At 66.9% G+C, this 445,000-nt stretch carries 397 protein-coding genes, 4 pseudogenes and 1 riboswitch (1 of these 402 cut by a window edge); of the genes and pseudogenes, 187 read left to right on the top strand and 214 right to left on the bottom strand.

The genetic code is table 11. The features are described from left to right. The 6 genes from HFGMBDPB_RS14335 to HFGMBDPB_RS14310 all read right to left on the bottom strand — a co-directional run. A protein-coding gene (locus tag HFGMBDPB_RS14335) for a benzoate/H(+) symporter BenE family transporter (protein WP_017404050.1) crosses the window boundary here: on the bottom strand, positions 1 to 432 show its 5' portion. Its footprint begins 750 nt before the window's first position; only the first 432 of its 1,182 coding nucleotides appear in the window; its start codon is at positions 430 to 432; the stop codon falls past the left edge of the window. Positions 433 to 482: 50 nt separating this feature from the next. Then, a complete protein-coding gene (locus HFGMBDPB_RS14330) occupies positions 483 to 2,351 on the bottom strand; it encodes a potassium transporter Kup (RefSeq protein WP_026062036.1) in 1,869 nt (622 codons plus the stop codon). Positions 2,352 to 2,448: 97 nt separating this feature from the next. Next, positions 2,449 to 3,744: a glutamate--cysteine ligase gene (gene gshA, locus HFGMBDPB_RS14325; RefSeq protein WP_012207794.1), complete on the bottom strand. Its 1,296-nt coding sequence runs from the start codon at positions 3,742 to 3,744 to the stop codon at positions 2,449 to 2,451. 81 nt (positions 3,745 to 3,825) lie between these two features. Then, on the bottom strand, positions 3,826 to 5,292 hold the full coding sequence (locus HFGMBDPB_RS14320) for a TrkH family potassium uptake protein (protein WP_212645626.1): 1,467 nt from the start codon (positions 5,290 to 5,292) through the stop codon (positions 3,826 to 3,828). 9 nt (positions 5,293 to 5,301) lie between these two features. Beyond that, positions 5,302 to 6,759, bottom strand: a complete 1,458-nt coding sequence (gene trkA / locus HFGMBDPB_RS14315) for a Trk system potassium transporter TrkA (RefSeq protein ID WP_212645625.1) — start codon at positions 6,757 to 6,759, stop codon at positions 5,302 to 5,304. A gap of 59 nt (positions 6,760 to 6,818) precedes the next feature. Next, complete coding sequence (locus HFGMBDPB_RS14310; protein ID WP_016454225.1) at positions 6,819 to 8,099, bottom strand: glutamate-5-semialdehyde dehydrogenase; 1,281 nt, start codon at positions 8,097 to 8,099, stop codon at positions 6,819 to 6,821. A 189-nt stretch (positions 8,100 to 8,288) separates the two neighbouring features. On the opposite strand from HFGMBDPB_RS14310, the gene HFGMBDPB_RS14305 reads away from it, so the two are divergent. After that, on the top strand, positions 8,289 to 8,591 hold the full coding sequence (locus tag HFGMBDPB_RS14305) for a hypothetical protein (protein WP_016447204.1): 303 nt from the start codon (positions 8,289 to 8,291) through the stop codon (positions 8,589 to 8,591). 10 nt (positions 8,592 to 8,601) lie between these two features. On the opposite strand, the gene holA is transcribed toward HFGMBDPB_RS14305, so the two are convergent. The 3 genes from holA to leuS form a co-directional block, all read right to left on the bottom strand. Further along, entirely contained in the window at positions 8,602 to 9,654 is a 1,053-nt protein-coding gene (gene holA, locus HFGMBDPB_RS14300; RefSeq protein ID WP_016447205.1) for a DNA polymerase III subunit delta, read from the bottom strand. Positions 9,655 to 9,659: 5 nt separating this feature from the next. Beyond that, positions 9,660 to 10,166: an LPS-assembly lipoprotein LptE gene (locus tag HFGMBDPB_RS14295; RefSeq protein WP_016447206.1), complete on the bottom strand. Its 507-nt coding sequence runs from the start codon at positions 10,164 to 10,166 to the stop codon at positions 9,660 to 9,662. A 157-nt stretch (positions 10,167 to 10,323) separates the two neighbouring features. Continuing rightward, positions 10,324 to 13,059 (bottom strand): leucine--tRNA ligase, encoded by a 2,736-nt coding sequence (leuS, locus tag HFGMBDPB_RS14290; RefSeq protein WP_212645624.1) that lies wholly within the window; start codon positions 13,057 to 13,059, stop codon positions 10,324 to 10,326. A 351-nt stretch (positions 13,060 to 13,410) separates the two neighbouring features. Between leuS and HFGMBDPB_RS14285 the strand changes: the two genes are divergently transcribed. Then, positions 13,411 to 14,625 carry a mechanosensitive ion channel family protein gene (locus tag HFGMBDPB_RS14285; RefSeq protein WP_016447208.1) on the top strand — a complete coding sequence of 405 codons (1,215 nt, stop codon included), beginning with the start codon at positions 13,411 to 13,413 and terminating at the stop codon, positions 14,623 to 14,625. A gap of 51 nt (positions 14,626 to 14,676) precedes the next feature. Here the strand turns inward: HFGMBDPB_RS14285 and HFGMBDPB_RS14280 are convergent, their stop codons facing one another. From HFGMBDPB_RS14280 to HFGMBDPB_RS14265, 4 genes are all read right to left on the bottom strand, one after another. Next, on the bottom strand, positions 14,677 to 15,156 hold the full coding sequence (locus HFGMBDPB_RS14280; protein WP_074921136.1) for an ExbD/TolR family protein: 480 nt from the start codon (positions 15,154 to 15,156) through the stop codon (positions 14,677 to 14,679). A 24-nt stretch (positions 15,157 to 15,180) separates the two neighbouring features. Continuing rightward, positions 15,181 to 15,912, bottom strand: a complete 732-nt coding sequence (locus HFGMBDPB_RS14275; protein WP_212645623.1) for a MotA/TolQ/ExbB proton channel family protein — start codon at positions 15,910 to 15,912, stop codon at positions 15,181 to 15,183. A 30-nt stretch (positions 15,913 to 15,942) separates the two neighbouring features. After that, on the bottom strand, positions 15,943 to 16,779 hold the full coding sequence (gene dapB, locus HFGMBDPB_RS14270) for a 4-hydroxy-tetrahydrodipicolinate reductase (protein WP_212645622.1): 837 nt from the start codon (positions 16,777 to 16,779) through the stop codon (positions 15,943 to 15,945). A 124-nt stretch (positions 16,780 to 16,903) separates the two neighbouring features. Next, entirely contained in the window at positions 16,904 to 17,452 is a 549-nt protein-coding gene (locus HFGMBDPB_RS14265) for an outer membrane protein assembly factor BamE (protein WP_016447212.1), read from the bottom strand. Positions 17,453 to 17,608: 156 nt separating this feature from the next. On the opposite strand from HFGMBDPB_RS14265, the gene fur reads away from it, so the two are divergent. From fur to HFGMBDPB_RS14250, 3 genes are all read left to right on the top strand, one after another. Next, positions 17,609 to 18,034, top strand: a complete 426-nt coding sequence (fur, locus tag HFGMBDPB_RS14260; protein ID WP_013804774.1) for a ferric iron uptake transcriptional regulator — start codon at positions 17,609 to 17,611, stop codon at positions 18,032 to 18,034. A gap of 144 nt (positions 18,035 to 18,178) precedes the next feature. Then, positions 18,179 to 19,756 (top strand): DUF1800 domain-containing protein, encoded by a 1,578-nt coding sequence (locus HFGMBDPB_RS14255; RefSeq protein ID WP_154836294.1) that lies wholly within the window; start codon positions 18,179 to 18,181, stop codon positions 19,754 to 19,756. 16 nt (positions 19,757 to 19,772) lie between these two features. After that, on the top strand, positions 19,773 to 20,987 hold the full coding sequence (locus HFGMBDPB_RS14250) for a DUF1501 domain-containing protein (protein WP_212645621.1): 1,215 nt from the start codon (positions 19,773 to 19,775) through the stop codon (positions 20,985 to 20,987). Here HFGMBDPB_RS14250 and sigJ read toward each other — a convergent pair whose 3' ends face one another. The 5 genes from sigJ to HFGMBDPB_RS14225 all read right to left on the bottom strand — a co-directional run bounded on the left by sigJ (position 20,988) and on the right by HFGMBDPB_RS14225 (position 28,011). Next, on the bottom strand, positions 20,988 to 21,911 hold the full coding sequence (gene sigJ / locus HFGMBDPB_RS14245; protein WP_016454217.1) for an RNA polymerase sigma factor SigJ: 924 nt from the start codon (positions 21,909 to 21,911) through the stop codon (positions 20,988 to 20,990). A gap of 70 nt (positions 21,912 to 21,981) precedes the next feature. Beyond that, the gene (locus HFGMBDPB_RS14240; RefSeq protein WP_212645620.1) at positions 21,982 to 22,482 is read right to left on the bottom strand and encodes an NUDIX hydrolase; all 501 of its coding nucleotides are present in this window, start codon (positions 22,480 to 22,482) and stop codon (positions 21,982 to 21,984) included. A gap of 112 nt (positions 22,483 to 22,594) precedes the next feature. Beyond that, positions 22,595 to 23,137 (bottom strand): GNAT family N-acetyltransferase, encoded by a 543-nt coding sequence (locus HFGMBDPB_RS14235; RefSeq protein ID WP_043791589.1) that lies wholly within the window; start codon positions 23,135 to 23,137, stop codon positions 22,595 to 22,597. Positions 23,138 to 23,224: 87 nt separating this feature from the next. Continuing rightward, positions 23,225 to 24,226: an HD-GYP domain-containing protein gene (locus HFGMBDPB_RS14230; protein WP_016447218.1), complete on the bottom strand. Its 1,002-nt coding sequence runs from the start codon at positions 24,224 to 24,226 to the stop codon at positions 23,225 to 23,227. After that, positions 24,223 to 28,011 carry a PAS domain S-box protein gene (locus HFGMBDPB_RS14225; protein ID WP_212645619.1) on the bottom strand — a complete coding sequence of 1,263 codons (3,789 nt, stop codon included), beginning with the start codon at positions 28,009 to 28,011 and terminating at the stop codon, positions 24,223 to 24,225. The genes HFGMBDPB_RS14230 and HFGMBDPB_RS14225 overlap by 4 nt, the downstream gene beginning before the upstream one ends. 138 nt (positions 28,012 to 28,149) lie before the next feature. On the opposite strand from HFGMBDPB_RS14225, the gene HFGMBDPB_RS14220 reads away from it, so the two are divergent. After that, positions 28,150 to 28,422 (top strand): DUF2061 domain-containing protein, encoded by a 273-nt coding sequence (locus HFGMBDPB_RS14220; protein WP_016447220.1) that lies wholly within the window; start codon positions 28,150 to 28,152, stop codon positions 28,420 to 28,422. Positions 28,423 to 28,833: 411 nt separating this feature from the next. Here the strand turns inward: HFGMBDPB_RS14220 and HFGMBDPB_RS14215 are convergent, their stop codons facing one another. Next, positions 28,834 to 29,802 (bottom strand): LysR family transcriptional regulator, encoded by a 969-nt coding sequence (locus tag HFGMBDPB_RS14215; RefSeq protein ID WP_212645618.1) that lies wholly within the window; start codon positions 29,800 to 29,802, stop codon positions 28,834 to 28,836. Positions 29,803 to 30,048: 246 nt separating this feature from the next. On the opposite strand from HFGMBDPB_RS14215, the gene aptA reads away from it, so the two are divergent. Continuing rightward, a complete protein-coding gene (aptA, locus tag HFGMBDPB_RS14210) occupies positions 30,049 to 31,407 on the top strand; it encodes an omega-aminotransferase AptA (protein WP_016447223.1) in 1,359 nt (452 codons plus the stop codon). A gap of 79 nt (positions 31,408 to 31,486) precedes the next feature. Here aptA and HFGMBDPB_RS14205 read toward each other — a convergent pair whose 3' ends face one another. Next, positions 31,487 to 32,515, bottom strand: coding sequence for a Bug family tripartite tricarboxylate transporter substrate binding protein (locus tag HFGMBDPB_RS14205; RefSeq protein ID WP_016454212.1), 1,029 nt, complete (start codon positions 32,513 to 32,515; stop codon positions 31,487 to 31,489). Positions 32,516 to 32,624: 109 nt separating this feature from the next. After that, positions 32,625 to 33,629: a FadR/GntR family transcriptional regulator gene (locus HFGMBDPB_RS14200; RefSeq protein WP_016454211.1), complete on the bottom strand. Its 1,005-nt coding sequence runs from the start codon at positions 33,627 to 33,629 to the stop codon at positions 32,625 to 32,627. Positions 33,630 to 33,873: 244 nt separating this feature from the next. On the opposite strand from HFGMBDPB_RS14200, the gene HFGMBDPB_RS14195 reads away from it, so the two are divergent. The 10 genes from HFGMBDPB_RS14195 to HFGMBDPB_RS14150 all read left to right on the top strand — a co-directional run bounded on the left by HFGMBDPB_RS14195 (position 33,874) and on the right by HFGMBDPB_RS14150 (position 45,243). Next, entirely contained in the window at positions 33,874 to 35,079 is a 1,206-nt protein-coding gene (locus HFGMBDPB_RS14195; RefSeq protein ID WP_034365479.1) for an ABC transporter substrate-binding protein, read from the top strand. Between the two features lie 194 nt (positions 35,080 to 35,273). Then, positions 35,274 to 36,134: a branched-chain amino acid ABC transporter permease gene (locus HFGMBDPB_RS14190; protein ID WP_012207821.1), complete on the top strand. Its 861-nt coding sequence runs from the start codon at positions 35,274 to 35,276 to the stop codon at positions 36,132 to 36,134. Positions 36,135 to 36,139: 5 nt separating this feature from the next. Further along, positions 36,140 to 37,132 (top strand): branched-chain amino acid ABC transporter permease, encoded by a 993-nt coding sequence (locus tag HFGMBDPB_RS14185; protein WP_026062103.1) that lies wholly within the window; start codon positions 36,140 to 36,142, stop codon positions 37,130 to 37,132. Then, complete coding sequence (locus tag HFGMBDPB_RS14180) at positions 37,129 to 37,908, top strand: ABC transporter ATP-binding protein (RefSeq protein ID WP_212645617.1); 780 nt, start codon at positions 37,129 to 37,131, stop codon at positions 37,906 to 37,908. Before HFGMBDPB_RS14185 ends, HFGMBDPB_RS14180 begins: the two co-directional genes overlap by 4 nt. Then, a complete protein-coding gene (locus HFGMBDPB_RS14175) occupies positions 37,905 to 38,615 on the top strand; it encodes an ABC transporter ATP-binding protein (protein ID WP_017404300.1) in 711 nt (236 codons plus the stop codon). The genes HFGMBDPB_RS14180 and HFGMBDPB_RS14175 overlap by 4 nt, the downstream gene beginning before the upstream one ends. Before the next feature lie 32 nt (positions 38,616 to 38,647). Beyond that, entirely contained in the window at positions 38,648 to 39,943 is a 1,296-nt protein-coding gene (locus HFGMBDPB_RS14170) for a Zn-dependent hydrolase (protein ID WP_212645616.1), read from the top strand. Beyond that, positions 39,940 to 41,406 (top strand): M81 family metallopeptidase, encoded by a 1,467-nt coding sequence (locus HFGMBDPB_RS14165; protein ID WP_212645615.1) that lies wholly within the window; start codon positions 39,940 to 39,942, stop codon positions 41,404 to 41,406. The genes HFGMBDPB_RS14170 and HFGMBDPB_RS14165 overlap by 4 nt, the downstream gene beginning before the upstream one ends. A 208-nt stretch (positions 41,407 to 41,614) precedes the next feature. Then, positions 41,615 to 43,924 carry an NADP-dependent malic enzyme gene (locus tag HFGMBDPB_RS14160; RefSeq protein ID WP_016447231.1) on the top strand — a complete coding sequence of 770 codons (2,310 nt, stop codon included), beginning with the start codon at positions 41,615 to 41,617 and terminating at the stop codon, positions 43,922 to 43,924. Positions 43,925 to 44,248: 324 nt separating this feature from the next. Continuing rightward, complete coding sequence (locus tag HFGMBDPB_RS14155) at positions 44,249 to 44,668, top strand: guanyl-specific ribonuclease (RefSeq protein ID WP_016447232.1); 420 nt, start codon at positions 44,249 to 44,251, stop codon at positions 44,666 to 44,668. Positions 44,669 to 44,817: 149 nt separating this feature from the next. After that, on the top strand, positions 44,818 to 45,243 hold the full coding sequence (locus HFGMBDPB_RS14150; RefSeq protein WP_013804792.1) for a barstar family protein: 426 nt from the start codon (positions 44,818 to 44,820) through the stop codon (positions 45,241 to 45,243). Between the two features lie 66 nt (positions 45,244 to 45,309). Here HFGMBDPB_RS14150 and rsmA read toward each other — a convergent pair whose 3' ends face one another. From rsmA to HFGMBDPB_RS14135, 3 genes are all read right to left on the bottom strand, one after another. Then, positions 45,310 to 46,077, bottom strand: a complete 768-nt coding sequence (gene rsmA / locus HFGMBDPB_RS14145) for a 16S rRNA (adenine(1518)-N(6)/adenine(1519)-N(6))-dimethyltransferase RsmA (protein ID WP_017404994.1) — start codon at positions 46,075 to 46,077, stop codon at positions 45,310 to 45,312. A gap of 76 nt (positions 46,078 to 46,153) precedes the next feature. Next, a complete protein-coding gene (locus HFGMBDPB_RS14140; protein ID WP_016447234.1) occupies positions 46,154 to 47,581 on the bottom strand; it encodes a peptidylprolyl isomerase in 1,428 nt (475 codons plus the stop codon). 41 nt (positions 47,582 to 47,622) lie between these two features. After that, the gene (locus HFGMBDPB_RS14135; RefSeq protein ID WP_212645614.1) at positions 47,623 to 50,058 is read right to left on the bottom strand and encodes an LPS-assembly protein LptD; all 2,436 of its coding nucleotides are present in this window, start codon (positions 50,056 to 50,058) and stop codon (positions 47,623 to 47,625) included. A 92-nt stretch (positions 50,059 to 50,150) separates the two neighbouring features. On the opposite strand from HFGMBDPB_RS14135, the gene HFGMBDPB_RS14130 reads away from it, so the two are divergent. Further along, positions 50,151 to 51,248 carry an aminoglycoside phosphotransferase family protein gene (locus tag HFGMBDPB_RS14130; protein WP_016447236.1) on the top strand — a complete coding sequence of 366 codons (1,098 nt, stop codon included), beginning with the start codon at positions 50,151 to 50,153 and terminating at the stop codon, positions 51,246 to 51,248. A 13-nt stretch (positions 51,249 to 51,261) separates the two neighbouring features. Further along, positions 51,262 to 52,014, top strand: a complete 753-nt coding sequence (locus HFGMBDPB_RS14125; RefSeq protein ID WP_016447237.1) for a 16S rRNA (uracil(1498)-N(3))-methyltransferase — start codon at positions 51,262 to 51,264, stop codon at positions 52,012 to 52,014. On the opposite strand, the gene HFGMBDPB_RS14120 is transcribed toward HFGMBDPB_RS14125, so the two are convergent. Continuing rightward, on the bottom strand, positions 52,001 to 52,867 hold the full coding sequence (locus HFGMBDPB_RS14120) for an alpha/beta hydrolase (RefSeq protein WP_046241499.1): 867 nt from the start codon (positions 52,865 to 52,867) through the stop codon (positions 52,001 to 52,003). The two genes, HFGMBDPB_RS14125 and HFGMBDPB_RS14120, sit on opposite strands and share 14 nt — an antisense overlap. Further along, positions 52,867 to 54,381: a M20 family metallopeptidase gene (locus HFGMBDPB_RS14115; RefSeq protein ID WP_212645613.1), complete on the bottom strand. Its 1,515-nt coding sequence runs from the start codon at positions 54,379 to 54,381 to the stop codon at positions 52,867 to 52,869. Before HFGMBDPB_RS14115 ends, HFGMBDPB_RS14120 begins: the two co-directional genes overlap by 1 nt. Before the next feature lie 123 nt (positions 54,382 to 54,504). On the opposite strand from HFGMBDPB_RS14115, the gene HFGMBDPB_RS14110 reads away from it, so the two are divergent. Further along, positions 54,505 to 54,894, top strand: coding sequence for a MerR family transcriptional regulator (locus HFGMBDPB_RS14110; protein WP_016447240.1), 390 nt, complete (start codon positions 54,505 to 54,507; stop codon positions 54,892 to 54,894). Between the two features lie 38 nt (positions 54,895 to 54,932). Next, positions 54,933 to 55,574 carry an NAD(P)H-dependent oxidoreductase gene (locus HFGMBDPB_RS14105; RefSeq protein WP_016447241.1) on the top strand — a complete coding sequence of 214 codons (642 nt, stop codon included), beginning with the start codon at positions 54,933 to 54,935 and terminating at the stop codon, positions 55,572 to 55,574. On the opposite strand, the gene HFGMBDPB_RS14100 is transcribed toward HFGMBDPB_RS14105, so the two are convergent. From HFGMBDPB_RS14100 to HFGMBDPB_RS14085, 4 genes are all read right to left on the bottom strand, one after another. Beyond that, on the bottom strand, positions 55,558 to 56,721 hold the full coding sequence (locus tag HFGMBDPB_RS14100) for a glycerophosphodiester phosphodiesterase (protein ID WP_212645612.1): 1,164 nt from the start codon (positions 56,719 to 56,721) through the stop codon (positions 55,558 to 55,560). The genes HFGMBDPB_RS14105 and HFGMBDPB_RS14100 overlap by 17 nt on opposite strands. Before the next feature lie 70 nt (positions 56,722 to 56,791). Continuing rightward, complete coding sequence (metW, locus tag HFGMBDPB_RS14095) at positions 56,792 to 57,376, bottom strand: methionine biosynthesis protein MetW (RefSeq protein WP_012207840.1); 585 nt, start codon at positions 57,374 to 57,376, stop codon at positions 56,792 to 56,794. Then, a complete protein-coding gene (gene metX / locus HFGMBDPB_RS14090) occupies positions 57,373 to 58,521 on the bottom strand; it encodes a homoserine O-succinyltransferase MetX (protein WP_026062280.1) in 1,149 nt (382 codons plus the stop codon). Before metX ends, metW begins: the two co-directional genes overlap by 4 nt. Before the next feature lie 106 nt (positions 58,522 to 58,627). Then, positions 58,628 to 59,206, bottom strand: a complete 579-nt coding sequence (locus tag HFGMBDPB_RS14085; protein ID WP_034348253.1) for a TMEM165/GDT1 family protein — start codon at positions 59,204 to 59,206, stop codon at positions 58,628 to 58,630. A gap of 493 nt (positions 59,207 to 59,699) precedes the next feature. On the opposite strand from HFGMBDPB_RS14085, the gene rbp (HFGMBDPB_RS14080) reads away from it, so the two are divergent. Both rbp (HFGMBDPB_RS14080) and rbp (HFGMBDPB_RS14075) read left to right on the top strand, forming a co-directional pair. Then, positions 59,700 to 60,065 carry an RNA-binding regulator gene (rbp, locus tag HFGMBDPB_RS14080; RefSeq protein WP_016447246.1) on the top strand — a complete coding sequence of 122 codons (366 nt, stop codon included), beginning with the start codon at positions 59,700 to 59,702 and terminating at the stop codon, positions 60,063 to 60,065. Positions 60,066 to 60,320: 255 nt separating this feature from the next. Then, a complete protein-coding gene (gene rbp, locus HFGMBDPB_RS14075; protein ID WP_082001643.1) occupies positions 60,321 to 60,848 on the top strand; it encodes an RNA-binding regulator in 528 nt (175 codons plus the stop codon). Positions 60,849 to 60,951: 103 nt separating this feature from the next. On the opposite strand, the gene HFGMBDPB_RS14070 is transcribed toward rbp (HFGMBDPB_RS14075), so the two are convergent. From HFGMBDPB_RS14070 to HFGMBDPB_RS14055, 4 genes are read right to left on the bottom strand one after another with little or no spacing between them, the layout of a single operon-like run. After that, a complete protein-coding gene (locus HFGMBDPB_RS14070; RefSeq protein ID WP_016447248.1) occupies positions 60,952 to 61,752 on the bottom strand; it encodes an SDR family oxidoreductase in 801 nt (266 codons plus the stop codon). Between the two features lie 41 nt (positions 61,753 to 61,793). Next, the gene (gene lptC / locus HFGMBDPB_RS14065; protein ID WP_016447249.1) at positions 61,794 to 62,411 is read right to left on the bottom strand and encodes an LPS export ABC transporter periplasmic protein LptC; all 618 of its coding nucleotides are present in this window, start codon (positions 62,409 to 62,411) and stop codon (positions 61,794 to 61,796) included. Continuing rightward, positions 62,408 to 62,968, bottom strand: coding sequence for a KdsC family phosphatase (locus tag HFGMBDPB_RS14060; RefSeq protein WP_016454196.1), 561 nt, complete (start codon positions 62,966 to 62,968; stop codon positions 62,408 to 62,410). Before HFGMBDPB_RS14060 ends, lptC begins: the two co-directional genes overlap by 4 nt. Then, on the bottom strand, positions 62,968 to 63,969 hold the full coding sequence (locus HFGMBDPB_RS14055; protein ID WP_016447251.1) for a KpsF/GutQ family sugar-phosphate isomerase: 1,002 nt from the start codon (positions 63,967 to 63,969) through the stop codon (positions 62,968 to 62,970). Before HFGMBDPB_RS14055 ends, HFGMBDPB_RS14060 begins: the two co-directional genes overlap by 1 nt. Positions 63,970 to 64,066: 97 nt before the next feature. Between HFGMBDPB_RS14055 and HFGMBDPB_RS14050 the strand changes: the two genes are divergently transcribed. Then, a complete protein-coding gene (locus tag HFGMBDPB_RS14050; protein ID WP_017405006.1) occupies positions 64,067 to 64,624 on the top strand; it encodes an adenine phosphoribosyltransferase in 558 nt (185 codons plus the stop codon). 17 nt (positions 64,625 to 64,641) lie between these two features. Here HFGMBDPB_RS14050 and HFGMBDPB_RS14045 read toward each other — a convergent pair whose 3' ends face one another. The 7 genes from HFGMBDPB_RS14045 to rpmH all read right to left on the bottom strand — a co-directional run bounded on the left by HFGMBDPB_RS14045 (position 64,642) and on the right by rpmH (position 70,476). After that, positions 64,642 to 65,379 (bottom strand): hypothetical protein, encoded by a 738-nt coding sequence (locus tag HFGMBDPB_RS14045; RefSeq protein WP_016447253.1) that lies wholly within the window; start codon positions 65,377 to 65,379, stop codon positions 64,642 to 64,644. 177 nt (positions 65,380 to 65,556) lie between these two features. Further along, a complete protein-coding gene (locus HFGMBDPB_RS14040; RefSeq protein ID WP_016447254.1) occupies positions 65,557 to 66,036 on the bottom strand; it encodes a Crp/Fnr family transcriptional regulator in 480 nt (159 codons plus the stop codon). Between the two features lie 222 nt (positions 66,037 to 66,258). Beyond that, positions 66,259 to 67,680: a tRNA uridine-5-carboxymethylaminomethyl(34) synthesis GTPase MnmE gene (gene mnmE / locus HFGMBDPB_RS14035; protein WP_212645611.1), complete on the bottom strand. Its 1,422-nt coding sequence runs from the start codon at positions 67,678 to 67,680 to the stop codon at positions 66,259 to 66,261. A 100-nt stretch (positions 67,681 to 67,780) separates the two neighbouring features. Then, positions 67,781 to 69,490 (bottom strand): membrane protein insertase YidC, encoded by a 1,710-nt coding sequence (yidC, locus tag HFGMBDPB_RS14030; RefSeq protein WP_016447256.1) that lies wholly within the window; start codon positions 69,488 to 69,490, stop codon positions 67,781 to 67,783. Beyond that, positions 69,487 to 69,777, bottom strand: a complete 291-nt coding sequence (gene yidD, locus HFGMBDPB_RS14025; RefSeq protein ID WP_016447257.1) for a membrane protein insertion efficiency factor YidD — start codon at positions 69,775 to 69,777, stop codon at positions 69,487 to 69,489. Before yidD ends, yidC begins: the two co-directional genes overlap by 4 nt. Beyond that, on the bottom strand, positions 69,774 to 70,283 hold the full coding sequence (locus HFGMBDPB_RS14020) for a ribonuclease P protein component (RefSeq protein ID WP_212645610.1): 510 nt from the start codon (positions 70,281 to 70,283) through the stop codon (positions 69,774 to 69,776). Before HFGMBDPB_RS14020 ends, yidD begins: the two co-directional genes overlap by 4 nt. A 58-nt stretch (positions 70,284 to 70,341) precedes the next feature. Beyond that, positions 70,342 to 70,476: a 50S ribosomal protein L34 gene (gene rpmH / locus HFGMBDPB_RS14015; RefSeq protein ID WP_012207856.1), complete on the bottom strand. Its 135-nt coding sequence runs from the start codon at positions 70,474 to 70,476 to the stop codon at positions 70,342 to 70,344. A gap of 414 nt (positions 70,477 to 70,890) precedes the next feature. Between rpmH and dnaA the strand changes: the two genes are divergently transcribed. The 3 genes from dnaA (at position 70,891) to gyrB (ending at position 76,319) form a co-directional block, all read left to right on the top strand. Beyond that, the gene (dnaA, locus tag HFGMBDPB_RS14010; RefSeq protein ID WP_016447259.1) at positions 70,891 to 72,297 is read left to right on the top strand and encodes a chromosomal replication initiator protein DnaA; all 1,407 of its coding nucleotides are present in this window, start codon (positions 70,891 to 70,893) and stop codon (positions 72,295 to 72,297) included. Between the two features lie 121 nt (positions 72,298 to 72,418). Then, positions 72,419 to 73,537 carry a DNA polymerase III subunit beta gene (gene dnaN, locus HFGMBDPB_RS14005; RefSeq protein ID WP_016447260.1) on the top strand — a complete coding sequence of 373 codons (1,119 nt, stop codon included), beginning with the start codon at positions 72,419 to 72,421 and terminating at the stop codon, positions 73,535 to 73,537. Positions 73,538 to 73,739: 202 nt separating this feature from the next. After that, complete coding sequence (gene gyrB, locus HFGMBDPB_RS14000) at positions 73,740 to 76,319, top strand: DNA topoisomerase (ATP-hydrolyzing) subunit B (RefSeq protein WP_034365451.1); 2,580 nt, start codon at positions 73,740 to 73,742, stop codon at positions 76,317 to 76,319. Positions 76,320 to 76,400: 81 nt separating this feature from the next. Here the strand turns inward: gyrB and HFGMBDPB_RS13995 are convergent, their stop codons facing one another. Together HFGMBDPB_RS13995 and HFGMBDPB_RS13990 are read right to left on the bottom strand one after the other, a co-directional pair. Next, positions 76,401 to 77,546 carry a CaiB/BaiF CoA transferase family protein gene (locus HFGMBDPB_RS13995; protein WP_212645609.1) on the bottom strand — a complete coding sequence of 382 codons (1,146 nt, stop codon included), beginning with the start codon at positions 77,544 to 77,546 and terminating at the stop codon, positions 76,401 to 76,403. A gap of 94 nt (positions 77,547 to 77,640) precedes the next feature. After that, positions 77,641 to 78,561 (bottom strand): LysR family transcriptional regulator, encoded by a 921-nt coding sequence (locus HFGMBDPB_RS13990; protein ID WP_203400972.1) that lies wholly within the window; start codon positions 78,559 to 78,561, stop codon positions 77,641 to 77,643. 126 nt (positions 78,562 to 78,687) lie between these two features. Between HFGMBDPB_RS13990 and HFGMBDPB_RS13985 the strand changes: the two genes are divergently transcribed. The 3 genes from HFGMBDPB_RS13985 (at position 78,688) to HFGMBDPB_RS13975 (ending at position 80,663) form a co-directional block, all read left to right on the top strand. Next, positions 78,688 to 79,659, top strand: coding sequence for a tripartite tricarboxylate transporter substrate binding protein (locus HFGMBDPB_RS13985; protein WP_016454189.1), 972 nt, complete (start codon positions 78,688 to 78,690; stop codon positions 79,657 to 79,659). A gap of 11 nt (positions 79,660 to 79,670) precedes the next feature. Then, positions 79,671 to 80,135, top strand: coding sequence for a MaoC family dehydratase (locus HFGMBDPB_RS13980; RefSeq protein ID WP_034365445.1), 465 nt, complete (start codon positions 79,671 to 79,673; stop codon positions 80,133 to 80,135). Between the two features lie 129 nt (positions 80,136 to 80,264). After that, positions 80,265 to 80,663 carry a YkgJ family cysteine cluster protein gene (locus tag HFGMBDPB_RS13975; protein WP_013799932.1) on the top strand — a complete coding sequence of 133 codons (399 nt, stop codon included), beginning with the start codon at positions 80,265 to 80,267 and terminating at the stop codon, positions 80,661 to 80,663. 7 nt (positions 80,664 to 80,670) lie between these two features. On the opposite strand, the gene HFGMBDPB_RS13970 is transcribed toward HFGMBDPB_RS13975, so the two are convergent. The 5 genes from HFGMBDPB_RS13970 to HFGMBDPB_RS13950 form a co-directional block, all read right to left on the bottom strand. Next, the gene (locus HFGMBDPB_RS13970) at positions 80,671 to 82,071 is read right to left on the bottom strand and encodes a sensor histidine kinase (RefSeq protein WP_034365441.1); all 1,401 of its coding nucleotides are present in this window, start codon (positions 82,069 to 82,071) and stop codon (positions 80,671 to 80,673) included. A 4-nt stretch (positions 82,072 to 82,075) separates the two neighbouring features. Next, positions 82,076 to 82,780 carry a response regulator transcription factor gene (locus tag HFGMBDPB_RS13965; protein ID WP_017407046.1) on the bottom strand — a complete coding sequence of 235 codons (705 nt, stop codon included), beginning with the start codon at positions 82,778 to 82,780 and terminating at the stop codon, positions 82,076 to 82,078. Between the two features lie 153 nt (positions 82,781 to 82,933). Then, positions 82,934 to 84,070 carry a TolC family protein gene (locus HFGMBDPB_RS13960; RefSeq protein WP_223275166.1) on the bottom strand — a complete coding sequence of 379 codons (1,137 nt, stop codon included), beginning with the start codon at positions 84,068 to 84,070 and terminating at the stop codon, positions 82,934 to 82,936. A 289-nt stretch (positions 84,071 to 84,359) separates the two neighbouring features. After that, positions 84,360 to 87,473 carry an efflux RND transporter permease subunit gene (locus tag HFGMBDPB_RS13955; protein ID WP_016447267.1) on the bottom strand — a complete coding sequence of 1,038 codons (3,114 nt, stop codon included), beginning with the start codon at positions 87,471 to 87,473 and terminating at the stop codon, positions 84,360 to 84,362. Between the two features lie 21 nt (positions 87,474 to 87,494). Next, positions 87,495 to 88,643, bottom strand: coding sequence for an efflux RND transporter periplasmic adaptor subunit (locus tag HFGMBDPB_RS13950; protein WP_016454185.1), 1,149 nt, complete (start codon positions 88,641 to 88,643; stop codon positions 87,495 to 87,497). Positions 88,644 to 89,459: 816 nt separating this feature from the next. Here HFGMBDPB_RS13950 and dinG point away from each other — a divergent pair. Next, positions 89,460 to 91,634 (top strand): ATP-dependent DNA helicase DinG, encoded by a 2,175-nt coding sequence (gene dinG / locus HFGMBDPB_RS13945; RefSeq protein ID WP_083281183.1) that lies wholly within the window; start codon positions 89,460 to 89,462, stop codon positions 91,632 to 91,634. A gap of 1,523 nt (positions 91,635 to 93,157) precedes the next feature. Here the strand turns inward: dinG and HFGMBDPB_RS13940 are convergent. Then, a complete protein-coding gene (locus HFGMBDPB_RS13940) occupies positions 93,158 to 93,790 on the bottom strand; it encodes an acyloxyacyl hydrolase (protein ID WP_046984862.1) in 633 nt (210 codons plus the stop codon). Between the two features lie 176 nt (positions 93,791 to 93,966). Beyond that, positions 93,967 to 94,512 carry a Spy/CpxP family protein refolding chaperone gene (locus HFGMBDPB_RS13935; protein ID WP_212645608.1) on the bottom strand — a complete coding sequence of 182 codons (546 nt, stop codon included), beginning with the start codon at positions 94,510 to 94,512 and terminating at the stop codon, positions 93,967 to 93,969. A gap of 309 nt (positions 94,513 to 94,821) precedes the next feature. On the opposite strand from HFGMBDPB_RS13935, the gene HFGMBDPB_RS13930 reads away from it, so the two are divergent. Further along, positions 94,822 to 95,859 carry a recombination-associated protein RdgC gene (locus tag HFGMBDPB_RS13930; protein ID WP_212645607.1) on the top strand — a complete coding sequence of 346 codons (1,038 nt, stop codon included), beginning with the start codon at positions 94,822 to 94,824 and terminating at the stop codon, positions 95,857 to 95,859. A gap of 63 nt (positions 95,860 to 95,922) precedes the next feature. On the opposite strand, the gene HFGMBDPB_RS13925 is transcribed toward HFGMBDPB_RS13930, so the two are convergent. The 8 genes from HFGMBDPB_RS13925 to HFGMBDPB_RS13890 form a co-directional block, all read right to left on the bottom strand. Then, the gene (locus tag HFGMBDPB_RS13925; RefSeq protein ID WP_016447274.1) at positions 95,923 to 97,110 is read right to left on the bottom strand and encodes an acetyl-CoA C-acyltransferase family protein; all 1,188 of its coding nucleotides are present in this window, start codon (positions 97,108 to 97,110) and stop codon (positions 95,923 to 95,925) included. A 99-nt stretch (positions 97,111 to 97,209) separates the two neighbouring features. Then, positions 97,210 to 97,998, bottom strand: a complete 789-nt coding sequence (locus HFGMBDPB_RS13920; protein ID WP_212645606.1) for an enoyl-CoA hydratase/isomerase family protein — start codon at positions 97,996 to 97,998, stop codon at positions 97,210 to 97,212. A 7-nt stretch (positions 97,999 to 98,005) separates the two neighbouring features. Further along, positions 98,006 to 99,841 (bottom strand): AMP-dependent synthetase/ligase, encoded by a 1,836-nt coding sequence (locus HFGMBDPB_RS13915; RefSeq protein WP_212645605.1) that lies wholly within the window; start codon positions 99,839 to 99,841, stop codon positions 98,006 to 98,008. Between the two features lie 145 nt (positions 99,842 to 99,986). After that, positions 99,987 to 100,805, bottom strand: a complete 819-nt coding sequence (locus HFGMBDPB_RS13910; protein WP_016447277.1) for an ABC transporter ATP-binding protein — start codon at positions 100,803 to 100,805, stop codon at positions 99,987 to 99,989. Positions 100,806 to 100,830: 25 nt separating this feature from the next. Then, on the bottom strand, positions 100,831 to 102,012 hold the full coding sequence (locus tag HFGMBDPB_RS13905) for an ABC transporter substrate-binding protein (RefSeq protein WP_212645604.1): 1,182 nt from the start codon (positions 102,010 to 102,012) through the stop codon (positions 100,831 to 100,833). A 37-nt stretch (positions 102,013 to 102,049) separates the two neighbouring features. Next, the gene (locus tag HFGMBDPB_RS13900; protein ID WP_034365427.1) at positions 102,050 to 103,087 is read right to left on the bottom strand and encodes a branched-chain amino acid ABC transporter permease; all 1,038 of its coding nucleotides are present in this window, start codon (positions 103,085 to 103,087) and stop codon (positions 102,050 to 102,052) included. A gap of 22 nt (positions 103,088 to 103,109) precedes the next feature. Then, the gene (locus HFGMBDPB_RS13895) at positions 103,110 to 103,991 is read right to left on the bottom strand and encodes a branched-chain amino acid ABC transporter permease (protein ID WP_017406956.1); all 882 of its coding nucleotides are present in this window, start codon (positions 103,989 to 103,991) and stop codon (positions 103,110 to 103,112) included. Then, positions 103,988 to 104,872 carry an ABC transporter ATP-binding protein gene (locus HFGMBDPB_RS13890; protein ID WP_047217533.1) on the bottom strand — a complete coding sequence of 295 codons (885 nt, stop codon included), beginning with the start codon at positions 104,870 to 104,872 and terminating at the stop codon, positions 103,988 to 103,990. Before HFGMBDPB_RS13890 ends, HFGMBDPB_RS13895 begins: the two co-directional genes overlap by 4 nt. 130 nt (positions 104,873 to 105,002) lie before the next feature. Between HFGMBDPB_RS13890 and HFGMBDPB_RS13885 the strand changes: the two genes are divergently transcribed. Beyond that, positions 105,003 to 105,746, top strand: coding sequence for a TetR/AcrR family transcriptional regulator (locus HFGMBDPB_RS13885; protein ID WP_016452290.1), 744 nt, complete (start codon positions 105,003 to 105,005; stop codon positions 105,744 to 105,746). A gap of 200 nt (positions 105,747 to 105,946) precedes the next feature. Here HFGMBDPB_RS13885 and HFGMBDPB_RS13880 read toward each other — a convergent pair whose 3' ends face one another. Genes HFGMBDPB_RS13880 through HFGMBDPB_RS13870 form a run of 3 tightly spaced genes read right to left on the bottom strand, consistent with a single transcriptional unit; the run spans position 105,947 to position 108,240 of the window. Beyond that, the gene (locus tag HFGMBDPB_RS13880; RefSeq protein WP_212645603.1) at positions 105,947 to 107,572 is read right to left on the bottom strand and encodes an RNA/DNA-binding domain-containing protein; all 1,626 of its coding nucleotides are present in this window, start codon (positions 107,570 to 107,572) and stop codon (positions 105,947 to 105,949) included. Positions 107,573 to 107,586: 14 nt separating this feature from the next. Further along, positions 107,587 to 108,024, bottom strand: coding sequence for a Cu(I)-responsive transcriptional regulator (cueR, locus tag HFGMBDPB_RS13875; RefSeq protein ID WP_212645602.1), 438 nt, complete (start codon positions 108,022 to 108,024; stop codon positions 107,587 to 107,589). Positions 108,025 to 108,045: 21 nt separating this feature from the next. Next, positions 108,046 to 108,240 carry a heavy-metal-associated domain-containing protein gene (locus HFGMBDPB_RS13870; protein WP_012201975.1) on the bottom strand — a complete coding sequence of 65 codons (195 nt, stop codon included), beginning with the start codon at positions 108,238 to 108,240 and terminating at the stop codon, positions 108,046 to 108,048. Between the two features lie 300 nt (positions 108,241 to 108,540). Here HFGMBDPB_RS13870 and HFGMBDPB_RS13865 point away from each other — a divergent pair, with 300 nt between their 5' ends. After that, positions 108,541 to 110,244, top strand: coding sequence for a methyl-accepting chemotaxis protein (locus tag HFGMBDPB_RS13865; RefSeq protein WP_016447285.1), 1,704 nt, complete (start codon positions 108,541 to 108,543; stop codon positions 110,242 to 110,244). A gap of 105 nt (positions 110,245 to 110,349) precedes the next feature. Here HFGMBDPB_RS13865 and HFGMBDPB_RS13860 read toward each other — a convergent pair whose 3' ends face one another. The 6 genes from HFGMBDPB_RS13860 to HFGMBDPB_RS13835 form a co-directional block, all read right to left on the bottom strand. Beyond that, positions 110,350 to 111,468, bottom strand: coding sequence for an alkene reductase (locus HFGMBDPB_RS13860; protein WP_212645601.1), 1,119 nt, complete (start codon positions 111,466 to 111,468; stop codon positions 110,350 to 110,352). A gap of 81 nt (positions 111,469 to 111,549) precedes the next feature. Continuing rightward, positions 111,550 to 112,131 carry an NADPH-dependent FMN reductase gene (locus HFGMBDPB_RS13855; protein WP_212645600.1) on the bottom strand — a complete coding sequence of 194 codons (582 nt, stop codon included), beginning with the start codon at positions 112,129 to 112,131 and terminating at the stop codon, positions 111,550 to 111,552. Positions 112,132 to 112,135: 4 nt separating this feature from the next. Next, the gene (locus HFGMBDPB_RS13850; RefSeq protein WP_212645599.1) at positions 112,136 to 113,110 is read right to left on the bottom strand and encodes a tripartite tricarboxylate transporter substrate binding protein; all 975 of its coding nucleotides are present in this window, start codon (positions 113,108 to 113,110) and stop codon (positions 112,136 to 112,138) included. 73 nt (positions 113,111 to 113,183) lie between these two features. Then, complete coding sequence (locus HFGMBDPB_RS13845) at positions 113,184 to 113,735, bottom strand: VOC family protein (protein WP_012201980.1); 552 nt, start codon at positions 113,733 to 113,735, stop codon at positions 113,184 to 113,186. A 12-nt stretch (positions 113,736 to 113,747) separates the two neighbouring features. After that, complete coding sequence (locus HFGMBDPB_RS13840; RefSeq protein ID WP_047469599.1) at positions 113,748 to 114,134, bottom strand: NIPSNAP family protein; 387 nt, start codon at positions 114,132 to 114,134, stop codon at positions 113,748 to 113,750. A 13-nt stretch (positions 114,135 to 114,147) separates the two neighbouring features. Further along, complete coding sequence (locus HFGMBDPB_RS13835) at positions 114,148 to 114,903, bottom strand: SDR family NAD(P)-dependent oxidoreductase (protein WP_160851010.1); 756 nt, start codon at positions 114,901 to 114,903, stop codon at positions 114,148 to 114,150. 114 nt (positions 114,904 to 115,017) lie between these two features. Between HFGMBDPB_RS13835 and HFGMBDPB_RS13830 the strand changes: the two genes are divergently transcribed. After that, complete coding sequence (locus HFGMBDPB_RS13830) at positions 115,018 to 115,791, top strand: IclR family transcriptional regulator (RefSeq protein WP_012201983.1); 774 nt, start codon at positions 115,018 to 115,020, stop codon at positions 115,789 to 115,791. Between the two features lie 71 nt (positions 115,792 to 115,862). Here HFGMBDPB_RS13830 and gstA read toward each other — a convergent pair whose 3' ends face one another. Further along, positions 115,863 to 116,471, bottom strand: coding sequence for a glutathione transferase GstA (gene gstA / locus HFGMBDPB_RS13825; protein WP_013799958.1), 609 nt, complete (start codon positions 116,469 to 116,471; stop codon positions 115,863 to 115,865). Between the two features lie 95 nt (positions 116,472 to 116,566). Continuing rightward, on the bottom strand, positions 116,567 to 117,154 hold the full coding sequence (locus HFGMBDPB_RS13820) for an NADPH-dependent FMN reductase (RefSeq protein ID WP_099732601.1): 588 nt from the start codon (positions 117,152 to 117,154) through the stop codon (positions 116,567 to 116,569). 302 nt (positions 117,155 to 117,456) lie between these two features. Between HFGMBDPB_RS13820 and mnmG the strand changes: the two genes are divergently transcribed. The 8 genes from mnmG (at position 117,457) to HFGMBDPB_RS13780 (ending at position 125,209) form a co-directional block, all read left to right on the top strand. After that, a complete protein-coding gene (gene mnmG / locus HFGMBDPB_RS13815) occupies positions 117,457 to 119,436 on the top strand; it encodes a tRNA uridine-5-carboxymethylaminomethyl(34) synthesis enzyme MnmG (protein WP_016447288.1) in 1,980 nt (659 codons plus the stop codon). Beyond that, positions 119,433 to 120,095, top strand: a complete 663-nt coding sequence (rsmG, locus tag HFGMBDPB_RS13810) for a 16S rRNA (guanine(527)-N(7))-methyltransferase RsmG (RefSeq protein WP_016447289.1) — start codon at positions 119,433 to 119,435, stop codon at positions 120,093 to 120,095. The genes mnmG and rsmG overlap by 4 nt, the downstream gene beginning before the upstream one ends. Positions 120,096 to 120,201: 106 nt before the next feature. Next, positions 120,202 to 120,816 carry a LysE family transporter gene (locus HFGMBDPB_RS13805; RefSeq protein ID WP_016447290.1) on the top strand — a complete coding sequence of 205 codons (615 nt, stop codon included), beginning with the start codon at positions 120,202 to 120,204 and terminating at the stop codon, positions 120,814 to 120,816. A 13-nt stretch (positions 120,817 to 120,829) separates the two neighbouring features. After that, a complete protein-coding gene (locus HFGMBDPB_RS13800) occupies positions 120,830 to 121,600 on the top strand; it encodes a ParA family protein (RefSeq protein WP_016447291.1) in 771 nt (256 codons plus the stop codon). Between the two features lie 2 nt (positions 121,601 to 121,602). Beyond that, complete coding sequence (locus HFGMBDPB_RS13795; RefSeq protein WP_212645598.1) at positions 121,603 to 122,181, top strand: RBBP9/YdeN family alpha/beta hydrolase; 579 nt, start codon at positions 121,603 to 121,605, stop codon at positions 122,179 to 122,181. A gap of 13 nt (positions 122,182 to 122,194) precedes the next feature. Beyond that, a complete protein-coding gene (locus tag HFGMBDPB_RS13790; RefSeq protein ID WP_012201991.1) occupies positions 122,195 to 123,130 on the top strand; it encodes a ParB/RepB/Spo0J family partition protein in 936 nt (311 codons plus the stop codon). 195 nt (positions 123,131 to 123,325) lie between these two features. Then, entirely contained in the window at positions 123,326 to 124,360 is a 1,035-nt protein-coding gene (locus HFGMBDPB_RS13785; RefSeq protein WP_016447294.1) for a peptidoglycan-binding domain-containing protein, read from the top strand. 24 nt (positions 124,361 to 124,384) lie between these two features. Further along, positions 124,385 to 125,209 (top strand): class I SAM-dependent methyltransferase, encoded by an 825-nt coding sequence (locus HFGMBDPB_RS13780; RefSeq protein ID WP_212645597.1) that lies wholly within the window; start codon positions 124,385 to 124,387, stop codon positions 125,207 to 125,209. Between the two features lie 16 nt (positions 125,210 to 125,225). Here the strand turns inward: HFGMBDPB_RS13780 and sorU are convergent, their stop codons facing one another. From sorU to HFGMBDPB_RS13755, 5 genes are all read right to left on the bottom strand, one after another. After that, entirely contained in the window at positions 125,226 to 125,573 is a 348-nt protein-coding gene (gene sorU, locus HFGMBDPB_RS13775) for a SorU family sulfite dehydrogenase c-type cytochrome subunit (protein ID WP_046985945.1), read from the bottom strand. A 95-nt stretch (positions 125,574 to 125,668) separates the two neighbouring features. After that, positions 125,669 to 126,910 (bottom strand): SorT family sulfite dehydrogenase catalytic subunit, encoded by a 1,242-nt coding sequence (sorT, locus tag HFGMBDPB_RS13770; protein ID WP_212645596.1) that lies wholly within the window; start codon positions 126,908 to 126,910, stop codon positions 125,669 to 125,671. Positions 126,911 to 126,944: 34 nt separating this feature from the next. Continuing rightward, positions 126,945 to 127,532 carry a hypothetical protein gene (locus HFGMBDPB_RS13765; RefSeq protein ID WP_070080768.1) on the bottom strand — a complete coding sequence of 196 codons (588 nt, stop codon included), beginning with the start codon at positions 127,530 to 127,532 and terminating at the stop codon, positions 126,945 to 126,947. Then, positions 127,529 to 128,104: an RNA polymerase sigma factor gene (locus tag HFGMBDPB_RS13760; protein ID WP_212645595.1), complete on the bottom strand. Its 576-nt coding sequence runs from the start codon at positions 128,102 to 128,104 to the stop codon at positions 127,529 to 127,531. Before HFGMBDPB_RS13760 ends, HFGMBDPB_RS13765 begins: the two co-directional genes overlap by 4 nt. Before the next feature lie 98 nt (positions 128,105 to 128,202). Next, positions 128,203 to 129,237, bottom strand: coding sequence for an AraC family transcriptional regulator (locus HFGMBDPB_RS13755; RefSeq protein WP_212645594.1), 1,035 nt, complete (start codon positions 129,235 to 129,237; stop codon positions 128,203 to 128,205). A gap of 65 nt (positions 129,238 to 129,302) precedes the next feature. Here HFGMBDPB_RS13755 and HFGMBDPB_RS13750 point away from each other — a divergent pair, with 65 nt between their 5' ends. Continuing rightward, positions 129,303 to 130,577 carry an MFS transporter gene (locus HFGMBDPB_RS13750; RefSeq protein ID WP_016452281.1) on the top strand — a complete coding sequence of 425 codons (1,275 nt, stop codon included), beginning with the start codon at positions 129,303 to 129,305 and terminating at the stop codon, positions 130,575 to 130,577. A 156-nt stretch (positions 130,578 to 130,733) separates the two neighbouring features. Continuing rightward, on the top strand, positions 130,734 to 132,023 hold the full coding sequence (locus HFGMBDPB_RS13745) for a M20/M25/M40 family metallo-hydrolase (RefSeq protein ID WP_212645593.1): 1,290 nt from the start codon (positions 130,734 to 130,736) through the stop codon (positions 132,021 to 132,023). 187 nt (positions 132,024 to 132,210) lie between these two features. Here the strand turns inward: HFGMBDPB_RS13745 and HFGMBDPB_RS13740 are convergent, their stop codons facing one another. Further along, a complete protein-coding gene (locus HFGMBDPB_RS13740) occupies positions 132,211 to 133,212 on the bottom strand; it encodes a Bug family tripartite tricarboxylate transporter substrate binding protein (protein ID WP_212645592.1) in 1,002 nt (333 codons plus the stop codon). 71 nt (positions 133,213 to 133,283) lie between these two features. Further along, positions 133,284 to 134,492 (bottom strand): CaiB/BaiF CoA transferase family protein, encoded by a 1,209-nt coding sequence (locus HFGMBDPB_RS13735; protein ID WP_013799976.1) that lies wholly within the window; start codon positions 134,490 to 134,492, stop codon positions 133,284 to 133,286. Positions 134,493 to 134,618: 126 nt separating this feature from the next. Between HFGMBDPB_RS13735 and HFGMBDPB_RS13730 the strand changes: the two genes are divergently transcribed. Beyond that, complete coding sequence (locus tag HFGMBDPB_RS13730) at positions 134,619 to 135,524, top strand: LysR family transcriptional regulator (RefSeq protein WP_017405708.1); 906 nt, start codon at positions 134,619 to 134,621, stop codon at positions 135,522 to 135,524. Here HFGMBDPB_RS13730 and HFGMBDPB_RS13725 read toward each other — a convergent pair. Further along, positions 135,514 to 136,938 (bottom strand): FAD-binding oxidoreductase, encoded by a 1,425-nt coding sequence (locus HFGMBDPB_RS13725; protein ID WP_013799978.1) that lies wholly within the window; start codon positions 136,936 to 136,938, stop codon positions 135,514 to 135,516. The genes HFGMBDPB_RS13730 and HFGMBDPB_RS13725 overlap by 11 nt on opposite strands. A gap of 82 nt (positions 136,939 to 137,020) precedes the next feature. After that, positions 137,021 to 137,380, bottom strand: coding sequence for an EF-hand domain-containing protein (locus HFGMBDPB_RS13720; protein WP_043789497.1), 360 nt, complete (start codon positions 137,378 to 137,380; stop codon positions 137,021 to 137,023). A 179-nt stretch (positions 137,381 to 137,559) separates the two neighbouring features. Between HFGMBDPB_RS13720 and HFGMBDPB_RS13715 the strand changes: the two genes are divergently transcribed. Together HFGMBDPB_RS13715 and HFGMBDPB_RS13710 are read left to right on the top strand one after the other, a co-directional pair. After that, complete coding sequence (locus HFGMBDPB_RS13715) at positions 137,560 to 138,132, top strand: cob(I)yrinic acid a,c-diamide adenosyltransferase (protein WP_046987903.1); 573 nt, start codon at positions 137,560 to 137,562, stop codon at positions 138,130 to 138,132. Between the two features lie 18 nt (positions 138,133 to 138,150). Continuing rightward, positions 138,151 to 139,056, top strand: coding sequence for a LysR substrate-binding domain-containing protein (locus tag HFGMBDPB_RS13710; RefSeq protein ID WP_016452275.1), 906 nt, complete (start codon positions 138,151 to 138,153; stop codon positions 139,054 to 139,056). A gap of 12 nt (positions 139,057 to 139,068) precedes the next feature. Here the strand turns inward: HFGMBDPB_RS13710 and HFGMBDPB_RS13705 are convergent, their stop codons facing one another. Then, entirely contained in the window at positions 139,069 to 140,298 is a 1,230-nt protein-coding gene (locus HFGMBDPB_RS13705; RefSeq protein WP_133072884.1) for a D-amino acid dehydrogenase, read from the bottom strand. A gap of 222 nt (positions 140,299 to 140,520) precedes the next feature. Between HFGMBDPB_RS13705 and HFGMBDPB_RS13700 the strand changes: the two genes are divergently transcribed. Further along, on the top strand, positions 140,521 to 141,402 hold the full coding sequence (locus HFGMBDPB_RS13700) for an amino acid ABC transporter substrate-binding protein (protein ID WP_016447309.1): 882 nt from the start codon (positions 140,521 to 140,523) through the stop codon (positions 141,400 to 141,402). A gap of 14 nt (positions 141,403 to 141,416) precedes the next feature. Further along, positions 141,417 to 142,178 (top strand): aspartate/glutamate racemase family protein, encoded by a 762-nt coding sequence (locus HFGMBDPB_RS13695; protein ID WP_212645591.1) that lies wholly within the window; start codon positions 141,417 to 141,419, stop codon positions 142,176 to 142,178. Here the strand turns inward: HFGMBDPB_RS13695 and boxA are convergent. From boxA to HFGMBDPB_RS13675, 4 genes are all read right to left on the bottom strand, one after another. Further along, positions 142,172 to 143,479, bottom strand: coding sequence for a benzoyl-CoA 2,3-epoxidase subunit BoxA (boxA, locus tag HFGMBDPB_RS13690; RefSeq protein ID WP_212645590.1), 1,308 nt, complete (start codon positions 143,477 to 143,479; stop codon positions 142,172 to 142,174). The genes HFGMBDPB_RS13695 and boxA overlap by 7 nt on opposite strands. Before the next feature lie 26 nt (positions 143,480 to 143,505). After that, positions 143,506 to 144,933 carry a benzoyl-CoA 2,3-epoxidase subunit BoxB gene (boxB, locus tag HFGMBDPB_RS13685; RefSeq protein ID WP_212645589.1) on the bottom strand — a complete coding sequence of 476 codons (1,428 nt, stop codon included), beginning with the start codon at positions 144,931 to 144,933 and terminating at the stop codon, positions 143,506 to 143,508. Between the two features lie 38 nt (positions 144,934 to 144,971). Then, positions 144,972 to 146,642 (bottom strand): 2,3-epoxybenzoyl-CoA dihydrolase, encoded by a 1,671-nt coding sequence (boxC, locus tag HFGMBDPB_RS13680; protein WP_212645588.1) that lies wholly within the window; start codon positions 146,640 to 146,642, stop codon positions 144,972 to 144,974. 194 nt (positions 146,643 to 146,836) lie between these two features. Then, positions 146,837 to 147,751 (bottom strand): helix-turn-helix transcriptional regulator, encoded by a 915-nt coding sequence (locus HFGMBDPB_RS13675; protein ID WP_088166440.1) that lies wholly within the window; start codon positions 147,749 to 147,751, stop codon positions 146,837 to 146,839. 174 nt (positions 147,752 to 147,925) lie between these two features. On the opposite strand from HFGMBDPB_RS13675, the gene HFGMBDPB_RS13670 reads away from it, so the two are divergent. The 6 genes from HFGMBDPB_RS13670 (at position 147,926) to HFGMBDPB_RS13645 (ending at position 154,297) form a co-directional block, all read left to right on the top strand. Further along, on the top strand, positions 147,926 to 149,518 hold the full coding sequence (locus tag HFGMBDPB_RS13670) for a benzoate-CoA ligase family protein (protein ID WP_133072874.1): 1,593 nt from the start codon (positions 147,926 to 147,928) through the stop codon (positions 149,516 to 149,518). 164 nt (positions 149,519 to 149,682) lie between these two features. Next, entirely contained in the window at positions 149,683 to 150,846 is a 1,164-nt protein-coding gene (locus HFGMBDPB_RS13665; RefSeq protein WP_212645587.1) for an ABC transporter substrate-binding protein, read from the top strand. 50 nt (positions 150,847 to 150,896) lie between these two features. Continuing rightward, positions 150,897 to 151,769: a branched-chain amino acid ABC transporter permease gene (locus HFGMBDPB_RS13660; RefSeq protein ID WP_013799989.1), complete on the top strand. Its 873-nt coding sequence runs from the start codon at positions 150,897 to 150,899 to the stop codon at positions 151,767 to 151,769. A gap of 3 nt (positions 151,770 to 151,772) precedes the next feature. Then, entirely contained in the window at positions 151,773 to 152,840 is a 1,068-nt protein-coding gene (locus HFGMBDPB_RS13655) for a branched-chain amino acid ABC transporter permease (protein ID WP_212645586.1), read from the top strand. Then, the gene (locus HFGMBDPB_RS13650; RefSeq protein WP_016452268.1) at positions 152,833 to 153,591 is read left to right on the top strand and encodes an ABC transporter ATP-binding protein; all 759 of its coding nucleotides are present in this window, start codon (positions 152,833 to 152,835) and stop codon (positions 153,589 to 153,591) included. Before HFGMBDPB_RS13655 ends, HFGMBDPB_RS13650 begins: the two co-directional genes overlap by 8 nt. After that, complete coding sequence (locus HFGMBDPB_RS13645; RefSeq protein WP_502757467.1) at positions 153,584 to 154,297, top strand: ABC transporter ATP-binding protein; 714 nt, start codon at positions 153,584 to 153,586, stop codon at positions 154,295 to 154,297. Before HFGMBDPB_RS13650 ends, HFGMBDPB_RS13645 begins: the two co-directional genes overlap by 8 nt. 32 nt (positions 154,298 to 154,329) lie before the next feature. On the opposite strand, the gene HFGMBDPB_RS29710 is transcribed toward HFGMBDPB_RS13645, so the two are convergent. The 6 genes from HFGMBDPB_RS29710 to HFGMBDPB_RS13620 all read right to left on the bottom strand — a co-directional run bounded on the left by HFGMBDPB_RS29710 (position 154,330) and on the right by HFGMBDPB_RS13620 (position 159,001). Then, entirely contained in the window at positions 154,330 to 154,527 is a 198-nt protein-coding gene (locus tag HFGMBDPB_RS29710) for a hypothetical protein (protein ID WP_249343431.1), read from the bottom strand. Then, a complete protein-coding gene (locus HFGMBDPB_RS29705) occupies positions 154,467 to 154,649 on the bottom strand; it encodes a hypothetical protein (protein ID WP_249343430.1) in 183 nt (60 codons plus the stop codon). The genes HFGMBDPB_RS29710 and HFGMBDPB_RS29705 overlap by 61 nt, the downstream gene beginning before the upstream one ends. After that, positions 154,646 to 155,260, bottom strand: coding sequence for a type IV toxin-antitoxin system AbiEi family antitoxin domain-containing protein (locus HFGMBDPB_RS13635; protein ID WP_016447321.1), 615 nt, complete (start codon positions 155,258 to 155,260; stop codon positions 154,646 to 154,648). Before HFGMBDPB_RS13635 ends, HFGMBDPB_RS29705 begins: the two co-directional genes overlap by 4 nt. Before the next feature lie 107 nt (positions 155,261 to 155,367). Continuing rightward, positions 155,368 to 155,841, bottom strand: a complete 474-nt coding sequence (locus HFGMBDPB_RS13630; RefSeq protein ID WP_012202024.1) for a hotdog fold thioesterase — start codon at positions 155,839 to 155,841, stop codon at positions 155,368 to 155,370. Between the two features lie 130 nt (positions 155,842 to 155,971). Then, entirely contained in the window at positions 155,972 to 157,486 is a 1,515-nt protein-coding gene (gene scpC / locus HFGMBDPB_RS13625; protein ID WP_012202025.1) for a succinyl-CoA:acetate CoA-transferase ScpC, read from the bottom strand. Between the two features lie 207 nt (positions 157,487 to 157,693). After that, positions 157,694 to 159,001 carry a solute carrier family 23 protein gene (locus HFGMBDPB_RS13620; RefSeq protein ID WP_212645585.1) on the bottom strand — a complete coding sequence of 436 codons (1,308 nt, stop codon included), beginning with the start codon at positions 158,999 to 159,001 and terminating at the stop codon, positions 157,694 to 157,696. Between the two features lie 195 nt (positions 159,002 to 159,196). Here HFGMBDPB_RS13620 and HFGMBDPB_RS13615 point away from each other — a divergent pair, with 195 nt between their 5' ends. From HFGMBDPB_RS13615 to minE, 7 genes are all read left to right on the top strand, one after another. Further along, a complete protein-coding gene (locus HFGMBDPB_RS13615; protein ID WP_212645584.1) occupies positions 159,197 to 161,260 on the top strand; it encodes an acetoacetate--CoA ligase in 2,064 nt (687 codons plus the stop codon). 88 nt (positions 161,261 to 161,348) lie between these two features. Next, the gene (locus tag HFGMBDPB_RS13610; RefSeq protein WP_212645583.1) at positions 161,349 to 162,506 is read left to right on the top strand and encodes an acyl-CoA dehydrogenase family protein; all 1,158 of its coding nucleotides are present in this window, start codon (positions 161,349 to 161,351) and stop codon (positions 162,504 to 162,506) included. Between the two features lie 84 nt (positions 162,507 to 162,590). Then, positions 162,591 to 163,631, top strand: coding sequence for an acyl-CoA dehydrogenase family protein (locus HFGMBDPB_RS13605; protein ID WP_212645582.1), 1,041 nt, complete (start codon positions 162,591 to 162,593; stop codon positions 163,629 to 163,631). A gap of 24 nt (positions 163,632 to 163,655) precedes the next feature. Next, positions 163,656 to 164,444: a crotonase/enoyl-CoA hydratase family protein gene (locus HFGMBDPB_RS13600; protein ID WP_212645581.1), complete on the top strand. Its 789-nt coding sequence runs from the start codon at positions 163,656 to 163,658 to the stop codon at positions 164,442 to 164,444. 168 nt (positions 164,445 to 164,612) lie between these two features. After that, positions 164,613 to 165,359 carry a septum site-determining protein MinC gene (gene minC, locus HFGMBDPB_RS13595; protein ID WP_212645580.1) on the top strand — a complete coding sequence of 249 codons (747 nt, stop codon included), beginning with the start codon at positions 164,613 to 164,615 and terminating at the stop codon, positions 165,357 to 165,359. 49 nt (positions 165,360 to 165,408) lie between these two features. Beyond that, positions 165,409 to 166,221, top strand: coding sequence for a septum site-determining protein MinD (gene minD / locus HFGMBDPB_RS13590; RefSeq protein ID WP_017405686.1), 813 nt, complete (start codon positions 165,409 to 165,411; stop codon positions 166,219 to 166,221). 6 nt (positions 166,222 to 166,227) lie between these two features. Further along, positions 166,228 to 166,491, top strand: a complete 264-nt coding sequence (gene minE / locus HFGMBDPB_RS13585) for a cell division topological specificity factor MinE (protein WP_016447328.1) — start codon at positions 166,228 to 166,230, stop codon at positions 166,489 to 166,491. Positions 166,492 to 166,510: 19 nt separating this feature from the next. On the opposite strand, the gene HFGMBDPB_RS13580 is transcribed toward minE, so the two are convergent. Genes HFGMBDPB_RS13580 through HFGMBDPB_RS13570 form a run of 3 tightly spaced genes read right to left on the bottom strand, consistent with a single transcriptional unit; the run spans position 166,511 to position 169,228 of the window. Beyond that, positions 166,511 to 167,848 (bottom strand): sensor histidine kinase, encoded by a 1,338-nt coding sequence (locus tag HFGMBDPB_RS13580; RefSeq protein WP_212645579.1) that lies wholly within the window; start codon positions 167,846 to 167,848, stop codon positions 166,511 to 166,513. Continuing rightward, positions 167,838 to 168,518 (bottom strand): response regulator transcription factor, encoded by a 681-nt coding sequence (locus HFGMBDPB_RS13575; protein WP_013800000.1) that lies wholly within the window; start codon positions 168,516 to 168,518, stop codon positions 167,838 to 167,840. Before HFGMBDPB_RS13575 ends, HFGMBDPB_RS13580 begins: the two co-directional genes overlap by 11 nt. Then, the gene (locus HFGMBDPB_RS13570) at positions 168,518 to 169,228 is read right to left on the bottom strand and encodes a PepSY domain-containing protein (protein ID WP_231574364.1); all 711 of its coding nucleotides are present in this window, start codon (positions 169,226 to 169,228) and stop codon (positions 168,518 to 168,520) included. The genes HFGMBDPB_RS13575 and HFGMBDPB_RS13570 overlap by 1 nt, the downstream gene beginning before the upstream one ends. Positions 169,229 to 169,376: 148 nt before the next feature. Between HFGMBDPB_RS13570 and HFGMBDPB_RS13565 the strand changes: the two genes are divergently transcribed. After that, positions 169,377 to 170,576, top strand: coding sequence for a DUF5666 domain-containing protein (locus tag HFGMBDPB_RS13565; RefSeq protein ID WP_212645578.1), 1,200 nt, complete (start codon positions 169,377 to 169,379; stop codon positions 170,574 to 170,576). On the opposite strand, the gene HFGMBDPB_RS13560 is transcribed toward HFGMBDPB_RS13565, so the two are convergent. The 18 genes and pseudogenes from HFGMBDPB_RS13560 to HFGMBDPB_RS13475 all read right to left on the bottom strand — a co-directional run bounded on the left by HFGMBDPB_RS13560 (position 170,573) and on the right by HFGMBDPB_RS13475 (position 189,336). Continuing rightward, positions 170,573 to 171,988 carry an L-histidine transporter HutT gene (locus HFGMBDPB_RS13560; RefSeq protein WP_212645577.1) on the bottom strand — a complete coding sequence of 472 codons (1,416 nt, stop codon included), beginning with the start codon at positions 171,986 to 171,988 and terminating at the stop codon, positions 170,573 to 170,575. The two genes, HFGMBDPB_RS13565 and HFGMBDPB_RS13560, sit on opposite strands and share 4 nt — an antisense overlap. Before the next feature lie 209 nt (positions 171,989 to 172,197). Continuing rightward, a complete protein-coding gene (locus HFGMBDPB_RS13555) occupies positions 172,198 to 172,701 on the bottom strand; it encodes a flavin reductase family protein (protein ID WP_016452255.1) in 504 nt (167 codons plus the stop codon). 190 nt (positions 172,702 to 172,891) lie between these two features. Further along, positions 172,892 to 173,527: a 3'-5' exonuclease gene (locus HFGMBDPB_RS13550; RefSeq protein WP_074921177.1), complete on the bottom strand. Its 636-nt coding sequence runs from the start codon at positions 173,525 to 173,527 to the stop codon at positions 172,892 to 172,894. Positions 173,528 to 173,571: 44 nt separating this feature from the next. Then, positions 173,572 to 174,060 carry a homoprotocatechuate degradation operon regulator HpaR gene (gene hpaR, locus HFGMBDPB_RS13545; protein WP_016447335.1) on the bottom strand — a complete coding sequence of 163 codons (489 nt, stop codon included), beginning with the start codon at positions 174,058 to 174,060 and terminating at the stop codon, positions 173,572 to 173,574. An 86-nt stretch (positions 174,061 to 174,146) separates the two neighbouring features. Next, positions 174,147 to 174,968, bottom strand: a complete 822-nt coding sequence (locus tag HFGMBDPB_RS13540; protein WP_012202038.1) for an aldolase/citrate lyase family protein — start codon at positions 174,966 to 174,968, stop codon at positions 174,147 to 174,149. A gap of 18 nt (positions 174,969 to 174,986) precedes the next feature. Beyond that, positions 174,987 to 176,441 (bottom strand): NAD-dependent succinate-semialdehyde dehydrogenase, encoded by a 1,455-nt coding sequence (locus tag HFGMBDPB_RS13535; protein WP_212645576.1) that lies wholly within the window; start codon positions 176,439 to 176,441, stop codon positions 174,987 to 174,989. 45 nt (positions 176,442 to 176,486) lie between these two features. Then, positions 176,487 to 177,320 carry a 2-oxo-hept-4-ene-1,7-dioate hydratase gene (gene hpaH, locus HFGMBDPB_RS13530; RefSeq protein ID WP_034365851.1) on the bottom strand — a complete coding sequence of 278 codons (834 nt, stop codon included), beginning with the start codon at positions 177,318 to 177,320 and terminating at the stop codon, positions 176,487 to 176,489. Position 177,321: 1 nt separating this feature from the next. Then, positions 177,322 to 177,756 carry a 5-carboxymethyl-2-hydroxymuconate Delta-isomerase gene (locus HFGMBDPB_RS13525; protein WP_212645575.1) on the bottom strand — a complete coding sequence of 145 codons (435 nt, stop codon included), beginning with the start codon at positions 177,754 to 177,756 and terminating at the stop codon, positions 177,322 to 177,324. Continuing rightward, complete coding sequence (locus HFGMBDPB_RS13520; RefSeq protein ID WP_016452251.1) at positions 177,757 to 178,575, bottom strand: DODA-type extradiol aromatic ring-opening family dioxygenase; 819 nt, start codon at positions 178,573 to 178,575, stop codon at positions 177,757 to 177,759. 1 nt (position 178,576) lies between these two features. Next, a complete protein-coding gene (locus tag HFGMBDPB_RS13515) occupies positions 178,577 to 178,903 on the bottom strand; it encodes an aromatic ring-opening dioxygenase subunit LigA (protein WP_012202043.1) in 327 nt (108 codons plus the stop codon). Between the two features lie 20 nt (positions 178,904 to 178,923). Next, a pseudogene (locus HFGMBDPB_RS13510) lies at positions 178,924 to 179,919 on the bottom strand (tripartite tricarboxylate transporter substrate binding protein); the annotation flags it as partial. 42 nt (positions 179,920 to 179,961) lie between these two features. After that, positions 179,962 to 181,419: a 5-carboxymethyl-2-hydroxymuconate semialdehyde dehydrogenase gene (gene hpaE, locus HFGMBDPB_RS13505; protein WP_016447341.1), complete on the bottom strand. Its 1,458-nt coding sequence runs from the start codon at positions 181,417 to 181,419 to the stop codon at positions 179,962 to 179,964. A 27-nt stretch (positions 181,420 to 181,446) separates the two neighbouring features. Beyond that, entirely contained in the window at positions 181,447 to 182,208 is a 762-nt protein-coding gene (locus HFGMBDPB_RS13500; protein WP_212645574.1) for a fumarylacetoacetate hydrolase family protein, read from the bottom strand. Then, positions 182,205 to 182,885, bottom strand: a complete 681-nt coding sequence (locus HFGMBDPB_RS13495) for a fumarylacetoacetate hydrolase family protein (RefSeq protein ID WP_212645573.1) — start codon at positions 182,883 to 182,885, stop codon at positions 182,205 to 182,207. The genes HFGMBDPB_RS13500 and HFGMBDPB_RS13495 overlap by 4 nt, the downstream gene beginning before the upstream one ends. A 171-nt stretch (positions 182,886 to 183,056) precedes the next feature. Next, positions 183,057 to 186,734, bottom strand: coding sequence for an IPTL-CTERM sorting domain-containing protein (locus HFGMBDPB_RS13490; RefSeq protein WP_212645572.1), 3,678 nt, complete (start codon positions 186,732 to 186,734; stop codon positions 183,057 to 183,059). 216 nt (positions 186,735 to 186,950) lie between these two features. Further along, positions 186,951 to 187,373, bottom strand: a complete 423-nt coding sequence (locus HFGMBDPB_RS13485) for a universal stress protein (protein ID WP_016447345.1) — start codon at positions 187,371 to 187,373, stop codon at positions 186,951 to 186,953. Positions 187,374 to 187,436: 63 nt separating this feature from the next. After that, positions 187,437 to 188,327 (bottom strand): metallophosphoesterase, encoded by an 891-nt coding sequence (locus HFGMBDPB_RS13480; protein WP_016447346.1) that lies wholly within the window; start codon positions 188,325 to 188,327, stop codon positions 187,437 to 187,439. 49 nt (positions 188,328 to 188,376) lie between these two features. Next, entirely contained in the window at positions 188,377 to 189,336 is a 960-nt protein-coding gene (locus tag HFGMBDPB_RS13475) for a LysR family transcriptional regulator (RefSeq protein WP_016447347.1), read from the bottom strand. Positions 189,337 to 189,483: 147 nt separating this feature from the next. Here HFGMBDPB_RS13475 and HFGMBDPB_RS13470 point away from each other — a divergent pair, with 147 nt between their 5' ends. Then, entirely contained in the window at positions 189,484 to 189,903 is a 420-nt protein-coding gene (locus HFGMBDPB_RS13470) for a hypothetical protein (protein WP_016447348.1), read from the top strand. A gap of 294 nt (positions 189,904 to 190,197) precedes the next feature. Here the strand turns inward: HFGMBDPB_RS13470 and HFGMBDPB_RS13465 are convergent, their stop codons facing one another. Beyond that, a complete protein-coding gene (locus tag HFGMBDPB_RS13465; protein WP_016447349.1) occupies positions 190,198 to 192,063 on the bottom strand; it encodes a phosphoenolpyruvate carboxykinase (GTP) in 1,866 nt (621 codons plus the stop codon). Between HFGMBDPB_RS13465 and HFGMBDPB_RS13460 the strand changes: the two genes are divergently transcribed. After that, entirely contained in the window at positions 192,047 to 192,298 is a 252-nt protein-coding gene (locus HFGMBDPB_RS13460) for a hypothetical protein (protein WP_126311565.1), read from the top strand. The genes HFGMBDPB_RS13465 and HFGMBDPB_RS13460 overlap by 17 nt on opposite strands. A gap of 92 nt (positions 192,299 to 192,390) precedes the next feature. Here the strand turns inward: HFGMBDPB_RS13460 and HFGMBDPB_RS13455 are convergent, their stop codons facing one another. Next, positions 192,391 to 192,540 carry a hypothetical protein gene (locus HFGMBDPB_RS13455; RefSeq protein ID WP_016447350.1) on the bottom strand — a complete coding sequence of 50 codons (150 nt, stop codon included), beginning with the start codon at positions 192,538 to 192,540 and terminating at the stop codon, positions 192,391 to 192,393. 90 nt (positions 192,541 to 192,630) lie between these two features. Then, a complete protein-coding gene (locus tag HFGMBDPB_RS13450; RefSeq protein ID WP_016447351.1) occupies positions 192,631 to 193,830 on the bottom strand; it encodes a threonine ammonia-lyase in 1,200 nt (399 codons plus the stop codon). A gap of 135 nt (positions 193,831 to 193,965) precedes the next feature. Here HFGMBDPB_RS13450 and HFGMBDPB_RS13445 point away from each other — a divergent pair, with 135 nt between their 5' ends. Beyond that, positions 193,966 to 194,994 carry a helix-turn-helix transcriptional regulator gene (locus HFGMBDPB_RS13445; RefSeq protein WP_046240613.1) on the top strand — a complete coding sequence of 343 codons (1,029 nt, stop codon included), beginning with the start codon at positions 193,966 to 193,968 and terminating at the stop codon, positions 194,992 to 194,994. A gap of 107 nt (positions 194,995 to 195,101) precedes the next feature. Continuing rightward, complete coding sequence (locus HFGMBDPB_RS13440) at positions 195,102 to 196,214, top strand: siderophore-interacting protein (protein ID WP_212645571.1); 1,113 nt, start codon at positions 195,102 to 195,104, stop codon at positions 196,212 to 196,214. A 45-nt stretch (positions 196,215 to 196,259) separates the two neighbouring features. On the opposite strand, the gene HFGMBDPB_RS13435 is transcribed toward HFGMBDPB_RS13440, so the two are convergent. Together HFGMBDPB_RS13435 and HFGMBDPB_RS13430 are read right to left on the bottom strand one after the other, a co-directional pair. Further along, complete coding sequence (locus tag HFGMBDPB_RS13435; RefSeq protein ID WP_212645570.1) at positions 196,260 to 197,780, bottom strand: class I adenylate-forming enzyme family protein; 1,521 nt, start codon at positions 197,778 to 197,780, stop codon at positions 196,260 to 196,262. A gap of 45 nt (positions 197,781 to 197,825) precedes the next feature. Continuing rightward, complete coding sequence (locus HFGMBDPB_RS13430; RefSeq protein ID WP_203400220.1) at positions 197,826 to 199,520, bottom strand: acyl-CoA dehydrogenase family protein; 1,695 nt, start codon at positions 199,518 to 199,520, stop codon at positions 197,826 to 197,828. A 45-nt stretch (positions 199,521 to 199,565) separates the two neighbouring features. On the opposite strand from HFGMBDPB_RS13430, the gene HFGMBDPB_RS13425 reads away from it, so the two are divergent. Continuing rightward, a complete protein-coding gene (locus tag HFGMBDPB_RS13425) occupies positions 199,566 to 200,219 on the top strand; it encodes a TetR/AcrR family transcriptional regulator (RefSeq protein ID WP_212645569.1) in 654 nt (217 codons plus the stop codon). Positions 200,220 to 200,245: 26 nt separating this feature from the next. Here the strand turns inward: HFGMBDPB_RS13425 and HFGMBDPB_RS13420 are convergent, their stop codons facing one another. From HFGMBDPB_RS13420 to HFGMBDPB_RS13410, 3 genes are all read right to left on the bottom strand, one after another. Next, positions 200,246 to 201,424, bottom strand: coding sequence for a sensor histidine kinase (locus tag HFGMBDPB_RS13420; RefSeq protein ID WP_203400221.1), 1,179 nt, complete (start codon positions 201,422 to 201,424; stop codon positions 200,246 to 200,248). Beyond that, a complete protein-coding gene (locus HFGMBDPB_RS13415) occupies positions 201,409 to 202,134 on the bottom strand; it encodes a response regulator (protein WP_016447358.1) in 726 nt (241 codons plus the stop codon). The genes HFGMBDPB_RS13420 and HFGMBDPB_RS13415 overlap by 16 nt, the downstream gene beginning before the upstream one ends. Before the next feature lie 132 nt (positions 202,135 to 202,266). Continuing rightward, the gene (locus HFGMBDPB_RS13410; protein ID WP_212645568.1) at positions 202,267 to 203,271 is read right to left on the bottom strand and encodes a fimbrial protein; all 1,005 of its coding nucleotides are present in this window, start codon (positions 203,269 to 203,271) and stop codon (positions 202,267 to 202,269) included. A 348-nt stretch (positions 203,272 to 203,619) separates the two neighbouring features. Here HFGMBDPB_RS13410 and HFGMBDPB_RS13405 point away from each other — a divergent pair, with 348 nt between their 5' ends. The 9 genes from HFGMBDPB_RS13405 (at position 203,620) to HFGMBDPB_RS13365 (ending at position 212,022) form a co-directional block, all read left to right on the top strand. Further along, positions 203,620 to 205,089 carry an efflux transporter outer membrane subunit gene (locus HFGMBDPB_RS13405; RefSeq protein WP_046982603.1) on the top strand — a complete coding sequence of 490 codons (1,470 nt, stop codon included), beginning with the start codon at positions 203,620 to 203,622 and terminating at the stop codon, positions 205,087 to 205,089. Next, positions 205,086 to 206,240 carry an ABC transporter permease gene (locus tag HFGMBDPB_RS13400; protein ID WP_016447361.1) on the top strand — a complete coding sequence of 385 codons (1,155 nt, stop codon included), beginning with the start codon at positions 205,086 to 205,088 and terminating at the stop codon, positions 206,238 to 206,240. The genes HFGMBDPB_RS13405 and HFGMBDPB_RS13400 overlap by 4 nt, the downstream gene beginning before the upstream one ends. 15 nt (positions 206,241 to 206,255) lie before the next feature. Then, on the top strand, positions 206,256 to 207,014 hold the full coding sequence (locus tag HFGMBDPB_RS13395; protein ID WP_016447362.1) for an ABC transporter ATP-binding protein: 759 nt from the start codon (positions 206,256 to 206,258) through the stop codon (positions 207,012 to 207,014). Continuing rightward, on the top strand, positions 207,011 to 207,955 hold the full coding sequence (locus HFGMBDPB_RS13390) for an HlyD family secretion protein (RefSeq protein WP_212645567.1): 945 nt from the start codon (positions 207,011 to 207,013) through the stop codon (positions 207,953 to 207,955). The genes HFGMBDPB_RS13395 and HFGMBDPB_RS13390 overlap by 4 nt, the downstream gene beginning before the upstream one ends. Further along, positions 207,948 to 208,652, top strand: a complete 705-nt coding sequence (locus tag HFGMBDPB_RS13385; RefSeq protein WP_212645566.1) for an MtnX-like HAD-IB family phosphatase — start codon at positions 207,948 to 207,950, stop codon at positions 208,650 to 208,652. The genes HFGMBDPB_RS13390 and HFGMBDPB_RS13385 overlap by 8 nt, the downstream gene beginning before the upstream one ends. A 174-nt stretch (positions 208,653 to 208,826) precedes the next feature. Beyond that, positions 208,827 to 209,768: an alpha/beta hydrolase gene (locus tag HFGMBDPB_RS13380; protein WP_212645565.1), complete on the top strand. Its 942-nt coding sequence runs from the start codon at positions 208,827 to 208,829 to the stop codon at positions 209,766 to 209,768. Then, positions 209,758 to 210,126 (top strand): DMT family transporter, encoded by a 369-nt coding sequence (locus HFGMBDPB_RS13375; RefSeq protein WP_012202070.1) that lies wholly within the window; start codon positions 209,758 to 209,760, stop codon positions 210,124 to 210,126. Before HFGMBDPB_RS13380 ends, HFGMBDPB_RS13375 begins: the two co-directional genes overlap by 11 nt. Before the next feature lie 179 nt (positions 210,127 to 210,305). Continuing rightward, entirely contained in the window at positions 210,306 to 210,800 is a 495-nt protein-coding gene (locus tag HFGMBDPB_RS13370; RefSeq protein WP_016452234.1) for a DMT family transporter, read from the top strand. After that, positions 210,793 to 212,022, top strand: a complete 1,230-nt coding sequence (locus tag HFGMBDPB_RS13365) for a DegT/DnrJ/EryC1/StrS family aminotransferase (protein ID WP_212645564.1) — start codon at positions 210,793 to 210,795, stop codon at positions 212,020 to 212,022. Before HFGMBDPB_RS13370 ends, HFGMBDPB_RS13365 begins: the two co-directional genes overlap by 8 nt. 36 nt (positions 212,023 to 212,058) lie before the next feature. On the opposite strand, the gene HFGMBDPB_RS13360 is transcribed toward HFGMBDPB_RS13365, so the two are convergent. From HFGMBDPB_RS13360 to HFGMBDPB_RS13350, 3 genes are read right to left on the bottom strand one after another with little or no spacing between them, the layout of a single operon-like run. Beyond that, positions 212,059 to 212,964: an arginase family protein gene (locus tag HFGMBDPB_RS13360; RefSeq protein ID WP_047217582.1), complete on the bottom strand. Its 906-nt coding sequence runs from the start codon at positions 212,962 to 212,964 to the stop codon at positions 212,059 to 212,061. Further along, entirely contained in the window at positions 212,946 to 214,019 is a 1,074-nt protein-coding gene (locus tag HFGMBDPB_RS13355; protein WP_212645563.1) for a GNAT family N-acetyltransferase, read from the bottom strand. The genes HFGMBDPB_RS13360 and HFGMBDPB_RS13355 overlap by 19 nt, the downstream gene beginning before the upstream one ends. 7 nt (positions 214,020 to 214,026) lie before the next feature. Beyond that, positions 214,027 to 215,400 carry an aspartate aminotransferase family protein gene (locus tag HFGMBDPB_RS13350; protein WP_016452231.1) on the bottom strand — a complete coding sequence of 458 codons (1,374 nt, stop codon included), beginning with the start codon at positions 215,398 to 215,400 and terminating at the stop codon, positions 214,027 to 214,029. Positions 215,401 to 215,680: 280 nt separating this feature from the next. On the opposite strand from HFGMBDPB_RS13350, the gene HFGMBDPB_RS13345 reads away from it, so the two are divergent. The 3 genes from HFGMBDPB_RS13345 to HFGMBDPB_RS13335 all read left to right on the top strand — a co-directional run bounded on the left by HFGMBDPB_RS13345 (position 215,681) and on the right by HFGMBDPB_RS13335 (position 219,575). Beyond that, positions 215,681 to 218,098, top strand: a complete 2,418-nt coding sequence (locus HFGMBDPB_RS13345; protein ID WP_212645562.1) for a TonB-dependent hemoglobin/transferrin/lactoferrin family receptor — start codon at positions 215,681 to 215,683, stop codon at positions 218,096 to 218,098. Positions 218,099 to 218,270: 172 nt separating this feature from the next. Beyond that, positions 218,271 to 218,759, top strand: a complete 489-nt coding sequence (locus HFGMBDPB_RS13340; protein WP_212645561.1) for an EF-hand domain-containing protein — start codon at positions 218,271 to 218,273, stop codon at positions 218,757 to 218,759. A 6-nt stretch (positions 218,760 to 218,765) separates the two neighbouring features. Beyond that, positions 218,766 to 219,575, top strand: coding sequence for a DUF4198 domain-containing protein (locus HFGMBDPB_RS13335; RefSeq protein ID WP_212645560.1), 810 nt, complete (start codon positions 218,766 to 218,768; stop codon positions 219,573 to 219,575). Between the two features lie 100 nt (positions 219,576 to 219,675). On the opposite strand, the gene HFGMBDPB_RS13330 is transcribed toward HFGMBDPB_RS13335, so the two are convergent. After that, positions 219,676 to 221,607: a RecQ family ATP-dependent DNA helicase gene (locus HFGMBDPB_RS13330; protein WP_017405658.1), complete on the bottom strand. Its 1,932-nt coding sequence runs from the start codon at positions 221,605 to 221,607 to the stop codon at positions 219,676 to 219,678. 461 nt (positions 221,608 to 222,068) lie between these two features. On the opposite strand from HFGMBDPB_RS13330, the gene HFGMBDPB_RS13325 reads away from it, so the two are divergent. Then, a complete protein-coding gene (locus HFGMBDPB_RS13325) occupies positions 222,069 to 224,444 on the top strand; it encodes a DUF7948 domain-containing protein (protein ID WP_212645559.1) in 2,376 nt (791 codons plus the stop codon). On the opposite strand, the gene HFGMBDPB_RS13320 is transcribed toward HFGMBDPB_RS13325, so the two are convergent. Together HFGMBDPB_RS13320 and HFGMBDPB_RS13315 are read right to left on the bottom strand one after the other, a co-directional pair. Continuing rightward, positions 224,441 to 225,586, bottom strand: coding sequence for an acyl-CoA dehydrogenase family protein (locus tag HFGMBDPB_RS13320; RefSeq protein ID WP_212645558.1), 1,146 nt, complete (start codon positions 225,584 to 225,586; stop codon positions 224,441 to 224,443). The two genes, HFGMBDPB_RS13325 and HFGMBDPB_RS13320, sit on opposite strands and share 4 nt — an antisense overlap. 9 nt (positions 225,587 to 225,595) lie before the next feature. Continuing rightward, a complete protein-coding gene (locus HFGMBDPB_RS13315) occupies positions 225,596 to 226,852 on the bottom strand; it encodes a CaiB/BaiF CoA transferase family protein (protein WP_212645557.1) in 1,257 nt (418 codons plus the stop codon). A gap of 94 nt (positions 226,853 to 226,946) precedes the next feature. Between HFGMBDPB_RS13315 and HFGMBDPB_RS13310 the strand changes: the two genes are divergently transcribed. The 13 genes from HFGMBDPB_RS13310 (at position 226,947) to hutG (ending at position 241,891) form a co-directional block, all read left to right on the top strand. After that, a complete protein-coding gene (locus tag HFGMBDPB_RS13310) occupies positions 226,947 to 227,837 on the top strand; it encodes a LysR substrate-binding domain-containing protein (protein WP_046240486.1) in 891 nt (296 codons plus the stop codon). Positions 227,838 to 228,109: 272 nt separating this feature from the next. Next, positions 228,110 to 229,084: an ABC transporter substrate-binding protein gene (locus tag HFGMBDPB_RS13305; protein ID WP_013800043.1), complete on the top strand. Its 975-nt coding sequence runs from the start codon at positions 228,110 to 228,112 to the stop codon at positions 229,082 to 229,084. An 18-nt stretch (positions 229,085 to 229,102) separates the two neighbouring features. Further along, positions 229,103 to 229,987, top strand: coding sequence for an ABC transporter permease (locus HFGMBDPB_RS13300; RefSeq protein WP_016447378.1), 885 nt, complete (start codon positions 229,103 to 229,105; stop codon positions 229,985 to 229,987). 149 nt (positions 229,988 to 230,136) lie between these two features. Continuing rightward, positions 230,137 to 230,916, top strand: coding sequence for an ABC transporter ATP-binding protein (locus HFGMBDPB_RS13295; RefSeq protein WP_012202086.1), 780 nt, complete (start codon positions 230,137 to 230,139; stop codon positions 230,914 to 230,916). Positions 230,917 to 230,942: 26 nt separating this feature from the next. Further along, complete coding sequence (gene hutC / locus HFGMBDPB_RS13290) at positions 230,943 to 231,713, top strand: histidine utilization transcriptional repressor HutC (protein WP_026062963.1); 771 nt, start codon at positions 230,943 to 230,945, stop codon at positions 231,711 to 231,713. A 113-nt stretch (positions 231,714 to 231,826) separates the two neighbouring features. After that, complete coding sequence (hutH, locus tag HFGMBDPB_RS13285; RefSeq protein ID WP_203400229.1) at positions 231,827 to 233,398, top strand: histidine ammonia-lyase; 1,572 nt, start codon at positions 231,827 to 231,829, stop codon at positions 233,396 to 233,398. Positions 233,399 to 233,437: 39 nt separating this feature from the next. Next, positions 233,438 to 235,171, top strand: a complete 1,734-nt coding sequence (hutU, locus tag HFGMBDPB_RS13280; RefSeq protein ID WP_016447381.1) for a urocanate hydratase — start codon at positions 233,438 to 233,440, stop codon at positions 235,169 to 235,171. A gap of 23 nt (positions 235,172 to 235,194) precedes the next feature. Next, positions 235,195 to 235,755: a HutD/Ves family protein gene (locus tag HFGMBDPB_RS13275; protein WP_016447382.1), complete on the top strand. Its 561-nt coding sequence runs from the start codon at positions 235,195 to 235,197 to the stop codon at positions 235,753 to 235,755. 29 nt (positions 235,756 to 235,784) lie between these two features. Next, positions 235,785 to 237,080, top strand: coding sequence for an imidazolonepropionase (gene hutI / locus HFGMBDPB_RS13270; protein ID WP_212645556.1), 1,296 nt, complete (start codon positions 235,785 to 235,787; stop codon positions 237,078 to 237,080). 11 nt (positions 237,081 to 237,091) lie between these two features. Then, positions 237,092 to 238,480: an FAD-binding oxidoreductase gene (locus HFGMBDPB_RS13265; protein ID WP_212645555.1), complete on the top strand. Its 1,389-nt coding sequence runs from the start codon at positions 237,092 to 237,094 to the stop codon at positions 238,478 to 238,480. Further along, positions 238,477 to 239,622: a histidinol-phosphate transaminase gene (locus tag HFGMBDPB_RS13260; protein ID WP_212645554.1), complete on the top strand. Its 1,146-nt coding sequence runs from the start codon at positions 238,477 to 238,479 to the stop codon at positions 239,620 to 239,622. The genes HFGMBDPB_RS13265 and HFGMBDPB_RS13260 overlap by 4 nt, the downstream gene beginning before the upstream one ends. Further along, positions 239,619 to 241,019, top strand: a complete 1,401-nt coding sequence (locus HFGMBDPB_RS13255; RefSeq protein ID WP_212645553.1) for a formimidoylglutamate deiminase — start codon at positions 239,619 to 239,621, stop codon at positions 241,017 to 241,019. Before HFGMBDPB_RS13260 ends, HFGMBDPB_RS13255 begins: the two co-directional genes overlap by 4 nt. Before the next feature lie 14 nt (positions 241,020 to 241,033). Next, positions 241,034 to 241,891 carry an N-formylglutamate deformylase gene (gene hutG / locus HFGMBDPB_RS13250; RefSeq protein WP_212645552.1) on the top strand — a complete coding sequence of 286 codons (858 nt, stop codon included), beginning with the start codon at positions 241,034 to 241,036 and terminating at the stop codon, positions 241,889 to 241,891. A 91-nt stretch (positions 241,892 to 241,982) separates the two neighbouring features. Here the strand turns inward: hutG and HFGMBDPB_RS13245 are convergent, their stop codons facing one another. The 3 genes from HFGMBDPB_RS13245 to soxR form a co-directional block, all read right to left on the bottom strand. After that, positions 241,983 to 242,363 carry a T6SS amidase immunity protein Tai4 family protein gene (locus tag HFGMBDPB_RS13245; protein WP_047473661.1) on the bottom strand — a complete coding sequence of 127 codons (381 nt, stop codon included), beginning with the start codon at positions 242,361 to 242,363 and terminating at the stop codon, positions 241,983 to 241,985. Continuing rightward, positions 242,360 to 242,863, bottom strand: coding sequence for a type VI secretion system amidase effector protein Tae4 (locus HFGMBDPB_RS13240; protein ID WP_212645551.1), 504 nt, complete (start codon positions 242,861 to 242,863; stop codon positions 242,360 to 242,362). The genes HFGMBDPB_RS13245 and HFGMBDPB_RS13240 overlap by 4 nt, the downstream gene beginning before the upstream one ends. 410 nt (positions 242,864 to 243,273) lie before the next feature. Next, complete coding sequence (gene soxR / locus HFGMBDPB_RS13235) at positions 243,274 to 243,777, bottom strand: redox-sensitive transcriptional activator SoxR (protein ID WP_012202096.1); 504 nt, start codon at positions 243,775 to 243,777, stop codon at positions 243,274 to 243,276. Positions 243,778 to 244,001: 224 nt separating this feature from the next. Between soxR and HFGMBDPB_RS13230 the strand changes: the two genes are divergently transcribed. Both HFGMBDPB_RS13230 and HFGMBDPB_RS13225 read left to right on the top strand, forming a co-directional pair. Beyond that, the gene (locus tag HFGMBDPB_RS13230) at positions 244,002 to 244,385 is read left to right on the top strand and encodes a hypothetical protein (protein WP_016447388.1); all 384 of its coding nucleotides are present in this window, start codon (positions 244,002 to 244,004) and stop codon (positions 244,383 to 244,385) included. 31 nt (positions 244,386 to 244,416) lie between these two features. After that, on the top strand, positions 244,417 to 245,229 hold the full coding sequence (locus HFGMBDPB_RS13225; RefSeq protein ID WP_016447389.1) for an AraC family transcriptional regulator: 813 nt from the start codon (positions 244,417 to 244,419) through the stop codon (positions 245,227 to 245,229). Positions 245,230 to 245,232: 3 nt separating this feature from the next. On the opposite strand, the gene HFGMBDPB_RS13220 is transcribed toward HFGMBDPB_RS13225, so the two are convergent. From HFGMBDPB_RS13220 to HFGMBDPB_RS13210, 3 genes are all read right to left on the bottom strand, one after another. Then, positions 245,233 to 247,230, bottom strand: coding sequence for a reverse transcriptase family protein (locus tag HFGMBDPB_RS13220; RefSeq protein ID WP_212645550.1), 1,998 nt, complete (start codon positions 247,228 to 247,230; stop codon positions 245,233 to 245,235). Between the two features lie 307 nt (positions 247,231 to 247,537). Beyond that, positions 247,538 to 249,268, bottom strand: coding sequence for an SWIM zinc finger family protein (locus HFGMBDPB_RS13215; protein ID WP_212645549.1), 1,731 nt, complete (start codon positions 249,266 to 249,268; stop codon positions 247,538 to 247,540). A 31-nt stretch (positions 249,269 to 249,299) separates the two neighbouring features. Then, positions 249,300 to 252,470 carry a hypothetical protein gene (locus tag HFGMBDPB_RS13210; RefSeq protein WP_212645548.1) on the bottom strand — a complete coding sequence of 1,057 codons (3,171 nt, stop codon included), beginning with the start codon at positions 252,468 to 252,470 and terminating at the stop codon, positions 249,300 to 249,302. Positions 252,471 to 252,877: 407 nt separating this feature from the next. Between HFGMBDPB_RS13210 and HFGMBDPB_RS13205 the strand changes: the two genes are divergently transcribed. The 9 genes from HFGMBDPB_RS13205 (at position 252,878) to HFGMBDPB_RS13165 (ending at position 265,894) form a co-directional block, all read left to right on the top strand. Further along, positions 252,878 to 254,092 carry an efflux RND transporter periplasmic adaptor subunit gene (locus tag HFGMBDPB_RS13205; RefSeq protein ID WP_016447393.1) on the top strand — a complete coding sequence of 405 codons (1,215 nt, stop codon included), beginning with the start codon at positions 252,878 to 252,880 and terminating at the stop codon, positions 254,090 to 254,092. Between the two features lie 13 nt (positions 254,093 to 254,105). Next, on the top strand, positions 254,106 to 257,312 hold the full coding sequence (locus tag HFGMBDPB_RS13200) for an efflux RND transporter permease subunit (protein ID WP_212645547.1): 3,207 nt from the start codon (positions 254,106 to 254,108) through the stop codon (positions 257,310 to 257,312). Beyond that, entirely contained in the window at positions 257,305 to 258,738 is a 1,434-nt protein-coding gene (locus HFGMBDPB_RS13195; RefSeq protein WP_212645546.1) for an efflux transporter outer membrane subunit, read from the top strand. Before HFGMBDPB_RS13200 ends, HFGMBDPB_RS13195 begins: the two co-directional genes overlap by 8 nt. Positions 258,739 to 258,889: 151 nt before the next feature. After that, positions 258,890 to 260,044: an NAD(P)/FAD-dependent oxidoreductase gene (locus HFGMBDPB_RS13190; RefSeq protein ID WP_283248045.1), complete on the top strand. Its 1,155-nt coding sequence runs from the start codon at positions 258,890 to 258,892 to the stop codon at positions 260,042 to 260,044. A gap of 59 nt (positions 260,045 to 260,103) precedes the next feature. Next, entirely contained in the window at positions 260,104 to 261,189 is a 1,086-nt protein-coding gene (locus HFGMBDPB_RS13185; protein ID WP_016447397.1) for a YkvI family membrane protein, read from the top strand. A gap of 54 nt (positions 261,190 to 261,243) precedes the next feature. Further along, entirely contained in the window at positions 261,244 to 261,939 is a 696-nt protein-coding gene (locus HFGMBDPB_RS13180) for a helix-turn-helix domain-containing protein (RefSeq protein WP_016447398.1), read from the top strand. A 248-nt stretch (positions 261,940 to 262,187) separates the two neighbouring features. Then, the gene (locus HFGMBDPB_RS13175) at positions 262,188 to 263,252 is read left to right on the top strand and encodes a homocysteine S-methyltransferase family protein (protein ID WP_212645545.1); all 1,065 of its coding nucleotides are present in this window, start codon (positions 262,188 to 262,190) and stop codon (positions 263,250 to 263,252) included. Positions 263,253 to 263,274: 22 nt separating this feature from the next. After that, positions 263,275 to 264,597: a hypothetical protein gene (locus HFGMBDPB_RS13170; protein ID WP_016452208.1), complete on the top strand. Its 1,323-nt coding sequence runs from the start codon at positions 263,275 to 263,277 to the stop codon at positions 264,595 to 264,597. Between the two features lie 298 nt (positions 264,598 to 264,895). Further along, a complete protein-coding gene (locus tag HFGMBDPB_RS13165; RefSeq protein WP_026062702.1) occupies positions 264,896 to 265,894 on the top strand; it encodes a porin in 999 nt (332 codons plus the stop codon). On the opposite strand, the gene HFGMBDPB_RS13160 is transcribed toward HFGMBDPB_RS13165, so the two are convergent. After that, positions 265,895 to 267,547, bottom strand: a complete 1,653-nt coding sequence (locus HFGMBDPB_RS13160) for a methyl-accepting chemotaxis protein (RefSeq protein WP_034365601.1) — start codon at positions 267,545 to 267,547, stop codon at positions 265,895 to 265,897. A gap of 683 nt (positions 267,548 to 268,230) precedes the next feature. Next, positions 268,231 to 269,532 (bottom strand): CaiB/BaiF CoA transferase family protein, encoded by a 1,302-nt coding sequence (locus HFGMBDPB_RS13155; RefSeq protein WP_212645544.1) that lies wholly within the window; start codon positions 269,530 to 269,532, stop codon positions 268,231 to 268,233. Between the two features lie 160 nt (positions 269,533 to 269,692). Here HFGMBDPB_RS13155 and HFGMBDPB_RS13150 point away from each other — a divergent pair, with 160 nt between their 5' ends. Further along, entirely contained in the window at positions 269,693 to 270,607 is a 915-nt protein-coding gene (locus HFGMBDPB_RS13150) for a LysR family transcriptional regulator (RefSeq protein ID WP_012202113.1), read from the top strand. A 152-nt stretch (positions 270,608 to 270,759) separates the two neighbouring features. Here HFGMBDPB_RS13150 and HFGMBDPB_RS13145 read toward each other — a convergent pair whose 3' ends face one another. From HFGMBDPB_RS13145 to HFGMBDPB_RS13130, 4 genes are read right to left on the bottom strand one after another with little or no spacing between them, the layout of a single operon-like run. Then, the gene (locus HFGMBDPB_RS13145; protein ID WP_034400287.1) at positions 270,760 to 271,161 is read right to left on the bottom strand and encodes a PaaI family thioesterase; all 402 of its coding nucleotides are present in this window, start codon (positions 271,159 to 271,161) and stop codon (positions 270,760 to 270,762) included. 14 nt (positions 271,162 to 271,175) lie between these two features. Then, positions 271,176 to 272,333, bottom strand: a complete 1,158-nt coding sequence (locus tag HFGMBDPB_RS13140; RefSeq protein ID WP_013800068.1) for an acyl-CoA dehydrogenase family protein — start codon at positions 272,331 to 272,333, stop codon at positions 271,176 to 271,178. A 22-nt stretch (positions 272,334 to 272,355) separates the two neighbouring features. After that, positions 272,356 to 273,567: a thiolase family protein gene (locus tag HFGMBDPB_RS13135; RefSeq protein ID WP_212645543.1), complete on the bottom strand. Its 1,212-nt coding sequence runs from the start codon at positions 273,565 to 273,567 to the stop codon at positions 272,356 to 272,358. Next, positions 273,564 to 273,968, bottom strand: coding sequence for a Zn-ribbon domain-containing OB-fold protein (locus HFGMBDPB_RS13130; protein WP_016452202.1), 405 nt, complete (start codon positions 273,966 to 273,968; stop codon positions 273,564 to 273,566). The genes HFGMBDPB_RS13135 and HFGMBDPB_RS13130 overlap by 4 nt, the downstream gene beginning before the upstream one ends. A gap of 366 nt (positions 273,969 to 274,334) precedes the next feature. On the opposite strand from HFGMBDPB_RS13130, the gene fmdA (HFGMBDPB_RS13125) reads away from it, so the two are divergent. The 5 genes from fmdA (HFGMBDPB_RS13125) (at position 274,335) to HFGMBDPB_RS13105 (ending at position 279,617) form a co-directional block, all read left to right on the top strand. Next, a complete protein-coding gene (gene fmdA / locus HFGMBDPB_RS13125) occupies positions 274,335 to 275,567 on the top strand; it encodes a formamidase (RefSeq protein ID WP_046241120.1) in 1,233 nt (410 codons plus the stop codon). Positions 275,568 to 275,584: 17 nt separating this feature from the next. Continuing rightward, a complete protein-coding gene (locus HFGMBDPB_RS13120) occupies positions 275,585 to 275,932 on the top strand; it encodes a zinc ribbon domain-containing protein (protein WP_212645542.1) in 348 nt (115 codons plus the stop codon). Positions 275,933 to 276,078: 146 nt separating this feature from the next. Then, entirely contained in the window at positions 276,079 to 277,104 is a 1,026-nt protein-coding gene (locus HFGMBDPB_RS13115; protein ID WP_046987212.1) for a tripartite tricarboxylate transporter substrate binding protein, read from the top strand. A 147-nt stretch (positions 277,105 to 277,251) separates the two neighbouring features. Next, a complete protein-coding gene (locus tag HFGMBDPB_RS13110) occupies positions 277,252 to 278,490 on the top strand; it encodes an ABC transporter substrate-binding protein (RefSeq protein ID WP_160851138.1) in 1,239 nt (412 codons plus the stop codon). Further along, entirely contained in the window at positions 278,487 to 279,617 is a 1,131-nt protein-coding gene (locus HFGMBDPB_RS13105) for a zinc-dependent alcohol dehydrogenase family protein (protein ID WP_016450258.1), read from the top strand. The genes HFGMBDPB_RS13110 and HFGMBDPB_RS13105 overlap by 4 nt, the downstream gene beginning before the upstream one ends. Before the next feature lie 68 nt (positions 279,618 to 279,685). Here the strand turns inward: HFGMBDPB_RS13105 and HFGMBDPB_RS13100 are convergent, their stop codons facing one another. The 6 genes from HFGMBDPB_RS13100 to HFGMBDPB_RS13075 form a co-directional block, all read right to left on the bottom strand. After that, complete coding sequence (locus HFGMBDPB_RS13100) at positions 279,686 to 281,077, bottom strand: amidase (protein WP_016450257.1); 1,392 nt, start codon at positions 281,075 to 281,077, stop codon at positions 279,686 to 279,688. Then, positions 281,061 to 281,321, bottom strand: coding sequence for a hypothetical protein (locus HFGMBDPB_RS13095; RefSeq protein ID WP_047218534.1), 261 nt, complete (start codon positions 281,319 to 281,321; stop codon positions 281,061 to 281,063). The genes HFGMBDPB_RS13100 and HFGMBDPB_RS13095 overlap by 17 nt, the downstream gene beginning before the upstream one ends. Beyond that, positions 281,299 to 282,270, bottom strand: a complete 972-nt coding sequence (locus tag HFGMBDPB_RS13090) for a tripartite tricarboxylate transporter substrate binding protein (RefSeq protein ID WP_212645541.1) — start codon at positions 282,268 to 282,270, stop codon at positions 281,299 to 281,301. Before HFGMBDPB_RS13090 ends, HFGMBDPB_RS13095 begins: the two co-directional genes overlap by 23 nt. 338 nt (positions 282,271 to 282,608) lie before the next feature. Then, positions 282,609 to 284,117, bottom strand: coding sequence for a class I adenylate-forming enzyme family protein (locus HFGMBDPB_RS13085; RefSeq protein ID WP_212645540.1), 1,509 nt, complete (start codon positions 284,115 to 284,117; stop codon positions 282,609 to 282,611). Positions 284,118 to 284,131: 14 nt separating this feature from the next. Beyond that, positions 284,132 to 285,139 carry a Bug family tripartite tricarboxylate transporter substrate binding protein gene (locus HFGMBDPB_RS13080; protein ID WP_047218579.1) on the bottom strand — a complete coding sequence of 336 codons (1,008 nt, stop codon included), beginning with the start codon at positions 285,137 to 285,139 and terminating at the stop codon, positions 284,132 to 284,134. Positions 285,140 to 285,295: 156 nt separating this feature from the next. Next, positions 285,296 to 286,327, bottom strand: coding sequence for a LysR family transcriptional regulator (locus HFGMBDPB_RS13075; protein ID WP_212645539.1), 1,032 nt, complete (start codon positions 286,325 to 286,327; stop codon positions 285,296 to 285,298). 99 nt (positions 286,328 to 286,426) lie between these two features. Here HFGMBDPB_RS13075 and HFGMBDPB_RS13070 point away from each other — a divergent pair, with 99 nt between their 5' ends. The 3 genes from HFGMBDPB_RS13070 to HFGMBDPB_RS13060 are packed head-to-tail and all read left to right on the top strand — an operon-like array spanning position 286,427 to position 289,706. After that, entirely contained in the window at positions 286,427 to 287,650 is a 1,224-nt protein-coding gene (locus HFGMBDPB_RS13070; protein ID WP_212645538.1) for a CaiB/BaiF CoA transferase family protein, read from the top strand. A 32-nt stretch (positions 287,651 to 287,682) separates the two neighbouring features. Further along, positions 287,683 to 288,702, top strand: a complete 1,020-nt coding sequence (locus HFGMBDPB_RS13065) for an NADPH:quinone oxidoreductase family protein (RefSeq protein ID WP_046986347.1) — start codon at positions 287,683 to 287,685, stop codon at positions 288,700 to 288,702. Continuing rightward, positions 288,699 to 289,706: a Bug family tripartite tricarboxylate transporter substrate binding protein gene (locus HFGMBDPB_RS13060; protein WP_016450249.1), complete on the top strand. Its 1,008-nt coding sequence runs from the start codon at positions 288,699 to 288,701 to the stop codon at positions 289,704 to 289,706. The genes HFGMBDPB_RS13065 and HFGMBDPB_RS13060 overlap by 4 nt, the downstream gene beginning before the upstream one ends. Positions 289,707 to 289,717: 11 nt before the next feature. On the opposite strand, the gene HFGMBDPB_RS13055 is transcribed toward HFGMBDPB_RS13060, so the two are convergent. From HFGMBDPB_RS13055 to HFGMBDPB_RS13030, 6 genes are all read right to left on the bottom strand, one after another. Beyond that, positions 289,718 to 289,933, bottom strand: coding sequence for a hypothetical protein (locus HFGMBDPB_RS13055; protein WP_047474923.1), 216 nt, complete (start codon positions 289,931 to 289,933; stop codon positions 289,718 to 289,720). 10 nt (positions 289,934 to 289,943) lie between these two features. Then, entirely contained in the window at positions 289,944 to 291,152 is a 1,209-nt protein-coding gene (locus tag HFGMBDPB_RS13050; RefSeq protein WP_013800084.1) for an acetyl-CoA C-acetyltransferase, read from the bottom strand. Positions 291,153 to 291,195: 43 nt separating this feature from the next. Then, complete coding sequence (locus HFGMBDPB_RS13045) at positions 291,196 to 292,497, bottom strand: acetyl-CoA hydrolase/transferase family protein (RefSeq protein ID WP_212645537.1); 1,302 nt, start codon at positions 292,495 to 292,497, stop codon at positions 291,196 to 291,198. Next, a complete protein-coding gene (locus HFGMBDPB_RS13040) occupies positions 292,494 to 293,291 on the bottom strand; it encodes an enoyl-CoA hydratase/isomerase family protein (RefSeq protein ID WP_016450246.1) in 798 nt (265 codons plus the stop codon). Before HFGMBDPB_RS13040 ends, HFGMBDPB_RS13045 begins: the two co-directional genes overlap by 4 nt. 51 nt (positions 293,292 to 293,342) lie before the next feature. Beyond that, positions 293,343 to 294,236, bottom strand: a complete 894-nt coding sequence (locus HFGMBDPB_RS13035) for a MaoC family dehydratase (RefSeq protein ID WP_154833071.1) — start codon at positions 294,234 to 294,236, stop codon at positions 293,343 to 293,345. Positions 294,237 to 294,405: 169 nt separating this feature from the next. Further along, on the bottom strand, positions 294,406 to 295,323 hold the full coding sequence (locus HFGMBDPB_RS13030) for an SDR family NAD(P)-dependent oxidoreductase (RefSeq protein WP_016452187.1): 918 nt from the start codon (positions 295,321 to 295,323) through the stop codon (positions 294,406 to 294,408). 207 nt (positions 295,324 to 295,530) lie between these two features. On the opposite strand from HFGMBDPB_RS13030, the gene HFGMBDPB_RS13025 reads away from it, so the two are divergent. From HFGMBDPB_RS13025 to HFGMBDPB_RS12990, 8 genes are all read left to right on the top strand, one after another. Beyond that, positions 295,531 to 296,436: an HTD2 family dehydratase gene (locus tag HFGMBDPB_RS13025; RefSeq protein ID WP_212645536.1), complete on the top strand. Its 906-nt coding sequence runs from the start codon at positions 295,531 to 295,533 to the stop codon at positions 296,434 to 296,436. 30 nt (positions 296,437 to 296,466) lie between these two features. Further along, the gene (locus HFGMBDPB_RS13020; protein WP_012202137.1) at positions 296,467 to 297,633 is read left to right on the top strand and encodes an acyl-CoA dehydrogenase family protein; all 1,167 of its coding nucleotides are present in this window, start codon (positions 296,467 to 296,469) and stop codon (positions 297,631 to 297,633) included. A 150-nt stretch (positions 297,634 to 297,783) separates the two neighbouring features. Further along, entirely contained in the window at positions 297,784 to 298,986 is a 1,203-nt protein-coding gene (locus tag HFGMBDPB_RS13015; RefSeq protein ID WP_061287490.1) for a CaiB/BaiF CoA transferase family protein, read from the top strand. Positions 298,987 to 299,025: 39 nt separating this feature from the next. Continuing rightward, the gene (locus HFGMBDPB_RS13010; RefSeq protein ID WP_212645535.1) at positions 299,026 to 300,390 is read left to right on the top strand and encodes an MmgE/PrpD family protein; all 1,365 of its coding nucleotides are present in this window, start codon (positions 299,026 to 299,028) and stop codon (positions 300,388 to 300,390) included. A gap of 103 nt (positions 300,391 to 300,493) precedes the next feature. Beyond that, positions 300,494 to 301,501: a tripartite tricarboxylate transporter substrate binding protein BugD gene (locus HFGMBDPB_RS13005; protein ID WP_013800091.1), complete on the top strand. Its 1,008-nt coding sequence runs from the start codon at positions 300,494 to 300,496 to the stop codon at positions 301,499 to 301,501. A 23-nt stretch (positions 301,502 to 301,524) separates the two neighbouring features. Beyond that, positions 301,525 to 302,397 carry an HpcH/HpaI aldolase/citrate lyase family protein gene (locus HFGMBDPB_RS13000; protein WP_212645534.1) on the top strand — a complete coding sequence of 291 codons (873 nt, stop codon included), beginning with the start codon at positions 301,525 to 301,527 and terminating at the stop codon, positions 302,395 to 302,397. Positions 302,398 to 302,584: 187 nt separating this feature from the next. Then, entirely contained in the window at positions 302,585 to 303,664 is a 1,080-nt protein-coding gene (locus HFGMBDPB_RS12995; RefSeq protein WP_212645533.1) for a Bug family tripartite tricarboxylate transporter substrate binding protein, read from the top strand. Positions 303,665 to 303,802: 138 nt separating this feature from the next. Beyond that, positions 303,803 to 304,348, top strand: coding sequence for a hypothetical protein (locus tag HFGMBDPB_RS12990; RefSeq protein WP_012202143.1), 546 nt, complete (start codon positions 303,803 to 303,805; stop codon positions 304,346 to 304,348). Positions 304,349 to 304,406: 58 nt separating this feature from the next. Here HFGMBDPB_RS12990 and HFGMBDPB_RS12985 read toward each other — a convergent pair whose 3' ends face one another. From HFGMBDPB_RS12985 to HFGMBDPB_RS12965, 5 genes are all read right to left on the bottom strand, one after another. Further along, positions 304,407 to 304,859: a PaaI family thioesterase gene (locus HFGMBDPB_RS12985; RefSeq protein WP_017406880.1), complete on the bottom strand. Its 453-nt coding sequence runs from the start codon at positions 304,857 to 304,859 to the stop codon at positions 304,407 to 304,409. Positions 304,860 to 305,053: 194 nt separating this feature from the next. Continuing rightward, on the bottom strand, positions 305,054 to 306,052 hold the full coding sequence (locus tag HFGMBDPB_RS12980) for a tripartite tricarboxylate transporter substrate binding protein (protein WP_155524846.1): 999 nt from the start codon (positions 306,050 to 306,052) through the stop codon (positions 305,054 to 305,056). A 20-nt stretch (positions 306,053 to 306,072) separates the two neighbouring features. Next, positions 306,073 to 307,653: a class I adenylate-forming enzyme family protein gene (locus tag HFGMBDPB_RS12975; protein ID WP_212645532.1), complete on the bottom strand. Its 1,581-nt coding sequence runs from the start codon at positions 307,651 to 307,653 to the stop codon at positions 306,073 to 306,075. Between the two features lie 24 nt (positions 307,654 to 307,677). Then, the gene (locus HFGMBDPB_RS12970; RefSeq protein WP_212645531.1) at positions 307,678 to 308,646 is read right to left on the bottom strand and encodes a Bug family tripartite tricarboxylate transporter substrate binding protein; all 969 of its coding nucleotides are present in this window, start codon (positions 308,644 to 308,646) and stop codon (positions 307,678 to 307,680) included. Between the two features lie 320 nt (positions 308,647 to 308,966). After that, positions 308,967 to 310,271 (bottom strand): Glu/Leu/Phe/Val family dehydrogenase, encoded by a 1,305-nt coding sequence (locus HFGMBDPB_RS12965; RefSeq protein ID WP_016450234.1) that lies wholly within the window; start codon positions 310,269 to 310,271, stop codon positions 308,967 to 308,969. 176 nt (positions 310,272 to 310,447) lie between these two features. Here HFGMBDPB_RS12965 and HFGMBDPB_RS12960 point away from each other — a divergent pair, with 176 nt between their 5' ends. Then, positions 310,448 to 311,266 carry a fumarylacetoacetate hydrolase family protein gene (locus tag HFGMBDPB_RS12960; protein WP_212645530.1) on the top strand — a complete coding sequence of 273 codons (819 nt, stop codon included), beginning with the start codon at positions 310,448 to 310,450 and terminating at the stop codon, positions 311,264 to 311,266. 24 nt (positions 311,267 to 311,290) lie between these two features. On the opposite strand, the gene HFGMBDPB_RS12955 is transcribed toward HFGMBDPB_RS12960, so the two are convergent. The 4 genes from HFGMBDPB_RS12955 to HFGMBDPB_RS12940 all read right to left on the bottom strand — a co-directional run bounded on the left by HFGMBDPB_RS12955 (position 311,291) and on the right by HFGMBDPB_RS12940 (position 315,257). Continuing rightward, positions 311,291 to 312,175: a PPK2 family polyphosphate kinase gene (locus HFGMBDPB_RS12955; protein WP_016452177.1), complete on the bottom strand. Its 885-nt coding sequence runs from the start codon at positions 312,173 to 312,175 to the stop codon at positions 311,291 to 311,293. Between the two features lie 27 nt (positions 312,176 to 312,202). Beyond that, positions 312,203 to 312,604 (bottom strand): hypothetical protein, encoded by a 402-nt coding sequence (locus tag HFGMBDPB_RS12950; RefSeq protein ID WP_212645529.1) that lies wholly within the window; start codon positions 312,602 to 312,604, stop codon positions 312,203 to 312,205. A gap of 5 nt (positions 312,605 to 312,609) precedes the next feature. Further along, a complete protein-coding gene (locus tag HFGMBDPB_RS12945) occupies positions 312,610 to 314,256 on the bottom strand; it encodes a M30 family zinc metallopeptidase (protein WP_074921225.1) in 1,647 nt (548 codons plus the stop codon). A 68-nt stretch (positions 314,257 to 314,324) separates the two neighbouring features. Continuing rightward, a complete protein-coding gene (locus tag HFGMBDPB_RS12940) occupies positions 314,325 to 315,257 on the bottom strand; it encodes a LysR family transcriptional regulator (RefSeq protein ID WP_016452174.1) in 933 nt (310 codons plus the stop codon). Positions 315,258 to 315,331: 74 nt separating this feature from the next. Between HFGMBDPB_RS12940 and HFGMBDPB_RS12935 the strand changes: the two genes are divergently transcribed. After that, positions 315,332 to 315,826 (top strand): PACE efflux transporter, encoded by a 495-nt coding sequence (locus tag HFGMBDPB_RS12935; RefSeq protein ID WP_016452173.1) that lies wholly within the window; start codon positions 315,332 to 315,334, stop codon positions 315,824 to 315,826. Here the strand turns inward: HFGMBDPB_RS12935 and HFGMBDPB_RS12930 are convergent. Beyond that, entirely contained in the window at positions 315,799 to 316,746 is a 948-nt protein-coding gene (locus tag HFGMBDPB_RS12930; RefSeq protein ID WP_017404948.1) for a response regulator transcription factor, read from the bottom strand. The two genes, HFGMBDPB_RS12935 and HFGMBDPB_RS12930, sit on opposite strands and share 28 nt — an antisense overlap. Before the next feature lie 19 nt (positions 316,747 to 316,765). Further along, positions 316,766 to 320,269 (bottom strand): hybrid sensor histidine kinase/response regulator, encoded by a 3,504-nt coding sequence (locus tag HFGMBDPB_RS12925; protein ID WP_061287486.1) that lies wholly within the window; start codon positions 320,267 to 320,269, stop codon positions 316,766 to 316,768. A 214-nt stretch (positions 320,270 to 320,483) separates the two neighbouring features. On the opposite strand from HFGMBDPB_RS12925, the gene urtA reads away from it, so the two are divergent. From urtA to HFGMBDPB_RS12890, 7 genes are all read left to right on the top strand, one after another. Then, the gene (gene urtA / locus HFGMBDPB_RS12920; RefSeq protein WP_016450225.1) at positions 320,484 to 321,749 is read left to right on the top strand and encodes an urea ABC transporter substrate-binding protein; all 1,266 of its coding nucleotides are present in this window, start codon (positions 320,484 to 320,486) and stop codon (positions 321,747 to 321,749) included. Positions 321,750 to 321,859: 110 nt separating this feature from the next. Beyond that, positions 321,860 to 322,774: an urea ABC transporter permease subunit UrtB gene (urtB, locus tag HFGMBDPB_RS12915; RefSeq protein ID WP_016450224.1), complete on the top strand. Its 915-nt coding sequence runs from the start codon at positions 321,860 to 321,862 to the stop codon at positions 322,772 to 322,774. 72 nt (positions 322,775 to 322,846) lie between these two features. Next, positions 322,847 to 324,043 carry an urea ABC transporter permease subunit UrtC gene (urtC, locus tag HFGMBDPB_RS12910; protein ID WP_017407726.1) on the top strand — a complete coding sequence of 399 codons (1,197 nt, stop codon included), beginning with the start codon at positions 322,847 to 322,849 and terminating at the stop codon, positions 324,041 to 324,043. Positions 324,044 to 324,062: 19 nt separating this feature from the next. After that, positions 324,063 to 324,806: an urea ABC transporter ATP-binding protein UrtD gene (gene urtD, locus HFGMBDPB_RS12905; protein ID WP_043789395.1), complete on the top strand. Its 744-nt coding sequence runs from the start codon at positions 324,063 to 324,065 to the stop codon at positions 324,804 to 324,806. Positions 324,807 to 324,826: 20 nt separating this feature from the next. Then, positions 324,827 to 325,516: an urea ABC transporter ATP-binding subunit UrtE gene (gene urtE / locus HFGMBDPB_RS12900; RefSeq protein WP_212645528.1), complete on the top strand. Its 690-nt coding sequence runs from the start codon at positions 324,827 to 324,829 to the stop codon at positions 325,514 to 325,516. Between the two features lie 36 nt (positions 325,517 to 325,552). Continuing rightward, positions 325,553 to 326,782 (top strand): formamidase, encoded by a 1,230-nt coding sequence (gene fmdA, locus HFGMBDPB_RS12895; RefSeq protein WP_012202164.1) that lies wholly within the window; start codon positions 325,553 to 325,555, stop codon positions 326,780 to 326,782. 46 nt (positions 326,783 to 326,828) lie between these two features. Then, complete coding sequence (locus HFGMBDPB_RS12890; protein ID WP_016452169.1) at positions 326,829 to 327,188, top strand: FmdB family zinc ribbon protein; 360 nt, start codon at positions 326,829 to 326,831, stop codon at positions 327,186 to 327,188. A gap of 72 nt (positions 327,189 to 327,260) precedes the next feature. Here the strand turns inward: HFGMBDPB_RS12890 and HFGMBDPB_RS12885 are convergent, their stop codons facing one another. The 5 genes from HFGMBDPB_RS12885 to HFGMBDPB_RS12865 are packed head-to-tail and all read right to left on the bottom strand — an operon-like array spanning position 327,261 to position 331,013. Next, complete coding sequence (locus tag HFGMBDPB_RS12885; RefSeq protein ID WP_016448706.1) at positions 327,261 to 328,007, bottom strand: amino acid ABC transporter ATP-binding protein; 747 nt, start codon at positions 328,005 to 328,007, stop codon at positions 327,261 to 327,263. Then, positions 327,994 to 328,647, bottom strand: a complete 654-nt coding sequence (locus HFGMBDPB_RS12880; protein ID WP_016448705.1) for an amino acid ABC transporter permease — start codon at positions 328,645 to 328,647, stop codon at positions 327,994 to 327,996. Before HFGMBDPB_RS12880 ends, HFGMBDPB_RS12885 begins: the two co-directional genes overlap by 14 nt. Continuing rightward, entirely contained in the window at positions 328,644 to 329,372 is a 729-nt protein-coding gene (locus HFGMBDPB_RS12875) for an amino acid ABC transporter permease (protein WP_212645527.1), read from the bottom strand. Before HFGMBDPB_RS12875 ends, HFGMBDPB_RS12880 begins: the two co-directional genes overlap by 4 nt. A gap of 31 nt (positions 329,373 to 329,403) precedes the next feature. After that, positions 329,404 to 330,210: a transporter substrate-binding domain-containing protein gene (locus tag HFGMBDPB_RS12870; RefSeq protein WP_212645526.1), complete on the bottom strand. Its 807-nt coding sequence runs from the start codon at positions 330,208 to 330,210 to the stop codon at positions 329,404 to 329,406. Beyond that, on the bottom strand, positions 330,207 to 331,013 hold the full coding sequence (locus HFGMBDPB_RS12865; protein ID WP_212645525.1) for a FadR/GntR family transcriptional regulator: 807 nt from the start codon (positions 331,011 to 331,013) through the stop codon (positions 330,207 to 330,209). The genes HFGMBDPB_RS12870 and HFGMBDPB_RS12865 overlap by 4 nt, the downstream gene beginning before the upstream one ends. A gap of 277 nt (positions 331,014 to 331,290) precedes the next feature. Beyond that, a riboswitch (S-adenosyl-L-homocysteine riboswitch) is annotated at positions 331,291 to 331,417 on the top strand. Positions 331,418 to 331,444: 27 nt separating this feature from the next. On the opposite strand from HFGMBDPB_RS12865, the gene metH reads away from it, so the two are divergent. Beyond that, the gene (gene metH / locus HFGMBDPB_RS12860) at positions 331,445 to 334,201 is read left to right on the top strand and encodes a methionine synthase (RefSeq protein ID WP_212645524.1); all 2,757 of its coding nucleotides are present in this window, start codon (positions 331,445 to 331,447) and stop codon (positions 334,199 to 334,201) included. Between the two features lie 184 nt (positions 334,202 to 334,385). Here the strand turns inward: metH and HFGMBDPB_RS12855 are convergent, their stop codons facing one another. From HFGMBDPB_RS12855 to HFGMBDPB_RS12830, 5 genes are all read right to left on the bottom strand, one after another. Continuing rightward, on the bottom strand, positions 334,386 to 334,757 hold the full coding sequence (locus HFGMBDPB_RS12855) for a DUF2195 family protein (protein WP_026062624.1): 372 nt from the start codon (positions 334,755 to 334,757) through the stop codon (positions 334,386 to 334,388). An 830-nt stretch (positions 334,758 to 335,587) separates the two neighbouring features. Beyond that, positions 335,588 to 336,931 carry a glycerophosphodiester phosphodiesterase family protein gene (locus HFGMBDPB_RS12845; RefSeq protein ID WP_016448700.1) on the bottom strand — a complete coding sequence of 448 codons (1,344 nt, stop codon included), beginning with the start codon at positions 336,929 to 336,931 and terminating at the stop codon, positions 335,588 to 335,590. 171 nt (positions 336,932 to 337,102) lie between these two features. Continuing rightward, on the bottom strand, positions 337,103 to 337,789 hold the full coding sequence (locus tag HFGMBDPB_RS12840; protein ID WP_016448699.1) for a GntR family transcriptional regulator: 687 nt from the start codon (positions 337,787 to 337,789) through the stop codon (positions 337,103 to 337,105). Continuing rightward, the gene (locus tag HFGMBDPB_RS12835; RefSeq protein ID WP_016448698.1) at positions 337,786 to 339,129 is read right to left on the bottom strand and encodes a C4-dicarboxylate transporter DctA; all 1,344 of its coding nucleotides are present in this window, start codon (positions 339,127 to 339,129) and stop codon (positions 337,786 to 337,788) included. The genes HFGMBDPB_RS12840 and HFGMBDPB_RS12835 overlap by 4 nt, the downstream gene beginning before the upstream one ends. Before the next feature lie 300 nt (positions 339,130 to 339,429). Next, entirely contained in the window at positions 339,430 to 340,743 is a 1,314-nt protein-coding gene (locus HFGMBDPB_RS12830; protein ID WP_016448697.1) for an MFS transporter, read from the bottom strand. 164 nt (positions 340,744 to 340,907) lie between these two features. Here HFGMBDPB_RS12830 and argE point away from each other — a divergent pair, with 164 nt between their 5' ends. Next, the gene (gene argE / locus HFGMBDPB_RS12825) at positions 340,908 to 342,071 is read left to right on the top strand and encodes an acetylornithine deacetylase (protein ID WP_212645522.1); all 1,164 of its coding nucleotides are present in this window, start codon (positions 340,908 to 340,910) and stop codon (positions 342,069 to 342,071) included. A gap of 174 nt (positions 342,072 to 342,245) precedes the next feature. Here the strand turns inward: argE and HFGMBDPB_RS12820 are convergent, their stop codons facing one another. From HFGMBDPB_RS12820 to HFGMBDPB_RS12810, 3 genes are all read right to left on the bottom strand, one after another. Next, complete coding sequence (locus tag HFGMBDPB_RS12820; protein WP_016448695.1) at positions 342,246 to 343,277, bottom strand: cyclase family protein; 1,032 nt, start codon at positions 343,275 to 343,277, stop codon at positions 342,246 to 342,248. Positions 343,278 to 343,369: 92 nt separating this feature from the next. Further along, the gene (locus HFGMBDPB_RS12815) at positions 343,370 to 344,092 is read right to left on the bottom strand and encodes a DsbA family oxidoreductase (RefSeq protein ID WP_016448694.1); all 723 of its coding nucleotides are present in this window, start codon (positions 344,090 to 344,092) and stop codon (positions 343,370 to 343,372) included. Between the two features lie 94 nt (positions 344,093 to 344,186). Further along, positions 344,187 to 345,080 carry a LysR family transcriptional regulator gene (locus HFGMBDPB_RS12810; RefSeq protein ID WP_013800119.1) on the bottom strand — a complete coding sequence of 298 codons (894 nt, stop codon included), beginning with the start codon at positions 345,078 to 345,080 and terminating at the stop codon, positions 344,187 to 344,189. Between the two features lie 138 nt (positions 345,081 to 345,218). Between HFGMBDPB_RS12810 and HFGMBDPB_RS12805 the strand changes: the two genes are divergently transcribed. Beyond that, complete coding sequence (locus tag HFGMBDPB_RS12805; protein WP_016452161.1) at positions 345,219 to 345,575, top strand: zinc ribbon domain-containing protein YjdM; 357 nt, start codon at positions 345,219 to 345,221, stop codon at positions 345,573 to 345,575. A gap of 2 nt (positions 345,576 to 345,577) precedes the next feature. Then, on the top strand, positions 345,578 to 346,618 hold the full coding sequence (locus tag HFGMBDPB_RS12800) for a hypothetical protein (RefSeq protein WP_212645521.1): 1,041 nt from the start codon (positions 345,578 to 345,580) through the stop codon (positions 346,616 to 346,618). On the opposite strand, the gene HFGMBDPB_RS12795 is transcribed toward HFGMBDPB_RS12800, so the two are convergent. Further along, positions 346,615 to 347,250 carry a pseudouridine synthase gene (locus tag HFGMBDPB_RS12795; RefSeq protein ID WP_012202181.1) on the bottom strand — a complete coding sequence of 212 codons (636 nt, stop codon included), beginning with the start codon at positions 347,248 to 347,250 and terminating at the stop codon, positions 346,615 to 346,617. The genes HFGMBDPB_RS12800 and HFGMBDPB_RS12795 overlap by 4 nt on opposite strands. A 4-nt stretch (positions 347,251 to 347,254) precedes the next feature. Further along, complete coding sequence (locus tag HFGMBDPB_RS12790; protein WP_012202182.1) at positions 347,255 to 348,163, bottom strand: LysR family transcriptional regulator; 909 nt, start codon at positions 348,161 to 348,163, stop codon at positions 347,255 to 347,257. 76 nt (positions 348,164 to 348,239) lie between these two features. Here HFGMBDPB_RS12790 and HFGMBDPB_RS12785 point away from each other — a divergent pair, with 76 nt between their 5' ends. The 3 genes from HFGMBDPB_RS12785 (at position 348,240) to HFGMBDPB_RS12775 (ending at position 350,620) form a co-directional block, all read left to right on the top strand. Further along, positions 348,240 to 348,713 carry a CidA/LrgA family protein gene (locus tag HFGMBDPB_RS12785; protein WP_074921234.1) on the top strand — a complete coding sequence of 158 codons (474 nt, stop codon included), beginning with the start codon at positions 348,240 to 348,242 and terminating at the stop codon, positions 348,711 to 348,713. Positions 348,714 to 348,718: 5 nt separating this feature from the next. Then, a complete protein-coding gene (locus HFGMBDPB_RS12780; RefSeq protein ID WP_061287476.1) occupies positions 348,719 to 349,411 on the top strand; it encodes an LrgB family protein in 693 nt (230 codons plus the stop codon). An 894-nt stretch (positions 349,412 to 350,305) separates the two neighbouring features. Beyond that, positions 350,306 to 350,620 (top strand): hypothetical protein, encoded by a 315-nt coding sequence (locus HFGMBDPB_RS12775; protein WP_209670583.1) that lies wholly within the window; start codon positions 350,306 to 350,308, stop codon positions 350,618 to 350,620. 104 nt (positions 350,621 to 350,724) lie between these two features. Here the strand turns inward: HFGMBDPB_RS12775 and HFGMBDPB_RS12770 are convergent, their stop codons facing one another. From HFGMBDPB_RS12770 to HFGMBDPB_RS12740, 7 genes are all read right to left on the bottom strand, one after another. Next, positions 350,725 to 352,173, bottom strand: coding sequence for an aldehyde dehydrogenase family protein (locus HFGMBDPB_RS12770; protein ID WP_017405270.1), 1,449 nt, complete (start codon positions 352,171 to 352,173; stop codon positions 350,725 to 350,727). Positions 352,174 to 352,209: 36 nt separating this feature from the next. Next, positions 352,210 to 353,547, bottom strand: a complete 1,338-nt coding sequence (locus HFGMBDPB_RS12765; protein WP_034366542.1) for an enolase C-terminal domain-like protein — start codon at positions 353,545 to 353,547, stop codon at positions 352,210 to 352,212. A 44-nt stretch (positions 353,548 to 353,591) separates the two neighbouring features. Then, on the bottom strand, positions 353,592 to 354,581 hold the full coding sequence (locus tag HFGMBDPB_RS12760) for a 2-hydroxyacid dehydrogenase (RefSeq protein ID WP_016448684.1): 990 nt from the start codon (positions 354,579 to 354,581) through the stop codon (positions 353,592 to 353,594). A 105-nt stretch (positions 354,582 to 354,686) separates the two neighbouring features. Then, entirely contained in the window at positions 354,687 to 355,646 is a 960-nt protein-coding gene (locus HFGMBDPB_RS12755) for a Bug family tripartite tricarboxylate transporter substrate binding protein (RefSeq protein ID WP_212645520.1), read from the bottom strand. Positions 355,647 to 355,704: 58 nt separating this feature from the next. After that, entirely contained in the window at positions 355,705 to 356,616 is a 912-nt protein-coding gene (gene kdgD / locus HFGMBDPB_RS12750) for a 5-dehydro-4-deoxyglucarate dehydratase (protein ID WP_016448682.1), read from the bottom strand. A gap of 46 nt (positions 356,617 to 356,662) precedes the next feature. Continuing rightward, the gene (locus HFGMBDPB_RS12745) at positions 356,663 to 357,640 is read right to left on the bottom strand and encodes a Bug family tripartite tricarboxylate transporter substrate binding protein (protein WP_026062356.1); all 978 of its coding nucleotides are present in this window, start codon (positions 357,638 to 357,640) and stop codon (positions 356,663 to 356,665) included. Positions 357,641 to 357,805: 165 nt separating this feature from the next. After that, positions 357,806 to 358,594, bottom strand: coding sequence for a FadR/GntR family transcriptional regulator (locus HFGMBDPB_RS12740; RefSeq protein ID WP_016452152.1), 789 nt, complete (start codon positions 358,592 to 358,594; stop codon positions 357,806 to 357,808). An 87-nt stretch (positions 358,595 to 358,681) separates the two neighbouring features. Here HFGMBDPB_RS12740 and HFGMBDPB_RS12735 point away from each other — a divergent pair, with 87 nt between their 5' ends. The 12 genes from HFGMBDPB_RS12735 (at position 358,682) to HFGMBDPB_RS12680 (ending at position 370,394) form a co-directional block, all read left to right on the top strand. Beyond that, the gene (locus tag HFGMBDPB_RS12735) at positions 358,682 to 359,998 is read left to right on the top strand and encodes a glucarate dehydratase family protein (protein ID WP_016452151.1); all 1,317 of its coding nucleotides are present in this window, start codon (positions 358,682 to 358,684) and stop codon (positions 359,996 to 359,998) included. A 50-nt stretch (positions 359,999 to 360,048) separates the two neighbouring features. Further along, on the top strand, positions 360,049 to 361,047 hold the full coding sequence (locus HFGMBDPB_RS12730) for a Bug family tripartite tricarboxylate transporter substrate binding protein (RefSeq protein ID WP_212645519.1): 999 nt from the start codon (positions 360,049 to 360,051) through the stop codon (positions 361,045 to 361,047). Positions 361,048 to 361,221: 174 nt separating this feature from the next. Beyond that, complete coding sequence (garD, locus tag HFGMBDPB_RS12725; protein ID WP_043792259.1) at positions 361,222 to 362,787, top strand: galactarate dehydratase; 1,566 nt, start codon at positions 361,222 to 361,224, stop codon at positions 362,785 to 362,787. A gap of 70 nt (positions 362,788 to 362,857) precedes the next feature. Beyond that, the gene (locus HFGMBDPB_RS12720; protein WP_046238973.1) at positions 362,858 to 363,844 is read left to right on the top strand and encodes a YihY/virulence factor BrkB family protein; all 987 of its coding nucleotides are present in this window, start codon (positions 362,858 to 362,860) and stop codon (positions 363,842 to 363,844) included. A gap of 123 nt (positions 363,845 to 363,967) precedes the next feature. Further along, positions 363,968 to 364,906: a LysR family transcriptional regulator gene (locus HFGMBDPB_RS12715; protein ID WP_016448675.1), complete on the top strand. Its 939-nt coding sequence runs from the start codon at positions 363,968 to 363,970 to the stop codon at positions 364,904 to 364,906. A 220-nt stretch (positions 364,907 to 365,126) separates the two neighbouring features. After that, positions 365,127 to 365,990: a branched-chain amino acid ABC transporter permease gene (locus HFGMBDPB_RS12710; RefSeq protein ID WP_016448674.1), complete on the top strand. Its 864-nt coding sequence runs from the start codon at positions 365,127 to 365,129 to the stop codon at positions 365,988 to 365,990. After that, complete coding sequence (locus tag HFGMBDPB_RS12705) at positions 365,991 to 366,965, top strand: branched-chain amino acid ABC transporter permease (protein ID WP_017405281.1); 975 nt, start codon at positions 365,991 to 365,993, stop codon at positions 366,963 to 366,965. Further along, the gene (locus HFGMBDPB_RS12700) at positions 366,952 to 367,716 is read left to right on the top strand and encodes an ABC transporter ATP-binding protein (RefSeq protein ID WP_016452146.1); all 765 of its coding nucleotides are present in this window, start codon (positions 366,952 to 366,954) and stop codon (positions 367,714 to 367,716) included. Before HFGMBDPB_RS12705 ends, HFGMBDPB_RS12700 begins: the two co-directional genes overlap by 14 nt. Beyond that, positions 367,703 to 368,410, top strand: coding sequence for an ABC transporter ATP-binding protein (locus HFGMBDPB_RS12695; RefSeq protein ID WP_016448672.1), 708 nt, complete (start codon positions 367,703 to 367,705; stop codon positions 368,408 to 368,410). Before HFGMBDPB_RS12700 ends, HFGMBDPB_RS12695 begins: the two co-directional genes overlap by 14 nt. Positions 368,411 to 368,465: 55 nt before the next feature. After that, positions 368,466 to 369,641: an ABC transporter substrate-binding protein gene (locus HFGMBDPB_RS12690; protein ID WP_212645518.1), complete on the top strand. Its 1,176-nt coding sequence runs from the start codon at positions 368,466 to 368,468 to the stop codon at positions 369,639 to 369,641. A gap of 129 nt (positions 369,642 to 369,770) precedes the next feature. Further along, positions 369,771 to 370,052 carry a type II toxin-antitoxin system RelE/ParE family toxin gene (locus HFGMBDPB_RS12685; RefSeq protein ID WP_212645517.1) on the top strand — a complete coding sequence of 94 codons (282 nt, stop codon included), beginning with the start codon at positions 369,771 to 369,773 and terminating at the stop codon, positions 370,050 to 370,052. A 42-nt stretch (positions 370,053 to 370,094) separates the two neighbouring features. Next, complete coding sequence (locus HFGMBDPB_RS12680) at positions 370,095 to 370,394, top strand: HigA family addiction module antitoxin (protein WP_013800141.1); 300 nt, start codon at positions 370,095 to 370,097, stop codon at positions 370,392 to 370,394. 92 nt (positions 370,395 to 370,486) lie between these two features. Here HFGMBDPB_RS12680 and HFGMBDPB_RS12675 read toward each other — a convergent pair whose 3' ends face one another. The 4 genes from HFGMBDPB_RS12675 to HFGMBDPB_RS12660 all read right to left on the bottom strand — a co-directional run bounded on the left by HFGMBDPB_RS12675 (position 370,487) and on the right by HFGMBDPB_RS12660 (position 374,227). Then, positions 370,487 to 371,260, bottom strand: coding sequence for an SDR family oxidoreductase (locus HFGMBDPB_RS12675; RefSeq protein WP_016452143.1), 774 nt, complete (start codon positions 371,258 to 371,260; stop codon positions 370,487 to 370,489). 145 nt (positions 371,261 to 371,405) lie between these two features. Beyond that, positions 371,406 to 372,212, bottom strand: a complete 807-nt coding sequence (locus tag HFGMBDPB_RS12670; RefSeq protein WP_016448668.1) for an IclR family transcriptional regulator — start codon at positions 372,210 to 372,212, stop codon at positions 371,406 to 371,408. 44 nt (positions 372,213 to 372,256) lie between these two features. After that, positions 372,257 to 373,030 carry a ferredoxin--NADP reductase gene (locus HFGMBDPB_RS12665; protein ID WP_016448667.1) on the bottom strand — a complete coding sequence of 258 codons (774 nt, stop codon included), beginning with the start codon at positions 373,028 to 373,030 and terminating at the stop codon, positions 372,257 to 372,259. 261 nt (positions 373,031 to 373,291) lie between these two features. Then, positions 373,292 to 374,227, bottom strand: coding sequence for a LysR family transcriptional regulator (locus tag HFGMBDPB_RS12660; RefSeq protein ID WP_126311618.1), 936 nt, complete (start codon positions 374,225 to 374,227; stop codon positions 373,292 to 373,294). Between the two features lie 92 nt (positions 374,228 to 374,319). Between HFGMBDPB_RS12660 and HFGMBDPB_RS12655 the strand changes: the two genes are divergently transcribed. Then, positions 374,320 to 375,111, top strand: coding sequence for an SDR family NAD(P)-dependent oxidoreductase (locus HFGMBDPB_RS12655; RefSeq protein ID WP_212645516.1), 792 nt, complete (start codon positions 374,320 to 374,322; stop codon positions 375,109 to 375,111). 17 nt (positions 375,112 to 375,128) lie between these two features. On the opposite strand, the gene HFGMBDPB_RS12650 is transcribed toward HFGMBDPB_RS12655, so the two are convergent. From HFGMBDPB_RS12650 to HFGMBDPB_RS12635, 4 genes are all read right to left on the bottom strand, one after another. After that, the gene (locus tag HFGMBDPB_RS12650) at positions 375,129 to 375,410 is read right to left on the bottom strand and encodes a DUF3325 domain-containing protein (protein WP_212645515.1); all 282 of its coding nucleotides are present in this window, start codon (positions 375,408 to 375,410) and stop codon (positions 375,129 to 375,131) included. Continuing rightward, positions 375,407 to 377,140 carry a PepSY-associated TM helix domain-containing protein gene (locus HFGMBDPB_RS12645; RefSeq protein WP_212645514.1) on the bottom strand — a complete coding sequence of 578 codons (1,734 nt, stop codon included), beginning with the start codon at positions 377,138 to 377,140 and terminating at the stop codon, positions 375,407 to 375,409. The genes HFGMBDPB_RS12650 and HFGMBDPB_RS12645 overlap by 4 nt, the downstream gene beginning before the upstream one ends. Beyond that, entirely contained in the window at positions 377,137 to 377,451 is a 315-nt protein-coding gene (locus HFGMBDPB_RS12640; RefSeq protein WP_212645513.1) for a DUF3649 domain-containing protein, read from the bottom strand. Before HFGMBDPB_RS12640 ends, HFGMBDPB_RS12645 begins: the two co-directional genes overlap by 4 nt. Positions 377,452 to 377,591: 140 nt before the next feature. Continuing rightward, positions 377,592 to 378,452, bottom strand: coding sequence for a LysR substrate-binding domain-containing protein (locus tag HFGMBDPB_RS12635; protein WP_016448662.1), 861 nt, complete (start codon positions 378,450 to 378,452; stop codon positions 377,592 to 377,594). A gap of 168 nt (positions 378,453 to 378,620) precedes the next feature. Between HFGMBDPB_RS12635 and HFGMBDPB_RS12630 the strand changes: the two genes are divergently transcribed. The 4 genes from HFGMBDPB_RS12630 to metC all read left to right on the top strand — a co-directional run bounded on the left by HFGMBDPB_RS12630 (position 378,621) and on the right by metC (position 383,284). Then, complete coding sequence (locus tag HFGMBDPB_RS12630) at positions 378,621 to 379,157, top strand: cysteine dioxygenase family protein (protein WP_046239474.1); 537 nt, start codon at positions 378,621 to 378,623, stop codon at positions 379,155 to 379,157. A 131-nt stretch (positions 379,158 to 379,288) separates the two neighbouring features. After that, a complete protein-coding gene (locus HFGMBDPB_RS12625) occupies positions 379,289 to 380,860 on the top strand; it encodes a rhodanese-like domain-containing protein (protein WP_016448660.1) in 1,572 nt (523 codons plus the stop codon). 208 nt (positions 380,861 to 381,068) lie between these two features. Then, positions 381,069 to 382,067 (top strand): Bug family tripartite tricarboxylate transporter substrate binding protein, encoded by a 999-nt coding sequence (locus HFGMBDPB_RS12620; protein WP_212645512.1) that lies wholly within the window; start codon positions 381,069 to 381,071, stop codon positions 382,065 to 382,067. Further along, the gene (gene metC / locus HFGMBDPB_RS12615; protein WP_212645511.1) at positions 382,067 to 383,284 is read left to right on the top strand and encodes a cystathionine beta-lyase; all 1,218 of its coding nucleotides are present in this window, start codon (positions 382,067 to 382,069) and stop codon (positions 383,282 to 383,284) included. Before HFGMBDPB_RS12620 ends, metC begins: the two co-directional genes overlap by 1 nt. A gap of 13 nt (positions 383,285 to 383,297) precedes the next feature. Here the strand turns inward: metC and HFGMBDPB_RS12610 are convergent, their stop codons facing one another. Together HFGMBDPB_RS12610 and HFGMBDPB_RS12605 are read right to left on the bottom strand one after the other, a co-directional pair. Beyond that, complete coding sequence (locus tag HFGMBDPB_RS12610) at positions 383,298 to 384,371, bottom strand: NAD(P)H-dependent flavin oxidoreductase (protein ID WP_212645510.1); 1,074 nt, start codon at positions 384,369 to 384,371, stop codon at positions 383,298 to 383,300. Positions 384,372 to 384,405: 34 nt separating this feature from the next. Continuing rightward, on the bottom strand, positions 384,406 to 385,608 hold the full coding sequence (locus HFGMBDPB_RS12605; RefSeq protein ID WP_016448656.1) for a YbfB/YjiJ family MFS transporter: 1,203 nt from the start codon (positions 385,606 to 385,608) through the stop codon (positions 384,406 to 384,408). Between the two features lie 102 nt (positions 385,609 to 385,710). On the opposite strand from HFGMBDPB_RS12605, the gene HFGMBDPB_RS12600 reads away from it, so the two are divergent. Next, a complete protein-coding gene (locus tag HFGMBDPB_RS12600; RefSeq protein WP_212645509.1) occupies positions 385,711 to 386,628 on the top strand; it encodes a LysR family transcriptional regulator in 918 nt (305 codons plus the stop codon). On the opposite strand, the pseudogene HFGMBDPB_RS12595 reads toward HFGMBDPB_RS12600, so the two are convergent. Continuing rightward, a pseudogene (locus HFGMBDPB_RS12595) lies at positions 386,623 to 387,294 on the bottom strand (ATP-binding protein); the annotation flags it as partial. The gene HFGMBDPB_RS12600 and the pseudogene HFGMBDPB_RS12595 sit on opposite strands and share 6 nt — an antisense overlap. Before the next feature lie 153 nt (positions 387,295 to 387,447). On the opposite strand from HFGMBDPB_RS12595, the gene HFGMBDPB_RS12590 reads away from it, so the two are divergent. The 6 genes from HFGMBDPB_RS12590 to HFGMBDPB_RS12565 all read left to right on the top strand — a co-directional run bounded on the left by HFGMBDPB_RS12590 (position 387,448) and on the right by HFGMBDPB_RS12565 (position 393,962). Beyond that, entirely contained in the window at positions 387,448 to 388,098 is a 651-nt protein-coding gene (locus HFGMBDPB_RS12590) for a heteromeric transposase endonuclease subunit TnsA (protein WP_034366604.1), read from the top strand. Further along, positions 388,088 to 390,037 (top strand): TnsB C-terminal domain-containing protein, encoded by a 1,950-nt coding sequence (locus HFGMBDPB_RS12585; protein ID WP_227740878.1) that lies wholly within the window; start codon positions 388,088 to 388,090, stop codon positions 390,035 to 390,037. The genes HFGMBDPB_RS12590 and HFGMBDPB_RS12585 overlap by 11 nt, the downstream gene beginning before the upstream one ends. A gap of 7 nt (positions 390,038 to 390,044) precedes the next feature. Further along, positions 390,045 to 390,938: a TniB family NTP-binding protein gene (locus HFGMBDPB_RS12580; RefSeq protein ID WP_223275228.1), complete on the top strand. Its 894-nt coding sequence runs from the start codon at positions 390,045 to 390,047 to the stop codon at positions 390,936 to 390,938. Between the two features lie 6 nt (positions 390,939 to 390,944). Next, the gene (locus HFGMBDPB_RS30035) at positions 390,945 to 391,886 is read left to right on the top strand and encodes a TniQ family protein (RefSeq protein ID WP_016452127.1); all 942 of its coding nucleotides are present in this window, start codon (positions 390,945 to 390,947) and stop codon (positions 391,884 to 391,886) included. 647 nt (positions 391,887 to 392,533) lie between these two features. Continuing rightward, positions 392,534 to 393,520, top strand: a complete 987-nt coding sequence (locus HFGMBDPB_RS12570) for a hypothetical protein (protein ID WP_034366580.1) — start codon at positions 392,534 to 392,536, stop codon at positions 393,518 to 393,520. A gap of 7 nt (positions 393,521 to 393,527) precedes the next feature. After that, a complete protein-coding gene (locus HFGMBDPB_RS12565) occupies positions 393,528 to 393,962 on the top strand; it encodes an ASCH domain-containing protein (RefSeq protein ID WP_227469604.1) in 435 nt (144 codons plus the stop codon). 29 nt (positions 393,963 to 393,991) lie between these two features. Here the strand turns inward: HFGMBDPB_RS12565 and HFGMBDPB_RS12560 are convergent, their stop codons facing one another. Together HFGMBDPB_RS12560 and HFGMBDPB_RS29965 are read right to left on the bottom strand one after the other, a co-directional pair. Continuing rightward, positions 393,992 to 394,342, bottom strand: a complete 351-nt coding sequence (locus HFGMBDPB_RS12560) for an H-NS histone family protein (protein ID WP_050042347.1) — start codon at positions 394,340 to 394,342, stop codon at positions 393,992 to 393,994. Between the two features lie 145 nt (positions 394,343 to 394,487). Continuing rightward, on the bottom strand, positions 394,488 to 394,784 hold the full coding sequence (locus tag HFGMBDPB_RS29965; protein ID WP_050042346.1) for a helix-turn-helix domain-containing protein: 297 nt from the start codon (positions 394,782 to 394,784) through the stop codon (positions 394,488 to 394,490). 81 nt (positions 394,785 to 394,865) lie between these two features. Between HFGMBDPB_RS29965 and HFGMBDPB_RS12555 the strand changes: the two genes are divergently transcribed. The 3 genes from HFGMBDPB_RS12555 (at position 394,866) to HFGMBDPB_RS12545 (ending at position 400,297) form a co-directional block, all read left to right on the top strand. Beyond that, complete coding sequence (locus HFGMBDPB_RS12555; RefSeq protein WP_034366583.1) at positions 394,866 to 395,849, top strand: AAA family ATPase; 984 nt, start codon at positions 394,866 to 394,868, stop codon at positions 395,847 to 395,849. Between the two features lie 66 nt (positions 395,850 to 395,915). After that, positions 395,916 to 398,450, top strand: coding sequence for a S8 family peptidase (locus HFGMBDPB_RS12550; RefSeq protein WP_212645508.1), 2,535 nt, complete (start codon positions 395,916 to 395,918; stop codon positions 398,448 to 398,450). A 95-nt stretch (positions 398,451 to 398,545) separates the two neighbouring features. Beyond that, positions 398,546 to 400,297, top strand: coding sequence for a hypothetical protein (locus HFGMBDPB_RS12545; RefSeq protein ID WP_050042318.1), 1,752 nt, complete (start codon positions 398,546 to 398,548; stop codon positions 400,295 to 400,297). A 14-nt stretch (positions 400,298 to 400,311) separates the two neighbouring features. Here the strand turns inward: HFGMBDPB_RS12545 and HFGMBDPB_RS12540 are convergent, their stop codons facing one another. Continuing rightward, on the bottom strand, positions 400,312 to 400,761 hold the full coding sequence (locus tag HFGMBDPB_RS12540) for an HAD domain-containing protein (RefSeq protein ID WP_050042317.1): 450 nt from the start codon (positions 400,759 to 400,761) through the stop codon (positions 400,312 to 400,314). Positions 400,762 to 400,856: 95 nt separating this feature from the next. Here HFGMBDPB_RS12540 and HFGMBDPB_RS12535 point away from each other — a divergent pair, with 95 nt between their 5' ends. Beyond that, entirely contained in the window at positions 400,857 to 401,489 is a 633-nt protein-coding gene (locus HFGMBDPB_RS12535; RefSeq protein ID WP_050042316.1) for a hypothetical protein, read from the top strand. A gap of 190 nt (positions 401,490 to 401,679) precedes the next feature. Here the strand turns inward: HFGMBDPB_RS12535 and HFGMBDPB_RS12530 are convergent, their stop codons facing one another. Further along, positions 401,680 to 402,261: an HAD domain-containing protein gene (locus HFGMBDPB_RS12530; protein WP_502757468.1), complete on the bottom strand. Its 582-nt coding sequence runs from the start codon at positions 402,259 to 402,261 to the stop codon at positions 401,680 to 401,682. 160 nt (positions 402,262 to 402,421) lie between these two features. Between HFGMBDPB_RS12530 and HFGMBDPB_RS12525 the strand changes: the two genes are divergently transcribed. Next, the gene (locus HFGMBDPB_RS12525; protein WP_212645507.1) at positions 402,422 to 405,196 is read left to right on the top strand and encodes an excinuclease ABC subunit UvrA; all 2,775 of its coding nucleotides are present in this window, start codon (positions 402,422 to 402,424) and stop codon (positions 405,194 to 405,196) included. 89 nt (positions 405,197 to 405,285) lie between these two features. Here the strand turns inward: HFGMBDPB_RS12525 and HFGMBDPB_RS12520 are convergent, their stop codons facing one another. Together HFGMBDPB_RS12520 and HFGMBDPB_RS12515 are read right to left on the bottom strand one after the other, a co-directional pair. Then, complete coding sequence (locus HFGMBDPB_RS12520; protein WP_171249260.1) at positions 405,286 to 405,804, bottom strand: low affinity iron permease family protein; 519 nt, start codon at positions 405,802 to 405,804, stop codon at positions 405,286 to 405,288. A 62-nt stretch (positions 405,805 to 405,866) separates the two neighbouring features. Beyond that, on the bottom strand, positions 405,867 to 408,263 hold the full coding sequence (locus HFGMBDPB_RS12515) for a catalase (protein ID WP_212645506.1): 2,397 nt from the start codon (positions 408,261 to 408,263) through the stop codon (positions 405,867 to 405,869). An 81-nt stretch (positions 408,264 to 408,344) separates the two neighbouring features. Between HFGMBDPB_RS12515 and HFGMBDPB_RS30030 the strand changes: the two genes are divergently transcribed. The 4 genes from HFGMBDPB_RS30030 (at position 408,345) to HFGMBDPB_RS12495 (ending at position 413,317) form a co-directional block, all read left to right on the top strand. Then, positions 408,345 to 409,424 (top strand): transglutaminase-like domain-containing protein, encoded by a 1,080-nt coding sequence (locus tag HFGMBDPB_RS30030; RefSeq protein ID WP_154833152.1) that lies wholly within the window; start codon positions 408,345 to 408,347, stop codon positions 409,422 to 409,424. A gap of 966 nt (positions 409,425 to 410,390) precedes the next feature. Continuing rightward, a complete protein-coding gene (locus HFGMBDPB_RS12505) occupies positions 410,391 to 411,968 on the top strand; it encodes a sensor domain-containing diguanylate cyclase (protein ID WP_212645505.1) in 1,578 nt (525 codons plus the stop codon). A 141-nt stretch (positions 411,969 to 412,109) separates the two neighbouring features. Further along, positions 412,110 to 412,718, top strand: coding sequence for a hypothetical protein (locus HFGMBDPB_RS12500; RefSeq protein ID WP_034366608.1), 609 nt, complete (start codon positions 412,110 to 412,112; stop codon positions 412,716 to 412,718). A gap of 8 nt (positions 412,719 to 412,726) precedes the next feature. Next, positions 412,727 to 413,317 carry a cysteine hydrolase family protein gene (locus HFGMBDPB_RS12495; RefSeq protein WP_050042247.1) on the top strand — a complete coding sequence of 197 codons (591 nt, stop codon included), beginning with the start codon at positions 412,727 to 412,729 and terminating at the stop codon, positions 413,315 to 413,317. Positions 413,318 to 413,439: 122 nt separating this feature from the next. On the opposite strand, the gene HFGMBDPB_RS12490 is transcribed toward HFGMBDPB_RS12495, so the two are convergent. Next, positions 413,440 to 413,862: a hypothetical protein gene (locus tag HFGMBDPB_RS12490; protein WP_152630152.1), complete on the bottom strand. Its 423-nt coding sequence runs from the start codon at positions 413,860 to 413,862 to the stop codon at positions 413,440 to 413,442. Between the two features lie 69 nt (positions 413,863 to 413,931). Further along, positions 413,932 to 414,369, bottom strand: a complete 438-nt coding sequence (locus HFGMBDPB_RS12485; RefSeq protein ID WP_050042244.1) for a response regulator — start codon at positions 414,367 to 414,369, stop codon at positions 413,932 to 413,934. A gap of 551 nt (positions 414,370 to 414,920) precedes the next feature. Here HFGMBDPB_RS12485 and HFGMBDPB_RS12480 point away from each other — a divergent pair. From HFGMBDPB_RS12480 to HFGMBDPB_RS12455, 6 genes are all read left to right on the top strand, one after another. Further along, positions 414,921 to 416,084, top strand: a complete 1,164-nt coding sequence (locus HFGMBDPB_RS12480) for a zinc-dependent alcohol dehydrogenase (protein ID WP_046985313.1) — start codon at positions 414,921 to 414,923, stop codon at positions 416,082 to 416,084. A gap of 298 nt (positions 416,085 to 416,382) precedes the next feature. Continuing rightward, positions 416,383 to 418,368 carry a S9 family peptidase gene (locus tag HFGMBDPB_RS12475; protein WP_212645504.1) on the top strand — a complete coding sequence of 662 codons (1,986 nt, stop codon included), beginning with the start codon at positions 416,383 to 416,385 and terminating at the stop codon, positions 418,366 to 418,368. A gap of 365 nt (positions 418,369 to 418,733) precedes the next feature. Continuing rightward, positions 418,734 to 419,078 (top strand): hypothetical protein, encoded by a 345-nt coding sequence (locus HFGMBDPB_RS12470; RefSeq protein ID WP_050042241.1) that lies wholly within the window; start codon positions 418,734 to 418,736, stop codon positions 419,076 to 419,078. A gap of 72 nt (positions 419,079 to 419,150) precedes the next feature. Then, the gene (locus HFGMBDPB_RS12465) at positions 419,151 to 419,654 is read left to right on the top strand and encodes a DUF4142 domain-containing protein (protein WP_034366591.1); all 504 of its coding nucleotides are present in this window, start codon (positions 419,151 to 419,153) and stop codon (positions 419,652 to 419,654) included. Positions 419,655 to 420,449: 795 nt separating this feature from the next. Then, positions 420,450 to 420,716 carry a helix-turn-helix domain-containing protein gene (locus HFGMBDPB_RS12460; RefSeq protein ID WP_082254177.1) on the top strand — a complete coding sequence of 89 codons (267 nt, stop codon included), beginning with the start codon at positions 420,450 to 420,452 and terminating at the stop codon, positions 420,714 to 420,716. 304 nt (positions 420,717 to 421,020) lie between these two features. Then, positions 421,021 to 421,419 (top strand): GlcG/HbpS family heme-binding protein, encoded by a 399-nt coding sequence (locus HFGMBDPB_RS12455; RefSeq protein ID WP_212645663.1) that lies wholly within the window; start codon positions 421,021 to 421,023, stop codon positions 421,417 to 421,419. A 106-nt stretch (positions 421,420 to 421,525) separates the two neighbouring features. Here HFGMBDPB_RS12455 and HFGMBDPB_RS12450 read toward each other — a convergent pair whose 3' ends face one another. Continuing rightward, entirely contained in the window at positions 421,526 to 421,816 is a 291-nt protein-coding gene (locus HFGMBDPB_RS12450; RefSeq protein ID WP_016452110.1) for a hypothetical protein, read from the bottom strand. 181 nt (positions 421,817 to 421,997) lie between these two features. Between HFGMBDPB_RS12450 and ku the strand changes: the two genes are divergently transcribed. From ku to ligD, 3 genes are read left to right on the top strand one after another with little or no spacing between them, the layout of a single operon-like run. Beyond that, positions 421,998 to 422,912 carry a non-homologous end joining protein Ku gene (gene ku, locus HFGMBDPB_RS12445; protein WP_034369066.1) on the top strand — a complete coding sequence of 305 codons (915 nt, stop codon included), beginning with the start codon at positions 421,998 to 422,000 and terminating at the stop codon, positions 422,910 to 422,912. Positions 422,913 to 422,939: 27 nt separating this feature from the next. Beyond that, positions 422,940 to 423,122, top strand: a complete 183-nt coding sequence (locus HFGMBDPB_RS12440; RefSeq protein ID WP_016452108.1) for a DUF3606 domain-containing protein — start codon at positions 422,940 to 422,942, stop codon at positions 423,120 to 423,122. Between the two features lie 4 nt (positions 423,123 to 423,126). Further along, positions 423,127 to 426,540 (top strand): DNA ligase D, encoded by a 3,414-nt coding sequence (gene ligD / locus HFGMBDPB_RS12435; RefSeq protein ID WP_154833160.1) that lies wholly within the window; start codon positions 423,127 to 423,129, stop codon positions 426,538 to 426,540. A gap of 237 nt (positions 426,541 to 426,777) precedes the next feature. On the opposite strand, the gene HFGMBDPB_RS12430 is transcribed toward ligD, so the two are convergent. The 5 genes and pseudogenes from HFGMBDPB_RS12430 to HFGMBDPB_RS12410 form a co-directional block, all read right to left on the bottom strand. Continuing rightward, the gene (locus HFGMBDPB_RS12430; RefSeq protein ID WP_050042368.1) at positions 426,778 to 427,134 is read right to left on the bottom strand and encodes a hypothetical protein; all 357 of its coding nucleotides are present in this window, start codon (positions 427,132 to 427,134) and stop codon (positions 426,778 to 426,780) included. Further along, positions 427,127 to 427,654, bottom strand: a complete 528-nt coding sequence (locus HFGMBDPB_RS12425) for a hypothetical protein (protein WP_050042366.1) — start codon at positions 427,652 to 427,654, stop codon at positions 427,127 to 427,129. Before HFGMBDPB_RS12425 ends, HFGMBDPB_RS12430 begins: the two co-directional genes overlap by 8 nt. A gap of 661 nt (positions 427,655 to 428,315) precedes the next feature. After that, positions 428,316 to 429,299: pseudogene (locus HFGMBDPB_RS12420) on the bottom strand (YifB family Mg chelatase-like AAA ATPase); the annotation flags it as partial. 164 nt (positions 429,300 to 429,463) lie between these two features. Next, positions 429,464 to 429,646 carry a hypothetical protein gene (locus tag HFGMBDPB_RS12415; protein ID WP_212645669.1) on the bottom strand — a complete coding sequence of 61 codons (183 nt, stop codon included), beginning with the start codon at positions 429,644 to 429,646 and terminating at the stop codon, positions 429,464 to 429,466. Then, positions 429,643 to 430,662 carry a LysR family transcriptional regulator gene (locus HFGMBDPB_RS12410; RefSeq protein WP_034368751.1) on the bottom strand — a complete coding sequence of 340 codons (1,020 nt, stop codon included), beginning with the start codon at positions 430,660 to 430,662 and terminating at the stop codon, positions 429,643 to 429,645. Before HFGMBDPB_RS12410 ends, HFGMBDPB_RS12415 begins: the two co-directional genes overlap by 4 nt. A gap of 205 nt (positions 430,663 to 430,867) precedes the next feature. Here HFGMBDPB_RS12410 and HFGMBDPB_RS12405 point away from each other — a divergent pair, with 205 nt between their 5' ends. The 4 genes from HFGMBDPB_RS12405 to aldA are packed head-to-tail and all read left to right on the top strand — an operon-like array spanning position 430,868 to position 435,651. Further along, the gene (locus HFGMBDPB_RS12405) at positions 430,868 to 432,163 is read left to right on the top strand and encodes an MFS transporter (protein WP_034368750.1); all 1,296 of its coding nucleotides are present in this window, start codon (positions 430,868 to 430,870) and stop codon (positions 432,161 to 432,163) included. A gap of 29 nt (positions 432,164 to 432,192) precedes the next feature. Continuing rightward, positions 432,193 to 433,380, top strand: a complete 1,188-nt coding sequence (gene rhmD / locus HFGMBDPB_RS12400) for an L-rhamnonate dehydratase (RefSeq protein WP_016452099.1) — start codon at positions 432,193 to 432,195, stop codon at positions 433,378 to 433,380. Positions 433,381 to 433,391: 11 nt separating this feature from the next. After that, entirely contained in the window at positions 433,392 to 434,201 is an 810-nt protein-coding gene (locus HFGMBDPB_RS12395; RefSeq protein WP_212645503.1) for an HpcH/HpaI aldolase family protein, read from the top strand. A gap of 16 nt (positions 434,202 to 434,217) precedes the next feature. After that, a complete protein-coding gene (gene aldA, locus HFGMBDPB_RS12390; RefSeq protein WP_047219370.1) occupies positions 434,218 to 435,651 on the top strand; it encodes an aldehyde dehydrogenase in 1,434 nt (477 codons plus the stop codon). Positions 435,652 to 435,664: 13 nt separating this feature from the next. Here aldA and HFGMBDPB_RS12385 read toward each other — a convergent pair whose 3' ends face one another. Then, positions 435,665 to 436,648 carry an alpha/beta hydrolase gene (locus HFGMBDPB_RS12385; RefSeq protein WP_034397791.1) on the bottom strand — a complete coding sequence of 328 codons (984 nt, stop codon included), beginning with the start codon at positions 436,646 to 436,648 and terminating at the stop codon, positions 435,665 to 435,667. Between the two features lie 58 nt (positions 436,649 to 436,706). Continuing rightward, a complete protein-coding gene (locus HFGMBDPB_RS12380; protein ID WP_016448606.1) occupies positions 436,707 to 437,222 on the bottom strand; it encodes a MarR family winged helix-turn-helix transcriptional regulator in 516 nt (171 codons plus the stop codon). A gap of 102 nt (positions 437,223 to 437,324) precedes the next feature. On the opposite strand from HFGMBDPB_RS12380, the gene HFGMBDPB_RS12375 reads away from it, so the two are divergent. Both HFGMBDPB_RS12375 and HFGMBDPB_RS12370 read left to right on the top strand, forming a co-directional pair. After that, positions 437,325 to 438,302, top strand: coding sequence for a tripartite tricarboxylate transporter substrate binding protein (locus tag HFGMBDPB_RS12375; RefSeq protein WP_212645502.1), 978 nt, complete (start codon positions 437,325 to 437,327; stop codon positions 438,300 to 438,302). A gap of 85 nt (positions 438,303 to 438,387) precedes the next feature. Then, the gene (locus tag HFGMBDPB_RS12370) at positions 438,388 to 439,716 is read left to right on the top strand and encodes a sulfatase family protein (RefSeq protein WP_212645501.1); all 1,329 of its coding nucleotides are present in this window, start codon (positions 438,388 to 438,390) and stop codon (positions 439,714 to 439,716) included. A 68-nt stretch (positions 439,717 to 439,784) separates the two neighbouring features. Here HFGMBDPB_RS12370 and HFGMBDPB_RS12365 read toward each other — a convergent pair whose 3' ends face one another. The 6 genes and pseudogenes from HFGMBDPB_RS12365 to HFGMBDPB_RS12340 form a co-directional block, all read right to left on the bottom strand. Continuing rightward, positions 439,785 to 440,648 carry a DUF4034 domain-containing protein gene (locus HFGMBDPB_RS12365; RefSeq protein WP_212645500.1) on the bottom strand — a complete coding sequence of 288 codons (864 nt, stop codon included), beginning with the start codon at positions 440,646 to 440,648 and terminating at the stop codon, positions 439,785 to 439,787. Between the two features lie 440 nt (positions 440,649 to 441,088). Continuing rightward, positions 441,089 to 441,394, bottom strand: coding sequence for a hypothetical protein (locus tag HFGMBDPB_RS12360; protein ID WP_212645499.1), 306 nt, complete (start codon positions 441,392 to 441,394; stop codon positions 441,089 to 441,091). Positions 441,395 to 441,498: 104 nt separating this feature from the next. After that, the gene (locus HFGMBDPB_RS12355) at positions 441,499 to 441,942 is read right to left on the bottom strand and encodes an Imm58 family immunity protein (RefSeq protein WP_349305372.1); all 444 of its coding nucleotides are present in this window, start codon (positions 441,940 to 441,942) and stop codon (positions 441,499 to 441,501) included. Between the two features lie 108 nt (positions 441,943 to 442,050). Then, positions 442,051 to 442,599: pseudogene (locus HFGMBDPB_RS29700) on the bottom strand (RHS repeat-associated core domain-containing protein); the annotation flags it as partial. Positions 442,600 to 442,744: 145 nt separating this feature from the next. Then, positions 442,745 to 443,323 (bottom strand): tetratricopeptide repeat protein, encoded by a 579-nt coding sequence (locus tag HFGMBDPB_RS12345; protein WP_212645498.1) that lies wholly within the window; start codon positions 443,321 to 443,323, stop codon positions 442,745 to 442,747. A 58-nt stretch (positions 443,324 to 443,381) separates the two neighbouring features. Then, on the bottom strand, positions 443,382 to 445,000 hold a 1,619-nt coding region (locus tag HFGMBDPB_RS12340; RefSeq protein WP_212645497.1), incomplete at its 5' end, for an RHS repeat-associated core domain-containing protein.

The raw sequence follows: 445,000 nt of genomic DNA, 5'->3' as shown, positions 1-445,000 counted from the left end.
AAAGGCCTGCATGCCGAAGTTGGCCAGTACGCCCGCCAGGAGGGCGGCAGCGATTTCCATGGGGATGCGGTTCATGACGCGCTCGAACCAGCCTGTGGCTCCCACCAGGATGATCAGCCCCGCGCTGATGATGAAGGCGCCAACGGCCTCGCCCATGGAAAAGCCCCCGGCAAGCCCTGCCGTGGCAAGGACGGCTGCGCCTGGCGTGGACCAGGCGACCATGACCGGCATGCGCAGTATCAGCGAGGGCAGCAGAGAGCACAGGCCCATGCCCAGTCCCAGCGCCCAGATCCAGGACGTGATCTGCTCGGGCGTGGCATGGAAGGCCTGGGCGGCCTGAAAGACCAGGGCCACCGAGCTGGTGAAGCCCACGAGCACGGCCACGAAGCCGGCTGCGAAGGCAGAGGGACTCAAGTCACGGAAAAAGCGCATCGCGCGATTCTGTCACCACAGCCGCCGACCGTGCGATGCGCTGGCGACGCCTACAGTTCGATCTTGGAGCCCAGCTCCACCACGGAGTTGCTGGGCAGGTGCAGGAAGTCGGAGACACGGCTGGCGTTGCGGTGCATCTGGGCAAACAGCTTTTCGCGCCAGGGCGCCATGCGGTGGCTGATGCGCGGGATGATGACATCGCGCGACAGGAAGTAGCTGGTCTCCATGGCGTCGAGCTGGCAGCCCCGGGGACGCAGCAGGGACAGTGCCGCCGGCACGTCCGGTTCGTTCTTGAAGCCGTAGTTGATGATGACCTGCCAGCAGTCGCTGCCCAGCGCCTCGATCTCGGTGCGCTTGTCCAGGCCCACCCAGGGAATTTCATGGTTGCGCACCGTGACGAAGATGTTCTGGTTGTGCAGCACCTTGTTGTGCTTGAGGTTGTGCAGCAGGGCGTTGGGTACGGTGCCCGGTTCGCCGGAAAGAAAGACGGCCGTGCCCGTCACGCGCGCCGGCGGATGGCGCCAGACCGATTCGAGGAAGCTCTTGAGGTCGATGGCATCGGCCTGCAGCTTTTCGTGCAGCAGCTCGCGGCCCTTGCGCCAGGTCATCATCAGCGAGAACACCGTGCCGCCGATCAGCAGCGGGAACCAGCCGCCGTCGAACAGCTTGAGCAGGTTGGACGAGAAGAAGGCCAGGTCCACCAGGAAAAAGAATCCGGTGGCCGCGATGCACAGGGCCAGCGGGTAGTTCCAGCGGTAGCGGATCACGAAGAAGGTCAGCGTGGTGGTGATCAGCATGTCCAGCGTGACCGCAATGCCGTAGGCGGCCGCCAGGTTGCCGCTGGAGCGGAACAGCACCACGGCCAGCGCAATCGCCACGAACAGGCTCCAGTTGACCAGGGGCATGTAGATCTGGCCGGTCTCGCGCACGCTGGTGTGGCGCACTTCCAGGCGCGGCAGATAGCCCAGCTGTATGACCTGGCGCGTGACGCTGAAGGCGCCCGTGATCAGGGCCTGCGAAGCGATGACCGTGGCCATGGTGGCCATCAGCACCAGGGGCAGCAGCGCCCAGGCCGGGGCCATCATGTAGAAGGGATTCTTCACGGCGGCCGGGTTGGCCAGCAGCAGCGCACCCTGGCCGAAGTAATTGAGCGTGAGGGCAGGCATGGCCACGGAGAACCAGGCCAGGCGGATGGGCTTCTTGCCGAAGTGGCCCAGGTCGGCGTAAAGCGCCTCCGCCCCGGTCACGCACAGCACGACGGCGCCCAGGATGATGAAGCTGGTGCCGGGGTTGTCCCAGATGAAGCGCACCGCGAAGTGCGGGCTGATGGCCGCCAGGATTTCGGGATGGCCCGCGATCTGGTGCACGCCCAGCGCTGCGATGGTGGCAAACCAGACCAGGGTGATGGGGCCGAAAAACCGACCGATCCCCGCCGTGCCGTGCTTCTGGAACCAGAAAAGCAGGAAGAGGATCACCAGGGTGAGCGGGATCACGGCCTTGGTGAAGTGCGGAGAGACCACTTCCAGGCCTTCGACGGCCGAGAGCACGGAGATGGCCGGCGTGATCACGCCATCACCATAGAACAGCGAAGTGCCGAAGATGCCAATGAGCAGCAGCACGTTGCGCAGGCGGGGCTTGTCCTTGACGGTCTGCGAGGCCAGGGCCAGCATGGCGACCAGGCCGCCTTCGCCGTTGTTGTCGGCACGCAGCACCAGGACCACGTACTTGAGCGAGACGATGACCGTCAGGGTCCAGAACAGCAGCGACAGGACGCCGTAGATGTTCTCCTGGGTGAACGGCACATGGCCGGAGCCGAAGACCTCCTTGACCGAATACAGCACGCTGGTGCCGATATCGCCATAGACCACGCCGATGGCGCCCAGGGTGAGCGCGGCCAACGAAGATTTGGTTTTCTGCACAGGTCTATGCGCCATCCCGTGGGGAGATGGCTTCAGTCAATTGAAATGCCGGCATTGTCCGCTGTCCTGATGACGAGCGCATCGGACAGCACCCCGATCAGTCGTAGATTTCCGCGTTGGGGTTGGTCGCCTCCAGCTCATAGCTGGCCGCCAGCATGGCGACCCGGGCCACCACGCCATACATGTAGAAGCGGTTGGGCATGCTGGCACCCGGGCGCGCGCCTATCTGGGGCAGCTGGGTGCTGTGCTGGAAGGCCAGCGGCACGAAGCCGGCTCCGGGCGCGTTGAGGTTTTCGTCCACATCGCGCTCGGGGTGCATGCGGTAGAAGCCGCCGACCACGTAGCGGTCCATCATGTAGACCACGGGCTCGGCCACGGCGTTGTTCATGCGCTCCTGGGTGAGCACGCCTTCCTGGATGATCACGTCGTGCACGGTCTGGCCGTCCTTGATCATGCCCATCTTGTTGCGGCTCTTGCGCGGCAGCTCGGCCAGCTCCTTGGCATCGCGCACGGTCATCACGCCCATGCCATAGGTGCCGTTGTCGGCCTTGACGATGGCAAACGGCTTTTCCTTGATGCCGTACTCCTTGTACTTGCGGCGCACCTTGGCCAGCAGCACATCGACCTGCTCGGCCAGGCCTTCCATGCCCACGCCATTGGCGAAGTCGATGCCTTCGCTGCGGCCAAACAGCGGGTTGATCAGCCAGGGATCGATGCCCAGCAGCTTGCCGAAGCGCTTGGCCACTTCCTCATAGCTCTGGAAATGGCGGCTCTTGCGGCGCACGCTCCAGCCTGCATGCAGGGGCGGCAGCAGGTATTGCTCGTACAGCTCCTCGACGATGCCCGGGACGCCGGACGACAGGTCGTTGTTGAGCAAGATGGTGCAGGGATCGAAATCCTTGAGACCGATGCGGCGCTTGCTGCGGATCACCGGCTCCAGCGTCACCGTGTCGCCATGCGGCAGGGTGACGGTGGTGGTCTTCTTGACATCGGGGCTGATGGAGCCGATGCGCACGTTCAGACCGGCCATGTTGAAGATGCGCTTGAGCTGCACCACGTTGGCCAGGTAGTGCGTGTTGCGCGTGTGGTTCTCGGGAATGATGAGCAGATTGCGCGCTTCGGGGCAGATCTTCTCGATCGCCGCCATGGCCGCCTGTACGGCCAGCGGCAGCATTTCGTCGGTCAGGTTGTTCCAGCCCCCGGGGAAGAGGTTGGTGTCCACGGGTGCGAGCTTGAAACCGGCGTTGCGGATGTCCACCGAGCAATAGAAAGGCGGCGTGTGTTCCATCCATTCGAGCCGGAACCAGCGCTCGATCGCCGGCATGGAGTCGAGGATGCGCTGCTCAAGCTCGTTGATCGGGCCGGTCAGGGCCGTGATGAGATGTGGAACCATAAAGACCCTCTGGGTACGACGGTGGGGGGCAATTGTAGAGATTGGACCATGGTCTAGGTGTTTTCCCCAGTCTTTGCAGCGTCAGCGGCGCCAGAAAGCCGGCGAAAGCAAGGCCATGAAGCTGAGGATTTCCAGGCGTCCCAGCAGCATGGCCAGGGTGCAGACCCAGGTCTGGAATTCGGTGAGCACAGCATAGTTGGAGGACGGGCCCACCGCGCCCAGGCCCGGCCCCATGCAGTGCACGCTGGCCAGCACGGCGGAGAAGGCGGTCACCGGGTCCAGGTCGGTGAGCAGCAGCACCATGCTGAGTGTGATCACGGTGGCGCCATAGACCAGCATGAAGGCCAGCACCGAGAAGATCATGCGGTTGTCCACCACGCCGGTGCCCAGCCGCACGGGCTGCAAGGCGCGCGGATGCGCGAGCCGCGTGAGTTCACGCCGCGCCTGCTTGAGCAGGATGAGCATGCGCACCATCTTGATGCCGCCGCCCGTGGAGCCCGCACTGGTGGCCACACCCGACATCAGCAGCATGAGCACGGGCGCAAAGACGGGCCAGGTCAGGTAGTCCACCGTGGTGAAGCCGGTCGTCGTGGCCACCGAGACCACATGGAAGAGACCGTAGCGCAGGGCCTCCACGGGCCCGTACACGCCCTTGGCCCACAGCAGCAGCGCCACGATCAGCCCGCCCCCCAGCAGCACGGCCAGCGTGGCGCGCATTTCCGGATCGCGCCAGAAGCCGTCCCAGCGGCCCTTGCGCATGGCCACGAAGTACAGCGCGAAGTTGCAGCTGGCCAGCAGCATGAAGACCAGGGCGGTCAGTTCGATCAACGGCGAGTCGAAATACGCAAAGCTGGTGTCATGCGAGGACAGGCCACCGAGGCTGACGGTGGCGAACATGTGCATCAGCGCATCCAGCGGCGACATGCCTGCCGCCCAGAAGGCCAGCAGACAGGCCAGCGAGAACAAGCCGTACACGCCCCACAGGCCCTTGGCGGTCTCGGTCACGCGCGGCGTCAGCTTGGTGTCCTTGATGGGACCAGCGGCTTCGGCACGGAACAGCTGGGCGCCCCCCACGCCCAGCAGGGGCAGGATGGCCACGGCCAGGATCAGGATGCCCATGCCGCCCAACCATTGCAGGAAGGTGCGCCAGACATTGATGGACACGGGCAGCGCATCCAGCCCCGTGAGCACAGTGGCGCCGGTGGTCGTCAGGCCCGAGACGGCCTCGAAATAGGCATGGGTGAAGCTGATGCTCAGCCCCACATGGCCCATGCCCAGCACCAGAGGGAGCATGGCGCACAGCGGCAAAACCACCCAGACCAGGGTGACGAGGATGACGCCGTGGCGCGGCTGCAGCTCGCGCCGGAAGTGGTCCAGGCCTATCCACAGCGACAGCCCCGCCGCCGCCGTGATGCCGATGGCCCAGGGGTAGATGCGCCAGATGCCGTCGTCGGTGAACCAGGACACTGCAAAGGGCAGCAGCATGGACAGCGCAAACATGACCATGAGCATGCCAAGCACGCGCAGGACGGGTAACAGGTCGCGCATGGTGTCGGCTCAGAAGAAGGTGGCGCTGACGCGAAACAGGTTCTCCACGTCCCGTACCAGCCGCTTGTGGGGCAGGAAGAAGATCACGTGGTCGCCGCTCTCGATCACGGTGGTGCTGCGCGGGATGATGACCTCGGGCTCGGCACCGGCCGCGATTTCGTCGGCCGGCACGCCTTCGGGTATGCCGCGCACGATGAGGCCGATGTGGACATCCTCGGGCACGCGCAGGTCCTCGACCTTGCGGCCGACCACGCGCGAGCTTTTGCGGTCGCCGCGCGCCACGATCTCCAGCGCCTCGGCCACGCCCCGGCGCAGGCTGTGCACGGCCTGCACGTCGCCGCGGCGCACATAGGCCAGCAGTTCGCCAAGCATGGCCTGGGCCGGCGACAGCGCAATGTCGATCTGCGTGCCGTGCATCAGGTCGGCGTAGGCACGCCGCGTGATCAGCGACAGCACGCGCCGCGCGCCCATGCGTTTGCCCAGCAGGCTGGCCATGATGTTGTTCTCATCGTCGTCGGTCAGGGCCAGGAACAGGTCCACGTCCTCCACGCTTTCATCGGCCAGCAGGTCCTCGTCGGTGGCATCGCCGTGCAGCACCAGCACCTCGGCCGGCAGCAGCGAGGCCAGGTCCTGGCAGCGCTGCTCGTCGGGCTCGATGATCTTGATGTGGAAGCGGCCCGGCACGCGCGACAGCTGCAGCGCCAGGCGCTGGCTGACCTGGTCACCGCCGGCGACCATGATGCGGTAGACCGGGCGCGAAGGCCGGCCGGCAGGCTGGTGGATGGCACGCAGCACCTCGGCCACATGCTCGCGCGCGGCCAGGATGAAGACCTCGTCGCCGGGCTCGATGCGCGTGTTGCCGTCGCAGCGGACGAAGCGGTCGGGCTCGTCCAGGAAACGCCGGTAGATGGCCACGATGCGCATGGCCAGCTCGGGCATGCAGTCGCGCAGCTCGCCGATGCGCTTGCCGACGGCGGGGGCGCCATCGCGCGCGCGCACCGAGGCCAGTGCGGCCCGCCCGCCCGCGAAGGCACGCACCTGCATGGCTTCGGGAAACTCGATGAGCTTGCTGATGTAGTTGGTCAGCGATTCCTCGGGGCAGATGATGCGGTCGACGCCAAAGCCTTCCTTGCCCAGCAGCGCCTCGTCCTCGCCAAAGCCCGAGGAGCGCACGCGCGCGATGCGTGTGGGAATCTCGAACAGGACCTGGGCCAGCTTGCAGCACACAAGGTTGGTTTCGTCGAGCGCGGCGCAGGCGATCAGCAGGTCCGTGTCCTTGGCGCCGGCCTCGGCCAGCACATGGGGATCGATGCCGCTGCCCACGACGCCACGCAGGTCGAAGCGCGACTCCAGCTCGCGCAGGCGCCGTGCGTCGGTGTCGATCACCGTGATGTCGTTGCGTTCGGACACCAGGCTTTCTGCCACGCTGTAGCCCACACGGCCGGCGCCAAGAATGATGATTTTCATGGATTCATTGCAGTGCTGCGGTGCCGGCGCGGGGCATTCCGGCGCGCAGCACGGCTCGGTCAGGTGCGGACTTCGCCTTCACCCAGCACCACGTATTTGAGCGAGGTCAGACCTTCGATGCCCACAGGACCGCGCGCATGGAACTTGTCGGTGCTGATGCCGATTTCCGCGCCCAGGCCGTACTCGAAGCCATCGGCAAAGCGCGTGCTGGCATTGACCATGACGCTGGCCGAGTCCACTTCGCGCAGAAAGCGCTGGGCGTGCATATGGTCGCGCGTCAGGATGGCGTCCGTGTGGTGGCTGGAGTAGCGGTTGATGTGGGCGATGGCCTCGTCCACGCCGGACACGATCTTGACGCTGATGATGGGCGCCAGGTATTCCTCGCTCCAGTCCTGCTCGGTGGCCTCGGCCAGTTGAGCGCCGGCCACAGACTTCAGGATGGCCAGCGATTCGGGGCAGCCGCGCATCTCCACGCCCTTGGCGGCGTAGATGGCGCCGATCTTCGGCAGGAATTCGGCGGCCACGCCGCGCGCCACCAGCAGGCTTTCACTGGCATTGCAGGGGCTGTACTTGTTGGTCTTGGCGTTGTCGGCCACCTTGACGGCCATGGCGATGTCGCAGGGATCATCGACATAGGTGTGGCAATTGCCGTCCAGGTGCTTGATGACGGGCACCTTGGCCTCGCGGCTGATGCGCTCGATCAGGCCCTTGCCGCCGCGCGGGATGATGACGTCCACGTAGTCGGGCATGGCGATGAGCTGGCCCACGGCCTCGCGGTCCGTGGTCTGCACCAGTTGCACGCCGTGCTCGGGCAGGCCGGCTTCGGCCAGCGCCCTGGCGACGAGGGCAGCCAGCGCCTTGTTGGAGTCGATGGCCTCGGAGCCGCCGCGCAGGATGCAGGCGTTGCCGCTCTTGATGCTGAGGCTGGCCGCCTCGATGGTCACGTTGGGGCGGCTTTCGTAGATCATGCCGAACACGCCGATCGGCACACGCATCTGGCCTACGCGGATGCCGCTGGGCATTTGCTTCATGCCGATGATCTCGCCGATCACATCGGCCATGGAGGCCAGCTGCTCACATCCCTGGGCACAGGTTTCCAGCACCTTGGGCGTCAGGCGCAGGCGGTCCACCATGGGAGCGGACAGGCCGTTGGCCACGGCGCGGTCGAGGTCACGGGCGTTGTCGGTCTGCAACGGCTCCACGTTCTCCCGCAGCAGGCGCGCCAGCGCCAGCAGGGCGCGGCTTTTGACGGCAGCCGAGGCTCGGGCCATCTGGGCGGAGGCCACTTTGGCCTGAACGCCCAGGTTGTGGGTGTATTCGACGATATTGAGCGCGTTCATTCCGAGATTCTCGCCGAGTTGCGCCCATTTGCGCACCGAGAGCGGGCATGCCCCGCGCCAACATGCGGCTGGGATGCGGCTGGGATGCGTCCTCGCAGGGCCACTAGAGGGCAAACCCCGCGTTCCGGCGGCCGGCAGGATGTCGCGGCCACCCTACACTGCTGCCCAGTACGCAGAGGTTTTCCCGCCATGTCCACCAGCCACGACACTCTTCTCGCCGCCCAGCAGCTCGCACAGTTGCGCGCGGGCTTCGCCCAACTGGCACAGCAGCAGTTGCCGGCCGCCGTGCTCGGGCAGCAGGCCAGGGCTTCCTCGGAGTTGCTGCAGGCCCTGCCGCCGCGCTACGGCGAAGTGCTGCTCAATCTGCTGGACCGATTGGAATCCAGCGCGCTGTTCAGCGAGGAAAGCTGCTCCTTCAGCCAGAAGGACCTGCTGGACAACCTCGAGACCTGGGCCACCAAGGCCCAGGCGCAGCTGGAAAAGACGAGCTAGGAACGGTACGTCAGCCCTTGGCGCCGGCCTGGGCCAGGTCCATGGCCAGGCGGCGCAGGGCCTGCCAGCCGTCGCGGGGCCAGCCCTCGAAGGCCAGGCCCTTGACGATGCCGTCCACCGCGTGGGCCGATTGCAGCAGGCGCGCGGCCTGGGCGTCGGTGATGCGCGGCAGCAGGCGCTCGAACAAACGCTCCTTGACGCCCCAGACGCGCTGGGCGCGCAGGGCCATGGGCAGGGGCTGACCTGCGGCCATGGCGTCCTTGACGCGGCAGATGGAGCGGATGTCCTCGGCCAGGGTCCAATGCACCAGCACCTCGGCCGTGCCCTCGGCCTGCAGGCCGTCGAGCATGCGCGAGACGCGCGCCAACTGGCCGGACAGCACGGCCTCGGACAGCTTGAACACGTCGTAGCGCGCCACATTGAGCACTGCCTGCTCCACCTGCGCCTGGCTCAGCTCGCCGGCGGGGTGCAGCAGGGCCAGTTTCTGGATCTCCTGGTGTGCGGCCAGCAGGTTGCCCTCGACGCGGTCGGCAAAGAACTGCAGCGTGCGCTGGCCTTCCTCGCCGGGTGCCACGCGCTGGCCCTGGGCTGCCAGGCGCTGGGCAATCCAGGCCGGCAGCTGGCCGCGCTCTATGGGATCGATCTGCAGCGTCATGCCCTGGGCTTCCAGCGCGCTGAACCAGGCGCCGGTCCTGGTGGCCTTGTCCAGGCGCGGCAGCATGACCAGGGTGAGCGTGCTGTCATTGCCGCGCGCCGCCTCGGCGATCTGCTGCAGCGCGGCGCCGCCGTCCTTGCCGGGCTTGCCTGAGGGAATGCGGATCTCGATGATCTGCCGATCGGCAAACAGCGACAGCGAGCCACCGGCCGCCAGCACGGCGCTCCAGTCGAAATGGGCGCCGGCCACGGTGTAGCTGCTGCGCTCGGTGTAGCCCGCGGCGCGCGCGGCGGCACGGATGGCGTCGGCAGCCTCCTGCTGCTGCAGCGGCTCGTCGCCGTGCAGCACGTAGAGCGAGCGCAATCCCTTGGCCAGATGGCCGCCGAGCTGGTTCAGGGCAAGCTGCATGGGGCTCAGGTCAGGCTCTTGACGGCCGACAGGCGGCGCAGCAACTGCTGGACGATGTCGGTACGCATGTCCTTGTAGAGCATGGCCTCCTCGGCCTCCTTGGACAGCGCATTGGTTTCGTTGTACGTCACGTCGCGCTGCTGCAGGATCTCGGTCTCGGGGATCGGCTCGTCTCCATTGGGCGTGCGCAGCTTGAAGCGCACGCGCAGGCGCAGCTGCAACTCGCGCACCTGGCCCAGCGCGTTCATGCCGACGATGACCCGCTCCTGCCGCTCGCTGATGATCTGGAAGATCGCATCCGCATCGTCGGGCGATGCCGGATCGCGCAGCACGGTCAGCTTGTCGCTGGCACTGGCCAGGTTGCGCGACAGCTCCCGCGCCACCGGAGAGCCCCGGCCCGCCTGGATGTAGAGCGAGCGGAACACGAAGGTCGGCACCCCCCGCAGGCGAAAGCCGCAGGCCCCCAACAGCGGAGCCAGGGCCAGGGCGGTGAGCAGGGTACGTTTTTGCATATCAGTTCTCCAAGGCGCTTGCGCCACTCACAGCCCTTGCAACGGTCGCGCCCAAAGCGAGGGACACCGAGCAAGGGCCGCCCCGCAGCGAGGGTGTCGTCCCCCCCGCGAAGCGAGAGGGGGAAGGCGCGCAGCGCCTCAGGGGGCATGCCATGGCCTAGACCACGACGTTGACCAGGCGGCCCGGCACCACGATCACCTTCTTGGGCGCCGCGCCATTGGTGAACTTCTGGCATTCCTCGTTGGCCAGGGCAATGCGCTCGATCTCGGCCTTGTCGGCCGTCGAGGACACGAGGATGGCCCCGCGCAGCTTGCCATTGACCTGCAGCACCAGAGAGATCTCGTCCTGCACCAGGGCCAGGGGATCGACCTGGGGCCAGGGCGCGTCCAGCACATCGCCCAGGTGGGCGGCGTAGCCCAGTTCGCTCCACAGCACATGGGCCAGGTGGGGCGTTGCCGGGTAGAGCACGCGCAGCAGGATGCCGAAGCCTTCGATCAGCGCCACCTGGGCGCCCGCGTCGTCGTGGGACTTGAAGTCCTCCAGCGCGTTGATCATCTTCATGGCGCCCGAGACCACGGTGTTGTACTGCATGCGCTGGTAGTCGTACTCCACCTGCTTGAGCACGGTGTGGATCTCCAGGCGCAGGGCCTTGGCGGCCTTGCCGAATGCCACGTCGTCCAGCGACTTGGCGCCGGCCACGCTCTGCACGGCGCCGGCCATGTCCATCTGCGACAGTTTGGCGCCGAAGTTGTAGACGCGGCGCAGGAAGCGGTAGCTGCCTTCGACGGCGGCATCGTTCCACTCCAGCGTCAGCTCGGGCGGCGCGGTGAACATGGTGTACAGGCGCGCGGTGTCGGCGCCGTACTTCTCGATCAGCTCCTGCGGATCGATGCCGTTGTTCTTGGACTTGGACATGGTGCCCACGCCCTCGTAGTCGATGTCCGTGCCCACGGGCAGCAGGCCGTCGGCGCTGTCCACCTCGGCCTTGAGCCTGGCGCCCACGATCTTGCCGGTCTCGTCGAACACATGCTCGACATCCTTGGGCCAGAAGTACTCCTTGGCACCCTTGGCCGTGCGGCGGCTGTAGATGTGGTTGAGCACCATGCCCTGGGTCAGCAGCTTGGTGAAGGGCTCATCGACCTTGACCAGGCCCAGGTCGCGCATGACCTTGGTCCAGAAGCGCGCGTACAGCAGGTGCAGGATGGCGTGCTCGATGCCGCCGATGTACTGGTCCATGCCGCTGCCGCCGGTGGCGGCATGCTGGTCCCGCATCCAGTAGTCCGTGCCCTTGCCCACCATCTGCTCGCTGTTCCTGGCGTCGCAATAGCGCATGAAGTACCAGGACGAGTCCACGAAGGTGTCCATGGTGTCGGTCTCGCGGCGCGCGCTCTTGCCGCAGCAGGGGCAGACCACGCCGGCGTGGAAGGCTTCGCTCTTGACCAGGGGGTTGCCCGAGCCATCGGGCACCAGGTCCTGGGGCAGGACCACGGGCAGGTCCTTGGCAGGCACGGGCTGGGCGCCGCAGTCCTCGCAGTGGATGATGGGAATCGGCGTGCCCCAGTAGCGCTGGCGGCTCACGCCCCAGTCGCGCAGGCGCCAGGTGGTTTTCTTCTCGCCAAGGCCCTTGGCGGCCAGCAGTTCGGCCACCTTGTCCACGGCAGCCCCATGGGGCAGGCCGTCGAGTTCGCCGGATTCGATGCAGACAGCGCGCTGCTTGTCGCCGTACCAGTCGGCCCATGCCTCGGTGCTGAAGGTCTCGCCTTCGACCGCGATGACCTGGCGGATGGCGATGCCGTACTTCTTCGCAAAGGCGAAGTCGCGCTCGTCATGCGCGGGCACGCCCATGACGGCGCCGTCGCCGTAGCTCATGAGCACGTAGTTGCCGACCCAGACCTCGACCTGGGCACCCGTCAGCGGATGGGTGACGAACAGGCCCGTGGGCAGGCCTTCCTTTTCCTTGAGCGCGAGTTCGGCCTCGGTGGTGCCGCCCTTCTTGCATTCTTCGATGAAGGCCGCGAGCTTGGGCTGCGATGCCGCGGCATGCTGGGCCAGCGGGTGCTCGGGCGCCACGGCGCAGAAGGTCACGCCCATGATGGTGTCGGCGCGCGTGGTGAACACATACAGGCGCCCGTCCTGGATGGGCTGGCCGTCGGTGCCACGGAAGTCGTGGGTGAACGCAAAGCGCACGCCGGAGCTCTTGCCGATCCAGTTTTCCTGCATCAGGCGCACTTTTTCAGGCCAGCCGGTCAGCGTGGCCTTGTCGCCGCCCACCTGGACATGGTCCAGCAGCTCCTGGGCGTAGTCGGTGATCTTCAGGTAGTAGCCGGGGATTTCGCGCTTTTCGACCGGCGCGCCCGTGCGCCAGCCGCGGCCGTCGATGACCTGCTCGTTGGCCAGCACGGTCTGGTCCACCGGGTCCCAGTTCACGATCTGGGTCTTGCGGTAGGCAATGCCCTTTTCCAGCATCTGCAGGAACAGCCACTGGTTCCACTTGTAGTAGTCGGGATCGCAGGTGGCCACTTCGCGGCTCCAGTCGATGGCCAGACCCATCGCCTGCATCTGCTTTTTCATGTAGGCGATGTTGTCGTAGGTCCACTGCGCAGGCGGCACCTTGTTCTTGAGCGCCGCGTTCTCGGCCGGCAGGCCGAAGGCATCCCAGCCCATGGGCATGAGGACGTTGTAGCCCTTCATGCGCAGCTGGCGCGCCAGCATGTCGTTGATGGTGTAGTTGCGCACATGGCCCATGTGCAGCTTGCCGCTGGGGTAGGGCAGCATGGAGCAGGCGTAGAACTTGGGCTTGGCCTGGTCTTCGGTCACGCGGTAGGCGTCGCGGGCGGACCAGTGGTCTTGCGCTGCGCGCTCAACGTCGATGTGGTTGTATTTCTCTTGCATGGTGCTGCGGCCCCAAGGGCCGGACAAGGTGGCCGGACGAGCCGGATGGCCGGAATCAACCGACGATTTTAGGGCCCCGGCCCGCCGGTGCCGCAAGCAGCCCACAAGCCCGCAGACGGTACTGCGCCATCGGCACCCGGTTGCCCGGCCGCCGCGCGGGGAAAAGCCGCGCTGCGTATGCTTGGCACCCTCTGTGGCAGTGCGCCGCAGACGTTCCGCCATCGCCAGCCCGGACTTGCGCAGGAACGGATACGGACATCCCGGGCATGCCGCCATCGCGCGGCAGGTTTTTCCGCGCCCTGGAGTTTTCTCTTGCTGAACTGGTCTTTGATTTCCGGCTGGGATCCCGTCATGCAGGCCCTGGCTGCGCTGTGCGCGCTGGTGCTGCTGGCCCGCTCCGCGGGTTTTGTCGTGCAATGGCTGCTGTTGCGCGTGCTGCCGCGCATGCGCAGCACGCTGGTGGAGATGGAGTGGGCCCAGGTGCTGCTGCACGACAGCGTGCTGCAGCGGCTGGCCAAGGCCGTGCCTTCGCTGGTCATGCAGTCCGGCGTGCAGGCCATACCGCAGCTGCAGCCGCAGTGGGCCACCCTGATCCTGAACCTGGCCATCGCCTGCACCATCTACCACGTGGCCCGCGTGATCAGCGCCCTGCTCAATGCCATGAACGAGGCGCACGACCTCAAGGAAGAGCGCAAGGCCACGCAGGCGCACTCGATCAAGAGCTATGTGCAGCTGGGCAAGCTGCTGGTGTTCCTGATCGCCATCGTGCTCATCGTCGCCACCCTGGTGGACCGCTCGCCGCTGCTGCTGCTGTCCGGCCTGGGCGCGGCCTCGGCCGTGCTGATGCTGATCTTCAAGGACACCATCATGTCCTTCGTGGCCGGCGTGCAGCTGGGCTCCAACGACATGCTGCGCGTGGGCGACTGGATCGAGATGCCCCAGGTCGGCGCCGACGGCTTCGTGATCGACATCGCGCTGCACACGGTCAAGGTGCAGAACTGGGACAAGACCATCACCACCATTCCGACCTGGCGGCTGATGAGCGACAGCTACAAGAACTGGCGCGGCATGTTCGAGTCGGGCGGGCGCCGCATTCGCCGCTCGCTGCACATAGACGCCCACACCATCCGCCTGCTGACGGCAGAGCAGCGGCAGAAATTGTCATTGCTCGAGCCCCTCAAGGACTATTGGAGCAGTGATGGCGGCCTGCGCATGGCCGATGCGCCGGCGGGCAGCGAGATGGCAGCGCAGCATCTGAGCAATCTGGCCGCGTTCAAGGCCTATGCATACGCCTACCTGCTGCGCCATCCGCACATCCACAAGACACCGAACATGTTCCTGCTGGTGCGCACCATGGAGCCTTCTCCCATGGGGGTGCCGCTGGAGCTGTTTTGCTACACCAGCACCACGGTCTGGGTGGAGTACGAGGCCATACAGGGCGCGATCTTCGATCACCTGATCGGCATGCTGCCGCTGTTCGGGCTCAGTCTGTACCAGCGCTCCTCGGACCATGGCCAGCATCTGCGGCTGGCGGGCAACGAGCGCTGGCCCGAAGGACAGGACTAGGTTCGCGGGCGCAGGCCCGGCGGCGCTTGAGCGCTTGAGCGCCTGATCGCTTCAGCGCCCGGCGCCGGTGGGACCCAGGACGGCTGCGGGTTTTCCATCCTGGTTTCGCACCGGCTCGGCCACGAAGCCTATGCGCGTCAGCCCTGCCGCGTGGGCCCAGCCCATGAGTTCGGCCACGCGGCCATAGGGCACGGCCTGGTCGGCACGCAGTTGCAGTTCTGCCTGGGGGTTGCGCGCGCCGAGCTGAGCGAGGCGCTCACGCAGCGCATCCGCCGTGGCGGGCTGGCCCTGCATCCAGAGCGCGCCCTTCGCATCGACCTCCAGCAGCAGCGCATCGTCCTCGCCCGCGGCGGCCATGGGCTGGGTGCCCTGGGCCTGGGGCAATTGCACGCGCAGCGAGGCGGCCAGCATGGGTGCCGCGAGGATGAAGATGACGACGAGCACCAGCATCACATCCACCAGCGGGGTGACGTTGATGGCGTGCATGGGCTGGGAGGAGCTTTCCTTGCCGCTCAGTCGTCCAAAGGCCATGTGCGCTCCTGGCGAGCCGCCCCGTCAGGGCGCTTCCATGGGGCCGGCCGGCAGGCCGGCGACGGCCATGCCGTCATCGTGCGGCGCCTGCTCCGCCGGCTGGGTGCCGAACATGGCCTGCAGGTCATGGGCAAAGCCTTCCAGCAAGGCCTCCATCTGGGCCGCAGCCCGGCCCAGCAGGTTGTAGGCCAGCACGGCCGGCAGGGCCACGGCCAGTCCGGCCGCAGTCATCACTAAGGCCTCGCCCACCGGGCCGGCCAGTTGTTCGATGCCGATCTGCCCGCTGCCCGCCAGCGTGGCCAGCGCGTGGTGAATGCCCCAGACGGTGCCCAGCAGGCCGACAAAAGGTGCCGTGGCGCCCACCGTGGCCAACAGGGTCTGGCCCCATTGCAGCTGGTGGCTGGCCGATTGCAGCGCCTGGCGAAGCTCCCGCGTCAGGCGGACGGAATGCGCCGCGCGTCCCGCAAGCGCCAGGCCGCTGCCCATGGGTGCCAGCGCCTGTGTCACGGCCTCGGCCATGGGTGCCACCAGTTGCTGGCGATGCCCCTCGCCCATGCGGGCCTGGCCCGAGGCCAGGTCCGGCGCGCTCCAGAAGGCCGCAATGGCCTGGGGAACGCGGCGCCGGCTGGCGGCCATGAACCAGACCTTCCAGACGATGACCACCCAGCTGGCCACCGACAGCGCCAGCAGCAGCAGCGCCGTGCCGCGCGCGACGGCATCGCCTTGCTGCCACCAGAGCCAGAGTGGACCGCTCATGGTCTTACCTTGCCCGTGCTGCGAGCCTCGTCACAGGCCCAATACGGCGTACATGTCGTACTGGCCGCTGGTCTTGTCCGCCAGGAAGCGCGCGGCACGCAGGCTGCCCTGGGCATAGCCGGCACGGCTGCTGGACTTGTGCGAGATCTCGATGCGCTCGCCCGTACCCGCAAACAGCACCGTGTGGTCGCCGATGATGTCGCCACCGCGCACGGTGGCAAAGCCGATGGTGTTGTCCTCGCGCGCACCGGTGTGGCCGAAGCGCTCGTAGACGGCGCGGTCGGCCAGCTTCGTGCCCTGGGCTTCGGCGATGACCTCGCCCATCTTGAGGGCGGTGCCCGAAGGCGCATCCACCTTGTGGCGGTGGTGGGCCTCGACGATCTCGATGTCGTAGCCGCTGGACAGGGCCTTGGCCGCCATCTCCAGCAGCCTGAAGGTCACGTTCACGCCCACGCTCATGTTGGGCGACAGCACCACGGCCGTGCGCTGGGCGTACTCGGCGATGCGGGCCTTTTGCTCGTCGCTGAAGCCCGTGGTGCCGATGACCAGCCTGACGCCCAGTTCGGCGCAGATGGCCAGGTGCTCCAACGTGCCCTCGGGGCGCGTGAAGTCGATCAGGCAGTCGGCCTTGGACAGCGCGACGCGCACATCGCTTTCGATGACGATGCCGCTGGCCAGGCCCAGGAAGGCCGAGGGATCGGTGCCCAGCGCAGGGCTGTCGGGACGGTCCAGCGCGGCGGTCAGCGCAAGGTCATCGCTTTGCGCGATGGCCTCGATCAGCATGCGGCCCATGCGGCCGGAGGCGCCGGCCACGGCCACGCGCAGGCGCTGGTTGTTGCTGGAGGAAGTGGCGGTCGTGGCGTTCATGTCGGGAAAGAGATGCAAAGGCTCAATGCGTGGAAAGTGGACTGCCCGGGCGCACGGCAGGCACCGCGGCAGCCGCCATCCACGGAAAAACGCCCGCATGCCTTGCGGCGCGCGGGCGGCGATATCAGCGGGCGCCGGGCTCCAGTGGCGGATAGCTGGCCGCCGCGGGCGGCGGCTCGGCGGCCACGGGCTCTTCGACCGGCTTGGCAGCGGGGAACTTGGACAGCTGCTCCTCGCTGGCTTCCAGCTGAGGAATCTTGCCCAGCTTCTTCTTGGAGCCCAGGCTGGCGACGAATTCGGCCTCGGTGGGCATCTCGTCGCCTTCGGAGCGCGCGAACAGGTCGCCGTTGAAGAAGACGGTCAGCTTGCGCACCTGGGAATCGACGCCGGGACGCTTGATGGTGAACACATATTCCCAGCGGTCGGCGTGGAATACGCTGGTGACCAGCGGCGTGCCGAGGATGTCACGCACCTGCTGGCGGCTCATGCCGGGCTGCAGGGCCTCGACCTGTTCGCGGGAGACGAAGTTGCCTTGGACGACCTCGACCTTGTAGGGAGTGACGACATTGGCGACTCGGTGCGCGGCGCCATCGAGGCTGCTGCAGCCTGCCAGCGCCACCCCGATCAACAGCATCAGGGCCGCACTGGCGCGGCAACGGGCTTGAACATGCATTGGTATCAGCATAGGGATATGATCGTGGATCATTGTAGCGGCTGGTCCCCTGGGCTTGCGATCATGCGACGCCCCTGGCACCAGGGCCATTTTGTTCGCCGTCCCGCACCTGCCGTGGTGGCAGCCCAGCGGGCAGTCTCTGCCAAAGACCCAGACATGAAGAACATCGACGAACTCAAGAGTACCGGCCTGAAGGCCACGCTGCCCCGCCTGAAGATCCTGGAGATCTTCCAGACGGGTGCGCAACGCCACATGACGGCCGAAGACGTGTTCCGCGTGCTGCTGGACGAGCGTTCGGACATCGGCCTGGCCACGGTCTACCGCGTGCTCACGCAGTTCGAGCAGGCAGGCATCCTCATCCGCAGCAATTTCGAGAGCGGCAAAGCCGTCTACGAGCTCAATGAAGGCCAGCACCACGACCACTTTGTCTGCACCAGCTGCGGCAAGGTCGAGGAGTTCTACGATCCCGATATCGAAAAGCGCCAGAACCTGATCGCCAAGGCCAAGGGCTGGGTGATCCAGGACCATTCGATGGCCCTGTACGGACAGTGCGCTGAATGCGCAAGCCGGCCCAGCAAATAAGGCCGGGTCCCTCAGAAAAAGCGGAGTGTGGAGCACTCCGCTTTTTTTTTGCCTTTTACTTTTTGCTACCGGCGCTTTACAGGGCGAAGCACATGGGTGGAGGATGCTGGCGTCCAATGGATTTCCCCTACCCACCGAGACACCATGCGCCGCACTTCGCCGTTCGCCATCGCTCTCACTTTCTCCGCCATCGTCCTGGCCACAGGCTGTGCGCCCTTGCAGGCCCCGCCGTCGTCCGCAGCGGCCGCGCTGCAGGGAGTGGCCGAGGCACCGCTCACCGCCGCGCAGCGCCAGCAATGGCTGGACCGCGTCACCTGGGGCGCCACCGACAGCGAGGATGCGCAGCTGCAGCGCCTGGGCCTCAAGGCCTGGCTGGCACGGCAACTGCAGCCGGGGCCTCAGCCGCTGCCTGCGCAGGCGCAGCAGCGCATTGATGGGCTGGGCATCAGCCAGCGCCCCATGGACCAGGTGCTGCTGGAGCTGGGCGACCAGCGCAAGGCCGTGCAGGAAGCCGCATCGGCCGATGAAAAGGCCGCGCGGCAGCAGGCCTACCAGCGCACGCTGAACCAGCTGGGCAGCGATGCCCAGAAGCGCTTCGTGATCCGCGCGCTGTACTCGCCGGCACAGCTGCAAGAGCAGATGACCTGGTTCTGGATGAACCATTTCAGCGTCAGCCTGCGCAAGGCCGATATCCGCGCCTGGGTGGGCGACTACGAGGAGCAGGCCATACGCCCGCATGCGCTGGGCAGTTTCCGCAGCCTGCTGGAGGCCTCGCTGCGCCACCCGGCCATGCTGCGCTACCTGGACAACGCCAGCAATGCGGCGGGCCGCATCAACGAAAACTACGCGCGCGAGCTGCTGGAGCTGCACACCATGGGCGTGGGCAGCGGCTACACCCAGGCCGACGTGCAGGAGATGGCGCGCATCCTGACAGGCGTGGGCATCAATCTGCAGCCGGCCGGCACGCCGCCGCCGCGCATGCGCGCCGGGCGCCAGGGCGACTACCTGCGCTCGGGATTCTTCGAGTTCAATCCCAACCGGCACGACTACGGAGCCAAGACCTTCCTGGGCCAGCCCCTGAACGCACGCGGCATGGCCGAGGTCCAGGAGGCGCTGGACCGCATCGTCGCCGCGCCGGCCACGGCGCAGTTCATCGCGCACAAGCTGGCGGTGTTCTTCATTGCCGACGATCCGCCGCCGGCCCTGGTGCAGCGCACGGCACAGGCCTTCACGCGCAGCCGGGGCGACATCGCAGCCACCGTGGCGGCGCTGCTGACCGATCCGGAGGCCGCGCGCTTTGGCCGCAAGTTCCGCGATCCGCTGCACTACGTGCTGGCCGCCACGCGGCTGTCGGTGGACCAGCGCGTGGCGGCCGACGTGGCGCCCGTGCTGGGCTGGATCAACCGGCTGGGCCAGAACCTCTACGCGCACGAGACGCCGGACGGCTATCCGCAGATGCAGTCCGACTGGGCCAGTTCGGGCCAGATGGCGGCACGCTTCGAGGTGGCGCGCCAGATCGCCACGCGCAGCGCCGTGCTGTTTCGCGCCGACCCCAAGGAGGCGCTGGAGAAGCCGCCCTACCCCATGCTGTCGGAACGGGCCAGCGTGCGCCAGCGCCTGCCCCAGTGGAGCCAGGCCACGCAGGCGGCACTGGCCCAGGCGCGCAATCCGGCGGACTGGAATACCTACTTCCTGTCCGCACCCGAGATGATGTTCCGCTGAACCCCGGAGACTTTCCATGCAGCGACGCCACTTCCTGACCATGGCATCGGCCCTGCCCTTTGCCGCCCACCTGGGCCGGCTGCAGGCGGCCGCCCTCCAGCCAGCCACGCCGCGCCTGCTGCTGGTGTTTCTGCGCGGTGCCTATGACTGCAACAGTCTGCTGGTGCCCACGCACAGCGACTTCTACTACGAGGCCCGTCCCAGCATTGCCATCCCCCGTCCCGGCGAGGCCGGCGGCGCGCTGGCGCTGGATGGCCGCTGGGGCCTGCACCCGATGCTGGAGGACAGCATCCATCCGCTGTTCCAGGCCGGCCAGGCCTGCTTCGTGCCCTTTGCAGGCACGCACGACCTGTCGCGCAGCCATTTCGAGACACAGGACTCCATCGAACTGGGCCAGGGCCTGGACGGGCGCCGCAGCTACCAGTCGGGCTTTCTGAACCGGCTGGCCCAGGTGCTGGGGCAGGACGGGCGGGGCCCGGTGTCGCCCATGTCGTTCACGCCCCAGTTGCCACTGCTGCTGCGTGGCAGCCTGCCGTCCGCCAACATGGCCCTGGCGTCCGTGGGCAAGGGCGGGCTGGACGATAGACGCAGCCAAGCCATTGCCGCCATGTACGCAGGCACTGCCCTGGCCACGGCCGTGCAGGAGGGCTTTGCCGTGCGCGATGCAGTGCAGCGCAGCGTGCAGGAAGAGATGGACCAGGCCGGGCGCGACGCCATCAGCGCGCGGGGCTTTGCGCTGGTGGCGCAGCGCATGGCGGCCCTGATGCGCGATCGCTTCGACCTGGGCTTTGTGGATGTGGGCGGCTGGGACACGCATGTGGCCCAGGGCGGCGCCACAGGCGCGCTGGCCGGACGGCTGGACGAGCTGGGCCGGGGCCTGGCCGGTTTTGCCCAGGAGATAGGTCCCGAGGCCTGGCGCCATACGGTGGTGGTGGTGATCAGCGAATTCGGCCGCACCTTCCGCGAGAACGGCAACAAGGGCACGGACCACGGCCACGGCACGACCTACTGGCTGCTGGGCGGCGGGCTGTCCTCGCGCGCGGGCGGTCGCATCGTGGGAGAGCAGGTCGAGGTCAACCAGAAAAACCTGTTCCAGAACCGCGACCATCCCGTGCTCAACGAGTACCGCGCCGTACTGGGCGGCCTGTTCCAGCGCATGTATGGACTGAGTCCGGCCCAGCTGCAGCGTGTCTTCGAAGGCGCGACGCCCCGCGACCTGCAACTCGTCTGACTACGGCAGCGCCTGCGGCGGCACTGGCACGCCGGACAGCTTGTCGGGATTGCGCAGCGTGTAGATGCGGCGGATCAGGCCGTCTTCGACCAGCAGCGTCTGCACGGATTCCAGCTCGCCGTCGATGCAGCGCAGCAGGCCCGGCAGGCCGTTGACGCGCGCCAGGTGCAGGGTCTGGCGCTGGCCGTTGCGCCGCATGCGGCGCGTGGTGGCGAAGTACAGCAGGGCCAGGCGCCGGCCGGTCTCCAGCACGCGGCCGAACGAGGGCACCTTGCCGCCGCCGTCGCTGATGAGTTCGGCATCGGGCGCGAACAGCGCCTGGATCTGCGCAAAGTCCCCACCCTGCACGGCCTGCGCAAAGCGCTGCAGCAGCGCGGCATGGGCCTCGGGCGGCGCCGCAAAGCGCGGGCGGCCGGCCTGCACATGGCTGCGGGCGCGGTGCACGAGCTGGCGGCAGGCGGCCTCGCTGCGGCCCAGGGCCTGGGCCACCTCGGCATAGTCGGCATCGAAGACCTCGCGCAGCAAAAAGGCGGCGCGCTCGTCGGGCGTGAGCTGCTCGAGCACGAACATCAGCGCCGTGGACACGTCGTGGGCACGCTCCAGCAGGTCTTCGGCCGAGGGTGCGGACTCCTCGGCCCAGGGCTGGACCAGGGGCTCGGGCAGCCAGAAGCCCTGGTAGTGCTCGCGCTCGGCGCGCAGGCGGCGCAGCCGGTCTATGGCCAGGCGCGTGGTCACGGAGACCAGCCAGGCCTCGGGCTGCTCTATGCCGGCGCGCTCGGCGCCATGCCAGCGCAGCCAGGCCTCCTGGACCAGGTCCTCGGCATCGGCGCGCTGGCCGAGCATGCGGTAGGCCAGGCCGAACAGGCGCGGGCGGTGGCGCTCGAACAGGGCCAGGGGATCGTCGGTGGCGGAGGAGGTCTGCATGCCATCAAGACGCGGGAGCGTGGCGTTGTGTGACAGACAGGGCCGGCATGGTGCTCGGTGCCTTGGTGACTCAGTGGGGCTGCGGAGCCTGCAGCACGCTGGGATCGGTGTGGATCAGCTCCAGCGGGTAGCGGCGGCCGGCCAGGTAGTCCTTTATGCTTTGCATCACCAGCGGACTGCGGTGCTGGGCGGTGCAGGCCTTGAGTTCGTCCAGCGTCATCCAGACCGTGCGGATGATGCCGTCGTCCAGCGGCTGGCCGGCCCGGAAGTCACCCAGCTCGCCCGTGAAGGCAAAGCGCAGATAGGTGATGTCGGAGCCGGTGCGCGTGCGCACGAAGCGGTTCAGGTAGACGCCGACCAGGGCCGTGGGCACGAAGTCGTGCGCCGTCTCCTCATCGACCTCGCGCACACAGGCGGTGATGGGCGACTCGGCAGGGTCGAGATGGCCGGCGGGGGTGTTGTAGCGCACGCCATCGGCCGTGTCTTCTTCCACCAGCAGAAAACGGCCATCGCGCTCAATGATGGCCGCCACAGTGACATTGGGTTTCCAGCGATCGGGCATGGCGCGCATTATGACCAGAGGCGGCCGGCCCGTCCCCGGCCAAAAACCCCATCACCGCGCCTTGCAGGCCACCACGCGACACGGCACCCTGTAGCGCCCTGTAGCGCCCCGTAGCGCCGCCCTACAGCGGCCGGGCCATGTACAGCGCACCGTCGCCGTAGCTCACCAGGCGCTGCTGCTGCAGCGGGTCGGTCAACGCCTGCACGGCATAGCCATGGCGCTCCCAGTAGCCGCGCGAGCCCTGCACCGACACCAGGGCCGTGTGGCGCAGGCCCTCGGCGCGCGCCCGCTCCCACAGCGGAGCCAGCAGCGCACGGGCCAGGCCCTGGCCTGCGGCCTCGGGGTGCACGGCCATGTCGTGCAGGTACAGGGTGTCGGCCTGCTCGACGGCCTCGAAGTCACCGTGCAGCGGCGTGATCTTGGCCATGAGGCTGCGGTAGGCCGCGAGATAGGCGCGCACCCGGCCGTCCTGCTCCAGTGCCAGCGAGCAATGGGCCGTGCCGGCCAGGCGCCGCGCAAAGACCTCGCCGCTCTCGGCATAGTCCTCGCCATAGCAGGCCCGCTGGATGTCCAGCAGACCGGGCAGGTCGGCGGCGGTCAGTGCGCGGACATGGAAGCGGTCAGCGGCAGGCAAGGAAGAGGAGGGAGAAGGCGAACAAGACATGGGCAGGACAGGCAGGTGCCGGAGACAGGCCGCCCAGGGTAAGCGATTGCCCAAGCCCCGGCGCACCCTGCCGGAATCGGTTCCCCGTCAATCCTTCCAGCGCTCGCGTATGTCTTCCAGCTGCGGGCGCAGGCCGATGAACAGCGGCACCAGGCGCGGGTCGAAGTGGGCGCCGGCCTGCTGCTCTATGTGATCCATGGCGTCGTCCACCGTCCACGCGTGTTTGTAGGGGCGTTCCGTGGTGAGGGCATCGAACACGTCGGCCACGGCCACGATGCGCGAGGCCAGCGGTATGTCCTCGCCCGCCAGGCCCTGCGGATAGCCCGTGCCGTCCCATTTCTCGTGGTGGGTCAGCGCGATGCTGTAGGCCATCTGCAGCACCTGGGAATCGTGCTCGCCGATGATCTCGGCGCCGATCTGCGGATGGCGGCGCATGACCGTCCATTCCTCGGCCGTCAGCGGGCCGTTCTTGAGCAGGATGGCATCGGGGATGCCGATCTTGCCCACATCGTGCATGGGCGCGGCGTTGAGCAGGTCGTCCGCCCATTCGTCGGTGCAGCCGGCCGCCAGCGCCAACGTCTTTGCGTAGTGGCTCATGCGGATCACGTGCATGCCGGTTTCGTTGTCGCGGTACTCGGCCGCGCGGCCCAGGCGCTGCACGATCTGCAGCCGCGTGCTGCGCAGCTCGTCGAGCTTGACCAGCGACAGGTGGTTGCGCACCCGCGCCCGCACCACGGGCGCGCGCACGGGCTTGACGATGTAGTCCACCGCGCCCGAGGCAAAGCCCAGGGCCTCGTCCTGTCCGTCAGACAGGGCGGTGATGAAGATCACCGGGATGCGGGCCGTGTCGGCCTGCGCCTTGAGCTGGCGGCACACGGCGTAGCCGTCCAGCTCGGGCATCATGATGTCCAGCAGGATCAGGTCCGGCTGGTGCTGGGCCAGCTGCAGAGCCTTGCGCCCGTCCGTGGCGAACGAGAGCCGGTAATCCTCGCCCAGGATCTGGCGCAGCACATGCAGGTTGGTCGGGTCGTCATCGACCAGCAGCAGGCGCGGGCGCTTGTCCGTTGCCAATAGATTGGGCGCATTCATGCTCTGTCTCCATCGTTCGAGGGCAGTTGCTGCTGCAACTGCTGGGCGCATTCCTGCGCGCGCTCGAAGTCGAAATTATCCAGTGCCTGCTGCAGCGGCTGAAGCTGTTCGGCCGTCAGCATGCGCACGAGGGCCTGCATGGCCTGCCCGTCCAGCTCCCCGCTGTGCAAGGCGGCCACGATGCGCTCCAGCCAGGGCCGGGCATCGGCAGGCAGGGCGGGCGCGCCCGCCTGGGGCGCCGCATCGCCGTCGGCCTGCGCCCACGCATGGCCCTGCGCCTGGCCCGGCGCCTCGCCCGATGCCGCCCCCTGCGCCTCGGCCATCGGCATGGCGGCCGGGTGGCGCTGGCGCAGCTCGCGCGCGACGGCATCCAGCGCCTGGTGCAGCTGGTCGATGAGGGCGAGCAGCTGCGGCTGCCCGGCGCCCTCCTGCGCCAGGCCTTCCAGGCGCGATGCCAGCCGGTACACGGCCTGCAGGCCCAGGTTGCCGGCCGCGCCGCGCACGCGGTGCGCCAGGCCGATCAAGGCCTCGGGTCCGGGGCGCTGCAGGGCACGGCGCAGGCGGTCGGCCAGGTCCAGCTGTTCGTTGAGGAAACGCCGAATGGCGGCCACCAGCGGATCGACCCGGCCCCACAGCGCAATGCCCGAGGCCCAGTCCACCGTGACATCAGGCAGCCCCGGCTGGGCGCTGGCGGGCGCGGGCGGCCTGGCCTCCTTGAGCGCCACCTGCAGCGACAGCAGGCGTGCGATCTCGGCCTGCAGCCGCGCCATGTCCAGCGGCTTGGAGGCAAAGCCGTCCATGCCGGCGGCGGTGGCGTCGCTGCGGTCCTTCTCCAGCACGCTGGCCGACAGCGCGACGATGGGCACGGGCCGGCGCTGCAGCTGCCGCTCCCAGACACGGATGGCGCGCGCCGCCGCCAGGCCGTCCATGCCCGGCATCTGCAGGTCCATCAGCACCACGTCGAAAGGCGGCTCCTGCGCCTGCACGCAGCGCAGCGCCTCGGCACCGTCGTGGGCCAGCACCATCTGGTGGTTCTGGCTGGAGAAGTTGATCTGCAGCAGCTCCAGGTTCTCGGGCACATCGTCCACGGCCAGGATGTGCAGCGGCGGCAGGCCGCGGCTGGCCGCCCCGCGCTCGGGCAGCGGGCTCTCGCCGACCGGCAGGGGCAGGCGCACCTCGAACACCGTGCCCACGCCCACCGTGCTGTGCAGCTGGATGCTGCCGCCCATGAGTTCGGCCAGCTGGCGCGAGATGGTCGTGCCCAGGCCCGTGCCGCCGAAACGCCGCGTGGTCGAGGCGTCGGCCTGGGCAAAGGGGTCGAAGATGCGGTGGATCTTCTCGGCCGCGATGCCTATGCCCGTGTCATGCACATCGAGCTGGAGCACGCCCTGCTCGTAGCGCACGCGCAGCAGCACATGGCCGCGTTCGGTGAACTTCACGGCATTGCCCAGCAGGTTCACCAGGATCTGCTGCACACGCATGCCGTCGCCGCGCAGCGCGGCCGGCGTGTGCGGGTCGTAGTCCAGGCGCAGGTCCAGGCCCTTGCGATCGGCCGTGATGCGCAGCGATGCCAGGATCTGCTGGCACAGCTCGCGCACCGAGAAGTCCTCTATCTCCAGCTCCACCGCGCCCTTGTCGAGCTTGGCCGTGTCCAGGATGTCGTTGAGCAGGCGCAGCATGGAGCGCGCCGCATAGTGCACCGTGTCCAGGTAGCGCGCCTGCGTGGGCTGCAGCGCCGTTTCGCGCAACGCCTCGGTGAAGCCGATGATGGCGTTCATGGGCGTGCGGATCTCGTGGCTCATGTTGGCCAGGAAGGTGCTGCGCGCGGCGGCCGCGGCTTCGGCATGCTCCTTGGCCAGCACCAGCTCCTGGGCCAGCTTGCGCTGGGCGCTGATGTCGGTGAGCAGCTTGACGATCTTGTAGGGCCGGCCGTCGGCACCGCGTATGGGGTTGTAGGTGGCCTGCACCCAGATGCGCCGCCCCTCGTGCCCGCAGCGCAGGAACTCGCCGGCCTGGAACTCGCCCTCGGCCAGGCGGCGCCAGAACTGCACATGCTCGGGCGAATGCGCATAGCCGGGCTCGCAGAACATGCCGTGGTGGCGGCCCGCGACCTCGTCGAGCCGGTAGCCGAACAGGTCCAGGAAATTGCGGTTGGCGCGCAGCACATGGCCGCGCAGGTCGTACTCGATGGTGGCCAGCGACAGGTCGATGGCGCGCACCGTGCCCTCGAACTCGGCATTGCGCGCGCGCGCCGCCGTCTGATCCATGATCACGCCGTCGATCCAGGTCAGTTCGTCCTGTTCGTTGAAGACGCCGCGCCCGGTCTCGGACACCCAGCGCGTGCTGCCGTCGCGGTGCAGCAGGCGGTAGTCGGCGTTGTAGGTCTGGCGCCGCGCCAGAGAATGCGCCACCGCAGCCTCCAGCCGGTCGCGGTCCTCGGCGTGGATGAGCCGGTCCCAGCCCGTGAGGCCATCGGTGAAATCCTGCTCGGTCCAGCCCGTCAACTCCTCGATGGAGCGGCTGAGCAGCAGCGGCGTCCATTTGCCGTCGTACAGGCAGCGGAACGTGGTGCCGGGCACGTTGTTGATCAGGGTGCGGTACTGCTCCTCGCTGCGGCGCAGCGACTGCAGCATCTGGCGGCGCTCGCGGATATCGGTCACAAAGCCCACGTACAGCGGATCGCCGGCAATCGCCACCCGCCCCACGGCCAGGCGCACGGCGATCTGCGTGCCGTCCTTGTGCAGGGCATGGACATCGCGGCTGGAGCCGAGCAGGCCTGCAAAGCCCGCGGCCAGCTGCTTTTCCAGCGAGCCGCCCTCACCATCGCAGCCCGACGCAGGCATGAGCAGGCTGGCGCTGCGGCCCAGCACCTCCTGCGCCGTCCAGCCCAGCAGCCGCTCGGCCGCGCCGTTGAACGAGACGATGCTGCCGCGCCCGTCGATCATCACGATGCCGTCCACCGCCGTATCCACCACGGCGCGCAGGCGCGATTCGCTGCGCTGCACCTGGCGGTAGATCTGGCGGTAGCGCAGCGTCATGTTGACCGCGAACACCATACCGAAGATCAGCACCACCATGCCGACGATGGAGAACACCAGCAGCGCATGCGTGGGCGACTCCACCTGCGCCAGCACATCGATCTCGGGCTTGAGGCGCAGTGCATACAGGCCCGCATAGTGCATGCAGGAAATGGCCAGGCCCATGACGATGCCGGCCACCAGCGTGGGCCACAGCCGGCCCGTGTTGCCCAGCCTGAAGCGCACCCACAGCGACAGCACGGCCATGCCTGCCGCCACGATCACCGACAGCAGCACGCCCCAGGGGTCGTAGAGCATCGAGGTCCAGGTCTGGGCCGCCGCCATGCCGATGTAGTGCATGGAGCCAATGCCCAGCCCCATGAGCACGCCGCCGCCCACCAGCGCCTGCGTGGACAGCTGCGGCCGCACCATCAGCGTCAGCGCCAGCCAGGACGCCAGCATGCTGGGCAGCATGGACAGCGTGGTGATCCAGGGGTCGTAGTCGCCAAAGGTGCAGGGCACGAAGGCCAGCATGCCGATGAAGTGCATGGCCCAGATGCCCGCGCCCAGGCAGAAGGCGCCCGTGAGCACGCCCACGCGGCGTATGCGCGGCGACGCGGCATCGCGCGCCAGCCCGGCAATCTGCATGGCCATCACCGACGTGGCCACGGCCACCAGCACCGACAGCGTCACCAGGCCCGGATGCAGCCACTGGAACCACTGCGGATGCGGCGCCCAGCCGAGCACGAAAATCTGGTCCCAGCTCATGGCGCGCCCCCCGCATGGCACAAGGCCGCAGCACGCAACCGCCGGCCATCGATAGTATTTATAACTTTGATGATCATTTTCGATTGGCCATAACTATTTCTCGCACCTAGCATGGAGTCTCATCCCGAGGAGAGCCCCATGAGCCGCATCCGCCAGACCCTTCACCACCACCGACGCACGCTGTTGAAGACCGCCAGCTACTACGTCATCCATGTCACCGTGGCAGCGGCCGTGGCCTATGCCGTGACCCGCAATCTCTGGGCCGCGCTGACGCTCAGCCTGCTGGAGCCCACGGTGCAGGCCGTGGCCTTCTTCTTCCATGAAAAGCTGTGGGAGCGCGGCCTGCGCCGCCGTGCCGACGCGGGCGCCGGCATGGCGCCGCCCGCAGCAGCCACTGCGGCTGCGGCCTGAACCCGCCAGGAGCACGAACATGCCCACGCCCCTGCGGTCCTTCAGCGCGGACGCCTCATTCGGCAATTGGCTGACCGAAACCCTGGCAAGGATGGTCGATGGCGGCACGGGCTGAAACCCGGCCCTGCCGTGGCGGCAAGAGAGGTGGACATGGCGGCGCATGGTGGCAAGAACCCGGGAAATGCGAAATCGTTGGTATCAAGGCGCTGCCCGTGCGGCCCATGGCCGGCACGGAATCCATACATGCCTTTCGACCGCATCGGGGCGGACTGAAGCCCCGGCGCCGGTCACAATGCCAAACATTGTCAAGCGCATACGCTGGAAAATATGTGCACAAGCTGTGTGAAAAGCTGTGCATAGCCTCTTCGCAAACCTGTGGTTTTCCTCTTGCCAAGGCTGTGGCAAAGCCGTTCATTCACGGTGCACGCCCAGCAGCGCGTCGATGAACACACGGGCTGCACGGCCAGGCACCACGGCACTGCGCCAGACCGCGAAGAAATCACAGAGATAGAAGAACCGGTGGGGGGCCACGGCCTGCAGCAGACCCTGGCCCTCCATGGCCTGTGCGTAGTGGTCGGGCAGAAATCCCAGGTAGCGGCCCGAGCACACCAGCATGGCAATGGCCTCCTGGTCAAAACCCGTGGCCTGGCGCTGCAGGCCGGCCTGGTGGCTGAGCGCCATATTGGGTGACTGGTAGCCCAGGCCTGCAAAGGCATGTGCGCCCAGGCTGTCCCAGTCCAGCCCGCCATGGTCGGCGCCATGCAGCGGATGGCCGGGAGCGCAGTACAGCTGCATGCGCTCGCCGAACAACCGGGCACTGTCCAGCGCGCCCGAACTGGGTGCAGAGGGCAGCACGCCCACCTGCCAGCGCCCCTCCATCAGTCCGCGCTCGATGGCCTGTATCGAGGCCACGTGCAGCCGCAGGTGCAGTTGCGGCGCCTGATCGTGCAGCAGGCCTATCGCCTCGGGAATGCGTGACTGCGGATTGCCCACGGTCTTGTCGAACAGCGCCACGTCCAGCGTACCGGCCAGCCGGCCATGGATGTCGTCCACCTGGCCCAGAAACCCCTCCACGCCGCCCAGCAGCTGCAGCGTGGCCTCGTAGATGCGGTGGCCTTCGGGCGTGAGCGCGAAGCCGGCGCGCCCGCGCCGGCACAGCGTCAGGCCCAGGCGCTCTTCCAGGTCCTTCATGTGGCGGCTCAGCGTGGAGCTGCCGATGTTCAGTTCCAGCTCGGCAGCCGACATGCCGCCGCACTCGACCACGGCCTTGAACACGCGCAGCAGGCGCAGATCCATGTCGCCCAGCTGGCCCAGCGCCGCGCGCGCACGACCATCGCGTGCCCGGCGGCTCGCAGGGGTATCCAGAGAAAATTCCGCCATCGCCATTCGCCTCCCGGTGTGCTTGCCGGACATGGCCACCGCTACAGGGGAGCCACTATAGGGGAGCCACGGGGCGGCAGTGGCGACGGATTCCCCCAATGCGCGCACGCCATGCCGCGACCGGCAGGCGCTTGGTCACTTGCAGAAATATGCAAGTAAACCTCGATATCGCGCTCTTCGCGAAATCAAACAGCGCGCTCACAATGGGCCGATCCACATTTCTTCCCTAGGCTCGAGGAGATCGCCATGACCCTGGTTCCCACCGAACAAAGCGCCGCCCCCGCCACGCGCACCGATGCCGCCTGGCTCGAGGCCCACTGGATGCCCTTCACCGGCAACCGCGAGTTCAAGGCGCGCCCGCGCATGATCACCAGCGCCCAGGGCGCCTACTACACCGATGCCGACGGCCGCAAGATCTTCGACGGCCTGTCGGGCCTGTGGTGCTCGGGCCTGGGCCATGGCCGCCGCGAGATCGCCGAAGCCATCGGCCGCGCGGCCCAGCAGCTGGACTATGCGCCGGCCTTCCAGTTCGGCCACCCGGCCTCGTTCGCGCTGGCCAACAAGATCAAGGAGCTGACGCCCGCAGGCCTGGACCATGTGTTCTTCACGGGCTCGGGCTCGGAAGCCGCCGACACGGCGCTGAAGATGGCACGCGCCTACTGGCGCGCCAAGGGCCAGGGCGGCAAGACCCGGCTGATCGGGCGCGAGAAGGGCTACCACGGCGTGAACTTCGGCGGCATCTCGGTCGGCGGCATGGTGGGCAACCGCAAGACCTTCGGCCAGGGCGTGGAGGCCGACCACCTGCCGCACACGCAGCCGGCGCTGGGGTCCTTCCACAAAGGCATGCCTGCCACCGATGGCCGCGCGCTGGCCGACCGGCTGCTGGACCTGATCGCCCTGCATGACGCCAGCAACATCGCAGCCGTCATCGTCGAGCCCTTCTCGGGCTCGGCCGGCGTGGTGATTCCGCCGGCCGGCTACCTGCAGCGCCTGCGCGAGATCTGCACGCAGAACAACATCCTGCTGATCTTCGACGAGGTCATCACGGGCTTCGGCCGCTGCGGCGCCATGACGGGAGCCGAGGCCTTCGGCGTCACGCCCGACATCATGAACATCGCCAAGCAGGTGACCAATGGCGCCCAGCCCCTGGGCGCCGTGGTGGCCAGCAAGGAGATCTACGACACCTTCATGGCAGCGGGCGGCCCCGAGTACATGCTGGAGTTCCCGCACGGCTATACCTACTCGGCCCACCCCATTGCCTGCGCGGCGGGCGTGGCCGCGCTGGACCTGCTGCAGCGCGAGGACGGCCCGGGCCGCGTGCGCGCACTGGCCCCGTTCTTCGAGCAGGCCGTGCACAGCCTCAAGGGAGCAAAGCATGTGGCCGACATCCGCAACTTCGGCCTGGCTGCGGGCTTCACCATCGAGTCGCTGCCCGGCGAGCCGGCACGCCGTCCCTACGAGATCGCCATGAAGTGCTGGGACAAGGGCTTTTACGTGCGCTACGGCGGCGACACCATCCAGATCGCGCCGCCCTTCATCAGCGAGAAGGCCGAGATCGAGCGGCTGGTCAGCGCCCTGGGCGATGCCCTGACCGAAACGAACTGAGCATCTCCGGCACATGAGAAAAGCCCCTGGGCCGTGAGGCCGCAGGGGCTTTTTGCATGGCAACGGCAAGGCTGCGAAATCAGTCCAGCGTGATGCCCGCGTTCTTGATCACATCGCGCCACTTGTCCACTTCCACGCGCAGGAACTGGGCCGAGGCATCGGGCTTGAGGCCCGAGGGCAGCACGCCCATGGCGTCCAGCTTTTCCTTGACCTCGGGCGCGGGCAGGGCCTTGGCGATCTCGGCGTAGAGCCGGTCCACGATGGGCTTGGGCGTGCCTGCGGGCACGGCCGCGAGGAACCAGGCATCGGCCGTGAAGTCCTTGAGGCCGGCCTCCGACATGGTGGGCACGTCGGGCATGGACTGCAGGCGTTCGTTGTGGGCCACGGCCAGCGCGCGCACCTTGCCGGCCTTGAGCTGCGCGGCAATGGTCACGGCCGTGAGAAAGCCGAAGTCGGTCTCACCGGCGGCCAGCGACACCACCGAAGGCGCACTGCCCTTGTAGGGCACGTGGCCGATCTTGACCTTGGCCTGCATGGCATACAGCTCGGCGCCCAGATGGTTGGGTCCGCCCGTGCCCGACGAGGGGTAGTTGAGCTTGCCGGGCTGGGCCTGGGCCGCCGCCGTTAGCTCCTTGAGTGAGTGGAACGGGCTTTGCGCTCCCACGGTGAGCACCAGCGGGCTGCGCGCCACCAGGCTGATGGGCGCGAAGTCGCGCAGCGGGTCATAGGGCAGCTTGGTATACAGGCCCTTGGCCATGGCCATGCAGCCCACGTCGCCCAGCACCACGGTGTAGCCGTCGGCCGGCGCCTTGGCCACCAGGTCGCAGCCGATGGTGCCGTTGGCACCGGGCTTGTTGTCCACCACCACCGTGGTGTGCATGCTCTCGCCCAGCTTTTGCGCCAGCAGGCGGCCCAGGATGTCGGTGGAGCCACCGGGTGCGAAGGGCACGACCAGGCGAATGGTCTTGGACGGATAGCTGCCTGCGCCCTGGGCATGGGCGAGGGGCGCCGCCAGCGTGGCCGCCAGCGCCAGGCCGCCGGCCAGGGCGTGCCACAGGGCTGCGCGGCGCACCGGGGTGCGGGAGGATGCGAAAGGGGTTTGTCTCATGCTGTTGTCTCGTGAGGGGAATGCGTGAAGGCCAAGCGCGCGGCAGCATACCAGCAGCGGGCAGCGCGAAACGCGTGGCGTGGGGCGCCGATGACCGGTGCGGGACAGCTCAGGAGGCCGCGCGCTTGCGTGCGGCAGCGGGACGCGCGGACGTGGCCTTCGCAGGCGACTTTGCCGGAGCCTTCGCAGCCGTCTTTGCGGAGGCCTTTGGGATGGTTTTTACGGGGGCCTTTGCGGTGGTCCTTGCGCTCGCCCTTGCCGTTGTTTTTGACGCAGTCCCTGGCGCTGTCGCTGCGGCCTTTTCCACCGGCTGCACGGCGCGTCGCGGACGCGGGCTGCGCAGGCTGTCGGCATCGAGGATGAGCCGGCCCTGGATGCGGCCCTTCATGCGCTTGACGCTGCTGGCCGCATCGCGCATGTGCTCCTGCATCAATGCGCGCACCTTCGCAGCATCGCGCTCGCGCGCGGCCTGCACGATGCTGCGGTGGAACTGCGCATTGGCCTCGCCGAAGCGCCGGTGCTCGGCCTGCGGAGTACGGTTGGCGAAGACGATGAGCTGGCGGATCATCTCGTTGATCAGCTCGCAGGTGAAGCGCAGGAACGGGTTGGGGTTGGCGGCCGCCAGGATGTCGTGGAAGTTCACGTCCTCGCGCCGCTGGCTCACCAGGTCGTCGCTGCTTTGCGTGGGATCGCAGCAGGCGATGCTGTGCTCCAGGGCCTCGAAATCGGCCTCGGTCAGATGGGGCACGGCGCCTGCCGCCAGCTCGGGCTCCAGCATCTGGCGCACCGTGTAGATGTCGTCGATGGTCACCTCCTGGAAGAACAGGTAGTTCTGCATGAACTGCAGCGTGCGGTCCAGCGGCACCTCCACGACCATGCCCCCGCCCGAAGGGCCGGTGGAGATGGTGATCAGCCCCTGCACTTCCAGCGACTTGAGAGCCTCGCGGATCGTTCCCTTGCTGACCTGGAACTGGGCCTGCAGCTCGCTTTCGCGCGGCAGGCGGTCGCCGGGGCTGAGGTTCTTTTCGGTGATCAGGCGCTTGATCTCCTGGGCCACCAGATCCGGGCGCTTGAGCTGCCGGATCGCCAGGGGGGCCGACTTGGGTGTAGCCATTGTTGTGTTCTCCGGAAGGGCACCGGATCGTGTCCGCGCCCAGTCTGCATACGGGTTTGGTGCAGTATGCACCGCCATGGCGCGTGGGCGTTTGCGCCTAGGGTTAGCACGCGCCCTATTCCTTCTATTTATCACTATAAATATGAATCAAGGAGCCTGCACGCACCCGTTTCGACTGGCATGCAACTTGCTCTGAAAAGCGTACCCGGGCCGCAGCGCCTTCAGTCCCCATCACGGAGATCCCATGCAACGTCGTCACCTCCTGCAACTCTCGGCACTGGGCGCATTGCCCGCATCGCTGGGCCTGGGCCGCAGCGTCTGGGCGCAGTCCAAGGACAGCATCCAGTTCGCCTGCCCCGTGCCCATGTCGGGCGCCTTCGCGGCCAACGGCAAGTACGCGGACCTGGGCATGAAGCTGGCCATAGAGCAATACGGCAAGGCGCTGGGCCGCCCGCTGGCCTACACCGTGCTGGACACCGAGGGCAAGCCCGCCACGGCCGTGCGCAAGCTGCAGGAGTCTTCGCAGCAGCAGGGCACGCGCTTTTTCGCAGGCGGCATCCTGTCGTCGGAGGCGCTGGCCATGGGCAAGGAGGCCGAGAAGGCCGGCGGCATCTTCATCACCACCGCAGGCGCAGACGAGATCACGGGCAAGGACTGCAACAGCGCCACCTTCCGCTGGTCGGCACCCACCTTCGGCGCCATCGAGCAGACCGTGCGCCCGCTGATCGAATCCCTGCCCAAGGCCAAGCGCTGGTACACCATCACGCCGCAGTACGTGTTCGGCGACGGCCTGCTCACGGCGGCCAAGAACATCTTCAAGGAAAAGGGCATCGAGCATGTGGGCAACAGCTACCACTCGCTGACCGAAAAGGAGTTCAGCGGCTACCTGACCAATGCCGTGGCAGCCAAGCCCGACGTGCTGCTGCTGCTGAACTTCGGCGCCCAGTCCTCGGACACGCTGCGCCAGGCCATCAGCTTCGGCATGAACAAGAACATGACCATCCTGATCGCCTGGGCCTCGGGGCTGGAGCAGTTCGAGTCGCTGGGCGCCGACCTGTGCGACGGCGTGTACTTCGGCGCCCAGTACTGGCACACGGTGGACACGCCGCTCAACCGTGATCTGGTGCAGCGCTGCAACGACAAGTTCAAGGCCAATCCCAACTACAGCCTGGCCGGCCACTACATCTGCACCAAGCTGATGATCGATGCCATCGTCAAGGCCGGCACGGTCGACCCCAAGGCCGTGGTCGCCGCGCTGGAAGGCATGAAGTACCAGGGCCTGACGGGCGAGGAAGAGGTGCGCAAGGCAGACCACCAGGTGCTCAAGAACTACTACCTGCTCAAGGGCAAGGCCAAGTCCAAGATGAAGAATAAGGACGACTACGTGGATGTGGTCAGCTCCGGCAAGTCCTTCCTGCCCGTAGACCAGACCGGCTGCAAGCTGGTTTAGAGCTCCCCCTGAGGCGCTGCGCGCCTTCCCCCTCTCTCGCTTCGCGGGAGGGGGACGACACCCTCGGTGCGGGGCGGCCCTTCCTCGGTGTCCCTCACTTAGGCTGCGCCAGTTTCATAGGCGCAGCACCATGACCGGCGTGCTTCAGAGCCACCGGGCACTTCGCCTCCTTCGTCCATCGTTTCGGACCCTGTATGAGCATCTATCTGCTTCAGACCATCAACGGGATCGGCATAGGCATGCTGTATTTCCTGTTGGCCGTGGGCCTGTCCATCGTTTTCGGCCTGCTGCGTTTCGTGAATTTCGCGCACGGTGCCTTCTACCTGCTGGGCGCCTATTTCTGCTACCAGATGACGCGCTGGGGCATGAGCTTCTGGCTGTCCCTGGTCGTGGTGCCGCTGGCCGTGGGCGCGCTGGGCTGGCTGGTGGAAAAGCTCATGCTGCGCCATGTGTATGCCAAGGCGCATGAGTTCCACATCATCGTCACCGTGGGCCTGGCCCTGGTGGTGCAGGAGCTGGTGATCGTGCAATGGGGCCCGCTGGGCGACAGCGTGGCCGTGCCCGATCTGCTGCAGGGCGTGGTGATGTGGGGCAGCTTCGTCTATCCCAAGTACCGGCTGTTCGTGATCGGCTTCACGGCCGTGCTGGCCGTGCTGCTGTGGTGGCTGCTGGAGGGCACGCGGCTGGGCAGCGCGGTGCGCGCGGGCAGCGAATCGACCGAGATGGTGTCCCTGCTGGGCGTGAACGTGCTGCGCATCTTCAGCCTGGTGTTCGCGCTGGGCGCGGCCACGGCGGCGCTGGCCGGCGTGCTGGCTGCGCCCATACGCGGCGCCGAGCCCTTCATGGGCGTGGAGGCGCTGGGCGTGGCGTTCGTGATCGTGGTCGTGGGCGGGCTCGGCAGCTTCGGCGGCGCCCTGGTCGGCGGCCTGCTGATCGGCATCGTGCAAAGCGTGATGAGCACGCTGTGGCCCGAGGGCGCGCGCCTGATGATCTACGTGGCCATGGCCGCCGTGCTGCTGCTGCGACCCCATGGCCTGCTGGGCCGCAAAGGATGAAGACCATGACCAGGCATTCCCATCTCCTTCTCGCGCTGGCCATCGTGGTCGCCATGCCGCTGTGCATGCAGTCGGGCTCGCTGGCCAGCGAGGTGCTGATCTTCGGCCTCGCGGCCATGGGCTGCAATCTGCTGCTGGGCTACACGGGGCTGCTGTCCTTCGGGCAGGGCATCTTCTTCGGGCTGGGCAGCTACACCATCGCCCTGCTGCTGACACGCTGGCCCCTGCCCATGCCGCTGGCCCTGCTGGCCGCCACCGCCATGGGCGCCGTGGGCGCGGCCATCGTCGGCTGGGTGGCCATACGCCAGCGCGGCACCTATTTCGTGATGCTCACCCTGGCGTTTGCGCAGATGTTCTACTTCATCGCCTACTCGGCCACGGACATCACCGGCGGCGACAACGGCCTGCTCGATGTGCCCCGCCCCGCCCTCGCGGTGGCCGGCCAGACGCTGTGGCCGCTGGCCACGCCCTGGCAGTACTACGGCTTTGTGGCCGTGCTCTTTCTGGTGGTGTTCTGGCTGCTGCGCCGCGTCTGCGACTCCATGTTCGGCCGCACGCTGCTGGCCGTGCGCGACAACGAGGAGCGCGCCGCCGCCGTGGGCTACGACCTGAGGCTGCTGAAGCTGCAGGCCTTCGTGATCTCGGGCGCAGTCACGGGCCTGGCCGGCGCGCTGCACGCCATGATGACGGGCATCGCCCCGCTGTCCAATGCCGAGTACCACACCAGCGAAATGATTCTGGTGATGACCGTGATCGGCGGCACGGGCAACCTGCTGGCCTCGGTGCTGGGCGCGGCCTTCTATGTGCTGCTGGGCGACTGGCTGTCCACGCTGTGGCCGCGCTGGCTGCTGCTGCTGGGCGTGGTGCTGATGATCGTGAGCCTGGGCCTGCAGCGCGGCCTGTGGGGCCTGGGCGAGAGCCTGTGGGCCCTGGTGCGCCGCAAAGGGCCGGCAGATGCCGCGGCGGCCGCTGCAGAAACCAAAGGAGGCCAGGCATGAGCGCCGCAGCATCTCCCATCCTGCTCGAGGCCGTGGGCGTCGAGAAGCGCTATGACAAGTTCGCCGCCCTGGGCGGCGTGGACCTCAAGGTGCGCGCCCATACCGTGCACTCGGTGATCGGCCCCAACGGCGCGGGCAAGACCACCCTGTTCCACATGCTCACGGGCACCAAGAGCGTGAGCGGCGGGCGCATCGTGTTCGACGGCCACGACGTGACGCGCGAGCCCGACCACCGCCGCGTGCGGCGTGGCATGGCACGGTCCTTTCAGGTCACCAGCCTGTTCCTGACCCTGCCCGTGCGCGAGAACCTGCGCCTGGCCGCCCAGGGCGTGGCGCCCGCCAGGGCGCTGGACTGCTGGAACGCGCCCGTGGGTGCTCGCGCCCTGGCCGACACCGTGGCCAGCGTGCTCTCGCGCCTGGGCCTGGAGCGCCATGCGGACACGCCGGCCGGCAACCTCTCGCACGGCCAGCAGCGGCGGCTGGAGGTGGGCATGGCCCTGGCCGCGCGGCCCAAGGCCATCTTCCTGGACGAGCCGACCTCGGGCATGGGCATCGATGACCTGGACGAGATGAAGCGCCTGATCCAGGGCCTCAGGGATGAGCACACCGTGGTGCTCATCGAGCACAACATGAACATCGTCATGGACATCTCCGACACCATCACCGTCATGCAGCAGGGCCGCGTGCTGGCCGAAGGACTGCCCCACGAGATCCGCGCCGACGAGCGCGTTCGCAGCGCCTATCTGGGCAACATGATCACGGGAGGAAAGGCATGAGCGGTCCCCTGCTTTCGGTCGAGGGCATACACGCCCACTACGGCAAGAGCCATGTGCTGCAGGGCGTGTCGCTGCAGGTGCAGGACGGCGAGCTGGTCACGCTGCTGGGCCGCAACGGCGCGGGCAAGACCACCACGCTCAAGTCCATCGCGGGGGTGATGCAGCCCTCGCAGGGGCAGATCCGCTTCGGCGGCGAGCCCGTGCACCGGCTGGCCACGCACCAGGTGGCCCAGCGCGGCATCTGCCTGGTGCCCGAGCACCGCGGCATCTTCAAGCTGCTCACGGTGGAGGAGAACCTGATGCTGGGCCAGCGCAAGCGCTCGCCCTGGCAACTGGCCGACATCTACCGCATCTTCCCGCGCCTCAAGGAGCGGCGCGGCAACGGCGGCGGCCAGCTGTCGGGCGGCGAGCAGCAGATGCTGGCCATAGGCCGCGCCCTGATGAACGCGCCGCGCCTGCTCATGCTGGACGAGCCCGTCGAGGGCCTGGCGCCCGTGATCGTGGAGGAGATCGTGGCCCAGCTCAAGACCATCAAGGCCGCTGGCGTGGCGATCTTGCTGGTGGAGCAGAACCTGGAGGTCTGCACCCAGCTGGCCGACCGCCACTACATCATCGAACAGGGTGCGATTGCGCACGAGGCAGGCAATGCCGCTTTCCTGGCCGATGACGCCATCAAGGACCGGTATCTCGGTGTAGGGATCGCCTGATCCACCGCCTTTCGCATTCCCAGGAGTCATTCATGGATCTCAGTACCCCTCTTGCAGCCGCCGCCGTTGCGGCCGGGCTGCGCACCGACGGCGCCCGCCTGTGGCAATCGCTGATGGACCTGGCGCGCATAGGCGCCACACCCAAGGGCGGCGTGTGCCGCCTGGCGCTGACGGACCTGGACCGCCAGGGGCGCGATCTCTTCGTGCAGTGGGCGCGCGAGGCCGGCTGCAGCATCCGCGTCGATGCCATCGGCAACATCTTCGCGCGCCGCGCGGGCCTGGACGATGCGCTGCCGCCCGTGATGACGGGCAGCCACATCGACACCCAGCCCACGGGCGGCAAGTTCGACGGCAACTACGGCGTGCTGGCCGGGCTGGAGGTGCTGCGCACGCTGGGCGATGGCGGCGTGCGCACGCGCGCCCCGTTGGAAGTGGCCGTGTGGACCAACGAGGAAGGCTCGCGCTTCGTGCCCGTGATGATGGGCTCGGGCGTGTTCGTCAATGCCTTCACGCTGGAGCATGCGCTGGCCCAGCGCGATGCCCAGGGCGTGAGCGTGGACGAGGCGCTGCGCGCCATCGGCTATGCCGGGCCGGCCGGCCCGGCGCCTGCGGTGGGCGCGTATTTCGAGGCCCATATCGAACAGGGCCCGGTGCTGGAAAACCATGAACGCGTGATCGGCGTGGTCAGCGCCGCGCTGGGCCAGCGCTGGTACGACGTCAGCGTGCAGGGCATGGAGGCCCATGCCGGCCCCACGCCCATGGAGCTGCGCCGCGACGCCCTGCTGGCCGCCAGCTGCATCGTGGCCGAGGTCAACCGCATCGCCCTGGACCGCCTGCCGCATGCGCGCGGCACCGTGGGATCGCTGGAGGTGTTTCCCAACTCGCGCAACGTGATCCCGGGCGGCGTCAAGCTCAGCGTGGACCTGCGCGCGCCGGACGACGGCCAGTTGCTGGACATGGACGCCGCACTGCGCGCGGCCTGCGAGCGCATTGCGGCCGCGCATGGCGTGACCGTTGGCGTGGAGCAGGTCGTCTACTTCCCGCCCCAGCCGTTCACGCCACACCTGGTGGAGGCCGTGCGCGCCAATGCCGCCGACCTGGGCTACAGCGCCATGGACGTGGTCAGCGGCGCGGGCCACGATGCCGTCTACCTGGCGCGCGTGGCGCCTGCCGCCATGATCTTCGTGCCCTGCGCCGACGGCATCAGCCACAACGAGATCGAGGATGCCGAGCCCGCCCACCTGGAGGCCGGCTGCAACGTGCTGCTGCGCGCCATGCTGGCGGCTGCGGGCGTGGTGCAGGCAGCGGACGGCGGGGTGCCGGCATGAAGATCCTGATCGCCCGGCTCAACCACGAGACCAATACCTTCTCGCCCGTGCCCACGCCCATCGAGGCGTTTGCGCCCACCTATGGCGAGGCCGCCTATTCGGCCAACAAGGGCATGCGCACGGCCATGGCCGCCTTCATCGACCTGGCCGAGGCGGCGGGCGCCACCCTGGTCACGCCGGTATCGGCCACCTCCAATCCCAGCGGCCCCGTGCATGCTGCCGCCTACGACGAACTCACGCACCACATCGTGGCGGCCGCGCCGGGCTGCGATGCCATCTTGCTGGACCTGCACGGCGCCATGGTGGCCGAGAACAGCGCCGACGGCGAAGGTGACCTGCTCGAACGCGTGCGCGCCGCCGCGCCCGGCGTGCCCGTTGGCGTGGCGCTGGACCTGCACGGCAACATCACCGAAAAAATGGTGGGCAATGCCGATGTGATGGTGGGCTTCAAGACCTATCCGCACATCGACATGTACGAGACCGGCGAGCACGCGGGCCGGCTGCTGCTGGACATGCTGGCCGGCCGCGCGCGCTACGCCGTGTGCTGGCACCGCCTGCCCCTGATGAGCCATACGCTGCGCAGCACCACGCTGGACGGCCCCATGCTGGACGCCGTGAACGCAGCGCGCGCCCTGGAAGCGGAGGGCCTGCCCGCGGTCTCGGTGTTCGGCGGCTTCTCGCTGGCCGACATCGCCGCGCCCTGCGTGAGCGTGGTCGCCACCTGCAGGACCGACGAGCGCGCGGCCACCCAGGCGAGCGTGGACGCGCTGGCCGCCCGGATCTGGCAGCGCCGCGCCGACTTCGTCTACCGCAGCGAGCCGCTGGCCGATTCGCTGCGCCGCGCCCAGGCCCTGGCCGACGGCGCCGACCGCCCCGTGCTGCTGCTCGACCATGGCGACAACTGCATGTCCGGCGGCACCTGCGACACCATGGACGTGCTGCAGACCGCGCTGGAGCTGGGCCTGTCAGGCATTGCCGTGGGCCCGCTGTGCGACCCCGAAGCGGTTGCCTCGCTCACGGCGGCCGGCGAAGGAGCCGAGGTGGAGATCGCGCTGGGCAACAAGGTCTCGCTGGAACGCATCGGCCTGCACAAGCAGCCGCTGCGGCTGCGCGGCACGGTGCGCGCCGTCAGCGACGGCGCCTACACGGTCAGCGGCCCCATCTACACCGGCCAGCGCTGCCACATGGGCCGCACGGTCTGCCTGGACACGGGCGCAGCGCAGATCGTGATCACCGAGCAGACGCACGAGCCCTGGGACCTGGGCGTGTTCCACTGCGTGGGCATGGACCCGACGCGCTTTCGCTTCGTGCTGCTCAAGTCGCGCATGTACTGCCGGCCCGTCTTCGTGCCGCTGTCCGCCGGCCTGGTCGAGTGCGACAGCCCCGGCGTGACCACCTCGGACTATTCGCGCTTTCCGTTCGCCCAGGTCAGCCGCCCGGTGTTTCCGCTGGACGCCATCTGATGGACGCCATGTGATTGCCCGGCTTTGCGGCGCCGCGCAAGCAAAGACCGCCGCCGCCGCGGGACATTGGGCAACCAGGCATCACAACAGTTTCACAGCAGGGCCCGGCTATTGCCTGTCGGCCTACAATCGGTTCCCCCCTACCTCGGCCGACGGCACGCGGGCTGATCCGCGCGTGCGTTGGCCATGCCTTCGCTGGAGACGCTTGATGTCCGACAACACGGCCCCGACCCCTTCCGATAAACGTGCCCAGCTGCGCCGTGCCGCACTCGAATACCACGAGTTTCCCAAGCCCGGCAAGCTGACCATCGTGCCGACCAAGCCCATGGCCAACCAGCATGACCTGGCCCTGGCCTACTCGCCCGGCGTGGCAGCGCCCTGCGAAGAGATCGTCAAGGACCCGGCCGCCGCCTTCAAGTACACGGCGCGCGGCAACCTGGTGGCCGTGATCTCCAACGGCACGGCCGTGCTGGGACTGGGCGACATCGGCGCGCTGGCCTCCAAGCCGGTGATGGAAGGCAAGGCCGTCCTGTTCAAGAAGTTCGCGGGCGTGGACGTCTTCGACATCGAGATCAACGAGAAGGACCCGCAAAAGCTGGTCGACGTGATCGCCGCGCTGGAGCCCACCTTCGGCGCCATCAACCTGGAAGACATCAAGGCGCCCGAGTGCTTCTTCGTGGAGCGCGAACTGCGCCGCCGCCTGAAGATCCCCGTCTTCCACGATGACCAGCACGGCACGGCCATCACCGTGGCTGCGGCCATGGTCAACGCGCTCAAGGTCGCGGGCAAGAAGATCGAGGAGGTCCGGCTCGTCGCCTCGGGCGCGGGCGCCGCTGCCCTGGCCTGCCTGAACCTGCTGCTCAAGGTCGGCCTGCGCCGGGAGAACGTGTTCGTCACCGACCTGGCCGGCGTGGTCTACGAAGGCCGCACCGAACTGATGGACGAGGACAAGGCCCAGTTCGCACGCGCCACCGAGCTGCGCACCCTGGGCCAGGTCATCGAAGGCGCCGACGTCTTCCTGGGCCTGTCCGCTGGCGGCGTGCTCAAGCAGGACATGGTGGTCAAGATGGCCGCGCGCCCGGTGATCTTCGCGCTGGCCAATCCCAACCCCGAAATCGTTCCCGAAGACGTCAAGGCCGTGCGCAGCGACGCCATCATCGCCACGGGCCGCTCGGACTATCCCAACCAGGTCAACAACGTCCTGTGCTTCCCGTACATCTTCCGCGGTGCGCTGGACTGCGGCGCGACCACCATCACCACCGAGATGGAAATCGCCACCGTCCACGCCATCGCCGAACTGGCCCAGGCCGAGCAGAGCGAGGAAGTGGCGGCAGCCTACGTGGGCGAGCAGCTGAGCTTCGGTCCTGAGTACCTGATCCCCAAGCCCTTCGATCCGCGCCTGATGATGAAGATCGCCTCGGCCGTGGCCCAGGCTGCCGCCGAATGCGGCGTGGCCCAGCGCCCGATCCAGGACATGGACGCCTACCGCGCCCATCTGCAGACCTTCGTCTACGCCTCGGGCACGATGATGAAGCCGCTGTTCGCCACGGCCAAGAAGGCCACCAAGAAGCGCGTGGCCTATGCCGAAGGCGAGGAAGAGCGCATCCTGCGCGCCGCGCAGATCGTGGTGGACGAGCGCATTGCGCGCCCCACGCTGATCGGCCGCCCGGCCATCATTGCCCAGCGCATCGAGAAGTTCGGCCTGCGCCTGAAGGAGGGCCAGGACTACGACGTGGTCAACGTCGAGCACGACGAGCGCTACCGCGACTTCTGGCAGACCTACCACCGCATGACCGAGCGCAAGGGCATCACCGTGCCCATCGCCAGGATCGAGATGCGCCGCCGCCTGACCCTGATCGGCTCCATGCTGCTGCACAAGGGCGAAGTGGACGGCCTGATCACCGGCACCTGGGGTCAGACATCGCACCACCTGCAGTACGTGGACCAGGTGATCGGCCGCCGCGCCGGCGTGCAGACCTATGCCTGCATGAACGGCCTGCTGCTGCCCGACCGCCAGGTCTTCCTGGTGGACACCCACGTCAACTACGATCCCACGGCCGAGCAGCTGGCCGAGATCACCATCATGGCCGCCGAGGAAATGATGCGCTTCGGCGTCAAGCCCAAGGCCGCCCTGCTGTCGCACTCCAACTACGGCTCCAGCAACCAGCCCAGCGCCGTCAAGATGCGCCAGACCCTGGAGCTGCTGCGCGAGCAGGCCCCCTGGCTGGAAGTGGACGGCGAGATGCACGGCGACGTGGCCCTGGACGGCAAGGCCCGCGCCCAGCTCATGCCCAACAGCACGCTGCTGGGCAATGCCAACCTGCTGGTCATGCCCAACATCGACGCGGCCAACATCAGCTACAACCTGCTCAAGCAGGCCGCTGGCGGCGGCATTGCCATCGGCCCCGTGCTGCTGGGCGCCGCTCGTCCCGTGCACATCCTCACGCCGAGCACGACGGTGCGCCGCATCGTCAACATGACGGCGCTGACGGTGGCGGACGCTAACGCTAACCGTTAAGCACCCCCTGAGCGGCTTCGCCGCTTCCCCCGTGTGCACGGCGCCCTCTCTCGCTTCGCGGGAGGGGGACGACACCCTCGCTGCGGGGCGGCCCTTGCTCGGTGTCCCTCGTTTTGGCCGCGCGCGTTTTTGAGACAACGGGCGGCATTTGCATTGAATGGAAGGCAACTCAGGCGCAGAGTTGCCTTCTCACTGTTCAATCCCCAGACATTTCCTCGGTCAAGCTGCCTGTTTTTTAGGCAGAACTTGCATTTTGAGGGGTGTTCCGTCACACTAGCGGGTCGAGATTTCAGGGCTTCCCTGGATTTCTGAAAGGTGTAGTTGATGCTGAAGGCAGCCGCCGCCAAGGCGTACCAGTCCGGTCTAGCGCTCATCGTCGGGGCCGCCTTTGTGCTGTCGCCCTCGCTCGCTGATGCGCGCCGCTCGGCGCCCGAGAGCGCGGATTCGACGGCGGCCATGGCCACCGTCACTCTGTCAGAGCTGCCGCGCGAAGGCCGTTCCACCTATACGCTGATCCTGCGCGGCGGGCCTTTTGCCCACGACAAGGACGGCACGGTGTTCGGCAACCGCGAGCGCATCCTGCCGCGCCAGTCGCGCGGCTACTACCGTGAGTACACGGTGCGCACGCCCGGCTCGCGTGACCGCGGAGCCCGCCGCATCGTCTGCGGCGGAGAGCCACAGCAGCCCGATGCCTGCTACTACACCAGCGACCACTACAGCAGCTTTCGCAAGATCATCGAATGACCTCGACCCAGTCTTTGCAGCCAGTTCGACCCTCCGCGTCCGACGCAGTGCGCTGGCAGGGGTCTGCATTTCATCCACAGCCCGGGGACGCCGCAGGCCACGTGCCCGTACCCGCAGGCCACATCCACGTTAGAGAAAGAGCCACGGAGATGGATGCACCACTTCGTAAGATCCCGGACACCCCTTTGCGGAACGTGCGCGCCAACATCGTGCAGTCCATCCGCGCCTACAGGGTGGAGGATCTGCAACAGGCGGCCGAGACGCTGGGGTGCCATTTTCTGTATGCCAACCTGGCCCATGCGCAGACCAAGGCCGACATCCTGGAGCTGCTGGCCACGCAGTTCTTCTTCCCCGCGCATTTCGGCAAGAACTTCGACGCGCTCTACGACTGCCTGACCGACCCCATCCACAAGGCCGGCCCGCAGCCGGGCTTTGTGCTCGTGCTCGACCAGATCCCGACCACGCCCAAGTTCGACAAGGAAGTGCGCGAGCAGCTGCTGGACAGCTTCCGCGACGCGGCCGAGTACTGGGCCGAGCGCAAGATCCCGTTCCGCTGCTTCTACTCTTTCCTGTAAGAGCCGCACATTGATTGCACGGCGCCAGCGTCCCATGCGGGCGCTGGCGCCGTGCGCCACCTGCGTCTAGCTGCGCGTGAACCGGGCTGCAAGTGCCTCGTACTCGGACACCGGCACTTCCTCGGCGCGGCGCTGCAGGTCGAACTCCCCGTCAAAGCCCTTGGCTTCCAGCCAGCGCCCCAGCGTGTTGCGCAGGATCTTGCGCCGCTGGCTGAAGGCCACCTGCACCATCTCCTCCAGCAGCTTCGCGTCCAGGGCCGCCGGCGCCTCGCGCGGGACCATGCGCACGACGGCGCTGTCCACCTTGGGCGGCGGATTGAAGCTCTCGGGCGGCACGTACAGCACGCTCTCCATCGCATAGCGCCACTGCAGCATGACCGTCAGCCGCCCATAGGCCGCCGTGGCCGGAGAGGCCACCATGCGGTCGATGACCTCCTTTTGCAGCATGAAGTGCTGGTCCTCGACCACGTCCACCTGCTCGAGCAGGTGAAAGAGGATGGGGCTGGAGATGTTGTAGGGCAGGTTGCCCGCAATGCGCAGCTTGGGCACGCCCAGGCGCGCAGCGATGGCGCGAAAGTCCACCTTGAGCACGTCGGACTCGACCACGTCGAGCTGCTCGTGCAGGCGCAGGCGCACGGCCAGGTCGCGGTCCAGTTCGATCACGGTGAGCCGGCCCAGGCGCTCGACCAGGGGCTGGGTCAGGGCCATCAGGCCCGGACCGATCTCGACCATGGACTGGCCCGGCCGGGGATCGATGGCACGCACGATGCCGTCGATGATGCCGCCATCGGTCAGGAAGTTCTGGCCGAAGCGTTTGCGAGGAATGTGTTTCATAGAAAAAGCAAGGCGGTGCGCCATGGCACCGCCTTCCATTGTGGACTGCCGCAGCCATGGCTGCTTGGGGGGTGTCTTATTGCGGGGGCTCGCGGTACTCGACGTAGGCGCGGCCACGCAGCTCCTGCAGCCAGGTCTGGTAGTCGGTTTCGAGCTTGCGCTCGCGCACCACGTTGCGCACCATGTCGCGCTGCTCGCGCGGCGTCAGCGCGGCCTGGCGGCGCTCGATGAGCTGGATCAGGTGCACACCGAAGCGCGAGACCAGCGGGTCGCTGACCTGCCCGGGCTGCAGCGCATTGAGCACCTGCTCGAACTCGGGCACGAACTGGCCGGGCGAGGCCCAGCCCAGATCGCCGCCGTTGCGCGCGCTGCCGTCCTGCGAGAACTCGCGGGCCAGCGATTCGAAGCTGGCCTGGCCGCTGTCCACGCGGCGCTTGTAGTCGGCCAGGCGCTTGGCGGCATCGGCCTCGGTCATCTGGTCGCCGATGCGCAGCAGGATGTGGCGCGCATGGTTTTGCGTGACCACGGAAGGCATGCCGGCCTGCGACTTCTCCAGCACCTTGAGCACGTGAAAGCCCGCGCCCGAACGGAAGGGGCCGACGATGCCGCCCTGCGGCGTCTGGCCCACGGCCTTGGTGAACAGTTCGGGGTAGCGGTCCAGCGGGCGCATGCCCATGGCGCCGCCGCCCTGGCCGTCGGGCACATCGGAGAACTCCTTGACCACGGCCAGGAAGTCGCCTTGCGTGCGGGCCGCCTCGGCAGCCTGCTTGGCGCGGGCTTCGCGCTCGGCCACTTCGGCGGGGCTGGCATCCTCGCGCACGGCGATCAGGATGTGGCCCAGGTTCACGGCCGCCGGCGCCTTGTCGGCGCCGCCGCTGCGCTGCTCGGCCAGGTAGCGGTCGATGTCGGCTTCGGTCACGCGCACGCGGCCGTCCACATCGCGCTCGCGCAGGCGCTGCAGCGTGATCTGGCGGCGCAGTTCTTCGCGGAACTGCTTTTCGTTCACGCCCTCGGCCCGCAGGCGTGACTGCAGGCCGGCCTTGTCCAGGCCGTTTTGCCGCGCCACATTGGTCAGCGCCTGGTCCACGGCGTAGTCATCCACGCGCAGGCCCGTGTCCTTGGCTTCCTGCAGCTGGGCCTTTTCCACGATCAGCCGCTCCAGCACCTCGCGGGCCAGCAGCGCCTCGGGCGGCATCTGGCCGCCCTGCTCGGCAATGTTCTGCGCCACGCGCGCCATGCGGGCCCGCACCTCGTTGTTGGTCACGGGCTCGGAGTTGACCACGGCCACGATGTAGTCGGCCGAGCGCACGCCGGCATTGCTGCCGCGATCACGCGACAAGGGCTGATTGGTGGCGTCCAGCGCGCGCGAGACGGAGGCATCGCCGGCCTGGGGCGCCCTGGACTGGCCCGGAACACGCAGGCCTTGCGCCTGGGCTGTGGTGGCCAGCAAGGCCAGCGCCACAGCGGCCGCTGCGCAGCAATGGGTCTGGGAAAGAAAACGCATGGGAGAGATGCCTTGCAAAAAGCGTGTTTGGAGCCTTGGCTCTAATCGTAATTGGTGAAGCGGCTGGGCGGCGTCACCGACTCGCGCAGGTACTGGTAGCGCGGCACATTCTGCTTGAGGCTGCGCTGCGGGTCGGCACCCAGGCTCAGCCGCGAGAAGCCTACGAACTCGATCTGGAACAGCAGCCGGGTGTTGGACTGGGTGATGGAGCTTTGCAGGCGCTCCAGCACCACGCGGCCAATCCAGCAGCAGCCGTCGTACTCCAGCCCGACCACGGTATCGACGAGCTTGCGGTCCTTCAGGCTGTAGTTCAGCCGGCCCACCGTGTACCAGCGGCCGCCGCCCTGGCCACGGCCGGCACCCAGGTCACGGCCCTTGTCGCCCCAGAGGTCGTTGATGGGCCATTGCCAGCCCACATCGACCAGCTTGCTGGCATCGGTGCGTGCCACGGTGTTGTACTGGGTACGGTAGGCCACGTTCACCGTGCGGTAGGAGCTGGGGCTGTAGCGCGCGCCGAAGGTGGTGCGCACCGGGCGGTTCAGGTCGCGGTTGTACTGGGTCGTGCCTTCGGTGGACCAGGCATCGGTCCAGTTGATGGTCGCACCCAGCAGCACGTCGGACAGCCGGCTGGTGGCAGGCACCTCGCCCGGCAGGATGACCTTCTGGTCGGAGAAACGCACGCGCTGTGCAATGCCGAAGCGCGCCTTCTCCGCGCCCGTGGCCCCGTCGATCAGGCGCGTGGTCGCGCCCAGGGTCAGCAGGTGGTTGTCGGCAATGCGGTCCTGGCCGTTGTAGTCGTTTTCGGCATAGATACTGGCAAAGTTGAAGTCGTTGCGCCCCGTATCGTACAGCGGCAGAAAGCTCTGGTCTCGGTAGGGCGTGTAGGTGTAGAAGGCGCGCGGCTCGAAGGTCTGCTGCAGCTGGCGGCCGAACAGCGTGGTGTCACGCTCGAACACCAGTCCGCTGTCCACGCTGAACGTGGGCAGCGTGCGCGAGGCATTGCGGCTGCCGTTGCTCATCAGGCGGTCCACCTGGTAGTTGCTGGTGTGCAACTGGATCCTGGGCGTGATGAAGGCGCCCGGCGACAGGAAGGGACGGCTCAGCTGCGCCTGCATGTAGCTGCGCTGGCCGTTGTTGTAGGTCATGCCGGCCAGGGGCTTGTCGATCTCGAAGCGCGTGGTGTCGGCCACGAAGCTGAAGTCCAGGCCGTGCGGCAGGTCCAACGGCGTGTAGCGCCATTGCAGCTGCGGCTTCATGCCGTAGGGCGGGGCAATGGGCGCCGATGCGTCCTGCATGGTCTGCCAGTACAGGGTGCGCAGGGTCAGCACCCCGTCGCCACGCGCCCAGGACAGGTTCACGTCGTTGGGCAGCAGGCGCTCGCGCAAGGAACGGGCGGCCAGCGGGAAATCACGCCAGTAGTTGTCGTCGCTGACGCGGTTGAGGTTCATGTTCAACCCCAGGCCGCCGATGGGCGAGCTGATGACGCCCCGGTGCTGCAGCGAGTAGGCCCAGCGGTCACGGTCGCGCTGGCGGTCGCCCGGCATGTAGGCCGCGTAGGCCTCGCCCGAATAGGTGGGCTCCAGATAGCGGAACTGGGCGCCCAGGTTGACGCCGCGCTTGCTCATGACCGAGGGATACAGGGTCATGTCGCGGTTGGGCGCGAGGTTCCAGTAGTAGGGCTGCGTGTATTCGATGCCGCTGAGCTTGTCCAGGCCCATGGTGGGAGGCAGCAGGCCCGACTTGCGCTTGTCCGACAGCGGAAAGCTCATGCGCGGCACGGGCAGCACGGTCACGCCCTTGAACTGCAGGGCCGCGCCTTCGGCCACGCCGACTTCCTCGGCCATGTCGATGTGCAAGGTCCGGGCGCGCAGCATCCAGGCCGGCTGCCAGGTGGCTTCGTCATCGCGCTGGCAGGTGGTGTAGGTCGCGTCATGGACCACGGCATGGTCGCGGTCGATGAAGTCCACGCGCGAGGATTTGCCGTAGGCCCCGTTGGCCAGGAAGCGGTAGCCGGCGTTGTCGAAAAAGCCCTTGAAGGCATCGACCTGCAGGTCCAGCTGCGAGCCTTCGTAGACATTGCCGGCCTGGTTGATGTGCACGGCGCCCGAGGCATTAACGCGGTCGTCGGGCACCTGGTATTCGAGCCGGTCGGCGCGGATCATGGTGTCGCCGCGGCGCAGTTCGGCATTGCCCTCGATCACCGCATTGATGTCCGGCTGGCCGCTGAGCGCGTCGCCACGCACGTAGACGGGCTGCTGGGAGCGGACCGCCTCAGGGTAGGTTTCCTGCATCAGCGTGCTGGGGCGCAGCGGGCGCACCTGCTGCAGCCGGCCTTCATCGGCCGCAGCGGGCTGGGCCTGGGCCAGCGTCGAGCCACCGGCCCATGCGAGAGCCACAAGCCAGGCCAGCGGGCGTACAGCGGGGCGCGCGGGCGCGCGGGCAGCCAGCGGATCGGGGAGCGGCGGTCGGAGGTACACGGTGGTCAACAGCGGCGGGTGGACAAAGGCGCAAGCCTAGCATCACCGCCGGGCATTCGCCGGGGTGGCGGTTTGTAGAATCGCGATTATCCATGAGCCATCCAAACACCCCCACGGCCGGCGTTGTCTGGGCCGACCCCGCCCGCCATGCCGCCTTCGACGCCTGGCTGGCCCCGCTGTCCGCCCGCCACGCGCTGCGCCCCGAAACCCTGCGCCCGGCATCGGCCGATGCCAGCTTTCGCCGCTATCTGCGCCTGGACACCGCCGCCGGCGCCAGCCTCATCGTCATGGATGCCCCGCCGGACAAGGAAGACTGCGCGCCCTTCGCCAAGGTGCAGGCGCTGATGGCCTCGGCCGGCTTGGCCGTGCCGCAGATCCTGGACTGGGACGCCGTGCACGGCTTCATGCTGCTGTCCGACCTGGGCGGCCACACCGTCATCGAGGCGCTGGACCCGGAAAAGCCCCAGGACGCGGAAGCCTGGTACCGCTCGGCGCTGGAGGTGCTGCTGGCCTGGCAGACCGCCTCGCGCCCCGACGTGCTGCCCGCCTATGACGACGCCCTGCTGCGCCGCGAACTGCAGCTGTTCCCCGACTGGTACATCGCGCGCCACCGCGAGACCGTGCTCGACGACAGGCAGCAGGCCACGCTGGCCAAGGCCTTCGACCAGATCGTGGCCCACAACCTGGCGGCACCCAGCGTCTTCGTGCACCGCGACTTCATGACGCGCAATCTCATGCAGCCCGTGACCGCCAGCGGCCCGCTGGGCGTGCTGGACTTCCAGGATGCGGTCTACGGCCCGGTGACCTATGACATCGCCAGCCTGCTGCGCGATGCCTTCATCAGCTGGGAAGAGGACTTTGTCATCGACATTACCGTGCGTTACTGGGAAAAGGCACGCAAGTCGGGATTGGTGGGCGCGCGCAGCCAAAGCGGCTGGGGCGACGATTTCGGCGAGTTCTACCGTGGCGTGGAGTGGATGGGGCTGCAGCGCCACCTCAAGGTGGCCGGCATCTTTGCACGGCTGACATTGCGAGACGGCAAGCCCCGCTACCTGGCGGATACGCCGCGCTTCATCCACTACATCCGCGCCACCTGCAGCCGCTACCGCGAACTGACGCCGCTGCTGCGCCTGGTGGACCAGATCGAGAACATTCAGCCCCAGGTGGGCTGGGCCTACGGGCGCGTTTGAGGACAGGTACGCCATGCCACGCTTTCACTGCCCCATCGCGCTGCGCAGCGGCGACGACATCGAACTGCCGCCCGGTGCGGCGCGCCATGTGCAGGTGCTGCGCCTGCAGCCCGGCGACGGCATCACCCTCTTTCAGGGCCGTGCCGGCGAGGGCTTCAGCGGCGGCGAGTTCGAGGCCACGGTCCTGCGCATGGGCCGCAGCGACGTGGCCGTGCGCATAGGCGCGCACCACGCCGTGGAACGCGAACCGCTGCGCCCCGTGCACCTGCTGGCAGGCATCACGGCCAACGAACGCATGGACTGGCTGGTGGAGAAGGCCGCCGAGCTGGGCGCCGCCAGCATCACGCCGCTGGTGGCCGAGCGCAGCGTGCTCAAGCTCAAGGGCGAGCGCGCCGAGAAAAAGCTGGCGCACTGGCAGGCCGTGGCCGTGTCGGCCTGCGAGCAGTGCACACGCAACCGCGTGCCGCCGCTGCATGCGCCCACCGACCTGCAAGACTGGCTGGAGGGCGGCGCGAAACAGCTGCCGCCCGGCACGCTGCGGCTGCTGCTGTCGCTGGGCGAGGGAACCCGGCCGCTGGGCGAGATCGTGGACGCCATGGCCGAGGATGCGCCCGTGGTCTTTCTATCGGGCCCCGAAGGGGGCCTCTCTCCGGCCGAAGAGGCCCTGGCCCGCGCCCAGGGTTTCGTGCCCGTCACGCTGGGTCCACGCGTTCTGCGCGCGGAAACCGCGCCCTTGGCCGCGCTGGCGGCGCTCACGCTGGACTGAACCGGCCCAGCCACTGCCGCAGCCTTGCGAACACGGGCGCGGCGAAGGCATCGCTTTCGTTGAACAGCTCGTGGTAGGCGCCGTCAAAGCACTGCGCCTGCACCACGGCCGGCGGCGCACGGTCGGAAAAGGCCTGGCTGCCGGCCGGCGCCACCAGCCTGTCGTCCCCTGCCCACAGCAACAGGCTGGGCACACTCCAGCTGCCCGCACGGGCCAGCACCTGCGGGCCGCCCTGCGCCAGAAAGCGCGCCAGCCGTGCGCTGATGCGGTCGTGGCACAGCGGATCGGCGCGGTAGGCATCGCAGACCGCCACGTCATGCGAGAGATACGGAATCTGCAGGCCGTTGGACACGCGCAGATCGGGCAGCAGGTGCGGCAGCGTGCCAACGAGCAATTTCTGGATCGGCGACAGACCCACATCGAGGGCTGGCGAGGACAGCACCAGCGCATCGACAGGCCGGATGGCCCGGGCCACGAACAGCGCCGCCACCAGACCGCCCAGGCTGTGGCCCAACAGCACCAGCGGCTGGCCGGCCGGTTGCCGGGCGCGCGTGTCATCCACCACGGCCGCCAGGTCGTCCAGAAGCCGGTTGTCGCCCGTCAGGCCACCGCGCGGCCCTGCCGAGCGTCCGTGGCCATATTGGTCGTAGCCGCGTACGGCATAGCCCCAGGCATTGAGCCGCTGGGCCAGTGCCGCATAGCGGCCGATGTGCTCGCCCAGGCCGTGCACCAGCAGCACGGTGGCGCGCGCCGGGCCCTCGCCGGCAGGCCAATCGCACAGTGACAGCTCGGCGCCGTCGCCGGATGCCAGGCGTGTGACCTGGCCTTCCGGCGCGGGGGCAGACGCTGCCATTACGCCACGCCGGCAGTGCCGGCACCGGCTTCGGAAGCTGCCTGCGTCACGGCCATGGCGGCGATCACCTGGGCCACGGCGGCCGTGAGCTTCTTGGCATAGGGCACGTGCAGGAATTCATTGGGGCCGTGGGCGTTGCTCTTGGGGCCGAGCACGCCGCAGACCATCATCTGGGCCTTGGGAAAGCCCTGGCTGAGCATGTTCATCAGCGGAATCGTGCCGCCCTGCCCGATGTAGCCGCAGGAGGCGCCGAAATGCGCCTGGCTGGCGGCGTTGAGCGCGTCCTCGAACCAGCCGTCCATGGCTGGCGCATTCCAGCCGCTGGCACCCGACAGCCCTTGCCAGGTCACACGGGCCTGGTAGGGCGCGTTGTCCTCCAGCAGCGCCTTCATCTCCTGCACGCAGGCGGCGGCATCGACCAGGGGCGGCAGGCGCAGGCTGAGCTTGAAGGCCGTGTAGGGCCGCAGCACGTTGCCGGCATCCTGCAGCGCGGGCAGGCCCTCTGCGCCTGTGACACTCAGCGTGGGCTCCCAGGTGCGCTTGACCAGCGCCTGCACCGGGTCGGTGGTGGTGGGCAGGGCAAACAGCGTGGAGCCGCCGCAGTCGTAGTGCGCCCAGGGAAAGCGCGCATAGGTCTCCTCGCCGAGGATGGCCGCCGTGGCGCGCATCTGGGCCATGCGGTCGGCCGGGACCTCGCAGTGGAAGCTGGCGGGCAGCAGGCGCCCGGTCTTGCTGTCCTCCAGACGGTCCAGCACCTGGCGCAGGATGCGGAAGGACGACGGCACGACGCCCGAGGCATCGCCCGAGTGCACGCCCTCCGTGAGGATCTCCACCTTCAGCGTGCCGCTGGCCATGCCGCGCAGGCTGGTGGTCAGCCACAGCTGGTCGTAGTTGCCGGCGCCGCTGTCCAGGCAGATCACCAGGCCCACATCGCCCAGGCGCGGACGCAGGGCATCGACATAGGGCAACAGGTCGCGCGAGCCGCTTTCCTCGCAGGTCTCGATCAGGCCCAGGATGCGCGGGTGCGGCACGCCCTGGCGCTTGAGCTCCTGCACGGCGGCAATGCTGGCGTAGACCGCGTAGCCATCATCGGCACCGCCGCGCCCGTACAGCTTTCCGTTCTCGTACTTGGGCGTCCACGGACCCAGGTCGCTGCGCCAGCCGTCGAACTCGGGCTGCTTGTCCAGATGGCCGTACATCAGCACCGTGGGGCTGGAGGCCGCCTTGTCCTGCGTGCCTTCCACCTCGAAGAACAGCACTGGCGTGCGGCCCGGCTGACGCACGATCTCCAGCGTCAGGCCGGCCACCTTCTGCGCCTGCACCCAGTCGGCCGCATTGCGCAGCACGGTCTCCAGGTGGCCCTGCTGCTCCCAGTCGGGCGCGAACATGGGCGACTTGGCGGGAATGGCGATGTACTCGGTCAGCGCCGGGACGATGCGCTCGTCCCAGGAGCGGCTGATCCGGTCCAGCGCGGCTGCGGGCTGCAGCAGTTGTGAAGGAGTGCGTGCATTCATGGTGGGTCCTCGTGTCAGGGATGGGCGCACCGTTCGAGCGAAGCCAGCGCCGCGATCCGGTCATTGTGCGCCAACGCCATGCAGACCATGAGAGCCCGGCGCCAGCGACTACGATCACGCCCCATGTATATCGGAGAACTCGCCCGACGCGCCGGCTGCTCGCCCAAGGCCGTCAGGCTCTATGAATCACGGGGCCTGCTCGGTGCCGTGGCGCGGGCAGGCAGCTACCGCGTGTATGGACAGCAGGATCTGGTGCTGGTGCAGCGCATCCGCCAGGCGCTGGGGCTGGGCTTTCGACTCGACGAGCTGCATGGCCTGCAGCGCCTGGACCACGCCGACAGCTGGGACGCGCTGGCCCGGCTGCTGCGCGGCCGCCGCGAGCAGGTGCAGGCGCAGATGCAGCACCTTCAGGGACTGCAGACGCAGCTGGCCGCACTGGAGCGTGAGCTGCTCGAATGCCGCCTGGAGCCGGCGGATTCCAGAGAACGCGCCTGCGAAACCGCCATGGCTTGATCCAGGGTCTTGACCCTGCCCCTTGGGGCAAGGCGAACATGGCCGCCATGTCTCCAAGCACCACGCACCCCCATCATCCCCAGCGCATCCTGATCATCCTCGGCCACCCGTCGGCCGGCAGCCTGTGCGCCGGCCTGGCCGATGCCTACGCCCAGGGCGCACGCGACAGCGGTGCCCAAGTGCGCACGCTGCGCCTGGGCGAACTGGAATTCGACCCGCTGCTGCGCGCCGGCTATCGCCAGGATCAGCCCCTGGAGCCTGACCTGCAGCAGGCCCAGGCCGACATCCTGTGGGCCAGCCACCTGGCCTGGGTCTATCCGACCTGGTGGGGCGGCCTGCCGGCCTTGCTCAAGGGCTTCATCGACCGCATCTTTCTGCCGGGCTTCGCCTTCAAGTACCGCAAGGGCTCGATGCTGTGGGACCGGCTGCTGGCCGGCCGCACCGCCGATCTGCTGGTGAGCATGGATTCCCCGCCCTGGTATTACCGCTGGCTGGCGCACATGCCGGGCCATCACCAGATGCGCCGTGCCATCCTGGAGTTCAGCGGCATCCGGCCCGTGCGCATACACAGTTTCGGACCCGTGCTCGGCGCCGATGCCGCACGCCGCCAGCAGTGGCTGGAGCAGGCGCAGGCAGCGGGCCGGCGCACGGCAGCACGTCCGGTCAAGGCCGCGACTTGAGCAAAGCGTCAATGGCGGCTCGCCCCCCCGACGGGTCGTCGGTGAAGATGCCATCGATGCCCGTGCGCAGGAAATCGTCCATGTCGGCGCGCGCATTGCCACGCCGGGCGCCGTCCTGTGCGGGCGGCGATTTCAGGCTCAGGGGAAGGAAGGCGTTCTCGGGCCGCAGCGTCCAGGGATGGACCAGCAGCCCCGCGCGATGGGCATCGGCCACCAGCGCAGTGGGCGCGGCATTCGCACCCTGCACCACAGGGATCACCATGCTTTTGCTCGGCCCTATGCCGTTGGCGTAGCGCGCAATCTCGGCCAGGCCTGCGGGCGTGACCATGTCGGCATAGCCGGGGCCCGTGCCGCGTGCCACGCTGTCATAGGGCTTGCCCTTGGGCGCCAGCAACTGCACCAGGCGCAGGTTGCTGCGCGCACGGATCCAGCGCAGGTTCTCGACCTCGAAGGACTGCACGAACACCGGCGCCTGCGCATGGTTCCAGCCGTTGTCCGCGAGCAGCTTGAGCAGCGCGGGCTCCAGCGGCAGGCCGATGGACTGGAAGTAGCTCGGGTGCTTGGTCTCGGGATAGATGCCGATGGTGCGGCTCGTGCGTGCGCTCTCGGCTCGGGCCAGGTCGATGACCTCCTGCAGCGTGGGCACCTCGAAACGGTCATTGAACTGCACATTCGCCGGGCGGATCGCCGGGATGCGTTCGCGCGCACGCAGCGTCTTCAACTCGGCCAGCGTGAAATCCTCCACGAACCAGCCCGTGATCGCCTGCCCGTCGATGGTTTTGGTGGTCTTGCGCGCCGCGAACTCGGGACGGTCGGCCACATTGGTGGTGGCCTCCTTGAGGCTGCCGTCGGCCGCCAGGATGGCGATGGCGTTCTCATGCCGCGCCACCAGCACGCCATCGCGCGTGATGACCAGGTCGGGCTCGATGAAGTCGGCGCCCGCGCGTATGGCCTCGCGGTATGCCTCCAGCGTGTGCTCTGGCCGCAGCGCCGATGCGCCGCGATGGGCGATCAGCGCGGGCCGGGGCGGCCAGTCGGCAGCGGCATCGCTTCGGGCGGGCGCCTGCGGTGCGGCGCAGCCGGCCACCAGCAGGCCGGCGGCCGCGCCGGCCAGGGCCAGCGCGCGGCGGCGTGGGAGGTTGTCCATGTCTGTCTCCGGGGTCTCGGGGCATTCGATTGTGCGCGCCGGGGATGACACGGACATGGCCCGCCTGCGCTCAGGCGTGCTCGAAATGGAAGACCGCCGTGCCCGCCATGAGATTGGGCAGGGTACGCACGCTGCGGCCATCCTGCAGGCCGAAGGAGTCCAGTATGCGCAGCCGGTTCCGGGTGGCCAGCACCTCGAAGTCCTTGTAGGTGCCCACGCGGATGTTGGGCGTGTCATACCACTGGTAGGGCAGGCGCCGCGTCACCGGCATGCGCCCGCGCAGCACGGACAGGCGGTTGGGCCAGTGCGCGAAGTTGGGGAAGGCGACGATGCCCGCGCGGCCTATGCGCGCCGTCTCCTGCAGCATGGTCTCGGCATTGCGCAGATGCTGCAGCGTATCGATCTGCAGCACCACGTCGAAGCTGTTGTCCTGGAAGATGGCTAGGCCGTCCTCCAGGTTCAGCTGCAGCACGTTCACGCCCCGGCGCACGCAGGCCAGCACGTTGGCGTCATCCAGCTCCACGCCGTAGCCGGTGCAGCCACGCTCGCGCTGAAGGTGCGACAGCAGGGCGCCATCGCCGCAGCCCAGGTCGAGCACGCGCGAGCCCTTGGGGATCAGGCGCGCAATCGCCTGCATGGTGTTCAGCTCGGTCATGCGGCCTCCTTGGCGGCTGTCGTGGTTTCCTGGGCGATGCCGTCGAAGTAGGAGCGCATCACGTTCATGTAGCGGGGGTCGTCGAGCAGGAAGGCGTCATGGCCGTGGGGCGCGTCGATCTCGGCATAGCTGACGTCGCGGTTGTTCTCCAGCAGCGACTTCACGATCTCGCGGCTGCGTGCGGGCGCGAAGCGCCAGTCGGTGGTGAAGCTGACCAGCAAAAAGCCGGCCTTGGCCACCGACAGCGCCTGGGTCAGGTCGCCGCCATGCGTGCGCGCCGGGTCGAAGTAGTCGAGCGCGCGCGTGATCAGCAGGTAGGTATTGGCGTCGAAGTAGCTGCTGAACTTCTCGCCCTGGTAGCGCAGGTAGCTCTCGATCTGGAACTCCACGTCCTGCGTGCTGTACTTCAGGTCCAGGCCCTCCCTCAGCTGGCGGCCGAACTTCTGGTTCATCACGTCGTCGCTCAGGTAGGTGATGTGGCCGATCATGCGGGCGATGCGCAGGCCGCGCGCCGGCACCACGCCATGCTCGTAGAAATGCCCGCCATGGAAATCCGGATCGGTGACGATGGCGCGCCGCGCCACCTCGTTGAAGGCGATGTTCTCCGCATTGAGGTTGGGCGCGCTGGCCACGACCACGGCATGGCGCATGCGGTCCGGATGGCGCAGCGACCAGGACAGCGCCTGCATGCCGCCCAGGCTGCCGCCCAGCACCGCGGCCAGCTGCGCTATGCCCAGCCGGTCCAGCAGCCGGGCCTGGGCGTCCACCCAATCCTCCACGGTGACCACGGGAAAGTCGGCGCCATAGATCCTGCCGGTGTCCGGATGCGCGTGCATGGGGCCCGTGGAGCCAAAGCACGAGCCCAGGTTGTTCACGCCGATCACGAAGAACCGGTTCGTGTCCACGGGCTTGCCGGGGCCGATCATGTTGTCCCACCAGCCCTCGCTCTTGGGCTGGCCCTCGTACACGCCGGCCACATGGTGGGAAGCGTTGAGCGCATGGCAGACCAGCACGGCATTGCTGCGGTCGGCGTTGAGCTGCCCGTAGGTCTCGTAGGCGAGGTCGTAGTCACGGATCGAGCCGCCGCCCTGCAGCGGCAGCGGCTCGTCGAAGTGCATGGATTGTGGTGTGGCGATGAAGGACATGAAAAAACCCGGCATCGCTAAAAACGAGGCCGGGTTCTCTGGTGTCGTCTTTAGCTGGATTTATAAAGCGCCCGCAAGCAGAAGCAAATCGGCGCATGAAGAATCATTATGCCAAAACGCCTGCCCCCGGAAGGAACAGGGCCAGCACGCCCAGCACCAGGAAGATCACGGCCGAGATCACATGCACCAGCCGGATGGGCACGCGCTTGACCAGCTTGTCGCCCAGCCACACCACGGGAGCGTTGGCCAGCATCATGCCCAGCGTGGTGCCGGCCACCACCCACAGGTAGGCGTTGTACTTGGCCGCCAGCATCACGGTGGCAATCTGCGTCTTGTCGCCCATCTCGGCCAGGAAGAAGGCCACCAGCGTCGTGCCGAAGACGCCCCAGCGCGAGTGTCCGGACACCTCGTCCTCGTCGAGCTTGTCGGGGATCAGCATCCAGACCGCCATGGCGATGAAGGACAGGCCAAGAATCCAGCGCATGGCGTTCTCGCCAAGATAGCTGGTGATCCAGGCGCCCACGGCACCGGCCAGCGCATGGTTGACCAGCGTGGCCACGAAAATGCCCGCAACGATGGGCCAGGGTTTGCGAAAACGCGCGGCGAGCACCAGCGACAGCAGCTGGGTCTTGTCCCCCATCTCGGCAAGCGCGACGACGGAGGTTGAAATCAGGAAGGCTTCCATGGTGTGGGGATTTATCCGGCCGGATAGAGCACGCATTGACCACGCTCCGACTCCGGCCTTTGGATCGGTGCGCGGTCAATGGTCTCGATCGGTCACACGCAGCATTGCACTGCGCGCCGCATACGCCATAGGCCAGCGAAGGCCCAAGTTTGTTGACGCATGCATCCGGCTGCTGAGCCGAACGATCTACTCCCCAAAGACTGAGCCGGCGATCATAGCAGCCCTCGGATCTGCATGCCGGCCCCCACTGCCGCCAAGGCACTTGCTTATGCGCTGCCGCAATTTCAGGGTAACTCCCAGGGGCATTCTGTGGCGGGCACGACGAATTTTTGCGAAACAGTAATAACGTGCGAAAACTTCTGCCACATAATGGGCGAGCTTTCGTTCGGGCTTCGGCTCAATGAGTGCTAGTGCGTTTGCGTCTCTAACGTTGTCATCCCGTGTTGACTCCCTAGGGCTCCATCGCGTTTTCCAGTTTTTTCAGGAGTCCTCCATGGGCAACAAGCTTTACGTCGGCAACCTGCCGTACACCTTCCGTGACAGCGATCTGGAGCAAGCCTTCAGCGAATTCGGCGCCGTTAACAGCGCCAAGGTAATGATGGAGCGCGACACCGGCCGTTCCAAGGGTTTCGGCTTCGTCGAAATGGGCAGCGATGCCGAAGCACAAGCTGCTATCCAAGGCCTGCACGGCCAAAACCGCGGCGGCCGTGACCTGGTGGTCAACGAAGCCCGCCCGATGGAGCCCCGCGCTCCCCGTAGCGGCGGCTTCGGCGGCGGCTTCGGTGGTGGCGGCGGTGGCGGCTTCGGCGGTGGCAACCGCGACGGCGGCTACGGCGGTGGCCGTCGCAACAGCTACTAAGCTCTCGCTTAGAGCATGCGTTAGCAAAAAAAGGGGCCCTCTGGGCCCCTTTTTTGTTGCCAAACGTTATCAGCTTGTGTTTTCGAGCATTTATCTTTTTGATTTTTGTGCTTCATAATTTAGTTTCGGGCAGACCCGTTCGAACGCTATGTGTTTAGGAAGGTTGGCCAGGCTCTTGTATACAAGGAACCTGATGTCTGTGCGTCCTGAAGCCGAGCGCAAACCAGTGAGCATTGAGGAGTTGAGGAGTTTTTGATGGGCAATAAGCTTTACGTCGGCAACCTTCCCTATGGTGTGCGTGACAACGACTTGGAGCAGGCATTCAGCCAGTTCGGCGCTGTCACCAGCGCCCGGGTCATGATGGAGCGCGACACAGGCCGTTCCAAGGGATTCGGGTTTGTCGAGATGGGCAGTGATGCCGAGGCTCAGGCTGCCGTTCAGGGCATGAATGGCCAGCCATTGGGCGGACGCAGCCTCGTGGTGAACGAAGCACGTCCCATGGAGCCTCGTCCCCCGCGTTCGGGCGGCTTTGGCGGCGGTGGCGGCGGCTATGGCCGTGGTGATGGTGGCGGCGGCGGTTACGGTGGCGGTGGCCGCGGTGATGGCGGTGGCTACGGACGCGGTGACGGTGGCGACCGTGGCGGCTATGGCCGTGGCGACGGCGGCGGTGGCGGCGGCTACGGCGGTCGTGGCGACGGCGGATTCCGCAGCCCTTATGGCTCCGGCCCCCGCAATGGCGGCCGTGGCGGCGGCTGGGGAAACAACAATAACAACGGGGAATGAGTTCCACGGTTCTCAGTGTTACCCCGAATCAAAAAGGCTCCTTCATGGAGCCTTTTTTACGCACAAGATGCGTGCATGAGCATATTCCGAACGGCAATGGGCATCAGGGATTTTCCAAATGCCGATGTTTGCGCTTCCGTCCTACAAGCAGCCTGTCGAATATCGCGTTGGGGAGAATTTTCATCAACCGCCCCACCCAGGCCATTTGCCATGGAATGATGACCAGACTGCGGCGAGCTTCAATGGCACGCCAGGCCCTTGCGGAAAACTCCTGCGGCTCCAATAGGAATGGCATGCCATAGCGGTTACCACGCGTGAGGGGTGTATCCACATAGCCAGGAAGCAATGTCGTGACTTTTACGCCACTACTGCGCAATTCACCGCGAAGGCTTTCGCAATAGGCAATGACTGCAGCCTTGCTGGCGCAATAAGCGCCGTGTCCTGGCAGGCCGCGCAGCCCGGCCACACTGGAAATTCCGACCAGTTGCCCGCTTCCACGCTGCACCATGGGTGCGATGAAGGGGTGGAAGCTGGCCACAACCCCCATCGTGTTGACGGCCAGCACCTGCTGCATGGTGTCGATGTCCTCGCGCATCGAGGTGTCCACACCCCAGCTGACGCCAGCATTGGCGATCACGACATCGGGCAGGCCCTGCTGCTGCTCGCAGCGCCGGGCGGCGGCGATGATGCTGTCAGGCACGCCCACATCAGCCTCGTAGAGGGCGAAACGCGAGGAGTCCAGGCCCTGTTGCGCAGCCCATTGCGCCATCACGTCGCCGCGCCGAGCCACCAGCGCCAGCGACCAGCCTTGCTGGTAGGCGTGCCAGGCCAGGGCCTGGCCTATGCCGCTGGATGCGCCGGTGATGAAGGCCAGGGGTGCCGGGCTGCGCGAGGATGTCGTCATGGCTTGTTCTCCATCGGCACGCCTGCGCTTGCGCTGGTGCCTTACTTGGTCCTGGAAGGCTGCAGGGTGCCGCGCACGCGGCCCTGCAGTTTCATGACCAGATCCAGGTTGCTGTACTGCATGCTGTCGGCCGTGAAGCGGTCCTTGCCACGGGTCAGCACCACGGGCTGGTTGGAACTCACGCGCTCCTCGTTGGGCCAGGCGTGCAGGAATTCGCCCTGGAATTGCAACTGCGGCTGCGGCTGTTTACCTGCTGTCACAAATGGCTCGCGCGTGACGATGGCATTGCCGAACATCTGCACCTCGGAACCATCGGCATTGCTCAGCGCCCGGTTCGCACTGCCGCGCGTGATGCGGCCTTCGGGCGAGACCGCGAACATGCGGACGTTGTCGATTTCAAGCGTGTCGGTATCGGGATAGTGGCGGCCCATGCTGCCCTCGATCTGGCTCTTCAGACGCCCCGTGGCATCGAAGCTCTTGATCGAGAAATCCTTCATGAAATAGTCGGGCTCGTGCGCCACGGCCTTTTCGGTGCCGCTGGCCAGGGGCTGCGGCGCATTGCGCACCAGCCACCAGGTGCCCAGCGCCAGCAGGCCCATCAGCAGCACGGGCAGGTACAGGGAAAGCCGGTCACCGACGCGGCGCCAGGCCTGGGTCATGATGCGTATTCCGCCAGCAGCCCGGCATAGGCGCCACGCGCGGCCAGCAGCAGGTCGCACAGCTGGCGCACCGCTCCTTCACCGCCGCTGCGCGGCGTGACCCAATCGGCCACGGCCAGCACTTCGTCATGGGCGTTGGCCGGTGCGCAGGCGAAGGCGGAGCGCCGCATCACGGGCAGGTCCGGCCAGTCGTCGCCCATGGCTGCCGCCTGGTGCCATTGCAGGCCCAGCTCCTTCAGGATGGCCTCGGCGGCAGGCACCTTGTCTTCCGTGCCAAAGCGCGCATGCGTGACGCCCAGATTGCTCAGCCGCAGGCGAAGCGCGGGCGAATCGCGGCCCGTCACCACGGCGGGCGTGATGCCAGCCTTTTGCAGCAGTTTCAGACCATGGCCGTCCAGCGTGTTGAAGCGCTTGAGCACTTCGCCTTCGCCAGAGAACAGCAGGCCGCCATCGGTCAGCACGCCATCGACATCGAAGAATGCCACCCGCACATCCTGCGCCAGCAGCAGCAGCGGTGCGTCCCAGTTCTGCACGGGCGTCAAGGGAGCGCGTGCCATCAGATTACCTTGGCGCGCATCAGGTCGCGGATATGGACCACGCCGCGCAGCTGGTGCTGCGCATCGGCCACCAGCACGGCAGTGATGCCGTGCTCCTCCATCATGCTGGCGGCGTCGACGGCCAGCGCGTCTTCGGCGATGGTGCGGGGGCCCTTGTGCATGACATCGCCGGCCTGCAGCGCGCGCAGGTCGGTGCCGGCCTCGACACGGCGGCGCAGGTCTCCGTCGGTGAAGATGCCTTGCAGCACGCCTGCCGCATCGACGATGGCCGAGCAGCCCAGGCCCTTGGCGCTCATCTCGCGCATCAACTCGACAAAGCTGGCATCGGCCCCGACCTTGGGCAGCTCTTTGCCACTGCGCATGACATCGCGCACATGGGTCAGCAGCTTGCGGCCCAGCGCGCCGCCCGGATGGGAGCGCGCAAAGTCCTCGGCGCCAAAGCCGCGTGCATCGAGCAGTGCCACGGCAAGGGCGTCGCCCATGGCCATCTGCGCGGTGGTGCTGGCCGTGGGTGCCAGGTTCAAAGGGCAGGCCTCGCGCTCCACACGGGTGTCCAGCACCCAGTCGGCATGGCGGGCCAGCGTGGACTGCGCGCCGCCGGTCATGGCCACCAGGGGTATGCCCTGGCGCTTGATGGCAGGCAGCAGCACGGTGAGTTCATCGGCCTCGCCGCTGTTGGACAGCGCCAGTACCAGATCGATGCCGGTCACCATGCCCAGGTCGCCATGGCTGGCCTCGCCCGGATGCACGAAGAAGGCGGGAGTGCCCGTGGATGCCAGGGTGGCCGCCACCTTGCGCCCGACGTGGCCACTCTTGCCCATGCCCATCACGACGACGCGGCCGGACAGGCTCAGGATGCGCTGCACCACTTCACCGAACACGCCATCCAGGCGCTGCGACATGGCAAGAAGGGCATCGGCCTCGATGCCCAGGGTGTCGCGGGCCAGGCGCAGGACCCTGGACGTATCCAGCGCATTCAAGGTGGCAGCATCAGAATTCATCTGGAAGATTTTAGGCGGTCTGGCTACCCGGCGGCGGCGGCCCCCATCGGGCGTCTGGGTACACTGGCCCGTTCTTTCCAGCCCCCGATCCAGCGCCATGCACACCACCCTCAGCGTCAACGACTACCTGCGATCGCACATACGCACCGTGCCCGACTGGCCGGCGCCCGGCGTGCAGTTCCGCGACATCACGCCGCTGCTGCAGGACCCCCAGGTCTTTCGCGTGATGACCGACGCCTTCGTGCACCGCTACATGCAGCGCGGCATGCGCCCCGACGTGGTGGCAGGGCTCGATGCACGCGGCTTCATCCTGGGTGCCGTGGTGGCCCACGAGCTGGGCGTTGGCTTTGTGCCCATCCGCAAGAAGGGCAAGCTGCCGTTCACCACGGTGGAGGAAACCTATGAGCTCGAATACGGCAGCGCCACGGTGGAGCTGCACACAGATGCCGTCAAGACCGGTGATCGCGTACTGCTGATCGACGACCTGATCGCCACCGGCGGCACCATGATGGCCGGCAAGAGATTGCTGGAAAAGCTGGGCGCCACGGTGATCGAGGGCGCGGCCATCGTGGATCTGCCCGAACTGGGCGGCTCCACCCTGCTGCGCGATGGCGGCCTGCCGCTGTTCACGCTGGTGGATTTCGCCGGCCACTGAATCAGGCCGGCGCCCGGTCAGCGCAGTTCGCCGTACTGGGTGACACCCAGGTCCAGATGGTCCAGCGTGCTGTGGTGAAAGTCCGCGCCGCGTTCGCCTGCGCCTGGCCCGAGCAAGGGGCCCGAGCGGCGCACGCCGGCGGGCGCCGCAGCTGCAGAGCCCGCACCACGGGCTGCAGCGGGCATGGCCGCCACGGCCATCTTGAAGGCGGCCATTTCCTGATCGTCTATGGGCTCGAACGGCGCCGTGTCCTGCCTGCGGCGCTGGGGCGCCACGGCCTCCATCGCAGCCACGGCGGGGACGGCCACGGGCTGGACGGGACGCGGTGTGCGCACGGCCACGGAATGCACCTGGGCCTGGGCGGCAGCGTTCTGGTCGCTGACCCGCCAGTACACGGCTGTCACGACCGCGCCCATGCGGGCCTTGGCCGCCTGGGCCAGCATGGCCTCGATCTCGCTGAGCCGAGCGGTTTCGCTGGCATAGGCCCGTGCCAGGTCCATCATCACCACGAAGCGCTGGCCCACGCTGTCCAGCGAGAGCACCTTGAACTTGTAGCTGGCCGACAACACCCCGGCACGCACCATGACATCGCGCACCACGCCGTAGAGCTGCTCACGGCGCTCGGACCGCTCGCTGCGGCGCCCGGCCGCGACGGCATCACGGCGTGCCGCGGGGTTGGCCTGGCCATCGTTTCCAGGCGAACCACGACCCTGTTCGGGCAAAGGCTTGCGGGAAAACCAGTTGAACACAGACATGGGGGCTCTCATTGTCACGAATAGTCACAAACTCGCGGCATTGTGCCTGCAACTTGGCGACATTTTGAGCACAGGTGTTGCAAAAACCGCTGTATCAATTTGTCGCAGAGCAAAGCCCGGTCTGTAATCCCACCCGGCCCCCCGAGAGCCTTCGCCCAAGTGCCGTTCAGGTGCGGCTCAGGTGCTCGCCACCCGGCGGCGGCTGTCCACCGCGCGTCGCGCCAGGACCTGGCCGGCGGCCATGACCAGGGCCAGCGCCACCCCGGGCTGGCGGTTGCTGAGTTCGGCGAAGCGCATGGCCGTCAGGCACCACAGGCGCCCCGGCGCGGCAGCCTGCACGGTGGCGTGGCGCGCGCGGTGCGCAAAGAAGGCGCCCTCGCCCAGGATGGAGCCCGGACCGACGATGGCCAGGCGGATGCGCTCCTTGGCATCCTGGTAGTGCACGCTGAGGCTGCCGGACTCCACGAAGTACAGATTGCGGTCCAGCGAACCTTCGGCAAACAGCAGCTCGCCCGCGGCCAGAGTGACGGGCACCAGGTAAGGTGCCAGCAGATCCCACTGCTCCGAGGTCAGCGCGTTCTGCACACCGTCGACAGCCACGGCCGACGACATGGCCTGGGCCAAAGGCCGCAAATCATTGTGGGAGGAAGAAGACATGGCGGATCCGGTTCGAAGTGGGCCGCGTACCCGCTCCGGGACGGCACCCGGCGACAGGCAGCGGCAAGGGCCGCTGCGGCACGCCGCATGCTAAGCGACGGCAGCGGACACGCCAATGCCGGCGCGTGGGTTTTCGACGGCAAATTTTGTAGCAAAAGATAAATATTGCCGCCATCTCATCAGACGTGCTGAGCATGCCGCGCTCAGCCCGGATCCCCTCTGTCACTTGCCAATGCAAAAGCTCGAGAAGATCACACCCAGCAGGTCATCCGAGCTGAATTCCCCGGTGATGGAGTTCAGCGAGACCTGGGCCAGGCGCAGTTCCTCGGCCAGCAGGTCCAGATGGGCGGCCTGGGCCGCCAGCTGCAGCTCGGCCTCTTCCAGGTGCGCGGCCACGGCCTCCAGCGCCTCCACATGGCGTGCGCGCGCCAGGTACAGGCCTTCGGGAGCGGACTGCCATCCGGCCACATCCAGCAGGCGCCGGCGCAGCGCATCCAGGCCGTCGCCAGTGCGTGCCGACAGCGCCACGCTGCCTTCGCGCCCGCCATGCACCTGCAGCTGGGCCGGCTCGGCGCGATCGGTCTTGTTCCAGACATCGATCACGGGCACCTGGCCCGGCAGCTTCTGGGCCAGGGTTTCGGCGATGGCCGCGTCTGCGGCCAGATAGTCGTTGTCGCCCATGCGCGTGAGGTCGTGCAGGAAGAGCACGGCATCGGCCGCAGCGATCTCCTCCCAGGCGCGGGCGATGCCGATGCGCTCGACTTCGTCACTGCTCTCGCGCAGGCCGGCTGTGTCTATCACGTGCAGCGGCACGCCCTCGATCTGGATGGTCTGCTGCACCTTGTCGCGCGTGGTGCCGGCGATGGGCGTGACGATGGCCAGCTCGGCACCGGCCAGCGCATTGAGCAGCGAGCTCTTGCCCGCATTGGGCTGCCCTGCGATCACGACCTTGATGCCTTCGCGCAGCAGCGCACCCTGGTGGGCGCGCGACAGCACCTGGTCCAGCTTGCCGCGCAGCCGCGCGAGCTGGCCGCTGGCATCGGCCTTTTGCAGGAAGTCGATCTCTTCCTCGGGAAAGTCCAGCGTGGCCTCGACCAGCATGCGCAGGTGCACCAGCGCATCGCGCAGGCCATGAATCTCCTCGGAGAAGGCTCCCGACAGCGAGCGGCTCGCGCTGCGCGCGGCGGCCTCGGTGCTGGCGTCGATCAGGTCGGCAATGGCTTCGGCCTGGGCCAGATCGATCTTGTCGTTGAGAAAGGCACGTTCGGTGAATTCCCCAGGCTGGGCCAGGCGCAGGCCAGGCAGTACGCTGCGATGGCCTTCGAGAGGCTCTTGCGCCGCCTCCAGGCAGCGTGCCAGCAGCAGCTGCAGCACGACCGGGCCGCCGTGGGCCTGCAGCTCCAGCACGTCCTCGCCGGTGTAGCTGTGCGGCGCCGGGAAGAACAGGGCCAGGCCGTGGTCTATGGGTCCGCCTGCGGCATCGCGCAACGGCAGGTAGGTGGCCTCGCGCGGCTTGAGGTCGCGCCCGCACAGCACCCGCACCAGCGGCGCCACCCCCTTGCCGGAGACGCGCACGATGCCCACGGCGCCGCGCCCCGGAGCGGTGGCGATGGCGGCAATGGGGTCGTTGTGGCGGGGCAGCATGGATGGAGCTTTCTTGGGAAGGGATTTCAGGCCGCCGATGATAGGCCGCCCATGAAAAAAGCCCGCCGAAGCGGGCTTTGGAGCCAGGGCCTTCGCAGGCTTACTTGGCAGGCTTGGTCTTGCCGAAGTTGGGCAGATTGAACTGCGGCGGCACGCCCATGCGGGTGTTGATGATCCACTGCTGGGCAATGGACAGGATGTTGTTCGTCAGCCAGTACAGCACCAGGCCGGCCGGGAAGAAGAAGAACATCACGCTGAAGACCAGGGGCATGATCCACATCATCTTGGCCTGCATCGGATCCGGCGGAGCGGGGTTCAGCGCGGTCTGCAGCAGCGACGACAGGGTCATCAGCACGGGCAGGATGAACAGCGGGTCCTTGGCCGACAGGTCGGTGATCCAGCCGATCCAGGGGGCGTTGCGGATTTCCACGCTGGACAGCAGCACCCAGTACAGCGCGATGAACACCGGGATCTGGATGATGATGGGCAGGCAGCCGCCCATGGGGTTGACCTTTTCCTCGCGGTAGATGCGCATCATCTCCTGCTGCATCTGCTGGGGCTTGTCCTTGAGGCGCTCGCGCATTTCCATGATGCGCGGGTTGATGGCCTTCATCTTGGCCATCGAGGAGTAGGCCTTGGCATTGAGCCAGTAGAAGGCGATCTTCAGCAGCAGCACCAGGGCCACGATGGACCAGCCCCAGTTGCCCAGGAAACCGTGCAGCTTGTCCAGCAGCCAGTACAGCGGCTTGGCCAGGATGGTCAGCCAGCCATAGTCCTTGACCAGCTCCAGGCCGGGGGCCAGAGCCTCCAGGCGCTTTTCGATCTGGGGTCCGGCAAACAGGCGCGCTTCCACGCTCTTGCTCTGGCCGGGCTCGATGGTGCCCACGGGCGTGATCATGCCGACGGCGTAGAGGTTGCTGTCCACCTTGCGCAGGAAGTTCTCGCGCTGCACGCCTTCGGCCAGCAGCCAGGCGCTGGCGAAGTAATGCTGGACCATGGCCACGTAGCCGCCCGAGGACGACTTCTCGACGCTGGCCTTGCCGTTTTCGATGTCCTTGAACTCGACCTTCTGGTACTTCTTCTCGTCGGTGTAGACGGCCGGGCCCGTGAAGGTGGAGTACATGGTGGACTCTTCGCCTTCGGGCTTGTTGCCGTCGCGCACCAGCTGCAGGTACAGCTGCGGGTTCACGGCAGTCGTGCCGGTGTTCACCACTTCATGGCGCACGCCGATGTCGTAGGCACCGCGCTTGAGCGTCCAGATCTTGACCAGCTTCACGCCGCCCATGTCGGGCGACTCGAAGCGAAGCTCCATCTGGTCCTCGCCGTCCTTGAGCTCGCGTGCACCGGGCAGCGCGGTCATGGTCGTCTTGTGCGTGGGGAAACCGCCGCCGATCAGGCCCGACTGGCCCAGATACACACGGTGCACGCTCTCGTCGAACAGCACGACCGGCTTGTCCTTGTGGGCGGAATCGGCGTACTTGAGCAGCTCGGCATGGCGCAGCGTGCCGCCCTGGCTGTCGAAGGTCAGGCGCAGCACGTCGGTGCTGATGGTCACGTTCTGGCGCGGAGCAGCCTCGGGCGCGGCAGCGCCGCCAGGCACTTCGCCGGCACCGGCCGTTGCCGCAGTCGCTGCCGAGGGCACGCTGGCGTCGCCGGGCGCCTTGCCCGTTTCAGGTGCCGGGGCCGTGGCCACGGCCGGCGCGGGGAAGAAAGTGGCCTTCTTGCCGTTGTGCACTTGCCATTTGTCCCATAGCAAGACCAGCGAAAAGCCAAATATCACCCACAGGATGGTGCGGCGAATATCGTTCATGAAGACTTCTTAGGTGAGGAAGGTTGGGTGTTTTCGGGCGCAGCCGTCAGGCTGGTGAACAGCCTGGGCTTGTGCTCTGGCACAGGGTCATGCCCCCCGTCACACCACGGATGACAGCGCGCCAGTCGGCGCAGTGTCAGGTAGGAGCCTACCGCAGCGCCGTGTTGCTCCAGCGCTTCAAGGGAATAGGCAGAGCAGGTCGGCGTGAAGCGGCAGGCCGAGCCCAGCCAGGGACTGAGCATCAGCCGATAGCCACGCACCAGCGCCATCAGCAGCCGCTGCATCATGGCGTGGCTCCGGCAGGCTCGCCAGCGGCAGCGGCCGGCTCCTGCGCTGGCTGAGGCAACCCGGGTGCCGGCTGCGACAGGCGTTTCGCGGCATGGGCGAACAGCTGCTGCAGCTCGGCACGAACCGCCTGCTTGAGCACATCGGACGTGGCGCTCACGAACTGGCGCCGGTCAAAGCCCGAGCGCAATCGCACCACATGCGCGCCATGGAGCATCAAGGCCTCGTGCTCGCCGCCCACGGCGTAGATCTGCCGCTTGATGGTGTGGCGTGTCACCGATCGGCGCGCCCAGCGCTTGGGCACCATGGCACCCAGCCAGGCATCCCGGCGCACCGCGCCAACGCCGAACAGGGCCTGCGGATCTTGCAATCCGGGCCCTGTCGGTGGCGGCATGGCAGCGACCTGCTCCGTCAGAACGAGACGGTGCAGGGCGAAGTGCGCGGTACGCGAAATCGTACCGGCAGCCATGGCGGCCTGAAACTGCGGACGTGTTTTCAGCCGTTGCATTCCAGCACCCCTTTCAGGGGTTCAGTGCAGCGAGCAAACCGCCCAGCAATGGCTGGCCTTAGACGGCCAGACGCTTGCGGCCCTTGGCGCGGCGAGCGTTGATCACGGCGCGGCCGCCCTTGGTCTTCATGCGGACCAGAAAGCCGTGGGTGCGGGCGCGACGGGTCTTGGAGGGTTGGTAAGTACGTTTCATGTTGGTTCCTAGAGAAGGTTCAGTTTTGCACCGGTCCCGTATCCGGCACGCTACACGCAGTGCAGCCAGCAGCCGCCACAAAGGCAAACCGCCAGGCCACCTGCCAAAAATCTGCACGATGCACTTGCCATGTGCGGCCAGGAGCGCGAACCGGGAAGGTTTCGCCCAAGGCAACCAGCAGCAGCATGCAGACCCGATGCAGACGGGCGGGACATATCACCCTGAACACATTCAGGGAAACCCGCGATTATCACAGCGTTGCCCACTTGATGCAATGCCCTTCGAACCCGAAGGATGCCTGCCCATTTTGCGACAGGGCAGAGGACAAGCTCCTGATATTTTGTGGATAACTTCCGCAAAAGCTACAATGGCAGCCTCGCAACAGTTCCTCCTATCCACAACTAGACTTCGACAATGACAGAGGAACCTACGAACGATGCAGGCCAGGGCCTGTGGCAAGTCTGCGTTGAGCAACTGGGGCAGGAAATGCCTGAGCAGCAGTTCAACACCTGGATCAAGCCCCTGACCGCGCACGTCGCCGAAGACTTCTCCAAAGTCACCGTCTACGTGGCCAACCGCTTCAAGCTCGACTGGATCCGCGCCCAATATGCAGGCCGCATCTCGGCCATGCTGGAGTCGCTCTATGGCCAGCCGGTGACACTTGAGTTAGCGCTCGCTCAACGGGAAAGCGTTGTGCGTACTTATGTTCGCCCATCTTCCAGCGAGCGCTCGGCCCCACCGGAAACCATTGTCACCTCGGTGCCCACGGTCACTGGCGAAGACGCGGCAGCGCCGGTCTTCCGTACGCGCCTGAACGCCGCGCTGACCTTTGAAACCCTGGTGGAAGGCACGGCCAACCGCATGGCACGCTCGGCCGCCATGCATGTGGCGGGCTCGCCCGGCCACCTGTACAACCCGCTGTTCATCTACGGCGGCGTGGGCCTGGGCAAGACCCACCTGGTGCATGCCGTGGGCAACAAGCTGCTGGCCGACAAGCCCGACGCGAAAGTTCTCTACATCCACGCCGAGCAGTTCGTCTCGGATGTGGTCAAGGCCTACCAGCGCCGCACTTTTGACGAATTCAAGGAGCGCTACCACTCGCTGGATCTGCTGCTGATCGACGATGTGCAGTTCTTCGCCAACAAGGACCGCACGCAGGAGGAGTTCTTCAACGCCTTCGAGGCCCTGCTGGCCAAGAAGAGCCACATCGTGATGACCTCGGACACCTATCCCAAGGGTCTGGCCAACATCCACGAGCGGCTGGTCTCGCGCTTCGACTCCGGGCTGACGGTGGCCATCGAGCCGCCCGAGCTGGAGATGCGCGTGGCCATCCTGATCAACAAGGCCCGCGCCGAGAACGCCGAGATGCCCGAGGAAGTCGCCTTCTTCGTGGCCAAGAACGTGCGCTCCAACGTGCGCGAGCTCGAAGGCGCGCTGCGCAAGATCCTGGCCTATTCGCGCTTCAACCAGAAGGAAGTCTCCATCCAGCTGGCCCGCGAGGCCCTGCGTGATCTGCTGTCCATCCAGAACCGCCAGATCAGCGTGGAAAACATCCAGAAGACGGTGGCCGACTACTACAAGATCAAGGTGGCCGACATGTACAGCAAGAAGCGCCCGGCCAGCATTGCCCGGCCGCGCCAGATTGCCATGTACCTGGCCAAGGAATTGACCCAGAAGAGCCTGCCCGAGATCGGCGAGCTGTTCGGCGGACGCGACCACACCACCGTGCTGCACGCGGTGCGCAAGATCGCCGGCGAACGCCAGCAGCTGACCGAGCTGAACCAGCAGCTGCACGTGCTGGAGCAAACTCTCAAAGGTTGATGAAAACTCCCCCGTTCAGGCCCTGCGTACGCGGCAAAATGGGGGATTCGAGCGGCAAGAGGGGGCTCATGTGTGAGCCGCCGCTCCCACCGAGACCCGCATCCTTAAATCAGAGGTTGACATGATCGTCCTGAAAGCCACACAAGACAAAGTTCTCGCGGTCCTGCAATCGGTGTCCGGCATCGTCGAACGCCGCCACACGCTGCCCATCCTGGCCAACGTGCTGATCAAGAAGACCGGCAACGCATTGCAGCTGACCACCAGCGACCTGGAAATCCAGATCCGCACCACCGCCGAACTCGGCGGCGACACCGGCGACTTCACCACCACCGTGGGCGCGCGCAAGCTGATCGACATCCTCAAGACCATGCCCGGCGACCAGACCGTGAGCCTGGAGACCCAGCAGGCCAAGATGGTGCTCAAGGGCGGCAAGAGCCGCTTCACGCTGCAGACCCTGCCGGCCGAGGATTTCCCGCTGGTGCAGGAGGCTGCGGCCTTCGGCCCGTCGTTCAGCGTGCCTCAGAAGGTGCTCAAGGACCTGCTGGGCCAGGTCTCCTTCGCCATGGCCGTGCAGGACATCCGCTACTACCTCAACGGCATCCTGTTCGTGGCCGAGGGCAAGCAGCTGTCCCTGGTGGCCACCGACGGCCACCGCCTGGCCTTTGCAAGCAGCCAGCTGGACGTGGAAGTGCCCAAGCAGGAAGTGATCCTGCCGCGCAAGACCGTGCTGGAGCTGCAGCGCCTGCTGTCGGATGCCGGCGGCGAGAACCAGCCCCACATCGAGATGCAGTTCGCCAACAACCAGGCCAAGTTCACCTTTGGCGGCATGGAGTTCGTGACCAAGCTGGTCGAGGGCAAGTTCCCCGACTACAACCGCGTCATCCCGCGCAACCACACCAACAGCGTGACCCTGGGCCGCGCCCCGCTGCTGGCCAGCCTGCAGCGCACGGCCATCATGACCAGCGACAAGTTCAAGGGCGTGCGCCTGACGGTGGAACCCGGCACCTTGCGCGTGGCCTCCAACAACGCCGAGCAGGAAGAGGCCATGGACGAGCTGGACATCGACTACGGTGGCGACACCATCGAGATCGGCTTCAACGTCACCTACCTGATCGACGCCCTGTCCAACATGGGCCAGGACATGATCAGGATCGACCTGCAGGACGGCAACAGCTCGGCGCTGCTGACCATCCCCGAGAACGACAGCTTCAAGTACGTCGTGATGCCGATGCGCATCTGAGCGCGCGCCACACCTACCCGATGCCTGACACATTGCGCAGCCCCTGCACCCGCCGCCCGGTGGCACAAGCCGGTGCAAGGCGCGCAACCACCCTATCCGACTCGTAGCCCGCAGCGCGCGTCCCTACGCACCGCGCCAGCGGCCGAATCGAACATTTTCAAGCGAAGCGACAGCTTCCGACGGAACTACCCCAGGGCCTTCCATGACCGACGAGAACAAGCCAGAAAACCAGACCATTGCCCCCGAAGGCTCAGACTCCAGCGGCTATGGCGAAGGCGCGATCCAGATCCTCGAAGGCCTGGAGGCCGTGCGCAAGCGCCCCGGCATGTACATCGGCGACACCTCCGATGGCACGGGCCTGCACCACCTGGTCTTCGAAGTGGTGGACAACTCCATCGACGAAGCCCTGGCCGGCTACTGCGACGACATCCTGGTCACCATCCATGCCGATGGCTCCCTGTCCGTCATCGACAACGGCCGCGGCATCCCCACGCGCGTGAAGATGGACGACAAGCACGAGCCCAAGCGCTCGGCGGCCGAAATCGCCCTCACCGAACTGCACGCGGGCGGCAAGTTCAACCAGAACAGCTACAAGGTCTCGGGCGGCCTGCACGGCGTGGGCGTGTCCTGCGTGAACGCACTGTCCATCTGGCTCAAGCTCAGCGTGCGCCGCGACGGCGAAGTCTACGAGATCGACTTCTCGCGCGGCCAGGTGCAGAACCGCCCCATCGAGATCGTGGACGGCGTCGAGGTCTCGCCCATGCGCGTAGTCGGCAAGAGCGACAAGCGCGGCACCAAGGTCCACTTCCTGCCCGACACGGAAATCTTCACGCAGAACCATGAGTTCCGCTACGAGATCCTGGCCAAGCGCCTGCGCGAACTGTCCTTCCTGAACAACGGCGTGCGCATCCGCCTCAAGGACGAGCGCGACGGCCGCGAGGATGACTTCTCCGGCGCCGGCGGCGTCATGGGCTTCGTGCAGTTCATCAACGCCAACAAGAAGGTGCTGCACCCCACCGCCTTCCACGCCAACGGCACGCGTCCTGCGGAAAGCTACGGCGGCATCCCCGGCACCGAGATCGGCGTCGAAGTCGCCATGCAGTGGAACGACAGCTATGCCGAGCAGGTGCTGTGCTTCACCAACAACATCCCGCAGCGCGACGGCGGCACCCACCTGACGGGCCTGCGCGCCGCCATGACGCGCGTGATCGGCAAGTACATCGAGCAGAACGAGCTGGCCAAGAAGGCCAAGGTCGAGGTCAGCGGCGACGACATGCGCGAAGGCCTGTGCTGCGTGCTGTCCGTGAAGGTGCCCGAGCCCAAGTTCAGCAGCCAGACCAAGGACAAGCTGGTCTCCAGCGAAGTGCGCGCGCCCGTGGAGGACATCGTCGCCAAGGCGCTGACCGACTACCTGGAAGAAAAGCCCAACGACGCCAAGATCCTGTGCAGCAAGATCGTCGATGCCGCGCGTGCCCGCGAGGCCGCGCGCAAGGCCCGCGAGATGACGCGCCGCAAGGGCGTGCTCGACGGCATGGGCCTGCCCGGCAAGCTGGCCGACTGCCAGGAAAAGGACCCGGCGCTGTGCGAGATCTACATCGTCGAGGGTGACTCCGCCGGCGGCTCCGCCAAGCAAGGTCGCGACCGCAAGTTCCAGGCCATCCTGCCGCTGCGCGGCAAGATCCTGAACGTGGAAAAGGCCCGCTACGAGAAGCTGCTGTCCAGCAACGAAATCGTCACCCTGATCACGGCCCTGGGCACCGGCATCGGCAAGGCCACGGCCGAATCGGGCAAGAGCGGCAGCGACGACTTCGACCCCAACAAGCTGCGCTACCACCGCATCATCATCATGACCGACGCGGACGTGGACGGCGCCCACATCCGCACCCTGCTGCTGACCTTCTTCTACCGCCAGATGCCGGACCTGGTCGAGCGCGGCCACATCTACATCGCCCAGCCGCCGCTGTACAAGGTCAAGAACGGCAAGGAAGAGCTGTACATCAAGGACGGCCCCGCGCTCAACCAGTACCTGCTGCGCATCGCGCTGATGAACGCCAGCGTCAGCACCGGCGGCGCCAACCCGCGCACGCTGGACGGCGAGGAACTGGCCAAGCTGGCCAACATGCACCTGGCTGCCGAGACCGTCATCGACCGCCTGTCCAACTTCATGGATGCCGAGGCCCTGCGCGCCATCGCCGACGGCGTGCAGATCACGCTGGACAGCATCGAGGCGGCACAGGCCTGCGCCCCCATTCTGGAGGCCAAGCTGCGCGAGTTGACCACCACGGGCGTGCCCGCCGAGGTCACGGCCGAAATCGACCCGGTCTCCGAAAAGCCCGTGCTGCGCATCAGCCGCCACCACCACGGCAACATCAAGAGCTCCATCCTCACCCAGGAGTTCGTGCGCAGCCACGACTACGCCGCACTGGCCGACGAAGCCCAGAACTTCAACGGCCTGCTGGGCGAAGGCGCCAAGGTCATGCGCGGCGAAGGCGAGAAGGCCAAGAGCGACAAGGCCACCGACTTCCGCCAGGCCATGCAATGGCTGCTGCACGAGGCCGAACGCACCACGGCCCGCCAGCGCTACAAGGGCCTGGGCGAAATGAACCCCGAGCAGCTGTGGGAGACCACCATGGACCCCACCGTGCGCAGCCTGCTGCAGGTGCAGATCGGCGACGCCATCGAGGCCGACCGCGTGTTCACCATGCTCATGGGCGACGAGGTGGAGCCGCGCCGGGACTTCATCGAGACGAATGCGTTGCGGGCGGGGAATATCGACGTGTGATCCAGCCGAACGGCACACTGCAAAAAGCGCTCTGCAAGGAGCGCTTTTTTCATGGCCGGACCTTGGCGCCCCTGGTCATGTTCACCGCCCACCAAACTCCTCCCACAGCGCCTGCGTATGCTCGCCCAGCGCGGGCACGGCGCCCATGGCGGCTTCGGCATCCGACAGCGTGGCCGGGGGCAGCAGGGCCTGGATGCTGCCGGTGGGCGTGGCCACCTCGCGCCAGCGTTCACGCGCCTGCAGCTGGGGATGGTCCCAGACCGCGTGCATGTCGTTGAGCGGCGCGTTGGCGATGCCGCCTGCATCCAGGCGCTGCATGGCCTGTTCGCGGCTCAGGGGGGCCAGCACGGAGGCGATCACCGCGTCGAGTTCCTTGCGGTGCGCCACGCGCTGCAGGTTGGTGGCAAAGCGCGCGTCCTGCGCCAGCGCGGGCTGCTGCAGCACATGGGCGCAGAAGCTGTGCCATTCGCGGTCGTTCTGCAGGCCGAAGATCAGGCTCTGGCCGTCACCGGCCGTGTACTGGCCATAGGGCGCGATGGAAGGATGGGTCAGCCCGCTGCGCGCGGGCGCCGCGCCGCCGTAATGGGCGAAGTTCAGCGGGTAGGACATCCATTCGGCCAGCGCCTCCAGCATGGACACCTCCACGCGCAGGCCTCGGCCGGTGCGGGCGCGCTGCAGCAGGGCGGACAAAATGCCCGAGTAGGCATACATGCCGGCCGCGATGTCGGCGATGGAAATGCCCACGCGTGCGGGCTGATCAGGCGTGCCCGTGACCGAGATCAGGCCGGCTGCCGCCTGGATCAGCAGGTCGTAGGCCTTTTTGTCGCTGAGCGGGCCGCCTTCGCCATAGCCCGATATATCGCAGACGATGAGACGCGGATATTTCTCATGCAGGCTGTCGAAATCCATGCCCATTCTCTGCATGGCACCCGGGGCCAGGTTCTGGATCAGGATATCGGCGTTTTTCAGTATTTTCCCGACGATATGCTGCCCTTCGGCGGTCTTGATATCTGCAGCCAGGCTTTGCTTTCCCCGATTGGCCCAGACAAAAAAGGATGATTCACCATGGACCTTGTCGTCATAGCCCCGCGCAAAATCCCCATCGGGCAATCGCTCCAGCTTGATGACCCTGGCGCCCAGGTCCGCCAGCTGCCGGCTGGCAAAAGGCCCTGCCACGGCGTGTTCCATGGCCAATACCGTCAAACCATCCAATGGGCGTGTCTGCATTTTCTTGAACGAGGCGAATATTCGATTCGCCGCATTCTAGAAGTGCGACCATCACCCAGCCAGTCGGCATTTTCTAAGCGGAATTTCAAATCTTCTAAGACAGGGATTCCTGCACGGCGCCTTCCTCGGGCAAAGGCTGGGCCGCCACATAGGCCACGAAATCGCGGGCATAGGCGGGCAGGGTTTCGGGTTCGCGCGTGACCACCTTCTGCTCGCGCTGCGCCCAGGCCTCGTCCAGGCCCACGGCAGCCAGCCTGCGCGCCTGCAGCGCCGGCCGGGCAATGGAGCGCGGCACCAGCGCAATGCCCACGCCTTCCTGCACGCACTGCAGCACGGCCTCGAATGTTGGTGTGTGCACACGTACTCTGGGATTCATGCCCAGCCTGGATGCCATGCCTTGGAGGTAGAGAAAGTTGCTGGTCTTGCGGCCGATCGAGACCAGGTCGTAGGTCAGCGCAGTTTCCAGCGGCACCCTGCTGCTGGCGGCCAAGGGGTGGCCAGCGGGCACCACGAACACCAGTTCATCGCGGCCATAGGTGATGGCGTGCAGGCCATGCAGATCGATCTGGCCGGCCACCAGGCCCACGTCGGCACTGCCGTCGAGCACGGCGCGCACCGTGTCTTCGCTCAGGCGCTCCTCCAGGTCCACATTGACGTTCGGATAATGGGCCAGATAGCGGCTGAGCACGGGCGCGATTCCCGTCAGCGTGCTGCTGTTGGCAAATACGCGGATATGGCCTGATATTCCGTTGATGTGTCTTTGCATTTCTCCGTGCAGGCGGTCCACGCTGCCGAAAATGGAATCGGCGTATTTCTTGACCGTCATTCCCGCCGGGGTCAGCACCATGCCTTTGGACGTTCTTTCAAACAGCGATGCGCCCATGGCCTGCTCCAGATTCTTGAGCCGGTAGCTGGCCGATGGCGCCGTCAAATGCATTTCAGCCGCGCCTGCGCTGAGGCTTTTGGCCTGGGCAATCGCAAGGAAAACCCTGAGATCCGTCAATTCATATCGCATCCGTTGCATGCCCGCCTTGGGCATTTCCTTGGTGTTAGACGGTTTCTAACCGCCCTATCAATGATTCGACTGGCCGCATTGGCAGCGCATTTCTATAGTCGGCGCCAGGAGACAACGGAGAAAATTATGGACTTCAAGACGGCAAGACGCCAAACCCTTCTCACCGCCCTGCTTCTGGCCGCCGGCGCGGCCGCAGCGCAGGACTATCCGGCGCGCCCCATCAAGCTGGTGATTCCCTACGCGGCAGGCGGCCCCACCGACACCTTCGGCCGCGCCATGGCCGATGTCTGGAGCCAGAAGCTGGGCACGCCCGTGGTGATCGAGAACCGCACGGGTGCCGGCACCCTGGTGGGCACGGAGGCGGTTGCCAAGGCAGCCCCTGACGGCTACACCCTGCTGCTGACCACGGTGGCGCATGCCGTCAATCCCTACATCCACGACAAGCTGGGCTACCGCACGGAGGAAGACTTCGCGCCCGTGGGACTGCTCGCCAGGGCGCCGCTGGTGCTGGTGGTGGACAAGCGGCTGCCCGTGCAGAGCCTGCCGGATTTCCTGGCCTATCTGCGGGCGCGGCCCGGCCAGGTCAGCTATGCATCGGCGGGCGTGGGCAGCGCTCCGCACCTGGGCGCGGAGCTGCTGAACCTGATGGCGGGCACCCGGGCCCAGCATGTGCCCTACCGGGGCAGTGCGCCAGCCATACAGGACCTCATCGGCGGGCACCTGGCCTTCATGCTGGACAGCGCGCCCACAGGCCTGGCCCAGGTCAAGGCGGGCACGGTGCGCCTGCTGGCCACCACCATGGCCCAGCGCCTGCCGCAGACGCCCGACACGCCTGCCATTGCCGAGCAGGTGCCCGGCTACGAGGCCTATACCTGGAACGCCGTGTTCGCCCCCGCAGGCACGCCGCCAGCGCTGATTGCCCGCCTGCAGTCCAGCCTGCAGGCCACGGTGGACGATGCCGGGCTGCAGAAAAAGGCCTACGACATGGGCCTGGTGCTGGAAAAGCAGCCGCGCCCCCAGGCGCTGGCCGCCTTCCTCAAGCAGGAGCTGGACAAATGGGGCAAGGTCGCCCGGGCCGCCCACATGAGCGCGAACTGAGGAGAGTCGCCATGCCACGCCACCCATCCCTGTGCGCCCAGCGCTACTTTGAAGACTTCGCGCTGGGCGAGGTCTTCGCCCTGCCATCGCGCACCATGACCGACGCCCTGTTCGCCGCCTTCCAGCTGGCCAGCGGCGACAACCATCCCGTGCACTACGACGTGGAGTACTGCCGCGCGCGCGGCATGCCCCATATGCTGGCCCACGGCTACCAGGTGGCCATACAGACGGCGGCAGGCGCCGGCCTGTTCCCGCACATGGTCGAGGAATCGCTCAAGGGCTTTCTGGAGCAGGGCAGCCGCTTCCTGGCCCCCGTTTATGTGGGCGACACGCTGTACTGCACGCTGACGGTGTCCGAGCTCAAGCCCGGCAACACCACGGGCGTGCTGACCCTGGCCACCGAGGTGCTGAACCAGCGCGCCGAGCGGGTGTCCGACGGGTTTCAGAAATACCTGTTGAGGAAGCGGCCGGCCTGAGGGCCAGGGGATGGATGCAGGGGCGGCGTCCCCCAAAGACCCGCCCCGTCGCTTGGCTACGCCGGCGCGGCAACCGCCGCCGGGCTTTCTGGCGAAAAATAGCGGCCCTGCACACGCCCATCGCCCACCATGAGATCCCCCATCAGCATCGTCGACGTCGACCGCCTCGACTCCTGGAGCAAATACAAGCCCGGCATGTGCGACAGCTGTGCGGCCAACTGCTGCACCATGCCGCTGGAGGTGCAGCTGCCCGATCTGGTACGGCTGGAGCTGGTGGATCCGTTCGAGGTGGACAACGTGGAGCCCAAGCTCATCGCCAAGCGGCTGATGAAGATGCGCTTGATCGACCACTACAACCCCAAGCACAACATCTTCACCATGGCGCGGCGCGCCAGCGGGGACTGCAATTTTCTGGATGCCAAGTCGCGGCGCTGCACGGTCTACGACAAGCGGCCCGAAACCTGTCGCCTGCACCCCAAGAAGGGGCCCAAGCCCGGCTTTTGCGCCTACGGTCACAAGGACCGCTGAAACGGCTTCAGGCCGTGGGCAACCCGGGCAGCCAGATCCTCGCCTGCAGGCCCGGATGCATGTTCTCGAAGCCTAGCTTGCCGCCATGCAGCTGCACGATGGCCAGCACGCTGGCCAGGCCCAGGCCATAGCCTTCGCGGTCCGATTCGGCGCGGTAAAAGCGGGTGCTCATCTTCTCGCGCGTCTGCGCGTCCACGCCGGGGCCGCGGTCCTGCACGATGATTTCCACGCCCCAGGCGCCGCCTTCCATGCCGTGCTCGTGGGCCACGCCCGCGCGCAGCAGCATGTCGGCGCCGTGGTCGCTGTCGGGCAGTGATCCGTACTTGATGGCGTTGTCCACGAGGTTGGCCACGGCGCTGGCCAGCAGGTCGCCGTCGCCCAGCGCCATGGGCGTGCCCTCGACCTCCAGGCGCAGCACGCCGCCCGCGTCCTCGACCAGCGGTTCGTAGAACTCCACCACGTCGACCAGCAGGGCACGCAGGTCCACGGGCGCGAAGTTCTTGCGGCTGGCGCCGCTTTCCACTTCGGCAATCTGCAGCAGCTTGTCGAAGACCACGCCCAGCTCGGCCACTTCCTGGGCCACCAGCGCCAGCGTCTCGTTCTTTTCCTCGGGCGTGGCCTGCTGGGCATTGCGCAGGCGCAGCAGGATGCGCGTCAGCGGCGTGCGCAGGTTGTGGGCGATGGTGTTGGAGACATGGCGTATGCCGTCCATCAGCAGTTCCAGCCGGTCCAGCATGGTGTTGATGTCGCGGTTGAGCAGCGTGAACTCATCGTCGCGGCGCGTGACCGGAATGCGCTGGCGCAGGTCGCCCGTGGCCACGCGCGCCATGGTGCTGCGGATGTCGGCGGCACGCTCTTCCACCACGCGCCGGAAGGCCCCGGCGCCCAGCACGGCCATGCCCAGGGCCACCAAGCCGGCCAGCAGGCTGGCGCGGCCGAACAGTTCCTCCACATCGCTTTGCACCTGCATGTCGCTGCCCACGGCCAGCAGCTTGCCGTCGGACAGCTGGGCCACGGCCACGCGGCCCGCGATGATGCGGCCGTTGCGCCGCACCTTGAGATCGCGCACGCCCATCTCCGTCAGGCGGCGTGCGGGCACCACGTCGGCGTTGCCGATGATGGGATTGCCGTCGCCATCCATGAGGATGAGGATTTCGGTATCGGTGTTGACGCCGTCCAGCAGGGTCTGCTGGATCTCGGCCTCCAGCGCGGGCTCGCCGTACTTGTCGCGGTGCTCGACCAGGCGGCGCATGTGGTTCTCGGCCTGCCGGTCCATGCGCATGCGCAGCACGCCCACGGTCTGCACGTAGAACACCGACAGCACGATGGACATGGTCAGCACCAGCAGCACGCCGTAGGTCAGCGCCAGCCGGAAGGCCGTGGAGCTCCAGGGCTTGGCCAGCGACATGGGATCAGGCCACCTGCGGCAGGTCCTGCGGCCGGTCCGACAGGCTGTAGCCCACGCCGCGCACGGTGTGGATCAGCGCAGGCTCGAAGCCCTTGTCCACCTTGCCGCGCAGGCGGCTGATGTGCACGTCGATGACATTGGTCTGCGGGTCGAACCGGTAGTCCCACACCGACTCCAGCAGCATGGTGCGCGTGACGATCTGGTGCGCGTGCTGCATCAGAAAGGCCAGCAGGCGGAACTCGCGCGGCTGCAGCGCCAGCGGCTGGCCCGCGCGCTCGGCGCTGCGCGTGAGCAGATTCAGCCGCAGGTCGGCCAGGCGCATCTCGCGCGCGGGGGCCGGGATCTGGGCGCGGCGCACCAGGGCCTCCAGGCGCGCCGAGAGTTCGGAGAAGGCAAAGGGCTTGGTCAGGTAGTCGTCGCAGCCGGCCTTGAGGCCGCGCACGCGCTCGTCCGTGGCCGACAGGGCGCTGAGCACCAGCACCGGCGTCTGCTTGCCCATGGAGCGCAGCGTCTGCAGGATCTGCAGGCCGTCGAAGCCGTTGGGCAGCATGCGGTCGAGGATGATCACATCCCAGCTCTCGCCCACGGCCATGGCGATGCCCTGCACACCATCGCTGCACACCGCCACCTGCGCGCCCTGCTGGCGCAGGCCTTCGGCGATGTAGCGCGCGTTCAGCGCGTCGTCTTCGATGATGAGATAGCGGTACATGCGGGCGGCAGGGCCTGACTCGAAACTGAGGCAGACACTATACGGCGCGCCAGACTCCGCCGAGATCGGTGGGGGTGCCGGCATGTTGACCACCTCTTTCCAGCTAGGGGCAGGGCCGCGCGGCATCCCAGAGCACCGCGCCGCATGAAACCGTCAGGGCGCTGCCCACATCGGCAGATCGCCGCTGGCCACGCGCACCTGCCACTCGGCCAGCATCATTTCCTTGACCAGGTCCAGGTGCTCCAGGCGGTGCTCGTTGATCGATCCCAGCGAATCGATCAGCTCCAGGATGGAGCCCTGGCCCAGCTTGTAGGCATCCTGGGCCATCTGGTTGAGCGGCGCGATCTGCGCCAGGCCCTGCTTTTCGTAGGCGCGCACGGCATCGCGGCGCAGCTTCAGTTGCCTGATGGCGCGCTGCAGCTCGGTACGCGCCTCGATCAGCGCGGCGTCGTAGCGCAGTTGGGCCTGCTCGGCCTCCACCTGGGCACGCGCGATGGGGCCTTCGCGGCGATCGAACAGCGGCAGCTCCACCGACACGCCGATCTGGTTGTAGTTGCCGTCCAGCCGGTTGCGCACCCGCGCCACGCTGATGCTGGGCGTGGGCAGGGCTTCGCGGCGTTCCAGCTCGACCTTGTGGCGCAGCTGGTCCAGCTCGGCCTGGGCGGCCACCAGGGCCGGCAGGCGCAGGCGCGCGGCCTCCCAAAGTTCCTGCTCGTGCAGCAGCTGGGCCACGGGAACGGCCTGCAGGCTGCCCGTGGCGCGCGGTGCCCACTGGGGCAGGGCGGCCAGGGCGGCGGCGTGCGAGGCGGCGTCCTGCCAGTCCGACTGGGCCTGGCTGACCTGCATGGCCATCTGGGCCTGCTGCAGGCTCAGGCGCGCGCCGTCATAGCGGCTGCGCGCACCGGCCTCGATCTGTCCGCGCACGATATTGCCCGCGCTGTTCAGGGCCTCCTGCGCCTCTTGCCAGACCTTCAGGCGCTGCTGCGTCATCAGCAGATCAATGAAGGCCGTGGCTGCATCGTTGAGCGTGGTGGCCACGGCCACCTCGACATTGGCGCGCGCCGCCGTCTCGCCCTTGCGCGCGTTCTCCATGCGCAGGCGCCGCTGGCCGAAAATGGGCAGCGGCTGCTCTATGCCCCACTGCTTCTCGCCCGGCTTGCTGCTGTACGACGCCGAAGGATTGGGAAACGCCGCCGCCGTGCGGCTGTCCGCCTGCGCAATCCCGATCTGCAGCCGCTGCGCAGCCAGCTGGGGCTGGTTGCGCACCACCATCTGCAGATACTCCTGCATCCCCACCGGCTGCTGCGGCGCAGCCGCCGGAGCCACCTCGGAGGCAGGCGCCGCAGTGATGGCCGGCACAGCCGCCCCGCCCGGTACAGCGGGTACAGCCTGCTGCGCAAGCGCAGAACCCGCCCCGCAGCACAGCGCCACAGCCACAAACAGGGCCCGATAACGGGCGCTGCCTGCAAAACCGGCGCGACCAAAAGCCAGGGACGCCGAGCAAGAGCCGCCTCGCGGCGAGGGCGTCGTCCCCCCCGCGAAGCGAGAGGGGGAAGCGGCGAAGCCGCTCAGGGGGCTATCACTCTTTTTCATCGAGTTCTTCCTGCGTCAACATGTTCTTGGGGCCCAGCAGCGCATAGAGCACGGGCAGCAGCACCAGGGCCACCAGGGGCAGCACCACCATGCCGCCCACGATCACGGAGGCGAAGGGCTTTTGCGTCTCGCTGCCCACGCCCGTGGACAGCGCCATGGGCAGCAGGCCCAGCAGCGCCAGCAGCGCCACGAGCACGATGGAGCGCATGCGCTCGGCAGCGCCCTCGACCAGGGCCTGCATCATGGGCATGCCTTGCCGTCGCAGCTCCTCCACGGCCGAGATCACCAGCAGCCCGGCCAGCGCCACCTGCCCCAGCAAGGCAATGAAGCCGATGGCCGCGCTGATGGACAGCTCGATGCCCGCCAAGTGCAGGGCCGCGATGCCGCCCACCATGGTGAAGGGCGCGCACAGCAAGATGATGCCGGCGCTGCGCGCCTGGCCCAGCGCGCCGAACAGCAGGGCGTAGACGATGATCAGCGACAGCGGCACCACGATCTTCAGGCGCGCGGCCGCGCGCTGCTGGTTCTCCCACTCGCCACCCCAGACGGCCTGGTAGCCCTCGGGGATCTTCACGTTCTTCTTGAACGTGGCCAGCGTGTCCTTGACCACGGAGCCGATGTCACGGCCTTCCACGTTGAACTTGAGCGCCATGTAGCGCGCATTGCCTTCGCGGAAGATGGAGGAGTTGCCGATCTTGATGGCCACCTGGCCCACGGAGTGCAGCGGCACCGAGCCGCCCGCAGCGCCATTGGGCAGGGGGATGGCGATGTTGCGGATGCGTTCCTCATCCATGCGGTCCACGTAGGGCAGGCGCACGCGCACGGGCACGGGGTACTCGCCTTCCCACAGCGTGGTGGAGATGTTGCCGGCCAGCGCCGCCTCCAGCGTCTTTTGCGCGGTCTCCATGGCAATGCCCTGGCGCGCCAGCGCCTGGCGGTCGAACTCCACGTGCACCTGGGGCGCAGGCGCGTCGCGGTACAGGCCCAGGTCGACCACGCCGTCGATGTCCTTCACCAGGTCCACGGTCTGCTGCAGGATGGAGCGCAGCTGCGGAATGTCGGGGCCGAAGACCTTGAGCACCACCTGGCCGCGCGCGCCGGACGTCGATTCCTCCACGCTGTCGCGGATGGGCTGGGCGAAGTTGAACGACACGCCCGGAATCTCGCTGAGCGTGGCGCGCATCTGCTCGATGAGCTGGGGCTTGGTCAGGCCCTTGCGCCATTCGCCGTGGCCCTTCAGGCGCACCAGCACCTTGGCCAGGTTCAGCGTCTCGTTGTCGGTGCCGGACTCGGGACGGCCCTGCTCGGTGGTGACGGTGATGACCTCGGGGAAGGTCTTCAGGCGCAGGCGCACGTCGCGCAGCACTTCCTGGCCCTTTTCCAGCGAGATCGATGCCGGCATCTGCACCAGCACGTAGGCGTCGCCTTCATCGAGCTCGGGCAGGAATTCCGTGCCCAGCCAGGCGGCCGACAGGCCGGCCGCCACCAGGATGGCCAGCGAGGCGACCACCACCATGACACGGCGCCGCCCGGCGCCCAGCAGGCTGCCGATCCAGTGCTGGTAGCCGTGGTGCGCGCGGTCGAAGATCTTGGGCTCTTCCACCATCACGTGCTGGGGCTTGAGGAACAGCGCGCACAGCGCCGGCACCAGGCCCATGGCGAAGACCAGGGCACCCAGCAGCGCGAAGCTGTAGGTCATGGCCAGCGGACGGAAGATGCGGCCCTCGATGCTTTCCAGCGAGAACACGGGGATCAGCGCCGCGATCACGATGGCCATGGCGAACAGCGTGGGCTTGGCCACGGCCACGGCCGAGTCGATGATGATGTGGCGCATGTCCGCCTGCGTCTGCGGCTTGCGCAGGCGGGCGTTGCGGATGATGTTCTCGGCCAGCACCACGGCGCCGTCCACCATGATGCCGAAGTCGATGGCGCCCATGGAGATCAGGTTGGCCGGCATGCCCAGCAGGTGCAGGCCGATGAAGGCCACCAGCAGCGACAGCGGGATCACCGTGGCCACGATCAGCGAGCCGCGCAGGCTGCGCAGGAACAGCCACAGCACGCCCACGATCAGCGTGGCGCCGAACAGCAGGTTGTGCTGCACCGTGCCCAGCGTGTGGCCGACCAGATCGGAGCGGTCGTAGTTGGTCTCCATGTGCATGCCCTCGGGCAGGCCGCCGTCATTGAGCGCGGCCACCTTGGCATGGATCTGGTCCAGCACCACCGAGGGGTTCTCGCCGCGCTTGAGCAGCACGATGCCCTGGACCACGTCGTCGGCATCGTCCATGCCCACCGAACCCTGGCGCGGCGTGTGCGACTGCACCACGCGCGCCACGTCGCCAATGGTCACGGGCGCGCTGCCGCGCATGGCCACGACCACGCCCTGGATCTCCTGCGGCGTGCGCAGCAGGCCGATGCCGCGGATGATCAGCGACTGCTCGCCGCGGCGCATCAGGCCGCCGCCCACGTTGCGGTTGGACTTGGACAGGGCATCGCTCACGTCTTCCAGCGACAGGCCCAGCGCATACAGCTTCTCGGGATCGACCTCGACGTGGTACTCCTTGACGAAGCCGCCGATGCTGACCACGTCGGCCACGCCCTGCACCTGCTTGAGCACGCGCACCACGCGCCATTCCTGCTCGGTGCGCAGCTGCGCCAGCGTGTGGCGGTCGCTCTTCAGGCGGTAGTAGAAGATCTTGCCCAGCGGCGTGTAGTCGGGCGCCATCTCGGGCGTGACGCCGTCGGGCAGATTGGCCTGGGGCAGGCGCTGCGACACCTCGGCGCGCGCATGGAAGCTGTCGGCCTCGTCATTGAAGACGAGGTTGATCATGGCCAGGCCGAAGTAGCTCTCCGAGCGCAGCGACACCAGGCCCGGCGTGCCGTTGAGCTCGCGCTCCAGCGGCTGGGTGATCTGGCGCTCCACCTCCTCGGGGGCCAGGCCCGGCGCCTGGGCAATCACGCCCACCTGCACATTGGTCACATCGGGATAGGCCTCGATGGCCGTGTGCAGGTACGAATACACGCCATAGATGGCGATGATCAGGGTGGCGCACAGGGCGACGAGCCGCCGGTGCACCACAAACGCTATCAGGGAACGCAGCATTGATGGGACTCCTTGCCGCGATCAGAGCAGCTGGCTGGCTGCGCCGTCGAGCAGCAGGCCACCGCGCACGACGATCTTCTCACCCGACTTCAGGCCCGACACCACGGGCACCATGCCGCGCGAGGGCCGGCCCAGTACCACGGTGCGGGCCTCGAACTGCAGCTCGCCGGTCTGCACGAAGACGATGCTGCGGCTTTCATCCTTGATGAGCACGGCCGTCACGGGGATCAGCATCTCGTGCTCGTTGGAGACCTGCAGGCCCACGCGCGCCTGCATGCCGGAACGCAGCACGGGGTTTTGCGCATCGAGCTGCACGATGACGGAGGCGCGGCGCGATTCCTTGTCCAGCGTGGCGCCCAGGTGGCGCACCGTGCCGGTCAGGGGCTTGGGCAGCTGCGGCACATCGACCTGCACGGCACTGCCCAGGCGGATGCCGGGCAGATCGCTTTCGAAGACATCGGCCACCACGTTCATGGCGGCGGGATCGCCGATCAGGAACAGCTCGCCGCTGGGCTCGACCGAGGCGCCGACCACGGCCTTGCGCTCGGCCACCACGCCGGCGCGCGGCGCACGCAGCACCAGCCGGTCGCCGCCGCCTTGCCCCAGCAGCGCCGACGTGCCCTGGGCACGCGCCAGCTCCTGGGCCGACTCGCGCAGCTTGGCCTGGGCCGCGCGCAGATCCACCTCCACGCCCACGCCCTTGTCCACCATGGTCTGCTGGCGCCGCACTTCCACGGTGGCCACGTCATGCGCGCTGCGGGCAGCTTCCACCTCGTAGCGCACGCGCAGCGCCTCGGGGCTGACCAGGGTGGCCAGCTCGTCGCCGGCCTTGACGATGTCGCCCACGTGGGCACGCACGGACACCACGCGCGCGGCCAGCGGCACCGAGACGGTGGCCACGCGGTCCTCGGCAAAGGTCACGCGCGCCGGCGCCCAGGCCATCTGCGTGCCCTGCGGATCGGCCACCGCGGCGATGTCCAGCATCTTCAGCGACTCGGGCTTGACCCGCACCACGCCGGCGGGCGCGGGCGCCTGCGCGGCAGGCTCGTTCTGTGCCGATGCCTTGGATGCATCGCAGCCCGCCACAAGGCAGGCCACGGCGATGACGGCGCATGCCGAGGCCGCCGGAAACCGGGCTGCCGTGGGCAGGCCCGCAAGTGTCTTGATCATTCTTGCCCCTTCAATCCATGCCTGGAGCGCAGGGACTGCAGCGAGCCGACCCTTGTCTCCTGAGATGAAACAGATGCTAGAAAACGCATCTTCCGGCGTGCGTGAAGCCTTCATTACCGTTTGGTAAGGCACTCGCATGCCCTGGGCTCGCCCCCGGGACCTGTCCCCGGCGGGGATGGTCTGTGCCTTTGGCGGACTTTTGCGAGATCCGGCGCGGTCCGCGGCGCACAGCCTGCGCGGTCCCGGACCTGCCGCCTGGCGTGGGACCCAGGCCAGGCCGCAGCGGCGGCAGACCTGTGGATATCCCGGGGAAAAATGCGCCCTGCAAAGCCAGAGATCTGCACAGGCCCTGTTTTCCACAGTGGTGACAACTTCCACCACCTTCTGCAAATTGCAGCAAACCTGAATCCTCGAAAAATTCGTTGCAAATCAACGATGAATCGCGACAATTACTCAATCAATCCACAGGCATGCCAACAGCATGCACACAAGATTGACCACAGGCCGCACACCCTGGCAGCTGTGGGCAAGACTGTGGATGCAGCCACGCGCACAGCCATCAACGGCCATGGGAACAATCCAGGAACAGCCGGTGGACAGATGTCCATCCCGGCCACCGATACCCACCTGTACGCACATGCGATTGGCGGGTGCAGTGATCCATATGACGTGCAGCTTGTAGGCTGTACGGCATACGAAAAACGCGCTTTGTGCGCTGTATTCCATAAGATTTCGCATCTTATTTAATACATATCACTGTACGAATCCTTATAAACAGACGGACCAAAGTGATCCATCTGTTCGAAATACGCCGAAATGCATGAAAAAAAATGGGCTGACCAAGCCCTGAAATCCTTCGATGACGTGGTCGGAGCCATCCCGGGGTTCCGAAATCGTGAGGGGCAGCGAAAAATGGCGGCCCAGGTCGCGCAGACCTTGAGCCAGGCCCAGCTGGGAAAAATCGATGAGGGCGCGCCGGAGCCCACCCGGTCCATTGCCGTGGTGCAGGCCGGAACGGGGGTGGGCAAATCGCTGGCGTACAGCATTCCCGCCATTTCGATGGCGCTGGCGCGCGGCACCCGGGTGCTGATTTCCACGGCCACCGTGGCGCTGCAGGAACAGCTGGTAAACAAGGATCTGCCCGCGCTGGCCCAGCAGCTGGAGCAGCCTTTCAAGTTCGCGCTGGCCAAGGGCCGGGGCCGCTTTGTCTGCAAACTGAAGCTGGAGCGGCTGGCCAGCACTGGCGAGGCCCAGGACGAGGATCTGGACGATCTGTTCGCCGAGGAAAAGGCCCAGGCCCAAAGCCGCGTGGCACGCCCGGCCCTGGAGCTGGAGGCGCGCATGCAGTTCTACAAAAGCATGGCCAACGCGCTGGCCAGCCAGGCCTGGGACGGCGACCGCGACTCGCTGGAAACCCCGCCCGAGGCCGAGGCCTGGAGCCCCGTGGCGGCCGAATCCTCGTCCTGCACGGGCAAGCACTGCCCGGCCTTCAGCAACTGCGTCTACTACGAGCGCCGCAAGGACCTGGTGGCCGCCCAGGTCATCGTGGCCAACCACGATCTGCTGCTGTCCTCCCTGGGCGCGCGGCTGCTGCCCGAGCTGGACAACTGCCTTCTGGTGCTGGACGAAGCCCACCATCTGCCCGCCACGGCGCTGGGCCAGTTCGCCGGCGAGATGGACCTGAGCCGCCTGGGCTGGATAGACAAGCTGACCAGCCGCGCCCTGCGCGTGAATACCCTGGTCGAAGTGGAGGAACTGGCCGACCTGCCCAGCCATGCAAGCCAGCTGCGCCAGCAGCTGCAGGAACTGGCGCGCCTGGTGATGGAGCTGTACGGCGATACGCTCAAGTCACAAAAGGACAGCTGGGGGCCGGCCCGGGTGCGCGTGCCGCGCGGCATGCTGCCCGAGCCCCTGCTGGAGCCGCTGGGCAGGGCGGCCCACCATGCCAACAGCTTTCTGGACGCGCTGCGCGCCATCTCCAAGGCGCTGCGCGCCGCCATCAAGGACAATCCAGAGGAAGCACGCAGGCTGTCTACAGCTTATGCACAGGTTGGCGCACTGGCACCCCGCCTGGAATCCGTCTATGACACGGCCCAGTTGCTGATGCAGCAGCCGGCGCAGGATGACGACAGTAGCCGCGTGCCCAATGCCAAATGGTTCACGTTGGAGACAGATGGCGAGTACATCGTGGTCAAGGCCCATGCCAGCCCCATCCTGCCCGGCGCCACGCTGCGCCATCACCTGTGGTCCCAGGTGCGCGGCGCGGTGCTCACGTCGGCCACCTTGACCAGCTGTGGACAATTCGACTTCTTCCTGCGCGAGGCCGGCCTGCACGACGATGCGGCCGTGACCACGCTGGAAGTGCCCAGCCCCTTCGACTACGCGCGCCAGGGCACCCTGGTGGCGCGCGAGACCGTGGCCGACCCCAAAGAGGCCGCCCGCTTCACCCAGGAGATGGTGGACGCGCTGCTGGGCGACCTGTCCCACGTGCAGGCCGGCGCCCTGGTGCTGTTCACATCGCGCGAGCAGATGCGCCTGGCGGTGGATGCGCTGTCCACGGCCATGCGCTCGCAGGTGCTGGTGCAGACGGCCATGCCCCGCGCCCTGCTGCTGGCCCGCCACCGCGATGCCGTGGAGATGGGCGAGCCCTCCATCATCTTCGGCATGCAGTCCTTCGGCGAGGGCCTGGACCTGCCCGGCGCGCTGTGCGAGTCCCTGTTCATCACCAAGCTGCCCTTTGCCCCGCCCGATGACCCCGTGGGCGAGGCCCGCGCCGAATGGCTGCGCAGCAGCGGCCGCAACCCCTTCAACGAACTCGTGGTGCCGGCCACGGCGATACGGCTGGCCCAGTGGGTGGGCCGCGCCATCCGCACCGAGGAAGACCAGGCCCATGTCTACTGCTATGACCGGCGCCTGGTGAACACCAGCTATGGCCAGCAGCTGCTCAAGGGCCTGCCGCCCTTTGCCCTGCAGCGCCGCCCGGCACGCTGAGACGAAAGCTGTGGAAAGAACGGGGAAACCAGCCCCTCTCCGTTTCATCCACCTTCCCCCATCCACACAAGCCCTTGATTTCAGGCAATTTTCCTGAAAACCATCCTCCCGATTGCCCACAGGCCATTTGCACACAGCCTGTGGGCAACTTCACTCCACGGGATCCGTTCATGCATGCGGCGCCCGGCAACAGGTTCAAAGGACCTGCGCGTCCTCGCAGGCCACACCTGCCGACCACCCCCGTAGATCACGGCCCACAGGCCATCAGGCGGCCCCAGGAAGCGCTTTGGCGCCCCTGCAGGGGTCCTGGCATCTGCCTGGTGTTTGCGCTGTCTGCGGGCCGTTGGAGAGACGGCCTGATTCCCATCCTTTCTCCCTGCAGTGCTGCAGCCATCACTTTTCGTGATTGCCCTTGCCAGTGCTGGATCAGCTGCTCCTGATTCGGATGCACAGGCCGCTTGCAGGGCCCAGATCAAGGATTGAATTTTTTTGAATGAACAACGGCGGCCTCTGGCGTGTCCGCATGTGCCCGTGCGAGAGACGCCGTTTCCTCGAAGTTTTCCCTGGTTGTTCACAGCCTGGCGTGAAAAAGGCCGTCGTTCACCTGCATGCCAACCGGGTGACGGGTGACGTCTTGTCTTCATGAGCAAGGCCATCGCCCAGGAGTCTTGCGGATTTTTTGCAGACAGGCGCGCCAATTTCGCTGGAGCGCAGTCCTTCTTTGCACATGCCTGGCTCCAGCCAAGCTCACGCGTCTGTTTTTTTGGCAAACCTGGCTGCCTTGGCTTCCCGGCGTGACTTCGCCTTTGGTTGTTCTTTGATCTTCTTATAAAGAATAGTCGTAGTAGTAGAGGCATGATATCTCTGTGGATAACTGCCATTACCTTAAAAAAAACAAGGATATAGCGTACTGAAAAACATGTGGTCAACGCCCTGTTCCCGGTGTCTTGCCAACGGGGATAGATTGCATGTCACGGATTTTTCTGTGGATAACTTGAAAGTTGATCATCTTCTATCCACAGTTTTGCATGACAGGCTTTTTTTGTGATGTTTTCTCGTAAGTTATTGATTTAAAAGAAATTTAAGCGTTTACCACTCAGAAGGCAGACCTGTGATGCATGGATGAACACAGGGTCTGACCATGCTGTGATCTTTTGACAAGCAGCTTTTCCTGGGCAAGAGGGCTGCTTTTTTTGTCCAGATCGGCGTTCGTGCTGTGAAAAACCGAGCTCGGCTGTTATTCCTATTTCTTCTATTTTTTAATTAGTAGTAGTAGTAAGTGAAGCGCTTAATTGTTGATAACTGATTTTTCACATGGAAAATCAATAAGTTATGAGTATGCAAACCCTGTGGTGGATGCTGCCTTGCAGCTGCACCCGTTTTGGGAACAACTTTCCGCGATGCATCCATCGTGTGGATAAGCATGGATTTACAAGGTTTTTATACCCAGGTTTTTCCACAGGCCTGCAGCGGGCAAAAAAAAGACCACCTCGCGGGTGGTCGGGGCTGGGCTGCAGCGATGGTCAGAAATGGTGGGCGTAGCGCAGCTGCAGGAAGTTTTCGCCGGGGTTGGGCTTCTTGATGCCAGCGTTGGAATGGTGCTCCAGCCTCAGCACCAGTTCATGCTGGCCTTGGTTGCCAAACAGGTAGCCCACGCCGATATGGGTGGCGAAGTTGTAGCGGGTCGGGAATTCCTTCTCGTCCGTGACGTAGCGCCGGTTCAGTGCCCAGCTCAGACCCACGCCGGTTTCTGCAAACCAGGGCGACTGTCCGTTGCTGCCACGCCAGCGCAGCGTGGGATTGATGCCCACCACCCAGGTGCTGCGGTGGCTGCCTTCCAGGGGGGCGGACCATCGCGCGCCCCAGATATCCCAGTAGCCGCTGAGCTGGCCGCCCCACAGCGCATGGCGCCAGTTGCGCCAGGGCACGGTAACGCCCAGGGTCCAGCTGTCGGCGCTGCGCTCGGCCGCGCCATATTGCAGGTACAGGGAAGGGGTGGATTCCGGCGCCAAGGATTGCGCCTGGGTCGCCATCGGCAGGACAGCGCCTGCGCAGGCCAGCATCACGGTCGCTGCCAGGCGTGCTGGCGGATGGATGCGTGCCTTGGCGAGGCGCTGGTAGCTGGATGGCGTCGTTTGAATGATTTTGAGGGCCATGATCTTCTCCGGGGGCGGCACACGTTGCTGTGCCTGTAACACTCTAGGGAGGCTGGTGAAGACCGGGGCGTCAGCAAAAAAGCCCTTGCACTGTCGGTCGCCCGACAAGGCGTCCGTGCAAGGGCTGGCTCAAGCAATCCGGCTGCCCGCCGGTGGCAGGCAGGCCAGGCTGGCGCTTACTGGGCAGGTGCCGGGGCAGGGCGGGCCTGGCCGCTCTTGTGGTCATGGCGCGGGCCGTGGCCCATGCCGTGGTGGCCAGGGTGTCCCTTGTGCAGCGTGGCGGCATCGAAGGTCTTTTGCTGGTTGGCGTCCAGCTGGGCGTAGAAGGCCTTGGTGGCTTCGCCGCGGCGATCGGCATCGGCCGCGCGCTGGGCGCGCATTTCACGCATCTTGTCGATGCGCTGGGGCGTGGTCAGCTTGGCGAAGTCCTCGCGCTCCATGCGCTGGGGACGCTCGCCGGGCTTGAAGGTGGCCGCATAGGTGTTCCATGCGGTCTCCTGGGGCGGCGTGAGCTTGAGGTCGGCCTTGAGCTTGGCGATGCGCTGCAGCATGTGTTCGCGGCGCTCGCCGGGCTTGTGCATGGGACGTTCGGGCTTGGGCGTGGTGGCTGCAGCCGGTGCTGCCGGCGCGGCGGTCTGGGCGTACGAGGGCAGGGCGAACGATGCCAGCAAGGCGGTGGCAGCTGCGGCGCTGGCGAGGGTGCGGCGGAAGGTGGTGGTCATTCCAAAATCCTTTCTGGAGAGGGTGACTGAAGGCCGCCGTCAAGGCACTTGGCGGGCCCTGTGCAGCGGATGGTTGAAGTGTGGTCGTCCGATGTATCGGGGCCGTGAGGTTTTGCGCAGGGCTTGTAAAGAATTGACAAGCTTGTGCAGCGCTGTCTGGCGCCAGGCATGCACAATGGCCGGGCGGGGCGCCAAGGCATGGCGCCCCTGCTGTTTTTTCTGTTTTCTCCCTCTGGATGGAGGCGGCGCAGCCCGGTGTTGCACACCCTCTTGCGGCACGGCCGCAGTCCGTCCGAGCAAAGGTTCGCTATGTTCAAAAACATGATCGTCTATCGCATTGCCGAGAGCTGGCAGGGCGATTTGCAGCAGCTTGAAGAAGCCCTGAGCAAGAGCCCGTTTGCCGAGTGCGGCGCCACGCAGGAGCGCAGCGCCGGCTGGGTGCCGCCGCGCGGTGAGCCCCATGGCCCGCTGGCCGAGTCCGTGGCCAATCAGTGGGTGATGCGCTTCATGACCGAGGCCAAGATGCTGCCGGCCAGCGTGCTCAACCGCCGCGTCAACGAGAAGGCCGCCCACATCGAGGCCACCGAAGGCCGCAAGCCCGGCAAGAAGGAAAAGAAGGAACTCAAGGACGAGGCCAAGCTGGACCTGCTGCCCATGGCCTTCACCAAGCAGGGCGCCATGTGGGTCTGGCTGGACCCGCAGGCCCGCACCCTGGTGCTGGACACCGGCAGCCAGGCGCGCGCCGACGAGGTGGTCAGCTCGCTGGTGGAGGGCCTCACAGGCTTTGCGCTGGCCCTGGTCGATACGCAGACCAGCGCACAGGCCGCCATGGCGCACTGGCTGACCACGCAGGAAAGCCCGGCCGGCTTTTCGATTGACCGTGAATGCGAGCTCAAGGCCGCCGACGAATCCAAGGCCGTGGTGCGCTATGCGCGCCATCCGCTGGACATCGACGAGGTGCGCCAGCACATCGAGCACGGCAAGCTGCCCACACGCCTGGCGCTGACCTGGGACGACCGCGTGAGCTTTGTGCTGACCGAGGGTCTGCAGATCCGCAAGATCGCGCTGCTCGATGCCGTGATGGAAGGCCAGTCGCAGGACGACGGCGGCTTCGATGCCGACGTGGCGATTGCCACGGGCGAGCTGTCCAGGCTCATCCCCGATCTGATCGAGGCGTTGGGCGGGGAAGGGCGCACGGGCCTGGGCCAGGATCTTCCCGCATCGCTGCAGACGCCTGCTGCCCACGCTCCCGCGACGGCACCGCGCGCAGCGGCATCGGGCCGTGGAGCGCTGACGGGGCCGGCCACGGCACCCGTGGACACGGCGCCTGAAGAAGCGCCGTTCTGAGCCAGCAGCAAGGCACCCGGGCCGGCAATGTTTCATGTGAAACATCGCCGCGCCCCAGGGCGCTCAGACCCTTTCGAAGATGGCTGCGATGCCCTGGCCGCCGCCTATGCACATGGTCACCAGCGCATAGCGGCCGCCCGTGCGCTGCAGTTCGGCGATGGCCTTGGTGGTGATGATGGCGCCCGTGGCGCCGACCGGGTGGCCCAGCGAGATGCCCGAGCCGTTGGGATTGACCTTGGCCGGGTCCAGCGCCAGTTGCTGGATCACGGCGCAGGCCTGGGCCGCAAAGGCCTCGTTGGCCTCGATGACGTCCATGTCTGCAATCTTCAGGCCCGTGCGCTGCAGCACCTTCTGCGTAGCCGGCACGGGGCCTATGCCCATGTAGGCGGGGTCCACGCCGGCATGGGCGTAGCCGACCAGGCGCGCCAGCGGCTTCAGTCCCAGGGCAGCCACGCGATCGCCTGCGGCCAGTGCCACGGCGGCGGCACCGTCGTTGATGCCCGAGGCATTGCCCGCCGTCACGGTGCCGCCTTCCTTGCGGAAGGCCGGCTTCATGGCGCTGAGCACTTCGATGGTGGTGGCCGCGCGCACATGCTCGTCGGTGTCGAATACCACGACGCCCTTGCGCGTAGCGATTTCCACGGGAACGATCTGCTCCTTGAAGTGGCCGGCCGCGATGGCAGCGGCCGCGCGCTGGTGGCTGGCCGCTGCCAGTTCATCCTGCATTTCGCGGCTGATGTGGTAGCGCTCGGCCACGTTCTCGGCCGTGATGCCCATGTGCATCTTCTGCCAGGGATCGTGCAGGATGCCCAGCATGTAGTCGATGCTCTTGGCGTCGCCCATGCGCGCGCCCCAGCGCGCGGCCTGGTCGAAGTAGGGGCCGCGGCTCATGGACTCGCTGCCGCCGCCGATGGCCACGTCGCAATCGCCCAGCGCAATGGCCTGGGCGGCAGAGACGATGGCCTGCAGGCCGGAGCCGCACAGCCGGTTGACGTTGAAGGCCGGCGTCTCGATGGGGCAGCCCGCATCGATGGCGGCCACGCGCGAGAGGTAGGCGTCCTTGGTATCGGTGGGGATCACATTGCCCATGACCACGTGGCCGACGGCGTCGGGCGCCAGGCCCGCGCGCTCCATGGCCGCCTTGACGGCCGTGGTGGCCAGCTGGGTGTTGGGTACGTCCTTGAGGCTGCCGCCGAAGGTGCCGATGGCGGTGCGCGCAGTGCCGACGACGAAGACGTCGCGTGGGGTCATGGTGAAGCTCCTCGAAGCGATGAACACGGGGGATGGAGTGCATTGTGCCGGGCAGGCGGCAGGCAGCGCAGCCGCCTCGGCGTCAGTTCCGGGCGCAGGTCAACGTCCCTCGAATTGCGGCGCCTGCCTGGCGTGGAACGCCGCAATGCCGCGCGGCAGGTCGGCCGTGCGCGCACAGGCATCGAAGGCGCAGGCCTCGGCCGCCAGCTGCTCGCGCAGGCTGCGGTCCAGGCCCGCGCGCATGAGGCGGCGCATATGGCCCAGCGCCACCGTGGGGCCGGCGGCCAGGCGCTCGGCCAGCTGCTGCACGGCGGCGTCGAGTTCGGCGGGCGGCAGGACGCGGTTGATGAGGCCCAGGCGCAGCGCCTCGGCACAGTCCAGGGTCTCGCCCAGCATGGCGATCTCCAGCGCGTTGCGCAGGCCCACGATGCGCGGCAGCGCCCAGGAGGCTCCCACGTCGCAGCTGGCGCCCAGGTTGATGTAGGCCAGGTTGAAGCGTGTGCCCTCGGCCGCGTAGACGAAGTCGGCCTGCAGCATCAGCGACAGGCCTGCGCCTGCCGCCGCGCCATGCACCTTGGCGATGACGGGCGCATCGAGCTGGCCCAGCAGCACCACGGCCTCGTTGAGCGGCGCCAGCAGCTCGGCCGCGCCGCGCACGGGGTCGGCGGCCAGCGTGTCCAGGTCACCGCCCGCCATGAAGGCGCGGCCCGCGCCTTCCAGCACCACGCAGCGCAGCGCGCGGTCCTGGGCCAGGGCGCGCACGGCGTCGCGCAGCGCCAGTGCCATGGGCACGTCGATGGCATTGAGGGCGGCGGGGCGGTGGAAGGTCAGCGTGGCGATGGCGCCTTCGCGCTGCAGCCGCAGCGGGGTGTCTTGCGTATCGGTCATGGGAGGCTCAGTGGTACAGGGCGTCGATTTCGGCGGCGTAGGTCTTGTAGATGGAAGAACGGCGCACCTTCATCGTGGCCGTGACTTCGCCGTCGTCGTGGTCCAGCTCCTTGGTCAGCAGATGGAAGCGCCGCACATGCGAGACCTGGGCCAGGCGCGCATTGCCCTGCGCGATCTCGGCCTCGATGAGCGCGCGCACCTCGGGCATCTCGGCCAGGGAGCGGAAATGCGTGAAGGCAATGCGCCGCGCCTGGGCCCATTGGCCCACGGTCTCGTAGTCGATCTGCACCAGCGCGCCCACGAACTTGCGGCCCTCGGCCACGACGATGCACTCCTTGATGAAGGGGCTGGCCTTCATGGTGTTCTCGATCTCCGAGGGCGTGAGGTTCTTGCCGCCGGCGGTGATCATGATGTCCTTGAGGCGGTCCACGATGCGCAGCTGGCCGCCCTGCACGCGCACCACGTCGCCCGTGTGCAGCCAGCCGTCCTGGATGCTTTGCGCCGTGGCCTCGGGGTTCTTGTAGTAGCCCGCGAAGACCATGTCGCCCTTGATCTGCAGTTCGCCGCTGTCGTCACCCTCGTGGCCCGCGCTGCTGCCGAGGCTGGCAATGCGCCATTGCACGCCTTCGGTGGCCACGCCCACGCTGCCCACGGACACGTCGTCCAGCCGGTGGCCCGTGACCATGCCCGTGGATTCGGTCAGGCCGTAGACCTCGATCAGCGGCACGCCCAGCGTGCGGAAAAAACGCACCACGTCGGGTGGTATGGGCGCGGCGCCCGTGAGTGCCACGCGCGCCTCGCGCAGGCCGATGAAGTTCTGCAGTGCGCGCAGCACGCTCCAGTAGCTGGCGGCCCAGGTGAGGTGTTCGGCCAGGCTCCATTGCCTGCGGGGCTTTTCGGCCAGCGGCGCGCAGGCCGCCATGGCACGCCGGTAGAGCGTGCGGCGCAGCGGCCCGGTCTCCTGCATCTTGATGCTGATGGCCGCATGCAGCTTTTCCCAGATGCGCGGCACGCCCAGGAACATGTTGGGCGCGACTTCGCGCAGGTCTTCCTGCACCGTGCGGATGGACTCGCCGAAGTGCACCTGCGAGCCCAGGTAGACCGGCACGAAGCTGGTCAGCATCTGCTCGGCCACGTGGCACAGCGGCAGGTAGGACAGGTGGCGCGTGCCGCCATCCAGCCCCAGCCGCTCGGCAATGCCGGGCACCACGCCGCGGATGTTGCGGTAGGTGATCATGGCGCCCTTGGGCTTGCCGGTGGAGCCCGAGGTGTAGATCATCAGCCCCACGTCATCCAGCGTCTGGCGTGCCAGCGCCTGTTCGATGGGGGCGCGGCTGGCGGCCTGGGCGCCCAGGCGCTCGACCTCGTCGAAGGTGGTGATCAGGGCGCGCAGCTCGGGCGCAAGGCTGCGCAGGCCCTTGGTCTCCATGACGATGATTTTCTGCAGCTGCGGCAGCTCGGGCAGGGCGGCCAGCAGCTTGTCGGTCTGCTCCTGGTCCTCGCACACCATGATGGCGATGTCCGCGTGTCCGGCCACGTAGGCGACCTCGGGCGTGGGACTGGTGGGGTAGACGCCCACGGTGATGGCGCCGATCAGGCCCGCGCCCATCTGGGCCAGCACCCACTCGATGCGGTTCTCGGAGATCACGCCCATGTGGCCGCCTGGCGGCAGGCCCAGCTGCGCCAGGCCCAGCCCGAAGTGGCTGGCACGCTCGTGGTAGCGCGCCCAGCTGGTGGGCTTCCAGATGCCGAAGTCCTTTTGCCGTATGGCCACGCGCCGGGCATCGCTGCGCGCGCGTTCGGCCAGCATCTGGGGCAGGGTGAGTTCGGGAAGGTTCTTCATATCAATGACCCATCGCGCTGCCTGTGACACTGGCGTGCCCCCACACGGGAGCACCGAGGAAGGGCCGCCCCGCACCGAGGGTGCTGTCCCCCTCCCTCGCGAAGCGGGAGAGAGGGGGAAGGCGCGAAGCGACTCAGGGGGTGCTTCATGACAACCAGCGCTTGCGGCGCTTGTAGTGCTTCAGGTCGCGAAAACTTTTTGCCTCGCCGCCACCACCCATGCCCAGGTAGAACTCGCGCACGTCGGCATCCTGGGCCAGGCGTTCGGCCGGGCCGTCGATGACGATCTTTCCGTTCTCCATGATGTAGCCGCTGTGCGCCACGGCCAGGGCCACGGTGGCGTTCTGCTCGACCAGCAGCATGGAGGTGCCGCGCTCGGCATTGATGCGCGCGATGATGGTGAAGATGTCCTCCACCAGCTTGGGCGCCAGGCCCAGCGAGGGCTCGTCCAGCAGCATGAGCTGGGGCTCGGCGATCAGCGCGCGGCCAATGGCCAGCATCTGCTGCTCGCCGCCCGACAGGTAGCCGGCCAGGCCTTTGCGTCGCTCATGCAGGCGCGGGAAGTAGCTGTAGACCAGGTCGAAGTCGGGCTTGACTTGATGGCGGCCCGTGAGCGCGTAGGTCGCGGCCACGAGGTTTTCCTCCACCGTGAGGTCCTCGAACACGCGCCGGCCCTCCATCACATGCGACAGCCCCAGGCGCACCAGCTGCTGGGGCGCGTACTGCGCGGTGGACTGGCCGTTGTAGCGCACGCTGCCGCTGGCCAGCAGGCCGTCCTCCAGCGCCAGCAGTCCGGAGACGGCCTTGAGCGTGGTGCTCTTGCCCGCGCCGTTGCTGCCCAGCAGCGCCACGATCTGGCCGCGCGGCACGGCCAGCGACAGGCCCCGCAGGGCCTGCACGACCTTGTTGTAGATGACCTCGATGTTGTTGATTTCGAGGACCTTGTCCGTGGGCTGCTCGGTCATGTGCGGGCGTCTGTTCGGACGACGGTCAAAGTGCGATCCAGTCGGACGCAGGCAGCATCTTCTGCGCCTTCATGTCCGCCTTGTAGACGCGGCCCACGGGGATGGAATTGCCCTTGATGGTGATGGGCACGCCGATCAGTCCGCCCGTGTCGAAGTCCTTGATGGAGTTGAGCGCTGCCTTGAGGTTGGGGCCGGTGAGCGGCTTGCCCGCGTCCAGGCAACGCCTGGCCGATTCCACGAACAGCATGGCCGCCAGAAAGCCCTGGATATAGGCCGTGCTCTGGTACTCGGGGCGCAGCGCGCGGATCTTGTCCAGCATGGGCGCCTTGGCCGAGGTGTCGTAGTAGTAGCGGTAGGGCATGACGCCCATGAAGCCGTCGCCGGCCTCGCCCATCTTCATGACGGTGGAGCTGTCCATGGTCCAGAAGGTGCCCATCCATCGGCTGGTCATGCCCATCTGCTTGCCCTGCTGGATGAACTCGGGAATGGGCGCGAGGATGTAGCCGTGGAAGATGGTGTAGTCGGGCGCGGCGCGGCGCAGCTTGATGACTTCGGTGGACACGTCCACGCTGCCGGGCGGCGTCATCAGCTTGGCCACCATGTTCAGGCCCAGCTTCTTGGCGGCCGCCTCGCTGGCCTCGATGGGGTCGCGGCCGAATTCGGAGTCGGAGTAGACGAAGGCCACCTTGGCGCCCGGCTTTTCCTTGGCGACGTGCTTGAGCAGGATGCCGAACATCTCCGTGTAGTCGGGTCCCACGAGGAACTGGTTCGGGTACTTGGCCGGGTTGTTGAGCTCGGTGGCGAAGGAGGCGCCCGCCATGAGGATGGCGCCGTTGCGGTCCAGCTCCGGGTTGATGGTCTTGGAAAAGCCCGTGGAGTCTCCGTAGTAGAGATTGACCTTGTTCTGGCTGGTGATCTTCTTGAACGCGGCCACCGAGACATCGACCTTGTAGCCCGTGTCCTCGGGCACGTAGCGGACCTTGCGGCCCTTGATGCCGCCGGCCTCGTTGACCATCTTCACGTAGTCGCCCATGCCGGCATTGATGCCCACGCCCGCGAAGGCGAACACGCCCGTCATGGGGATGGAGCCGCCGATCACGATGTCTTCGCCGCCAGCCTGGGCGCGGGCGGCCAGCGGTGCGGCCAGGCTGGCGCCGGCCGCCAGCAGCAGGCTGCGGCGGCGCGAGGAGGTCGGGTGTTGCTGCATTGCTTGTCTCCTTTTGCTTGTCGTGCGCGGCGCCGCCTCAATTGCGGAAGGGCCACAGGTGGAAGAAGCGGCGCAGGCGCCGCCACATTTGTGCGAGCCCCTGCGGCTCGAAGACCAGAAAGACGATGATCAGCAGCCCGAACACCATGGTGCGCACGGGCGACAGGAAGACGGTGAGCTCGGAGCCGCCGGGCAGCAGGTCCACGATGAGCTTGAGCAGCTCCGGCACCATGGTCATGAAGACCGCGCCCAGGATGGAGCCCAGGATGGAGCCCATGCCGCCGACGATGATGGCCGCCAGAAAGAAGATGGACATCAAGAGCGGAAAGCTCTCAGGCGTGACCACGCGGAAGAAGTACGCCCACAGCCCGCCCGCCACGCCCGCGTAGAACGAGGACAGCCCGAACGACAGCAGCTTGTAGCGCAGCAGCGGTATGCCCAGCACCTCGGCCGAGATGTCGCGGTCGCGGATGGCGATGAAGGCGCGGCCTGTGCGCGTGCGAAACAGGTTGGCCGCGCCCAGCAGCATCAGCAGCGTGACCGGCACGATCACCCAGTACAGCCGGAACGACGTATCCAGCGCCACGCCGAACACCGTGGCCGGCTGCAGCGTCAGGCCGGCCGTGCCGCCCGTGAGCCTGAGGTTGGCGAACAGGAAGTGCGCGATGAACGAGGCCGCGATGGTGGCAATCGCCAGGTACAGGCCCTTGACGCGCAGCGAGGGCAGGCCCACCACGATGCCGCCCAGCATGGCCACGAAGCCGCCCGCCAGCAGGTTGAACAGCACGGGCGTGCCCCAGCGCGCCTGCACGATGGCCACCGTGTAGGCGCCCAGTCCCATGAAGGCAGCCTGGCCCAGGCTCACCAGGCCCGTGTAGCCCGTGAGGATGTTCAGCCCCGTGGCGCTGGCCACGTTGATGCTGACCAGGCAGGCCAGGTACAGCCAGTAGTCGCTGGCCATGAAGGGGAACAGCAGCAGCAGCGCGCCGGCCACGGCCAGCCAGATGCGTTGCGTGCGGGAGTCGAACAGCGCCGCGTCGGCGATGTAGCTTTCCTTGAGGGTGCCTATGCGCATGCTGCCGTCCTTGCGAAACTGTCTAGAGCCGCTCGATCTCGTGCGTGCCGAACAGGCCGTAGGGCCTGAGCATCAGCACCACGACCAGCACGATGAAGGTGGCCAGCAGCTTGTATTCGCCGCCCAGGTAGGCGCCGGCCAGCGCCTCCACCAGGCCGATGAACAGGCCGCCGACCAGTGCGCCCAGCACGCTGTCCAGCCCGCCCACGATGACGACCACCAGCACCGACAGGCCGAACACGCCCATGCTCGACGAGATGCCGCCGATGGAGCCGACGATGATTCCCGACACGGCGGCGATCATGGCCGACACCGCCCACGCCAGCGAGAACACGCGCGGCACGTTGATGCCCACCGAATAGGCCGCTGCCTGGTCGCTGGCCGTGGCGCGCAGGGCCACGCCGCCACGCCAGTAGCGGAACACCAGCAGCACGGCCGCGATGAAGACCACGGCCACGGCTGCGCCCCAGGCCACCTTGGGCGCGAGAAAGGCCTCGCCGATCATCACGGGCTGCGTGGGCATGAACTCGGGCAGGCGGCGCTGGTCGGCCGTCCAGATCAGCTCCACCAGGCCCACCAGCACCGAGGCCAGGCCCACGGTGACCATGAACACCGAGATCGGCGGCTCGCCCAGCAGCGGCCGGATCATCGTGCGCTCGATCAGCGCGCCCAGCAGCCCCGTGCCCAGCACGGCGGCGGGAATGGCCAGCCACAGCGGCAGCGCGAACATGGCCGCGAAGGTGAAGAACAGGTAGGCGCCCACCATCAGCAGCTCGCCGATGGCGATGTTGACCACGCGCGTGGCCTTGTAGACCACCACGAAGGCCAGCGCGGCCAGCGCATACAGGCCGCCGCCGGCCAGGCCCGTGAGGGCGATCTCGAACAGGTAGGCCCAGTCCATCATGCGGCCCTCTGTGCCATGGCGGGCAGGTGCTCGGTGGACGCTGGCCGTTCGGCTGCGCCGCGCAGCCGCTGGCGCAGCTCGCCCACGTCGCCCGCGCCCAGGTAGGCCCGGTTCACCTCGGGATCGGCCTGCACAAGGGCGGGCGTGCCCTGGGCGATGACCTGGCCGAAGTTGAGCACCACCACATGGTCGGACAGGTCCATGACCATGCCCATGTCGTGCTCCACCATGAGCACGGTCACGCCCCATTCGGCGCGCACGTCGAGGATGAAGCGCGCCATGTCCTCGGTCTCCTCGCGGTTCATGCCGGCCACGGGCTCGTCCAGCATCAGGATGCGCGGCTGCATGGCCAGGGCGCGCGCCATCTCCACGCGCTTTTGCAGCCCGTACGACAGGGCGGCCACGGGCGCATGACGGATGTGGTCTATCTCCAGGAAATCGATGATGCGCTCCTCGATGTCGCGGCGCAGCTCGGCCTCTTCGCGGCGAGCGCGGCCCAGGTAGAGCAGGGCGTCGAGCACGTTGGTGCGCAGGTGGGCGTGGCGGCCCAGCTTGATGTTGTCCAGCACCGTCATGCCCCGGAACAGCGCAATGTTCTGGAAGCTGCGCCCCAGGCCCAGCCGCGCACGGCGCGGCGCCGGCATGCGCGTGATGTCCTCGCCCTGGAAGCGGATGGAGCCGCCCGTGGGCCGGTAAAAGCCCGAGATGGTGTTGAACAGCGACGTCTTGCCCGCGCCGTTGGGGCCGATCACCGCCGTGATCGAGCCGGGCTGCACATCGAAGCCCACGCCCGACAGCGCCTTCACGCCGCCAAAGGCGAGCGTGACGCCATCGACCTGCAGCAAGGGGGCGGGCGGGCCGCCGTCGGGGTGTGTCTCCATGGCTGTCTCGTGCGTTGGTTCGTCGAGCCGGGCAGGAGCCTACTGATGCGTAGGCTGTTTACTTTGGAGTAGATTCTGGTTGTCGCCCACCGCATGCAGCATCGGTGATTTCCCCGGTGCGACCGCCGCCATGAAGCCATCGAGCCCTGAAACCAAGACCCGACCCAGCCCCGGAACCCGCGCCCGCAAAGGCCGTGCGGCGCCCGCCGTGGACTCGCCCTGGAGCGGCACGCCCGACCGCGAGCAGCAGCGCGAGGCCAAGCGCCAGGCCGTGCTGCAGGCCGCCGCGCAGCTGTTCAACGAGCGCGGTTTCTCCGCCACCTCGCTGGACGACATCGCCGCGCGGCTGGGCGTGAGCAAGCCCACGCTGTACTACTACGTCAAGAACAAGGACGAGATCCTGCTGCAGTGCGTGAACCAGGGCCTGGCCATGACGCTGGAAGGCATCGAGGCCTCGCGCCGCGCAGGTGGCCAAGCCGTGGACCAGCTGCGCGCCTGCATGCAGGTCTATGCGCGCATCGTCACCATGGACTTCGGCATGTGCCTGATCCGTGTCGGCGACGAACAGGTCCCCCCCGACAGCCGCCGCGAACTGCGCCGCCAGAAGGCCGCCATAGACCAGGCCTTCCGGCGCCTGGTGGCCGCTGGCGTGCAGGAGGGCTCCCTGGCCCCCTGCGACCCCAAGATGACGGCCTTCGTGATTGCTGGCGCGCTCAGCTGGATAGGCCGCTGGTACCAGCCCGGCGGCCAGTACTCGGCCGAGGAAGTGGCGCAGCAGTGCATTGATACCTTGATGGGGGGGGTGTTGCGCAGGGCGGAGCCTGCTCGGCGCGCGGCCTCCGCAAAGCGCGCGGCAAACCCTTCCAAGGATTGAGCCGAAGCCGCACATGCCCGCAGAGCTTTGGTTCTATAGAGGTGTTTCCAAGAGCCTAAAAGAGCCTCCGGCAATTTTGGGGCGCTTTATAAGTCGTTGTGGTTAAACAGTTTTTCGCACTCTCTAAAAGAGGCTAAAGAACTTGGCATCTTTTGGACTCATAGACCGGTCTTGATGCCACGGCCCAAACGCTGCAGATATCAATCCGACAAATGCCATCGTGCCCAACGGCGCGCACCCATCAGCTGGAGGCGCCCCTCATTGCGCAGCTCTTTCAGCAAATCCTGAACGGCACTCATTGGCAAGGACGGCAGCACCTGCCGCAGTTCGGCCAGCGCAGCGCCATGCTCTCTGTGCTTTGTGAGGTGTTTGAGCAGCAGCGCCTTGTTGGTCTCTCTGTCCAGGCCGCGTTGCCGGGTATGCGTTCCTTTGGCGCCCAAAGACGCATACAAGGCCTCGGACAGGATGTAGCGCGTCCCTTTGCCTCGACCTATGGATTCCACCGCTCCCGCCGCCAGCAGGCCTGCAAGGCGTTCCCTCAAAGGGGCAGACAGCGGCTTTTCCTGTTGCAGGCATTCCAGCGCGAGGTAGTCCAATGTCGAGAAGCTGCTCAGCTTCTCTTCGCCGAGGTGCTCCATGAAGCGTACGAAGGCCGGGTTGCGCACCCCACCTTCCAGGGTCAGCCGTACTTCGTGGGCGGATGTTCCTGCAAGGCTGGGCAGGGGCTTGCCTTGTCGCACGGCGCTTTCCACCATCAGGTTCAGGCCTTGACCAGAGCGCTCGATCAAGCCGCAGCGGGCGAGGGCTTCGGCGAGTCTGCGATTGCGCGGATTCTGTTGGTCAATGATGTTCTCGGGCGTGATTCCGGGCGGCAGCCCTCCCGGGCTGATCACCTCCAGCCGCTTGGAAAATTGCCTGACGAAAATCGAACCACCCAGGCGATAGTCCCTATGGGCAACCGCATTCAGGAGTGCTTCCCGGACCGGAACCTCGGCAAATGTCGGCAGGTCCATGCGGAAAAAGTCGTCCTGGTAGCTTTGGCGGTCATTGCGCAAGTTGATCTTTTTCCAGAGCGCGTCCTGCCACGCAAAAAAGCCCTCTCGAAACTCTTCGCGATCGGCAGCCGGTCCTGCTGCTTCGGACGACCGGTATTCAAAGACCAGCTCCGCCTGGGCCAACCATCTTGTCAGAGCCGCTCTTTTGCCGAACAGGATGAGCGCGGCATAGCTCACCTGATTGCCTTCTACGAGCAACTCTGCATCCCGCAGGGTCTGTTCGTCGCTCAGTTCGCGTCTGCGAGCGGTATTGCCTTTGCGAGCCCAGCGCTCCCGGAACAATGCAATGGATGACGGCTCCAGATCCTCCAGCGTGGCCCCTGGGCATGGCTGTGCCGAGAAGTCGGGGCCGGTTTCATCGAAGATGGCCCGCAGTTCTTGCGCGCTCATTGCCGCCAGATCATCGCCGGCCCGTTTGAGAAAGCTGCCGTCGATCTGCCATGCCGTGCCCGGCAGCCGGGAGGGCACACGCACAACCAGCACACGGCCTTGCGGCAGGCGCAGTTCCTCAACAGGGATACGGTGGCCCAGTCTCTGGTGCAATCCGGCCTCGGTGCGGCCCGGGTCTTCGAACGCCTGCGTACCCACGATGAGGCGAGGTCGTCTGTCGGTCACGCCCAGCACGATGGCGCCGCCGCCTTCGTTGGCCAGGGCTACGCAGTACTTGAGCAGTTTTTCAAAGTCATAGCGCTGCTTGGCTTCCTTGAACTCAAGCCGCTGACCTTCAGGCTCAAGCAACCATTGGTGAAGCTGGGTGGGCGTGGTGAGCATGCCCACAGCTTAAATTAAGCGCCGCTTCCCACTGTGTCGGGCGCTGCCAGATCATCCAAGATCGGGCAGTCCGGCCGGTCGTCGCCGTGGCAGCATTGCACCAGGGTCTTGAGCGTGCGCTGCATGGCCTGCATGGCGGCGATGCGCTCGGTCAGTTCGTCGATGTGGCGCTGGGCGATGGCCTTGACCTGGCTGCTGGCGCGGCTCTTGTCCTGCCACAGGCCGAGCAGGGTGGCGATCTCGTCCATGGAAAAGCCGAGGTCGCGCCCCCGGCGGATGAAGCGCAGGGCGTGCACGTCGGCCTCGGCGTACTGGCGGTAGCCGCCGTCCGTGCGGTGCATGGGCGGCAGCAGGCCCTGGGCTTCGTAGTGGCGCACCATGCGCGCCGAGACACCGGCGCGGCGCGCGGCCTCGCCGATGGAGACGGGCCAGTGCTGTGCTTGGGCGGACATGGTGCGTGTCACTCCGGGGACTCAGGCGACCTTGTAGCCTTCTTCGGCGATGGCCGCGCCCAGCGCCTCGCGGCTGGCGCTGCTGTCGACTTCCACGCGCTGGGCGGCGCGATCGATTTTTACCTGGGCCTGGTCATCCACGCCCTGCACGGCCTGGGTGACGGCGCGTTCGCAGTGGCCGCAGGTCATGCCCTGCACGGTGAAAACATGTTGCATTTCTAGCTCCTGGTTGGGGCGCGCCGAAGTGGCGCAAGCCATGGACGGCATGTTGAACCCTGACACCATGGCAAGGTCAAGCGCCTGGCTGGGCAAGGGTTGATTTGGCCCAACTCGATGTGAGTCGGCCGGCTCAATGATCCGCTGCAATGGCCGATAGATCGAAAAGAGCCGTGAATATGCAAAAACCGTCATAGACCATTGGCGATCATCTGACAAACTGCAACAATTTGTATTTACGTTGGCGCTATGCATTTGGAGACCGTGCGTGCGCCCTGACTGACAGAGAGGAAAACGGTCATGAACTTGTTGGGAATGATGCGGGCTTTCACGATCCGCACGCGGATGCTGGGTGCCATCGCCATGGTGCTGGTGCTGCTGGGTCTGCTGGGCGGAGCCGGGATGCTGGGCATGTTCCGCATCCATGGCATGAGTCAGCAGTTCATGCATACCTCGTACGCCAAGATGGGCTACATGGTGGAGTTGCGCGCCGAGCTGGGCGCGGTGCGCGCCCATGAAAAGGACATGATCATCCAGTACGAGCGTGCCGACGAGGTGCGCAAGGCCCACGGGCAGTGGCTGGCGGCCATCGAGCGCGTCAAGGCCGTGGCGGGGCGTTTTCTGAAGGACGAGGACCCTGCCGACGATGCCATCGTCAGCGGCATCTCCGATCGTGTGGACCGTTACCGCCAGCAGTTCGAGCACATTGCGCGCCAGCTGGAGGCCGGTGGCTACGACACGGCCACCACGGCCAACCGCATGAGCGGCAAGGCCATGGCCGAGGTGGCCGAGGTCGAGAAGCTCATCGCCCAGCTCGACCAGCTGCTGCGCCAGCAGGTCGATGCCATGGCCGCCGAGGAGCAGGGCGTGGCCGAGCAGACGCAGTGGATCTTCGTCGCCGCCGTGGTGCTCACGGTGCTGGTGGTGGTGCCGCTGACGCTGATGAACATGCTGTCCATCTGCCGCCCCCTGGTGCAGGCGCGCCAGACGGCGCTGACCATCGCCCAGGGCGACCTGTCGCAGAGCGTGAAGGTGGAGGGCAAGGACGAGGTGGCCGACCTGCAGCGCGCGCTGGACCAGATGCAGCAGAGCCTGGGCTCCATGGTGACCCAGGTGCGCGACGCCAGCGGCAACATCGCCACGGCCAGCCAGGAGATCGCCACGGGCAACCAGGACCTGTCCTCGCGCACAGAGCAGACGGCCAGCAATGTGCAGGAGACCGTGGCCTCGCTGTCCCAGCTCACGGCCACGGTGCAGCAGACGGCATCGTCCTCGCAGCTGGCCAACCAGCTGGCGGCCTCTGCCTCGACCACGGCCACGCGCGGTGGCGACGTGGTGGCCCAGGCCGTGGTGAGCATGCAGGAGATCACGACCTCCAGCCGCAAGATCGGCGACATCATCGGCCTGATCGACTCCATCGCCTTCCAGACCAACATCCTGGCGCTGAACGCCGCCGTGGAAGCGGCGCGCGCCGGCGAGCAGGGCCGCGGCTTTGCCGTGGTGGCGGCCGAGGTGCGATCCCTGGCCCAGCGCTCGGCCCAGGCGGCCAGCGAGATCAAGGCGCTGATCCAGACCAGCGTGCAGGCCGTGGACGTGGGCGTGCGCCAGGTCGAGGACGCGGGCAAGACCATGAAGGAGATCGTGGACAGCGTGCAGCGCGTGGGCGACATCATTGGCGAGATCACGGCGGCTTCCAGCGAGCAGTCGGGCGGCATCGGCCAGGTCAACCAGGCCGTGGGCGACATCGACCGCATGACGCAGCAGAACGCAGCCCTGGTCGAGGAATCGGCCGCCGCTGCCGAGTCGCTGCGCGAGCAGGCCGCGCGCCTGGCGCAGGTGGTGGGCCAGTTCCGCATTGCCGGTGCGGCCGTGGCATCCATGGGCTCGCATGCTTCCTACGGCCGTCCCTCCCAGGGCCAGCCCAGCCTGGCACCGGCCGCAGGCCGCGCCTCGCTGGCCTCTGGTCGGGACACGCGCGAGACCCAGCTGCTGGAACACGCCTGAGATAGCGGCCGCAGGGACAGGGGCCCGGCCCCTGTTCCACGTGAATCGTCTGGATAAAAAAAGCGGAGTGCGATGCACTCCGCTTTTTGTTTGTGCGGCCGCCAATCAGGCCTGGCGCGCGAACGGGTAGTCGATATAGCCCTCTGCGCCGCCGCCGTAGAACAGGCTGGAGTTCCAGGGGTTCAGCGGCAGGTCGTCGTGCAGGCGGTGGACCAGGTCGGGATTGGAGATGAAGGCCTTGCCGAAGGCCACGATATCGGCGTGGCCGTTTTCCACGGCGCGCAGCGCCATGTCGCGGTCATAGCCGTTGTTGACCATCCAGGCGCCCTGGCCACCGGCCTGGCGGTAGGCGGATTTGAGGGCCGCGTAGTCGAAGGGCCGGTCCGGCAATTCACGCGGGCCGCCGGTGGAGCCTTCGATGATGTGGATGTAGGCCAGGCCCAGCGGCGCCAGCTGGCGCACCACGTATTCGAACAGCGGCTGGGGATCGGCATCGGCGATGTCGTTGGCCGGCGTCACGGGCGACAGGCGGATGCCCACGCGGCCGCCGCCCACGGCATCGGCGGCGGCGCGCGTGCATTCGAGCAGCAGGCGGGCGCGGTTCTCGATGCTGCCGCCGTAGTCGTCATCGCGCTGGTTGGCACCGGTCTTGAGGAACTGGTCCAGCAGGTAGCCGTTGGCGCCGTGCAGCTCCACGCCGTCGAAACCGGCCGTCTCCACGGCATTGCGCGCGGCCACGGCGAAGCTGTGGACGATGGCGGGAAGCTCCTGCTGGGCGAGCGCGCGCGGCGCGGAGGTGGGCACGAACTGGCCCTTGCCCGAGTCCTCGTCGATCACATAGGTCTTGGATCTGGCCGCCACCGGGGACGGTCCCACGGGCGCCTGGCCTTCGGGCTGCAGGGAGGTGTGCGAGACCCGGCCCACATGCCACAGCTGGGTGACGATGCGCCCGCCCTCCTTGTGCACGGCGTCGGTCACGCGCTTCCAGCCGTCGAGCTGCTCGCTGCCGTACAGGCCCGGCACATGGGCGTAGCCCTGGCCCTGGTGGCTGATGGCCGTGCCTTCGCTGATCAGCAGGCCGGCGCTGGCGCGCTGGGCGTAGTAGGTGACCATGATGTCGTTGGGCAGGGCCTGGGGTGCGCGGTTGCGCGTCAGCGGCGCCATGGCGATGCGGTTGGGCAGGCGCAGTTCGCCAGCCTGTATGGGTTCGAACAGAGAGGTCATGCAACGGGGCTTTCTGTGCGTGAAGCAAAAGCGCCGCCCGTGCGGGCGGCGCGGCGTACGGCACAGATTACGCCCATGGAGTCAATCGTGCAGGCCAGGGATTTGCGCGCTGTCGTGCAGGCGACGGTGCTGCGCCACGAGTCGGCCCAGCGCCTGCATCTGCGCCGTCACGAAGCTGCGCGTGGCGGCATCGGTGCACAGGCCCTGGCTGTCGAATTTCTGCGCCGCCTGGCCCACGAAGACCTCGGGCCGGGCCAGCACGTCGGCTTCCATGCACTGCAATACCTTGCGCAGTTCGTACTGCACCCGCGCCCCGCCCAGCGGGCCCGGCGAGGCCGAGACAAGGGCCACGGGCTTGTGCCGAAAGGGTTGGTCGTCGCCACGCGAGATCCAGTCCAGCGCATTCTTGAACATGCCTGGAATGGAGAAGTTGTACTCGGGCGTGGCCAGCACCACGGCGTCGGCACGGCGGATGCGCTCGCGCAACTGGTGCACGGATGCGGGCATGCCCGTGGCCAGCAGGTCGGCATCCAGCGGCGGCAGCGCGCGCCAGTCGCAGACCTGCATCGTGGCCTGGGGTGGCAGGCATTCGCCCGCCAGCTCCAGCAGCAGGCGGTTCAGGGAATGGCGGCGCAGGCTGCCGCACAGGCCGATGATGTCCATGGCGTCAGGCCTGCAGCGGAATGCCGACCTGCTGGATGACGCCGCGCCAGCGCGCGATCTCGGCGCCCACCATGGCTCGCATCTCCTCGGGGCTGCAGGGCGTGGCCGCGCTGCCGGCGCTGGCCAGGGCCTGGAGCAGGTCGGGCTCCTTCAGGGCCTTGTGGGCTTCGGCGGCCAGCCTTTGCACCACGTCGGCGGGCGTGCCTGCGGGCGCGGCCAGGCCCAGCCAGGAGCGCACCTCGAAGCCGGGCAGCACGGCCGAGGCCGGCGGCACCTCGGGCAGGGTGGGCCAGGCCTGTGCGCTGGTGACGGCCAGGGCGCGCAGCCGGCCCGACTTGATGTGCGGCATGGCCACGGTCAGCGTGTCGCTGAGCACGTCCACATCGCCCGCTATCACGGCCTGCACGGGTGCACCGCCGCCCCGGTAGGGCACGTGCAGCAGCTGTACCTTGGCCGTGGAGCCCAGCAGCTCGCCGGCCATGTGCTGGGTGGAGCCCACGCCCACCGAGGTGAAGGTGATGCGTCCCGGCTCCTTGCGGGCCATGGCCAGCAGATCGGCCAGGGTCCTGGCGGGATGCTCGGCGCGCACGGCCACCACGAAGGGAAAGGACGAGACGGTGGAGACAAAGGCGAAGTCCTTGACCGCGTCGTAGGGCAGCGATTTGCGCAGCGCGGCCGACACGGTGTGCGCGCCCGTGAGCATGACCAGGCTGTAGCCGTCCGGCACCGCCTTGGCCACGAAGTTGCTGGCAATGGAGCCGCCCGCGCCGCTCTTGATCTCCACCACCACGGGCTGTCTGAGCGATTCCTGCAGCTTCTGGGCCACGAGCCGGGCCACCACGTCGGCATTGCCGCCCGCGCCAAAGCCGTGGATCAATTGAATGGGCCGGTTGGGAAAACCGCCCTGGGCCCGGGCCGTGGACAGGGCGAGTGAGGCGGCGCCTGCAAGCAGGGCCGTGCGTCGGGTGATGGCAGTCATGTCATGTCTCCTTTTTTTGTATTGCGCGCTGCGGACGTGTCCAGTGGCCTGGCTTGCCTGGCTGGTGTTGCGGCTAGCGGTCCGCGCGCGCGTAGCCGGTCTGGGCGCCGTAGAGCTTTTCGCGCTGCGACCAGTCGTGGGTCTCGTTCCACAGGGCCAGCACCTGCATGGCCTCCTGCTCGAAGACCTGGTGGCGCGCCGCGTCGGCCGTGCGCGCGGTCAGCTCCAGGCGGTGGCCCGAAGGGTCGAAGAAGTAGATGGAGGTGATGAAGTCGTCGTGGTTGGTGGGGCCCACCACGTCAATGCCCCGGTCCAGCAGGTCCTGCCGGGCGCGCAGCACGGTGTCCACGTCGGCGACCTCGAAGGCGAAGTGCTGTATCCAGCCCGGCGACTCCATGTCCTTCATCTGGCCCGGGTCCCGGGGGCACTCGAAGAAGGCGATGGAGCTGCCGTCCTCCATCTCGAAAAAGATGTGGATGTGCGGGCTGTACTGGCCCGTGGAGGGCACATGGTCCTCGCCCATGGCGTGGGTGAAGCGCAGGCCCAGCACCTCGGTATAGAAGCGCACGGTCTCGGCCGCGTCCTTGCAGCGGTAGGCGGCGTGGTGAAGCTTTTTGCACAGCATGGATGTCTCCTGTCAGTCGGTGGAAAAGGGGCCGGAAGTGGACGCGGGGCCTGTGGCGCCGTGGAGCGGCTCCTGGCAGCCGCTCCACTGGGGCTGGAAGAAGGGGGCCGGGACCAGGAGCTTCGATTCCTGGCTTTGCAGCAGCGGCAGCATGCGCGCCACATAGGCCTGCCAGCGTGGCTCGGCCAGCAGGCGGGCGCGGCGCTCGGCGCGCTCGTTCAGGTCCGTATAGGCCCACAGGTGGACGATCTGGTTGAGTGGCCCCGAGTCGCTGGTGTAGTAGCCGACCATGCGGCCCAGAATGCGTTGCTGCAGCTCCAGGCCCTCGGCCTGGTAGAGCGCCAGGTAGTCCCGCCACTTGCCGGGGTGGGCGGTGTAGGTGCGTTGTTCGACGAGCATGCCGTGCCTTTTTTCAACCGAGGCTGTGGCCGCCGTCGATCACGATGCGCGTGCCCGTGGCCGTGCGCAGATGCGTGGCGCAGGCGAGGATGGCCTGCGCCACATCGCCGGGCTCGACCACGCGGCCCAGCGGCGTGTGCGCGGCCTTTTTCTCCAGCTCCTGGCGGCTGCGGCCCCCCACGAAGCCCGTGTCCACGGCGGCGGGCGAGACGCAGAGAAAGCGCACCGGGCCGAAGGCGCGCGCCATGGACACCGTCAGCGTGTCCAGCGCGGCCTTGGCGGCGCAATAGGCCATGTTGCTGCCCAGGCCCGTGAAGGCGGAGACCGAGGACACGTTGACCACGGCGGCGTCCTGCGAGGCGCGCAGCAGCGGCAGCAGGGCCCGCGTCACGGCATAGGTGCCGCCCACATTGGCGCACAGGATGCGGTTGAACAGAGCGGGCTCCAGCGCATCGATCTGCGCGTGCGCGATGCGCTCGGTGAAGCCTGCGCAGTTGACCAGCAGGTCCACCCGGCCCAGGTGCTGCTGCAGCCACTGGGCGGCGGTGGCGTGGCTGGCCTCGTCTTGCAGCGACAGCTGCAGCGTGTGGTGGCTGCCCGGCAGTTCCTCGCGCAGCGCCTGGGCGCGGTCGCGGCCCTGGTGGTAGCCGATCACGACGGTGGCGCCTTCGCTGGCCAGGGCCCGCGCCGTGGCGGCGCCTATGCCGCTGCTGGCGCCGGTGACGACGGCGATTCTGTCTTGCAATGGCGGATAGGAGAGTTGCATCATTCGGAAATCCGTGGCGCCCGGCCTTGCCGTGCCCTGGCCGGGCCGTGGTTGATCGGCCATTCCGATTGTTTTCAAATCGCCCGGCGGCGCCACTCAGTTGTCCGATAAACGAACATGACCTCATCGTCCGATGCCGGCTCCCTCAAGCGGGGCGTGGCCTTTCTCAAGCTGCTGGCGACCGGGGGCGTGCGCGGTTGCCCGCTCAGCGAACTGGCCGAAAAATCCGGCGTGCCCCACCCTTCGGCCCACCGCATCCTCAAGCAGCTGATTGCCGAGCGCCTGGTGGTGCACGACGCCCAGACCCACCGCTACCGGCTGGGGCCGCTGGCCTTCGAGCTGGGCCTGGCCGGGTCGATGCTGCACGACATACGCGACCTGTGCGAGCCGGCCATGGCGGCGCTGTCACGTGAAACCGAGGACACGGCCTACCTGGTGGTGCGCAGCGGATTCGAGGCCGTGTGCCTGCACCGGCTCGAAGGCGACTTCCCCATACGCACGCTGGTGCTGCAGGTCGGCAGCCGGCGCCCGCTGGGCGTGGGCGCCGGTGGGCTGGCCGTGCTGGCCGCCATTGCGCCAGAGGAGCGCGAGGCCATCATCGAGCGCGTGGCGCCCGCCCTGCCGGCCTTTGGCAAGCTCACCGATGCGGGACTGCGCCTGGCCTGCGAGGAAACGGCCCGCGCAGGCGTGGCCGTGATACAGAACCGCGTGAGCCTGGGCGTGACGGCCGTGGGCGCGCATTTTTGCGACAGCATGGGCCAGGCCATGGGGGCGGTCAGCGTGGCCGCGCTGACCCAGCGCATGACGGCGGCGCGCGTGCGGCGCATCGCCCAGCAGGTGCGCGCTGCGGCGGCCCAGATAGAGCAGCGCATCCGCACGCGCAAGAGATAAGGGGCTGGCTGGTCCACACCAGCCGGCCCCTTGTCGGCCCCTTGTGCCGCCGAGCCCAGGCTCGGCGCTGCTTACTTGAGCAGGCCTTCGGCCTTCATCGCGGCCTGCACGGCAGGGCGGGCCAGCACGCGCTCGCGGTAGGCCAGGAGGTTGGTCAGCTCGGAGATGTCCACGCCCACGAACTGGGCCCAGCCCGTCACGGTGAACAGGTAGGCGTCGGCCACGGTGAACTGCTCGCCCATCAGGTAGTCGCGGCCATTGAGCTCGCCGTCCACCCACTTGAGGCGGTCCAGCACGCGCTGGCGCACCACGGGCTTGTAGTCGTCGGGTGTGGCGGGGTTGAACAGGGGACCGAAGCCCTTGTGCAGCTCGGTGCCGATGAAGTTCAGCCACTCCTGAAGGTGGTAGCGGGCCATGGTGCCGTTGGCCGGCGCCAGCTTCTTCTCGGGGACCAGATCGGCCAAGTACTGGACGATGGCCGGGCCTTCATGCAGCGTGTCGCCGTCGTCGAGCACGAGGAAGGGAACATAGCCCAGCGGGTTGATGCCGTAGTAGTCCGTGCCGTCCTGCAGCTTGTGCGTCTTGGTGCTGGCCAGGACCGGCTCGTAGGCCAGGCCTGCCTCGTGCAGGACGATGTGGGGAGACAGAGAGCAGGCGCCAGGGCTGTAGTAGAGCTTCATGGTGGATGGCTTCCGATCAGGGTAAGAAAGACAAGCGCCCATGCTAACCCCATGTGGCGGGGCTGCGCATGATGGGACCGCGCTGGCGCCAGGGTTCAGGCCGACAGGCGCTGCGCAGCCCAGAGCACCTGCTCCAGCACGGCCTTCATGCCCAGCTGGTCCTGGGGGCGCTGCAGGCGGCCGGCCTCGTCAAAGGCCTGGCCTGCCTGTCCCACGGCGTGGCTCACGGGCGCCAGCCAGCACTGCAGGTTCAGCAGCAGCGGCGCCAGGTGCGACTGGGCGCGCAGGCCGCCCAGGCCGCCGGGCGAGGCGCTGGCCATGCCCACGACCTTGCCGCGAAAGGGCAGGGTGCCATCGGACCAGACCGGATCACCGGCCACGGGGCTCGAAGCCCAGTCGATGGCGTTCTTGAGCAGGGCAGGGTAGCTGCCGTTGTACTCGGGCGAGCAGATCAGCCAGGCCGGGTGGCTGTGCAGCGCGGCCTTGAAGCGCAGCACGTCGGGCGGCGTGCCGCTGGCCTCCAGGTCGGCGTTGTACATGGGGATGTCGAAATCCGACAGCTCCAGCAGCGTGGGCTGGGCGCCCAGTTCGCGCGCCATGTCGGCGGCGGCGGCGGCCAGGCGCCGGTTGTGCGATTGTTGGCGGGTACTGCCCGCGAAGATGAGGATCTGCATGGCCGCCATTGCATCACAGGCCCTGCACATGTTTCTTGCAAGCGGGCCGCCCTGCGGGCGGCGGCGCGCAGCATCCTGCGGAGAATGCGGCCGCCCGCCGCACTGTTTCACGTGGAACACCGGCGCAGTGCCGGCCCGGTGGCAGGGCCGGCCGACCCCTTGCAAGGCACTGGTGCGGCAAAGGTGGGAAAATCGCGGGTTCCCCGCTGGGTTCCCCTCGCTACATGAACGAGGGCCACCTGCCATGAGCGCCGGAGCGTGAGTGCTCCGTGTCGGGGGCTTGGGCCGGGCAGGCCCCCGGAGTGATAAGCATGTTGTACCCACAGGAATTTGATGTGATCGTGGTCGGTGGCGGCCACGCCGGCACCGAGGCCGCGCTGGCCGCTGCGCGCATGGGCTGCAGGACGCTGCTGCTGAGCCACAACATCGAGACCCTGGGCCAGATGAGCTGCAATCCCAGCATCGGCGGGATCGGCAAGGGCCATCTGGTCAAGGAAGTGGATGCGCTGGGCGGCGCCATGGCGCTGGCCACCGATATCGGCGGCATACAGTTCCGCATCCTCAACAGCTCCAAGGGCCCGGCCGTGCGTGCCACGCGCGCCCAGGCCGACCGCATTCTCTACAAGGCCGCCATCCGCGACATGCTGGAGAACCAGCCCAACCTGTGGCTGTTCCAGCAGGCGGTGGACGACCTCATGGTCGAGGGCGACCGCGTGGTGGGCGCCGTCACCCAAGTGGGCGTGCGCTTTCGCAGCCGCACCGTGGTGCTCACGGCGGGTACCTTCCTGGACGGCAAGATCCACGTGGGCCTGAACAACTACGCGGCAGGCCGCGCGGGCGACCCGCCGGCCGTCAGCCTGTCGTCGCGGCTCAAGGAGCTGCAGCTGCCCCAGGGGCGCCTGAAGACCGGCACGCCGCCGCGCCTGGATGGCCGCAGCATCGACTTCTCGCAGTGCGAGGAGCAGCCCGGCGACGGCATGCCCGGCGGTGTCAACGAAGGCGTGCTGCCCGTGTTCAGCTTCATCGGCAATGCGGCCATGCACCCGCGCCAGATGCCCTGCTGGATCACCCACACCAACGAGCGCACGCACGACATCATCCGCAGCGGCTTTGACCGCAGCCCCATGTTCACGGGCAAGATCGAGGGCGTGGGCCCGCGCTACTGCCCCAGCGTCGAGGACAAGATCAACCGCTTTGCCGACAAGGAAAGCCACCAGATCTTCCTGGAGCCCGAAGGCCTGACCACCAACGAGTTCTATCCCAACGGCATCTCCACCAGCCTGCCCTTCGACATCCAGTACGAACTGGTGCGCAGCATGAAGGGGTTGGAGAACGCGCACATCCTGCGTCCTGGCTACGCCATCGAGTACGACTACTTCGATCCGCGCTCGCTCAAGAGCAGCTTCGAGACGCGCCAGATCCAGGGCCTGTTCTTCGCGGGCCAGATCAACGGCACGACCGGCTACGAGGAAGCGGCGGCCCAGGGTCTGTTCGCCGGCCTCAACGCCGCGCTGCAGTGCCGCGGCCAGGAAGCCTGGCTGCCGCGCCGCGACGAGGCCTACCTGGGCGTGCTGGTCGATGACCTGATCACCAAGGGCGTGACCGAGCCCTACCGCATGTTCACCAGCCGTGCCGAGTTCCGGCTGCAGCTGCGCGAGGACAACGCCGACATGCGCCTGACCGAGGCCGGCCGCGCCATGGGCCTGGTGGACGATGCGCGCTGGGATGCCTTCAGCCGCAAGCGCGATGCTGTTTCACGTGAAACAGAGCGCCTGAAGTCCACCTGGGTCAATCCGCGCATCGTCGCGCCCGAGGAATCGGAGCGGGTGCTGGGCAAGTCCATCGAGCGTGAATACAACCTCTTCGACCTGCTGCGCCGCCCCGATGTGGGCTACGGCAAGCTGATGAGCCTGAACGAAGGCCGCTATGCCTCGGCCGATGTGCAGCCCGAGGTGCTGGGCGATCTCAGCGCCTCCGTCGTCGAGCAGGTGGAGATCGCGGCCAAGTACGCAGGCTACATCGACCGCCAGAAGGACGAGGTGCAGCGCGCCGCCCACTTCGAGAACCTGCGCCTGCCGGCCGAGCTGGACTATATGCAGGTGCCGGCCCTGTCCTTCGAGGTGCGCCAGTCGCTGCAAAAGCACAGGCCCGAGACGCTGGGCCAGGCATCGCGCATGTCGGGCGTGACGCCAGCGGCGATCTCCCTGCTCATGGTGCACCTGAAGAAGGGGGGCTTCCGCGGCTTTGCCCCTGATGTGACAGACGCGAAGGGCGAGGAGGCATCCGCATGAGCCAGGAACTGCGCGCTCCTCTCGAGGCCGGCCTGCGGGCGCTGGGCCTGGAGCTTTCCCCTGCCCAGGTCGATACGCTGATGGAATTCCAGGCCCTGCTGGGCAAGTGGAACAAGGTCTACAACCTCACGGCAGTGCGTGATCCGCAGGAAATGCTGACCCACCACCTGCTCGACAGCCTGGCCGCCGTGCCGCCCCTGCAGCGCCACCTGGCCCAGATGCCTGCGCGCGCAGGGCGCACCGCCATGCTGGACGTGGGATCGGGCGGCGGCCTGCCCGGCGTGGTCTTTGCCGTCTGCTGCCCGCAGATCGACGTGCACTGCGTGGACACGGTGGGCAAGAAGGCGGCCTTCATCCAGCAGGCGGCGGCCACTCTGCGCCTGCCCAACCTGCGCGGCATCCACAGCCGCGTGGAGCAGTTGACCACGCGCTATCCGCTGATCAGCTGCCGTGCCTTTGCCTCGCTGGCGGACTTCACCAGCTGGTCGCGCCAGTCGCTGGAGGAGGGCGGCACCTGGCTGGCCATGAAGGGCAAGCACCCCGACGAGGAAATCGCCGCGCTGCCTGCCGACGTGCAGGTGTTTCACGTGGAACCATTGAAGGTGCCGGGCCTGGATGCCGAGCGCTGCATCCTCTGGCTGCGCACTGCTGCAGCCTGATTTTTTTACCGAATAGCACACTGCCGCGTTGCGGCGGGGCCATGTTCCCCATGCGCTGGCCATGGCCCTCGCATAAACTCCCAGCTTTCATCGCTCAGGGGTCAGCATGTTCGGCATCTCCGATTTCAGCGCATTCGTTGTTGCCATTCTTCTGTTTTTGCTGATTCCGGGGCCGGGCAATCTGGCGCTGATCACCTCCACCGGCAAGGGCGGCATACGGGCCGGAATGGCGGCCTGCGCCGGCGTGCTGGCGGCCGACCAGGTGCTGATCTGGATGGCGGTGGCGGGCGTTGCCGCGCTGCTGGCCTCCTATCCCGCGGCCTTCCATGCCGTGCAGTGGCTGGGCGCCGCCTACCTGGGCTGGCTGGGTTTCAGGATGCTCACAGCCAGGCCCGGCGACAAGCCCGTGCTGCACATCGAGCCGCGCCACTACTTTCGCCAGGCTGGCCTGATCACCCTGATGAACCCCAAGTCCATCGTGTTCTACATGGCCTTCTTCCCGCTGTTCGTGGATCCCGCAAGCCACCAGGGCCTGCTCACGTTCGCGGTGATGGCGGCCACGGTGGCTGCTCTGACCTTTCTCTATTGCCTGATCGTGGTGCTGCTGACCGCGCATCTGGCCGAGCGCATGCGCGCCAATCCTGCGGTTTCCCGGGTTCTCGAAAAGACTGCGGGCGTGTTTCTGATCGGTTTTGGCCTCAAGCTGGCCATCGCCAAATAAGCGTGTAAATACCATGGCCAAAATCTTCTGTGTCGCCAATCAAAAGGGTGGGGTCGGCAAGACCACCACCGCCGTCAACCTTGCTGCGGGCCTGGCCAAGATCGGCCAGCGCGTGCTGATGATCGACCTGGACCCCCAGGGCAATGCCACCATGGGCTCGGGCGTGGACAAGCGCGCGCTGGAGCTGTCGGTCTACGACGTGCTGCTGGAGAACGCCAGCGTCAAGGAAGCCGCCGTGCGCTCCGAGGCCGTGGGCTATGACGTGCTGGGCGCCAACCGCGAACTCAGCGGCGCCGAGATCGAGCTGGTCACGCTGGAGCGCCGCAACGAGCGGCTGAAGGGCGCCCTCAGGGCGGCCGATGCCGACTACGACTTCGTGCTCGTGGACTGCCCGCCCAGCCTGTCCATGCTCACCCTGAACGGCCTGTGCGCGGCCCATGGCGTGGTCGTGCCCATGCAGTGCGAGTACTTCGCGCTCGAAGGCCTGACCGACCTGGTCAACACCATCAAGCAGGTGCATGCCAACATGAACCCCGACCTGCAGATCATCGGCCTGCTGCGCGTGATGTTCGATCCGCGCACCACGCTGCAGCAGCAGGTCAGCGACCAGCTCAAGGAGCACTTCGGCGACAAGGTGTTCGACACCGTGATCCCGCGCAACGTGCGCCTGGCCGAGGCGCCCAGCTATGGCGTGCCCGGCGTGGTCTTCGACCCGGGCGCCAAGGGCAGCAAGGCCTTCATCGATTTCGCGCACGAGATGGTGCGCCGCATCAAGAAGATGTAGTCATGCAAGGTTCACATGAAACGGCAGGGCAGGGCGTGCCGACCGGGTGGGCTGCCGAGGACGTCTGGCTGCTGCCCGGCTGGCAGAACTCGGACGCCGACCACTGGCAAAGCCGCTGGGAGCAGCGCCACGGCTACCGCCGCCTGGAGCAAAACGACTGGGACCGCCCGCTGCGCGGCGACTGGAGCGCCAGGCTGCAGGAGACGGTGCTCGACGCCCCGCGCCCCGTGGTGCTGGTGGCGCACAGCCTGGGCTGCATCCTTGTGGCCTGGTGGGCGGCGCATTCGCCGCTGGCCGCCCGCAAGGTGCGCGGCGCGCTGCTGGTGGCCCCCGGCGATACCGAGCAGCCCCAGCTGCGCGAGCAACTGCCCGGCTGGTCGCCCGTGATGATGCAGCGCCTGCCGTTTGCCTCCATCGTGGTCGGCAGCGACAACGACATTTACTGCAGCGCCCAGCGCGTGCAAGCCATGGCCGATGCCTGGGGCGCACGCTTCGTCGACGCAGGGCCTTCGGGCCATCTCAACACGGCCAGCGGGCTGGGCGACTGGGACAGCGGACACGCGCTGCTGGCATCGCTTTGACAAGGACAACACCATGGTGACCAAGAAACCCAAGGGACTGGGACGCGGGCTGGAAGCCCTGCTCGGACCCAAGGTCCACGACAAGGAAGAGGGCGGCGGCCCGGTGGCCGAGACCGGCCTGCCCAGCATCCTGCAGCTCGACGTCATGGTGCCCGGCCAGTACCAGCCGCGCACCCACATGGACGAGGGCGCGCTCTACGAGCTGGCCGAAAGCATCAAGGCCCAGGGCATCATGCAGCCCATCCTGGTGCGCCGCCTGGCCAAGGGCGACCACGCCGGCAAGTACGAAATCATCGCGGGCGAGCGGCGCTTCCGTGCGGCCCGCATCGCCGGCCTGGCCGAGGTGCCGGTGCTGGTGCGCGAGGTGCCCGACGAGGCCGCCGCCGCGATGGCGCTGATCGAGAACATCCAGCGCGAGGACCTCAACCCGCTGGAAGAGGCCCAGGGCCTGTCGCGCCTGGTCAAGGAATTCGGCCTCACGCACGAGCAGGCGGCCCAGGCCGTGGGACGCTCGCGCAGCGCGGCCACCAACATCCTGCGCCTGCTCAACCTGGCCGACCCGGTGCAGACCATGCTCATGGCCGGCGACATCGACATGGGCCATGCGCGCGCCCTGCTGTCGCTGGACCGCGCGGCCCAGATCACGGCCGGCAACCAGATCGCGGCCAAGAAGCTGTCGGTGCGCGAGGCCGAGGCCCTGGTCAAGAAGATCGGCGCCGACTTCAGCCTGGTGCGCCAGAAGTCCAAGAAGGACGGCAAGTCGCGCGACATCAAGCGCGTGGAAGAAGAGCTGTCCGACCTGCTCATGGCCGATGTCGAGGTGCGCATCAAGAAGTCCGTGCGCCGTGGCGGCAAGCTGCAGGAAATGGGCGAAGTGGCGATCCAGTTCGGATCGCTCGATGCGCTCAACGGGCTGATCGAACGTTTGCGCGGTGATGCATCGGAGTAATGGCAATAGCTGTAACCGTCTGTGATCTGTCGTTCTCCAGCAAAGCAGCGCTTTTTCGCAAGGATGAATCCCGGTATATTTGCGCGCTGTTATGCGGGGTAATTGTGTGTAATCGATGGCTGGCGACGCCGCCTGGCCGTGGACGCCCATCGCCCTGGCGCTGATTCACCTAGACCAGACCAAGAGGATTACAACGTGAAGAAGTATCTTGCCCTGACCGCCATCGCTGCCGTGGCGCTGACCGGCTGCGTGACCACCGACATGCGCATGGGCTCGCCCGAAGCCAAGACCGTGGCCACGGGTGCCGCAGGCGGTGCCAGCGCCGAGAACGCCAATACCGAGCTGGAGCGTTGCGACTCCTCGCTGGGCACCATCTCCCTGGTCGAGAACCAGACCGCGGGCTGGTACACCATCCTCACCCAGCAGTACCGCCTGCCGCCCACCTCGCAGCTGCTGCGCCTGATGATCCAGCAGTCCAACTGCTTCATCGTCGTGGAACGCGGCGCGGCCGGCATGGGTGCCATGGCGCGTGAGCGCGCGCTGATGGACTCGGGCGAAATGCGCGGCGGCAGCAACCTGGGCAAGGGTCAGATGGTGGCCTCCGACTACGGCCTGTCCCCCGAAGTGATCTTCAACCAGAGCGATGCCGGCGGCATGGGCGGCGCCATCGGCGGCCGCGCAGGCGGCATCTTCGGCGCGCTGGCTGCAGCCACCAAGACGCGCGAGGCCTCGGTCATGCTGGCCCTGGTGGACAACCGTTCGGGCGTGCAGGTGTCGGCTTCCGAAGGCTCGTCTTCCAAGACCGACTGGGGCGGCATGGGCGCGCTGTTCGGCGGCTCCGCCGGCGCCTCGCTGGGCGGCTACACACGCACGGCCGAAGGCAAGGTGATCGCCGCCGCCTTCATGGACGCCTACAACCAGATGGTGCGCTCGCTGCGCAACTACAAGGCACAGACCGTCAAGGGCCAGGGCCTGGGCGGCGGTGGACGCCTGGGCGTGGACGGCGGTGCCGCACCGTCGCAGACATCGGCTCCGGGCGCCAATGCCGCCGGCATGTCGCTGCGCGCCGCACAGCAAAAGCTCAACGCCCTGGGCTACACCGCAGGCACGCCTGACGGCGCCATGGGCAAGAACACCCAGAACGCCCTGCGCGAATTCCAGCGCGACCAGAGCCTGCCGCAGACCGGCCGCCTCGACCGTGCCACCTCGCAAGCACTGCAACAGCAATAAGCGGCTCCCGGCCGGAGGGCGCGCATGATGCGGCGCGTTCCCTGGCCGGCCCCGGCCCTTCTTGCCTGGGCCGGCGCCTGGCTTGTTTACGCCGCGCTGCAATCGACCCTAGGGCCGCTGGCCGCCTGGCTGGCGGGCTGTTTTTTGGGCGTGCTCGCCAGCCTGCTGGCCACGCCCTGGTGGCGGCGCCTGGCCGTGGCGGCGGGCTTTCCGCTGTCCTGCCTGATGCTGTGGGGGCCGGGCGGCCTGGCCGCCATCAGCCCCTGGCTGTGGCTGGCGGCGCTGGGCCTGCTCGCCCTGGTCTACCCGCTCAACGCCTGGCGCGATGCGCCGCTGTTTCCCACGCCCGCCGATGCGCTGCAAGGCCTGGCCGATGCCGCGCCGCTGCCGGACGGCGCGGCCGTGCTCGATGCCGGCTGCGGCCTGGGCGACGGCCTGCGCGCGCTGCGCGGCCAGTACCCGCAGGCGCGGCTCAACGGCATGGAGTGGAGCTGGCCGCTGCGCTGGCTGTGCGCGCTGCGCTGCCCCTGGGCCCGCGTGCGCCGCGCCGACATCTGGCTGGCCGACTGGAGCGGCTACCAGATGGTCTACCTGTTCCAGCGCCCCGAAAGCATGGGCCGTGCGGCCGTCAAGGCCGCCACGGAGCTGCCCGAGGGCGCCTGGCTGGTCAGCCTGGACTTTGCGCTGCCCGGCGTGGAGCCCTCCTGGCAGCGCCAGGGCCCGGGCCGGCACAGCCTCTGGGTCTACCGCATGCCGCTGGGCGGTGCCGGCGAGGCCGTGGTGCATGTTCCGGAACCCGAGGAAACACCCTACGAGAAGGCGCTGCGCGAAATGCGGGAACGCCGGTGACGGCTGTGCGTGGCGCCTACTTCTTCGCGCTGGCCTTGCTCACGTAGAGCGACAGCGCGGCGATCTCGGCCTCGCTGAGCGTGGCCTTGAATGAGGGCATGGCGCCTATGCCGTCGCGCAGGGCACGGGCCACGCGCGCGGCATCGGGCTGCAGCTCGTCGAGCACGGGGCCGATGGCGCCCTCGGCGCCCGCGTCCTTGAGCGTGTGGCACAGCGCGCAGGCGGGCGTGGCCGTGGCGAACAGCTTCTTGCCCAGGGCCATCTGGGCCGCTTCATCGGCAAAGGCGGGGGCGCACAGCAGGGCGCTGCCGAGCAAAGTGCCGCCCAGCAGGGCGGTGTGGATCAGGTGTTTCATCGTGAACATGGCAATGGGGGTACGGGCCCGCCACGGTCTGGCGCCGTGTGCGGGAGGTGACGGGAGTGAAGAGAAGGGAGGCGGGATGAGCGCGCGGGCCGTGTTCAGGCCACGGTGACGGTCACGGCGTGGTCGGCCCAGCTGGTGTTGTTGTAGCCACTCTGGTTTTCGCCGCGCGTCTCGGGCTGGACCCGGCCGCGCGCGTCGGTGGCGCGGCTGGCCAGCACATGCGTGCCCTTGGGCAGGCGCGCCTGCAGCACGAACTGGCGCCAGGCGTACTTGCCCAGGTCGGGGCCGACCAGGCGCGCGGCCTGCCAGCTCTTGCCGCCGTCCGTGGACACCTCCACGCCCTTGACGGCGTCCATGCCGCCAAAGGCCACGCCGTGGATCTGCACCAGGCCGGCGGCCTGCCCGCCGTCCTCGGGCAGGGGCGAGTTGATCCAGGACTTGACGCTCATCTCCTGCACCGAGGGCTGGCTCGGGTCGCCCTTGCTGCCGGGCGGCGAGATGCGGTAGCCGTGGGACATGATGTGGGCCTCGCTCTCGCGCGGCGTGAAGGCCAGCTGCTTGATGTACTTGATGTTGTTCACGCCCGTGTAGCCGGGCACGATCAGGCGCAACGGCCCGCCATGGGCCAGCGGGATGGGCTCGCCGTTCATCTCCCAGGCCAGCAGCGCGTCTTCCATGGCCGACAGCGGCACCGAGCGCTCGACGATGACGCTCTTGGGGTCCAGCCCCGCAGGCAGCACCTCGCCGCCCGTGCCGGTCATGTAGAGGCCGCCGTCGGCCACGCCGCCCAGGGCCTTGACCACCTCGCGCACGGGCACGCCGCTCCAGACCACGCAGCCGGCCGCACCCACGGTCCAGGCCGTGCCGCTGGGCTTGCTGGGAAAGAAGGCCCGGCCATTGCCCGAGCACTGCAGCACCATGGCCACGGTCTCCAGGCCCAGGGACTTGAGCTCGCGCACGCTGAGGCTGCGGGGCTGGCGCACGCCCCCCACCTGCAACTGCCAGGCATCGCGGTCGGCCACGATGGATTCGGGCGGCGTGGGCAGGTTGTTGCGCACATAGAGCTGGTCGCTGGGCGTGATCACGCTGGTGCCGAAGGCGCCGCGCCGCGTCTCTATGGTGGTGGAGCTGTGGACGATGAGGGCATCGGCCTTCTTCCAGCCCGCGTAGCCGGGCAGGGGCTTGGCCGCCGGTGCTGCCGCAGCTGCGGGTGCCTGGGCCTGGGCCAGTGCGCCCTGGTGCAGGCCGGCCAGGCCTGCGGCGGCCAGTGCGCTGGCGCTGCCGGCCAGCAGGCTGCGGCGCGCGGGGGAGGTGGGCGATGTCGGCAAGTGGTTCATGGGTGTCTCCTCGTGGTGGTTGTCATGGGGCATCTCATGGGGCAGGGGGGCCCAGGGCCTTGCTGGCCACGGCCAGGGCCTGTTTCTTCTGGGCCACCAGCACCAGCGGCCGGCCTTCGCGCGAGCGAACGACCTGCCAGTGCATGTTGGCCCACCAGCCCTGGCCATCGGCCAGGCGCTGGGGCTGGTCGAAGGCCAGCACGGTGACGATGCCGCCCTTCTCGAAGAAGGTGGTCAGGTGGTAGGCGCGTGTGCCGTCGATGTCGCAGGGCCGCATCAGCTGGGTGTAGCCGGGCAGCTTCTCGCCGGCCGGCAGGTCCAGGCGGCGCGCCACCTCGGCCTCGGGCATGAAGCTGCCGCGCAGCGTGCGCTCGTAGTACTCGTGCTCGATGGCGGCGCGCACCAGCTCGGGCGGGCGCATGGCGAACACGGCGGTGGCGGCCGAGCTGCCCACCAGCAGCGCGGCGATCAGCCGGCGCACGCCGCTGCGCGCATGCCAGGGCGTGTGGCGCAGCAGATGGGCGGGCGGCTCGCCGTGCGGCCCGGGGTCGAAGGCCAGGGCCAGTTCGGCGCGTGCGCGCAGGTCGAAGGCCGATTCGTCGGTCGTGTCCGGGGCAGTCATTTCAAGCCTTGGTATCGGGTGGCGCGCAGCGGGGTGGGGCGCAGCGGGATCACGCTGGCAGTCTCTGGGGCAGGCGCCGGGGCGGCCTGCTCCAGCGCCGCCTTCAGCGCATCGCGGGCGCGTGACAGGCGCGACAGCACCGTGCCCGGCGCAATGTCCAGGGCCTCGGCCATCTGGGCCGTGGGCATGTCGTCGAAGTAGTAGAGCACCAGCACCTCGCGGTGGATGGGGGCGATGCGCGACAGCGCCTTGACCACGTCGAGCCGGTCGTCCAGCGCCGAAGGCGAGGGGGAGGGGGCGGGATGCTGGTCCAGCGCCTCGTCATCGCTGACCAGATGGGCCGATGGCGCAAGGTGCCGGAAGGCATGGCGGCGCATGATCTGGAACAGCCAGGCCCGCGCCATCGCGGCCTCGCGCAGCTGGTGGCGAAAGCGCCAGGCGCTGGTGAAGCAGTCCTGCACCACGTCCTCGGCCAGCGCGCGCGAGCCGGTCAGCGCCCAGGCGCTGCGCAGCAGGAATCGGTAGTGATCGCGCACCCACTGGTTGTAGCGCGACTCGGCGGTGGAGATCATGCGGCATAAGAGCACGCAGGGCGCCGCCCTATTCCATGGGCTGGCCTTAGGCAAACCCTATATCGGATCAGCTATCGCGAAGAGGCGATGGCTCCCTGTCATCCCCTGATCGGCCGCGATACAGCGCCTGATCCGACCCTGTGGGCAGCGGAGCCGGCCTGCTGCCCGAAGAACCGTGCCGGAGGCATGCCCACCGTGCGGTGCACCATGGCGCTGAAGGCGCTGGGGCTGTATCCCAGCTCGGCCGCGATCTGCTGTATGGGAAGGCCGCGCGCGGCCAGGCTCAGGCCGTGGGCCAGCACGACTTGCTGGCGCCAGGTGGTGAAGCTGCAGCCCAGCTGCTGCTGGAACAGCCGGGCCACGGTGCGCGGGCTGGCGCCGGTGTCGGCCGCCCAGTCGGCCAGGCTCTCGTGCTGGGTGGGGTCGGCCACGACGGCCTCGCAGAGCATGCGCAGCCGCTTGTCCTGGGGCATGTTCACGCCAAGGTGGACTTCGCTGGCCCGGCGCAGTTCTTCCAGCAGCAGGGCGCTGAGATGGTGCTCGCGCTGCAGGGTGGCGGCGTCCGGGGCGGGCTGGTCATCGCTTTGCTTGGGCAGGGCCGTGATCAGCTCGCGCATCAGCGGCGAAACCTCCAGCACGCGGCAGCGTGCCCAGTCCTGCGGGTTGCAGGCCACGCCGCAGGACGGGAGGTCCGGCAGTACGGGGCCCTGGGCCGGATCGTCCTGCAGCACGTAGATGGAGACGAGATCGGCTTCCTCGACCATGGCCACGGCGTGGACCAGGCCGGGCGGAATCCACACGGCCTTGGAGGGTGGGGCGATCAGCGTGCCCTGGGGGGCCGACAGGTGCAGCACGCCGTCCAGCGAGATGGCGATCTGTGCCCAGCTGTGGCTGTGCGGTATGACGCGCGTGCGTGCCGACAGGCGATGCTGCTTGGCGCGCACGGGGCGCTGGGGCGTGGGCACGAACAGGTGCGGATGCAGGGCCTCCACCGGCTCCATCGGCCGGGCCCTGCGCACCGACCGCAGTGCGGCTGCGGGGCAGGCGCTGGGCAGGGTGTCGGCACAAGTGTCGGCAAGGGTGTCGGCAAGGGTGTGGTCAGGGGTGCCGGGCGTGGAGACAGGCTTTGGCATGTTTGCGATAGAAGTTGGCAGACTATCGCATACAAGACGAAACGCTGCTGCCTAAGATGCGGCCCATGACCGCCTCTTCTTCTTCCATGCCGGACGCCGTGGCGCCGGACCCGCTGCGCAGCGATGTGCGCACCATCGGCCTGATCGGCCTGGCGCATGGTTCCTCGCATTTCTTCCACCTGCTGCTGCCGCCGCTGTTTCCGTGGCTGATCGCCGAGTTCGGCTACAGCTATGCCGAACTCAGCGTGATGGTGTCGCTGTTCTTCGTGGTCTCCGGCGTGGGACAGGCCATGGCCGGCTTTGCCGTGGACCGCTTCGGCGCGCGCCCCATTCTGTTTGCGGCGCTGGGCAGCTTCACCGTGGCGGGCGTGGTCGCCAGCCTGGCGCAGGGCTATGGAATGCTGCTGCTGGCGGCCTTCTTCGCGGGCCTGGGCAATGCGCCCTTCCACCCGGTGGACTTCACCATCCTCAACAAGCGCGTGTCGGCCAAGCGCATCGGCCATGCGTTCTCGGTGCACGGCCTGTCGGGCAATATCGGCTGGGCGCTGGCGCCGCTGTTCATGGCGGGCATCACCACGGCCACGGGCTCGTGGCGCCTGGCCTGCCTGTGCGGCGCGGCCCTGGCCGCCGTCATCCTCACCATCATGGTGCTCAACCGCGAGGCGCTGGACGACCGTGCGGCCGATGCCCAGGCTCCGGCGGCGCGTGCCGCTGCGGCCGCCGTGCCGCAGGAGCATCCCATGGCCTTCCTGAAGCTGCCCTCGGTCTGGCTGTGCTTCTCGTTCTTCTTCTGGAGCACCTGCGCGCTCAGCGCCATCCAGAGCTTTGCCAGCCCCGCCATGCAGTCCATGTACGGACTGCCGCTGAGCGTGACGGCGCTGATCGTCACGGGCTACATGCTCTGCGGCGCGGCAGGCATGCTGGCCGGCGGCTTCCTCGTGGGCCGTGTGCAGCGGCTGGAGAAGGTGATCTCCATCTGCATGCTGGGCTCGGGTGTTGCGCTGTTCTTGGTCGGCACGGGCTGGCTGCCGGCCATGGCGGCCGTGGCCGTGGCCTCCATCGCGGGCCTGGGAACTGGCCTGGCCGGTCCCTCGCGCGACATGCTGATCAAGCGCGCCGCGCCCCCCGGCGCCACGGGCCGCGTCTACGGCACGGTGTATTCGGGCCTGGACCTGGGCTTTTGCCTGGCCGCGCCGGTGTTCGGCTACATGCTGGACCATGGCATGAGCCACGGCGTGTTCTACGGATCGGCCATTGCCTTGGTGCTGAGCGTGGTGTCGGCCGTGGTCGTGGGCGATGGCGTGAGCCGGAAAAGCGGCATGGCGCTGAGCGCGGGCTGATACCGGGTCGCACTCCCCACAAGGCCCCGCAGGCCCAAGCTTGCGGGGCCTTTGCTTTGGGCGCAGAGATGGACAAAACAGGCACGCCAATTGCGTGCACCCTGCGCGGCGCCTGCTATCGTGCAGGCACAACTTTTCAACACAGGAGACCTGTCCATGCGTTCCGCCTTCGCACCGCTTTCCCTCATATTCCGCAGCGCCCCGCTGGCGCTGGCCCTTGCCATGGCCGGCCTGTCCGGCAGTGCCCTGGCTGCGCCCAAGGCCGATATCCAGGCGCTGGCGCAAAAGCACCAGCAGCCCTTGCTGGACACGCTGCGCGAGCTGGTGCACATCGAGTCGGGCAGCAAGGACATGGAGGGCGTGGAGCAGATCGCCAACTACGTGGCCGGCAAGCTGCGCGAGCAGGGCGGCAAGGTCGAGATCCTGCAGCCCACCGACGTCTACCGGCTGGGTGACACGCCCGAGAAGATCGGCCCCATGGTGCATGCCGAGTTCAAGGGCAAGGGCACCAGCCGCATCATGCTGATCGCCCACATGGACACGGTCTACCTGCGCGGCATGCTCAAGGACCAGCCGTTTCGCATCGACGGCGAGCGCGCCTACGGCCTGGGCATTGCCGACGACAAGCAGGGCGTGGCCCTGATCCTGCACACCGTGGCCATGCTGCGCCAGCTGGGCTTCGACAACTACGGCACGCTGACCGTGCTGATGAACAGCGACGAGGAAATCAGCTCGCCCGGCGCGCGCAGCACCATCACGCGCATGGGCGCCGAGCAGGATGCGGTCTTCTCGTTCGAAGGCGGAGGCACCGACGGCGGCGTGCGCCTGGCCACCAGCGGCATCGGCGCGGCCTACCTCAAGGTCGAGGGCAAGGCCTCGCACGCGGGCGCCAAGCCCGAGGACGGCGTGAACGCGCTGTACGAGCTGTCGCACCAGCTGCTGCAGATGAAGGACCTGTCCAAGCCCGAGACCGGCCTCAAGCTCAACTGGACCGTGGCCAAGGCCGGCACCAACCGCAACGTCATTCCCGCCGAGGCCACGGCCCAGGCCGACGCCCGCGCGCTGCGCGTGGCCGACTTCACGGCGCTGGAGCAGGCCATGCAGGCCAAGGTGGGTAACAAGCTGCTGGACGCCAGCAAGGTGCAGCTCAAGTTTGAAGTGCGCCGCCCGCCGCTGGAGGCCAACGAGGCCTCGCGCAGCCTGGCCAAACAGGCGCAGACCATCTACAGCGATGAGCTGGGCCTGAAGATGAGCGTGATGGAAAAGGCCACGGGCGGCGGCACCGACGCGGCGTTTGCGGCGCTCAAGGCCAAGGGTGCCGTCATCGAGGGCTTTGGCCTGAGCGGCTACGGCGCGCACTCCAATGATGCGGAGTATGTGCAGCTGAACACCATCGTGCCGCGCCTGTACCTGGCCACGCGCATGATCATGGATCTGTCGAAGTAGCCCCGCGCTCCCCTGCTTCGCATGGTCCGCTGCCCCTGGCCGTGCGTCCCCCGAGGGGGCCGCGTTTCGCCTTGGGGCGGCCCGGTGGTGAAACCTGGCGCACTCTGCGGATGACGGGGTCAAAAAGCAAAAAAGGGCATGCCTTGCGGCATGCCCTGAAGGCGCATCGTGGGGCGCTCTGTGTTCTTTACTGCGAAGAGATGTTCTTGTCTTTCGCGATCTTGCTCCAGCGCGTGAAGTCGGCGTTCAGGCGCGCCTTCATGGCCGCGCCGTCCTGGTAGGTGGCGATGGCGCCTGCGGCCAGCATCTTCTTTTGCAGCTCGGGCTCGGCCAGGATGAGCTTGAGCTCCTGGTTCAGGCGCTGGACCACGGCGGGAGGCGTGTTCAGCGGGGCGATCAGGCCGCCCCAGGTGTCGGCGTCGAAGCCGGGGAAGCCCTGCTCGGCCACCGACTTCACGTTCGGCAGCAGCTGCTTGGCCTTTTGCGAGCTGACGGCAATGGCGCGCAGCTTGCCCGCCTGGATGTGGGGCAGGGCCGCGACCACGTCGGCGAACATCACGGCGATCTGGCCGCCGATCAGGTCGGTCACGGCCGGCGCGCTGCCGCGGTAGGGCACGTGCTGCATGTCGAAGCCGCCCAGGTCCTTGAGCTGCTCCATGGACAGGTGGCCGAAGCTGCCAGTGCCCGAGCTGGTGTAGTTCAGCGCGGGCTTGGCCTTCTTGGCATGCTCGATCAGTTGCTGCAGGTTGGTCACGTCCGGCAGCTCGCGCGGGTTGATGACGATGGCCATGGGCAGGTCATAGACCGTGGCCACGGGCAGGAAGTCCTTGCGCACGTCGTACAGGTTGTTGTTGAACAGCATGGGCGCCAGCAGCGCGGGCATGCCGAACATGGACAGCGAATAGCCGTCGGGCTGCGACTTGATGAAGGCCGCCGTGCCCACCGAGCCCGAGGCGCCGGGACGGTTGTCGATGACGATGGTCTGGCCCAGGCGCTCGGTCAGGCGCTGCGCGACGATGCGCGCGGCCGTGTCGGTGGGGCCGCCGGGCGGGAAGGCCACGGTCAGCTTGATCAGCTTGTCGGGCCACTGGCTCTGGGCCCGTGCGGCGGGGGCCAGCGTGGCGATGGTGGTGGCGCAGGCGGCGGAAAGGATCTGGCGGCGCGAGGCCTGGAAGGGGGTGGAAGTCATATGTCTCCTCAAGCGGGAAGGGGTGGAAATGAGAGCCGTGGAGCGGTCTGGGTGGGAACGTCTGCGCGCTCTCAGATGATGTTTTTGGCGCGCAGCGCGGCGCGGGCCTGTTCGTCCAGGCCCAGGCGCTGCTGCAGCACCTCGTCGGTGTGTTCGCCCTGGTGCGGCGGCGGGCGGCGCACGGGCAGGCGCTGGCCGTCCAGCGCATAGGGCGGGGCCAGCACGGACTGGCTGCCGGCCTCGCTGTCCTCGAAGCGGTGCAGCAGGCCGGCGTCGGCCGTGCGCTGCGAGTTCAGGGCCTCGAACAGGCCCAGCACCTCGCCGCAGGGAATCTGTGCGGCCGTCAGGCATTCGAGCAACTGGGCGCGCGTGAAGCGCAGCAGCTCGGCCTGCACCAGCGGCATCAGCAGATCGCGGTTTGCCGAGCGTGCGGTATTGGTGGCAAAGCGCTCATCGGCGGCCCACTCGGGCTTGGCGATGACGTCGGTGCAAAAGCGCTGGAACTGGCCGTTGTTGCCCACGGTGATGACCAGCGGGCCGTCGGCCGCCTCGAATACGCCGTAGGGCACGATGGACGGATGGGCGTTGCCGAACTTGGGCGGGTCGCCTGCCTTGAGCAGGGCCTCCATGCCGTAGTAGCTGGTGATCATCAGGCCGCAGTCGTACAGGGCCATCTGCACATGACGGCCGCGCCCGCTGCGCTCGCGCTCGTAGAGCGCGGCCAGGATGGCCTGGGCCGAGTACATGCCCGTGAACATGTCCACGGCGGCCACGCCGAACTTCAGCGGACCCTGGCCCTGCTCGCCGTTCATGGCCATGATGCCGGACTCGCCCTGCACCACCAGGTCGTAGCCGGGCCGCGTGGCCTCGGGGCCGCTGCGCGAGTAGCCCGAGATGGAGCAGTACACCAGGCGCGGGTTCAGCTGCGACAGCTGCTCGTAGCCCAGCCCCAGCTTCTCGGCGCCGCCGACCTTGAAGTTCTGGATGACCACATCGCTGTCGGCCGCCAGCTCGCGTGCGATGCGCAGGCCCTCTTCGGCCTGCAGGTCCAGCGTGACCGAGCGCTTGTTGCGGTTGGCGCTGTTGAAGTAGGAGGTGTTGCGCTGGCCCACGCGCACGCCCCAGTCGCGCGTGTCGTCGCCGCGGCCCGGGTGCTCGACCTTGACGACATCGGCGCCCAGGTCGGCCAGCGCCATGGCGCACATGGGGCCGGCCAGCACGCGCGAAAGATCCAGGACGCGCACGCCGTCCAGCGGCAGGGAAGAGGGGAGAGCACTCATGCGAAACCTTGTCGAACCACGAAAACCGCAACGGGCCAGAGCCCGGGCAGGCCCGCATTCTTCATTCGTTTATGGACTTTGACAATCGTGCTAAAAAATGGACATCGTGTGTACTGAGGTTTGACAATGGATCTGGGCGGACTGTCCCTGCTGGTGGACATCATCGAAGCCGGCAACCTGAGCCGCGCCGCCGTGCGCCTGGGCATGAGCCGTGCCAACGTCAGCCACCGGCTCAACCAGTTCGAGCGCCAGATCGGCCAGCAGCTGCTGCGCCGCACCACGCGCCAGGTCGAGCCCACCGAGCTGGGCCTGCGCCTGTACGCGCATGGACGCGCGATACGCCAGGAAGCCATGGCGGCGGACGAGTCGGTGGACAGCCTGGGCCAGAGCCTGCAGGGCACCGTGCGGCTGAGCGTGCCCAGCGGCTACGGCCAGCTGCAGATGTCGGGCTGGCTGACGGAGTTCATGCGCATGCACCCGGGCATCACGCTGGAGGTGATCTTCGACAACGACATCGAGGACCTGATGCAGGGCGCCGTGGACTTCGCCGTGCGCGTGATGACCGAGCCGCCCGAAAGCCTGGTGGCCTGCAAGCTCGGCGACGTGCTCTACGAGGCCTGCGCCACGCCGCAGTTCCTGGCGCAGCATGGCCACCCCGACTCGCTGCTGGCGCTCAAGCGCGTGCCGCTGATCACCTCGGCGCTCACGGGCCAGAAGCTGCGCACGGCCGGCATGAACGGCGCCCGACCCACCGAGCTGCGCATACGCCCGCGCCTGATGTCGCCCAACTTCCATTTCCTGCGCGATGCCGTGCTGCAGGGCCTGGGCGTGGCCGTGGTGCCGCGCTACATGGTGGCGGCCGAACTGGCCAGCGGCGCGCTTGAGCGCCTGCCGCTGCCGCCGGGCAGCCTGGACTTTCTGGCCACGCGCCAGTACCTGCTGTACATGCCGTCCCACTACCAGACGCGGGCCATCACCACGCTGATCGACTTCCTGCGCGAGAAAGCCGAGGCGGAGGGACTCAGAGGCTGAAGATTTTCCCGGGATTCAGGATGTTCTTCGGGTCCAGCGCCTGCTTGATGGAACGCATCATCTGCACCGCGCCGTCGCCGGCTTCCTCGCGCAGGAAATCCATCTTGTGGATGCCCACGCCATGCTCGCCCGTGCAGGTGCCGCCCAGCGCAATGGAGCGCGACACCAGCTGGTGGTTGAGCTGCTCGGCGCGCGAGCGCTCGTCCTCGTTGTCCGGGTCGATCAGGTAGCCGAAGTGGAAGTTGCCGTCGCCCACGTGGCCGACGAGGAAGTAGGGAATGCCGCTGTCATCGGCCTCGCGCACCGAGTCCAGCAGTGCATCGGCCAAGCGGCTGATGGGCACGCAGGCGTCGGTGGTGATGCAGCGGCAGCCGGGGCGGCTGGAGACAGCCGCGAAATAGGCGTTGTGGCGGGCCGTGAACAATCGCGTGCGGTCTTCGGGACGCTCGGCCCATTCGAAGGCATTGCCGCCGAACTCGCCCGCAATGTCCTGCACCATCTCGGCCTGCTCCTTCACGCCCGTGGGCGAGCCGTGGAACTCCATCAGCAGCATGGGTTCCTCGCGCAGCGTGAGCTTGCTGTAGGCATTGACCATGCGCACCGAGTTCACGTCCACCAGCTCCACGCGCGCGATCGGCACGCCCATCTGGATGGTCTGGATCACCGTGCGCACGGCGGCCTCGATGCTGGGGAAGGAGCAGATGGCCGCGCTCACGGCCTCGGGCAGCGGGTACAGGCGCACCGTGATCTCGGTGACCACGCCCAGCGTGCCCTCGCTGCCCACGATCAGGCGCGTGAGGTCGTAGCCCGCGCTGCTTTTCTTGGCGCGCGTGCCGGTGCGCATCAGCTCGCCGCTGGCCGTGACCAGTTCCAACGCCAGCACGTTCTCGCGCATGGTGCCGTAGCGCACGGCATTGGTGCCGCTGGCGCGCGTGGCGGTCATGCCGCCGATGGAGGCATCGGCGCCGGGATCGATGGGGAAGAAGAAGCCCGTGTCCTTGATGGCATCGTTGAGCTGCTTGCGCGTGATGCCGGGCTGCACGGTGACCGTCAGGTCCTCTGTGTTGACCGAGAGAATGCGGTTCATGCGGCTCAGGTCCAGGCTGATGCCGCCCTCGACGGCCAGCAGATGGCCTTCGAGCGAGGAGCCTGCGCCGTAGGGGATGACCGGCACGGCATGCTGGTCGGCCAGCTTCAGCGCGTCCTGCACGTCCTGCGTGCTCTCGGCAAAGACCACGGCCGCAGGCGGGGGCGCCTGGATGGCGCCCTCGTCGCGGCCGTGCTGTTCGCGCACCGCCAAAGCCGTGGAGCACTGGGCGCCGAAACGCTGGGCCAGGGCTTGGAGAAAGGCTTCGGGAATGGGGCGCTGAGCGAAGTCAGGCTGCAGGCGGACGGGGGCGACAGGGGCGTTCATCGGTGTTCTCCAGGGGGAACCGGAAAGAATACCACCGGCCCTGTCGCCCAACCGTGTAGGTCAGCCGCCAGGCATCCGGGTGTCAGCGCGGCTGGACAGCCTTGCTGAATTCATCGCGCGACAGCGATCCGTTCTTGTCGGCATCGATCTGGGCGAAATTGCTGCTCACGGCGGGCAGGGCCTCGGCCTCCTTCTTGCTCAGCTTGCCGTCCCGGTTGGTGTCGGCGCGGTCGAATGCGGCCTGCACCTCGTTGGCGCCGCCCGCTGGTGCTGCGGGTGCTGGCGCAGATTGCACGCCTGCTGCCGAGCCGCCGCCAAACGTCGGCTGCGGTGCCGTGGACGGAGCCTGCGCCATGGCAGCAACGCTGCCCAGCGAAATGGCCGCGAACAACATCACGCTGCGGATTTCAAAACCGGAGACTTTGCGCAGTTGAGAGGTCATGTGTCGAACTCCTTGTCGAACGTGGAACATGACTGCATTCCACCTGTTGCAGCGCAGCAGGGCCAGCACTTTTGCCGGCTGTTGCCTGCTACAACATTTGCGTGCCGGCTGTAACGCACAATCAGGTGATGGGCCGTCACGGGTCCTGTTTTTCACCCCGCATCGCCAAGGAGAACCCCATGGGCAACCGTTTGACACAGATCGCCACGCGCACCGGAGACGACGGCAGCACGGGCCTGGGCGACAACACGCGCGTCTCCAAGAACAGCGGCCGCCCGCACGCCATGGGCGATGTGGACGAGCTCAATTCCCACATCGGCCTGCTGCTGTGCGAGGCCCTGCCCGACGACGTGCGCGAGCTGCTGGTCGATGTGCAGCACCAGCTGTTCAACCTCGGCGGCGAGCTGTCCATTCCCGGCTACGAGCTGCTCAAGGACGACGCCCTGCTGCAGCTCGATGAAGCGCTGGCCCACTACAACGCGCAGCTGCCCCGGCTGCAGGAATTCATACTGCCGGCCGGCAGCCGCGCAGCGGCCCAGGCCCATGTCTGCCGCACCGTGGCGCGCCGTGCCGAGCGCATGGTGGTGGCGCTGGAGCAGGGCGAGGTCATGCGGCCCGCGCCGCGCCAGTACCTGAACCGCCTGTCCGACCTGCTGTTCGTGCTGGCGCGCGTGCTCAACCGCATGGATGGCGGCGACGACGTGTACTGGAAAAGCGAGCGGCTGGCGCGCGCGCAGTCCGCTCAAGAGTGACCGTGCTGAGGACGGCCCATGCGCCTGCGCCACATCGAGGTCTTCAATGCCGTCATGCAGACCGGCAGCGTCAGCGCTGCCGCACGGCTGATCAACATCACCCAGCCGGCCGTCAGCCGCACCCTGCAGCACGCTGAGCTGCAGCTGGGCTTTGCGCTGTTCCAGCGCGCACGCGGGCGGCTCACGCCGACCAATGAGGCGCTGGCGCTGTTCCCCCACATCGAGAAGCTGTTCGAGCAGCTCGACGAGGTCCAGCGCCTGGCCGACAACCTGCGCCATGGCCGGGCAGCGGACCGGCTCACCGTGCTCACCGTCTTCGCGCTCAGCCGCGAGGTGCTGCCGCGCGCCGTGGCCGGCTTTCGGCGCCGCCACCCGCAGGTGCAGGTCCATGTGCAGGCACTGCACACGCCCCAGGTGGTCTCGGCCCTGCTGCTGCAGGAGGCCGACGTGGGCTTCGTCATCAGCTCCGTGGGCCAGCCCGCGCTGGAGCATGAGCTGCTGGCCGAGGTGGACATGTTCTGCGTGCTGCCCAAGGGCCTGCTGCCGCCCTCGCGCGTGCGCGAAGAGGGGATGGAGCTCAAGGACCTGGCCGAGCTGCCCGTGGTCGCGCTTGATGCGCGCGACCCGCTGGGCATGCGCCTGGGCCAGGCCTGCCGCGAGCACGGCGTGGGCCTGTCGCCCGTGGTCACCGTGCAGACCTACCACGCGGCCCTGTCCATGGCCGAGTACGGCCTGGGCGCCGCCATCATGGACGGCTGCACCGCCCTGGCCGCCGACCGCCGCAAGGTCCATGTCGTGCCCCTGCTGCCGCGCATCACGGTGGGTGTGAATGCCCTGAGCCTGCCCCAGCGGCCGGGGTCGGTGCTGGCGCGGGCAATGACCGAGGAAATGCGCAAGGCCTTGCGCGAGTTGCTGGCTGGTTGAGGCCTGCGGGTTTCAGGCCTGCTCCATCTGCCCCACCAGCCTCTGCGCCGAACCGAACGCCAGCGTCAGCCCCAGCGCGCCGTGCCCCGTCTGCAGCCACAGGTTGCGCGGACCGCCGCGCTGGCGGCCGGTGAGGGGCAGGCCGGTGGGTGTGGCGGGGCGCATGCCGGTCCAGGGGTGGAGGTCGCCGTCCAGCGGCAGGTCGGCGAAGACCTCCTGCGTGGAGCGGCGCAGGCTGGCGATGCGGCGCGGGTCGGTGCGCGTGTCCCGGCCCACGATCTCCACCATGCCGGCCACGCGCAGGCGTTCGCCGATGCGTGCGAAGACGACCTTGCGTGCGGTGTCGGTGACGCTGACCCGGGGCGCGGCGTGCGGCAGTTGCGCGGCGGCATCGGCGGTGATGCTGTAGCCCTTGAGCGGGTAGACGGGAATGCGCAGGCCCAGCTGGCGCGCGTGGACCGCGCTTTCCCAGCCGCTGGCCAGCACGTAGTGGTCGGCGCGCAGCGGCAGCGGGCCTGCGGCGGTGCGCAGGCCGGTGATGGCGTCGCCCTCGCGCTCGAAGCCCTGCAGCTCCACGCCGTAGCGCAGTTCGGCGCCGCGTGCGGTGAGCCGGGCGGCCAGTTGCTCGCACAGCAGGCGGCAGTCGGCTGCGGCCTCGCTGGGCGTGTGCACGGCGCCTGCAATACGTTGCGCGTAGCGGGCGAGCGCGGGTTCGATGCGCGCCACTTCGGCGGCGTTGACGATGCGCTGCGGCGCGCCGCCCAGGCCCGCCTGCAGTGCCACCTGCTGCGCGGCGGCATCCAGCGCCTGCTGGGTGGGGTAGAGCACCAGCTTGCCCGGCGTGTGCAGGTCGCAGGCCAGTGCCTCGTCGGCCTGGAGCGACTCGAAGGCCTGGCGGCTTTCGGCGGCCAGGGCCAGCAGGGCGCGCGTGCCTTCGGCCGAGGCATGGGCATTGCAGGCGCCCAGAAAGCGCAGTCCCCAGGCCCATTGCGCGGGGTCGGCGCGCAGGCGGAAAGCCAGCGGCGAATCCTTTTGCAGCAGCAGGCGGGGCAGCATCTTCCAGATGCCGGGATCGGCCAGCGGCTGCACGTAGGAATAGCTCAGCTGCGCGCCATTGCCGCCGCTGGCGCCCTGGGCGGGGCCCGGTGCGCGGTCCAGCACGGTGATGCGGTGGCCTGCCTGCTGCAGCGCCCAGGCCGTTGCCAGGCCGACGATGCCGGCGCCCACGATGCAGACATGCATTGATCGTTTCTCCATGCAGCCGCACTGTAGGCCGCGCGCGGCAGGCCGGGCCATGGCATTTGGCACAGGGGGTATGCATGCAGGTTATGGCTGCGGGCCGCTGCCCAGTGCAGGGGGACCACCCATAACCGGCGGGCATGGACCGGCCCGATATTGTCATTCCGCAAAGGCCGCCGCCCTTCCTACACTGGCCGCACATCCACCAAAGACGAGGAGACAAGCATGCAACTTCACACCACCGCGCTGTGCGCGGCCCTGGCCCTGGGCGGCCTGGCTGCGGCCCATGCCGACACGCTGGCCAAGGTGCGCGACAGCGGCCGCATCACGCTGGCCTACCGCGAGTCCTCCGTGCCCTTCAGCTACCTGGACAACGGCAAGCCCATCGGCATGACGGTGGAGATGTCCCAGGCCGTGGCCGAGGCCGTGAAGAAAGCGGTGAACCGACCCGATCTCAAGGTGCAGTGGCAGGCCGTGACCTCGCAGAACCGCATGCCGCTGCTGGCCAACGGCACCATCGACCTGGAATGCGGCTCGACCACCAACAACACGGTGCGCGGCAAGGAGGTGGCCTTTGCCATCAACCATTTCTACACGGGCACGCGGCTGCTGGTGAAGAAGAGTTCGGGCATCAAAAACTACGCCGACCTCAAGGACAAGACCGTGGCCATCACCACGGGAACCACCAATCTGCAGGTGCTGCGCAAGGCCAATGCCGACAAGGCCTGGGGCATGAACATCGTCATGGCCAAGGACCATGCGGACGGCTTCCTGCTGGTGGAGAACGACCGCGCCGCGGCCTTCGGCATGGACGACATCCTGCTCTTCGGCCTGATCCCCACGGCCAAGAACCCCGGGGACTTCGAGGTGGTGGCCGACTCGCTGCAGGTCGAGCCCTATGCCTGCATGCTGCGCAAGGACGATGCCCAGTTCAAGCAGCTGGTCGATGGCGTGATCGGCGACATGATGAAGTCGGGCGCGTTCGCCAGGCTTTATGACAAGTGGTTCATGCAGCCCATTGCCCCGAGGAACGTGGCCCTGGGCCTGCCGATGAGCGAGCAATTGCAGAAAAACCTGCAGGACCTCAGCGACAAACCCGCTTTTTGATTTCGGATCGCAGCATGCAGCAGCAGCTTCAGCCCCCGCGCGCGGTGGGCATTCTCGGGGGCATGGGCCCGGCCGCAGGCGCGGATTTCGTGCGCCTGTTCGTGCAGGCCTGCACGGCGCACCTGCAGCAGCAGGGCCTGCCCGTGCATGACCAGGCCTATCCCGAGCACTGGCTGGTGCAGCTGCCCATGCCCGACCGCAGCGCGGCGCTGCGCGCGGACCCGCAGTCGCCCACGGGGCCGGCCCAGCACCTGCTGCAGGGCGTGGGCCGCATGGCGGCGCTGGGCGTGCGCAGCGTGGCCCTGGCCTGCAACACGGCCCATGCCTGGCATGGGCAGCTGCAGGCGCTTTTTCCGCAGCTGCATGTACTGCACATCGCGCGCCAGGCCGCCCTGCACCTGCAGGCCGGCGGCGCGCAACAGGCCATCGTGCTGGCCACGCAGGGCACCTATGACAGCGGCCTGTACGACGCGGCACTGGCCGAGTGCGGCATTACCGCGCTGCGACCCGATGCCGATGGTCGCGCGCGGCTGATGCAGGGCATCTACGACGGCGTCAAGCAGGGCGACATGGACCTGGCTGCGCGCTGCTTCGGCGAGGTGCTGGCGCCGCTGCTGCAGCGCCATGGCGATGTGCCCGTGATCATGGGCTGCACCGAGATCCCGCTGGCCCTGCCGCAGTCGCCGCTGGCGCGCGGTGCCGGGCTGGTGGACCCTGCCTGGATACTGGCCCAGGCCCTGGCCAGCGATGCGTATGGGCCTGTAGCGATTCAATAAGTCTCCAGATGCAGCCGGCCTTCGCGCTTGAGGCGCGCGCCGACCTGTTCCCAGTCCAGCCCGGCTTGCTGCGCCACGTCGCGCAGTGCCAGCACCACGCCTTCCTCCATGCTCTTGAGCCCGCAGACGTAGAAGTGCGCGTTGTCGTCGCGCAGCAGGGCCGCCAGGTCGGCCGCACGTTCGCGCAGCAGGTCCTGCACGTAGCGCCGGGGCTGGCCGGCCACGCGCGAGAAGGCCAGGTTGTTGTCGATGAAGTCGCGCGGCAGGCTTTGCAGCGGGCCGAAGTAGGGCAGCTCCTGCGGCGTGCGTGCGCCGAAGAACAGCATGAGCTTGCCGCCCTCGAACCTGCCGCTCTTGCGCAGCCGCCTGCGCCATTCGGTCATGGCGCGCATGGGGGCGCTGCCCGTGCCCGTGCAGATCATCACGATGTGCGAGCGGGGATGGTTGGGCATCAGGAACGACTGGCCGAACGGGCCTATGACCTGGACCCTGTCGCCGATGCGTGCGTCGCACAGGTAGTTGCTGGCCACGCCGCGCACGGGGCGGCCCTGGTGGTCCTGGGTGACGCGTTTCACGGTCAGCGCCAGGTTGTTGTAGCCGGGCCGCTCGCCATTGCGCGCACTGGCCACCGAGTACTGGCGCGCCACATGCGGGCGGCCCTGGGCATCGGTGCCGGGTGCGATGACGGCGATGGACTGGCCTTCGAGCACGGGGAACGGCTGGCTGCCGAAGTCCAGCACGATGTGGTGGGTCTCGCTGTCGAATCCCGCCTCCGTGCAGTTGAGGTTGCCGACCACGGTGGCCGTGAGGGGGCTCCTGGGGCCATGCAGGTTGGTGTACGGATGGGCGGCCGACCAGGGCGGCACGGTGGCGCCGTAGCTGGCGCTGCGCAACACCTGGGTATCGGCCTGGTCGTCGGGCCGGGCGCGCGTGGAGGCCGCCGCGATCACGGCCTGGGCCTGGCTCAGGTCCTCGCCGGCAGGTGCGTCCACTGTGGCCTGTGTCTGGACCAGCGCCTCAGGCGGCAGCTCCTCGGGCAGCTCGTCCCAGAGCAACTGCTCGGCCACGGGATAGGCACTCGCCAGCGGCACCTTGCGCCAGTTGTCGATGGCGCCCGTGGGGCAGGGCGAGACGCAGTCCATGCAGCCGTTGCACTGCTCGGCCAGTACCACGTAGTTGCGGTCATCGTGCGTGATGGCGCCCACGGGGCAGGTGGCCTCGCAGGTGTTGCAGCGTATGCAGATCTCCGGGTCGATCAGGTGCTGCGTGAGGATGCCGTGTTCTACCAAGGCGACTGTCATGGGCGACTCCCTGCTGGCGCGGCGCTTCAGTTGAAGCGCACGTATTCGAAATCCACGGGCTGGCGGTTGATGCCCATGACCGGCGGCGCGATCCAGCCCGCGAACTGGCCCGGCTCCACGCAGCGGCCCATGAGCGAGGCGACGAAGGCGCGGTCGGCGTCCGAGGGCAGCCATTCGTCCTCGCGCATGCGCCATTCCTGCTCGCTGACCACGCGGCCGTCGGGGCTCATGCGCACGCCGGCCAGCGCGCCGATCTGGCGGTTGAAGGCCTTGTGCGGCACGGTGAGGCGGAAATCGATGCCGGCCTTTTCCATGACCTTGTTCCAGCGGCCCACGCCCGCGTTGGAGTCCTTGATGTAGTCGTCGCGCAGCACCTCGTTGAGCGCGTTGAGCATGGGTACTTCCTTTTCCTGCAGCCTGCCGTCCACCACTTCCAGCACCTTGTAGTGCTGGTCGTGCAGGCGGTGGTCGTCCGCGCGCTTGCCTTCCTCGTAGCGGCCCTTGAGGCCGCTGCTGTAGAAGGTGGCGGCATTGCTGGACTGGTCGGCGCCGAACAGGTCGATGGTCACGCTGTAGTGGAAGTTCAGGTAGCGCTGCAGCGTGGGCAGGTCGATCACGCCGGCCGCGCGCAGGCGGCCCACGTCGTCGGTGCGCAGCTCGTTCATGACCTGGCAGGTGCGCTGCAGCACGCGCGAGACGCCGGACTCGCCCACGAACATGTGGTGGGCCTCCTCGGTCAGCATGAACTTGGTGGTGCGCGCCAGCGGGTCGAAGGCGCTTTCGGCCAGCGCGGCCAGCTGGAACTTGCCGTCGCGGTCGGTGAAGTAGGTGAACATGAAGAAGGACAGCCAGTCGGGCGTCTTCTCGTTGAAGGCGCCCAGGATGCGCGGGTTGTTCTCGTCGCCGGACTGGCGCTCCAGCAGGGCCTCGGCCTCCTCGCGGCCGTCGCGGCCGAAATGCTTGTGCAGCAGGTAGACCATGGCCCACAGGTGGCGGCCTTCCTCCACGTTGACCTGGAACAGGTTGCGCAGGTCGTACATGGACGGCGCGGTCAGGCCCAGGTGGCGCTGCTGCTCCACCGAGGCGGGCTCGGTATCGCCCTGGGTGACGATGATGCGGCGCAGGTTGGCGCGGTGCTCGCCGGGCACGTCCTGCCAGGCCTTCTCGCCCAGGTGGTCGCCGAAGTGGATGCTGCGGTCGGCCTCGGCCGGGTTCAGGAAGATGCCCCAGCGGTAGTCGCGCATCTTCACGTGGCCGAACTGGGCCCAGCCCTGCGGGTCCACGCTGATGGCGGTGCGCAGGTAGACGTCGTAGTCGGTGGAGCCTTCGGGGCCCACGTCGCCCCACCAGTTCAGAAAGTTGGGCTGCCAGCTCTCCAGCGCGCGCTGCAGGGTGCGGTCTTCGCCGAGGTTGACGTTGTTGGGGATCTTCTCGCTGTAGTTGATGGCGCTCATGGTGGGGTCTCCGTGGATGTTTCGGGGCGTGCCTGCGGTCAGACGCGGTTGAAGTCGAAGCCGGCCTTCTGGCCCGTGCCGTAGAGCTTGAGAGCGCCCTTGTCGCCCACGGCATTGGGGCGGTTGAAGATCCAGTTCTGCCAGGCCGACAGGCGCCCGAAGATGCGCGTGACCATGTTCTCGCGGCTGGCAAAGCGCAGGTTGGCCTCCAGGCCCGTGAGCGCATCGGGCGACATGGCGGCGCGCTCTTCCATGGCGATGCGGATCTCGTCGTCCCAGTCGATGTCGTCGGGCGCGGCCGTGACCAGGCCCAGGGCCAGGGCCTGGTCGCCGTCCAGCGCGCGGCCCGTGGCGGCGCGCGCGGCCTCCAGCGGCGCGGCCTCCTCGTAGAAGCGGCGCTGCAGGCGCGACTGGTCGTTGACCAGGGGCAGCAGGCCGAAATTGAATTCGTCCAGCTGGATGCGCGGGGCGCGCTCGGTGTCATCGGGCAGCACCAGCATGTAGGCGCGGTCGGCCGCGAAGGCCAGCTCGGCCAGCATGCCCACGAAGCAGGAGCCGGGCTCGATCAGCGCGAACAGCGTGCGCGAGGACACATCCAGCCGCGCAAAGCTGCGGCGCAGCAGGCCCAGCGTCTCGCGCGCCAGCCAGTGGTCCTGGTGGGCCAGCAGGGCGGCGCCTGCGGCCAGCACGGCGGCGGCATCGCCTTCGGTCTTGAGCAGCCAGGTGCCCACGTCCAGCTCGTTGGTGCGCAGGTGCAGGATGGCGTCGTCCAGCTCGCGGCCCATGGCCAGCGGCCACCAGGCGTCGCCGGCCTGCTCGATGGCTTCGATGCTGGCGGGCTGCGGGCCTTGCCCAAGCGTGGGCGCCTTCACGGTCAGCGTGGCGCTGCGGCGCGCGCGGTCGATCTGCACGCTGACATGGCGGTAGTGCAGCGCGTCGTCCGTGGCCTCGCGTTCCAGGCGCTTGAGCGTGATGCCCTGCGCATTGGCGGGGCGCGTGCTGCCCTCGGCCAGGCGCTGCGCGCGCTCGGCCACCACGGCCTCGAACTGCGCGGGCTTGGCCACGGCATCCACCAGGCGCCAGTCCACCGCGCGCTGGCCGCGCACGCCTTCGACGCTGGTGCAGAAGATGTCGGCCAGGTCATGGCGCACATGGCGCTTGTCGGTCACGCGCGTGAGGCCGCCCGTGCCGGGCAGCACGCCCAGCAGCGGCACCTCGGGCAGGGAGACGGAGGAGGAGCGGTCGTCGATCAGCACGATGTCGTCGCAGGCCAGGGCCAGCTCGTAGCCGCCGCCTGCGCAGGCGCCGTTGACGGCGGCCAGGAACTTCAGGCCCGAGTGGCGTGAACTGTCCTCGATGCCGTTGCGCGTCTCGTTCGTGAACTTGCAGAAGTTCACCTTCCAGGCATGGCTGGACACGCCCAGCATGAAGATGTTGGCGCCCGAGCAGAAGATGCGGTCGCGCCCGCTGGTGACGATGACGGTGCGCACCTGCGGATGCTCGAAGCGGATGCGGTTGAGCGCGTCGTGCAGCTCGATGTCCACGCCCAGGTCGTAGCTGTTGAGCTTGAGCTTGTAGCCGGGCCGTATGCCGCCGTCCTCGGCGATGTTCAGCTGCATGCGGGCGATGGCGCCCTCGACGGTGAACGACCAGTGGCGGTACTGGGCGGGCTCGGTGCGGTAATCGACAGTGGGGCTGGACGGGTGCATGGACGGCCTCTTGGATGAAAAATAGTGCAGTCGCAGATACGGTGCAGGCACAATTATGCAGATTCATCCCAAAAATGCACGCAGCGACACGCACGATAATGCGTGTTTTGGCCATATCCAGGGTAAACACCAGCCAGCACAGGCGAAAAAAATCCAGGCCTGGGGCCTGGATGCCGTGGGTTGCTGCCGCCGTCTCAGCGTGCGGGCAGGAACAGTGCCTTCAACTGATCGAAGCTCTGCTCCAGCGTCTGGCCGCTGGTATCCACCACGTGGTCGGCCTTGGCGTAGAAGCCGGCGCGGCCTTCGAGGATGCTGCGCAGATCGTCCATGGCCTCGGGATTGGCGGCCATGGGGCGGGTGTCGCCCTGGGCCACGACGCGGGCCATGTGCTCCTCGGGCTGGGCCTTGAGCCAGACCGTGGTGCAGTGCGACAGCAGCTCGTTGAAGGTGGCCGGGTCGGAGACGATGCCGCCCGGCGTGGCGATGACCACGTCGCTGTAGATCTGCACGGCTTCCTCCAGCGCGCGGCGCTCGTAGCGGCGGTAGGCGTTGGCACCGTACAGGTCGTGGATGGCGCGCACGCTGCAGCCCGCAATGCGCTCGATTTCCTGGTTGAGTTCGAGGAAGGGCACGCCCAACTGCTCGGCCAGCATGCGGCCCAGCGTGGACTTGCCCGCGCCGCGCAGTCCGATCAGGGCGATGCGCGTGTGGCGCTGGCGGTCGCTGGGCGCCGTGCCCAGCAGCTCGCCTGCGGCCAGGCGCACGCGGCGCAGGTCCTCTTCATCGCGGCCTTCCAGCAGTTCGCGGATCAGCAGCCATTCGGCGCTGGTGGTGGTCACGTCGCCCAGCAGCTCGGCCATGGAGCATTGCAGGGCCTGTGCAATATGGTGCAGGACCAGCACCGACACATTGCCCGTGCCGTATTCGAGGTTGGCCAGGTGGCGCTCCGAGACATCGGCCGCCGCCGCCAGGGCGCGCCGCGTCATGCCCCGGCGCGAGCGCAGGTTGCGCACACGCTCGCCCAGCGCCTGCAGCACCTGGTTCCTGGGGGCTTCTGAGAGGGAATCCGCCGCCCCGGCGGACTGGGCTGCCGTCTCGAACTGGTCCATAGAGTTTCCTTGAAGAGGGCGTGAATGATAAACAGTCGGGGTTAACACCAGCCATGCAATATAGTGCTTGACGCTCGGTGGTGTTCTAACTATCTTTCCGGTGCACGCACAATATTGCATGTTGCGCGGAAGATCACAAGTCGGGCCGGATGCCCGATGTCGAAGGAGACCCCGATGATCGACTTCACCCAGCCCTTCAATTTCGCCGCGCACCTGTTCGCGCTCAATGAGGGGCGGCCCGGCAAGATCGCCTACATCGACGACCACGGCACGCTGAGCTACGGCCAGCTGCAGCAGCAGGCGCGGCGCATGGCCAGCGGCCTGCTGGCGGCGGGCATCCACCGCGAGGAGCGCGTGCTGCTGCTCATGCACGACCGCCATGAATGGGCGGTGGCCTTTCTGGGCGCGCTGTATGCGGGCGTGGTGCCGGTGGCGGTGAACACCTTGCTCACGGCCGACGACTACGCCTACATGCTGGGCCACAGCCGCGCCCAGGCCGTGCTGACCTGCGATGCGCTGCTGCCCCTGCTGCGCCAGGCGCTGGACCGGGCGCCCAACGAGGTGCGCCATGTCTGGGTGGCCGGCGACGAAGCGGCGGCGCGCGCCGCAGGCTTTGCGCCGCTGCAGCCCTGGCTGGCGGCGCAGCCGCCGCTGCCCGCACCGGCACCCACGCTGGGCGATGACCCGGGCTTCTGGCTGTATTCCTCGGGCTCCACGGGCAAGCCCAAGGGCGCGGTCCACACGCATGCCAATCCGTACTGGACGGCCGAACTCTATGGCGGCCCGGTGCTGGGCCTGGGCGAGGGCGACATCTGCTTTTCCGCCGCCAAGCTCTACTTCGCCTACGGCCTGGGCAATGCCCTGAGCTTTCCGCTGAGCGTGGGCGCCACCGTGCTGCTGATGGCCGAGCGGCCCACGCCCGAGGCCACCTTCGCGCGCTGGGTGCAGCACCGGCCCACGGTGTTCTTCGGCGCGCCCACGGGCTTTGCGGGCATGCTGGCCTCGCCGCTGCTGCCCGCACGCGAGCAGGTCAGCCTGCGCATGTGTTCCTCGGCCGGCGAGGCGCTGCCGGCCGAGATCGCCCAGCGCTTCAAGGCGCATTTCGGCGCCGACATCGTGGACGGCATCGGCTCCACCGAGATGCTGCACATCTTCCTGTCCAACCGGCCCGGCGACATCCGCTACGGCACCACGGGCAAGCCCGTGGACGGCTACCGCGTGGAACTGCGCGGCGAGGACGGCCGCCCCGTGGCCGATGGCGAGGTGGGCGACCTGTTCATCCAGGGCCCCAGCGCCGCCCTCATGTACTGGGGCAACCGCGACAAGACGCGCGAGACCTTCCAGGGCGGCTGGCTCAAGAGCGGCGACAAGTACGTGCGCGACGCCGATGGCTACTACACCTATGCCGGGCGCAGCGACGACATGCTCAAGGTCAGTGGCATCTACGTCTCGCCCTTCGAGGTCGAGGCCACGCTGATGCAGCACCCGGCCGTGCTGGAGGCCGCCGTGATCGGCAAGACCGACGCCGACGGCCTGCTCAAGACCAAGTCCTTCGTCGTGCTCAAGGACGGCTGCAGCGCCACCGAGGCCGAACTCAAGGCCTTCGTGAAGCAGCGCCTGGCCGCCTACAAGTACCCGCGCTTCATCGAGTTCGTGGACGAACTTCCCAAGACCGCCACCGGAAAGATCCAGCGTTTCAGGCTCCGAGAGCGCGAAGCCAGTACACCCCCTGAGCCGCTACGCGGCTTCCCCCTCTCTACTCGCTGAGCGAGGGAGGGGGACGACACCCTCGGTGCGGGGCGGCCCTTCCTCGGTGTCCCTCGCTTTGGGACGCGCCAGTTTTAAGGGGCGTGGCCGTGCCATGGAGAACCGAAATGAATTGTGTGAGCAAGACCCGCAAAGCAAGACCCATCCACCACAAGGAGACACGCATGAACACCGATCGCAAACACTGGGCAGCCCTCGCCCTGACGGCCTCCCTGTCCTGCGGCGCATATGCGCAGGACAGGATCAAGGTCGGCTTCATGCTGCCCTACAGCGGCACCTATGCGGCACTGGGCTCGGCCATAGAGAACGGCTTTCGCATGTTCGTGAACGAGCAGGGCGGCAGGCTGGGCGGGCGCGAGATCGAGTTCTTCAAGGTCGATGACGAGTCCGATCCGGCCAAGGCCACGGACAACGTCAACCGCCTGATCAAGCGCGACAAGGTCGATGTGCTGGTGGGCACCGTGCATTCGGGCGTGGCCATGGCCATGGCGCGCGCGGCCAAGGAAAGCGGCACCGTGCTCATCGTGCCCAATGCGGGCGCCGATGCGGTCACGGGCGCCATGTGCGCGCCCAACATCTTCCGTTCGTCCTTCTCCAACTGGCAGTCCTCCTATCCCATGGGCGTGGTGGCGGCCAGGCAGGAAGGCAGGAAGACCGCCATGACCATCACCTGGAAATACGCGGCCGGCGAGGAGATGACCAATGCCTTCAAGGAAGGCTTCGAGAAGGAGGGCGGCAAGGTCAGCAAGCAGCTCACCGTGCCCTTTCCCAACGTGGAGTTCCAGGCCCTGCTGACCGAGATCGCGGCCGCCAGGCCCGATGCGGTGTTTGCCTTCTTCGCGGGCGCGGGCGCCGTCAAGTTCGTCAAGGACTACCACGCGGCCGGCCTGCACAAGACCATCCCGCTGTACGGCTCGGGCTTTCTGACCGACGGCACGCTGGAGGCCCAGGGCGAGGCCGCCCAGGGGGTGCTGACCACGCTGCACTACGCCGACGAGCTGGGCACGGAGCGCGACCGGCGCTTTCGCTCCGCCTATGCCCAGGCCTACAAGCTGATGCCCGATGTGTATGCCGTGCAGGGCTACGACGCCGCCCAGATGCTGGGCGTGGGCCTGAAGGCGGCGGGCGGCGACATCGCGAAGAAGACCGAGTTCCGCCAGGCCATCGAGAAGGCCACCATTCCCAGCCCGCGCGGTGACTTCACCATCAGCAAGTCGCACAACCCCGTGCAGGACATGTACCTGCGCAAGGTCGTGGGCAAGGAGAACCAGCGCATGGGCGTGGCCATCAAGGCCCTGGGCGATACCGGCCGCGGCTGCCGCATGTGAGGCGCGGGGCGCACTCATACGGACGAATACGCACGCATACGGACATCGCCATGGACCTTGCCACCTTTCTCGTGCAGTGCCTGAACGCCGTCCAGTACGGGCTGCTGCTGTTCCTGCTGGCCTCCGGCCTGACGCTGATCTTCGGGATCATGGGCGTGATCAACCTGGCCCATGGCAGCTTCTACATGATCGGCGCCTACATGGCCTTTGCGCTGTCCCCGCTGCTGGGCCAGCACTTCATCACCATGCTGCTGGCCGGCGTGGCGCTGACCGTGGTGCTGGGCTATGCGCTGGAGTGGGCCTTCTTCAGCTACCTCTACGAGCGCGAGCACCTGCAGCAGGTGCTGATGACCTTCGGGCTGATCCTGGTGTTCGAGGAGCTGCGCTCGCTGCTGGCGGGCAACGACGTGCATGGCGTGCCGCTGCCCGGCTGGCTGTCGGGCAGCTTCTCGCTGGGCGGGCTCATGAGCTATCCGTGGTACCGGCTGTTCGCCTCGGGCGTGTGCCTGCTGGTGGCGCTGGCGCTGTACTGGGTGGTCAACCGCACGCGCCTGGGAATGATGGTGCGCGCGGGCGCCAGCAACCGCGACATGGTGCGCGGCCTGGGCATCGACGTGAAGCGCCTGTACCGCATCGTCTTCGCCATCGGCGTGGCGCTGGCGGCACTGGCGGGCATGATCGCCGCGCCCATGAGTTCGGTCTATCCGGGCATGGGCGGCAACGTGCTCATCATCTGCTTCGTGGTGGTGGTGATCGGCGGCATCGGCTCGATCACGGGCGCGCTGCTGGCCTCGCTGCTGGTGGGCTTCGTCGATACCTTCGGCAAGCTGTTCTTCCAGGAGCTCAGCGGCATGAGCGTCTACCTGCTGATGGCGGTGGTGCTGGTGTGGCGGCCCCAGGGCCTGATGGGGCAAAGGAGCTGAACAATGTCCGTATCCAATCCTTCTCCGGCGCTGCTGGCCGCCGCCGTGCAGCCTGCTCAGTTGCCGCAGCGCGCCTGCCGATGGCAGACCTGCGCCGTGCCGCTGGCCTGCGTGGCGCTGCTGGCGCTGGCCGGCCCCTGGTGGTCGGACTATCTGTCGGGCCTGGTGGTCAAGACCATGATCCTGGCCATCTTCGCGCTCAGCCTGCAGCTGCTGGTGGGCGGCACGGGCCTGGTGAGCCTGGGGCATGCGGCCTTCATGGGCCTGGGCGCCTATGCCGCCGTGCTGTCCGCAGGTAACGAGGGCGGCAGCCTGCCGGCCATGCTGGGCTGGGCGCTGCTGGCCTCGGGCGGCTATGCGCTGCTGGTGGGCCTGCTGAGCCTGCGCACGCGCGGCATCTACTTCATCATGGTGACGCTGGCCTTCGCACAGATGGCCTACTTCGTGGTCCACGACACGGGCATCGGCGGCGGCAGCGATGGCATCTACCTGATGGCCCGGCCCGCGCTGGGCGCCATCGACATGGAAATCCCGCGCGTGCAGTACTACGTGGTGCTGGCCGCCCTGGTGCTGGTCTATGCCTTCCTGGCCGGGCTGCGCCAGTCGCGCTTCGGCGCGGCGCTGGCGGGCATACGCGTCAACGAGCAGCGCATGCGTGCGGCCGGCTTCACCACCTACGGGTACAAGCTCGCGGCCTTCGTGCTGGCCGGCATGCTGGCCGGCGTGGCAGGCTTTTTGCTGGCGGTGCGCGATGCCGTGGTCAACCCCGAGCTGCTGTCCTGGCACCACTCGGGCGAGGTGCTGCTGATGGTCATCCTCGGCGGCCTGGGCTCGCTGCGCGGCGCCGTGCTGGGCACGGTGGCCTTCGTCGCGCTCAAGGAGGTGCTGTCCACGCATGCCATCGTCGGCCCCATGGCCGATCACTGGCAGCTGAGCCTGGGCCTGGCCATCATCGTGCTCGTGGCCCTGCTGCCGAAAGGACTGATGGGGCTGATCGGGCTGGCTGGCCTTGCACGGCAACGCGCCGGAGTGCACAACGAGGTCCACCACAAGGAGGCCGGACATGGCTGATGCGGCACTGCTTTCGGTGCGCGGCCTCACGCGCCGCTTCGGCGGGCTCACGGCCGTGGGCGACGTGGACCTGGACCTGCACGAGGGCGAGGTCCATGCCGTGATCGGCACCAACGGCGCGGGCAAGTCCACCCTGGTCAACATGCTCTCGGGCGAGCTGGCGGCCAGCGCGGGGCGCATCGCGCTCGCGGGGCAGGACGTCACGCGCATGCCCCAGCCCCGGCGCGCGCGTGCCGGCGTGGGCCGCAGCTACCAGCGCACCACCATCTTTCCCGAGTTCTCGGCGCTGGAGAACTGCCGGCTCGCGGCCCAGGCGCAGATGGCGCTCAGGCCCTGGCAGCTGGGCCTGTCCGCACAGCGCTGCGCGGCCAGCCTGCGCCAGGCCCATGCGGCCCTGGAGCGTGCGGGCCTGGCCGGGCAGGCGCTGGCCGTGGCCGGCACGCTGAGCCATGGCGCCAAGCGCCAGCTGGAAGTGGCCATGTGCCTGGCCACCGGCCCGCGCGTGCTGCTGCTGGACGAGCCGCTGGCCGGCATGGGCGCCGAGGAGACCGAGCGCATGCTGGCCCTGCTGCAGGAGCTCAAGCGCGGCCATGCGGTACTGCTGGTCGAGCACGACATGGACGCCGTGTTCCGCATCGCCGACCGCATCACCGTGATGGTCAACGGCAGCGTGGTGGCCACGGGCACGCCCGCGCAGATCCGTGTCGATCCCGTGGTCCGTACTGCCTATCTCGGAGAAGACGATGACTGAGCCCATGTTCGCCATCGACGAGCTGCATACCTACTACGGCGACAGCCACATCCTGCAGGGCGTGAGCCTGGCGCTGGGCGCGGGCCAGGCCGTGGGCCTGCTGGGGCGCAACGGCATGGGCAAGACCACGCTGATCCGCACGCTCATGGGCTATGTGCCGGCACGCTCCGGCCGCCTGCGCGCCGATGGCCGCGACTGCACGGGCGCGCCGCCCGAGCGCATGGCGCGGCTGGGCATTGGCTATGTGCCAGAGGGGCGCGGCATCTTCCCCAACCTCAGCGTGCGCGAGAACCTGGTCATGAGCGCCCGCCCCGGACTGCAGGGCGAGCGCCACTGGACGCTGGAGCGCGTGCTCGACACCTTCCCCCGGCTCGCGGAGCGCCTGGCCAACGGCGGCGACCAGCTCTCTGGCGGCGAGCAGCAGATGCTGTCCATAGGCCGCGCGCTGATGACGCACCCGCGCCTGCTCATCCTCGACGAAGCCACCGAAGGCCTGGCCCCCCTGGTCGTCGCCGAAATCTGGCGCGTGATCGCCGCCATTCGCAGCACCGGCATCTCCACCCTGATCGTGGACCGCGACTACAAAAAGGTCCTGGCCCACACCGACCGCGCCGTGGTCATGGCCAAGGGCCGGCTGGCGCTGCAGGCCGATTCGCGGGAGCTGCTGGTGCAGCCGGAGCGCCTGTCGGAGTTGCTGGGGGTCTGAGATGGTGGTGGGCGGAGGACTTCCAGGCGGTATCAGAAGATGCCGCATTGCTGGAATTCCTCTCGCAGCCTTGCCACGACAGGGGCCAGCCCCAGCGCTTCAAGCCGGTTCTTCTTCAGGAAGGCGGCCCACTGCGCCTGCTTGGCCACATCGCTGCTGAAACCATCGCTCAATCCGGCAGGCAGGCCTGCGGGCAGCGCGAGTTGGCGGCGCTCGAAGGTCGCTGCCATGCCCAGCAGGCAAGCAGGCGCTCCAGGCCATAGTGGGTGAGCGTGAGGTTGAAGTCCTGCCGGCGGGCGTCCGCGCAGTGCTTCAAACGTGCACGGATCGAGGCTGCGATATCGCGGCTCATGCGGCGATGCTTTCAAGGTAGGGGCGCATCACATTGCTGACGCGGTCGATGGCTGCGTAGTGCCAGAGCGCGTCGGCCGTCAGCTTGCGCTGCGCCCATCCGTCGCGCAGTGCTTCCAACGCCACATCCAGGCCGATTTTGTTGCGGTACTTGAAGCAATCGGCCACGGTCTTCGATGCGTTGAAGACGGCGACACCGACGCCATCGATCTGCAGGGTTTCCACGCCTTCGGACAGTGCCGCACCGGACATGCGGATGGCGCGCAGCGCAGGCTGGTCTATGCGGGGCGTGGGCGAGTGATGGGGAATGGCCATCCACACCTCGAAGGGTGCCTGTGTTCCTATGCCGTGGACCCGCAGCGCGGACAGCAGGCAGACCACCCCTTGCGGTACGCGCAGGGCCACTTCCGCCAGCGAGCGGTGCTCGCTGAGCGGCCGGCCCGGCAGGCTGTACAGGCCGCGTGCAACGCGTTCAAGGCGGCCTGCCGCGACCAGCCGGCTCAGCGCCATGGTCGGCAGGCCAAGCGCGGCAAGATCGCGTGCGCGCAGCAGCGGCCGTTGTTCGGCCAGTGCCAGAACGGCTTGTTCGAGCGCGGAGCCAGGAGCGGGCATGCCGGAGTCTGTTGTATTGATTAGGCAATTATCAATAACTGAAGAAGAAATACAACGGACAACAGCAACGTGACCGAGAACGCGACGGTTCCCGGTCCATCAAGCGGTCAGGGCTGGGCCGCCACCGGCGGCTGCGCCGCGAGCTTGACGTTCTGCGCATGCGTGGGCGGCAGCAGCGCCATGGTCAGGCTGCAGGTGCAGGTCAGGCGGCCGGTTTCGTCGTGCAGTTCGATGGCCCAGACATGGGTGGTCTGGCCCAGGTGCACGGGGCGGGCCGTGCCCGTGACCCAGCCCTGGCGCGCGGCGCGCACATGGTTGGCCGAGACGTTCAGGCCCACGCTGCGCCAGCCCTCGGGGATGGAGCAGGCCGCGGCCACCGAGCCCAGGGTTTCGGCCAGCACCACGTTCACGCCGCCGTGCAGGATGCCGTATGGCTGGCAGGTGCGCTGGTCCACGTGCACGCGGCCGCGCAGGAAGTCGTCACCGATCTCGGTGAACTCGATGCCCAGGTGCGAGACGGCCGTGTCGGCGCTCAGCGAGGTGATGTCTTCAAGGGTGAAGCTGCGCTTCCAGATCGGCATGGGAGAAGTCCTGTGGGTGCAACGAAAAAGACGGCCCCGTGGGCCGTCCTTGCATGCTACGCCAGTCCGGGCAGCCATGCCGATGGCCGCCTGTAGCCCAGGAGACTGCGCGCTGGCGCGCTTGCGCGGGTCAGGCGCGCATGTCGCCCGTTTCGACAAAGCGCTGGTGCCAGCTCAGCGCTTCGCCCAGGATGTGGGGCGTGTGCAGCGCGCCCTGGCGCTGGGCGCGGTCGAAGTAGTCCTGCAGCTGGGGGCGGAAGTCGGGATGGGCGCAGCGGTCGATGATGACCTGGGCGCGCTTGCGCGGCGACAGGCCGCGCAGGTCGGCCAGGCCCTGCTCGGTGACGATGATCTGCGTGTCGTGCTCGGTATGGTCCACGTGCGAGCACATGGGCACGATGCAGCTGATCTTGCCGCCCTTGGCCACCGAGGGCGTGACGAAGAAGGACAGGTAGCCGTTGCGCGCGAAGTCGCCCGAGCCGCCGATGCCGTTCATCATCCCCGTGCCCATGACGTGGGTGGAGTTGATGTTGCCGTAGATGTCGGCCTCGATCATGGAGTTCATGGCGATCACGCCCAGCCGGCGCACCAGCTCGGGGTGGTTGCTGATCTCCTGGGGGCGCAGGATGATGCGCTCGCGGTAGAAGTCGATGTTCTCCTCGAAGTCCCTGTAGGCGCTGCCGGACAGCGAGATCGAGGTGGCCGAGGCGCGGCTCATCTTGCCTGCGCGCAGCAGGTCCAGCATGCCGTCCTGCAGGACCTCGGTGAAGCCCAGCAGGTTCTCGAACGGCCCCGTCAGCAGGCCGGCCAGCACGGCGTTGGCCACGTTGCCCACGCCCGACTGGATGGGCAGCATCTCCTTGGGCAGGCGGCCCATCTTCATCTCGTGCGCGAGGAAGTCGATGATGGACGCGGCGATCAGGTTGGAGTTGGCGTCGGGCTGGGCGAAGACGTTGTCGCGGTCGCCCTTGTGGGTCTCGACCACGGCGACCACCTTGGCCGGGTCCACGCGCAGGTAGGGCTCGCCGATGCGGTCATCGGCATGGGTCAGGGCAATGGGCACGCGGCGCGGCGGGATGGCCGTGCCGTAGTAGATGTCGTGCATGCCTTCCATCTTGGCCGGCGGCTTGGTGTTGACCTCCAGGATCACCTTGTCGGCGATCTCCAGCCAGGTCTTGTTGTTGCCCACGGCGGTGGAGGGGATGAGGCGTCCGTCCTCGGTCACTCCCAGCACCTCGACCACGGCCACGCTCATGGGGCCCAGGAAGCCGAACCACGCATGCTGGGCCACGTGGGACAGGTGCATGTCGATGAAGTCGATCTCGCCGGCATTGATCCTGGCGCGGCAGGTGGGGTCGGTGTTGAAGGGCAGGCGCTGGCCCAGTGCGCCGGCCTCGGCCAGGGCGCCGTCCATCTCGGCGGCCGTGGAGGCGCCGGTCCAGACATTGATCTTGTAGGGACGGCCGGCCGCGTGTTCGCTCTTGGCGTGCTGTGCGATGGCCTGGGGCAGGGCCTTGGGGTAGCCCGCGCCCGTGAACCCGCTCATGCCGACGTTGACGCCGTGGGGGATCAGGGCGGCGGCCTGCTCGGCCGTCATGGTGCGCGAAAGGAATTCTGGGAAACGTACGCGGTCTGCGAGGGACATCTATGGCTCCGGCTGACGGCTCGCGCCAGCCGGCAGGGTGCCGCAGCGCTGGCTTGCAAGCCTAAAAAAAACCGCCCCATGCAAGAACGCAAGGGCGGTATATCTCCGGAAACCGATGGTAGCAGCGCTGGCAGCGGCCCTCGGGTTTCCCCGTAAAGGCCCTGCCGCGCAGTCAAAGGCTCAAGGAATGTTTGCGTGTGCTCACATTCAGTGAATCAGTGGCTGATCGTCGCGTGCGTGATCCAGCAGCGCGTACAGGATGATGGCGCCGAAAGTCGCGGTCCCGATGCCGCCCAGCGCGAAGTCGCCGAACTTGAGCGTGAAGTCGCCCGTGCCCAGGATCAGGGTGATGGCCGCCACGATCAGGTTCTTGTTCTGCGAGAAGTCCACGCGGTTGTCCACCCAGATCTTGGCGCCGGCCACGGCGATCAGGCCGAACACCACGATGGACACGCCGCCCATCACGGGCAGCGGGATCGCCTGGATCAGCGCGCCGAACTTGGGCGAGAAGCCCAGCAGCACGGCCAGGACGGCGGCCACGAAGAACACGGCCGTCGAGTAGATGCGCGTGGCGGCCATCACGCCGATGTTCTCGGCATAGGTGGTCACGCCGGTACCGCCGGCCGCGCCGCTGACCATGGTGGCCACGCCGTCGCCGATGAAGGCCCGGCCCATGTACTGGTCCAGGTTCTTGCCCGTCATGGCGGTCACGGCCTTGATGTGGCCCAGGTTCTCGGCCACCAGGATGATGACCACGGGCACGATGAGCACCATGGCCGGGCCGCTGAACACGGGCGCGTGGAACTGGGGCAGGCCGAACCAGGCGGCATTGATCACGCCCGACAGGTCCACGGGCTTGCCCATGCCCAGCACATTGGTGAACAGGCCGTACAGCACGCTGGCGGCGATCAGGCCCACCAGGATCAGCAGGCGCTGCACCATGCCGCGCGTGAACACGGCCACCAGGCCCACGCAGACGAAGGTCAGGGCCTGCATCCACGACTCGAAGTTGTTGGCCGCCATGTTCTTGACGGGGATGGCCGCCAGATTCAGCCCGATCACGGCCACCACGGCGCCCGTGACCACGGGCGGCATGAAGCGCTCGATCCAGCGCGTGCCCACCAGCTGCACCACCAGGCCGATCAGCGCATAGACCGCGCCGCAGGCAATGATGCCGCCCAGCGCCACGCCGATGTTGCCGTTGGCGCCCTTGCCGCCATAGGCCGTGGCTGCGATCACCACGCCGATGAAAGCAAAGGACGAACCCAGGTAGCTGGGCACCTTGCCGCCCGTGATCAGGAAGAAGATCAGCGTGCCGATGCCGCTCATGAGTACGGCCACGTTGGGGTCGAACCCCATGAGGATGGGCGCCAGCACGGTGGAGCCGAACATGGCGATCACGTGCTGTATGCCCATCAGCCCGGTCTGGGGCCAGGGCAGGCGCTCATCGGGGCCGATCACGCCTCCCCGTTGCAGCTGGTCGGCGGATTTCTCCGTCCATTGGAAAAGGCCCATGTGGCATCGCTCCTTGTAAAAAATTGGCGCGATATTAGAGGCATTTGTTTTCTGGCAGGAGGGGGCGAGCGGAAATTTTTTCCCAGTGTTTGTGCGCAGATACGCGATCCGGCCCGCAGACTTTGTCGCCCAGGTGCCAGGCTAATGGCTTTCCCGTCTGGGCTCGCGGGCAGCGCGCGCGTACCGTGGCCGGTCATGAGCCACACCCCTGCCTTCATCCCCCAGATCCGCCTGTACCAGGACTGGCTGCGCGAGCGCCACGGCCTGCAGTTCGACAGCTACGACGCGCTGTGGCGCTGGTCGGTGACCGACCTGGACGCCTTCTGGCAAAGCATCTGGGACTACAACGCGCTGCAGTCGCCCACGCCGCACACGGCCGTGCTGGAGCGCAACACCATGCCCGGCGCCCAGTGGTTTCCGGGTGCCCAGATCAACTACACGCGCCAGGCGCTGCGCCATGTGGATGCCGCCCATGCGGCCGGCATGCCCGCCGTGGTCAGCCGCAACGAGACGGGCCGCCACCGCGAACTGTCCTGGCCCGAGCTGCGCCGGCAGGTTGCCGCCCTGGCCCTGCATCTGAAGGCCCAGGGCGTGGGCCGCGGCGACCGCGTGGCTGCCTACCTGCCCAACATCCCCGAGGCCATGGTCGCCCTGCTGGCCACGGCCAGCCTGGGCGCCGTCTGGAGCATCTGCGCGCCCGACATGGGCACCAACGCGGTGCTGGACCGCTTTCGCCAGATCGCGCCCAAGGCGCTGATCGCCGTCGATGGCGTGCACTACGCCGGGCGCGATATCGACCGCATGGCCGTGCTGGCCGAACTGCGCGCAGGCCTGCCCAGCGTGGAGCATGTGGTGCTGGTGCCCAACCTGGATCTGCAGGCCAGGCTGGCCGATGCCGCCGACTACGGCCAGGTCACGGCGCGCGATGACGCGGCCACGGCGGCCTTCGAGCCCGAATGGCTGCCCTTCGACCACCCGCTGTGGATCGTCTACTCCAGCGGCACCACCGGCCTGCCCAAGCCCATCGTCCACGGCCATGGCGGCATGGTGCTGGTGGCCCTGCAGCTCAAGGCCCTGCACAACGACGTGGGCTGCAGCTACCACCCCAACAGCTGGGGCGAGCGCTACCACTGGTACAGCTCCACGGGCTGGGTGATGTGGAATGCCCAGGTCTCGGGCCTGCTGGGCGGCACCACCTGCGTGATCTTCGACGGCAGCCCCGGCGGCAGCAAGGACAGGCCCGACTGGGGCGTGCTGTGGCGCTTCGCGGCCGAGACTGGCGTGACCAGCTTCGGCTCGGGCGCGGCCTTCTACGCCAACTGCATGAAGGCCGGCGTGGACCTGGCCCAGTGCGGCGACCTGTCGCGCATCCGCAGCCTGGGCACCACGGGCTCGCCGCTGTCGCCCGAGGTGCAAAGCTGGGGCACGGCGCAGTTCGCAGGCATGGGACGGCCTGGCATCTGGTGGAACAACATCTCGGGGGGCACCGACTTCGCGGGCGCCTTCATCGGCGGCCACCGCGAGCTGCCCCAGCAGCCGGGCATCATGCAGTGCCGCCAGCTGGGCGCGGCCGTGGAGGCCTGGAACGAGCAGGGCCAGCCCGTCATCGACGAGGTGGGCGAGCTGGTCTGCACCCAGCCCATCCCCTCCATGCCGCTGTACCTGTGGGGCGATGCGGACGGCAAGCGCTACCTGTCCAGCTACTTCGACATGTACCCGGCCGGCCACGGCCGCGCGCCCGGCGGCGGTGACGGCCCCGCCGCCATGGGCCCGGTCTGGCGCCACGGCGACTGGATACGCATCCTCCCGGGCGGCGGCTGCATCATCTACGGCCGCAGCGACGCCACCATCAACCGCCACGGCCTGCGCATGGGCACCAGCGAGATCTACAGCGCCGTCGAGGCCCTGCCCGAAGTGCTGGACTCCATGGTCGTGGACCTCGAATACCTGGGCCGCGAAAGCTACATGCCGCTGTTCGTGGTGCTGCGCCCGGGCGTGGATCTGGACGACGCCCTGCGCGCCCGCCTGCAGGGCGCCATCCGCCAGGCCCTGTCGCCGCGCTTCGTGCCCGACGAGATCGTGCAGGTGGCCGAAATCCCGCGCACGCTCAGCGGCAAGAAGCAGGAGCTGCCCATCAAGAAGCTGATGCTGGGCCAGCCGCTGGACAAGGTGGTCAACAAGGAGGCCATGGCCAACCCGGGCTGCCTGGACTGGTATGTGGGCTTTGCGGCGCAGCATGCCAAGGCACAGGCCGCCTGATATTCAAACGGTATCAGTGGCTCGGTTTTTAATATTGGACTGCGACAGACCGGCTGCCTAGAGTGGGGTCCAACCATGGAGCCCTGCAATGAGCGTGCTTGATTCCCTTGCCCTGACCCGCATCCCCGCCGAGGACGAAGCCCTGCGCGCCGAGGTGCGCGCCTTCCTCGCCCAGGCCATAAGCGGCCTGCCGCCCCATGTGCGTGCGCGCTCCTGGGGCGGCTACAGCGCCGAACTGAGCCGGCAGCTGGGCGAAAAGGGCTGGATAGGTGTCACCCTGCCGCGCGAGTACGGCGGCGGCGGGCGCAGCGCCTTCACGCGCTACGTGCTGGTGGAGGAATACCTGGCCTGCGGCGCGCCCGTGGGCTCGCACTGGATTGCCGACCGCCAGAGCGGCCCGCTGATCCTCAAGTACGGCACCGAGGCGCAAAAGCGGTTCTACCTGCCGCGCATCTGCCGGGGCGAGGCCTTCTTTTGCATCGGCATGAGCGAGCCCGGCGCGGGCTCGGACCTGGCCAGCGTGAAGACGCGCGCCGCGCCGAACGGCAAGGGCTTCGTGCTCAACGGCCAGAAGATCTGGACCACCAACGCCCACCACTGCCACTACATGATCGCCCTGGTGCGCACCTCGGGCGAGGCGGGTGACCGGCACAAGGGGCTGTCCCAGGTCATCGTGGACCTGTCGCTGCCGGGCGTGACCGTGCGGCCCATCACCGACCTCTCGGGCGACAGCCATTTCTGCGAAGTCTTCTTCGACAACGTGCAGCTGCCGCCCGACGCCCTGATCGGCCAGGAAGGCCAGGGCTGGGAGCAGGTCACGGCCGAGCTGGCCTTCGAGCGCAGCGGGCCCGAGCGGCTGTTCTCCAGCATCGTGCTGTTCGACGAATGGCTGGCCTGGCTGCGTGCAACGGGCGAGCGCAGCGAAGGCGCGCTGCGCCTGGCCGGCCGCGTGTTCACCGAGCTGGCCCCGCTGCGCGCCATGTCGGTGGCCGTGCAGGACAGGCTGGTGCGCGGCGAAAGCCCCATCGTCGAGGCGGCCCTGGTCAAGGAGCTGGGCACGACGCTGGAGCAGTCCATTCCCGCCGCCATTGCCGACGACCTGTTCGCACGCGAGGCGTCCGAGGTTCCGCTGGAGCTGCTGCGCACCCTCAACTACGTGACGGAGGTTGCGCCTTCGTATTCGCTGCGCGGCGGCACGCGCGACATCCTGCGCGGAATGATCGCGCGTGGCCTCGGCCTGCGTTGAATAAGGTTCCCCCTGAGTTGGGGCGCGCCAGTTTCAAACGGAACGCCCAAGGCCTGGCGTCATGTGTCATGAATGGAGAGAGACATGGAAGACGATTTGTTTGCCGATGCCGCACGCCAGCTGCTGCAGGGCGAGTGCACGCCCGCGCGGGTGCGCGCCATCGAGGCGGGGGGCTCGCCCCGGGCGCTGTGGCAATCGCTGGAGCAGGCCGGCTTTGCCGATGCCCTGGTGCCTGAGCACGCGGGCGGCGCGGGGCTGGCGCTGGCGCAGCTGTTCGATGTGTGGTCGCTGGCCGGCGCCCATGCGCTGCCCGTGCCGCTGGGCGAGACCATGCTGGCGCGCGCGTTGCTGGCGGGCGCGGGGGCGGAGCGTCCACCAGGCGCCATCGCGTTGGCGCAAGGCCTGCTCCAGCCGGATGGCAGCCTGCACTGCGCACCCGTGCGCCTGGGCGCGGTGGCGGACAGCGTGCTGGTGCAGCATGCGCAGGGCTGGAGCCTGCTGCCCGTGGCGCAGGCGCAGTCCGAGCCGGCGGCCTTCTGCCTGGACGTGAACCTGCGCTGGAGCGCCGATCAGGTCCGCGCAGCACCTGCTCCCGCTATTGCCCTGCCGGATGGGCTGGACCTGCGCACGCTGCAGGCCGGCCTGGTGGCGGCGCAGCTGGCGGGCGCACTCATGGAGGTGTTCCAGCGCACGCTGCAGTATGCGAACGACCGCCAGCAGTTCGGCCGCCCCATCGGCAAGTTCCAGGCCATACAGCACCAGCTGGCGGTGATGAGCGAGCATGTCTTCGCCGCGCGCATGGCGGCCCGGCTGGGCTGCGCGGGGCAGGGCGTCTTCCCCGATCGGCTGCGCGTGGCCGTGGCCAAGGCGCGCTGCAGCCAGGCCGCGCTGGCCGTGGCCGAGGCGGCCCACGCCATCCACGGCGCCATGGGCTTCACCGAGGAATACGACCTGCAACTGCTCACGCGCCGCCTGCATGCCTGGCGCCAGACGGCCGGCTCCGAGTCGTACTGGCACGGTGTGGCAGGCGCCGCGCTGGTCCATGGCCACGCGGGCAGCACCCTGGATCTGATCCGCTCCACCACCGATATCACCGCCGATATCACCGCCGATATCACCGACTGACAGGCTCTCGAAGGAACCCCATCCATGCCCTTTCTGAACATCGAGCGCGACGGCGCCATCTGGACCCTCACCATGAACCAGCCCGAGACGCGCAATGCGCTCACGGGCAACACGGCCGTGGAGGAATTCGTGCAGGTCTGCGACGAGATCCGGCGCGACGCCTCGGTCAAGGCCGTCATCCTCACGGGCGCCGGCCCCATCTTCAGCTCGGGCGGCAACGTCAAGGACATGCAGCGCTTCTTCGACGACGCGCTCACGCCCGACGCCATCCGCGAGGAGTACCGCCAGGGCATACAGCGCATTCCGCGTGCCCTGACCCAGCTGGACGTGCCCGTGATCTGCGCCATCAACGGCCCGGCCATCGGCGCGGGGCTGGACCTGACCTGCATGTGCGACATCCGCATCGCCAGCGAGACGGCCACCTTTGCCGAGAGCTTCGTGCGCGTGGGCATCGTGCCGGGCGACGGCGGCGCCTGGCTGCTGCCGCGCGCCGTGGGCCGCGCCAAGGCGGCCGAGATGGCGTTCACGGGCGAGGCCATCGACGCGCAGGAGGCCCTGGCCTGCGGCCTGGTCAGCCGCGTCGTGCCGGCGGACCAGCTGCTGCCCACGGCACGCGCGCTGGCCGACAAGATCGCCGCCAACCCCGGCGCCGTGATGCGCATGACCAAGCGCCTGCTGCGCGAGGGCGAGCACAGCACGCTGGAGTCGCTGCTGGAGCTGTCCGCCGGCTACCAGGCCCTGGCCCACAAGACCGCCGACCACCGCGAGGCCGTGATGGCCTTCGTGGAGAAGCGTAAGCCCCGGTTTCAGTGACCGGGCCTGCCCGGCCCCCGCCACGGGGGCATGGGCCGTGTGTGACACAACACAAATGGACACTCCCCGGTGCCGGCCTCCCGGCGGGAGTGGGCGCCCATGTACTGCACACACAGTACACTTTGCGCGTCGAGAGGCAACTCTCCCATCCACCGCACTCCCAGTCCCATGGCCGTTGAAACGACGAGTACTGCCCGCCCCAGCTTCGACCTCAAGAGCGCGCAGCTGCCCGTGGTGGCCGTGGCCCTGCGGGATACCGACGTACGTGCGCTCGTGGCCGACCTGGCCCAGCGCCTGGCCGACGACCCGGATTTCTTCGACAACGACCCCGTGCTGGTCGACCTGGCCCATGTGCGCGAGGCCGAGGAGGCCATCGACTTCGCCGTGCTCGTGGAGGCACTGCGCTTTCACCGCACCGTGCCCGTGGCCGTGCGCGGCGGCAGCCCGGCGCAGATGGAGGCGGCGCGTGCCGCAGGCCTGGCGCCCGCGCCCGAGGCCGCGCCCGTGCGGCCCACGGTGCCCGAGATCGAGATCCAGGAAGTCGTGCGCGAGATCGAGGTGGTGCGCGAGGTGCCTGCTCCCCAGGCCGACGCCCTCATCGTGGACAAGCCGCTGCGTTCGGGCCAGCGCGTCTATGCGCGCGGCACCGACATCGTGGTGCTGGCCATGGTCAGCTATGGCGCCGAAGTCATCGCCGACGGCAACGTCCATGTCTACGCGCCGCTGCGCGGCAGGGCCATCGCCGGGGCGCGCGGCAACACCGAGGCGCGCATCTTCAGCACCTGCATGGAAGCACAGCTGCTGTCGATTGCCGGCATCTATCGCACAATCGAGACCGATCTCCCCGCGGATGTGGCCGCCAGGCCCGCCAAGGTGCGTCTCGACGGCGAGAAAATCCTCATCGAGCCGGTATGACACCGGACCCTTCTTCTTTGCTCTCCAGTCTTTAAGGAACCGTGCAAACATGGCCAAAATAGTCGTCGTGACCTCCGGCAAGGGTGGCGTGGGCAAGACCACCACCAGCGCCAGCTTCGCATCGGGCCTCGCATTGCGCGGGCACAAGACCGCCGTCATCGATTTCGACGTGGGCCTGCGCAACCTGGACCTGATCATGGGCTGCGAGCGCCGCGTGGTCTACGACCTGATCAACGTCATCCAGGGCGAGGCCAACCTCAACCAGGCCCTGATCAAGGACAAGCAGTGCGACAACCTCTTCGTGCTGGCCGCCTCCCAGACGCGTGACAAGGATGCGCTCACGCAGGACGGCGTCAAGAAGATCCTGGACGACCTGGCGGGCATGGACTTCGAGTACATCGTCTGCGACTCGCCGGCCGGCATCGAAAGCGGCGCGCTGATCGCCATGCACTTCGCCGACGAGGCCCTGGTCGTGACCAACCCCGAAGTCTCCTCCGTGCGCGACTCCGACCGCATCCTGGGCATGCTCAGCTCCAAGACCGCGCGCGCCATTGCGGGCGAGACCGTCAAGGAACACCTGCTGATCACGCGCTACAACCCCAACCGCGTGCAGGACGGCCAGATGCTGTCGCTGGAGGACATCCAGGACATCCTGCGCATCGAGCTGATCGGCGTCGTGCCCGAGTCCGAAACCGTGCTGCAGGCCTCCAACCAGGGCATTCCCGCCGTGCACATGCAGGGCTCGGACGTGGCCGAGGCCTACCAGGACGTGGTCGCGCGCTTCCTGGGCGAGGAAAAGCCCATGCGCTTCACCGAAGCGCAAAAGCCCGGCTTCTTCAAACGCATGTTCGGGGGGAGGTAAGCGGCCATGTCCATGCTCTCTTTCCTGCTCGGAGAAAAGAAGAAGACGGCCTCGGTGGCCAAGGAGCGCCTGCAGATCATCCTCGCGCGCGAGCGCGTGGGCGGCAATGGCGGCGGTCCCGACTACCTGCCTGCGCTGCAAAAGGAGCTGATGGCGGTGATCTCCAAGTACGTGGACATCGACGTCAACGACATCAAGGTGCACCTGGAGCGCCAGGAAAACCTGGAAGTGCTCGAAGTCAAGATCGAACTGCCCGACGCCGCGCGCTGAGCGCCGCCCGGCGCCGTGCTCAGCCCAGGCGCAGCGTGCAGCGCAACCCGCCCAGCGGGCTCGGCCCCATCTCCAGCGATCCTCCATAGGTCTCGGCGATGTCGCGCACGATGGCCAGGCCCAGGCCGTGGCCCTGGGCCTGTTCGTCGAAGCGGACACCGCGCTCCATGGCCTGCGCGAGATGCTCCGGTGCCAGGCCTGGGCCGTCGTCATCGATCTGCAGCAGCGTCGTCGTGCCATCCTGGCACACGGCCAGCGTGACGCGGCTGCGTGCCCACTTGCCGGCGTTGTCCAGCAGGTTTCCCGCCATCTCCTCCAGGTCCGAGGCCGCGCCGCGCCAGCGCTGCCCATGGCCGGGCAGCGGCGTGGAGGTCTGGATGGACCAGGACAGGCGCCGCTGGGCGTGGATCTGGCGCATGGCATCCAGCAGCCGGGCCAGCACCTCATCCAGCGCCACGCTGCCGGCGCTGCCGGCGCCGCTGGCGAAGCGCGCCAGATGGCGGTCGATGGTGTGGGACATGGCCTGTACCTGATCACGCAGCCACGGGCCATCGACCTGATGGCCGCGTGCCTGGATGCCGAGCACGGCCAGCGGCTTCTTGAGCGCATGGCTCAGGTCGGCCGCCTGGTGGCGCGCGCGCTCCACGACCTGGGCATTGCGCTGCAGCACCTGGTCCACGGCCTCGGCAATCGGGTCCAGGTCGGGGCCGAAGTGCCGCCCCAGCTGCGTGCGTGTGCCGTCTTCCATGTCCTGCAGCGCCTGCTGCAGGCTGCGCAGCGGCTGCAATCCCAGGCGCACCAGCGCCACCGTGCACAGCAGCAGCGCGGCGACCAGGCCCAGCTCGGTGACCAGCAGGATGCGGTCGATGCGGCGCCATTCCTGGCGCGTACCGTCCAGCGGGCCGAAGACGTGCAGCTGCACGCGCCGGCCCGCGACATCGAAGCTGCGGCGCAGTCCCAGCAGTTCGCGCCCCTGCGGCCCGCGCAGCGACAGCAGCGTCTCCCTGCCCTTGTGCCGGGGCCAGGGACGGGCGTCGTCCAGCTCCAGGCTGTCGTCCCAGACCGAGCGCGACTGCTGCAGCCGCCCGTCCTGCTCCAGTGTCCAGTACCAGCCCGAGAAAATGCGGCCGAACTCGCCGCGATTGAGCCGCGTGCCCTGTCCGGTCAGGGGCCCAGGGGACTGCAGCTCGGCCTGCAGCCGCTCGGCACGGTCCTGCAGGCCGGCCTTGAAGCTGCGCAGCACCGCGTCGTGCAACTGCTCGCGCAGCAGCCAGCTGGCGGCCGTGCCGCAGGCCAGCGTGGCCACCAGGCTCAGTGCCAGCAGGCGCTCCGACAGGCCCCAGTGCCTAGGACGCATGGTCGCCGCTGGCCTGCTGCAGGCGAAAGCCCCGTCCGCGCTCGGTATGGATCAGGCCATGCGGGGACAGTTTGCGGCGGATGCGGCCGACCAGCACGTCCACGGTGTTGGAGTCCGGGTCCAGGTCGCGTGCGTAGACATGCTCGCTGATGTCGGCGCGGCTGACGAGCTGTCCATGCCGGTTGGTCAGAAAGCTCAGGATGCGTTGCTCCTGCGCGGTCAGCGCAAGCGGCCGTCCTTCGAGCGTGAAGCGGTCTGCCATGGTGTCGTAGGCCAGCGGGCCTATCTGCACCAGGGGCCGGCTGCCGCCTGCTGCGCGCCGGTGCAGCACGCGCAGCCGCGTGACGACCTCCTCGTGCAGAAAGGGCTTGGTCAGGTAGTCGTCCGCGCCGGCCTGGAAGGCCGTGAGCTTGTCGCTCCAGCGGTTGCGGGCCGTGAGCACCAGCACGGGAAAGGAGCGGCCCTGCTCGCGCCAATGGCGCAGCACCGAGACGCCGTCCTGTCCTGGCAGCCCCAGGTCCAGCAAGGCGGCGTCATAGTGTTCGACGCTGCCCAGTTCCTGGGCGAGGCGGCCGTCCGCGCAGCACTCGGCCAGCATGCCGGCCTCCTGCAGGATGGCCTGCAGGCCTGCAGCAAGATCGGCGTCGTCTTCGACGATGAGCACCCGCATCAGCGCAGTCCGTCCTCTTCGATGGGCTGGCCGCTGTACGCATCCACATGCACTTCGATGCTGCGGCCGGCGCTCAGCTGCAACTCGACCTCGTAGTAGGCGCGCTGCCGGACGTCGATCTTGAGCTCGGCCTCTGTGGCGCGGGCCTGGTACTTGCGCTCCAGTTCCTCAAGAATGCGCGGCAGCGGTTGCAGCGTGGCGGCCTGCTCCCGGCTCAGGACGGGCTCCGCCAGGATGCGGCCCGTCTGGGCGTCGGCGCGCAGCAGCTGCTCACGGCCTTCGCGCGTGAGCAGCTGGATCTCGTAGTAGGGCCTGGGGCTGCGCGTTTCCTCCAGCTCGATCTGCAGCACGGTGCCGGGATGCAAGCGGGTGACGGCTGCCGCCACGGCGGACATGGGTATCAGCACGGCGGTGGTCGCGCCCGGCCGGGGGATGTCCTGTCCCGTGACTGCATCGATATAGATCTCCGTGCGCTGGCCATTGGCGAGCTTGATTTCGTACCAGCGCCGGCCGTCGGCGCCGCGCTCGAGTTCGATGTCGATGACGCGCCCTTTGTGGCGCTGCTGCACTTCCTGGAGGATTTCCGCCAAGGGCCGCAGGCGCTTCGATTGCACCTCGCGGCGCACGCTTTCATGCTCCGCTGGCGTGGTGGCAGAGGCGGGCGCCAGCGGCAGGGCCAGCAAGGCAGCAAGTGCGAGGCGGAGTTTCACGGCCACGCATCTTATGTGCACGTTCTTAAACAGTGCATGAACGCGCCATTCATGCGCGGTTTAGGCGCCTTTGCCGACACTGCAGGCGGTTGCACCGATGGCCCCGCCGCGGTGCCTTTTCATCTGTTTCTTTCTGGCATCGAACACCATGCATTTTCTTCGCTTTTCCCGCTCCGCCCCGCCATTGCACCGGGCCCTGGGCGCTGGCGCGCTCTCGCTGTCCGTGCTGCTGGCCGCCTGCGGCGGTGGCGGCGGCGGGGCTGACAAGCCCGCCCCCACGCCGGTCACTCCCAGCGCCAGCTATGCGTCGGGCACCATTGACGGCTTCGGCTCCATCCTGGTCAATGGGGTGCGGTATGACGAGCGCCAGGCCCGGATCACCGATGGCGATGGCGTCCTGCTGGCCAGCGATGCGCTCAAGCTGGGCATGGCGGTCCATGTCACGGCCGACCCCGTGACCACCGGCAGCGATGGTGTGGCGCGCGCCATGGCCCGCCAGATTCTTGTGCGCAGCGATCTGGAAGGTCCGTTGAGCGCGGTCGTGGGCGACCGGCTGACCGTACTGGGCCAGACCGTGGTCGTCGATGCGGCCACGGTGTTCGAGGACGGCCGCGCGGCGGCGCTGCAGGTCGGCCGTGTGCTGGAAGTCCACGGCCTGCGCGATGCGCAGGGCCGCATTCTTGCCAGCCGCATCGAGATCGAGGATGACGCCGACGAGCCCTGGCGCCTGCGCGCGCCTGTGGATGCCGTTGACATGTCGCGCCGCACCCTGCGCATCGGCGAGGCCGTCGTCAACTGGAGCGGCGTGCAGGTTGCCGCCGCGCTGGCTGCCGGCGACGTGGTCAGCCTGCGACTGGCGCGCCAGCCCGATGCCGCCGGCCTGTGGGTGGCCACCGCACTGTCGGTGCAGCGTCCCACGCTGCCCGAACAGGCAGGCGTGGAGGCCGACGTCACCGGCCATATCACCCGCATGGACTCGCCGACCCGCTTCGTCGTGGACGGCCTGAGCGTGGACGCGGGCAGCGCCGCACGCCTGCCCGCAGGCCTTGCCGTGGGCGACCTGGTCGAGGTCGAGGGCATGTTCCAGGACGGGGTGCTTCGCGCCTCCGAGGTCGAGCGCAAGCTGCGGCTGGACAGTGACGATGGCTTCGAGATCGAGGGCCGCATCACCGCTGTCGACAGCCTGGCCGGCATCTTCGAGCTGCGCGGCGTGCGCGTGGACTATCGCAATGCGCGCTTCGAGGATGGCAGCGCTGCCCAAATTGCCGTGGGGCGCGTGGTCGAGGTCAAGGGCCGGCTCTCGGTCGATGGCGCGATGGTGGTGGCCACCGAGGTCGAGTTCGACTAAGGGTTCGCGTTCGCCGCAGGCCGCATCGCCTCGCTCTGCGCACGCGCGGCGGCGGGGCGCACCCACAGCAGGTAGGCGGCGCCCAGCAGCACGATCCACAGGCCGCCCACGACCAGCGCGGCTCGGGTGTGGGGGAAGTAGCCGAGCACGCCCAGCACCAGCAGCATGAAGGCGATGGCGGCCAGCGGCGCGGCGGGCCACAGCGGGACCGGGAACTTCAGCGCGGCCACCTGCTGTGGGCTCATGCGGCGGCGCGCCGCGAACTGCGACAGCAGGATCATCAGCCAGACCCAGACCGTGGCGAAGGTGGCGATGGAGGCGATCAGCAGGAACACGTCCTCGGGGATCAGGTAGTTCAGCACCACGCCGGCCAGCAGCGCCACGGCCATCACCACCACCGTCATCCAGGGCACGCCATGGCGCGAGACACGGCCGAAGCCGGCGGGGGCCTGGCCCTGGTGCGCCATGCCGTAGAGCATGCGGCCGGCGCCGAAGATGTCGCTGTTGATGGCCGACACGGCCGCCGAGATCACCACGATGTTGAGGATGGTGGCGGCCGAGGAAATGCCCAGGCCGCTGAAGATCTGCACGAAGGGGCTGCCCTGGCTGCCGATCTGCGGCCAGGGGAAGATGCTCATCAGCACGAACAGCGTGAGCACGTAGAACAGCAGGATGCGCAGCGGCACGGCGTTGATGGCGCGCGGGATCACGCGCGCCGGGTCCTTGGCCTCGCCGGCCGAGATGCCGATGATCTCGATGCCGCCGAAGGCGAACACCACCACCGCCAGCGAGGCGATCAGGCCCGGGATGCCATTGGGCATGAAGCCGCCGTGCGCCCACAGGTTCTGCATGCCGGTGGGCGCTTGGCCGGCCGCCATGCCGAAGCCGAACACCATGATGCCCAGGCCGCCGCCGATCATGGCGATGATGGCCGCCACCTTGAGCAGGGACAGCCAGAACTCCATCTCGCCGAACACCCTGACCGAGCACAGGTTGAGCGCGCCGATGAAGCAGACGATGGACAGCACCCAGATCCAGCGCGGCACCTCGGGAAACCAGAACCCCATGTAGATGCCGAAGGCCGTCACGTCGGCCAGGCAGACGATGACCATCTCGAAGGTATAGGTCCAGCCCGTGATGAAGCCGGCGAACGGGCCCAGGTAGTCGCTGGCGTACTGGCCGAAGGAGCCGGGCACGGGGTTGTGCACGGCCATCTCGCCCAGCGCGCGCATCACCATGTAGACCGCCGCGCCCGCCAGCAGGTAGGCGATCAGCACCGAGGGCCCCGCCTGCTGTATGGCCTTGGCCGAGCCGTAGAACAGCCCCGTGCCTATGGCCGAGCCCAGTGCCATGAAGCGGATATGGCGGGCCGACAGCCCTCGGTGCAGGCTGCCTGCAGATGGTGAACTCATGTGCTGTCTCCCCCCGTCATTGGTGAAATGGCCGCCGCATCCACGGGCTTCATCGGCCTGCGGATGGGTCTGTGCTCAGATGTATAAGCCTGTATATACAATATGCGCAGACACCGATTTCCCGGACCGGGGATTACCCGGAGGCGGGAAGGAACGGGAATGGGGGAGCTGCCGAGAGAGACGACGGGAGTGCTGCCGCGGGCCCGGGCTCAGCCCAGGCCGCCCGTGTGCATGCGGCCTGCGTGGTACAGCAGCGGCGTGTGGCCGGCCTGGTGGCTGCACTGCTCGACCTCGCCGATGAAGATCACATGGTCGCCCTCTTCATGGCGATGGCGGTTGCGGCACTCGAAGACGGTGGTGGCTTCGGTCAGCAGCGGCACGCCCTGGGCCGAGCTGCGCCAGGCGGTGTTGGCGAAGCGGTCCACGCCCTTGCGCGCGAACAGCTCGGCCAGGGGCTTTTGCGAGGCCGACAGCACATGGATGGCGTAGTGCGAGCAATGCTGGAACACGGGCAGCGAGGCCGCCGACAGCGCCATGCTCCACAGCACCAGCGGCGGTGTGAGCGAGACCGAGTTGAACGAGCTCACGGTGACGCCCACCGGATGGCCCTGCGGGCTGCGCGCGGTGACGATGGTCACGCCCGTGGCGAACTGGCCCAGCGCGTCGCGGAACTCGCGCGACGAGAACGGGGCCTGAGGGGCCAGGTTGGCCATGGCGGCAGGAGGCAGGGCGGAATTCACGGGTGCAAGAACCAGGCGGCAGCAAGGCGGCAGCAGGGCTGCCGCGTTTGGGACGGGCGCCCGTAGCCGGGCAGCAACCGTGCATTATGGGTGCGGATGCCGGCAGATGCGGCCGATGGGGATTTGGCCAGGGAGGTCTTTGCCTTGCGTGCGCCGTGCCGGCTCACAGCGCCATGCGCATCTGGGCGGGCGCGGCGTTCTCCTGCAGCCAGCCTGACATGCGGGCGCGCGCGCAGCGCTGCAGCCGCATCAGCAGTGCATGCTCGGGCCAGGCCAGCGCATAGCGCCGGCACAGGTCCTGCTGCATGCGCGCCAGCAGGGCGGCGGCCATTTCGGCATCGGCCAGCGCCCGGTGGGCACGCTCGGCCACGGGCAGGCCCAGGTGGGCGGTGAGCCGGCTCAGGCTGTGGCTGGGCGCCTCCGGGTAGATGCGGCGCGACAGCAGCACGGTGCAGGCAAAGGGCTGGGGCGCGGCCTCGCCGGCCAGGGCCAGTTCGGACTGCCAGAACTTGCTGTCGAAGGCCGCGTTGTGCGCCACCATGGGCGCGCTGCCCACGAAGCGGGCGGCATCGCGCATCACGTCCTCGGCGGGCGGCGCGGCTGCGACCATGGCATTGGTGATGCCGGTCAGCCGCGTGATGAAGGGCGGTATCCAGGCGCCCGTGCGCATCAGGCTCTGGAAACGGTCCACGACCTGGCCGCCCTCGATCAGCACGATGGCGACCTCGGTGGCACGCGCGCCCTGGGCAGGCGCCATGCCCGTGGTTTCAAAATCGATGACGGCAATCGGCTGCGGCATGGGGCGATTGTGCCCGGCAGTGCCCGACCGGCGTGCCGGGGCGGCTATTCCTCGGCCTGGCTGCCGTCGGCCGCGCCCAGGCGCTGCACGACCTGGTCGAGCAGGGCGTAGAGCTGCTCGATCTCTTCATGGCCCACCAGGCGCTCGATCTCGGCATAGGTCTCGGAGGAATGCGGCGCGATCTCGGCCACGATGGCGTGGCCGGCCGCCGTGAGCTCGAACTCGGCGCCGCGCATGTCGCTGGCGTGGCGCGACCGCTCCACCAGCTGCCGGCCTTCCAGCGTCTTGAGCAGGCGCGAGAGGCTGGGCATGCTGATGTAGGTGGCCTGCGACAGCTCCATGGGCCGCAGCCTGTGCGTGACCGCCGCCATGGCGCGCAGCACGCGCCACTGCTGTTCGGTCAGGCCATGGGCGCGCAGCATGGGCCGAAAGCGCACCATGACCGATTCGCGGGCGCGCAGCAGCGCCATGGGCAGGGAGCGCGAGAAGGCGCGCAGCGGCTCGGGGGCAAAAGAGGTCGTGGTCTGGGGCATGTTCGGCAGCATCTGTCGGCTGGATTCTATGCAGCCGCCGCTCCCTCCCCGGAGCGGCGTTGCGCGCGCCTTGTCAGGCCGGGGCCTCAATAGGTCTGGCTTTTCGGCGCGGGGGCCGCTGCCTGCTTGAAGCGCGCAGCCAGCGCGCTGGTGGCCTGCACCAGCACGCTGGTGTCCAGGCCCACGGCCGTGAAGGTGCAGCCCAGCTCCAGGTACTTGCGCGCCAGGGCCTCGTTGGGCGTGAGGATGCCGGGCGCCTTGCCGGCGCGGCGTATGCGCGCGATGGCGTCGGCAATCGCCTCCTGCACCTCGGGATGGCCGGGGTTGCCGATGTGGCCCATGGAGGCCGACAGGTCGGCCGGGCCGATGAAGACGCCGTCCACGCCCTCGGTGGCGGCAATGGCGTCCAGGTGGGCCAGCGCCTGGCGCGTCTCCACCTGCACCAGCACGCAGACCTGGGCGTTGGCTTCATGGGCGTAGTTGGCGCGCCGGCCCCAGGCCGAGGCGCGTGCGCCGCCCATGCCGCGGATGCCGCCCTGGCCGTCGGCCTGCGGATAGCGCGCGGCGCGCACGATGCGTGCGGCCTGCTCGGCCGTGTCCACCATGGGCACGAGCAGGGTCTGCACGCCGATGTCCAGGTACTGCTTGATCAGCATCTCGCCGACCTCGCCGTGTCCCATGGGCACGCGGGCAATGGCATGGCTGTCGGGATAGGCCGCGATGGCCTGCAGCTGCGCCAGCAGGGTGCGCGTGTCGTTGGGCGAATGCTCGCCGTCGATCAGGAGCCAGTCGAAGCCGGCGCCCGCGCAGATTTCCGCCGAATAGGCGTCGGCCAGGCCCAGCCACAGGCCGATCTGGGGTTGGTCGGCCGCAATGGCGGCCTTGAAGCGGTTCACAGGTGTCTGCATGGTGTGATTGTCCGGGCCTCAGTGGCCCATGCACAGGTACTTGGTGCTCAGGTATTCCTCTATGCCGGCGGCGCCGCCCTCGCGGCCCATGCCCGACTGCTTGACGCCGCCAAACGGCGCCACGGCCGTGCTGATGATGCCGCTGTTGATGCCCACCATGCCGTACTCCAGCGCCTCGCCCACGCGCCACACGCGGCCCACGTCGCGGGCGTAGAAGTAGGCAGCCAGGCCGTACTCGGTGTCGTTGGCCATGCGGATGGCCTCTTCCTCGGTCCTGAAGCGGAACACGGGCGCCACGGGGCCGAAGACCTCTTCCCTGGCAATGCGCATGCGGTCCGTGGCGTTGGCCAGGATGGTGGGCTCGTAGAAGGTGCCGCCCAGCGCATGGCGCTTGCCGCCCAGCACGACCTCGGCGCCGTTCTTCACGGCATCGGCCACCAGCTCCTCGACCTTGTCCACGGCGGCCTGGTCGATCAGCGGGCCCTGGCCCACGCCGGCCTCCAGCCCGTTGCCCACCTTGAGGGCCTGCACGGCGACCTTGAGCCTGGCCATGAAGGCGTCGTACACGCCGTCCTGCACCAGCAGGCGGTTGGCGCACACGCAGGTCTGGCCGGTGTTGCGGTACTTGGAGGCCATGGCGCCTTCCACGGCGGCATCGAGGTCCGCGTCATCGAAGACGATGAAGGGCGCGTTGCCGCCCAGCTCCAGCGACATCTTCTTGAGCGTGGGCGCGCATTGCTCGGCCAGCACGCGGCCCACTTCGGTGGAGCCCGTGAAGGTCAGCTTGCGCACGGCCATGCTGGCCGTGAGCACGCCGCCGATGGCGCGCGAGGAGCCCGTGATCACGCTGAACACGCCCTCGGGAATGCCGGCGCGCTGGGCCAGCTCGGCCATGGCCAGGGCCGACAGCGGTGTCTGCTGCGCGGGCTTGACGATGATGGTGCAGCCCGCCGCCAGGGCGGGCGCGACCTTGCGCGTGATCATGGCGGCCGGGAAGTTCCAGGGCGTGATCGCGGCGCAGACCCCCACGGGCTCCTTGGTCACGATGATGCGCTTGTCGGCCCAGGGCGCCGGCACGGTGGAGCCGTAGATGCGGCGGGCTTCCTCGGCAAACCACTGCACGTAGGAGGCCGCGTAGGCGATCTCGCCGCGCGACTCGGCCAGGGGCTTGCCCTGCTCGCTGGTCATGATCAGGGCCAGGTCCTCCTGGTTCTCCATCATCAGCTCGAACCAGCGATGCAGCAGGCGTGCGCGGGCCTCGGCGGTCTGCTGCTTCCAAAGGGCGAAGGCGCGCTCGGCGGCGGCGATGGCGCGCTGCGTCTCGGCCTCGCCCATGCGGGGCACATGGCCCACGGCTTCGCCCGTGGCGGGGTTGTGGACGTCGATGCGGCTGCCATCGTCGGCGGCCAGCCATTGGCCGTCGATCAGGCAGAGGTTCTTGAGCAGGCTGGGGTCACGCAGGGCAAGGGGCATGGGAAATCTCCTGGAAGTACGGTGCAGGCGCCTGGACGAAGGCGCTCAGACAAAACGGAACTGCAGCCGGCCCAGCGGGCCGTAGTCGGCATCGAACAGGTCGCCAGGCTTGGCGGCCACGGGGCGCGTGAACGAGCCGGCCAGCACGGTCTGGCCGGCCTCCAGGGCCTCGCCCCAGGGCGAGAGCTTGTTGGCCAGCCAGGCTACGCCGATGGCGGGATGGCCCTGCACGCCGGCAGCCAGGCCGGTCTCCTCGACCACGCCGTTGCAGCGCAGTATGGCGCCGCACCAGGGCAGGTCTATCACCTGGGGGTCAGCGCGGCCGGCGCCGGTGACGATGCCCGCATTGGCCGCGTTGTCGCTGATGGTGTCGTAGACCTTGCGCATGGCCTTGGTGTGGCGGTCGAACTGCTCGATGCGCGCGTCGATGATCTCGATGGCCGGCGTCACGTGGTCGGTGGCGTCCAGCACGTCCTGCAGCGTGATCTCCTTGCCGCCGGGCAGGCCCGGGCCGCGCAGCGGCGCCTTGAGCACGAAGGCCAGCTCCACCTCCACGCGCGGCGCGATGAAGTGGGCTGCCGGGATGTCCAGCACCTGGCCCGGCGTGCAGCGGTAGAGCATGCTGTCGAGCAGGGTGCCGTAGTCGGGCTCGTCGATCTGGCTCGATATCTGCATGGCGCGCGAGGTCAGGCCGATCTTGTGGCCGATCACCTTGCGCCCCGCCGCGATCTGCAGGCGCACCCATTCGCGCGAGACGCGGTAGCCATCCTCCACGGTCATGCCGGGAAAGCGCTTGGAGAAATGCTCGACCTGCACGCGCGTCTTCTCGCTGCGGTCCAGCTCCTGGGCCAGTTGGGTCAACAGTTCTTGGGAAAACATTTCAAGGCCTGGAAAAGAGAGGGTGGAGGGTGCTGTGCTTGCCGTCGTAGACCTGGCCCGGGCTTTCATCGACCTGCACGGTCAGGCCCAGGTGGAGCTGCGCGAACAGCGGCTGCAGATGGCGGCGCGCGCAGGCCAGCAGGGCGTCGCCCGCTTGCTGCTGCACGGCGGCCGTGCGGCCCCGGCCCATGCGCAGGTTGATGTAGATGAAGCCGTAGTCGCCATCGCCGCCCGCTGCGCGGCCCGCAGCCCCGCCATCGGCCACGGCGCTGTGCGGCGCGGGGTAGGCCAGCACGCGCGTGCCGCCCGTGGGAAAGACCTGGGCGCCGTCTTCGGCGCGCACGGTGAGCATGGTGTCGGCCAGGGCGCGGCACAGCTGCGTCATGTCGGTGTGCGCGTCCAGGCTGGCCGTGTAGAGGATGACCACGTGCGGCATTCAGGCCACCTCCATGGTGGCGGCCGTGCAGCTCACGGCGAAGATGGGAATGGGCTGGCAGTACAGCACCTGGCCCGCGCCGCGCGCGGCGGCGGCCACGGCGATGAAGCTGCGGATCTCGAAGCCGCCCTGGCCGCCGTCGCGGTAGGTCTCGGCGTCGGTGTACGACAGCAGCGCGTCCCGGTCGTTGCGGCACCAGCGGTCCATGAACTGCTGGTCCCATTCCCAGTTGACCTTGCCCGAGTCGGGCGTGGCCGGCCAGTGCGAGATGCCGCCCGTGCCCACGATGGCGATGCGCTCGGGCGCCTTGTCGCAGGCGCGGCGCAGGGCCTCGCCAAAGGCCCAGGCGCGGTGCAGCGGCGTCAGCGGCGGGCCCTGGCAGTTGATGTTGACGGGGATGATGTCCTTGTCATAGGCCGGCGTCAGAAAGTGCAGCGGCACCATGATGCCGTGGTCGAACTTCCACTCCTCGGCAAAGGCCACGTCCACGGTCTGCATGACCTCGGTGATCAGGCGCCGCGACAGCTCGGCATTGCCGGGAATGCGGTGGCGCTCTATGCCCAGCCAGGCCGGGTCCTCGATGGGCCCTTCGTAGTGGTCCGCCATGCCGATGGCATAGGCCGGCATGTTGTTCATGAAGAAGTTGGCGAAGTGCTCGGCCGCGATGACGATCAGCGCATCGGGCCGCGCCGCCTCCAGCCGTGCGCCCATGTCGCGGAAGGCGGCATGGAAGGCATCCTTGGTGGCCGGATCGGCCAGGTGTGCGCGGCCCGTGATGCCGGGCGCATGGCTGCAAACGCCTGCAAATACCAGACTCATCTCAAACTCCTGCGATCTTTTCGTTGGTGGCTGTCGTCATCGCGTAGACGCCCGCGCGCACCGGTCCGTGCTTTTGCACGCCATCGCGCATGGCTTGCAGGTAGTCGGCCCAGGGCATGCCCAGCAGCGGCGCGAAGTGCATCAGCAGCTGGCCGTTGCAGCCCAGCACGTAGAGCTTGCCGATGTCGCCATGGAACATGGCTTCGTACTCCTCGGGCTCCAGCGCGTACTCGGCCAGCAGCGCGGCGCGGTCCTCGGCGAAGCGCCGCTGCACCTCGGGCTCGCGGTTGAGCTGGAACAGGAATTTCTGCATGGTGTACAGGCTCATGGCGGCTCCCGGTGTCGGCCTCAGCCCAGCGTGATGTTGGCGCGGCGGATGATGGCTTCGTACTTGGCGATTTCGCTGGTGACGAAGGCTGCGAACTGCTGCGCCGTGCCGGCCTGCGAGACGATGCCGCCGCGCGCGAAGGCGTCCACCACGGCGGGCTCGGCCAGGGCCTTGACCACGGCGGCATTGATGCGCTGCACCAGCGCATCGGGCGTGGCGCCCGGTGCCAGCAGACCCTGCCAGGAGTTGGATTCCAGCGCCACGCCCTGCTCGGCCAGCGTGGGCACCTGGGGAGCGAACTGCGAGCGCTGGCGCGTGGCCATGCCCAGTGCCACCAGCTTGCCGCTTTGCACATGGCCACGGAACTCGGGCCAGTTGCCGAACATCACGTCCACCTGGCCGCCCAGCAGGTCGGCCAGCGCCGGGCCCTGGCCCTTGTAGGGGATGTGGACCATCTCGATGCCCATCTCCTGGCACAGCAGCGCGCCCGACAGATGGGCCGAGGTGCCGTTGCCGAACGAGGCATAGCTGAGCTCGCCGGGCCTGGCCTTGGCGCGGCTGCGCAGGTCGGCCAGCGTCTTCAGGCCGCTGCCCGGGTGGGTGGCCAGCACATGCTCGGACAGGCCCATCAGCGCCACGGGCTTGAGGTCGCGCGTGGTGTCGTAGGGCAGGTTCTTCACCAGCGTCTTGTTGGCCGTGAAGCTGTTGGCCACGCACACCAGGGTGTAGCCGTCGGCCGGCTGCTTGGACACATAGTCCACGCCGATCACCGTGCCCGCGCCGGGCTTGTTCTCCACGATCACAGGCTGGCCCAGGGACTTGCCCAGCTCGGTGCCCACCAGGCGCGCCACCAAGTCGGTGGTGCCGCCCGGCGTGAAGGGCACGATGATGCGCAGCGGCTTTGCGGGCCAGGTGCCGGCCGGGCTACCGGGCTGGGCCTGGGAAAGGCCCGGGAGCATCAGCGCTGCGGCCGTGGTGGCTGCGGTGGATTGCAGGAAATGGCGGCGTTGCATGTCTTGTCTCCTCGGTTCTCTTTGTCGTTGTCGCTGGTCGCCCGTTCAGACGCCCCAGTGCGGAATATGGTGCGAGCCCAGCGACACGGCCACGTTCTTGGGCTCGCAGAAGACCTCGTAGCTCCAGCTGCCGCCCTCGCGGCCCGTGCCCGAGGCCTTGGTGCCGCCGAAGGGCTGGCGCAGGTCGCGCACGTTCTGGCTGTTGACGAAGCACATGCCGGCCTCGATGGCGGCGGCCACGCGGTGGGCGCGGCCCACGCTCTCGGTCCAGACGTAGCTGGACAGGCCGTACTGGATATCGTTGGCCAGGCGCACGGCTTCGGCCTCGTCGCTGAAGGGGATGATGCAGGCCACGGGGCCGAAGATCTCGTCCTGGGCGATCTGCATGCGGTTGTCCACGTCGGCAAACACCGTGGGCAGCACGTAGTTGCCCTTGCGCACGCGCTCGGGCAGCACGGGCGCATCCAGGCCGCCGCACAGCATGCTGGCGCCTTCCTTCTGGCCCAGCTCGATGTAGTGGCGCACCTTGGCCAGGTGGCTGGCGCTGATCATGGGGCCGACGATGGTGGATTCGTCCAGCGGGTCGCCCACGGTGATCTTCCTGGCGCGCTCCACGAAGCGGTCCACGAACTTCGCGTAGATGCCCTTTTGCACCAGGATGCGGCTGCCGGCCGTGCAGCGCTCGCCGTTGTTGGAGAAGATCATGAACACGGCCGCATCCAGCGCGCGCTCGAAGTCGGCGTCGTCAAAGATCACGAAGGGGCTCTTGCCGCCCAGCTCCATGCTGAACTTCTTGAGGCCGGCGGCCTGCACGATGCGGTTGCCGGTCTGGGTCGAGCCCGTGAACGAGACGGCGCGCACATCGCGGTGGCGCACCAGGGGCTCGCCCGCGTCCTTGCCGTAGCCGTGCACCAGGTTGAGCACGCCGGGCGGAATGCCGGCCTCCAGCGCCAGCTCGCCCAGGCGCGCGGCTGTCATGGGCGACAGCTCGCTCATCTTGAGCACGGCCGTGTTGCCGAAGGCCAGGCAGGGCGCCACCTTCCAGGTGGCCGTCATGAAGGGCACGTTCCAGGGCGAGATCAGCGCGCACACGCCCACGGGGTGGAACAGGGTGTAGTTCAGGTGCGTGGGCGTGGGATAGGTGTGGCCGTCCACGCGCGTGCACATCTCGGCAAAGTAGTAGAAGTTGTCGGCCGCGCGCGGCACCAGCTGCTTGCCCGTCTGGGCGATGACCTGGCCGCAGTCGTTGGTCTCGGTCTGCGCGATCTCGGGCACATGGCGGGCGATCAGGTCGCCCAGCTTGCGCACGATCTTGGCGCGTTCGGTGGCGGGCGTGTTGGCCCATTTCGGGAAGGCGTTCTTCGCGGCGGCGACGGCGGCCTGCACCTCGGCCTCGCCGCCTGCGGCAACCTCGGCCAGCACCTCCTGGGTGGCGGGGTTGACGGTCTCGAAATAGTCCTTGCCGGCGACGGCCTTGCCGTCGATCAGGTGGTCAATGCGCATGGGGATTCCTTGGCGTGTGCGGTGGGTTCAGGAGGCGGCCGGCGCGTCGCCGACGATGGTGTTGACCAGGCGGCCCAGGCCTTCGATCTCGGTGACGATCTCGTCGCCCACGCGGGAGTCGGCCACGCCGTCGGGCGTGCCGGTGAGGATGAGATCGCCGGGGCTCAGCGTCATGAAGCCCGACAGGTGGGCGATCAGCGAGGGGATGTCATGCACCATGTCGCGCGTGCTGCCGTCCTGCTTGAGCTCGCCGTTGACCCAGCTGCGCAGGCGCAGGTTCATGGGGTCGGGCACATCGGCTGCATCGACGAACCACGGGCCCACGGGCGTGGCGCCGTCGCGGTTCTTCACGCGCAGGTTGGGCCGGTAGAAGTTCTCCAGGTAGTCGCGTATGGCGTAGTCGTTGGCCGTGCAGTAGCCGGCGACCACGCCGTAGGCGTCTTCGCGGCGCACGTTGCGGCAGGTCTTGCCTATGACCACGCCCAGCTCGCACTCGAAGTGCATGTAGGTCACGTCGGCGGGCCGGTACGTGCGGCCGTGGTGGCCGTTCAGCGTGTTCGGGCCCTTGAGGAAGACCAGCGGTTCCTCGGGCGCCTTGTTGAAGGCGATTTCCTTGGCATGGTCCGCATAGTTCAGGCCCAGCGCAAAGACCGTGCCGAACTGCAGCGGCGGCAGCCACTGCACGGCGGTCTCCGCCACCAGGCGGCCATCGGGCAACTGCACCTGTCCGTGCGGGCCTTCGGTGACCTGCAGGGTCTGTCCTTCGAGGATGACGCGTCCGTGCTTCATGCTGCTGCTCCCTGTTCTGCCACCACCAAATGCGTGAGCCGGCCCAGGCCGGGCACCTCGATGACCACGCGGTCCCCGGGCCGCGCCAGCGGCGCGCCCTCGCCCGGGCCCAGCAGCAGCACGTCGCCGGGCGACAGCGTCATGAATTCGGTCACGTCGGCCAGCAGCCTTGCGGGCGGGCGCACCAGGTCGGCAAAGCCGCGCTGCCAGACCTGTTCACCATTGATGGACACCGTGAGCGTGGCCGCCTGTGCGTCAAAGCCTGTGCCGCGAACGAGGGCGCCCAGCGGGCAGAAACCGTCGCGGCAGCGCTGGCGGATGGCGGGGCGGTAGTAGTTCTCGTGCGGCAGCGTGAGGTCGCTGGCGATCAGCCAGCCGGCCACATGGTCCAGGGCCGTTGCTTCGCTGACGCGCGTGGCGCTGCGGCCGATCACCAGGCCGATGCTGGCATCGACGCGGACCTCGCCGGGATCGGCCGGCACGGCCACCGCAGCGCCATCGCGCGCCCAGGTATTGCGCGGCTTGAGATAGAGCACGGGGGCGCGCGGAGCGGCCTTGTAGGGCGCGCTGTCGAACTGCGGCGACAGGCGCTGCACGGTGGCCTGCTGGTTGAGCAGCGTGCCGTAGACCGTGCCCAGCGCAAGGCCGTCATCCAGGAGAAAGGGCTGAATCTGCATGGTGTGGATTTAGTTAACGTGGTAATTATTGTTTTTGCAACAAGCCCCGTCAACACGGTGGATTCAGGGTTTTCCCAGGCCGCAGCAAAAAGCCCCTGCGCGGCGAACCGTGCAGGGGCTTGAAGGGGCACCGGGCGCTGCCGGTGCTGGCGGGGCTGGCCGGTGCTGGCGTCAGCCGCGGCGGCGGCGCAGTGCGGCCAGGCCGCCCAGGGCCAGCGCCAGCAGCGCCTGGGCCAGCGCGGACAGGCCGGGCACGGGGGTGGCCGTGGCGCCGGGCGGCAGGGCCGCAGGCGCGGCCACCGCCACGGGGTCCACGATGACGCCGTTGACGATCAGGTCGCTGTCGCCCGTCTGCCCGTCGGTGATGTCGAAGCTCACCGAGCGGCGGTCGGGTGCGAAGCGGTAGGCCGACGCGGCCAGCTCATACCAGTGCGCCGTGGGCGTGGCGGCCGTGGGGCCGTACTTCCAGAGCGTGGCCTGGGCGGGTGCGGCTTCAGGCAGGTCCATGCGGATGGTGGCCATGGAGCCCGGCGTGCCGCCCATGAGCACGAAGCTCAGGCTGCCATAGGGCAGGCGCAGGCCGCCCGGCAGCGGGCTTTGCGAGGGCGCAGGCTGAAAGCCTGCCGAGTTCGAGGCGAACTGCCACTGGTCTGCACCCACATTGCCCGTGCCGTTGCTGACGCCCGCCGTGTTGCTGCCCGTGCCGATCTGCGTGCCGATGGGCACGGGCTTGCTCAGCGCCAGCACAGCCGGCGCGCTGGCCGTGCCCGAGGCCGGCAGGTTGACCGCATGCACGCGGTAGCTCACGGCGGGGTCCAGGCCGGTGAAGGACAGCGTGGCGGCCGTGTTGGCCGCGGTGCTGACCGTGTTGCTGGCAGGGGCCGGCAGGCCGGCGGCATCCAGGCCGGCCATGACCTGTTCCCAGCTGGGGACGGGCGCATTGGCGGGCAGGGCCACGGCGCGCAGGCTGCCGCCCATGCTGGGCATGGCCTGGACCACGGCCGATGACTGGTCCACGGCCTGGGCGGACAGGGCCACGGTGGACAGCGCCGGCACCGCCAGGCTGTCCAGGCGCGCCTTTTTCCAGGCTGCATGGGGCAGGTCCTTGGCCACGGTGCCATCGCCGTAGAAATCGGCATCGCCGCAGTCGCTGAGGATGTCCACGCTGCCGCCCGCGTCCAGGCTGGCGGGCATGGCGCCTATGCCTTCGGCCGAGCAGGCGGTGTGGGGCGCGGTGATGGCGGCCAGGTCGGCAGCGCGCGGGCGCAGGTTCAGTGCCAGGCCTGCGCTGTTCACGCGGCCGTCCCAGGAATAGAGCTGGAAGTTGCGCGGCGCGGTGCCCGTGGCGCTGGCCGAGGGACCGGCGATGATCAGGTACTCGCCGGCTGCGTTCTTGCGGATTTCGCGGATGCCGCGGCCGCCCAGGTCCAGGCGGATCGGCTGGCCCATGGACGCGCTGCCCTTGCTGCCGCCATCGGCCGCAGGCAGGGCCGCGAAGTTGGTCACGGGCACGATCAGCGCATGCGTGCGGCCCGTGGCGTCGTCGGCCGTGACGGCGGGCGCGCCCGGCGCCGGCACCAGCGGCGCGCGAAAGCCCAGCCATGCGGCGGAGTCGTCGGGGCTGGTGGACATGCCTTCGATGGAAAAACCGCTCATCGTCTCGGCCTCGGGCGCCTTGGTGGCGCCGCCGTCCGAGCTGGCCACCAGGCCCAGGTAGTGGGCGGCAAGGCCGTCATGCGCGGCCGCGTCCCAGCTGCGCAGGTCCTCGCGCAGCCAGCGGTAGTAGCCACTGGCGGTCAGCGCCGTGGAGGCGCCGGAGCCGGTCACATCCATCGCCGCCAGGCGCCAGCGGTCGGTGCGCGACTTGCCGCTCTTGTTGTTGGAGTGCGAGCCCGCCACGTACACGCGGCTGCCCAGGGCAAAGCTGGCCTCGATGTCCATTTCCTCGTCGCTCTTGCAGCTGTCCAGGCCCGTGAGGCCGGGGGCGGTGCAGGCGGCGGCATCGGCCAGGCCCAGGGCGGTCCTGTCCAGCATCAGCGGCTTGATGGGCAGCCCGCCGGCCGGGCCATAGGCCGAGAAGGAGTTGCCGGCCGGCAGCGCATTGCCCGAGGCATCCTGGGCGGGCGCCTCGTCGTCGCCCACCAGCATGGTGGCGGCATCGATGACGATGGCCGTCGATGCGTCCGAGCGCCCGGCCAGCCAGCGCGGGCTGGTGTTGGCCGCGGTGTTGGCCGAGGCCGCGTACTTGATGGTGCGGCTGACGGAGGCGCCGCCCGCGTTGATCAGCGTGACGGTGATGTCGGCATAGCCCACGCCCGTGGGCGTGATCCTGAGCACGGCGTTGCCGGCCTGGTTGGACGCGGCCAGGCCTGCGTCGGCCACCACGGCCTGGTTGCTCGAACGCGCCGTGACCTGTACGCCGCCAGCGCCCCCCGCATCCTGCACCGTGAAGCCGATGCCTGCCGAGGCCAGCGGGTCGTTGGCGTCGCCGACCACGCCGGAAAACGCGGTCAGTTCGGGCAGCGAGGCCGTCGGCGGGGCCGAGGCCATGAAAGGCACGCTCACTGCAGCCGTGCTCCCGCCGAGGCCGTTGACGGCGCGCACGCGCAGCGTATAGCTGCCGGGCTGCAGGCCTTCCAGCGCCTGGCTGTTGCCCAGGGCCACGGCCGTGGAGGCTACCGATGCAAAGCTGTCCTGCGACAGCTCCACCACGTAGTAGGCGGCGCCCGGCACGGCGTCCCAGGCGGCCGTCACGCGGTTGCCGGTTGGGGTGGCCGCCAGGTTGGAGGGGGCGGCGGGCACGGTCGCCGGCACGGTCTCCAGCGGGGCCCAGGCCACGCCATAGAACACGCCGTCCTGCGGCGCGGCGATGGACTCGGCCGTGCCCGACAGCGTGCCGGCGTAGCCGCCGTGATCGAAGGCGCGGTACAGGCGGCCCGTGGTGTCGGTGGCCATCAGCATCACATTGCCGCCGCCGGTATCGAAGGCGGCCAGGCCGTGGACCTTGGACAGGCCGGCAATGGAGCCTGCGGGCTGCCAGCTGGTGCCGTCCATCGAGAGGCGGAATTTCCGGATGGCGCCGGTATCGTTGTCCGCCACGTAGACGGTGTTCGCCAGGGCGGGGCCGCCATCGAGTTGCAGGAAGGCGATGCCGCGGTAGGTGGAGGGCGTCAGGCCCGCCAGGGGCAGGGCCGTCTGGATGCCCGTGGTCGGCAAATTCGTGCCGATCTGGTTGAGCGAGCCGCCGTTGATGGCGGCGATCAACTGGCCGCCGGCGACCGCCAGGCCCTGGACATTGCTGCTGTTCAGTTGGGAGATGCCCGTGCCGTCGGCAGCCACATGCCAGATGCCATTGTTGGCCGTGGCCGTACCCTTGCCGCTGGCCCAGACGGCGCCGCAGTCGCTGCTGGCTGCACCGCGGATGGTGTCCTTGCTGAAGGCCGTGGTGCCGAGCGCGCGCAGGCTTTTCACGTCGGAGTCGAACCCCACCACGGCCACGGCGCGCGGGGCCGCCGCTGCAGTGACGCCGTTGGGCTCGGTGCCGCCGGTGGCCACGGCATAGCCGGGAACCACCAGGCACAGGCCATTGTCCGAGCGGTTGAGCAGGCCTTCCGAGCCCTTGCTGCTGGCCGTCAGCGGCGTCGCTCCGCCTGACAGCGGCAGCGATTGCACCAGGGTGCCGTCCACGCGGTACTCATCCAGGAACACGGGCAGCGCGCCTGTGCCCGTGCCCACGCGGTAGGCCACCAGGTTGCCCGGGGTGAAGGGCGCGGACCATGCAGCGCCACAAAGGGCCAGGCAGGCCGTTGCAATCGCCTTGTGCCGCCAATCCAAAGTACTCGCGCGCATGCTCACCATTCCCCTGTGTGACAAATCGCGCGACTGTAAGAGGCGGCTGTGACAGCCCGGTGACGGCAGGCCCGCAGGATGGTGGGAAGGCACCATGCAAAAAAAGACGGCTCCCTCAGGGGAGCCGTCCTTGCCTCATTGCGCCGTGATGCCCGCGCTTTGCTTTTTCTGGTTATGGGCGCTGCGTGTGCACGGGGCAGCGTATCGCGCGCTCGATCAGCGGATCAGCAGCACAGGCACCTGGCTGCCGGCCAGCACCTGGGTGCTGACCGAGCCCATGACCAGGCGGCCCAGCGTGCCGTGGCCATGCGTGCCCATGACCAGAAGGTCGAACTTGCCTTCTTCGGCCGCCTTGATGATGGAGTCGGCAATCGGGCCGACCTTGCTCAGGCGGGCTGCCTGCACGCCGTGCTCGGCCAGGTAGCTGCACACGGGGTCCAGCACCTTGGTCGACTCCTCGGCGTAGTACTCGTCCACCACGTCCTTGCCCAGGGCGGCGCGCGCGCGGGCCGGCAGCTGGGGCTGGACGGTGATGGCGCTGTAGCTGTGGGCCGAACCCAGGATCTCCGGGTGCGAGGTCAGGTAGGCCAGCATCTTCTGGGTGTAGGGGCTGCCATCGACAGCGAGCAGGATGTTCATGAAGGTCCTCCTTGGGTATGGCCCGAGACTAAGCCCAAGCCGGGGTGGAGTGCTTGATCCAGGTCAAGCACGGGCCGGTGCCTCTGCCGCCCCTGCGGTCGCATGCACCGGCAACTCGATGGTAGAGCGCGGCGAAAACCCCTCCTGCTCGCCCTTGCGCGCGTAGCCCAGCGGGTTGGCCACCACGCGGCAGCGCCAGGCGCTGCCATCGCCGCGCAGGCCCTCGGCCACATAGTCGCTGGGCGAATGCAGGTGGCCGTGCAGCCACAGATCGGCAAAGGGCAGCAGTTCATCCAGCACGTTGCAAAAGCCGGCCGTGCCCGGCACCAGGCCGTAGCGCGGGTCGGCGCTGCGCAGGCTGGGCGCGAAATGCGTGACGGCCACCGTGGGGCCATCGAAGGGCCTGGCCAGCGCCTGGCGCAGCCATTGCTGGCAGACCAGCGACTGCTCGCGCATGGGCTCGGCCAGGAAGGGCTCGCCGTCGCGCGTGCCGCCGGTCTTTTGCAGGTAGAAATTGGCGGCGCGAAAGGCCTTCTCGCGCAGTTTGAGCAGCCGGGCCAGATCGGTCACGCCTTCATGCATGGACATGGCGTCGTAGTCGCTCCACAGCGTGGTGCCCACGAAGCGCACGCCGTCCAGCACGGCCGTCTCGCGCTCCAGCCAGACCATGCCCATGCGCTCGCAGGTGGCACGCAGGCGGGCGTGGGCGGCGTCGAAGTCCTGCATGTCGTACTCATGGTTGCCCGGCACGAAGATCACGGGGCAGGGCCAGCCCGCGTACTGGGGCAGGGGAGAGAAGCGCTCCAGCCCGAAATCCTGGCCCGGCAGCAGGCTGCCGCTCTGGTAGGAGCCTATGTCGCCGGCCAGCACCAGCACGTCGGCATCGGGTGCGGGCTCTGCGGTGAAATGCGGATGGGCCTCGAGGTGCAGGTCGGACAGCAGCTGGATCTTCATGCGGCCAAGTGTAGAACCTGCGCTGGCGCGGGCGCCCCGCAAACGGCGCTCAGGTGTGCGGGAAGGTCGCCTCTGCAGAGCGCGTGAGCGTGCGCAGCAGCCAGTCGTAGGCCTGAGGATGCTGGCCGCGCCGGCGCCACAGCGCGTCCACGTGCACGGGCTGCACGTCGAAGGGCAGCTCGCGCAGCACCAGCTTGTCGGCCATGCCGGTCACGGGCACGAAGTGGCGCGGCAGGATGGTCAGCAGGTTGGAGGTCATGACCACGCGCCCGGCCGTGAAGAACTGGTTGACGGTGAGCACCACCTGGCGAGTGCGGCCCAGCGAGGCCAGGGCCTCGTCGATGAAGCCGAAGGAGCGGCCCGAGAAGCTCACCAGCATGTGGCGCGCCGCGCAGTAGTTGTCCAGCGTCAGCGGCACATCGGCCAGCGGATGGCCCTGGCGCATCACGCACAGGTACTCGCCTTCATACAGGCGCCGGCTGTCGAAGGCCACCAGGGCGCCCGACTGCGCGCGCGCCGTCAGGTCGGCCAGCGCGGCGGGGAAGTAGCCCACGGCCATGTCGGCCTCGCCGGCCTCCAGCAGGCCGCGCGGGTCGCGCGTGGTCAGCGGCAGCACGCGGATGCCGATGCCGGGCGCCTCGCGCTCCAGCAGGCTGAACATGGGAGGAATCAGCGTGGCGGCCGTGGCGTCGGCCATGGCCAGCACAAAGGTGGCGGTGGCGGTGGATGGGTGGAATTCGCCTGGCGTCAGCGTGTCCTGCAGCTGCTGCAGCGCCTCGCGGATCACGGGCCACAGCGCCAGCGCGCGCGGCGTGGGCTCCACGCCCTGGCCCTGGCGCACCAGGAGCTCGTCGCCCAGCGCCTCGCGCAGGCGCCGCAGCGCATTGCTCACGGCCGGCTGGGTGATGGCCAGCTTGTGGGCCGCCCGCGTGAGGCTGCGCTCCGCCATCACCTCGTCAAAGACGCGCAGCAGGTTCAGATCCAGTGTGCGGAAGTTCAGGGCGGACATGGCCGTGGCAGCGAGCGCTGAGTCATCACTGGTGTGAATGCTACAGATTCAAGATATAAATTTGAAGAACTCTAGGGTAAACCCTATAGTTACCCCTAGTCGCCCGCCACGCCGTCAAAAGCGGCCATTTAACTGGGTTTATCTGCCATGAGCAACTTCATTTACAACTCCTACTGTGTCGAGCACCCTGGTGTGGTGCATGTCTATCAAGCCGCCGACGACCGCAAGAGCGCCGTCAAGCGTTTCTCCGGCAAGCGCGGCGCCAGCGCCCTGCTGCTCGCTGCCCTGGTGGCCGCGCTGATGGTGGTGGTCAACGAGGTCGCCCACAACTGGACCGACGGCCACATGCTGGGCGCCTGGGTCGTGCTGTGGGTTGCCGCCTTCATGGGCCTGGCCCTGTTCTCCGCCCCCGCCCGCCGCGCCGCCATGATGGCCCGTGCCGGCTACCGCGCCTGGACCGAGAGCCGCCAGCAGGCCGCCGCTGACGAGCGCATCTGGAACGCCGCCCTGCAGGACGCCCGCCTGATGGCCGACCTGGCCCGCGCCATGGATAGGCAAGGTAGCTGATCTCTGCCTGGGGCGCCTTGCGGCGCTCCTCCAAAAAAAGCCGCTGCCCACAAGGCGCGGCTTTTTTGTTGTCTGGGGGCGTCGTTGAAACGCCACAAAAAAAGCCTCGCACTGCGAGGCTTTTTCCATGGGTCGAGAGCTACTCAGGGATTCATTGTTCTGTGCATCTTCCACAGTCCATGAAACGGGCGCTGCCCAAAGCAAGGGGCACCGAGGAAGGGCCGCCCCGCACCGAGGGTGCCGTCCCCCCCGCGAAGCGAGAGGGGGAAGCGGCGTAGCCGCTCAGGGGGAGCTTTATGTGCCCAGGCGCTTTTCCAGTTCGGCCTTGGTCACCAGCAGCTCCTGGGGCAGCTTGTGGGCCAGCTTGTCGAAGTGCTCGGTGTGCAGCTGCATTTCCTCGGCCCAGGCGGCCTTGTCGATGCTGGTCACGCTGGCGAACTGGTCGGCGGAGAAGTCCAGGCCGGTCCAGTTGATCTCGGCGTACTGGGGCGCAATGCCGAAGGCGGTCTGCTCGCCCTGTGCCTGGCCTTCGAGGCGGTCGATCATCCACTTGAGCACGCGCATGTTCTCGCCGTAGCCGGGCCAGACGAACTTGCCGTCGGCGTTCTTGCGGAACCAGTTGGTGGTGAAGATCTTGGGCAGGGCCGCGCCCTGGGCCTGGATCTTGGCGCCCAGCGTAAGCCAGTGCTGGAAGTAGTCGCTCATGTTGTAGCCGGCAAACGGCAACATGGCGAAGGGGTCGCGGCGCACCACGCCCTGGGCGCCGAAGGCGGCGGCCGTGGTTTCCGAGCCCATGGTGGCGGCCATGTAGACGCCTTCGGTCCAGTTGCGGGCCTCGGTCACCAGCGGCACGGTGGTGGAGCGGCGGCCGCCGAAGATGATGGCGTCGATCTTCACGCCCTTGGGATCGTCCCAGGCTTCGTCCAGCGCGGGGTTGTTGGTCGCGGCCACGGTGAAGCGGGCGTTGGGGTGGGCGGCCTTGGCGCCGGTCTCGCGGGCGATCTGGGGCGTCCAGTCCTTGCCTTGCCAGTCGATCAGGTGATCGGGCAGCTTGCCGGTGTCCTTGTCCATGCCTTCCCACCACACGTCGTTGTCGTCGGTCAGCGCGACGTTCGTGAAGATCACGTTCTTGTCGAGGCTGGCCATGCAGTTGGGGTTGGTGTGGTAATTCGTGCCCGGGGCCACGCCGAAATAGCCGGCTTCGGGGTTGATCGCGCGCAGCGAGCCGTCGGCCTGGGGCTTGATCCAGGCGATGTCGTCGCCGATGGTGGTGACCTTCCAGCCTTCGAAGACCTTGGGCGGCACCAGCATGGAGAAGTTGGTCTTGCCGCAGGCGCTGGGGAAGGCCGCAGCCACGTGGTACTTCTTGCCTTCGGGGTTGGTCACGCCCAGGATGAGCATGTGCTCGGCCAGCCAGCCCTGGTCGCGGCCCATGGTGGAGGCGATGCGCAGCGCAAAGCACTTCTTGCCCAGCAGGGCGTTGCCGCCGTAGCCCGAGCCATAGCTCCAGATTTCGCGCGTCTCGGGGTAGTGGACGATGTACTTGGTCTTGTTGCAGGGCCAGCTGGTCTGGTCCTTCTCGCCTTCGGCCAGGGGCGCGCCCACGGTGTGCACGCAGGGCACGAACTCGCCTTCCACGCCGATCACGTCATACACGGCACGGCCCATGCGGGTCATGATCTTCATGTTGACGGCCACATAGGCGCTGTCGGACAGCTCCACGCCCACGTGGGCGATGGGCGAGCCCAGCGGGCCCATGGAGAAAGGCACCACATACATGGTGCGGCCGGCCATGCAGCCGTCGAACAGCGGCTGCAGCGTGGCGCGCATCTCGTTCGGGGCCATCCAGTTGTTGGTCGGGCCTGCGTCTTCCTTGTTGGCCGAGCAGATGTAGGTGCGGTCCTCGACGCGCGCCACATCGGACGGATCGGACCAGGCCAGGTAGCTGCCGGGGCGCTTGACGGGATCGAGCTTCTTGAAGGTGCCGGCATCGACGAGCTGCTGGCACAGCTGCTCGTATTCCTCCTGCGAGCCATCGCACCAATGGATTTTGGCGGGCTTGCACAGTGCGGCCATCTCGGCCACCCAGGCGATCAGGCGGCTGTTCTTGACATAGGCGGGGGCCTGGATGTTCAGGCCTTGCATGACGGGTGCGTTCATCGCGGAGCTTCCTTCAATTGAAAAAACCAGTTTTTCAAAGGGGACGCGCCTGCTGCACCGCGCCAACTTTGAGAAACGGGCTCTCGTTCAGTCGGCGCGCGAAGGAAGCTCTTCTCTGGGCGGCGAAGCGGCGCTGGCGGAAGCTGGCGGCGCACCGGCTGGGGATTCGATTCTAGGGAGCGGTCACGAATTTGTCAGCAAACGAATGGCAAAAACTATGCATTCTATGCATTGAAGTATGCAATATGAGCGATGAAATTGCCTGTTGAAAAGGCAAGCAAAAAGCCCCGCAAAGCGGGGCCTGGTGCAGGGGCAGGAGGGCCGGAATCAGGCCATGTTGACGGCAATGAAGGCCAGCAGAAACATCAGCACGGCGCCTGCCAGGGGCAGGATGACAGGCATGTAGGGGACGACGGCCTCGGTGGCGTCTTCGGGGGCCGGCTGCTCGCCGTGGTGCGCTGCGGGATCGTGCGTCATGCAAAAGCTCCTGGCTTGCCAATGGGGATGCCTGATTCTAGGCAGGCCTGTCCCCTGGCGCCTTCGGGGAAAGCCATGACACCGGGCCTGCTAGACGGCATTGACCTGCATGCCTTCGGCCTGAAGGGCGGCTATGACCTCGTCGATATGGGCCTTGTTGCGCGTCTGCAGCACCAGCTCGATTTCCACGCTCTGCGCGGCCAGCATGGTGAAGGCGCGCTGGTGGTGGACTTCCTCGATATTGGCGCCCGCTGCAGCCACCGTGGCCGTGATGCGCGCCAGCACGCCGGGCACGTCGCGCGCGCTGACCTTGATGCGCGCCAGCCGCCCGGAGCGCACCATGCCGCGCCCGATGATGGCTGCCAGCAGCAGCGGATCGATATTGCCGCCCGACAGGATCATTCCCACCTTCTTGCCCGCAAAGCGCTGCGGATGGCGCAGCAGCGCGGCCAGGCCTGCGGCGCCCGCGCCCTCGACCAGGGTCTTCTCGATCTCCAGCAGCATGAGCACGGCCTGCTCGATATCGCCCTCATCGACCAGCAGCATGTCGTCCACCAGGCGTGCCACGACTTCCTGCGTGATCGCGCCGGGCTGGGTGACGGCAATGCCTTCGGCGATGGTCGAGGTGCCCATCGGCAGCTCGGCCTGGCGCACGGCATTGAACATGGACGGAAAGCGCTGGGTCTGCACGCCGATGATTTCGATGTCCGGGTTCAGCCCCTTGGCCGCCGTGGCCACGCCCGCGATCAGGCCGCCGCCGCCAATGGCCACGACCAGCAGGTCCAGATCCGGCTGCTCGGCCAGCATTTCCAGCGCCAGCGTGCCCTGGCCCGCCGCGATCTGCTCGTCGTCATAGGGATGGACAAAGCACAGGCCCTGCTGCTCGGCCAGCGCGTAGGCGTGCTGGCGCGCCTCGGCCAGGGAGTCGCCGTGCAGCACGACCTCGGCGCCGAAGCCGCGCGTGCGCTCCACCTTCACCCCCGGCGTGAAGCGCGGCATGACGATGACGGCACGCACCCCCAGGCGCTGCGCGTGGTAGGCCACGCCCTGTGCATGGTTGCCGGCGCTCATGGCGACCACGCCGCGTGCGCGCTCCTCGGGCGAGAGCTGGGCCAGCTTGTTGAGGGCGCCGCGTTCCTTGAACGAGGCCGTGAACTGCAGGTTCTCGAACTTGAGATACACCTGCGCGCCCGTGATCTGGGACAGCGTGCGCGATTCCACGCAGGGCGTTTCGAGCACTGCGCCGCGCAGGCGGCCGGCGGCGTTCTGGATGTCTTGGAGGCTGAGCATGGCGCATTGTGGCGCACACGCGGGCCTGCGCGCGCCAGGCCATGCAATGGATTCCCCGCAGCCAGCGTGGTGCAGGGGGCTTTCATAAAATAAGAATCATTCTTGTCTGTGGGGCGCGCACCGCTCCGGCTGGCCATGGCTTTCTCCTCTGTCCAAACACCTGCACGCCCTCCGCGCTGGCTGGGGCGGGGCACGCTGCGTGCCTGTGACTTCAGCGGGCCCGACTACCGCATCCTCGATGCCGAGGTCACGGCACAGGATGCGCTGCTGGCCGGGCACCTGCAGGCCTGGCAGGTCCAGCCCGGCCTGTGGCTGCATGGCGTGGAAGCCCGCGACCTGCGCACCATGAGCACGCGTTCGCCGGCCGTGCCGGGCCTGCACATGGTCGTGCTGCTGGAGGGGTGCGTGGACGTGGCCTTCGGCAACCAGGGCCTGCAGCTGCAGGTGGCGCCCGCCAGCGCCGCCGGTGCCCATGTGCAGGCCTGCGGGGCCGTCATCCACACGCGGCCCGGCGACATGTTCATGCGGCAGTGGCGGCGCGGAAAGTTCGAGCGCAAGCTCAGCATCACCGTGCAGCCGCAGTGGTTTGCCGCACAGACCCTGCCCATGGCGGCGCCGCCGCTGCTGCAGCACTGGATGGAGCAGCAATTGCTGGCCATACGGCCCTGGCAGCCCTCGCCGCGCGCCGTGGCGGTGGCCGAGCAGATCATCCAGCTGGCACGCGAGGGCTCGGCGCCCTTGCTGCTGGCCAGCCGCACGCTGGAGCTGGTGCACGAGGCCGTGCAGTCCCTCGAGGCGCCCGAGCCCGATCCGGCGCAGACCGTGCCGGGCGTGCTGGGCGTACGCGAGCACCGGCGCATGGCGCGCCTCAAGGCCCTGCTGGACAGCGGCGGCGACGGCTGCCGCACGCTGGCCGAGATCGCACGCGAAGTGGGCCTGAGCGCCAGTGCGCTGCAGCGCCAGTTCCGCCTGGCCTATGGCTCCAGCATCGACGAGTACCGGCGCGAGCAGCGGCTGGCGCGCGCCTGGGCCGCGCTGGAGCAGACGGGCTGCAGCGTGGCCGAGGTCGCACATGGGGCCGGCTATTCCAGCGCGGCCAACTTTTCCACGGCCTTCAAGCGCCGCTTCGGCATCTCTCCCAAGCTGGTGCGTGCCCGGGTCTGACGCCCGGCGGGCGTCTTTGGCGCGTGGCGCAAACATCGGCAGGCCTGCCGCAAAGCCTGCTTGCGCCAGGCGGTGCTGCAATCTGGCAAAAGAAAGGACATACGCGAATGACACAGCTGCAGGCGCGCACCTCGGTGCACATGGACAGGCCCGACGAAGCCATTGCCGCCATCGTCGGGCACATGCAGGAGCACGACATCACCGTGCGCCGCGAAGGCTCGCGCTGGGTGGCCGACTACGAAGGCGGCCGGGGCCAGCTGTGGCTGGAGGGCCGGCAGGTGCATGCCGAGGTGGCCGCGCCCGGCGTGGAACTGCTGCAGGACATGAAGCTCATGCTGGCCCACCTGCTGCTGGAGGCCACGGGCGCCGCCGACGGCTCCCTGGCCTGGGAGGGTGACGGCGCCGCGCTGCAGCGCCCGCCGGCCTTCCGCGAGCTGCGGGTGCTGGCCGTGCGCGATCTCACGCCGCACATGCGCCGCGTGCGCTTTGCCTGCGACGACATGGCGCGCTATGCGCAGGACACCCACATCCACGTCAAGCTGCTGTTCCCCCAGCCCGGCGTGACCGAGCCCGAATGGCCCACGCTGTCGGCCAGCGGCCTGCTGCGCCTGCCCGAGGGTGACATGCGCCTGGACATGCGCACGTACACCATGCGTGCGATGGGAATGGCCCAAGACGGCGCCAACGGATGGATCGACGTGGACTTCGTGCTGCACGAGGACGCCGGCCCCGGGTCGGCCTGGGCCGCGCGCGCCCAGCCGGGCCAGCGCATCGGCATGACCGGCCCCGGCGGGCGCACGGCCACCCCGGCCGACTGGATGCTGCTGGCCGGCGACGACACCGGCCTGCCGGCCATGCTGCGCATTGCGGCCGCCCTGCCCGCGCACACGCGCGGCCATGTCTTCGCCGAAGTCCAGGGCCCGCAGGACGAGCAGCCCGTGCAGGCGCCCGCAGGCCTGCAATGGCACTGGCTGCACCGCGGCGCTGCCGAGGCCGGCACCACCACGCTGCTGATCGACGCGCTGCGCGCCGTGCGCTGGCCGGATGCGTTGGCCGGTCATCCCGCCAGCCGCTTCGTCTGGGCCGCTGGCGAGTTCGACACCGCCCAGGCCGTGCGCCAGTGGGCGCGCGAGGAGCGCGGGCTGGAAAAGCACGAGCAGCTGGTCGTGGCCTATTGGCGGCGCGGCATGAGCGAGTCGGATTTCAAGGCCGCGAAGTAGGCCGCGAAGCAGGTCGCGAAGCAGGCCACGCAGGGGGCCGGCGCCTCAGGGGGCGCTGCGCTCCTGACGCAGCAGAAACTTCTGCAGCTTGCCTGTGGGCGTGCGCGGCAGGCTGGCCGCAAAGACGAATTCACGCGGGATCTTGTAGCGTGCCAGCCTGTCGGCCAGGAATTGCTGCAGCGCCTCGGTATCGGGCGCGGTCTCGCCGCGCAGCACCACATGGGCGATGACGGTCTCGCCCCATTCGGGGTGGGGCCGGCCCACGACGGCGACGTCGGCGACCTGGGGATGGGCCGAGATCGCATCCTCCACCTCCTTGGAATAAACGTTCTCGCCACCCGTGATGACCATGTCCTTGGTCCGGTCCACGATGAAGAGATAGCCCGCGTCGTCCAGGCGCGCAAGATCGCCCGTGCGGTACCAGCCGCCGGGCGCGAAGGCGGCGGCCGTGGCCTGGGCGTCGTGCAGGTAGCCGTCCATCACGCTGCCGGTGCGCAGCCAGATCTCGCCGGTATCGCCCGGGCCGGCATCCTCGCCGTTGTCGCGCACCACGCGCATGTCCACGCCGGGCAGGGCCACGCGGCCGATGGAGCCTGCCCGCTCCACCTGCTCCTCGGGGTAGAGCGTGGTGCCCGTGGGGCCGGTCTCGGTCATGCCGTAGACCTGGTAGAAGCGGTCGCTGCGGTAGGCCGTGGCCAGCTTGCGCGCCATGTCGGCGCCTATGGGGCCGCCGCCGTAGACCCAGGCTCGCACGCTGCTCAGGTCGTAGCGGGCAAAGTCGGGCAGCATCTGCAGCGGCGCGAAGTAGGAGACGGGGGCGCCGAAGTACAGCGTCACGCCCTCGTCCTGCACGGCCTGCAGGAAATGCTGCGGGTGGTACTCGCGCAGCAGCACCACGGTGCCGCCCATGTACAGCGTGCCGCCAAACCAGTTGTTGAGCGGCGAGGAGTGCCAGATGGGCATGGCCATCAGCGTGCGTTCCTCGCGCGTGATGGACAGGCCCAGCGCGGCCGTGATCGCCGCCAGCGTGACGGCGCGGTGGCTCAGCAGGCAGCCCTTGGGTCGGCCCGTGGTGCCCGAGGTGTAGAGCACCTGGGCGATGTCGCCATCGGCGGGCCCCGCGCCTTCCAGGGGCCTGGCGGCCGCCACCAGCGTGTCCCAGTCCTGGACACCCGGGACGGCCTCTTGCGCCTCGGTCACAAGGCGGGCGCAGGGGTGCGGCGCGGCGGCGACCACGGGCGCGAGTGCGGCGTCAAACACCAGGGCCTTGCACTGCGCGTGGTCGAGGATGTACTGCAGCTCGGGCGCCTGCAGCTTGTGGTTGACGGGTACCAGCGCGGCGCCCAGGCGCCAGGCGCCGAACAGGGCTTCGACAAAGCCCGGCGTGTTCAGGCACATCAGGGCCACGGTATCGCCCCGGCCCACGCCCTGGGCCTGGAGGACGGCGGCCGCGCGCTGCGAGCGCCGCTGCATGTCGGCATAGCTGATGGAGGCGCCGCGGTCGCGCAGAAAGGCCTTGGCAGGCGTCTTGCGCACGGCGCTGTCGAAGGCGTCGAGCAGGTTCATGTCTTGTCTCCTTGTGCTTTGTTGTGTGGTGGGCCGGCGGCCACTTCAGGCGGGCAGCGCGCGCTGCAGGATGGCGGCAATGTCCAGGCCTGCGGGATCGAAGGCGCCCGCCACCATGGCGCCCTGCTGCGCGCCCAGGCGCGTGGCGATGAAGCCGTCGGCCATGGCGGGCGGCGCATGGCGGCGCAGCAGGCAGGCCTGGGCCAGCAGCACCAGGTCCTGCACCAGGCGGCGTGCCTGGGCCTCGAGCTGGTCAGGCGGGCCGGACAGGCGCCGGGCCAGCGACTGCGCCTGCTGCAGAAGCGCGGGCTCGCCCGCCGCCGTGTCGATCAGGTCCTGCAGCAGCAGCTGCGTGCCGTCGGGCTCGCGCGAGATGGCGCGCAGCACGTCCAGGCACATGACGTTGCCCGAGCCTTCCCAGATCGAGTTCACGGGCGCCTCGCGGAACAGGCGCGCCATCACGCCCGTGTCCACATAGCCGTTGCCGCCCAGCACCTCCATGGCCTCGCCCGTCAGCTCCACGCCGCGCTTGCAGACCCAGAACTTGGCCGCTGGCGTCATGATGCGTTTCCAGGCGCGTTCCAGCGGATCACCCTCGTCGCCTCCACGCTCATAGGCCTGGGCCAGGCGCATGGCGATCTGCAGCGCGGCCTCGCTCTCCAGCGCCAGATCGGCAAGCACGCTGCGCATCAGCGGCTGCTCGGCCAGCCGCTTGCCGAAGACGCTGCGCCGGCGCGCATAGGCCAGGGCCTGCACCGTGGCCGAGCGCAGGATGGCGGCGCTGCCCAGCACGCAGTTCAGGCGGGTGTAGGTGGCCATCTCGATGATGGTGGGAATGCCCCGGCCTTCCTCGCCCATCAGGATGCCCCAGGCGTCCTCGAACTCCACCTCGCTGCTGGAGTTGCTGCGGTTGCCGACCTTGTCCTTCAGGCGCTGCACGCGCACCGCATTCTTTGTGCCGTCGGGGCGCCAGCGCGGAACGTAGAAGCAGGCCTGCCCACCGCCTTCCCCCATGCGCGCCACCACCAGGTGGGCATCGCACATGGGGGCCGAGAAGAACCACTTGTGGCCGCGCAGCAGGTACTCGCCGCCACGCCCGCCGGCGTGCACCGGCATGGCCACCGTGGTGTTGGCGCGCACGTCGGAGCCGCCCTGCTTCTCGGTCATGCCCATGCCCAGCCACATCGATGCCTTGTCGGCGACGGGCAGGTCGCGCGGATCGTATTCGTGGCTGAACAGCTTGCCCTGCAGCTGCTGCCACAGCGCCGGTTCCTTTTGCAGCAGCGGGATGGCGGCCGTGGTCATGGTGGCCGGGCACAGCGTGCCCTGTTCGACCTGGCCGTGCAGGTAAAAACCTGCGGCCCAGGCGCTCCAGCGGCCCGCGCTGCTGTCCTCGAAGGGCAGGGAGATCAGCCCCTGCTGCCGGTATAGTCCCAGCAGCGTGTGCCAGCTCGGGTGGAACTCCACGGCGTCGATGATGCGGCCGCGTGCGTCGAAGCGGTGCAGCTCGGGCGTGTGGCGGTTGGCCTGCTCGGCCAGCTCCCAGGTGGCGCGCTCGCCCAGCTGCTGCGCATAGCGCGACAGCGAAGGGATGTGGCGCGCAGCGCCGCTGCGCTGCAGGGCCTCGGCCAGGGCGGGGTCGGCCTCCAGCAGGTTGAAGTCGGTGAGTTCGTCGACCTGGTTCAGGACGTCGTGCGTGTTCCAGGTGTGCCGTGTCTGCAAAGTCTGGCCGGTGCTCATGCGTGTCTCCGTGATCGTGGGTCTCAACGCAAAAGTCTAGGAAAAATGCCCAGCAAAGGTGTTCGGGTTTCAAGGCAGCAGCCGCAGCCGCCCAAAGTGCGGCGCCGCCCCCTGCAATCGCGCGCGCAGGCCACCTCGCAGGCGCTGCAGGACGCCTTTGTTCGGCTTGTGATCGAGCAGGGCTACGAGCGCACCACGGTGCGCGAGGTGGCGGCCGTGGCCGGCGTGGGCCTGGGCACCTTCTACGAATACTTCGGCAACATGGACACGCTGGCGGCCATGTGCATCCACCGCCAGGTGCAGGCCCTGCATGCCCAGGGACTGCAGACGCTGCAGGGATGCGCCGGCATGGCGCCGGCCACGCGCGTGGACCGGCTGCTGGACACCTTGGTGGACGGCATTGCGCGCGAGGCGCCGATGTGGGCTGCGCTGTTCATGCTCGAGCGCAAGGTGTCCGCGCCCGAGCCCTTCCGGCGCCACTACCAGGCCTATGTGCAGCTGTGGGCCATGGCGCTGCAGGACTGCGATCCGCCGCTGCCCGAGCCGGCCCAGCCCCTTGCGCGGCTGCTGCACATGATGACCTATGGCTGGGTGTCGCAGTCGCTGCTGGCGCTGGGGCCGCAGCAGACGCCGCAGCAACTGCGCGAGCCGCTGGGCTGGGCCATTCATGCGCTGCTGCGCAAGGCGCAGGCTGCGTAGTCCCTCAGGGCCCAGGGGCCCGAGAATCAGATGCGCGGAAAGCGCAGCGTGAAGCGGGCGCCGCCCCGCTCGGAATCGTCGGCCTCCACGCTGCCGCCCTGGGACAGGGTCAGCGCCTTGACGATGGACAGGCCCAGGCCAGAACCCTCGCGGCGGCGCTTGCCGGGCACCTGGGCAAAGCGCTGGAAGGGATGGGCGCGCAGCTCGCTGGGCAGGCCGGGGCCTGCATCGCTGATGCGCAGCACGGTCCAGGCGCGGCCTTCGATATCGGACTCCACCGTGAGCGCCACGCCCAGCCAGGCGCCGCTGGCCGCATGGCGCATGGCGTTGCTGACCAGGTTGGAGAGGATCTGGCGCATGCGGTCGGCATCGGCGCGGATGTCGGTCATGCCTTCGTCGGTGAGGCCGGGCAGGGACAGGTCCAGCTGCATGCCGTGCTGCTGCAGCTGGGGGTGGAGCTGGTCCAGCGTCTCGGCCACCAGCAGGGTCAGGTCCATGCGCTGCTTTTGCAGCGAGAGCTGGCCTGCATCGGCCATGGACAGCGTGTGCAGGTCGTCCACCAGCCGGCCCAGGTGCTCGACCTGGGACAGCAGGGTGTTCAATTCGGTGTCGTCCGCCGCGATGACGCCATCGCAGATGGCATGCAGTCGCGCCTGCAGCACCGTCAGCGGCGTGCGCAGCTCATGCGAGATCGAGGCCGCCGTGGCGCGGCGCTCGGTCTCCAGCGTCTCCAGCGAATCGATCATGCGGTTGAAGGCCTCCACCATCTCGGCCATCTCGCCGTGGGCCTTGCCGGGCAGGGCGCGCGCGCTGAAGTCGCCCAGCTCCACGCGCTTGGCCACCTCGACCATGGACGCCAGGGGCCGCGTCACCAGGCGAGACACCCAAAAGCCCACGGCCAGTCCGAAGGGCAGGCACACCAGCAGGCCGATGACCAGCGACCATTTCTCGCCGAACAGCAGATCGCCCGTCCAGTACTGGCCATAGATCTGCATGGCGCGCGGGCTGTCCTCCAGCGACTGGGCGTTGAGTTCGTCCAGCTCGATCTGCACGGCCGGCGGCAGGCTGTTGTAGAAGTCGCGGTACTGGATCTCGGAGAACACCAGCACGCCGATGGCCAGCAGGGCGATGGTGCTGAGCACGGTGGCCGTGATCCACAGGCCGAAGCGCACCCAGATGCGGTTGGGCCTCAGTCCCAGGGCCATAGCCGGTAGCCGATGCCACGCACGGTTTCGATCAGGCCTTCCTGGCCGGCCAGCTGCAGCTTGCGGCGCAGCTTGGACAGGTGCGAGTCGATGACGCGCTCCAGCGCATCGCTCTCGGGCAGGCAGTGCTCGATCAGGTGGGAGCGCGAGAAGCAGCGCCGGGGCTGGGCCGCCAGGCAGGCCAGCAGGCGGAACTCGGTCAGCGTCAGGGGCAGCGGCAGGGCGCGGCCCTCGTTGTCGTAGACCACGGCGCTGTGCGCCTCGGTATCGATCTCGATGGGGCCCACGCGGATGGGCGCGGGCGCCGGGTTCTTGCGTGCCTGGGTGCGGCGCAGCACGGCGCGCACGCGGGCCACGACCTCGGGCGGATTGAAGGGCTTGACCACGTAGTCGTCGGCGCCCAGGCGCAGGGCCAGCAGCTTGTCCACATCATCGGCCAGGGCCGTGACCATGATCACGGGCGTCTGGCTGTCATCGCGGATGGCGCGCAGCACGTCGATGCCATCCATGCCGGGCAGGTGGATGTCCAGCAGCACCAGATCGGGCCGCAGCTGGCGGAACAGCTGCAGAGCCTCCTGCCCGTCCGAGGCCATGCGCGAACGCAGCCCGTCCCGCTCGAGATAGGCCGTCAGGATGCTGGCGATGGCGGGCTCGTCTTCGACGACGAGCACGAGGGGGGTGGTTGCCGTTGGCTGTGCTGTGGAGTTCATGGGAAAGCTGGCAGGGCCAAGCGCACATTATGGTGCGATGCCCTGCGAGCCGCAGCCCTCCATATTGGCTCCACGAAGTCTGCAATCGCGCGCAAGGCTGGCGCTGTTCATTTCCTGCAGGCCCATCAGCGGCTATTGGTAGCTCATCGTGAAGGTCGCCCTGCCATAGGCCACGCCAGGTGTCACGCTGCCGGCTGTCTGCACCAGGCGCGCGCTCAGCGGAATCTTCAGGCTGTTCTGCCCCTGTGCGACCTGGCCCGCATTCCATTGGTTGGCATTGCCCAGGCTGCCGGAGTCGGGGCCGAAGCTCACGGGCACGTTGTTTCTCAGTACCTGTATGCCGACACCCCGGGCCTTGGAGTTTTGGGCCAGCGTCAGCGTGCTCGATCGGTTGGTCGCCTGGGTGGCGTCCGTCAGCGTGATGAAGGCGGTCAGGCGTGTATTGGCTTCGCCTCCCGCGCAGGTCAACTCGATGCTGAAGTCCTTGGCTGCCGTGACGGTCCCGATTCCCTTGAAATCGGCGAACGGGGCGGGGGCCATGGTCACGTCGATCTTGCCCGTGGACACCCGGCAGGTCGGCGGCCTGGGGCGGCTGCTGACGTTGACGGTGATGCCACTCGAAAAGAATACCGTGGCCAGCAAGTCACGGGCATTGCTGGTCCCAGAGTAGATTCGTGCGAAGCTGCCATTCAGGAAACCGCCAGATGTGAGTTCCCCGGTTTTCACGAGCTCGAGGGTCATGTTGTTGCTTGGCAGTGAATGGAATATGCCCTGTTTCAGCATGGACCCTGAATAAGGCGCGGCTCTTTCCCACGTGATTCTCATGCCCAGGTTGGGAATGGAGGTGGAATATATTCCACCGCTTTCCGTTCCAATGCCTTCTATGTAATAAAAATCATTGTCGCAAGAAATGTGGTAGCTGCCGGCCCCGGTATTTTGCAAAGCCATTGTCCTGGAATAGACTACGCTGCCAATCGGATAATTTTCGTTGACGATGGTGGGGGTGTTGGCCGAACCCGGAAACTGGGCATTCCAGCCCTGGGAGGAACAACGGGCCCAGGATGAAATAGGGGCCATGAAGAAAATCAAGAGGAGCGGCATGGCCAATGCATGGCGCAAGATGGCTGTGAAAGGCATGCTGTGGACTCCAGCCAGGAAGATATGGATCAATGTCCTTGGGACAGGCGGCACCGGGCGCGATATCCGGTCAATATACCGACCTGTATGCGGCATTGGAATCGGAGTGTTCTGAAAATAAACTCGGAATCATCCGAGTCCGCGGTAATCTGGCGCGGTCCGCGACTGACTCCCGCCCGGGATGGGCAAGAGAGGCTTGCGCACGGCGCCGCGTTCTCCATGTTTCCTCCATAAAGCCTGCAACCTCGCGCAAGCTTGGCCGCGTCCAATGGCTATCCGGGGACATGGTTCCCTGGCCTCGTTTTCCCGGTCCTCCCCCTCGATCATCCCCTCCCGCCTGTCCATCCCGTGAACCACGCCGCCGCGACGCAACGCCTCTCCAGCCTGTGCCTGGGCGCCGCCCTGGCGCTGGCCGGCTGCTCATCGCCGCCCCCGGCACAGCTCGACGGCTCGGTGCCTGCGCAGTGGACACAGCCCCTGCCCGCCGCCGCGCCGGGCGCACCTGGCTCGGCCGCCGCACCCGACCTGCAGGGCTGGTGGAAGGCCTGGGGCGATGAATCCCTCAACACCCTGGTCGAGGAGGCGCTGGCCGCCAACCTCGATCTGTCCCAGGCCCAGTCGCGCCTGCGCCAGCAGCGGCTGCTGGCGGGCACGGCCGGCGCTGCCTTCCGGCCCGTGTTCACGGCCGGTGCGCGCACGCTGCAGGACATCGCAGCCATCGACTCGTATTTCCACGCCAGCATCGACGTGAGCTGGGACCTGGGCCTGTTCGGCGCCCGCGAGGCCGGCGAGCGCAATGCCGCAGCTGCCGTGCTCGATGCACGGGGCCGCCTGCAGGCAGCGCGCGTGGCCCTGGTGGCCGACGTGGTGCACCGCTACCTGGACATCCGCATGGCCCAGCGCCAGCTGGCCCTGATCGACGAGCAGGCGCAGCTGGATGCGCGTGCCCTGCAACTGGCCCAGGTGCGCCAGCAGCAGCGCCTGGGCACGGCCGAGGCCGTGCGCCAGCTGCAGCTGCAGGCCGGCCAGAGCGCTGCCCTGCGTGCGGGCCTGCGTGAAACCCAGGCCCGCAGCGCCCACATGCTGGCCGCACTGCTGGGCCGCACACGGCCCGATGCGCAATGGCTGCAGGCCGATGCGACAGCGCCGCTGCCTGGCCCGCAGGCGCTGGGCGTGGCGGTCCTTCCGGCCGACCTGCTGCGCACGCGCCCCGACATCCAGGTGGCGCAGGCCGGCGTGGAACGCGCCGCAGCCGAGCAGGGCATTGCGCAAGCGGCGCTGTACCCGCGCTTCGTGATCGGCGGCTCGCTGCTGTATTCGTTCAACATCACCCAGAACCTGCGCACGACGCAGGACAACGCGCCCACCTTCGGGCCGCAGATCGACATTCCCCTGTTCGACTGGGGCCGCCGCCGCTCGCAGGCCGATGCCAGCGAGCTGGCGCTGCAGGCTGCCATCCAGGGCTACCGCCAGAGCGTGCTGGACGGCGTGGCCGAGGTCGAGTCCGCACTGGCCGCCATCGGTGCCCAGCGCCAGCGCATTGCCGCGCTGCAGGACTCGCAGCAGGTGCTGGCCGAGCGCGAACGCGTGCAGCACCAGCGCCAGAAGCTGGGCCTGGACAGCGAGTTCGGTGGTCTGGCGTCCCGGCGCGCCGCATTGCAGGCGCGCAGCGAGCAGACCACCGCCCTGGCCGCCCATGCCCTGGCCTATGTGGCGCTGTACAAGGCCCTGGGCGGCGCGCCGCTGCCTGCCGAGGACAGGCCGGAGGACGATTCCGGCAACGGCCCTGCGCCCGTGGCTCAGGGGGCATCCTCATGATCGCGCTGGCGCGCAAGACGCTGGTGCACGAGTGGCGCCGGTTCATTCCCTCCGTCTTCGCCGTAGGTTTCTCCGGCGTGCTGCTGGCCATGCAGGCCGCGCTGGTGCTGGGCATCTTCGGATCGGCCGCGCTGTATGTGACGGCGTCCTCGGCCGATCTGTGGATCGGCTACCCGGGCACGCAGAGCGTGAATTTCGGCCGCACCATCGGCCGCGACGTGGACATGCGCCTGCGCATGGACCCGGACATCACTGCCGTCGAGCCCTACGTCTGGGTCGATGGCGACTGGCGCTCCAGCACGCCGGCCGGCGGCGCGGCCAGCGAACACGGCGGCGGCGTGTCGGTCTACCTGTCCGGCATTGCCACCGATGATGCCTCCATGCTGTTTTCCCGCGTGCTCCAGCCCTGGCAGCGGCAGCGCCTGCGCGAACCCGGCGCCGTGATCGTGGACCGGGCCGACCTGCAGACGCTGGGTGCCAGCGAGGGCGGCGTGGCCTGGGTCAACAACCACCGCGTGCAGGTGGTGGCCGCCGTGGACGGGCTGCGCGGCCTGGGCGGCGTGAACGTGCTGGCCTCGCTGGCCACGGCGCGCGAGATTGCCGGTGACCCGGGCCAGGGCAGCACCTACTTCGTGGCGCGCGTGCGCCCCGGCGCCTCGGCCAAGGCCGTCCAGCAGCGCCTGAACCAGTCCACGCCCAGCTTCGGCCCCTACGAGGCATGGACAGCCAAGGAATTCGCGCGGCGCTCGCAGCGCTACTGGATGTTCGACACGGGCGCCGGCGCGGGCGTGCTGTTCATGGCCGTCATCGTCTGCCTGGTGGGCTCGGTGGTCACCAGCCAGTCACTCAAGGCTGTGGTGGCTGCCTCGTCGCGCGAGTACGCCGTGCTCAACGCGCTGGGCGTGAGCCGCGCGGCCCTGGGCCGCGTGGTGGTGGAGCAGGCCTGCTGGATCGGCGGCCTGGGCTTCGTGATGGCCGCGCTGGCCAGCGCCGTGCTGCTGGCCGTGGCCACGGCCTACCGCGTGCCCGTGGCGCTGAACGCATCGGCCGTGCTGGCCTGTGCCGTGCTGGTGGCCGTGCTGTCCCTGCTGTCGGGCCTGGGCGCCATGCGCAGCCTGCTGCGCGCCGACCCGGCCACGCTGCTGCGCTGAAGACTTCCAGACACCATGAACGTGATGAATGCCTCTTCCCCCGCGCCCACGGCGGTGCCCCGCACGGCGCCCAGCCTGGAAGCCGTGCGGCTGTGCAAGTCCTTCCTGTCGGGCATGGTCAGCGTGCAGGTGCTGCAGGGCCTGTCGGTATCGCTGTACGCGGGCGAACTGAGCCTGATCTCTGGCCCTTCGGGCTGCGGCAAGAGCACCCTTCTGTCGCTGATGTCGGGCCTGCAGGCGCCGGACAGCGGCTACGCCATGGCGCTGGGCGAGGACCTGGGCAAGCTGGGCACGCGGGCGCTGGAGAAGTTTCGCCTGCGCCACACGGGCTTCGTCTTCCAGGGCTTCAACCTGTTCCCGGCACTGACGGCCATCGAGCAGGTGCAGCTGCCCCTGGGCTACATGGGCCTGCGCAGCGACGAGGCCCTGCGCCGCGCGCAGCAGGCGCTGGACGAGGTCGGCCTGTCCCACCGCGCCCACATGCGCCCGGCCGAACTGTCGGGCGGCGAAAAGCAGCGCGTGGCCATTGCGCGCGCCATGGCCAAGGCGCCGCAGCTGCTGTTCGCCGACGAACCCACGAGTGCGCTGGATGCCGAAAGCGGCCAGCGCGTCATCGACATCCTGCACCGCGCGGCGCGCAACCATGGCACGACCGTGCTGTGCGTGAGCCATGACCCGCGCCTGGTGCGCCATGCCGACCGCGTGCTCGGCATGGAGGACGGCGCCATCCGCAGCGACTGGCGCCAGACCTCCCCGTTGAAGGAAAAACAATGAAGCACCCCCTGAGCGGCCTTGCCGCTTCCACTGCCGGACTGGCTGCGGCGCTGGCCGCCGCCGCGCTGCTGGCGGGCTGCGGTCCTTCGCACGATGCGCCCGCCAATGCGGGCCAGGCCAGCTCCAGGGCGCAGCAAAGCGGCCCGGCGGCCGTGGCCGTGGCGCGCGGCAAGATCGAGGTGGAAGGCGGGCTGCTGGACCTGTCGCCCGCCGTGGCCGGCGTGGTGCAGCAGCTGTCCGTCAAGGAAGGCCAGTCCGTGCAGCGCGGCCAGTTGCTGCTGAGGCTGGCCGACGAGACGGGCCAGGCCGACCTGGCCGTGGCCGAGTCCGAAGCCCAGCTGGCCAAGGCCCGCCAGAAGGCACGCGCCGCGCGCCTGCCCCAGCTCAAGCAGACCCTGTCGCGCTGGCAGGCAGCGGCCCGCGAGGGCGCGGCCGATGCGCAGAACGTGGACGAGGCCGCGCAGGCGCTGCGCGATGCCCAGGCCGAGATCGACGTGGCCGCGGCCGAGGCCCAGGTGGCACAGCGCAAGCTCGAACAATTGCGCGCCCAGCACAAGCGCCAGGAACTGCGCGCGCCCGAGGCCGGCACCGTGGTGCGCCTGGCCACCCACGCGGGCAGCCAGGCCGTGCCCGGCACGCCGGCCGTGGTGCTGCTGCCGCAGCGCCCGCTGCAGGTGCGCGCCGAAATCAACGAAAGCTTCGCCGCCGCCGTGCGCGAAGGCATGCAGGCCACGGTGACGCTGGACGCCGATGGCTCCGCACAGCAGCAGCTGCCCTCGGCACGCGTGCTGCGCATCAGTCCCGTCTATGGCACGGCGCGGCTGCAGGACGACCAGCAGCGCGGGCCGGTGCGTGTCATCGAATGTGTGCTGGTCTTTGAGCAAGCTCCCGCCGCCGCCGTGCGCGTGGGCCAAAACGTAAGGGTGCAGTTCCATGAATAAGCGCATTCCCCTGTATCTGGACACCGCCGCGCCCGGCTGGATGGTGCAAAGCGATTTCGACGGCACGATCAGCCTGCTGGACGTGACCGACACCCTGCTCAACCGCTTCGGCAAGCCCGGCTGGCAGGAGCTGGAAGACGCCTGGGAGCGCGGCGAGATCGGCTCGCGCGAATGCATGAAGGGCCAGGTCGCGCTGCTGGACATGGACGAGGCCGAGCTGCGCGCCCACCTGGACACCATCGAGATCGATCCCGGCTTCGCCGGCTTCGTGGCAGCCGCCCAGGCCCACGGCATGGTGGTGCAGATGGTCAGCGACGGCATCGACTACGCCATACGCCATGTGCTGGAGCGCCATGGCCTGGGCCATCTGCAGGTCATCGCCAACCGCCTGGTGCAGACCGGCGAGCGCAGCTGGCGCCTGGACTCGCCCTGGGCCAGCGCGCAGTGCGCGCGCGCCAGCGGCAACTGCAAGTGCGAGCGCCTGGCCGAGCAGCAGGCCCTGCACGGCCGCGTGCTCTACGTGGGCGACAGCACCTCGGACTTCTGCGTCTCGGGCCGCGCCGACTTCGTGCTGGCCAAGTACAAGCTCATCGCCCACTGCGAAAGCCGGGGCATCGCCCATGCGCCCTTCGAGCATTTCGAGCAGGCCACGGCCTTGCTCGACAAGGTGGTCCTGGGCCTGGAGGCGCTGGCATGACATACCACCCCCTGAGTCGCTTCGCGCCTTCCCGTTGCACGGCGCCCCCCAAGGGGGACGATACCTTCGGTGCGGGGCGGCGCGGCCGGCCAAGGCCCTTCCTTGGTGTCTCTGGCTTCAGGGCACGCCATTTTCATGGTCAGAGGGCGACGCGCAGCGTCATGGAAAATTGACATGAATTTGAGTGATGGGCTCTCCCTGGTTCAGCGCAGCGAGCCTGCCACGGGGCTGGACAGCGTCTGCGTGACCGAGCATGAATTCGTCATGCCGGGCACGGGCGCGGCCGCGCGCACCGGCGTGCTGCTGGTGCACGGGCTTACGGGCACGCCGGCCGAGATGCGCCTGCTGGCCAAGGGGCTGAACAAGCAGGGCTTCACCGTCTATGCGGTCCAGCTGGCCGGCCATTGCGGCAGCATGGAAGATCTCGTGGACACGCGCTGGACCGACTGGCTGGCCAGCGTGGAGGCCGGGCTGCAGCGGCTGTCGCAGCACATGGACCATGTGGTGGTCGGCGGCCTGTCCATGGGCGCCGTGCTCTCCCTGGCCGTGGCCCAGCGCCACCCCGACAAGGTGGACGGCGTCTGCGCCCTGTCCACCACCTTCCGCTACGACGGCTGGAGCATCCCCTTCTACACGCGCCTGGCCTTTTTGCTGCCGCTGTTCCGCGCGCTGGGCATTGGCCGCCGCAGCGTGTTCATGGAGCAGCCGCCCTACGGCATCAAGGACGAGGCGCTGCGCGCACGCGTGGTCGAGCAGATGCACTCGGGCGACAGCGCGGCGGCCGGCCTGCCGGGCAATCCCTGGTGGTCCATCATCGAGCTGCGCCGCCTCTCGGCCCACGTGCTGGCGCGCCTGCCGCAGCTGCGCTCGCCCTGCCTGGTCATCCATGCGCGCAACGACGACATCTCGTCGGTGGCCAACGCCCACGACATCGTGCACGGCGCCAGCCAGGCCCATGTCGAGCTGGTGCTGCTGGACAACAGCTACCACATGGTCACCATCGACCGCGACCGCCGCACCGTGATCGCGCGCACCACCGAGTTCGTGGCGCGCATCGCCAGCGGCGCCGCCCCCCGCGAAGGCCGGGCTGTGGAGGCTGCGCCGCATGGGCAGTGATCTCTCGCCGCTGGTCATCACGCTGTGGGTGCTGAACGTGCTGGTGGACAGCGGCGGCCAGCTGGCCTTCAAGGCCGCCGCCAGCCAGCCCGGTGACCTCGACGGCCTGGCACGCTGGCGCTTCATGGCCTCCAGGCCCTGGCTGTGGCTGGGCGTGGGCTGCTATGTGGCCGAGTTCGTGCTGTGGCTGGCCTTTCTCTCGCTGGTGCCGCTGTCCGAAGGTGTGCTGCTGGGCTCCATCAACATCGTGGCCATCATGATCGCGGGCCGGCTGCTGTTTGCCGAGAAGCTGGCACCCATGCGCGTGGCAGGCATCGTTCTGGTGTCCATCGGCGTCGCCATCGTGGGCCTGCATTGAGATGAAACAGCACCCCCTGAGTCGCTTCGCGCCTTCCCCCGTGTGCACGGCGCCCTCTCTCGCTTCGCGGGAGGGGGACGACACCCTCGGTGCGGGGCGGCCCTTCCTCGGTGTCCCTGGCTTTGGGGCTCGCCAGTTTCATACGATGCGGGCGGCGCGCAGCCCCGTGAATAACTGAGATGAAACGTTTCTATTTCATTGGCTTTCTGGTGCTCATGGCCTTCGACACGCTGGCCCAGCTGAGCTTCAAGCAGGCCGGCAATGCGGCGCTGCCGCTGGAGTTCTCGGTGGACTGGCTGGCGCGCGTGTTCGGCCAGCCCTGGATCTATGGCGCCTTCGTGGGTTACATCGGCGCCTTTTTCTCGTGGATGACCTTGCTCAAGCGCGCGCCCATCGGCCCGGCCTTTGCGGCATCGCACCTGGAGATTCTTTCCGTGCTGGCGCTGTCGTACTGGCTGTTCGACGAGCGCATAGGCATGCCCCAGATCATCGGCTGCCTGTTCATCGTGGCCGGCATCGCCTGCCTGGCGGTCAGCGAGACGCAGGAGGCCGAGGGGCCCGGCGCAGACGACGACACGCCGGGCCATGCGGGCGGCAACCCGGGCGCGGGTTCGGCCAGCGCGGGTGCCGCGCATCTGGCGGCCTCGGCCGAGCACGGCACGCACCGTGGCTGAACGCGTGCTGCCGCCCACGGCGGGCCTGCCACTGCGCGCGGCCGACCTGCTGCCCTGGGGCGACGCGGACCTGGCGACGGCGCTGGCGCAGTGGCTGGGCGTGCCCGCCGTGCAGCTCGAATGCTCTGGCACCTCGGCGCTGATGGTGGCGCTGCAGACGCTGCGCCGCCTGGCGCCGGGCCGCAGCGAAGTCATCGCCCCCGCCTATACCTGCCCGCTGGTGGCCCTGGCCGTGGCGCACTGCGGCCTGCAGCTGCGCCTGTGCGATCTGCATGCCGACACGCTGGACATGGACCCCGCGCGCCTGCGCGCCCTGTGCAGCGAACGCACGCTGGCCGTGCTGCCCACGCATCTGTGCGGCCGCGTGGCCGACGTGGACACGGCCCTGGACTGCGCGCGCGCCGTGGGTGCCTGGGTGGTGGAGGACGCGGCCCAGGCCCTGGGCGCGCGCCTGCGCGGCGAGCCCGTGGGCTGGCAGGGCGATGTGGGCTTCTACAGCCTGGCCGTGGGCAAGGGCCTGACCACCTTCGAGGGCGGCGTGCTGCTGGCGCGCGACCCCGCGCTGCGCGAGGCACTGCGCGAGACACATGCAGCCAGCGTGCGCCAGGACCGGGGCTGGGAGTTGCGCCGCAGCCTGGAGCTGCTGGGCTATGCGGCGCTGTACCGCCCCGCCGGGCTGGACCTGGCCTATGGCCGCCCCCTGCGCGATGCGCTGTCGCGCAGCGACTGGGTGCAGGCCGCCGGCGATGATTTCGACGACGGCATTGCCCGCCATGAACTGGGCACCTGGCGCCGCCGCGTGGGCCGGCGCGCACTGGCGCGGCTGGCGGACTTCCAGCAGCAACTGCAGCGCCAGGCGCGTGAGCGCGGCGCCTGGCTGTCGGCCATCGATGGCATCGAGGTGGTGGGCGACACCGTGCCGGGTGCGCAAGGCGTCTGGCCCGTGCTGCTGCTGCGCCTGCGCGATGCCGCCACGCGCGATGCGCTGCTGCGCGCGCAATGGGGGCGGGGCTGGGGTTTGTCGCTGCCCTTTGTCCATGTGCTGCCCGACTATGGCCGCTACGACCATGTGCTGGGCCTGGCGCGCCAGGACGTGGTGGACCAGGGGCGCGACTGGGCACGGCGCCTGGTGGCGGTGGGCAACAGCCTGTGGTTCGACGACGCGCGCTTTGGCGATCTGGTCCAGGTGCTGGAAAGCGCCATGAAGCAGGCCGCCGCCTGACCTCGCAGCACCGGTCGCCGCAGCTCCGGTGGGGCCTCAGCCGGCCTGCTGCAGACGCTCCACCAGGCGCTCGTTGAACGCATGCTGGCCCAGTTGCCAGGTGGCCAGCGTCTGCGCGCCGATCTGCGTGTCCTGGCCGTCACCCGCGCTCATCCAGCGCTTCCACCAGGTCGCGTAGCGCCAGGAAGACACATCGCCCGTGATGTCGCTGCCCACGATCTGGCCGGACAGCGCGCCAATGATGTCCATGGCTTCGCTCTCCAGCATGCGGCCCTGGTCCCAGTTGGTGCGCACCACCTCGGGCGCGAACACGTCCTTGTCGATGCTCAGGTAGGTGGGCTGGGCCTGCTCGCGCAGCATGCGCGCCAGCGTGCGCGACAGCTCGGCTACGCTGGCAAAGCTGCGAAAGGCCGAGTCCACGCCCAGGCGGCGCGCCCAGCCCGTGTCCACGCCCGCGCTCCAGTAGCTCAGGCGGCCCGCGCGCAGCGGCGTGAGGTAGTTCTCCCAGGCGTGTGCGCGGCCGATGTCGGCGGAAGTGATGCCGGCCACGTGCACATGCGAGACGGCCGGATGTAGGGCCACGCGGCGCACCCAGGAGCCGCAGTGCACGCCCCAGGGAAAGCGCATGTTGTCGGGGTGGTTGTCCAGCACGACCACGCGCAGCGGCCGGCCTGAGGACAGGGCCCGCGCCGCGATGCAGCGCTCGATCAGCGGCCAGCTCAGATGGTGGAAGTCGCCGCTGCCCATGAGGGCCGTGCCATGCGCGGCGGGCAGCTGTGCATCGAGCGCCGCGCGGAACCGCGCGAAGCGCCGCAGGCCGCAGCCGAAGCGCACCTGCTCCTGCCAGTGCTGCAGCGGCAGGCGCAGCTCGCCGGGCAAGGACCCCACCGAGCCATCCACATCCAGCACGACCGGCTGGGCATTCAGTTCTGTTCGCTCCATTGGCGATCGCTTTCGAAGTGGCCGGCAAAGCGCCGGCCCAGTGCGCGCAGCAGCGGATTGCGGATGAAGACCGCATGCTGCGTGAAGGTGAAGCTGGCGCCCAGCTGGGCCTTGACCTCGGGGTCGGTCCAGCCGGCCACGTAGTGGCTCAGGCCGCGTTCGATGGCGTATTCGAGGTTGACCATCCAGCTCACGAAGTAGAGGTTGGCCTCGCGTGCGGCCGGGTAGGACAGGCCGATGTACTTGTCGACCAGCTTGCCGCCGTGCTCGAAGCACAGGTTCCAGCCCAGCAGCGCGCCGGGCGTGCCGTCGTCCTGCAGCGCGCGGTACTCGAAGACGAGGCCGCCGTTGCCTGCATCGCGCAGCACGGCCGCGAAGAAATCGCGCGTGAGTTTGTCGAAGTGGATCTCGCTTTGCGCATACACCGCATCGAACAGCGCGTAGTAGGCATCGACCCGGGCGTCATCGGCAAAGGCCGCGCCCGTGGGAATGCGCTGCACCTGCAGCTGCGCGCGGCTTTTGAGCTTGCGGCGCAGGTTCTGGCGGCGGCTCCTGGACAGGCGCGCAAGGTACTCGTCCAGGCTGGAAAAGTCGATGGGCACATGGGCCAGGGCCTGGCCTTCGACCAGGATGAAGCCCGCATCGGCCAGGGCCTGCGCCAGCGCCCGTGCATGGGCGTTGTCGGCGTCCGGCAGCAGCGGGGAATCCTGGGGCAGGTCCTTGACGATGGTCAGCATGCGCCGGCCTGCGCGCGCACGCAGCGCGGCAGCCTGCTGGGCGGCAGGGATGCCCATGGGCAGCACGGCGTACTCGCTGACCGTGGTGCCCACGAAATCGGTGGACAGGCGCAGCCGGCGCGACAGCCAGCCGCCACCGGGCAACGACAAAAGACGCGCCTTGAGCGCGTCGTCCGCCGTGGTCAGAAGATCGAAGGGCGCCGTGAAGGCCGGCGCCGGCCAGTCCTGCAGCAGTGCGAAGCCCTCGGGAGGATGGGCCGCGAACTGCGCGAGCAGGCCTGGGGGTTCGAGCTGGTTGTGCAGGCGCTCTGCGGGCATCGCGCCTTCAGGCCGCCTTGGCTTTCGTGAGCAACTGGTCCAGCAGGACCATGGCCTCGTCGATCTCGGGGCGCGAGATCATCAGCGAGGGCGCGAAGGTGATCACGTTCTTGTAGTAGCCGCCCACGTCCAGCACCAGGCCGCGCTTGCTGCCCTTGTATTCCAGGCCGCCTTCGAGGCCGATGTCCACCATCTTGTCCAGCAGCGCCTTGTTGGGCGTGAAGCCGTCCTCGGTGCAGATCTCGGCGCGCAGCGCCAGGCCCAGGCCGTCCACATCGCCGATTTCCTTGTGGCGCTTTTGCAGCTCCTTGAGGCCTTCGAGGAAGTAGGCGCCCGATTCGCGCACCTGGCGGCCGAAGTCCATCTCGTGGGTCATCTTCATGACTTCCAGGCCCAGGGCCGTGCCCAGCGGGTTGGAGGCGAAGGTGGAGTGGGTCGATCCCGGCGGGAAGATGGTGGGATTGATCAGTTCCTCGCGCGCCCACAGGCCCGACAGGGCGTTGAGGCCGTTGGTCAGCGCCTTGGCGAAGACCAGCACGTCGGGCTTGACGCCGAAGTTCTCCACCGACCACAGCGTGCCGGTGCGCCAGAAACCCATCTGGATTTCATCGACCACCATCAGCACGCCGTGGTCGTCCAGCACCTTCTTGAGGCCCTTGAAGAAATTGGGCGGCGGCACGACGTAGCCGCCCGTGCCCTGGATGGGCTCCACGTAGAAGGCTGCGTACTCGCACTGGTTGGTCTTGGGGTCCCAGATGGCGTGGTATTCGTTCTCGAACTTGCGCGCGAATTCCCGGACGATGGAGTCCGCGTATTCCTCCGACGTCATGCCCTTGGGGCGGCGGAACGGGTAGGGGAAGGGGATGAACTGCGCGCGGTCGCCGAAGTGGCCGTAGCGGCGGCGGTAGCGGTAGCTGGAGGTGATGCTGGAGGCGCCCAGCGTGCGGCCGTGGTAGCCGCCCTCGAAGGCGAACATCAGGCTCTTGCCGCCGCTGGCATTGCGCACGACCTTGAGCGAGTCCTCGATGGCCTGGGCGCCGCCCACGTTGAAGTGCACGCGGCCGGCATGGCCCCACTTGCGCTCCGCATCCTGGGCGATGAACTTGGCCAGCTCGATCTTGGTGGGGTGCAGGTACTGGCTGGCGACCTGGGGCAGGGTCTGCAGCTGCTCGATCATCTTCTGCTCGAGGCGCTTGTTCTTGTAGCCGAAGTTCACGGCCGAATACCACATCTGCAGATCGAGGTAGGGCGTGCCGGCCTCGTCGTACATGTAGCTGCCTTCGCAGCCCGAAAAGATCTTGGGGGGATTGACGTAGTGGACGGTATCCCCGAACGAGCAGTACTTGGCTTCGTCGGCCAGGAGTTGGGCGTTATTGGTCACAGCAAAGGGCTCCAGATATTCAGCCGCCGCAGTGTGAGCGGGCAATCTTGCTGCGCTGTCGAGTCTTTGTGTGGGGTTTGTGGAGGAGGTCCGCGCGGGACCGTGATCTGTCCCTGTGACGTAAATGATACAAAACAAATGATAATCATTATCAATTGGTGGGAGAATCGCGGAAAGCCAGCAGGAAGAAATCACACCCGGGGGGAATCAATGGTCTCGCAAGAGCACTCCGCGAAGAGGTCGGCAGCTAGCCAGCAACCCTCGTTCCCCGATTCCTGCCATGGCTCCATCTTCACGCTCCTGCGCCCCTGTCTCCCTTTTCTGGAATCCCTGCGCTGCGCCGGCCTTGCGGCCCAGCCTGCTGGCCGTGGCCGTGCAGGCCGCCGTGATCGGCCTGGCCACGTCCGGCGCCTGGGCCCAGCCCCGGCCTCAGGCCCTGGACGATGAGGCCCGGCTGATGGCGCAGGCACCCACCAAGGCACTGGCCCAGGTCGACGTGGTCGACACGGCCGAGCCCGCGCAGCGAACCCCGGGCGCCTCCACCACCGTCAGCGGCCCGGCGCTGGAGCAGGCCGGCAGCATGGCCGACGTGGTGCGCTACCAGCCCCTGGTCTCCGCGCCGGGCACGGCCTCGGGCACCAGCCGCAACCGCAGCAGCTTCGACCGCTCGGGCACCACGGGCTACAACATCCGCGGCATCGAGGGCAACCGCATCGGCATGGATGTGGACGGCGTCGAGATGCCCGACGCCACCACGCGCCCCTATGTGAGCCGTGTCGGCGCCAACACCTTCGGCGTGGGCCGCGACTTCATCGACCCCGAGATGTTCTCGGCCGTGGACATCCTCTCCGGCACCACCACGGCGCGGCGCGCGGCCGGTGGCATCGGCGGCTCGGTGGGCTTTCGCACCAAGTCTGCCGAGGACTACCTGGTGGGCGGCAAGACCTCCTACCTGGGCGGCAAGATCGGCCACGACACGGCCGACCGCTCCTGGAACGAGAGCTTCACGGCCGCTGGCCGCTCGGGCGACCTCGACGGCCTGATCGCCTACTCGCGCCGCGACGGCCACGAGACGCGCAACCACAGCGCCATCGTCAACAGCTATCCCGACGACTGGAACTCCAACGCCCTGCTGCTCAAGGGCGGCCTGCGCATCAACCCGGCCCACCGCCTGGTGCTGTCGGCCGACCTGTATCGCCGCAAGAACGACACCTCCTTCCACGGCTGGGACACCACCAACACCAGCATCACCGAAAGCTCGCGCCAGAACAGCGACACCAGCCGCAACACGCTGCAGCTGCAGCACCTGTGGACACCGGCCGGCGCCTGGGTGGACCAGCTGGACACGCGGCTGTACTTCCAGAACACGGACACCAACGACGTCACCGACACCACCACGCTGGCCACGGGCGCCAAGGTGCACAACGTCTCCGGCAATGAGACGCGCACCTGGGGTTTCTCGAGCACGGGCGACAAGCGCATCGACCGCCACCGCCTGAGCTTTGGCGTCAATGCATCGACACAGGACACGGAGCGGCCGTGGAACGTTTTCGCTACCGGCACGCCCGTTATGAAGCCCCAGCCCGACACCACCACCCGCCGCTACGGCGCCTTCCTGCAGGACGAGATCAGCTTCCAGGCCGGCGGCCGCCGCCTGGCGCTGATTCCCGCGCTGCGCGTGGACCGCGTGGAGATCAAGACACGCGACCTGGACAACTTCGTCTCGGGCGTGCTCACGGCCGCCGATGTGGAAAAGATTTACGGCGGCACGCGCGGCAACACCATCCTCAGCCCCAGCCTCGCCCTGGTCTATGACCTCACGCCCACGTTCAGCGCCTATGCCCAGTTCAAGCGCAGCGGGCGAGAGCCCTCGGCCGGCGAGATCTTCGGCTCGTGGAACATGGCCAGCAACTACAACGCGGCAGGCCAGTACGCCCTGGTCGGCAACCCCAACCTGAAGGAGGAAAGCAGCAATGCCTTCGACTTCGGCCTCAAGGGTTCGCCCACGCCGGGCGTGACCTTCAACAGCTCGGTCTTCTATACCAGGTACTCCGACTTCATCGCCTACACGCGCTACCTGCGCGCGGGCCGTCCCGACCTGTTCGTCAACGTGCCCGCCCACATCGGCACCATCTACCAGGCCGAGAACCGCGACAGCGCAAAGATCTACGGCTTCGAGGCCAGCGCGCGCCTGGACCACGGCCAGTGGATGCCCGCCGCCAGGGGCCTGTACTCCACCTGGGCGCTGGGCATCAGCCGCGGCACCTCCAAGTCCTACTACGCAGGCGACAAGGATGTGCCGCTGGACAGCGTGCTGCCGCGCAAGGCCATCGTGGGCGTGGGCTATGACGCACCGGCCCGGCAATGGGGCCTGAACCTGACCGGCACCTTCGTCGCGGGCAAGCAGGCCGTGGCCACCAACCGCGACAGCTACCTGAACGCGGGCACCGGCCTGACCGACTCGACCACCGAGCTGTTCCGCGTGCCCGGCTATGCCATCTTCGACCTGGCCGGCTACTGGCAGGTCGCAAAGAACGTGCGCCTGAACGCAGGCATCTACAACCTGGGCGACAAGCGCTACTGGGACTATTCCAGCACCCGCAGCCTGCAGCCCGGCGTGGCGCGCGACCGCCGCGACATCGAGCTGCTGAGCAACCCGGGCCGCACCTTCGCCGTGTCCATGAACGTTGCGTTCTGAGCACCCTGCGCACCATGCCATTGCATCCACGCCACCTTCACTTGCCGCGTGGCGCGGATCCGAGGAGTTTCTCCAGGGGCCGGCCGGCCTTCCCTACAGCGGCGGTGTCGGCCGGAAAGCCTCCACCACCATCGCAGCCGCCGCTGTATCTGCCTACTTCAGGAGTCGTTTCATGATCGAGTTCTCTCTGTCCCACCGCATGCTGGCCGCTGCCGGCCTGGCAGCCCTGCTCACCGCCTGCGCATCGCCCACGGCACCGCCCGCCAGCGGCCCGGCCCAGCCTGCGGGCGGGCATGGCCAGTCTGCCTTCATGGGCAGCTACGACGCCAACCGTGATGGCGTGGTCACGCGCCAGGAGTACGACACCGTGCGCAAGCAGCGCTTCCTGGCCGGCGACACCAATGGCGACGGCTGGCTCAGCGAGAAGGAGTACGTGGACGAGTTCGAGGCCCGCCTCAAGCAGCAGTACGCGGGCCGCCAGCCCGACGAGCGCTATGCCCAGTCCATGAAGCAGGCCCATGTGCGCTTCGGCATCGTGGACAGGAACCGCGACGGCAAATACACCGTGGAAGAAGACATGGCCATCGCCGATCGCAGCTTCAAGGAAGCCGACGTCAATGCCGACGGCGTCGTGGACAAGAACGACGTCAAGAAGCCCTGAGCGGACATGGCTGGAACACCATCCAAGCGATTGGCCTGGTGGCTGCCGCTGCTGTCGGCCGTGTGCATCTCCGCCCAGGCCCACACGCCCTACCTGCTGCCCACCAGCTTCGAGGCCCAGCCCCGGGCCGTCATCAGCGTGGACGCCAGCTTCGCCGACAAGTTCTTCATCCCCGAAGTGGCTTTTGGCGAAACGCGCTTCACCGTGACGGCGCCCGACGGCTCGGTCACGCCCGTGGCCGATGTGCGCCAGTTCAAGACCCGCACCGTGGCCGAGCACCAACTGCCCGACGAGAAGGGCACCTACCGCGTGAGCACCGGCCCGCGCCTGGGCGCCGTCTTCCGTTCGTGGGAGCGCAACGGCAAGGTCGAGACGGCGCGTGATCCCGCCACGCCCACGCCGGCCGATGCCAGGCTGCTGAGCCACTACCAGTCGCTGTCGGTCTCCGAGACCTACATCACGGTGGGCAAGCCCAGCCGGGCCGCGCTCGCGCCCTCAGGCAAGGGCCTGGAGATCGTGCCCGTCACGCATCCGGCCGACCTGTTCGCGGGCGAGAAGTTCGACTTCACCGTGCAATACGACGGCAAGCCGCTGGCCGCGCAGAAGGTGGAAATCTTCCGCTCGGCCATGGACCTGGCCAGCCAGCACAGCGTGGACGCGCTGACCACCGATGGCGAGGGCCGCATCTCCTACGCCCTGCCCAAGTCAGGCATCTACCTGGCCCTGGTGCGCTACCGCGCCGACGCCCCCGCCGGCGCCGCCGCGCCGCAGTACGGCAACAACTACACGCTGACCTTCAGGGTGCTGGCGCAGTAAGGGGTTCCGGTTTCACGAAAAAGGCCTGACGCCATGGAGGTGCAGGCCTTTTCTCATGGTGAAGCCCTGCCCCATGCGATGTGCATGAGGGCTATGCGCCTCAGCCCGTGGCCACCACCCGCAGCACCTCGGCGCCATAGGCGTCCAGCTTCTTGGCGCCCATGCCGCTGATGCCCTGCAGGTCGTCCAGCGAGGCCGGGTTGCGCTCGGCAATGGCGGCCAGCGTGGCGTCGTGGAAGATCACATAGGCCGGCAGGTTGTGCTCGCGCGCGACTTCGGCGCGCCAGGCCTTGAGGTTGATGAAGCGCACCTGGGCATCAGGCCCCAGGCTGGCGGCGGCCGCGTTGGGCTGGGTGGCGCGCTTGGAGGTGCGCGTGCGCGGCGCTGCGACGGCCTCGCGCAGCTGCACCTGGACATTGCCGCGCAGCACTTCGCGCGAGCCTTCGGCCAGGCACAGGGTGTCGAAGCTGTGGCCGCTGTTCTCGCTGGTGATCTTGTGCAGGCCCAGGGCGCCGGTGGCCAGCAGCTGGCGCATCACGCCGCGCAGCTGGGGCTCGCTGTAGTCCTTGCCCAGGCCGAAGGTGGAGATCTTCTCGTGCCCGTACTGGCGCACCTTCTCGGTGTCCTTGCCGCGCAGCACGTCCATGATGTGGCCCGCGCCAAAGGTCAGCTGGCTGGCCTCGTGCACGCGGTAGATGGTGGACAGCAGCTTGCGCGCGGCGTCCGTTCCATCCCACAGGGCCGGGGGCTCCAGGCAGTTGTCGCAGTTGCCGCAGGCGGTCTTTGCCACGCGCTGCAGCGGCCGGCCTTCAATGTCCGTCTCTGCGTCTTCTCCCGGTGCGCCCAGGCCGTACTGCTCGCCGAAGTAGGCCAGCAGCCGCACGCGGCGGCAGTCCGTGGCCTCGGCCAGGCCCAGCAGGGCATCGAGCTTGCCGCGCATGACCTGCTTGAAGGTGTCCTCGGCCGGGCTTTCGTCGATCATGCGGCGCTGGTTGACCACGTCGGACAGGCCGTAGGCCATCCAGGCGTCGGCGGGCAGCCCGTCGCGGCCTGCGCGGCCGGTTTCCTGGTAGTAGCCCTCGATGTTCTTGGGCATGTCCACGTGCGCCACGAAGCGCACATCGGGCTTGTTGATGCCCATGCCGAAGGCGATGGTGGCGACGATGACGATGCCGTCCTCGCGCAGGAAGCGGTCCTGGTGCAGCTGGCGCGTCTCGAAGGGCAGGCCCGCGTGGTAGGGCAGGGCGGGCACGCCGGCCTGGCTCAGCGTCTGGGCCAGCTCCTCCACGCGCTTGCGCGACTGGCAATAGACCACGCCGGCCTCGCCCTCGTGCTCGCGCTCGATGAAGCGCAGCAGCTGGTTGCTGACGTCCTTCTTCTCGGCGATGCGGTAGCGGATGTTGGGGCGGTCGAAGCTGCTGACGAAATGCCGTGCGCTCTCCAGCTGCAGCCGCTCGACGATGTCGGCGCGCGTCAGCGCATCGGCCGTGGCCGTGAGCGCAATGCGCGGCACGCCCGCATAGCGTTCGTGCAGCACGCTCAGCGCGCGGTACTCGGGCCGGAAGTCATGGCCCCACTGGCTCACGCAGTGCGCCTCGTCGATGGCGAACAGCGACAGCTTGCCCTGGGCATGCAGGTCGTCGAGCAGGCCCAGGAAGCGCGGCGTGTTCAGGCGCTCGGGCGCGGCATACAGCAAGGTGATGTCGCCGCTTTGCAGGCGCCATTCGACTTCCTGCGTCTCGTCATAGGACAGCGTGGAGTTCAGGTAGGCGGCGCTCACACCGGCCTCGTGCAGCGCGCCGACCTGGTCGTGCATGAGCGCGATCAGCGGCGACACCACCACCGCCACGCCGTGGCCCTGCTGCTGGCGCACGATGGCCGGCACCTGGTAGCACAGGCTCTTGCCGCCGCCCGTGGGCATGAGCACCAGCGCATCGCCGCCGGCGACCACGTGCGAGACGATGGCCTCCTGCGGACCGCGGAATTGTTCGTAGCCGAACACGGCTTGCAGGACGGAATGCGCGGCGGACAACGGAGGCTTTCGGAGAAGGGGCGGCGGTGCCGCGAGTTGGCGAAGCGGGAATGCAGGGCAAGCGCCCAAAAAACGGTTCCGGCCACAAGGGCCGGAACCCGCAATTGTGCTCCCCCGGCAAGGGCTGCGAGGGTCATGGGGTTTCGGGAAGGCCTGGCAGCCCATTCTCCCTGCGCATTTCCTGCTCACAGGCGACTTGTGTAGCACGGTTTTCAACGGCGTCCAACAGACTATTCCTAGGAGATAGGACGGCGTGGTCGCCGGATTTCCAGCCAAAAACAAACTCCATAAGCTGCATTTTTTCGCAACGAAACGGGAGGCTGGATATGTGGAAGCGACATCAATCAGTGCGATCAGTGCGCAAGCGGGCTCACGGTCCATGGGCCGCAGGGCTTGGGCTGTTGCTCACCTGGACCGGGCAGGGAGCGGTGGCTGCGGCAGTGTCTGAGCCATCGGTGCCCATGCCCATGCAGCAGGTCAGCCAGGCCCTGCAGGGTCTGGCCGTGCCCTTCGAAGCCAACGGCGGCCAGTTCGACCCGGCCGTCGCCTTCAGGGCCAGGACCTTCGCCGGGGCCGTCTTTGTGACGCAGCAGGGCCAGATCGTCTACAGCCTGCCCGGTCCCGTGAACGGCAGTGCAGACCGGGCGCGTCCGGGTCCGGCTCGTGATGCCGAGCTTACCCGCCAGCCCGGCTGGCGGCTGACGGAAACCCTGGTCGGCGCGCAGCCGCTGGCGCCGCAGGGCGGGGAGGCCGCCCAGGTACAGGTACGCCACTTCACCGGCCCGCGCAGCTACCACGCCGCCACCTACCACAACGTGCAACTGGGCCAGGCATGGCCCGGCGTCAACGTGGAGCTGGCAGCGCGTGGCAGCAATGTGGAGAAACTCTTTCATGTGGCGCCCCATGCCGATGCCGCGCAGATCCAGGTGCAGCTCGGTGGCGCGCTGTCCCTGCGCCTGGGCGAGGAGGGTGAGCTGATCGCTGCAACCGGGCATGGCGACGTGGCCTATACGGCGCCCGTGGCCTTCCAGCAGACGCAACAGGGGCGTGTCGATGTGCCGGTGCGCTATGCGCTCAACGCGGCTGGCGATGGCTACGGCTTTGCACTGGGGGCCTATGACGCATCGCTGCCGCTGGTGATTGATCCCTTGTTGCGCAGTACGTATGTGGGGGGCAATGGGTGGGATGGCATCCATGCACTGGCCATTGATCCGCAGACGGGGGATGTGCTCGTGGCAGGGTGGACCAAGTCGTACAGCTTTCCTGGTGTGGCAGGTGGAGGGCGTTTTGGAGATGAAGATGGTTTCGTGTCTCGCCTGTCGGCGGACTTGAAGACGATCAGGCAAAGCATTTACCTGGGCGGCAATGCCCTGGACCTCATCAACGCGCTGGCCATTGATCCAAAGACGGGAGATGTCCTCGTGGCGGGAGTTACAGACTCCACCGACTTCCATGGCGCTGCGGGCAGCGCGCCGCCGGGGGAGAACGCCTTCGTGACGCGCTTGTCAGGCGATCTTGCGACGTCCAGGAGCATCTATCTGGGGGGATCGGGTGATGAAAATATCAAGACTCTGGTGATTACGGACAACGGTGACGTGGTGGTTGCCGGGGAGACGAACTCCACGGATTTTCCCCTGACTGTGAGCGGATCCAGCTTCGGTGGTGGTCGGTGGGGGGATGGCTTTGTCGCGCGCTTGTCTGGCGATCTGGTACTGCAGCGCAGTATCTACCTCGGAGGAGAGGGAGACGACAGAGTTACGGCGATTGCCTTGGATACCAGCCGTGCGGGCAAGGGGGAGTTGCTCGTGGCGGGGAGCACGAACTCCAGCGACTTCCCTTTGACACAGGGCGGGCAACAGGAGCGACTTGGCGACCAAACCGTGGCTGGCTTTATATCGCGCCTGTCGAGTGATTTGGGCATAGTGCAAAGCACCTATCTTGGAGGAGGTGAGGGAAGCCGTTCTTGGGTTGGTGCATTGGCCATCAATGCGCGCACGGGCGACATAGTGGTGAGCTCGACAACCAACTCTCCCAATTTTCCGGGTCGCGCCAGCGGTGTCCAGCACGACCATGAAATTTATGTTCAAGGGCATATGGAAGTCGTTGTATCGCGTTTACCGGGCAGTCTCACAGCGGCGCCCAACAGCATTTTTCTGGCAAGTCCAGGCAAAACAATCTCTCGCGCACTGGTCATTGCGGCAGGTGATACGGATGATGACCCCGACGATATTGTGGTTACGGGCTGGGCAGAAAGGTACCCCAATTCAAACCCAGGGTACCTTGAAGGTGCCGATATGGGCTTGCAACCGTCGCGTTCGGATCGGGGCGCTACCGGCTTTGTTGCGCGCTTTTCGCTGCCAACACGGGGGGATCTGACCGTCAGGCGCAGCACCTATCTGGGGCGAGGAAACGAGCTCATCGACGCAATGGCCATTGACTCCATGGGCCGTGTCGTGGTGGGTGGAACCACACGGACCGACATTCCCGGCGCCACAGGCACTATGGGCGGCGGGCAAGACGGCTTCGTCTCCCGCATCGCGGGCGACCTGCGAGCCACTTCCACGCAAAAGATCGCGTTTCCCCAGCAGGGCAAGCAGCGCTTCGACCAGGGCAGCTTTGATGTGCATCCCCCGGCCGTGGCCAGTTCGGAATTGCCGGTTCACTACGGGGTGCTGCCGGCATCGAAGAATGTCTGCGCCATCCCCGACGGTCGGGTGGGCAAGGTCACCATTTTGGGCGTGGGTACCTGCGCGGTGGTCGCCAGCCAGCCTGGCGATGGCGGCATCGGCTGGCTGGCTGCGGGTGACGTGGTTCGCGATATCCGCATCGTCCGCTAGCCCAGCACCCCGCGCGCAATGATGCTGCGCTGCACTTCGGACGAGCCTTCGTAGATGCGCAGGATGCGCGCATCGCGCACCAGGCGCTCCAGCGGCATTTCGCGCGTGTAGCCGTAGCCGCCGTGGATCTGCAGGGCCTCGTCGGTGACGAAGCCCACCATTTCCGAGGCATGCAGCTTGGCCATGGCCGAGTGCTGGGTGAAGGGCTGGCCTGCCTGGCGCAAGGCCAGGGCCTGCATGGTCAGTGCCCACGATGCCTCCAGGCGCAGCTTCATGTCGGCCAGCTTCCACTGGATGCCCTGTTTCGTGGCCAGCGGCTCGCCGCCGACCAGGCGCTGACTGGCCCATTGCGCGGCGGCGGCCAGGGCGGCCTCGGCCACGCCCAGGGCGGTGGCCGCCACGTCCAGGCGGCTGTTGTCCAGCACCTTCATCGCCGTCTTGAAGCCCGTGCCCTCGGCGCCCAGCCGGTGGCTGGCAGGCACGCGCACGCCGTCCAGCGAGACCTCGAAGGCATGGCCGCCGCGGATGCCCATGAGTTTTTCGGGGGCCGAGATCTGGATGCCGGGCAGGTCACGCGGCACGATGAAGGCGCTGACGCCGCGTGCACCGGCCTCCATGTCGGTCTTGGCGAAGACCACCATGAAGCGCGCCTCGGCGGCGTTGGAGATGAAGTGCTTGACGCCCGTGATCAGATAGTCGTCCCCATCGCGCACGGCGCGCGTGCGCATGTCGGCCGGGTGGGATCCGCCGCGCGGCTCGGTCAGCGCAAAGGCCGCCAGCCATTGGCCGCTGGCGCAGCGCGGCAGCCACTGCTGGCGCTGTGCGTCGTCGCCGCCGATGAGCACGGCGTCCGTGCCCAGGTAGTGGGCGCCGATCATGGACGAGGTGGCCGCGCAGGCGCGCGAGATGGCCACCAGGGACAGCAGCATGGCCGTGGGCGTGACGCCGGGGCCGCCCAGGGCCTCGGGCAGGTTCATGCCCATCACGCCCAGGGCCGACAGGCCCGGCACATGGCAGGTGGCGGACAGCGCCTCTTCGTCCATGCGCTGCGCCAGCGGGGCGAGTGCGTCGTCGGCAAAGCGGGCCACGGCATCGGCAATGGCGTGGTCGTCGGCGGTGGTGCCCAGTCGTTGGAAGTTCATGTCGGTTGCTCAATGTGATGGGGAAGAGGGGGCTGCGCCTGCGGTGCCCAGGGCACCGGATGCGCGCAGCGCGGCAATCGCTTCGGTGCCCCGGCCCAGCCACTGCGAGAGCAGGGCGTCGGTGTGTTCGCCCAGGGCCGGTGCGCGCTCGGCGCGGTTGGGTGCGGCGCCGCTGAAATGCACGGGCTGGGTGGGCAGGCGCAGGCCGGGCAGGCGCTCGTCCTGCACCGCGCCGAGCAGGCCGCGCGCCTGGCTCTGGGGCGACTCCAGCGCCTGGGCAATGTTCCAGATGGGCGCGGCGGGCACGCCCGCTGCATCCAGCGCGGCCACCACCTGCGCCACTTCATGCCGGCCGGCCCAGGCCTCGATGGCCTCGCGCAGCGCGGGTTCGTGGGCCGAGCGTGATTCGTCGCTGGCAAAGCGCGGGTCGCCGGCCAGGCTGCCCAGCTCCATGGCCTGCAGGGCGGCAGCGAACAGCTTGTTGTTGAGCACGGCCAGCGCGAAGTGGCCATCGCCTGCGCGGTACACGCCGAAGGGGGCCGACAGCGGATGGCGGTTGCCCACGCGGCGCGCGGGCCGGCCCGTGAACAGGTAGCGCGCCACCGAGGTGGCCAGAAAACTCAGCGTGGTGTCGAACATGGCCACGTCCACCTGCTGGCCCTGCCCGGTGGCGCGGGCCTGCAGCAGCGCGGCCAGCGTGGCCCAGGAGGCGAACAGGCCGGCCACCACGTCGCTGACGGCCTCGCCCACCACGGTGGGCGCGCCATCGGGCTCGCCCGTGGCCTCCATGAGGCCGCTCATGGCCTGCACGATGATGTCGTAGGCCGGCCGGTGGGCCAGCGGCCCGGTCTGGCCGAAGCCCGAGACGCTGACATAGACCAGGCGCGGATTGAGCGCCCGCAACTGGCTTGCGCCTATGCCCAGGCGCTCGGCCACGCCGGGCCGGAAGTTCTCCACCACCACGTCGGCCTGGGCGGCCATCTCGCGGACCAGGGCCACGGCCTCGGGATGCTTGAGGTCCAGCACCAGGCTTTGCTTGTTGCGGTTCATCACCGTGAACAGCGCGCTTTCGCCGTTGTTCATGGGGCCGATGGCGCGGTAGTCGTCGCCCTGCGGCGGCTCGATCTTGACGACCTCGGCGCCCAGGTCGGCCAGCAGGGCCGTGGACAGCGGCCCGGCCAGCACGCGCGTGAAGTCGAGGATGCGCACGCCGTCCAGCGGGCGGGCGATACTGGCAGGGGCGGGGGGCGAGGCGGATTCGGTCATTGATGCAGCCATGGACAGGTGGTGGATGGCTGCATGCTGGCCCGCAATTGAATCAATGGAAAATATTCAATCCTGATGCAATGCATTCAAAAAGATGATCCATATCAGCCTCCGGCAGCTTGAGTACTTCGTGGCCGCTGCACGCCATGGCAGTGCGGCGCGCGCGGCAGAAGCCATCGGCGTGTCCCAGCCGTCCATCTCCAAGGCGATTGCCGACCTGGAGGCGCAGTGGGGCGAGGCGCTGTTCGTGCGCCGCCATGCCAGGGGGCTGGATCTCACGGCGGCCGGCGCGGTGCGCAGCCGCGATGCCCAGGCGCTGCTGGACGGCGCACGCAGCCTGCAGGGGCCGCGCACGGCGGCGGTGGCGGGCGTGCTGCGCCTGGGCTTTCTGAGCACGCTGGGCGCGCGCTGGGTGCCGGCGCTGCTGGCGCAGATGCAGCGCCGCCATCCCGGCATTGCACTGGAGCTGGTGGAGGGCGATATCGCCTCGCTCACGCAGCAGGTGGAGCGCGGCGAGCTCGATGCGGCCCTGCAGTACAACACGGGCCTGGCGCGTCCCCGCATGGAGCTGCTGCCCGTGGCGGCGTTGCCGCCCTATGTGCTGCTGCCGCATCGCCATGCGCTGGCGGCCAGGACCAGCGTGAGCCTGGCCGAAGTGGCGGCCCACCCGCTGGTGCTGATCAACCTGCCGCACAGCCGCGAGTATTTCCTGTCGCTGTTCCGCGAGGCCGGCGTGACGCCGCTGGTGGCTCATGAGTTCGCCTCCATCGAGATGCTGCGTTCCATGGTGGCCAATGGCCACGGCCTGAGCGTGCTGACCACGCGACCGGTGGTGGACCGCGCCCACGATGGCCAGCGCCTGGCCTGCCGCCGCATCCGGGGCCGCGTGGCCCCCCAGCCCGTGGTGCTGGCTGTGCCGGCGGGCAATGCCTCGCCGCTGATTGCACCTTTTTTGAAGGTGGCGCGGGCTGTGATTGCACCGTAGCGGCGCGCCGTGCGGTGGCCTGCACCACGGTGGTGAATCGCGACCAGGGACTTTCCCCAGCTTGTATGGACAAGATGGGTTGGCACGGTGCTTGCTCTCGCTCTCTGTGTTGACCGCAGATGGATGCAGGTTTCCGCCCTTGCCAGGTTTGCCGGGTAATCCTGTATATACATGTTTGGTCGGCAAAAACACACTTCGGGCTTCCGCACCGGTCTGCCCGCGGACCCCGAAACTGCCATTGCCAACTTGCTTTCCCGACCGAGGAGTGCCACATGAGTTCGATCCCCACGTTCCGCCGCCTGCCCCTGGGGCCGCTGGCCGCCGCCCTCTGCCTTGCCGCCGCACTGCAGCCCGCTGCCGCGCAGGAGACCAAGATCACCCTGGGCATGTCGGGCTGGACCGGCTTCGCGCCGCTGACCCTGGCCGACAAGGCCGGCATCTTCAAGAAGAACGGCCTGGCGGTGGACCTGAAGATGATTCCGCAGAAGGACCGCCACCTGGCCCTGGCCTCTGGCGCCATCCAGTGCGCGGCCACCACCATCGAGACGCATGTGGCCTGGAACACCAACGGCGTGCCCATCGTGCAGATCTTCCAGATGGACAAGTCCTATGGCGCCGACGGCATCGCCGTGCGCAATGACGTCAAGGGCTTTGCCGACCTCAAGGGCAAGACCGTGGCCGTGAGCGCGCCGGGCACGGCGCCGTACTTCGGCCTGGCCTGGATGCTGCACAAGAACGGCATGACCATGAAGGATGTGAAGACCGTCTCGCTGGAGCCCCAGCCCGCGGCCCAGGCCTTCGTGGCCGGCCAGAACGATGCGGCCATGAGCTACGAGCCCTACCTGTCCACCATCCGCGCCAACCCGGCGGCGGGCAAGATCCTGGCCACCACCATCGACTACCCCATGGTCATGGACACCGTGGGCTGCGATCCCAAGTGGCTCAAGGCCAACGCCGCCGCCGCCAAGGCCCTGGCCCAGTCGTATTTCGATGCGGTGGCCATGATCGAGGCCGACAAGACCAAGTCCTTCGAGATCATGGGCACGGCCGTCAAGCAAAGCGGCGAGCAGTTCGGCAAGTCGGCCTCCTACCTCAAGTGGTCCGACAAGGAAGCCAACCAGAAATTCTTCGCCAACGAGCTGGTGCCGTTCATGAAGGAATCGGCCGTGATCCTCAAGGAGGCCGGCATCATCCGCTCCATCCCCGAGAACTATGGCGTGATGTACGACGCCAGCTTCATCCAGTAAGCCCGCCAGGGGATGACCATGCAAGCCGCATCCACTTCCGCAGTCCAGCCGGCTAACAAGCCCATGACCCACGCCACACCGCACGCTCCCGCGCCCGCCGCGGCGCCAGCCCCCGTCCGCCGCCGCCGCATGGCGCCGCTGGAGCCCGTCAGCCCCACGGCCAAGTGGGTGCTGGGTGTGGCCTTCTTCGTGCTGTTCTTTCTCGTCTGGGCGGCTGTGACGCTGGGCGGCTTCGTCTCCCCGACCTTCCTGGCCAGCCCCATGACCATGGCGCGCGAGGGCGTGCTGCTGTTCACCGAGTACGGCTTCCTGCACGACATCGGCATGACGGTCTGGCGCGTGATGGGCGGCTTCATCCTGGCCTCGGTCGTGGCCGTGCCGCTGGGCATCGCCATGGGCGCCTGGAAGCCGGTCGAGGCCTTCTTCGAGCCCTTCGTGTCGTTCTGCCGCTACCTGCCGGCCTCGGCCTTCATCCCGCTGCTGATCCTGTGGGCCGGCGTGGGCGAGACGCAGAAGCTGCTGGTCATCTTCATCGGCTCGGTGTTCCAGATCACGCTGATGGTGGCCGTCACCGTGGGCGGCGCGCGCAAGGACCTGGTGGAGGCCGCCTACACGCTGGGCGCCTCCAACACCGGCGTGGTGCGCCGCGTGCTGATTCCGGGCGCCGCGCCCGGCATTGCCGAGACGCTGCGCCTGGTGCTGGGCTGGGCCTGGACCTATGTGATCGTGGCCGAGCTGATCGGCTCGTCCTCGGGCATCGGCCACATGATCACCGACAGCCAGGCGCTGCTGAACACGGGCCAGATCATCTTCGGCATCATCGTGATCGGCCTCATCGGCCTGGTGTCCGATTTCATCTTCAAATCGCTGAACCGTCGCATGTTCGAGTGGAGCACCCTGTGAAAAGGATCTACCCCCTGAGCGGCTGCGCCGCTTCCCCCTTGAAGGGGGACGACACCCTCGGTGCGGGGCGGCCCTTCCTCGGTGTCTCTGAGGTGAGTCGCGCCGGTTGCAGCCGCCGTGAATATTGACAAGCGCCCTGGAGAATCGTGATGAATCTTTTGTCCATTCAAGGTGTTTCGCGCACCTTCACCAGCCACAAGGGCACGAGCACGCAGGCCTTGCTGCCTGTGGATTTCGAGGTCCGCGAGAACGACTTCGTCACCATCCTCGGCCCCTCGGGCTGCGGCAAGTCCACCATGCTGCGCATTGCGGCGGGGCTGGATTTCCCGACCACGGGCCAGGTGCTGCTGGACGGCCGCGCCGTGGACGGGCCGGGCGCCGACCGGGGCATGGTGTTCCAGAGCTACACGCTGTTCCCGTGGCTGACGGTGGCCCAGAACATCCGCTTCGGCCTGCGCGAGAAGGGCGTGAGCGAGGCGCTGCAAAAGGAGCGCAGCGACTACTTCATCGCCAAGGTGGGGCTGCGCGGCTTCGAGAACCACTTTCCCAAGCAGCTGTCGGGCGGCATGCAGCAGCGCACGGCCATTGCGCGCGCGCTGGCCAACGATCCCAAGATCCTGCTCATGGACGAGCCCTTCGGCGCACTCGACAACCAGACCCGCGTGCTCATGCAGGAGCTGCTGCTGGGCATCTGGGAGGCCGAGCGCAAGACCGTGATGTTCGTCACCCACGACATCGACGAGGCCATCTTCATGGCCAACCGCGTGGCCGTGTTCAGCGCGCGCCCGGGCCGCATCAAGGCCGACATCCCCGTGAACCTGCCGCATCCGCGCCACTACACGGTCAAGACATCGCCCGAGTTCATGGAGCTGAAAGCCCGGCTGACCGAAGAGATTCGCGCAGAGTCGCTGGCTGCTGCTGCACACTGACGCTTTTCATGACCACTGCCCACACCATGTCTTCCCGCTCCACGGCTTCTCGTCTTTCCGCAACGACGGCGGAGGTGCCCATGGCCCTGTACCAGCAGGTCAAGGACCATGTGATGCGCAAGATCGCCGATGGCTCGCTGTCGGCCGGCGAGCGCGTGCCGTCCGAGCAGGAGCTGGTGCAGGAGTTCGGCGTGGCCCGCATGACGGCCAACCGCGCGCTGCGCGAGCTGGCCGAGCAGGGCGTGATCGTGCGGGTGGCCGGCGTGGGCTCGTTCGTGGCCGAGGAAAAGCCGCAGTCCACGCTGCTGCGCATCGCCAACATCGCCGAGGAAATCCGCCAGCGCGGCCATGACCACCGCTTCGAGCTGATCAGCGTGCGCCGCGAGTCGGCCTCGCCCGAGGCGGCGGCTTCGCTGCAGCTGTCTGCGGGCAGCTCGGTGTTCCACCTGCAGGGCGTGCATTTCGAGAACGACGTGCCCGTGCAGCTGGAAGACCGCCATGTGAACCCGCGCATGGCGCCGGACTTCATGGAGCAGGACTTCTCGCTGATCCAGCCTTCGGTGTACCTGGTGCGCAACGTGCCCTTCGACCAGATCGAGCATGTGGTGGACGCCATGCTGCCCACGCCCGAGCAGGCGCGCTGGCTGCAAATGGAGACCGACCAGCCCTGCCTGACGCTGACGCGCCGCACCTGGTACCTGGGCACGCCCGTGACCTGGGTGCACTGCGTGCATCCGGGCATGCGCTACCGGCTGGGCAGCCGCTTTCGCACCGACGGCGGATCGCACGACGGCTGAGGCCGGAAAGGCGGGGCTCCCGCTCTTGCGCTGTTCCGCTTCGATTGATATTGTATAGACAGGCATAGACATCCATCCTGGCACATCCTTCCAGACACCGACAGGGCATCACCATGAACACCATCACGACTCCCGGCCTCACCTCCCGTCCCGGCACCGCGCTGACGCTGCAGCCCGGCCAGGTCAGCCTGGCCCAGCTGCGGGCCATACAGCAGGGCGGCGTGCGCCTGTCCATGGCGGCGCCCGCCTACGAGCGCATGCGCGCCGCCCAGGCCCATGTGCAGCACATCGTGGATGAGGACCAGGTCGTCTATGGCATCAACACCGGCTTCGGCAAGCTGGCCTCCACCAAGATCGCCCATGACCGCCTGGCCGAACTGCAGCGCAACCTGGTGCTGTCGCACAGCGTGGGCACGGGCGAGCCGCTGCCCGACGCCGTGGTGCGCCTGGTGCTGGCCACCAAGGCCGTGAGCCTGGCGCGCGGCCACTCGGGCGTGCGCCCCGAGCTGGTCGATGCGCTGCTGGCCCTGGCCAACGCCGACGTGCTGCCCGTGATCCCCGCCAAGGGCTCGGTGGGCGCCTCCGGCGACCTGGCGCCGCTGTCGCACCTGGCCTGCGTGCTGATCGGCGAAGGCCAGGCCAAGATCGATGGACAGGTGGTGTCCGGCGCCGAGGCCATGCGCCACGTGGGCCTGGAGCCCTTCGTGCTCGGCCCCAAGGAAGGGCTGGCCCTGCTCAACGGCACCCAGGTATCCACGGCCCTGGCCCTGGTGGGCCTGTTCCAGGGCGAGAGCGTGTTCGCCGCCGGCCTGGTGGCGGGCTGCCTGACGCTGGAGGCCATCAAGGGCTCGGTCAAGCCGTTCGACGCCCGCATCCACGAGGCGCGCGGCCAGCTTGGCCAGATCGCCGTGGCCGCCGCCGTGCGCGAACTGCTGGACGGCAGCGCCATCGACACCTCCCACCCCCACTGCGGCCGCGTGCAGGACCCGTACTCCATCCGCTGCGTGCCCCAGGTCATGGGCGCCTGCCTGGACAACCTCAGCCATGCGGCCCGCGTGCTGGTGATCGAGGCCAACGCCGCCTCGGACAACCCGCTGGTCTTCGACAACGGCGACGTGATCTCGGGCGGCAACTTCCATGCCGAGCCCGTGGCCTTCGCGGCCGACATCATCGCCCTGGCCCTGGCCGAGATCGGCGCCATCTCCGAGCGCCGCATGGCCCTGCTGCTGGACACCGGCCTGTCGGGCCTGCCGGCCTTCCTGATTGCCGACAGCGGCGTGAACTCGGGCTTCATGATCGCCCAGGTCACGGCCGCCGCCCTGGCTGCCGAGAACCAGTGCCTGGCCCATCCCAGCAGCGTCACCAGCCTGCCCACCTCGGCCAACCAGGAAGACCATGTCTCCATGGCCACCTACGGCGCGCGGCGCCTGGGCGAGATGGCGCGCAACACCGCCGTCATCGTGGGCGTGGAGGCCATGGCCGCCGCCCAGGGCATGGACTTCGACCGCAGCCTGAGCAGCTCCGAGCTGATCGAGGCGCAGTACGCGCTGATCCGCAGCCAGGTTCCCCATCTCGACCGTGACCGCTACCTGGCACCCGACATCGAAACCATGCGCCAGTGGGCGCTTGCCACGGACTGGCCCCAGGCCATCGTCCGCCACCTGCCCAGCCACCAGGCTGCCTGAACCCCGCAACCGCTCACCCCCCGCACCCAGGAGATCGCCATGAACGCCAACGACGCCATCCTCAACGCCAACGCTGCCACGGCTGCCACCAATCCCCGCTATGACGCCAGCCGCGTCATCCGCGCCCCGCGCGGCAGCGAACTGCACTGCAAGAACTGGCTGGCCGAGGCCGCCTACCGCATGCTGCAGAACAACCTGGACCCCGACGTGGCCGAGAACCCCAAGGCCCTGGTGGTCTACGGCGGCATCGGCCGCGCGGCGCGCAACTGGGAGTGCTATGACCAGATCCTGGAGTCGCTGAAAAAGCTGGAGGCCGACGAGTCGCTGCTGATCCAGTCGGGCAAGCCCGTGGGCGTGTTCAAGACGCACGAGAACGCACCGCGCGTGCTGCTGGCCAACTCCAACCTCGTGCCCCAGTGGGCCAACTGGGAGCACTTCAACGAGCTGGACCAGAAGGGCCTGTTCATGTACGGCCAGATGACGGCCGGCAGCTGGATCTACATCGGCGCCCAGGGCATCGTGCAGGGCACGTTCGAGACCTTCGTCGAGGCCGGCCGCCAGCACTACAACAACGACCTCACGGGCAAGTGGATCCTCACGGCGGGCCTGGGCGGCATGGGCGGTGCCCAGCCCCTGGCCGGCGTGCTGGCCGGCGCCTGCGTGCTGGCCATCGAATGCCAGCAAAGCAGCATCGACTTCCGCCTGCGCACGCGCTACCTGGACAAGCAGGCGCGCGACATCGACCACGCGCTGGAGCTCATCGCCCAGCACACGGCTGCGGGCGAGGCCATCTCCATCGGCCTGCTGGGCAATGCCGCCGAAATCCTGCCCGAGCTGGTGCGCCGCGCAAAGGCCGGCGGCGCCCGCCCCGACATCGTGACTGACCAGACCTCGGCCCATGACCTGATCAACGGCTACCTGCCCGTGGGCTGGACCGTGGACGAGTGGCGTGCCGCCGCGGCCGACCCGTCGCGCCATGCCCAGCTCAAGGCCGCCGCCGCCCAGGGCTGCGCCCAGCATGTGCAGGCCATGCTGGACTTCCAGGCCATGGGCATTCCCACGGTGGACTACGGCAACAACATCCGCCAGGTGGCCCTGGACCAGGGCGTGAAGAACGCCTTCGACTTCCCCGGCTTCGTGCCCGCCTACATCCGGCCGCTGTTTTGCGAGGGCAAGGGCCCGTTCCGCTGGGTGGCCCTGTCCGGCGACCCCGAGGACATCTACAAGACCGACGCCAAGATCAAGGAACTGTTCCCCGACAACAAGCACACCCACCGCTGGCTGGACATGGCGCGCGAGCGCATCAGCTTCCAGGGCCTGCCCGCGCGCATCTGCTGGCTGGGACTGGGCGAGCGCCACAAGGCGGCCCTGGCCTTCAACGAGATGGTGAAGAACGGCGAACTCAAGGCCCCCATCGTGATCGGCCGCGACCACCTGGACTGCGGCTCGGTGGCCAGCCCCAACCGCGAGACCGAATCCATGAAGGACGGCACGGACGCCGTCAGCGACTGGCCGCTGCTCAACGCCCTGCTCAACACCGCAGGCGGCGCCACCTGGGTCAGCCTGCACCACGGCGGCGGCGTGGGCATGGGCTACTCCCAGCATGCGGGCGTGGTCATCGTGGCCGATGGCACGGACGAGGCCGCCGCCCGCCTGGGCCGCGTGCTCTGGAACGATCCGGCCACCGGCGTGATGCGCCATGCGGATGCGGGCTACGACATTGCCGTGGCGGCCGCCAAGCGCCATCAGCTGAACCTGCCCATGGTCAAGTGAGCCGCTTGCAGGACACCACGGCCATGCAGCGTTTCGACCTGAACCAGATCGCCGCCAGCCCCTGGAAGAACGGGGGCGGCAGCACGCGCGAGATCGCCTGCTGGCCGCCCGGGGCCGGCATGGAGGCCTTTGGCTGGCGCATCAGCGTGGCCACCATTGACCAGCCCGGCCCGTTCTCGGCCTTTGCGGGCGTGGACCGGCAGATCATGCTGCTCGATGGCGACGGCGTGCACCTGCGCGGCGAAGGCATCGACCATGTGCTGGACGCGCGCTGGCAGCCGTTTGCCTTCTCCGGCGATGTGGCGCTGGGCTGCTCGCTGCTGGGCGGCACTTCCACCGACTTCAACGTGATGGCGCGGCGCGGCCGGTGGCGCGCGCAGGTCCAGGTGCTGGACAGCGCTGCCGACGCCGGCCGCGCCGACGCCGGCCTGTGCATGGTGCTGCAGGGCGACTGGCAGGCGGATGGCGCTGCGCTCATCCCCGGCCAGGGCATGTGGTGGAGCGCGCCGCAGCCCGACCCGCAGCAGCTGGTGCCGCAGACCGACGACGCGCGGCTGGTGCAGGTGCTGCTGCAAGCCTGCTGACGACCCACGACATCCAAGGAATCCCCCCCATGACCGAGCCCCACGCACCCGCTTCTGCACCTGCTTCCGCACTCGCTCCATCCTCCTCGGCCGACGGCTGCTGGCAGAACCTGCGCCTGGCGCCTGACATGTTCGAGGCTGGCCAGGCCGTGGGTGACGGGGAGGATGCCTGCATCGTGGTGCAGCAGGGCCGCGTGGCCTGGGTGGGGCCGCAGCAGGCCCTGCCGCCCGCATATGCGTCCCTGCCGCGCCATGACGGCCAGGGCATGCTGGCCACGCCGGGCCTGGTCGATTGCCACACCCACCTGGTCTATGGCGGCGAGCGCGCCAACGAATTCGCCATGCGCCTGGACGGCGCCAGCTACGAGGAAGTGGCACGCGCCGGCGGCGGCATCGTCTCCAGCGTGCGTGCCACGCGCGAGGCCAGCGAGGACGAGCTGTTCGCCCAGGCCCTGCCGCGCCTGCAGCAGCTGCTGGACGAGGGCGTCTGCGCCATCGAGATCAAGTCGGGCTACGGCCTGGCGCTGGAGCACGAGCGCAAGCAGCTGCGCGTGGCCCGGCGCCTGGGCCAGGCCCTGGGCGTGACCGTGCGCACCACCTTCCTGGGCGCGCATGCGCTGCCGCCCGAGTACGCAGGGCGCAGCCAGGACTACATCGACCTCGTCGCCGGCACCATGCTGCCCGCGCTGGCGGCCGAGGGCCTGGTCGATGCGGTCGATGTGTTCTGCGAGCGCATCGCCTTCTCGTTGGCCGAGACCGAGCAGGTCTTCCAGGCCGCACGCCGCCTGGGCCTGCCCGTCAAGCTGCATGCCGAGCAGCTGTCGAACATGGAGGGGGCGGCCCTCGCGGCCCGCTATGGCGCGCTGTCGTGCGACCACATCGAGCACCTGTCCGAATCCGGCATTGCCGCCATGCGCGACGCGGGTTCCGTGGCCGTGCTGCTGCCCGGCGCCTACTACACGCTGCGTGACACCCACATGCCGCCCATCGCGGGCCTGCGCGCCGCGGGCGTTCCCATGGCCGTCTCTACCGATCACAATCCGGGCACCTCCCCCTGCCTGAGCCTTTTGCTCATGGCCAACATGGCCTGCACCCTGTTCCGGCTCACCGTGCCCGAGGCCCTGGCGGGCATCACCCGCCATGCCGCGCGCGCCCTGGGCCTGCAGGACGAGCATGGCCTGATCGCGGCCGGCCGTCCCGCCCACTTCGTGCTCTGGCCCGTGCGCCATGCGGCCGAGCTGGCCTACTGGTTCGGCAGCAAGCCTGACTGCACCATCGTGCGCCAGGGCCGCATCGTGCGGACCCGCGGGCAGGGGAGCCACTGAAAGCCTGTCCCATGCCCCATGCACTGTTTCTCGATGAATTGATTTCCACCCTGGGCGCCGAAGTGGCGCAGCGCGGCGACGATGTGCCCGAGCGCTACCACACCGACTGGAGCGGCACGCCGCCCCAGCGCCCGCTGGCCCTGGTGCGCCCGCGCAGCACCGACGAGGTCAGCGCGCTCATGCGCCTGTGCACGGCCCACCGCGTGCCTGTCGTGCCCCAGGGCGGGCTCACGGGCCTGGCCGGTGCGGCCGTGCCCGTGGCGGGTGCCGTGGCCGTCTCCATGGAGCGCATGAATGCCATCGAGGACGTGAACGCGCGCACCGCGCTGATGACCGTGCAGGCCGGCGCCACGCTGCAGGCCGTGCAGGAGGCGGCCGTGGCCGCAGGCATGGTCTTCGGCGTGGACCTGGGCGCGCGCGGCAGCTGCCAGATCGGCGGCAACGTGGCCACCAATGCGGGCGGCAACGGCGTGCTGCAGCACGGCATGATGCGCGAGCAGGTGCTGGGCCTGGAGGTGGTGCTGGCCGACGGCACGGTGCTGCCCATGCTGCGCCCCATGCTCAAGAACAACACGGGCTACGACCTCAAGCAGTTCTTCATCGGCTCGGAGGGCACGCTGGGCATCGTCACGCGCGTGCTGCTGCGCCTGCGCCCCGCGCCCCAGGCCCGCGCCACGGCCCTGGTGGCCGTGCCGGACTTCGATGCGGCGCTGTCCGTGCTCGCGCGCATGCAATCGCGCTTTGGCAACGGCGTGGCGGCCTTCGAGCTGATGTGGGACAGCTTCATCCAGGCCTCCATCCGCTGGCAGAAGCTGCAGCCGCCCTTTGGCCAGGCGCATGCGCTGCTGGCCCTGATCGATGTGGACGGCAAGGACGAGGCCACGCTGCGCGCCGACGTGGAAGAGGCCCTGGGCGAGGCCATGGAGGCCGGCGAGGTGGCCGATGCCGTCATCGCCCAGTCCGTGGCCCAGGCGCGCCAGCTGTGGAAGCTGCGCGAGGCGCCGGCCGAGCTCAACACGAACATGCATCCGCCCGTCAACTTCGACGTCAGCCTGCCCCAGGCCGACATCGGCCGCTTTGCCGATGCCTGCCGCGCCGCGTTCGACGCGCGCTGGCCCGGCCACCACACGCTGTTCTTCGGCCATGTGGGCGACGGCAACCTGCATGTCTCGGTGGACGGTGCCACCGCCAACGGCGACTGCGAAGGCGTCGAGGCCGCGCTGTACCACCTGGTCGGCGAGTTCGGCGGCAGCGTCTCGGCCGAGCACGGCATCGGCCTGCACAAGAAGCCCTATCTCGGCGCCAGCCGCACCCCGGCCGAACTGGCCGTCATGCGCGCCATCAAGCAGGCGCTGGACCCCCTGCATCTGTTCAACCCCGGCAAGGTATTCGACCTATGAACGCTCCCGCCCTCCACGCGATCCACACCCTGGCACGCCCCGAAGTGCCGCCGCTGCCGCCCTACAACGCAGGCCTGTCCTCCGAGGCCGTGCGGGCGCGCTACGGCGTCACCGAGATCGCGCGGCTGGCGAGCAACGAGAACCCCTTTGGCGCCAGCCCCGCCGTGGCCCGCGCCCTGGCCGACCTGGCCCTGCATGTGGGCACCTATCCCGATGCGCAATGCACGGCGCTGCGCGCGGCCATCGCGGCGCGCACCGGCGTGCCGGCCGAGGCCATTGCCGTGGGCAACGGCTCCGAGGACATCCTGCAGATGCTGTGCCAGGCGTTTCTCTCGCCCGGCGACCGCGTGCTCACCCAGCGCCCGGCCTTCGGCCTGCACGAGATCTACCCGCGCATGATGGGCGCCCGCGTCGAGCTGCTGGAGCTGACGCCCGCGCTGGACTTCGACGTCGATGCCTGGTGCCAGGCGCTGGCGCGCGGTCCCAAGATCGCCATGCTGGCCAATCCCTCCAATCCCGTGGGCTGCATGTTCAGCGCCGGGGATTTCGCGCGCCTGCTGGACGCCACGCCGCCGCAGACCCTGCTGGTGGTGGACGAGGCCTACTACGAGTACGCCCTGCACGCCGACGGCTACCCCGACGTGCTGGCCCTGCTGCGCGGCCGCGCCATGCCCTGGATCGTGCTGCGCACCTTCTCCAAGGCCTGGGGCCTGGCAGGCCTGCGCGTGGGCTACGGCCTGGCCAGCGACGCGGCCCTGGTGCAACTGCTGGACCGCGTGCGCACGCCCTTCAACGTCAATCAGGCCGCCCAGGCGGCGGCGCTGGCGGCCTGGGGCGATGAGGACTTCATGCAGCGCGGCGTGGCCGAGACCGTGCGCCTGCGCGATGTGCTGGCGCAGCGGCTGGCCGCCCTGCCTGCACTGCCCGCGCTTCGGATGGCGCCTTCGGCCGCCAACTTCCTGTTCATCGACATCGGCCGTCCCAACGGCCCCGTGAACGAGGCGTTGCTGGCCCGGGGCATCATCACCAAGCCCTGGAAGGAGCCGGGCTTCGAGCACTTCATCCGCGTCTCCGTGGGCACGGAGGCCGACAACGAACGCTTCGTGCGCGCGCTGGCCGACATCCTGGAGGCCGGGCAATGAGCGGCATCGACCCGACACCCGACAGCCGCACGCTGTTCGCCGAGCACGCGCTGCTGCCCACGGGCTGGGCGCGCAATGTGCTGCTGCGCTGGGATGGCGCAGGAAGCCTGCAGGCCGTACAGGCCGACGCACAGCCCGGCAGCGCGCCGCGCGCGCCCGGCCCCGTGCTGCCCGGCATGCCCAACCTGCACTCGCATGCCTTCCAGCGCGCCTTTGCGGGCCTGACCGAATACCGCGCCGAGGCCCAGGACAGCTTCTGGAGCTGGCGCGATCTCATGTACCGCTTTGCCGCGCGCATCACGCCCGAGTCGCTGGAGGCCATCGCCACCTGGCTGTACGTGGAGATGCTGGAGGCCGGCTACACCTCGGTCTGCGAATTCCACTACGTGCACCACGACCGGGATGGCCGGCCCTATGCCGACGACGCCACGCTGTCCCTGGCCCTGATGCGCGCCGCGCGCAAGGCCGGCATGGGCATCACCCTGCTGCCCGTGCTCTACCAGACCAGCGGCTTCGGCGGCAAGCCGCCGCGCGCCGACCAGGCGCGCTTCATCCGCAGCACTGACAGCATGCTGGCCCTGCTGCAGCGCCTGCTGCCCGAGGCGCGCGCACAAGGCGCGGCCCTGGGCCTGGCGCCCCACTCGCTGCGCGCCGTGCCGCCCGACAGCCTGCGCGTGGCCGTGGAGGGCCTGACGGCGCTGGACGCGCGCGCGCCCGTCCACATCCACATTGCCGAGCAGACCCAGGAGGTGGACGACTGCCTGGCCTGGAGCGGCCAGCGCCCCGTGCAATGGCTGCTGGAGCATGCCCCCGTGGACGCACGCTGGTGCCTGGTCCACGCCACCCACATGACGCCCGGTGAATACGCGGGCGCCGCACGCAGCGGCGCCGTGGCCGGCATCTGCCCCACCACCGAGGCCAACCTGGGCGATGGCATCTTCGACATGCCGCAATGGCTGGGCCACGGCGGCGCCTGGGGCGTGGGCTCGGACAGCCATGCCTGCGTCAACGCGGCCGAGGAACTGCTGATGCTCGAATACAGCCAGCGCCTGTCGCTGCGCCAGCGCAATGTGCTGGCCGGCCCCGACCCGCAGGTGGGCACCGCGCTGTGGACCGCTGCCGTGCAGGGCGGTGCCCAGGCCGCAGGCCGCCCCGTGGCCGGGCTGGCCGTGGGCCAGCAGGCCGACTTCCTGGCGCTGGATGCAGACCATGTGGCGCTGGCCGGCCTGCCGGTGCAGGCCATGGTCTCGGCCCATGTCTTCGGCAGCCACCGCAGCAGCGCCCTGCACAGCCTGTGGGTGGGCGGCGAGCGCCGCGTGCAGGCCGGACGGCATGCGCTGCACGAGGCGGCAGCCCATGGCTTTGTCGCGGCCCGCGCGGCCACCCTGCAATCCTGAGGCCCCCGCATGCCATGGGCCCGCAAAAACCGCCAGAAACGTTCCAGAATCACGCCATGACCGATACCGCTCCCCCTCCCTTCATCTTCCACCAGGGCACGGCGCCGCTGCTGATCTCCATGCCGCATGCGGGCACCCATGTGCCGCCCGACATCGCCGCGCGCCTGACCGAGGAAGCCCGCCACGTGCCCGACACCGACTGGCACCTGCCGCGCCTGTACGAGTTCGCCAGGGCCATGGGCGCCTCCATCCTCGTGGCCACGCATTCGCGCTATGTGGTGGACCTGAACCGTCCGCCCGATGGCGCCAGCCTCTACCCGGGCCAGAGCGTCACCGGCCTGTGCCCCGTGGACACCTTCGACGACACGCCGCTGTACGCCGACCCGGCCGATGTGCCCGCGGACGCCGAGATCGCCGCGCGCCGCGAGGCCATCTGGGGCCCGTACCACGCACAGCTGCGCGCCGAACTGGACCGCCTCAAGGCCGTGCACGGCACCGTGGCGCTGTGGGACGCGCACTCCATCCGCTCGGTGCTGCCGCGTTTCTTCGAAGGCAAGCTGCCCGACCTGAACCTGGGCACCGGCAAGGGCACGAGCTGCGCGCTGGAGCTGGCCGAGCATCTGCTGGCCATTGCGCAGACCGCGCCGGGCCATACCGCCATACTCAACGGCCGCTTCACGGGCGGCTACATCACGCGCCACTACGGCCAGCCCGAGGCCGGCATCCACGCCGTGCAGCTGGAGATGACGCAGTGCAGCTACATGCAGGAAGCGCTGCCCTTCGACTACCTGCCCGAGCGCGCCGAACAGATCCAGCCCACGCTGCAGCGCATGCTGCAGGCGGTACTGGACTTCGTGCGCAAGCCGACCTGACACGGCGCCGCGCCGGGGCCGCAGATATTCATCGTCTGCTTGGGCGTTTTGCCTTGCAGCGTTGACCGGCTGGCCCTTTCTGTGTCCCGGCCTACCTGACCCTTACAGTCTTCACTGCCTTGGATGTGATCCGGTCTAGCTCCTTGCTGTGAAACAGGTCAATGCACTTCATTGTGTTGAATTCCGAGGGCACTGAACCGCCGTATTTCAGGGCAACATACTTGGCAACCAGAGCCCGGAGGTCGTCATACACGGCCAAGTCTTGTTGACCAAATTCCAGGTAGGCTCCGGCGGTGGACCCGGCGTCCCTGGCAGTGCGCTCGTCCTGAGCCACTTGCGCCAGGCAAATGCTGAGCGCCCAGTTCTTCAGAAGGGTCTTCTGGCTGTACTTGCTTGTTTGCGGGAGCGTCTGCGCCTGCACCGTTGCGCAAGCGATACCAGCCAAGACCCATAGCAGGACTGAGGGCTTCATGGCAATACCCAAATGGATGCAATGTCGGGCACGAACGTGCCGTTGTCAGGGTCCGACATCAAGTGGCAAGTGTCAGAGCATTCCGTGCCGTTCCATAGGGTCACATGGCCGATTGCATTGCCCCATCCGTGGCCCTTGACGACGATGATTCCCTTCATGCCAGTAAAGTCGGTCGTCTTCGGCGAACGCACGGTTTTTTCAGCCTTGCCAAAAGTCTTTTCCAAATACGCCATCATTTCTGCCACTCTGTACATGTACTGTCTACCGTCAGCCCCACTCACGGTTTTGTAGGTGCTGCCCTTCGGAATTGGAAATCCCGTCATGTTGAGCACATAGCTCATCCGGATCGGACAGGCATTCTCAAAGCCTCCAAGCTTTGGGTCGAGCTCGGTGTTCTTTTGAACCATGCCGCCGATCTTTCGGCCGACCTCTTTAACGGGAATGCGCACTGCCATGAAGGCATGCCATGCTTGGCTGAAGGCCGGACGTTTGGTAGCCATAAAGATTTCTTTTCTTAGAGCCGCTGAAAAACCATTGATACGTTGCTGCTTCGCGCCTCGCCTCAACCGTCAATCCTCGATTTAATGGTTTGCACTGTACTGAATCGGCATTCCATTTTATGAACTGCCTTCGATGGGCGACCTACCTGGTCTTTTCGATGGAAGGGATCATAGACAAGATTGAGATCAATCGATCATGAGGACTTCTTCAGAATAATCTTATAAATGTAAGTAAATGAATTTGAAGTTCCATGTGGCTGCTTAATTTTTTTTCTGAATGCAGGCATGGATCTATATGACGGAATGGCCGCCGCCGCTGGCCGGTCTTCTCCAGCACGGGCGCGGTCGGGGTGGCGGGCTGCCACCAGCGCTTGCCGCTGGACTTCGTCACGACACGGCGCGTGTCCTGATCAGCCTTCGTCGTGGCAGTGGCCCGGGCAGGGCCCGCCCATGGCCACGGGCGGCGGGTCGCCCAGCCAGCGGCGTGGCCCGGGGCCGTTCTGTGCGCACAGGTCGCCGGGGTTGTGCAGCACGCAGTGGCGCAGTGAGAGGCAACCGCAGCCAATGCACTGGTCCAGGCTCTCGCTGAGCCGCTGCAGCTCGCCTATGCGGTCGTCCAGCCGCTGCTTCCAGACCCGCGACATCTTCTGCCAGTCCCCGCCCGTGGGGACATGGCGGCTGGGCAGCTTGGCCAGCTGCTCGGCGATCTCCTCCAGCGTGAAGCCGATGCGCTGGGCGAACACCACGAAGGCGATGCGCCGCAGCGACGAGCGGTGGTAGCGCCGGTGGCCGCTGGCGCTGCGCACGGACTCGATCAGGTTCAGCGACTCGTAAAAGCGCAGCGCCGAGGCCTTGACCCCGCTGCGCTGCGCCACGTCGCCGATGCTGAGCAGCGGATCATCCTCGGTTTTCATGGTGGCTTTCCTTCGTGGCTTGACTTCAAGTTCACTTGAACTCGAAGAATGCGGCCATTCTGAGCGAAAGCGCAGGAACAGGGCAACCGGGGCTTGTACCGCCCCTGCAGGCGTCCTGGCCGGACTGCGAAATTCTTTGGCCGAGTGCTGCAATGACGCAGCTGCCGTTCATTCATACAGTAATGGGTCTCATTTGTATTGAATGGCATCGGCCGGAGGTTTCCATGTACATCGACAGCAGCAGCTTTCCCCTGGTCCGCATGGGCTACGAGCGCGACAAGGCCGTGCCCGTGGACCGCTTGCTGGAGGACTTCTCGGCCCTGCTGGCCCGCGGCCAGGCCTTTGTCTTCTTCAGCGACGGCGACATGTCCCAGGAGGAGCGCTCGCCCGAGGAGCGCAAGCAGGTCGTGCTGTGGATGAAGGCCCGCCGCCCCGAGCTCAAAAGCCTGGTGCGCGCCCTGGTCCACGCCGAGCCCGATGCGCACAAGCGCGCCGAGGCCGAGGCCTTCGCACAGATGTTCGGCAAGGCCTGGGGCTATCCCATGCTGCTGGTGGCCTCCCCCGAGGAGGCGCAGCAGCGTGCACGGGAGCTGCTCGGGTCCGATTGATGACCGATTGACATGAACTGAGAGAAACACCATGAATGCCGTGGATTCCGCCCTGCTCAAAGTCCTGCCCGAGAGGTGGGATCCCGACCATGTGGACCGTCCCGTGATCGTCCTGCCGATGCGCTCGGGCCCGGGTGACTGGGCAATGGACTTCCATGCCCACCGCAAGAGCCAGCTCATGGTCACCAATGCGGGCCTGATCACGCTGGAAACCGAGGCCGGAGTCTGCGTGGTGCCGCCGCGCAGCGCCGCCTGGATTCCGGGCGGCACGCTGCACCGCGTCAGCTGCAGCGGTGCGGCCAGCGGCCATATCGTCTTTGTGGAATCCGGCGCGGCGCGCCCCGCGCCCGGCCCCTGCCATGCGCTGGCCGTCTCGCCCTTTCTGCATGCCCTGCTGGAGCGCGTGCAGGGCCTGCCGCAGGACTACGAGCCCGACAGCGGCGATGGCCGGCTCATGCAGGTCCTGCTCGATGAAATCCAGAACGCGCAGCCCGAGGGCCTGCACCTGCCCCTGCCGCGCGACCGCCGCCTGCGTCGCATGACCGGCGCCCTGTGCGAGCAGCCCCAGCTGCAGGCGCGGCTGGCCGACTGGGCCCAGCGCATCGGCATGAGCGAGCGCAGCATGACGCGGCTGTTCCTGGCCGAGACCGGCCTCACCGTCAACCAGTGGCGCCGCCAGCTGCATGTGCTCACCGCGCTGCAGCAGCTGTCCCAGGGGCTGCGCATCCAGACCGTGGCCGATGCCCTGGGATACGAAAGCGCACCGGCCTTCGTGACCATGTTCCGCAAGGCCGTGGGCACCTCGCCGCGCCGCTTTCTGGCACTGCGCAGCGCGGTGCGCTGATCGCTACGAAAGCCGCAATCCCAGGCCGACCAGCACGGCCACCACCATCGCCGCCCCGAAGACATCCCAGCGCTGGATGCGCCGGTACCTGAGGATGACGACCAGGACGATGCCGATCAGCGTGATCAGCCGGGCCTGGAACACGGTGCCCAGCAGGAAGCAGATCACGATCTGCGCCCAGTAGGTGAGCAGGCCGGCCATCGGCGGCCTTTTCGATGCGGGCGGATTCGGGTCCGGTGCGGCCGGTGATGGCGATGGCGATGGCGATGGCGATGCCGCGGGCAGGGTGCTTGCGGCGCCGGGGGCAGGGCCAGCCGCCTGCCGTTCCTCCTGGCGCTGCTCGCGCCGCTGCTGGTCGGTCTTCTCCAGCACGGGCGCTGCGGGTGCGGCCGGCTGCCACCATGGCTTGCCGCTGGCCAGCGCAGGTGCCTGCCCGCCGGCTGCCAGGCGCCGGAACGTGGCGTTTGCGGGGGGCTTGGCGCGCGCGGCGGCGCGGTCCTGCCGGCTGGCCTCGAGCAGGGCGTCGTTCGCCCGGTCCACAGGGCTGCGCGTGAGCTGCCGGGCCTGTGCCAGCAGCGGCCCGCCCTGCACGGGATCGATCTGGTGGACGAACTGCGCCATTCCCAGCAACTGCGTGGCATGGGCCGGCTGGCCTTGCCAGTGGGGCGCCTGGGCAGGCTGGACAGATTGGCCTGGCAGGCCTGTCCCGGCCTGCGTGGCGCGGTGCAGGGCGGCGCGCAGGCGCCTGCGCGTCTGGCGCGATACGCCGGGCTTGTCCGCGTTCACCACCAGCCCCGTGACCTCCTGGCGGCGGCCCTTGCGCATCACGCGCTCCTTGTCGGGGTGGGGCGTGAAGCCTTCGTCGCGCAGTATCCAGCGCACGCGGCCCAGCAGCCGGCCCACGTTGTCGCGCGCGGCCTCGCCCGAGGCCGAGAAGGTCAGGTCGTCCGCATAGCGCGTGTACACAAAGCCCAGCTGCCTGGCCAGGCCCAGCAGGCGGCGGTCCGGGCGGCGGCACAGCAGGTTGGTGAGCATGGGGCTGGTGGGCGCGCCCTGGGGCAGCACGCGCTCGCGCGCCTTGCCGCCAACGAAGAGCTTCTCGCCATCCACCTGCCAGGCCTGGGCGCGGTTTTCGCTGCACAGCAGGGCCAGGAGGGTGGCCATGGCCTCGCCATAGCCCAGATGCCGGAACACGCCCTTGATGCGGCCGAAGGCAATGCTGGGAAAGAAGTCCTTCACGTCCAGGTTGATGACCACGTCGTGGCCCGCATGCGGCGCGGCATTGCTCACGATGGAGCGGCCGGCCAGGAAGCCGTGCGCGGCATCGTGCGCGGGCACCTTGGCGAGGATGTTGTCCAGCACCCAGTACTGCGCGCGCTTGAGGCGCGGCATGGGCGCGGAGATCAGCCGCTCGCCGCCGGTCTTCTTGGGCAGGGTGAACGAGTGGTAGTGGTGGGTGCGGGCCACCTCGCGGTGAAAGCCCAGGAAGCGCAGCTCGGCCACCGTGATGCCCATGGCCTGGGCGAGCTGGGCGGCATCGGCCAGCTGCGGCAGGCCATGCCGGGCGAGCCGCTGCGGATCGGCCTGCCTGCGCTCCGTGCCATCCCGGGCGGCATCCTGCAGGGCCGCGGAGACGCCGGGGCCCAGATAGCCCACGTGCGTGGACCGCCTGGCATGCCAGGCCAGCGCCTTGTCATGGCGTTCCTGGGCCTGGCGGCGTTTGGTTTCCTCGCGCTGGGCCAGCGCCTTTTGCATGCGCTCCTTGCGCATCTGGCGCAATGCGCGCTCGGGGTTCTGGCGCACGGCGATCTGCTGGCGCAGCTCGGCCAGCTCGCGCTGCAACTCGCCCTCGCGCTGGATGTGGGCGGCGGCCAGCTGCGGCTGTCCCTCGCCCTTGGGCCAGAAGCCCAGGCGCTGCATTTCCTCGAGGATAACTTCCTGTTTGCTGGAGGCCTTGATGCGCTCGTAGATCTCGGCGCGCGTGGGTTGCGGCTGGCTCATGCGGCAACCCCTGCAAGGCGGGCCCGGCCGGTGCGAGGCGGGCAAGAAGGTGGAGCGACGCGCTTCTCGTCGAAGAGCCCGCAGGGCTCACGGGACGGGAGCTGTTCGCTCGACGCCACCCCGCGACGGTATGCGTGTTTCGCTTGTGGCAAGCCACTCAGGAAAACGCATACCGTCGCTGGGGTGGCACAGTGAAAACGGCGCCCGTGGTGCATGAAACGGCAGTTCACAAGGGTGGCGAAACACCACCCGGGTTGCAAGAGCCTGCGCGTCGCTCCGCGTGGCAGTGTAGAGCAATTGAGGCGGTTCACGCGATTTCTCCTTGTCCTGCTGCGGCCGCCTGCTGCGGGCCTGCCGGCTGGCGTGCGGCATCGAGCTGGGCCTGCGCCACCAGGCGCAGCGCAATCATGTGCTCGCAGGGCCCCTGGCGCAGCCGGTGCTGCTGGTAGTGGTTGCAGCTGCAGCGCGCATCGGTCAGGCGCTCGTCCGCGTTGAGTTCGAGCTGGGTGTCGAACAGGCGCTTGCCGTCGGCGCGCGGTATCTGGCCGGTGATGCGGCTGAAGCCGTCCTTGCGGTCGATGCGCGGCGGGGCAATGGCCTTGCCGCGCACCAGGGCCAGCGCCTTGTCCTCCTCGGGGTTGGCGGGCTGCAATTGCTGCGCCGTCAGCGGCTCGCGCAGCAGCTCGCGCCAGGCGTAGCGCCCGGCGTCCAGGTCGTAGACCGCGCGCCCGGCCTGCATCCAGCGTGTCATGGCCGTGTGCACCTGGGCCGGGGCCAGGCCCGTGGCCTGGGCCAGTTCCTGCGCGCCGGCCTGCCAGCACGACTGCAGTTGCCGGCCCACGGCCTCGACCTGGGCGGGCGTGACCTCGGCCTGCGGCGCCATCAGGTGAAAGCGCGCGCTGGCGGCCCAGTCGTTGGCGCTCCAGCCCGACAGGCCCAGCGTGACCGTGACCTGGCCCAGCTCCACCACCCAGAAGCTGGGCATGCCGCTGCCCAGCAGGTGCACGCGCACGCGCGTGGCCTGCGGGATCAGCCGCTCCAGCGTGAGCAGGCGCCGGCGCCCCCACAGGCGGATGGTGCCGCCGCCCGTGCCCAAGGCATCGCTGACGACGTGCGAGCGCCGGGTGGCCAGGCGTTCCTCCCAGGGCTCGAACACCACGGCGGGCGGCTGCCCCGGCGTCAGCTCGAAGCGCAGCGCGCGCGGGCCATGGCGCTCGCGCCGGGCACGCAGCCGCGCGCAGATGTTGAACAGGTCCATGGGGTGCAGCTCCAGCACGGTGGCGGGCAGGGCCATGGCGCTGGAGACCTGCACGAAGCCGCGCAGCCAGCTGTCGGGCAGGTCGATCTTTTCCTCGCGCAGCGCGGGGTCGCCGCCCACCTGCACGGCAAAGCCGGCCGGGTCCAGCGTCAGCCGTGTGTCCCGGTAGTTGCGGATCTTCTGGAATTCTTCGTAGAGGCTGGCCGAGTAATCGATGTTGGTCGTGCCGCAGATGCGCTCGCCCGCATGCTCGAAGGCCTCGTGCCGGATGCTGACCGCGCAGTAGCTCGATTCGTCCTGGCTGAAGGCCTCGAACAGCAGCCGGTCCGGGTGCACGGTGATCACGGGGTCCAGCACATACCAGGCATCGCGGTTGGCCACGAACAGCCAGTCGAAGTACTTGCGCTGGGCCTTGTAGAAGGGGGAGAGCACCTGGTTGCGGGTCTCGCGCAGGTCCTTGAGTTCGGCGCTGATTTCCCTGGCGCGCGCCTGGGCGCCGCCGGTGTCGGCCATGAAGCCGGCCAGCAGCTGGGACTCATGCTCCTGCAGCCATTCGCGGTAGGCCGTCTTGTCGCGGCCGCGCGTGCGCATGTCGCTGACCACCACGCTGTGCAGCGCGCTGAGGCCTTCGCGCACCTGCAGGTAGGCCGGGCCGTCGCGCCGGAGCAGGCCGTCGAAGCGCGTGGGAGGCCGCAGCAGGTCGGGCGCGAAGGAGAAGGCCTGCTCGGCCGCCGTGTCGTTGACCTGCGTGCTGCCGTAGTACTGATAGCGAAATTCCATGTCCGATCGACTCCGTGCCTTGTTGCGGCGCTCAGGTGGAAGACGGGGCCTGGCCGCGCCGCTCCGCCGCCAGGGGCTGCATGAAGCTTTGCGCCAGATGGGGATGGCGCTGCACGATGTCGCGCAGCCCGGCCACATAGTCGGGCTGGTCGGCCTGGCTGGCGCTGACCACCTGCCGCGCGAAGATGGCCGCGACCACGGCCGCAGTCTCGGGCGCATCGACCTGGCCGCGCAGGAAATGCAGCACGCGCGTCTTGCTGGCGCGCGCGCGGTGCACCTGGCTGAGCACGGCCAGGAAGTAGGGCTGCAGCTCCTGCAGGCGCGTGGCGCGCTGGGGCGCGGGCTCGTCGGGCAGGGCCAGCAGCCATTGCGTGACGAACAGCTGCACGCCGGGGGCCGGGTGCTGGGCCAGGCGCGCGAGGTAGAGGCTGGCCTCGGGCGCGCTCATGTGCTGCTCGAGCCGCTGGCGGCCCAGGGCCTGTACCCAGGACTGGGGATGGTCCACCCAGCCGATCAGCAGCTCGGGCGTGAGCGCATTGGCCGGCAGCCGCTGGCCGAACATCTCGCGTGCGTACTGCTGGGTGTCGGCGAACAGGGCGTCGGCCAGCGGCAGCAACTGTTCCGCCTGCTCGGGCCGGGTCTGTTCCATGGGCGTGAGGCGCGTGTCGATGCTCTGGCGGCTCAGTGCGCGCACATCGGCATCGGCATGCCTCGCCAGCGTGGACCACTGGCGCAGGGTGTAGGCCTGGATGTCCAGCGCCTTCAGGCCCCAGGCGCCGTAGCGTTGCGCACCCGTGGCCTGGGCCTGCAGGGCGCGCCAGATGCCCGAGGCATCGCGGGCCGGGGCCACGGCGGCCAGCGGGCCGGTGAGCAGGCGCAGCGCCGCGTCGTGGACGCCTTCGGCCTTTTCCGCGCGGAACAGCACCTCGTGCAGGCGTTCGGCGATCTGGGCGTTGCAGCGCGCGTTGTACAGAGGGGTGCCGGCCAGGCGCTCGACCAGGGGCGCGGCCGCTGCGCGCAAGGCGGCATGGGGCGATACCGCGAACCCGGCCAGCATGTCGGCCTGCTCGCACAGCAGATCGTCGGCCAGGCTGCCCATGAGCCGTATGCCGCAGGCCATGCGCGCAGGTTCCTCGGATTCCAGCAGCCCGCGCAGCGCCGCCGCAGGCAGGGTGCGCAGGCCTTGCGGATGGACCAGCAGCCAGGCGGTCGCCATCTCCACCAGTGCCGTCACCGAATGCGCCAGCAGGTGGTGCAGCGGCGGGGCCGGAACGCCGGGCGCGTGCGCGACCAGCGGTGCCTTGTCCGCGAAGAGGGCCTGCACCGCATCGCGGATGTCGGCCAGCGCAGCGCCGTCCGCATCCAGCGTGGGCAGCGCCGCCAGCAGGGCCAGGGCCACGGCGGCGCCATCGGCATAGAGCAGCAGGGCCAGTGCCTGCGTGCGCGAGCTGGCGGCGGGCGACAGCAGCAGGGCCGCCACCAGCTCGGCATCGCGCGCGGCGGCTGCGCGGTCGCGCGACAGCCAGGCGCCCAGGTAGCGGGCGGCCGGCCCCTCGCCGCATTGCGCAAGCGCCAGCAGCCAGGGGCGGCGCGCCGCATCGTCGGTCAGAGCGACCATGCGCTGCTGGGCAATCTCCAGGCCCAAGGCGGCGGCGGGCGCATAGGTTTGGTGCAGCAGCGGCGCGGCGGCCGCCGCATCCAGGCTGTCCAGAAAGGCCTTCTGGTCCTGCAGGGCGCGCGTGAGCGACCACAGCAGCAGCGTGGACTGCGAGCGGCCCACCAGCTGCAGCAGCCGCTCGGGGTGGGCATCCCACAGGGGCGACAGCCCTTCCACGCGCTGCGCGGGCAGCTGCTGCAGGTCCAGCGGCTCGTCGGTGTACCAGCCATGGGCGCGTGCCGAGGCATGCAGCTGTGGCCAGCGCGGCAGCAGCAGCCGGGCGGCGAGCAGCCAGCGCGATTCGGGCAGGCGGCCGGAGCGCGAGGCAGCCTGGCCCGCGCAGCGGCGGTCCATGGCCTGGAGCAGGGCCGTGGCCTGCGCGGCGCCTTCGCTGTGCCCGGCCGAGACCATGCGCCGCAGCTGGCGCCAGCCGCGCAGGCGCAGGTACAGGGAGGTGTCGCGGCTGAAGACGGCACCCTCGTCGCGCGGGCCATCGAAGCGGGCATGCAGCACGGCCAGCAGGGCGTGGTCGCGCCGCCACTCGGCACGCTTGTGGATGCGCCGTATGGCAGGCCACCAGGGGCGTGTGAAAGGGATGCGCTCCATCCAGGCCAGCAGCTGCCGGTGGACGGCGCCATCGTGCGCGCCCAGCGTATCGGCCGCCAGCAGCGCCTGGGGCGTGAGGGCGTTGAACACGGCCTGCTGCGCCTGCGGGCCGTCCTCCGGCGGGGCGGTGCGTGTCTCTTGTTCCCCCTGTGCCCCTTGCTCCCCTTGTACCCACTGCTCCCACTGCTCCCACTGCTCCCGGTGCTCCTGCAGCGCCGCCTGGCGCTCCTGCGGCGCGAGCAGCGCCAGCCAGGCCTGGTGCGCCAGGTCGCGCGTGGCCTCGCTGGCGCCGCGTTGCGAGAGCGCCTGCATGGCCACCGCCGCGCCGCCATCGCCCAGGCGGCCCACCAGATAGGCCAGGCAGTAGTCGAGCAGGTCGTCGCCCGTGCCCAGCAGGGCCACCAGGCGCGGCACCTGCGCATGCAGCATGCGCTGGGCGCCGCCGCCGCGCGCGGCATCCGCATATTCCGCCAGGCGCCACACCAGGCGCGCCTGCTGGCCTGCGGGCATCAGCCGCCAGGCATTGCCGTCCAGGCGCCGGCACAGGGCCGGTATGGCGGCGGCCTGCACGGGCGACTCCGGCAGCTGTGGCGGCTGCGGCGCCGGTTCCTGGGCGTGGCCAGCCAAGGGCAAGGCTTGCACGCCATCCAGCTCGGCAAAACCTTGCTGGGACTGCAGCACATCGCCGGCCGCCAGGCGCTGGCGCAGATAGGCCAGTGCGCGCTGGCGTGCAGGCTCCAGTGCCAGCGGCAACGGGGTCAGCGTGCTGTCATCGACCTGCGCGACGACGCCGGCCTTCCATTGCGTGACCTGCAAGGTCACGACATGGCGCGCCGCCGCGTCGCGCCCCTGCGGGTCCAGGGCCACCAACGTCACGGTGCTGATGCGTTCATTGCGTCCCTGCGGGCGGGACAGTACGGCTTGAGCAAGCAGGTTCATGCGGCAGGCATCCAGTGCTTTTCCATATGGGGTTGGCTGGCGGGAATAACCGGGGCCGCAAAGTGTTCGCGGCCGTCGTTTCCCGCTGGCCAACGCAGGGTCAGATGGCATCGCAGTGTAGTGCCTCGATGCCCTGCGGGCGCCGCCCGCCGCGTGCCCGCCGCAGTGCCGATGGCCGCTGCGCTTGTCCGATCCGGCCATTGATTCCCCTGGCAAACCGTCCTCAATTTTCGTGGTGTCTTTGTGGCTGGATCTTGACTTCAAGTTCACTTGAACTTGAAGAATGCAACCCATTGTGAGCAGCCGCCGGCAAGGCCTTCAGAGCCTGCGGTACAGCCCCCTTTTTCCGGCCCTGCACCGACCCCGGCAGCAGGGCCTTGCCCATCCCCCTCAAGGAGAGTCGATCCATGCCAGTTCTTCCCCCGCCGCCGTTGCGGCGTGCCCTGTTCGGAGGCGCCCTGGCGGCGCTGGCCCTGCTTGCCGGCTGCCGCCCGCAGGCCGTGGGCGATGCCCATGCCAGCGACGGCCCGCCGCCTGCGCCCGAGGTGCTGGTGAGCGAGGTCGTGCCGGCCAGCGTGCGTGTCTGGGACGAGTTCAACGGCCGCATCGATGCCGTGGACTCCGTGCAGCTGCGCCCGCGCGTGTCGGGCTATATCGAGCGCATTGCCTTCAGCGAGGGGCAGGAGGTCAGGAAGGGCCAGCTGCTGTTCGTGATCGACCAGCGGCCCTACCGCGCGGCCCTGGCCAGCGCCGAGGCCGAGCTGGAGCGCACGCGTGCCGGCGCCGCCCTGGCGCGCACCCAGGACCAGCGTGCCCGCCAGCTGGTGGCCGAGCATGCCGTCTCGCGCGAGGAAGCCGACACGCGTGCCGGCGCCATGGCCCAGAGCGCCGCCCAGGTGCGTGCCGCCGAGGCCGCGCTGGCGGCCGCGCGGCTCAACCTGGACTTCACCGAGGTGCGCGCGCCGGTCTCCGGCCGCGCGGGCCGCGCCCTGCTCACCGTGGGCAACCTGGCCCAGGCCGACCAGAGCGTGCTGACCACCGTGGTCTCGCAGGACCCGGTGTATGTGTATTTCGATGCGGACGAGCACAGCTTCCTGCGCCACCAGCAGGCCGCCAACGCCGCCAACGGCGGCAAGGGCCGGCCCGTGCGCATGGGCCTGGCCAGCGATGAGGGCTTCCCGCACAAGGGCACGCTGGATTTCACCGACAACCAGCTCAACGCCGGCACGGGCACGGTGCGCATGCGCGCCCGCATGCCCAATCCCGACCGCCTGCTGACGCCGGGCCTGTTCGCGCGCGTGCAGTTGCAGTCAGGGCAGTCCGAGCAGGGCGGCGGCGGGCAGCAGGCGCTGCTGATCGACGACAAGGCCGTGCTCACCGACCAGGACCGCAAGTACGTGTATGTGGTGGGCGAGGGCAACAAGGCCGAGCGCCGCGACCTGGAGCTGGGCCGCATGGTCGATGGCCGGCGCGTGGTGCAAAAGGGCCTGGCGGCGGGCGACCGCCTCGTGGTCGGCGGCCTGCAGCGCATCTACTACCCCGGCATGCCGGTCAGCCCCAAGCCTGCGCCCGGCGATGGGCAGGCGGCGGTGGCCCAGGCGTCGGCCGTGGCCGCGCAGTGAACCGGGACGCACCATGGATTTCTCCAAATTCTTCATAGACCGCCCGATCTTCGCGGTCGTGCTCTCCATCATCCTGTTCGCCGTGGGCCTGGTTGCGATTCCGCAGCTGCCCGTGGGCGAGTATCCCGAGGTCGTGCCGCCCAGCGTGGTGGTGCGCGCCACCTATCCGGGCGCCAATCCCAAGGAGATCGCCGAGTCGGTGGCCGTGCCGCTGGAGGAGGCGATCAATGGCGTCGAAGGCCTGATCTACCTGAAGTCGGTCGCGGCCTCGGACGGCAGCCTGCAGGTGGTGGCCACCTTCCGCGCCGACGTGGACCCCGACACGGCAGCCGTGCGCGTGCAAAACCGCGTGAGCCAGGCGCAGAGCCGCCTTCCCGAGGAAGTGCGCCAGTACGGCGTGACCACGCAAAAGCGCTCGTCCACGCCGCTGATGTATGCGGGCCTGACCTCCAGCGACGGCAACCATGATGCGCTGTACCTGCGCAACCATGCCACGCTCAAGATCAAGGACGAGCTGGCGCGCATCCCCGGCATCGGCGAGGTGGCGCTGTACGGCGCAGGCGACTATGCGATGCGCGTCTGGCTGGACCCCAGCAAGGTGGCCGCACGACAGCTCACCGCCGCCGAGGTGATCGCCGCCATCCGCGAGCAGAACGTGCAGGTATCGGCCGGCCAGCTGGGCGCCGAGCCCAGCCCCAAGGGCTCGGACAAGCTGCTGTCCATCAATGTGCGCGGCCGCCTGAAGACGGCCGAGGAGTTCGGCTCCATCGTGCTCAAGGGAGGTGCCGACGGCCAGGTCGTGCGCCTGTCCGACGTGGCGCGCATCGAACTGGGCGCCAGCGACTACAGCATGCGCTCGCTCAGCGACACGCGGCAGATGGCGGCCGTGGGCATCTTCCTGTCGCCGGGCGCCAATGCGCTGGGCGTGGCGCGGGAGGTCTACGCCACCATGGAGCGCCTGTCCAGGGATCTGCCCGAAGGCGTGAACTTCGAGACCGTCTGGGACCCCACGGTCTTCGTGCGCGACTCCATCAAGGCGGTGCAGAGCACGCTGATCGAGGCGGTGATCCTCGTGGTGCTGGTGGTCATCGTCTTCCTGCAGACCTGGCGCGCTTCCATCATTCCGCTGCTGGCCGTGCCCGTGTCCATCGTCGGAACCTTCGCGGGGCTGTACCTGCTGGGCTACTCCATCAACACGCTGACCCTGTTCGGCCTGGTGCTGGCCATCGGCATCGTGGTGGACGATGCCATCGTCGTGGTGGAGAACGTGGAGCGCTACATCGAGGAGGGCCACACGCCCCTGGAGGCGGCGCACCTGGCGATGAAGGAGGTCTCGGGCCCCATCATCGCCATCGCCCTGGTGCTGTGCGCGGTCTTCGTGCCCATGGCCTTCCTCAGCGGCGTGACGGGCCAGTTCTACAAGCAGTTCGCCGTGACGATCGCCATCTCCACGGTGATCTCGGCCATCAACTCGCTGACGCTGTCGCCTGCACTGGCGGCCAAGCTGCTGCAGCCGCGCGGCGCGCCGCGCGATCTGCTGTCGCGCGGGCTGGACCGCAGCCTGGGCTGGTTCTTCCGGCCCTTCAACCGCTTCTTCGACCGCAGCGCGCACGGCTACCAGAACTCCGTGGGGCAGTCGCTGCGCCGCCGCGGCCTGGTGTTTGCGGTCTACGCGGCGCTGCTGGCGGGCACGGCCGTGCTGTTCCAGGCCGTGCCGGGCGGCTTCATCCCGCTGCAGGACAAGCTGTACCTGTTCGGCGGCGCCAAGCTGCCCGAGGGCGCCTCGCTGGGCCGCACCTCCGAGGTGACGCGCCAGATCGTGGAGCTGGCCCACAGCGTGGAGGGCGTGGACAAAGTCGCTGCCTTCGCGGGCTTCAATGCGCTGCAGACCACGACCACGCCCAACCTGACCAGCTCCTACATCATGCTCAAGCCCTTCGGCGAGCGCACGCGCAGCGCCGAGGAGATCAATGCCGAGCTGGGCGCCAAGTTCGCGCAGATCGAGGGCGGCTTCGCCTACGCGCTGATGCCGCCGCCCATCCAGGGCCTGGGCAACGGCTCGGGCTACTCGCTGTTCCTGCAGGATCGAGCGGGCCTGGGCTACGCGGCGCTGCAGCAGGCACTGCAGGCCTTCCAGGCCGAGATCGCCAAAACGCCGGGCATGACCTATCCGGTCAGCAGCTACCAGTCCAACATCCCGCAGCTCGAAGTCAAGGTGGACCGCACCAAGGCCAAGGCGCAGGGTGTGGCGCTGACCGACCTGTTCCAGACGCTGCAGGCCTACCTCGGCTCGGTCTACGTCAACGACTTCAACGCCTTCGGCCGCGTCTGGCGCGTGATGCTGCAGGCCGATGCCGACCACCGCCAGACCGTGGAGGACATCGCGCGGCTGCGCACGCGCAATGCGCGCGGCGAGATGGTGCCCATTGGCTCCATGGTCACCGTGGTGCCCAGCTTCGGGCCCGACCCGGTGCTGCGCTACAACGGCTTCCCGGCGGCCGACCTGATCGGCGACTCCGACCCGCGCGTGCTGTCCTCGGGCGAGGTGCTGACCAAGCTCCAGGAGATCGCGCAGCGCACGCTGCCGCGCGGCATCGAGCTGGCCTGGACCGACCTCAGCTACCAGCAGGTGGAGCAGAGCAACGCGGCGGCCGTGGTCTTCGCCATCGCCGTGATGCTGGTCTTCCTGGTGCTGGCCGCGCTCTACGAGAGCTGGACGCTGCCGCTGGCCGTCATCCTCATCGTGCCCGTGTGCATCTGCGCGGCGCTGTTCGGCGTCTGGCTGGCCGGCGGCGACAACAACGTCTTCGTACAGGTGGGGCTGGTGGTGCTGATGGGGCTGGCCTGCAAGAACGCCATCCTGATCGTGGAGTTCGCGCGCGAGCTGGAGCTGCGCGGCGTGGGCATCGTCGATGCCGCGCTGCAGGCCTGCCGCCTGCGGCTGCGGCCCATCGTCATGACCTCCATCGCCTTCATCGCCGGTGCCGTGCCCCTGCTCATCGGCGGCGGCGCGGGCAGCGAGGTGCGCGCGGCCACGGGGGTGACGGTGTTCTCCGGAATGCTGGGCGTGACCCTGTTCGGCCTGTTCCTCACGCCGGTGTTCTACGTCACGCTGCGCCGGCTCTCGGGCCGGGCGCTGACGGGGCATGCGCCTGCACATGCCGCGCCTGCCTCCCCACCCTCCGACAAAGCCGCACCCCTGGAGCCCCACCATGTCTGAAATCCGCAAATCCCTGAGCCGACACGCGCTGGCGCTGGCGTCTGCCGGGCTTGTGGCCGGCTGCGCGGTCGGCCCCGACTTCAAGGCGCCTGCGGCGCCGCAGGCCGGAGCACAGTTCGCGCGGGCCGAGCCTGCACCGGCCACCTCGCAGGCCGAGCCCGATGCCGCCTTCTGGCGCCAGTTCCAGGACCCGCAGCTGACGCGGCTGGTGGAGCAGGCGCTGGGCGGCAACCAGGACCTGCAGGTGGCGCTGGCACGGCTGGACGGCGCCCAGGCGCTGCTGAGCGAAAGCCGCTTCGACCAGTTCCCCACGGTCACGATGTCGGGCCAGGCCACGCAGCAAAAGCGCAGCGAGAGCGAGGCCTTCTACGGGCCGCGCAGCCAGCGCAGCTACACGGCCGGGCTGTCGGCCAGCTGGGAGATCGACGTGTTCGGCCGCGTGCGGCGCAACATCGAGGCGCGGCGTGCCGACCTGCGCGCCGACGCGGCCGATCTCGCGGCGCTGCAGGTGGCCATCGCGGCCCAGGTCGCGGGCAGCTATGCCGACCTGCGCGGCTGGCAGCAGCGCCTGGCCCTGGCCCAGGCCAACGCGGCCAACCAGCAGGACACGCTGCGCCTGGTGCAGCTGCGCCTCACACACGGCAGCGGCACCGAGTTCGACCTGGCGCGCGCCCAGGCCCAGCTGGAGGCCACGCGCTCGCGCATCCCGGCACTGCAGGCGCAGATCGCCATGGCCCAGCACCGGCTGGCCGTGCTCACGGGCCAGGTGCCCGAGGCGCTGATCGCCGCGCTGGATGTGCCTGCCGCCTTGCCGCAGCTGCCGCCGGCCATCGACCCCGGCACGCCGGCCGGCCTGCTGCGCCGCCGTCCGGACGTGGCCGTGGCCGAGGCTCGGCTGCATGCGGCCACGGCGCGCATCGGCGTGGCCACGGCCGACCTGTTCCCGCGCCTGTCGCTGGGCGGGCTGCTGGGCAGCACGGCGCTGCATGGCGGCGCGCTGTTCGAGGGCGGCAGCGCCACCAGCAGCGTGTTCCTGGGCGTGGACTGGTCCTTCCTCGACGTGGGCCGCGTGCGTGCGCGCATCGCGGCCAGCGAGGCCGGCGCCCAGGCCGCGCTGGCCCAGTACCAGCAGACCGTGCTGCTGGCGCTGGAGGACGCCGAGAACGCCCTGGTGCGCCTGCAGCGCACGCGCACCGAGGATGCCCACCTGGCCCAGGCCGCCGAGCAGCGCCAGCGCGCAGAACAGCTGGCGCTGCGCCGCTACCACCTGGGCAGCGTGGGCCTGTACGAAGTGCTGGATGCGCAGCGCGACCTCTACGCGGCCCAGGACGCCGCCGCCGACAGCCGCGCACGCGGCCTGCGCGCTGCCGTGGCGCTGTACCAGGCCCTGGCCGGTGGCTGGGACGGGAAGCTGCCGCCAGCCTGAGCGTGCGGCGCGCATTGCCACAAGGGACGGCCAGGCGCCGTCCCTTTTTTGCTTGTGCGGTCCCCCGGTGAAAACCACGAGGACCAGGGGCTTGCCTCATTTTTTTCTTATCGGATAATTTTCTCATTGGAAAAAAATGGAGCGATGGATGATGGAAAGCCAGGTTCTGGATTTCGCCGTGATCGGTGCCGGCATGGCCGGCGCCTCCGTGGCCTGGCGGCTGGCCGGTGCGGGCACCTCGGTGCTGGTGCTCGAGCGTGAGCCGCAGCCCGGATACCACGCCACGGGCCGCTCGGCCGCCATGTTCATGGAAAGCTACGGCACCGCGCAGATACGCGCGCTGACACGCGCCAGCCGCGCCTTCTACAGTGCGCCGCCCGAAGGTTTTTGCGAGCACGCGCTGCTGCAGCCGCGCAGCGTGCTCTACATAGGCACGGCCGGCCAGGAGCCCCTACTCGACGATGCCCTGGCCATGTACCGCCGCGACGGCCTGCGCGCCGAGCGCATCGACGCGCGCCAGGCCTGCACCCTCGTGCCCTGCCTGGACGAGAGCCAGCTGGTGGGTGCCGTGCATGACCTGGACGCCATGGACATCGACGTGGCCGAACTGCACCAGGGCTTTCTGCGCGGCATGGCGCGTGCCGGTGTGCGGCTGCGCTGCGGCGCCGAACTGTCCGGCGCCGAGCGCGAGGTGGATGGTGGTGGCCAGGGCCTGTGGACCCTGGTGCTGCAGGACGGGTCGCAGGTCCGTGCCCGCGCCGTGGTCAATGCCGCAGGCGCCTGGGCCGATGCCGTGGCCCGGCTGTGCGGCGCGCAGCCGCTGGGCATCGAGCCCCGGCGCCGCTCGGCCTTCACCTTTGCCGCACCCGAGGGCGAGGACATCCACGGCTGGCCTGCCGTGATCGGCGTGGATGAGAGCTTCTACTTCAAGCCTGATGCGGGCCAGCTGCTGGGCTCGCCCGCCAATGCCGATCCCGTGCCGCCGCATGACGTGGTGGCCGAGGAACTGGACGTGGCCATGGGCATAGACCGCATCGAGACACTGACCCGCCTGCGCATACGCCGGCCGCGCCATGTCTGGGCCGGGCTGCGCAGCTTTGCGCCCGACGACGACTTCGTGATCGGCTGGGACGCGCGCCGTGAAGGATTCTTCTGGCTGGCAGGGCAGGGCGGCTACGGCATACAGACGGCCGCCGGCGCCTCGGCCGCCGCTGCCGCGCTGCTGATGCGCGAGCCGCTGCCCGCCGAGCTGCGGGCCCAGGGCGTCGATGCCCGGCGGCTGAGCCCGGAGCGCTTCGCGGCCTGAGACGCCTGCCTTTTCGCTTTTTCAGCCCCCGCAACACACAACAATCCAAGGAGACAGGCATGGGTGCATTCAAGGAAGTGAGCAGGATTGCCGGCGCCTTCGTCGGCGTCATCGTCGGGGCGGGCTTCGCCTCGGGGCAGGAGATACTGCAGTTCTTCGCGGGCTTTGGCGCCATCGGCCTGGCGGGCTGCCTGGTGGCGGCCCTGGCCTTCGTCTTTCTGTCCATGGCGTTCTCCACCATGGGCCAGCGCCTGCAGGCCGGCTCGCACAAGGAGGTGGTGCAGGCCCTGCTGGGCCGGCATGTGGGCATGGTGTTCGATGTGCTGATCACCTTCTTCCTCTTCGCCATCACGGTGGTCATGCTGGCGGGCGCAGGCTCGCTGCTGCACCAGTGGCTGGGCCTGCCCGAGGTCTGGGGCAGCGTGCTGGCCACCGTGGCCACGGTGCTCATCGTCTGCCTGGACGTGGGCCGGGTGATCGCCTTCATCGGCGCGGTCACGCCGCTGCTGGTGTTCATGACCGTGGTGGTCGCAGGCTACGTGCTGGTGACGCCCCAGGGCGAGCCGGCCGCGCTGGAGGCCGCCACCGCCGCCCAGCCCCGGGGTGCGGGGCACTGGCTGGTGGCCGCGCTGCTCTATGTCTCCTACAACGTGGTGGCGGGCATGCCCTTCCTGGTGATCATGGGCGGCCAGGCCAGCTCGCGCCGCGTGGCGCTGTGGGGCGGCGTGGCCGGCGGGCTGCTGCTGGGCCTGCTGATGCTGCTGATCGCGGCCGCCATGGTCTGGCGCATGGACACGCTGGGCGGTCTGTCCATGCCCATGCTGGCGCTGGCCACGCAGATCTCGCCCTGGCTGGGGCACCTGATGTCGCTGGTCATCTTCGGCATGATCCTCAACACCGCCGTGGGCATGCTCTATGCCTTCGTGGCCCGCATCCTGCCGGCCGGCACGCCGCGTTTTCGCTGGGGCACGGGCGTGGCGGGCGTGGTGGCACTGGGCGGCAGCTTCGCGGGTTTCATCACGCTGGTGGGCATGGTGTACCCGGTCTATGGCTACATCGGCTTCGCGCTCATGGCCTGCGCGCTGGCAGGCTGGCTGCGCATGGGCCGCGGGCCGGCGCCCCAGGCCGATCTGCGCGGCACCTGAGGGGGCGGGCCTGACCCTAGAATCGGGCGGTCGCCAGCCCCGATCGCCCGCTTCATGCCCAGCCCCCGTCCTCGCACCAGTCCCGCCCCTGGTCCCGGCCCCAGCCCTCGTTCCAGTCCGCTTCCCACGGCAGACCAGGTCCTTGCCGCCGTGCTGCCGGGCGCCCGCACGGCCGCCGCCCTGCCCGCAGGCAAGCACGAAGTGGGGGCCAAGCTGCGCAAGGCCCGCAAGGAGCGCGGCCTGACGCTGCAGCAGGTGGCCGAAAGCAGCGGCCTGGCCGTGTCCACCATCTCCAAGGCCGAGCGCGGCCAGATCGCGCTGAGCTACGAGAAGGTGCTCATGCTGGGCAATGCGCTGGACATCGACATGACACGGCTGTTCATGGTCGGAGACGCCCAGCAGGCGGCCGGCGACACGCCCACCGTGGTCAAGGACCGTTTCGAGGACGTGCAGCGCTACGAGACCGACCAGTACCTCTACAGCGTGCTGTGCGGCGCCTTCCCGGGCAAGAAGATGCAGCCCCTGGTGGCCGTGATCAATGCGCGCGAGGCCGGGGAATTCTCGGAGACTATCCGCCATGCGGGCCAGGAGTTCGTGATGGTGCTCTCGGGCCGGGTGCGCATCCTGTTCGAGAACGGCGAATCGGTGGAACTGGGCCGCCATGAGGCCGCGTATTTCGACAGCGGCGTGGGCCATGTGTATGTGAGCCTGAGCCGCCAGCCGGCTCAAGTCGTCTCTGTCTGCAGCTGAAATGGTTAGCACCCCCTGAGCGGCTGCGCCGCTTCCCCCGTGTGCACGGCGCCCTCTCTCGCTACGCGGGAGGGGGACGACACCCTCGGTGCGGGGCGGCGCGGCCGGCATAGGCCCTTCCTCGGTGTCTCTGGCGTGGGGGTGCGCTAGTTTCATAGGTCGCGCCTTTTGTTTGGGGCGCAGGCCGTTTTTCTGGGGGAATCCTCGTGCCCGGCACGGCCGCCCCGGAATTCCTACAATCGCTGCCCATGAGCCTGCCCCAGTACACCCGCGCCAAAGAGCTTCCCGCCATCCTTGCCAAGCGCCTCGTCATTCTTGACGGCGCCATGGGCACCATGATCCAGCGCTTCAAGCTGGGAGAGGCCCAGTACCGGGGCCAGGGCTACACGGGCCCGGGCAGCGTGGGCGACCGCTTCAAGGACTTCCCGCATGACGTCAAGGGCAACAACGAGCTGCTGTCGCTCACCCGCCCCGACGTGATCCGCGACATCCATGAGAAGTACCTGGCCGCCGGCGCCGACCTGATCGAGACCAACACCTTCGGCGCGACCACGATTGCGCAGGACGACTACCACATGGCCGATCTGGCGCGCGAGATGAATCTCGAGAGCGCCCGGCTGGCCCGCGCGGCCTGTGACAAGTACAGCACGCCCGGCCATCCGCGCTACGTGGCCGGCGCCCTGGGTCCCACGCCCAAGACGGCCAGCATCAGCCCCGACGTGAACGATCCGGGCGCGCGCAACGTGAATTTCGAGCAGCTGCGCCAGGCCTACCTGGAGCAGACGCTGGCGCTGATCGAGGGCGGCGCCGACGTCATCCTGGTCGAGACCATCTTCGACACGCTCAACGCCAAGGCCGCGCTGTTCGCGGTGGACGAGGCCTTCGAGCAAAGCGGCGAATGCCTGCCCATCATGATCAGCGGCACGGTGACCGATGCCTCGGGCCGCATCCTGTCCGGGCAGACGGTGACGGCCTTCTGGCACAGCGTGCGCCATGCCAACCCGCTGTCCATCGGCCTGAACTGCGCGCTGGGCGCGGCGCTGATGCGCCCCTACGTCCAGGAACTGAACAAGGCCGCGCCCGAGACCTTCATCAGCTGCTACCCCAACGCCGGCCTGCCCAATCCCATGAGCGACACGGGCTTTGACGAAACGCCCGAAGTCACCAGCCGCCTGGTGCATGAGTTCGCGGCCGAAGGCCTGGTCAACATCGTGGGCGGCTGCTGCGGCACCACGCCGGACCACATCGGCGCCATCGCCAAGGCCGTGGGCAGCACGCCCACGCGCCGCCTGTTCTACTCGGAATCGGCCTGATCGCGCGGGCGGAGCCTCTGACATGAGTTCGCCGCTGCCGCCCGTTCCGTCTCCAGCCGCAGGGCTGCCGCAGCCCGTGGCGGCGCCTGTGCCCGGCCCGGCCGCTGGTGCGCCGGTGGCGCCGGCTTCACCCGCGTCATCCGCCTCACCCTCCGTTCCCGTCACGCCGCCAGCGGCCACGGCCGTGCGCTGGTCGCCCGAGATGCTGCAAAGCCTGCGCCTGCAGGCCTTTGAGCAATTGGTGGCCCAGCTGGCGCGCCAGGTGCAGGCCAGCCCCGGCGCGCCTGCGCCGCAGTGGCCGGCCAGCGGTGTGTCCGAGGCGCTGGGCCGGCTGCTGCAGGCCCTGCTGGCCCAGGTGGGCACCCAGCAGGGCCAGGCCCTGCAATTGCTGGCGGCCCAGCCGGGCTCGGCGGCATTGCTCCAGGCGCTGGCGGCAGGCACGACGGCGCCTGGCGGGCAGGATCCCCGGAGCGCTCCATCGGCCCAGGCCGGACCGCCCATCCCGTCTGCATCGACAACGCCTGCGGCCTCCATGCCGCCCGCCGCTGCCGCAGTGACGCTGGCCGTGGCGGCTGCCAAGGGCAAGGTGATGGATGCGCTGCTGGCCGGATCCGGGCTGGCGCCGCAGGCCGGGGCGCGCCCAGCAGGGGGCATTGCAGGCGGCGCTGCCGGGGGGGCCACACAGACCCTGCCCGCCCTGCAAAGCTGGTGGGTGCAGCAGGGCACGTTGCTGACGCCGCAGGGCGAGCGCGGCTTCACGCTGAGCCTGCAGGTGCCCCAGGCCTGGGCCCAGGCGCAGGGCGCGGCCATGGCGCTGGCGGCCGCATCGGCTTGCGCGCCGGGTGCGGCCCCTTTCACGGCGGCGGCCCTGCCTGCGGGCGCTGCGCTGCCCTTGGCGGGCGCGCAGGCCACGGAGCCGGGCCTGCGCCTGCCGCTGGATGCATCGCTGCAATCGCTGGCCTCGGGGCCGGTGGCCGTGGTGGTGCAGCCGCGTGGCGCCGATGCGCTGCGCACCAGCGCCCTGCTGCTGCTGGAGCTGCAGCCGCTGCGCCAGCCCGGTGGCGCCATGGCATCGCCGGCCGGGCTGGCCTCGGTGGCGTCGCTGTCGCCCGCGTTCGCGCAGGAGGTGCAGCAGATGCTGCAGCAGCGCAACGATCCCTGGCTGCACATGGCGGCGGCCCAGGCTTCGGGCGCCCTGCCGCGCGAGCGCCGGGCCTTCGAGCACCAGTCGCATTTCTGTACCACCGAAGGCTGCCAGTACGAGGGCCGCGCGCCCTGTGCCCAGCCCTTTTGCAGCGAGATGAACCGGCTCTGGGACGTGTCGCGCACCGAGCGCAGCCGCTGAGACCGGCCTTGCGAAACTGACCGGGCCTGACGGTGGCGTGGTCATCGCCGGCCCCTGCTTTCATAATGCCGCCTGTTGCCCGCCACCTGCGCGGTTGACGTCTTTGGCCGGGATGTTTGACGAATGTGCAGCGATCATGCTGCGATCTGCATCCTGGCTGCCTCCAAGTCGCGGCTGGCCACCAGCCCGCCGCGCACCTTTCCAGCCACCCCCGTTGTGGCAGCCCCCGTCGCCGTTCGCGCATGCCCCCGGGCCGCGCCGGTGTTGTGCCATCTTTCATTTCAGGAACCCGTTCAGGATGCGTTGTACCTCCCGCTTGACCCTTGCCTCTCTCGCCATCGCTGCCGCCCTGCCGGTGGCCGCCCAGTCATCTGGCGCCGGCTCCAACGTCACCATCAGTGGCTATCTGGACGCGGGTGTGTTCCGGGATTTCGACAAGACCAGCAAGCTGGGAACGATTCAGCGCAGCAACCTGGCCATTGCCGGCTTCGAGGACCTGGGCGGCGGCCTGAAGGCCACCTTCCGCCTGAGCACGCGCTTCGACCTGGACACGGGCCTGACCGAGGACTATCCGAAGAAGCCCTTCTGGCATGACGAGTCCACCGTGGGCCTGCAGGGCAACTGGGGCCACCTGCGCCTGGGCCGCGCGCTCAGCGCCATGTGGAGCCAGGAATGGCAGTTCGATCCCTGGGGCAACTTCAACCGCATCGCCTCGCCGGCCTGGCACATGGCCCACTACCTGACGCCCACCGACCGCGCCAGCAACAACGGCTCGCCCGAATACGGCCGCATGTCCAACGGCGTGTTCTACGACTCGCCCAAGTTCGGCGGCTTTTCCCTGCACCTGAGCGCCTCGCCCGAACGCACCCAGGCGCCCGGCCGCCAGGGCCGTGCGCGCTCGGTATCGGTCAACTACGACCAGGGCGCGGTGGCGGCCATGGTGGCGCACGAGCGCAACGGCAGCGGCGACACCGACCTGTACATGGGCGGCAAATACCGCATCGGCACGGCAGCGGTGATGCTGGCCTATGACCGCAGCAAGTCGGGCACGCCCGGCACGGGGCCCGACAAGTCGCGCATGGTGTCGCTGGGCGCCACCTACGGCATGGGCGCGACCACGCTCAAGGCCAGCTATGCGCGCCAGCGCCTGGACCGAGACACCAACAACATGCTGTCGCTGGGCGCCGAGTACGCGCTGTCCAAGCGCACCATGCTCTACACCAGCCTGGGCCATCAGCGCTACGAGAACCAGAGCTCGCGCACGGCCTTCGGCGTGGGCATGGCCCATTCGTTCTGATCAATGCGCTTCCCAGCGGCCTGACTGGGCTGCGCTGGTGATCCTGGCCAGGTCTGGAGCCGGCATGGGCTGAGGGGTGGCGGGCAGGGCGGTGAGTTCCATGCCGCGCTCCAGCTTGAAGACGCTCACGGCCTGCTGCAGGCCGTAGGCCTGTTCCTGCAGGGACTGTGCTGCTGCGGCGGCTTGCTCGACCAGGGCCGCGTTCTGCTGGGTGACCTGGTCCATCTGGGAGATGGCCTGGTTGATCTGCTCCAGGCCCGCCGTCTGCTCCACGCTGGCAGCGGTGATCTCTCCCATGATGTCGGTCACGTTGCGCACGCTGCTGACGATGTTCTGCATGGTCTGGCCGGCCTGCGCCACCAGGGCCGATCCGGTGCTGACCTTGCCGTTGGAGTCCTCGATGAGGAGCTTGATCTCCTTGGCTGCATCGGCGCAGCGTCGCGCCAGTGCGCGCACCTCGGCCGCCACCACGGCAAAGCCCCGGCCCTGCTCGCCCGCGCGCGCCGCCTCGACGGCGGCGTTGAGCGCGAGGATGTTGGTCTGGAAGGCGATGGCGTCGATCACGCCGATGATGTCGGCGATCTTGCGCGAGGAGGCATGGATGGCGTCCATGGTGTCCACCACCTGGGACACCACCTCGCCGCCTTGCTGGGCGACGGTCGAGGCCGAGGCTGCCAGCTGGTTGGCCTGGCGCGCGTTGTCGGTGTTCTGGCGCACGGTGACGGTGAGCTGCTCCATGGAGGCGGCCGTCTCCTGCAAAGAGCTGGCCTGGTGCTCGGTGCGCAGCGACAGGTCGTTGTTGCCCGAGGCGATCTGGCTGGAGGCCGTGGCGATCGAGTCCGTGCCGTTGCGCACCTGCCTGACGATGTGGATGAGGCTCTGGTCCATGCGGTGCAGCGCGTGCAGCAGCTGGCCTGTTTCGTCGGTGGTGGTGGCCTGGATGCGGCGCGTCAGGTCGCCTTCGGCCACGGCCTGGGCCACGCCCACGGCCTCGATCAGCGGCCGCGCCACGATGCGCGCCAGCGCCAGCGCCAGCGCCAGTCCCAGCGCGATGCTGGCGGCCAGCAGCCCCACCACCCAGGCGCGCGCGCTGCGGTACAGATCATTGGCGTGCCTGTTGGCCTCCTGGCCGGCATCGTGGTCGATCTGCACCATGCGGTCGATCTGGTCGTACAGGCGCCGGCTCAGCTCCAGCGATTCACCCTGCGCCAGCACCAAGGCTTCGTCCTTTCGGCCGTTGCGTGCCAGGGTCATGATCATGGCGTGCTCCCTGGCATATGCGCTGCGCAGCCGGCCCAGCTCGTCGTAGGACGCCCTTTCCTGCTCGGTTTGGATGAAGCTGGCGTAGTTGTCGTAGTTCGTCTGGATCTTGCTCCACAGGTCGCTCATGATGGCGTCGAAGGCCTTGATATCCTGGTCGCTGGTGGAGATCAGGTACTGAAGCTCGTTGGCGCGGTAGCGCGCCGTGGTGGCGCGGATGGTGAGCAGCATGCGCGACGAGGGCATCCAGCGTGTGGCGATGTCGACGGACGCCTGGTTGATCTGGCTGAGCCGCATCACGGCATACAGGCCCACGAAGGTGGTCAGCGCCAGCACGGCCAGGAAGGCCAGCAGCAGCTTGGAGGAGATCTTGAGGTTGCGAAAGGCTTGCATGGCGAAGTTCTGAAGTCGTATCCCTTGAACGGCAAGGGAGCAAAAAAAGGCGTGCAGCAGGGCACACCTGGCCTGCGGTGCAGAGCAAGGTGGAAAGGGATCAACGAAGGCAATGACGAGGGCCGGCGCGTGCGCTCAGGGGGGGAACCAGCCCGAGGTCCGGCAGATGCGGCCCTTGATGCGGGGTCTCATGGCGCAGGCCCTTCCAGGGCGGCAGGACTGCGGCTGGCCATGCGCGGGCCTGATGCAGGGCAGGGGCGGTGGATGCGGAAGATGCCGAGCCGTCCGCCTACACCTTTTGGCGCCCGGACGCCAGCTGCGGCCCGGTGCTTGGCGGCGGCTGCCGCCTTCTGCGCCCAGGTGCTGCGGATGGGTGTCCTAGGGATTTCGGACAGGAAAGAATTGGCTATGTGCATCTGTGGTGGGGATTATTTCCGCACCGCCAGATGATGAGAATGCTTCCTATCTGATTTTCGATAGGACGTGTCCTAAAAGCGGTTTGCGGGCGCGCGACACGGCCGTCCGCACCGTCTTCGCACCGTCTTCGCACCGGCTTTCGCTCCGTCATTTGTGCCGTCATGTGCGCCGTCATGTGCGCCGGTGCGACGGGCCGGCCCCCAGCCTTCAGGACGTCAGGACAGCCGCGCGACAGCGTGTGCCAGGTGCCTGCCTGTGCCGGTCGTTCAGACCACGCCCTGGTCGTGCAAGGCCTGCAGCTGCTGTGCATCCAGGCCCAGGCGCTCGCGCAGCACCTCGTCCGTGTGCTGGCCCAGGGCCGGCGGCGCATGGCGCAGCGTGGTGGGCGTGTCCGACAGGCGCAGCGGGCTGGCCGTGGTCACCACGCGGTTGATGGTCTCGCCGGCAGGCGGCGTGGCGCCCGGGTAGCGTTCCTGCTCCACGCGCAGGCCGCGCGCACGCACCTGCGCATCGTCGAAGGCCTGGCCGATGTGGTTGATGGGGCCGCAGGGCACGGCCTTGTCCTCCAGCAGCGCGATCCATTCAGCCGTGGGCCGGCTGCGCGTGAGATCGGCCATCAGCGGGATCAGCGCGTCGCGGTGGGTGACGCGGCCGGCATTGGTGGCAAAGCGCTCGTCGCTCGCCCAGTCCGTGCCGGCCGCCTCGCAAAAGCGCGCGAACTGGCCGTCGTTGCCGATGGCCAGCAGCATGCGGCCGTCGGCCGTGGGGAAGTCCTGGTAGGGCACGACGCTGGGATGGGTGTTGCCCTGGCGGCCCGGTACATGGCCGGTGTTCAGGAAGCCCGCGCCCTGGTTGGCCAGCACGGCCATGGCCACGTCCAGCAGGGCCATGTCGATGTGCTGGCCGCGTCCCGTGCGGTGGCGGGCCTCCAGTGCGCCCAGGATGGCCGTGGTGGCATACATGCCCGTGAACAGGTCGATCACGGCCACGCCTACGCGCAGCGGCCCGCCGCCGGGCTCGCTGTCGGCGCGGCCCGTGATGCTCATGAGGCCGCTCATGGCCTGCACCAGCAGGTCGTAGCCGGCGCGCGGCGCATAGGGCCCGGTCTGGCCGAAGCCCGTGACCGAGCAATAGATCAGGCGCGGGTTCAGCGCGCTCAGCGAGGCGTAGTCCAGGCCGTAGCGCTTGAGGCCCCCGGTCTTGAAGTTCTCCACCACCACATCGCTTTGCATGGCCAGCTCGCGGATCAGCCGCTGGCCCTCGGTCGTGGCCATGTCCACGGTGACCGATCGCTTGTTGCGGTTGCAGGCCGCGAAGTACACGGCGTTGTCCGAGGGATTGCCTTGCGCATCGGGGAAGAAGGGCGGGCCCCAGTGGCGCGTGTCGTCGCCCTCGCCGGGCTTTTCGATCTTGATCACGTCGGCCCCCATGTCGGCCAGGTTCTGCGTGCACCAGGGGCCGGCCAGCACGCGAGAGAGGTCGAGCACGCGCAGATGGCCCAGCGCTCCTGCGGCATGGGTGGCCGTGTTGTGGATGGGGCTGGGGGAGGGGGTTGCTGTGTGGTTCATGGGCTGAGGCGGCTATCCCGGGCAGATGGGCCATGCTACGGCGCGGCGGCCCGCCGTGGCTTCGCATTTGTGAAAGCGCGCGTTCGCGCCCGGCCGGCACTGCGGTTTGTACTGACGCGCAGGGCTCAGCCGGGGCCGCTGCGGCTTTCTACAATGCCGGATGGCCATGCATTTCGATCTTGTGGATCTGCGCCTCATGGTGCACATCGCCGATGCCAACAGCATGACGCGTGGCGCGGAACTTTCCTTCATCTCCCTGCCGGCGGCCAGCACCCGCATCAAGAACCTGGAAGAGAGCATCGGCACCAAGCTGCTGTACCGCACCAGCCAGGGCGTGACGCTGACGCCGCCGGGCCAGGCCTTCGTCACCCATGCGCGCATGGTGCTGGGCCAGATCGAGCACCTGCGCGGCGACATGCAGGAGTACGTGCGCGGCATCAAGGGCCATGTGCGGGTGTTTGCCAACACCACCTCGCTGGGCGAGTTCCTGCCGCCCGTGCTGCGCCACTACCTGCGCCGCAATCCCGACGTGAACATCGACCTGCGCGAGCGCCTGTCGCACGACATCGTGCGTGCCGTGACCGAGGGGCAGACCGACATCGGCATCGTCGCCGGCCTGGTGCGCACCGAGAACCTGGAGACCCTGCCCTACCGCCGCGACCGCCTGGTGCTGGTGGTGCCGCGCGGCCATGCGCTCGATGGCGAGATGCAGATGGCCTTTGCCGACACTCTGGACCTGGACCATGTGGGCCTGCACGAATCCAGCGCCATCCACGCCTTCCTGCGCCAGGCCAGCGACCAGCTGCACCGGCCCATCAAGCAGCGCATCCAGGTGGGCAACTTCGAGACGGCCTGCCGCATGATCGAGTCCGGCGTGGGCGTGGGCGTGCTGCCCGAATCGGCCGCCAGCCGCCATGCGCATTCCATGGACATCGCCATCGTGCCGCTGTCCGATGCCTGGTCGGTGCGCGAGATGCAGATCTGCGTGCGCAGCCTGGAGGCCCTGCCGTCCTTCGCCCAGGAGCTGGTGGAGCTGCTGGTGGCCGACGCACAGGGCCGGCTCACGCTGGAGTAGCTTGGACTCAACTATTCAGTGCTTGCGCACGGCCTACGCAACTGGCGTGTTCCAAGCGCGAGACGCCGAGCAAGGGCCGCCCCGCAGCGAGGGCGTCGTCCCCCTCCCGCGAAGCGAGAGAGGGGGAAGCGGCGTAGCCGCTCAGGGGGTGTTCATACCGTCGGTGCCAGCCAGTATTTGAAGGTGCCGGTGGCCGTGGCCACCAGCTTTCCGTCTTCATCGAGCAACTGCGCCGCGCAGCTGCACAGGCTGCGGCTGGAGTGAACCACCCAGCCTTCGGCCAGCAGCGCGCCCTTGCCCGGGCGGTGGAAGCGGCTGCTCATCTCCACCGTCACGGCGGTCTGCGATGGCGCACCGGGCAGCTCGCCGGCGGCGCGCGACATCACGGAGTCCAGCAGCGTCATGAGCACGCCGCCGTGCGCGGCCGGCAGCTGGTTGAGCAGTTCCTCGCGCATGTGGGGCAGGCGCACATGGACCTTGCCGGGCGGCGCGGGCACCTGCGAGGCGCCGATCAGCCGCATGAAGGCATTGCGGTCGGGGGGCGGTGCGCTCATACGGCTCATGTGGCTCATGCGGCGCGCGCCTCGCGCACCATGTTGCGCGCGATGATGACCTGCTGGATCTGGGTCGTGCCTTCGTACAGGCGGAACAGCCGCACGTCGCGGTAGAAGCGCTCGATGCCGAACTCGGCCAGGTAGCCCGAGCCGCCCAGGATCTGCACGGCCCGGTCGGCCACGCGGCCCACCATCTCGGTGGCGAACATCTTGCAGCACGAGGCCTCGGTGGAGACGTTGCGGCCCTCGTCGCGGCGGCGCGCGGCGTCGATCACCATGCACTCGGCCGCATACAGCTCGGCCTGGCTGTCGGCCAGCATGGCCTGCACCAGCTGGAACTCGCAGATGGGCTGGCCGAACTGCTTGCGCTCCAGCGCATAGTTCAGCGCGTCGCGCAGGATGCGCTGCGCCACGCCCACGCTCACGGCCGCGATATGGATGCGGCCCTTGTCCAGCACCTTCATGGCGGTCTTGAAGCCCTGGCCTTCCTTCAGGCCGATGAGGTTGGCCGCCGGCACGCGCACGTTGTCGAAGAATACGTCGCAGGTGTGCGCGCCCTTCTGGCCCATCTTCACGTCGTTCTTGCCGAAGCTGATGCCCGGCGACTTCGCATCCACGATGAAGGCCGAGACGCCGCCCGCGCCCTTGTTGGCCGGGTCGGTGCGCGCCATCAGCGTGAACATGCCCGCATGCGGCGCATTGGTGATGAAGCGCTTGTTGCCGTTGACCACGTAGTGGTCCCCGTCCCTGATGGCGGTGGTGCGCAGCGAGGCCGCGTCCGAGCCCGCCTCGGGCTCGGTCAGCGCGAACGAGGCCATGATCTCGCCCGTGGCCAGCTTGGGCAGCCAGGCCGCCTGCTGCTCGGGCGTGCCGTCGATGAGGATGCCCTGCGAGCCTATGCCCACGGTCGTGCCGATCACCGAGCGGAAGGCCGGCGCGGTCTGGCACAGCTCGAAGAGCACGCGCACCTCTTCCTCCATGGTCAGCTCCAGCCCGCCGAACTGCTCGGGGATGGTCATGCCGAACAGGCCCAGGTTGCGCATCTCCTGCACGATGGACTCGGGAATCTCGTCGGTCTCGGCCACTTCGTTCTCGGCGGGCACCAGGCGCTCGCGCACAAAGCGGCGCACGCTGTCCAGCAGGGCTTCGAGGGTTTCTTGGTCGCGGATCATTGCGGTGTGCTTCCTGTGCGGTTCAGAGGGTTTCGGCGGTTCCCAGCACCGCCGTGGATTGGCTTGACAGCGTGCCGCCGTTGCCGTGCACCACGGCCGTGCGGTGGCGTCCCAGCTGGCGCTGGCCGGCCTCGCCGCGCAGCTGGCGCACGGCCTCGATCAGCGCAAAGATGCCGTACATGCCCGGGTGCACGCAGGACAGGCCGCCGCCGTTGGTGTTGACGGCCAGCCGCCCGCCGGGCGCGATGCCGCCCCCGGACACGAAGGCGCCGCCTTCGCCCTTGGCGCAAAAGCCCAGGTCCTCCAGGAACAGCAGGGTGTTGATGGTGAAGGCGTCGTAGACCTGGGCCATGTCCATGTCGGCCGCGGTGAGCCCCGCCATGGCAAAGGCCTGGGTGCCGGACTGCGCGGCAGCCGTGGTGGTCAGGTCGGGCATGCAGGAGATCTGGCGGTTCCAGATGGCCGTGGCATTGCCCAGCACGTAGACGGGGGGGCGCGGCAGGTCGCGGGCGCGCTCGCCGCGCACCAGCACGATGGCGCCTGCGCCGTCCGTCACCAGGCAGCAGTCGCGCACGCTCAAGGGGCTGGCGATGGGGCGGGCCGAGAGCACGTCCTCGATGGTCAGCGGGTCGCGCATGAAGGCTTCGGGGTTGAGCTGGGCCCAGGCGCGCGCGGCCACGGCCACCTCGGCCAGCTGCTCGCGCGTGGTGCCGAACTCGTGCATGTGGCGCGCGGCCGCCAGCGCATAGGCGGTCACGGGCAGCACGGGCTCGTAGGGGAACTCATAGGGCTGCGGGTCCAGGAAACGCCGCGCCGCCTGGCCTTCCTTGCGGCCGAAGGTGGCCGAGCGCTGGGCGCTGCCGTAGCACACCAGCGCGGCCTTGCACTGGCCGGCCTCCAGCGCGCGGATGGCGGGCAGCAGGTGGGCGATGAAGCTGCTGCCGCCGATCATCGTGCCGTCCACGTAGGTGGGGTTGATGCCCAGGTGCTCGATCACGGGCATGGTCCACATGCTGGCGTTGACGCTGCAGGTGGCCAGTCCGTCGATGTCCTGCATGGTCAGGCCCGCATCGGCCACGGCCGCATGGGCGGCGCGCACCAGCAGGGTCATGTCGTCCATGCCGGGTGCCTCGCCGCAGCCATAGGTGGCGGCGCCGGCAATGGCCACGCGCCCGCGCAGCGGGCGGTTCACGGCGGCGGCGTCCAGGGTGGATTGGGGGATACGGGCGCTCATGCTGCACCTCCCTGCGATCCCTGTGCCGCCTGTCCGAGCGCGGGCTGGAACAGCACCAGGCCGCGTCCGTCCTTGCTCGCCACATGAGCGCTCACGCGCTGGCCTATGCGCACGTCGGCCGGCGCAATGCCTTCGACGCGGCCCATCATGCGCACGCCTTCGTCCAGGTCGATCAGGGCCACGTTGTAGTCGCCGCCGGCATCGCTCTTGCGTGCGACGGTGGAGGTGGAGTAGACCGTGCCCTGGCCGCTGGCGCGCACCCAGCGCAGCGGGCTGGCACCGCAGTGCGGGCACAGCTCGCGCGGGGTGAAGACATGGCGCGTGCATTGCGGGCACTGCTGTATGCAGAAACGGCCGGCATCGAGTTCGGCCTGGTAGTGGGTCTGTGCGCTCAGGTGCATTGGCGGTGTTTCCATTCTTTGTGTTCTTGGCGCTGCGCACGGCGGCATGCAGGGCAGCGGCTGTCCGCCAGCATGCCCGCATCGCGGGGCCGCTTCAATTCGCCAATCTGGAAGGGTGGCTTCACCAGCGCCGGCGTCCGGCTGTCAACCCAGGGTTGCTGCCTAGGCGGGCCGGCAGTCACGGCTGCTATGGTGTTTATGCATTCCCGGACTTTTCTTCATACCCGCCCTGCGCCGCCTGCCGGCGCACCGAGGGCGCGCCGCCGCTTTGGCACGGCGTGGCGCCACAGGAAGGCCGGCAATGGCGTGCCGCACCCCGGCCCGTTCTCCGCTGTCGATCCCCACCCACCCAGGAGGTTTTTGCACATGACGGATACGCTGATCAAGGTGGACCTGAACCGCCCGCCCACCGACAACGAAAGAGTCCACAACCGCTGGCACCCGGACATTCCCATGGCCTGCTGGGTCCAGCCCGGCGACGACTTCATCCTGGAGACCTACGACTGGACCGGCGGCTTCATCAAGAACAACGACAGCGCCGACGATGTGCGCGACATCGACCTGACCACGGTGCACTACCTGTCCGGACCCGTGGGCGTGAAGGGCGCCCAGCCCGGCGACCTGCTGGTGGTGGACCTGCTGGACATCGGCGCCAAGCCCGACAGCCTCTGGGGCTTCAACGGCTTTTTCTCCAAGAACAATGGCGGCGGCTTCCTGACCGACCATTTCCCCTCGGCCCAGAAATCGATCTGGGACTTCAAGGGCATGTTCACCAGTTCGCGCCATATCCCGGGCGTGAACTTCCCCGGCCTCATCCATCCCGGCCTCATCGGCTGCCTGCCTGACCGGCCCATGCTGGAGATGTGGAACGAGCGCGAGCGCGCCCTGATCGCCACCGATCCCGAGCGCGTGCCCGGCCTGGCCAACCCGCCGTCGGCCGGCACGGCCCACATGGGCCAGATGCGCGGCGAGGCCCGCGACAAGGCCGCCGCCGAAGGCGCACGCACCGTGCCGCCGCGCGAGCATGGCGGCAACTGCGACATCAAGGACCTCTCGCGCGGCGCCAAGGTGTTCTTCCCCGTCTATGTGGACGGCGCCGGCCTGAGCGTGGGCGACCTGCACTTCAGCCAGGGCGATGGCGAGATCACCTTCTGCGGCGCCATCGAGATGGCCGGCTGGGTGCACATGAAGGTCGGACTCATCAAGGGCGGCATGGCCAAGTACGGCATCAAGAACCCCATCTTCAAGCCCAGCCCCATCACGCCGCGCTATGACGACTACCTGATCTTCGAGGGCATCTCGGTGGACGAGAGCGGCAGGCAGCACTACCTGGATGTCAACGTGGCCTACCGCCAGGCCTGCCTGAACGCTATCGAATACCTGAAGAAATTCGGCTACAGCGGCGCCCAGGCGTATTCCATCCTGGGCACGGCGCCCGTGCAGGGCCATATCAGCGGCGTGGTGGACGTGCCCAACTCCTGCGCCACGCTGTGGCTGCCCACGGGCATCTTCGACTTCGACATCAACCCCAACGCGGCGGGGCCCGTCGTCCAGTTCGACGGCAGCGTGGACATGCCCCTGTCCCCCGACCTGCGCTGACGCCAAGGAGCCCGCCCATGCCCACCTACGACTACGACTGCGCGCAATGCGGCGGCTTCGAGGCCCTGCGGCCGCTGCGCCTGCGCGACGAGCCTGCGGCCTGCACCGGCTGCGGCACGGCGGCTGCGCGCGTGCTGGCCGCCGCGCCCCGGCTGGCGCTGATGGCCGACGGCACGCGCCGCGCCATGGCCACCAACGAGCGCGCGCGCCACGAGCCCGCCAGCTCGCGCGACTATGACTATGCGCGGCTCAGGCACCCGGCAGGCTGCGGCTGCTGCGGATCGGGGCGGCGCAGCGCCACGGTGACGGCGCCCAACGGCGCAAAGTCCGCGCCCTCGCGGCGGCCCTGGATGATCAGCCACTAGGCTGCATCGGAGTGGACCGCTTCCCAGGGTTTCCACCGCTTGGGAGCCCTGGAAGCGCGCCTTCCACATTCGCGAAACACGGCGCAGGGCGGCTTGCCCAGAATGGGCCGCGCGGCAAGCCGCCGCCCGTTGCCCGGAGTTTCGCCATGCCCCCGTCTTCCTTCCTGCCTTCTGCCACTTCCTCCTTCTCTTCGCGCCGCCGCCGCCTGCTGTCCGCCGGTGGCGCGCTGGCGGCCGGCAGCCTCTTGCCTGCAGTCCGGCCGGCGTTTGCGGCCGATGCCTGGCCCACGCGGCCCGTGCGCTTCATCGTGCCCTTTCCGCCCGGCGGCCCGGTGGACACCACGGCACGCGCCTTCACCCAGAAGCTGGGCGAGATCTGGCCGCAGCCCTGCATCGTGGACAACCGCGCGGGCGCCGGCGGCATGGTGGGCGCGGCCCTCGCAGCCAAGGAGCCTGCCGACGGCTACACGCTGTTCGTGGGCTCCATCCACCATGCGGTCAACCCGGCGCTGCAGCCGAAGATGACCTACGACATAGAGCGTGACTTCGCGCCCGTGAGCTTTGCCGCCATGTTCCCGGTCTTCCTGGTGGCCCATCCCTCGGTGCCCGCCCGCAACGTGCGCGAGCTGATCGCGCTGGCCAAGTCCGGCAACGGGCTGAGCTTCGGCTCCTCGGGCAATGGCGGCGGCACGCACCTGGCCGGCGAGCTGTTCAACATGCATGCGGGCATCAAGCTGCAGCACATTCCCTACAAGGGCAGTGCGCCGGCCATGAACGACCTGCTGGGCGGCCAGGTGCAGCTGATGTTTGCCGATGCGCCCAGCGCGCTGCAGCACATCAAGTCGGGCCGCATCAAGGTGCTGGGCGTGGCCAGCCGCCAGCGCTCGGCCATGCTGCCCGAGGTGCCCACCATTGCCGAGTCGGGCCTGCCCGAGTACGAGGCCTATTCCTGGGCCGCGCTGTTCGCGCCGGCCCGCACGCCGCCCGCCGTGCTGGCGCGCATCAATGCCGACTTCAACACCGCGCTGCGCGATGCCGTCGTGCGCGAGCGCCTGCTGACTGCCGGCGCCGAGGCCGACCCCGGCACCCCGCAGCAGATGCGCGAGCGCCTGAGCAGCGAGCTGCGCAAATGGGCCCAGGTGGTCAAGGTGGCCGGCATCCAGGCGGACTGAGCACGGCGGCGTGCCCGTACCCGGGACAAACCCGGCTTCGCGGCGCTGCAACCCGGTCTTTCGCAATCGCGCATAGGCGGGCCGGGCCTGCCTGCTTAGGCTTGCCTCCGGTATCCAGAAAAACAGCCCCGAGACAAGGAGACGGATATGCGGAAAGGCTTGATGCGAGGCGGCTTGACCAAGGCGCGCGCTGCCGGCTGCGCGCTGGGCGCCGGCCTGCTGTGGACGGCGGCGCAGGCGCAGCAGATATCGGACGACGTGGTGCGCATCGGCGTGCTCAGCGACATGTCGGGCCTGTACGCGGACACGGCGGGGCGCGGCTCCGTCGAGGCCGCGAAGATGGCCGTGGCCGACTTCGGCGGCCAGGTGCTGGGCAGGAAGATCGAGGTGGTCTGGGCCGACCACCAGAACAAGGCCGACGTGGGCGCCACCCATGCGCGCACCTGGTTCGACCGCGACGGCGTGGACCTGATCGTGGACATCAACAACACGGCCGTCGCCATCGCCGTCAACAACCTGGCGCGCGAGCGCGGCAAGATGGTGATCAACACCGGCGGCGCCTCCGACATCCTCACCAACGAGCACTGCGCGCCCACGGCCATCCACTACACCTACGACAGCTATGCGCTGGCCAACGGCGCGGTGCGCGGCATCCTGGCGCAGGGCAAGAAGGACTGGTTCATCCTGGGCGTGGACTATGCCTTCGGCAAGGCCATGACGGCCAATGTGACCGACTTCCTGAAAGACGGCGGCGGCAAGCTGGTGGGCACCACCTTCCATCCGCTCAATGCCAGCGATTTCTCGTCCTTCCTGCTGCAGGCCCAGGCCTCCAAGGCCTCGGTGATCAACCTGGCCAATGCCACCAGCGACACGGTCAACGCCATCAAGGCCGCGCACGAGTTCGGCATCGCGCCCAGGCAGACCCTGGTGCCCAGCCTGCTGTTCATCAACGACGTGCATGCGCTGGGCCTGCGCTACGGCCAGGGCATGGTGCTGACCACGGGCTTTTACTGGGACCGCACCGAGGCCACGCGCGCCTGGTCGCGGCGCTTCTTCGAGAAGATGAAGAAGATGCCCTCCATGATCCATGCGGGCGCCTACTCGGCCGTCACCAACTACCTCAAGGCCGTGCAGGCCACCAGGGGCGACGACGGCAACGCGGTGGCGCGCCAGCTCAAGCAGATGCCCATCGAGGACTTCTTCGCCCAGAACGGCAAGGTGCGCGAGGACGGCCGCATGGTGCACGACATGTACCTGGTGCAGATTAAGAAGCCCGAGGAATCCAGATACCCCTGGGACTACTACAAGGTGCTCTCCACCATCCCCGGTGACGAGGCCTTCCGCCCGCTGTCCAGGAGCAGCTGCAAGCTGGTGAAGACATCATGAAGACACGCGCCGCCGTACTCACGAGAACGGGCGCAGCCGCGCCCTATGCCGACAGCCGCCCGCTGGAGATCTGGGAGGTGGACCTGGCGCCGCCCGGCCCCGGCGAGGTGCTGGTCAAGGTGGCCGCCGCAGGCGTGTGCCACTCCGACCTGTCCATCATCAACGGCGACCGTCCGCGCGACACGCCCATCGTGCTCGGCCATGAGGCCGCAGGCGTGATCCAGGCGCTCGGCGAAGGCGTGACCGACCTGGAGGTGGGCGACCACGTGGTCATGCTCTTCGTGCCCGGCTGCGGCAACTGCCAGCCCTGCGCCGAGGGCCGGCCCGTGCTGTGCGAGCCCGCAGGCCAGGCCGGCGTGGCGGGCACCCTGCTGTCGGGTGCCAGGCGCCTGTCGCGCAATGGCCAGCCCATCTCGCACTTCGTCGGCGTCTCGGCCTTTGCCGAGCATGCCGTGCTCTCGCGCCGCGGCGTGCACCGCATCGACAAGTCGGTGCCGCTGGAGCTGGCTGCGCTGTTCGGCTGCGCCGTGATGACCGGCGTGGGCGCGGTGGCCAATACCGCCAGGGTGAGCCCCGGCCAGAGCGTGGCCGTGGTGGGGCTGGGCGGCGTGGGCCTGTCCTCGGTGATGGGCGCGGCGGCGGCGGGTGCGGCCCGCGTGGTGGCCGTGGACCTCAATGCCGACAAGCTGGCCATGGCGCGCGATTTCGGCGCCACCGACACCGTCAACGCCGGCGACGAGGATGCCGTCAAGCAGGTGCGGGCGCTGACGGGCGGCGGCGTGGACCATGCCTTCGAGATGGTGGGCTCGGCCAAGGCCCTGGAGATGGCCTACCGCATCACGCGGCGCGGCGGCCAGACGGTGACGGCGGGCCTGCCCTCCAGCGCCCAGGCCATCAGCCTGCCGGTCTGGCACCTGGTGGCCGAGGAGCGCACGCTCAAGGGCTGCTACATGGGCAGCTGCGTGCCGCGCCGCGACATCGACCGGTACCTGGCCCTGCATGCGGCCGGCAGGCTGCCGGTGGACCGCCTGGTCACCGGCCACCTGACGCTGGACCAGATCAACGAGGGCTTCGACCGCCTGGCGCGTGGCGAGGCCATACGCCAGATCATCCGCATGGAGGCCTGATAGGAGGTCAGGCCGACCAGCGAGGACCGGGGCTGCTGCTGCGGCTGTGTCCGAGCCAAGCACGGCGGTCAGGTGCCGTCGGGCAGCAGCTGGTTTTCCCAGCCGGTCAGCCGCTCGATGGCCCGGGCCACCTGCAGGATGCGGGCCTCGTCGAAGTAGCGTCCCACTACCTGCACGGCCAGCGGCAGGCCCTGGGGTGACAGGCCCACCGGCACGCTGACGGCCGGGTGCCCGGTCACGTTGAAGGCATGGGTCTGTACCGGCCAGTGGCGGAAATGCGGCATGGGATCGAAGCGCGGCGCCGTATCCAGCGTGATGGCGGTCAGCAGCACGTCGCAGCGGTCCAGCGCAGCGTCCACGCGGGCCGCCAGCATGCGGCGCACGCGCAGGGCGTTCAGGTAGTCCTCCGAGGACACGGTGGCGCCCAGCAGCAGCCGCGCCGCCGTGAGTTCGCCATAGTCCAGCGGGCGCGAGCGCAGGTCCTGCGCATGGATGGTGAACATCTCGGCACTGAGGATGACGCGGCCGGCCGCCAGGAACTGCTGGCTGTGGGGCAGGCTCACGTGGATGGGACGGGCGCCGGCCTCGGCCAGCAGCGCGGCCGTGCGGTCGAAGGCCGACAGGAACGTGGGCGACGCCTGGGGCGACGACTGGAAGTGGTCTTGCGGCACGCCGATGGTCAGGCCTTTCACGCCCTGCTCCAGCCCCGTGCAGTAGTCGTCCACGGGTTCGGTGGAGCTGGCCGGGTCCAGCGGGTCGTGCCCGGCCAGCACCTGCAGCGCGATGGCCGCATCCTCCACGCTGCGCGACAGCGGGCCGCAGTGGTCCAGCGTCCAGGCCAGGGGGAACACGCCGTGCTTGGAGACGCGGCCGTAGGTGGGTTTCAGCCCCACGGCGCCGCACCAGGCGGCCGGTATGAGGATGGAGCCGCCCGTGCAGGTGCCCAGGGCCAGCCGCGTGAAGCCTGCCGCAATGGCGGCGCCCGAGCCCGACGACGATCCGCCCGGGATATGGGCCAGGTCCCAGGGGTTGCGGGCTGCGGGAAACGGCAGGTCGGGGCTGGGCGCGCCGATGGCGAACTCGTGCGTGGCCAGCTTGCCCAGGATGACGGCGCCCGCATCACGCAGGCGCCGCACCGGCGTGGAATCGTCTTCGGGCACATAGTCCAGGCTCAGCCAGGACTGGCAGGTGGTCGGCAGGCCGGCCACGTCGTAGACGTCCTTGATGGCCACGGGAATGCCGTGGAGCAGCGGCAGATCGGCGCTTTCTCCGCGCGCCATGTCTGCGTTGCGCGCAGCCTCCATGGCACCGCTGGCATCGAGATTGGTGAAGGCATGGATGTCGATGTCCATGGCGCGGATGCGTCCCAGCGCCGCCCGGGTCAGCATCTCCGAAGTGGTCTTGCCGGCGCGCAGCGCGCTGGCCATCTGTCGTATCGAAAGTTCAGGACTGCCGCTCATGCTTGCTCTGACGGGAGATGGTGGTGTGGATCTGCGAGGGTCCCGCCTCATGCGCCAGTTCGTTGACGAGGTCGCGGTGCTCCATCAGCAACTGGTGCTCCGCCAGGATGGGTCCCAGCCGCTCGAAGGGGATGTCGATGCCGTGCTTTTTCAGCGCATTGAGCAATTCGTGCAGCGCATTGACATCGGGCCCTGCCAGTTTCTGCGGCGAAGGGGGTATTTCAGATTTTCGCGATGCCGGCATCACTGACCACCTTTCTCCATTTTCTGGCGTCGTCGGATACGAATGCCTTGGTGCTGTCCACGGATTTCCAAAGGGGAATGCTGCCAAGCTCCATGAATTTCTTCTGCACCTTTTCGTCGGTCAGGATATTTTTCATCTGTGCATTGATGGCGTTCACTATCGTGGCCGGCGTGCCCTTGGGTGCCATGAGCACATTCCATGAGGTCTCGTTGAAATTGCCGAGCCGGGCCGGGCTTTGCTCGCTGAGCGTCTGCCAGTCGGGCATGAGGGGCGAGCGCTCGCGCGTGGCCACGCCCACGCGATTGACCTTGCCCTGGTGCACATACTGCTTGGCCGTGATCAGCAGGTCGAAGGCGATATCGACCTGGCCGCTCACCAGGTCGCTCATCATGGGCGCGGCGCCCTGGTAGGGGATGTGCAGCATGCGTATGTCGGCGGCCAGGCTCAGGGCCTCGGCCGCCATGTGGCCCGCGCTGCCGTAGCCCGGCGTGGCGTAGGTCAGCTTGCCGGGGCTGCGCCGCGCCAGCTCGATCAGGTCCTGCACCGACGCCAGCTTCAGGCCCGGGCGTGTGATGAGCACCAGAGGACCGTCGTTGATGGTGGAGATGGCTTCGAGGTCGTTGACCACGTCATAGCCGGCCTGCGTGTACAGCGCGCCCGAGATGGTCTGGGCCGTGGAGCAGATCAGCAGCGTATATCCATCGGGACGGGCCTTGGAGACCTGGCGCGCACCGATGTTGCCCGAGGCGCCAGGGCGGTTTTCCACCACCACGTTGACGCGCAGGCGTTGTGCAAGCTCCTTGGCGATGATGCGCCCCACGATATCGGTGCCACCGCCTGCCGGGAAAGGTACAACCAGCGTGATCTGCCGGTCTGGCCAGGCCGCATGAACCAAGCTGGCAGCGATCAGGAAAATACCTCCGAAAATCAGATTGAGGATTTTTTTCATTCGCTTGATTCAAATGGTTGCGGAAATGGGGCTTGTCTTTTTGCAGACGTGAGCAGGCACATGGGATGTGCACCACTGCGGCTGCCTGCAGCCCGGGCCTGGCAAGCGTTCAGTTAATGAATCTTTTTAAACTATCGAGATATTAAGTTCCATAGTTTTACATCATGAAAGAAGGGGTGCAAGGCCTGCGCCACGCTTGGCGTAGGGGTGTTGCATCGATGCCGCAGATAAGGGTTTCCGACGGCGATGGCCTTGGCGCGCGTCGGGATTCAGGGCAGGGAGGGTGAAAGGTTGCACCGGCAGTGGCACCGGCGCAACGATTCAGCGGGCGTGGTGGCTCAAACGCGCAGCGCCTGTTCCTGCAGCAGGCGCTTGAGCACCTTGCCGTTGGGGCTGGTGGGCAGCTCGGACAGGGGCACGATGCGGGCGGGCAGCTTGTAGGGCGCCAGCCGTTCGCGCAGGTGGGCACGCGCGGCAGCGTTGTCCAGCGTGGCGCCGGGCTGCAGCTCGACGAAGGCGATGACCTCCTCGTTGCCATCGTTTTCGGGGCGGCCGACCACGGCGCTGCGCTGCACGCCGGGCAGCTCGTTGAGCGCCAGTTCCACCTCGGCCGGATACACGTTGAAGCCCGAGCGGATGATCATTTCCTTGAGCCGCCCCACCACGAAGAGCGCGCCGTCGGCATGCAGCTCGCCCAGGTCGCCGCTGGCGTACCAGCCGCCCTCGCGCATCACGGCGGCCGTGGCCTGGTCATCGCGGAAGTAGCCGTGCATCAGGCCGCGCCCGCGTATCCACAGCTCGCCGCGCTCGCCCACCGGCAGGGGCCGGCCCGTGGCCGGGTCCACGGCGCGCACCTCGGCGCCTTCCACCACGTAGCCGGCGCTGGTGTCGGGCCGCTGCTCGCCATGTCGCGTGAGGTGGACCGACCCTGCGTATTCCGACAGGCCGTAGCCATGGTGCAGCGCCTGGCCGAAGGCGGCCTCCACGCGTTTCTTGAGCGTCAGGTCCAGCGGGCCTGCGCCTGTGTAGACATAGCGCAGCGCAGGCGCCTGCGGGTGGGCAATGCCCTGCTCCTGCAGATGGGCCAGCAGGCGCGCGTACAGCGCTGGCGGCCCCTGCAACTGCGAGATGCCGTGGCGCGCCAGCGCATCCAGCAGGTCGGCCGGGTCGAACTGCGGGCGCATCACCATCTGCGCGCCCGCATGCAGCGAGGCCAGCAGCACCGTGCCCAGCCCGAAGATGTGGGTCATGGGCACGAAGGCGTAGCTGCGGTCCTGCGGACCCAGGCCGCGCGATGTGGCCGAGACGCGCGCGAACAGCGTCAGCGCGTCATGTCCCACCATCACGCCCTTGGGCGTGCCCGTGGTGCCCGAGGTGAAGATCAGCGCCGCCACCTCGTCCTGCAGCGCGCCGGATTCGGCCACGGCCTCAGCGCGCACGGGGCTGTGCTGCATGCCGGCCAGGGCCGAGTCGCCTGCGCCAAAGCGCCGCGCGTGGCCGCTGGCGCTGTCCGATGCGGCCGAGGTGAAATACACCACGCGGGCATCGGCCTTGGCCGCAAAGGCATCGATTTCGCCGGGCGCCATGCGTGCGTTCACACCGCAGGACCAGGCGCCCACGCGGCTGCAGGCCAGGATCAGCGCCGCATGCTCGGGGCAGTTCTCGGCCACGACCAGCACGCGGTCGCCGGGCCGCACCTGCAGCGCGCGCAGCTCGGTCTCGGCCGTGTCCGCCAGCGCGCCCAGATCGGCAAAGCTCAGACTGCTGCCGTCGGGCAGGTGGATGAAGGGACGCTGCGGCGCTTCGGCCAGCCAGCGGTCCAGCAGATGGTGTATTCGTTGATTCATGCTCCGCGTATCCCTCAGTCCACCACAATGCCTTGCGTGACGGTGGCCCACATGGCGCGCTCCTTGGCACCGCGCTCGGCCAGTTTCTGGGGTGCGCCGGTCCACTCTTCGTAGCCCAGTTCCTTGAGGCGCTTGCGCAGCTCCGGCTGGGCCAGGGCGGCGTTGATGGACTTGTTCAGGCGGGCCACGAGTTCGGGCGACATGCCCTTGGGCCCATAGACGCCATACCAGCCGCCCACGTCGAAGCCCTTGAGGCCTTCGATGCCGGACTCGGCAAAGGTGGGCACATCGGGCAGGGACGCATTGCGCTGCGGCGAGGTGACTGCGATGGCCCGCACCTTGCCACCCTGGATGTAGCTGCTGGCGGTGCTGATGATGTCCAGCATCATGCTCAGCTGGCCGCCGATCACGTCGGTCATGGCCGGTGCGTTGCCCTTGTAGGGGATGTGGTTCATCTCGATGCCGCTGCGCCGCGCGAACAGCAGCGCGCCCAGGTGGTTGGAGCCGCCCACGCCGGCCGAGCCGTAGTTGAGCTTTTGCGGATGGGCCTTGGCATAGGCCACGAGCTCGGCCGTGGTCCTGTAGGGCTCGTTGTTGTTGACCACCAGCACGTTGTAGTAACTGAGCACGGGCGCCACGGGCGTGAGGTCACGGGCCGGGTCGAAGGACATCTTGCTCATCACGTTGGGGCTGATGGTGATGGTGGGGCTGGCCGCGAACCACAGCGTCAGCCCGTCGGGCCTGGCGCGCACGACCTCGCTGCCGGCCATGGTGGCGTTGGCGCCGGGCTTGTTCTCCACCACCACCGAGGCACCCAGCTCCTTGGTCAGCGCCACGCTGAGCAGGCGGGCGCCCTGGTCCACGGGGCCACCGGCCGAGTAGCCCACGATGAGGCGCACGGGCTGCGCGTCCTGCGCGGCGGCGGGGAGGGCGCTCAGGGTGGCCAGGGCGGTCACCAGGGACGCCAGAAGCGGGGCATGGGCCAGGGTGGCCAGGGCCTTGCGGCGGTGTTGGGCGGGCATGTGCATGTCTCCTGCAAAAGATGAATGAAGCGCTGCCGTGGTCTGCACGGCGGCGCGCCCGGTCTGCGCCGGACATGCAGGCAATGGTGCGCAGGCGGGCGCTTCTTGGGAATCTGCTTTTGCCAAAGCCAGGGTTTGCCGGCTGTTAGGGCAATCCTAGGAAGAGCGGTGCGTGCAGCCCCCTCCGCCGCCTTCTTCACCGCCTTCTTCACCACCCTCTTCAGCCCCCGCCTGCCAGCTGGGTGCGGCGGTGACGATGGCCTCGCGCAGGAACTGCTGGAAGGCGCACGCGGCCATGGTGGGCTGGCGGTCGGGCATGCGCACCAGGTACATGGCATTGCCCAGGCCGGAGAACACCACCTGGTCCAGCACGGGCACCAGCGTGCCGCCGGCCAGCGCGGCCGAGGTCACGTAGTCCGGGAGCAGGGCCAGGCCCAGGCCGTCCAGCACGGCGTCGTACAGCAGGCGGTAGTCGCCCGATTGCAGCGAGGGCAGCACATCGAGGGCAGCGGCCACGCCATCGTCGCCGCTGCCGGCCAGCCAGGCCAGCCTGCCGCCCATGGCCAGCGGCAGGATGAGGCGGGCCTGCAGCAGGTCGGCAGGCGCGCGCAGGGGCCGGCCCAGCGACTGCTCCAGCGCCTGCAGGCAGGCGGGCGTGGCCACGAAGTTCCAGCGCACATCGCACAGCCGCGTGGCCACCAGATCGTCCAGCGGCGCGGAGGTGATCTGCACCGCCAGATCGACCTTGGAGGCCACGAGGTCGGCCATCTGGTCGTTGATCAGCAGGCGCAGGCGGATGTCGGGATGCTCGCGGCAAAAGCCCAGGATCAGCGGCTTGAGATAGAAATGCCCGAAGCCGGTGGGCACGCGCACGCCCACCTCGCCGCTCACGGTGGAGCACAACTGGTGGATGGCATCGCGGGCACGCTGCAGCTCCTCCATCATGGCCAGGCAGCGCCGGTACAGCAGCTGGCCGGCCTGGGTGAGCTCCACATTGCGCGTGGTGCGGCGCAGCAGCTGCGTGCCCATCTCGGTCTCCAGCGCACGCAGCCGGCGCGAGACGTTGGAGCGCGTCATGCCGCCGCGCTCGGCCGCCCGCGTGAGGCTCTTGGCCTCGGCGATGTCGATGAAGACGCGGCACAGGTTCAGGTCCATCTCGGCATTCTTTGCAGGGCCGGGGCCGGCCATTGTTGATCGGGAGTCACCAGGCCTGGCCTGCTGGCGAGGATTGTGGCGCCAGCCCTGCCTCCCTAGCATGGAGGAAACCATGGCGAAAGGCCGCTGACCGTGAACCAAGAAGCTTTGCAAACCGCGCCGCCGGCGCCCCTGGCGCACTACCGTGTGCTCGATCTGAGCCAGGGCGTGGCCGGCCCCTACTGCACCCACCTGCTGTCGCGCCAGGGCGCCGAGGTGATCAAGGTCGATCCGCCCGAAGGCGACTGGGCGCGCCACGTGGGCATCTCGCGCAACGGGCACAGCAGCCTGTCGGCCACCTACAACGCGGGCAAGCGCAGCATTGCCGTCGATGCGCGCCAGGCCCAGGGGCGCGCGCTGCTGCTGCGGCTGGCGCGCGAGGCCGACATCGTGGTGCAGAACTTCCGCCCCCAGGTCGTGCAGCGCATGGGCGTGGACTACGACAGCCTGCGCGCGGCCGGCCTGGACCCGGTGTACGTCTCCATCAGCGGCTACGGACCCACGGGGCCGTATGCCGACCGGCCCGCCACCGACTCCGTCATGCAGGCGGACACGGGGCTGATGACCAGCAACCGCGACGTGCAGGGCCAGCCCCAGCGCGTGGGCCTGCTGCTGGCCGACATCGCGGCCGGCGTCTACGCCGCACAGGCCTGCACGGCGGCCCTGCTGGGCAAGGCGCGCAGCGGGCGCGGGCGCCATGTGGAGCTGAACCTGTTCGAGGTCTGCTGCGCCCTGCAATCCACGGTGCTGGCCGAAGACACGCTGCGCGGCGGCCTGCCCGCCGAAGGCGTGAGCGCCCCCAACGGCGTGTTCGCCACGGCCGATGGCTTCATCACCGTGCTGGCCCTGAACAACGACCAGTTCGAGCGGCTGTGCCGCGCGCTGGACCTGCCGCACTGGCTGCAGGACGCGCGCTTTGCCTCCAATGCGGGCCGCATGGCCCACCGCCATGTCCTGCATGCCGGGCTGCAGGCCTTGCTGGCGCAGCAGCCGCGCGCCCACTGGGAGCAGCGCCTGGCCGCACAGGGCGCCCTGCATGCGGGCGTGCGCACGCTGGCCGACGTGGTGGCGCATCCCCAGGCCGTGCACCGCGCATCGTTCGCCACGCTGGCGCAGCCCGGCTTCGGGCCGCTGCTGTATGCGGCTTCACCCTGGCCGGCAGACGCAGCAGCCTGCGGTGCATCCCTTGGCGCCGCGCCGCGCACGGGCGAGCACACGCGCCAGATCCTGGCCGAGGCCGGCTGCACGCCGCAGGAGATCGATCAACTGATAGACAGTGAGGTTGTGCGCCAGTGCGCGGCGGAGGAAATGGCATGAGCGCCCCGGCATCCGCATCCCCGCACTCCCGCATGCAGGCCCTGGTCTGCCATCAATTCGGCGCGCCGCACGAGGTGGTCAGCCTGCAGTCCATGGACCGGCCCGGCCAGCCCCTGGGCGCGCACCAGGCGCGGATTGCCGTGGCCTACGCCAACGTCAGCCACGCCACGGGCCTGCTGATCGAGGGCCGCTACCAGCGGCGCCCGCCGCTGCCCTTCGTGCCCGGCACCGAAGGCGTGGGGCGCGTGCTGGAATGCGGCAGCGCGGTGCAGCACCTGCAGCCCGGCGATGCCGTGGCCTTCATTGCCGACTGGGGTGCCTTTGCGCAGGAAACGGTGGTGCATGCATCCACCGTCTACCGCCTGCCTGCGGGCATGCCCTGGCTGCAGGCCCTGCCCATTGCCCTGTCCTACGGCACAGCCTACACGGCCCTGCACTGGCGCGCGCGCCTGCAGGAAGGCGATGTGGTGCTGGTGCTGGGCGCCGGTTCGGGCGTGGGCGCCGCGGCGGTGGAAGTGGCCCGGCAGACGCCCGGCGTGCAGGTCATCGCCTGCGCCAGCACCGAGGCCAAGCGCGCCGATGCGCTGCGCCGCGGCGCGCACCAGGCAGTCACCCCGCAGGACCTGGCCGCTCAGGTCAAGCAGGCCACGCAGGGCCGGGGCGCCTCCCTGGTCTTCGACCCCGTGGGGGGCGATCTCTTGCTGCAGGCACTGCGCGCGGCCGCGCAGAACGCGCAGCTGCTGAGCGTGGGCTTCGCCAGCGGCGCCATTCCCGCCGTGCCCATGAACCTGGCCCTGGTCAAGAACCTCACGCTGCACGGCTTCTTCTACGGCCGCTACATCGGCTGGACGCCGGCCGATGAGCGCCAGGCCTTCGCGGCGCAGCTGCAGCCCGTCATTGCCACGCTGCTCGACTGGGCGGCCCGGGGATGCATCCATCCCCAGGTCAGCCAGGTCTTCGCCATGCATGAACTGCCGGAGGCGCTGGATGCGCTGCACGGCCGCAACGTGACCGGCAAGCTCGCACTCGCCATTCAAGGAGACAAGGTATGACAACGCAACGCACAGGCTCCGCGCTTTCCCGCCGCACCCTGCTGGGCGCCGCTGCGGCGCTGGCCGCATGGAGAACGGCAGGGGCGCAGCCATCCGCCGGGGCCCAGGGCTATCCCAAGGCGCCCATCCGCGTCGTCGTGCCCTATCCACCGGGCGGGCCTACCGACGTGGTCGGGCGCGTGGTCACCACGCGGCTGGGCGAGGCGCTGGGCCAGCCGCTGGTCGTGGACAACAAGGCCGGCGCCAGCGGCATGGTCGGCGCGGCCCTGGTGGCCAAGGCGCCGGCCGACGGCTACACGCTGCTGGTCAACGCCTCCATCCACGTCATCAACCCCTACGTCTATGCCAGCGCGCCCTATGACGCCTTCCGCGATTTCGAGCCGGTCACGCAGCTGGTCGATGTGCCGCTGGTGCTGGTCGTGGGCAGCCAGCTTCCGGTGCGCAATGTGCAGGAGCTGATCGCCTGGGCCAAGGCCCATCCGGGACAGGTGAACTTCGGCTCGGCCGGCAATGCGTCGTCACAGCACCTGTCGGGCGAGCTGTTCCGCCTGAAGACCGGCGCGCAGATGCAGCATGTGCCCTACAAGGGCAGCTCGCCGGCCCTGACCGACCTGATGGGCGGGCAGATCCAGCTCATGTTCGACTCCATGCCCTCGGCCATGCCCTTCATCGCCTCGGGCCGGCTGCGTGCGCTGGCCGTCACCTCGGCCAGTCGCTCGCCCTCCCTGCCCGATGTGCCCACCATGGAAGAGGCCGGCATGCCCGGCTTTCGCACCAGCACCTGGTACGGACTGTGGGCGCCGAAGAACACGCCCCAGGACGTGGTGCAGAAACTGTGGACCGAGTCCCGCCGCGTGCTTGCCGAACCCCAGATCGCCGCGCAATACCGCCGCCTGGGCGCCGAGCCCGTGGGCTCCACGCCCGCCGAGTTCGCGCGCTACATCCAGGCCGAGGCCCGCAAGTGGGAAGAGATCGTGAAGGCGTCGGGGGCGCGGGCGGATTGAGGAGGCCGCCGTCAGGCACCAGCCTTGATTCGGCTGGCTGCCTGCCTTCCCAGATCCGCGATAAAGAGGTCAAAGTCTTCATCCGGCACGTCAATGTAGTGACCCGAGGCGACATCCGCCCACCCCCGCATAGCCGCTTGCCGTAGCGTTTCCAGCTTGGTCGCTTGGGTCTGAGCTTCAACGATTCGATGTTGTTGCTGGCTCAGATTCACTGGACGTGTCGACATGACGGGTTCCTCACACCCGCTCGAACACCGCCGCAATCCCCTGGCCGCCGCCTATGCACATGGTCTCCAGCCCATAGCGGCCCTTGCGGCGCTCCAGCTCGTGCAGCAGGGTGGCCAGGATGCGCACGCCGGTGGCGCCTATGGGGTGGCCCAGGGAGATGCCGGAGCCGTTGACGTTGAGCTTGTGGTCTATGGCGCCCTGGTCGTTCCACTCCCAGCCCTTGAGCACGGACAGCACCTGGCAGGCAAAGGCTTCGTTGAGTTCCACCAGGTCCATCTGGTCCAGCGTGAGGTTCAGGCGCGCCAGCAGCTTCTTGACGGCGGGCACGGGGCCTATGCCCATGTGCGAGGGCTCGCAGCCTGCGGCGGCCCAGCCCACCAGGGTGGCCATGGGGGTGAGGCCCAGTTCGGCCAGCCGGTCCTCGGCCACGATCAGGCAGGCGGCGCTGGCGTCGTTTTGCTGGCTGGCGTTGCCGGCCGTGACCGTTCCATTGGGCATGAGCACGCGCAGCTTGCCCATGCTGTCGGTGGTGGCGTCGGCGCGAAAGCCTTCGTCGCGCGTGAACAGCACGGGGTCGCCCTTGCGCTGGGGCACCTTGACGGGGACGATCTCGTCGGCGAAGCGGCCCGCCTCCCAGGCGGCGGCGGCGCGCTGGTGGCTGCGCACGGCATAGGCGTCGGCTGCCTCGCGGCTGATGCCGTAGTCGCGCGCCAGGTTCTCGGCGGTCTCGATCATTCCCGAGATCTTTCCGAAGCGCTCCACGGGCTGGGAGCGCTCGCGGCCGCGGTCCAGCCGGTCGTAGAAGCGCACATTGCCCGAGCGCGCACCCCAGCGCATGTCGGTGCTGTAGTACTCGATGTTGCTCATGCTCTCCACGCCGCCTGCGATCACCACGTCGGCGGCGCCGCTTTGCACCATCATGGCCGCCGTGGCCACGGCCTGCAGGCCGCCGCCGCAGCGCCGGTCCAGCTGCATGCCCGGCACCGTCACCGGCAGGCCGGCCTGCAGCGCGGCCCAGCGGCCCACGCAGGGCGTCTCGCTGCTGGCGTAGGACTGGGCGAAGACCACGTCGTCGATGCGTGCGGGGTCGATGCCGCTTTTCTCGACCACGGCGCGCACCGTGGTGGCGGCCAGCTCCTCGACCGATACCGGCCGCAGGCTGCCGCCGAAGGTGCCCACGGGCGTGCGAAGGGGGGTGACGATGGCGGCTCTGCGCATGGTGTTGTCTCCTTGGGAATCAGTGGATCAGTGGATCAGTGGATCAGGAAAAGGCTGCGCCGCATTGGCGCAGCAGGGTATGTGCCTGTTGTTCCAGGTCGGCGCGGTGCTCCGGCGCCGCGATGTCGATCAGCCGTTTCACGCGGCGCGACAGCGTCTGGCCGCGCAGGTCGGCCACGCCGTGTTCGGTGACGATGAGCCCGGCGTCGCTGCGCGGCGTGCTGACGGGGCCGGACAGCCGCGCAACGATGCGCGTGGCCCCCCTGGCCGTGGCGGGCAGGGCGATGATGGGCAGGCCCCCGCGGCTGCGTGCCGCGCCGCGCAGAAAGTCCACGGCGCCCCCCACGGCGCCCACGTAGACGCCGCCCGCCACCTCGGAGTTGATCTGGCCCGTGAGGTCCACCTCCACCGCCGAATTGATGGCAGCCAGCCGGTGGCTGGCGGCCAGCACCTCGGGGTCGTGCGTGTAGCGCGTCTCGCGCAGTTGCAGGGCGGGGTTGCGGTGGGCCCAGCGCCTGAGCGATTCGCCGCCCATGAGGATGCCGCCGATGCCCACGCCGCGGTCCTGGCTCTTGCGCGCGTGGGTCAGCACGCCGGCTTCGGCCAGGGCTGCAATGCCGTCGCCCACGGCGCCGCTGTGCAGGCCCAGGTCGCGGTGGCCGTGCAGGGCGGCGAGCACGGCCTCGGGCAGGTTGCCCACGCCCACCTGCAGCGTGGCGCCGTCTTCGATGAGGGCGGCCACATGGCCGGCAATGGCCTGCTCGGCAGGGCCGGGTGCGCTGCGCGCCTGGTCCAGCGGAGGGTGTTCGGCATCGACCAGCAGGGCGAAGTCGCCGGCCTGCAGGTGCAGGCTGCCGTGCGTCCACGGAATGGCGGGGTTGACCTCGCCGATCAGCACGCGCGCCTTGCGTATGGCGGCCGGCAGGTATTCATGGACCAGGCCCAGGCTGTAGCGGCCTTGTGCATCGGGTGGCGAGACCTGGAGCAGCACCACGTTGGCAGGCAGCAGGCCCTCGTCGATCAGGCCGGGCAGGTGGGAGTAGTGGCTGGGCAGGATGTCCAGCACGCCCGCCTGGGCCAGCGCGCGGTGGGGGCCGCCGGCCGCGTAGCCGAAGAAGTCGATGGCGTCGGCATGCGCCGGCTGCAGCGTGTCCGATGCGCCCATGCCCACGAAGACGCGCAGCCGGCCCTGGCCACCGTGCCGGGCCAGTGCATGGCGCTGCGCGACCACGGCGCGCGTGAGCGTCAGCGGCTCGGCCGTGGCCTGGCCCCACCACAGGGTGTCGCCGGGGCGGATCAGGGCCTGCAGCCTTTCTTGCAGGGCGTCCGGCGACAGCACGCTCATGGCGCGCGGTCCCAGTCGAAGCGCGTGGGCTGCTTGTCCTTGAAGCGCTGCACCGCCTCCTGGTGGTAGTCCGAGCCACGGCACATCGTCTGGGCATAGGCTTCCAGCTCGGCCATGGCGCGTGCGTCCAGCTCGAAGGCCTGGTTCATGGCCGTCTTGGCCATGCCGATGGCGGCTGTGGATGCCTCCCCGAAGCGCCGCGCCAGCGCCAGGGCGGCGGCCTGCAGGGCCTCGCCGTCCTCCACGATCTCGTAGACCATGCCCAGCGACCTGGCTTCCTCGGCCTGCACGGTGCGCGCGGTGAAGACCAGCTCCTTGGCCTTTTGCAGGCCCACGATGCGCGGCAGCATGTGCATGGCGCCCAGGTCGGGCACCAGGCCGATGCGGCCGAACACGGCGCAGAACTTCGCGCGCCGCGTGCACAGCACGAAGTCGGCGGCCAGCGCCAGGCTCAGGCCCGCGCCGAAGGCCGGGCCGTCCACGGCGGCGATCACGGGTTTTTCGAGGTTGACCAGCTCGGGAAACCACTGGTGCAGGCTGCGCATGCGCTGGCGCCAGGGCAGGCCGGCCTGGCTGGCATCCATCATCTGGCTGATGTCGCCGCCCGAGCAGAATGCGCCGCCCGCGCCCGTGAGGATGACGGTGTGCACCTGCGCATCGTCACGCATCTGCGCCACGGCGGCGGCCAGTGCCGGGCGCATGGCCTGGTTGAGCGCGTTGCGGGCCTCGGGCCGGTTCAGCGTGATCGTGCCTATGCCGTCCTGGACGGAGGTCAATACGGGGGAGGTGTTCATGGGAACTCCAGGGCAGGGGGAAGGAGCGGCCTCTTGCGAGGCCGCTGTGCATCAGGCGAGTTCGGCGTAGCCGTGGCTGAGCACGATCTTGTCGCGCTCCAGCACGCGGGCGCGCAACTGCAGCTGGCAGGGCTGGTCGGGCGTGCGCCAGATCTCGGTGACCAGGGTCTCCCCGGGATAGACGGGCGCGGTGAAGCGCACATCCAGTGCCTTCAGGCGCGCGGGATTGCGGTCGCCGCATTGGCGCAGCACGGCATGGGCCACCAGGCCGTAGCTGGCCAGGCCATGCAGGATGGGCCGCTCGAAGCCGGCCTTGCGCGCCACGGCCGGGTCGGCATGCAGCGGGTTGTAGTCGCCCATCAGGCGGTACAGCAGCGCGGCCTCGGGGCGTATGGCCTGGGTGTCGGTGAAGTCGGGCGCGCGGTCCTCCGGCGTGGGGCGCAGCGGCGCCAGGGGCGCGTCGCTGGGCTGGCCGCCGTCCAGCAGGCTGTAGCCGCCATCGCCGCGCAGAAAGCTGACCTGCTGCACGGTGGCCAGCAGCTCGCCCCCGGCGGTCTCCAGGCGCCGCTCGGTGACCATGATGGCGCCCTTGCCCTCACCCTTGTCCGTCAGGTGCGTGATGCGGTTGTGGCCCACCACGTCGGCGCTGGCCGGCAGCGGGCGGTGCAGCCGCATGCGCTGCTCGCCATGCAGCAGCTTCACCCAGTCGATGCCCGTATCGGCCTCGCGCGCCCAGAAGCCCGGGTAGCCCAGCACCACGGCCTGCGAGGGCAGGGCGCGCAGCCCGCCGGGCGCCCCTTCGTAGAAAAAGGGCAGGGCGTCGGCGCACAGCGGATCGCTGCCCAGGCCCAGGCTCAATGCATAGAGCATGGTGTCGCGCTCGCCATAGTGCTGGCGCACGGGCTCGAAGGGACGCTGTTTCAGGTGCTGATAGCTGATGGCCATCACGGTTCCTCTCAGTGGTTGATGGCGCTGGCGCGCTTCAACCCTCGCAACTGGCGCGGCCCGACTCAGGGACACCGAGGAAGGGCCGCCCCGCACCGAGGGTGTCGTCCCCCTCCCTCGCGAAGCGAGTAGAGAGGGGGAAGGCGCGTAGCGCCTCAGGGGGTGTCGTTCAAACAGGATCCCAGCTGAACACGTCGGCGGACCGGTCCAGCGGCACGAACGATGCCTTGAGCGCCGGCATGCCGTGCTCGGCAATGAACTGGGGCGACCAGCCTTCGCTGCGGTGCACCGAGCGCAGCGGGCGCGGCTGGCTCATGACGAAGATCTCGTTGTTGCGCACGGCGAAGACCTGGGCGTTCACGTCGCGGGCCGCGTCGGACAGCAGGTAGACGGCCAGCGGGGCGATCTTGTTGGGCGTCATCTGCTGGATCTTGGCCACGCGCGCCTGCTGCTCGGGCGTGTCGGTGGGGATGGAGCCGATCATGCGGCTCCAGGCGAACGGCGCGATGCAGTTGGAGCGCACGTTGAACTTCTGCATGTCCAGCGCAATGGACTTGGACAGGGCCGTCAGCCCCAGCTTGGCCGCGCTGTAGTTGGCCTGGCCCAGGTTGCCGATCAGGCCCGAGGTCGAGGTCATGTGCACGAAGGCGCCGCTTTCCTGCTCCTTGAAATGGTTGGCGGCCGCGCGGCTCATGTAGTAGCTGCCGTACAGGTGGACCTTGATGACGGCGTCCCACTCGTCCAGGCTCATCTTGTGGAAGAACCGGTCGCGCAGGATGCCGGCGTTGTTGACCACGCCGTCGATGCGGCCGAAGCTGTCCACGGCGCACTGCACGATGCGGCCCGCGCTGGCGGCCTCGGCCACGCTGTCGGTGTTGGCCACGGCCTGGCCGCCTGCGGCCTTGATCTCATCGACCACCTTCTGCGCCGGGCCGGCGTCCGTGCCCTCGCCCGTGGTGGAGGTGCCGATGTCGTTGACCACCACCTTGGCGCCCTCGGCCGCCATGGCCAGCGCCATGTCGCGCCCGATGCCGCCGCCGGCACCCGTCACCACCACTACCTTGTCCTGCATCATTTTCTGCGCCATGGCCTGTCGTCCCCGTTCAGTGTTCGTTGGAAAGAAGTCGGGACCAAGGATGCCGGCAAACGCCGCACCGCGCCATTCGCCAATCACAAGGGCGGACTTCGCGGGAATGAAAGCAGGGGCGGGCAGGCCGCGCCGGCCCAGCCTTCAGCGCGGCCAAAGGCTTGCTTAAGAAAACGCGGATTGCGGGCCGCCGCGCTTGCACCGACCATGGCGGCCATGACAGACAAGCAAGCTACCGACACCCTCGACGCCGCCGCGCTGGCGCACCTTCAGTCCTGGCAGGGCCGCAGCGAAACCCTGGCAGACAGCATCACGGCCGCGCCCGTGGCCGCGCTGTCGGCCACGCTGGACCGGGAAGACCCTGAGCCCACCGACGGCACGGCGCTGCCGCCGCTGTGGCACTGGATGTACTTCCTGCCCCATGCACGCCAAAGCGAGCTGGGCCCCGACGGCCACCCGCGCCGTGGCGGCTTTCTGCCGCCCGTGCCGCTGCCGCGCCGCATGTGGGCCGGCGGGCGCCTGCGCTGGGAGGCAGGCAACGCGCTGCAGGTGGGCCAGAAGGTGCAGCGCCGCTCCACCATCGGCTCGGTCAGCCACAAGAGCGGCCGCTCGGGCGAGCTGCTGTTCGTGCTGGTCGAGCATGCCTACAGCAACGACCAGGGCCTGGCGCTGACCGAGGAGCACGACATCGTCTACCGCGCCGCTGCCCAGCCCGGCGATCCCGCGCCCACGCCGCAGAAGCCGCCGCTGGACGGCCAGCAAACCTGGTCGCGCACCATCGTTCCCGACGACGTGCTGCTGTTCCGCTACTCGGCCCTGACCTTCAACGGCCACCGCATCCACTACGACCGCCGCTACGTCACGGGCGTGGAGGGCTATCCGGGCCTGATCGTGCACGGCCCGCTGATCGCCACCCTGCTGCTGGACCTGCTGCGCCGCGAGCTGCCCCAGGCGCGCGTGCTGTCCTTCGAGTTCAAGGCCGTGCGCCCCACCTTCGACCTGCACGCCTTCAGCGTGCACGGCAAGCCTTCTGCGGACGGCAAGACCGTCGAACTCTGGGCGCAAGACCACGAGGGCTGGCTGACCATGACCGGAAAAGCCACTCTGGCCTGAGACCCCTGAACACCGAGCCTTGAGACCACCATGATCGAACACACGCTTTCCAACAATTTCCCCGAGATCCGCGACGCCATCCGTGCGCTGTGCGCCGAGTTCCCTGACGAGTATTTCCGCAAGATCGACGAGCAGCGCGCCTATCCCGAGACCTTCGTGGACGCGCTGACCAAGGCCGGCTGGCTGGCCGCGCTGATCCCGCAGGAGTACGGCGGCTCTGGCCTGGGCCTGACCGAGGCCAGCGTGATCATGGAAGAGATCAACCGCTGCGGCGGCAACTCGGGCGCCTGCCACGGGCAGATGTACAACATGGGCACGCTGCTGCGCCACGGCTCGCAGGCGCAAAAGGAGAAATACCTGCCGCGCATCGCCTCGGGCGAATGGCGCCTGCAGTCCATGGGCGTGACCGAGCCCACCACGGGCACGGACACCACCAAGATCAAGACCAGCGCCGTCAAGAAGGATGGCCGCTACGTGGTCAACGGCCAGAAGGTCTGGATCAGCCGCGTGCAGCACAGCGACTGGATGATCCTGCTGGCGCGCACCACGCCGCTGGCCGAGGTGAAGAAAAAGAGCGAGGGCATGTCCATCTTCATGGTGGACCTGGCCGAGGCGCAAAAGAGCGGCCTGACCGTGCGCCCCATCCCCAACATGGTCAACCACGAGACCAACGAGCTGTTCTTCGAGAACCTGGAAATCCCCGAGGAGAACCTGATCGGCGAGGAAGGCAAGGGCTTCAAGTACATCCTGGACGGCCTCAACGCCGAGCGCACGCTGATTGCAGCCGAATGCATTGGCGACGGCTACTGGTTCCTGGACCGCGTGACCAACTACGTGCGCGACCGCAACGTGTTCGGCCGCCCCATCGGGCAGAACCAGGGCGTGCAGTTCCCCATTGCCGATGCTTTCATCGAGGTCGAGGCCGCCAACCTCATGCGCTGGAAGGCCTGCGAGATGTTCGACGCCAACCAGGCCATGGGCGCCCAGGCCAACATGGCCAAGTACCTGGCGGCCAAGGCCAGCTGGGAGGCGGCCAATGCCTGCATCCAGTTCCACGGCGGCTTCGGCTTTGCCTGCGAATACGACGTGGAGCGCAAGTTCCGCGAGACGCGCCTGTACCAGGTGGCGCCGATCTCCACGAACCTGATCTATTCCTACGTGGCCGAGCACATCCTCGGTCTGCCGCGTTCGTTCTGAAATGGAAAACCCCCTGAGTCGCTTCGCGCCTTCCCCCTGGAAGGGGGACGACAGCCTCGCTGCGGGGGCGGCCCTTGCTTGCTGTCCCTGGCTTGGAGCGCGCCAGTTGGTCGGGTCGTGGGTTTCGCCAAAGTGCAATGGATTTCCAAGATGAAAAAGCAAAGTCTTCGGCCGCTTGACGGCACCACCGTCGTCTCGCTGGAACATGCGGTGGCCGCACCGTTTTGCACGCGCCAGCTGGCCGACCTGGGCGCGCGCGTGATCAAGGTCGAGCGGCCGGGCAGCGGCGACTTTGCACGCGGCTATGACCAGCGCGTGCAGGGCCAGTCCTCGCACTTCACCTGGATCAACCGCAGCAAGCAGAGCCTGGCGCTGGACCTCAAGCAGGACGAGGCCATGCAGGCGCTGCTGCAGCTGCTGGAGGGTGCCGACGTGCTGGTGCAGAACCTGGCGCCCGGCGCGGCCGCGCGCATGGGCCTGTCCTATGCGGCGCTGCGCGAGCGCTTTCCGCGCCTCATCGTCTGCGACATCAGCGGCTACGGCGCAGACGGCCCCTACCGCGACAAGAAGGCCTACGACCTGCTGATCCAGAGCGAGGCGGGCTTTCTCTCGGTCACGGGCACGCCCGAGGTGCCGTCCAAGGCCGGCATCTCGGTGGCCGACATCGCGGCCGGCATGTATGCGTACACCAATATCCTGTCGGCCCTGCTGCTGCGCGGGCGCACGGGCGAGGGCAGCCACATCGATGTGTCCATGCTGGAGGCGCTGGGCGAGTGGATGGGTTATCCCATGTACTACGCCTTCGACGGCGCGCCGCCGCCGCCGCGCACCGGCGCCTCGCACGCCAGCATCTATCCCTACGGGCCGTTCGAGGCCGGTGACGGCGGGACGGTGATGCTGGGCCTGCAAAACGAACGCGAGTGGAAGCTCTTTTGCGAACAGGTGCTGCTGCAGCCCGCGCTGGCTGCAGACGCGCGCTTCGACAGCAATGCGCGCCGCAACGCCAACCGCGAGGAGCTGCGTGCGCTGATCCTGGGCGTGTTCAACGCGCTCGATGCTGCCCAGGTGGTGCAGCGGCTGGATGCGGCCGGCATTGCCAATGCGCGCGTCAACGACATGGCCGGCCTGTGGGCCCATCCGCAGCTGGCCGCACGCCAGCGCTGGTGCAGCGTGGACACGCCGGCCGGTCCGGTGCAGGCGCTGCTGCCGCCCGGCGCCAACAGCGCCTTCGACTACCGCATGGAGGCCGTGCCCGCCGTGGGCGAGCACAGCGCCGCCATCCTGGCCGAGCTGGGCTGGAGCGCAGAGCGCATCCAGGCTTTGTGCCCGCAGTCTGGAAAACCCACTCCCTGAAACCTGGGCGCATGCGCAGAATGCGCCGGAGACCCCCTCATGAAACATGATCCGCAAGTGAGCATCCATCCGCTGGCCCAGTTCGCCGCCACGCTGCGCTGGGACGACGTTCCCGCCGCCGTGCAGCAGCGCGCCGAAGACCTCTGGGTGGACTGGTTCGGCTCCGTGCTGGCAGGCCAGGGCGCGCGCCCCGTGCAGAGCATCACGCGCTTTGCGCTGTCCCAGGGACTGGCCGGCGGCCCCAGCGAGGTGCTGGGCCAGGACGCCGCCACTTCGCCCATGATGGCTGCCCTGGCCAATGCCGCCGCCTCGCATGTGGCCGAGCAGGACGATGTGCACAACGGCTCGGTCTTCCACCCTGCCGCCGTGGTCTTCCCGCCCGCGCTGGCGGTGGCGCAGAGCATCGGCGCCAGCGGCGCCGAACTCATGGCCGCCTGCGTGGCCGGCTACGAGGTCGGCATCCGCGTGGGCGAGTTCCTGGGCCGCAGCCACTACCGCATCTTCCACACCACGGCCACGGCCGGCACCCTGGCTGCAGCCGCTGCCGTGGGCCGGCTGCTGGGCCTCACGCCCGCGCAGATGCAGCATGCCTTCGGCTCGGCCGGCACGCAGTCGGCAGGGCTGTGGGAATTCCTGCGCACGGGCGCCGACAGCAAGCAGCTGCACACGGCGCATGCGGCCGCTGCGGGCCTGATGTCGGCCTATCTGGCCCAGGACGGATTCACCGGTGCGCAGGACATCTTCACCGGGCCGCAGGGCCTGGCGGCAGGCATGTCCACGGACGCCGATCCCACGCGCCTCACGGATGGCATCGGCACGCGCTGGGCCACGGCCGAGACCTCGTTCAAATGGCATGCCTCCTGCCGCCACACGCACCCGGCTGCCGACGCGCTGCTGCAGGTCATGCAGGACCACGGCCTGGCCCCCGCCGACCTGGCGCAGGTTACCTGCCACGTGCACCAGGGCGCCATCGACGTGCTGGGCCCCGTGGTCGATCCCGGCACGGTGCACCAGAGCAAGTTCTCCATGGGCACGGTGCTGGCGCTGGCCGCGCGCCACGGCCATGCGGGCCTGGACGAGTTCGACAACGAATACCTGGCCGCCACCACGGTGGCCCTGCGCGAGAAGGTGGGCATGGTGCTGGACCCCGAGGTCGATGCCGCCTACCCGCAGCGCTGGATCGGCAAGGTCACCGTGCTCACCACCGATGGCCGCACGCTGCACGGCCGCGTGGAAGAGCCCAAGGGCGATCCGGGCAACACGCTGTCGCGCGAGGAGATCACGGCCAAGGCGCTGCGACTGATCGCCTATGGCGGTGCCCTGCAGGACGACCCCGCCCAGGCCGCTGTAGCGCGGCTGTGGCAGATCGCGCACTGGCCGCGCGTGCAGCGCCTGCTTGACTGAGTTCTTGACTGAGTTTTCGCGCCGGCCCCGGCCGGCGAATCCATGGGAAAGGCGCCACCACAGAGCGCCTCCCGCTTCCACCCAAGTGCACAGGAGACAAACCATGCAACGCACCACTTCTTTCCGCCGCCGCCTCGTTTACGCAGCGGCCGCCGCCTGCGCCCTTGCCGCCGGCGGGACGACCACCGGCGCCCTGGCCGCGGCCTGGCCCGAGAAGCCCGTCGTCCTCGTCGTGCCCTACAGCGCTGGCGGCCCCACCGACGTGGTGGCGCGCCTGCTGGCCGTGCCCATGGGCCAGGTGCTGGGCCAGAGCGTGCTGGTCGAGAACACCGTGGGAGCGGGCGGCACCATTGCGCCCAACCGCGTGGCCAAGGCCAAGGCCGACGGCTACACCATCCTCATCCACCACATGGGCATGGCCACGGCGCCTGCGCTGTACAAGAAGCTGCCCTATGACCCGCTCAAGGACTTCGAGTACATCGGCCAGGTGCTGGACGTGCCCATGACCCTGCTGTCGCGCAAGGACTTCCCGGCCAACAACTTTGCCGAGCTGCTGGACTACGTGAAGAAGAACCAGGAGAAGGTCTCGCTGGCCAATGCCGGCATCGGCGCCGTCTCCCAGCTGTGCGGCATGCTGTTCATGCACCAGGCGGGCGTCAAGCTCACCACCGTGCCCTACAAGGGCGCAGGCCCGGCCATGAACGACCTCATGGGCGGCCAGGTGGACCTGCTGTGCGACCAGACCACGCAGACCGTGCCCGTGATCAAGGACGGCCAGCGCGCCAAGGTCTTCGGCGTGACCACGCCCAAGCGCCTGTCCTCGCTGCCCGACATCCCCACGCTGGACGAACAGGGCCTCAAGGGCTTCGACGTCAAGGTCTGGCACGGCATGTACGCGCCCAAGGGCACGCCCAAGGAGGTGGTCATGGCCATCAACAAGGCGCTGAACGTGGCCATCAAGGACGAGAACGTCAAAAAGCGCATCGCCGAACTCAGCTCCGACCTGGTCACGCCCGACAAGGCCACGCCGGAAGGCCTGCGCACCCACCTGCAGGCCGAGGTGGCGCGCTGGGACAAGGTCATCAAGGCCGCAGGCGTCTCGGCCGAATAAACCGCTCTCCCAAGGACATCCGCATGCACGATCTGGCGCGACAGGCCACTTCCTTTCTCTTCGTCCCCGCCACGCGGCCCGAGCGCCTGGGCAAGGCCCTGGACAGCGGCGCCGACATGGTCATCGCCGACTGGGAGGATGCCGTGGCCCCGGCCGACAAGGACGGCGCCCGCCAGGCGCTGGCCCAGGCCGTGGGTGCGCTGGAAGGCCCGGCCCGTGCCCGCCTGCTGGTGCGCATCAACGCCGAAGGCACGCCCTGGCATGCGGATGACCTGCGCGCGCTGGCGCAGCTGGTGGATCAGGGCGTGGCCGGCGCCATGGTCTCCAAGGCCGAGCGCGCCCAGACCCTGCATGCGGTGGCCCAGGCTGCCGGCGCACGGGCGGCCGTGCTGCCCCTCATCGAAAGCGTGGCCGGCCTGGACGCGGCCGACGCCCTGGCTGCCGCGCCCCAGGTGGTGCGCCTGGCCTTCGGCCACCTGGACTTCCAGGTCGATGCGGGCATGGCCTGCGACCAGGGCGAGGAAGAACTGCTGCCCATGCGCATGGCCCTGGTCCTGGCCTCGCGCCGCGCCGGCATCGGCGCGGCCGTGGACGGCGTGACGGTGGACACGCGCAACCCCGAGCGGCTGGCCCAGGACGCGGCACGCGCGCGGCGCATGGGCTTTGGCGGCAAGCTGTGCATCCACCCGGCCCAGGTCCAGCCCCTGCACGCCGTCTTCGACCCCGATGCAGCGGCCGTGGCCCACGCGCAGCGCCTGCGCCAGACCCTGGCCGAGGCCGGAGGCGGCGTCTGCGTGCTGGACGGCCGCATGGTCGATGCGCCCGTGCTCAAGCAGGCCGAACAGGTGCTGCTGCGCCATGCCTGGGCGCAACAGAGATCTCCAGCACGATCTTGATAAAAATGAGACTGAAAGGCCGTTTTGCACTCAGAGTTTTCTGATTCTGGTGCAAGCAGTCCAATGATTTCCCTGATGGTGAATCCATCTGCCTCGAATACGCTTGGCCAACTCGATTGATTTCGAGACGGCGGTTTCTTGATCCGGTGTCTCCACCCACGGTGGCACCCAGGCAAAGGAGCGTGTGATGGCAGTGATCTCGGGGACGGCATCGAACAGCGGATTCAACGGCCAGTTGAATGACCGACTTGAAGACCGAATGGATGACCGACTGGATAACCGATTGAATCGGCGCCAGGCGCTGGCCCTGGCGGCCGGCGCCGTGGCGGCGGGGCCCGGCAGCGTGCTGGCGCAGGCCGGCTTTGCCACGCGGCCCGTGCGCATCGTCGTGCCCTTTGCGGCGGGCGGCGCCACCGACGTGATTGCGCGCATCCTGGGCGAGCGCATGGCCCAGCAGCTGGGCCAGACCGTGGTGGTGGACAACAAGCCCGGTGCGGCCGGACTGATCGGCGGCGAAATGGTGGTCCGCTCCGCGCCCGACGGGCTCACCCTGCTGCTGGGCACCACCTCCACCATGCTCACCAACAAATACCTCTACAAGAAGACCGCCTACGACCCGCTGACCGACCTCACGCCCCTGTCGCGTGTGTGCATGGCGCCCATCGCCCTGGTGGTCACGGCCGACGTGCCCGCCACCAACCTGCGCGAATTCATGGCCTGGGCCCAGGCCAACGCGGGCAAGCTCTCGTATGGCTCCTACGGCATAGGCTCGCACGGCCACCTGGCCTGCGCCGTGCTCAGCGACATGGCCGGTGCCGGCATGGCGCATGCGGCCTACCGGGGCGAGGCGCTGATGGTGCAGGACATGCTGGGCGGGCGCATCCCCATCGGCATGGGCAGCCTGCTCACGCTCAAGCCCCATATCGATGCAGGCAAGCTGCGCGCCCTGGCCGTTACCGGCACGCGCCGCGTGCCCCTGCTGCCCGAGGTACCCACCTTTGCCGAGGCCGGCTACCGCCACGAGGCCATGGAACTGTCCGGCTGGCTGGCCATCGCCGGCCCCAGGGGCCTGCCGGCCGACCTCACGCAGCAATGGAGCGAGATCTCCAACCGCGCCGTGGCCAGCCGCGAAGGCACGGCCCGCATCATCGCCGCCGGTTTCGTGCCCGTGGATGACGACACGCCCCAGCGCTTCGGCAAGGCCTGGGCGCAAGAGGCTCCGGTCTGGGGGCGGCTGCTGCAGTCGGCGGGGGTGCAACCCGGTTGATGGCGCACAGCGGCCCTGGTTGCCCAAGGCTGCACTCATGCCCTGTGCTGTAATCGCCCCTCCTCAGGCGGCCCCGGTGGTGCAATGCCATGGCGGGACAGCCCGTGGTTTCTCAAACATTCAAGAGAGGGTATTACCGTGAGTGCATTGGTCATCAAGGCCTGGAAAGCCAGCGAGCAACCCATAGACGACAAGGGCAACCACATTGCCATCACAGGCCGCGAAGGCGGCCTGGTCGCCTGGATCCTGTCCAAGGTCAACATCGATCCCACCACCACCATCCGCGTGGGCAGCGAGCGCCTGGAGTTCAGCAGCGCCTCGCTGTCGGGCACCCAGTCGCGCCTGATCCCGCTGCAGGGCATCTGCTCCACCTACTACGGCTATCACAAGCCCTGGAAGACGGCGCTGGGCATCGGTGCCCTGTCCCTGTTCATGGGCGGGTCGATGATGGCCCAGAGCTTCTTTGCAGGCCTGGTGGTCATGCTGATCGGCTGGGGCATCGCCGCCGTCATCTACTTCCTGAACCGCACCCTGACGCTGGGCTTCATCGAGAACAGCGGCGCAGTCAACGGCATCCAGTTCAAGCGCTCGGTGATCGAGAACATCGACATCACGCAGGAGCAGGCCAGGCAGGTCTGCGAACTGATGCAAAAGCTGATAGAGGCCAAGGAAAAGCGGCTCTGACGACGCGGCGGCACGCAAGTGCCGTCCGGCGCCATCCGGCGCCGCGCGTGCCCTGCGCTCAGGCCTGTGCCGGGCTGCGCGCCATCAGCTTGAAGGTGCCGGTGGCCAGGGCCACCAGGGTGCCGTCCTCGGAACGCACTTCGCCGCGCGCGAAGCTGATGGAGCGGCCGCGCCGCTCGCAGTGGGCGGTGGCGATGAGATCGCCGCTGCCGGCGGAGACGTAGTGCAGCGTGAGGTCGATGGTGGCCACGCCGAAGGCCGTGGGGTCATGCGAGCGGCAGGCCGAGGCCAGGGCGCAGTCCAGCAGCGAGGCGATGGCGCCGCCGTGCACGTCGCCGCGGCTGTTGGCCTGGTCCGGTTGAAAGCCCATGCGGATCTGGGCGCGGTCATCGCCGATGCGTTCACCGCTGAGCTTCATGGCGCGGGCCATGGGCATGGGCAGGCCGAAGAGGATGCCGGGCGCCTCGCCTTCGAAGGGGTTGGCCGGGTGGTCTTTGATGGGTGTATTCATGGACATGATCATCGCATTGGGCGCGGCGCTCGAGACTGGCGTGTACCGACTCCGGGGCACCTAGGAAGGGCCTACGCCGGCCGCGCCGCCCCGCACCGAGGGTGCCGCCGGTTGCCCGGATGCCCCCCTCCCGCGAAGCGAGAGAGGGCGCCGTGCACACGGGGGAAGCGGCGCAGCCGCTCAGGGGGTGACTTTCAATCCACCCGTGCACCTGTCGATTTGACGACAGTGGCCCAGCGCGTGATTTCCTTGTCGATATGCGCCTGCAGCGCCTCGGGCGTGGAGCCCACGGGCTCGTAGCCGCCGGCGGCCAGCTGGGCCTGCAGCGCGGGCTGGCGCAGGGCGGAGGCGATCTCGCGGCTCAGGCGCTGGGTGGCTTCGGCGGGCGTGCCGGCCGGCGCGATGACGGCGTACCAGCCGGTCACGTCGAAGCCTGCGATGCCCTGCTCCTGGATGGTGGCCACCTCGGGCGCCAGCGCCGAGCGCTGCGGGCTGGTGACGGCCAGCGCGTGCATGCGCCCGCTGCGGATATGGGGCATGGAGGTGGAGATGCTGTCGAAGGTCAGGTCGATGTCGCCGGCCAGCATGGCGTTGACCACGCCCGCGCTGCCCTTGTAGGGCACATGGGTCATGCGCACGCCTGCCATGGAACCGAAGTACTCGGCCGCAAGATGCCCCGTGTTGCCGTTGCCCGCCGAGCCGAAGGTGAGCTTGCCGGGGTTGGCCTTGGCGGCCTGGATGAGTTCCTGGATGTTCCTGGCCGGCAGCTTGCTGCTGGCCGCAACCACCATGGGCAGGTTGGCCACCAAAGACACGGGCGCGAAGTCGCGGCGGGTGTCGTAGGGCAGCTTGGGATAGAGGCTGTCGTTGATGGCATGGGCGGCCAGCACCATGAGCACGGTGTAGCCATCGGGCCTGGCGCGCGCCACGTATTGCGAGGCCAGCGTGCCGCCTGCGCCGGGCTTGTACTCCAGCACCACGGGCTGGCCCAGCTGCTGCTGCAGCTGCACGGCCAGCGGGCGGCCCAGGAGGTCGGCACTGCCGCCGGGCGGATAGGGAATGACCAGCTGGATGGGCTTGGCAGGCCAGGCCTCGGCAGCATGGGCGAGATGGGTGGCCGGGGCCAGCAGGGCGCAGGTCGCCAGGGCCAGGCAGGACAGCAGGCGGCGGCGCGGGAGTGGGTGCATGGGCATGGGCATGGGGGGACTCCGTTTCATGAAGAGGACAGGGCGCCGGCCTGGTACTGCTCGCGCAGCGCGCGCTTGAGCACTTTGCCGATCTCGCTGCGCGGCAGGCTGGCGGCCAGCCGCAGCTCGGCCACGCGCTGGGTCTTGCCCACGCGGGCGTTGAGCCATTCGCGCAGCTCGGCGGCCGAGGGCGTGGCATCGGGGCGCGCCACGGCGTAGGCCACGGGGGTCTCGCCCCAAGCATCGGAGGGCACGCCGATCACTGCGCATTCGGCCACCTGCGGGTGCTGCAGCAGCACGGACTCGATGTCGCTCGGGTAGACGTTGAAGCCGCCCGTGATGATCATGTCCTTCTTGCGGTCGCCCAGCACGATGAAGCCGTCCTCGTCCAGGCGGCCCACGTCGCCGCTGCGGATGAAGCGCAGGCCCTGGGCATCGAACCATTCGGCCTCCTGCGTCTTGTCGGGCAGGCGGTGGTAGCCGCTCATCATCCCGGCCGAGCGGCCCACGATCTCGCCCTGCTCGCCGTGCGGCAGTTCGCGGCCCTGCTCATCGATGAAGCGGATGTCGGCGCCCGGCCCTGGCCTGCCCACGGTGTGCAGCTTGTCGGGGAAGTCATGGCAGTGCAGCTCGCAGCGCACGCCGCCTTCGGTCATGCCGTAGTACTCGATGAGCCGTCCGGGCCAGCGGCGCAGCACCTCGGCCTTGAGCGCGGGATGGAACGGCGCGCTGGTGCAGAACTTGTGCCGCAGACGGCTCAGGTCGGCGCCGTCGAACCCCGGGCACTGCATCAGCCGCTGGTACTGCACGGGCACGAGCATGGTGTGGGTGGCACGGTGGCGCTCGGTCAGTTCCAGGTAGTGCGCCGCGTCGAACTTGCGCATCAGCACCAGGGTGCCGCCCAGCCCCAGGGTGGGCAGGGCCGCGACCAGGGTGGTGTTGGAGTACAGCGGCGTGGCGCACAGCGAGACGGCATCGGGCCCGTAGCCGTTGTGGATGGCACGTTGCACGTGGGCCCAGCGCATGGCCCAGGACTGGACGATGCCCTTGGGCACGCCCGTGGTGCCCGAGGAGTAGATGACGTTGAAAGGCCAGTCGGGCTGGGGGTGGATGGGCGTGGGTGCCGTGCCATGGTCCGCTTCGTCCGCAGCCAGCCATTGCGACCACGGCATGCCGGCTTCGGCAGCGCCGTCCAGGGCCACGCATTGCAGATCCTGTCCGGCCTGCAGCGGCCATTGCGCGGCGGTTTCCGCATCGCGCAGCACCAGCCGGGCGCCGCAGTTGTCCAGCATGGCGCTCAGGTGGCCGGCCGTGGCCGACGGGGCCAGCGGCGCCACGGCCACGCCCGCGCGCAACGCACCCAGGAAGGCCAGCACGTACTCGGGCGAGCTGCCCGCGCAGATGGCCACCACGTCGCCGGGGCCCAGGCCCTGGCGTTGCAGGCGCAGGGCCACGCGGTCCATGCCCAGGCGCAGCGCGGCGTAGTCGAGGCTGCGGCCGTCCATGGCCAGGGCGGTGTGGCGGGGGCGCTGGCTGGCCTGCAGCGCGACGAGTTCGGGCAGCGAGCCAAAGGGCTGGCGCAGCAGGGCGGCGATGTCTTCTTGCATGGGGGGGCGGACGGGAGGGGAGAACTATTCCAGCGACAGGCCTGCGGCCTTGACGATCTGGGCCCAGCTCTTGCGTTCCTGGGCGATGAAGGCGTCGTACTCGGCCGGTGTCTCGCCACCGGGCACGCCGCCCAGGTCGGCAAAGCGCTGGCGCACTTCGGCCGTCTGCATGGCACGCCGGGCAGATTCCTGGATGCGGCCGACCACGGCATCGGGCGTGCCGGCCGGTGCCAGCAGCCCGAACCAGGCCGTGACCTGCATGGGCACGCCGGCCTCGGTCATGGTGGGCACCTCGGGCAACTGGGCCGAGCGCGTGGCGCTGGTGATGGCCAGCGCGCGGAACTTGCCGCTCCTGATGTGCGGCATGGAGCTGGGCAGGTTGTCGATCATGTAGTCCACCTGCTGGCCCAGCAGCGCCGTGACCGCAGGCGCGGCACCGGGAAAGGGCACGAGCGTGACCTCGATGCCGGCCTTCTGGCGGAACATCTCCGAGGACATGTGCGGCGACTGGCCCACGCCCGAGGTGGACACGTTCAGGCGCCGGGTCCTGGCCAGCTCCACCAGCTCGCGCACGCTGCGCACGGGCGAATCGGCATGGACCACGAGGATGTTGGGCACGGAGATCACATTGGTGATGCCGCGCAGGTCGCTTTCCTTGTAGCTGAGCTGCTTGTACAGGCTGAAATTGATGGCCACCGGGCCGATGTTGCCCATGAGCAGCGTGTAGCCATCGGGCCTGGCGCGCGCCACCTGGGCCGTGCCGATGCTGCCGCCGCCCCCGCCCTTGTTCTCCACCACCACCGACGTGCCCAGGTCCTTGCCCATCTTCTCGGCCAGCACGCGCGCGGCAATGTCCGTGGTGCCGCCAGCGGCGGCCGGCACGACGATGGTGATGGGGCGTTCAGGCCAGGCCGCCGCCAGCGCGGAGGCAGGAGCCAGGGAGAAAAAAGGCAAAGAGGCCAGCAGGGCCAGCAGGCTGCGGCGGACGGTCATGGGCAGTCTCCAGTTCACTGCCCGCAACGATAGAAAACCCTGGGCCACAGGGCACCAGGGTTTGACTGGAGATCCGCTTCACCATTCGGAAACCCGCGCTTAGGCCCACTGGAACGCGTGCTAACCCCTTGCCGAAAAGGCGGCCACAAGAAAAAAGGCGCCGAAGCGCCTTTCATTGACCGTGTGGTGCACAGCGCCAAAAACTGGCGCGGCCCAAGTCAGGGACACCGAGCAAGGGCCGCCCCGCCGCGAGGGTGTCGTCCCCCTCCCTTGCGAAGCAAGCAGAGAGGGGGAAGGCGCGTCAGCGCCTCAGGGCGTGATCAGGGATACAGTCCCCGCATCTCGCGGGCATGCAGGATGCGCTGGCAGGCCACGATGAAGGTGGCGGTGCGCAGCGTCACGCCGTGCTGCTGGGCCACCTGCCAGATGGCCGCGAAGGCGTCCTGCATGATGCGCACCAGGCGGGCGTTGATCTCGTCCTCGCTCCAGAAGAAGCTGGAGAAGTCCTGCACCCATTCGAAGTAGCTCACCGTCACGCCGCCGGCATTGGCCAGCACGTCGGGCAGCACCAGCACGCCCTTTTCGGTCAGGATGTCGTCGGCCTCGGTGGTGGTGGGGCCGTTGGCACCCTCGATCACCATCTTGGCCTTGATCTTGCCGGCGTTGTCCTTGGTGATCTGACCTTCCAGTGCGGCGGGGATCAGGATGTCGCAGTCCACGCCCCAGAAATCGGCAGCGTCCATGGCCTCGGCGCCGTCAAAGCCGCCCACGCCGCCCTTGGCGGCCACGTGGGCCAGCAGGGCCGTCACATCCAGGCCGTTGGCGTTGCGGATGGTGCCGGTGTGGTCCTGCACGGCCACGACCTTGGCGCCCGCGTCGGCGAACAGCTTGCCGGCCGTGCCGCCCACGTTGCCGAAGCCCTGCACGGCAATGCGCGCGCCCTGGACCGACAGGCCGGTCAGCTTGGCCGCTTCCACGCCCACGGTGAACACGCCGCGGCCGGTGGCCTCGACGCGGCCCAGCGAGCCGCCCAGGTCCACGGGCTTGCCCGTGACCACGCCGGTGGCGGTGGCGCCGGTGTTCATGGAGTAGGTGTCCATCATCCAGGACATGATCTGGCCGTTCGTGTTGACGTCAGGCGCTGGAATGTCCTTGGAGGGGCCGATCAGCAGGCCGATCTCGCTGGTGTAGCGGCGCGTCAGGCGCTCCAGCTCACCGCGCGACAGCGTCTTGGGATCGACACGGATGCCGCCCTTGGCGCCGCCGTAGGGCACGTTGACGGCCGCGTTCTTGACCGACATCCAGGCCGACAGGGCCATGACTTCGGACAGGGTCACGTCCTGGTGGAAGCGCACGCCGCCCTTGCCGGGGCCGCGGCTCAGGTTGTGCTGCACGCGGTAGCCTTCGTAGTGGGCGATGGTGCCGTTGTCCAGCTCGATCGGCACATCGACGATCAGGATGCGCTTGGGGCGCTTGAGGGTTTCGACCCAGCGGGCGAGATGGCCCAGGTAGGGGGTGACGCGATCGACCTGCTGCAGGTAATTGCCCCAGGGGCCGAGGTGATCGGCCTGCAGGTAGGAAGGGATGGCGTGGTTGGTAACGCCGGCCGAAGCGGGTTGCTGCATGGTGGTTCCACACAAGAGTTGTCTGAGGGTTTTGAGCTTATTCCCGGGGCTATGCGCTGTCCAACGCCTTATGCGCGAGAGCCTTATGCATTTAATGCATAACCATGGGATCGCCTTGTCCAGCGGACAATCGGGGCCGCTTGCGACCCTCCGATGCACTCCAAGAAAGCCGCTCCATGACGAACACGCCCCGCACTCCCACATCCTTGGCCCATGCGCTGCTCCAGGCGCGCCACAGCGGCGAATTGCTGGATGCCGACGACTGGGCCGACGTGGTGCGCGCGCCCGCAGATGCGCAGGCCGTGCAGGCCGCCATGGCGCCCGCCCTGGGCTGGCGCGTGCCCGGCAGCCAGCAGGGGCCGGGCCGCGTTCCGGGCTACTGGAAGTCTGGCGCGCCGCGCCGCGATGCCCCGCTGACCCATGCGCCGCTGCCCGAAGAAGGCGTCTGGGCCAGTCCTTCGGTGGCCGGTGGCGCGCCGCTGCACCTGCGCGGCATCGAAGCCGAGATCGCCCTGCGCCTGGGCCGCGAGGTGACGGCCGAGATGGCTGCCGCGCTGCAGCCCGGCGATGGGCTGGAGCTGATCGACGGCATCACCGCCGCCATCGAGGTGGTGGATACGCGCTGGCGCCAGCACCTGAAGGCGCCGCCGCTGCTGCTGGCCGCCGACGGCCTGTGCCATGGCGCCCTGGTGCTGGGGCCGTGGCAGGACGCTTCGCGGCTGCTGCCGCGCGAGTCGCCGCGGGACTGGTCTGCCCAGGTCTGCCGCCTGCGCGTGGGTGCGGCGCCGCTGCAGGCGTTCACCGGAACGCATCCGCTGGGCGATCCGCTGTGGCTGCTGGCCGGCTGGTTGCAGGAGCTGGTGCGCCGCTATGGCAGCGTGCCCGCAGGCACGGTGGTGACTACGGGCACGTGGAATGGACTGGCCTTTGCCCAGGCCGGCGACCTGGTGGTGGCCGAGCTGGACGGCATCGCCGAAGCCCGCCTGCAGCTGTGAGGCTTCAGGCAGGCCATCGAGTGATCAGGTGATCTTGTAGTCCTTGAGGGCCGGATCGCCGGGCGGAAAGCGCAGTTCCAGGTTGCGCAGCACCTCGCGCAGTAAGGTGGCGATCATGAGGTTGCGGTGCGTCTTGGAGTCGGCCGGCACGATGGTCCAGGGCGCCCAGGGCGTATGCGTGGCGCCCAGCAGCTGGCCGTAGGCCTGCTGGTAGTCCTTCCACTGCGTGCGCACCTTCATGTCGTTCTCGTCGAACTTCCAGTGCTTGGCCGGGTCGTCCAGGCGCTCCTGCAGGCGCATGCGCTGTTCGTCGGCGCTGATGTGCAGCAGGAACTTGACGACCACGGTGCCCGTCTCGCTGAGCATGCGCTCGAAGTCGTTGATGTGGGCAAAGCGCTGGCGCTGCTGCTCGGGTGTGATCCAGCCGTTGACCACGGGCACCAGCACGTCCTCGTAATGGCTGCGGTTGAAGACCGTGATTTCGCCAGCGGCAGGCACCTGCTGGTGGATGCGCCACAGGTAGTCATGGGCGCGCTCGGCCTCGGTGGGGGCCTTCCAGCCCACGGCGTGCACGCCCAGCGCACTCATGCGGCCGAAGACGCCACGGATGGTGCCGTCCTTGCCCGCCGTGTCCGTGCCCTGCAGCACGACCAGCAGCTTGTAGCGGCGGTCGGCGTACAGCAGGTTCTGCAGCGCATCCAGCTCCTCGGCCAGGGCCTCGACGGCGACCTTGTCCTCGGCCTTGCCGTTGCCATTGGAAAAGGGCTTGGCGCCCGGGTCGAAGTCGGCCAGGGCAATGGGCTTGTCCTTGTCCTTGTCCTTGTCGGACCTGGCGGAGCGCGGCTGCCACTGTTCCCAGAGCTTTTGCACGGCCGCATCGCGGCTGGAGAAAGGGTTGGAGGCGTCCATGGATAGAGCGGTGGGTGAGGTGGAATGTCAGGGCCGGGCGCGAATGGATTGCACCTGCAGTTGCGGCTGCGCCATCGAAGGCGCGGCGCCAGCGGCGGGCCTGGGGCCGGGCTGGCCCCGGACCTCCACGTTCTGCCGCTGCCACTGCGTGATCTGCTCGGCGCTCAGGCCCTGGAGCTGCCAGGCCTCGCCGGAGGTGGTCTGCAGCACGGGCTGCTCATGGGGCGCATTGCCGCGCAGCACCAGACGGCCTTGCAGGGTCAGGGGCTGGCTTGGTTCAGCCGCCGCACCCGAGGCCGGCGCAGCCGCGCTGGCGGCAGGCGAAGCCGGGGCCGAGCAGGCGCTCAGCAGGGCCAGGCCGCTGGCCAGCAGCAGCGGCAGACTGCGGCGCAGGCCGCGGGTGGAAGCAGTCGGGTGTGCGTGGTTCATGGCGTTCAGCGTACGACGGCTGTCAGCGTGCTGCCTGCCGGAACACGCAGCTGTTCCTGGTAGGTGCCTTGCGCATCAGGCTGACGCAGGAAGGGGAAATGGCCGCGCGCATTGAGGTTCACCGGTACCGTGGTGGGCAGGACCCGGGAAGACGCCAGGCTGCTGCCGTTGATCGCGGCCAGGGTGAAGCCCTGCTCCGTGCGCGCGGGCCAGCCATAGCCGCTGGGCACATCGCCGGGCAGCAGTGCGATGTTGGCGCCCCAGCGCTGGATGGCGACCGGCAGCGTGGGGCCGCCCGCTTGCTGTATGGCATTGCCCAGGACCTGCAGCGAATCGGTGGACGTGGTGTTGCTCAGCAGCTGCTTGTAGAAGCCCACGCCGTACTGGCGCACCAGATAGGCGCCCAGGCTGCCGTTGACGTCGTAGCCGAAGCAGGGCGCGGCGGTGTCGGCGCTCCAGGCGGCGGGGTCGCAGTTGAAGCCCGAGTGGGACAGCCAGGAAGGGACGCGTCCATTGGCGATGGAGTTGAAGCCGGGCGTGACGCGCTGGGCCACGATGTCTTCGCCCATCATGGCGCTCATTTCCTCCAGGAAGGTGTCGAACGCGTAGTCGGTTCCCGGCTTGGACAGCTGGACGCTGCGGCGGTAGAAGTTCGTCATGTGGACGAACTCATGGGACAGCGTGCTGATCTGGTTGGTCATGCCTTCGGCAGGATCCAGGTACAGCGTTTCCGTATCCATGTAGAACGACAGCGATTGATTGCTGTACTTGAGGTCGGGGTTCGCCGGGTCCTGCTTGAAGTTGTTCAGAGACCAGAAATAGCCCAGCAGCCCGTACGGAGTGCGGTCCGGAACGAAATTCACGAACACGATGTCCAGGGGCTGTTCGGGGTCGATGAGGTCGCTGTAGGAGTGAGCGCCCCAGGGCTCGCCCGACAGCCCCGTGATCAGGGGATAGACCGCGTCGGAGCCGCTGGTGAATCGCTGGAGCAGCGTGTCGAGCATCGCATCGCTGACCTTGGCAGCGTCGTACTCGCTGTCTTCCAGCCAGACGTTGATGGTGCGGGTGCCGGTGGGCGTGGGCACGCTGGCCTGGCGTCTGAGCGTGGCCTGGCGGGCTTCGATGCGGGAGTCGCCGGGTTGGACGAACCAGCTGCGCTGGCTGCCCACGGGCAGGATCGCCGCTGCCTGCGGCTTGATGGATTGCCGCGCCTGCATGTCCGCTGCCGTCAGGCGGGGCTTGAAGTTGCGGATGCGCTCGGGAATCCGGTTGACCGTTGCGGGTGCGGCGCTGAGGCTTTTCTGGGCCGTGGCGGTGGTCGCCGCAGGCGGAGTCAGCGTCAGGGCGGGCATGGGCACGCTGGCGTCGCCATTGTTGGTGTAGATCAGCGTGACCTGCTTGCTGCCCAGGTTGGTCAGACCCACAGGGATCTGCTGCTCGGCCTGCGTGGTGTTGGTGTAGCTCCAGACGCCCACGCCCTGGCCCGAATAGGTGGTGGCATTGGCCGCGCCGCAGGCCGTGCCCGAGCAGGCGGCGGTCAACTGCGAAGACGGGCCGGACGGGCCGCCGCCTCCACCTCCGCCGCAACCGGCCAGAACGGCGCCCAGGGCCAGTGCGATGGCGGTCTTGCTGTGATGATGATCAAAGAACATGTTTTCCCTTCCTCTTGTGTGACCTGCTGCTGGAGATGTGGATTTTTGGTCCGATATGGCGAGAGATGCTACCCGATGCGATCCGCATCGCTGTCCGGCAACGGCCGCACCGGCACCTGCAACTGCTCCACGAACCGCCGCGCCGCCAGCCCCAGCGGGCGCTCCTTGGACCATACCCAATCGACGAACAGCTGGGTGCCGTTGCTGATGTTGCACAGCGGGATGCGCAGCAGCGCGCCCGTCTGCAGCAGGGGCTCGGCGACGCTGAAGGGCAGCCACCCCCAGCCCAGGCCGGCCGAGATCAGCGACAGGGCCGCCAGGTGGCTGTCCGTGCGCCACAGCTGGTGCGAGAACACGAAGCGCGGATCGGTATGGGCCAGGTCGCGGCTGGCCAGCAGGATCTGGCGCGCGCCGGCCAGCTGGCCCACGTCCAGGCGCTGCTGCCCGTCCACGCCCAGTTGCCGGGCCAGCGGATGCCTGGCCGCCATCACGGCGACCATGGTTTCCTGGCCCATCTCCTGGAAATCCTCGCGCCCGTCGATGGCCGGGCGCTCGAAGACCAGGGCCAGATGTGCGCGGCCCGAGTGCAGTTCCTTGAGCGCATCGACCTGGGCGGCCACCAGCACTTCCACCTCCAGACCCGGGAATTCCTCGACCAGCGGCTGCAGCGGCGCGGCCCAGGCCGTGGACAGCAGTTCGGGCGCGATCACCAGGGTCAGCCGCTCCTCCAGTCCCTGGTGCAGGGCCAGCGCCTGGTGGTTGAGCTGCTGCAGCTGGGCGGCCAGCAGCCGGGCCTGGGGTTCGAGTGCGCGTGCCGCCGCCGTGGGCCGGGGCTCGCGGCCGCTGCGGTCGAACAGCTGCAGGTCCAGCTCGGCCTCCAGCTGGGCGATGGCCATGCTCACGGCCGAGGGCACGCGGCCCAGCTGGCGCGCGGCGGCGGAAAACGAGCCGTGGTCCAGCACGGCAATGAACAGCGGCACCTGGTCGGCTGGAAAGGACATGGTGGGGACCTGTCAGATTTATTGAAAGAATCTGACTTTAACGTTCAATTGTCGGCATATAGACTGCGCCCCCTATGACCTTGCAGACACACAAAAAGGGCCTCCAGGGGCCCAAGCGCAAAGTGGTCTTCGTGACCCTGTATGAATTGATCGCCATCCTCGCCTCCAGCCTGCTGTTCATGGCCATCGGCCAGAGCGCCGGGCATTCTGGCGGCATGGCGATTGCCGCCTCCACGCTGGCCATCGTCTGGAACCTGACCTTCAACCACCTGTTCGAGCAGTGGGAGTCGCGCCAGAGCGTCAAGGGCCGCTCGGTGCTGCGCCGCGTGGTGCACGCCCTGGGCTTCGAGGGCGGCCTGGCCATGGTGCTGATCCCGCTGATGGCCTGGTGGTTCGGCGTCACGCTGTGGGAGGCCACGGTGATGGAGGCCGGCCTGCTGGTCTTCTTCCTGGTCTACACCTATGTCTTCAACTGGTGCTTCGACCATGTGTTCGGCCTGCCGGCCTCGGCCTCGGCATCCGCTGCGGTGGCACCCCGCGCTCAGGGCGAGCCGGCCTGCAGCAGCTGACCGGCCACGGCGGCGGCGGCCGTGCGGGTCTCCACGCCGAGTTTCTCGAAGATGTGCTCCAGGTGCTTGTTGACCGTGCGCGGGCTCATGCCCAGGATGTCGGCGATGTCGCGGTTGGTCTTGCCCTTGCTCAGCCATGACAGCACCTCGGTCTCGCGCGGGGTGAGCGCCACCTGCTGCAGCCGGCGCGCGGCGGGCGCCTGCGGCGCCTCGTGGCTGAGCAGCACCATCGACTCCCCCAGGCCGCTGGCGCCCATGTGGCGCGCCAGCAACTGGCGGCCATCGGCCAGGGCCAGCGCCAGATCCTGGTGACCGGCCTGGTCCGGCTGGTGGGCACCGGCCAGCCAGTCCCCGGCCGCCTCCATGGGGAAGGGCTGGTCCGCAAAGGCCTCCTCCAGCCAGCGCGCTGCCTGGGGAGAGCGCCAGGCCACGCGGCCCTGGCCATCGAGCACCACCACCCCCAGCCCCGCCACGTCCACGGCCTCCTGCGCCTGGCGCGTGGCGCGGGCGTTGCGCACATGGGTGGCCAGGCGCACCAGCACCTCGGGGATGCGCAGCGGCTTGACCACGTAGTCCACGCCGCCGCTGGCAAAGCCGCGGATGATCTGGTCCGTGTCCGACAGGCCGGTCATGAAGACCACGGGCACGTGGGCCCAGGCCGGCGTGTCCTTGAGCCGGCGGCACAGCGTGAAGCCGTCCATGCCGGGCATGACGGCGTCCAGCAGCACGCCATCGGGCACGGTGAGGGCGAAGCGCTGCAGGGCCTCGTCGGCGTCGCGGGCGGCGAGCACCACGTAGCCTTCGGCGGCCAGGGCATCGCACAGCATGCGAAGGCTGTCCAGCGCGTCGTCCACCACGAGGATCACATGGGCGCTGTTGCCATGGCTGCTGCGGCTGTTGGCGGTGGTGGTGGCGGTCATTTCCTGCCCTCCTGGATGTTCATTCATCTGTCTCCTCCTGTTCCTGTTCGTCTTCTTCCCGGGGCTGCGGCAGCAGGCGCGCCAGCGCATCGAAGTCGAAGCGGTCGGCGCAGGCCTGCAACGCATCGAGCAGCGCGGCGTGGCCCGATGCGCCGCCCGCCTGCTGGCGCGCCTGGCGCAGGCGCTCGCGCAGGGCCGTGGCCTGGCCCGAGCGCGCCAGCCGGGCCAGGTCTTCGCGCAGGTCGGGCGGGAAGGGGGCGGCTGCCGGCGCCTGCGCTGCCTTTGCCTCTGCCTGCTCCGCGCGCGGCGCCGGCAGCAGCAACGGGCGGTTGTCATGCACCCATTCGATCCGCAGCACGCGCTCGAGCACCTGCAGCAGCTCGGACTCGATCACCGGCTTGGCGACAAAGCCCTGGCAATGCGCATCGGCCAGGCGCGGCGGATCGTTGTCGAACAGGTTGGCCGAGACGAAGACCACGGGAAGCTGCTGCGCATCCCGGCGCGCGCGCAGCAGGGCGGCGGTCTGCCAGCCGTCCAGGTCGTCCATGCTGATGTCCAGCAGCACCAGGTCGGGCAGGCTTTGCTCCACGATCTCCAGGCACTCGCGGCCGCTGGCGGCCTCGCGGATCTCGAAGCCCAGCGGCAGCAGCAGGCCGGCCAGCAGCTGGCGCTGCAGCGGCTGGTCGTCCACCACCAGCAGGGTGCGCCGGGGCGGCAGATAGCCGATGACGGTGTGCAGCGTGGCGGCTGCGCCGGGGGGCACCCAGGACGCGTCGGGCGCCATCTCGGGCAGGTACAGGCGCACGGTGAAGCAGCTGCCCTCGCCGGGCGTGCTGCTCAGGGTGAGCTGCCCGCCCATCAGCTCGGTCAGCAGGTGGGTGATGGTCAGCCCCAGGCCCGTGCCCGCCTCGCTGACGCGCCGGCCCGCGCTGCCGCGCTCGAAGGGCACGAAGATGCGCTCCATGTCCTGCGGTTCGATCCCGATGCCGGTATCGATGACCTCGATGCGCGAGACATGGGGCCGGAAATCCATGCGCAGCCGCACCTCGCCGCGCTGGGTGAAGCGCACGGCGTTGGACAGCAGGTTGATCAGGATCTGGCGCAGCCGCTTGGCGTCGGCACGCACCCAGCGCGGCATGGTGCCCAGCGTCTCGACCGAGAACTGCAGCCCCCTGGCCTGGGCCTGGGGCCGCATCATGGCCTCGATGCCGTCGATCAGCGCGGGCAGGGGCAGGGGGGCGAGGTCCAGGCGCAGGCGGCCGGCCTCGATGCTGGCCAGCTCCAGCGATTCGTCGATCAGCGCGCGCAGGTGCTGGCCGCTGTGCTGCATGGTGGACAGGGTCTCGCGCACCCAGCCATCGACCTGCGGGCTCTTGAGCAGGATCTGCGTATAGCCCAGCAGGCTGTTGAGCGGCGAGCGCAGCTCGTGCGTCATGCCGGCCACATAGCGGGTCTTGGCCTGGCTGGCCTGCTCGGCATGGTCCTTGGCGGCCTGCAGCTCGGCATCGGTGCGCTTGTGGGCGGCGATCTCCTGCAGCAGCAGCTGGTTCTGGCGCTCGGACTCGTCCTGGGCCATGCGCCGGCTGTCCGTGCTCAGCACCACCCACCAGGCGGCCACGGCGCACAGCAGGGCCAGCAGCGCGAAGACCTTGAGGAAGGGGATGCGCAGCGCGCCGCCATCGACGCTGCCTGCCTGCAGGCTTTCCTGCATGTAGACCACGCCCACCATGAAGGCCGTCACCGCGCACAGCGACAGCATCACCACCAGGTACTGGCCCGCGCGGAAGTTCACCTTGGTGGCCCAGCGCGGCGGCAGCATGGCCGAGGCCAGCGCGCGCAGCTGCTCGCCCGCGCGCGAGCCGGTCTTGCAGCGGTCATGGCAGCGCGACTCCAGCGAGCAGCACAGCGAGCAGATGGGCGCGCCGTAGGCCGGGCAGCGCGCCATGTCCTCGGACTCGAACTGGTTCTGGCAGACGGCGCAACGCACCGTCTCGCCGGGCTTCCACAGATTGCCTGCGGGCCGTGCCAGGTAGTAGCGCCCGCCCGTCAGCCAGGCCAGCAGCGGCGACAGCAGCATGGACAGCGCCAGCGCGATGAAGGGCGAGAACGCGGCCGCCGTCTCGCCCAGCAGGCCCGCATAGGCGCAGCAGGCCACGGCGGCGGCCAGCAGCATGGCGACGGGTCCCACGGGATTGAAGTCGTACAGATGGGCGCGGCGGAATTCGATGCCCGGCGGGCTCAGCCCCAACGGCTTGTTGATGACCAGGTCGGCCACCAGCGCGCCCACCCAGGCGATGGCCACGTTGCTGTAGATGGTCAGCACCTTCTCCAGCGCGCCGAACACGCCCAGCGTCATCAGCAAGGTGGCGATGACCACGTTGAACACCATCCAGACCACGCGCCCCGGATGGCTGCGCGTGATGCGCGCGAAGAAGTTGGACCAGGCAAGCGACCCCGCATAGGCATTGGTCACGTTGATCTTGACCTGCGAGATGACCACGAAGACCACGGTCACCGCCACGGCCAGCCCCGGCAGGCCCAGGGCCTGCAGCACCTGCTGGAAGCCTGCCAGGAACATCTGCGTGGGCTCGGCCGCGCGCGTGGCGTCCACCCCCTGCAGCTGCATGGCCGCGAACGCGAGAAAGGCGCCGCCCGCCATCTTGAGCATGCCCATCACGGCCCAGCCCGGGCCGGCCACCAGCACCGCGCCCCACCAGCGCAGCCGGTTGGCCTGGGTGCGCGGCGGCAGAAAGCGCAGGAAGTCCACCTGCTCGCCGATCTGCACCACCAGCGCGAAGATCACGGCTGCCGCCGCGCCGAACATCAGCGGATCGAACTGGCTGCTGCCCGAGCGCAGGCCGGTGAGGCTGGCGAAGTCGCGGTACAGCTGCGGCTGGGCCAGCGCCATCCACACGAAGGGCAGCACCAGCAGGAATAGCCACAGCGGCTGCGTCCAGGCCTGCAGGCGCGAGATCAGCGTGATGCCGCGCATGGCCAGCGGCAGCACCACCAGGGCCGACAGCGCATAGCACCACTGCAGCGGCCAGTCCACCACCAGCTGCAGGGCCAGCGCCATGATGGCCGCCTCCAGCGCGAAGAAGATGAAGGTGAAGACGGCGTAGATCAGCGAGGTGATGGTCGAGCCCAGGTAGCCGAAGCCCGCGCCGCGCGTCAGCAGGTCCATGTCCAGCCCGTAGCGTGCGGCGCAGACGGCGATGGGCAGCCCCGTCAGGAAGATCACCAGCCCCACGGTGACGATGGCCCACATGGCGTTGGCGAAGCCGTAGTTCAGCGCAATGGCGCCGCCGATGGCCTCCAGCGCCAGGAAGGACAGCGAGCCGAAGGCCGTGTTGGCCACGCGGAACTCGCTCCAGCGCCGGAAGCTGCGCGGCGTGTAGCGCAGCGCGTAGTCCTCCATGGTCTCGTCGGCCACCCAGGCGTTGTACTCGCGCCGGAACCGGAAGATGGTCTGCGGCGCGGCTGCGGTGCCGGTGGGGCTGTCGGGCGGGGGGGCGGAGTGCATTCCCAGGTCTAGCAAGAAACGTGCGGGGCCAATGCTGGCGCGGCTTGCAAGAGGGGTATCCGGGGTGCGTACGCAGGTGGCTACGTCAATTGACGTATGGGCGGCGGCAAGGGTTCTTCCTAATCTTGGACCCAACGCGGAAACAAGCCGTAACCGCAACGCCAGTTTTCAGCCACTTGCAGATCACCCAACCGATCCTTACAGGAGAGTCACCATGAGCCACCCCTCCGACCCCCGCACACCTGGTTCCCCCGGCACGGAAATGGGCCGCCGCCGCGTCCTGCAGGCGCTTGGCGCCGCCTCGGTGGCCGGGCTGCCGGCCTGGTCCTTCGCCCAGGCCACGGCCCAGGTCAACACCACCAAGCTGGCCGTCACCGACACCGAAGTCGTCGTGGGCCAGCTGCACTCGGCCACGGGCACCATGGCGATCTCCGAGACCGGCTCCATCCAGGCCGAGCAACTGGCCATCGACCAGATCAACGCCATGGGCGGCATCCTGGGCCGCAAGATCCGCGTGATCAAGGAAGACGGTGCCTCCGACTGGCCCACCTTCGCCGAGAAGTCCAAGAAACTGCTCATCAACGACCGCTGCGCCGCCGTCTTCGGCTGCTGGACCAGCGCCTCGCGCAAGGCCGTGCTGCCCGTGTTCGAGAAGGAAAACGGCCTGCTGTACTACCCCACCTTCTACGAAGGCCTGGAGCAGTCCAAGAACGTGATCTACACGGGCCAGGAAGCCACGCAGCAGATCCTGTACAGCCTGGACTGGGCCAAGGCCGAGAAAAAGGCCAAGACCTTCTTCCTGATCGGCTCGGACTACATCTGGCCGCGCACCTCGATGAAGATCGCGCGCAAGCACATCGAGAACTTCCAGAAGGGCAAGGTCGTCGGCGAGGAGTACTACCCGCTGGGCAGCACCAACTTCGGCTCGCTGGTCAACAAGATCAAGCTGCAAAAGCCGGACTGCATCTTCGTGGCCGTGGTGGGAGGCTCCAACGTGGCCTTCTACAAGGCGCTCAAGGCCGCGGGCATCACGGGTGACAAGCAACTGCTGGTCACGCTGTCGGTGACCGAGGACGAGATGACCGGCGTGGGCGGCGAGAACTTCACGGGCTTCTACTCCTCGATGAAGTACTTCCAGACGCTGGACAACGAGAACAACAAGAAGTTCGTGGCCGCCTTCAAGGCCAAGTACGGCCCCAACGCCGTCATCGGCGACGTCACCCAGGCCGGCTACCTGGGCCCCTGGCTGTGGAAGGCCGCCGTGGAAAAGGCCAAGAGCTTCGACGTGGACAAGGTGGTGGCCGCATCGCCGGGGCTGGAACTCAAGACCGCGCCCGAAGGCTACGTGAAGGTGGACGCCAACCACCACCTGTGGAGCAAGTCGCGCATTGCCGTGGGGCAGCCGGACGGCACGTTCAAGGTGGTCTCGGAGTCGCCTGAACTCATCAAACCCGATCCCTTCCCCAAGGGTTACCAGTAAGCCCTGATCCGTTCAGGCAGGTGATGCGCGGCGGCCTGCGGCCTGGTGGGCGGGCTGCCGCGTGAATCGTTTCCCCCTCTCCCGATTGGCTTGCGCGCAGGAGCAGCACCATGAGTTTTTCCGACATGATGAACATCGGCCTGATGCAGGGCTTCGCGGGGCTGAGCCTGTTCGCCGTGCTGCTGCTGATGGGCCTGGGCCTGGCCATCATCTTTGGCCAGATGGGCGTGATTAACATGGCGCATGGCGAGTTCATGACCATTGGCGCCTACACCATCTACCTGGGCTCCACGCTCACGGCGCAGCACGCGCCCGAGTTCATGCCCTACTACTTCCCGCTGGCCATCGTGGCCGCCTTCCTGTTCGCCTTCGTGGCCGGCTGGCTGGTGGAATGGGGGCTGATCCGCCACCTCTACAAGCGGCCGCTGGACACGCTGCTGGCCACCTGGGGCGTGAGCCTGGCGCTGCAGCAGTGCTTTCGCACCTTCATCGGCCCCAAGGAAGTCAGCCCCACCCTGCCTGACTGGCTGATGGGCTCGTGGGCGCCGGCCGAGGGGCTGGACATTCCCATCAACGGCCTGTTCGTGCTGGCGCTGACCATGGCCGTCACAGCCGGCGTGCTGATCGCGCTGCACAAGAGCCGCTGGGGCCTGCGCGTGCGCGCCACGGTCAGCAACCGCGTGATGGCCAACGCCATCGGCATCGACACCAAGAAGACCGACCGCCTGACCTTTGCCATCGGCTGCGGCATCGCGGGCGTGGCGGGCGCGGCCTTCACCACCATCGGCTCCACCGGCCCCACCTCGGGCTCGCTGTACATCGTGGACGCCTTCCTGGTGGTCACCTTCGGCGGCGCGGCCAGCCTGCTGGGCACCGTGGTCTCGGCCTTCGGCATTGCGCAGACGCAGTCCATCACCGAGTTCTTCCTCGCGGGCTCCATGGCCAAGGTGATCACGCTGTCGCTGATCGTCTTCATCCTGATGCTGCGTCCCCAGGGCCTGTTCGCCTCCAAGGTGCGGCGCTGATCCCGGCGCCGGCCCTGTCCACGAATTCCCCCGCGTTCCCCCGATTTCCCCTGAGTTCACCGGAGTCATTCCATGCAAGCCCTCAAAGCCTGGATACAGCGCTACCAGCTCGCCAGCCTGGTGCTGCTCACCGTCCTGCTGGCGGTGGTGCTGCCCCTGGCGCTGGACATCTTCCGCCTCAACCTGGTCGGCAAGTACCTGACCTATGCCTTCGTCGCCATCGGCCTGGTCATGGTCTGGGGCTATGGCGGCGTGCTCAGCCTGGGCCAGGGCGTGTTCTTCGGCCTGGGCGGCTACGCCATGGCCATGTTCCTGAAGCTGGAGGCGTCCGACCCCATCAGCACCAAGATCCAGTCCACGCCCGGCATCCCCGACTTCATGGACTGGAACCAGCTGACCGAGCTGCCCTCGTTCTGGCTGCCCTTCAAGAGCCTGCCGTTCTCGCTGGCCGCCGTCATCGCCGTGCCCACGCTGCTGGCCTGGCTCATCAGCTTCGCCATGTTCAAGCGCCGCGTGGGCGGGGTGTACTTCGCCATCATCACGCAGGCCGTGGCGCTGATCGTCACCGTGCTCATCATCGGCCAGCAGGGCTACACGGGCGGCGTCAACGGCATGACCGACCTCAAGACCCTGTGGGGCTGGGACACGCGCACGGACAGCGCCAAGTACATCCTCTACTACGTCTGCGTGGCCCTGCTGATCGGCGCCATCGTGCTGTGCCGCTGGATTCAGACGGGCAAGGTGGGCACCCTGCTGCTGGCCATGCGCGACAAGGAAGACCGCGTGCGCTTTTCCGGCTACGACGTGGCCAACTTCAAGGTCTTCGTGTTCTGCCTGGCCGCTGCGCTGTCGGGCGTGGGCGGCGCGCTGTTCACGCTGCAGGTGGGCTTCATGTCGCCCAGCTTCGTGGGCATCGTGCCCTCCATCGAGATGGTCATCTACGCCGCCGTGGGCGGGCGCATGAGCCTGGTGGGCGCCGTGTACGGCACGCTGCTGGTCAACGCGGGCAAGACCTATTTCTCGGAGAGCTTCCCGGACCTGTGGCTGTTCCTCATGGCGGGCCTGTTCATCGGCGTGACCATGGCCTTCCCGATGGGGCTGGCCGGGCTGTGGGAAAGCCGCATCGTTCCCTGGTGGAACAGCCGCCGCAAGGGCGCGGCACCGGCCGCAGCGCCTGCCGCAGCGCAGGGAGCCCAGGCAGCACCTGCCCCGGCCGCCACCAAGCCCACGTCCGCCCTGTCCGAAGGCATGGGCCGCCAGGGCGCCTGAACCACAGCGGGAGCACACCATGAGCAATACCGACTTCACGCTGGCCGTGGAAGACCTGACGGTCTCCTTCGACGGCTTCAAGGCCATCGACGCGCTGAACCTGTACATCGACAGGAACGAGCTGCGCGTCATCATCGGCCCCAACGGCGCGGGCAAGACCACGCTGCTGGACCTGATCTGCGGCAAGACCCGCGCCACGGGCGGCAGCATCAAGTTCAAGAACGAGGAACTCACGCGCATGGCAGAGCACAAGCGCGTGCGCCTGGGGATCGGGCGCAAGTTCCAGACGCCGTCCATCTACGAGAACCTGTCGGTCTTCCAGAACCTGGAGGTCTCCTACCCCGAAGGCCGCTCGGTCTTCGGCGCGCTGGCCTTCAAGTGCACGGAGGCGGTGCGCGATCGCGTGCAGGCCGTGGCCGCCGACATCGGCCTGGACGAGCGCCTGGACACCGAGGCCGGCCTGCTCAGCCACGGCCAGAAGCAGTGGCTGGAGATCGGCATGCTGCTCATGCAGGAGCCCGAGCTGCTGATGCTGGACGAGCCCATCGCCGGCATGAGCGCCCGCGAGCGCGAACTGACGGCCGAGCTGCTGCAGCGCATCTGCAAGAACCGCTCCGTCATCGTCATCGAGCACGACATGGAGTTCGTGGCGCGCATCGCGCACAAGGTCACCGTCATGCACCAGGGAAAGATCCTCGCCGAGGGTCCCATGGACAAGGTGCAGGCCGACCCCAAGGTCATCGACGTCTACCTCGGCCACTGAGGCACGCACAAGGAATTCACATGCTGCAAGTCAAGGATCTGTACGTGGCCTATGGCCAGAGCGAGGCGCTGCACGGCATCAGCTTCGAGGGCCGCGAGAACGAAACCGTGGCCATCATGGGCCGCAACGGCATGGGCAAGACCACGCTGTTCAAAAGCCTGATGGGCGTCATGCCCGCCAAGAGCGGCCAGATCACCGTGGCCGGCCAGGACGTCACGAAGGACGAGAGCTTCCGGCGCGTGGCCAAGGGCATTGCCTACGTGCCCCAGGGCCGCATGATCTTCCCCACGCTGACCGTGGAAGAGAACATACAGACGGGCCTGGAGAACGCGAAGTCGCGCCAGGTGCCCGACGACATCTACGCCCTGTTCCCCGTGCTCTGGGACATGCGCCGGCGCAAGGGCGGCAACCTCTCGGGCGGGCAGCAGCAGCAGCTGGCCATTGCGCGCGCCCTGGTCACCAACCCCAAGGTGCTGCTGCTGGACGAGCCCACCGAGGGCATACAGCCTTCCATCATCAAGGACATCGCCAAGGCGCTCAACGAGATCCGCAAGCTGCGCCGCATCACCATCGTGGTCAGCGAGCAGGTGCTTTCCTTCGCCATGGATGTGGCCGACCGGCTGTTCGTCATCGAGGGCGGGCGCCTGGTCCATGAGACGGCCAGAGCAGATACCGACGAGCAGCGCATCAAGTCCTACCTCTCCGTCTGATCCGTTTTTTCCCACTGCCATCGCAAGGAGCACACCATGGCCGAAACCCTGATCAAGGTCGATCTCAACCAGTCCCCCTACGACAACCCGCAGGTGCACAACCGCTGGCATCCCGACATCCCCATGGCGGTCTGGGTGGAGCCGGGCGCGGAGTTCAAGCTGGAGACCTATGACTGGACCGGCGGCGCCATCAAGAACGACGACAGCGCCGAAGACGTGCGCGACGTGGACCTGTCCACCGTCCACTTCCTGTCCGGCCCCGTGGGCGTCAAGGGCGCCGAGCCCGGCGACCTGCTGGTGGTGGACCTGCTGGACATCGGCGCGCGCGACGACAGCCTCTGGGGCTTCAACGGCTTTTTCTCCAAGCAAAACGGCGGCGGCTTCCTGGACGAGCATTTCCCGCTGGCCCAGAAGTCCATCTGGGACTTCCACGGCATGTTCACCAAGAGCCGCCACATCCCCGGCGTCAACTTCGCAGGCCTCATCCACCCGGGACTGATCGGCTGCCTGCCCGACCCCAAGATGCTGGCCAGCTGGAATGAGCGCGAGACCGGCCTCATCGCCACCGACCCCGACCGCATCCCCGGCCTGGCCAACCCGCCCAACGCCACCACCGCCCACATGGGCCAGATGCAGGGCGAGGCGCGCGACAAGGCCGCCGCCGAAGGCGCGCGCACCGTGCCGCCGCGCGAGCATGGCGGCAACTGCGACATCAAAGACCTCTCGCGCGGCTCGCGCGTGTTCTTCCCCGTCTACGTGGACGGCGCGGGCCTGAGCGTGGGCGACCTGCACTTCAGCCAGGGCGATGGCGAAATCACCTTCTGCGGCGCCATCGAGATGGCCGGATGGGTGCACATGAAGGTTTCGCTGATCAAGGGCGGCATGGCCAAGTACGGCATCAAGAACCCCATCTTCAAGCCCAGCCCCATGACGCCCAACTACAAGGACTACCTGATCTTCGAAGGCATCTCGGTGGACGAAAAGGGCAAGCAGCACTACCTGGACGTGACCGTGGCCTACCGCCAGGCCTGCCTGAACGCCATCGAGTACCTGAAGAAATTCGGCTACAGCGGTGCCCAGGCCTACTCGCTGCTGGGCACGGCGCCCGTGCAGGGCCACATCAGCGGCGTGGTGGACGTGCCCAATGCCTGCGCCACGCTGTGGCTGCCCACGGAGATCTTCGACTTCGACATCAATCCCACGGCCGAGGGACCACAGAAGATCATCACGGGCGGGGTGGACCTGCCCATCGCCCAGGACAAGTAAGCCCGGCATACGACACCCGCCATCCACCATCCGCCAGAGGCCGCCCATGCCCACCTATGACTACCACTGCGCCGCATGCGGCGGCTTCGACGCGCTGCGCAGCCTCTCGCAGCGCAACGAGCCCGCGCCCTGCCCCATCTGCGAGGCGGCCTCGCCCCGCGTCTTCGTCAGCGCGCCGCGCCTGGCCTGCACCAGCCCCGAGCAGCGCCGCGCCCACGACACCAACGAGCGCGCCCGGCACGAGCCCAGGCGCTCACGCGATGTGGCCGAGGGCAGCTACGCGCGCATGCGCCACCCTTCGGGCTGCGGCTGCTGCAGCGGCGCCAGCAAGCGCGGCTCCACGGTCACGGCGCCCAACGGCGCCAAGACCTTCCCGACCAAGCGGCCCTGGATGATCAGCCACTGACCGCGGCCCCTGCGCCGCACCGATGCAAAAAAGGCCCGCGACGCGGGCCTTTGTCCTGCCTGGCCGTACCGCTCAGTGCACGGCGCCGATGAAGCCGGCCAGCTCCGGCGTCTGCGGGCTGGCGAACAGCTGCTTGGCCGGGCCGCTTTCGTGGATCAGGCCCTGGTGCATGAACACCAGCTGGTCGCCCACGTCGCGGGCAAAGCGCATCTCGTGCGTGACCATGATCAGCGTCATGCCCTCGGCGGCGAGCTGCTTGACCACGGCCAGCACCTCGTTGACCAGCTCCGGGTCCAGGGCCGAGGTGATCTCGTCGCACAGCAGCACCTTGGGCTGCATGGCCAGCGCGCGTGCGATGGCCACGCGCTGCTGCTGGCCGCCGCTGAGCTGGTCGGGGTAGCTGTCGTACTTGTCGCCCAGGCCGACCTTGGCCAGCATCTGGCGCGCCAGCGCCGCCGCCTCGGGCTTTTTCACGCCCTTGACCACGGTGGGCGACAGGGCCACGTTCTCGCCCGCCGTCAGGTGGGGGAACAGGTTGAACTGCTGGAACACCATGCCCACGTTCAGGCGCAGCGCGCGCAGCTGGGCGGGCGAGGGCGCGCTGCCCTCCGAGCCCTTGAGCACGGCGTCGTCCACCACGATCTGGCCGGACTGGATGGCCTCCAGCCCGTTGATGGAGCGCAGCAGCGTGCTCTTGCCCGAGCCGCTGCGGCCGATGATGGCGACCACCTGGCCGCTGTCCACGCTCAGGTCCACGCCCTTGAGCACATGGTTGTTGCCGTAATGCTTGTGAACGGCGCGCACATCAACGAGCGGCATAGAGTTTCTTCTCCAGATGGGATGCGTAGAGGGACAGGGGCCAGCACAGCAGGAAGTAGCCTGCGGCGACCAGGCCGTAGATGAGGAAGGGCTGGAAGGTGGCGTTGGCCAGCATGGAGCCGAGCTTGGTCAGCTCGCTGAAGCCGATGATCGAGGCCACGGCCGTGCCCTTGATGATCTGCACCGAGAAGCCGACCGTGGGCGCTATCGACAGGCGCAGCGCCTGCGGCAGCACCACATGGCGCATCTGCTGCAGGTAGCCCATGGCCAGGCTGGACGAGGCTTCCCACTGGCCGCGGGGGATAGCCTCCACGCAGCCGCGCCAGACCTCGGCCAGGTAGGCGCTGGTGTACAGCGTCAGGCCAATGGCGGCCGCCGTCCAGGGCGAGATGTCCAGGCCGGCCATGGACGAGCCGAAGAACACGATGAACATCTGCATCAGCAGCGGCGTGTTCTGGAAGGCCTGGATATAGGCCTTGGCCAGGCGGCGCAGGTTCAGGCTGCGGCCCACGCGGGCGAACAGCACCAGCAATCCGGTGGCGCCGCCCAGCACGAAGGCCAGCAGCGACAGCGCCAGCGTGGCCAGCAGGCCCTCGGCCAGCTTGGCCAGGATGGGCAGCAGGGGAATGTCGGCAATCATGCGGCGTCTCCGGCAGTGGTTGCAGGTGCAGCAGGTGCAGCGGGCCTGGCTGCACGCGGCGTGCGGCGGCCCACCACGAAGCGCTGGCCTATCCAGGCCAGCAACTGGCGCAGTGCCAGGGCCAGCACGAAGTACGCCGCCGTCACCACCAGGTAGGTCTCGAACGCGCGGAAGTTGCGCGACTGGATGAAGTTGGCCGCAAACGTCAGGTCCTGGGCGGCGATCTGCGAGACCACCGAGGTGCCCAGCATCACGATCACGATCTGGCTGCTCAGCGAGGGCCAGACCCGCTGCAGCGCAGGGCGCAGCACCACATGGCGGAAGACCGCCCAGCGGCCCATGCCCAGCGCGCCAGCGGCTTCCAGCTGGCCGCGCGGCGTCTCCTGGATGCCGGCGCGCACGATCTCGGTGATGTAGGCGGCCAGGTTGATCACCGTGGTCAGCAGGCAGGCCTGCCATTCGTTGATCTGCACGCCCAGCGAAGGCAGGCCGAAGAACACGAACATCAGCTGCACCAGGAAGGGCGTGTTGCGTATGCCCTCCACGTACACCTTGAACAGCCAGTGCAGCGGCGCAATGCGCCAGGCGCGGCTGACGCCGCCGGCCACGCCGATGGCGCCGCCCAGCACGGCGCCCGCCGCCGTCAGCGCCAGCGTGAAGCCCGCGCCCTGTGCCAGCAGGCCGCTGTAGTCGAACACGGCGCCGAAGTCGAATTGATAGGCCATGGAAGGATTTCCGGGAGCAGGGGCGCAGCGGTTACAGGGTGGCGGGCAGCGGCATCTTCATCCAGCGCTGGGACAGGCTGGTCAGGCGGCCGTCGGCCTTGAGCTTGGTGATGATGGCGTCCACCTTCTGCAGCAGCGCCGGCTCGCCCTTGGCCACGCCGATGTAGCAGGGCGTGTCCTCGACCGCGAACTTCACGTCCAGCTGGCGCAGCCTGGTGCGCTCGTTGACGGCGTTGGCCACGATGTTGCCCAGCGTCACCAGCTGCACCTGGCCCGTCAGGTAGCTTTGCGCGGTGGCGTTGTTGTCCTCGTAGCGCTTGATGGTGGCCGAGGCCGGCGCCACCTGCGTGAGGGCCAGGTCCTCGGTGGAGCCGCGCGTCACGCCCACGGTCTTGCCGGCCAGGTCGGCAGGGGCCTTGATGCTCATGTCCTTGGGGCCGTAGACGCTCTTGGGGAAGGGTGCATAGGCCTGGGTGAAGTCGATCACCTTGGCGCGCTCGGCGTTCTTGCCCAGGCTGGAGATGACGATGTCGGCCTTGCCCGTGGTCAGGAAGGGGATGCGGTTGGTGCTGGTCACGGGCACCAGCTCCACCTTCACGCCCAGCTCCTGGGCCACCAGGGCCGCCATGTCGATGTCATAGCCCTGCAGCTTCAGGTCGGTGCCCAGCGAGCCGAAGGGCGGGAAGTCCTGCGGAATCGCCACGCGCAGCACGCCGGCCTTCTGGATATTGGCCAGCATGTCGGCCTGGGCGGCGCCGCCCAGGCCGGCAGCGGCCAGGGTGGCGGCCGCCAGGGCGGTGCGGATGAATGCGCGGCGGGGTGTCAGGGGGGAAGTCATGCGAAAGCTCCTTCGGAAGGTGGGGTGAGGCGAAAGAAAAGCGGGTCAGGGTCGGGCGCAGATGTATCGGGCGCTGTTGCGTCGGGCGCCGTCGCGTCGGGCGCCGCCGCGTCGTCCGGTGTGTCGAGATCGATGCCGCTGCGCCTGGCCGCCGACAGCAGGTGGGCGCGCATGGCGCCCGCCGCACCCGGCGCATCGCCTGCGCAGACGGCCTGCACGATGGCGTCGTGCTCGCGCACCGGCTGGTCGTCGGCACCGCTCCAGGCAAAGGGCAGGCGCAGGCTGTGGCTGATGGCCAGCTCCAGCTGGCGCGCCATGGCCACCAGGCCCGGGTTGCCCGACAGCTGGGCCAGCAGCAGGTGGAACTGCAGATCGGCGTCGGCGGCGGCCAGCAGGTCGCTGCGGTCCAGGGCGTGGGCCAGCTGGGACTGGGTCCATTGCAGCTGGCGCAGGCCGCTGTCGTCGGCGCGCACGGCCGCCAGCGCGGCCCAGCCGGGCTCCAGCACCAGGCGCAGCTCGATCAGCTGGCGCGGCGAAAGCGTGCCCAGCGCCGGGGTGGCATAGGCGCGGTGCATGCGTGCACGGCCGCTGTGCGGGCCGTTGATGCGCACGCCCTTGCCCGGCTGGATCTCGACCAGGCCCAGGGCCTCCAGCATGGACAGCGCCTCGCGCAGCGAAGCGCGGCTGATGCCCAGCTGCCGGGCCAGCTCGCGCTGCGGCGGCAGCTGGCTCCCGCCGGGATAGTGGCCGCTCAGGATGTGCTGCTGCAGCGTCTGGGCCATCGAGATCGGAATGCTTTGCATGGGCTGGCGCGGGTGGAGGGTTTTGGCCTGACTGGTCAGACCACGTACCCAGCAGATAGCGAATTGCGTGCCAGATGCAAAAAAAGGAGCGTTGTCCTCAGGCATTGCAAAGAATCCGGGGCGATGGGACATCGACAATCCGCCCCGAAGGCGCCGCCGGCGGCCCGCGCTGCCGCGCTTTGGTGCAGTGCCGCATGGCTTTGTGCAGGCCTGCCCCGAATGCGGGCGTAAAACCCGCACTGCAGGCCGCCGCCAGCCGCCGTAGAATCCCGGGCTTTGGCCCGAGGAGCGTTGCAGCGCGGCACCCGCCCATCCGTACACCGGATCGCGTGCCGCGTCAGGCTTGGGCCAGGTGCAGGTTCCCGGCCGGACCGCGCCCACGGTGCCAACGACGCTCACCTGTTGCCATGCCGTTTTTGCAGGTGAGCTTGATGTCGTCCTCTTTCACTCCCCCTCCCATGAAGCTGTCCGGCCTGGAGCCGGTGACCATCGGCGAGGGCACGCTGTTCGTCAACGTGGGCGAGCGCACCAACGTCACGGGTTCCAAGGCCTTTGCGCGCATGATCCTCAACGAGCAGTACGAGGAAGCGCTGTCCGTGGCGCGCCAGCAGGTGGAAAACGGCGCCCAGGTCATCGACGTGAACATGGACGAGGCCATGCTCGACAGCAAGGCCGCCATGGTGCGCTTCCTGAACCTCATCGCCTCCGAGCCCGACATCGCCAAGGTGCCGGTCATGGTGGACAGCTCCAAGTGGGAGGTCATCGAGGCCGGCCTGCGCTGCCTGCAGGGCAAGGGCATCGTCAACTCCATCTCCATGAAGGAAGGCCTGGATGAATTCAAGCGCCAGGCCCGGCTGATCAAGCGCTACGGCGCGGCCGCCGTGGTCATGGCCTTCGACGAGAAGGGCCAGGCCGACACCTACCAGCGCAAGATCGAGATCTGCGAGCGCGCCTACCGCATCCTGGTGGACGAGGTGGGCTTCCCGCCCGAGGACATCGTCTTCGACCCCAACATCTTCGCCGTGGCCACCGGCATCGAGGAACACGACAACTACGCCGTGGACTTCATCGAGGCCGTGCGCTGGATCAAGCAGAACCTGCCCGGCGCCAAGGTCTCGGGCGGCGTCTCCAACGTGAGCTTCAGCTTCCGCGGCAACGACCCCGTGCGCGAGGCCATCCACACCGTGTTCCTCTACCACGCCATCTCGGCGGGCATGGACATGGGCATCGTCAACGCCGGCATGGTCGGCGTCTATGACGACCTGGAGCCCGAACTGCGCGAGCGCGTGGAAGACGTGGTGCTCAACCGCCGCCCTGACGCTGCGGAACGCCTGCTGGAGATTGCCGACGCCGCCAAGGGCGCCGCCAAGGACGACAGCAAGAAGCTCGAATGGCGCGGCACGCCCGAGAACCCGAAGACCGTGGGCGAGCGCCTGTCGCACGCCCTGGTGCACGGCATCACCGACTTCATCGTCGTCGACACCGAAGAGGCCTACCAGCAGATCGTGGTGCAGGGCGGCGGCCGCCCGCTGCACGTGATCGAAGGTCCGCTCATGGACGGCATGAACATCGTGGGCGACCTGTTCGGCGCCGGCAAGATGTTCCTGCCCCAGGTGGTCAAGTCGGCGCGTGTGATGAAGCAGGCCGTGGCCCACCTCGTGCCCTACATCGAAGAGGAAAAGCGCCAGCAGGAAGCGGCGGGCCTGGACGTGTCCAGCAAGGGCAAGATCGTCATCGCCACCGTCAAGGGCGATGTGCACGACATCGGCAAGAACATCGTCACCGTGGTCCTGCAGTGCAACAACTTCGAGGTCATCAACATGGGCGTGATGGTGCCCTGCCACGAGATCCTGGCCAAGGCCAAGGCCGAGGGCGCGGACATCATCGGCCTGTCGGGCCTGATCACGCCCAGCCTCGAAGAGATGCAATACGTCGCCGGCGAGATGCACAAGGACGACTACTTCCGCATCAAGAAGATTCCGCTGCTGATCGGCGGCGCCACCTGCTCGCGCGTGCACACCGCCGTCAAGATCGCGCCCAAGTACGAAGGCCCCGTGGTCTACGTGCCCGATGCCTCGCGCAGCGTCAGCGTGGCCCAGAGCCTGCTGGGCGAGAACAAGGGCAACTACCTGGCCGAGATCCAGGCCGACTACGACAAGGTCCGCACCCAGCACGCCAACAAGAAGAAGACGCCGCTGTGGCCGCTGGACAAGGCCCGCGCCAACGCCACGCCCGTGGACTTTTCCCAGGCCCCCGTGGCGCCGCGCGCCCTGGGCCGGCGCGTGTTCCGCAACTTCGACCTGGCCGAGATCGCCGAATACATCGACTGGGGCCCGTTCTTCCAGACCTGGGACCTGGCCGGCCCCTATCCGGCCATCCTCGACGACGAGATCGTGGGCGTGCAGGCCCGCCAGGTGCTGGCCGACGGCCAGGCCATGCTCAGGAAGATCATCGAAGGCCGCTGGCTGCAGGCCAACGGCGCCATCGGCCTGTTCCCTGCCAACCGCGTGGGCGATGACATCGAGTTCTACGCCGACGAGTCCCGCAGCCAGGTGCTGATGACCTGGTACGGCATGCGCCAGCAGACCGAAAAGCAGATGGTGGAAGGCCCGGATGGCCAGCCCGTGATGCGCCCCAGCCGCTGCCTGTCCGACTTCGTGGCCACCAAGGAATCGGGCATCCAGGACTACGCGGGCCTGTTCGCCGTCACGGCCGGCATCGGCGCCGAGAAGAAGGACAAGGAGTTCCAGGACGCGCTGGACGACTACTCCGGCATCATGTTCAAGGCCCTGGCCGACCGCCTGGCCGAGGCCTTCGCCGAATGCCTGCACCAGCGCGTGCGCAAGGACCTGTGGGGCTATGCGCCCGACGAGGACCTCAGCAACGAAGCGCTGATCAAGGAACAGTACAAGGGCGTACGCCCCGCGCCCGGCTACCCGGCCTGCCCCGACCACAGCGCCAAGACCGACCTGTTCGCCGTGCTCAAGGCCGACGAGATCGGCATGACCCTGACCGAAAGCCTGGCCATGAACCCGGCCTCCAGCGTCAGCGGCTTCTACATCGGCCACCCCGACTCCGTCTACTTCAACGTCGGCGAGATCGGCGAGGACCAGCTCGCCGACATGGCCGCGCGCCGGGGCATGGATATCGAGGAACTGCGCAGGCTGCTGGCGCCGAATCTCGCCTGATATTGGGTTGACCGCTGGCTTGGCTACGCCGGTCAGGCGTGCGATTTTTCGCTATTTTGGACAAAGGCATTCATCTTTGACTGGAATAGCGGACAGGGCGCGCCAGCGGCGCAGGCAGTCGATCAGAAGATGTGATCCGGCTGAGCGTTCAAGCGCGCGCCGATGCTGCAGGAGCCAGGATGCCCTACAAGGGCCCGGTGCACGCCAGCCGAACCCGCACCTCCTTGTTGGCGACCAGGGCCGGATCGGTCGCAAGGACGAGTTTTCTCTCTCCCCCGCTGCCCAGGTCGATCAGGCCTTCCTGCAGTACCTGCCGGACGCCCCCTCGGTTCACGCTGCTCGTGTAGGTCGCCAGAGCCGAAAGGCATCCGCACTCGCCAATCGATTTGCGCAGTTGAACACGGGTGTTCGCCCACACCACATTGGACTCTGTGGAAGTCTTCGTCGCCGTGATCGACACGCAGGCTGAAAGATCGTTCTGAAACGTTATCTGGTCGGCATGGGCAGCAAAGGCAGATCCGCCGAACAAGGCAGACCATATTAAAAATCGAGCCATGCTATGCACGTGTGCCTCCGTTTGTCACTCTTGCCGGGACGTAATTGACTTTCAGGATGAAATAGCTACGCGAACTGGACTTCGCCTTCGACCGAAGAATCGGGAAGAATCTATGCTCAACCTCAATACATCCGTGGCTGAAGCCTTTGGTTGAATCATGCAGATAAAAGCCGCTGCGAACGGGGTTGCAAGCGATGCGCGTTTGAGTGTCGGCGGGCTCCATCCGCGCCCGGTTCTGCCCCCAGTTTGCCCAATAGGCTTCGCAGCTTCCGGCGGCAGCTCCGCGTGGAATCGTCTGGACTCCCCATCCGGGAGACAGGTTGCATCTTCCCGCACCGTCATCCTTCGCCGCCCCACGGTCGGTGACAAGCACCTTGTACATCCCCTCCGGAATTGGTCCGCTGTCTTTGATGCACTGATTTTCTGGCATCTGAAAACCTGGAAGTCCTGTCGTTGCCTTGAAGCTACCCGAGCCATTCCATGTCAGCTTCTGCCCATCAAACTCCATATCTGGTATCACAAACGGTCCCTCCAATTTTCTAAAGTCGCATCAATCGAGTTTCTCGGTAGCCACGGTTTGATGCCATCCAGATTCATAAGCTTCATCTGGATCAGAGATCGGGGCAGCTTAATGCGCTTATTGCCTCGGAGGCAAGTTGGAGGGAAAGTGTTTTTGCGACATGCTGTAACGATCTTGTATACCAATTCGCTGCATCGCATTCAGGTATACCTGATTGCCATGGATGATGTCGCCTGAATATGCCCACTGCCAGAGTCCAAAAAAACAAGGCGCACGAGGCGCCTTGTCATGGGTCAGCGGGATGGGAGTTTCAGAGCCCGATTTCCTTGTTGTACGCCTTGCGCGCCGCAACGGCCGTGTCCGTGAAGTCGGTGAACACGCCGTCGATGCCCAGGCGGTAGTAGGCCAGGTATTCCTGCACGGGGTCGCCCTTGTACAGGCCGGCCAGGCGGCCCGGCTCGTTGCGGAAGGTGAAGCTGTGCACGATCAGGCCGGCCTTGTGGGCGTCGCGGATCAGGCCCGTGTCCTTGACGGTGTTCACGTCCTTGAGGCCGGCGCCGTCCTTGTAGGGCACGACGGAGTGGGCCAGGACCTGGGGCTTCCAGGGGCCGATGCCGTCGGCATAGGTCTTGATCTCGGCCAGGCCTGCGGGCGTGAGCATGGTGGCGAAGGTGCGCGCGTCGCCGGCCAGGGTCCAGCTGTAGGGGCGGCCGCTGATGAAGGTCCATTCATCGTTGGTGATGTAGACCATGGAGCCGTCGCGCAGATTGAAGTCGTTGCCGTCGATCAGCTGCACGCCCTTGGCCTTCATGCCGGCCTGGCGCAGGTACTTGAGGCTGGCCGGGTCGAAGCTCTGGATGTAGATGGGCGAATCCTTGGCGTTGAGCTTGTTCTGGTCCAGCAGCTTGATCACCGCGTCTTCAAACGGGCGCGAGCCGGGCGCGCCGCAGCCGTTGGCGATCGCCTGCTGGTTGTTCCAGTACGGGTTCTTGGTCTCGGCGTAGACGGGGATGGTGCGGCCCAGGGCCTTGCCCTTGGCGGCGGCGATGTCCAGCACGTCCTGGGCGCTGATCAGGGGCAGCTTGCCGTTCCACTCGGTGGGGCGCTCGCTGCGGTTGTCCAGGATCGTGCCGCCCAGCCAGCTGCGCAGCTCCTGCATCGTGAAGTCGCTGATGGACCAGTCGTTGCGGTGGTCCTCGCCATCGACCACCAGGGCCTTGAGCACGGACTTGGGATCGTTGGCATCGAGCTGGTCGCTCAGGTATTGCGAGGGGCCGTTGGCAGGCACGGCGGGGTACTTCACGTTGACCAGCACGCCGGCCGCAGTGCGCTGGCGGCGCGCCACTTCGGCATTGGTCTTGGCCACGTCGGCCACGTTGGTGCTGTCGCTGAGCCAGGCGTTGTGGCGGGCGACCAGCTGGCAGTCCTTCGTCATGTGCATGTCGAGTTCGAGCATGTCCGCGCCCGCGTCGGCGGCGGCCTCGTAGGCCATGCGCGTCTGCTCCGGGAACTTGCCCGAGAAGCCGCGGTGGGCGATCACCTGGGGCTGCTTTCCGTCGAGCGTGAGGTAGAACGAGCCGCCGTCGCCGCCGCAGGCCGTGAGGACTGCAGCCGCGCACAGGGACGCGAGCAGGGGAGTGCGGGAAAAGGACATAGGACGTTGGGTCATATCCGAAGCAGTGGTGGGTTGATGAACGGCGCGCAATGCGCCAGCTCAGCAGCGTATGCAGTCAGCCGTGTCGGCACCATGACAGTGCGCCCCGTAGGGCCCGGATTGGCGTTTTAGCGACGGTCGGTGGAAATTTGCCGACCCACCGACACAGGGTTATCCCCCGAACAGGGGCGCCAGCGTGGCGCGCAGGCGGTCGCCGGCGTCGGGCGCCTCGCTCGGGCGGATCTCCAGCGAACGCTCCACCGTGCCGATGTGCTCCAGCAGCAGGGCCTTGGCGCCCTCGGTGTCGCCGCGCTCCAGCGCCTCGACGATGCGTTCGTGCTCGGCGCAGGACTGGCTGGCGCTGTGGGTGGACTGGAACAATGTGGCCGCCAGCGTGGTGCGCGCCGTGAGGTCGCGCAGGGTGAGCGCCAGCAGGCGGTGGCCCATCTGCTCGGCCAGGCAGACGTGGAAGTCGGCCAGCAGGAAGGCGCGCGTGGCGGCGTCGGCGCCCGCAATGGCCTCCTGCTCCTGGGCGATGTGGCGGCGCAGCTGGCCGATCACGCTTTGCAGGGGGCGCCCGGCCTCGCCCAGGATGCCGGTCTCGATGATGCGGCGCGCCGCGAAGGCGTCCTGCGCCTCCTCGGCCGAGGGCTGGACCACGTACCAGCCGCGCCGGGGCTGCACCTGCACGAAGCCGCGCGCCTGCAGCTGCATCAGCGCCTCGCGCACCATGGTGCGGCTGACCTCGAAGTTGTCGGCCAGCTCCTGCTCCCCCAGCCGTTCGCCGGGCGCCAGTTTCTGGGCCAGGATGGCTTCGACGACGCGCTCGGCGATGTGCTGGGGGCTTACAGGTGTCATTGCGTTGCAGGGTGGGCAGGAGTCACGGTTGCGGGGACGGCGGCGGCGCCGGAGGGCTCGGCGTCGGGCCCCTGATTGTCGGCCAGGCCGTTGAGCACGGCATGGGCGCGCTCGCGGTCGATGTCACCTTCCCAGGCCGCGATGGCCACGGTGGCCACGCAGTTGCCGATCAGGTTGCCCAGCGCGCGGGCAATGCCCATGAACCAGTCCACCGACAGCACCAGCACCAGGCCGATGGCGGGGATGGCCGGAATCGCATGCAGCGTGGCCGCCAGCACCACGATGGCCGAGCCCGGCACGCCGTGGGCGCCCTTGGAGGTCACCAGCGCAATCGCCAGGATGGTCAGCAGGTCGGCCATGCCGATGGGCGTGTTCGTGGCCTGGGCGATGAACACGGCCGCCAGCGTGATGTAGATGGAGAAGGCGTCCAGGTTGAACGAGTAGCCCGTGGGAATCACCAGGCCCACGGTGGAGTCGCGCACGCCCAGGTTGCGCAGCTTGGCCATGATCTGGGGCAGCACGCTGTCCGAGGAGGTGGTGGCGAAGACCACCATCAGCTCCTCGCGCAGGTAGCGCAGCAGCTTGATCAGGCTGAAGCCCGAAAAGCGCATCACCAGGCCCAGCACCACGAAGACGAAGAAGATCACCGCCACGTAGAACAGCAGCACCAGCATGCCCAGCTGCTTGAGCGAGCCTATGCCGTACTGGCCCACGGTGAAGGCGATGGCGCCCAGCACGCCCAGCGGCGCCAGCTTGATGAGGATGCCCATGATCTTGAACAGCACGTTCGACAGCGTGTCGATCAGCGCATGCACGGGCGCGCCGCGCTCGCCCAGCATGGTCAGTGCGCAGCCGAACAGCACGGCGAACAGCAGCACCTGCAGCACGTCGCCCGTGGCAAAGGCCTGCACCACGGTGGTGGGGATGAGCTTCATCAGGAAGTCCACCGTGCCGCCACTGGTCAGCTTGTCGGCGTTGCTGGCATAGGCGCTCATGGCCGAGGCGTCGAGCTTGCTCGGGTCCACGTTCATGCCCGCGCCGGGCTGGAACACGAAGGCCAGCACCAGGCCCAGCACCAGGGCGATGGTGGTCAGCACCTCGAAGTAGATCAGCGACTTGACGCCGACCCGGCCCACGCGCTTGAGGTCGCCCGCGCCCGCGATGCCGTGCACCACCACGCAGAACACCAGCACGGGAATGATCATCTTGATGAGCTTGATGAAGCCATCGCCCAGGGGCTTGAGTTTCACGGCCCATTCAGGGGCCAATATTCCGGCGAGCACACCCAGGATGAGTGCGATCACCACCTGTCCGAACAGTGATCTGGCAAAGCGGCGCATAGTCGTCTTTCGCAAGTTGTGGAATCTTGTATGCAAGTGGCTCTGCAACTTGCATGCAAGAATGTAGACAAGCGAAACGCGTGCCAGCAGAGGGTATTCCCTGCGGATTTGCGGCACTCCAGAGAAGTTCAGCCCTGACTTTTTCTGCATGAAATCGGCAGATGCGGGCGGGCCTCCCCGCCGTGGTGCAGGGCGGGGGCCGGCATGCCCGCGCATGGTGCGCGCGGCGTGCGGCAAGGCTGCGCAGGCCCCGTGCCGGGGCATGCGCGAGGGCGGCGCAGGGCGCGCCGCCCGGGGGGATCAGCGCAGGTTGCGCTCCATCGCGCGGTCCTTGATGAAGAAGGCCGCCAGCAGGCCCAGCGTCACGCCGAACATCACATAGAAGGCCGGCGCCATGGGCGAGCCCGTGGAGCGGATCAGCCAGGTCACGATGAACTGCGCGAAGCCGCCGAAGATCATCACGGCCACGTTGTAGGCCATGGACATGCCGGCAGACCGCACCTGGGGCGGGAACAGCTCGGCCATCACCGTACTGAACACGCCGAAGAACACGGCCACGAACACGCAGACCACCAACTGGGTGATCAGCAGCTTCTGCACCGTGGGGCCGTCCGTCAGCCAGGCATACAGCGGGTAGAGCACCACCAGGTAGCCGATCAGCGAGCCGATGGTCAGCATGCGGCGGCCCACGCGGTCCGACAGGGCGCCGAAGAACGGCATGATCACCACCATCAGCGCGGCGCCGGCCATCTGCACCATGAAGGCATCGCGCATGGGCAGCTTCAGCGTCACCGTGGCATAGGTCACCAGATAGGTGAAGGTGATGTAGATGGACACCGTGGCCGTGACCACCAGGCCCATGCCCACCAGCGTCTCGCGCGCATGCGTGCGCAGCATCTCCATGATGCCGATCTGGCGCGCCTTGCCGCTGGCCTGCGCGGCCTGCATTTCCTTGAAGACCTCGGGCTCCTCCACATGGCGGCGGATGTACAGCGCCACGGGAACGATCAGCAGGCCCACGGCGAAGGGCACGCGCCAGGCCCAGGCCATCAGCTCTTCCTCGGTGAAGATCTCGGTGATCAGCGTGCCCGTGGCCGCGCCGATCAGCAGGGCCAGCATCTGGCCGGCCATCTGCCAGGAGCCATAGAAGCCGCGCTTGCCGGGCGGTGCCAGCTCGATCAGCAGTGCCGTGGACGTGCCGAACTCGCCGCCGGCCGCAAAGCCCTGCAGCAGCCGTGCCAGCACGATGAACAGCGGCGCCAGGATGCCCACGGCCGCATAGGTGGGCGCCAGCGTGATCAGCGCGATCGCCACGGCCATCAGGCCGGTCACCATCACCATGGCCGCCTTGCGGCCCTTGCGGTCCCCGTACAGGCCCAGCAGGATGCCGCCCACGGGCCGCATGAAAAAGCCCACGCCGAACACGGCCGTGGTCATCAGGATGCGGTTGATGTTGTCGTCCGGATTGTCGGGATTGCTGGGGAAGAACAGCTTGGCGACGATGGGTGTCATGAAGGCGAACACCAGGAAGTCATACCACTCCAGCGCGTTGCCGATGACGGCAGCCACGATGTTGCGGGTCGAGACGGTTTGCTTGGTCAAAGCAGGGTCCATTTCCGAAAAGGGATTGAAAAGACGGCAGTCACGCCCGGGGCATGGGGCGGCGTGCCTGCCCGGGCCGCAACCCGGGCGTACACTGCTTCGCCATATGCAATGCCTATGCCATGGCCTGCGTCGTCCACGAAGGGCGGCGCAGGCCATGGCGCAGATGGAACCACATGACTACCTGGAAAAACACCCGCGACTGGCTGGAAACACTGGTCGCATTCGACACCACCAGCCGCAACTCCAACCTGGCGCTGATCGAGTGTGTACGCGATGAGTTGGCCACGCTGGGTGTGAGTGCCCGATTGTTCCACTCTCCGGACGGCGCCAAGGCCAATCTCTTCGCCACTTTGCCGGCCAGCAATGGCGAAACGCAGGGTGGCATCGTGCTGTCCGGCCATACCGACGTGGTGCCGGTCGATGGCCAGCAGTGGAGCACCAACCCCTTTGCGCTCACCGAAAAGGGCGGGCGCCTGTATGGGCGCGGCAGCTGCGACATGAAGGGCTTCATCGCCGCCTCGCTGGCGCTGGTGCCCGAATTCCTGGCCACGCAGCGCGCCAGGCCCGTGCACCTGGCCTTCTCGTACGACGAGGAAATCGGCTGCGCGGGCGCGCCCGTGATGATCAACCAGCTCAAGGCCGAGGGCGCGCGCTTCGACGGCTGCGTGGTCGGCGAGCCCACCAGCATGCAGGTCGTGGTGGCGCACAAGGGCATCAACCTCTACCGCTGCCGCGTGCACGGCAAGGCCGCGCATTCGTCGCTCACGCCGCGCGGCAGCAATGCCATCGAATACGCGGCGCGGCTGATCTGTCGCATCAGGGACATCGCCGACCACTTCAAGGCGCACGGCCCCTACGACGAATTCTTCGACGTGCCCTTCACCACCATGACCACCAACCAGATCCAGGGTGGCATCGCTGTCAACACCATCCCCGAGCTGTGCGAATTCGCCTATGAATTCCGCAACCTGCCCGGCATGTCGGTGGATGGCATCCAGGCCCAGGTCGAGTCCTATGCGCGCGACGAACTGCTGCCGCGCATGCGCGCCGAATTCGCCGACGCGCGCATCGAGATCGAGACCGGCGCCAGCGCGCCTGCGCTGGAAGCCTCGGAAGAAGCCGCCATCACCCAGCTGGTGCGCGCGCTGACCGCCGACCAGGAAAAGCGCAAGGTGGCCTACGGCACCGAGGCCGGCCTGTTCCACAACGCCGGCGTTCCCACCGTGGTCTGCGGCCCCGGCTCCATCGAGCAGGCGCACAAGCCCGACGAGTTCGTCGAGCTGGCCCAGCTCGACGCCTGCGAGCGCTTCCTCAGCAAAATGGGCACGAGTCTGTGATCACCCCCTGAGTCGCTTCGCGCCTTCCCCCTCTCTTCGGAGGGGGGCGTACGGGCAGCCGGCGACACCCTTGCTGCGGGGCGGCGCGGCCGGCGTAGGCCCTTGCTCGGTGTCCCTCGCCTTGGGGGCGCGGGAGTTTCGAGGTCAAGCTCAAGAAATCTCGTCTTGCCCCGCTCAGCGCACCGGGATGGCGATGGGCCGCAGCGGCGCGGCGTCGCCGCCGCGGATCTTGAGCGGGCCGCCGATGAAGGCGAACTCGTAGACCTTGTCGCGCGACAGATCGTCCAGCGCCACCAGCTCCATGATGGGCACGCCCTTTTGCGCCAGCAGGTAGCTGTGCAGCGGGACGTAGTCGTCGTCCACCTCGGACGGGAACGTCTCCAGGCTCAGGTTGTCGGCGCCCACGATCATGGCGCCGCCTTCCTCCACCAGGAAGCGCGCGGCATCCAGGCCCAGGCCCGGCGGCTTGGCCATGTAGGCCTGGGGCTGGCCGTACAGCTTCATGCGGCCCGTGCGCACCAGCACGATGTCGCCCTCCTGCAGCGTCACCTTCTGGCGTGCCAGCGCATCCTTGAGGTCCTGGCGCGTGATGCGGTACTGGTCGGGCAGCATCTCCAGGCCCTTGGCGGCCGCCACGTCGATCAGCACGCCGCGCGCCACCAGCGGCGGGAATTTCTCTATGCCCGTGCGCTGCCAGCCCCGGTCGCCCAGGTGCTGGTCTGCGCTGAAGCCGTTCCAGATCCTGCCGCGGATGCCGAAGTGGTTGAGCGCATCGATGTGCGTGCCCGTGTGGCTGTACATGGAAAACGCCGTGCCCGTGTAGCTGCGCGTGGCGTTCATGTCCTTGCCCACGTTCATCGGGTCGTCCACCACGGTGCCGCGCGGCGTGTGCGTCATCCAGAACTGGTAGTGCGGATCGCCCGCGTCCTGCCAGCTGGGCATGCCCACGTAGTACTCGGTGGCCAGGTCATAGACCTGCCCGCCCGTGATGCGCTGCAGGATGGCCGCGCGCGAGGCCGGCGTGATCAGGTTCAGGCGGCCGATCTCGTCGGCCGGCCCCCAGGGGCTGGTGCCCACGTCCTGGCGTGCGCCGGCCGGGGGCTCGTGGCCGCCATGGGCCTGGGCCGCGGTGCCCGCGAAGGCGGCGGCCAGGGCGATCACGAGAGAGGGCAGCGCCATGCGGCGAGCGAAGCGTTGGAGAGTCATGCAAGAGTCCTTGGTCTGCTGATAAAGGGCGCGCATGCCGCGCGCGAGGGAAGGCGGAAAACGCCGATGAAAAAAAGCAAAGACGGGGGCGCTCAGGCCGCCAGGAAGTGCAGCCGTTCGCGCAGCGCAGCCAGCGACTGGGTCTGCAGCGGCGGCAGGCCCGGCGCGATCAGCGTGGGAATGGAGCGCAGGCCCATGCGCTGCGCCAGAGCGCGGTCCTGGCGCACCTGCTCCAGCGCCTGGGCGCCTTCCATGCAGCCTGCGAAGGCGTTGCGCTCGAAGCCCGTGCGCGTGGCGATGTCCAGCAGCACTTCGGCGTCGCCGATGTTGCGGTGCTCGCTCATGTGGGCGTGCTGGATGGCGTCGAACAGATCCCAGTGCGCGTCATCGCCGCCCAGGATCTGGGCCGCCTGGCAGGCCAGTGCGCCTGCCATGCCGCTGGGGTACTCGAAGGCCTCGCGGCGCATGCCCTCGATGTCGATGCGGTCCTCGTCGTCATGCTGCGCGCAGGCCTGCCAGTGCTCCAGGATGACCTGCTTGGCGCGCTCCATGGAGCCGAAGGCCGCCACCATCTCGGCGCGCGAGGCCTGCAGCACGAAGCTGCGGTGGCGCACGCGCAGGCCCAGCTCGCGCGCCACCTGGCGCAGGCGTGGCGACATCACGTAGCACCAGCCGCAGACCACGTCATGGAAGAAGTCGATGGCGGGGGCGACCGCAGGCGCCGCTGCGGGCGCCGCCTGCAGGGCCTGCTGCGGCGAGGCGGCCGCCGCATCCTGCGCGGGCAGGGCGCAGGAAAAATCATTGCATTGCGTCATGCTTGTGTCCTTCATGGCTGTGATGGACGGCAAGCGTAGGCCGCAGGCCCGGCGCGAAAAAGGGGCGCGCGCTTGAGGAACTCTTAACGCGGCGTCAACAATCCTCGCCCATGGCGGCGGGCAGCTCCTCGGCCAGGAAGTCCACGAAGGCGCGCACCTTGGGCAGCAGGTGGCGCTGCGTGGGATAGACCGCGTAGACATGGCGGGCCTGCGCGGCCTGGTCCGCAAGGTCCAGTGCGACCAGCTGGCCTGCCGCAATCGCCGGCCGCGCCAGGAACGAGGGCAGGGCGCCAATGCCCAGGCCCGCCACCAGCAGGTCGCGCAGCATCAGGCTGTTGTTGACGTTGGCGCGCGCCTCGGACGGCGCCTGGGGGCTCTCGCCCGCTTCGCGGGGCGCATGCGCCAGGCTGTAGTTCAGCAGCGCATGGCCGCGCAGCGCGGCGGCACTGGCCGGGCGGCCATGCGCCTGCAGATAGGACGGGGCCGCGCACAGCATCTGCGACAGCGAGGCCAGGCGCCGCGCGATCAGCGAGGAGTCCGCCAGCTCCGCGCTCAGGCGGATGGACACATCGAAGCCCTGGCCCACCGCGTCCACCAGCCGGTCTTCCATGGACAGGTCGATCTGCAGCTGCGGATGGCGCTGCATGAAGCGCGCCAGCAGCGGCGACAGCGTGCTCAGCGCAAACGACAGCGGCGCATTCACGCGCAGCCGGCCGGCCACCTGCTGCGACTGCGCGCGCACCGACTGCTCCAGCGCATCGAATTCATCGAGCAGGCGGCAGCACTCGGCGTAGTAGGCCTGGCCCGTGTCGGTCAGGCTCATGCGGCGCGTGGTGCGCTGCAGCAGCACGGCGCCCAGATGGGCTTCGAGCGCGCGCAGCTGCTTGCTCAGCGCGGCCGAGGACAGGTCCAGCGCGTCGGCCGCCTTGGCGATGGAGCCCAGTTCTACGATGCGCCGGAAGGCGCGCAAGGGGGTCAGCGTATCCATGGGGAAAAAGCAAAGAGTGGCGCGCAGCGTAGCAGGCCGCTCGGGTTTGCCGGGGCATGCCTGCGGGGGCAGGGGCGACAATCGCCAGGTACGGCGCGCCCGCCGCGCCTCTTTGTCTTCATCGAATCTGTCCATCCCATGCCCCAGACCACTCCCGCCTGCCCCCAGTGCGGCCTTGAAAACACCTATCCCGACGCCGCCAGCTACATCTGCCCCGACTGCGCCTTCGAATGGCCCATGCAGGCCGAAGAAGAGGCCGGCGAAGCCGCCGCTGGCGACGGCATCGTGCGCGACGCCAACGGCAATGCGCTGGCCGACGGCGATGCCGTGATCCTGGTCAAGGACCTCAAGGTCAAGGGCTCGTCCACCGTGCTCAAGAAGGGCAGCAAGATCAAGGGCATCCGCCTGGTCGATGGCGCCGACGGCCACAACGTGGACTGCAAGACCGAACTGGGCTCCATGCTGCTCAAGTCGGAGTTCCTCAAGAAGGCCTGAGCATGCTGGCGCTGTCGCTTGCGGTATCGGCGGTCCTCGGGCTGCTGGCGCTGTGGGTGTTTGCGCCCCTGTTCATTGCGCTGACCGCTGGCGCGGTGGTGGCCCTGCTGCTGCTGGCACTGGCCGGCCGTACGGGTCTCACGGGTCTCACGGGTCTCACGGGCCGCACCGCGCGCACCCTGCCCGTGGCGGGCTGGTGGGCCGTTGCGCTGTGCGCCGGCGCGGCCTGCGTGGCCATGCTGGTGCTGCTGCCCGACCGGCTCGATGGCGCGCCCTTCCTCGCCTTCGGCATGGGCCTGCTGGCGGCCACCTGCGCGGGGACGCTGGTCTGGTTGACGGGTTGGCTGATCGCCGGGCGGCAGCCTGTGCCGGTGTCCTGGTGGACCGGCTCGGTCCTGGCCGGCCTGGGCGCCTTCCTCGCCCTGCTGCTGGGCGGCCCCGACACGGCGGGCTGGATGGCCTGGCGCGACCAGCTGCGCGGCTACGAGGCCGTGCCGCTGCGCATCACGCTGGCCGAAGCGCCCACGGCGCAGCGCGAGCAGGCCCTGGCCGAACTGCTGCAGCCCTTGCTGGAGCAGGGCAGCCGTGCCGTCAGCCATCGCCAGTCCACGCGCTTCGGCAACTCGGTCGAGCATGCCGTGGTGCCCGCCCGCTGGCGCATCGAGGGCACTCTGCTGGAGGTCATGCTGGCCGAGAAACCGCCCGCGCCCCTGCTCAGCGCCCATGTCGCTTTGCTGGAGCAGTTCGCCGCCAGCGGCCCCGCCCAGGCGGGCCAGGCACCGTCCTGGCTGATGCTGGCCAGCGCCCAATGCCTGCCGCCGCCGCGCCTGCGCGAGCTGTCGCGCCTGCTGGGCCAGGGCAGCGAGCTGCTGGCCCGCGCGCGGCGCTGCACGCAGCAGCGCTCGGCGCAATTGCAGCGCCTGTGGCCGCTGCTGGCCGGCAGCGTGGAGCGCGTGGAAGTGGGCGAGGCGCGGCGCTTTCATCCATGGCTCGGCCTGCAGCGCTGGCAGGCTGTGGCACCTACCGACAATCCGGAACCCTAGGCGGGCTCCACATCCTTCCACTGGCCGGGCTCCAGGCCGTCCAGCGTGTAGGGCCCGATGGCCGCGCGCACCAGCCGCAGCGTGGGGTGGCCAATGGCCGCCGTCATGCGGCGCACCTGGCGGTTGCGGCCTTCGCGGATGACCAGCTCGATCCAGCAGTCGGGAATGTTCTGGCGCACCCGGATGGGCGGGTCGCGCTGCCACAGCACGGGCGGCGGCTCCAGCCGGCGCGCCTGCGCGGGCAGCGTCATGCCGTCGTTGAGCTGCACGCCCTGGCGCAGGGCCTGCAGCGCGGCCTCGTCGGGCAGGCCCTCGACCTGTACCCAGTAGGTCTTCTCCATCTTGAAGCGCGGATCGGCGATGCGCGCCTGCAGCGGGCCGTCATTGGTCAGCAGCAGCAATCCCTCGCTGTCGGCGTCGAGCCGGCCTGCCGCATGCACGCCCGGCACGTCGATGTATTCCTTGAGGCCACGCCAGCGGCCCTCGGGGGTGAACTGGCTGAGTACGCCGTAGGGCTTGTTGAAGCACAGCAGGCGTGAGGGGCCGGTGTCGGGCCGGTCGGCGAAGGCGGTCTGCAGGCGCCGGGATGGGCCCGCAAAGGAGCGCGAGGGAGGGCGTTTTCTGGGTTGCATGGACTCAGCGATTGTCGTCGGGATAGACCGCACGCACGCACTCCAGCCAGGCCCTCGCCGCGCGTGACAGATAGCCGCTGCGCCACAGCTGCACCACGTCCCAGTGCAGTTCAGGCCCCACCAGCGGGCGGCTGGACACGCGCCGGGGGTCGAACCGCGCGATCACGTGCTCGAACATCACGGCCACGCCCACGCCTTCTGCCACCAGGTCGCCGATGAAGTCCCAGTAGCGCGTCTGCAGCCGCACCTGTGGGCTGAAGCCTGCCGCCGCGCAATGTTCCAGCACGGCCTGGTGCAGGGCGAAGTCCGAGGTGTAGAACACAAAGGGCCGCCGGGCCAGCTCGCTCCAGTGCACGGGTGCGTCCGGGTCGGGCACCTCGTGCGCGGCAAAGGCCACGCGTGTCTTCTGGTGGGCGATGGTGCAGTACTCCAGGCCCTCTCCGGCCAGGTCACCACCCGCCTCGCCCGCGCCGTGCAGGCCCAGCGCCATGTCCAGCTTGCCGTCCAGCAGCAGCTGGCGCTGGGCGCGTGCGCCCTGCTCCTGCACATGCAGTTCCACGCCCGGATGCAGTTGCTGAAAGCGCGCGATCACGGGCGCCATGTAGTGCCCGGCCGTGGGCATGATGCCCACGCTCAGGCTGCCGCGCGCAATGCCGTCCACCTCGGCCACCTCCTGCAGCAGCTGGCGTGACTGCTCCAGCACCTGCAGGCCGCGCGCATGGACCACCTGGCCTGCGTCGGTCAGTTGCACACCGCGCCCCTCGCGCAGCAGCAGCGGGCCGCCCAGCTCCTCCTCCAGCGCCCGCACCATCTTGCTGATGGTGGGCTGGGTCACATGCAGCGCCTCGGCCGCACGCGTGAAGCTGTTGCAGCGCACCACCTCGACAAAGTAGCGCAGCGCGCGCAGGTCCATGAGGATTCCTTTTGTGCATGGGAAAAATGGAGATTATTCATTTTACGAATCTGAGTGCAAACCCTAGGATTGCCTCATGTCAAAGATTTCCGCCACGCCCGTCCTGCGGCCGCAGGTGTTTCAGGGCCTGCTGCACCGCTGCTGGCCGCTGCTGCGCGGCGTGCTGCAGGTGGGGCTGCTCAGTGCGCTGTGGGTGGCCATGGAGGCCGTGCGCGCCCATTTCGGCTGGGGCATGCCGGCCGGGCTGATCGGCTTCGCGCTGCTGGCCACGGGCCTGTTCAGCGGGCTGGTCAAGGCGCGCTGGCTGCAGGGCGGCACCAACTGGCTGCTGGCCGAGATGCTGCTGTTCTTCGTGCCCGCCATGCTGGTCGTCACCGAATACACCGACCTGATTCAGCACCAGGGCCTGCGCATCCTGGGCGTCATCGTGGCCAGCACGGCCTGCGTGATGGCCGCCACGGCGCTGGCCGTGGACCGCGTCTACCGGCTGGAGCTGTGGCTGGCCCGGCGCCGCTCCACGCGCGCCGGGCTGCACAGGGAGCAGGAATGAACGCCATGTCCGACCAGACGATAGGCCTGCTGTCGCTGCTGGCCACGCTGGCCTGCTATGCGGCCAACAAGCGCGTGTACCGCCGCCATCCGCATCCGCTGCTCATGCCCATCGTCGCCACGCCCATGGTGCTGATCGCGCTGGCGCTGCTGACCCATGTGCGCTACCCGCAGTACATCGCCCAGACTCACTGGCTGGTTTGGCTGCTGGGCCCCACCACGGTGGCCTTTGCGCTGCCCCTGCACGAAAACCGCCACCTGCTGCGCAAGCACTGGATGTCGATCGCCACCGGCGTGCTCGTGGCCAGTGGCGTGTCCATTGCCACCACCATCTGGTTCGCACAGGCCTTCGGACTGCCCGTGGACCTGCAAAAGGGCCTGGCCGTGCGCTCGGTGACCACCCCCTTCGCCATCGAGGCCGAGCGCGTGCTGGGCGGGCCCACCGACCTGGCCGCGCTGTTCGTGCTGCTCACGGGCGTCAGCGGCATGCTCATGGGCGAGACCATCCTGCGGCTGCTGCCGCACGTGCGCAGCAAGCTGGCTGCGGGCGCCATTCTGGGCGGTGCCGCGCATGGCAGCGGGGTGGCGAAGGCGCGGCAGTTTGGGGATGTGCAGGCGGTGGTTGCTTCGTTGGTGATGATGATTGCGGGGGCGTTGAATGTGGTGGTGGCGCCTTGGGTGAGGGTGCTGTTTTTCTGAAGTGATTTTCTGAATTGATGCGGGAGCTGCCATCCTTGTCCAGGGTTTGATGGCTGGGGCTTTTGGGGGCCTGGCTGTCTTTGGGTTTGGGGCGGGATGGGGCTACCCGTGAGGGCGTCCGCATGCCTTGCACATGGTCTTGACTCCCGCCCACCTTGTTTGCTTTTGGCTTAGGTGCATTTTTTGCCCCTGCCGGGTGGTTGTTTTTCGAGGCCGGGTCTCGGCCCGGCAGCCGACTGCCCTTTCTTGATTCGCCAAGAAAGGTCAGATCAAAGAAGGCGACCCGGATGTCCGCGACCCCTTCGCTGCGCTGCGGGGCAACCTGCGCCGTGGCGGTTGCGGGGTTCGCTGCGGAACTCGCTGCGTTCACTGCGTGAACTCCGCTCAGACAACCGCAGCGAGTCAGATGACGAAGCAGTCCTGTCCTGCGGCAGGACTGCAACCCCGCAACCACCACGGCGCAGGCGCGGACATACGGGGAGTGGGTGCGGGCCTTCGCTGCGCTCGGCCTGGGGCTTCGGGGCGCTTGCGTTCCTGAATGCCTCTATCATTGCGGCGGCCCCCTGTTCAGGGGCTGGTGCGTAAGAACACCTTTAGAGTAAGCGGCGCTGCCTCCCCGTTAGCGAGGCCTTGTCACGTCTGATCACTCGGAAAGAGTGGGCATAGCGCCCGCTCGTCCATGCGGTTTTGGGCGGGATGGGGCTACCCGCAAGGGCGTCCGCACGGCTTGCTCTGTGTTCTTAACATCCCGTCCACCTGTCTGTGCGTAAGAACACGGGTCGGTGGGTTCGATCTCAGCAAGGAGCACGAAACCATGTACGCCGTTTTTCCCTCGGCCTTCTCCATCCAGTGTGCGCGCCGTCCAGGCGTGCCTGCCATGAGAGAGGTCGCTCCATGAATACCGCATCCACAATCCCCACCCAGCCCACACCGCAGCAGTTGAGCCATGCCGTGACCGAAATCGGCCGGCTGACGCTGCAAGGCAGCAGCGAGGTGTACTCGCTGGGCCAGCTGGCGCTGGCCTGGCTGGAGCGGCCCGAGGGCTACCGCAATCTGGAGGTGGTGGCCAATGCGCTGCAGGCCATTTGCGGGGCTGCGCAGCGGATGGAGGAGCTGGTGGAGGACGAGGTCAACCACGTGCATTGCCTGCAGGAAGACCCGGCGTATCTGCGGCGGATAGCGGCTGCTGCGGCGGCGTTTCAGCGCTGATTCGCTGGTCCGCTTGCCAGGGCGCCCCGGGCTGCTGACTCCCGGAATCCGCCCAATGAAAAAGCACCTCGAAAGGTGCTTTTTTCTCGTCAGCCGAATGCTGTTCAGGCCAGCGTGTAGGCGGTCTTCACCGTCGTATAGAACTCCTGCGCATAGCGGCCCTGTTCGCGCGGGCCGTAGCTGCTGCCTTTGCGGCCGCCGAAGGGCACGTGGTAGTCCACGCCGGCCGTGGGCAGGTTGACCATGACCATGCCGGCCTGGCTGTGGCGCTTGAAGTGGGTGGCGTGCTTGAGGCTGGTGGTGGCAATGCCTGCGGCCAGGCCGAAGGGCGTGTCGTTGGCCACGGCCAGGGCTTCCTCGTAGTCCTTGACGCGGATGACGCTGGCCACGGGGCCGAAGACTTCCTCGCGGTTGATGCGCATGGCGGCCTGGGTGTCCACGAACAGGGTGGGCGCCATGTAGTAGCCCTTGTTGCCGCTGCCGGTGTGGCAGGCGGCGGCTGCGCCGCCGGCAGCCAGCACGGCGCCTTCGGCCTTGGCGATTTCCACGTAGCTCAGGTCCTGCTCCAGCTGGGCCTGGCTGACCACGGGGCCCATGTCGGTGCCTGCGGCGCGGGCGTCGCCCACCTTGATCCTGGCCATGCGGGCCTGCAGGGCCTCGATGAAGGCGGGGTAGATCCTGTCGGTGACGATGAGGCGGCTCGATGCCGTGCAGCGCTGGCCCGTGGAGTAGAAGCCGCTTTGCGCGGACAGCTCCACGGCCTGGGTGAGGTCGGCGTCGTCCAGCACGATCTGCGGGTTCTTGCCGCCCATCTCCAGCTGCACCTTCTTGCCGCTTTCCACGCAGGCGCGGGCAATGCCGCGGCCCACGCCCACGGAGCCGGTGAAGCTGATGGCGGCCACGTCGCTATGGCGCACCAGGGCATCACCGATGACACGGCCCGGGCCCATGACGAGGTTGAAGACACCGGCCGGAATGCCCGAGCGGTGAATGATGTCGGCCAGCGCCCAGGCGCTGCCGGGCACCAGGTCGGCGGGCTTCAGGACCACGCAGTTGCCGAAGGCCAGGGCCGGGGCGATCTTCCAGGCGGGAATGGCGATGGGGAAGTTCCACGGCGTGATCAGGCCCACCACGCCGACGGGCTCGCGCGTGATTTCCACGCCGATGCCGGGGCGCACGGAGGGCAGGGTTTCGCCGGCCAGGCGCAGGCATTCACCCGCGAAGAACTTGAAGATCTGGCCTGCGCGGCCGACTTCGCCAATGGCTTCGGGGCGGGTCTTGCCTTCCTCGCGCGCCAGCAGGTCGCCCAGCTCTTCCTTGCGGGCCAGGATTTCGTTGCCGATCCTGTCCAGGGCGTCGTGGCGGGCCTGGATGCCCGAGGTGCTCCAGGCGGGAAAGGCCGCGGCCGCCGCGGCGATGGCGGCTTCCACATCGGCGGCATTGCCCTGGGCGTACTCGCCGATCACATCGGACAGGTCGCTGGGGTTGGTGTTGGCGCTGTAGCCGTCGGCGGCCTTCCATTGGCCGTTGATGAGGTTGTCGTAGCGGGACATGAGGTGCTCCGGGAAAGGGGTAACGGAAGGAAGGGGTCAGCGGACCATGCAGGGGCGCTTGTTGTCGAAGGTCCAGCCGGGAATCAGGTACTGCATGGCCATGGCGTCATTGCGCGCTCCCAGGCCGTGCTCCAGGTACAGGGCGTTGGCGCGCTGCAGCGCGGCGCGGTCCACGGTGACGCCCAGGCCCGGGGTCTTGGGCACTTCGACGAAGCCGCCCTTGATCTGCAGCGGGTTCTGGGTGAGGTACTGGCCGTCCTGCCAGATCCAGTGCGTGTCGATGGCCGTGACCTTGCCGGGCACGGCGGCGGCCACGTGGGTGAACATGGCCAGCGAGATGTCGAAGTGGTTGTTGGAGTGCGAGCCCCAGGTCAGACCCCAGTCGCGGCAGGTCTGGCCCACGCGCACGGAGCCCGCCATGGTCCAGAAATGCGGGTCGGCCAGGGGGATGTCCACGGACTGCAGCGACAGCGCATGCACCATCTGGCGCCAGTCGGTGGCGATCATGTTGGTGGCCGTGGGCAGACCGGTGGCGCGGCGGAATTCGGCCATGACTTCGCGGCCCGAGAAGCCGTTCTCGGCGCCGCAGGGATCTTCGGCATAGGCGAGCACGCCGTGCATGTCGCGCATGAGGCGGATGGCGTCCTTGAGCAGCCAGCCGCCGTTGGGGTCCAGCGTGACGCGCGCCTGCGGGAAGCGCCTGGCCAGCGCGGTGACGGCCTCCACCTCCTGCTCGCCGGCCAGCACGCCGCCCTTGAGCTTGAAGTCGTTGAAGCCGTAGCGCGCGTGCGCCGCCTCTGCCTGGCGCACGATGGCGGCCGGGTCCATGGCGGTCATGTGGCGCACCTGCGTCCAGTCGTCGGTGCCGCTTTTGTCTTCGCCGGGCTGGACGTAGGGCAGGTCGGTCTTGTCGGTGGGGCCGGTGAAGAACAGGTAGCCCAGCATCTCCACGCGGTCGCGCTGCTGGCCTTCGCCCAGCAGGGCCGCCACGGGCACGCCCAGGTGCTGGCCCAGCAGGTCCAGCAGGGCCGACTCCACGGCGGTGACGGCATGCACGGCAATGCGCAGATCGAAGGTCTGCAGGCCGCGCCCGCCCGTGTCGCGGCCGGCCAGGGCCTGCTGCAGGTTCTGCAGCAGCTTCAGGTGGTTGCCCACGGATTGGCCGATGAGCAGCGCCTTGCTGTCCTCCAGCGCCTGGCGTATGCCTTCGCCGCCAGGCACCTCGCCCACACCGGTGTGGCCCGCGCTGTCGTGCACGAGCACGATGTTGCGCGTGAAGTAGGGCGCATGCGCGCCGCTGAGGTTCATGAGCATGCCGTCGCGGCCGGCGACGGGAATGACTTCGATCTCGGTGATGGTCGGGGTGGAGGACATGGCGTGCTCTTGGATCGTTGGATCGGTCTCTGGGAAAAAAAGGGCTATGCGGTGGCGGCGGTGGCCGGCTGCTGCGCGGCCGACCAGGGCACTTCGGCCTCGGGCCGGCCCGTGGCGATGAACTGCGCCAGGTTGCGCAGCACGAGGTCGGCCATGGCGCGGCGGGTTTCATGCGTGCCGCTGGCGATGTGGGGCGCAAGCACCACGTTGTCCTGCGACAGCAGCTCGGCATGGGGGCGTGGCTCGTCCTCGAACACATCCAGGCCCGCGCCTGCGATGCGGCCCTGCTGCAGGGCCTGGACCAGTGCGGCCTCGTCGACCACGCTGCCGCGTGCCACGTTGACCAGAAAGCCCTGCGGGCCCAGAGCGTCCAGCACCTCGGCGTTGACCAGGTGCTGCGTGCCGTCGCCGCCTGCGGCCGTGATGACGAGGAAGTCGGCCCAGCGCGCCAGCTCCAGCAGCGAGGGCTGGTAGAGGTGGGGCGATCCCTCGACCGGGCGGCGGTTGTGATAGGCCACCTCCATGTCGAAGCCGGCCGCGCGGCGCGCCACGGTGGAGCCGATGCGGCCCATGCCGAAGATGCCCAGGCGCTTGCCGCTGGCACGCGTGCGGATGCCGAAGCGGCCCTGGCTCCAGTCGCCCCGGCGCACGAAGCGGTCGGACTCGCTCAGGCCACGCGCGGCGTCCAGCAGCAGTGCGAAGGCCATGTCGGCCACGCAGTCGTCGAGCACGCCGGGCGTGTAGCCCACGCGGGCTCCCTGGCGCAGCAGGGACTCGCGGTCCAGCGCGTCAAAGCCCACGCCGAAGCTGCTCACGAAGCGCAGCTGGGGCAGGGCCTGCACCACGCTCGCGGGCACGCCCATGGCGGCCGAGGTGACCAGGTATTCGAACTGCGCGCCGTGCTCGGCGAGAAAGCGCTCGCGGTCGGGCTGCTCGGACAGCAGCGTCACCTCATAGGCCTGGGCCAGCTCGGCATCGAGCTGGGGCAGCGGCATCTTGCCGAACTGGAGAACGCGTGGACGGGAGGTCGCCATGCCTTGGAATCCTTGGAACTTGCAGGGGCTGGAAGCCCCAGTGAAAAGGGCCTGCGGTGCGCAGGCCAGCGGGAACGGCCCGGGGGCCGGCCCGTTGTTTCCAGCTCAATCAGCGGTGATTTTTCGGGTCTGGATCAGTTGCTTCCAGCGCTCCGATTCCTGGGCCTGGTAGCGCGTGAATTCCTCGGGCGTGTTGCCCACGATCTCCAGGCCCTGCTCCACGAAGCGCTTGCGGATGTCGGGCTGCTGCACGGAGGCGATGGCGGCCTTGGCCAGCTTGGCCTTCACATCGGCGGGCAGGCCCTTGGGTGCGGCCAGGCCTTGCCAGGAATAGACCTCGGCGCCTTTGACGCCGGCCTCGGCCAGCGTGGGCACATCGGGCAGCACGGGCGAGCGCTGGCTGCCGGTCACGGCGATCGCATGCAGCTTGCCGCTGCGCAGATGGGGCAGCACGGCGTTGACGTTCTGGAACGAGAAGTCCACCTGGCCGCCGATCAGGTCGGTGATGGCCGGGGCGCCGCCCTTGTAGGGAACGTGCATGCCTTCGGTGCCGCTTTGCTGCCAGAACAGCTCGGCCGACAGATGGTCCGAGGAGCCGTTGCCCGAGCTCGCGAAACTGATCTTGCCGGGGTTGGCCTTGAGCGCGGCGATGACCTCGGCCACGGTGCGGGCCTTCTGCGCGGGGCTGGCCACGAGCACGTTGGGCGCCTGCACGGGGATGGTGATGTAGTCGAAGTCCTTGCCTGCGTCATAGGGCACGTTCTTGACCAGGTGCGGCGTGACCACGAAGGGGCCCAGCGAGGCCACCAGCAGCGTGTAGCCATCGGCCGGTGCGCGCTTGACGGCGCCCGCGCCGATGGTGCCCGTGGCGCCGGGGCGGTTTTCCACCACGAAGGGCTTGCCCAGCTGCTCGCCCATGCTCAGGGCCATGGCGCGGGCCACGGTGTCGGTGGAGCCGCCAGCCGGGAAGGGCACGATGATGTTGACGGCCTTGTCCGGAAAGCTGCCGGCCGCCTGCGCCGTGAGGGCCAGTGCGGCACCCAGCGCGATCAGAATCTTTTTCATGTTCTTGTCTCCTGGGGGGCGCAAGGGCCGGACTGGCCCCTGCGCCCGGTCTTGTGGCTTATTGGGGGCCGAGCTTGTCGATCAGGGCCTTGAGCTCTTCCAGCTCGGAGGGCTTGAGGTCCGTCAGCGGGGCGCGCACGGGGCCGGCGTCGTGGCCCACCAGCTTGGCGCCGGCCTTGATGATGCTCACGCCGTAGCCTTCGACGCGGTTGCGGATCTTCAGGTAGGGCATGAAGAATTCCTTGAGCAGCTTGTGCTGCGTGGCCATGTCGTCGGTGCGCACGGCTTCGTAGAACGCCATCGCCGTCCTGGGGATGAAGTTGAAGACGGCCGAGGAGTACACCGGCGTGCCCAGGGCCTTGTAGGCGGCCGCATAGACCTCGGCCGTGGGCAGGCCGCCCAGGTAGGCGAAGCGGTCGCCCATCGTCATGAAGATGGAGGACATGGTCTCGATGTTGCCCATGCCGTCCTTGAAGCCCACCAGGTTGGGGCAGCGCTCGGCCAGGATGGCCAGCGATTCGGGCGTGAAGCGGGTGCGGTCGCGGTTGTAGACGATGACGCCGAACTTCACGCTCTTGCAGACCTGCTCCACATGGGCGATCAGGCCTTCCTGGCCGGCTTCGGTCAGGTAGTGGGGCAGCAGCAGGACGCCGTGGGCGCCCAGGCGCTCGGCCTCCTGGGCGTGTGCGATGGCCGTGCGCGTGGGGCCGCCGGCGCCCGCGATGATGGGCACCTTGCCGCGGCAGGTGTCCACGGCGGTCTTGATAATCTGGCCGTATTCCTCGCCGTACAGCGAGAAGTACTCGCCCGTGCCGCCGGCCGCGAACAGCGCGCTGGCGCCGTAGGGGGCCAGCCATTCGAGGCGGGCCGCATAGCCCTTGGCATTGAAGTTGCCGTTGCTGTCGAAGTCCGTCACGGGGAAGGACAGCAGGCCGGAACTCATCACGTCTTTGAGGTCTTGGGGGGTCATGGTGCTCTCGGGAACAAGGGGGGGGAAGAAAGAAAAAGGGGTGGAATCAGTCGAGCTTCAAACCGGCTGTCTGAACCACTTTTTGCCAGCGCTGGCGTTCGGTGGCCAGGAAGCGCGCGGTCTCGGCGGGGTTCATGGTCACGACCTCGGCGCCCTGGCCCGTGAGGCGGGCGCGCACCTCGGGCGAGCGGATGGCGGTGATCAGGGCCTCATGCAGGCGCTGGACCACGGCCTCGGGCGTCTTGGCCGGAACGACCACGCCTTGCCAGGTGCCGGTCTCGAAGCCGGGTACGCCCTGCTCGGCGATGGTGGGCACGTTGGCGGCCAGCGGCATGCGCGTGCCCTTGGACAGGCCCAGCAGCTTGAGCTTGCCGCTTTGCACATGGGGATAGGTGGCCAGCATGCCGTTCATCAGCACCTGGGTCTGGCCGGCCACCGTGTCCTGTATGGACTGCACGCCGCCCTTGTAGGGCACGTATTCCCAGCGGGCGCCCGTGGCGCGCGCCAGTTCCACGCCGGCCAGGTGCGGGGCGCTGCCCGTGGCGGTGACGGCAAAGCTCAGGTCTTCCTTCTTGGACAGGGCCACCAGCTCCTGCAGGTTGTTGGCCGGCACCGAGGGGTGGACCACCAGCAGGTGGGGCGAGTAGGCCAGCATGGCGGTGCCGCGCAGGTCCCGGGACAGGTCGAAGGACAGCTTGGTGTAGAGCGAGGGCGAGATGGCCAGCGCACCCAGGTCGCACAGCATCAGCGTGTGGCCGTCGGGCTGGGCCTTGGCCACCATGTCGGCGCCCAGGTTGCCGTTGGCGCCAGGCTTGTTCTCGATGACCACGGGCTGCTTGAGTTCCGCCGACAGCAGCGGGCCGATGGCGCGCGCAATGATGTCCGAGCTGCCGCCCGGCGGGTAGGGCACCACCAGGCGCAGCGGCCGCGTGGGCCAGTTGCTCTGGGCCAGCGCACCGGCGCCGGTGGCCACGAGGGCGGTGGCGCCAGCGGCGCGCAGGAATTGCTTTCGGCTCAGGGTCATGCTCTTGTCTCCGGGTTTTGTGTTGTCAGTTGTCGTACAACTGGAGCGAATTTTCAACCGAGACATGCATGCCGTGATAAAGGGTTTTCCCTTGGTTGTCTGAATTCCTGTGCCGGCGCCATCTGCCCCGCAGGGCGCGGGGCGGTCCAGGATGCACAGAAGGCGTCAGGAGGCGCTGGTCTTTTGCGCCAGGCGCAGGCGTTCGCGGCTGTTGGTCAGGTGGATGCGCATGGCCGCGCGGGCCGAGTCGGCGTCCTGGCGCTCGATGGCGGCGAGGATTTCCTCATGCTCGCGGTTGACGCGGCGCAGGTAGTCGGGGTCGCGCTGGGGCTGGTGGATGGAGGCGATGCGCGTGCGCGGAATCAGCTGGGCGCCGAAGTGGCGCAGGATGTCGCCGAAGTAGCGGTTGCCCGTGGCCTCGGCGATCTGGGTGTGGAAGGCCAGGTCATGGGCCACCGTGTCCTCGCCGCGCGCAAAGGCGATCTCGAAGGCCTGCAGCGCCGTGCGTATGCCCTGCAGCTGCTCGGGGCTGCGGCGCAGCGCGGCCAGGCCGGCGCTTTCGGTCTCCAGGCTGATGCGCAGCTCCAGCACGGCCATCACGTCCACGGCGGCCGTCAGCTCGTCGGCATTGAGCATCAGCGTGGACGCGGGCTGGGCGGCGCGCACGAAGGTGCCTATGCCATGGCGCGTCTCCACCAGGCCCGAGGCCTGCAGGCGCGACAGCGCCTCGCGCACCACGGTGCGGCTGACTTCGTAGGTCTGCACCAGCGACGATTCCGTGGGCAGCTTCTCGCCTTCGGCCAGCAGGCCGTTGCGGATCTTGCTCGCGAACTCGTCGAACAGCAGGGCGGCCAGATTGCGGCCGCTGCGACCGGACTTTCCTCGCAGGGGAAGCTCGATCGTTGGGGGTGATGCGGGAAATCCCTTTGCCGAACTTTCCATGGTGCTGATCATAATCGCTCCAAGTTGTACGACAACGTATCACAAGACGTCAACGCTTTCGCAGATTTTTCCGATTTTCCGACCCCGTCCGCAGTCCAGATGAGCACCTCCCAAGCGACCCACGCGATCCGCCACGTCCGCATCACGCCCATTGCCTTCCGTGATCCGCCGCTGCTCAATGCGGCCGGCATCCACGAGCCCTGGGCGCTGCGCTCCATCATCGAGATCGAGACGGCCTCGGGCCTGGTCGGCATCAACGAAAGCTACGGCGACCAGCCCATGCTCGATGCGCTGGCCAAGGCCGCGCCCGCGCTGGTGGGGCTGTCGCCCTGGGCGCTCAACGAGATGGAGGCCCGCGTCGCGGCCCTGGTGGCGCCGCCTGCGCTGACGGCGTCGGAGTTCCTGGGCCAGCAGGTGTCGCTGGCGCCGGGCACACATGTGTCCAAGACCGTGGCCAAGGTGGTCAGCGCCTTCGAGGTCGCCATGCTGGATCTGCAGGGCCAGATGGCCGGGGCGCCCATCGTGGACCTGCTGGGCGGGGCGGCGCGCGACAGCGTGCCGTTCTCGGCCTACCTGTTCTACAAGTACGCCGAGCACATCGACAGGCCCTATGGACCAGATTCTTCGCCCGACGCCTGGGGCGAGGCCCTGGCGCCGCAGCAGCTGGTGGAGCAGGCGCGGCGCATGATTGCGCAGTACGGCTTCCAGAGCATCAAGCTCAAGGCCGGCGCGCTGCCGCCCGAGCAGGAAGCGGCCGGCATCCTGGCGCTGGCCGATGCCTTTCCGGGCACGCCGCTGCGCATCGATCCCAATGGCAACTGGACGGTGGAGACCAGCCTGAAGATCGTGCAGCAGCTGCAGGGCGTGCTCGAGTACTACGAGGACCCGGCGCCCGGCCTGGACGGCATGGCGGCCGTGGCACGCGAGTGCGATGTGCCGCTGGCCACCAACATGGTGGTCACGGACTTTGCCGAGTTCCGCCGCAATGCCGACATGGGCTGCCCCGTGAAGATCGTGCTCAGCGACCACCACTACTGGGGCGGGCTGCGCGCCACGCAGCGCCTGTCCACGCTGTGCCGCACCTTCGACCTGGGCCTGTCCATGCACAGCAATTCCCACCTGGGCATCAGCCTGGTGGCCATGACGCACCTGTGCGCCAGCGTGCCCCTGCTGACCTATGCCTGCGATACGCACTACCCCTGGCAGGACGAGGAAGTGGTCGAGGGCGGCCGGCTGCAGTTCGAGCAGGGCAGCCTGCGCGTGCCCACGGCGCCCGGCCTGGGTGTGCGGCTGGACCGCGAGGCCCTGGCCCGCCTGCACGACAACTACCTGCACTGCGGCATCCGCAACCGCGACGACCTGGGGCAGATGCGCAAGTACGACCCCGCGTTCACCGGCCACCAGCCGCGCTTCTGAACCCGCTTTCACACCATTCCAACGACAAGCCCTTCCCGGAGACAAGCACCATGCAACGCCGCACACTCATCCAACATTCCCTCGCCAGCGCCCTGCTGCTGGGCACGGCCCTGGCCGCCATGCCGGCCGCAGCGCAGGGCAACTGGCCCACGGGCAAGCCCATCACCTACCTGGTGCCGTTCCCGCCTGGCGGCAATACCGATACGCTGGCGCGCGTGATCGCCCAGCCGCTGAGCAAGGCCCTGGGCACGCCCGTGGTGATCGAGAACAAGGGCGGCGCGGGCGGCAGCGTGGGCTCGGCCATTGCGGCGCGCGCCCCGGCCGATGGCTACACCATCCTGGGCGGCACCATCAGCTCGCACGCCATCAATGTGAGCCTGTACGCCAAGCTGGACTACGACCCGGTCAAGTCCTTCACGCCGGTGGCCATGCTGGGCTCGGGCCCGCTGGTGCTGGTGGTGCCGGCCTCCAGCCCCTACAGGACGCTGGCCGACGTGCTGGCCGCCAGCAAGGCCAAGGCAGCGGCGGGCGGCCTGACCTCGGCCTCGCCGGGCAGCGGCACCTCCAACCACATGGCGCTGGAGCTGCTGGGCTACCAGACGGGCGTGAAGTTCACCCACGTGCCCTACAAGGGCAGCGGCCCGGCCGTGCAGGACGTGATCGGCGTCCAGGTGGACATGATGTTCGACACCGCCCTGGTCGTCGGCCCCCATGTGCAGGCCGGCAAGCTGCGTCCCATCGCCGTGACCAGCTCCAAGCGCCTGGAATCCCTGCCCGATGTGCCCACCATCGCCGAGGCCGGCGAGAAGGGCTTCGACATGGGCTCCTGGCAGGCCGTGTTCGCGCCCGCAGGCACGCCGGGCCCCATCGTGGAGCGGCTGCATGCGGAGATCATGAAGATCGTGGCCACGCCCGAGGTGCAGGCGCGCCTGAAGAACTTCGGCATGCTGCCTTCGCAGATGACGCCGGCCGAGCTGGGCGAGTTCCAGAAGGCCGAGGTGGTCAAGTGGGGGAAGGTGATCAAGGCTGCTGGAATTAAAGCAGAGTGACCCCCTGAGGCGCTTCGCGCCTTCCCCCTTCTCGCTTCGCGGAGGGGGACAACGCCTTCGGCTGGGCGCCCCCGCCGCGAGGCGGCTCTTGCTCGGCGTTCCTGAGTTGGGACGTGACGGTTGCGAGGGCTGCACTCCGATTGCGACAGGCCCCTAGAAAATTGAGACATTGCCATGAGTACCCCACTTCCTCTTTCCATCCGCATGCATCCGGCCGACAACGTGGCCATCGTGGCCAATGACGGGGGGTTGCCTGCGGGCACGGTGATGCCCGGGGGGCTGGTGCTGGTCGACAAGGTGCCGCAGGCGCACAAGGTGGCGCTGGTGGACATTGCCGAGGGCGGCGAGGTGCGCCGCTACAACGTGGTGATCGGCTATGCGCTGCAGGCCATTGCTGCGGGCAGCTGGGTGCATGAGCGGCTGCTGCGCATGCCGGGGGCGCTGTCTCTTGAGGGGTTGCCGATCGCCACGGTGCAGCCGCCCGAGCTGCCGCCGCTGACGGGCTACACCTTCGAGGGCTACCGCAATGCCGATGGCACGGTGGGCACGCGCAATATCCTGGCCATCACCACCACGGTGCAGTGCGTGGCCGGGGTGCTGGATTTCGCGGTGGGCCGCATCAAGGCCGAGCTGCTGCCGCGCTATCCGAATGTGGACGATGTGGTGGGCCTGGAGCACAGCTATGGCTGCGGCGTGGCCATCGATGCCGTGGGCGCCGAGATTCCGCAGCGCACGCTGCGCAACATCAGCCACAACCCGAATTTTGGCGGCGAGGTGATGGTGGTGAGCCTGGGCTGCGAGAAGCTGCAGCCCGAGCGGCTGCTGCCGCCGGGGTCCTTCCCCATCGTCGATGAGCGCGAGCCCGCGCTGGACGTGGTCTGCCTGCAGGACGAGGCGCATGTGGGCTTCATGTCCATGGTGGACTCCATCATGGGCCGCGCCAGGGTGCATCTGGAGCGGCTGAACGCGCGCCGGCGCGAGACCGTGCCGGCCAGCGCCCTGGTGGTGGGCGTGCAGTGCGGCGGCAGCGATGCGTTCAGCGGCGTCACGGCCAATCCGGCCGTGGGCTTTTGCACCGATTTGCTGGTGCGCGCAGGCGCCACCGTGATGTTCAGCGAGGTGACCGAGGTGCGCGACGGCATCGACCAGCTCACATCGCGCGCCTCCAGCCCCGAGGTGGCCCAGGCCATGATCGAGGAGATGGCCTGGTACGACGCCTACCTGGACAAGGGCCGCGTGGACCGCAGCGCCAACACCACACCGGGCAACAAGAAGGGCGGCCTGTCCAACATCGTCGAGAAGGCCATGGGCTCCATCATCAAGAGCGGCACGGCTCCCATCACCGGCGTGCTGTCGCCGGGCCAGCGTCTGGCCGACCGGGGCATCCAAAGCGGCCTGGTCTATGCAGCCACGCCGGCCAGCGACTTCATCTGCGGCACGCTGCAGCTGGCCGCCGGCATGAACCTGCATGTGTTCACCACGGGCCGGGGCACGCCCTACGGCCTGGCCCAGGTGCCCGTGATCAAGGTGGCCACGCGCAGCGACCTGGCGCGGCGCTGGCATGACCTGATGGATGTGAACGCGGGCCGCATCGCCGAGGGCCAGGCCAGCATCGAGGACGTGGGCTGGGAGATGTTCCGCCTGATGCTGGACGTGGCCAGCGGCCGCAGGAAGACCTGGGCCGAGCAGTGGAAGCTGCACAACGCCCTGGTGCTGTTCAATCCAGCGCCCGTGACCTGAGCCGCGCGTACAGGCCCCTGTCGGCACAGGCTGACAGGGCGCCGGTGCGCCGCTGCGCACAATGGGGGCCATGCCCTCAGATACCCCGGAAACTCCCCCCGCCTCGTCCTGGTCCGCACGCCTGGACCGGCTGCTGGAACTGAACCCGCTGCGCGCCATGTGGAACGCCGTGCAGCTGTGGCTGGACGCCGATGGCCTGCGCATGAGCGCCGCCATGTCCTTCTACGGCATCCTGAGCCTGGCGCCGCTGCTGCTGCTGCTGGTCGGCGTGCTGGGCTGGTGGGTGGACCGCAGCTATGTGGAGCACCAGCTCATCGACCAGGTGCAGGACGTGATCGGCGAGCGCGGCGCCCAGGTGGTGCGCGGCGCGCTGGAAAGCGCCCAGCGGCCCGACGAGGGGCGGCTGGCTTCGCTGTTCGGCTTCATCCTGCTGATGTCGGGCGCCACCGGTGTCTTCGTGGAGCTGCAGTCCGCGCTGGAAAGGCTCTGGACCTCCAACGGCGAGCCGCCGCCGCCCAAGGCCGTGTGGTGGCGCATGGCCGCGCTGCGGCTGCGCGGCCTGACCTATGTGCTGGCGCTGGGCTTCTTGCTGCTGGTGTCCATGGCCCTGTCCACGGCCATCCAGCTGATCACCAACTGGGCCGGCACCAAGCTGCAGATGCAGCCGCTGGGGCCGCTGGTCAGCCTGATCAACGAGTGCGTGTCCTTCGGCATCACCGTGCTGCTCTTCGTGGGGCTGATGCGCATAGGCGGCGGCCCCAAGCCCCGGCTGCGCTATCTGATCTTCGGTGCCATCATCGGAGCCCTGCTGTTCACGCTGGGCAAGCAGGCCCTGGCCTGGTACCTGGCCACGGCGGCCGTGGTCTCGGCCTATGGCGCGGCGGGCTCGCTGGTGGTGCTGCTGATGTGGATCTACTTTTCCTCGGCCATCCTGCTGCTGTCGGCCGCCACGGCCAAGGCCTTCAGCGATGCCGGCGTGCGCTTCACCCACCCCATCCGCTGGGCGCCGCCCGCCGAGGCGGCCAGCGCCGGGGACACTCCGGGCGGCAAGGGCTGAGTTCCCGCATTTCGACGAAGATGAACGCCTGCGCCGCGGCCCGCAAAGCCGCGGCGCAGGCGTTTGGGCAATGGAACAATGCAGCAAAGTCCCCTGGCACCAAGGCCGGGGGCCAAGGACAAGATGGACCGATTGCAGACCATGCGGGTATTCCAGACCGTGGCCGACGAGGCCGGGTTTTCGGCGGCGGCGCGGCGCCTGGACATGTCCGTGCCCACGGTCACGCGCCTGGTGGCCGACCTGGAGCAGCACCTGGGCACGCGGCTGCTGCAGCGCACCACGCGAAGCGTCTCGCTGACCGAGGCTGGCGAGGCCTACCTGGAGCGCGTGCGCGGCATCCTGGCCGATGTGGAGGATGCCTTCAGCCTGGCCCAGGCGCACACGCTGGAGCTGTCTGGCGCCGTGCGCGTGCTCACGCCGCCCGTGTTCGCCGAGCATGTGCTGGCGCCGCTGGTGGCGGACTTCCACCGCCTGCATCCGCGCATCTGCATCGAGGTCTTCGTGGAGTCGGCCAGCGAGGCGGCCGTGGGCGAATACGACATCACCTTCGTCAATGCCGAGGAGGGCTACGACGGCAACGTGGTGGCCCGGCCCATCGTTACCACCTGCGGCCTGGCCTGCGCCGCGCCCGAGTACCTGGACGCCCATGGCGTGCCTGTCGTGCCCGAGGACCTGGCCGGCCACCAGTGCCTGCTGCGCCGGCGCATCCAGGGCCGCTCCGACATGCTGCGCATGCGCCGGCTCGACGGCAACGCGGGCGAGGTCGAGGTGGCCGTGCGCCCCGTGCTGGTGGCCAACCACACGGGCACGCTGCTGCGCGCCACGCTGGACGGCGCGGGCATCAGCACCCAGCCGCTGGACCTGATCGCGCGCCACCTGCGCTCGGGCCGGCTGCGCCATGTGCTGCCCGAATGGACCACGGGCCGATTCACGCTCTACGCCACCCTGCCCACGCGCAAGTTCATGCCGGCGCGCGTGCGCAGCTTCCTCGACTTCGTGGCCGAGCACACGCAGCGCTCCATGCAGGGCCTGCCCGAGAACCTGCCGGCGCTGTCCATCTAGCGTTCCCCGCTCCTGCCGGCCTGCGCCTGTCATCTAGGTTACTGCCGCAGCGGTTTGCGCCTCGGGGTTTCCCAGGTGAATTCCGCTGTGCGGAATCTTCGGGTTGATGGTGCACGGCACCGCCTCCTAAGCTGGTTCACAGCAAACAAGGAGGCAAGGCAATGCGAGAACAGACCCTGGTCCGGTGGCGGCCACCGGCGGCGGCAGGCGGGAGGCGGTGATGGACGTCTTCCTGCAGCAAGTGCTCAACGGACTGACCCTGGGCGGCATCTATGGCCTCGTGGCCCTGGGCCTGACCCTGGTCTACGGCATCCTGCACGTGCCCAACTTCGCGCACGGGGGCTTCTACATGATCGGCGCCTTCGTGGCCTTCCAGGCCATGGTGGCCTGGAGCTGGGGCTACTGGGCGGCCATGCTGGTGGCGGCGGTGGCGGTGGCGGTGCTGGGCATCGTCAGCGAGCGGCTGATCTTCCATCCGCTGCGCAAGGCCTCGCCCCTGCATCCCAAGATCGCCTCCATCGGGCTGCTGCTGTTCCTGGAGGCCGGAGCCCAGGCGCTGTGGGGCGCGGACTTCCAGCGCATGCCCACGCCCTATACCTCCATCGTGGAGATGGGCGGAATCACAGCGCCTGCGCAGCGCCTGCTGATCATAGTCGCGGCCTTTGCGCTGATGGTGGCGCTGCACCTGTTCCTGACGCGCACCACCACGGGCTCGACCATCATCGCCATGGCCCAGAACCGCGAGGGCGCATCGATGGTGGGCATCGACGCCAACCGCGTATCCATGCTGACCTTTGCCATCTCAGGCGTGCTCGCGGCCGTGGCGGCCACGCTGTATGCGCCCATCAACCTGGTCTATCCGGCCATGGGTCACCTGGTCATCACCAAGGCCTTCGTGATCATCATCCTGGGCGGCATGGGCAGCATCCCGGGCGCCGTGCTGGGCGGGCTGATCATCGGCTTCGCCGAGAGCTTCGGCGCCTACTACATCTCCACCGACTACAAGGACATCATCGCCTTCGTGCTGCTGGTGGTGATCCTGTCGCTGCGCCCGCAGGGCCTGTTCGCCAAGAGGAGTCATTGAATGAACGGATTCATCGACTCCCGCGTTGCCTGGGGCCTGCTGCTGGCCGCCGGCATCGCCTTCCCCTGGCTGGCGGGCAACGACTACCACCTCACGGTGATGAGCACGGCCTACATCTTCGCCATCGCCACGCTGGGCCTGAACCTGATCACGGGCTACACGGGCCAGCTCAATCTGGCGCATGCGGGCTTCATGGCCGCGGGCGCCTATACCGTGGGCATCCTTACGGTGGACCATGGCTGGCCGTTCTGGGGCGGGCTGGTGATGTCGGGCGTGGTGTGCGCGGTGCTGGGCTACCTGATCGGCATCGTCTCGCTGCGGCTCAAGGGCCACTACTTCTCCATCTTCACGCTGTGCGTGGGCTACATCATGTTCCTCGTCATCGAGAAGTGGGAGGGCCTGACCCACGGCACGGTGGGCATCATGGGCATCCCCGCGCCCGAGGCCCTGGGCGCGCTGAGCTTCGAGTCGCCGCTGGCGCTGTACTACCTGGTGCTGGCCTTCCTCGTGGCCTCGGTCTGGGTGATGCGGCGCATCGTCCGGTCGCTGCTGGGCCGCACCTTCGTGGCCATCCGCAACAGCGACGAGCTGGCCGAGGCCCTGGGCATCAACCTCATGCGCAACAAGGTGCTGGCCTTCATGCTGAGCGTGGTCTACGCGGGCGTGGCGGGCGGCCTGTATGCGGGCTTCGTGCGCTTCATCGGGCCGGACATGGCGGGCGTGCACCACACCTTCGACATGATGATCTTCGCCATGGTCGGCGGCATGGGCACGGTGCTGGGGCCGCTGCTGGGCGCCATCGGCATGCCCTGGATCACGCAGTACCTGCAGTTCCTGCAGGAGTACCGCTTCATCGTCTTCGGCCCCATTCTCGTGATGCTGGTGATCTTCATGCCCTACGGCGTGGTGGGCAGCGTCACCGCCTGGCGCGCGCGCCGCAATGCCAAGGAGGGCAAGCCGCATGCTCAAGATTGACCACCTGACCAAGCGGTTCGGCGGACTGGCCGCCGTGAGCGATGTCAGCACCGTGATCGAGGAAGGCCGCATCAACGCCATCATCGGCCCCAACGGCGCGGGCAAGACCACGTTCTTCAACCTGATCAGCTGCGTGCACAAGCCCACCTCGGGCACCATCACCTTCAATGGCCAGGACGTGACCTCGCTGCGCACCGACCAGGTGGCGAAACTGGGCGTGGCGCGCACCTTCCAGACCACGGCGCTGTTCGACCGCGCCACGGTGCTGGACAACCTCATCGTGGGCCACCGGCTGCGCACGCGCTCAGGCCTGTGGGACGTGCTGCGCGGCTCCAGCCGCCTGCGCGAGGAAGAGCGCGTGTGCCGCGAAAAGGCACGCGACGCGCTGGACTTCGTGGGCCTGTCGCATGTGGCCGGCCGCATCGCGGGCGACATCACGCAGGAGGAGCGCAAGCGCGTGGCCTTCGCGCTGGCCCTGGCCACCGACCCCAAGCTGATGCTGCTCGACGAGCCCGCCGGCGGCGTCAACCCCGAGGAGACCGAGGGCCTGGCCGAGCTGATCCGCAAGCTGGTGCGCCACGGCATCACGGTGGCGCTGATCGAGCACAAGATGGGCATGATCATGAGCCTGGCCGACAAGATCCTGGTGCTCAGCTACGGCGAGAAGATCGCCGAGGGCACGCCCGAGGAGATACGCCGCAACCCCGCCGTCATCGATGCCTACCTGGGGAGCGAGCATGCTGAAGTTTGAGAACGTGTCGCTGCGCTACGGCAGCTTCCTGGCGCTGGACGGCGTGAGCCTGCATGCCGACCGGGGCGAGCTGGTGGTGCTGCTGGGCGCCAACGGCGCGGGCAAGAGTTCGCTGTTCCTCACGGCCAGCGGCATCCACAAGGCCGCGGGCGGCTCCATCGTCTGGAACGGGCAGGAGCTGGCCGGGCGCAAGCCTTCGGCCATCGTGCAGTCCGGCGTGGTGCAGTGCCCCGAAGGGCGCAAGCTGTTTCCCCAGATGTCGGTGCTGCGCAACCTGCAGCTGGGCGCCTATGTGCACCGCCGCGACCCCGGTCCCAGCCAGAAGACGCTGCAGGAGGTGATGGAGCTGTTTCCCATCCTGCGCGAGAAGCAGCACGACCCGGCCGGCTCGCTGTCGGGCGGCCAGCAGCAGATGGTGGCCATCGGCCGCGCCATGATGGGCCGGCCCCAGGCCCTGCTGCTGGACGAGCCCTCGCTGGGCCTGGCGCCCCTGGTCATCAAGCAGATGTTCGAGGCCATACAGCGCATCAACGCGGCCGGCACCACCGTGCTGCTGGCCGAGCAGAACGCCTATGCGGCGCTGAAGATCGCGCACCGCGCCTATGTGATGGAAAGCGGCCGCATCGTGCGCGAGGGCAGGCCGGCCGAGCTGCTGGCTGACGACTCCATCCGAAAAGCCTACATCGGTGCATGACGCCGCCTCTTGCCTCTACCCAAGCCACCACCACCAACGATCCAAGGAGACAGACATGACAGCATTCGCACCATTGACCCGCCGCAGGGTGGGCACGCTGGCCCTGGCCTGCGCCGCCGTGGCCGCCGCCGGCCCCGCGCTGGCGCAGGAGGTGGTCAAGATCGGCTACTCCGGCCCGCTGTCGGGCGGCGCTGCCCAGTACGGCAAGAACGTGCTCGACGGCATGCAGATGGCCGTCTCCGAGATCAATGCCGCAGCGCCCGAGATCGGTGGCAAGAAGGTCAAGATCGAGATCGTTCCGCTGGACGACAAGTACAACCCGTCCGAGACCGCGATCAACGCCCAGCGCCTGGTGCAGCAGCACAAGACGGCGGCCATCCTGGTGCCGCATTCGGGCGGCATCTTCGCGCTGCAGACCACCAACGAGCGCAGCAACTTCATCGTGCTGGCCTACAGCTCGGTGCCGCAGATCACCAACCGGGGCAACAAGCTGACCCTGCGCATCCCGCCCGAGTTCACCTCGTACATCGACCCGTTCTCCAAGTACGTGATGGGCCGCTTCGGCAATAAGGTGGCCCTGGTGGGCGCCGACCACGACTACGCCAAGGCCTGGGTCGCTGCCTTCAAGCCCGGCTGGGAAAAGCTGGGCGGCACTGTGGTGGCCGAGAACGCCATGAGCTACAACCGCGCCACCGATTTCTACAGCGGCGTGAGCAAGGCCCTGGCCGAAAAGCCCGATGTGCTCTTCGTGGGCGGAGCCTCCGAGCCCACGGCCCTGGTCGTCAAGCAGGCGCGCGAGCTGGGTTTCAAGGGCGGCTTCGTGGTCATGGACCAGGCCAAGCTCGACGAAATGGCCCGCGTGGTCGGCGGCTATGCGCCGCTGGAAGGCGCCATCGGCGTCATGCCCGTCTCCGAGGACACCAAGCCCGAGAACAAGGCCTTCGTCGAACGCTTCGGCAAGGTCTACCCGGGCCGCATCCCGGGCTCGGAGGCGCAGTGGAACTACACGGCCGTGCACGCCACCGTCAAGGCCATGCAACTGGCCGGCTCGGCCTCGGACACCAAGGCCATCCACGCCAAGCTCGACGAGGCCTACAAATCCCTGCGCCCCGACGTGAACCCCGGCGGCGTCAAGGGCGTGGATGATCGCGGCGGCACGTTGACCACGGAGCGCGGCGCCGCTGTGCGCGACGGCAAGATCGAGGCGGTGATGACGGTGGCGAACAAGTAGAGCGCCGCTCAGCTTTTCGACCGAAAGCGCCTGGTGCCAGCTTGATCTGGCCCAGGCGCTTTCTTGTGGACTCAGTTGTCCGGTACTTGCGTTTGACGTTACTGACGCGGCACGTTATTATTTGCTTCCATGACGATCCAGTCATTCAAGTGCCCCGACACCGAGCAACTGTTCCAGCAGAGGCGGGTGCATCGGTGGAGCAGCATTGAAGTGGTTGCGCTGCGCAAGCTTCGGATGCTGCATGCCGCTCATGTGCTTCAGGACTTGAGGGTCCCGCCCGGAAACCGGCTGGAGGCGCTGCACGGAGATCGCAAGGGGCAGCACAGCATCCGCATCAATGACCAGTGGCGCGTGTGCTTTGTGTGGACCCATGAAGGCCCGAGTGAGCTGGAGATCGTCGATTACCACTGAAGCGAAAGCGTTGATCCTGGATCTGGCGCAGGAGTGCTGACCATGAACAAACCTTTGAACCTCCCCACGCCAGGCGAAATCCTGGCCACTGAATTCCTGGAGCCCATGGGCCTGACGCAATACCGCCTGGCCCAGGCCATCCATGTCCCGCAGACACGCATCGCGGCCATCGTCAAGAACGGCCGCTCCATCACCGCGGATACGGCGCTGCGCCTTGCGCGCTTCTTTGGCACGTCCGTGGAGTTCTGGATGAATCTGCAAAGCCAGTACGACGCCGATATCGCGCGCGAGGCCATAGGCGACGACCTGGAGTCCATCGAGCCCTTTGCTCTGCAGGCTTGAAGAAGACATGCTGAGTCGCTGCGCAGCGGCTCACGTAAGAAAGGCCCCTGCACCGCGGTACAGGGGCCTTTCTCATTGCAGGGCTGCGTTGTTTACAACAAGCTCGCTCCACCATCCAGCACCAACGCCTGCCCCGTCATGTGCCGCGATGCATCGGACGCCAGGTAGACCACGGCGCCCTTGAGGTCCTCCTCGCCGCCGATGCGTCGCAGTGGGGCGCGGGCGATGAGCTGGTCGCCGAGCTTGTCGATGAGGCCGTTGGCCAGCTTGCTGGGGAAAAAGCCCGGGCAGATGGAGTTGACGCGGATGCCGTAGTGGCCCCATTCCGAGGCCAGGGTGCGCGCCAGGTGCACGGCGGCCGCCTTGGAGGTGTTGTAGGCCACGGTGTTCATGCCGGGCGGCGTGCCCTTGAAGGCCGCGACCGAGGCCGTGATGATCACGTTGCCCCGGCCCTTGGGGATCATCACGCGCCTGGCCACTTCGCGGGTGAGGAAGAAGGGCGCGGAGACGTTGAGGTTCATGACCTTGTTCCAGGCCTCGTCCGGGTATTCCTCGGCCTTGGCGCCCCAGGTGGCGCCCGCGTTGTTGACGAGGATGTCGATGTCGCCGCAGCGCGCCAGCACGTCCTCGACCAGGGCGGGGATGGTGTCGAACTTCTGCAGGTCGTTGGTGAAGGTCTCGACCTGGTAGCCAAGGCCCTGCAGGTGGGCCTTGGCCTCGGCCAGCTCGTCGGACTTGCGCGCCGTGATGGCGAGCCGGGCGCCCATCTCGCCCAGCGCCTCGGCCATCTGCAGGCCCAGGCCGCGCGAGCCTCCGGTGATCAGGGCGGTCCTGCCCGTGAGGTCGAACAATGCTTTCACGCTCATGCTGTATGTCTCCTGGCTTGGGTTTCTGGTGGTTGAGCAACACCTGCATGCTAGGGCGCCGGCATCGTGCACGCTGTCGTCTTGGCTACTTTGCCGTGCTGCGCCGTGCTGAGCGGTACCGCGCGGGCACCTGCGGGACAGGCGTTCAGGCCCTGTCGATGTCCTGCTGCAGCCGCCGCACCATGCGCTGCAGCGCGGGCACGCCGTCCTGGCGCAGTGCGTCGGCCGTGACGAAGCGCGAGGGCCCTCCCAGGCTGACGGCCATCAGCGGCAGGCCGCGCCCCGGCGAGAAGGCCAGGGCAATGGCGTTGACCTCGGGCTGCCAGTCGCCGAACGAGCGCGACAGCCAGGGCTGGGGCTGGTTGCCCGCCTCCGGCCATAGCGGCAGCTGGGCCTGTGCGGCGGCCCATTGCTCGGGCGCGTGAGACTGCAGATAGTCCAGCGCGCGCTGGCGCTCGGACGCGGGGCTGGCGGCCAGCCAGGCACGGCCCACGGCCGTGGTGGCCAGGGGAATGCGCGAGCCCATGTCCAGGTCGCGGTGCATGAAGCGCGCGCTGGGGCAGTGCTCGATGTAGACCATGTTGTGCCGGTCGCGCGTGGCCAGGGCCACCTCGGCATCGGTGGCGGCCGCCAGCTTGCGCATCAGCGGGCGCGCGATCTGGCGCACGTCCAGGCGCGAGAGCATGGCGCTGCCCAGCGCCAGTGTGGCCGTGCCCAGGCGGTATTTGCCCTCTTCGGGCACATGGATGAGGTAACCCAGCGTGGTCAGCGTGTGCGTCAGGCGCGAGACCGTGGACTTGGGCAGTCCGCAGCGCCTGGCGATGTCCTGGTTGCCCAGCAGCTTCTCGCCGGAGCGAAAGCACGACAGCACGTCCAGCCCGCGCGCCAGTGCGACGATGAAGTTGCGGTCTTCGTCGCCTGGCGGGGCTGAAGGGAGGGAGGAGGGCGGCATGCGCCGATTATCGGCAGCCGCCCCGCCACGGGGTGTCGTGGGCTTTACTTCTCGACGAAGGCGCGCTCGACCACGAAGTCGCCGGGCGTGGTGGTGTTGCCTTCCTTGAAGCCGCGGTGCTCCAGCAGCTCCTTGAGTTCGTTCAGCATGGCGGGGCTGCCGCACAGCATGACGCGGTCGGTCTCGGGGTTGAGCTCGGGCAGGCCGATGTTCTGCGGGAAGGTTCCGGCCGTGATCTGGTTGGAGATGCGGCCCTGGTTGCGGAAGGGCTCGCGCGTCACCGTGGGGTAGTAGATGAGCTTGTCCTTGACGATCTCGCCGAGGAACTCGTGCTCGGGCAGTTCCTTCTCGAACAGCTCCTGGTAGGCCAGCTCGTTGGCATGGCGCACGCCGTGCACCACGACCACCTTCTCGTAGCGCTCGTAGGTCTCGGGGTCGCGCGCCACGGCCAGCCAGGGGGCCAGGCCCGTGCCGGTGCCGATCAGGTACAGGTTCTTGCCGGGCAGCAGGTAGTCGATCAGCAGCGTGCCCGTGGGCTTCTTGCCGACGATGATGGTGTCGCCCACCTTGATGTTCTGCAGGCGCGAGGTCAGCGGGCCGTCGGGCACCTTGATGGACAGGAACTCCAGGTGCTCCTCGTAATTGGGGCTGGCAATGGAGTAGGCGCGCAGCAGGTTCTTGCCGTCGACCTTCAGGCCGATCATCGTGAAATGGCCGTTGGAAAAGCGCAGCGCAGTGTCACGGGTGGTGGTGAAGGAGAAAAGGCGGTCGGTCCAGTGGTGGACGGACAGCACGCGTTCTTCAAGAAAAGCACTCATGTTGGCAATACGGTGAATTCGGGGCGGACAGTGCCCGCCGGGACGTTGCAATGAGAGGTCAGTGCCATTCAGGCACGCGGTGGCGGGAAGCACAGGGGGCAGGCGCGGTGTGCGCGTTGCCGCTGCTTCGTGGCGGCCGGTGACCGGGGCAAGGTCGCTATTGTCCGGTAAATGGCGTCAAAAGGGGCAGGCGCGAACCTTTGTCTTGATACGGATTAGTGATAAGCAAAATGACGCTGGCCGAGTCCAGCGGGCCATCGCCTATTGCTTTTCGGGCAGGCCAGCGTCGAGTGTCCAGGGCTGTATGGCCTGTGCCAGCCAGTCCATGAGCACGCGCACGCGGCGTGGCAATTGGCGGCGGTGGGCATAGATCAGGTGCAAGGGCATGGGCGGGGGCGGATGGCGGGGCAGCACCTCGACCAGTTCCCCTGCATCCAGCAGCGGCTGCACGGCCAGGCGCGGGACCTGGATCAGGCCCAGGCCGGCCTGGCAGGCCGAGAGATAGGCCTCGGCGTTGTTCACGGTGAGCGCGCCCTCCATGGGCAGCCTGAGTGCCTGGCCGTCCTCTTCGTACTCGAAGCCCAGCGGCCGCGCGCCCAGCGTGCGCTGGTAGTGCACCAGCCGGTGTCCGCCCAGGTCGGCCAGCGTGGCCGGCAGGCCGTGGGCCTGCGCATAGCCGGGGCTGGCGCAGGTGACCAGCGCCAGCCGGCCCAGCGGGCGGGCGACCAGCCCGGGCTCGTCCACGGGCCCCAGGCGCAGCACGCAGTCGAAGCCTTCGCGCACCAGGTCCACGCGGCGCTCGGTGCAGCTCAGCTCCAGCTCCAGCGCCGGATGGCTTTGCAGCAGTTGCGGCAGCAAGGGCATGACGACGTGGCGCGCCAGGCCGGTGGTCATGTCCAGCCGCACCTTGCCTTGCAGCGGTGCGTCGCCGGCCTGCTGGAACTGGCCCTGGAACTCGTCCACGTCGGCCAGCAGGTCCTGGCAGCGTTCGTAGCAGGCCTGGCCGTCCTGGGTGAGCTGCACGCGCCGTGTGGTCCGGTGCAGCAGCCGCGTACCCAGCCGCGCCTCCAGTTGCTGCACGGCCTGGGAGACGCTGGCCTTGGGCAAACCCATGCTGTCGGCCGCACGCGTGAAGCTGGCCATCTCGGCCACGCGGCTGAAGATCTGCATCTGCTCCAGAAGCTTGATTGTTTGCATGGGACGAACAAATAAATCAGAAACAGCCAATTTATCCAGAAAACAGCCTTCAATACAGTCGCCGTCATTGCAACCCACTGCCGAGGTCCGTCATGACAGCGTCTCTTTCGAACACTTCTTCCTCTGCCGCCCGCCGCATCGTCCTCGTCACGGGCGGCAGCCGCGGCCTGGGCCGCAATACGGCCGAGCACCTGGCGCGCCAGGGCCTGGACGTGGTGCTGACCTACCGCGAGCGTGCCGACCAGGCCCAGGCCGCCGTGGCCGCCATCGAGGCGCTGGGCGGGCGGGCCGCCGCCCTGCAGCTGGACGTGGCGCGCAGCGCGGGCTTTGCGGACTTTGCGGCCCGCGTGCGCCAGGCGCTGGCCGAGACCTGGCAGGCCGACCGCCTCGATGCGCTGGTGCACAACGCCGGCATCGGCATCAACGCGCCATTCGCCACCACCACCGAGGCGCAGTTCGACGAACTGTTCGCCATCCACCTGAAGGCGCCGTTCTTCCTGAGCCAGCACCTGCTGCCCCTGCTGCGCGACGGCGGCAGCATCATCCACCTGTCCAGCGGGCTCACGCGCTTCACCCAGCCCGGTTATGCGGCCTATGCGGCCATGAAGGGCGGCGTGGAGGTGTTGACGCGCTACCTGGCGCGCGAGCTGGGGGCGCGCGGCATTCGCGTCAACACGGTGGCGCCGGGGGCGATTGCCACGGATTTTGGCGGCGGCCGTGTGCGCGACGACGCACAGGTAGGCGCGGCCCTGGCCAGCCAGACGGCGCTGGGCCGCGTGGGCCAGCCCGACGACATCGGCCCCGTGATGGCCGCCCTGCTGCAGCCCGGCATGGGCTGGGTGCAGGGTCAGCGCATCGAGGCCTCGGGCGGCATGTTTCTCTGAAGGCGCCAGGAGGGGCGTCAGCGCAGCCGCTCGCGCGCCACCATGGACAGCAGCACGATGGCGGCGGCTGCGCTGATGTGGCCGAACCAGGCCACCAGCCCCAGCGACCAGGGCTCCACCTGCAGCGCCGCCCACAGCGACAGCGCCAGCAGCACCCAGCCGGCCGCGCGCAGGCGCCGTGTGCGGGCGGGTGGCAGTTCCTTGCCGAACAGGTCGCTCTGGTGGCGGCCCATGGCCAGGGCCAGGCAGGCGAAGGCGCCCAGGGCCAGCAGCTGACAGAACAGATGGGCCATGCTCATGCGCTGGTCTCCGCTGCGGCGGCCGCTGCTGTGGCGGCCACTGCCGTGGCGGCTGCTGCTGTGGCGGCTGCTGCAGTGGCGGCTGACTTGGGCGCGGGCCGGGCGGCGCGCACCGGTTTGGCCTTGGGCTGGTGGCGCTGGGTGCGCAGGGCCAGATGGGCATGCAGTGCGGCCAGGGCCAGCAGCATGAGGTCCATGCCGGCAAACACCCAGTCGCCCGCGCGCAGGCTGGCCAAGAGGCCGCGATCCGTGGTCAGCGCGTTGACCACGGGCAGCAGGGCCAGAACGGCGGCGCCGGCCCACAGCAACTCGATCCAGGCCCGCTTGGCGGGCCGGCCCATCGCCCAGAACAGGGTGGCCCCCCAGGCGATGAACATGGCGTGCACCTCCCACTCGGCGCGCTGCGCCATCTCCACCGGCAGCAGGCGGTTGGCCCAGAGCATGCCGGCCATGCCGATGGACAGGCCGGCAATGGTGGCGATGTTCAGCCGTTCCACGAGCCGGAAGCCGAAATGCGGCCTTTCCGGGTCGGGCAGCTTGCTGCGCCGCTTCACGTTCCACAGCACCAGTCCTGTTCCCACCATGGCCGTGCCCGCAAGGCTGACGATGAAGTACAGCCAGCGCGTGGGCAGGTCGCCGAAGCGGCCCATGTGCAGCGCATAGAGCACGCCGCGCGTCTCGGCGGCGGCGCCCACGCTGTCCTGGGCCTTGAGCAGTTGGCCGCTGACGCCGTCGAACGTCATGAACTGCGGGCTGATGGAGACGCGGCCGTTGTCGCCGCGCACCACGACCACGCTGGCCTTGGCATCGCCGGGCAGGTTGACGTTCAGGCGCTCCACCTGGCCCGCGCCCCAGCGCTGCTCGGCCTGGAGCACCATGTCGGCCAGCGGTGCCAGGGGCGCGGCCTGGCCCGAGGGCTTGCCTGCGGGAACAAAGGCACTGAGCTGCTGGCCGGCCACCACGCGCTGCTCCAGCGTCATGGTCGTGGCCAGATTGGCCCAGGGCATGTACATCAGGGCCAGGGTCACCAGCCCGGTGTACGTGATCATCAGGTGAAAGGGCAGGCCCAGCACGGACAGCGCGTTGTGCGCGTCCAGCCAGGAGCGCTGCCCCTTGCCCCAGCGGAAGGTGAAGAAGTCGGCAAAGATCTTCTTGTGCGTGATCACCCCGCTGACGATGGCCACCAGCATGAACATGGCGCACAGCCCCGCCAGATAGCGGCCCCAGAGCACGGGCATGTAGTGGAACTGGAAGTGGAAGCGGTAGAAGAACTCGCCGCCGCGCGTCTCGCGCACCGGGCCTTCGAGGCGCGTGCCGGTGGCCGGGTCGAAGCGGCCGTTCTCGAAGCGGCGCCTGGCGCCCTTTTCGGTCTGCGGCGGGCTCCAGAACACCGTGGCCACCGTGCTGCGTTCATCGGGCAGGTTGATCAGCCATTGCGGGCTTTGCGGCGCCAGGCGCGCCATGGCGTCACCCACACGCTGGGCCACGAGCGCGGGCTCGCTCGCCTGGCTCTGGTGCGGCTGCTCGGGCTGCATCCACTGCGTGATCTCGTTCCTGAAATAGCTCACCGTGCCCGTGAGGAACATGGCGTAGAGGAACCAGCCCAGCAGCAGGCCGACCCAGGTGTGCAGGTCGGACATGGTCTGGCGGATGCCGGGTGCCTTGGCCGCTTTCACGGGTTTGGCGGGCTTGCCTGCCGTGTTCATGGTGTCCGTGGTGTTCGTGTTCATGCGCCCAGCCCCTTGCCCCAGGTCCACCACGCGGCAGGCGCCAGTACCAGGGCGGCGACCAGCAGGCCGGCCCAGGCGCGCGTGGCGCTGCGCACGGCAAACACCCAGATCACCGCGCCCGCGTAGACGGCAAAGCTCAGCAAGGTGCCCGAGATCGCCGCCTGCGTGCGGTCTGCGGGCAGGGCCATAACGGCCACGCTGGCCAGGGCGGCCACGGCATAGCCGCCGAACAGCGCAGCGAGGATGCGGGAGATCAGCGGCCCGTAGTCACGGAACCAGTCATGGGTGCGGGCAAGAGTGGGAGATGGCATGGCGCAGTGCCTGGAAAGGCTCGAAAAACACCGGCAGAGGAGGCGGCGGTGGCGCGGATGTTATTTGAGAATAAGTCCCATTACAAGCAACGCAGGCAAGCTGCACGCCTGCCGTCCCTCCGCCTCCCCAACGCTGTCCCTCAGCCGGCCGGCAGCCGCATGCGTGCCTGCAGGTTCTCGAAGATCTGGCGCGTGACGGGGCTGATCACATGGCTGCGGATGTACAGGCGGTAGACCAGGTCCGGCAGCGGCGGCATGCCGTCGCCCGCACCCAGCACGCGCAGACCCGGGTCCAGTTGCTCCACGCCGCGCGCCGTCACGCCCAGGCCCGCGCGCAGGGCCGCGCGTATGCCCACCAGGCTGGTGCAGGTGTGGCGCGGTGTCCAGGCGATGCCTGCCGCATCCAGCGCGTCGCAGCCCAGGCGGCGGAAGATGCTGGGCCCGTCGGCCATGACCAGGGGCACGGGCTTGCCCGGGTCATGGGCATAGCCCGCGCCGCACAGCCAGACCGTGGGTGTGGAGCGCAGGGCAAAGCCCTCGAAGCCTTCATCCTCCCGGTTGGAGATGGCCAGGTCCAGCTCGCCCTGCTTGAGCGACTCCATCAGGAAAGGGCTGCGCCCCACATGGATGTCGATCTGCATGCCCGGAAAGTTCAGCGCGATCTCCTGCAGCACGGGCGGCAGCATGTTGTCGGCCGCGTCGTGGGGTGCGCCAATGCGCACCAGGCCCTGCACCTGGCGGTGCTGCAGGTTGCGCAGCGCCTCGTCGTGGATGGCCAGCATGTGGCGCGCATAGCCCAGCAGGCGCTGGCCGTGGTCGGTGAGGCGTTTTTGCCGGCCCTGCTTCTCGAACAGCGCGTGGCCGATCTTCTCCTCCAGCCGCTGCATCTGCTGGGTGATGGCCGATTGCGTGCGGCCCATCTGCACGGCGGCGGCGGCAAAGCTGTCGTGGCTGGCAATGGCGGCCAGGGTGCGCAGCAGGTCCAGGTCAAGCGTCTCCATACTTCAATTTTATTGAAGTATTTGTTGAGGGTGCGTGGATTGTTGCGGGCCGGACGCCTCACTACAGTGGGCTTCAACGACGACAAGGAGTCCCCTTTGAACACCACCACCACCACCACCACCATCACCGAACAGCGCAGCGCCGCCGTGACAGCGGCCATCGACCACATGAAGCAGGCCATTGGCGAAGGCGCTGCCACGCGCGCCAGCCTGGACGCCGTGCTCCAGCAGCTGCTGGGCCTGGCCGCGCGCCGAGACTTCTGGCAGCAGGCCGACTACGCCGCGCCCGAAGAGGGCGAGCACCAGGCGCGCTACCTGATCGCCGAGGACGCCGACCAGAGCTATGCGCTGTACCTCAACGTCATGCGCCCGGGCAAGCGCATCGTGCCGCACAACCACACGACCTGGGCCTGCATTGCCGCCGTGGAAGGCACGGAGCACAACCGCGTCTACGAGCGCACCGACGACGGCTCCGTCCCCGGCAAGGGCACGCTGCGCGAGACGGATCTCGTGGTGGTGGCGCCAGGCCAGGGCATCGCCCTCATGCCCGAGGACATCCACTCCGTGGAGATCCAGGGCGAGCAGGTCATCCGCCACCTGCACATGTACGGCCGCGCGCTGGAGACGCTCAACGAGCGCACCAGCTACGACCTGGCCGCCGGCACCTGCCAGACCATGGCCATCGGCGTGCAGACGCGCCGCTGAGCCCCGGCCTTCCGGCCGCTACCTCCCGCTTCCTGCCTTTTCCCTGTCCATGCCGCAGCGCGCCCCACGGGGCGCGCGTGGCAGGGCTTTGCCCGAAATTCCTTGCCGATCTTTTTCCCGGACCGCATGCAATGACCGCATCCATTGACGCCCACACCCTCAAATCCTGGCTGCACGACGGCCAGGAGATCGCGCTGCTCGACGTGCGCGAGCACGGCCAGTACGGCGAGTCGCACCTGTTCTACGCCACGCCCCTGCCCTACAGCCGGCTGGAGTTGGATGTGCCCCGCCTGGTGCCACGCAGGCAGGTGCGCGTCGTCACCTACGACGGTGGCGAGGGCGATGCCAGCGCGGGCGTGGCCGGGCGCGCCGCGCGCCGCCTCGAAGCCCTGGGCTACACCCAGGTGTCTGTGCTGGAAGGCGGCACCCAGGCCTGGAGCGCGGCAGGCTACACGCTGTTCGCCGGCGTGAACCTGCCCTCCAAGACCTTTGGCGAACTGGCCGAGCACGCCTACGGCACGCCGCGCATCACGGCCCAGCAGCTGGCTGCGCGCCAGGCGGCGGGCCTGCCCCTGGTGGTGCTGGACGGCCGGCCCGTCTCCGAGTTCCACAAGATGAACATCCCCGGCGCCATCTGCTGCCCCAATGGCGAGCTGGCGCTGCGCGTGAGCCGCCTGGTGCCCGATGCGGCCACGCCCATCGTGGTCAATTGCGCGGGCCGCACGCGCTCCATCATCGGCGCGCAGACCTTGATCAACCTGGGCATTCCCAACCCCGTCTACGCGCTGGAAAACGGCACCCAGGGCTGGTACCTGGCCGACCTGCCGCTGGAGCATGGCGGCACGCAGCGCTATGGCGACGACTCGGCCAGCAGCGCGCTGCAAGCACAGGCCCGCGCCCTGGCCGAACGCTTCGACGTGCCCGAGGTCGATGCCGACACCGTGCGCGCCTGGAGCCAGGATGCTGCGCGCACGCTGTTCCTGTGCGATGTGCGCACGCCCGAGGAATTCAAGGCCGGTTCGCTGCCCGGCGCCCAGCACACGCCCGGTGGCCAGCTCATGCAGGCCGGCGACCAGTACGTGGGCGTGCGCGGTGCGCGCCTGGTGCTGTTCGACAGCGATGGCGTGCGCGCCCCCGTGGTGGCCAGCTGGCTGCGCCAGCTCGGCCATGACGCCTGCGTGCTGCGGGGCGGCCTGCAAAGCGGCCTGGACCTCGCACCGGCCCAGCTGCCCCAGGCCCCCGCACTGGCAGGCATCGCGGTGCAGGCCCTGCACGAACGCATGCGCCAGGGCGAGGTGGCCGTGGTCGATCTGCGCGCGGGCATGAAGTACCGCGCAGGCCACATCGCCGGGGCCCGCTGGTCCATCCGCCCGTGCCTTGCCAGCGATCTGGCCGGCGAGACGCGCCAGATCGTGCTGGTGGCCGACGAGCCCGGCATGGCGCAATGGGCCGCGCTGGAGCTGCAGGGCGCCGCGCCGCTGCTGCTCGAAGGCGGCCTGGCCGCATGGCAGCAGGCCGGCCTGCCCGTCGAGGCCACGCCCGACAGCCCCACCGACGCCGAATGCATCGACTACCTGTTCTTCGTGCACGACCGCCACGACGGCAACAAGGAAGCGGCACGCCGCTACTTGGCCTGGGAGACGGGCCTGGTGCCGCAGCTCGATGCCCAGGAACTGGCCGCCTTCCGCCTGCCGAGTGCATGAAGCTCCCCCTGAGCGGCTTCGCCGCTTCCCCCTCTCTCTCGCTGCGCGGGAGGGGGACGGCACCCTCGCTGCGGGGGCGGCGCGGCCGGCGTAGGCCCTTGCTTGGTGCCCCTGGCCAAAGTCACGTCAGTTGCAAAGGCAGCGCCATATATCGCTGACTTGCCGTAGAGCGACATAAATCAGATCACATAACGACAGGAGACAAGACATGTTCTCAACTCTCAACCTTGCCAGGATGCTGGCCGCCAGCCTCGCGGCCCTGGCCATGCTCTCGCAGGCCACGGCCGAGCCGCTGGCTGCACGCAACGGCTATCCGGCCCAGCCGATCCGATTCATCTCGCCCTTCCCGCCGGGCGGCGGCAACGACGCCAGCACGCGCTGGGTCACCACGCGGCTGACCGAGGCCACGGGCCAGCCCTCCGTGGTGGAAAACCGGGGCGGCGCGGGCGGCAACATCGGCGCCAAGGCCGTGGCCGAGGCCAAGCCCGATGGCTACACCGTGCTCACGGGCCAGGTCTCGCTGATGGCGGTGAACCCCGCGCTCTACAGCGCGCCGGGCTTTGATCCGCTCAAGAACTTCGTGCCCATCACGCAGATCAACGCGGCGCCGCTGGCCATCGTGGTCGCCTCGGCCTCGCCCCTCAAGAGCTTTGCCGACCTGGTGGCGCGCAGCAAGGGCGAGCCGGGCCGCGTCACCTATGCCACGCCCGGCAACGGCACGCTGTCGCACCTGGTGGGCGTGGTGCTGTCCAAGGAAAACGGCGTGCCCATGACCCATGTGCCCTACAAGGGCGCGGGGCCGGCCATCAACGATCTGCTGGGCCAGCAGGTCGATGTGCTGATCACCTCCACCTCGTCCGTGGCCGGCATGATCCAGGCGGGCCAGGTGCGTGCGCTGGCCGTCACCAGCCCGCGCCGCATCGGCGTGTTCGGCAAGGTGCCCACGCTGGAGGAACTGGGCCTGCGCAATGCGCGCTTCGAGGACTGGTACGGCTTCTTCGCTCCCGCCGGCACGCCGCCCGAGCGCGTGGCCTTCTTGCACGACGCCATCGTGCGCACCCTGCAACTGCCGGAAGTGACCAAGCTGGTCGTCGATGGCGGCAGCGAAGTCGTGGCCAATACGCCCGAAGCCTTTGCCGCCCAGCTGCGCCAGGACATGGAGCGCTGGTCGCGCGTGGTCAAGCTCTCGGGCGCGAAGATCGACTGATGGCTGCCGAACACGCCCCCGTGCCTGGATCATCGGCCTCTGGCGCCCCCGCGCTGGACCTGCAGACCCGGCTGCTGCATGCGGGCAAGCGCCCGGCCTATGCGGGCGGCACGGCCGTCAACCCGCCCCTGGTGCGCGCCAGCACCGTGCTGTTCGAGAGCACGGCACAGCAGCGCGAGATGCGCGAGCGCCGCGCCGGCGAGCGCATCTTCAGCTACGGCGCGCGCGGCACACCCACCGGCTTTGCGCTGGAAGATGCCGTCAGCGAGCTGGAAGGCGCCCACCGCACGCGGCTGCTGCCTACCGGCCTGGCGGCCATCGGCATGGCCCTGCTCAGCTACCTGCGCCCCGGCGACCATGTGCTGCTGACCGACAGCGCCTACCAGCCCGTGCGCCACCTGGCCGGGCAATGGCTGCGGCCCTACGGCATCGAGTACGACTTCTTCGCGGCCGATGGCAGCGACGCCCAGGCGCGCATGCGCCCCAACACCCGCATGGTCTATGCCGAATGCCCGGGATCGCTGGTCTACGAAATGTGCGACCTGCCCGCGCTGGCGGCCATGGCCCATGCGCGCGGCGCCCTGGTCGTGGCCGACAACACCTGGGGGTCGGGCTGCCAGTACCGGCCGCTGGCGCTGGGGGCCGATGTCTCGGTGATGGCAGCCACCAAGTACCTGGCTGGCCACTCCGACGTGATGATGGGCACCGTGGCCACCACCGAGGCCGCCTGGGAGCCGCTGGCCGCGCGCTGCGATGCCTTCGGCATGGCGGTCAGCCCCGACGATGCCTGGCTGGTGCTGCGCGGCATGCGCTCGCTGGCCGCACGGCTGCAGATGCACGAGGCGCATGCGCTGGAGGTGGCGCACTGGCTGCAGCAGCACCCGGCCGTGGCCACCGTGTTCTGCCCCGCGCTGCCCACGCACCCCGGCCATGCGCTGTGGCTGCGCGACTGCCAGGGCACCAACGGCCTGGTGTCGCTGGAGCTGCAGCCCGGCATCGCCGAGGCCGCCGTGGACCGCTTCATCGACGGCCTGCGCCTCTTCGGCATCGGCGCCTCCTGGGGCGGCTACGAGAGCCTGGCGACGGCCGCGCACATGGCGCAGGCGCGCAGCGTCACCGACTGGAGTGCGCGCGGGCCCGTGGTGCGCCTGCACATCGGCCTGGAGTCGCCGCGCGACCTCATCGCCGATCTGGAGCAGGGGCTGGCGGCACTTTAGTGGATAACACGCTCTAGCGGCCTGCCTGAGCGCTCGCCAGCTCGCCGGCCAGCGTCTGCACCAGCGCAGCGGCCGGCATCTCGCGCGCCAGCGGCGCACCCTGGCCGGCCCAGTGGGCTGCGTAGTCGGAGCTGCCCTGCGCCGAGGCCGCCTGGTGCAGCGCCTTGCCTGCGTCGTAGACGCGCGGATAGTCGGGCAGGGGCTGGCCATGGCTGGCGCCCAGCGCATGCAGCCGGTTGACCATGCCGCGCGCCGGCCGGCCCGAGATGGCGGCGGTGATGCCTGTGTGGTGGGCGCGTTCGCTGCGCAGCTCGGCACGGTAGGCCGGGCTGGCGGACGATTCAGGGCAGAGGATGAAGGCCGTGCCCAGCTGCGCCGCGCAGGCGCCCAGGCCCAGCGCGGCCGCAATGCCTTCGCCATCCATGATGCCGCCGGCCGCGATCACCGGCAGGGCCGTGTTGCGGGCCAGCACGCGCACCAGGGCGAAGGTGCCCATCATGCGGTCCTGCGCGGGATCGAACGTTCCGCGGTGTCCCCCGGCCTCCACGCCCTGGGCCACGATGGCATCGACACCGGCCTGCTCCACCTGGCGCGCCTCGTCCAGCGACGTGGCGCTGGCCAGGGTCACGACGCCGGCCGCGCGCAGCGCGTCGATGAAGCCCTGCTCCGGCAGCCCGAAATGAAAGCTCACCACGGCGGGCCGCTCCTGCATCAGCATGGCCTGCAGCGCGGCGTTGCCGACGGCGGTGGCGTAGATCTCGTTGAGCGTGGCAGGCGGCGTGGCGCCAAAGCGCGCGAACTCGGGCGCCAGATGGGCCAGCCAGGCGGCCTCGCGCTGCGCATCGGCCCGGGCCGGCCGGTGGCAGAACAGGTTGACGTTGAAGGCGCCCGAGGTCAGCGCGCGCGTCTGCACGATCTGCTGGCGTGCCTGCTCCGCGCCGCTGGCGCCAATGCCCAGCGAGCCCAGGCCGCCGGCCTCGGTGACGGCGGCCGCCAGCGCGGGCGTGGACGTGCCGGCCATGGGGGCCTGGATGATGGGATGGCGCATGCCCAGGCGGGCCATCCATGCGGTCTTTGCGGTGCTCATACGACTCCTTGTTTCCTGCCACGAATCCGCGCACTCATGCGGCGGCCTGTCGGCGCGCGCTGGCGCGGCTGGCGGCGATCATCAGCGTGCCCAGCAGCAGCGACACGCTGCCGATGACGAACAGGCGCTGGTACGAGCCCAGGCCCGCATAGCTCCAGGCCATGAAATACCCCGACACGGCCTGCATCAGCGCAAAGGCCGCCGTGGCATAGCCCCACATGCGCTTGTGCTGCACGGGGCCGATCAGCTGCATCAGGTAGCCCGAGGTGATGGCCGCCATGCCCGGCGACAGCGCGCCCACCAGGAAGGACGAGGTCGCATGCCCCGCAAATCCCACCCAGAACAGCGGCATGGCAATGGCCAGGGTCTTGACCGCATAGGCGCCCGTGGTCGTGCCCCACCAGCCAAAGCGCGTGGCGCACAGCGAGGCCACCAGCGGCCCGGCAATGGCGCCCAGGCCGAACACGGCCCACTGCGTGGAGGCATAGGCATCGCCCAACTGCAACTCGCGCGCCAGGTAGTCCACCCAGAACACCGTGTGCGGCACAAAGCCGAAGGCGTCCGTCATATAGGCCAGCATCACCAGCACCACGGGCAGCGTCCACAGGGGCGCGGCGGGCACGGGCCGGGCATGGGGCGTGATGGCGATGGGCGCAGGCACCGGCAGCCGCCGCACATGGCGCCAGCCCAGCCAGCCGGCCCAGGCGCAGACCGCCGCCAGCGCCCACCAGACGGCACCCAGGCTCTGGCGCGCCAGCAGCGGTATCAGCGTGGCCGACAGCAGGGCGCCGGCACCTATGCCGCAGAACATCAGCGGCCCCAGGGCCGCACGCCGCTGCAGGGGCGTGGCCGCCAAGGCCACCGAGGGGCCCAGCACCATCAGGATGGCGCCGCCAATGCCCGAGATGCAGCGCCAGGCAAAGAACCAGGGCATGGGCAGCGGCCAGGCGCAGGCCGCAAAGCTCAGCGCCAGGGCCACCCAGCACCACAGCAGCACGCGCAGCGCGCCCAGGCGTTCGGCCAGCGGCGCGGCGGCCAGCGCCCCGATCAGATAGCCCAGCAGATTGGCCGCGCCCAGATAGGCCACCTGCTCGCCGCTGAACCAGCCGGCATGCACCATCTGCGGCATCAGCGCCGTGTAGGCAAAGCGCGCCAGGCCGACGCCGCTGAGCGTGGCCATGAAGCCGGTCAGCAGCAGGGAAGTTTCGTTGCGTTGGATCACGGGAGTGGGCGCCATGCGGGGAGGATGGGCATACCTTAAGCCGCCGGAGTCATCATGTCCAATGATTCAAAATGATGGCGTCGATCTCGATTGAAGATGAATGCCACTGGAGCCGCGATGCAATTGAAGTCCCTGCGCATGTTCCTGGCCGTCTGCGACAGCGGCAGCTTCGGCGCCGCCGCGCAGCAACTGCACACCGTGCAGTCCAACGTGACGGCCCATGTGAAAAAGCTCGAGGACGAGGCCGGCGTGCAATTGCTGGAGCGCAGCGCGCCCGTGCACGCAACGCCTGCCGGCCGCCTGCTGGAGCAATACGCACGGCGCATGCTGGCCGACCATGACGAGGCGCTGGCCCTGCTGCAAGGCAGCGCCCGGGCCGCCGGCGCGCTGCGCATAGGCTCCATGGAAACCACGGCCGCGCTGCGCCTGCCGCCGCTGCTGGCGCGCCTGCACCAGGCCCGGCCCGGCCTGGACCTGGAGCTGCGCACGGCCACTACGGCCGAGCTGCTGGCTGACCTGCTGGCAGGGCGGCTGGACTGCGCCTTCGTCTCGGGCATGCCGCCCCAGTCGCGGCTGCAGGGCTGGAAGGTTTTCGAGGAGGAACTGGTGCTGGTCACCGCCTTCGCGCTGCCGCGCTTTCCCGATGCCGCCCAGCTCAGCGCCGTGCCCTTCCTGGCCTTCCGCCAGGGCTGCAGCTACCGCCAGCGCATCGAACTGCTGCTGGCCACGCGCGGCGTGGCCGCACGCATCATGGAAATGGGATCGCTGGACGCCATCCTCGGCTGCGTGGCCGCCGGCATGGGCTACGGCCTGCTGCCGCGCAGCGTGGTCCAGGCCCAGCAGCACCGCTTCGGCGTGCACATCACGGCCCTGCCCGGCACACTCGCCCAGGAAGTCGCCCGCGTGGAAACCTGGTTCGTCGTGCCCGCGCGCCAGGGCTGGTCGCCTGCGCTGCATGCGTGCGTGGAGGTGTTGGGGATCGACCAGGAGGTTGCGGCTGTCGATGCGCAAGGCCTGGTGCATGCCGGCTCATGACGGCAACCGCAACACCCTCCGATACTGCATGGCCTCCGCCACATGCCCCGTCTCCACTGCCGCGCTGCCGGCCAAGTCGGCAATGGTGCGCGCCACCTTGAGCGCGCGGTGGGTGCTGCGGGCCGACCAGCCCAGGCGTGCGGCGGCCTTGTGGGCGAAGGCCAGGGCCTCGGGCGACAGGCCCAGGTGGTCGTCCAGGGCCTGGCCCTGGAGCTGGTGGTTGGCACTGCCCTGGCGCTGCAGGGCCAGCGCGCGGGCCTGGACCACGCGCTCGCGCACGGTGTCGCTGGCCTCGCCAGAGCGCGCGGCCAGCAGCTCCTGCGGGGGCAGGGCACCGACTTCCACATGCAGGTCGATGCGATCCAGCAGCGGGCCGCTGATGCGCGCCTGGTAGCGCGCCACCTTGTCGGGCGTGCAGCGGCAGCGCTGCACCGTCGATCCCCAATGGCCGCAGGGGCAGGGATTCATGGCCGCGACGAGCTGGAAGCGCGCGGGGAATTCGCAGCGCTGGGCGGCTCTGGCGATGGTGATCTGGCCGGTCTCCAGCGGCTCGCGCAGCGCCTCCAGCGCGCTGCGTGCGAACTCGGGGAATTCGTCCAGAAACAGTACTCCGTGATGGGACTGCGAGATCTCGCCAGGGCGCGGTGGCGAGCCTCTGTCGATTACAACGAAAAGCTTAACCACGGCGTCACATCTTGCTACACAATGGTCTATCAGGTCTGTCGAATGGGTTGATTCAATACATTGAATTAGTTAACTGATATGAAAATTACAATAATTGACGTTACTGAAAGCGATCTTGGTGTGCGGCAGGTCCCCATGAACTACCGTTCGGTCACCGGGCGGGTGCAAACCTTGGATGGGCAGACGGTGTCATTCGAGAGCACCTTGGAGCGTGACCTGGTCTTGTTGATGGACTTCGATCCTCGGATAGCGCGCATCACCCACCAACCGATGAAGATCCGGTACCGTCTCGAGTCTGGCGAGGAGCGCTCATACACGCCTGACTACTTGGCTACTTCTCGGGGCAGTCAGCTCAGGAAGCCTGCACGGACCCTACTTTTTGAGGTCAAGTATCTGGATGAACTTCGGGATCGATGGAGCGACCTCGAAGCGGGTTTCCGGGCCGCCCGTATGGTTTGCGCACAGCGGCGTTGGGGGTTTCAGGTTGTCGATGAACGCTACATCCGCAACGACTATCTGAAAAATGTCACTTTTCTGCGTGACTACCGCTCGTATCCCTCCGATGGCAAGTCGGCTCTCATGCTCCTACAGACTCTGCAAGAGCTTCAAGTCTCCACACCTTCGGAACTGTTGGCTGCAACCTTCATGGACCTGACCAACCGCATGCAAGCTGTGGGCGCCATGTGGCGAATGGTGGCGAATGGCTCCATCGGCGCGAATCTCAGGCAAAGGTTAACGATGAAATCAGAAATTTGGTACGAGGAACCTACGCTGTATGGCAAATGAACTGCATGCTTCTGGCTTCGCTGTCCGCCCTGGAGCACCGGTGGTGTTCAAGCAGAAAGCTTGCATCGTGCGCCGTGTTCTCTCCACCGATCGGGTGATCATCGAAGACATTGATACCGGCCGCTCAGAGGTCGCGTTCATCAACCAGCTGTCTTCGATCACCACGCTCGTGCCCGAACATGAAGCTGGGGCTACAGGGGAGATGGTTGCTGGACCGTCAGCCCTGCCACCAGCGCTGCTGGCCTTTACTGCTGCCGAGATTGCGAAGGCTGAAAAGCGTCTGGATGTGATCGCTCCGTTGTTGGCAATGCGCAAGCGTTCTCGCAAAGATGTCGAGGACCATGCCAGGCAGTCCGGGGTTTCGGCAGTCACGCTCTACAAGTGGATCAAGAACTACAACGGCTGTGGCTCTCTCGTGGGCCTCATGGATGGCAAGCGAGGCGCCCCCAGCGTGAAGAAGCTTGATGAGCGGGTGGAGCAATTCATCCAGGAGGCGATAGACCAGCTCTACCTGTCGTCGCAACAACTGACGCCTCGGGATATCTATCAGACCGTGAAAGACCGTTGCGAACTCGAGCGCAAGCCCGTTCCCCACGAAAACACCGTGCGCAACAGGATCGCTGCACTTCCTCTAAACCGGGTTCGGCGCAAGCGCGGTCAAGTTGCATTGGCAGACAAGGACATGCCTACTCCGGGTGTGTTCCCCGAACCCGTCAATCCACTCAATCCGGTGCAGATCGACCATGTCCAACTCGACATGATCGTGGTCTTTTCTGACACACGTATGCCATGGGGACGGCCTTGGCTGACCCTGGCCATTGACTGCCTGACGCGCGTGATCGTCGGCTTCTATCTGAGCATGGACCGCCCTTCAGCAGTAGCTGCCGGCATGGCCCTGGCGATGGGCATGCTGCCAAAACAGGATTACCTCGCATCCCTCGGTTTGCCAGGGCGTTGGCCTGTGCACGGCAAGATTCGCAAGGTGCTGTGTGACAACGCCAAGGAGTTCCGAGGGGAGGCACTTAAGTTCGGCTGCAAGGAGAACTCCATCGACTTGGATCTTCGGCCAGTCAAGCAGCCACGCTACGGGGCCTACATCGAGCGCCTAGTGGGCAATGTCAACATGATGCTTCGCAAGAAGCCTGGCACGACGTTCTCCAACCCCCAGCAGCGGGGAACCTATGACTCCAAGAAAAAGTCTGCCTACACCTTGCACGAGTTGGAGATCGAAATTGCAGACTGGGTTGTGAACCACTACCACGTGCACAAGCACAGTTCGCTGATGAAGCCACCATTGATCGTTTGGGAGGAAAAGATCCTGGGTACAGACGGAGCAATGGCAGCCGGACTTCCGATCCAGATCGCGGATCCGGAAAAGCTCAAGTTGGACTTTCTCCCGCTGGAGTCGCGTGTGGTGTCGCCCTCGGGCGTCCGAATGAACAAGGCTGACTACTATCACGAGGCTCTCAATCGATGGATCAATGCAAGCGATCCCGACCATCCTTCGGAGAAGCGCAAATTCACCGTCAAGTACCATCCTCGGCGCCGGCGTGAGGTGTGGTTTCTCGACCCCGAGGTCAAGCAGTACGTGAAGCTCGATCGCTATCCATTTCAAGCTCCCGGAGATGACGAGGTTGACGGCTACGTGGGCGTGGAAGAGCACATTGCGATTGAGGCCCGCAGGCAGCACGAAGGAAGCCAGCTGGAGGACAAGAAAGCCAAGGCAGGTTACCGCTTGCGTAGCGCCCACAGAGAGGCCAATGCTGTGGCAGACACGAAGAGAGTGAGGCGAAAACCTCCATCCTCGTCGCCTCGAAGTGGTGGCGCAGACCGGTCGGTTGTCGAGACGCAAATGCAGCCTGCGCGGGAGCCTGTGGGATCGGGGGCCAATCCCTTTGAAGCATTCTTGAGCAAGAAAATTACGGGCTTCAATGCGTAGCGTGACGATGAACCAATTTCCTCATCTACACGAAGCTACGGCTCAAATGCTGGAGGCTTCACTGCCCGAAAAGCTGGAGTTCGTTCGCTCGAACCACCTGTTCGGCTACCCCGCCTACGACCATATTTTGCGAGACCTGCAGGATCTGGTGGCGTTCCCTCGTTCGCTTAAACCTGAGTGTCGCGCTGTCATCGCAGACAGCGACAATGGCAAGACCACGTTGACGCGGCAGTTCATTGCCAACAACCCCATCGTGCTGGATGAGGCCGGTTATCCGATCACCAAGGTGTTGTGGGTCGAGACACCTGCGAGTGCTGATGAACGACGGCTGTACAGCGCGATCCTGAGTGCCTTGAACGTGACGCATCGGCCCGACGCCCCCCCAGCACGGCTGGAAGCGCTTGCGCATGAAGAATTGGCCGTGCAGCGCACTTCTGTACTGGTCCTCGATGAGTTGCACGCCATGCTCAACAGCCCCGCGCGTCAGCAAAAGCAGTTCATGGCCTCGCTCAAGAGGCTCTCTAACATGCGTCAGTTAAGCATCGTGGCGTGCGGGACTGTCGACGTCTCAAGGGCCTTGGCTATCGATACTCAGTTCGTCAGTCGTTTCACTCGATTGGCGTTGCCCCGTTGGCAGGCAGATGAGAGTTTTCTCAAGCTGCTCGCATCTTTTGAGCGACTGATGCCGCTCGCCAGGCCCTCAAATCTGACTGCCCCCAAGATGGCGCTTGAGGTGTTCAAAAGCTGCGATGGCACCATCGGGTCCGTACGAAAGATCACGCTCCAAGCTGTCGAGCGCGTGCTCAAAGATGGTGGCGAGCGGGTGACGTTCGAGATTCTGCAAGGCGCCTGCCAGTCTTTTACCAGGAGCCGCTTGGTCACGGCACCGCGGCCGAGCTGAACAATCATGCAGCCATATTCCCAAGAGACGCTGGGCTCGTTCTTGGTGCGCTGGGCATGGGCTCGGGGGGAGCAGCCTGCAGTCTTGTCTCATCGACTGGGCCTGGGCTACTTCGTTTGGACCAGGGATCTGGACCGCAGCTTGTCCGAGGAGATGTTGCAAGCCATTGCAGCGGCCAGTGGCTGCAGGCTGGAGCAGGTTCGTTGTATGACCTATTGCAGTCAGCTGGCTGCAGCAGCAGTACCTGTGCACCGCAGCGGCTTTCTGCCTTGGCTGCTGCCTTTAGGGATCTACCATCGGCGCAGGCTTCGTTTTGGGCAGCTGTTCTGCCCTGCTTGCCTAAGGGAAGATATGCCGCGCCATCTGCATATGCACTGGCGCTTGGCTTCATCGTGGATTTGCCTCAGGCACGGCGTCAGTCTCATGGATGCGTGTCCGCACTGTGGCGCCCCGTTCGCTCCATATCGAAACGACTCTCTTGTTTTGGGGCGGTGCGAGTGTTGCGCCTTTGCTTTGTACAGCGCACATCCATCTACCTGTTCTGCGCGGCAGCAGGCGCAGCAAGAGCGTGTCGATGCGTTGTGGAGGCAGGCGTTTCTCGGGCACCCGCTGCCTTTGGCGTTGGCCTATCGGTTGATCACTCAGAGGGCGAAAAAGGCTCCTGATTTTTCAGGCGCAGGAGAACCGTGGAGCTACTGGCGAATCTTTGCTCGCAGCCACCTGCTGGAGAACGCCTTGGCCAGGTTTGACGAGGATATGGAGTGCTACACAAGAGAAGTTGGAGTCCACGAGTGTTACGTTCGTGCTTTGCCGCAGGCACGTACGACGCCAAGGTCGTGCTGGGAAGTGCCGCGTGATCCTCAGCTGCGGGCCCGCAGGATCCTTCAGATTGCATTGCGTTTGTCGGTCAGGCGCTCCACTGCATCGCGTGTGAAGGCACGGCTATGACCCAATCCAAAGCTGATGGGTCGCCGGGGCAATATTTCGCACATGCACTGCGTTCAGCGTGCGGCAACTGTGGGCGATCGATGGACAAGGCCCACCGCATCCATCATGGAGTGAAGTACTGCAGCATTTGCTACCCAGCAGTTTTTCCTCCGCGAACCTGCCAGATCTGCGGCGAGACGGCCAGAGCCCACAAGCATGCAACCTCGTCGGTATGTGGGAAATGTGCACGGCAGGACCGCACATGTCTGCGTTGCGGCCGTTTGACTCCCCAAGCCGCTTTGCGGGTCGGAGACCGCGTTGCATGCGCTTCATGTGCGCCTTATTACCGCACTTCAAGACCTTGCGATACGTGTGGAACGCCGAGCGCGAGGCTGAGCAGGTCGCGCGGCTTTCCTGAGCGTGGCCAGATGTGTGAGCGTTGTCTGCGCAAAGTTACTCAGGCTACCTGCAGCCACTGTCACAAGCACCGCACTCAGTACTTTATGACGCTCGCTGGTTGCCATCTTTGCAGCAAGTGCTGCGAACTGGATGGTCCCAGCCATGACTGTCCAGATTGCGGCTCGCGCGTGCAGGGAACGGGCTTCTCGCCTTGTTTCAGCTGTTCCATCAAGCGCGGGAATGTGAAACGGCAGCAGTCAGCCCAGCACATGCTAGTGACTCAACAGGCGAAGCAGCTGTACGCGGACTTCACGCAGTGGGGCAATTCATCGCAGCGGGCAAGCAAGTTGGCGGCGCATGCTTCGCGCTACTTGCAGTTCATCACTCGCATAGACATCGCGCTGCAGCAGGCATCCGTCCCGTTGGACCAGGCCGTGTTGCTGGAGACCTTCACAACGCAGGAGCTGCGGCAAATGGGGTTGCTAATGCAGTTTTTGGTGGAACAAGGCGCTTTCCTCCAAGACGCTGCAGCGCGCCGCCAAAACTCGGATGAGGCCTTGGTGCAAAGCAAGCTCAAGGGCGCTACAGGCAAGCCCTGGGCCGCCGATCTCCAAGCCTTTGATACGGCGTTGGCCCAACGGCAAAAGCCGCTGAATGTACGAAGTCGCAAGTCCTATCTTTCTGCTGCCATTGCCCTGTTGACTGCCGCCAAGGTGGGACGCGCAACGCAACTCAAGCAGGAAGCAGTCGATGCACTCTTGCGAAGCAAGCCAGGCCTGCGCGCATCACTGACCCCCTACTTGTCGCACTTGGCGAGCCGGCACGGGATGCGCCTGAAGGTGCCCGGCAAGCGCACGGCACCCAGACAATCTCTGCTGCCGCAAGCGCGGTACGCAAGGCTATTGATGGATGCCATTGCGGGCAAACCTCCTCGCCCAACTGAGTTGTCGTTGACCGCTACGTTACTTGCGCACCTACTGAACGTGCCACTGACGCAAATACTTCAGCTGAGACACCAGGACGTTGACTGGGCGACAGGGTTGCAGATGCGCCTGAAGGATCGCTGGATGGAGGTGCCGCAAGAAGTGGGCGCGTTTGTCCGAGCGCTGCAGTCACCAGAACATTTGGGTGGGTCAGACTTCAACCCTTGGGTGTTCCCGGGCCGACTGATAAGTGACTGCCTCAGCACATCTGCTGTTTCCTACCATCTGAGAAAGTACGAAATCCCGACGAACCGAAAGCAAGCACGCCACTGAACCGAAGATGCCCAAGGCATCTACAGGCTGTAGCGAGCTTCAGCAATCAGATGCGCTACGGAATACGTCAACGACGGTCTGGATCTATGTAAAGATGCCGGTGGGTAGCATCGTCGGATGCGCCACGGTGACAGGCCTGCACACACTCGCTCCCAGTACTCTGTGGAGGCGATTCGGCACTGTATCCGGGCTCAAGCGCCACGAGTTCTTTGAGTATTTTTCGGGTCTGCCAAAAGCCTTTGCACTGGGGCTGAGCGAACCTACACAACTCGCGTCTCCCATACCGCTGAGCAAGCTGCGCGACATGGCGGGCGGCTTTCATCCACCGCAGTTCTTCGCCAATGTCGCCAGCGATGGGCCTTTGCTGCACGTGATGAGCCAGGCTCTTCACGGCAGACCTCACAAGTCGCCCAACCTGCAGCGAGAGCTGGAACTGGCGTGAGGCGTTCTCGGAAAACGCCGGGACCGAGATTAGGCTCTACGGCGATCTGCCGCAGCAGCCATCTCTGCTAGGAACGGCCCTTCATGTTGGGCAGGTTGAGCGATGAGAAAGGCGTTGCGATCTTGGCCGACGATCCACGCAGGAGGCTTGCCCCGTCCTGTCCATGTGGCGCCAGTAGTTGGATTTTGGTACTTGGCCGCGCCTTGCTTTTTGCTTTTGGCGGGCAGCAACGGAAAGACTTGCTGAGAGGTGAGGCCAAACTCGGTGACGAGCTCTTGTACGCGACGAAGTGCGGCTGTGGCTTCAGTTTTCTTTGCCTTGGCGATTTCTGCATCCAGAGCAGCTTTCGCGGCCAGTAGTTCGGTCAAATTCATAGTCATACCTTGGTCCATGGGCGTTCGCCATCACGTGTGGCGCCAACAATTATCGGGCTTACTTGGAACTGACTGAGCCTCGCCGCCAGTAAAGATCAGGTCGGTGGGGATAGTGAACGGCAAGGAGCATCCGTCCCTGCTGCCGTCAGTTTCATTGCTCACGGGCATCCAGGGCCGTGGCGATCTGCAACTCCCTCGTTGCGTCGATAGTCAAACGCAGTGCACGGCGCACAGGGTCCACTTCAGCAACGGGGGAGCGCGACTGTGCTGCTATCGCACCGAGGCAGTGGTTGATGACGGATGTCGGGGCACCGAGTTGCTCGCGCTCGTACCGCGACAAACAAGAACGATCTACGCCAAGGAGCTTCGCGAATTCGGCTTGGGTGCGCTGTCCTCGTGCCTGCCTGATCAGTTCACTTTGTCGTGTAGGGAACGTTTGAATACTCATTGATGTGCTATAGATACATCATATGTGCAACAATAGCACAATTTGATAGTAGCCTCACCTACAATCAAAATTAGAAACAACATGGCAAGAGCAGACCAAATCAAAGCGCTTTTCAGAGCCTACGCAGGTAACGAAGACGCACAGTTCATCTCCGTGGCACTTCAAGTCGCTGCGGATGAAGCTCGCCGTGGTCACTCAAAACTTGCAGCGGAGCTGCGAGAGCTCATTGAAAAGGCGCGAGCCCCTGCTGCCCCCCGTGCGCGCGCACGGACATTGCCTCTTGTGCAGCCTCGCGGCGAACTGGCTGAGCTGCTGACAGCGCAGTACCCTCAGCACCCTTTGAAGCACATGGTCCTGTCCAGGGAGGTGGAGCAGAAGCTGCAACGCGTGCTCCTGGAGCAGCGTCAGCATGAGCGTCTCAGTGAGCATGGATTGGCGGCTCGCCGCAAGCTCTTGTTGGTAGGGCCTCCCGGCACAGGCAAAACGATGACGGCTGCCGTGCTCGCTACGGAGCTGAAGCTGCCGCTTTTCACCGCGCGGTTTGACAGTCTCATCACCAAGTTCATGGGGGAAAGCGCCTCTAAGCTTCGCTTGGTCTTCGAAGCTCTCAAGATCACCCGCGGTGTGTACTTTTTTGACGAGTTCGACTCGCTGGGCATGCAGCGGGGGGGGCAGCATGACGTTGCAGAGATGCGCCGCACGTTGAACATGTTCTTGCAGCTGATCGAGCAGGACACCTCGGACAGCATCATCGTGGCGGCAACGAACCACGGAGCTTCTCTTGATACTGCGCTCTTTCGCCGCTTCGACGATGTGATTCGATATGCCACCCCAGACGAAGCGCAAGTCGATGAACTGCTGCGCAATCGTTTGGCGATGATGGCTCCTGCAGACTTGAACTGGTCAAATCTGGTCCCCCGTGCAGTGGGGCTTTCCCACTCCGAAATCACCAAGGCTTGTGAGGACGCCATCAAGGACGCCATCCTTGACGAACGATCGAGCATTTCAGAAAAAAGCGTTCTCACCCACCTGCAGGAGCGAGCTGCAAGCCAGCTGCACAACTGATCGGCCCGGCCGTCCGGCCGGCCGGTCTGGTACATTGAGGTAACAAAATGAATCGTTGCCCTCACCATGCCAGATCTCGATCATTTGTCAGTTACGGGATTCACTACCGACCGAAGCTTCCAGTCGACACACTCGTTTCCCAAGCCATCGGAGCTTCAGCGGGACCGGGAGCAGCATGGCAGCGCGTTGCTGCGTCAACTCGCGAAACTACGGCTAGACGCAGAAGCTCTTTCCTTGGAGCGTGCAAAGCGCGGGCTGACTACGTCCACTGGAATGATCATTGCGATCGAGTTTTCGGCTCAGGCGAAATTTGATGTCAAAGCCCTCGAGTGGCGCAAAGACGAAATAGAGGTTTTAACTGTTGCGCAGTCCGGTGGCGGAGCCCAAGTCGTTGCGCTTCATGTTCCGGAAGGCAAGCTGAGTGCGCTTGAGACTCGGGTAAGGAAGTACCTGAGCGGCCCTATGACAAAGTATGGGAAGCCTCCCCATACACAGCTCGTCAATGCAATAGAGAAAATTCGTGGAGCGGCCTTTGCAGAGTTGTGGACAGAGGATGCGGCACCACCAGCGCCTGAGAAAGCAACTTGGCTGCAAATCTGGTTGCGCAACGGTGCCCGGACAGCGAGCGCAACAGCAAAGGCATTCCAAGCAGCTGCCGTGCAGTTCGGTATTCAGGTCGAAACGAGTTACCTCAGCTTCCCTGGTCGCGTTGTAGTTGCAGCATGGACGACTCGCAAAGCATTGGAGGGCGCACTCAGACTGTTGGATCTGATCGCCGAGATACGGTACGTTCAACCACACGCAGAGTTCTTTCTTTCAGATCTTGCGCCTCGTGAGCAGGCCCCTTGGGTGCAAGAGCTGCTGCAACGATGCACATTCGCCGAGCCAGGCACAAGCCCCTATGTCACCTTGCTCGACACGGGTGTGAACCGAGCCCATCCTCTGCTGGAGAAGGCTGTCGCCCATGAGGACGTGATGGCGGTGGATGCGGAGTGGGGTCCAGGTACGGATGTAGATGGACATGGAACCGAGATGGCAGGCGTCATCTGTCACGGCGACCTGGTGGCACCTTTGGCGCATGATCAGAAGCTCGATGTGCCTCATCGAATGGAGTCGGTGAAAATCTTCCCGCCTGCAGGAGCTAATCCACCACATCTGTACGGCTGGATCATGGCAAAAGCAGTGGACAAGGTCGAACAGAAGAATCCGGGACGCTCACGCATTTTTGTGACCATGACTACAGCGATCGGTCCCGGAGCAGGGATGCCTACCGAATGGTCGGCGTGCGTGGATCAATTGGCTTTTGGCTTGAACGGCCTTGACCCTTACACCAAGGGCATCAGCTGGGGTACGGACTTTGCGCTCAAACAGCGGCTGTTCGTGATGTCCGCAGGAAACGTGCCCTGGCAGGGTTGGACTCAGTACCCCGATATCAACCACTCTACTTCCATCGAGGACCCTGGCCAGTCCTGGAATGGCCTTACCGTAGGTGCCTGCACTGACCTGACCTATTTGGACATTCAGCGCTGGCCGACGTACGCGCTCATCGCACAGGGGGGTGCACTCTCCCCGGCATCGACTACATCGCGCTTGTGGCGAAATTCATGGCCCTTGAAGCCAGACGTTGTAGCGGAAGGTGGAAATGCGACGATTGATGACACCAATGTTCCTGCAGTGGGGCCTAGCAGCTTACGAATATTGACGACATCACACAGAATGCACCAGGGGCCTTTTGCGGAAACAGGGGACACCAGTGCAGCAGCCGCAGAAGTGGCACGAATTTGCGCCCACATAAGAGCTAGGTATCCACACTATTGGGAAGAAACCGTTCGTGCCCTGGTGATTCACGGCGCGCGCTTCACGCCCCAAATGCTGGCTCAGCTGCCGAGAGGCGCGAAGAAAAGGGACATGAGGGAACTCTTGCGCACCTATGGCTTCGGCAAAGTCTCTCTGCAAAATTCCTTGGCTTCGGCTGAAGACGCTCCCACTCTCATCGTTCAGGACACAATCGTTCCGTATCAGCTTGAAAAGAGCAAGGTCAAACTCAAAGAGCTGAAATTGCACAAATTACCTTGGCCAGCCGATGAGCTAGAGGCCTTAGGTGAAGTTGCGGTGGAGATGAGGGTAACTCTATCCTTCTTTGTAGAACCGAACCCCAGCCGCAGAGGGTGGCAGAGCAAATTCCGATATCAGTCTCATGGGCTTAGATTTGCTGTCAAAGGTGCCAGCGAAGATGAGGTGCGCTTCAACCAACGAATCAACAAGCTCGATCGCCTTGAAGATTTTGACGAAGACGAAAGCCTGTCGGACCCCGATATGAACGAGTGGCACATCGGGGCAGTGCTACGCGCTAGAGGCTCTGTGCATAGCGATGTCTGGAGGGGGACTGCGGCACAGCTGCGTGAGAAGTCGCACATCGCAGTGTACCCCATTGGCGGTTGGTGGAAGGACTGGCCAGGAGCCGAACGCGCCGGCAAGTCCACCAGGTATTCGTTGGTCGTTTCACTGCGCCCCATCCAAGAGGTGGACGTGCCAGTAGATCTCTATACGCCGATCGCCACAGAAATCGCAATCGTCAACGCTGTTGACATCACTGCTTAGGCATACCCGAAGAACGTTATGCCCTAACTGTACTTGGCCGTCAGTGCCAAGCGCTGGCCTTTCGCCTAGTCTCTCGTGCACTTCATCAGTCCAGCATGTCTCCCGTTTCAGATACCCAATTCGCCCGCCTACCTCTGAATGACACTTTGTACCGATTGGTTGGCGCCGCCAAAATACTCCCCAAAATTGATGAGATGGAGACGCCACGCGTGCAGCTGTGGTTTGCTGAGATTGATAATCATGAGCCTGAGCGTCTTGCCTATGCCCGAAGAGCCAGCGGAGCTTGTAGCCTGTTGTCGGTGATTGAATCAGCGGGTTCTTTGCCAGCATTCCCGTTGGGTTCGTTCTGGCACGATATGACCAGACAACATGGTTTGATCATGGGTGATCAAATCAAGATTGAAAACCTTCGCATTCCCCCGCAAAAGTGGATACTTGTTCATCCAAAAGACTACATCCGTATCCACGGGCACTACGGTATACAAGAATTTCCCCTGAGCGGCGAAGACATAGCTGGACAGCTTCACGACCTTAGAGATGCGCCATATTATCGTTGCTATAGTGACACGGGACTGGAACTTATTATTCCTGCCTACGAGGTCTTCAGGAGATTTTATGGCGTATGCTCCTTTTTATCAAATGCGTTACTATCCAATCATTGGAACAATGAGTTGGAGAATTTAATTGTAGGAAGTGAAACGGGATTCACGCCAGAGGGTGATGTCTATAAGATCCTAACAAAACAAAAATTGTCTTCCATCAGCTGCCGCGCCATTGCACATTTCCAGACTTCTGAATACGCCAACAAGCAGGCACAGGGCATATTTGTGGGCATACAAAACTCCCGGAGGTCGGGAGTAAGTCACCCATGGGTTCAAGTTCATCCGCACTGGACTGAAGACAAGGAAAAAGACGATATAACACTGTCATTTCTTGGTCAACAGCTTTCAAGCGGGGCAATTCTAGTGATGTGGATTTATAACTCTGAATTTCCGCCTCCTCCCGTGCCTCTCGTTCGTGTCCTGGCTAACCAAAAAATACCGATAAATTCGCAGCAGTCTTCACAAGCATTTTCTGAGCCTGCAGGACAACCCAAAGGCTTAAACGGAGACCCTGTGGTTATCCATCCGCCAGCAGATACCAGGCTGGGAAATTATGTATCTCATCTTGCGATCAACGAGATGTGGTCTGATTTACCTGACATGAGGATTGAATATAAAAAGGTTACTTTTACAGATCAGGCCATAAAATCTGATGAAAAATCATACAAACGCAAAAAGAACCATGGTACCGGGCATAAATCCTCGTCGGGAAGCCTCAGCAGCGCTTCCCTTAGCGCCCACGCGCAAAGCGGAATAAAGAACAGATTCAGCGCTCTGGCCGCGTGTTTCATGCAGCTTGAGAAAGAAAAAGTCATTAAACAGAGATTGGACTATGGATTAATAAATCCTGTCGCTGTTGGGAGTGCAGTATATTGCATGCTCCCTACTAAACTTGGAACGACAGATATTCCTTGGGCCATTGTGGGTAGAGGAGACGATGCCAGAGGACGGCTGTGCTGGGTGAGTGAAATTGAGCTGCCTGATGGCTCATTACAGTATTTCTTTGAACTTGAAGTTCTGGATGAAGAAGCCTTCTATGCTCTGATAGTCAAGCCTATTGAAAACGGTGCGAGGCTTCCAGAAGAAAGTCTGAGCGAAATCCTAAAGCTTGCTGTTTTGACAAAGGGTCGCTGGAATAATGGGGACTGGAGAAATCTGGAAAATTCAGTAGTAAGGGGACGCATTAAACACAAGTTCGAAAATGGTGTGCTTAGTGCTGACTACGTCCGACGAAAACTTCTCTGAAGTGCGCCTTGTCTCTACAGGCTTAATAACCGCTCTGTAAGTTCTTCCGCTGTGACAGCAGTCAAACCAGTCCTTCCATCCACAAGGAATACGGATCTATTGAAGGGGCGAAAAAGCCAGGATCTATCGTCGATCGCAAGCCAGGGAAACACCATACGATCGTTGTCCCGAAGCCAAGCATTGCACTCGGCCTCACGTTCATAGGCAAGAAGGGAATTTGGAACGTCGTGAAGTTCCGCAAAGCGAGGTGTCACATCATGAACGCGTGAAGCAACATCATCGGAAAAAAGTGAGCGCAGGCTCTCAAGCGAGCGTTGAAGGCGCCAGGTACTTGTGATGACCACGTCCCAATCCGTGCAACGTCGCAGCACGTTCTCGAACACAGGCAAGCAACACAAGTGCTTTGACTCGTGGCAGAACTCGGGATGGATCACTCCATCAAAGTCCAAGAATATTGTGTTCACGCTGCAATTGTAGTGTTGGCGGGTGCCCAAAGGCTTACACCCATCATCGTCATGGTCTAGTTGAGTTCTTTAACGATCCAAGGAGTTAACCAGTTATGCAGAGTTACTCGCAACGCGTTCGAGATAATATCCTTCCCTTATCTGTGGGCTCAACCCTTCCCGAAGCATTTGAAGAATGGTTATTCACCGATGAAGTAATTGATCATGATCATAAAGATGAGATCTGTGAACTGTGCGAGCAAGACGGCCTTCGCTATCATTTCCGTATAAAGAATCAGCTAACGAATCACCATCTATGGGTCGGATCACATTGCATCTTGCGATTCAACGTCTCTGTTTTCGAACAAGGACGCAGGCTTTCACCAGAGGAAGCCAAACGTAGACTGAATCGTCTCGAAGAACAAATGCGCATGGAATCTTGTATCAATGCGCTGGAGAGGGTGGCTGCGACTGAGAACAACGACATTCTAAAAAATGCACTTACCTATCTCAGGAAGAATAAAAATCTAACGCCGAAATATGCATTCGTCGTTTTGTGGCGACTCAAGATTAATCAAATAGACCATAATCCCGGATTTTTTAAGATCACTCTAAAGACTGCCAAGCAAAGATCGGATTTGCTCTCAATGGACGAGAGTAGGGTGCATTTAATATGGCCGGCCTTGACGTCCACCCAGCGCGACATCGCCATTCGCTTGGGACATACACCTCCTCGATTGCGAGGATAGAAATGTGAGCTTTACCCCCTAGCTCGCTAAATGGTGAGGCAGCAGTCCGATTTTTTGAGTGTGCGCGGACTAGGGCCGGCGAGGCGCCTTGCGCAGCTGCACGGCGGCTTGTGCCCTGCCGCGAGGCGCACGGTGGGCGTTGATTTTTGGAAGTTCTGGGTCAATGCGTTTGAAGAAGACCCTATGACTTTCAATGGTTGCCGACTAGCGCTGCATCACATTTCTGAAGCATGTCTCTAAGCGCCATGAGCGTCTGCGGATCAGAAAGTCCTGTCTTGCCATCACACGCCACCAAGCGATCCATGATAGCGGGGGGCCAGTCCTCGATGTCATCGTCCAAGGCCAGCCATTGCCTGGGCTTTCTGCGGGTCACGTCCTCCAGGATTTGCTGGCCACGCGAAGTGTCCCGAAAGGTCGCCAGAAGCCAGGGATCCGCTCCGTGGACACGTTTGTGGAAAGTGCCACCGATGAAGCGGGCGCGCAGCTCCTTGGGCAACAGCTGCAGCGTCTTGGCATAGCCGGGGCGTATGCACCATGTACTGCTGAGCACGATGGCTACTTGGGGGTAGGGGGCGAGTTCTTCTTGCAAAAGGGGCAGCCACTCGAACAAGGAGTGCTCAGAGGCTTGGTATGGGCTCATGTAGATGCCACGTCGGGGATGCCAAAGCACAGCTTCATGGTGAACCACGCCGTCAAGATCAAGATACAAAACCACGTCAGCGGTGCGAGGCGAAGACGCAGGGATGTAGGGAGTCGAGCTGCCTGCGGACATGCTTGTCATTTCGGCATTTTCACGCCATGCGATGTGATCGTGGTCGGTGACCTTGGGGGGCAAGGGGCATCCGCCTACGGCGTGCCACTGCCTGCACCACGACACTGATGCCAGTAGCCCAGCCCGCCAGCGGTCCTTGCGACAACCCGACCACTCGCCCATGCCTCTTCCATCCCCCTCTTCAGAATCTGCGACGACTCCCGCACCAGTTCCTGCGCACAACGATCCCACGGCAGTGTCCCACCCCATCGATGGCTGCATTCGTGTTCGTGGCGCGCGCGAGCACAACCTGAAGAACGTGGATGTGGTGATTCCACGCAACTGCCTTGTGGTCTTCACTGGGGTGTCCGGCTCGGGCAAGTCATCGCTCGCCTTCGGCACCTTGTATGCCGAGGCGCAGCGCCGATACTTCGAATCGGTCGCGCCCTATGCGCGCAGACTCATCGACCAGGTGGGCGTTCCGCAGGTTGATGGCATTGATGGTCTGCCCCCTGCAGTGGCTCTGCAGCAGCATCGTGGCGCACCCACGGCGCGGTCGTCGGTTGGCAGCGTCACCACTCTTTCCAACCTGGTGCGCATGCTTTACTCCCGTGCTGGAGCGTACCCCGCGCACCAACCTATGCTGTATGCGGAGGATTTTTCACCCAACACCCCGCAGGGCGCCTGCCCGCATTGCCATGGACTGGGCCGTCTTTACGACGTGACAGAGGCGTCCATGGTGCCGGATGATTCGCTCACCGTGCGCGAGCGGGCCGTTGCCGCCTGGCCAAGCGCCTGGCAGGGCCAAAATCTGCGCGACATTCTCACAACGCTGGGGCACGACATCGACGTGCCTTGGCGCAATCTGCCGCGCAAGACGCGCGAATGGATCCTTTTCACCGACGAGCAGCCCACCGTGCCGGTGTACCCGGGACTCACGGTTGACGAGGTTCGGCGCGCGCGCCAAGCGGGCCAGCAGCCCAGCTACATGGGCACATTCACCGGCGCACGTCGCTATGTGATGCAGACATTTGCCACCAGCCAGAGCGCGATGATGAAGCGCAAGGTGTCCAAGTTCATGGTGGGGACGCGCTGCCCAGTCTGCCATGGCAAGCGGCTGAAGCCCGAGTCGCTTTCTGTCACCTTTTGCGGCCTGGACATTGGCGATCTGGCTCGCCTGCCCCTTGACGCCTTGGCCGATGTGCTCCGACCTGTGGCCGAGGGCGCGACCACTCCAACCGTGACGGGCGATGCCGGTGCTGCCATGACTGCTGCTGCACGCAAGCGCGCTGCACTTCAACGGAAGGCGGACGGCGCCTGCGCCCATGCAGCCGCACCCGATGTGCGCCGCACGCCCCACCTCTCGCCCGAAAAGCAGCTGGCTGCACAGCGCATCGCTCAGGAACTGCTGGTCCGCGTGCAGGCCGTGACCGGACTGGGGCTGGGTTACCTCTCGCTCGACCGGGCTACGCCCACGCTGTCACCGGGCGAGCTGCAGCGCCTGCGGCTGGCCACGCAGTTGGCATCGCAACTCTTCGGCGTGGTGTACGTGTTGGACGAGCCGTCTGCCGGACTGCACCCGGCCGACACCGCTTCGCTGCTGACTGCTCTGCAACGCTTGAAGGACGCTGGCAATTCCATCTTCGTGGTCGAGCATGACGTGACCACCATGCAGCGCGCAGACTGGCTGGTGGATGTAGGCCCCGGGGCCGGCGAGCGTGGGGGACGCGTCCTCTACAGCGGCCCGCCCGAAGGGCTCGCAGAGATATCCGAGTCGCAGACGCGTCGCTACCTGTTCGAGGACGGCACGCGTTCACGCCGCGAGCGGCGCACCCCCAAACCCGAAGATCGAAGTCAGGGTTGGCTGACGCTGCAGGGTGTACACCGCCACAATCTGCGTGGCGTCGACGTGGCCTTCCCCACAGCGTGCCTGACTGCTGTGACCGGCGTCTCCGGCTCGGGCAAATCGAGCCTGGTTAGCCAAGTACTGCTGGAGTTGGTCACCGCCCACTTGGGGCAGCCTCTTGCGTCGAGTGAAGGTGAAAGCCTGGCCGACGGGCCGCCTGATGCCACAGCGGACGGCGATGACTCGGTCTCCATCACGATGACAGATGAAGGCGCCACTACTTCAGGCCGACTTGGCGGGGCCACAGACCACGTTCGCCGGCTTGTGCGCGTGGACCAGCAACCGATCGGCCGTACGCCCCGCTCCAACCTTGCCACCTATACCGGCCTGTTTGATGCCGTGCGCAAGCTCTTCGCAGCTACACCGGCAGCGCGTAAAAGACGCTATGACGCGGGCCGCTTTTCGTTCAACGTCGCCAAAGGCCGCTGTTCCACCTGCGAGGGCGAAGGCTTCGTGAGCGTCGAACTGCTTTTTCTGCCCAGCGTGTACGCGCCGTGTCCCACCTGCCACGGCGCGCGCTACAACTCCGACACACTGTCCATCACATGGAACGGGCTCAGCATCGCCGATGTACTTGGCCTCACGGTGGACGCTGCCTGCGAGGCGTTTGCCGCCGAGCCAGCCGTGCTGAGGCCGCTGCATGCGCTGCGCGACATCGGGCTGGGCTATTTGCGTCTGGGCCAGCCCGCGACAGAGCTGTCAGGGGGTGAAGCTCAGCGCATCAAACTTGCCACCGAGCTGCAGCGTACCCAGCGCGGCCATACCCTGTACGTACTGGACGAACCTACGACGGGCCTGCATCCGGCCGACGTGGACCGCCTGATGCTGCAGCTGGACGCATTGGTCCAGGCTGGCAATACCGTCGTGGTGGTCGAACATGACATGCACTTCGTTGCCTCCAGCGATTGGGTGATCGATATTGGTCCTGGTGCGGGAACACAAGGTGGAAGCATCGTAGCGACTGGGACGCCGCATCAGGTGGCACGTTGCACCGCCTCGCGCACGGCACGGTATCTGGCGGCAGCATTGAACAACACCACCGCAAACTGAATGGCTCGCTTGCGATCCGCAACCTTGGAAAAACCGCAATACGCTCGACAACAGCTTTTGCGTGGGCGCACGTCGATTGGTTTCTGTCGCTACTCTCTGTTCAAGGCTTGTGTCAATTCTTCGTCAATAGAATGAATTTCTTTGCATGCTTTTTGTGCGCGAGCCTGAGTTGCCAGTTGATCATAGAAATTTGCGACTTCACGAAGCTGCTCTTCATCGAGGTCCTCAATCCCAATCATACGATTGCTGGCAGATTTACTCGCCGCCAGTAACTCGTTAAGTTTAAGATGTAGTGCGACGCTGTCCTTATTTTGGCTTTGCTGGATCAAAAAAACCATAAGAAATGTGACAATGGTCGTGCCGGTGTTAATCACCAGTTGCCAGTACTCTGAGAAAGAGAACACTGGTCCTGCGGCAGCCCAGACAAGCACGCAAACTAACGCTAAACAGAAAGCAACTGGGGAACCAGCCCACCGTGTCACTTTGCTTGCAAAATGGTCGAATGCCGTCAGTATTGGGGACCTGTCAGCGTAAGAGGCACTGGACGTGTCCGGCATTGAACCCAGCACGTCTTTGGCCGAGCTATTTGGAGTATTCGTTTTAGACATGATGTGCTCGGGTAATGCTGGAGACCGTATGGTCTCCAGGCATATGTAAAACAACGAATCCGCTACACAGCAGGGGGATCGGTTTCGCGTTCGGAATGTCGATGGCGCGCAATTGCAGATACAAACTGTGCGATTGCTGAATCGTCAATCCCCACCACGATCCCGGGATCTTCATTGCCTGAAGGCAGGAGCGGCGGGATTTGTGCCATGTGCATAAGAACCGTGGAAGCGGTCATGACCATTATGGGTTTGCAATGGCGATATTGATCTTTGATAAATTCAAGTGTGTGACCATCCCTAGCCAGTTCCTTGACGCCCATTTCCCCATCAGGCAAGACCAAAGCATCGAATAGGAATCCTGGTTCGTTTTCCAGTGACGCATCGGCATCGATGACCGCACCCTTACTGGTGGTTAACGGGCCAATGTGAGGGGCAACGAAACGTGGCACCGCTCCCAGCTCGAAGAGCTTGCTATGCAGCTTGAGCAGGCTCTCGGCTTCAACGCCATTGGCAACCAAAATTGCAACCTTGCGCCCCTGGATTCCTGTTTCTCCAGGTCGCGCGAGGAGCGACAACGAGGGCGACATGTTCACCTCAGCTGCAGGAGCGCTGGTCAGCGCCTTGGGCATCGGCTCGGGCATTTCCGTGATGCCCAGCTTAGCGGCTACCTGGTTTGCTAGCTCTTCAGAGACATTGCGTAAGGAAGACACCATTCGTTCACGGATGGCAGGAACCGTGACCTTGCTCAGCTCGAAACGGAAGGCTGCCGCGATGTGGGCCTGCTCAACCGGGCTTTGGCTATCGAAGAAAAGTTTGGCCTGTGTGTAGTGGTCTGCGAATTTCTCGGGTTTCGCACGCACTTTTCCTTGGGCCGCTCTGGCTTCGATCCGTGCAGGAACGGATACAAATCCTTGGGCAGCACCTGCCTGAAAGGGGCAACCGCCGCCCAGAGAATTGGGCTCGTAGGCTACCTTGCCACGGTGAATGGCCTGCCGATGCATACCGTCACGTTGGTTGTTATGTACCTGTGTCAAAGGGGTGTTTATTGGGATCTCATGGAAATTTGGGCCCCCAAGCCGCGAGATCTGGGTGTCCACATAGGAGTGGATGCGGCCGGCAAGCAGGGGATCGTTGGAAAAGTCGATGCCTGGAACCACATGCGCAGCACAGAACGCCACTTGCTCCGTCTCGGCGAAGAAGTTATCGGGGTTACGGTTCAAGACCATGCGGCCTATCGGGCGCACGGGAACCAGTTCCTCGGGGATGAGCTTGGTGGCGTCGAGGATGTCAAAACTGAACGCATCGGCCTCTTGCTCGGTGAAGACCTGCACGCCAAGTTCGTATTCAGGATAGGCGCCGGCCTCGATGCGTTCCCACAGGTCGCGCCGGTTGTAGTCCGGGTCCGCGCCCGAGATCTTGACCGCCTCGTCCCAGACCAGCGAATGCGTGCCCGCCTTGGGGTTCCAGTGGAACTTGACGAAGACCGACTGTCCCTCTGCATTGACGAAGCGGAAGGTGTGCACGCCAAAACCCTGCATCGTGGCGAAGCTGCGGGGGATGGCGCGATCCGACATCAGCCACATCAGCATGTGGGTGGACTCGGGCATGAGCGAGACGAAATCCCAGAACGTGTCATGGGCGCTCGCGGCCTGCGGCATCTGGTGATGTGGCTCAGGCTTGACAGCATGCACCAGGTCGGGGAACTTCATGGCGTCCTGGATGAAGAAAACCGGCATGTTGTTGCCAACCAGATCCCAGTTGCCTTCGTCGGTATAGAACTTCACTGCGAACCCGCGCACGTCACGTGCCGTGTCCTTGGAGCCGCGCTCTCCAGCCACCGTCGAAAAGCGCACAAACACTGGCGTGATCTTGCCTGCCTCTTGGAAGGGCGCGGCACGTGTCAGCTCAGTAAGCGGCTCATAGCACTCGAAGAAGCCGTGGGCGCCGGAGCCGCGCGCATGAACGATGCGTTCGGGGATGCGCTCATGGTCGAAATGGGTGATCTTTTCGCGGAGAATGAAGTCCTCAAGCAAAACGGGCCCGCGCTCGCCATACTTCAACGAGTTCTGGTTGTCCGCAATAGCCACGCCTTGGTTGGTGGTCAGCACCTGATCCGCCGCATCCACACGCACTCGGTCCAGCGTGTCTACGGTGGCATTGTTGCCCTGCACAGCCTCCGTACCTGTTTTGGCTGAGGAATTTTGCTCGGACAAGGTGCTGGCGGTTGCTAGGCGCGACGCAGAAGCACTCACAGCGCCAGGAGCAGGTCGTGTCCCGCTGTCAAAGCCATGCTCGCCAGCCTTGATCGGGTTGTAAGGGCGGCCGGCAGCAAGCGTCTCAGTTTGAAGAGATTTTTCCGACAGTTGGTCCACTGCCTGTATAGAAGCAGGACCACTATCTGTATTTCGTGCTGGGGCCGCCTTGACGCTGTCCCCGGATACCTTGCCCGTCTTTTTCATCGTGATCTCCTGGGTTAAGAAAATCAGAGGATAAGGTGAGCTCGCAATAAGAATGTAGGAGGAGGTTGATAAGTTCTAGAGATGGCGTCTGGGCGAATATTGAATGGCGCAATATTTTCTGCAATTAATACCGAAACCGCAATTTTTACCCTTACCGGATTGGCTCGTTTGCGGCTTCCGCCTACTTGCCTAGGTGCCAAAATTTGGCAGACACTGGGGAGAGCGTTTTCAATATCCCGAGTGTTTAATATCATGCAAATATACAGTGTCGAAATGCGGTTCGTCTACGATGTTCGTGATGCAAGTGGCGCTGACTTTATATTTGGCTTCCCTGTCGCGGCCGACAAACAGCAAGTTATTCTTGACGAGGCCATGAAGATCAATCAACCCGTTGAGTACAAATTGCCAGCCCGGCTACGACGTGGAAATCGTGTATTTCATCTCCATGCAGATCAAGGGAATTTTGAGCTGCTCTATAACTCTACTTTTTCACTAACACAGCGTGTTTTCCAATCTCGCGAATATAACGAGGTCCCTATTGGTGTGCTACCGTCAAGCACTCTGCCATATTTATATCCCAGCAGATACTGTCAGTCAGATAAGCTAGCTGCAATATCTTATAGAAACTTTGGCAAATCTGAACCTGGACTCCAGCGAATCGCCGCAGTCAGGGCTTGGGTAAGGAACTATATAGCCTATTACCCCGCAGCCGGGGCCACCACAACATCCGCTCTCGACACCATGATTGACCGGGCAGGCGGAGGACGCGAGATTGCCCACCTCACTATTAGTTTTCTGAGGGCTCTTAACATACCTTCCCGTTTGGTCACTGGCATAAGTTTTACAGAAGGTCAAAGCCAACCTATGCCAACTTTCCACGCCTGCGTGGAGGCTTTCCTGAGCGGTGGGTGGGTTTTGTTAGATCCGATAAGCACAGGAGATACGAAGAATTTCATAAGGATCGGCAGAGGACGTGATGCGGCTGATACTGCATATGCCACTATTTTCGGTGCGGTGATATCGTTGCAGCCTACAGTTTCGATGGAAAGAGACTCAAGTAATTTGACACAGCTGGGCAAATCTCCGCCCCCGGGTAATCCGAATTGCAAACAGCTTCCAAGATATTCTGGTGCCCGCCATCCTGCCGAACTTCGATTTTAATGACACTATTGTAGGTTGAACCATTTCAACACAAATTATCGGGCGCTATCAGTGGCGACCTCTCAATAGGCTTTATCGTTTATTTACAAAATCCTTTCCTACCGCAGGATAGGTGCGTAAAATTGCATCGTCTTCTCGCGCCGATGTTGGTGGTCCTAGTAAGAGCCAAAAATCGGTTGGATTTAATTGAGGATCTTTATTTCTGCGATGTAAAACTCGCCAACTATTGCAATATTGTGTTCAAAAAAAATTGTAAATATGGTGGCAGGGATTTTTGAAGAGTGGGTGATGGTCTTCGGGAGCTTCTGATTGCCGTTGCCCCATTAGAAATTGATTTTCAGGAAACGAATAAATGTTGGCCTGAGAATAATTAATTTTGGAGAATGATTTAACAATAAATGCATATATAGTCTTTGAACTATACGACGTGGCGATATTTCTTGCACCATGGTGGGGCTAAAGTTTTTCGCTTACCTTCATGAGGTGATTTTATGACCAGGAAGGAAAAGACGCCTGAGGAGTTGATCTCGGCGATATACCAAGCACTATTTAGCAGTCAGTATTCTGTCCATTTTCATGTGAAGAATTTACCAGGCATCTCGATAATGGCCCTACCTTTGCAACAAGATGCTTGTGCGTCCAATTGGGTCGTCAACATTGAATCAGGTGACCCCGAGCTTCGGGCAGCTATCAGGCACGCAGCATCCATGGTTCAACACGAGTTTGACCTGATTTCCCGTCACAGTTAATCAACGGCTCATGCATTTGAAATTCTTTTCTCGCACGCGACGAGCGGAGATAAACCGTGTGCGGGTAAACGCTCTTGTTGAATCGATATGTCAAAACACCATTGCCGGGTTTTCCCGCTACGCCTAGGATGCTCGACTGTGCAAGCCAAGGTATTTTGATCAGATGGTGGTCTGTGCGCTCATCTTACTAGGCTGATACCTCGTTAAAATCAGCAGTATGACGCCTCCTTTTCAAGATGAGAGACATCAGCGCCCACTACAGCGCTTGATTGGACGCCCTTTCTTAGCTGCTGCACTATCCCTCGGACTTTTGACTTTCCTGTTGGTCGCCACCAACGCATGGCTAGCATGGCGTGCACATGCAGACGCCTGGTCTCAGGCCGCAAAAACCTCTCGGAATCTTGGGCATTCTGTTGCACATCAATTAGACAGTGTGTTCAGCGAGGTCGCACGGGTACTTAACGCCATAGAATATATAATTGAGCAAGCAGATATGGAGCCGTCGGCCCTTGAGTCGCTTCAGCCATTGATGGTCAACCATCTAGGAAACGCCGATTATTTGCATGGAATATTTGTATATGATGCCAATGGAAATTGGCTCGTACACACACAGGCGACTCAACCACCGAACGCAAACAATTCAGACCGCGAGTACTTTATAAGCCATCGCGATAGCCCGAGCAAAAAAGTGCTTATCAGTAAGCCGTTGAAGAGTCGTTCCACGGGTGAATGGATTATTCCGGTTTCCAAGCGTCTCAATGATGCTAACGGAAGATTTGCGGGTGTTGTTCTTGCTACGATTAGAGTTGGATATCTATTGACTCTTTTGGATGGATTCGATATCGGGGAACAGGGCGCCATCTCACTGAGTCTTGCTGATGGTATTCTCGTTGTACGACGACCATATTCCGTTGAGGATTTGGGTAGAACCATTCCAAATAATCCACTCTTGAATATAGCAAAGAATGAACGGGCCGGAATGCTATTGCTAGCGTCCCCTTTCGATGGAATAAGACGACTCGTCATCTTCGAGCATCTGGGAAGTAATCCTCTCTTTGTGACAGTAGCGCTCTCAGAGGAGGAAATTCTGTCTCACTGGCGTAGCGCTACCCAAGTGCAAGCCATTTGTTTACTATTACTAATTACAGTTATCGCGCTATCTGGAAGCTATGTTTTCCGTAGCATGAAGGTCCGTCGGGAGGCTGACCGTGCGCTGCATAACGCTCATGAGCAAATCATGCGGAAAAACCAACAGCTTGCCGAACTCGCGGATCAAGATGGTCTGACAGGTATATTCAATAGGCGAGCGTTCGACATACGGCTCGCAGAGATTTTTGGACAAAGCCGTAGGTATCAGCGCAAACTATCAACAATAATCTTCGATGTAGATCATTTTAAGAATTACAACGATATTTATGGTCACTTGGCCGGTGACGATTGCCTAAGACAGGTGGCATCAGCCCTTTCAGGAGCTATGCGGCGACCTGGAGACATCTTGGCACGCTACGGAGGCGAGGAATTTTTCGCAATTCTTCCGGATACTGATGGGCAAGGTGCCTTGGAAGTGGCAAATAGTGCGAGAGAAAGAATTGAAAGTCTGATGCTTGTCCATGCAGGCAGCGATATTGGAATAGTTACCGTTTCCTGTGGCGTGGCAACGGCAGACTGGAACGACACAAATTTGACCTCCGAGAAGCTGATTGACCTGTCAGACCAAGCTCTGTATGCCGCGAAACGTTTGGGTAGAAACAGGTGCATCTTGAGAGCATCTGGTCGTGCAAAGGGAGAGCAGTAGATTCCGATCGCGCCAATTGCGCAAGCTCTTCATACAGAAATTCTCTGAAAAATACTACATCATCGTCCGTGCAGGCCTACAGAAATTAATGGCTATCGGTAGGAATATCAATATCCCTATCACTCGCCCTGGAGAACGATGATGCCCAAGACACGCTATGACGAAGTCCAGCTCAAGGATTTGCTGCTGCAAATGATGGAAACGGAGCTCGGCGGAGAACAGGTTTATCGGACGGCTTTGCAATGTGCCATCAACGAGGACCTGAAAGAGGAATGGGAAAAGTATCTGGAAGAGACGTTAAGCCACCAGAACGTTGTCCGCACGACATGTGAGTTCCTGAGCATTAATGCGGACGAAGTGACGCCTTCGCGCCAGGTGGTCAAGCACATCGGATTGTCGCTGGTAAAGGCCATGGAACTGGCGCTCACTGCCGGTGATCGCAGTGCAGCGCAGCTAGTTGCTTGCGAATGTGTGGTGCATGCGGAGACCAAGGACCACGCAAATTGGGAGCTACTGGGCATGGTGGCGGAAGTGGCCACCGGTGAGACAGGTAAGGCGCTCAAGGAAGCGCATGCGCGGGTGGAGAAGGATGAAGATCATCATCTCTATCACACAAAGGGCTGGTGCCGTGAACTCGCCATTCAGAGCCTCGGTCTGCCGGCCGTCCTGCCACCGCCTGAAGAGATCAAGCAAGTGGAGACTGCCATTGGTGCATCGCGTGCCGAGCAGCAGCGCAAATCTATGCTCTGACGACCAAAATGCCGCGTAGTCAGGTTTTAAAGCCTACCGACGTGCCTCGTAGTCCGGTGGTTCTGTTGCTGGTTGATGTAATCAACCCATTTAAATTCCCGAATGCCGGCGGTTTGGTTCGCGAGGCAGTACGAGCGGCATCCAGGATCTCGAAGCTTAAAGCCAAGCTTAAAAGTCGTAATATTCCGGCAATTTATGCTAATGACAACTATGGAACTTGGCAGAGCGAGTTTTCTGATATTCTTGTCGAATGCATGGGGTTGCCTGGACCTCGTGGCGAGATAGCGCGGACTCTCGCCCCCAGTGAGACAGATCTCGTGATATTGAAACCCCAGCATTCGGCATTTCATTCCACTCCGCTTCAGCATCTCCTCGATCGCATGGAAGCGGAGAAATTGATCATCGTGGGATTTGCCACCGATATGTGTGTCATGCTTTCTGCCACCGATGCACGGATGTCAGGATATAGCGTGTGGGTGCCGAGCGATTGTACGGCAGCTGAAAATCCTTCAAGAAAAGCATTTGCTTTGCGGCATCTTCGCCAGTCATTCAAGTGTTCTGTAAGAGCATCAACTGGGCGGATGGAGAGGGATGATTAAAGACCTGATCCTTTATGCAATAGCGAAGCTTGCCATATCTCACGCTGAACCGCGGCAAGCGATAGCATGTACAGACACTGATGAAGCAGCGGAAAACCTTGCCATACCAGTGTAGAGGTCAACTACATCTTGTGCGTGATTGTTATTTGGAAAAATGCGCCTCCAGCTTGACCGAGCCTCAATGCCTCACCAGATTCATGCGCGATGACCTCTTGGACTTTTGCATGTGCAAGCGCAGTCTTGGCACGCCAATCCTTGGCGCTTTCTGTACATCCCAAACTGGCGACATACCCGTCATAGAGCCCATAGGTACCGCCAAAGATGGTCAACATGGCTGTCTTGAAAGCATGCTCAGCAGCTTTGAGTTCCTCAGAGCCTAGGCTATGAGCATTTCGCAAGACCACTTCGATTTCGCAGTCGGGACTCGGGAGACCCTCAACATAGTCACGAGATGGACGTGCATCCCCGGGCGGAAGATAAGACATCCCTTCAAGGGCAGCAGCCAAGTTGGCATTTTTCTTGGCGTGGGTTTGGTAAACATTCATATTGCTCTCCGTTAACCGTAACTTTCGCTCCTGTGCATGCGAAATATTATCGAATCGGTCCAGCATCCATTACACCTTTGCAGGAGCGTTCCACCAAGCTCCAAGTGCTCGACACAGATGTTCTGGATCAGCTGGCTTGGTAAAAATCAGATCGAACTCTGTCTCAGCTATGCGGCACCGCATCTGTGCCTGGCTATGTCCCGTAATGGCCACGATAAAAAGGCGCGCGCCTAGCGCTGAGTCTCGAATTACTTGGGCCACCTCCACTCCGTCCATTTCAGGCATCCCAATGTCCAAGAGGACAACGTTCCAGGAACCCTGCGCAAGTTTTTTCAAGGCTTCTCTTGCACTGGTGCATGGCGAAGCCTCGGCGCCGTCCATTTCCAACAGTGCTGCCATCGTCTCAGCGATATCGGAGTCATCATCCACAACCAAGATGCGCATGCCGTAAAGGGGGAGCGCTCCTAAATCCTCATCCGTTGCATTCGTGTCGGGTTGATTTTGCACGCTGCCCCCTTAAGGTATCAAGAATAAAAATTCTCATTCATTTGGATGAGAAAGTTTCACCGGTGCCCAATTTATTTCAACTGTTGCCATTATTAACAAATCGGTGCAAGCTTAAGACCTGCCTACGACATTGAGGTGATAGAGAAATTCTAAGATCTCAGAGAAATTGCTCAATTCTGTCAAAGCTCGAAAATATTCCTCAGTACCTCGGCAAGACATCACGAGATGGCTGTCAACAGCTCAAGCGATAGACCACAGGATTTCCAGTTGCGCTATTGGATTCTCCAGCTGAGGATGCACTTTGTACATCTTTCTGTAATTGTTGGACTGTCGCAGCTTAGGCACTATCCCGATAAATGCATGGGGAGGTCTGAATCAGGGTCCGTGCGGCAAATGCCTACAGTTCCGCAGCCGTTCTTCTGGCGCGCGAGTCTTGCTGCAAGCTCGGCAGTAGGGTTCTACTCGCCTGACATTGCGGGCACAAAAATTGCCCCACCACTTGAGGTTGAAACTCAATTTCAGTGGCAGTTAATCTAACGACGGAGATTCTGATGAAGGCACTTACCTACCACGGTTCCAAGGATGTTCGTTACGAAACGGTGGCAGATCCTCAACTGCAAGATGAGGAGGACATCATCATCAAGGTAACTGCTACTGCTATATGCGGCTCAGACCTTCATATCTATCGTGGAAAGATTCCTGAAATGGAGACCGGTGATATTCTGGGACATGAATTCATGGGGGTGATCGAGGAAGCAGGAAGAGGTGTAAAGCACCTGAAAAAGGGAGATAGGGTAGTCGTGCCGTTCGTCATTGCTTGTGGCGAATGTTTTTTCTGTAATAGATCACTTTTTGCTGCTTGCGAAGAAACCAATTCGGGGCGCGGGGCCATTATCAACAAAAAGTCTGCAAGGCCTGGAGCTGGACTGTTTGGCTACAGCCACCTGTACGGCGGGTACTCGGGTGGACAGGCGGAATATGCTCGAGTTCCTCGGGCCAACGCTGGGCCAATTCTGATACCGGATTTTTTGGGTGATGATCAGGTGCTTTTTCTGTCGGATATCTTGCCTACCGGTTATCAGGCGGCACTCAATGCCCGTATCTCCAAGGGGTCCACGGTAGCTATATTTGGTGCTGGACCTGTAGGGTTGATGAGCGCACTATGTGCGCGCTTCCTGGGGGCTGAAACGATTTTCATGGTGGACGATAACGTTGACCGTCTGGAATTTGCAAAACAAACATATGGCGTGATACCTATCAATTTTTCGGATATTGATGATCCTGCCGAATTTATTCTTGAAAATACCCACCACCGAGGCGTGGATGCCACGATTGACGCTGTGGGCTTTGAGGCCAAGGGAAGCGCCGTGGAGACCGTACTCACCACTCTGAAAATCGAGGGCTCCAGCGGGAAGGCACTGCGCCAGTGCATTGCGGCTACCCGACGCGGCGGTGTGGTCAGCGTTCCCGGCGTTTATGCGGGCTTCATCCACGGCTTTCTTTTTGGAGATGCCTTTGACAAGGGGCTGTGCTTTGAGATGGGGCAGACGCATGTTCAGAAATACCTCCCCGATCTGCTTGATCACATTGCTAACGGATTGATGAAGCCTGAAGTAATTATCTCGCATCGCATGGACTTGAGCGAGATTGTCAAAGGTTATGAAATATTCGAAAAGCAGGAAGAATCTTGTCGCAAGGTGGTACTAACTCCTTAGTCTGTTCAATGACAACACGAATGAAATACAGAGTTCGCCGGACAGGGTAACTCTGCCTATGCAGATTATTCGCAAAGGTTGTGAGTGCATCTCGCTTTTTGATTTTTCCGAAATCTCTAGGAGTGGATTATGTCAAAGCAAAACCGCAAGAACATGAATCATGGTCTGGGATTTTATTCCGGGGCGTTGCAGGAAAATCCGAGAAATACACGACAAGTCCATCAGAGGCAATGAGTAGCTTTAATGCCTTGCGGGGCTTTTGATATGCCAAGCACTTTTCAACCTAGTAGGAGCCTTCATGACCCAGTCCTTTACTCCGGAAGATGTGTATCTTGAAAGAGTTGTTTCCGGACTTGATGTTTCCGCGGAGAACCAAGTTGTCTGCTCCGTGAAAGGAGCCGACCGGGAAAAGGATGAGTATTTTTCGTGTCTATGGTTGATTTCCCCGGTGGGCGAAGAGCCCAGACAGCTTACCTGGGGATCGAGTCTTGACAGCGGGCCTCGATGGTCCCCCGATGCTTCCCAGATCGCTTATCTGTCCAACCGGAACCAAGGTTCGTCCCAGGTCTATCTCCTGCCTTGCAATGGTGGAGAGCCTCGCCAACTCACTAGCCTTGCGCGCGGCGCTTCGGATACGCGCTGGAGCCCCACCGGGGACAGGCTGCTGGTGATAGGCAATGTCACCGTTGACCCCAACCAGCGTCACGAAGGATGCGTCCGGGACGACGGGGCCAAGGCCAAGGCGCCAGATCCAGATTCTCCGAAGCTGTGCTGGAGGCTTCCTTACAAGCTCAACGGAACAGGCTACATCCTCGACACCCGCAGTCACCTGTTCGTCGTCGATGTGAACGATGGGCAGACGACTCAGATCACTTCCGGAGATTACGAGGTCCGCAGTGCGGCGTGGAGCCCGGATGGAAAGAAAATATGCATTTCCAGAACCCGAGAAAAACCCAATGAATATCACTGTACGGATATTTGGGTGCTGGATGTCGAGAACGACAACGTGCGCAGGGCTGAGCGCATGTCCTTTGACCAGGCCAACAGTTCATCACCCAGCTGGTCGCCCGATGGCCGATGGATAGTCTTTACGGGCTCCCTGAATTCAGGTGATCCCCAGTGTAGGCTCTGGTTGATAGATCTGGAAACCAAAGAGGTCAAAGGGCTGGGCTCCGAATCCTTGGAGGTGGTTCCCGGAGACCTGTGCTGGACCCGAAGTGGTAATTCGGTCGGTTTCATACAGGCGCGCGAGGGTGTGCAGTCCGCCGCTTTGATCTCGGTGCCGGAGGGGCAATGCAAAGTGATTGCCAAAGGCAACCGTCATCTGGATTCATTGGCCCTAGGGGATGGGTTTGTGTACACGGCAGAAGATCCGGCAAGCCCGCAGGAAGTCTATTACAAGGCAATCGGCGGGGAGCAAGAGCAGAAAATCAGCAGCTTCAATGCTTGGTGGAATGAAAGAGACAAGCTGGCTGTGATGTATAGGAGCTTTTGCGCGCCTGACGGCGATGGCGGAACGGAGGATATAGACGGCTGGGTGTTGCAACTGCAAGGCGGTATCGAGAGAAAAAGAAAAACGAAGGGGCCGCTGCTTGTTGACTTCCATGGCGGGCCGGCAAGCTACGTAGATTTGAGGTTTTCCGCCCATTCCTATTGGCAGATATTAGCCTGCGCTGGTTGGACGATATTGTCAGCCAACACGGTTGGATCATGCAGTTATGGCAGAAAGTTCTCGGACAGGCTGCGCGGCAAATGGGGTGAACTTGATTTGCCGCAGCATCTGGCCATCGTGAAGCAGCTGCAGATTGAGGGGGTAGTTGGCGACAGCATCGCGGTCAGTGGAACCTCCTATGGAGGTTTCATGGCAGCCTATAGCATTGGAAAGTGTGAATGGATTAGCGCTGCTGTTGTGTGCGCCCCGGTCGGGAATATCGAGTCTCATTTTGGTACTTCCGACGGTGGGTATTATTCTGACACCTACTCCATAGATGCGAAGAAGATTGAGTTCCACCAGCTTGCGTATCGATTGTCGCCAACGTTTCTTATGGATAACGTGAGAGCTCCCACGCTATTCATACAGGGTATGGAAGACGAGCGTTGTCCAAAGTCACAGACGGAAGAGCTTTATGTGAAATTGGCCTGTGCTGGAAACGTTAAGACGGAAATGGTTCTCTACCCTGGAGCTGATCATTCATTTTCTGTCTCAGGGCGGCCTTCGCATCGCGTTGACGCGCTTCAAAGAATATGTGAATGGCTTGAAAGTTGTATAGAAAATAAGAGTTGAGATTCTTATGAGTCCGTGAAAGGAGGTCATGTGCGATCTATGGGCAGCCGCCCTGACGGAATATTGAATCGCAAGCAAGCCGAGACGATAAAGCGTATTGCAATTGATTCGACTTCGATATTCGGTCAATTTCAGCTGGGAATCTGAAGATTTTTCAGAGCCTGGATGGGAGTGTAAATATTTGGCGAATCAGAGACGGCCAGATAAGAAAGGAGCATCTTATCAGTATTGACGATTTTTCCAAGGCTTATGGACTGTGCGCAGTAAATAAGCGTTTCGCACGAAAGACAACCATACAGGGCAATATCTTATAGTGCAAAAAATTGTGCCTATTGATTTTTTACAAAGTTGGATCGGAATTTGATATGACCAAAATGAAAACTCCCCCGTCTGCCGAAGAGCATGCTAGATATATGAAAGAAGGGTCTGATGGCAGGACGAACTACAAAGCTTCTGTCGGAAATATTGGTGAGCCCAGAAACGTCAGAAACGAGCCGGATCCGAAAAATAGAGGTGGGGATTATTTTTCGGGCAGCCCCAGTAGCTTTGGGGGCGCCAGGAATGCTTCTCTGAGTAAGCAAGCAGGAAAAATTGACCATTCTCACAGCGAAGACCCAGCGCAGAACGAACGTACGCGGGGAGATACGTCGGAGAATAAGAACGAAGATTTCGCCAGTTGGCGGAAGGAAAAGAATGACGAAAAACGGTAATGTTGGTTAAGGATCCGTTTATCAGTGAGTGTGGCAGAACTTCTTGCCATACATATATTGAAAGGAGTGAGTATGAAAAAGGTATCTGTGATGGTGGCCGCAATTCTTGGTTTGGCCCTTTCCGTCGGTGCGAACGCCCAAGTCAGCAAGAAGGACCAAGAGTTCCTGAACAAGGCTGCAGTTGGTGGTCTTTATGAAGTGGAGGCAGGACGTTTAGCCCAAGAAAAGGCGAACTCATCTGATGTCAGGGCCTTTGGCGAAATGTTGGTCAAGGACCATTCCTCAGCGAACGATGAACTAAAGGCTTTGGCTACCAGCAAGAGCGCGGTCCTGCCTTCTGAGTTGCCTGCAGAAAAGAAAAACCGCTTGGCCAAGGTCGCCGAGTCCAAGCATTTCGACAAGGAGTTCATCCGGGAAGTGGGCATTGATGACCATCGCAAGGACATCAAACTTTTTGAGAAGGCCAGCAAGAACGCTGACGATCCGCAGATCAAGGCTTTTGCTGCCAAAACGCTGCCTGCCCTTGTCAACCATCGTGAGCATGCCCAGGACCTGCAGAAAAGTCTAGGCAAGTAGGAATCTTTCCTCATCCCTGCCTACATCTTTTGAAGACTACGCTCAGGCAAGGGTAGAGGAGAGCTACTCCCAGTAGCGTCTCCTGCCCTTGAAGGAGTTTTCGTGGATAGCGTGTCGCCAGCCTCGCAGCCTTTCAAGGCGATGTCTCCTGCAAGGACGCTCAGGAGGGGCCCTAAGTCACCGTCCTGCCCAGCGAATGGGGCCTGTGACTTACTTGACCTTGGTACGGAACATGGCCCTGTCGCTGCCTTCGTCGATGGAGCTGACTGTAGTCAGACCGGTATTCGGCGCGCTGATGATAGACTGTCCGCCCCTCCGCACGTTTGCCCATGTCCTCTCGGGAGGTCACGTGCACACAGGAGGCCTTTCTGAGAATTGCGTGTGTTGCGCGCCACGCTGATCCTGGGGCTGACCTCCAACAGGGCGAACTTGCGATCCCCCTGGCCAGCACCAAGTCGGACTCGGTGCCCTGCGCGGCCTGCAGGCACGTCAAGAAATCGCGCTTGAGAGCTTCGCGCCTCGATGGAGTGCGCCTGATAGAAGGCTTCTTCGCAGAGGACATCGACGGCCAATAGCGGGAAGTACAGCAGCAACTTACGCGATCACAAGGTGCGCCAGACACCCAACCCGGGAACTACACGAGCGAGGTAGAGGCTTGCTCCGAGTGGCCTGTCTCAACGGCGAGAACGTGCTGGTTCCTTCTTGCCGTGGGCTGTTCGTGCTGACGTTTACCAATATATATTGGTAAAATGTCAATACCAAAAAATTCAAGTAAAGAGTGGCAAGGAACTAGGCATGGCAGCTGAATTTCCAATTCGGACATCTGGCCAGCTAACGGCTGTCCTTCAGGCTTTCCGCAAGGAGTCGGGAATGACGCAAAACGACGTGGCCGCACGCATGGGGCTGACGCAGCAAAAGCTATCTCACCTAGAACTGAACGCCCCGAACGTCAGCGCTGATCGCCTACTGCGTCTCCTTAGTGTCCTGGGCGTCGAGTTGGTGCTCCGGCGCCCCGCCGCTGCGTCGCAAACCACCGACGGCAGTAGCGGCTACCCGTGGTGACCAGTGTGTCGTGCTCCTGAGCTCGCGACGCCTTCGAAGTAGTGCAGATTAGGGTTCTGCGGCTTTTGGTCAACGCTGTTGAGTTCGGGCTGCATAAACCATGTGCTGATCGGTCGGGTCGTAAGAACCTTGCGCACTGGGCGCGGGTGTTCGGTGCTTCAGTGCAAGCCCCAACCTGTTTGACCGCCTCGAGGTTGACGACGCGGCTGGAGGGCCTTCTTCCCCGCCGCCGACCGCTCCAAGCTGGTCGGATGCCTATTGAGAAAGGCGTGCTTGCTTCACAAGCCAATCGAAGAACGCACGCATAGGGCTAGTCATATGCACAGTCCTGTTCCTATCTTCAAAGATAAGCGTTAGGACGGGGCCGGGGAATCAGGGGGCTATCTCAGACGAGAAGGGCTGGCCGCTGTACTTTAAGCGCTACGGCGAAGCGATGCTGGTCACCACTGTGCTCGTGCCCAACAAGGCCTACACCTCCGCCGTGATGCGGATGCCGTCGGGCGAGGCAAAACTGACGCAGCCGTCCCAACCGCTGTATGGGATCAACACCGCAGACGCGCATGTGGTGCTGTTCGCGGGCGGCTACCCGCTTTTCGTGAATGGTAAGTTCGTTGGGGCGTTCGGCGTTGGCGGAGGAAGCTGGGACCAAGATGAGAAAATCGGCCAAACGGTTCTGAAGGCCTTCGAGGCGGAGACCAAGTAAAGCGGCTGCTGGAGTTTAGAAAATACCTATGCAGGGGTTGAGCGCTCGGCCGCCCTGCCACACTGGCGGGATAAGGGGTGAGCATCGTCTGGATGGGATTCCGGAGCTACCGGATGGGGCCGAATCCAAAGTAGGCAGCGTTCGTTGGCCCCTTGGGCGAGGCAGCATCCTTCCCATCGGATGTCGCTGGCTGAATCCTTCCTTCAGGTGGGGTCTGCTGTCGGTCGGTCTGCTCAGCGTCTCTTCGCGGCCCCACATCCAGGTCGGCGATCATCTCTTCCAATGCCATCAGTCCGCTGGCCATGGCGGTTTTGTAGGTTTTGTATCCTTCCTTGGCGCGATCGATTTCCTTCCATTGATCCTCGTTCACGCGTTCAGTGATGACCCATTCAAACATCCCGGGGTCAGGCTCCGCAACATGAACGGCGAGGAGGCGTAGTACATCGACCATGCCGAAGTATAGGCACGGACAACTGGTGCTGGAATGTGCCCAAACCTACGGAAACGTTAAGTCGCTGCCTACATCCGTCAACAAGGCAGCCGAGCAAACTTTCTGCAGTCAAACTGCGGAGAGCTCCATGGCCACTGGCAGCCGCACCCTCTGGAAGGGTGCCATCACGTTCGGATTGGTTCACATCCCTGTTGGCCTCCACACAGCGGCGACAGAGGAAGGCGTGGACTTTGACTGGCTGGACAAGCGCAGCATGGACCCGGTGGGCTACAAGCGCGTGAACAAGCGCACCGGCCGCGAAATCACCAAAGAGAACATCGTCAAGGGCGTCGAGTACGAAGATGACAAGTACGTGATCATCAGCCCCGAAGAGATAGAAGCAGTCTTTCCCAAGACCACACAAACCATCTCCATCGAGCGGTTCATCGAAGCCAACGAACTGCCGTTTGTCTTCTTAGAGCGCCCCTACTACGTCGCGCCGATCAACAAGAGTGACAAGGTCTATACCCTCCTGAGGGAAGCATTGATCTCCACCGGAAAAATCGGCTTGGCCAAAGTGGTGATTGCGACAAAGCAGCACCTTGCGGCACTCGTACCTTCCGGACCAGCGCTGGTGCTGTCTTTGCTGCGCTGGGGCGACGAAGTCAAAACGCTGGACAGCCTCGATCTCCCTGCGGAGGGCCGCAAGTCTGTGAGCGCAGCCGAACTCAAGATGGCCACCCAGTTGGTCGAAGAAATGTCCGGAAAGTGGAACCCCGCCGACTTCAAGGATGAGTTCCGCATTCAGGTCATGAAACTCGTCGAGAAGAAAGCCAAGGCAGGGGAAGGAAAGACGGTGCTCGAACCTGAGGAGGAAGCACCTCAGTCCGCCGATGTCATCGATCTCACCGCGTTGCTGCAGCGCAGCCTCAAAGGCGGCGGAAAGCCCAGCGACAAGTCAGCTACCAAAGCCCCGGCCAAGCAGGCGAGCAAGGCCTCCGCCAAGAAGACACCGGCCAAGTCTGCCGCGCGAAAGTCCGGTACTGAACGCAAAGCCGCTTGATCTACAGTTTCCACCTCTGGAGCCAACATGCCCGACGACAAATCCCAATCCGGCGGCCAGGACCGCAAACGCATCAGCCTCTCCCAAGAGTACGAGGTTCGCGACTGGGCGAAGAAGTTCAACGTGACGCCGGAGCAACTCGAAGCCGCTGTCCGCGCCGTGGGCAACGATGCTGCCGCTGTCGAGGAACACCTGAAGGGCATCCGGTGAGCCTGTGCGCGTCGCGACGTGGAACGTCAACAACGTCAACAAGCGTTTAGCGCTGCTGGTGGACTGGCTGCAACGCACCCAGCCCGATGTGGTCGCGCTGCAGGAAATCAAATGCCCGACGGCTGATTTTCCGACCGCCGCGCTGCAGGAGGCCGGGTACAGCAGCTTGGTGGTGGGGCAGCGCACCTGGAACGGCGTTGCCATACTGAGCCGCAATGCGGACCCTCTGCCCATCGTCACGGCGTTGCCTGGTGACTCGACAGACAAGGAGGCGCGCTACCTGGAGGCGGCCATCACGGGGATCTTGTTTGCCTGCCTGTATTTGCCCAACGGCAATCCCCAGCCGGGCCCCAAGTTCGACTACAAGCTTCGCTGGTTCGAGCGCCTACGGCGCCGGACCGAGGAGCTCTGGCATTCCGGGCACCCTGTGGTGCTGTTGGGTGACTGGAACGTTGTGCCCACGGACGCAGATATCTACAAACCCGATACTTGGCGCGATGACGCGCTGTTGCAGCCGGAGGCGCGTGCCGCCTTTGCCAGCATCCTGGCGCAAGGTTGGACGGATGCCATCGGCAAGGTCCATCGCAAGGTGCCCTTCACGTTCTGGGATTACCGGCGCAAGCGGTGGGAACGCGACGCCGGGCTGCGCATCGACCACATTCTCGTTGGACACTCGCTGAAGCTGCTGGACGCGGGAGTGGAACGCGAGGAGCGCGGCAAGGAGAGTCCGAGCGACCATGCCCCGGTGTGGGCGGAGCTCACTGTCGAAAAAGCACGAGCGGTGCGCAAACCGACCATAGCTGTCAAGAAATCGCTTGCCACGAAGAAGGCCGAGAGGACGGCGAAAGCCAAACCCCCATCCACTCCCGAACCGCTCGCACAGTACAAGGCCAAGCGCGATTTCACGAAGACTTCCGAACCCCCCGGCGCTGCTGCGAAGCTCCCTCGTCGCGCAAAGGGCGCGGCGGAGCCATTGCAGTTTGTGATCCAGAAACACTGGGCGTCCCGTCTGCACTACGACTTCCGGCTGGAGATGGACGGCGTCATGGTGAGCTGGGCGGTACCAAAAGGTCCATCGTTCGACCCCAAGGTCAAGTCCATGGCCATTCATGTCGAGGACCACCCCACCGACTACAACACCTTCGAGGGGACCATTCCGAAAGGCGAGTACGGCGCCGGCAAGGTCCTCATCTGGGACCGCGGAACGTGGGAGCCCGTGGGCGATCCTCGCGACGGGCTGGCCAAGGGCAAAATCATGTTCCACCTCCACGGCCAAAAGCTTGCGGGTCTTTGGGAACTTGTGCGCATCTCGAAGCCTGGCGAGAAAAAGCAGGATCAGTGGATGCTGTTCAAGAAACGCGGCGACGCCTGGGCACGGCCGAGCACAGAGTACGACGTCATCGCCGCGCTGCCCGACAGCGTGGTCGAGACGCCGCTGGGACTCGCGGAGGAACGTGAGCCGGTCGTTGGCACGACGGGATCCGCACTTGGCGCCACATTTCAACCGCTGGCGAACGCCAAAAAGTCCCGCCTTCCTGCCAAGCTGGAGCCGCAACTCGCCACGCTGGTGTCGTCGGTCCCTGATGGCGACTGGATCATCGAGACCAAGTTCGACGGCTATCGCATTCTTGCGCGCGTGGAAGGAGACGAGGTTCGCCTCTATACGCGCAACGGTAATGACTGGACAGAGAAGCTGCAGCAGGTGGCCGATTGCATCGCGGAGCTTGGCCTGACCCGCGCTTGGCTGGATGGGGAAATCGTGGTGCTGAATGACGCCGGTATCCCGGATTTCAACCGCCTTCAGAACGCGATTGACAACGCTCGCACGCGGGAAATCGTGATGTTCGTGTTCGATGTGCCCTACCTGGGCGATCAGGACCTTCGCAGCGTACCGCTGGTAGCGCGGCGGCAGCTGCTCCAGGAGCTGTTCGACAAACGCGAGAGCAGCACCGTCCGGTTTAGCCAGGCTTTCGAGGTCGCGCCCTCCCAGCTTTTGGGCGCCGCCTGCGACATGGGGCTAGAGGGCCTGATGATCAAGCGGGCGGATGCAACGTATGAATCCGGGAGGACCGACAGCTGGATGAAGCTCAAGTGCCAGCACAGGCAGGAGTTCGTGGTTCTGGGCTTCACCGACCGCACTGGCGCTGCCAAAGAGGTCGGTAGTCTGCTGCTGGGTTATCACGAGGAGGGGAAGCTTGTGGCGGCCGGATCCGTCGGCACGGGATGGGGTTCCTCGACGGGGGCCGAACTGCATGCCCGATTGGTGAAGCTCGAAGTTCCGGACCCGCCTCTGGACGCAGCCGAGTTCAAGCCGGGCCGGTGGTCCAAGCGCAAGGTCGGTGCTGAGCGGTGGGTCCGTCCCTCCCTGGTGGTGGAGGTGGCGTTTGGGGAATGGACCCCCGACAAACGCATTCGGCACGCGGTGTTCCGAGGTATCCGCACGGACAAGCCGGCGAAGATGATCATCCGCGAGCGCGTGAAGAACCCAGCCGCCTCAGCGCTTGCCCCCGTTGCGACAGAGTCCAAGGCAGCGCAGACGATCTCCAAGGTCAAGATCACCCATCCCGACCGGGTGATTGACCCCACCACGGGATTGCGCAAGATTGATCTTGTGCGCTACTACGAAAGCGTTGCCGAGTGGATGCTGCCCCATCTCAAGGATCGGCCAGCATCGCTGGTCCGAGCGCCAAACGGGATTACGGGGCAGTTGTTTTTTCAGAAGCACCCAGAAAGCAAGATGCCGGGGCTCAAGGAACTGGACCCCGCCCTGTGGCCCGGTCACGAGGCGCTGTTGGCTGTGAACTCCGCAAACGCGCTGATTGCGGCAGCGCAGATGAACGTGGTTGAGTTCCACACGTGGAACTCCAAGGTCGCCCGCATCGACCAGCCGGACCGGTTCGTGCTGGACCTTGATCCTGGAGAGGGTGTCACCTGGCCGATGCTTCAGGAGGCCGCGCAGCTCACCCGCGTGATGCTCGCCGAGCTGGGCCTGGAGTGCTGGCTCAAGACCAGCGGTGGAAAGGGACTGCACATAGTGGTGCCGATCACGCCCAAGCGCGACTACACCGAGGTGAAAGCGTTCTCGCAATCCGTGGTGAAGCACATGGCGCGGGTGATCCCAAGCCGGTTCGTTTCTGTGATGGGCGGCAAAAACCGCGTCGGGAGAATCTTCATCGACTACCTTCGCAACGGCCATGGGCAGACCACCGCGTGCGCCTTCTCAGCGCGCTCGCGGCCCGGGTTGGGGGTTTCGATGCCGGTGGGTTGGGAGCAGCTCAAGGAGCTCAAGGGCGGCGCGCAGTGGACAATTGCGACGGCGCGGGAGTATTTGAGTTTTCAGCAGGAAGATCCCTGGAGGGAATTCTGGAGGAAGCGGCAGTCAGTCGACAGTGCCATAAAAATACTCGCTGGAACATAGGGAGGCGTGAGCCGTGATGCCGTTGGATCGGGGACCACCTGCCAAGCACGTCGGCTTTGGGCTGGGTGTGGTCTGTCGCCGGAGGGCAGACTTGATGGGGCAGCGCGACAAAAATGAGCGACCTATCAGTGGTCGTTCGTGTCGGCCAGCAATCGACCCTGAGCGGACGTTCGGCAATGCGCTCTGACCTACTGAGAGTCAGCCGCTCAGCGATAAAAGCCTTCGCATATCTTCCGCCTATAAGGGTTCAACAGTCATCTCGGAGGCATCGAAAACCATGTGCTTTTGGAGGGCGGGTGTCACGCGAATCTGGGCACCGTCACCGATAACGACGGCGACTTCGATGGGAAAGCTATTTAGTGCTAAAGCGCTTGCTTGGGCGAAGTAGTTCTCTCTGTGCAGGTTGTTGAGAAATCGTACCCACTTGCATTCGACTCCAAATATAGTTTCACTTCCGTCGTCTTCGAACCGGTTGGCAAGAATATCAATTACTTTCGATCCAAACCGCACGGACTCTCTGACCTCAAAGCCAGCTCTGATCAAGCTAAGCGCAACAAGAGACGTCGCGAATCGATCTGCACTACGCTCATCCATTGCCTTGCTCCTCATCACCGATCTCTTCCTGATGGCCCGAAGGGGCATTGAACGTCGCCGTTGAGCACTCAAAATGTGCCTTTACCTCTTCGTAGAGTGCCAGAAGCACATTCACATCAGCAAGAGGCTTCGACGTTTTTATTCGAGATATCCCTTTTTTCCTTCCGTTGTAAATCGGTTGGATGTAGATCTTCTCCTGATTGCATTCGGATGCATCTACCGCCGCGACATAGACAGGAGCTTTCATTGCTTGGGCTCGTGTGACTTCCTCTTGAGAGAAATCCGCGCGTATGGAACCTCCTTCAGGTTTGTTGCCGGTCGCTTTAACCTGCAAGAAAAAATAGGGACCAAAAGGATGTCCGTCTTCTTGAAGCCGCACTACGAAGTCGAGTAACTCCGCCTTTTCCCCAAGGTGGCACGGATCAAATATCGGGTGAGACCCGTCTTTTAACGGGCGTAAAAGCTGGCTCCCAATTGCGTACTCGCCGCGTTTCCCCAGTAAGGTGATCGTATCGGGCATGTTGTGTATACCGTTATCTGTAGATAAGCATCAGAAGTTCTACGATAACAGAGCGGATAGCTCGCAAACCTAGCAGGCGCCCGCTCCTGGGCGACAGCTGTCCTTGTGCGAGGGCGAGCCTTTCTACGGAGCGCTCAGCGCCCTCGGTGTTTTGAATAAGCCTCCCTGTAGGGAGCAGCATGGTGGCCGCGAAGTCCCCGGGAGCGCGTCACTCAGGCTCGATTTGAGCCATCCAAACGATGCTCACCCCTCATCGCGCCAGTGCGCCAGTGCGGTAGGGCGGCGGAGCACTCGAACCCACTCCGCATTGATCAACGTCCGAGGCTTCGCTCCTCGTTCGCGCCCGACCCAGCGCATTCGCCCTGTACGGCCAGCTCAGCGTGGATGCCTTCGACGCCGAGGCCTCGGGTGGTCTCGATGCGTGGGACCCACTCACGCCAGGCAGCCCCTGGTGACCAGCTCAGCCCTACCGCCGCGAGTTCTATGTGCCTGCAGGCAACGCACCGCCGCGAGTTCTATGTGCCTGCAGGCAACGCTTCGCCGCAGTCCATCGCGGCTGCCCCGCAAAAACAGCAGGTCAGTGTGGAAAACTAATGTGCTGTGGGCTTCCGCCCGAGTTAAGAATTTTATTGTGTAGTTCAGTCTTTTGGTGGAATCCACAGCCTCCTCCGACCAGGGCCACGGCGCTGGCCGTGTGATGCGGACTGGCCGTGGGGCGCTGGCGCCAGCGCTCGGGCGTGAAGCGGCCGGCCAGGCTGGCGATGGCGGCGGCTTCCAGCGCCTCGTCGTCGCTCATGGGCGGCAGCAGGTCGGCAAAGCGCTGGGCCAGCATGGACTTGCCCGAACCCGGCGGCCCCACCAGCAGCAGGCCGTGGCCTCCGGCCGCCGCAATCTCCAGCGCGCGCCGCGCCTGTGCCTGGCCACGCACCTCGGCCAGGTCCAGGCTGCTGCGCACGGCGACGGCGGGCTGCGGCTGCACCGCATGCCAGCCCGGGCCGGAGCATGTCTGGGTGTCGCCTGCTGCCGGCAAGGCGTCGGTTTCGTCGGTCTCTTCGGTGTCCTCGCTTTCGTCGCTGCAGCAGGCATCGTCCGTGTCCTGCTCCGCCTGCACCAGGGCATTGGCCGAGCGTGTGATGAAGCGGCGCACCACGTCCAGCAGGTGGTGCGCGCAGAACACCTGGGCCGACGGCACGAAGGCCGCCTCCTGCGCGCTGCCCGGCGGCAGCACCAGGCGGGCGCCGTCCTGCTGGCGGTGCAGGGCCAGGGCCGTGGCCAGCGCGCCGCGCACGGGCCGCAGCGCGCCCGACAGCGACAGCTCGCCCGCGAATTCGTAGTCGGCCAGCGCATCGCCATTGATCTGGCCGCTGGCCGCGAGAATGCCCAGCGCAATGGGCAGGTCGAAGCGCCCCGAATCCTTGGGCAGGTCGGCGGGCGCCAGGTTGACGATGATGCGTTTGTTGCTCGGGAACTCCAGCCCGGAGTTCAGCAGCGCCGAGCGCACGCGTTCACGCGCTTCCTTGACCTCGACATCGGCCAGACCCACCAGCGTGAACGACGGCAGGCCGTTGGCCAGATGCACTTCCACGGTGACACGCGGGGCGGCCAGCCCCAGCAGCGCACGACTTTGAACCAGGGCCAGACCCATGGGCACCTCGCAGGAACGACAGAGACAAAGCCACACAAAGGAAGAAGCCGCCAGCGGTGCGGCGGCCTCGGTGACCCAGTATGGCAACGGCCTTGGGCCTTGTGGGCGGCGGGCGCGGCGCTGAACCCAAATCTCAGAATGTTCTGACCCTTGCAGCGCAAAAATCAGAACAGCTTCACCAGCGCCGGAACGCTCAGCACGGCCGTGTAGTAGCCCATGAACTGCACGCCGGTGTTGAAGCCGAAGCCGCGCGACAGCAGGCCGCCGAGCAGGCCCGGCAACGGCCATTCCCCTGCGCCATGCGCCATGCGAGATTGCAGGCCGAAACGCGTGCGGTGCTGGCTCAACCCGCCTGAGCCAGCCCCCGGGCCTGCGCACGCAGCAGCGCGATAAAGCGCTGCTGCTCCTGCGTGGGCGCGTCATCGGTGCGGGTGAGGATGCCGAAGGGCGCCATGGGCACGTCGATGCAGACCGGCAGCGCCCTGACCAGGCCCATGCGCAGATAGTCCTTGAGCGCGGATTCGGACAGCAGCATCACGGCATCGGTCAGCTGCACCAGTTGCTGCATGGAGTACACCGAGCTGCATTCGATGATGTCGGCCGGCGCGGGCAGCTCCAGGCGCTGCAGCAGCTGGTCGAGCGCGATGCGCGCAGGGCTGGTGGCCGGCTGCAGGATCCAGGGCCAGTCGCGCACCAGTTCCTCCCAGTCGAGCTTGCGCCGGCGCGCCAGCGCATGGCCGCTGCGCACGACGAGCAGCAGCCGCTCGTTGCCCAGTTCCTCGAAGCCGTAGCCGCTGCTGTCTGCCGTGGGGCTGCGCCGTGCAATGGCCAGGTCGATGCGCCGCTGGTCCAGCAGGCGCAGGATCTGGTCGCTGGTGTCGCCCATGATGCGCAGGCGCAACTGCGGGCTTTGCGCCTTCATGCGGGCCACGGCAGTCATCACCAGGTCGGGTGCTGCGCCCATGATGGTGCCGATGGACAGGTAGCCGTAGCCGCCCTGGCGGCGCGCGGCCAGGTCCTCGGCGCAGCGGTCCAGGCTGTTGAGCGAGGCCTCGGCAAACCGCACCAGCTGCGCGCCCAGCGCCGTGGGCCGCATGCCGCGCGGCAGGCGCTCGAAGAGCTGGCAGCCGAACATGTCCTCGATCTCGCGCAGCATGCGCGTGGCTGCAGGCTGGGACATGGCCAGGCTCAGCGATGCGCGGTGCAGGTTCAGGCTCGATCCCAGCGCCACCAGCATGTGCAGGTGCTTGTAGCGCAAACGGTTGAGCAGGCTGCGGTGCAGCACGGGCGGGGTGGATTCGGGCGGCTTGTCAGGCATAAGCGCAAGGTATCGGATGTGACCGAAATTCGATTTGTTGAGCATCGATCATGCGCCGTACATTGGCCCTGCGACAAGAAAAAACAGACCCAATCCAGGAGACAAGACATGCACAGCCCATCGCCTGTTTCATGACGCGCCGACGCGGCCGGCACCAACGCCGCGGCCGCGCTCGCACCTTCATCAAAGCACGCCTTCAGCGCTCCGGACGACCGGGCGTGACGGCCTCTCATTGCCTGCAAGGAAAGTCATGAAAAAACTCCCCGCTCCCCTACTCGCCAGGATCTCCTGGCGCCTGCTGCCCTTTCTTCTGCTCATGTACATCATGGCCTTCCTGGACCGGGCCAACGTGGGCTTTGCCAAGGTGGCCTTCCAGGCCGACACCGGCATCAGCGATGCGGCCTTCGCCTTTGGCGCGGGCGTGTTCTTCGCGGGCTATGCGCTGCTGGAGGTGCCCAGCAACCTGATCATGCACCGCGTGGGTGCACGCATGTGGATGTGCCGGATCATGGTCACCTGGGGCCTGGTGTCGGCGGCCATGATGTTCGCCCACGACCAGACCACGTTCTACGTGCTGCGCTTTTTGCTGGGCGTGGCCGAGGCGGGGTTCTTCCCCGGCGTCATCCTGTACCTGACCTACTGGTTCCCGGCAGCGCACCGCGCGCAGGCCATGGGCTTTTTCTACTTCGGCGCGCCGCTGGCCTTCATCTTCGGCAGCCCGCTGTCGGGCCTGCTGCTGGAGCTGGACGGCATCGGCGGCTGGCACGGCTGGCAGTGGCTGTTCGCGGTGGAGGGGCTGATGGCCGTGGCCGTGGGCATCTGGGCGTATTTCCACCTGGACAACCGCCCCGCCGACGCCACCTGGCTCAGCCGCGAGGACAAGGCGCTGCTGCAGGACATCCTCGACAGCGAAGAGCGCGCCAAGGGCGGCCACGGCCACAGCCTGCTGGCCGCGCTGTGCCAGCCGCGCGTGCTCTACCTGGCGCTGATCTACCTGCTGATCCAGGCCAGCGTCTATGGCGTGGTGTTCTACCTGCCCAGCCAAGTGGCGGGCCTGCTGGGCACCAAGGTGGGCCTGCTGGTGGGCGTGGTCTCGGCCATTCCCTGGCTGTGCGCGCTGCTGGCCGCCTGGTGGATTCCGGGCCATGCCGAGCGGACAGGCCAGCCGCGCGGCATCGCCAGCCTGACGCTGGTGATGGCTGCCGTGGGCATGGCTGCATCGGTGAGTTTCTCCAGCCCCCTGCTGGGTGTGGCCGCGCTGTGCCTGGCGGCGGCCGGCTTCATCGCCGTGCAGCCCGTGTTCTGGACCTTTCCCGCCAACACGCTGGCCGGCGCTGCGGCCGCTGGCGGCATCGCCTTCATCAACTCCCTCGGCGCCGTGGGGGGCTTCATCGCCCCCATCGTCAAGAACTGGGCCGAGGGCTTTTTCCACTCCCCGGCGGCCGGCCTGTACCTGCTGGCCGGCACCACGCTGCTGGCTGCGGCCCTGGTGCTGGGCGTGCGCGCACGCCTGGCGCCGGCCCTGGCCGCACCGTCGGCCGCCTGAACCACTTGCACACGGAGCACAACCATCCCATGACACAGATCCCCACCATCAAGCAGGTGCGCGCCTTCACGCTCAAGGGCGGCGGCGCCGACTACCACGACCAGTCCGACGGCCACTGGATCGACGACCACATCGCCACGCCCATGGCCAAGTACCCCGAGTACCGGCAAAGCCGCCGCAGCTTCGGCATCAACGTGCTGGGCACGCTGGTGGTGGAGATCGAGGACAGCGCCGGACGCGTGGGCTTTGCCGTGACCACGGGCGGCGAGCCTGCGGCCTACATCGTCGAAAAGCACCTGGCGCGTTTCCTCGAAGGCGCCCGGGTGACTGACATCGAGCGCATCTGGGACCAGATGTACCTGTCCACCCTGTACTACGGCCGCAAGGGCATCGTCATCAACACCATCTCGGGCGTGGACCTGGCGCTGTGGGACCTGCTGGGCAAGGTGCGCGGCGAGCCAGTGCACCAGCTGCTGGGCGGCGCCGTGCGCGACGAGCTGCAGTTCTACGCCACGGGCGCGCGGCCCGACCTGGCGCAGAAGATGGGCTTCATCGGCGGCAAGATGCCGCTGCACCACGGCCCGGCCGAAGGGGAGGAGGGCCTGCGCCGCAACCTGCAGGAGCTGGCCACCATGCGCGAGCGCGTGGGCCCGGACTTCTGGCTCATGCTGGACTGCTGGATGAGCCTGGACGTGAACTACGCCACGCGCCTGGCCCAGGGTGCGCAGGCCCATGGCCTCAAGTGGATCGAGGAGGCCCTGCCGCCCGACGACTACTGGGGCTACGCGGCCCTGCGCAAGAACGTGCCCACCGGCATGCTGGTGACCACGGGCGAGCACGAGGCCACGCGCTGGGGCTTTCGCCAGCTGCTGGAGATGGGCTGCTGCGACATCATCCAGCCCGACGTGGGCTGGTGCGGCGGCATCACCGAGCTGCTCAAGATCTCGGCCCTGGCCGATGCCCACCAGGCCCTGGTCATCCCGCATGGCTCCAGCGTCTACAGCTACCACTTCGTGGCCACGCGCCACAACAGCCCGTTTGCCGAGTTCCTGATGATGGCCCCCAAGGCCGACGAGGTCGTGCCCATGTTCCATCCGCAGCTGCTGGGCGAGCCCGTGCCCGTCAACGGCCGCATGCGCCTGTCGGCGCTGGACAGGCCTGGCTTCGGCGTGGAGCTCAATCCCGAGTGCGCTTTGCACCGCCCGTACACGCACTGAAGGAGCCCGCCATGCAACTGCCTGCCAACCCCTTCAAGGCCGCGCTGCGGCGCGCCGAGCCGCTGTACGGCATCTGGGCCGGCTTTGCCACGCCCTATGCGGCCGAGATCATCGCCACCACGGGCTACGACTGGATGCTGGTCGATGGCGAGCATGCCCCCAACACCGTGCCCACGCTGCTGGGCCAGCTGCAGGCCGTGGCGCCCTATGCCACGCACCCGGTGGTGCGCGCCGTGCAGGGCGACACCGTGCTCATCAAGCAGCTGCTGGACGTGGGCGTGCAGACGCTGATGGTGCCCATGGTGGAGACGGCCGAACAGGCGCGCGAGCTGGTGCGCGCCATGCGCTACCCGCCCCACGGCGTGCGCGGCGTGGGCGGCGGCCTGACGCGGGCCACGCGCTGGGATGCCGTGCCCGACTACATCCGCACGGCGCATGAGCAGCTGTGCCTGATCGTGCAGATCGAATCGCCCCGGGGCGTGGCCCATGCGGCCGAGATTGCGGCCGTCGATGGCGTGGACGCCGTCTTCATCGGCCCGGCCGACCTGTCCACGGGCATGGGCCATGCGGGTGACTCCAGCCAGGGCGAGGTGCAGGACGCCATACGCCGCACCGTCCAGGCCACGCTGGCCGCCGGCAAGGCCTGCGGCATCCTCGCGCCGCGCGAGGAGGATGCGCGCCGCTATGCGGACTGGGGCTGCCGCTTCATCGCCGTGGGCATAGACATCAGCCTGCTGCGCCAGGCCGCGCTTGCCAACCTGGGGCGCTATCGCGCCACGCAAGCCACGGACCAGGCGGCCCCTGCATCCCGCACCTACTGAACCCAAGGAGAACTCCATGGCATCCCTTCCCGTGCTGCGCAATTTCATCGCCGGCAGCTTCACCGACAGCGCCGAACTGCATGAGGTGACCAACCCCGCCACGGGCGCGGTGCTGGCGCGCTCGCCCCTGTCCAGCCAGGCCGATGTGGACCGCGCCATCGCCGCCGCGCGTGGCGCCCACAAGGCCTGGGCGCGCCGCCCGGCCGTGGAGCGCGCGCAGTACCTGCGCCGCGTGGCGGCCCGCATCCGCGACAACGCCGCGCGCATTGCGCGCACCATCACCGAGGAGCAGGGCAAGGTCCTGGGCCTGGCCGAGGTGGAGGTGAACTTCACCGCCGACTACCTGGATTACATGGCCGAATGGGCGCGCCGCATCGAGGGCGAGGTCATCACCAGCGACCGGGCCAACGAGCAGATCTTTTTGCTGCGCAAGCCGCTGGGCGTGGTCGCGGGCATCCTGCCCTGGAACTTCCCCTTCTTCCTGATCGCCCGCAAGATGGCGCCGGCCCTGCTCACGGGCAACACCATCGTCATCAAGCCCAGCGAGGAAACGCCCATCAACTGCCACGCCTTCACCGAGCTGCTGGCCCAGTGCGAGCTGCCGGCCGGCGTGTTCAACGTGGTCTATGGCCAGGGCGGCACGGGCGCTGCGCTGGCCGGCCATGCGGGCGTGGACATGGTCAGCTTCACGGGCAGCGTGGCCACGGGCGAGCGCATCGCCGCAGCCTCCGCGCCCCACATCACCAAGCTCAACCTGGAGCTGGGCGGCAAGGCCCCGGCCATCGTGCTGGCCGATGCCGACCTGGACCTGGCCGTGCGCGCCATCCGCGACTCGCGCATCATCAACACCGGCCAGGTCTGCAACTGCGCCGAACGCGTCTACGTGCAGCGCCAGGTGGCCGACGAGTTCACGGCCCGCATCGCCCAGGCCATGGCAGCCACGCGCTACGGCGACCCGATTGCGCGGCCCGACGTGGAAATGGGCCCGCTGATCAACCAAAAGGGCCTGGACAGCGTGCAGGCCAAGGTGCGCCAGGCCATCGCCGACGGCGCGCAACTGGTCACGGGCGGGCAGGCCGCAGACCTGGGCGCGGGCTTTCACTTCCAGCCCACGGTGCTGGCCGGCTGCCATGCCGGCATGGAGATCATGCGCAAGGAAATCTTCGGCCCCGTGCTGCCCATCCAGGTGGTGGAGGACCTGGACGAGGCCATCGCCCTGGCCAATGATTGCGAGTACGGCCTGACCTCTTCTCTGTACACGCGCGACCTGTCCAAGGCCATGCAGGCCATGCGCGAGATCGACTTCGGCGAGACCTACATCAACCGCGAGAACTTCGAGGCCATGCAGGGCTTCCATGCGGGCGTGCGCAAGTCGGGCGTGGGCGGGGCTGATGGCAAGCACGGCCTGTACGAGTACACGCACACGCACGTGGTGTACCTGCAGGGGTGAGCCAACGGCTCGCCTATCGCTTCACGGTGGCTGACGTTATGAACCGGGCAATGGTGCTGGAAACCCCGGGCACTAGCGGCAGCCCCTCCTTGTCATAGGTTGCAAGATTGGCAGCGCGATCGTTGGTCTCCACCTTCTTGAGCACATGGTTGGTGGCGGGCAACAGCACAAGCTTGGCGTTCGGTGCAGCCTTGGCCAGACGCTGAGCATCCTTTGGCTTGATCTGCAGGTCGCGCTCACCTTGAATGATGAGCACGGGTTTGGAATAGCCCGCTATCAGGCGAGCGGGGTCCAGCGCGAAGGTGTTGATGAGAAAGCCTTGTACGCTGGCATGGAACATGGTGTTGAGCGGCCTGTCCATCTGGCGGGTATCCACGCGCCTGCCTGCTTCCAGAGCATCGATGACCGGTAACGCCTGGTCCAGGATCGGTGCATTGGCGGGGTCTTCCTTGAGCTGTTCCCGAAGCGTCTGCCCCATTGGGCGACCAGGAGCTGCTACCAATATCAGTCCGCAGATATCGGAGCGGCCCTGACCAGCCTCCAGAGCGACCAGTCCACCTTCACTGTGTCCCAGCACCCAGACGCATTGGGCACCGGTCTCGCTGCGGATGGCGTCCACCCAGTGGTGCACATCTTCGGCATAGGCCTGGATGGTCACGGCATTGGGGTCCTCCACGGCCTTGTAGCTTTCGAACATGCCACGTTTGTCGATGCGTACGGTGGCAATGCCCTGGGTGGCCAGTTCCTGTGCGAGCAGTTGGTAGGTCGAGGCTTTGAGGCCGAACGGGCTGTTGCCGTTGCGGTCGGTGGGGCCTGAGCCGGGGACGATCAGTACGACCGGCGGCGCGCTTTGGCTCGGCGTCAGCAGAACACCCCGCAGTGGGTCAAGTGGCCCCGTTGCCTGCAGCGGCTTTTCGCCAAGGACGGCCGTGGCCGGTGCGGCCATGGTGGTGCTTGCGCAGATGGCGGCCGCCAGGCCGAGGAGTAGAGCTTTCATGGGCAGGGCCGCAGAGTTGATCTGCGTGCCATTGGAGCATGCTTGTCTGTCGGCCCTGTCAGGTCGAGGCCGCGCGCTTGCGGTTGCGCGGCGCCTTGGGCGGCGGGCTGCTGGCCTCCAGCTCCCGCGCCCGGGCGCGGATGCGCGCAAAGGCGCTGGCCATGGCCTGCAGCTCGGGCTCGGGCACGGCGTCCATGAGCTCGCGGTTGATGGCCTGCACCTGCGGGAACAGCTCGGCATGCAGGGCGCGGCCCGTGTCGCTCAGGCGCAGCAGTGCGCGGCGCGCATCGCCCACCTGGCTCTCTTTCCACACCAGGCCCTTGGCCAGCAGCGCCGTGACCGCGCGCGAGGTGCGCGTGCGGTCCAGCTGCGCCTGCTCGGCCAGCTGCGAGGGCTGCAGCTGCCCGGCCTCGGCCAGCAGGCAGAGCATGCGCCACTCGCGCCGCGTGATGCCGTAGCGGCCCTCGCACAGGCGCACCACGCGGCTGCCAGCGGCCGCCTGCAGCCGCGCCAGGTGGTAGAGGAACATGTCGTCGAGCACGGCGGGGTGGCGCCAGCGGTGGAGGTCGGTCATGGACTCGCGGGCCGGTTTCGGGTTTACGCTAGGGATGATGGATTAGATGCATTGTCGGCGGCCTGCGTACATTGGCCGCAAGACAACGACAAGGAGACAAGTATGCCCAGCCCCCTCGCAGCCCTGGCGCGTGCCGCCCTGGCTTTGGTCGCCGCCGGCCTGTGCGCGGCGCCCGCCCTGGCCCAGGAATGGCCCAAGGCCAAGCCCATCCGCATCGTCGTGCCCAATCCGCCGGCCGGCCCGTCCGACATCTCGCTGCGCCCCTTGGCCGCCGCCATGCAGGCGGCGCTGGGCCAGGCCGTGGTCGTGGACAACAAGCCGGGCGCCAACGGCAACATCGGCGCGGCCGAGGTCGCGCGCTCCGCGCCCGATGGCTACACCTGGCTGTGGGCCATGGACCCCGTGCTCACCGTCAACCCCCATGTCTACAAGAACATGGGCTACAAGGCCGACGCGCTGGAAACCCTGGTCGTGGCCGCGCGCTTCTCGCAAACCCTGGTCTGCGGCCCGGGCACGGGCTTCAAGTCCGTCAAGGACATGGTGGCCGCCAGCAAGACGCGCGAGCTGACCTATGCCTCGGGCGGCGCGGGCTCGCCGGGCCACCTGGTCATGGAATCGCTGCTGGCCACCTCGGGCGCCAAGATGGTCCATGTGCCCTACAAGGGCCCCGCGCCGGCCATGCAGGACCTGCTGGGCGGCCAGGTGGACTGCGGCTTCCTGGCCGGCCCCACGGTCTTGCCCCAGGTCCAGAGCGGCAAGCTGATCGCCCTGGCCACCTCGGGCAAGACGCGCTCGGCGCTGGCGCCCGAGCTGCCGACCATTGCCGAGTCGGGCTTTCCCGAGTTCGACGGCACCTTCTGGATCCTGCTGGCCGCACCCAAGGGCGTGCCGCCTGCCGTGCAAAAGCGCTTTGTCGACGCCATGAACGAAGCCATCCGCGCACCCGAGCAAAAGGAACGCGCCAAGGCCCTGGACATCGAGATGGTCGGCTCCACCGTGGCCGAGGCCCAGGCGCGTGCCGAGGGACAGTCCGCGCAGTGGGCCGCCCTGGTCAAGCGCATCCACCTGACCAACGACTGAAGCCGCCACCAGGGCCTGTGGCCCTGAGGCACCGCCGTTTTGGCGATACTCCCTTTCCCAACGCATCCACTGTCTCCTGGCTCCCATGGCAACCCAGCGCCCCAATCTGATCTTCATCCTGGCCGATGACCTCGGCTATGCCGACCTCGGCTGCACGGGCGCGCGCGATGCGCACAGCCGCGCCACCGATGTCTCGCCCCGCCTGGACGCCATGGCCGCGCAGGGCATGCGCTTCACGCGCGGCTATTCCAACTCGGCCGTGTGCTCGCCCACACGCTTTGCCCTGGCCACGGGCCGCTGGCAGTACCGCCTGCGCGGCGCGGCCGAGGAGCCGATCGCCAGCGTCCACGGCGACAAGGTGCTGGGCCTGCCGCCCGACCATCCCACCGTGGCCTCCCTGCTGCGCGACGCCGGCTACGCCACCGCCCTGGTCGGCAAATGGCACCTGGGCTACCCGCCGCATTTCGGCCCGCGCATGTCGGGCTACGAGGAGTTCTACGGCTTTCACGCAGGCGGCGCCGACTACTTCGCCCACTGCGACCCGCGTGGCCGCCCCGACTTCTGGATCAACGAGGAGCCGCACGAGGAAGAGGGCTATCTCACCGACCTGCTGAGCCGCCGCGCCGTGGACTTCGTCGAGCGCCAGACGGCCGACAAGCCCTTCTACCTGTCCCTGCACTACAGCGCCCCGCACTGGCCCTGGCTCACGCGCGACGACCTGGAGGAATCGCGGCGCATCGGCGGCTTCGGCAAGCACACCGACGGCGGCACCATCGAGACCTACCAGCGCATGATCCACCACATGGACGAAGGTATTGGCTGGGTGCTGGACGCGCTCGAGAAAAAGGGCATGGCCGAGAACACGCTCATCGTCTTCACCAGCGACAACGGCGGCGAACGCTTCTCCAACAACTGGCCCTTCATCGGCCAGAAGATGGACCTGCTCGAAGGCGGCATCCGCGTGCCCCTGCTGGCTCGCTGGCCTGACCGCATGCCGGCAGGCGCCGTCAGCGACACGCCCAACCTGACCATGGACTGGTCGGCCACCTTCCTGGCCGCCGCGGGCGTGGACGGCCACGCCGACTACCCGCTGGACGGCGTCAGCCTGCTGCCCCTGATGGAAGACGGTACCTGGAACCCCGAGCGCGACCTGTGCTGGCGCATGAAGCACCGCGCCCAGCGCGCCCTGGTGCGCGGCGACTGGAAATACCTGCAGATCGAAGGCGTGGAATACCTCTTCAACGTCGCCCAGGACCCGCGCGAACGCGCCAACCTGCGCGACCGCGAGCCCCAGCGCCTGGCTGAGCTGCGCGCAGCCTGGCAGCAATGGGATGCTTCACTGCCGCCCATTCCGGAAGAAGCCAAGGTGTCGCTGGTGTTCAGTCGGCAGGATCTGCCTTCGGCGACGTTTTGAGGGTGTGTGTGCCCGCAGGCTGTGGGCGATAAAACAAGGCAGGCCTTTGGGCCTGCCTTGTTTCCTGATTACTGGTACGTCCTGACCATGCCCGCCCGTGCGGCCTCCGAGTTTTCGCACATGTCCTTGGCCTGTTTGTAGAGGGCCTGGGCCTTGCTCTTGTCCTTCTCCATGACTTCGTAATGGCTGGCCTTGGCAAGCACCAGGTTGTATTGGAGATAGCCGGCGCTGGCCGATGGCAGCGACTTCACGGCCTGTGACACCATTTGGTCCAGGCCCTCCAAGGACCCACCCCAGCGCGGGCTCAGGTAATTGAGGGCATTGACGCGGGCCGCCAGGTTCTTGGGATCGGCCTGATCGGCCGCCTGCAGCCACTGCGCCGCAGTACGCCCACCCACCTGGTTTTCCATCGCGGCCAATCCAATCAGCATCGTCTGCGGCAAGGCCGAGCGGGCATCCAGCGCCATGGCCTTTTGCAGATACGGCTGGGCCTTCGCGCTGAGCTGCTTGACAGTGTTCCACTGGCTGCCCGTCACCCTGGAGGCCGGCGCCTCGCCACGGGCGCCAAATGCCTTGTTGCCGTAATAGAGGCCCGCATTGAGCTGGGCAAAGAACGACTTGGGCTGCTGATCCGCCCACATGCGTATCACGTTCTCTTCCTGCAGGCTCAGTTGCTGCAGTCCCAGCAGATCCCGCATGGTCAACAAGTCCCCGCCCGAGGAAGAAAGATTCTTCTTGTGCTTGCGGGCCAGTTCCTTGTCCAGCGCCTCGAACTTGAACTCGCTGAGCAGTGCAGCTCTCTCGGACTCTTCCAGAGTGGCATTGCCATCGGGAATCAGCGGGCACTGCGCGGCATAGGTGGCAGTGGCTGCGGAGAGAGACAGGGTGGCGAGCAGGATGCGGATCAGGGTTTGGGTGGGTTTTGCGGTCATGTGTCCCTCTTGGAAATGGTTGTGTTATTTAATGACTTAAAACTAATGAGTCAATATTTATTTCTCCAAACTCCTGTTTAAATCAAAGTGCCGTGAGAAATAGAAGCAGAACAATAAAAAATGGAAGGAGATATGCTGCAAGGAACATTATTGCATCGCCATTCTTCCAGAAGAGCTTGTAGCCATGCTCGTACAAGAATGCGAAGAAAACTGCAGTCTGAAATAAATTCCCAATAAGACTGAACTTGGAATTGTATAAGTTAGAAGATATAAGAAGAAATAGCGTGATGTAAAATAATATTGCAAATACCCTAGTCATTATTCCGTAAAATCAGTTATGGAATTAGATTGATTCATGAATAGATAATAGGAAAGCAATCGCTGAAGCAATGAAGGGTTCAAGAGCTATTCGCGATATTAATTAAATCCCATGGATTAAATTAATCGCTGCCGAATATGCTTTTGGCGTTTGTTGAAAAATGAATAATCAACACTAAAATTCCAAGAATAGCTCCAATCAAACCAACAACGGCACCGCCTCGCGGTAACCATAAAAAAGCCAGAATGCCACCGACGACAGCCGTTAAAACACCTATTATCATAACTAACATTCCATATTCATTTTTGTATATTTTCATCACAATTGATTCTTCGTGCATGTAGTTGAACATGTGCATGTTTGATATCCGACGGATGTTCCCCCCATCAACATCGTCTGTGCCTTTGCCGTAGAGTAATGCTTCCATCTGCCCTTTCGTCACCAGGCAGACCCTGTAATAACGCTGTCGTTGCCCAAAAGGGCCTCATATGTCGCTCTCAGAAGTTGACCCCAGGAAATTCCATATTATTTTTAATATTCAACTTTTACCAATCGGTCCGAAGAGAAAATAAATCTAACATCACCGTACCATATTAGATCATTTTCCATTTTTATTTGAGGGTTAACTGCTTTTTTATTGATGGATGAATTCTTTAGCTTATATGCAATCTGCTCCATATTCATTCCTCTCCATTCGCGCTCGATGAGTGAAATTACATTATCAATATCTGCGCGCGATGATTCACACCCTTGATTTGAGTAAGATAATGTTATTGATTTGTCGACAACCGAGTATGCCAAATAAATAATCACCAAAATTAGCGCAATTATCAAGATAAATGATTTGTTTATTTTCATAAAATTATTGACCTGCTTTGGCGGCATCTCTTGCCCGTCGTCTTGGGGTAGTTTAGAGCCAATAATTCCTTTTGCATTTTGGTTGTATATACCGTATTCAAAGTATTGTGTTTTCACTGAAGTATCATATGTCAACACACCACTATGCCCACCAAGCCACGTGCTTGTTTTACCTTCGGCGTACTCCACCGGATAATCTGGAAAATTAACAACGTAGGCTTGCTGTAAGCCTAACGAATCTATCCACCCCGTGGGATTTACAGGGTAGATATAGTGATTATTGCCTCCCATCAACCCAATCGGATCCTGATTGATGTAGCTCCCCACCATCGGCTCGTAATACCGATGCCGGTTGTACTACAGCCCCGTCTCCCTGTCATGGTGCTGCCCCGGCAGTCGGATCGCCTGGTGGATGCCCTGCGGCTTGTATTCCTGCAGCACATTGCCTCAGGGCCCAGCTTTGCGGCCCAGGCCACCTGGCCTGTCTGGTCCGTCAGGGCCATGGGTGTGCCTAGATGGTCACAGTGGTAGCGGTGAATGGCGATGCGCGACTGCTACGCTTTGGCCTGCTCCTGCTGTTGGGCCTGCATGCATACCGAACATGCGTGCGGCGCCCTCGGCCTATTTGCTCAGCATGGCCTGGGCGCCGGGCGGCAGGCCGTGCTCAAGGGTGTGGCGCAGGTGCCAGGTAGGCTCTTGCTGCATCTCGCACGGCATGGCGCTGAGCATCGTTTTCATGAGGACTAGGGCTGGCGTGTGGCTGGGGTCGTCCTGGAGGAAGTGCATCGACGGTGCAGCACCACATTTTCTTGTATCGGCGTGAGGACGAACTGCAGGTCATGAGCAATGTGAGAAAAATCTACAGAGATATTGCGCTTCTTTCATTTGTTGGCGAGTTTACCGGCAACATTGACATAAATCACCTTTTTGCAGAATCAAACCACTTTCTTGCCTCATTTGAATCTTGAGGAGTACCGCGCCCCAGCCCATACATCAAACCTAGCTGAAATTGTGCATCTCTATTTCCCTGCGCCGCAGCGAGATGAAACCATCTCATTGATTCTTTGTAATCTCTCTTAACCTTTTCGCCTTCTTTGTAAATTAATCCCATCATTAACTGAGATTTTTGATTTCCGTTCTCGGCAGATAATGTATACCACTTCAATGCCTCTTTAAAATTTCGAGGGACACCTTTCCCGTCATCATTCAAAACACCCACGATATACTGAGCATTCGCATCGCCGTTACTCGCGGCCAAAAAAAACCATTTAAAAGCTTCTTTATAGTCTCGATAACTGCCTTCATCATTTAAATAAATTTCACCAAGGCATAGTTGAGAATGGATATCCCCGTCAGAGGCCGCTATTTTCAGTTCCTCTATTGATCTTGCATATTTTTGACATAAGGCTTCTTTCTTCTGCGCAAACGACGGCAAAACAAACAAAAAAGGGAAAAGTGAAGAAATTACTAGTAACAATATTCTTCTTTGAAACGGCATAAATCTCCATGAGATAAATTTATTTCCAATGAAATTGTCTTACTTTAATAAGATACTATCACCAAGGGAATTTAATTGGTATCTTAGGATTTGAGACAGGTCCAGTCGCTGTGGTTCCAGGCGTATTCTCTATAGCGTCTTTTGCGACTTTCCCGACATCCTTAACGCCTTCCTTCATTAGAGTATCAATCTCTTTCTCCATAGCAGACAAATCCTCACACCCCTTTGGAACATCAGGGACAGCAAGTATGCATTTCGATATCTTATCTTGAAGCTCTCTGCGTCGACGCCCTTTATTCCCGATCTCTTTCACTAGATCCGCCGTTTCTTTTGCATCATTTATTTGATCACCCTTTTCCTTTACTTCCCACATTTTCTTTGCATCTTCAAAAATATTTCCAAACCCGAACAAGCCAAATGGATCAATATCCGCATTTGGATTAAATGGATATTTAATCAAGTTTACCCCGCCCATCAACCCGATCGGATCCTGATTGATATAGCTCCCCACCACCGGATCGTAATACCGATGCCGGTTGTAATACAGCCCCGTTTCCCTGTCATGGTGCTGCCCTGGCAGCCGGATCGCCTGGTGGATGCCTTGCGGGTTGTACTCCTGCAGCACATTGCCCCAAGGGTCCAGCTTGGCCGCCCAGGTGACTAGCCCCCGTTGGTCGGTCAGGGCCATGGGTGTGCCCAGGTGGTCGCAGTGGTAGTGGTGGATGGCGATGCGGGCGTGCTGTTCTTTTTCCTGGTCCTGCAGTTTGGCCTGCATGCCGCTGAGCAGGCGGGTGGTGCTTTCGGCCTGTTCGCCCAGCATGGCCTGGGCGCTGGGCGGCAGGCCGTGCTCCAGTGTGTGGCGCAGGTGGTGGGCCGCGTCTTGCTGCATGTCGCGCGGCATGGCGTCGAGCATGGTTTGCATCAGGGCCAGGGCCGGCGCGTGGTTGGGGTCGTCCGGGTCAGGCAGGCCTGCGGCGATGGCTTGCACCAGCAGGTGGGGCTCGTCTTGGGGGTCGCCGCTGGCCGTGGTGCTCAGGCGCACCAGGGGGGTGAAGCTGCCGGGCTCGTAGATGGTGTGTTCTATGTGGCGCGTGTCATCGCCATGCTGCAGGCGTTCGGTGTGGATGAGGCGGTCGCCGTCCCAGCCGTAGTAGTGGGTGCGGGTGGATTCTGTGGAGTCCGCGCTTTCCACTTGCTGCTTCAGGCGCCTGCCCAGGGCGTCGTAGGTGTAGCGGCTGTGGTGGCGCAACTGCTCGGCGTTGCCCTGGATCTGGCTGCTGCGCACGGCGATGAGTTGGTGTGCTCCGTCGTAGTGCAGTTGCTGCTGGCTGTGGTCTGCATGCATTTGCGCGATGCGGTTGCCGCAGGGGTCGTAGCGCCAGACGCGGTCTTCGCTGAAGCCGATGCGGTTGTCTTCCCAGCGCTGCACGGGGCCTTGCCGCTGGCCTGCAAGGTGGCCCAGGCCCATGAGGTTGAAGTCGGTGTGCCGCCAGTGGGCGTGGACCTGGGCGGCCCAGCTGTCCTGGGTGTTCGTCTGGCCCGGTGCACCGGGTGCACCGAGTGCTGGCAGGCGGTTGCCGGCAGGGTCGATCTGCCAGCGGGCGGTGGTCTGGGGGTCCTGGCTGTCGGTGGCCGCTCTGAGGCGCCCGGCGCTGTCGTAGCCGTAGCGCAGCAGTT

Source organism: Delftia sp. PE138 (assembly GCF_018320755.1).
GTDB lineage: Bacteria > Pseudomonadota > Gammaproteobacteria > Burkholderiales > Burkholderiaceae_C > Comamonas > Comamonas tsuruhatensis.
This window is presented reverse-complemented; position numbering and strand designations above follow the sequence as displayed.

Bases quoted from the DNA above. Each gene is read 5' to 3' on its own strand.
- HFGMBDPB_RS14175 (WP_017404300.1), top strand. From the start codon at position 37,905: ATGAGCGGTCCCCTGCTTTCGGTCGAGGGCATACACGCCCACTACGGC.
- metX (WP_026062280.1), bottom strand. From the start codon at position 58,521: ATGTCCTTCATCGCCACACCACAATCCATGCACTTCGACGAGCCGCTG.
- HFGMBDPB_RS13990 (WP_203400972.1), bottom strand. From the start codon at position 78,561: ATGCGATATGAATTGACGGATCTCAGGGTTTTCCTTGCGATTGCCCAG.
- HFGMBDPB_RS13460 (WP_126311565.1), top strand. From the start codon at position 192,047: ATGACGGGTGCGTTCATCGCGGAGCTTCCTTCAATTGAAAAAACCAGT.
- HFGMBDPB_RS13730 (WP_017405708.1), top strand. From the start codon at position 134,619: ATGGATCTGGGCGGACTGTCCCTGCTGGTGGACATCATCGAAGCCGGC.
- HFGMBDPB_RS13245 (WP_047473661.1), bottom strand. From the start codon at position 242,363: ATGAAGCCCTCAGTCCTGCTATGGGTCTTGGCTGGTATCGCTTGCGCA.
- hutU (WP_016447381.1), top strand. From the start codon at position 233,438: ATGAACGCCAACGACGCCATCCTCAACGCCAACGCTGCCACGGCTGCC.
- HFGMBDPB_RS12810 (WP_013800119.1), bottom strand. From the start codon at position 345,080: ATGGATACGCTGACCCCCTTGCGCGCCTTCCGGCGCATCGTAGAACTG.
- HFGMBDPB_RS12600 (WP_212645509.1), top strand. From the start codon at position 385,711: ATGCAATTGAAGTCCCTGCGCATGTTCCTGGCCGTCTGCGACAGCGGC.
- HFGMBDPB_RS13745 (WP_212645593.1), top strand. From the start codon at position 130,734: ATGCGTTCCGCCTTCGCACCGCTTTCCCTCATATTCCGCAGCGCCCCG.
- HFGMBDPB_RS12705 (WP_017405281.1), top strand. From the start codon at position 365,991: ATGAACGGATTCATCGACTCCCGCGTTGCCTGGGGCCTGCTGCTGGCC.
- aptA (WP_016447223.1), top strand. From the start codon at position 30,049: ATGACCCTGGTTCCCACCGAACAAAGCGCCGCCCCCGCCACGCGCACC.
- urtB (WP_016450224.1), top strand. From the start codon at position 321,860: ATGAGTTTTTCCGACATGATGAACATCGGCCTGATGCAGGGCTTCGCG.
- HFGMBDPB_RS12550 (WP_212645508.1), top strand. From the start codon at position 395,916: ATGCCAGATCTCGATCATTTGTCAGTTACGGGATTCACTACCGACCGA.
- HFGMBDPB_RS13900 (WP_034365427.1), bottom strand. From the start codon at position 103,087: ATGCGCATAGGCACCCTCAAGGAAAGCTACATCGCCGACGCGGCGCTG.
- HFGMBDPB_RS13010 (WP_212645535.1), top strand. From the start codon at position 299,026: ATGAAACATGATCCGCAAGTGAGCATCCATCCGCTGGCCCAGTTCGCC.
- HFGMBDPB_RS12620 (WP_212645512.1), top strand. From the start codon at position 381,069: ATGTTCTCAACTCTCAACCTTGCCAGGATGCTGGCCGCCAGCCTCGCG.
- HFGMBDPB_RS13095 (WP_047218534.1), bottom strand. From the start codon at position 281,321: ATGCCGGCATCGCGAAAATCTGAAATACCCCCTTCGCCGCAGAAACTG.
- HFGMBDPB_RS13195 (WP_212645546.1), top strand. From the start codon at position 257,305: ATGTCTGAAATCCGCAAATCCCTGAGCCGACACGCGCTGGCGCTGGCG.
- HFGMBDPB_RS13055 (WP_047474923.1), bottom strand. From the start codon at position 289,933: ATGTCGACACGTCCAGTGAATCTGAGCCAGCAACAACATCGAATCGTT.
- HFGMBDPB_RS12490 (WP_152630152.1), bottom strand. From the start codon at position 413,862: ATGAATGTTTACCAAACCCACGCCAAGAAAAATGCCAACTTGGCTGCT.
- HFGMBDPB_RS13325 (WP_212645559.1), top strand. From the start codon at position 222,069: ATGCCCATGCAGCAGGTCAGCCAGGCCCTGCAGGGTCTGGCCGTGCCC.
- HFGMBDPB_RS12385 (WP_034397791.1), bottom strand. From the start codon at position 436,648: ATGAAAGCTCTACTCCTCGGCCTGGCGGCCGCCATCTGCGCAAGCACC.
- HFGMBDPB_RS13170 (WP_016452208.1), top strand. From the start codon at position 263,275: ATGAGTTCGCCGCTGCCGCCCGTTCCGTCTCCAGCCGCAGGGCTGCCG.
- HFGMBDPB_RS13340 (WP_212645561.1), top strand. From the start codon at position 218,271: ATGATCGAGTTCTCTCTGTCCCACCGCATGCTGGCCGCTGCCGGCCTG.
- HFGMBDPB_RS14060 (WP_016454196.1), bottom strand. From the start codon at position 62,968: ATGGCACGCGCTCCCTTGACGCCCGTGCAGAACTGGGACGCACCGCTG.
- HFGMBDPB_RS13220 (WP_212645550.1), bottom strand. From the start codon at position 247,230: ATGAGCCAGCCGCAACCCACGCGCGCCGAGATCTACGAGCGCATCAAG.
- HFGMBDPB_RS13580 (WP_212645579.1), bottom strand. From the start codon at position 167,848: ATGCGTCCTAGGCACTGGGGCCTGTCGGAGCGCCTGCTGGCACTGAGC.
- HFGMBDPB_RS12545 (WP_050042318.1), top strand. From the start codon at position 398,546: ATGTCTCCCGTTTCAGATACCCAATTCGCCCGCCTACCTCTGAATGAC.
- HFGMBDPB_RS12360 (WP_212645499.1), bottom strand. From the start codon at position 441,394: ATGGAAGCATTACTCTACGGCAAAGGCACAGACGATGTTGATGGGGGG.
- HFGMBDPB_RS13320 (WP_212645558.1), bottom strand. From the start codon at position 225,586: ATGAACTTCCAACGACTGGGCACCACCGCCGACGACCACGCCATTGCC.
- dinG (WP_083281183.1), top strand. From the start codon at position 89,460: ATGCATGAAAAAAAATGGGCTGACCAAGCCCTGAAATCCTTCGATGAC.
- HFGMBDPB_RS12450 (WP_016452110.1), bottom strand. From the start codon at position 421,816: ATGTTTGAATGGGTCATCACTGAACGCGTGAACGAGGATCAATGGAAG.
- HFGMBDPB_RS14040 (WP_016447254.1), bottom strand. From the start codon at position 66,036: ATGTCTTCTTCCTCCCACAATGATTTGCGGCCTTTGGCCCAGGCCATG.
- HFGMBDPB_RS12525 (WP_212645507.1), top strand. From the start codon at position 402,422: ATGCCTCTTCCATCCCCCTCTTCAGAATCTGCGACGACTCCCGCACCA.
- HFGMBDPB_RS12710 (WP_016448674.1), top strand. From the start codon at position 365,127: ATGGACGTCTTCCTGCAGCAAGTGCTCAACGGACTGACCCTGGGCGGC.
- HFGMBDPB_RS13925 (WP_016447274.1), bottom strand. From the start codon at position 97,110: ATGACCCCACGCGACGTCTTCGTCGTCGGCACTGCGCGCACCGCCATC.
- HFGMBDPB_RS13425 (WP_212645569.1), top strand. From the start codon at position 199,566: ATGCCCAGCAAAGGTGTTCGGGTTTCAAGGCAGCAGCCGCAGCCGCCC.
- HFGMBDPB_RS13975 (WP_013799932.1), top strand. From the start codon at position 80,265: ATGAGATCCCCCATCAGCATCGTCGACGTCGACCGCCTCGACTCCTGG.
- HFGMBDPB_RS14215 (WP_212645618.1), bottom strand. From the start codon at position 29,802: ATGGCGGAATTTTCTCTGGATACCCCTGCGAGCCGCCGGGCACGCGAT.
- HFGMBDPB_RS13905 (WP_212645604.1), bottom strand. From the start codon at position 102,012: ATGCAGCAACACCCGACCTCCTCGCGCCGCCGCAGCCTGCTGCTGGCG.
- HFGMBDPB_RS13275 (WP_016447382.1), top strand. From the start codon at position 235,195: ATGCAGCGTTTCGACCTGAACCAGATCGCCGCCAGCCCCTGGAAGAAC.
- rbp (WP_016447246.1), top strand. From the start codon at position 59,700: ATGGGCAACAAGCTTTACGTCGGCAACCTGCCGTACACCTTCCGTGAC.
- HFGMBDPB_RS13140 (WP_013800068.1), bottom strand. From the start codon at position 272,333: ATGATCCGCGACCAAGAAACCCTCGAAGCCCTGCTGGACAGCGTGCGC.
- HFGMBDPB_RS12775 (WP_209670583.1), top strand. From the start codon at position 350,306: ATGAATACCGCATCCACAATCCCCACCCAGCCCACACCGCAGCAGTTG.
- HFGMBDPB_RS12815 (WP_016448694.1), bottom strand. From the start codon at position 344,092: ATGACGCAATGCAATGATTTTTCCTGCGCCCTGCCCGCGCAGGATGCG.
- HFGMBDPB_RS14180 (WP_212645617.1), top strand. From the start codon at position 37,129: ATGAGCGCCGCAGCATCTCCCATCCTGCTCGAGGCCGTGGGCGTCGAG.
- HFGMBDPB_RS14190 (WP_012207821.1), top strand. From the start codon at position 35,274: ATGAGCATCTATCTGCTTCAGACCATCAACGGGATCGGCATAGGCATG.
- HFGMBDPB_RS13155 (WP_212645544.1), bottom strand. From the start codon at position 269,532: ATGAACCACACAGCAACCCCCTCCCCCAGCCCCATCCACAACACGGCC.
- HFGMBDPB_RS12375 (WP_212645502.1), top strand. From the start codon at position 437,325: ATGCCCAGCCCCCTCGCAGCCCTGGCGCGTGCCGCCCTGGCTTTGGTC.
- HFGMBDPB_RS14100 (WP_212645612.1), bottom strand. From the start codon at position 56,721: ATGGACAACCTCCCACGCCGCCGCGCGCTGGCCCTGGCCGGCGCGGCC.
- HFGMBDPB_RS12570 (WP_034366580.1), top strand. From the start codon at position 392,534: ATGCTAGTGACTCAACAGGCGAAGCAGCTGTACGCGGACTTCACGCAG.
- HFGMBDPB_RS13105 (WP_016450258.1), top strand. From the start codon at position 278,487: ATGAAGACACGCGCCGCCGTACTCACGAGAACGGGCGCAGCCGCGCCC.
- HFGMBDPB_RS13360 (WP_047217582.1), bottom strand. From the start codon at position 212,964: ATGGAGCGAACAGAACTGAATGCCCAGCCGGTCGTGCTGGATGTGGAT.
- HFGMBDPB_RS12625 (WP_016448660.1), top strand. From the start codon at position 379,289: ATGACCGCATCCATTGACGCCCACACCCTCAAATCCTGGCTGCACGAC.
- HFGMBDPB_RS13475 (WP_016447347.1), bottom strand. From the start codon at position 189,336: ATGTCCGCCCTGAACTTCCGCACACTGGATCTGAACCTGCTGCGCGTC.
- HFGMBDPB_RS13535 (WP_212645576.1), bottom strand. From the start codon at position 176,441: ATGCCCCTTGCCCTGCGTGACCCCAGCCTGCTCAAGAACCTCTGCCTG.
- HFGMBDPB_RS12865 (WP_212645525.1), bottom strand. From the start codon at position 331,013: ATGCAAAGCATTCCGATCTCGATGGCCCAGACGCTGCAGCAGCACATC.
- HFGMBDPB_RS13435 (WP_212645570.1), bottom strand. From the start codon at position 197,780: ATGAACCTGCTCGACGCCTTCGACAGCGCCGTGCGCAAGACGCCTGCC.
- HFGMBDPB_RS12640 (WP_212645513.1), bottom strand. From the start codon at position 377,451: ATGCCATCTCCCACTCTTGCCCGCACCCATGACTGGTTCCGTGACTAC.
- HFGMBDPB_RS13430 (WP_203400220.1), bottom strand. From the start codon at position 199,520: ATGAGCACCGGCCAGACTTTGCAGACACGGCACACCTGGAACACGCAC.
- HFGMBDPB_RS12880 (WP_016448705.1), bottom strand. From the start codon at position 328,647: ATGATTGCCGACATTCCCCTGCTGCCCATCCTGGCCAAGCTGGCCGAG.
- HFGMBDPB_RS14305 (WP_016447204.1), top strand. From the start codon at position 8,289: ATGTCCACCAGCCACGACACTCTTCTCGCCGCCCAGCAGCTCGCACAG.
- HFGMBDPB_RS14200 (WP_016454211.1), bottom strand. From the start codon at position 33,629: ATGGCTACACCCAAGTCGGCCCCCCTGGCGATCCGGCAGCTCAAGCGC.
- HFGMBDPB_RS14170 (WP_212645616.1), top strand. From the start codon at position 38,648: ATGGATCTCAGTACCCCTCTTGCAGCCGCCGCCGTTGCGGCCGGGCTG.
- HFGMBDPB_RS13065 (WP_046986347.1), top strand. From the start codon at position 287,683: ATGCAGGCCCTGGTCTGCCATCAATTCGGCGCGCCGCACGAGGTGGTC.
- HFGMBDPB_RS13355 (WP_212645563.1), bottom strand. From the start codon at position 214,019: ATGCCCGCAGAGCGCCTGCACAACCAGCTCGAACCCCCAGGCCTGCTC.
- HFGMBDPB_RS12345 (WP_212645498.1), bottom strand. From the start codon at position 443,323: ATGCCGTTTCAAAGAAGAATATTGTTACTAGTAATTTCTTCACTTTTC.
- sigJ (WP_016454217.1), bottom strand. From the start codon at position 21,911: ATGCAGACCTCCTCCGCCACCGACGATCCCCTGGCCCTGTTCGAGCGC.
- HFGMBDPB_RS14230 (WP_016447218.1), bottom strand. From the start codon at position 24,226: ATGAATGCGCCCAATCTATTGGCAACGGACAAGCGCCCGCGCCTGCTG.
- HFGMBDPB_RS12425 (WP_050042366.1), bottom strand. From the start codon at position 427,654: ATGCCCGATACGATCACCTTACTGGGGAAACGCGGCGAGTACGCAATT.
- HFGMBDPB_RS13805 (WP_016447290.1), top strand. From the start codon at position 120,202: ATGTTCGGCATCTCCGATTTCAGCGCATTCGTTGTTGCCATTCTTCTG.
- HFGMBDPB_RS13000 (WP_212645534.1), top strand. From the start codon at position 301,525: ATGCACGATCTGGCGCGACAGGCCACTTCCTTTCTCTTCGTCCCCGCC.
- HFGMBDPB_RS12940 (WP_016452174.1), bottom strand. From the start codon at position 315,257: ATGTCCTTTCCAGCCGACCAGGTGCCGCTGTTCATTGCCGTGCTGGAC.
- HFGMBDPB_RS13260 (WP_212645554.1), top strand. From the start codon at position 238,477: ATGAACGCTCCCGCCCTCCACGCGATCCACACCCTGGCACGCCCCGAA.
- HFGMBDPB_RS13410 (WP_212645568.1), bottom strand. From the start codon at position 203,271: ATGCCTTTCACAGCCATCTTGCGCCATGCATTGGCCATGCCGCTCCTC.
- HFGMBDPB_RS13130 (WP_016452202.1), bottom strand. From the start codon at position 273,968: ATGCACCTGAGCGCACAGACCCACTACCAGGCCGAACTCGATGCCGGC.
- HFGMBDPB_RS13075 (WP_212645539.1), bottom strand. From the start codon at position 286,327: ATGGCCGGCCCCGGCCCTGCAAAGAATGCCGAGATGGACCTGAACCTG.
- HFGMBDPB_RS13480 (WP_016447346.1), bottom strand. From the start codon at position 188,327: ATGAAGATCCAGCTGCTGTCCGACCTGCACCTCGAGGCCCATCCGCAT.
- HFGMBDPB_RS13020 (WP_012202137.1), top strand. From the start codon at position 296,467: ATGATCGAACACACGCTTTCCAACAATTTCCCCGAGATCCGCGACGCC.
- HFGMBDPB_RS13415 (WP_016447358.1), bottom strand. From the start codon at position 202,134: ATGAACTCCACAGCACAGCCAACGGCAACCACCCCCCTCGTGCTCGTC.
- HFGMBDPB_RS13305 (WP_013800043.1), top strand. From the start codon at position 228,110: ATGAGTTCGATCCCCACGTTCCGCCGCCTGCCCCTGGGGCCGCTGGCC.
- HFGMBDPB_RS13700 (WP_016447309.1), top strand. From the start codon at position 140,521: ATGCAACTTCACACCACCGCGCTGTGCGCGGCCCTGGCCCTGGGCGGC.
- HFGMBDPB_RS12475 (WP_212645504.1), top strand. From the start codon at position 416,383: ATGACCCAGTCCTTTACTCCGGAAGATGTGTATCTTGAAAGAGTTGTT.
- HFGMBDPB_RS13380 (WP_212645565.1), top strand. From the start codon at position 208,827: ATGAATTTGAGTGATGGGCTCTCCCTGGTTCAGCGCAGCGAGCCTGCC.
- HFGMBDPB_RS13995 (WP_212645609.1), bottom strand. From the start codon at position 77,546: ATGCAGACACGCCCATTGGATGGTTTGACGGTATTGGCCATGGAACAC.
- HFGMBDPB_RS13265 (WP_212645555.1), top strand. From the start codon at position 237,092: ATGCCCCATGCACTGTTTCTCGATGAATTGATTTCCACCCTGGGCGCC.
- HFGMBDPB_RS12820 (WP_016448695.1), bottom strand. From the start codon at position 343,277: ATGACTCTCCAACGCTTCGCTCGCCGCATGGCGCTGCCCTCTCTCGTG.
- HFGMBDPB_RS12630 (WP_046239474.1), top strand. From the start codon at position 378,621: ATGAAGCAGGCCATTGGCGAAGGCGCTGCCACGCGCGCCAGCCTGGAC.
- soxR (WP_012202096.1), bottom strand. From the start codon at position 243,777: ATGAAAACCGAGGATGATCCGCTGCTCAGCATCGGCGACGTGGCGCAG.
- fmdA (WP_046241120.1), top strand. From the start codon at position 274,335: ATGACGGATACGCTGATCAAGGTGGACCTGAACCGCCCGCCCACCGAC.
- HFGMBDPB_RS13645 (WP_502757467.1), top strand. From the start codon at position 153,584: ATGACTGAGCCCATGTTCGCCATCGACGAGCTGCATACCTACTACGGC.
- HFGMBDPB_RS13145 (WP_034400287.1), bottom strand. From the start codon at position 271,161: ATGAGCGCACCGCCCCCCGACCGCAATGCCTTCATGCGGCTGATCGGC.
- HFGMBDPB_RS13200 (WP_212645547.1), top strand. From the start codon at position 254,106: ATGGATTTCTCCAAATTCTTCATAGACCGCCCGATCTTCGCGGTCGTG.
- HFGMBDPB_RS12470 (WP_050042241.1), top strand. From the start codon at position 418,734: ATGACCAAAATGAAAACTCCCCCGTCTGCCGAAGAGCATGCTAGATAT.
- yidC (WP_016447256.1), bottom strand. From the start codon at position 69,490: ATGAACGATATTCGCCGCACCATCCTGTGGGTGATATTTGGCTTTTCG.
- metC (WP_212645511.1), top strand. From the start codon at position 382,067: ATGGCTGCCGAACACGCCCCCGTGCCTGGATCATCGGCCTCTGGCGCC.
- HFGMBDPB_RS12885 (WP_016448706.1), bottom strand. From the start codon at position 328,007: ATGCCGCTCGTTGATGTGCGCGCCGTTCACAAGCATTACGGCAACAAC.
- HFGMBDPB_RS13755 (WP_212645594.1), bottom strand. From the start codon at position 129,237: ATGCCAAAGCCTGTCTCCACGCCCGGCACCCCTGACCACACCCTTGCC.
- HFGMBDPB_RS13965 (WP_017407046.1), bottom strand. From the start codon at position 82,780: ATGTACCGCTATCTCATCATCGAAGACGACGCGCTGAACGCGCGCTAC.
- HFGMBDPB_RS12680 (WP_013800141.1), top strand. From the start codon at position 370,095: ATGAACAAACCTTTGAACCTCCCCACGCCAGGCGAAATCCTGGCCACT.
- trkA (WP_212645625.1), bottom strand. From the start codon at position 6,759: ATGAAAATCATCATTCTTGGCGCCGGCCGTGTGGGCTACAGCGTGGCA.
- HFGMBDPB_RS13605 (WP_212645582.1), top strand. From the start codon at position 162,591: ATGGAAGACGATTTGTTTGCCGATGCCGCACGCCAGCTGCTGCAGGGC.
- HFGMBDPB_RS13780 (WP_212645597.1), top strand. From the start codon at position 124,385: ATGATGCGGCGCGTTCCCTGGCCGGCCCCGGCCCTTCTTGCCTGGGCC.
- HFGMBDPB_RS13090 (WP_212645541.1), bottom strand. From the start codon at position 282,270: ATGAAAAAAATCCTCAATCTGATTTTCGGAGGTATTTTCCTGATCGCT.
- HFGMBDPB_RS14110 (WP_016447240.1), top strand. From the start codon at position 54,505: ATGTATATCGGAGAACTCGCCCGACGCGCCGGCTGCTCGCCCAAGGCC.
- HFGMBDPB_RS12670 (WP_016448668.1), bottom strand. From the start codon at position 372,212: ATGCCGCCCTCCTCCCTCCCTTCAGCCCCGCCAGGCGACGAAGACCGC.
- HFGMBDPB_RS13850 (WP_212645599.1), bottom strand. From the start codon at position 113,110: ATGACTGCCATCACCCGACGCACGGCCCTGCTTGCAGGCGCCGCCTCA.
- aldA (WP_047219370.1), top strand. From the start codon at position 434,218: ATGGCATCCCTTCCCGTGCTGCGCAATTTCATCGCCGGCAGCTTCACC.
- HFGMBDPB_RS13920 (WP_212645606.1), bottom strand. From the start codon at position 97,998: ATGACCGATACGCAAGACACCCCGCTGCGGCTGCAGCGCGAAGGCGCC.
- HFGMBDPB_RS12795 (WP_012202181.1), bottom strand. From the start codon at position 347,250: ATGCAACCCAGAAAACGCCCTCCCTCGCGCTCCTTTGCGGGCCCATCC.
- HFGMBDPB_RS14250 (WP_212645621.1), top strand. From the start codon at position 19,773: ATGCAGCGACGCCACTTCCTGACCATGGCATCGGCCCTGCCCTTTGCC.
- HFGMBDPB_RS13725 (WP_013799978.1), bottom strand. From the start codon at position 136,938: ATGAACGCCCCTGTCGCCCCCGTCCGCCTGCAGCCTGACTTCGCTCAG.
- HFGMBDPB_RS13175 (WP_212645545.1), top strand. From the start codon at position 262,188: ATGAGCCTGCCCCAGTACACCCGCGCCAAAGAGCTTCCCGCCATCCTT.
- HFGMBDPB_RS12610 (WP_212645510.1), bottom strand. From the start codon at position 384,371: ATGAGCACCGCAAAGACCGCATGGATGGCCCGCCTGGGCATGCGCCAT.
- scpC (WP_012202025.1), bottom strand. From the start codon at position 157,486: ATGTCCCTCGCAGACCGCGTACGTTTCCCAGAATTCCTTTCGCGCACC.
- HFGMBDPB_RS14280 (WP_074921136.1), bottom strand. From the start codon at position 15,156: ATGGCCTTTGGACGACTGAGCGGCAAGGAAAGCTCCTCCCAGCCCATG.
- HFGMBDPB_RS12955 (WP_016452177.1), bottom strand. From the start codon at position 312,175: ATGGACGCCTCCAACCCTTTCTCCAGCCGCGATGCGGCCGTGCAAAAG.
- HFGMBDPB_RS12890 (WP_016452169.1), top strand. From the start codon at position 326,829: ATGCCCACCTATGACTACCACTGCGCCGCATGCGGCGGCTTCGACGCG.
- HFGMBDPB_RS14220 (WP_016447220.1), top strand. From the start codon at position 28,150: ATGAGCCGCATCCGCCAGACCCTTCACCACCACCGACGCACGCTGTTG.
- HFGMBDPB_RS14140 (WP_016447234.1), bottom strand. From the start codon at position 47,581: ATGCGTTTTCTTTCCCAGACCCATTGCTGCGCAGCGGCCGCTGTGGCG.
- HFGMBDPB_RS13015 (WP_061287490.1), top strand. From the start codon at position 297,784: ATGAAAAAGCAAAGTCTTCGGCCGCTTGACGGCACCACCGTCGTCTCG.
- HFGMBDPB_RS12555 (WP_034366583.1), top strand. From the start codon at position 394,866: ATGGCAAGAGCAGACCAAATCAAAGCGCTTTTCAGAGCCTACGCAGGT.
- HFGMBDPB_RS13255 (WP_212645553.1), top strand. From the start codon at position 239,619: ATGAGCGGCATCGACCCGACACCCGACAGCCGCACGCTGTTCGCCGAG.
- HFGMBDPB_RS13620 (WP_212645585.1), bottom strand. From the start codon at position 159,001: ATGGGCCTTTTCCAATGGACGGAGAAATCCGCCGACCAGCTGCAACGG.
- HFGMBDPB_RS14130 (WP_016447236.1), top strand. From the start codon at position 50,151: ATGAGCCATCCAAACACCCCCACGGCCGGCGTTGTCTGGGCCGACCCC.
- minE (WP_016447328.1), top strand. From the start codon at position 166,228: ATGTCCATGCTCTCTTTCCTGCTCGGAGAAAAGAAGAAGACGGCCTCG.
- HFGMBDPB_RS13610 (WP_212645583.1), top strand. From the start codon at position 161,349: ATGAGCGTGCTTGATTCCCTTGCCCTGACCCGCATCCCCGCCGAGGAC.
- urtE (WP_212645528.1), top strand. From the start codon at position 324,827: ATGCTGCAAGTCAAGGATCTGTACGTGGCCTATGGCCAGAGCGAGGCG.
- HFGMBDPB_RS29710 (WP_249343431.1), bottom strand. From the start codon at position 154,527: ATGGCAGCGACCTTCGAGCGCCGCCAACTCGCGCTGCCCGCAGGCCTG.
- HFGMBDPB_RS13225 (WP_016447389.1), top strand. From the start codon at position 244,417: ATGAATGCCGTGGATTCCGCCCTGCTCAAAGTCCTGCCCGAGAGGTGG.
- rsmA (WP_017404994.1), bottom strand. From the start codon at position 46,077: ATGAAACACATTCCTCGCAAACGCTTCGGCCAGAACTTCCTGACCGAT.
- HFGMBDPB_RS12980 (WP_155524846.1), bottom strand. From the start codon at position 306,052: ATGCCCATGCACCCACTCCCGCGCCGCCGCCTGCTGTCCTGCCTGGCC.
- HFGMBDPB_RS13030 (WP_016452187.1), bottom strand. From the start codon at position 295,323: ATGGCGCAGAAAATGATGCAGGACAAGGTAGTGGTGGTGACGGGTGCC.
- HFGMBDPB_RS13230 (WP_016447388.1), top strand. From the start codon at position 244,002: ATGTACATCGACAGCAGCAGCTTTCCCCTGGTCCGCATGGGCTACGAG.
- HFGMBDPB_RS13940 (WP_046984862.1), bottom strand. From the start codon at position 93,790: ATGGCCCTCAAAATCATTCAAACGACGCCATCCAGCTACCAGCGCCTC.
- HFGMBDPB_RS12965 (WP_016450234.1), bottom strand. From the start codon at position 310,271: ATGCAGCAACCCGCTTCGGCCGGCGTTACCAACCACGCCATCCCTTCC.
- hutG (WP_212645552.1), top strand. From the start codon at position 241,034: ATGGGCCCGCAAAAACCGCCAGAAACGTTCCAGAATCACGCCATGACC.
- HFGMBDPB_RS14295 (WP_016447206.1), bottom strand. From the start codon at position 10,166: ATGCAAAAACGTACCCTGCTCACCGCCCTGGCCCTGGCTCCGCTGTTG.
- HFGMBDPB_RS12460 (WP_082254177.1), top strand. From the start codon at position 420,450: ATGGCAGCTGAATTTCCAATTCGGACATCTGGCCAGCTAACGGCTGTC.
- HFGMBDPB_RS12585 (WP_227740878.1), top strand. From the start codon at position 388,088: ATGGCAAATGAACTGCATGCTTCTGGCTTCGCTGTCCGCCCTGGAGCA.
- HFGMBDPB_RS13650 (WP_016452268.1), top strand. From the start codon at position 152,833: ATGGCTGATGCGGCACTGCTTTCGGTGCGCGGCCTCACGCGCCGCTTC.
- HFGMBDPB_RS12430 (WP_050042368.1), bottom strand. From the start codon at position 427,134: ATGGATGAGCGTAGTGCAGATCGATTCGCGACGTCTCTTGTTGCGCTT.
- HFGMBDPB_RS12925 (WP_061287486.1), bottom strand. From the start codon at position 320,269: ATGCACTCCGCCCCCCCGCCCGACAGCCCCACCGGCACCGCAGCCGCG.
- urtC (WP_017407726.1), top strand. From the start codon at position 322,847: ATGCAAGCCCTCAAAGCCTGGATACAGCGCTACCAGCTCGCCAGCCTG.
- gstA (WP_013799958.1), bottom strand. From the start codon at position 116,471: ATGAAGCTCTACTACAGCCCTGGCGCCTGCTCTCTGTCTCCCCACATC.
- HFGMBDPB_RS13400 (WP_016447361.1), top strand. From the start codon at position 205,086: ATGATCGCGCTGGCGCGCAAGACGCTGGTGCACGAGTGGCGCCGGTTC.
- HFGMBDPB_RS14115 (WP_212645613.1), bottom strand. From the start codon at position 54,381: ATGAATGCACGCACTCCTTCACAACTGCTGCAGCCCGCAGCCGCGCTG.
- HFGMBDPB_RS12935 (WP_016452173.1), top strand. From the start codon at position 315,332: ATGACCTTGCAGACACACAAAAAGGGCCTCCAGGGGCCCAAGCGCAAA.
- HFGMBDPB_RS13345 (WP_212645562.1), top strand. From the start codon at position 215,681: ATGGCTCCATCTTCACGCTCCTGCGCCCCTGTCTCCCTTTTCTGGAAT.
- HFGMBDPB_RS12665 (WP_016448667.1), bottom strand. From the start codon at position 373,030: ATGAGTGCTTTTCTTGAAGAACGCGTGCTGTCCGTCCACCACTGGACC.
- yidD (WP_016447257.1), bottom strand. From the start codon at position 69,777: ATGATGCAGCGGCTGCTGATGGCGCTGGTGCGTGGCTATCGGCTGATG.
- HFGMBDPB_RS12870 (WP_212645526.1), bottom strand. From the start codon at position 330,210: ATGACTTCCCCCCTGACACCCCGCCGCGCATTCATCCGCACCGCCCTG.
- HFGMBDPB_RS14310 (WP_016454225.1), bottom strand. From the start codon at position 8,099: ATGAACGCGCTCAATATCGTCGAATACACCCACAACCTGGGCGTTCAG.
- holA (WP_016447205.1), bottom strand. From the start codon at position 9,654: ATGCAGCTTGCCCTGAACCAGCTCGGCGGCCATCTGGCCAAGGGATTG.
- HFGMBDPB_RS13600 (WP_212645581.1), top strand. From the start codon at position 163,656: ATGCCCTTTCTGAACATCGAGCGCGACGGCGCCATCTGGACCCTCACC.
- HFGMBDPB_RS13440 (WP_212645571.1), top strand. From the start codon at position 195,102: ATGACACAGCTGCAGGCGCGCACCTCGGTGCACATGGACAGGCCCGAC.
- HFGMBDPB_RS13860 (WP_212645601.1), bottom strand. From the start codon at position 111,468: ATGACCTCTCTGTTCGAACCCATACAGGCTGGCGAACTGCGCCTGCCC.
- HFGMBDPB_RS13955 (WP_016447267.1), bottom strand. From the start codon at position 87,473: ATGCTGCGTTCCCTGATAGCGTTTGTGGTGCACCGGCGGCTCGTCGCC.
- HFGMBDPB_RS14120 (WP_046241499.1), bottom strand. From the start codon at position 52,867: ATGGCAGCGTCTGCCCCCGCGCCGGAAGGCCAGGTCACACGCCTGGCA.
- HFGMBDPB_RS13540 (WP_012202038.1), bottom strand. From the start codon at position 174,968: ATGCAGACACCTGTGAACCGCTTCAAGGCCGCCATTGCGGCCGACCAA.
- HFGMBDPB_RS14320 (WP_212645626.1), bottom strand. From the start codon at position 5,292: ATGCGCGACCTGTTACCCGTCCTGCGCGTGCTTGGCATGCTCATGGTC.
- mnmG (WP_016447288.1), top strand. From the start codon at position 117,457: ATGTTGTACCCACAGGAATTTGATGTGATCGTGGTCGGTGGCGGCCAC.
- HFGMBDPB_RS13520 (WP_016452251.1), bottom strand. From the start codon at position 178,575: ATGAGTCTGGTATTTGCAGGCGTTTGCAGCCATGCGCCCGGCATCACG.
- HFGMBDPB_RS13420 (WP_203400221.1), bottom strand. From the start codon at position 201,424: ATGGCCCTGGGACTGAGGCCCAACCGCATCTGGGTGCGCTTCGGCCTG.
- urtA (WP_016450225.1), top strand. From the start codon at position 320,484: ATGAGCCACCCCTCCGACCCCCGCACACCTGGTTCCCCCGGCACGGAA.
- HFGMBDPB_RS12930 (WP_017404948.1), bottom strand. From the start codon at position 316,746: ATGACCGCCACCACCACCGCCAACAGCCGCAGCAGCCATGGCAACAGC.
- HFGMBDPB_RS13335 (WP_212645560.1), top strand. From the start codon at position 218,766: ATGGCTGGAACACCATCCAAGCGATTGGCCTGGTGGCTGCCGCTGCTG.
- HFGMBDPB_RS13635 (WP_016447321.1), bottom strand. From the start codon at position 155,260: ATGCCCGCTCCTGGCTCCGCGCTCGAACAAGCCGTTCTGGCACTGGCC.
- HFGMBDPB_RS13050 (WP_013800084.1), bottom strand. From the start codon at position 291,152: ATGCGCAGAGCCGCCATCGTCACCCCCCTTCGCACGCCCGTGGGCACC.
- HFGMBDPB_RS12675 (WP_016452143.1), bottom strand. From the start codon at position 371,260: ATGAGCGTGAAAGCATTGTTCGACCTCACGGGCAGGACCGCCCTGATC.
- urtD (WP_043789395.1), top strand. From the start codon at position 324,063: ATGAGCAATACCGACTTCACGCTGGCCGTGGAAGACCTGACGGTCTCC.
- HFGMBDPB_RS13705 (WP_133072884.1), bottom strand. From the start codon at position 140,298: ATGCATGTCTGCATCGTGGGCGCCGGCATCGTCGGCCTGGCAACGGCC.
- HFGMBDPB_RS14125 (WP_016447237.1), top strand. From the start codon at position 51,262: ATGCCACGCTTTCACTGCCCCATCGCGCTGCGCAGCGGCGACGACATC.
- HFGMBDPB_RS12960 (WP_212645530.1), top strand. From the start codon at position 310,448: ATGACGAACACGCCCCGCACTCCCACATCCTTGGCCCATGCGCTGCTC.
- HFGMBDPB_RS13315 (WP_212645557.1), bottom strand. From the start codon at position 226,852: ATGACCGAATCCGCCTCGCCCCCCGCCCCTGCCAGTATCGCCCGCCCG.
- HFGMBDPB_RS12440 (WP_016452108.1), top strand. From the start codon at position 422,940: ATGCCCGACGACAAATCCCAATCCGGCGGCCAGGACCGCAAACGCATC.
- HFGMBDPB_RS14285 (WP_016447208.1), top strand. From the start codon at position 13,411: ATGCAGGCCCTGGCTGCGCTGTGCGCGCTGGTGCTGCTGGCCCGCTCC.
- HFGMBDPB_RS14155 (WP_016447232.1), top strand. From the start codon at position 44,249: ATGCTGAAGGCAGCCGCCGCCAAGGCGTACCAGTCCGGTCTAGCGCTC.
- kdgD (WP_016448682.1), bottom strand. From the start codon at position 356,616: ATGACCCCCCAAGACCTCAAAGACGTGATGAGTTCCGGCCTGCTGTCC.
- HFGMBDPB_RS13160 (WP_034365601.1), bottom strand. From the start codon at position 267,547: ATGCAAGCCTTTCGCAACCTCAAGATCTCCTCCAAGCTGCTGCTGGCC.
- HFGMBDPB_RS13970 (WP_034365441.1), bottom strand. From the start codon at position 82,071: ATGTCGCTGGCCAAGCCCTGGAGCTCCACGGCCTTCCGGCTGGCGCTG.
- HFGMBDPB_RS14085 (WP_034348253.1), bottom strand. From the start codon at position 59,206: ATGGAAGCCTTCCTGATTTCAACCTCCGTCGTCGCGCTTGCCGAGATG.
- HFGMBDPB_RS13980 (WP_034365445.1), top strand. From the start codon at position 79,671: ATGCCACGCCACCCATCCCTGTGCGCCCAGCGCTACTTTGAAGACTTC.
- HFGMBDPB_RS12515 (WP_212645506.1), bottom strand. From the start codon at position 408,263: ATGAAAAAGACGGGCAAGGTATCCGGGGACAGCGTCAAGGCGGCCCCA.
- HFGMBDPB_RS13790 (WP_012201991.1), top strand. From the start codon at position 122,195: ATGGTGACCAAGAAACCCAAGGGACTGGGACGCGGGCTGGAAGCCCTG.
- HFGMBDPB_RS12740 (WP_016452152.1), bottom strand. From the start codon at position 358,594: ATGATCAGCACCATGGAAAGTTCGGCAAAGGGATTTCCCGCATCACCC.
- HFGMBDPB_RS13210 (WP_212645548.1), bottom strand. From the start codon at position 252,470: ATGAACCTGCTTGCTCAAGCCGTACTGTCCCGCCCGCAGGGACGCAAT.
- HFGMBDPB_RS13840 (WP_047469599.1), bottom strand. From the start codon at position 114,134: ATGCTCGTCGAACAACGCACCTACACCGCCCACCCCGGCAAGTGGCGG.
- HFGMBDPB_RS12635 (WP_016448662.1), bottom strand. From the start codon at position 378,452: ATGGAGACGCTTGACCTGGACCTGCTGCGCACCCTGGCCGCCATTGCC.
- HFGMBDPB_RS13375 (WP_012202070.1), top strand. From the start codon at position 209,758: ATGGGCAGTGATCTCTCGCCGCTGGTCATCACGCTGTGGGTGCTGAAC.
- sorU (WP_046985945.1), bottom strand. From the start codon at position 125,573: ATGTTCACGATGAAACACCTGATCCACACCGCCCTGCTGGGCGGCACT.
- HFGMBDPB_RS30035 (WP_016452127.1), top strand. From the start codon at position 390,945: ATGCAGCCATATTCCCAAGAGACGCTGGGCTCGTTCTTGGTGCGCTGG.
- HFGMBDPB_RS30030 (WP_154833152.1), top strand. From the start codon at position 408,345: ATGGCGTCTGGGCGAATATTGAATGGCGCAATATTTTCTGCAATTAAT.
- HFGMBDPB_RS13885 (WP_016452290.1), top strand. From the start codon at position 105,003: ATGAAGCCATCGAGCCCTGAAACCAAGACCCGACCCAGCCCCGGAACC.
- minD (WP_017405686.1), top strand. From the start codon at position 165,409: ATGGCCAAAATAGTCGTCGTGACCTCCGGCAAGGGTGGCGTGGGCAAG.
- garD (WP_043792259.1), top strand. From the start codon at position 361,222: ATGAGTACCCCACTTCCTCTTTCCATCCGCATGCATCCGGCCGACAAC.
- HFGMBDPB_RS13190 (WP_283248045.1), top strand. From the start codon at position 258,890: ATGGAAAGCCAGGTTCTGGATTTCGCCGTGATCGGTGCCGGCATGGCC.
- HFGMBDPB_RS12745 (WP_026062356.1), bottom strand. From the start codon at position 357,640: ATGACCCTGAGCCGAAAGCAATTCCTGCGCGCCGCTGGCGCCACCGCC.
- HFGMBDPB_RS13835 (WP_160851010.1), bottom strand. From the start codon at position 114,903: ATGATGCAACTCTCCTATCCGCCATTGCAAGACAGAATCGCCGTCGTC.
- HFGMBDPB_RS14225 (WP_212645619.1), bottom strand. From the start codon at position 28,011: ATGAGCTGGGACCAGATTTTCGTGCTCGGCTGGGCGCCGCATCCGCAG.
- HFGMBDPB_RS13525 (WP_212645575.1), bottom strand. From the start codon at position 177,756: ATGCCGCACGTGGTCATCCTCTACACGGCCAGCCTGGACGCGCACACC.
- HFGMBDPB_RS13080 (WP_047218579.1), bottom strand. From the start codon at position 285,139: ATGCCCGCCCAACACCGCCGCAAGGCCCTGGCCACCCTGGCCCATGCC.
- HFGMBDPB_RS13910 (WP_016447277.1), bottom strand. From the start codon at position 100,805: ATGACCGAGCAGCCCACGGACAAGGTCCTCGAAATCAACAACATCGAG.
- HFGMBDPB_RS13165 (WP_026062702.1), top strand. From the start codon at position 264,896: ATGCGTTGTACCTCCCGCTTGACCCTTGCCTCTCTCGCCATCGCTGCC.
- HFGMBDPB_RS13765 (WP_070080768.1), bottom strand. From the start codon at position 127,532: ATGACTGCCCCGGACACGACCGACGAATCGGCCTTCGACCTGCGCGCA.
- HFGMBDPB_RS13465 (WP_016447349.1), bottom strand. From the start codon at position 192,063: ATGAACGCACCCGTCATGCAAGGCCTGAACATCCAGGCCCCCGCCTAT.
- HFGMBDPB_RS12695 (WP_016448672.1), top strand. From the start codon at position 367,703: ATGCTGAAGTTTGAGAACGTGTCGCTGCGCTACGGCAGCTTCCTGGCG.
- HFGMBDPB_RS14050 (WP_017405006.1), top strand. From the start codon at position 64,067: ATGCACACCACCCTCAGCGTCAACGACTACCTGCGATCGCACATACGC.
- HFGMBDPB_RS12685 (WP_212645517.1), top strand. From the start codon at position 369,771: ATGACGATCCAGTCATTCAAGTGCCCCGACACCGAGCAACTGTTCCAG.
- dnaA (WP_016447259.1), top strand. From the start codon at position 70,891: ATGACAGAGGAACCTACGAACGATGCAGGCCAGGGCCTGTGGCAAGTC.
- HFGMBDPB_RS13450 (WP_016447351.1), bottom strand. From the start codon at position 193,830: ATGCTCAGCCTCCAAGACATCCAGAACGCCGCCGGCCGCCTGCGCGGC.
- HFGMBDPB_RS13385 (WP_212645566.1), top strand. From the start codon at position 207,948: ATGAATAAGCGCATTCCCCTGTATCTGGACACCGCCGCGCCCGGCTGG.
- HFGMBDPB_RS13675 (WP_088166440.1), bottom strand. From the start codon at position 147,751: ATGGACCAGTTCGAGACGGCAGCCCAGTCCGCCGGGGCGGCGGATTCC.
- HFGMBDPB_RS12790 (WP_012202182.1), bottom strand. From the start codon at position 348,163: ATGGACCTGCGCGCGCTGCGCTACTTTGTCGAGGTGGTGCGCTGCAAC.
- HFGMBDPB_RS13615 (WP_212645584.1), top strand. From the start codon at position 159,197: ATGAGCCACACCCCTGCCTTCATCCCCCAGATCCGCCTGTACCAGGAC.
- HFGMBDPB_RS12580 (WP_223275228.1), top strand. From the start codon at position 390,045: ATGAACCAATTTCCTCATCTACACGAAGCTACGGCTCAAATGCTGGAG.
- HFGMBDPB_RS13820 (WP_099732601.1), bottom strand. From the start codon at position 117,154: ATGGCGGCCATGCAGATCCTCATCTTCGCGGGCAGTACCCGCCAACAA.
- HFGMBDPB_RS13455 (WP_016447350.1), bottom strand. From the start codon at position 192,540: ATGACGCACGATCCCGCAGCGCACCACGGCGAGCAGCCGGCCCCCGAA.
- HFGMBDPB_RS14235 (WP_043791589.1), bottom strand. From the start codon at position 23,137: ATGTCTTGTTCGCCTTCTCCCTCCTCTTCCTTGCCTGCCGCTGACCGC.
- metH (WP_212645524.1), top strand. From the start codon at position 331,445: ATGTCGTCCTCTTTCACTCCCCCTCCCATGAAGCTGTCCGGCCTGGAG.
- HFGMBDPB_RS12855 (WP_026062624.1), bottom strand. From the start codon at position 334,757: ATGGCTCGATTTTTAATATGGTCTGCCTTGTTCGGCGGATCTGCCTTT.
- HFGMBDPB_RS13630 (WP_012202024.1), bottom strand. From the start codon at position 155,841: ATGCCGATCTGGAAGCGCAGCTTCACCCTTGAAGACATCACCTCGCTG.
- HFGMBDPB_RS12755 (WP_212645520.1), bottom strand. From the start codon at position 355,646: ATGAAAAAGATTCTGATCGCGCTGGGTGCCGCACTGGCCCTCACGGCG.
- HFGMBDPB_RS12655 (WP_212645516.1), top strand. From the start codon at position 374,320: ATGACAGCGTCTCTTTCGAACACTTCTTCCTCTGCCGCCCGCCGCATC.
- HFGMBDPB_RS13655 (WP_212645586.1), top strand. From the start codon at position 151,773: ATGTCCGTATCCAATCCTTCTCCGGCGCTGCTGGCCGCCGCCGTGCAG.
- HFGMBDPB_RS12465 (WP_034366591.1), top strand. From the start codon at position 419,151: ATGAAAAAGGTATCTGTGATGGTGGCCGCAATTCTTGGTTTGGCCCTT.
- HFGMBDPB_RS14185 (WP_026062103.1), top strand. From the start codon at position 36,140: ATGACCAGGCATTCCCATCTCCTTCTCGCGCTGGCCATCGTGGTCGCC.
- HFGMBDPB_RS13240 (WP_212645551.1), bottom strand. From the start codon at position 242,863: ATGGCTACCAAACGTCCGGCCTTCAGCCAAGCATGGCATGCCTTCATG.
- HFGMBDPB_RS13085 (WP_212645540.1), bottom strand. From the start codon at position 284,117: ATGAATCAACGAATACACCATCTGCTGGACCGCTGGCTGGCCGAAGCG.
- HFGMBDPB_RS12770 (WP_017405270.1), bottom strand. From the start codon at position 352,173: ATGTCCCGCTACGACAACCTCATCAACGGCCAATGGAAGGCCGCCGAC.
- HFGMBDPB_RS12500 (WP_034366608.1), top strand. From the start codon at position 412,110: ATGCCCAAGACACGCTATGACGAAGTCCAGCTCAAGGATTTGCTGCTG.
- ku (WP_034369066.1), top strand. From the start codon at position 421,998: ATGGCCACTGGCAGCCGCACCCTCTGGAAGGGTGCCATCACGTTCGGA.
- HFGMBDPB_RS13750 (WP_016452281.1), top strand. From the start codon at position 129,303: ATGACCGCCTCTTCTTCTTCCATGCCGGACGCCGTGGCGCCGGACCCG.
- HFGMBDPB_RS14265 (WP_016447212.1), bottom strand. From the start codon at position 17,452: ATGCATGTTCAAGCCCGTTGCCGCGCCAGTGCGGCCCTGATGCTGTTG.
- HFGMBDPB_RS12950 (WP_212645529.1), bottom strand. From the start codon at position 312,604: ATGAACCACGCACACCCGACTGCTTCCACCCGCGGCCTGCGCCGCAGT.
- HFGMBDPB_RS12845 (WP_016448700.1), bottom strand. From the start codon at position 336,931: ATGTCCTTTTCCCGCACTCCCCTGCTCGCGTCCCTGTGCGCGGCTGCA.
- HFGMBDPB_RS12720 (WP_046238973.1), top strand. From the start codon at position 362,858: ATGCCCTCAGATACCCCGGAAACTCCCCCCGCCTCGTCCTGGTCCGCA.
- gyrB (WP_034365451.1), top strand. From the start codon at position 73,740: ATGACCGACGAGAACAAGCCAGAAAACCAGACCATTGCCCCCGAAGGC.
- HFGMBDPB_RS13470 (WP_016447348.1), top strand. From the start codon at position 189,484: ATGAGCAACTTCATTTACAACTCCTACTGTGTCGAGCACCCTGGTGTG.
- HFGMBDPB_RS13300 (WP_016447378.1), top strand. From the start codon at position 229,103: ATGCAAGCCGCATCCACTTCCGCAGTCCAGCCGGCTAACAAGCCCATG.
- boxA (WP_212645590.1), bottom strand. From the start codon at position 143,479: ATGACAGTCGCCTTGGTAGAACACGGCATCCTCACGCAGCACCTGATC.
- HFGMBDPB_RS12780 (WP_061287476.1), top strand. From the start codon at position 348,719: ATGTCCGACCAGACGATAGGCCTGCTGTCGCTGCTGGCCACGCTGGCC.
- HFGMBDPB_RS12535 (WP_050042316.1), top strand. From the start codon at position 400,857: ATGCAGAGTTACTCGCAACGCGTTCGAGATAATATCCTTCCCTTATCT.
- HFGMBDPB_RS13100 (WP_016450257.1), bottom strand. From the start codon at position 281,077: ATGAGCGGCAGTCCTGAACTTTCGATACGACAGATGGCCAGCGCGCTG.
- HFGMBDPB_RS12520 (WP_171249260.1), bottom strand. From the start codon at position 405,804: ATGTCTAAAACGAATACTCCAAATAGCTCGGCCAAAGACGTGCTGGGT.
- HFGMBDPB_RS12760 (WP_016448684.1), bottom strand. From the start codon at position 354,581: ATGGCGACCTCCCGTCCACGCGTTCTCCAGTTCGGCAAGATGCCGCTG.
- HFGMBDPB_RS12800 (WP_212645521.1), top strand. From the start codon at position 345,578: ATGCTGGCGCTGTCGCTTGCGGTATCGGCGGTCCTCGGGCTGCTGGCG.
- HFGMBDPB_RS13120 (WP_212645542.1), top strand. From the start codon at position 275,585: ATGCCCACCTACGACTACGACTGCGCGCAATGCGGCGGCTTCGAGGCC.
- HFGMBDPB_RS12380 (WP_016448606.1), bottom strand. From the start codon at position 437,222: ATGACCGACCTCCACCGCTGGCGCCACCCCGCCGTGCTCGACGACATG.
- HFGMBDPB_RS13895 (WP_017406956.1), bottom strand. From the start codon at position 103,991: ATGATGGACTGGGCCTACCTGTTCGAGATCGCCCTCACGGGCCTGGCC.
- HFGMBDPB_RS14205 (WP_016454212.1), bottom strand. From the start codon at position 32,515: ATGAGACAAACCCCTTTCGCATCCTCCCGCACCCCGGTGCGCCGCGCA.
- HFGMBDPB_RS13370 (WP_016452234.1), top strand. From the start codon at position 210,306: ATGAAACGTTTCTATTTCATTGGCTTTCTGGTGCTCATGGCCTTCGAC.
- HFGMBDPB_RS13695 (WP_212645591.1), top strand. From the start codon at position 141,417: ATGCAGCAGCAGCTTCAGCCCCCGCGCGCGGTGGGCATTCTCGGGGGC.
- argE (WP_212645522.1), top strand. From the start codon at position 340,908: ATGACTACCTGGAAAAACACCCGCGACTGGCTGGAAACACTGGTCGCA.
- HFGMBDPB_RS13060 (WP_016450249.1), top strand. From the start codon at position 288,699: ATGACAACGCAACGCACAGGCTCCGCGCTTTCCCGCCGCACCCTGCTG.
- cueR (WP_212645602.1), bottom strand. From the start codon at position 108,024: ATGTCCGCCCAAGCACAGCACTGGCCCGTCTCCATCGGCGAGGCCGCG.
- HFGMBDPB_RS14165 (WP_212645615.1), top strand. From the start codon at position 39,940: ATGAAGATCCTGATCGCCCGGCTCAACCACGAGACCAATACCTTCTCG.
- HFGMBDPB_RS13560 (WP_212645577.1), bottom strand. From the start codon at position 171,988: ATGAGTTCACCATCTGCAGGCAGCCTGCACCGAGGGCTGTCGGCCCGC.
- HFGMBDPB_RS12985 (WP_017406880.1), bottom strand. From the start codon at position 304,859: ATGAATACACCCATCAAAGACCACCCGGCCAACCCCTTCGAAGGCGAG.
- HFGMBDPB_RS12480 (WP_046985313.1), top strand. From the start codon at position 414,921: ATGAAGGCACTTACCTACCACGGTTCCAAGGATGTTCGTTACGAAACG.
- sorT (WP_212645596.1), bottom strand. From the start codon at position 126,910: ATGAACCACTTGCCGACATCGCCCACCTCCCCCGCGCGCCGCAGCCTG.
- HFGMBDPB_RS13890 (WP_047217533.1), bottom strand. From the start codon at position 104,872: ATGGAGACACACCCCGACGGCGGCCCGCCCGCCCCCTTGCTGCAGGTC.
- hpaE (WP_016447341.1), bottom strand. From the start codon at position 181,419: ATGCGCATTGACCACCTGATCGACGGCAAGGCCGTCGCCGGCAAGGAC.
- HFGMBDPB_RS12765 (WP_034366542.1), bottom strand. From the start codon at position 353,547: ATGTCCTCCACCCCGACCATCACCGAGATCGAAGTCATTCCCGTCGCC.
- HFGMBDPB_RS12605 (WP_016448656.1), bottom strand. From the start codon at position 385,608: ATGGCGCCCACTCCCGTGATCCAACGCAACGAAACTTCCCTGCTGCTG.
- HFGMBDPB_RS12395 (WP_212645503.1), top strand. From the start codon at position 433,392: ATGCAACTGCCTGCCAACCCCTTCAAGGCCGCGCTGCGGCGCGCCGAG.
- rbp (WP_082001643.1), top strand. From the start codon at position 60,321: ATGGGCAATAAGCTTTACGTCGGCAACCTTCCCTATGGTGTGCGTGAC.
- HFGMBDPB_RS13565 (WP_212645578.1), top strand. From the start codon at position 169,377: ATGCATTTTCTTCGCTTTTCCCGCTCCGCCCCGCCATTGCACCGGGCC.
- hpaH (WP_034365851.1), bottom strand. From the start codon at position 177,320: ATGTTTTCCCAAGAACTGTTGACCCAACTGGCCCAGGAGCTGGACCGC.
- HFGMBDPB_RS14055 (WP_016447251.1), bottom strand. From the start codon at position 63,969: ATGAATTCTGATGCTGCCACCTTGAATGCGCTGGATACGTCCAGGGTC.
- HFGMBDPB_RS13500 (WP_212645574.1), bottom strand. From the start codon at position 182,208: ATGAAGCACGGACGCGTCATCCTCGAAGGACAGACCCTGCAGGTCACC.
- HFGMBDPB_RS12715 (WP_016448675.1), top strand. From the start codon at position 363,968: ATGGACCGATTGCAGACCATGCGGGTATTCCAGACCGTGGCCGACGAG.
- HFGMBDPB_RS13555 (WP_016452255.1), bottom strand. From the start codon at position 172,701: ATGGCCAACCTGGCCCCTCAGGCCCCGTTCTCGTCGCGCGAGTTCCGC.
- HFGMBDPB_RS12840 (WP_016448699.1), bottom strand. From the start codon at position 337,789: ATGACACCTGTAAGCCCCCAGCACATCGCCGAGCGCGTCGTCGAAGCC.
- HFGMBDPB_RS13865 (WP_016447285.1), top strand. From the start codon at position 108,541: ATGAACTTGTTGGGAATGATGCGGGCTTTCACGATCCGCACGCGGATG.
- rsmG (WP_016447289.1), top strand. From the start codon at position 119,433: ATGAGCCAGGAACTGCGCGCTCCTCTCGAGGCCGGCCTGCGGGCGCTG.
- HFGMBDPB_RS13960 (WP_223275166.1), bottom strand. From the start codon at position 84,070: ATGCAGGAGTATCTGCAGATGGTGGTGCGCAACCAGCCCCAGCTGGCT.
- HFGMBDPB_RS14020 (WP_212645610.1), bottom strand. From the start codon at position 70,283: ATGCAACGGCTGAAAACACGTCCGCAGTTTCAGGCCGCCATGGCTGCC.
- HFGMBDPB_RS13035 (WP_154833071.1), bottom strand. From the start codon at position 294,236: ATGGCCATCAGCTATCAGCACCTGAAACAGCGTCCCTTCGAGCCCGTG.
- HFGMBDPB_RS13760 (WP_212645595.1), bottom strand. From the start codon at position 128,104: ATGATCTCCACCGCCGAGTCGCGCTACAACCAGTGGGTGCGCGATCAC.
- HFGMBDPB_RS13025 (WP_212645536.1), top strand. From the start codon at position 295,531: ATGGCGGCCATGACAGACAAGCAAGCTACCGACACCCTCGACGCCGCC.
- HFGMBDPB_RS13040 (WP_016450246.1), bottom strand. From the start codon at position 293,291: ATGAACACCTCCCCCGTATTGACCTCCGTCCAGGACGGCATAGGCACG.
- HFGMBDPB_RS13660 (WP_013799989.1), top strand. From the start codon at position 150,897: ATGGACCTTGCCACCTTTCTCGTGCAGTGCCTGAACGCCGTCCAGTAC.
- fmdA (WP_012202164.1), top strand. From the start codon at position 325,553: ATGGCCGAAACCCTGATCAAGGTCGATCTCAACCAGTCCCCCTACGAC.
- HFGMBDPB_RS14070 (WP_016447248.1), bottom strand. From the start codon at position 61,752: ATGACGACATCCTCGCGCAGCCCGGCACCCCTGGCCTTCATCACCGGC.
- HFGMBDPB_RS13550 (WP_074921177.1), bottom strand. From the start codon at position 173,527: ATGCCGCAGCCGATTGCCGTCATCGATTTTGAAACCACGGGCATGGCG.
- HFGMBDPB_RS12875 (WP_212645527.1), bottom strand. From the start codon at position 329,372: ATGGCCTATCAATTCGACTTCGGCGCCGTGTTCGACTACAGCGGCCTG.
- HFGMBDPB_RS12365 (WP_212645500.1), bottom strand. From the start codon at position 440,648: ATGACCGCAAAACCCACCCAAACCCTGATCCGCATCCTGCTCGCCACC.
- HFGMBDPB_RS13180 (WP_016447398.1), top strand. From the start codon at position 261,244: ATGCCCAGCCCCCGTCCTCGCACCAGTCCCGCCCCTGGTCCCGGCCCC.
- HFGMBDPB_RS12835 (WP_016448698.1), bottom strand. From the start codon at position 339,129: ATGCGCCGCTTTGCCAGATCACTGTTCGGACAGGTGGTGATCGCACTC.
- HFGMBDPB_RS12785 (WP_074921234.1), top strand. From the start codon at position 348,240: ATGTCAAAGATTTCCGCCACGCCCGTCCTGCGGCCGCAGGTGTTTCAG.
- hutC (WP_026062963.1), top strand. From the start codon at position 230,943: ATGTCTTCCCGCTCCACGGCTTCTCGTCTTTCCGCAACGACGGCGGAG.
- HFGMBDPB_RS13740 (WP_212645592.1), bottom strand. From the start codon at position 133,212: ATGACTTCCACCCCCTTCCAGGCCTCGCGCCGCCAGATCCTTTCCGCC.
- dnaN (WP_016447260.1), top strand. From the start codon at position 72,419: ATGATCGTCCTGAAAGCCACACAAGACAAAGTTCTCGCGGTCCTGCAA.
- HFGMBDPB_RS14255 (WP_154836294.1), top strand. From the start codon at position 18,179: ATGCGCCGCACTTCGCCGTTCGCCATCGCTCTCACTTTCTCCGCCATC.
- HFGMBDPB_RS13710 (WP_016452275.1), top strand. From the start codon at position 138,151: ATGCGCCTGCGCCACATCGAGGTCTTCAATGCCGTCATGCAGACCGGC.
- HFGMBDPB_RS12970 (WP_212645531.1), bottom strand. From the start codon at position 308,646: ATGACCGTCCGCCGCAGCCTGCTGGCCCTGCTGGCCTCTTTGCCTTTT.
- hpaR (WP_016447335.1), bottom strand. From the start codon at position 174,060: ATGCCCCAGACCACGACCTCTTTTGCCCCCGAGCCGCTGCGCGCCTTC.
- HFGMBDPB_RS12370 (WP_212645501.1), top strand. From the start codon at position 438,388: ATGGCAACCCAGCGCCCCAATCTGATCTTCATCCTGGCCGATGACCTC.
- HFGMBDPB_RS13855 (WP_212645600.1), bottom strand. From the start codon at position 112,131: ATGGACATCATCGGCCTGTGCGGCAGCCTGCGCCGCCATTCCCTGAAC.
- HFGMBDPB_RS14160 (WP_016447231.1), top strand. From the start codon at position 41,615: ATGTCCGACAACACGGCCCCGACCCCTTCCGATAAACGTGCCCAGCTG.
- HFGMBDPB_RS13950 (WP_016454185.1), bottom strand. From the start codon at position 88,643: ATGATCAAGACACTTGCGGGCCTGCCCACGGCAGCCCGGTTTCCGGCG.
- HFGMBDPB_RS13135 (WP_212645543.1), bottom strand. From the start codon at position 273,567: ATGAGCGCCCGTATCCCCCAATCCACCCTGGACGCCGCCGCCGTGAAC.
- HFGMBDPB_RS14045 (WP_016447253.1), bottom strand. From the start codon at position 65,379: ATGTCTGTGTTCAACTGGTTTTCCCGCAAGCCTTTGCCCGAACAGGGT.
- HFGMBDPB_RS12730 (WP_212645519.1), top strand. From the start codon at position 360,049: ATGCAACGCCGCACACTCATCCAACATTCCCTCGCCAGCGCCCTGCTG.
- HFGMBDPB_RS13445 (WP_046240613.1), top strand. From the start codon at position 193,966: ATGGCTTTCTCCTCTGTCCAAACACCTGCACGCCCTCCGCGCTGGCTG.
- HFGMBDPB_RS14150 (WP_013804792.1), top strand. From the start codon at position 44,818: ATGGATGCACCACTTCGTAAGATCCCGGACACCCCTTTGCGGAACGTG.
- dapB (WP_212645622.1), bottom strand. From the start codon at position 16,779: ATGAACGCCACGACCGCCACTTCCTCCAGCAACAACCAGCGCCTGCGC.
- HFGMBDPB_RS13715 (WP_046987903.1), top strand. From the start codon at position 137,560: ATGGGCAACCGTTTGACACAGATCGCCACGCGCACCGGAGACGACGGC.
- hutI (WP_212645556.1), top strand. From the start codon at position 235,785: ATGACCGAGCCCCACGCACCCGCTTCTGCACCTGCTTCCGCACTCGCT.
- HFGMBDPB_RS13295 (WP_012202086.1), top strand. From the start codon at position 230,137: ATGAATCTTTTGTCCATTCAAGGTGTTTCGCGCACCTTCACCAGCCAC.
- HFGMBDPB_RS12995 (WP_212645533.1), top strand. From the start codon at position 302,585: ATGGCAGTGATCTCGGGGACGGCATCGAACAGCGGATTCAACGGCCAG.
- HFGMBDPB_RS13915 (WP_212645605.1), bottom strand. From the start codon at position 99,841: ATGAAGAACCTTCCCGAACTCACCCTGCCCCAGATGCTGGCCGAACGC.
- HFGMBDPB_RS13665 (WP_212645587.1), top strand. From the start codon at position 149,683: ATGAACACCGATCGCAAACACTGGGCAGCCCTCGCCCTGACGGCCTCC.
- HFGMBDPB_RS13045 (WP_212645537.1), bottom strand. From the start codon at position 292,497: ATGAGCGTGCTGTCGCCGGACGCCCTGCAAGAAAGGCTGCAGGCCCTG.
- HFGMBDPB_RS12495 (WP_050042247.1), top strand. From the start codon at position 412,727: ATGCCGCGTAGTCAGGTTTTAAAGCCTACCGACGTGCCTCGTAGTCCG.
- hutH (WP_203400229.1), top strand. From the start codon at position 231,827: ATGAACACCATCACGACTCCCGGCCTCACCTCCCGTCCCGGCACCGCG.
- HFGMBDPB_RS13490 (WP_212645572.1), bottom strand. From the start codon at position 186,734: ATGCGCGCGAGTACTTTGGATTGGCGGCACAAGGCGATTGCAACGGCC.
- HFGMBDPB_RS12650 (WP_212645515.1), bottom strand. From the start codon at position 375,410: ATGAGCATGGCCCATCTGTTCTGTCAGCTGCTGGCCCTGGGCGCCTTC.
- HFGMBDPB_RS14240 (WP_212645620.1), bottom strand. From the start codon at position 22,482: ATGCGCGCCATGCCCGATCGCTGGAAACCCAATGTCACTGTGGCGGCC.
- HFGMBDPB_RS13395 (WP_016447362.1), top strand. From the start codon at position 206,256: ATGAACGTGATGAATGCCTCTTCCCCCGCGCCCACGGCGGTGCCCCGC.
- HFGMBDPB_RS13575 (WP_013800000.1), bottom strand. From the start codon at position 168,518: ATGCGGGTGCTCATCGTCGAAGACGACGCCGATCTTGCTGCAGGCCTG.
- rhmD (WP_016452099.1), top strand. From the start codon at position 432,193: ATGACACAGATCCCCACCATCAAGCAGGTGCGCGCCTTCACGCTCAAG.
- HFGMBDPB_RS14275 (WP_212645623.1), bottom strand. From the start codon at position 15,912: ATGAGCGGTCCACTCTGGCTCTGGTGGCAGCAAGGCGATGCCGTCGCG.
- HFGMBDPB_RS29965 (WP_050042346.1), bottom strand. From the start codon at position 394,784: ATGAGTATTCAAACGTTCCCTACACGACAAAGTGAACTGATCAGGCAG.
- HFGMBDPB_RS13930 (WP_212645607.1), top strand. From the start codon at position 94,822: ATGTTCAAAAACATGATCGTCTATCGCATTGCCGAGAGCTGGCAGGGC.
- HFGMBDPB_RS13795 (WP_212645598.1), top strand. From the start codon at position 121,603: ATGCAAGGTTCACATGAAACGGCAGGGCAGGGCGTGCCGACCGGGTGG.
- HFGMBDPB_RS12975 (WP_212645532.1), bottom strand. From the start codon at position 307,653: ATGCAAGAAGACATCGCCGCCCTGCTGCGCCAGCCCTTTGGCTCGCTG.
- HFGMBDPB_RS13495 (WP_212645573.1), bottom strand. From the start codon at position 182,885: ATGCAGATTCAGCCCTTTCTCCTGGATGACGGCCTTGCGCTGGGCACG.
- HFGMBDPB_RS13115 (WP_046987212.1), top strand. From the start codon at position 276,079: ATGCCCCCGTCTTCCTTCCTGCCTTCTGCCACTTCCTCCTTCTCTTCG.
- HFGMBDPB_RS13310 (WP_046240486.1), top strand. From the start codon at position 226,947: ATGATCCATATCAGCCTCCGGCAGCTTGAGTACTTCGTGGCCGCTGCA.
- gshA (WP_012207794.1), bottom strand. From the start codon at position 3,744: ATGGTTCCACATCTCATCACGGCCCTGACCGGCCCGATCAACGAGCTT.
- mnmE (WP_212645611.1), bottom strand. From the start codon at position 67,680: ATGCTGCCCCGCCACAACGACCCCATTGCCGCCATCGCCACCGCTCCG.
- HFGMBDPB_RS13880 (WP_212645603.1), bottom strand. From the start codon at position 107,572: ATGCTCACCACGCCCACCCAGCTTCACCAATGGTTGCTTGAGCCTGAA.
- HFGMBDPB_RS13870 (WP_012201975.1), bottom strand. From the start codon at position 108,240: ATGCAACATGTTTTCACCGTGCAGGGCATGACCTGCGGCCACTGCGAA.
- HFGMBDPB_RS29705 (WP_249343430.1), bottom strand. From the start codon at position 154,649: ATGAGCCGCGATATCGCAGCCTCGATCCGTGCACGTTTGAAGCACTGC.
- HFGMBDPB_RS12405 (WP_034368750.1), top strand. From the start codon at position 430,868: ATGAAAAAACTCCCCGCTCCCCTACTCGCCAGGATCTCCTGGCGCCTG.
- HFGMBDPB_RS13515 (WP_012202043.1), bottom strand. From the start codon at position 178,903: ATGAGCCTGTACACCATGCAGAAATTCCTGTTCCAGCTCAACCGCGAG.
- HFGMBDPB_RS13390 (WP_212645567.1), top strand. From the start codon at position 207,011: ATGAAGCACCCCCTGAGCGGCCTTGCCGCTTCCACTGCCGGACTGGCT.
- HFGMBDPB_RS13005 (WP_013800091.1), top strand. From the start codon at position 300,494: ATGCAACGCACCACTTCTTTCCGCCGCCGCCTCGTTTACGCAGCGGCC.
- HFGMBDPB_RS12590 (WP_034366604.1), top strand. From the start codon at position 387,448: ATGAACTACCGTTCGGTCACCGGGCGGGTGCAAACCTTGGATGGGCAG.
- HFGMBDPB_RS13800 (WP_016447291.1), top strand. From the start codon at position 120,830: ATGGCCAAAATCTTCTGTGTCGCCAATCAAAAGGGTGGGGTCGGCAAG.
- HFGMBDPB_RS12805 (WP_016452161.1), top strand. From the start codon at position 345,219: ATGCCCCAGACCACTCCCGCCTGCCCCCAGTGCGGCCTTGAAAACACC.
- HFGMBDPB_RS13205 (WP_016447393.1), top strand. From the start codon at position 252,878: ATGCCAGTTCTTCCCCCGCCGCCGTTGCGGCGTGCCCTGTTCGGAGGC.
- HFGMBDPB_RS13185 (WP_016447397.1), top strand. From the start codon at position 260,104: ATGGGTGCATTCAAGGAAGTGAGCAGGATTGCCGGCGCCTTCGTCGGC.
- HFGMBDPB_RS13735 (WP_013799976.1), bottom strand. From the start codon at position 134,492: ATGAGTGCTCTCCCCTCTTCCCTGCCGCTGGACGGCGTGCGCGTCCTG.
- HFGMBDPB_RS12410 (WP_034368751.1), bottom strand. From the start codon at position 430,662: ATGCTCAACAAATCGAATTTCGGTCACATCCGATACCTTGCGCTTATG.
- minC (WP_212645580.1), top strand. From the start codon at position 164,613: ATGGCCGTTGAAACGACGAGTACTGCCCGCCCCAGCTTCGACCTCAAG.
- HFGMBDPB_RS14195 (WP_034365479.1), top strand. From the start codon at position 33,874: ATGCAACGTCGTCACCTCCTGCAACTCTCGGCACTGGGCGCATTGCCC.
- HFGMBDPB_RS13485 (WP_016447345.1), bottom strand. From the start codon at position 187,373: ATGAACATCCTGCTCGCTGTCGATGGCAGCCCCTACACCCAGAAGATG.
- HFGMBDPB_RS13670 (WP_133072874.1), top strand. From the start codon at position 147,926: ATGATCGACTTCACCCAGCCCTTCAATTTCGCCGCGCACCTGTTCGCG.
- rpmH (WP_012207856.1), bottom strand. From the start codon at position 70,476: ATGAAACGTACTTACCAACCCTCCAAGACCCGTCGCGCCCGCACCCAC.
- HFGMBDPB_RS12690 (WP_212645518.1), top strand. From the start codon at position 368,466: ATGACAGCATTCGCACCATTGACCCGCCGCAGGGTGGGCACGCTGGCC.
- fur (WP_013804774.1), top strand. From the start codon at position 17,609: ATGAAGAACATCGACGAACTCAAGAGTACCGGCCTGAAGGCCACGCTG.
- HFGMBDPB_RS12645 (WP_212645514.1), bottom strand. From the start codon at position 377,140: ATGAACACGAACACCACGGACACCATGAACACGGCAGGCAAGCCCGCC.
- boxC (WP_212645588.1), bottom strand. From the start codon at position 146,642: ATGCACCCGTCCAGCCCCACTGTCGATTACCGCACCGAGCCCGCCCAG.
- HFGMBDPB_RS13845 (WP_012201980.1), bottom strand. From the start codon at position 113,735: ATGCTGTGCAAAAAGCTTCACCACGCCGCCTACCGCTGCAAGGACGCG.
- boxB (WP_212645589.1), bottom strand. From the start codon at position 144,933: ATGAGCGCCATCAACTACAGCGAGAAGATCCCCAACAACGTCAACCTC.
- HFGMBDPB_RS13935 (WP_212645608.1), bottom strand. From the start codon at position 94,512: ATGACCACCACCTTCCGCCGCACCCTCGCCAGCGCCGCAGCTGCCACC.
- HFGMBDPB_RS12560 (WP_050042347.1), bottom strand. From the start codon at position 394,342: ATGACTATGAATTTGACCGAACTACTGGCCGCGAAAGCTGCTCTGGAT.
- HFGMBDPB_RS13830 (WP_012201983.1), top strand. From the start codon at position 115,018: ATGACCTCATCGTCCGATGCCGGCTCCCTCAAGCGGGGCGTGGCCTTT.
- HFGMBDPB_RS12505 (WP_212645505.1), top strand. From the start codon at position 410,391: ATGACGCCTCCTTTTCAAGATGAGAGACATCAGCGCCCACTACAGCGC.
- HFGMBDPB_RS12700 (WP_016452146.1), top strand. From the start codon at position 366,952: ATGCTCAAGATTGACCACCTGACCAAGCGGTTCGGCGGACTGGCCGCC.
- HFGMBDPB_RS12945 (WP_074921225.1), bottom strand. From the start codon at position 314,256: ATGTTCTTTGATCATCATCACAGCAAGACCGCCATCGCACTGGCCCTG.
- metW (WP_012207840.1), bottom strand. From the start codon at position 57,376: ATGACCGAGCTGAACACCATGCAGGCGATTGCGCGCCTGATCCCCAAG.
- HFGMBDPB_RS12735 (WP_016452151.1), top strand. From the start codon at position 358,682: ATGAGCACCTCCCAAGCGACCCACGCGATCCGCCACGTCCGCATCACG.
- HFGMBDPB_RS13720 (WP_043789497.1), bottom strand. From the start codon at position 137,380: ATGACCTCTCAACTGCGCAAAGTCTCCGGTTTTGAAATCCGCAGCGTG.
- HFGMBDPB_RS13110 (WP_160851138.1), top strand. From the start codon at position 277,252: ATGCGGAAAGGCTTGATGCGAGGCGGCTTGACCAAGGCGCGCGCTGCC.
- lptC (WP_016447249.1), bottom strand. From the start codon at position 62,411: ATGACCCAGGCCTGGCGCCGCGTCGGTGACCGGCTTTCCCTGTACCTG.
- HFGMBDPB_RS12565 (WP_227469604.1), top strand. From the start codon at position 393,528: ATGCCCAAGGCATCTACAGGCTGTAGCGAGCTTCAGCAATCAGATGCG.
- leuS (WP_212645624.1), bottom strand. From the start codon at position 13,059: ATGCAAGAGAAATACAACCACATCGACGTTGAGCGCGCAGCGCAAGAC.
- HFGMBDPB_RS14105 (WP_016447241.1), top strand. From the start codon at position 54,933: ATGGCCGCCATGTCTCCAAGCACCACGCACCCCCATCATCCCCAGCGC.
- HFGMBDPB_RS13215 (WP_212645549.1), bottom strand. From the start codon at position 249,268: ATGGAATTTCGCTATCAGTACTACGGCAGCACGCAGGTCAACGACACG.
- HFGMBDPB_RS12530 (WP_502757468.1), bottom strand. From the start codon at position 402,261: ATGTCCGCAGGCAGCTCGACTCCCTACATCCCTGCGTCTTCGCCTCGC.
- HFGMBDPB_RS13150 (WP_012202113.1), top strand. From the start codon at position 269,693: ATGGCCATGCATTTCGATCTTGTGGATCTGCGCCTCATGGTGCACATC.
- HFGMBDPB_RS12660 (WP_126311618.1), bottom strand. From the start codon at position 374,227: ATGCAAACAATCAAGCTTCTGGAGCAGATGCAGATCTTCAGCCGCGTG.
- HFGMBDPB_RS12830 (WP_016448697.1), bottom strand. From the start codon at position 340,743: ATGGACCCTGCTTTGACCAAGCAAACCGTCTCGACCCGCAACATCGTG.
- HFGMBDPB_RS13985 (WP_016454189.1), top strand. From the start codon at position 78,688: ATGGACTTCAAGACGGCAAGACGCCAAACCCTTCTCACCGCCCTGCTT.